Consider the following 455,708-nt stretch of genomic DNA (forward strand, 5'->3'; position numbering starts at 1 on the left):
AAGGCCAGCGTCGACTTGGTGCTGGGGCGTATCGGCCAGTTCCTGCCCAGCCCCGAGCAGCATTCCACCCAACTGATCGCCGGCGATGTAGCCGGCAAGCGCTGGAGCAAGATCCGCCCGGATGCGCCGCCCGCAGCCATTGCCCAGCGCATGCAGCTGCTGGCCCAACCCTTGGCTGGGCGGTGAGCCATGGACATTCGGGCTGTCTGGTCTGGCCTTGTCGCGGATGAATCCGCTCCTGCAAGCCTGCGCAGATCTTGTAGGAGCGGATTCATCCGCGACAAGGCCAGCTCGCGCACTGCAAAAATCACAGCCCTGCTCATCACCCTCAGCGTCATCGGCCAAACCCTGGCCCTGGACCTCACCCCCCAGGAGCAAGCCGGCAAACGCCTCTACCGCGAAGGTGTCTCCAGCAGCGACGCCCAACTGACGGCGCGGGTAGGCGCCAGCGACATGAGCGTCCCCGCCAGCGTGCTGCCCTGCGCCAGTTGCCACGGCACCGATGGCCGCGGCCGCGCCGAAGGCGGCGTACGCCCGCCGAGCCTCGACTGGCAGCGCCTGGCCCTGGGCCAAGGCAGCCGGCAAACCAACGGCCGCAGCTACCCAGCCTACGCCGACGCCAGCCTGGCCCGCGCCATCCAGCACGGGGTCGATCCAGCCGGCAACCGCCTGGACTCGGCCATGCCGCGTTTCGCGCTGACCCTGGCTGACCAGCGCAACCTCACGGCCTACCTCAAGCGCCTGGGCGAAGAGCGCGACCCAGGCGTGGAGGAGGGCGTGCTGCGCCTGGGCACCTTGCTTCCCGCCAGCGGCCCGCTGGCCGAGGCCGGCCGGGTGATCCGCGCCGTGCTCGAAGACGGCGTGGCGCAACTCAACCAGCAGGGCGGTATCCACGGCCGGCGCCTGCAGCTCGTGGTGCTCGACCCCGGCGTCGACCAGGCCACTGCCGAACGTGCCCTGCAGCGTTTGCTCGATGAAGAAAGGGTATTCGCCCTGGTCACCCCATTGGCGCCGCAGCTTGATGAACACCTGGGCACGCTGCTCGAGCGGCAGGGGATGCCGCTGATTGGCAGTACCCCGCGCAGTGGCGGCAGCGCGCAGATCTTCGACCCCTTGCCAGGCATTGCCAGCCAACTGCTCAGCCTGGCCGGCCACGCTCGCAGCAGCCTGGGCCTGGCCGCCGATGGCCTGCGGGTGGTCTATGCCGGCGCGGACCAGGCAGCACTGGCCGAACAGGTACGCGAACGCCTGCAACAGCAAGGCTGGTCGCCCATGCCGGTGGAGGCGTTCGCCGGCCAGGCAGTGGACGCTGAAGGTATCGTCTTCCTGGGCCGCGCCCAAGCCTTCGCCGAACTGGCCGCCGTGCTCCAGGCAGCGGGGCGCGAGCCATACCTGTTCGCGGCATCCGGCCAGGTTGCCGGCGCCGTGGCGGCGCTGCCGGTGCAATGGTCGCAACGGGTGTTCCTGGCGTACCCCTTCGTGCCGGGCGACTGGACCGAGCAGGGCCTGGCGACACTGGCCGGCCTGCAACAGCGCCAGGGCCTGGACCCACGCCAGGCATCGTTGCAGGTCAACACCTTGTGCGCACTGCGCCTGCTCAGCGAGGCGTTGAAGCAGATCGGCCGCGACGCCAGCCGCGAGCGCCTGATCGCCGCCCTGGAAGGCCTGCACGACATCGATACCGGCCTGACGCCGGCGCTCGGCTTCGGCCCCGGCCGGCGCCAAGGCATGGCCGGCGCCCACGTCGTTGCTGTCAGCCTGCCCGGGCCACGCTTCACCGCCGTTGCCCCGTACCGGCCCGTGCCGGAAACCCCATGAGAGCGGAGGTCTGCATGCGAACCCTGTTGCTGTGCCTGTTGCTGGTGGTCGCCAAGGCGGGCTGGGCCGATGTGCCAGTGGCGCGGGTCAATGGCGTGGACATCGGCGTTCTGCGCCTGGAGCGCTACTTGAGCGAATACCTCGACGCCCAGGGCCGGGCGCTGAGCAGCATCCGCAACCCGACGCTGTACAAGCGCCTGCGCGACCAGGCCCTGGATGAGCTGATCGACAAGGAACTGCTCTGGCAGGAGGCCCAGCGCCGCGGCATCGTGGTCACCGATGAGCAGGTGTCGGCCCAGGTGGGCGAGCTGGAAGCCGCCTTCGGCAGCCCCGCGCTGTTCGAGCAGCGGCTGGCGGATGCGGGCTTCGATCGGGCAGGATACGCTCAGTACATGCACCACGAGCTTGCCGCGCAGCAGGTGTACGCCCAACTCAGCGCGGTCGATGAACCCACTCAGGCTGAAGTAGAGGCGTTCTACCAGGCCAATCGGCAAAGACTGCAGGGAGCGCAGAACCAAAGTGATAATGCGCAAGTCATACCAGAACGGGGCCTGGCATTGGCCAGGGGTGCGCTCGTGGCGCAACTGCAGGCCCAGCAACGCCAAGCCGTGCGCCAACGTTTGCGCGAATCCGCTACAGTGGAAATGGCCGACTGAATGCCCCGAAGTCGTTTCCCCAATGCTGGGGAATAATGACTTGGCAAAGTGCCATCAGGTTCCCCGGATGTGGGGAACCCCGCACTCGGCTGTTTCGGGGACACTGGCGCACGCCAGCAAGATCAATGACTTACAGTGGTGCAACATGAGTATTCACGCCTGGCACGAAGCCTGCTCAAGCCTGTACAAGGGCGCACTTCGCAGACCGGGAAACCGGGCAGTAATGGGGAGTCGACCTTGGTGAACAGAGTATTGGTAGTCGATGACGAACAGACCCTCGCGCAGAACCTGCAAGCGTACCTGCAGGCGCAAGGGCTGGATGTTCATGTTGCCCACGATGGTGCCAGTGGTATTGGCCTGGCCGAGAGCCTGGCACCGCAAGTGATTGTGCTGGATTACCGCTTGCCCGACATGGAGGGGTTTCAGGTCCTGGAGACCGTGCGCCAGAACAGGCAGTGCCATTTCGTGCTGATCACCGCCCACCCGACTGCCGAGGTCCGTGAGCGGGCCGCCGAACTGGGAGTGACTCACGTCCTGTTCAAACCGTTCCCGTTGGCGGAACTGGCCCGCGCAATCCTCGACCTGGTGGGCATAGAGCGCCAGCATAGGGCCACTGACGATTCAGCCGCAGGGTATGTCGAACGACGCCAGAACAGGAACGAATTGTTCCCCTTGCAGTTGTACGATGGCAGCTGGGTGTTGGCCGATCGCCGCCGAAATGGCGCCAAGCCCCCAGGACCTGACGACGAACAACTGCTCACTGGGGAATAGCGGCGCCCGCAGCCTCGACTGAGCCAGCCTGCGACGCGCCCCCTGAGCGGAGTCGCAGGCCATGTCCGATGTATTCGATCACACCGTTTCGGCCGCATCGCCGGCAAGCCGGCTCCCACAGGTCGAGCGCCATGCAGAGGCCTGTGTTCAACCTGTGGGAGCCAGCTTGCCGGCGATAGGGCCGGAACAGGCCGCCCCCGTCAGCGCCTTTCCCCGCGACCTGCTCACCCAGGCCCGCCTGCAAGCCAGCGGCGAGCGCCTGCTCAACTGCCTCGAACGCCTGGCCGCCGAAACCCCCGACACCTTCCTGCGCCGCCTCGGCCTGACCCTGCATTACCCGGTTCTCGACAGCCAGGCCCTGCTGGCCAGCACCCCACGCTTCGACAAGGTCAGCCTGGCCCAGTGCTTGAAGCGCGAGTTCGTGCTGATCGAGCAGGGCGGTGAACTGCTGGGCGTGTTCGCCGACCCCTTCGACCACGCCCGCCTGGCCTGGATCGACGACACCCTGCAAGGCGCACCGCTGTACCTGGCCCACGCCGCGGACCTGGCGACCTTGCTCGCCCGCCACGAAGAGAGCTTCCACGCCGTCGATGCCCTGGACCACGACGCTGAGGCCAGTAGCGACAGCGACCCGCTGCAACGGCTGTCGTTGACCAGCATCAGCGAAGACCAGAGCAAGGTGGTCAAGCTGGTCAACTCGACCCTCTACGACGCCCTCAAGCAACACGCCAGCGACATTCACCTGGGCATGACCGGCCAGGGGCTGACCATCAAGTACCGCATCGACGGCGTGCTCAACGGCGCCGGCAAGGCCAGCGGCAGCGCCTTCGCCGACCAGGTGATCTCGCGCATCAAGGTCATGGCCGAACTGGACATCGGGGAAAAGCGCGTGCCCCAGGATGGCCGCTTCAAGGTCGCCATCGGCGAGCGTCAGATCGACTTTCGCGTGTCGATCATGCCGAGCATCTTCGGTGAGGACGCGGTGCTGCGGGTGCTCGACAAGCAGGACCTGTCCGACCGCGTCAGTGGCGTCCAGCTGCAGGCCCTGGGCTTTGCCGATGAAACCCTGCGCGCCCTGCGCCGCTTGGCCGCAGAGCCCTACGGCATGATCCTGGTCACCGGCCCCACCGGCAGCGGCAAGACCACCACGCTGTACGCCATGATCAGTGAGATCAACCACGGCGTGGACAAGATCATCACCATCGAAGACCCGGTGGAGTATCAGCTGCCGGGGGTGCTGCAGATCCCGGTCAACGAGAAGAAAGGCCTGACCTTCGCCCGCGGCCTGCGCTCGATCCTGCGCCACGACCCGGACAAGATCCTGGTGGGCGAGATCCGCGACCCCGACACCGCACAGATCGCCGTGCAGTCGGCGCTCACCGGCCACCTGGTGTTCACCACCATCCACGCCAACAACGTCTTCGATGTGATCGGCCGCTTCAGCCAGATGCAGGTCGACCCCTACAGCTTCGTGTCCGCCCTCAACGCGGTGCTGGCCCAGCGCCTGATTCGCCTGGCCTGCCCGCACTGCTGCAGCCCCTGCGACGTCGATGACGACACCTTGGCCGCTTCGGGCCTGGCCCGCGAAGCGGTGGCCGGCTGGCACTTCGTGCGCGCCCAGGGCTGCGGCCAGTGCCGTGGCAGCGGTTACCGCGGGCGCAGCGCCATTGCCGAACTGCTGCACCTGGATGACGACCTGCGGCAGATGATCGTCGAACGCCGCCCGCTGGCGCAGATCAAGGCGCTGGCCTGCCAGCGCGGCCTGCGCTTGCTGCGTGCCTCTGCCCTGGACCTGGTCCGCGAGGGCCGTACCACCCTTGAGGAGATCAACCGTGTCACATTTATCGCCTGATCGCTTTTGCGCCGTGCTCGGCGCCGAGGGTGTCGGCCTGGGTCGCTGGCACGCCAACCAACACCAGTGGCTGGGTAGCCGCGCCTTCACCTGCGATGCCGCGCAACCTGCCTGGCAAGCCGCCCTTCAGGCGCTGGCCGCACTGCTGGCCGAACATGCTGTGCGCGGCGCCCAGTTGCGGGTACTGCTGTCGGCCCGCTTCAGCCGCTTCTGCCTAGTGCCCTGGAGCGAAGCCATCGGCACCTCCAGCGAGCTGGACGCCTACGCCAGAGCCTGCTTCGAGCACCTCTACGGGCAGTCGCTGGATGACTGGCGCATCGTCCTGTCGCCTGAACCTGCCGGTGCCGCACGCATCGCCACGGCGCTGCCTCACGCCCTGCTGCAAGGGCTGCAGGCACTGGGCCAGGAAAGCCGGCTGAAACTGCGCTCGGTGCAACCCTACCTGATGGCCGCTTACAACCGCTGCTCGGCACAACTGGGCCAGGGCGATTTCCTCTTCGTGCTGGCCGAACCGCGCCGCAGTGTGCTGCTGCTGGCAGCAGGCGGCGCCTGGCAGCAGGTGCTGGCGCAAGGCTGCGCAGACAGCGACCAGGCATTGCAGGCCCTGATCGAGCGCACCTGCGAGCTGTTCGGCGAGCACCTGCCACGCGTGTATCTGCACGCCCCGGGGCGGGGCGACGTGTCGCAACTGGCGGCGGTGCAGCTGTGCCAACCGGCCAGCGACAGCGACCCGCTGTGCGCCATGTGGCGGGCGGTGGCCTGAGATGCGCCGCCTCGATCTGGAATTCCAGCCCCGGCGCAGCAGCCCGCTGGCCTGGTCACTGCTGGCCCTGGGGGGGGCCGTGGTCGCCGTGCTGGTGCTGCTGCAACAGCACCTGCAGGCCGAGCAGGTCGACCTGGAAGCCCGCGTGCACGGCATGGAAATGCAACTGGGCCGCCGCCCGGCCACTGCCGCGCCGCAGAACAGCGCCGCCAGCCGTGAGCAGGCCGAGCGCCTGGCGCAGATGCGCAGCGTCTCGCAGCAGCTGCAACGGCCCTGGCAGCAACTGTTCGCCATGCTCGAAGCGCAGCCGCAGGAAGATGTCGCGCTGCTGACCCTGACCCCGGATGCGCGCAAGGGCCAGGTCCGCATCACCGCCGAGGCTCGCAACCTGGAGGCGATGCTGCAGTACCACCAGCGCCTTGAACAGAGCGCCGAGCTCAGCGATGTGTCGCTGCTCAACCACGAGGTGGTGGCTGGCCAGCCCGAGCATCCGGTGCGCTTCAACCTCACCGCTACCTGGGAGATCGGCCATGGGCGTCCCTGAATCGATCAGCCGGCTGATGCTTGAAGAACACCTGCGCCGGATCGGCCCGGTGGCCCTGGCGGCCGCAGCTGTTGCGCTACTGGCAGTGGGCGTGGGGGTGGCGGGTGTGCTGCCGCAATGGCAGACGCTGCGCGAGCTGCAGGCCAGCGAGGCGGATGCCCGCGTGCAGCTCGAGCGGGTCAAGCGCGGCGAGCTGAAGATTGCCGTGAAGCCCGAGCAGCAGGCGCTGGACAGCCTGCGCCAGCAGCTGCCGGGCCAGCCCGAGGCGAGCGAGCTGATCGAGCGCCTCTACCACCTGGCCAGCGCCGAGCACATCAGCCTGGCCCGGGGCGAGTACGCCCTCGGCGTCGACCCCAAGACCCAGTTGGCGCGCTACCAGATCGTGCTGCCGGTGCGCGGCAGCTATCCGCAGATTCGCGGTTTCCTCAAGGGCCTGATCGGCCAGTTGCCGACCTTGGTGCTGGAAGACCTCGAACTGCAGCGCAAACGCATCGGCGACAGCGAGCTCAACGGCCGCCTGCGCATGACCCTTTACCTGTCGAGGTCGTGATGAACACTCAGCGTGCGGTGATGTGGGTAGGGTTTCTGGGGGTCAGTGCCGTGTTGGCCTGGGCGCCTGGGCATTGGTTCGGGGAGGAGGGCGAGGTGGCCTCGATCGCCGGCAAGCCGACTTCCACCAGGGGCGTGGGCGCTGCCGAACCTGTGGGAGCCGGCGTGCCGGCGATGAGGCCGGAGCAGGCCTCCCGCGACCTGTTCCCCCGCCAGCAATGGACCCCCGTACAGACCTTGGCCACCGTCACCGAACAACCTGTGATCACAAGCCCGGTCGCGGTCGCGGCCCCCACCGCCCCAGCCCTGCCATTCCAGTTCGTCGGCCGCCTCGGCGACCGCGACGACCTGCAGATCTTTCTACAGAGCGGCGAAAAACTCTACGTCGTGCGCCAAGGCGACGTGATCGACGCCACTTACCGCCTCGACCGGGTTTCGGCCAACGAACTGGACCTGGTCTACCTGCCCTTGCACCAGTCGCAGACTCTGTCTGTCGGGAGCGCACCATGAAGCCATCGAAGTTGCTCAAGCCTGCTCCGTTCATGCTCCTGGCGCTCTGCGTGGCCATTGCCGGCTGCGGTTCGAGCGGGGTGCGCAAGGACAGCCAGGTGCTGATGAAGGAGGGCCAATACGAGGCCGGCATCGCCCGCCTGGAAGAAGCCCTGCGCGATGACCCACGCGACACCGAACTGAACATCGCCCTGGCCCACAGCCGCCAGGAAGCGGTCGAGGCGCTGATCAGCCAGGCCGACAGCGACCGTGCCCGGCACGACTTCGCCGGTGCGCGCATCGGCTACGGCCGCGTGCTCACTTTCGAACCCAACAACCGCCGCGCCATGGAAGGCATTCGCCAGCTGGAGCTGATGCGCACCCTCGATGACCGCGTGGCCCTGGGCCAGGCAGCCCTGCGCCAGGGCGACCTGTTCGGTGCCGAGCGCTACATGCGCGAAGTGCTGCGCCTGGACCCGCAGAACCAGAAAGGCATCATGCTGCGCAGCGACATCGAGAACGTCCAGGCACGTACCGCGCAGCCGTTCCCGCAACTGCGCAGCAAGCTGGAGCGCCCGGTCACCCTGGAGTTTCGCGATGCCGCGCTGAAGACCATCTTCGAAGTGCTGTCCCAGGTCGCCGGCATCAACTTCATCTTCGACAAAGACCTGCGTCCGGACATGAAGGCCACCATCTTCGTGCGCGACGTGCGCATCGAGGATGCCGTGGCGCTGCTGCTTGAGCAGAACCAGTTGCACCAGAAGATCGTCAACGACAACACCCTGCTGATCTACCCCGACTCGCCGCAGAAGACCAAGGACTACCAGGAACTGGTCATGCGCACCTTCTACCTGACCAGCATCGACGCCAACACCGCGCTGAACATGGTCAAGACCATGCTCAAGACCCGCGACGTGTTCGTTGATGAACGCCTCAACACCATGACCATGCGCGACACTCCCGACGCCGTGCGCATGGCCGAGAAGCTGCTGCAGTCCCAGGACCAGTCCAACCCCGAGGTGGTGCTGGAGGTGGAGGTGATGGAGGTGGCCCGTTCGCGCATCCTCGACCTTGGTCTGCAATGGCCCAACACCTTCGGCGTGCTGAGCGATGAGGGCAAGCCGGTCAGTGTGCTTGACCAACTGCGCGGCATCGATTCCAGCCGCATCAGCATCTCGCCGGCGCCACAAGCCAAGATCAACGCGGCCGACAAGGACATCAACACCCTGGCCAGCCCGGTGATTCGCGTCAGCAACCGCGAGCAGGCGCGCATCCACATCGGCCAGCGGGTGCCAATCATCAGCGCCACCTCGGTGCCCTCGACCCAGGGCCCGGTGATTACCGAAAGCGTCACCTACCTGGACGTCGGTCTGAAGCTCGAAGTACAGCCCACCGTGCACCTGAACAACGAGGTGGCGATCAAGATCGCGCTGGAAGTCAGCAACGCCACCCCGCTGGAAGCCACCCGCCAGGGCACCATCCCGGTTCAGGTCGACACCCGCAACGCCCAGACCAGCCTGCGCCTGCACGACGGTGAAACCCAGGTGCTGGCGGGCCTGGTGCGTAACGACAAGACCTCCAGCGGCAACAAGATCCCGGGCCTTGGCGACATCCCCGGCCTGGGGCGGCTGTTCGGCAGCAACCGCGACGACATGAGCAAATCCGAGCTGGTTCTGGCGATCACCCCGCGCATCGTGCGCAACCTGCCGTACCAGAGCCCGTCCGACATGGAATTCGCCACCGGCACCGAGTCGGCCATGCAGGTGCGCCAGTTGGCCCAGCCGCTGCCCGCCGGAGCCCTGCCAACCGAAACGCCAAACGATGAATCCAGCGCACCGGTGATCGACAGCCAGATGGCCGTGGTGCCGGCAACCCGGAGCCCACGGCCATGAAACGCCGCGCCCAGGGCTTCAGCCTGATCGAAGTGGTGCTGACCCTGGCACTGCTCGGGCTGCTGGCCAGCATGGCCGCGCCGCTGACCGAAACCGTGGTGCGCCGCGGCAAGGAGCAGCAACTGCGCGAGGCGCTGTACCAGATTCGCGATGCCATCGATGCGTACAAGCGCGCCTTCGATGCCGGTTACATCGAGAAGCGCCTGGACGCCAGCGGCTACCCGCCGAACCTGAAGGTACTGGTAGACGGTGTACGCGATGTGCGCAGTGCCAAGGGTGCCAAGTTCTACTTCCTGCGGCGCATCCCCCATGACCCGCTGCTATCGGCCAAGGGTGACGATGAAGGCGGCTGGGGCCTGCGCGCCTACGACAGCAGCCCCGACAACCCGCGCGAAGGCGAGGACGTGTTCGACGTGTATTCCAAGGCCCGTGGCAAAGGCCTCAACAACATTCCTTACGGGCAATGGTGACGGCCATGAAACGCAGCCGAGGCTTCACCCTCATCGAACTGCTGGTGGTGATGGCGATCATCGCCACGCTGATGACCATCGCCATGCCGCGCTACTTCAACAGCCTGGAGAGCTCCCGCGAAGCCACCCTGCGCCAGAGCCTGGCGGTGCTGCGCGAAGCACTCGACCACTACTACGGCGACACCGGCCACTACCCGGACTCGCTGGAGCAACTGGTGGAAGAACGCTATCTGCGCAACACCCCGGTCGACCCGATCACCGAACGCAGCGATGCCTGGAAACTGCTGCCTCCGCCCGAAGGCGTGGCAGGCGGTGTGGCGGATATCAAGAGCGGTGCCACAGGGAGGGCGCGTGATGGCAGCCTCTTCGCTGAATGGTAAGGCCTGCGCCGGCTTCACCTACCTGGGCGTGCTGCTGCTGATCGCGGTCAGCTCGGTGGCCCTGGCGGCCAGCGGCACGCTGTGGTCGAGCGTTGCCCAGCGCGAGCAGGAGCGCCAGTTGCTGTGGGTTGGCGGCCAGTATGCCCAGGCCTTGCGCAGCTACTACCGCGCCTCGCCGGGCCTGGCCCAGTACCCGCAGGACCTGGCTGACCTGCTCGAAGACAACCGCTTCCCCCAGGCCCAGCGGCACCTGCGCAGACTCTACCCAGACCCGATCACCGGCAGCGATGACTGGGGCCTGCTGCGCTCGATCGACGGGCGTATCACCGGCGTGCACAGCCGCTCGGACGCCACCCCGTTCAAACGCAGCGGCTTCGACACCCAGTGGTCCGGGTTCGAAGGGCTGGAACACTACAGCGACTGGCAGTTCGTGGCCGAGCAAGCCTTCAACGAAAGCGCCGCCGGCGCGCAAACCCATACCGGCCCTGGAGACCAACCATGAAAGGACTCAGCGTGTTCTGTCTGAGCCTGAGCCTGCTGCTGGCCGCCGGGGCGCCTGGTATGGCGCAGGCCGATGCCGAGGACGAGATGAAGGGCTTCATCGTCGACAACACCATCTCGCACATCGGCCACGACTTCTACTTCTACTTCGCCGACCGCCTGCGCGCCACCAGCCGCCTGGACTTCAACCTGGTGGTACGCGAACGCCCGGATGCCCGCTGGGGCAGCCTGGTCACGGTGGAGTTCGATCGCGACGTACTGTACCGGCGTTTCCTGCCACCGAATGTCACCCAATTAAAAGAAGAGGCCATCGCGGCCGCCGACCTGGTCAGGCAAGAGGTTATCCAGCGCAAGCTGCAGCGCCTGCTCCAGGACACCACTGATCTGGAGAGGGACGAGCTATGAACACGCGCATCGCGCATTGCATCGCTGCCGGCCTGTTGGCCAGCGCCTGCACCGCCCAGGCCACCGAACTGGTGTACACCCCGGTCAACCCGGCGTTCGGTGGCAACCCGCTGAACGGTACCTGGCTGCTGAACAACGCCCAGGCGCAGAACGACTACGACGACCCGGACCTCAAGGACCGCGCCTCGTCGCTGGGCGGCACCACGGCCCTGGAGCGCTTCAGCAACCAGCTCGAATCGCGGATGTTGTCGCAGTTGCTGGACAACATCAGCAATGGCAAGACCGGAAGCATGGCCACCGATTCGTTCCTGATCGATGTGATCGACGACTCCGGTGCCTTGAGCATCAAAGTGACTGACCGCGCCACTGGCGAGATTTCGGTCATCGAGGTCAGCGGCCTGAACCCCTGAGAGGGACAGGATTTTCATTTGGGGAGAGCGCACCATGAAACGACTGCTGAGCACCTTACTGATTCTGGTCACCCTGCAAGGTTGCGGCCTGCGTCAGCCGATGCCGGCCGAGCAGGACTCGGAAACACCGACCCTGACTCCGCGGGCATCGACCTACTACGACCTGATCAACATGCCGCGGCCCAAAGGCCGGCTGATGGCCGTGGTGTATGGCTTCCGCGACCAGACCGGGCAATACAAGCCGACCCCGGCCAGTTCGTTCTCCACCAGCGTGACCCAAGGCGCAGCCAGCATGTTGATGGACGCCCTGAGCGCCAGTGGCTGGTTCGTGGTGCTGGAGCGCGAAGGCCTGCAGAACCTGCTGACCGAGCGCAAGATCATCCGCGCCTCGCAGAAGAAGCCGGATGTGGCGGAGAACATCATGGGCGAGCTGCCACCGCTGCAGGCTGCCAACCTGATGCTCGAAGGCGGCATCATCGCCTACGACACCAACGTGCGCAGCGGCGGGGAGGGCGCCCGCTACCTGGGTATCGACATCTCCCGCGAATACCGGGTCGACCAGGTGACCGTGAACCTGCGTGCGGTGGACGTGCGCACCGGGCAGGTGCTGGCCAACGTGATGACCAGCAAGACCATCTACTCGGTGGGGCGTAGCGCGGGGGTGTTCAAGTTCATCGAGTTCAAGAAGCTGCTCGAAGCCGAGGTGGGCTACACCACCAACGAACCGGCGCAGCTGTGCGTGCTGTCGGCGATCGAGGCGGCGGTAGGGCACTTGCTGGCCCAGGGGATCGAGCGGCGCTTGTGGCAGGTGGCGGGGGATGCGGGAGATGGCAAGGCGGGGGTGGACAAGTACCTGAGTCAGTACCAGCAGCAGTGAGGTGCCATTGAGGGCCCTATCGCCGGCAAGCCGGCTCCCACAGGGTAACCACGAATCAGGTGGTTTTCCTGTGGGAGCCGGCTTGCCGGCGATAGGGCCCGTATTGTCTCCCCCGAGAGCCCCATCACCACGACCTTTCAAAGTGTGCTGCGAATCAACGTCTCTTGCTCTTCATTGCATTGGATACCAATGTGCAGATTCTTTTCCTGGTAGTAAGGCTGACCGTTGTCGTCAATCAGATAGAAGACTTCATGCAGGTTCTGCTTGCCCTTGCTGTCCGTATAACAACGAAACGCAGTATTGGCCGGGAAAATCTCGCGGATCTCCTTGAAAGGCTTCGAGTGGTCGATCAGGTCCTTGAATGCGGGGGTCTTCTCATCAACCGTCACCACCGGTTTTCTGAGGTTGATGAGGTCATCGAAGTAGGCCTGCATCGACTTGCCGGAACAGCTACCGTGCTTCTTCCATTCGTGCTTGAGCATGCCATCAGGGTTTTCAGGTAGCCATTGTTCAGTGTCTTTGACCTTGATGCGTGTCAACTCTGTTGCCAACGTACTTTCACTGCAGGCTTCTTTGACGGTACAGGCTTTCGAGGGCGTGCAGTTTTGCGGATGTCGATTGGTAAACGTGCCTTCGCTATTACTGTAAGGCCAGATACCGTGTGTCTTGAAACGCGCAGGAACTTCTGCACAGAGGCGGCCACCTTCCTTCTCTTTCTGCATGAGGCAATAGGTCGGTTGCCAGGTGACCGAGTAAACCCGAAAGGTGACTGGCGGGGCGTCGACCCAGGCTTGTTCATTGGCGTCCAATGCCATCACTGGCGTTACCGTGGCGATGGAGAGCAAAAGCAGAAAAGGTGTAAGTACGCGCATCGTCTCATTCCCTTGACGAGCCACCTGGGTGCGGTGGCGACGGTGTTATTAGACGGGGGGCTGCACACAGCGTCTACTGGCAAAAATGTCAGGTGGGCGGCAACAGTCCTGGGGTCACCCAGCCTTGCGCAAGGTCAGGTTGATCCGCCGCTCGCCCATCCGCGGATGCACACCCGGCTTGACTGGCAGCACCCCATGAAAGCGCAACCGATCCTCACCCCCCCACACCAGCACATCGCCATGGCTCAACGGCACCCGTTGGGTACGGTCCGAACGCTGCAGCCCTCCGAGTAGAAACACCGCAGGCAGGCCCAGTGACACCGACACGATCGGCTGACTGAAATCGGCCTCGTCGCGGTCCTGGTGCAGGCTCAGGCGGGTGCCGGGCAGGTAGTGGTTGACCAGGCAGGCATCGGGTACGAAACCGCCGAAACCGGCGGCTGCGGCTGCGCGGGCAGCGAGGTCGAGCAGCACCTGGGGCAGGGCGGGCCAGGGGTGGCCGCTGACGGGGTCGGTAGGGCTGTAGCGATAACCTTTGGCGTCACTGACCCAGCCCAGCGCGCCGCAATTGGTCAGGGCCACTGCCATGTTCAGGCCGCCCGGGGTCTGCATGTGGCGCAAGGGCGCGGCGCGCAGCACCGGGCGCAGGGCATCCAGCAGCGGCTCGATCTCGGCCAGGGCAAAGCCGGCGAGCAGCACGGTGTGGCTGGCCAGGTGTTGTGGCTGGGGGCCGAACAGGTCGAGGTCGGACTGGATCATGAAGGCGGCGCTGGTGTGGGGTATGGCCATTCTAGCGCTGTTGGCCTGTCTGGCCTATCGCCGGCAAACCGGCTCCCACCGGTACGGCGCGGGTTTGGAAAGGTGTGCTGGCCCAGTGGGAGCCGGCTTGCCGGCGAAGAGGCCAGGGCAGACGATCGAAATTCCGGCAGAAAAAAGAACCGCGACGCCAGGGAGAGGAGACGCCGCGGTCCAAGGGGGAGCTGTCAACGCTGGGTAGCAGTGGCCATGTTGCCGTTGCCCATCTGGCTGATGGTGGCGCTCTGGTTGGCGCCGGCCTGGTCGACGATGGCCTGGTTGCCGCTGCCGCCCTGGGTCACGTAGGCGACGTTGGCGGTGTCGGCCTGCTTGATGGTCGCGCTGTTGCCACTGCCGTAGAGCTGGGTGGTGAAGCTCTGGTTGGCGTAGCCGGACTGATCCAGGGTGATGGTGTTGCCGCTGCCGGTCGAAGAGCCAAAGGCATAGTTGTCGATGCCGCGCTGGTCGGCGACGAGGATGTTGTCGCTGCCGTTCTGTTCGAAATACAGCTCGTTGTTGTTGTCGGCCTGCTTGGTCTCCATCGAGTTGTTGGTGCCTTTCTGGTTCAGTGTGGCTTTCTGGAAGGCGCCGTTCTGGGTCAGGTTGGTACCGTTGCCGGTGCCTTTCTGGTTGATCACGGCAGTCTGGTTGTTGCCGAACTGGCCACCGAGCTTCTCACCCTTCCAGTTGCTGGCCATCACCTTGTTGCCGGTGCCCTGGGTGGTCACGGTCAGGCTCTGGTTGTCGCCGGTCTGGTAGGTGTAATGCAGGTTGCCGGTGCCGTTCTGGGAAATGGTGGTGGTCGAGTTGTTGGTCTCGAACTGGTCCGACCAGCTGGCGTTGGACTTGCCTTGCTGGTACAGGTTGGCGACGTTGCTCTGGCCGAAGCTCTGGTCGATGTAAGCTTCGTTGAGCTGACCACCCTGGCTGACGCTGGCATGGCTGCCTTGCTGGGTGTCCTGCCAGACTTCCGCGGAGTTGCCGGTGCCTTGCTGGTCGATGATGAGCATGCCACCGGTGCCGTCGCGCTGATCACCGTAGGCCCAGTTTTCCTTGCCCTGCTGGTAGATCTCGATGTGGCCGTCGTTGTGGGTCATGTGCTCGGCGGCAGCATAGTTGTCCTGGCCGCCCTGGGTGATCTGGCTCTTGTTGTTGCTGCCGCCGAACAGTTGCTCGACGAAAGCTTCGTTGCGCTGGCCGTTCTGCTGGGTGCTGGCCTGGCTGCCGAGCTGGCTGTCCTGCCACACGGTCGAGCGGTTCTCGCCGCCTTGCTGAATTTGCAGCGACTGGTTGTTCTCGCCCAGCGACTGGCTGGCAAAGGCGTCGTTGAGAGTGCCCGCAGATTGCTGGTTGATGTGGCTGTTGTGCTCGAACAGCTGCTCGCCGTAACCGGCGTTGTAGGAACCGGTGGCGCTCTGATCGATGTAGCTGGTGCTGTTTTCCTGCACGGCCATGTGATTGTGGCCCTTGCCGGCCTGGTCCTGAGTGGCCGCAGCGAAAGGCGCGACCGTCTGCTTCACCTCGGCGATGTTCTGGTTACCGCTTTGGGTCTGGTTCGAAGTGCTGTCATCGGCCATGACCTGGCCGGCCACGGCCAGGACGATAGCGGCACTTAAGGGAGCGAGCTTGAACATGGTGGTGCCTCCAGGTCTATCGGTATTGGGTGATCTGAACATGCTGGCCATTGCCGGCCTGGGTCACGGAACTGCTGAGGCCCGAGCCGGCTTGCACGATGCTGGCGCTGTTGTCGTTGCCGATCTGGTCGATGCTGGCGCTGTTGCTGGTGCCGCTCTGGCGGATCGACGCGCTGTTGCCATTTCCCTGTTGGCTGATGCTGGCCATCAGGTCACTACCTTCTTGCAGGATGTACGCCTCCTGCGCGCCCCCGGCCTGGACGATGCGGCCCAGCAGGGCCTGGCCGTTCTGGTCGAGGGCGGCGCGGTTGCCCGAGCCCTGCTGCTCGATCACCGCCGTCTGGCCGGCACCGGCCGGCAGCAGGCGGATGATCACCGGTTCGCCCAGGTCGTTGCCGGCGGCGAGGTCGGCGTTGTCCATCAGGTCGTCGGCCTGTGCCTGGCCAGCCAGGGCCAGGCACAGCAGCAGTGGGTACAGGCGGTTCATGGCGTTCTCCTGGCCTTTACTGCACGGTCACGTTGACGGTGCGGCTGGTGCCTTGGCTGGTGGTGATGGTCGCCTGCGGGCTGGCCGTGGGGATCAGCGTGGTGCTGTTGCTGACCGTCAGGCGCCAGCGGCCGGTGACCGGCACCGTGGTGGTACCGAGGGTCTGTACGCCGGTGGTGGTGGTGACACGCACGGTGACGGTATTGCCGGTGGTCACCGAGGACGTGCCGCTGATGTCCCAGTTGTAACGGTTGTTCGAGCGGGCCAGCACCGTGGCTGCGGTGACCGCGAAGGTCTCTGCGGCTGGGCGTGGCTGTACGTTGACCGTCACCGTTGCGCTGCCGGATACCGCTCCCAGCGCGTCACGGGCCTGGTAGGTGAAGGTGGTGGTGAACGCCGTGGTGACGCTGGTCGGTGGCGTGTAGGTGATGGTGGTGCCATCACTGCTCACGGTGCCGCGGCCAGCCGGCGGTTGGGTGAAGTTGGCCACCGCCAGCGGCAGGTTGCCTTCTGGGTCGGTGTCGTTGGCCAGCACGTTGATGGTCTGCGGCACCCCGAGGGTGGTGATGGTTTCAGGGTTGGCGGTCGGTGCTTGGTTGGGCGCGACGTTGATGGTCACGTTGGCCGGTGCCGACTTCAGGCCCTTGGCGTCCATGGCGCGGTAGGTGAAGGTGGCCACCAGCGGCTGCGTGGCACCGGCCGGCGGGGTATAGGTCACCGCGGTGCTGCCGTTGAGTACCACGCCACCGAGGCCCGTGCCCGGCTGGGTCAGGTCGGTGATGCTCAGCGGCACGTTGCCGTCTGGATCGCTGTCGTTGGTCAGCAGGTTCAGGGTCAGCGGCACACCGACACTGGTGCTGCCGATATCGGCCTGGGCCAGCGGAGGCTGGTTGGCCCCCTCGACGGGCGCGGAGCCGACCACGACTACCGGTTCCACATCGCTGCCGCCGTGGGACGACTTCACCGTCACGGTGGCAGGCGGTTGGCTCAGGTCGTTGACCGTCAACGTCTGCAGGTTGCCGGACTTCGACAGGCGGCCATAGCCCTGGGCGAGCATGTCGGGCACTACCACCTCATCGCTGGAGCGCGCCTCGATGGTCAGCCGCTTGTTCGTCCATTCGTAGCGTGCGGTGGTGACCTTGACCACATCGGTCAGCTTGCTCGACAGCGAGGTCGGCTGGGTGGCGGTGCCATTGCTGGCGGTCACCACCACCACCGAGGGTGGCACGGCCTGGCTCAGTTGCTGGCTGAAGAACAGCCCATTGTTGTCGCTGGTCAGGTTGAACTGGCACGGCGCAGGCGGTGAACCGACCAGCGCCAGGCCGTTGCGCATGCACAGGCTGGCGGTGTTCGGCGCCTTGGCGAACACTTCCACGCGGGTGCCGCTGCCGTTGCGCGAGTAGGTGGCCCGCTCCAGCGACACTGGGGTTTGCGCACGCGCGTCCAGAACCTTGCCGGACAGTGTGAACAGACTGGTTTGAATGGTGCCGGCCGGGCCCTGGATGCGAATGAAGTTGGTGCCGAACGGGCTGCCGATCACAGGTTCGGTTATGTTCGGGTCGCCAATGAAGGTTTCGGTGGCACCGGTGTCAGGGTTGACCTCGGTGTACGGTGCGCCTGCGCGGTGCAGGAAGGGCCCGAGGGCGCCGTTGAGGGCTCCGGTGAAGTTGCCCGGGGCTCCGATGCCGATATCGCGGGTGATGTTGATGGCCCGACGGCCTGGAGTGGTGACGTTGACCGTCTCGACACCATAGGGGTGGGTGATGGTGTAGGTACCGGCGGTGGGCACCGACACCCGGATGCGAATACGGGCGAAGCTCTGCTGATCGCCATCCACCGGATTCTCTGCGGCGAACGCGGCCTCCAGGCCGGCGACGTAGGCGTCTAGCTCATAGCCGCTGTTGCCGACCGCCGGGATAGTGGCCTCGGCCAGGAACCAGAACATCTCTGGCGGCCAGTTGTCGGGGAATACCAGCGGCAAGGCATCATCGTAGATGCCCGGTTCCGGCAACAGGGTGCACATGTAGGACGGTGCGCCCGGTGCGCCGGCAACCCGCGAGCTGGTGGCACGCGAGCGGCACAGCTCCAGCGACTGGCCGCTGGCGTCCTTGTACCACACCGGGTAACCGCCGCTGGCGAAGGTGTAGGGGCCAGGGTCGACCTCGGACAGCGCGGCCCAGGCCGCACTGGAAACGGTGAGGGAAAAACCGGCGGCGAACAGCGCACGGCGTGGCCAAGTGTTCATGCTGCCTCCTTGAAGGCTGAGCCTTTGTCTGTTCATGGCACCAGCACCACGTCTTCGCTGTCGCTACCGCCAGCGGCACTGCTGACCTGCACCTTGGCCGGCGGAACGGGCGACAAGGTGGTGCTCAACGTTTTCACCGCGCCGTCGCCGAGCAGGTTGCCGATCAGCGCGCCATTGCCGGTGCGGGCGACCATGCTCGGGGGCGAGGTCTCGTCGCTGCTGCTGGCCACCAGCGTCAGGGTGCTGTTGGACAGGCTGTATTCGGCGCGCGTGATGGTGACCAGGTCGGTCAGAGGCAGGCTGGCGTTGGTGGCTGTGCTGGTTGGGATCGCCACGCTGTTGTCGGCGCTGATCAGCAGGGCGCTGCCAGGGGCCGGGTTGAGCGCCGACTGGGCGTACCAGGTGCCGGTGCCGTTGGCTTCGCTCAACGAAAGGTTCGGCGTCTGGCTGGTGAGGGTGACGGTGGCGGGTGGCGGTGGAGCCAGCACGAACATATCTTGCTGGGCGCGCAGGTCGCCGTTCTCGTTGTGCCGCGAGTAGGTACTGCGCTGAGGGATCAGCGGTGTCGGCCGGGCGACCTCGGAGAGCTTGCCGGAGATGGCGAACAGCTCGGTACGCAGGTCGATGCCGTTGGGCCCTTCGATGCGCACGTAGTTGGTGTTGAACGGGCTGCCGGTGACCCGCTCGTTCAGGTTCGGGTCGCCGATGAAGCGCTCGCTGCCCTCGGTGTAGGGGCCGTTGACGCTACGCAGGAACGGCCCGACGTCGCCCTTGAGGGCGCCGGCGAAGTCACCGGCACCGGCGATGCCGATGTCGCGGGTCATGTTGATTGCCCGGCGCCCGGCGGCGGGTACGTCGAATACTTCGACCCCATAGGGGTGGGTGATGACGTAGGTGCCGGCGGCCGGCACGTCGACGCGGATGCGCACCCGGGCGAAGCTCACCTGGTCGCCATCGGCCGGCTCTTCGGCGGCGAAGGCCGCTTCTATTGCCGTGCCGTAGCTCAAGTTGATGCCGCGGGCGGCGTCGACGACGGCGGCGTCGGCGGTGAACCAAAAGGCTTCATCCGGGAAGTTGGTGGGGAAAACGATGGGTTGGGCGTCGTCGAATACCCCAGGGGTAGGTAGCAAGTTGCACATGTAGGCAGGGGCGCCTGGTGCGCCGGCGACCCGTGAGCTGACGGTTTTGCTCAGGCACAGGTCGAGGGTTCGGCCATGGGAATCCTGGTACCAGGCGGCGAATTTGCCATTGCCGGCGGTGTAGGGCCCTGGGTCGACGGCATACAGCGCTGCCTGGGCCGGAAGCTGGAGCATGCTGGCGAAGATCGCCATAGCCAGCGGTTTGGGTGTCGGTCGGAGCATGAGTCGATTCCTCCTGCAAACGGGCCCATGGACTTGGGGCGTTTGAGAGGAGATCGGCAACAGCCGTGCCAAGTTGCTGAAATTGGGCTGGCGGGGCTCTGGGGCGGGGATCTTGCCATGGCGCCGGGGTAGTTATGGCTACTTGTGCATGGGGGCAGTCCCCCAGGATTGGGGACTGGGTTGGTGGAATGGCAGCGCCGGCTCCCACAATGCCCTCGCGCTCGCCCGGCACCTGCAAAGCCACTGATGACGCCCGAGCAAATCTGAAGCACACTGCGGCAAGTTTCCCAAGCCCGTTGCCCCGACCGTGAGGTGGCACAGCTGGAGTAGAAGATGGCGCGACAATTTCCCATAACAAACGCCCAAGACACGTTGCACGAATCCCGCCAGGCCCGCCTGCGCCTGGCCAGCGAAGGCGAGCTGCCGCTGGGCATGCTGCGCGACGAGATCGACGCTTCCTGGCGCCGCAGCCTCGGCCATGGCCTGGACTGCCTGCAAGGCGAACAAGTCGGCCTGGGCCTTGAGCAGGGCCATGACCTGCGTACCCTGCTGGAACGCAACCGGCTGCTGGTGGACGCTGTCACCCCCGAGCTCGACTACCTGGTTTCGCGCCAGGGCAAGGCCGGCATCATCATCCTCGGCGACGCCCAGGCCAACGTGCTGGCCATCGAAGGGCAGACCCACGTGCTCGAACGCGAAGGCCTGCGCGACCTGCACCCCGGCAGTTGCTGGAGCGAGTCGCTGCGCGGCACCAACGCCATCGGCACCGCCGTGGTCGAAGGCCGGCCAACCCTGATCAACTGCGGCGAACACTACCTGGACCGCCTCAGCCCATTCTCCTGCACCTCGGTGCCGCTGCGCGACCCGCGCGGCGAGGTGATCGGTGTGCTCGACATCACCCGCGAAGGGGTCATGGCGCAGCCGCAGGACAGCCTGTCGATGCTGATGATGGCCGCCGGCAACATCGAAAGCCGGATGTTCGGCCTGTGTCATCCGCAACACCTGGTGCTGGCCTTCCACAGCCGTGCGCAATACCTCAACAGCGCCTGGCACGGTTTGCTGGCACTGAGCCTGGATGGCGAAGTGGTCGCCGCCAATGACAACGCCTGCCAGTTGCTGCAGGTGCCTCGCCAGGGGCTGCTCGGGCGGCGCAGCAGCGACCTGCTGGGCGAGCGTTCGCCGGCCTTCATCGCGCGCCTGTGGCAGGGCGGGGTGAGCAGCGTGCAGACCGCCAAGGGCGAGTTCTTCTTCCGCGCCTTGCAGTTGCCGCGCCACAGCCAAGTCAATGGCGCCAGCGCACCCGGCAAACCGGCCCAGGCCAACAAATCCCCCGCACTGGACGCCTTGGCCGGCGGCGATGCCCGCCTGGCGCGCAACCTGCGCATGGCCCACCAAGGGCTGGGCAATGGCTTGCCAGTGCTGCTGCTGGGTGAGACCGGCACCGGCAAGGAGGTGGTGGCGCGTGCCCTGCACCAGGCCAGCCCGCGGGCTGACAAGGCCTTTGTCGCGGTCAACTGCGCGGCCATTCCCGAGGGGCTGATCGAGTCGGAGCTGTTCGGTTACCGCGATGGCGCCTTCACCGGCTCGCGCCGTGGCGGCATGGTCGGGCGCTTGATGCAGGCCCACGGCGGTACGCTGTTCCTCGACGAAATCGGCGACATGCCGCTGGCCTTGCAGGCCCGCCTGCTGCGGGTGCTGCAGGAACGCCGGGTGGCGCCGCTGGGCGCGGGCGACGAACAGGAGATCGACGTGGCGCTGATCTGCGCGACCCACCGCGACCTCAAGCGCCTGGTGCAGGACCAGCATTTTCGCGAAGACCTGTACTACCGGGTCAACGGCGTGTCGTTGCGCCTGCCAGCATTGCGCGAACGAGACGACCTGGCATCGATCATCGAAGGCCTGCTGGACAAGGCCGGCGCCAAGGGCGTGAGCCTCGATCCCAGTCTGGCTTCGCTGCTAGAAGGCTTCGACTGGCCGGGCAACATCCGCCAGCTGGAAATGGTCGTGCGTACCGCCCTGGCCATGCGCGAAGACGGTGAGCAGGTGCTGACCCTCGACCATCTTACCGACTGCCTGCTCGATGAACTTGCCAGCGGCGGCGCGCCCTCGGGGAGCTTGAAGGACACCGAACTCGAGCTGATCCGCAACGCCCTGGCCCGCCACCAGGGCAATGTCTCGGCCGCCGCCGAGGCCCTGGGCATCAGCCGGGCGACCTTGTACCGCAAACTCAAACAGTTGCGGGGTTGACATGGGCGGCTTGTTTTCGAGGCTGGTGGAGTCCAGCGACCCTGTGCTCATGCGCCAGGCCCTGGCCTGGCTGTATGGTTTCGTGCGCCCGCAGCGGCGCGCCATCGGCGTGTTGCTGGGCCTGTCCCTGGGCGCGTCGCTGCTCGCCCTGGCACAACCCTGGCTGGTCAAGACGCTGATCGACGAAGGCCTGCTGGCCAAGGATTACCAGACCCTCTGGCACATGGCGGCAATCATGATTGGTGCCGGGCTGCTCGGCACCGTGCTGGCCGGGGTCAACCGCTACCTGCACACGCGGCTGTCCGGGCGCATTCTATTCGCCCTGCGTGACGACCTGTATCGCCACCTGCAACGGCTGTCGCCGACGTTCTACGGGCGCCGGCGCACGGGCGACATTCTTTCCCGGCTCGATGGCGACGTTGCCGAAATCCAGCGCTTTGCCGTGGACTCGCTGTTCTCGGCGGTGTCTGCGGTGATCGGCCTGATCGGCGCGGTGGCCTTGATGCTGATGCTGTCCTGGCAGCTGTCGTTGCTGCTGGCGCTGCTGATCCCGATCGAGGTGCTGTGGCTGCGCTGGATGCGCCGCAAGGTCGAGCGCGAGGTGCGCAGCCTGCGTGAGCGTTCGGCGGATGTCTCGTCGTTCCTGGTCGAAACGCTGCCGGCGATGAAATTCATCCAGGCCGCCGGCCAGCAGAACCGAGAGGCTGGGCGCTTGGATCAGCTGGGCCAGGGCTACATGCGCCAGTTGCTCAAGGTGCAGGTCACCGAGTTCTTCACCCAGGCCATCCCGGGGACACTGACCTCGTGGTGCCGCGCCTGTGCCTTCCTGGTGGGTGGCTGGTGGGTGATCCAGGGCACCTGGCAACTGGGTGCGCTGATCGCCTTTTCCACTTACATGGGCATGGCCGTAGGGCCGGTGCAGAGCCTGCTGGGCTTGTATGTGGCGGTGCAGCGCATGGCGGTGAGCCTGGGGCGGGTGATGGAACTGAAACAGGAAGCCGTCGCGGTGCAAGAAGCGGCGGTGCCCAGGCCGATCCCGGAGGGCCCAGGCGAACTACGCCTCGAGGCGGTGTGCTTTGCCCATGACGGCCGCCAGGGCGCAGTGCTGGACAACGTCGATGCCTGCCTGCCAGGCGGCCTCAAAATCGCGATCAGCGGCGCCTCGGGGGTTGGCAAGTCGACCCTGATCGACCTGCTGCAGCGCTTCTACGACCCCGATGCCGGGCGCATCCTGCTGGACGGCGCCGACCTGCGTGAGCTGGACCTTGCTGCCGTGCGCCAACGCATCGCGGTGGTCAGCCAGGACATCGTGCTGTTCCGTGGCACCCTGGCGCAGAACCTTGCTTACGGCGCGCCCCAGGCCAGCCGCGAGGCACTGGAGCAAGTGGTGCGCCTGGCGCACCTGGAAAGCCTGATGGACAGCCTGCCGTTGGGCCTGGATGGCTTGCTCGGCGAGCGCGGCCAGCAGCTCTCCGGCGGCCAGAAGCAGCGCATCGCCATTGCCCGGGCGGTGCTCCAGGCTCCGTCGATCCTGGTGCTGGATGAAGCCACCTCGGCGGTGGACGAAGCCACCGAACGCGAGGTGATCGCCGCCATCGACCACCTGTTCGCCGGGCGCACGCGCATCCTCATCAGCCACCGCGCCTCGACCCTGGCCGACGCCGACCTGCATCTGCACCTGCAGGGCGGGCAGCTGCGTGTGTTGCCCCAGGAGGCGGTCAAGCATGGCCAGTGAGGTGAGGGTCGGGCTGATCGACAGTGGCTGCACGCCGGCCCAGGCCGAAACGCTGCACGCCGCACGTCGGTTCTGGCTGGCGGATGGCGTGTTGCGCGAAGGCCCGCCCCAGCCGGACCGCCTGGGCCATGGCAGCGCCGTGCTGGCGCGCCTGCAAACCGAAGCGGGCACGGTGCCGCTGCTGCTGGCCCAGGTGTTCGGCGACCAGGGCAGCACCAGCGCCTTGCAGGTGGCCGCCGCCTTGCTGTGGCTGGCCGAGCAGGGCGCCACCGTGATCAACCTCAGCCTTGGCCTGCAACAGGACCGCCCGGTGCTGCGCCAGGCCTGCGCCGAGGTGCAGGCCGCCGGTGTGCTGCTGTGCGCGTCGAGCCCTGCCCAGGGCGTGGCGGTGTATCCGGCCAGCTACCCCGGGGTCATTCGCATTACCGGTGATGCCCGTTGCGCACCGGGCCAGTGGTCATGGCTGGGCAGTTCCCAGGCCGACTTCGGCGGCCATGTCGGCGAGCGCGGCATGGCCGGCGCCAGCCTGGGCTGCGCGGCCGTGACCGGTCGTATCGCCGCGCTCATGCAGCAGCAGCCCGGGCTGGACCGTCAGCAGATGTTGGCCTGGTTGCAGGCGCATGCCAGTTTCAATGGCCCGGAGCGACGAGGGATCGGGGATGCCTGAACCGCGCATTCTGGTGCTGGGCGCCGGCCCGGCTGGCGCCGCCACGGCCCTTGGGCTTCGGCGCCTGGGTTACCCGATCACCGTGGTCAGCGACTGGCGGCGCTTTGCGGCGCTCGAAGGGGTATCCCAGCGGGTGCTTGAAGGCCTGCGCAACGCCGGCCTGGGCGGCGCCTTGGCAGAGGCGGCAATGCCGGCGAACCGGGAGGTGCGCTGGAACGGCCAGCACCTGCAACTGAATCAGGAATTTTTGCTCGACCGGCAATGCTTCGACCGCGCCTTGCGCCAGGATCTTGAACGGGCAGGGGTCACGGTGGTGGAGGGCCGTATTCGCGAGGTCACACGCAAGGGTGTGCACTGCGTCGGGATGGACGATGGCCAGGTGCTGCAGGCCGAATTTCTGGTCGAGGCGCGGGGCCGCCAGGCCCCCCTGGGCGCAGACCGGTTGCGCGGGCCGGAGACGGTCAGCCTGCTGAACCTCTGGCAGGGTGAACCTGGGCCGTCAGCATCGGCCGTGGAGAGCCTGGATGACGGCTGGGCATGGATGGCCAGGCGCGCCGATGGCCGCTGTTATTGGCAGATCACCCTGGATGCCGCTGGGTTGCCGGGCAAGGCCGTGCTACCTGAGTACTGCGCCGCGCACCGTCGCGGCTCGGCACTGGTGGCCCGGCTGTTCGGCGCGCAGGCATTGGCGCCTGCGCAGGTGCATGCCCGCAGCAGCACGGCGATCCTCGCCGGGGAGTGCGTGGGGGACGACTGGATCCGTGTGGGGGATGCCGCCATGGCGGTTGACCCACTGTCGGGGAATGGGATTTTCCAGTCGCTGTCCTCGGCGCTGCAGGCGCCGGTGGTGGTCAACACGCTGCTGCGCAGGCCGGAGCGGGCGGGGTTGGCCAAGCGTTTTCACCAGCAGCGGGTCGAGCAGCTGTTTCTGCGGTTTGCCCGGATCGGCCGGGACTTCTATGGCCAGGAGCAGATGCGTGCGGGGCAGGGGTTTTGGGCAAGGCGCCAGGGTTGGCCGGATGTGCAGCCGCTGCATCTGGCTGCAGACTGGCAGGCCGTGCGGGTAGAGAAGCGGCCGGTGTTGCGTGATGGGTTCGTGGATGAGGCCGAGGTGGTGGTGACGGCGGATCAGCCGTTGGGGATCTGGCATTTGCAGGGGGTAGAGCTGGCGCCTTTGGTGCGCGGGCTGCGCGATGGGCTGGCGGTGGAGGACGTATTGAAGGATTTGCCTTTGCCGCAGCAGGGGATGTTGCGGCGGTGGTTGGGGGAGCAGGGGTATTGCTGAGCGTCTTGCGCGTCTGTCCCGGCCCTATCGCCGGCAAGCCGGCTCCCACAGGTTCACCGCAGGCCTCAAGACTTGCGGGGTACCTGTGGGAGCCGGCTTGCCGGCGATAGGGCCGGTGCAGACCAGCGATCAGAGCTTGATCAACACCGACTTCAGCTCGGTGTAATGCTCGATCGCCGCCGCCCCCATCTCACGCCCCACCCCAGACATCTTGTACCCGCCAAACGGCAGCGCGGGGTCCAGCGCGCTGTGACAGTTGACCCACACCGACCCGGACTTGATCCGCGGGATCATCCGGTGCACCGCCGCCAGGTCGTTGGACCAGATGCTCGCGCCAAGCCCGTAGGGGTTGTCGTTGGCCATGCCAATCACCTCGTCGAGATCATCGAACGGCATCGCCACCAGCACCGGGCCGAAGATTTCTTCTTGCACCAGGCGATGGCGCTGGTCGACGTCGACGATCACCGTCGGCTTGACGAAGTAACCCGGGCCAAAGCCTTCGCCACCGCAGGCAATGGTCGCGCCCAGCTCACGGCCCAGCTCGATGTAGCCGGTGACCCGGTCCTGCTGCTTGGCAGAGATCAGCGGGCCCATCTGCACGGCAGGGTCCAAGCCGCTGCCCAGCTTCATGCCGTTGGCGATGCCGGCGATGTCCGCGATCACGTTGTCGAAGTGCTTGCGGTGCACGTACAGACGCGAACCTGCGCAGCACACCTGGCCCTGGTTGAAGAAGATCGCCGTGGCGGCGCCGGCGGCGGCCTGCTGCAGGTCGGCGTCGGGCATGACGATGGTCGGTGACTTGCCGCCCAGTTCGAGGGTGACGCGGGTCATGTTGTCCATCGCCGCCTTGCCGATCAGCTTGCCCACTTCGGTGGAACCGGTGAAGGTCAGCTTGTCCACGCCCGGGTGGCGGCTCAGCGCGGCGCCGGCATTCAGGCCAGTGCCGGTGATGACGTTGAGCACGCCGGCCGGGTAGCCGGCTTCGTCCACCAGTTCGGCGAGCTTGAGCGCGGTCAGCGGGGTTTCGTCGGCAGGCTTGAGCACCACGCTGCAGCCGGTGGCCAGCGCCGGGCCGAGCTTCCAGCAGGCCAGCAGCAGCGGGAAGTTCCAGGCGACGATGGCGCCCACCACGCCCACCGCTTCGCGGCGCACGAACCCATGGAACTGGTCGTTGGGCATCAACGGCATCGACGCCTCGACGGTGCTACCCTCGATCTTGGTGGCCCAGCCAGCCATGTAGCGCAGGAAGTCGATGGCCAGCTGCACGTCCATGACCTTGGCCACGGCGGCACTCTTGCCATTGTTGAGGCATTCCAGCTCGGCCAGTTGCTGCGCATCGCGCTCCATCAGCTCGGCCAGGCGCCACAGCAGGTTCTGCCGCTCGCGCGGGCGCATCCGGCTCCAGGCCGAGTCGTCGAACGCCTGGCGCGCAGCGCGCACGGCGCGGTCGACGTCTTCGGCTTCGGCGGCCGGCACTTCGCCGAGCACCTCGCCGGTGGCCGGGTTGCGGAACGACAGGGTGCGACCGCTGGCGGCGTCCTGCCAGTCGGCGCCGATGCGCATCTTCAGCTTGCGCTCCAGGAAGGCGCGGGTGGCGGGCAGGATGGGCAGTTCGGAAAGCATGGGGCGGTGCCTCTTGTCATTGGATGTGGCGGGGGATGGCGCAATGGCCGTGCCAAGGTGGTGCAATGGGCGCAAAGGCCTGTGCTGCCTTGGGTTTGCCCGTGTGCAAGGGTGCGATTGCGTGGTTGCGCTGTTGCACTTTGAGACGGTGTGAGACGGTGGTGACACAGTGTCTGTGTGGGCCAATCGCCGGCAAGCCGGCGCCCACAGGTACCCCACCAGCCTGAAGCACTGTGGGGTATCTGTGGGCGCTGGCTTGCCGGCGATGGCCTGCGCAGCAGCGCCTGTCTCAACCTGAAACACCCTGTCTCGAAATGGCACGGTCCTACTCGGCCTCACCCAGCGCACAACGGCCTTCAAAACTACTCAAGAGCCTGAAATACAACGAGTTCCAAGCATCTGGCACAGTTTCTGTATCACAACCGTCACATGCACACCTGCTGTACCAAAGCGTGCGAAAAACGATAAGAACAACACCGTGGAGGTCTGACCTTGAAGACGACTCGACTCCGGCGGCATGCGGGCAAACTGGCGCTTGTCGCCGCCGCACTGCTGGGCACCCAGGCCATGGCGGCCGAACAGGGCCCGAGCCTGTTGCAGAACAAGTGCATGGGGTGCCATATCCCCGAGGGCAACGATACCTACAGCCGCATCAGCCACCAGCGCAAGACCCCTGAAGGCTGGCTGATGAGCATCGCCCGCATGCAGATCATGCATGGCCTGCAGATCAGCGACGACGACCGTCGCACCCTGGTCAAGTACCTGGCCGACAAGCAAGGCCTGGCGCCAAGCGAAACCGACGGCGTGCGCTACGCCATGGAGCGCCGCCTCAATACCGTCGAACACTTCGACAGCATGCTCAGCGAAACCTGTGGCCGCTGCCACTCCGGCGCCCGTGTCGCCCTGCAGCGTCGCCCGGCGCAGGAATGGGAACACCTGATCAACTTCCACCTCGGCCAGTGGCCGTCCCTGGAATACCAGGCCCAGGCCCGCGACCGCGACTGGCTGGACATCGCCCTCAAGCAAGTGGTGCCAGAGCTGGCCAAGCGCTTCCCGCTGGAAAGCCCGGCCTGGACCGAGTGGCAGAAAGCCAAGCCCAAGGCCGATACCTTGCCGGGGCAGTGGGCGTTCAGCGGCCACATGCTCGCCAAGGGCGATGTGCGTGGCGTGATGAGCGTCACGCCCGATCAGGGCGACACCTTCAAGCTCGAGGTCAAAGGCACCTACGCCGACGGCACGCCGTTCAACGGCAGCGGCTCGGCGATCCTCTACAACGGCTACGAATGGCGCGGCAACGTCAAGGTCGGCGAGGCCAACCTGCGCCAGGTCTTCTCGGCGCTGGATGGCGAGATGAAGGGCCGCATGTTCGAGGCCGATCATGACGAGCGCGGGCTGGACTTCACGGCCGTGAAGGAAGGCAAGGCGCGCCTGCTGGCGGTGCAACCGGCGTTCATCAAGGCCGGCGGCGAAAGCGAGATCAGCCTGGTCGGTACCGGTCTGGATGGCAAGCCGGACCTGGGCGCAGGTGTGGAAGTGACCCAAGTGCTGGAACAGACCCCGACCCTGGTACGGGTCAAGGCACGTGCTGCAGCCGATGCCAAGCCCGGCCAGCGTGACGTTGCGGTGGGCACACTGAAGGGCGTCAGCCTGGCGGTGTACGACAAGGTCGACGAAGTGAAGGTGGTACCGGCGTTCTCCATTGCCCGTATCGGCGAGAACGGTGCCTCGGTGCCGAAGGTCCAGGGGCGTTTCGAGGCCGAGGCCTGGGGCAAGGACGCCAGCGGCCAGCCGCTGCGCATCGGCTACCTGCCGGCGACCTGGAAGGTCGAACCGTTCAACGAACGTGCTGTCGAGGACGAGGACGTCAAGTTCGCCGGCAAGATGCAGGCCGACGGTGTGTTCGTGCCAGGCGGCGCGGGGCCGAACCCGGCGCGCAAGATGATGACCAACAACGCCGGCAACCTGAAGGTCGTCGCCACCCTGGCTGACGGCGGCCAGACGGGCGAGGGGCACATGATCGTCACCGTTCAACGCTGGAACAACCCGCCCTTGCCCTAAGGGCCGGTTGCCAAGCTTGTCCAACGGATCGATTACTCGGAGGTCGCCATGGGCGCACTACTGAACCTGGTCGAGCGCAACCTGCACGAAGTGCAGGTCGACGCTGACCGCATGCTGTTCCATATCCCCAGCAGTTCGCTGTTTGCCACCGACGCGGTGACCGGCAGCATCATCGACACCCTGCGCCAGCAAGGCTGCAGCGCCGAGGAGCTGACCCAGCGCCTCGGCCAGCAGTTCGCCGGCCAGGACATCCAGGAAACCCTGCGCGAGCTGATCGCCCTGGAACTGGTCAGCGACGGCTCGCCGCTGACCCCGGAAATCGCCCTCCGGCAGGTCGAGCGCACCGCGCTGAACACCGTGGTGCTCAACGTCAACACCGGGTGCAACCTGAGCTGCACTTACTGCTACAAGGAAGACCTGGACAAACCATCCGCCGGCAAGAAGATGAGCACCGCCACCGCTGAAGCCTCGGTGGAGATGCTGCTCAAGGAATCGCCCGACGAGCAGCGCTACAGCGTGGTGTTCTTCGGCGGCGAGCCGCTGTCGAACCGGCCGCTGATCGAGCACATGGTGGCCTACTGCGAGCGGCGCTTCGCCGAGGCGGGCAAGCAGGTGGAGTTCATCATGACCACCAACGCCACGCTGCTCACCGAAGAGATCGTCGACTGGCTCAACGCCCACCGCTTCGGCCTGTCGATAAGCATCGACGGGCCCAAGACCGTGCACGACCGCAACCGTATCACCGTGGGCGGGCAGGGCACCTATGACGTGGTGCGGCGCAAGGCCGACATGCTGCTGTCGCGCTACACCAGCCGCCCGGTCGGCGCGCGGGTGACCCTGACCCGCGGTATCACCGACGTCGAGACCATCTGGAACCACCTGTTCAACGAGATGGGCTTCGCTGAAGTCGGCTTCGCTCCGGTCACCTCCGGCGACATGGCCAACTTCAACCTCACTGGCGAGGAACTGGTCGAAGTCTTCGCCAACATGAAGGCGCTGGGCCGGCGTTACCTGGAGGCCGCCCTGGAGCACCGCAACATCGGTTTCTCCAACCTGCACCAGCTCATCACCGACATCCACGAAGGCCACAAGAAGGCCCTGCCATGCGGCGCCGGGCTGAAGATGTTGGCCGTGGACCACGAGGGCGAGCTGAACCTGTGCCATCGCTTCACCGGCTCCAGCCTGCCGACCTTCGGCAACGTGCACCAGGGCGTCAAGCAGGCGCAACTCAACGACTTCCTGTCCCAGCGCCTGGACCGCAGCAACACCGGCTGCGAGAGCTGCCGCATCCGCAACCTGTGTTCCGGTGGCTGCTACCACGAGAGCTATGCGCGCTACGGCGACCCGCAGCACCCGACCTACCACTATTGCGAGCTGATGCGCGACTGGGTCGACTTCGGCATCGAGGTCTACAGCCGCATCATGGCCGCCAACCCGGCCTTCATCGATCGCTACATCACCCCGCGGAAGGCGCACTGACATGAAGCACTTGAAGCCCCTCAACAACAAGGCGCGCATCCTGGAGCAGGCCGCCGCCGAAGACCGCGTCGAAGAAGTCATGGCCATGAGCGCCGTTGCTGGCTGCACCGCCACCACCGACCCGGGTTGGGAAGTGGACGCCTTCGGTGGCGTCAGCTCGCTGTGCCAGCCGATGGAAGCCGACCTGTATGGCTGCTCCGACCCTTGCTGGTGGCCGGCCCAGGTGCCGGACATGATGAGCACCTACCAGGACTGGAACGCCCAGGCGACCAACTCCCAGGAAGACTGGCGCAACCTCGGCACCGTGTTCCCGAAAGACAAGTGACCGGCCCGACAAGAATGACAAGGGGAAACCGCATGAATGCTGGACGCTGCGCGCAACTCGCGCTCACCATCGCCGCCACGGCCTGCGCCTGGGCGGTGCAGGCCGATGACGCAGGCAAGGCCCTGAAGGCCGGCCAGGAATATCTGGTCACCACCAACTACCCGAACAACCTGCACCTGATCGACGTGGCCAGCGACACGCTCTACAAGAGCTGCAAGCTGCCTGGCAAATTCGGCCCCGGCACCGCGATGATGGCGCCGGACAACCGCACCGCCTACGTGCTCAATAACCACTATGCCGATATCTACGGCATCGATCTGGACACCTGCAACACCACCTTCCACGCCGACCTGTCGAGCGTGCCCGGTGAGGTCGGCAAGTCGATGTACTCCTTTGCCATCAGCCCCGACGGCAAGGAAATCTATGCCACGGTCAACCCGACCCAGCGCCTGAACGACCACTACGTGGTCAAGCCGCCGCGCCTGGAGGTATTCAGCACCGCCGATGGCGTCGACGCCAAGCCCGTGCGTACCTTCCCGATGCCGCGCCAGGTGTACCTGATGCGTGCTGCCGACGATGGCAGCCTGTTCGTTGCCGGGCCCGACCTGTACAAGATGGACGTGAAGACGGGCAATTACTCGGTGGCCTTGCCGCTGCGCAACTGGAACCGCAAGGGTTACAGCGCACCGGACGTGCTTTACTTCTGGCCGCACCAGAGCCCGCGCCACGAGTTCTCGATGCTCTACACCATTGCCAAGTTCAAGGACGAGAAACAAGACCCGAACACCGCCGAGCTGCTGTATGGCTTCCTGAGCGTCGACCTCAAGACCGGCAAGACCCACACCCAGGAGTTCGCCGACCTCACCGAGATCTACTTCACCGGCCTGCGCTCGCCGAAGGACCCCAACCAGCTCTACGGCGTGCTCAACCGCCTGGCGCGGTACGACATCAAGCAGCGCAAGCTGATCAAGGCGGCTAACCTGGAACACACTTACTATTGTGTGACCTTCGACAAGAAGGGCGACAAGCTGTACCTGGGCGGCACGTTCAATGACTTGGCGGTGTTCGACCCCGAGACGCTGGAGAAAGTGAAGAACATCAAGTTGCCGGGTGGTGACATGTCGACCACTACGCCGCAGGTGTTTATCCGGTAGCCCTGTGTTGGCCCTATCGCCGGCAAGCCGGCTCCCACAGGAGGACAGTGGGATACCTGTGGGAGCCGGCTTGCCGGCGATAGGGCCACAGAACGCCATACAAAAACAACAAAGGGAGCGCCCATGGCCCAGCCCAGCTATACCCAGGGCAACCTGGACAAGACCCTGCTCCATGAGTGCATCGGCGATGCCTTCGACAGCACCGTCGCCCGCTTCCCCGACCGCGAAGCCCTGGTCGTGCGCCACCAAGCCCTGCGCTACACCTGGCAGCAACTGGCCGACGCCGTCGACCAGCATGCCCGCGCCCTCATGGCCCTGGGTGTGCAACCCGGCGACCGCTTAGGGATCTGGGCCCCCAACTGCGCCGAGTGGTGCATCACCCAGTTCGCCAGTGCCAAGATCGGCGCCATCCTGGTCAACATCAACCCGGCCTACCGCACCAGCGAACTGGACTACGCCCTCGGCCAGTCCGGCTGCCGCTGGGTGATCTGCGCCGATGCGTTCAAGACCTCCGACTACCACGCCATGCTGCTGAGCCTGATCCCTGGCCTGGCGCAAGGTCAGCCGGGTGCTTTGATCTGCGAGCGTTTCCCTGAATTGCGCGGCGTCGTCAGCCTCGCCGTCGCGCCGCCTTCGGGCTTTCTCCCCTGGCACGATCTGCAGGCACGTGCCGAGTCGGTCAGCCGCCAGGCCCTGGCCGAGCGCCAGGCGCAATTGCGCTGTGACGACCCGATCAATATCCAGTACACCTCCGGCACCACCGGCTTCCCCAAGGGCGCCACCCTCAGCCACAGCAATATCCTCAACAACGGCTACATGGTCGGCGAAAGCCTCGGCCTGACCGAGCGCGACCGCTTGGTGGTGCCGGTGCCGCTGTACCACTGCTTCGGCATGGTCATGGCCAACCTCGGCTGCATGACCCACGGCAGCACCCTGATCTACCCCAACGACGCCTTCGACCCGCTGGCCACCCTGCGCGCCGTGGCCGAGGAAAAGGCCACCGCGTTGTACGGCGTGCCGACCATGTTCATCGCCGAACTGGACCACCCCCAACGTGGCGATTTCGACCTTTCGAGCTTGCGCACCGGGATCATGGCCGGCGCCACCTGCCCGATCGAAGTGATGCGCCGGGTGATCGACGAGATGCACATGGCTGAAGTCCAGATTGCCTACGGCATGACCGAAACCAGCCCGGTGTCGCTGCAGACCGGCGCCAGCGACGACCTTGAACGGCGCGTGACCCGTGTCGGTCGCACCCAGCCTCGGCTGGAAAGCAAGGTGATCGATGGCGACGGCAACACCGTGCCGCGCGGCGAGATCGGCGAGCTGTGCACGCGGGGCTACAGTGTGATGCTGGGCTACTGGAACAACCCCAAGGCGACGGCAGAAAGCATCGATGCCGAAGGCTGGATGCACACCGGCGACCTGGCGGTGATGGATGAGCAGGGCTACGTACGCATCGTCGGGCGCAGCAAGGACATGATCATCCGCGGCGGCGAGAACATCTACCCGCGTGAGCTGGAGGAGTTCTTCTTCACCCACCCGGCGGTGGCCGACGTGCAGGTGATCGGCGTGCCGTGCAGCAAGTATGGCGAGGAGATCGTGGCCTGGGTGCGGCTGCATCCGGGGCAGGTGGCCAGCGAGGACGAACTGCGCGAATGGGCGAGGGCGCGGATCGCGCATTTCAAGGTGCCCAGGTACTTCCGCTTTGTCGACGAGTTCCCGATGACGGTGACCGGCAAGGTGCAGAAGTTCAGGATGCGCGAGATCAGTATCGAGGAGTTGTCTGGCCGTTGATGGGTTGGCTTGGGACTGTCAGTTTTTTTGTGTTCGGGCCGGTAATGGCCTGCCGTTAGGCAGGCCCGATTTTCACCACGTCGGCCTGATGAACCGATCCCCGTACAGAATCGCGAATTGATTCATCGCACTTTTCCAATCATGCGCCGCCGAGCCCCAGTTTGCCGTGATGTTCCGCAGCCCCAGCCAGATCAGCTTGGTGGCTGCTTCATCGTTCGGGAAATGCCCCCGAGTTTTAATGATTTTGCGTAGCTGGGCGTTGATGCTCTCAATAGCGTTGGTGGTGTAGATCACTTTGCGGATGGCAGGTGGGAAGACAAAGAAGGGAATCACTCGATCCCAGGCGCGTCTCCAGGCTGCCACGACCGTTGGATACTGTTTGCCCCAGGGTCCGTTTTCAAACTCATCCAATGCCTGCTCAGCCGCTTCTGCATTGATGGCCTGGTAAATCGGTTTCAACGCCTTGGCCAGTGCCCGGCGCTTGTCCCAAGCCACGTAGTCGAGGCTGTTGCGGATCAGGTGCACGATGCACGTCTGCAGCGTCGTTTCTGGAAACACGGCGCTGAGAGCCTCTGGCATGCCTTTGAGGCCATCGGTCACGGCAATCAGCACATCCTCGACACCACGCGTCTTGAGATCGTTAAAAACCTTCATCCAGAACTTCGCACCCTCGGTGTTCTCGATCCAGATGCCTAAGATATCGCGCGTCCCGTCGGGTAGAACGCCCAAAGCCAGGTAAATGGCCTTGTTGCGCACCAGGCCTTCTTCGCGAATTTTCACCCGCAGCGCATCAAAGAAAATGACCGGGTACATCGGCTCCAATGGCCGCTGTTGCCACGCGCCAATCTCTTCCATGACCTCGTCTGTCACAGAGCTGATGAAATCGGGCGAAACGTCGGTTCCATACTGCTCGGACAGAAACGCTCGGATCTCTCTGACCGTCATGCCACGGGCGTACATGGCGATGATCTTGTCATCGAAACCGGTGTACCGCCGTTCGTGCTTAGGGATCAGAATGGGCGCAAAACTGCCGTCTCGATCACGAGGAATTTCCAGCCGCAGCGGGCCATCGCCGGTCAAAACCGTCTTGCCACTCTTGCCGTTACGCTGGTTGGTTTCATCCTCTGGGCGCTGCGCGCCCGGCGGATAACCCAGGTGGTGACCAAGCTCGGCATGCAGAGCACGCTCGATCAAGGCCTTTTTGAACGCCGCAGAGGCATCCTCGATAGCTTCTGCGGTCATCAGGCCCTCACCGAACTGCTCCAGCAGCTCTTTGGGGATTTTGGGCAGGTCACGCAGGGGTTTCTTTTTGGTTGGCATACATGCACCTCTTACTCATGTTATGCCCGAACACAAAATTTCTGACACCCTCGTTGGCTTCACCGGCCCTATCGCTGGCAAGCCAGCTCCCACAAGTACAGCGCTGTTCTCAAGGCTGTGGTGAGTCCTGTGGGAGCCGGCTTGCCGGCGATGGGCCCTCAGCCCTGCAACAAGTCAGGGCTGTTGAAGTTGCTCAACCGGGCGTCCCCCTCGGCACACTCAAGCCCCTGCACCCCCTCGAGCAGCAAGGCCTTCTGCAAACTCCGCTCACCCGCCGCCCAGGCCTGCTCCAGCACCGGCAGCAGCCTGCGCGGCACCACACTGAACATCGGCTGCCAATACCCACCTTGGCGCACCATGGCCGCGCAGTCACTGGCCACCGCCAGCCGTAGCAGGTCCTCGATCAACCCCCGGTCAATCAATGGCGCATCGCAGGCCAGCACCACCACCCACTCATGCCGCGCCGCCGCCAGCCCGGCGATCACCCCGGCCAGTGGCCCCGGGAAATCCGCTTCGGCATCGCCCACCATTTGATCGGCAAAGGGACGATACAGACCCTGATTACGATTGCACGAGATCACCACATCATCACTGAGCGGCCGCACCACCCGCTGCACATGCGCCACCAGCGGCTCGCCGCGCCACTCCACCAGCCCTTTGTCACGGCCGCCCATGCGCTGGCCACGGCCACCGGCGAGGATGAGGATGGTGCAGGGGGGGAGTGTTTCAGTCATGAAAAAGGGTTCCGGGCATCAATGCCGGGAACCCTCTCATTCAACGCACGGCTTGTCCAGTCAGGCTTCGCTGGACTCCACCGGCTCATTGGCGGCCTTGCGCTGGGCCAGGCGCATCACCACCACGAAGAACACCGGCACGAACACCACCGCCAGGGTGGCGCTGAGCATGCCGCCGATCACCCCGGTGCCGATTGCCTGCTGGCTCGCCGAGCTTGCACCGGTGGCGATGGCCAGTGGTACCACGCCGAGGATGAACGCCAGCGAGGTCATGACGATCGGCCGCAGGCGCAGACGGGCGGCCTGCACGGCGGCGTCGACGGCGTCCACGCCCTGATCCACCAGGCCCTTGGCGAACTCGATGATGAGGATGGCGTTCTTCGCCGACAGCCCGATCAGGGTGATCAAGCCGACCTTGAAGAACACGTCGTTGGGCATGCCGCGCAGGGTCACCGCCAGCACCGCACCGAGCACGCCCAGCGGTACCACCAGCAGCACGGCGGTGGGGATCGACCAGCTTTCGTACAACGCCGCCAGGCACAGAAACACCACCAGCAGCGACAAGGCCATCAGCAGGGGTGCCTGGCTACCGGACAGCCGCTCCTGCAGCGACAGGCCGGTCCATTCCAGACCGGCGCCGGCCGGTAGCTGGGCGACCAGGCGTTCCACTTCGGCCATGGCTTCGCCAGAGCTGTAGCCGGCTGCCGGTTCGCCGGAAATCGACACCGCCGGGTAGCCGTTGTAGCGGGTCAGCTGCACCGGGCCGCTGACCCACCTGGCCTGAACGAACGCGCCCAGCGGCACCATCTTGCCGCTGCTGTTGCGCACGTGGATCTTCAGCAGGTCTTCGACTTGGCTGCGCTGGTCGCCTTCGGCCTGCACCACCACCCGCTGCATGCGGCCCTGGTTGGGAAAGTCGTTGACGTAGTTGGAGCCCACGGCGGTGTCCAGCACCGCACCGATGTCAGCAAAGGAGATGCCCAGCGCGTTGGCCTGGCGGCGGTCGATCTCCAATTGCACTTGCGGGCTTTCCGCCAGCGAGGCTTCGCGCACGTTGACCAGCACCTTGCTCTTGCGCGCACCTTCCAGCAGTTCGTCACGCGCGGCCATGAGTTCGGCATGGCCCATGCCGCCACGGTCCTGCAGGCGGAACTCGAAGCCGGTGGACTCGCCCAGGCCATCGATCGGCGGCGGCAGCACCGAGAATGCCACCGCGTCGCGGATCTGCGAAAACGCCGCGCTGGCCCGGTCGGCAATCGACTGGGCGCTGTCGTCGCCGCCGCGCTCGGACCAGTCTTTCAGGGTGGTGAAGGTCAGTGCCGCGTTCTGCCCGCTGCCGGAGAAGCTGAAGCCGAGAATCACCGTGGTGTTGCCTACGCCAGGCTCCTGGGCGTTGTGCGCCTCGATCTGCGCGGCCACCTGCTCGGTGCGCATGCGGCTGGCACCCGGCGGCAACTGGATGTCGGTGATGGTGTAGCCCTGGTCCTCGGTCGGCAGGAACGCCGTTGGCAACTGGCTGAAGCCGTAGCCGAGCACCGCCAGTAGCACGCCATACACCACCAGGTAGCGGCCGCTGCGTTTGAGCGCCTGTACCACCCAGCGCTGGTAGCCGTTGCTCATGGATTCGAAACGGCGGTTGAACCAGCCGAAGAAGCCTTTGCGTTCGTGGTGCTCGCCCTTGGCCAGGGGTTTGAGCAGCGTGGCGCATAGGGCAGGGGTCAGGCTCAGGGCGAGGAACGCCGAGAACAGGATCGACACCGCCATCGACAACGAGAACTGTTGGTAGATGACGCCCACCGAACCCTTCATGAACGCCATCGGCAGGAACACCGCCACCAGCACCAGGGTGATGCCGACGATGGCTCCGCTGATCTGGCCCATGGCCTTGCGCGTGGCTTGCTTGGGCGGCAGGCCTTCCTCGGCCATGATCCGTTCGACGTTCTCCACCACCACGATGGCGTCGTCCACCAGAATACCGATGGCCAGGACCATGCCGAACAGGGTCAGCACGTTGACCGAAAAACCCAGTGCCAGCATCACCGCGAAGGTGCCCATCAACGCCACCGGCACCACCAGGGTGGGGATCAGGGTGTAGCGCAGGTTCTGCAGGAACAGGAACATCACGGCGAACACCAGCAGCATGGCTTCGAACAGGGTATTGATGACCTGCTGGATCGACACCTTGACGAACGGCGAGGTGTCGTAGGGGATGTCGTACTTCACCCCTTCAGGGAAGTAGCGCGACAGCTCCTGCATCTTCGCCCGCACCAGGGTAGCGGTTTCCATGGCATTGGCGCCCGGCGCGAGCTGCACGCTGAAGGCGCTGGCTGGCTTGCCGTTCAGGCGTGTGCCGTACTGGTATTCCTGGGCGCCGATTTCCACCCGGGCGACATCGCCGATGGTTACCGTCGAGCCGTCCTGGTTCGCTCGCAGCACGATCGCGGCGAACGCTTCGGGCGTGCTCAGCTGGCCCTTGACCACTACGTTGGCGGTGATTTCCTGGGTGCCGCGGGCGGGCAGGTCGCCGATGCTGCCGGGGGCAACCTGGGCGTTCTGGGCGGCGATGGCGCCGGCCACGTCATTGGGCGTGAGGTTGAAGCCGATCAGCTTGCCCGGGTCGATCCAGATGCGCATGGCGCGCTCTGAGCCATACAGCTGGGCCTTGCCGACCCCCTTGAGGCGGCGGATCTCGTTCATCACGTTGCGCGCCAGGATGTCCGACAGCGCGGTTTCATCGAGACTGCCGTCCACCGAGGTCAGGGTGCCCAGCAGCAGGAAGCCGGTGGAGACCTTTTCCACCTGCAGGCCCTGCTGGGTGACCGGCCTTGGCAGGCGCGACTCGACCACCTTGAGGCGGTTCTGCACATCGACCTGGGCCAGGTCCGGGTGGGTGCCCGGCTCGAAGGTGGCGGTGATGGTGGCGCTGCCCAGGCTGCTCTGCGACTCGAAGTACAGCAGGTTGTCGGCGCCGTTGAGCTCCTGCTCGATCAGGCTGACCACGCTCTCGTCCATGGTCGCCGCCGAGGCGCCTGGATACACGGCATAGATTTCCACCTGCGGCGGCGCCACGTTGGGATACTGAGCGACCGGTAACTGGGGAATGGCCAGCGCACCCGCCAGGAGGATGAACAGTGCGACCACCCAGGCGAATACCGGGCGGTCGATGAAGAATTGCGGCATGGGTCAGGCCCTCACTGGCCGTTGTGCTGGGCGATGGGCTGAGTGTTCTGGCTGGCGTCGACCTGAACCTGGTCACCGGCCTTTACGTGCTGCAGGCCTTCGACCACCACGCGTTCGCCGGCAACCAGCCCTTCGCTGACGATCCAGCGGTCGCCCTGAGCATTACCAAGGACGACCTGACGCTCACTGATGCGCGCCTTGTCGTCGACCACCAGCACCTTCGGCACCCCGGCACTGTCGCGCAGGATGGCGCGCTGAGGGACGCTGATGCCTTTGGGTTGTACCGCCTGCTCCAGGCGCACGCGCACGTAGCTGCCGGGCAGCAGGTCGAGGTTGGGGTTGGGGAACTCGCTGCGCAGCGTGATCTGGTTGGTGCTCGGGTCGACGCTGATGTCGGAGAACAGCAGCTTGCCGGGCAGCGGGTAGGCGCTGCCGTCATCCTCGACCAGCGTGGCGCGCGCCTCGCTGGCGCCCACCTGCTGCAGTTCGCCGGCACGCAGGGCGCGGCGCAGGGCATTGAGCTCGCGGGTCGACTGGGTGACGTCGGCGTGGATCGGGTCCAGTTGCTGGATGGTGGCCAGCGGCGTGGTCTCGTTCTGGCCGACCAGCGCGCCTTCGGTCACCAGCGCACGGCCGATGCGCCCAGAGATGGGCGCGGTGACCGTGGCGTAGCCCAGGTTCAGGCGTGCCCGTTCCAGCGCGGCCTTGGCCTCGGCGACCACGGCATCGGCCTGCAGGAAGGCGGCGCGGGCGTTGTCGTACTCCTGGCGGCTGACCGCCTTGTCGTCGACCAGTTCGCGGTAGCGCTGCTCTTGCAGGCGCGCCTGGTACAGGTTGGCTTGGGCCTTGGCCAGGGTGGCACGGGCACTGTCGTGGTCGGCTTTGAACGGCGCCGGGTCGATGAGGAACAGCACATCGCCTTGCTTGACGTCACTGCCTTCGCGGTAGACGCGCTTGAGCACCACGCCGGCGACCCGGGCGCGTACCTCGGCGGTGCGTGGGGCAAGGATGCGCCCGCTCAGCTCGGTGCTGATGGCCAGGGGCTCCAGATGCAGGGTTTCAACCCGCACCTGGGGCACGGGGGCTTGTTCGGCCTGTTCGGCGCTGTCGTTGCAACCGGCCACGGAAAGGGCCAGCAGCGCCACGAGCGCCACGGGGCGCAAGCGAGGGGGGAGCAGGATAGGCATACGGATCTTCCGATGATGACCGGCGTATGCTACGGCAGCCGTTCCCTGAGCGCCTGTTAACAGCTGTAGGGCGTGTGTGAAAAAGTGTGAAGAATGATCCTGCCAAGTTGTAGGATTCTATATTCTCCTTGGCCATCCATGCGGTCCCCCCTACTTTTTTCAAGCGCCTATGCCCAATATTCTTCTGGTAGAAGACGACAGTGCCCTGTCCGAACTGATAGCCAGCTACCTGCAACGCAATGATTTCCATGTGCGGGTGATCGCCCGGGGCGACCATGTGCTCGACAGCTTCCACCGCGACAAACCGGACCTGGTGATCCTTGACCTGATGCTCCCAGGCATCGACGGCCTGCAGGTGTGCCGCCTGCTGCGCCAGGCCTCGCAAAGCCTGCCGATCCTGATGCTGACCGCCCGAGACGACAGCCACGACCAGGTGCTGGGCCTGGAAATGGGCGCCGACGACTACGTGACCAAACCCTGCGAGCCCCGGGTACTGCTGGCCCGCGTGCGCACCTTGCTGCGCCGCAGCAGCGTCAACGAGCCGCGTCTGGACAACGAACAGATCCAGGTCGGCGGCCTGCGCATCGACCTGGCCGAGCGCCTGGTGAGCTGGCGCGGTGAAGAGGTGGAACTGTCCAGCGGTGAATACAACCTGCTGGTGGTGCTGGCGCGCAACGCCGGCGAGGTGCTCAGCCGCGACCGGATCCTTCAGCAATTGCGCGGCATCGAGTTCAACGGCACCGACCGCTCGGTCGACGTGGCCATCTCCAAGCTGCGCCGCAAGTTCGATGACAGCGCCGGCGAGGCGCGCAAGATCAAGACCGTGTGGGGCAAGGGCTATTTGTTCAGCCGCGTCGAGTGGGAGTGCTGACCCAGCATGCTGAAGATCCTGGTGCGCCTGTACCTGGTGATCATCGTCGCCTATGCCGGCGCGCTGCTGTTGATCCCCGATGCCATCGTCGGCCTGTTCCACGAGCGCTTCATGGCTTACAACCTGGACCAGGCCAAGGGCGTGCAGACGCTGATCGTTCGCCAGTTCCGCCAGGCTCCGCAGGATCAGTGGCCGGCAGTGGAAAAGGAACTGGCCCAAGCGTTCTCGCCGTTGCAGGTCAGCCTGCTGCGCAACGATCAGGCAGGTTTGAGCGCGGTGGAGCAGGCGCGTCTGGAACATGGCCTGTTCGCGGTGCGCATCGGCGACTGGGGTTATTACCAGACGGTGCTGGCGCCGCTGGACAAGGACTGGCTGGTGAGCCTGCATGCACCGCCCGACCCGCTGGATATCAATGTGCTGTCGTGGGGCGTGACCGTGCTGATCGGCGCGGCCATGCTCGGCTGCCTGCTGCTCTGGGTCTGGCCGCACTGGCGGGATCTGGAGCGCCTCAAGGAGACCGCACGGCGTCTGGGCCAGGGGCAGATGGCAGAGCGCACGCACATTTCCCCGCATTCGAACATTGGTGAACTGGCCGGGGTGTTCGACACCATGGCCAGCGACCTGGAGCGTCACGTCAACCAGCAGCGCGAGCTGCTCAACGCGGTGTCCCACGAGCTGCGCACGCCTCTCACTCGGCTGGACTTCGGGCTGGTGCTGCTGTTCGACGAAGTGCCACCTACCAGTCGCAAGCGCCTGCTGGAACTGGTGGGGCATGTGCGCGAGCTGGACGAACTGGTGCTCGAATTGCTGTCCTACAGCCGGCTGTACAACGCCGACCAGGCCCGCGAGCGGGTCGAGGTGTCGCTGCTGGAGTTGGTCGACAGCGTGCTTGGAGGTTTTGCCGAGGAGCTGGATGCCCGTGGCATTCGCTGGGAGGTACAGGCCGAGGGCAAGCTGCCGCGCTTCGTGCTCGACCCGCGGCTGACAGCGCGGGCGGTGCAGAACCTGGTGCGCAATGCCATGCGCTATTGCGATGAGAGCCTGTTGTTGCGCTTGCGCCTGGAAGCCGACGGCGCCTGCCTGTTGACGGTGGAAGATGACGGGATCGGCATTCCGGTGGAAGAGCGTGAGCGGATCTTCCAGCCGTTCTATCGGTTGGACCGCAGCCGCGATCGCAATACCGGTGGGTTCGGTCTGGGGCTGGCGATCAGCCGGCGGGCGATCGAGGGGCAGGGCGGGACATTGACGGTGGCGCAGTCGGCATTGGGGGGGGCGCAGTTCAGGATTCGCTTGCCTGCAGGGGGGTAGGTTGGCTGTAGCGGCCCTATCGCCGGCAAGCCGGCTGCCACCGTTCTGTGGGAGCCGGCTTGCCGGCGATAGGGCCAGACCTGCTAGCTGTTTTCGGCCAGCCGGGCGGTCCACATCACGAAACGATCCTTGCCGCTGTGCTTGGCCTCATACAAGGCCTGGTCGGCCTTGACCAGCGCCATGGTCAGGGTGTCGCCACTGTCCACCCGGGCCAGCCCGATGCTGATGGTCACCGGATACTCGCCACCGTCCTCCCGCACCCGCTTGCACAAGCCCCCCACCTGCCGTTCGACGCCTTCCTGGTCGAGCTCCTTGAAAAAGACCACGAACTCTTCACCGCCCAGCCTGGCGAATTCGTAACCACCCATGGACGCCTTGATGTGCACCGCCACGCGCTTGAGCACTTCATCGCCAATGTCATGGCCGAAGCGGTCGTTCACTTTCTTGAAGTTGTCGATGTCGATCATCGCCAGGTACTGCCCGGCTGGTGCGGCCTGCAACTGGCGCTCGGCCTTGGCCATGAACGAGCGGCGGTTGGGGATGTCGGTCAGTACGTCGACGTACGCCTGATCCAGCAGCACCTTGGACATGTAGAAGTTATGCAGCTTGGCCTGGCGGATGCGCAGGTAGCTATAGATCACCAGGCCGCTGAGAAACAGCGCATAGCTGATCAGCATGGCGGCTTCGAGATCGTCCAGGTCGATGTTGGTGCCGTAGAACGGGTTGAGCATGGCCCAGGTGATGGCCATGGCGCAGAAGAACGACCAGCGCCGTACCGGCAGCACCGACACGCTGTAGAGCACGGTTGAGGTACCCAGCACCAGCCACACCGGGCGCAGGGCGATGGGGATGCCGTCGATGACCAGGCGCATGCCCAGGGTGATGACGGCGATGAACAACAGATTGAGGACGTCGAAGTGGTGGCTCTTGCGGGTAAAGCCCAGTACCACCGTGAGGCTGCACATCAGTGCGATGAACAGGCCTGACAGCCAGGTGAAGCCCTGGTTGCCGAGGTAGCTGACGATGAGGTCGAAGATCAGCCATACGGCGATGCTGACGCAGAAGATCAGTTGGCAGAAGCGCCGCGAGTTGTCGAACTCGTACTGGCGGAATTCCGAGCGCAGTGCGGCGGGGGCAACCTGTTTGCGCACGTGTTCCTCGATGGTCCTGAACATCGGTGGGTTCCTTGTGAGGACTGCGTTTGCCAGGCCCGGCCAATCGCCGGCAAACCGGCTCCCACAAGTACGGCACAGGGTTCACTGGCTGCGCAGTCCTTGTGGGAGCCGGCTTGCCGGCGATTGGGCCGGTACAGGCTTTCAATTCGTTGACAGGATACCCCGAGCCCAAGGCCGATAGCGCAGTGCAAACACCGCTTCAGCATGGCAGCCGCTGCTCAGCAGCGGCTGCGCAGGCTCGGCGCGAAACGCCTGCCCGGGTGCACTCACCTGGCGAAACGCTTCGCGCACCACACCCACCCGGCACGGCAAAGCCTGCTCGTAGCCCTGGCGCACCAACGGCGGCAGCCGCCCGGTACCAACACCGTCCTGCCACCACACAGTCAAGCCCAAGGCGGCGAGTTCATCCAGCCACGCCGCATTCACCCGCGGCGACAGCCGCCCCGCGCTGAAGGCACTGATATGCAAAGGTTCGTCCAATTGCCGGTTGAATGCCTGCAACTGCGTGAGCAACGCCTGGCGGCGCGTGGCGTCACGAAAATGCAGGTCGTCCAGTTCCAGCGGCAGGTACCAGCCTGCCACCGGTAATTGCCAGTCCTTGCGCACTTGCTGGTACTGGCTCAGCGAGCGGCCCAGTTGCGCTTTCCAGTAGCTGCTCAGGCCATCACCGTCGAGCTGCTCGATGCGCTGGTAGTACGCCGGGTCCATGTACAGCCCCAGCACCAGCTGCAAGCCCTGGGCCTGGGCTTCGCGCAGGCTGTTTGCCAGCCAGCCCTGGGCACCGCCGAAATCGCTGTCGCCATAGGCGCTCCATTGCACGATCAGGGTCTTGCCGCCCTGGGCCACGGTGGCGCGCCACAGTTGCTGCCACTGCGCAGCGCTCACCCCGGCATCACGGTTCAGCGGTTGGTAGAACAGGCGCTGGTCGGCCATGGCTGGCAGGCACAGCGCAAGCAAGCAAGCGGCCAGAAAGGTACGCATCAGAAGGACATCTCCGCGCCAACCAGCACGCCGTTGGCGCGCTCGTAAAGGTTGCCACCCAGTGACTGCTGGTACTCGGCGCGCACTTTCAGCGAGCCGCGATAGGCGTTGTAGCGGTCATCGTCGAACCACCACTGCCAGCGCACACCGACACCGGCGCGGGCATCCTGGCGCCAATCGTTGCTCGGGTCCTGGCTGGAGAACTCGACGAAACCATAGGGCATGATGGTTTGCGGCGAGCTGCCGGGCAGTTTCCAGGTATGGCCCTGCTGGTAGCGCGACAGCCAGGCATGATCGCCGGCGCGGGTCCACCAGGCGGCGTCGAGGTAGAGGAAGCGCTCGTTCCAGTCGTCCTCGTCGACCCGCCAATCGTTGCGCCAGTCGCCCTGGTCGAGGAACGAGGCGGTGGCGCGCAGCAGCAGGTCGTTGCTCGATTCGGCGTGGTGGCGCAGGTCGCCCCAGTTGCCGCCGACCTTGGCCGGGCTGAGCAGCTCGCCCAGGCTCAGGCCGTTGTAGTGCTCGTCATCGATCTGCCGCTGGTGGTAGAGCTCGGCATACAGGTTGAGGTTGGCCTGGCCCAGCGGCTTGTAGCGCAGACCGACGCCGGTGCCCATGCTCTGGGCGTAGTCGGTGCGGCTCTGGCCACCGAACAGCACGCGGCCGTAGACCGACAGGGTGCTGCCGTTGCGGCTGGGTTCCTCGCCCAGGGCGTGGTCCCACATGGCCAGCTGCACGTTCTGCGACTGGGCCCGGCGCGAGCTGCCGCTGCGCTGGCCGTTGTCGAGGAACTTGTCGTTGGTGGAGGTGCCGGCGGGCGACCAGGTGCTGGCCAGGGTGATGGTGTCGCGCCGCGAGAGCGCTTCATGGGCGCGGCGCTGGCGGTATTCGCGGGCTTTCAAGCTGCCGTATTCGTCGTCGCCGTCGACCAGGTTGTGTTCCACGTCGAGGATGCGGCGCAGCTCACGACGGGCCGAGGCACTGTCTTCGGCCTCATCGTAGCGCAGCGCCAGGGTTTCGCCGAGACGGTAGTCTTCGGGAAAATCGTGGGTGGCCTGTGCCAGGTAAGGAATCGATTGGCGGCGCTGGGCCTTGTCCGGCGAGCCGGCCAGGCGCATGCCGTAGTCGGCGCGGTAGCGTGGCTGGTCGGGCGCCAGGCGCACCGCCTCGGCGAGCCAGGCTGTGCTCTGGGCGCTGTCGCCAGCCAGTTGCGCGGTGCTGGCGGCTGCATAGTAGTGGTCGGCGCGCGGGTTGTTCGCCAGGGCCTGGCGCTGGAAGCCCAGGGCTGCCTGAGGGTCACCCTGGCGCTGGGCGATGGCGGCGCCCAGGGCCCAGTCGTCGGCGCTGTGATGGGCGGCGGCGTCCCAGTAGCGGCGCGCGGTGTCGGCATCGCCATTGTTCAGTGCGCCACTGGCGGCGGTCAGGCGGGCATTGTCGGTCCAGGCGCTGTCCGGCAGGCTGCGCCAGATCGGCGCGGCCGACTGGGAGTCGCCGGCAGCTTCCAGGGCGTAGGCCAGCGGCAGGCGGTTGCTGGTGTCGCCAAGGCGTTCGGCGGCCTGGTAATAGACCACCGCTTCACCGGGCTGGTCGGGCATGGCGCAGCGGCCCAGTGCGCGGAATTGGCCGGCCTCGGTGGGGTTGGCCGGGATGGCCTGGCGTACGGCATCGCATTGGCCATTCTCGGCCAGGCGGGCGAGTAGCTGGGCGCGGGTGTTGGCATCGACCCTGGGTACCAGGCCGAGCATGCGGCGGCTGTCCAGCGGGCCGTCGCTGCGCGCATAGATATTGCCCAGGCGCTGCAGCAGCGAAGGGGTCAGCCGGCCTTGGCGGCGGTCGTAGGCCTGCTCCAGCAAGGCCCTGGCACGTTCGCTCTGGCCCTGTTGCAGCAGCAGGAAACTGGCTTGCTCCAGCGCGGCGAGATCACCGCTCTGGCGGTAGCGCCGCTCCCATTCGGCCGCCGTGCGTGGTTGCGGTGGTTGCACCGGGTCGCCGTACAGGCGCTGCTTGAGCACCGCGTAGGCGCGCGCGTCCGCCGTGGCGGGGCAGTCCTTGAACTGCTCGCGGGCAAGTGCTGGGTCATGCCGGGACAGCCAGTCCACGGTTTCCAGGCAGGGGCGTTGCAGGTCATTGCTCAAGCGCCGCACCAGCGCCGCGTCATTGCCTTCGCGGGCCAGCTCCCACAATTGCTGGCGCAGTTCCGGGCGTTGCAGCTGGTCGCTCGGCAGCGCTTGCAGCCAGCGTTGGGCAAGCTGGTTGTGGCCCACGGCGATGGCGCGGTTGGCCATGGCCAGGCGCGCCTGGTTGGCGGCCTCGGCGGAAGGCGCACGCTCGAGCAGCTTGCTCAGCCCCTGTTCATCGACCTGCTGGACATAGGCATTGGCCAGGCGTTGCCAGTCTTGCGCCGGCAACTGGCCCTTGTCGGCCAGGGGTTCCAGTTGCTGGATGGTTTCTTTCCAGTTGCGCAATTGTTCGGCGAAATTGGCCCGGGCCAGGCGCAGCACCTGGCCATCGTTGCGCGGTGGCAGCTGGTTCAGCCATTGCAGGGCTTTGCCGGCGCCGCCGAACTTGGCCAGGCTCAGGCTGTAGGCCTGCCACAAGCGGATGCGTTCATTGCCGTCGGCCGTGGCCAGCCAGCTTTCCACCTGACTGGCGGCGGGTGGGTCTTGCTCGATCCAGGTCAGGCGCAGTTCAAGCAGGGCGCCGGCGTGTTCGGCGCCATTGTCCATCTGCTCGGCGATGGCTTCGGCGTCCTTGTAGCGGCGCTGGTGGGCAAGCGCCTCGACCAGCAAGGCGCGGGCCTCGTCATTGTTCGGGACGCGACCGAGCACGTGGCGGGTCAGGCGTTCGACCTCGGCCCAGTTGTCCTTCTTCGCCTCGCGGTAACTGCGCTCCATGAACGGGTAGCTGGTGAACCGCTGGAAGTCGGTCATTGGCGCGGCCAGCGTTGGCAGCGCGGCGGAACACAGCAGGAGGCTGGTGAAGGTCAGGGTAAAGCGCGGCTTCATGCCACCTCCCGGATCAGGTCATAGGCGGCCTGCTGTTCGCTGGCCTGTTCGGCGAGGGCTTGCTCGAGCACCTGCTCGGTGATGATGCCGCGGGCGATCAGGTGTTCGCCGAGGCTTTGCCGCTCGGGGTCGAAGTCGATCAGTGCCTGGTTGAACAGGGTCACCGGAACCATGCCGCGCACCTGCAGCAGGGTGCCGAGCATGACCTGGTGGCTGCTGACCTGTTCGATCAGTTCGGCGTTGTCCTGATGCTGTTCGAGCACCTTGAGCATCTGCCGCGTCTGGTCTGTCTGCCACGGGCTGGGGTAGTGGTAGCGCAGGCCCAGGGTGACCCGGCCCTGGGGTGCCAGGCGGTAGCTGACCGGCCGTTTAAGCTGGCGGCTGATGACCCCCAGCGAAACCTGGCTGACCGGGCTTTCACTGGCCAGCACCAGGGTGTCGTCGTCTTCGGCCACCGGCAGCACGCCGTAATGGGTGGCCAGCCGACGCGGCAGGGCGGCGATCAGGCGGGTATCGAGCTTGAACGGGTTGAGCGGCGCCCAGGGCAGGTCGAGCTGTTCGGCCAGGCCTTCTACCAGTTGTTCGCTGGTGAGCCAGCCGCGCAGCAGCAGCTCGCGGCCCAGGCGCCTGCGCACCGGGCTGTTGATGGCCTGATCCAGTTGCTGTTCGCTGATGTAACCCTTGGCCACCAGCCGCTGGCCGAGAGGCGTGCGCGCCGGCGCGGCGATGGCGGGGAATTCGTGGGTGGTCTTGTCCCAGGCCACCCGGCGCGAATCGCCCATCTCCATGACCTGGCGCAAGGCGCGCAGGTTGGCGAAGAAGTTGACGAAGTTGCTCCACATCATCCGCGGTGCCGACAGCAGGCCCTCGCCGATGCCATAGTAGCGGGTGACGAACCAGCCGCGCTGGAACAGGCGGTTGATCAGCATCAGGCCGTTGAGCCAGAGCAGGGTGGTGAGCAGCTTGCTGTCACTGAGGATCGACATGAACCGCCACGACTCCGGCGCGATCACCGTCACCAGCCACATGGCCAGCAGCACCAGCAGCAGCAGGTTGACGAGGAAGCTCAGCAGGTAGGCGAAGAGCCCGCGGCGGTCGCGCCAGAGGAAGTAGTTGAGCGCGCCGGTGCGGCTCCAGCCGAGGTTGCTGGTGCCCTGGAACACGATACCGACGATCCACCGCGACTTCTGCCGAATGGCGTGCTGCCAGTCCCGCGGGAAGTGCTCGCGTACGCAGATCACCTGGGAGAATTCGCGGCTCATGCCCAGGCGCCATTCCTGCTTGAGGGTCAGCGCCGGGTCGGTGATGGAATAGCGGGCGAAGATGCACTTCATGCCTTTTTGCTTCAGGCGAAAGCCGATGTCGTAGTCTTCGGTGAGGCTCTGCACGTCGAAGGCGATGCCGTCGCCGTCTTCGAGCAGCGCGCTGATGGCGCGGTGGCTGAAACAGGTGCCTACCCCGGCGCTGGGCACCTGGCCGGTGAGCGCCTCGCGCACGATCACGTCCTTGCCGTGGTTTTCGGCGAACTCGTCCACATAGTGCCCGGCGGTGAAGCCTTTCCATTCCGGTGCATAGGGGTACACCGGGATCTGGATCATGTCCTTGGCGGGCAGCAGGTAGTTGAACAGCCGCAGCTCCATGGGCGAGATGACGTCTTCGGCGTCATGCAGGATAAAACCGGCGAACTGGATGCGCGCATCGTCCTGGAAGCGCAGGATGGCGTCGATGATGTTGTTCAGGCAATCGGCCTTGCTGGTCGGCCCGGGGCGAGCGCAGACCACCTTGTGCACGTTGGGGTAGTGCAGGCACACGGCGTCGACGTCGGCTTGGGTCTGCGGGTCGTTGGGGTAGGTACCGACGAAGATCTGGTAGTTCTCGTAGTCGATGGTCGAGGCCGCCAGGCGCGCCATTTCGCCGACCACGCCCACCTCGTTCCAGGCCGGCACCATGATCGCCAGGGGCTTCTCGGGCACTTCGAACAGGCGTTTCTCGTCGGCCTTTTCGTATTTGTCGTAGATGCGGAAGCGGCGGATCAGCTTGCGGCACCAGTAGCACAGGTCGATGAACAGGTCATCGAGGCCCAGCAGGAACATCAGCGTGGCGAGGATGATCGCCAGGATCTTGAGGCCGAACAGTACATAGGTCAGAAAATCGATGAAAGCCAGGCTCATGCGTCGTCCTGTTGATTGGCGGTTTCCTCGAACCAGCGGCTAAGGCGCTCGGCGATGATTTCGCTGGCGTGGCCGTCACCGAACGGGGTGAACACGCGTGCCATGCGTTGGTAGGCCGCAGGGTCGTCGAGCAGTTGACTGGTTTCCTTGACGATACGTTCGGTATGGGTGCCGACCAGCTTCACCGTGCCACCTTCCAGCACCGAGGGACGCTCGGTGACCTTGCGCAGCACCAGTACGGGTTTGCCCAGAGCCGGGGCCTCTTCCTGCACGCCGCCGGAGTCGGTGAGGATGATGTGCGCGCGGTTCATCAGCCAGACGAAGTGCTGGTAGTCCTGCGGGGGCACCAGGTAGATGTTGTCGCGCCCGGAAAGCAGGCCGTACACCGCCTTCTGCACGTGCGGGTTGAGGTGCACGGGGTAGACGAACTGCACGTCGGGATGACGCAGGGCCAGTTCGGCCAAGGCCAGGCAGATGCGCTCGAAGCCGGCGCCGAAGTTTTCCCGGCGGTGGCCAGTGATCAGCACCATGCGCTGATCATCGCGCAGGGCGTGCAGCGGTGAGTCGGCGGCGGGGTGCCAATTGCTCTGGGTGAGGAATTCGCGCATCCACAACAGGGCATCGATCACGGTGTTGCCAGTGACTTCGATGTGCTCCAGCGGCACGCCTTCGCGCAGCAGGTTGTCGCGGCTCTTGGTGGTGGGGGAGAAGTGCAGGTCGGCTATCACGCCGGTCAGGCGCCGGTTGGCTTCCTCGGGCCAGGGTTGCTGCAGATTGCCGGTACGCAGGCCGGCCTCGACGTGGCCGACAGGGATATGCCGGTGGAAGGCGGCGAGGGCGGCAATGAAGCTGGTGGTGGTGTCGCCGTGCACCAGCACGATGTCCGGCTGGACCTGCTCGTAGGCCTTGTCGATCTTGTCCATCAGGTCGCGTGCCAGGCCGTTGAGGGTCTGGTTCTGGGTCATCACCTTAAGGTCCTGGTCGACGCTCAGGCCGAACGCCGTGAGCACCTGGCCGAGCATCTCGCGGTGCTGGCCGGTTGAGCAGATATGCAGGTCCAGATCAGGCCACTCGCGCAGTACCCTGGCCAGGGGGGCCATCTTGATTGCCTCAGGGCGGGTGCCGAATACCATCATGACGGTGTTAGCCATTGTCTTGTTCCCTCGTTCGATTCCCCGGACGAAGCTGTACGACGTGTTGCCGCTAGCAATGGATAGATACAAGCAGTCAAGCGTGGGGTTGTCCAATGCGCAATCGTTCGCGTGCGGTGTTCAGGGCAACGCGAAACCAGGCAAGGTTGGGGCACGTGGCGAGGTTGATGGGAGGCGGCAGAATAGCGATCGCTATCGCGTTTCTTTTGCTGGTTATTCCTGATTGAATGGTCAGTCAAATATGTATTTCAGACTTTTTCTTGTAGGCTGCATCTTGTAATTTGATGGGTCTTTTGAACACGGAGCTGCACATGCAAGGCAAGGCACGCAAGATCGTCCAGGCCATTCTCTACGAGGCGATTGCCGTGGCCTGCGTGGCGCCGGCACTGGAGTTGGCATTCGACGCAGGCATGGCCCAGTCGACCCTGCTGTCGATTTTGATGTCGGGCATCGCGATGAGCTGGAACATGGCCTTCAACTGGGCGTTCGAACGCTGGGAGGCGCGTCAGCGCAAACGCGAGCGCACCCTGCTGCGCCGTTTGCTGCACGCCCTGGGCTTCGAGGGTGGGCTGGTATTGCTGTTGCTGCCGCTGGTGGCCTATTGGCTGGATGTCAGCCTGTGGGCCGCATTGCTCACCAACTTGGCGCTGTTCGTGTTCTTCTTCGTCTACGCCTTCGTGTTCCAGTGGGGCTTCGACAAGGTGTTCGACGTGCCGCTTTCGGCCCAGCAAGCCAAGTGTTGACTTGCCGGCGTGCGGCAGGATAAGTTCCTACCCCATGAACACATTCCCGCACGTGAACGCCATTATTATTACCGCCATTATCAGTTTGGCGGGCTAGCGCGTACGTGCACCGAACCCGCCCTGGAGGCGGGTTTCTTCTCTCTGACTCCTGGGCAACGTAGACAAAGCCAAGGAGTTGCACCCGATGACCAGCCTCAATGTCAGCCCACGTACACCGCTTACCCCCCAGCAATTGCTGTCGGAGCAAGTGCGGCGCATCCTTTCTGCCCCGGTGTACGACCTGGCCATCGAGACCCCGCTGCAACCGGCGCCGGCGCTGTCCGCTAGCCTGGGCAACCAGGTGCTGCTCAAGCGCGAAGACCTGCAGCCCACCTTCTCGTTCAAGATTCGTGGTGCCTACACCCGCCTGGCGCGGCTGACCACGGCCCAGCGCGAGCGCGGGGTCATCACCGCGTCGGCCGGCAACCACGCCCAGGGCGTGGCCATGGCCGCCGCGCGGCTGGGCATCAAGGCGACCATCGTGATGCCTACCACCACACCTTCGCTGAAAGTCGAGGGCGTGCGTTCGCGCGGTGGCCACGTGGTGTTGCACGGTGAAAGCTTCCCCCATGCCCTGGCCCACGCCCTGACCCTGGCCGACAGCGAAGGTGCGACTTTCGTGCCGCCGTTCGACGACCCGGACGTGATTGCCGGACAGGGTACCGTGGGCATGGAGATCCTGCGTCAGCAGCCGGGTGCGCTGGACGCGATCTTCGTGCCGGTCGGTGGCGGCGGGCTGGTGGCCGGCATCGCGGCGTACGTGAAGTACCTGCGCCCGCAGGTCAAGGTGATCGGGGTCGAGCCGCAAGATTCCAATTGCCTGCAGGCCGCCTTGGCGGCCGGCGAGCGGGTGATCCTGCCGCAGGTTGGCACCTTCGCCGACGGGGTGGCGGTGGCCCAGGTCGGTGCCCACTGTTTCGAGCTGTGCCGGCACTTCGTCGATGAGGTGATCACGGTCAGCAGCGACGAGCTGTGCGCGGCGATCAAGGACATCTACGACGACACCCGCTCCATCACCGAGCCGTCCGGTGCTCTGGCCGTGGCGGGGATCAAGAAGTACGTGGCCCGCGAAGGCGTGCAGGGGCAGACCCTGGTGGCCATCGACTCGGGAGCCAACGTCAATTTCGACCGCTTGCGCCATGTGGCCGAGCGCGCCGAACTGGGCGAGCAGCGCGAGGCGATCATTGCCGTGACCATCCCCGAGCAGCCCGGCAGCTTTCGCGCCTTCTGCCAGGCCCTGGGCCGGCGGCAGATCACCGAGTTCAACTACCGCTACTTCCCAGGCAAGGAAGCGCGCCTGTTCGTGGGCGTGCAGACCCACCCGCAGCACGACCCGCGCGAGCAGTTGCTGGCCAGCCTTGGCGAGCAGGGTTACAGCGTGCTGGATCTGACCGACAACGAGCTGGCCAAGCTGCATGTGCGCCATACCGTGGGCGGGCATGCGGCGCCGGGGGCGCAGGAACGGGTGCTGCGGTTCGAATTCCCCGAGCGGCCGGGGGCGTTGCTGGGGTTCCTCGAGCGGTTGGGCAAGCGCTGGAACATCAGCCTGTTCCATTACCGCAACCATGGTGCGGCGCAGGCCCAGGTGTTTGCCGCGCTGGAAGTGCCGGTGGAAGAGCAGGCGGGGTTACCGCAGGCGCTGGAGGAAATGGGGTACCGGTATTGGGATGAGACCGAGAACCCGGCTTATCGGTTGTTTCTTGGGTGAAGGGGGGGCCAGTGCCGGCCCTATCGCCGGCAAGCCGGCTCCCACAGGACAATGAGGGTTCTCACGAAATCTACCTGTGGCCGGCGATAGCGCCCGAGCAGCCTGCCCAAGGCGAAAATGCGGTGCCTGGGCTGGGCCGGCTCCCACAGGTGTTCAACGCTCGCGCATGAAGAACCCCGCCACATACTTGCGGAACGTCTCCAGGCTCTTGAAGTCGGCAAAGCGCTTGAAGTTCTCGGCATCCGGCTCCGGCCCCAGCGGCTGTTCCAGCAACGAAACCGACAACACCCGGTCCTGGTCCGAGGTCAGCACCAGTTCATCCATCACCTGACCGCCGATCACTGGCCGGCGCATTTGCACCTTCACGCCCTTGCCGGCCATCCAGTCGATCAGCGACACCAACGCCTTGAGCGGTTCACGCTCCTCATCGCGATAGACCGGGAACAGGTGTGCACGTGACAGCACCGGCACGCTGGCCACGTGGATCAGCTCGTAGAAATGGCTGCCAGCCGTGGCCGGTGAATACAGGGCCAGCGCCAGCAACGGGCCGGACATGCGACTGCCACCCCAGTAAAGATGGTGCCCCTGAAAATCGAAGCCATCCTCGCTGCGGTTGTTGAACAGCTTGCGCCCGCGGACCTGCTCGACGCAGTCCAGCATCAGCCCGTGGCGGCGGTGGTTGCCAAACACCGTGGCCTCGCGCAGGCGGGCCTTGAGCATCATCATGTGCTTCATGTCCAGCCGGGTTTCCAGGTAGTTGCTGGCAGGCACGCGCTCAAGCAGCGGGTAACGGCTGGCGACACTGCGCAGTTCGGCGAACTGGGCGGTGAGGTCTTTCTTCAGGTGAGTGGCATAGAGGTTGAGGCCGCTGGTTTCGATCCAGGTCAACAACAGCGACAACAAGCGATGCTGGTCACGCCGTTCGCCACCATCGCCGGTGCCCCCGGCACTCTCGCCGGATTTGGGAAAATCACCGATCAGGCGCAGCGGTGTATCCGGTGCGAGCCAGGCGGCGGGCGCGGTGGGTTGTGCTTCACGCTCCGCAGCCTCGCGTTCGTCCTTGGTGAACGGGCAGCCGGGCGCATGCTCGGCGGTGCCGGGGTTGTTCTTGAGAAACAGCGTGCCGGTGTTGCCATTGAGGGTGACATTGAGCACCGGCAATGCATCCTTGCGGCAATCGCAGGCCAGCCACTGGTTGGCGCTGCGTACCTTCATCAGCAGTTGGTTGGCCTGCAGCAGGCGGGGGCCGGCGAGGTTGCCGGTGGCGAAATCCGCCAGCAATTCCTCTTCGGCCGGTGTCAGGCTGCGCACCTGCGCGGCGGTCTTGTCGATGATTCGCATGAGGCAGCTCCAAGCTACGAGCCCCAAGCTTCAGGCAAAGTCGCGCCGCTTTCAACTTGGCTGTCAGTTGCCGCTGAACATCTTGGCGGCGCGTGCGCGGATTTCCTCGGGGCTGAGGTCCTCCTTGTGGGTGGAGACGAACCACAGGTTGCCGAACGGGTCTTTCAGGGTGCCGCTGCGGTCGCCGTAGAACTGGTCCTTGACCTCATGCAACGGGGTAGCGCCGGCGGCCACCGCCTGGGCATAGACCTTGTCGCAGTCCTCGACGTACAGGTGCAGGCCTACGGCAGCGCCATCGAGGTTCTGGCTGGCGGTGAGGCCGCCTTCCATGTTGTCGCAGGGGTCACCCAGCATCAGCGAGGAATCGCCGATCCTCAGTTCAGCATGGCCGACCCGGCCGTCCGGGCCTTCGAGGCGGAACATCTCCGTGGCGCCGAAGGCCTTCTTGTAGAACTCGATGGCCTGGGCGGCGCCCTTGATGGCCATGTAGGGGGTAATGCTGTGCTGCCCTTCGGGAATGGGTTTGACTGCCATGTTCGATACTCCTCTGACGGGTTGCGATGGGGGCACGTCGCGTGCCCCTGTTGCATAGAGTCGTTTGCACGGGTGGAAGATCGACAATCATGCTAGACCGATTGTCTATAAACAGCCGCCCCTCAGAAGATGTAGTCGGTGGTCAGGAAACTCGACTGCCGGTTGCGGATGATTTCGCTGATCAACGCCTTGTTGGCTTCCTGGAAGCGGGTCGCCACCAGCGTGCGGATCGAGAACACGCGCAGGGCGTCATGCACCGACAGCGTGCCTTCGGCACTGTTCTTGCGACCGTTGAACGGGTAGGTGTCCGGGCCGCGCTGGCACTGGGCGTTGAGGTTGATGCGCCCGACCTGGTTGGCGAAGATGTCGACCAGGCTGCCGATGGTCTGCGGGTCGTTGCCGAACAAGCTCAGCTGCTGGCCGTAGTCGGAGTCGAGCACGTAGTCGACCACTGTTTGCAGGTCGCGGTAGGGCACCACCGGCACCACCGGACCGAACTGCTCCTCGTGGTACACGCGCATATCGCCGCTCACCGGGTACAGCAGCGCGGGGTAGAAGAACGACCCGCGGCTCTGGCCGCCACCCTCGTTGAGCACGCGCGCGCCCTTGGCCGTGGCATCGGCCACCAGGCCTGCGAGGTAGTCGACCTTGCCCGGCTCCGGCAGCGGCGTCAGGGCCACGCCCGGATCCCAGGGCATGCCCGGCTTGAGCGCGGCGAGCTTGCGCTGGAACTTGTCGAGGAAGGGCTCGACCACGTCCTCGTGCACGAACAGGATCTTCAGCGCCGTGCAGCGCTGGCCGTTGAACGACAGCGCGCCGGTGACAGCTTCGTCCACGGCGTTGTCCAGGTCCACCTGGGGCAGGACGATGCCGGGGTTCTTGGCATCCAGGCCCAGGGCGGCACGCAGGCGGTGCGGGCGCGGGTGCAGCTTCTTCAGGTCGCTGGCGGCCTTGTGCGTGCCGATGAAGGCGAACACGTCGACCTTGCCGCTGGCCATCAACGCGCTGACCGTTTCGCGGCCACGGCCGTAGATCACATTGATCACGCCGGGCGGGAAACTGTCGCGGAAGGCTTCGAGCAGCGGGCGGATTAACAGCACGCCGAACTTGGCGGGCTTGAACACCACCGTATTGCCCATGATCAGCGCCGGGATCAGGGTGGTGAAGGTTTCGTTCAGCGGGTAGTTGTAGGGCCCCATGCACAGCGCCACGCCCAGCGGCGCACGGCGGATCTGGCCGAGGGTGCCTTGTTCGAGCTCGAAGCGGCTGGAGCGGCGGTCGAGGTCCTTGAGCGCGTTGATGGTGTCGACGATGTAGTCGCAGGTGCGGTCGAACTCCTTCTCCGAATCCTTGAGGTTCTTGCCGATCTCCCACATCAGCAACTTCACCACTGCGCTGCGTTGTTCGCGCATGCGGGCGAGAAACTGCTCCACATGCTGGATGCGTTCGGCCACGCGCATGTTCGGCCAACTGCCGCGGCCCTTGTCGTAGGCCTGCACGGCGGCGTCGAGCGCGGTCAGGGCGGTGTCGGCGTCGAGCAGCGGGGCGCTGCCGAGGATGACCTGGCGGTCGCCATCGGCGTGCTTGAGCCATACTGGGCTGCGCACCGTGGCCAGTGGGCCGTCCCAGCGCCTGAGCTCACCGTTGACCAGGTAGTCGCGTTGTTCCAGGGGCTCGGCCAGGTGCCAGGCTTCGGGGATATCGTCCGGGCTGGGAAACAGCGAATCGAGCAGGGGGTCCATGGGTGCCGCACCTCGCAAGTCTAGGTAGGTGAATCGCTTCAGCTTCGAGCATGCACCTGGCGAAAGAAAAATACCAGTCTGGCTCAATATTGCCGGCTGTGCGCCGATACAGGAGCAATCGACCGCGTTCGCAGGCCTATGATCCCGTCCAATTCCCCGTTTTCCGAAGTGCAGAAGCCTCCTGTCGGTGGCCTGCGACAAGCCCTTTGCCGCTGGTTTCCGGCCGGTTTCGCCGTGGCCGGCACTGCCATGTCGGTGGTGCTCGGGCATGTGGATGTGCAGCGTCAACCCGCCAGCGAGCAGGGCAGCGTGCTGGCCTCGCCACTGTTCTGGTTCGCCTTGGCCTGCACCGGCGTGACCTGCCTGTTCCTGGCCCAGACCCACCGCAAGCAGCGCCAACTGCAGCAGCGCAACCGTGAACTGCGCCGCTCCCAGGCGCAGCTCGAACGGCTGGCCCACTACGACACCATCACCGGCCTGCCGAACCGGGTGTTGTTTCAGCAGCAGCTGGCCGAGGCCATTCTCAAGGGCGACGGCCTGGCTGTGCTGATGCTGGACATCGATGGCTTCAAGCAGGTCAACGACAGCCTTGGCCACGCCATGGGCGACCTGCTGTTGCAGCAGGCCACCGCGCGCTTCCTGCAGGAGCTCGACAGTGCAGACCGCTTGTGCCGCCTGGGTGGCGATGAATTCGTGTTCATGCTGCGCGGCACCCAAGGGCAGATCAGCCATCAGCTGGCCCACTTGCTACGCTGCCTGCAGCGGCCCTTCGACCTCAATGGCAACGCCGCGCTGGTTACCGGGAGCATTGGCCTGGCCTGGTGCCCGCAGCATGGGGCCGACGTCGGCAGCCTGCTGCGCCATGCCGACACTGCCATGTATGTGGCCAAGGAAAGCGGGCGCAACACCTGGCGCCCTTACCATGGCGACATGACCGCGCGCCTGCAGCAGCGCCTTGACCTGGAACGCAACCTGCGTCGAGCCTTGCAGGCGAACGAGTTCGAGCTGTGGTACCAGCCCAAGGTCGACCTGTTCAGTGGTTGCCTGGAGGGTGTGGAGGCGCTGCTGCGCTGGCGTGACCCGGCCCATGGCCTGGTACCGCCTGCCGAGTTCATCCCCCTGGCCGAACGCACGGGCCTGATCATCCCCTTGGGCGAACGGGTGCTGGAGCTGGCCTGCGCGCAGATGGCAGCCTGGCGTGACCAGGACCGGGTGCCCGGGCCGATGGCGATCAACGTGGCGGCGTTGCAGATCGAACGCAGCGATTACGTCACCAGCCTGGCCCAGGCTTTGGAGCGGCACAACCTGCCGCCGAGCCTGCTGGAGGTTGAAATCACCGAAAGCCTGCTGATGGAGAGCCAGCAACAGGCCTGCGCGGTGCTGGCCCAGTTGCAGGCCATGGGGGTGACCACTGCGGTGGACGACTTCGGCACGGGCTATTCCTCACTGGCCTACCTGCGGGCGCTGCCGATCGATCATTTGAAGATCGACCGGGCGTTCATCAAGGACCTGCCGGACGATGACGATGCCGTGGCGGTGGCCAGGGCGATCATCGACCTCGGCCACGCGCTGGGTTTTCGCATCACTGCCGAAGGTATCGAAACCCAGGCGCAGTACGACTTCCTGCGCAATGCCGGCTGCGACCAGGGCCAGGGTTACCTGCTGGCCCGGCCGATGCCGGCGGCGGACCTGGCACGCTGGCTGGCGGCCCGTCGCGAGCAGGGGCGCCAGGCTGGAGCCTGAGCCTTCAGAGATCCAGCAGCAGTGAGGCCGACGTGGCCAACGCACGATCCCGGAATTCGGCGTCTTCCTCCATGCGCTCAAGCGCTGACCAGATCGCTTGATAGGCGGCAGCGACATCCTCACTCTCGGCAACGTCATCGATCAGCAGGCGCAATTCACGGCGGTAGTGCAGCGGTACGCGCGACCACAGCTGCAGCTGGTTGGCGCTCGCATCCAGTAGCAATGGCTCGTACTCGAAATCCGAAACCAGAAGATCGCTGCCGTGAAGCTGGTAGTAGTCTTCGATCTGTTCGCGGATTGGCAGGCCGAGGGTTTCGCTCTCCAGGCTCAGGGCATTGGCGGTCGCGGGGGGCAACACGAACCCTGTGGGCAGTCGCACGAAATGGTTGTCCGACAGATCGATGACCCTGGGAGAGGTGAAATGCTCCAACCCCTTTGGCACGTCCATGAGGCCGCACTCAACCATGAACAACGACCTGATCGTGGTCATCCGTGTCATGTCGGGTGCATTGATCAGCCGGTTCAGTGACAAGTCAAGCACCTGCAGTGAGCTCATCTGTTCCAGCGTCGCCTGGGCCTGGGCATCCCATGTCAGGCGGTTGCCCTCCATGTCCAGCCAGGTCAATTGGTAAGGAGCGGGAACCTGTGGCAGCCGCTCGAAGCTGCAACGACCCAGGATCAGCCTACGCAGGTTGGGCAGGCGCTCGAACCAATGCGCTGGCAACTCGTTCAAGGGGGAGTTGCCGCCAAGGTCCAGTTCGACCACATGGTCCAGGCCGTTGGGCATGGGTAGCGTGGCCAGATCGAGGTTTTCCAGTTCGAGGCCAGCCAGGTCCAGGTTAGGGATCAGCTCGCCGTTGGGCAGGCGTAGAACCGAGTTGTACCGCCAGCTGTTGAGTATGGCGGTACTAGCACGTTGTCGACGCGCCGCGCCGGCAGCCCACCGCTCCAGGTAAGTGCGCAATTGTTGCAAAGCGGTTTCGCGTATCCCTAGTTCAAGCTCCGGCGAGCGCAGGGCGCGTTGCCAGTCGCTGCGCAACTGATCGACTTGTTCGGGTGTGATGGTGGGGTATAGCCTGCGCAGGCGTGCTGGTACCGAGTGATTGAAGAACGGTGAAGGTGGCGGTAACGGATCCAGCGGTGCGCCACCGAGCAGCCTGAGGCGCGGCGTCGTACGGTTGGCCGTCGGCCCCCACAGGCGAGAGGGCCAGCGCGAACGTTCGGCGCCTGCCAATTGCTGCACACGTTCGCGCAGCGCGTCCACTTCGCCCCATCGTTGCCTGAGCGTGGGCGGCACAGCGGCATACAGCGCCTGGAAGCGATCAATGAACAAGGAACCGGCTGCTGGACGTTCGCCTCGATACACCTCGTACCCCTGAGTCGATTTGAGCAGCAGGGCACGCTGGCTGGCCTGGGGGGAGCCGAAACTGACGAGCAACTCGCCGCCAGGGCTGGCGGCGCGAATTTCCAGATGAAACTCACTGGGCCATTCGCCCAGCCGTTGGATACAGGCAAGCAGCAAGCGATCGCTATCGTCACTTCCCAGCCGGGGCTCATACAGGCCCTCCAGGGCTCTGGCCAGTGCACGATCAGGCCCGGTTTCAGCCAGCGCCGCCAACGGCGATTGCAGGCTCTCCCGCTGTGCCACCGAGAGTTCGGGCAGGCGCTTGGCCAACGTCAGGCGCTGCAAGGTTTCGGTCAGCAAGGGGGGTGTGGTCGCCCGCGCCAGGTGGATGGCCTGCAACTTTCCGCGATCCACGCCGCTGATGGTCAGCGCATGGTTTAGCACGGTGTCATCCAGTGCCCCCGTATCCAACCCGAGGCGTCGCACGGCCTGGCTGTCGGACCAGGCCTGTGGCGCCTCGTGCTCTTCGCGCCAGGCGCCTTGGCCATTGTGTTCGAGCATCGGCTGGTAGGCCTTCGGGTCGTCTGGGTGAATGATACGCCAGCGCAGCGTCTTTTCGTCCTGGCGTACCTGGTAAAGCTCATCCCCCATGCGGATGAACCGCGAGCCGCCATGCAGATACTGGCCCGTGTCGTCGGCTGCAAGCTCCGCGGGGAGCTCGACGGCGCTGGCATAACGCGAGAGGTTGGCATCCCAGAGGCGCTTGCTGCCATCCGCAAGCTCCACCGGGTTCAGTTTTTCCATCAAAGGGCTGCTGAACAATTTGGGCAGTACCTGGCCGGCTGCGTGCAAGCCACCAACCAGCGCAAGGTTCAGGCCTACGGACTCCAGGTGCCGCAAGGCCAGATGGCGATCGCCGATGCTCCATGCCTCGTATCCCTCGAAGACCTCACCCAGCAGTTGGCACGCCATGACCGCTGTCATGCAGGTGCCCAGGCCAGGGATGAAGAAGCCGGCGAGCATCAGGGTGTCCATGCCCAGGCTCTGCCACTGAGCAACGCGTCGCTGGTGAGCCTGCTCGTCGACGTGAGCGGTGGGGACTGCCAGCAGTGCGGCTTCAGCCTTCAGGCGCCGGACATGCTCGGCATAGCGCCAGGGCAACAGCGGGGAGTCGAGGGTAGTCAGGCTCAGGTGCAGGTCGAGGGTGTCGCCATCAGTGTTCTGTTGCAGCAGGTCGAGTAGACGATAGTGCTGTGTCCTCGTCACATAGCGCAGGAATGCGCTTCGTGTGGCGGGTTGCAACAGCCTGGCGGCCAGATGCTGGCTAAGGGGCGTTACGCCGCTGAACTGCACCATGCTTCGCTCGCTGCCGGGGCAGTGCAACAGCAGCCCACCGCAGCCGTCGTCGACGACCAGCACTTCATGTAACGGGATATCGAACAGTGTCAGCTGCCAGCAACGCACCGAGCCTTCTGCTGCCAACGCGGCGATGACATCCCGTGCCGGGCCGTCGATGTCGTGACGCATGAAGGCCAGGTCAGCCGCCAGTTGCAGCTGCTCGCGCTGGACGTCGATGAAAGCGGCGCTCACGGTGTCCGCATGGGTGTCGAAACATGCCTGCAGGTGTTCCTGATAGCGCTGGCCGATATCCATCTGCCTGCAGGTGCTGGCGAACACCTCGGGGGGCAGGTCAAGCGGCTCGAGAGTGACCGTTTCTGAAGGCAAGTCGATATCGACCAAGGTTTCACTGTCACCCAAGGTGGTCTGACCGACCACGGTGGTGGGCGTAAATCGTGCATTCCCCGCCAGTGCCAACGCGCTGTCGCGGTCGAATTCGGCTGCGTCCTCGAAATTGTGCAGGGCTGCTTCGATCAGGCTCATCGTCTTGTGTTCGGTGACATAAGTACCGAACGTGAAGAAATGCCGGACCAGCACCAGTTCGGTTGTACGCGGGGGTACGGATAGCCCATGTTGAGTCTGCAAGGTATGCGTGAGCAGATCTTCGGCAAACTCTGCGATGTTGCGCAGGCCTTTGAGGGTAACGGCCAAGGCCTGCTGGGCGCGATGCAGCCGCAACTGGCTGGCGAGCACGGCCTCGCGCAAGTGGGGGAGGGCATTGGCGAACCAGGGCGCTTGCGCGTCCGTGAGGCCTTGTTCTGGCAACAGACTTTCGCGCAGGGCGCCCCATTGTTCGACGTTGGCATGGGTAGACCAGGACGGCAGTTGTTTGGCTATCAAATGATGATGCGGATTGAGCGGGGACATGGCATGGCTCCTGCTGAAAACGGAAGGGCAGGAAGCCCTGAAGTCATGCCTCAGGCGCAGTAGATAGTTATCAATTGAATAAACGAATGGACAGCGCGCACATGTCGGTATGTTTGACGCCATAAAACAACGCCGGGTGCTAGCAAAATGCCGCTTGCCAAGCCGCGCCCTTGCATCTTAAATTGTTACTGAATGTTAGGGCGATAACGGTTAAATGTTACTGAATAATCAGTAAGTTAAGTGGCTTTTTCTATAGATCATCATAGTCTTTTGCGATACCGCCAGTTGAAATATACAAAGGACATCAAAAAAGAATGAAAGCGCATATGGTGGCAGTAGCTCGCAAACTCATCTCGCCCTCCCTGCGTTACGAGATCAGAACCGTTTCAAGCATGTTACGGGACTTGCTCGGTCGTGCCTGTTTCTGGCGCTGGGAGATCGCCCGCTTCAGGCTGCAGCAAGCAAGCCCTTACGAAATCCTCTATATCGGCCGCAAGCAACAGCGCGAAATGGCCAAGCTGCTGATCGGTGGCAAGGCGCCTCGTGATGCCGGGCAGGTGACGGACCATGAGCCACCCGCAGCGCAGAACCATGTGGTCGTGGTGAGCGAAGTGCCCACTGCCGGTGCCCTGTCGGTGCCCCATTACCTGAGCGCTGTGGTACCACTGGGGCGCTCGCTGGAGGATATCACCGGGCGCTACGACAGCGAGCTACGCCGCAGCATTCGCAAGAACCGACCGCTCTACCAGATGCGGCAGACCTTTGACGATGCCGAGATCGCCATGGCCGACCGCGACCTGCTGCGCCCATATGCCACGGCGCGCCAAGGGATCCACGCCGCGCAATTTGCCACCGAGGAGGTCTTCAGGCTGGCCAAGGGTGTTGGCCGGCTCGATCTGATCACCTTGAACGACGAAGTGGTGGCCTGCCACCTGGGCTGCGAGATCACCCGGGGCGGCAAGCGCTACTGGAGCACCTTGCGATTCGGCTACTGCGAAGCGGTGTTCTCGGACGCAAAGCGCCTGCGCGAGGTCAACTCCATCACCACCTTCATGGCCTTGGAATGGGCACTGGAGCATGGTTATGACTATTACGACATCGGCCTGTGCCTGGCGCGGCCCGACGACGGCTTGCTCAAGTGGAAGCGCCGCCGTGGCGGCGATGTCGACTCGCTGGGCAATCACGCCTACATGTTCGTGCGCCTGCCCAAGAATGGCACCGCGCAGTTTCTCTGGGACACGCCGTTGTTCGCCATGGAGGGCAACAAGTTGACACTTCACCTGGGCCTGCCGGAGGGCGCCAGTGAAGAAGAAGTGGCCAGCCGTTATCACGAAATGGTCTTTGGCGGGCTGCACAAGATCTACCTCTATGGCGCCAAAAGTGCAGGTGAATCATTCCTGGAAACCTTGCGCGCACGCTATGCCACCTTCAATTCACCGCCCCAGATGGAGCGGGTGCCCTCCAGCTGAGCACCCGGCCGGGCCGGTAACACAACCCCTGCGTCAGCCCTTAGCCCCGTCACCGTGGAGGCCGCTTCATGCAAAGCGATATCTCGAAACTCAATGAATATCCGGTTGCCAATGGGCATGCCTGGTCATTGGCGGCCTATCGACACATGGCGCGAAAACGGCTGGCGCGTACAGTGGACATCGATCTAAAGAGCCTGGCTGAAAGAACCTGGGATATTGCACCTGGCGAAACGACCGTTTCGCCCCCCGCCATCTACCTGCCCAACCAGTTGGAGCGGGTGACCGGCTGGGAGGCAAAGCGCTTTTTCCCCTACGTGCACCCGGCGCGCACCATGGAGGGCGGCATTCGCGCCGAGCAGGGGGCCACCCGGGGCTACCTGCTCAAGGACGTGTGGCTGATCGATGGCGCGCTGTACAAGGGCAACGCCAGCCACTGGCTGTCACTCAAGCCCAGTACCTTTCCACGTATCGCCATCGAGCATGAAATCGAGCGCGGCGCGGCCTATTGCACGCAGAACGGCAATACCTGGTTCGGCACCTGGCTGATGGAGGACTGCCCGACCTACGCCCTGGCTTGCAACGAAGGCGTACCAGTGACCACAGCGCCATCTGCCAGGTACCCATTGTTTACCCAGGGGCCGGCGTACGAGCAGTGGCTGGGCATGCAACCGTTGCGTTTGCGCAGTGCCTTCTTCCATGAGCTGGTGCTGTTCGATGACGTCAGCAACAACCGCAGCCGTCACCAGCGTTACCGAGCCATGGGCGACAAACTGCTGTCGCACGTAGATGCAGCGCCGCATCCAGGCGTTTTCATTCTGCGGGGCAGCGACGGCGACTTGCGGTTGTTGCGCAACGAACTGGAAATCGCCGAACACCTGCGTAAGCACCGTGGTTTTCGCGTGATCAACCCGATGAAACTGGATGTGCCATCCATCGTTGCAGCCTGTGCGGGTGCCAGGACGGTGATCGGCGTGGAAGGCAGCCAGCTGGTGCATGGTGTCAACGTGCTGCGCTCGGGCGGCAATCTGCTGACGCTACAGCCCCCTAATCGCTTTGTCAGTTACTACAAGTACCTGACAGACCGTGATAATCAGCACTTCGGTTTTGTTGTCGGCACACCGCAAGGGGAGGGCTTTACCGTCGACCTCGACGAGGTGGAGCGCACCCTTGATCTATTTCCGTCATAAAACAGTTGGTAAACACAATGATTCGCACTTGTTCTCGCCGATGTAACACTTGAACGCTGTCAGAATATTGCCTTCGCACTGCGCGGGGGGCCGCCGGGATTGTCGGGTAGAACCCACAATATCGCGCAATTTCAATAGCTTGTTATCAAGCCGAGCAAGGCGGGTTTCCTTGCATTTTCTGCATGGCGATAAATTGACAAGGGCAGGGCTGGTCGATTGATTTTTATTATGGTGTCGGATCATTGACGTAATATCATTGTGCCCATAAGCTCCAATCACCAGCAGTAAAAACTCCATTCAAACCAACGGTAACTGTCCTCTTTCCAGGAGGGGAACATGCGCTCGACTCTGTTCATCAAATCGATTTTCTTGTTGGTGTTATTGAGCGGTGCGGCACGAGCAGCTGATTCTTATATGAACCAGACGAATATTGTTCCTTTGGCAACGGCAGGTTGGCTATTTGCATTTGCAGTGATTGGCTTCGTGGCGGTCGCCAATAGAAAAAAGATTTGAAAGGTAAGCGGTTCTAAATATTGAACATTTATTTGACTTTACCGCGACGCCAGCAACTTGACGCTACCACATGGACATTTGCGCTTTCATTGTTGGCCGTCGCTTGTCAATTTTCCAGCCATTGCTATATTCCACTAGCCAGCGCCTCGAGGGCGAGTGGCAGCAGGGCAGGCAAAGCGGCATCGCGGTAAAGGGCCTCCAGGATTGCGAGGCCAGCGCAGCGGGTTTTGGGCTGCGTCGTGGAGCGAGAGGTTTGCTGTTGTTCTCATTCAGTGCTCTTAACCTGGGCCGATCCGGCCGGAGGGATCCCTCATGGCGCGTTTGCTGATTTCCATGGTCTGCGTTCTGTGCGCCTGGTCTAGCGCCAGCGTTGCCGATGACAGAGGTTGGTCGTACCCGCTCAGCCCCGGCGACAAGATATTGATTTCAGTTTGGCAGGAAGACACCCTGCGTCAGGAAACCGTCGTACTCCCCGACGGCAGCATCACCTTCCCCTTGGCTGGCCGCATCGAAGTGGCGGGCCTGGATGTCACTGCGGTGGCCAAGAAAGTCACCGACGGCCTTAAACCCTACCTTGCTAACCCCAATGTCAGCGTCGTGGTCACTGGCACGGCAGGCAACCTTGTCTACGTTCAAGGCAAGGTGATCAAGCCCGGCCCGGTACCGATGGCAGGCCCTACGGCGGTGCTTCAAGCCTTGAGCATGTCGGGTGGAATGGACAAATTCGCCGACGAAAGTGCCATCAAGGTGATCCGTGGCAGCGGCCCTGCACAAAAGGTATTGCCGGTGCGCTACAAGGATCTGGTTTCTGGGCGTGATATGTCCACCAACTTCCAACTTCAGGCTGGCGACACGCTGGTCGTACCTTGACTCTCCTAACAAATAAGAATTACTAGTGCCTATTTTTAGACCAAAGCGTTTGGCGACGGCAATCATGATGATGCCGTTCGCGGGGGTGGTTAGTGCCGCCAATTGGCAGTCCTCAGTTGTGGTGCCCACGACTGTCGAGTACGACAGTAACCCATTACTCCTGACGTCCAAGGAGAAAGGTGTGACGCGTACCATCATTGCGCCCGACTATAACCTGATCGGTCAATTCGACCGAGACCAGTTACGCCTGGGCCTGGGGATGAACCTGCTGCGCTCGTCCGACCGTTCGGTGGTCGATGACCGCGAAGACCCCAACCTGAGCCTGGGCTGGCAGCGCGAGACCGAAACCGGCGGTTTCGGCCTGCTGGCGCAGTACAACGAAAGCTCTACGTTGTCTGGCACGGTGCTCGATACCGGCGTTGTCACCACCGACGGCACGCAGAAGATGTCCTCGCTGACGGCCAACTGGAGCAGCGCGGTGACCGAGCGCAGCACCTTGGCCAACGAACTGCGTTACAACCATGCCCGTTATGACATCGATACGCTGACCGGCTACGACGAATACTCCAACTACCTGACCTGGACCTACGCCTGGAGCGAACGCACCGACCTCATCACCGGGTTCGAGGCTCGTCGTTACGAGCCCCAGGACACCACCACCGCCATTGCCACCAACAGCTACGTGCCGAGCATCGGCATCAAGCACCAGTTCTCCGAACGTCTCGAAGGCGCCATGCATGTGGGCGTCAATGAAACCACCGGCTCCGGTGGTGGGCGGCGCGGTGAAGGGGGCATGTCGCTGTTCTACCGTGGACCGCGTGCGGAGATGAGCCTGAGCGCCGAGCGCAGCACCGTTGCCAGCGCCGAAGGCGGTTTCGCCGAGCTGGACATGGTGCGTGGCGGCTGGAGCTACCTGCTCACCGAAAGAAACCGGGTGGGTCTGGAAGCGTCCTGGCAGGACGCCAAGGGGCAGACACCGAACACCTTGCAGACCTACAGCGCCTGGGCCAGTCACGAGTTCTCGCGGGCTTGGGACATGCGTTTTTCGTTGATGTACAAGGAGCGTCAGCAAGATGGTTTGCCAGATGCTGAAGCGACGATCGTAGGACTGACGCTGACGTACCGATACCCCGACATCTGACTTTCGCACGGGTGGCCACTTATGAACTCCGAGTACGAGCTGTCGATCAAAGATTACATCGCCATCATCAAGGACCGCGCCTTGCTGCTGGGTGTGAGTATAGTCGTCGTACTGGCAGCGACCGTAGGCGTCGCGCTCAGTGTGCCACCCATCTACCAGGCCACCGGCACCATCCTGGTAGAGTCGCAACAGATCTCGCCCGACCTGGTCTCGGCGGGCAACAACAGTTTTGCCGATGAGCGTATCGAAGTCATTCGCCAGCGCGTGATGACCCGCGAGAACCTGATGCGCATCATCGACAAGTACAGCTTGTTCGCCGACAAGGGCCGCCAGTTCAGCGAAACCGACAAGGTCGAGCAGATGCGCAATGCCATTGTCGTGGCCACCCTCAGCACCTTCATCAAGGGGCGCGGCGAGGCCACCGTGGCATTCACCGTGTCATACGAGGACAAGAAGCCCGAGGTCGCCAAGGAAGTGGCGGACGAACTGGTGAACCTGTTCCTCAACGAAAACATCAAGCAGCGCACCGAGCGCGCAACCGAAACCACCGAATTCCTGTCCCAGGAAGCCAACAAACTGGGCGCCGAACTGGCCGACCTGGAAAACCAGCTCGCCGACTTCAAGCAGGCCCACGCCAATGCCTTGCCGGAAAACCAGCAGCTGCGCATGAGCATGCTGTCGCGCTCGGAGCTTGAGTTCCGCGAAGTCGACCGCGACTACAAGTCGGCCCAGGAAGAGCTGCGTTACCTGGAGCTGGAACTCTCGGCTGCCAATGCCGGGGTTAGCACCCAGGCTGCCAATGGCCGCTCGGCGACAGCGGACCAGCCGCAAGACCTGGCCAGCCTCAAGGCCGAGTACGCCCGGCTGCTGAGCCGTTACACGCGAGCCCACCCGGACGTGCAGGCAATCAAGCGCAAGATCGATGCGCTCCAGGCTTCGGGTGAAAAAGGCATCGCCGCCGCCGCAACGATGAACCTCGATGCCGCCCGGGTGCGCACCAAGATGGCGGCGGCGCAGTCGCGCATCGCCTCGCTGGCGGAACAGAAGCGCCAGCTCACCACCAAGATGGAGGGCTACGAGGCGGATATCCTCGAAGCGCCGCAAGTCGAGCGTGGCCTGATTACCCTGATGCGCGACCACGACAACGCACGCAAGAAGTACGAAGAAATCCGCAACAAGGAAATGGGCGCGAAGATTACCGAAAGCCTGGAGCAGGAAAACAAGGCCGAGCGCTTCGTGCTGCTGGAGCCGCCGCTGATGCCGGAAAAACCGGTCAAACCCAACCGCAAGAAAATCGTCGCCCTGGGCCTGGTATTGGCTCCGGCGGTGGGCGGTGGCTTGGTCATGTTGCTGGAGATGCTCAACCAGCGCGTACGGGGCGTGGGTGCCCTGGAAAGCGTGCTGGGCAAGCGTGTGCTGGTGGCTGTGCCCTACATCGCTACCCAGGCCGACAGGGCCCGCCGGCGAAAATGGCTAATGCTGCTGATCGTCGCCGCCTTGGTCCTGGTGGCTATGCTGATGGTGGTCGTCCATGTGTTCTACATGCCTTTGGACGTCCTGCTGTTTAAAGCTATGGCTCGGTTTGAATAGGGAATGCAGCGATGGACAGAATTACGCCGGCTATTGGAAAGAACCTCCACCAGATCACCCCCACGCCCGTAGAAACACCGAAAGCGCCGTTGTTGGCAGAGCGGTCCGTCCTTCCGGGCGAGTTCGATTACGTGCGCACCAAAGTGGCCCCGCTGCGTGCGGAGCACCTGGAGCGCAACCGAATTGTGTCGTTCAACAAGAATTCGAACATGAGCGGCGCCATCGACCTGTTGCGCACGCAAGTGCTCAAGGCCATGGACGAAAATGGTTGGCGCACGCTCGGGATCACCTCGCCGACTCCCGAGGCCGGCAAGACGGTGCTCGCGGTGAACCTGGCCATGAGCATTGCCCACCACTCCACCAAGACCGCTTTGCTGGTGGACTTCGATCTGCGTCGGCCGCGGGTCGGCAGCACCCTCGGCTTGCCGATGGACAAGGCGCTCAATGATGTGCTCAGCGGCAAGGCGTGGCTGGAAGAAGCGCTGGTCAACCCGACACTGCCACGCTTCGTGGTGCTGCCGACCCGCGAACCGGTCCCGATGTCTACCGAGATGTTGTCCTCGCCCAAAGTCGACGACATGATCACCGAACTGCGCGATCGCTACGAGTCACGGATCTGCATTTTCGACCTGCCGCCGTTGCTCAGCTCCGACGATGCGATGACGGTGCTGCCGAAGCTCGATTGCGTGTTGCTGGTGGTGGCCAACGGCATGAACAGCAAGAAGGACATCGAGGATTGCCTGTATCACCTGGCCAACGCGAACCTGGTCGGGGCGGTGCTGAACAAGGCGGATGAACAGCCGCGGGCTTATTACTGAGCCAAGACCTCGGGTGCTGTCGAGATCGAGCGTCGCGCAGGCGGCGCTCGATCTCGACAGCACCACAACAATCCAGGCAAAAAAAAGCCGCTCACCGCCAAGGATACTTCCGCTCCCAATTCCAGGCGTGACCGACGATTTCCTCCAGCCCTGCAAACCGCGGCTGCCAACCCAGCACCTTTTTAGCCCGCTGCGCGTCCGCCACCAAGGTCGCCGGGTCGCCTTCACGACGCGAGGTTTCTATCACCTGGATCGGCCGCCCGGTGACAGCCCGCGCCGCATCGATCACCTCCTGCACCGAAAAGCCCAGCCCGTTGCCAAGGTTGAACGACGCGCTGGCACCACCCTGCAGCAGATACTCCACCGCCAGCGCATGGGCCGACGCCAGGTCGGCGACGTGCACGTAGTCGCGGATGCAGGTGCCGTCCGGTGTGTCGTAGTCATGGCCGAACACCGTGACTGCCGCACGCCGCCCCGAGGCAGCCTGCAGGATCAACGGAATCAGGTGGGTCTCCGGCTCGTGGCACTCACCCAGCAAACCTTCCGGGTCGGCCCCTGCGGCATTGAAGTAGCGCAGGCGCACCGACTTCAGGCCATAGGCACGGTCGAAATCTTCGAGTATCTGCTCGACCATCCACTTGCTGCGCCCATAGGGGTTGATCGGTGCCTTGGGGTGCTGCTCATCGATGGGCACATACTGCGGGTCGCCATAGACGGCGGCGGTGGACGAGAAGACCAGATGCTTGATGTCGGCCCGCACCATGGCTTCGAGCAAGGTAAGGGTGGCCGCTACATTGTTCTGGTAATACTTGCCAGGGTCGCTGACCGACTCGCCCACCTGGATGTGGGAGGCGAAGTGGAACACAGCGTCGAAGTGGTAGTCGGCGAACAGCCTGTCGAGGGCGCGGGCATCGGCGATGTCCAGCTCGACCCATTCGATGTCGGGCGCCGTGGCCACGGTGTCGGCAACCACCACCTCGTGCCCATCGCTCAACAGGTGCTTGACCATGTGTGAACCGATATAACCTGCACCGCCGACAACCAAGTACTTCATCCAATCCTCCTGGAACAGACGCAGCGTCGAATGCCTGGATTACAGGTCTGAATTGACTCTAGATGGCTATTTCAAGAACAGCCAGTTGGCCATGTTCTGGCCGTCGAAGGTGATCTGGTAGCGCCCGTCTTTGTAGCTTGACGCCAGCAGCTGCTCGCCGCCGTCGGCCTTGCGGCTGTACAGTTTCAAGCCTTCTGGCGCCTGGATACTCAAGCTGCCTTCGAGCGGCTCGACGTGGAACGGCGTCATGTCGTCGGGCCGCGGCACGGCCCGGCTGCCGAGTGAAATCAGCAGGCTGCGTGACTGGGTCAGTGGCTTGGCGTCCAGGCTTTGCACCACCACACTGGCGTAGGCGGTCTTGAGGTCGACGGCGATAGCGCCAAGGCGCAGCGACTGGCCGCCCAGCCAGCCGGTCACGGCCTGGGTCAGGGGGGTGTCGATGGTGTACAGGCCTTGCTGCCAGTTGCGCTTGAGCTCGCCGGTGTCGCTGGTCGATTCGCTTGCGTTGGCGTCCAGCAGCGACTGGTCCGGGTCGCGCAGAACCTGGGCATCGCTGGGTATCACACCCGGCTGCAGCCAGGGTAGCGCCGGGGTCTGGGGCATGGCGATCTGCAGCCGGCCTTTTTCCATGGCGGTGCGCAGCAGCACCGAATTGGCGGGGGTAATGGCCCGGTTGAACAGGGTTTCGCTGCTGGGTGCGAACACGTAGCGGGTGCTGGCAAGGTGCACGTCTTCACGGCGGTAGAGCAAGGCTGCGGCGGGGAGGGTGGCGATCATCGCCGGGTCGTTGTAGGCATTCCAGTTGTCGGCCCGGCGCCAGCCTTCGAGGAACGCCTGCTGGCTGTAGGCATACTGCATGATCGCGTCCCAGCCCTGATGGCTGGCGGTGCCGGCCACGTACAGCGGCAGTGAGTGGCGGTCGGGCAGGGGGAAGGGTTCGGCGTTCCACTCGGTGACGGTCATCGGCATGCCCAGCACCTGCGCAGCGCCCAGCCAGTTGATCATGCCATCGCTGGTCAGCGGGTTCTTCTGCAGCTGGCCGATACCACCGTAGCCGTGGGCATCGATCACGTTGCCTGCGGTGAGGGCCGGCAGCGCGGCAAGGCCGTTGCCGCCCCAGGTACTGGTGGTGACGATCGGCACCTTCACGCCCAGGGTGCGCAGGTGGTCGATCATGTCGACATTGAAGCGGTGCTCCAGGTCGTTGAGGAACAGCTTTCCAGGGCCCGGCTCCCAGGTGCGCCAGGTCTTGTCGGCGGGCAAGTTGGCGCGCGCGGCGAAGGCCTTGGCCTGGTCCATGAACAGGCGGGTGTGCTTAGGTACGCCCTTGTCCGGCAGCAGAGCGTTGCCAAAGTGCTGGGTCACGTCGTTTTCATTGGTGATGAGCACGGCGGCGACTGCCGGGTCGTCCTTGTAGGCCAGGCCGGTGAAGCTGTTTACGTGGGTCAGGTACTGTTCGGCAAAGCGTTTCATCGCCTGCTGGATGGCCACGTTCACGTACGCATAGCCTTTGATGCCGGCGTACTGCTCACCCTTGGCCAGCTCGTCGAAGGCATAGATGCCGTCATTGACGGTGACGATGCGTTCCACGTGCAGGTCGAGCCACACGTAGATGCCTTCATCCTTCAGGCACGTGATCCACCAGTCGAGCTTCTTCAGCGAGGCGGGGCTCAACTGCTGGGTATCGCGCAGGGTCTTGACGTCGCCGAAGACATTCGGGCTGACCCAGGGCGAGTCATGGTGATGCAGCCGCACCAGGTTGAAACCGAGTGCGGAGAGGCGCTTGGCCTGCAGCTTGATCTCATCGTCGGGGGTGTTGAACAGGGCATAGGCCGACAGGTTGGTGCCCCAGAAGCGCGCCGGGGTGTTGTCGGCGAACTGCAGCTGCTCGCCAACAGCCTTGACGAAACCGCGCTTGCCGGCGGGTTTTTCCGCCGCGTTGAGAAATGACAGGTCGACCGGTGACGTGCGCCAGGCGAGCTGGTCGTCCGGCCAACGCGCGGGGTCGGCCAGGCCGAAGCGTTCGGTCGCGGTCGGGCCCAGCTCGATATCGCCGGTGAGTTTCAGCTGCGCTTGTATTTGCTGGCGGCCTGGTTGGATCGGGTCGGTGTAGAAGAACGCACGGATTTGCGAAGTGTCGCCACGTTCGAAATACACCTTCGCCAGCGCCGGCTCGAAACGCAGCTCGATGCCCCGCGCCGCAGTACCCCACGACCAGCCGCGATTGCCGGGCAATAGCTGCGGCTCGCCCATCTGGTCGGTGAACAGGGCAGGGTCGAAGCGAAACACCATGCCGCCGCCCATCACGCCGCTTTTGCGGCTGTGGGCATTGAGATCGAAGGCCCAGCGCAGGGTCTGGGGCTGTGGCTTGGCAATATCTGCCGTCAGTTCGAAATCCAGTTGCGGGTTCTTGCCTTGCAGCGTGTAGCGGTAGGGTGCATTGACCTTGAACGCCGTGCCGAAACCGGTCCAGCTCCAGTCCGCCCCCCAGAAGTCGAAGCGCGCCTGCATGGCCGGGCCGCCACCACGGGTCACGTTGGGCAAACCATTCTGTTCGTCGACGCTGACGGTCCAGTCCGAGGACCAGGCAAGCGTTGGCAGCGTCAACAGAACCACGAGTAGCGATGCCCTGACCCTCGGGCGCAATCCGATCCCTGTCATGAAAGTACCTGGGTGGTCGGCTGGGGAGTGTCCAGCACGGTGGATTCACGGTGTCTGAGCCTGCGTACCATCTGCACATAGGCCACGCCCAGCCCGCCCACCGACCAGTACACCACCGGAATGACGGTGATGCTGCTGACGGTGAAGATGATCATCAGGATCCCCAGCAGGGTAGCCAGCAATGAGCGGCCCAATCGTCGGTGCTCGTCCTCCTTGTCGGGGAACGCGCGCAGGGATTTGTAGATCGCCAGCAGCACGCTGGCAAAGAAAGCGACGAACAGCGCTAGCCCGACCAGACCGAAGCGCAGGGCCATGCTGATGTAGCTGTTGACGATGTCGATGATCCCCTCGCCCTGGATCATCGACTGCATTTCCGGGGTGTTGCGAAAGTCGAAGGAGCCGAACAAAGGGTTGCGCTGGATGGTGATCCAGGAATTGTCGAGCAGCCGCTGGCGGTAGGTGATGTTTTCTTTTTCCAGGTTGCCGACGAACGGCAACAGGTCGAGCACCTTCTCGCCTCCCGGCACCACGGTCAGCAGCGGCAACGCCAGCAGGCCAGCGCAGGCCAGCAGCGTCAGGCGCTTGGCCGCGCCTTTGCCGGTGGCGATGAACACCGCGATGATCACCCCGGCGCCGATCCACGGCCCCCGCGACAGGGGTACCACCAGCCCGGCAGCCAGCAGCAGGGCGCCCATGTAGCGCTGCAGGCGGCTGCGCACATAGCGCTGCACGAACAGGTACATACCGATGGCCACGCTGATCACGTAGGCCAGGGCAATCGCCTGGCCGGTGGTGGCGCTGGCGCGCAGCGAACCGCCGCGGCTGAGGTAGCTGGACATGCTCCACTGCACGCCCATGGCGCTGATCAGGCCGTTGTACAGCAGCCAGTGGCGGGCGAATTCGGCCACCGCGATGATCGCCAGGAGAAAGGCAGCGAGGACGAAGGCGAGCAGGGCGTCCTTGAAATCCTGCACGGTCTTCAGCCCGCGGCTGGCGACGTAATAAGGCAGGAATACATCGATGTACAGCGACACCGCCTGTCGCAATGTGTCGGTAACCGTGGTTTCGCGCAGGTACAGCAAGGTCATCAGCACCAGGCTGGCGGCCAGCAGCTTGTCCGGCCAGGTGCGGCCGAAGCGTAAAGTGTCGCTCTGCCTGCCCAGCGCCAGCGCCGTCGGCAGCAGCACACAGACAGTCAGGATGCGGATATGGTTGAGTTCGATCAGGTAGTTGATCACGCCGAAACCGGGAATATCCACCGAAGCCGGTGGAATGGCGAACACCAGCATGAAGAACAGCGCCATGGCGTTGTGTTCGCGACGCCTGGCCACCAACAGGGTGATCACGGCTGCCGCGGTGTATACCCAGAAGCTGAACGAGAAGAACGCCAGCAGGGTAATCAGCAGCCACAGGTTGCGCCGCCGCTTGTAGTCGCGGTCGGGAATCAGGTCGTTGGCGGGCCTGCGGGCCAGGAAGAACACCACGCTGGCGACGAACAGAATGACGATCAACGCACGAAATTGTTCGGGCATGGGCTACAGGCACCTATTGTCGGTGGACGACGGCTAGCGTCATGGCTAATTGAAACTATAGTGACTTCTAGCCATTCAGTCAGAGATTGAAGTCATGCCGTCGATTGAAGCGTCAGCAGCTGGGAGTCTGCGCAAGCGTGCGCTGGGCGCCGGGGCATGGAACCTGGTGTCGCTGGTGGCCTCGCAGGTCATGCGCCTGGGCGGCAACTTGATCATGGCACGCCTCTTGTTACCGGAAATGTTCGGGGTGATGGTCATCGCCACCACGGTTTCGGTATTGCTGCACCTTCTGTCGGATGTCGGCCTGCGCCAGAACATCATCCAAAGCCCGCGTGGCGACGACCCGCTGTTTCTCAATACCGCCTGGACCGTGCAGATCCTGCGCGGCCTGCTGTTGTTTGGCCTGACCCTGCTGCTGGCAGTGGCCGCCTGGTTCGCGCAGCTCGCCAACCTGTGGCCGCCAGCGTCCACCTATGCGGCGCCAGAGCTGCCCCTGGTGCTGGCAGTTACCGGCGTACAGGCCGTCATCTGGGGGTTCCAGTCGACCAAGATGGATGTCGCTGTACGCACCTTCCAGCAGAAGCGCGTGGTGCTGATCGACCTGGCTTCGCAAGTCATCGGCCTGGTGGTGATGCTGGTGATCGGCTGGTTCACCCGCTCGATCTGGTCGCTGGTGGCCGCCGGTGTGGTGGCCGCCCTGGCCGGCACGGTGCTTGGCCATACCGCCATGCACGGGCCGGCCAACCGCTTGCAGTGGGACCGCACCGCGCTGGCCGAGCTGGTCAGCTTCGGGCGCTGGATCCTGCTGTCGTCGATTGTCGGCGTGCTGGCGATGTACGGAGACCGCATCTGGTTCGGCGCCAGCATGACCGTGGCGGAACTGGGTGTGTACTCGATTGCCGTGCTGATCCTCGGCTCCATCCAGACCGGCCTGATGAAGCTGTTCGGCGCAGTAGCGCTGCCGGCGTTCAGCGAAGCCACCCGCGATGGCGACAAGGCCCGCCTGCGTACTCTGTACGACCGTTTCAAGCTGTTGGTCGACCTGGTCATGCTGTTCGTCTGCGGGCTGTTCCTGACTGCCAGCCCACTGCTGATCAGCTGGATGTACGACGCGCGATATGCCGATGCCGGATCGATGCTGGCGATTCTCTCGCTGTCGTTCCTGACCCTGCGCTACACCCTGACGCACCAGATCTGGATTGCGCTGGGCCACACCAAGTACCAGGCCATGGACAACATCATCCGCCTGGTCTCGCTGTGGTTGCTGCTGCCACTGTTGCTGGCCATCGGCGGGCCGCGCCTGGCGATCTGGGGTGTGGCGCTGCACGCCGTGCCGACACTGGTGCTGATCGTCTACGTCAACCGCAAACTGGACATTCTCAACATCAAGCGTGAGCTGATCGTGCTGCCGATGGTGCTGGTCGGGGCACTCTGTGGTGAGTTGGCGGTGCGTATCTTCAACTGGCTCTGAGCGAATCTACAACAGCAGTGCCCGAGCGATGGGCAGGGTAGCGCATCGCGGATAAGTGACTAGGATTCTTAAAAAAATGGCACGGGTGGTCTGGGGATCATGGGGAAACTTAAGTACTGCAGTGCGCTGCTGGATCGTCGGGGTTTTCTGCGCAATTGTGTGCTGCTGGGGGTGGGAGGAGCGGCACTGAGTATTGCACCTGGGCTGGTACGCGCCGCTGACGCGCAGAAGCCAGCCGAGCCGAACGGGTTCGTCGTCATCAACGGTTGGGTGTTGCCTTCCCAGTACTTCCGGAACGACTGAACATGATCAACGACTACCAGGCGCAGAAGACGCTGCGCGATCGATATGACGTGTGCATCATCGGCGCCGGTCCGGCCGGTATCACCCTGGCTCTGCACCTGGCAAAGGCGGGCTGGCAGGTGGTGCTGCTCGAAGGCGGTGGCCATGAATATGCGCCGCGCTCGCAGGAACTGTACAAATGCACCTCGTCGGGGCTGGAACTGTACGCCGAGGAAACCCGCCTGCGCTTTCTGGGCGGCACCTCCAACCACTGGGCAGGCCGTTGCCGGCCGTTCACCGCCTCCGACTTTGCCGTGCAGCCACCGGGCAACTTGCCGGGCTGGCCGATCCCCTATGCCGAAATCGAGCGTTACCTGCCCGCCGCCATGGACATCGTCGACTTGCCCCAGGGCAAGGAATTCCAGCCGCTCAACGCCGGCTTGAAGGGCGGCGACTTCGATGCCGACCGTTTCCTGCTCAGCCCGCCCACGCGCTTTGCGCAAAAGTACGGCGCGGCGCTCAACGAGACACCAGGGCTCGATGTGTTTCTCAATTGCAACTGCGTCGACCTGGAGTTCGATCAGGCCAGCGGCCGCCTGAGCTCGGTGCAGGTGTCAGATTACGAGCGCAATCGCCAGCGCCTGGTCGCCAGGCAGTTCATTCTCGCCACGGGCGCGATCGAAAACGCCCGGCAATTGCTCAACAGCCAGTCGCTGCAGGCGGCTGGCGTGATCAGCCGCGACGGCATGGTCGGGCGCTGCTTCATGGAGCACCTGAACGTCGACATGGGTACCTTCATCCTGCGCGACGGCCAGGACGGCAGCCAGCATCAGTACTACACCACCGATGCCTTCGTTGCCGAGTACCGCGCGGGCAAAGGCAATGTCACCACGGCCGTGCTGGATGATGTCAGAACCTATGGCAGAACGGCCGAGGTCAAGCACTTTCTGGAAAACCTCGCCTGTGAAATGGGGGTGGCGAGCAAGATCGCCTTCATCGCCAACTTCAGTTGCCCTGGAGACGGCGTGATCAGCACCATGATCGAGCAGTTCCCCAATGTGCAGAGCCACCTCTCGCTGCTGGACGAAAAGGACGCGCTGGGCGTTGGCAAGGTCAACGTCAACTGGGCGTTGAGCGACGACGACCGTCATACCATCAAGTGCATCGGCAGCGAGCTGGCCAAGCAGTTCGCCGAGATGGGCCTTGGCTTCGTCAAGCTGAACGAGTTCGTCTACGACCCCAGCCTGCCGTTGAAGCTGCAGCCGCATGCCCACCACATGGGCACCACGCGCATGGCCGCGTCGCCCGAGTTCGGCGTGGTCGACAGCGACTGCAAGGTGTTCGGTACCCACAACCTGTACGTGGCCGGCAGCAGCATCTTCGCCACCAGTGGCGCGTCCAACCCGACCATGCCGCTGCTGCAGTTCGCCCTGCGGCTGGCCGACCACCTCGACGAAAAACTGAAAACCACCCGCAAGGCGGTATGAGCCGCAAAGGAGTGTGCCAAGGCGACAAGTAACGGAAACAGCGCGGTTGACAAGGGTTGAGTGCGATGCGGTCAGCACCAAGAAGAACGAGACCGGTTCGCCTCAGGGGCAGTCCAGGAAGGCTTTACTTACGAGGCAGACAGCATGTTCGGATGGCTACGGAGCGCCGTGAAGCATTACGCCAACTCAACCGGGCGGGGAGGTTCGCTGTACAGGAAACTGTGCAATCCCACACCGTTGCAATGGGGCACCTACCTGGCGCGGTGGGGCAAGTTTCATTCGATCGGCAACAATGTGCATATCAATTGCGGCTGTTGTGTCACCGACCCGACGTTGGTGCGCATCGGCAGTAATGTGGGCCTGTCGGACTGCACCTTGATCGGGCACGACGGCGTGGTGGCACTGATCGAGGTGTGTTACGGCAAGCAGCTCGATTCGGTGGGCTACATTGATATACGTGACAACTGCTTTGTCGGCCACGGCGCCATCGTCATGCCGCGTGTGACCATCGGGCCTGACTCGGTGGTTGCCGCCGGTGCCGTGGTTACCAAGGACGTACCACCGGGCATGGTGGTGGGCGGCAACCCGGCCAAGGTCATCTGTACCACCGCCGAGTTGATCGAGCGGGTTGAGGAACGGTGCAATTCGTATCCCTGGATAGACCTCGTCAAGCAGCGCAAGGGTGCCTTCGACCCCGCGCTGGAACCGACCTTGGCGGCAGTGAGGCGGCAGTATTTCTTTGGGGACGGCAACAATGGATAGAAAGCCCGTTGATGTGATGGTCGTCAATTTCAACACCGCGTCGCTGTTGCAGCCGATGTTCGATGCGCTGCGCCAGGCGGACAGCGAGCGCCTGGCAAGTTACCTGGTAGTGGACAATGCCTCGGCCGACGATTCGGTTGCGCGCATGGCCCAGGTGTGTCCCGAGGCGCTGCTGCTGAGCAACAAGCAGAACGTCGGCTTTGGCCGCGCCAACAACCAGTTGCTGGCGCACCTCAAGGGCAAGTACGCGTTGCTGCTCAATACCGACGCATTCGTTGCTCGCGACAGCCTGGAAAAAACCATTGCCTACATGGATGAGCACCCGGAGTGCGGTGTGCTGGGCGTGCGCCTGGAAGGGCGCGAGGGTGACCTGCAGCCGTGCTGCCGCTACTTCCCGACACCGTTGAACATCTTCGTTGCACGGACTGGCCTCGGGCGCCTGTTCCCGGGGCTGAAGATGGTCGACGAGATGAACTGGGACCATGGCTCGGTGCGCGAATGCGACTGGCTGCCTGGGTGCTTCTACCTGGTGCGCCGGGAGGTGCTGGACAAGGTGGGGCTGTTCGACCCGCGCTATTTCCTTTACTACGAGGAAGTCGACCACTGCAAACGGGTCAAGGAGGCCGGCTGGAAGGTGGTGTTCTACCCGCATACCACGGTGGTGCACATCGGCGGCGAAAGCTCCAAGTCGGTGGCCGAGCTTGAAGCGGCCAGCCGGCAGATCTCCGCCTACCAGATCGAAAGCGAGCTGCTGTATTTTCGCAAGCACCATGGCGCTGCGGGCCTTGCCTTGCACATGTGCCTGGTCAGCCTGGGCGACCTGGTGCTGGCGCTCAAGGCCTTGCTCAAGGGGCGCGGCTGGGCGGCCATCAAGGCCTGTTGGCTGCACACCCGCGCCACTTGGTCGTTGCTGCTCAAGACCCGCCACGCCACACAGCCAACACGTTAGGAGACGCCATGTTCGAGAATATCCGCGCGGACTTGCGGGCATACGGGGGTGATTGGGGCGCCCAGGGTTTCTGGGTGATGCTGGTATACCGCTTCGGCCGCTGGCGCTACGGCGTGCGTCCGGCGTTGCTGCGCAAGCTGTTCTCGTTCATCTACAAGGTGTTGTTCAAGTTCGTGCAGATCATCACCGGGGTCGAGTTGCCGTGCGAGGTGGAGGTGGGCCGCAACTTCGTCATCGACCATTTCGGCGGCATCGTCATCAGCGGTTACGCCCGTTTTGGCGACGACTGCAGGATTCGCAACGGCGTGGTGGTGGGCCTGAAGAACGTCAGCGAACCTACCGCGCCGGTGATCGGCAACAACGTCGATATCGGCGCCGGGGCCAAGCTGCTGGGCAATATCCGCATCGGCGACAACGTGGTGATCGGGTCCAACGCCGTGGTGCTGATCGACGTGCCAGACAACTCGCTGGCTGTGGGAGTGCCAGCCACCGTCAAGGCCCGTAAGCACGAGGCAGTGCAGTACACATGAGCCGGCCCCAGGGGCGGCGGTGATCGGCAAGTGGCGTTCAGGGGTGTGAGTGTGGGCATGGAGACAGGCATCGGAGTGGTGGTGATTGGCCGAAACGAGGGGATGCGCCTGGAGCGCTGCCTGGCTTCACTGGCCAAGGGTGCGGACCAGGTCGTGTACGTCGACTCCGGGTCCACCGACGGCTCGGTGCAGCGGGCGCGCAGCCATGGGGTCGAGGTACTGGCGTTGGACATGAGCATTCCGTTCACCGCGGCGCGGGCGCGCAACGAAGGTTTTGCCTGCTTGCTGCAGTTGTGCCCGAACCTGCGCCATGTGCAGTTCGTCGACGGCGATTGCGAGGTGGTGGCCGGCTGGCTGGCCAGCGCCCAGGCATTTCTCGATGGCCACCCGGAAGTGGCGGTGGTCTGCGGCCGACGCCGCGAGCGCTTCCCTGAACGCTCGATCTACAACCATCTGTGCGACCTGGAGTGGGACACCCCAGTCGGCGAAGCCAAGGCCTGTGGTGGCGATGCGCTGATGCGCGTCGAAGCTTTCAGGGACGTGTCCGGCTACCGCCCGGGGCTGATTGCCGGTGAAGAGCCGGAGCTTTGCGTACGCCTGCGCGCCCGTGGTTGGAAGATCTGGCGGCTGGACGCGGAAATGACCCTGCATGATGCCGCCATGACCCGATTCAGCCAGTGGTGGCGGCGCTGCATCCGCGGGGGTTATGCCTTCGCCGAAGGCGCCTACCTGCATGGCTACCCCCCGAGCGGCATTGGCAGCGCGAATCGCTGCGCGCCTGGTTCTGGGGCCTGGGCATCCCGCTGGTGACGCTGCTGCTGTGGGCGCTGGTGGGGGGCTGGGGGTTGCTGCTGCTGTCGATCTACCCGCTGCAAGCCCTGCGCCTGGCACGTCGGGGAGGGCGTTCGTTGCGCGAGAATGGGCTGCAGGCGGTGTTCCTGGTGCTTGCCAAATTCCCCGAAATGGTCGGGCAGGTGAGGTTTCTGCTGGACAGGCTGACTGCCAGCAAATCGTCATTGATCGAGTACAAGTGAGATGACCATGAACCTCCTGACACTCGCCAAGACCTTGCCAGCGGTGCATCCCGGCTATTCGCCGCGGGCACTGAAGAACCGGCTCAAGTTGACCTTGCTGATGGTCCGCCAGTGGCCGCAGCTCAGCACGTTCATGCAGCGCATGAGCACCGCGCTGGGCGATGACGGCTTCGCCGCGCTCGGTGACGATAGCGTCGGCATCCTGCAGTGGCCCTACATCAGCAAGGGCTGGGAAGCGCCGCAGCGGCTGGCGGTGGTGGCCTCGCACTACGAAGTGGTGGCCGGGCAGTTCCCGTCGCTGTTGCTGCTTGGGCGAGACGAACATCGCACCCTCGCCGACCTGTCGAGCTATTCCCCAGGCTGCACCCTGGTGCTGGACCGGCCGATCTGGTTCAAGCGCGAAGGGGAGCTGGTGCTCAACCTGTTCCAAGGCGACCTGCGGGTGGCCTCTCTGGCCTTCAGCCTGTGCCGGTTACAGGGCGAACTGTGCATGTTGATCGGCGCCGTGCAGGGCATCCACAAAGGCATCGACAGCGAGACCTCGCTGAACATCTACCGCGACCTGACCAAGGATTTCGAAGGCCTGCGCCCGCGCAGCCTGCTGATCGAAGCCATCAAGTGCGTCGCACGGCTGGTGGGCGCGCGGCAGATCCATGCCGTCAGCGATGCCTATCGGCACCATCGGCATGTTTATTTCGGTGCCGACACCGACCGCGAACTGGCCGCCAACTACGACGTCATCTGGCAGGAGCACGGCGCCGAAGCACTGGCGCGCGAAGGCTTTTTCACGCTTCCCATGGCCGCCACCGAGCGTTCGACGCAGGACATCGCGCCGAAGAAGCGCGCCATGTACCGGCGGCGCTATGCGCTGCTGGACGACCTGTTCGGCCAGCTCGAGGCCGCGCTGCCCGACCACGAGGTGGCGCAACAGCTCGGTGTGCACCGTCAGCGTCTGGGCAGCGCATTGGCGGCGCAGCAAACCAGCGTTGCCAGTGCCCCACCCAGCCTGCATGCCCGGCTGGCCGGCTTGCTTCGCCAGCTCACCACCGAGCCCCGGGCGGACCAGCGCTTCGTTGCCTATCTGCGCAAGGCCGGCCTGTATCCGACCTTGAAAAAAGCCTTCCGCGAACTGCTCAAGCAGGGGCCGGCGCTGCTGTGGAAGCCCGCCGACAGCAAGCGCAAGAGCCTGCCACTGGGTGACCCCAGCGTGCCGGCCAGCGAACTGTTCCCCCGTGAGCTGCTGCTGGTCTGCGAAGGCGCCCTGGCGCAACCGCCCAGCGGCCGGCCAGCCCTTATGCAGCATGCGCTGCAGGGCCTTGGCTACCAATGCCAGGTGCTTGACTGGCGCAACGGCGCAGCCTGTACCAACGCCTTGCAGACCGCTTCTGTGGTGGTCTTCCATCGCCTGCCCGCCACGGCCGAGATGCTGCAGCTCGTCGAGGAGGCCAAGCGGCTGAAAGTAAGCACCATCTGGGATGTCGATGCGCTGATCTTCGACCCTCAGGCCTACCGGCTGCACAACGACCTGAGCGCCTTCAACGAGGAAACCGTCAACCAGCTGCTGGCGGCGGTGGCCATGTTCCAGCAGGCGTTGCTGGCTTGTGATCGGGCCATCGCGGCAACGCCGTCGCTGGCCAAGGCCATGCTGGACATGGGCGCGGGCCACGTCACGCTGGTGGAGTGCGACAGCGAGGCCCATGCCGTCAACAGCGAACAGCTTGCCCAGCTGTTCCCGCAACTGCCACGTGACCGCACCCGGCGCGTGCTGTCGGCCAACATCTTCTTTGCCCCGCGCAGTTTCGGCGGCGCCACCGTGGTGGCGGAGCAGATGGCGCGCTTGATGGTGGCGACCACCACCTTCCAGCAGTTCATCTTCACCTCGTTGCCCGAAACCGACGCCGAGCCCTACAGCCTGTATCGCTACGAAGCCCACGGCGCCGCAGTGATCGGCATGGGCCTGCCTGACGAGCGCAGTGCCCGCGAAGACTTCGAAAACCCTGCCACCTTGCCGGTGTTCGACGCCGTGCTCAAACGCGTGGCTCCGGACCTTGTGCACATGCACTCCATTCAAGGGCTCGGTGCCTTGCTGGCCGACAGCTGCCGGCGCGCGGGCCTGCCATTCGTGGTGACCCTGCACGACTGCTGGTGGATCTGCGGCCGCCAGTTCATGATCGACAACCATGGCCAGTACTGCGGGCAAACCACCATCCGCGCCGAAGTGTGCGCCCGCTGCGTGGATGACCCGGCCCTCAACGTGTACCGCCAATCGTTGCTGGCCAACACGCTGAACCAGGCCAGCCTGCTGCTGGCACCCAGCCACTTCGCCCGCAACCTGTACATCGCCAATGGTTTCGATGCCGCGAAGATCCGCGTCAACCGCAATGGCATCCTGCCCCCGGCCGCCGATTACCAGCGCCATCCCGGCAAGGCCATCCGCTTCGGCTTCGTTGGCGGTAACGCGACCATCAAGGGGATCGACGTGATCACCCAAGCCTTTGCCGCGCTGCAGCGTTCGGACTATGAGCTCAAGGTGGTCGACAACCTGCTGCACTTGGGTTTCCGTTCGCTGAACCGCCACAGCATCAAGATTCCGGGCACGGTCAGCATCGTGCCGGGCTACACCCAGGCCAACATGGACGAATTCTTTGCCGGCATCGATGTGCTGCTGTTCCCCACCCAGTCCAAGGAAACCTTCGGGCTGGCGGTGCGCGAGGCCCTGGTGCGCGATGTATGGGTGATCAGCACCCACGCCGGTGGCACCGTGGAGGATATCGTCGACGGCGTGAACGGCACGCTGATCCCGCTCAGCGCCGACGAGAAGTACCTGCGCCAGGCCCTGAGCGACATTCTGCAAAACCCTGAGCGCTATCGGCAGCACCGCAACACTTTCAAGCAAGGCATCACCTTGTGCAGCGACCAGGCCCTGGAACTGCAAGCCATGTACGACGACGTGCTCAAGGCGAGCACGCCAACGGCCGGGTTGTGCCCGCAGCAGTGAGCGCACTGATCATCAATCACGCAGGTAGAGATCCGGATTTCCATGCGCATTGCCTACTTCATCAATCAATACCCGAAAGTCAGCCATAGCTTCATTCGCCGCGAAATCCTCGCCTTGGAGCGCCAGGGCGTGGTGATCCAGCGCATTGCCTTGCGTGGCTGGGACGGCGAATTGCAGGACGGCGAAGACCTGGCCGAGCGTGACAAGACCCAGTACGTGCTGCAGGGCGGCATCAAGGGCTTGCTCAAGCCGCTGTGGCAAGTGCTGCGCGCCGAGCCGAAGGGGTTCTGCTCGGCCCTGTGGCTGGCCCTGCGCGTGGGCCTGCGTGCCGACCGGCCGTTGCCCTACCACCTGGTGTACCTGGCCGAGGCCTGCTGCGTGGTGCAATGGCTGCAGGCATTCGGCGCCGAACATGTGCATGCGCACTTCGGCACCAACTCCACCGAAGTGGTGATGCTGGCCAACGCCTTGGGTGGGCCAGCCTTCAGCTTCACCGTGCACGGCCCGGAAGAGTTCGACAAACCGCAGTTTCTGCATGTGGGCGAAAAGGTGCGGCGTGCAGCCTTCGTCGCCTCGGTCAGCTCGTATGGCCGCAGCCAGCTGTATCGCTGGGTCGCCCATGAGCACTGGGCCAAGGTCAAGGTCGTGCATTGTGGCCTGGAGCCCGGTTTCCATCAGGTTGCGGCGGTGCCTGCACCGGCTGCCCCACGGCTGGTCTGCGTGGGCCGGCTGTGCGAGCAGAAGGGGCAGCTGTTGTTGTTGGAAGCCGCACGGCAGCTGGCCGGGCAAGGCATCGACTTCGAACTGGTGCTGGCCGGAGACGGCGAAATGCGCGAACAGATCGAAACGTTGATCGACCGCCATGGCCTGCAGGGTCAGGTGCGTATCACCGGTTGGATCAGCAGTGCGCAGGTGCGCGACGAAATCCTTGCCGCCCGTGCGCTGGTGCTGCCGAGCTTCGCCGAAGGGTTGCCAGTGGTGATCATGGAGGCGATGGCCTTGCGCAGGCCGGTACTGACCACCTACGTGGCGGGCATTCCCGAGCTGGTGCGCCCTGGCGAGAACGGTTGGCTGTTCCCGGCCGGGGCCGTGGACGAGCTTGCCGAAGCGATGGCCGACTGCCTGGCGCAGCCGGTCGAGGTGCTGCAACGCATGGGCGAGGCGGCGCGCCAGCGCGTACTGGAGCGCCATGATATCGACACCGAGGCGGCCAAACTGGCCCATCACTTCAAGGCATCGGCATGATCACACTTATCAGCTGGCTACTGGGCGCGTTGGCGGTGCTGATCCTGGTGCCGGTGACGGTGCTGTTCACCCAGGTATTGCTGGCCTGCCTGCCGGGGCGGCCTGAGCCAATCGCCAAGGCTCCGGCCGTGCGGCCACGGGTAGCGGTGCTGGTACCTGCGCACAACGAGGCGTCTGGCATCGTGGCGACGGTGCAGGGCATCCAGCGCCAGTTGCTGGAGGGGGACCGGTTGCTGGTGGTGGCCGACAACTGCAGCGACCAGACCGCCGCCCTGGCCCGTGGCGCGGGCGCGGAAGTGGTCGAGCGCCAGCATGGGCACTTGCGTGGCAAGGGCTATGCACTCGATTGCGGTGTTCGCCACCTGGCCGAGGCGCCACCGGAGGTGGTGGTGATCATCGATGCCGATTGCCAGGTAAGCCCAGGCTCCATCGAGCACCTGGCGCAGCGCTGTATCGAAGCGGCAGGACCGGTGCAGGGCCTGGATCTGATGTGTGCGCCACCGGGCGCCGGTTTGAAGATCTTGATCGCCGAGTTCGCCTGGCGCGTCAAGAACCTGGTGCGCCCGTTGGGTTCGGCGCGTGCGGGGTTGCCGTGCCAGTTGATGGGCACCGGCATGGCCATTGGCTGGCAGGATATTGCCGCAGCCAACCTGGCCACCGGGCACCTGGTCGAAGACCTGAAGCTGGGGCTGGATTTCTGCCGCGCAGGCAAGCCGCCGCTGTTCTGCCCGCAGGCGCAGGTGACCAGCCTGTTTCCAACCAGTCAGGAAGGCCTAAGCGGCCAGCGCACGCGTTGGGAGCACGGGCACCTGGGCGTGCTGCTGGCCGACGGGCCGAAACTGGTCGTCAGTGCCCTGGCCAAGGGCAACTGGCCTTTGCTGGCGATGAGCCTGGACCTGATGGTGCCACCCCTGGCGCTACTGACTCTGGCCCTGGTGGTGCTGTTCGTCGTGTCGTGGCTTGCGTGCCTGTTACTGGGTGTGTTGCTCCCAGCGGTGCTGGCGACGCTTGCACTGATGATGCTGGGCGTTGCTGTTCTGCTGGCCTGGAGCCGATTCTCCCGGGAGGTGATCCCATTCTCGGTGCTGATCTATGCGCCGCTTTACGTCCTGAAGAAAATCCCGCTGTACCTGGGTTTTCTGATCAAGCGCCAGGTCGAATGGGTGCGCTCCAAACGGGATGACGGCTGATGGCCAGTTCGGATTGGCAAGGCCGCTGGCAAGCGGTGACCGAACGCATGCGCCGGGTGGCAGACCCGGCGGACGAACAGCGGGTATTGCGTACCTTGAGCACGGTCGGGCAACCGATGGTGCTGGGTTTCGTCAATGCCCACGCCCTGAACCTGGTGGCACGGAACGCCGACTTCCACCAGTCACTGCTCGCTGCCGACCTGCTGTTGCGGGACGGTTCGGGCATGGCCATCCTGTTCCGCCGTCTGGCGCTGGACCCTGGCCTGAACATGAACGGCACCGACCTGATTCCCATGTTGCTGACGGCCTACCAGGGCAGGCGCGTGGCCTTGTGGGGCAGCCGGGAGCCTGCATTGAGCGCAGCCGCCAGGCGCTGCGAGGCCTCTTTCGGGGTCACGCCCGTGTCGTTGCACGATGGTTTTGCCGAGGTCGATACCTACCTTGCGTTGGCGCGCGCCTTGCAACCCGAGTTGATCATCCTGGGCATGGGCATGCCCAAGCAGGAGGCGGTCGCCGCCCGATTGGCAAGCATTGGTGTGCCGTGCCTGATCGTCTGCGGCGGGGCGATCATCGATTTTCTCGGCGGCAAGGTCACGCGGGCGCCGCGCTGGCTGCGCCGCCTCGGCGGCGAATGGATATTCCGACTCATGAAAGAGCCGAAACGTCTGTTCATGCGCTATGTTGTCGGTAACCCGATGTTTATTTGGCGTACCTTGAAGTTTTCGACCGGGCCTGGCAATCGCGTCAATGTTTCGTCGCGCCGAATCCGGCAGAAATCGGACCCTGAATGATTTGTCACGGCACGCTGGCCGGGTACTGCTACAGTGATATCAAGGTCGGATTTTCTGAATAATCATGGACCTATTCAGAAAGTTGTAAAAGTTTGGTGAATTTAATGTACTGATTGGTGAATAAGTATCTGCTGCGCTTAATTTGATGAGGCCTGAGAATGGTTTTCGAACCCAGAAGCAGTCGTTCCTTGCTCCAGCGAAGAAGCAGCGTCAGCAACGCCATTCAGGCGGGCCTCGACGGCATCGCCGTGACCGGCGTGGCGTGGTACCTGATCTACGACCAGATTGGTTACATCACCTCCGATTACGTGATCATGCTGCTGCTGTTGATTGGCGCATTGGCTGTGATCTACGACCATTACGCCATCTACCGCACCAATGTGGGCTTGTCGATCAAGGCCTTCAGGCTGTTCAAAGCCTGGTCGGCGACCTTCTGTTTCCTGGTCGTGCTGGCATTTCTCACCAAGCAGAGCGAAACCTACTCACGCCTGTTGGTGGGCCAGTTGTTCGTGTTCGGCTATGTGGTGCAGTTGTTTCTGCATTATGCCGTACGCGAAGTGCAAAAACGGTTCACCGCCCATGCGCGGCTGGATAACGCCTTGATCATTGGGGCGGGCGACCTGGCCAACTTTCTTTATCAGAAAATCAGTAACAACCCGTGGTTTGGCGAGCGGGTAGTGGGTTGCGTATTGATTGATGACGTGTACGACCAGGGCAAGGAAAGTGCTGACGGTAAACAGCGTCTTCCGATACTTGGGCACATAGACAAGTTGGATGAACTGGTCGCGCAACATTCCATTAGAACTGTGTACTTGGTGACACCGCTGGGCGGCTCCGAAGTGATCAACGACGTGTATTTGAAGTTGCTCGACAAGTGCATTGCGGTGAACTGGGTGCCGGATATCTTCTCGCTGCGATTGATCAACCACAGTGTGCGTGAAATTGCCGGTATCCCGGTGTTGACCTTGTCGGAGACACCGTTGACCGGCATGAGCCTGTTCCTCAAGAACCTTGAGGACCGTGTGCTCGCAGCGCTGATACTGCTGTGCGCTTCACCCGTGCTGTTGGCCGTTGCCCTGGCAATCAAGTTGGACAGCCCCGGGCCGGTGTTCTTCCGTCAGGAACGTACGGGCTGGACCGGTGAATCGTTCCGCATCTGGAAGTTCAGGAGCATGCATGTTCATCAGCCCGAGCAAGGGGTGGTGAAACAGGCGCAAAAGAACGACCCGCGATTGACGCGGGTAGGGGCATTCATCCGACGCACCAGCCTCGACGAACTGCCGCAACTGTTCAATGTGCTGACCGGCGAAATGTCCTTGGTGGGGCCGCGCCCGCATGCCTTGCAACATGACTCGCTGTATTCCCAGGACATCGTCGATTACTTCGCTCGCCACAACATCAAACCGGGCATGACCGGCCTGGCACAAGTGAGGGGCTTTCGCGGGGAAACCCGTGACATCGAGCAGATGATCCAGCGGGTCGACTCGGACATCGAGTACATCAACAACTGGTCGCTGTGGCTGGATTTCGTGATACTGGTGCGCACGCTCAATGCATTTACCGGAAAGCAGGCTTATTGATTGAGGCGGGCCGGCAAACCGGCTTTCAGGAGGGGCGTGTCAGGCTAATGGGTGCAATGCCCTGAACCCGCGCGCTTCTTCCACCAGCCAGTCATGCACGGCGCGTGCCCCCGGTTGGTTCAGGCCACCCGGTGGGTAATGCACCACATAGCGCTTGAAGTTGGCGATCGGTACACCAAACGGCACGATCAGCGCACCACGCTCCAGTTCGTCGTTGAGCAGGGTGCGCCGGGCAATGGCCACGCCGATGCCGGCGATGGCCGCCTCGATGGTCAGGTGGTTGCGGTTGAACGTATGTCCACGGCGCACATCCAGCCCGCCGGCGCCGATGCCTTCCAGGTAGAACTCCCATTCTGCGTATTCCGAGCTGCCACGCCAGGCGGTGATGTCATGCAGCAGCGGGTAGTGCGCCAGGTCCGCAGGGCCATGCAGAGGCGGTCGGCCGCGTAACAGGGCAGGCGAGCACACCGGAAAGATCTGCTCGTCCAGTAGCGGTGTCGAGAGCATGCCCGGGTAGCTGCCGTCGTTGAGATCGATTGCCAGGTCGAAGTCGCCCGGATGCAGGGCCTGGGCACTGTCTTCGGCCACCAGACGCAGCTCGATGTCCGGGTAGCGCTGCTGAAAGCGCGGCAAGCGTGGCGTCAGCCACTTGGCCAGGAACGAGGGGATCGAGCGCAGGCGCAAGGTGCCACGGATTTCGCCGGCATCCAGGCGCAGCAGTTCAGCTTCGATGCTGCCGTACGCTTCAGCTACCGTCTGTGCCAGGCGCTGGCCTTCGGCGCTCAGCTCCACCCCGCGAGCACGGCGCAGGAATACGCGATAGCCCAGACGCTCTTCGAGCTGGCGCATCTGCTGGCTGACCGCACCGGGGGTGATGTGCAGTTCTTCGGCGCAGCGGGTGAACGACAGGTGCCGCGCCGCACAGCTGAAAACGTGCAGCCAGACATACATCTGGCCATTGAGTTGCCGTCGCATCGTTTAGTACCGCTAAAGGCTTACTTAGAAAGTTTCGTTGGTCATCTGCAGATGAACGCGGCAGTATCGCCCAACTCAGCAATACCGTTCAATTTTTCCAGTGAGCCGTGTAGCGGCGCACGTGCGTCGGCACGGCCAGGCATTAGCATGGCTATCAGTGTTTTCGACCTTTTCAAGATTGGCATCGGCCCTTCGAGCTCCCATACCGTCGGCCCGATGCGTGCTGCAGCGACGTTCGCCCAGGCCTTGCGCGAGCGTGGCCTGCTGGCCCAGGTAAGCCGGGTCGAGGTACGCCTATACGGCTCGCTGTCGGCCACCGGCGTTGGCCACGCCACTGACCGCGCCTGCCTGCTCGGGTTGATGGGCCAATGGCCTGACCGCATCGACCCGGCGACCATCGAGCTACGCGTCGGCCGGGTGATGCAGGAGCAGTGCCTGATACTCGACGGCAGCCAGCCCGTGGCGTTCGAATACGCCCGCGACATGCTGCTGCTGGACGAAAGCCTGCCGTATCACCCCAATGCCATGACCCTTGTGGCCGAAGGCGGGCAGGGCGTGCTGTTGAGCCAGACCTACTACTCCGTAGGTGGTGGCTTCATCGTCGAACAGCAGGAAATCGATGCGCCGGCCACCGAGGAGGGCGCCGTCAACCTGCCCTACGAATTTTCCAGCGCTGCCCAGTTGCTGGCCTTGTGCAAAGCCCACGGGCTGAGCGTCAGCCAGTTGATGCTGGCCAACGAATGCGCCTGGCGCCCTGAAAGCGAGGTGCGCGAAGGCTTGCTGCGTATCTGGGCGGCCATGCGCGAGTGCGTCGACAACGGCCTGCGCCACGAAGGCATCCTGCCCGGCGGGCTCAACGTCAAACGCCGCGCCGCGCGCTTGCACCGGAGCCTGCAGGAAATCGGCAAGCCCAACGTGATCGGCTCGACCTTGAGCGCCATGGAGTGGGTGAACCTGTTTGCCCTGGCGGTCAACGAAGAAAATGCCGCGGGCGGGCGCATGGTCACCGCGCCGACCAATGGCGCTGCGGGCATCATCCCGGCGGTGCTGCACTACTACATGAAGTTCAACCCCGGCGCTTGTGACGACGATGTGGTGGCCTTCCTGCTCGCGGCAGCTTCGGTCGGCATCCTGTGCAAGAAGAACGCCTCGATTTCCGGTGCCGAGGTGGGTTGTCAGGGTGAGGTCGGTTCGGCCTGCTCGATGGCGGCCGCAGGCCTGGCCGAAGTGCTGGGGGCAACGCCCCCGCAGTTGGAGAACGCTGCCGAGATCGCTCTGGAACACAACCTGGGGCTGACCTGCGACCCGGTTGGTGGGCTGGTCCAGGTGCCATGCATCGAGCGCAACGCGATTGCTGCGGTCAAGGCGATCAATGCCGTGCAGATGGCCTTGCGTGGGGATGGCGAGCATTTCATCTCGCTCGATCGAGTGATCCGTACCCTGCGCGACACGGGGGCGGACATGCATGCCAATTACAAGGAGACCTCGCGGGGTGGGCTGGCGGTGGCGTTTGTCGAGTGCTAGGCGTGCTCCGCTACGGTTAAGACTTTTCCTGCGAGCAAGTGGGAGCAGGGTGAGACACGGCCGGCCGGGCCGGCGTTGAAATTGCTGAATGTCATTGTCAGCAAAGGCTTGCAAGCCATTCTTTAGGACTTAAAGTGGTTTCGAGTTCTCTGGTAAATTTTATTTGAGATCAATTGGTTAATTGATTTATTTGAAGTCAATCCTTGCTTAAGACCTTTGGTGGAGTTGAGATCGAGCGCCGCCCGCGCGGCGCATCGCGGATAAATCCGCTCCTACATTTGTTGCAACGTGCCATGGCCTGTCAGGCCATGGTTGTCCGCCTTTGGCGCCCGCCGAAAAATCGCGCCGGCTTGTAGGAGCGGATTTATCCGCGATGCGCCGCACGGGCGGCGCTCGATCTCACCTACACCCACGCCCGCAAGCCGAACTCACCAACAGCCGCGATTACCCCAACGCCTCCCGCAACCGATACCACAACATCCCCAGCGCCAGCAGCGGCGACCGCAACGCCTTGCCCCCCGGGAACGTCAGGTGCGGCACGGCGCTGAACACATCCAGCCCCTTGCTCTGCCCGAGCGCGATGCCTTCTGCAAGCAACTTGGCCGTCCAGTGGGTCACGTTCAGCCCATGCCCGGAATAGCCCTGGGCGTAGTAGACGTTGGGGTGCTGGTTCAACCTGCCCACCTGGGGGAAGCGGTTGGCGGTGATGCCGATCATGCCGCCCCACTGGTAGTCGATCTGCACCTCGGCCAGCTGTGGGAACACCTTGAGCACCTTCGGCCGCATGTACGCCGCAATGTCCTTCGGGTCGCGCCCCGAGTAGTGGCAGGCACCACCGAACAGCAAGCGGCGGTCGGCGGTCAGGCGGTAGTAGTCCAGGCCGACCTTCTGGTCGCACAGCGCCATGTTCTGCGGGATGAGCGTGCTGGCCAGTGCTTCGGGCAGGGGCTCGGTCGCCACCACGTAGCTGCCGGCCGGCAGCACCTTGCCGCTCAGGCGGGGTTCCAGTTCATCCAGGTGCGCATTGCAGCCGAGTACCAGGTTCTTTGCACGCACCTTGCCGCGGGCGGTGTGCAGCGTCACCGTGGGGCCGTGTTCGATGCGCAGCACTGGGCTCTGCTCGAAAATGCGTACCCCCAGCCCATGCGCCGCACGTGCCTCGCCCTGCACCAGGTCGAGCGGGTGCAGATGGCCCGAGCCCATGTCCACCAGGCCGCCGGCATACTGGTTGCTGGCAACCACTTCGTGCATGCGCGCCGCTGGCACCAGGCGTGTCTCGTGTGGGTAGCCCAGGGCGGCGAGGTCGTCCTGTTCCTGCTGGAAGGCGGCGAACTGGGCGGGTGTGTTGGCCAGTTCGCAGAAGCCCCAGCGCAGGTCGCAATCGATGCCGTAGCGCTCGATGCGGCTGGCCACCAGGGCCACAGAGTCGATGCCGGCGTGCTTGAGGTAATGCACGCCGTCCTGGCCGACGTAGCGGGCAAAGCCGCTGACGTCATGGCCGATGCCACGAATCAACTGGCCGCCGTTGCGCCCGCTGGCGCCCCAGCCGATGCGCCGGCCTTCCAGCAGGACCACCGACAGGCCTTGCTCGGCCAGTTCCAGGGCGGTGTTGACGCCCGTCAGGCCGCCGCCGACCACGCACACGTCGGCCGTCAGTTCGCCGTCGAGGCTGGGGTAGGGCGCCGTGTTGCGCGCTGTTGCGGCGTAGTACGACGCTGTGTGTTGGGTATCGAAAGGCATGGCGCGTTCTCGGCTCAGCGGTTGGACTTGATCTTGCTCCAGGAGCGGGTCATGACACGCATGATCTTCGGGCTCGGGGTGCTGGAAATGTACAGCTTGTCCAGCACTGCCTGGGGTGGGTAGATCTCGGGGTTGTCGACCAGCGACGGGTCCATGTATGCCTTGGCGTCGGGGTTGGCGTTGGCATAGCCAACGGTGGCGCTGACCTTGGCGATGACTTCTGGCTGCAGCAGATAGTTGATGAAGGCCAGCGCCTGTTCAGGGTTTTGCGCATCCTTGGGAATGGCTAGCAGGTCGAACCACAGGTTGCTGCCTTCCTTGGGAATGCTGTAGGCAATCTTCACGCCGTTCTTGGCTTCGATCGCGCGGTTGGCGGCCTGGAATACGTCGCCGGAGTAGCCGAAGGCCACGCAGATATCACCGTTGGCCAGATCGGACACGTACTTGGATGAGTGGAAGTAGGTGATGTACGGGCGCAGTTCGAGCAGGCGCGCCTCGGCCTTGGCGTAGTCGCCGGCCTTCTCGCTGCGTGGGTCCATGCCCATGTAGTTGAGCACGGCCGGGAACAGTTCGTCGGGCGAGTCCATGAAGGCCACGCCACATTGCTTGAGCTTCTTCAGGTTCTCGGGCTCGAACAGCACCGCCCAGGAATCGATATGGTCGACGCCCAGTGCGGCCTTGACCTTGTCGACGTTGTAGCCGATGCCGTTGGTGCCCCACAGGTAGGGGACGGCGTACTGGTTGCCGGGGTCATTCTGCTCAAGCTGTTGCAGCAGTTTCGGGTCCAGGTGCTTCCAGTTCGGCAGCTTGCTGCGGTCCAGCGGCAGGAACGCGCCGGCCTGGGCCTGGCGGGCCAGGAAATGGTTGGAGGGCACCACCACGTCGTAGCCGGTACGGCCGGCGAGCAGCTTGCCTTCCAGGGTTTCGTTGGAATCGAACACGTCATAGACCACCTTGATCCCACTGCTGGCCTGGAAGTCGGCCAGCGTCGTGTCGCCGATGTAGTCGGTCCAGTTGTATACGCTGACCGTGGGCTGGGCCTGGGCGGCCGCGCCGAACAGCAGGGTGAATGCAGCAGGAATCAGGGTTTGCAGATGACGCATGTCGACACCTCGTTGGTCTTGTTCTTTGAATTCGGTGTGTGGGGCTGCTGCACAAGCCAGCTTCCACAGGTACAGCACTTGCCTGAGCGCTACATCAAGCCTGTGGGAGCCGGCTTGCCGGCGATTGGGGCGCAACGCGCCCCCTTGGGTCAGACGCTGAGCAGCAGGAACTCACGCTCCCAGGAACTGATCACGCGCTTGAAGTTTTCATGCTCGGCGCGCTTGACCGCTACATAGCCCTGGACGAACTGCTTGCCCAGGTACTGCTGCACGGTTTCGCAGTCTTCCATGTGCTGCAGGGCGTCCTCGATGGTGATCGGCAGACGCAGGTTGCGGCGCTCATAGGCACGCCCTTGCACCGGCGCACTCGGGTCGACCTTCTCGATCATGCCCAGGTAGCCGCACAGCAGACTGGCGGCGATCGCCAGGTAAGGGTTGGCGTCGGCGCCCGGCAGGCGGTTCTCCACCCGCATCGCCTCGGGGCTGGAGGTAGGCACGCGCAGCCCGGCGGTGCGGTTTTCTTCACCCCACTCGACGTTGACCGGCGCGGAGGTGTCGGGCAGGAAGCGGCGGAACGAGTTGACGTTCGGCGCGAACATCGGCAGCAGCTTGGGGATGTACTTCTGCAGGCCGCCGATGTGGTGCAGGAACAGCTCGCTCATGCTGCCATCTTCGTTGGCGAACACCGGCTTGCCGGTGGCGATGTCGACCACGCTCTGGTGCAGGTGCATGGCACTGCCCGGTTCGTCGGTGATCGGCTTGGCCATGAAGGTGGCGGCCACATTGTGCTTGAGCGCGGCTTCACGCATGGTGCGCTTGAACACGGTGATCTGGTCAGCCAGGTCGAGCGCGTCGCCGTGGCGGAAGTTGATCTCCATCTGCGCCGGGCCGTCTTCGTGGATCAGGGTGTCCAGGTCCAGGCCTTGCAGTTCGCACCAGTCGTAGACGTCTTCGAACAGCGGGTCGAATTCGTTGGCCGCATCGATGGAGAACGACTGGCGCCCGCTTTCGGCCCGGCCGGAACGGCCCAGTGGCACTTGCAGGGGCAGGTCCGGGTCTTCGCAGCGCTGGGTCAGGTAGAACTCCATCTCCGGCGCGACGATTGGCTGCCAGCCTTTGTCGGCGTACAGCTTGAGGACTTTCTTCAACACGTTGCGCGGCGACAGTTCGATCGGGTTGCCGTGCTTGTCGAAGGTGTCATGGATGACGATGGCGGTCGGCTCGATCGCCCATGGAATCTGGTAAACCGCCGTCGGGTCAGGGCGGCAGACCATGTCGATGTCGGCGGCATCGAGCAGGCTGTAATAGATGTCATCGTCGACATAGTCGCCGGTGACAGTCTGCAGCAGCACGCTTTCTGGCAGGCGCATACCGCGCTCGTGGAGGAATTTGGCGGTCGGCGCGATCTTGCCGCGGGCGATGCCGGTCAGGTCGCTGATCACGCATTCGACTTCGGTGATGCGGTGCTCTTTCAGCCAGGTGGACAGCTGATCGAAGGGGGCGTTCATACAGACCTCTTGGTTGGGTTTTTGTGGCACTTGCGTGAAGGAGCCTTCCCACACGGCGTGCTGGCGACTATCTTGGTCGCAGCCCCCACGGGCGATCTATCCACTTTATTCGGCAATGAATGCACCAAAAGAGTGCAAATAGGACCAAGCGTGAACACGCCCAATGCCTTGCAAGTTCAGGCTTTCAACACCTGCGATGTGACCGAGCTGGTGCACGCCACCCCCGGTTGGCAGCAGCAGTACCGGCAGATGTCGCCGGGCCATTTCAGCGGCCAGCTGCGCTGCCTGGGGCTCGATGGCGTTGAGGTGTACGAAGAGCGGTTGAACACCCGCGTAGAGCAATTTTTTCGTGCCCCGAGTGGCGCCTTGGCGTTCTGCTTCGACCGCAGCGAAAACAGCCTGTACCTGCTCAACGAACAAAGCCGCAATATCTGGATCACGCCGGAGAACTACCAGGAAGTGGCGGTGGTGTTCGACCAAGCCTTTCTGGCCCGCCACGGCCTCGACCCGCAGCGTCTCGAAGGGTTGTTCATGGTGCCGTTGGGCAGTGGCCAGAACGCCTTGTTCGGCAGTTGGCTCAGTGCCACGTTGACGCGTCTGGGCGAGGCGGGTTGCCCGCTCGAAGGCCAGGCACTGGCCGAGCAACTGCTGGAAGACTGCCTGTTCATCCTCGACAACGCCTGCCAGCGCCTGCAGGGCGGAGCCCTGGGGCGGCGAGGGGTGGAGCGGGGGATCATGCAGCGGGTGAGCGAATGGGCAGCGGACTGCCCGGAAGAAACCCTCAACCTGGTGGAGCTGGCGGCCGTTGCAGGGGTTTCCCTGCGCCAGCTGCAGGACGCCTTCAAGGCCTTTACCGGCATGCCCCCGGCGCAATGGTTGCGATTGCGCCGGCTCAACGGTGCGCGGCGCGACCTTCTGCGCGGCGGCCAGATGACCGTCGCGGAGGTCGCCATGCGTTGGTCGTTCTGGCATTTGGGAAGGTTTTCAGAGAGTTACAGGCAATTGTTCAAGGAATTACCGAGCGAGACCCTCAAGCGCAGCCGGGCCTGAAACCTGCTATCTTGCCCGGCAGTTATCACCCGAGGTTTCGATGTTCTACCTGCCTTTGCCCAGCGACCAGGCCGACCGCCTCGCCAGCGAGCCCACCGACTTCTTCCACACCGCCAGCCTGTTCGAGGCAGCCGCGGTGCTGTTCGTGCAGAACCTGCCACGGCAACCTGCCAGCGTCTCGGCCGATGCCCAGGAGCGGCGCTTTGCCGAGATCGTGCGCATCGCCAATGAAGTCGAAACGGCGGCCCCGGGCCATTTCCAGGGCCAGGTGGCGCAGCATTTCGACCGCGAAGCCTTCGCCATGGGCCTCGGCATGCTGGGCGAGAATGGCGTCGGCCTGGTTTCGCCGGAAGTCGAGTTCCCGCGCGAAGACTTCCAGGATGCCGAGGGCCAGTGGAACTTCCAGTTCGCCGACAGCTATCGTCAGCGCGTGACCCCGCTGCACCCGGTATACCTGCCATCCCTGCCCAGCGACCTGCTGCTCAGCGACCAGCAGAACCGGCTGCTGCGCGAGTTCCTTTCTGGGGTTGACGAGTCGGTGGCGGTGCAGGGTTTTGCCGGCACCGGCAAGACGTTCCTGATCCAGCAGTTCGCCCGCTTGCTCGACCCGCCGCGCACTTTGCTGCTGGCCCTCACCGAAGGCCAGTTGCGGGCGTTGCAGGCGCGGGTCAAGGATGCGGCGGCCTATACGGCCATGACTTTCGGCCAGTTGGCTGACGAAATCCTCAACCGAGACCTCACCAGCAACGGCTGGCGCCTGCGCGACCCGTACCGCACCAAGCTGTCATGGCGCCCGCAGGAAGCGCAGGTGGTGAAATGGCTGGCCATTCCCGACATCGGCCCCCTGGCCGCGCGCGATGTAGTAGCCCTGTGCATCAAGGCCGTGCGCAGTTTCTGCCGCAGCGGCGATAGCCAGCTTCAGTTGCACCACCTGCCCTGGGCCGGCCCGGGCACCACGCCGCTGGATCAGGAGGTGCTGCTGGAAAAGGCCAGGCTGTACTGGCAGGAGCTGGTTCGCCCCTCGGCCCGCGAAATCCAGCTGCCGGTGCGCGATTACCACCGGGTCAAGCTGTTGTCGCTGACCGCCGAGGTGATCGACAGCCGCTATACCCACGTCATCGTCGACGAAGCCCATGAGCTGTCTGCGCCGATGCTTGCCGTGCTCGACCGCAGCCCGCAATCGGTCATCGCCCTGGGCGACGAGCTGCAGAACCTCAACGGCCTGAGCCCGCACCACGGCGGCTTCATCCGTCAGCGCTACATCGACCACTCGCTGCGCGCCGGCCCGGCCATGGATGGTGTGCTCAACCCGTTGATCCAGGCGCACCCGGCGGCCATCCAGGCCGCCTTCAGCGGCAGTGCCGAGCATTACACGCGGGTGAGTTTCTTCGATGCGGTGACGGTGCCCGATAAGCCGACGGCGCTGATCGTCGACGACGAGTGGGGGCTGTTCGGCTGGTTCCAGCGCCTGACGCACCAAGGCGTGCCCTTCGTACTGCTGAAAAGTGCGCGCAAGGACTTCGAGCTGTTCGTCGAGGACTGCATCGAGCTGTACCGCTACGGCACCCGGCCGCGTCACCCGATGCTGTTTCGCTACCCTAGCTGGCAGGCGCTGGAGCAGGACAAGGGCGATGACAAGGCGTTTGTCGCGGTGGCCAACATGCTGCGCAAGGGCTACACCCCCGAGCATTTTGCCAAGGCCAAGAGCCGCTATCGCTGGGACAAAGCGCCGAAGCTGTTCCTGGGGCGTGTTCGCGATGTGAAGAACATGGAGTTCGCCCGGGTGATGGTGTCGCCGGAGTTGATGGTTGCGCCGGCAACGGCGGGCAATCGCAATGAACGGGCGCGGATGCTGGCGGGGTTGTATACCGCTTGCTCGCGAGCGCGGCATGAGTTGATCGTGCCGGGGGGGATGCTGGACTGGGTCAAGGACCAGGTTCGGGATTGAGCAGAAAAGGGGCCGCTGTGCGGCCCTTTCGCCGGTAAGCCGGCCCCCACCCGTACAGCGCTGCTTCTGCAGGCTGCGCAGATCCGGTGGGAGCCGGCTTGCCGGCGATGGGCTGCAAGGCAGCCCAAATTACAACTCAGTTACGATCCAGCCACACTGTCTGGGCATTGGTGAACTCACGCACACCAAAGTGCGACAGCTCGCGCCCGAAGCCGCTCTTCTTCACACCACCAAACGCCACGCGGGGGTCGGAAGCGCAGTAGCCGTTGATGAACACGCCACCGGTGTCCAGCGCCGCTGTCATGCGCTCTGCCAGGGCATAGTCGGCGGTGTAGATGGTCGATGCCAGGCCGAACTCGCTGTCGTTGGCCAGTTCCACGGCGTGGTCGGCATCATGGGCAGTGATGATCGCCGCCACCGGCCCGAACAGCTCCTGCTTGAACGCGGTCATCTCCGGGGTCACGTTGGCGAACACGGTCGGTGCGTAGAAGTTGCCCACGCCCTCGACCTTGTTGCCGCCCAGCAGCAGGGTAGCGCCTTCGGCGAGGGTCGCCTGGACCTGGCCATCGAGCTCGTCACGCAGGTCGTAGCGGGCCATCGGGCCGATGTAGGTGTCGTCTTCCAGCGGGTTGCCGACTTTCAGTTGGCGAGTCGCTTCGACGAACTTCTGCGTAAAGGCTTCGACGATGCTTTCCTCGACGATCAGGCGCTTGGCCGCAGCGCAGACCTGTCCGGTGTTCTGGTAACGGCCAATGACCGCAGCCTTGACTGCGGCATCGAGGTCGGCATCCGCCAGTACGATGAACGGGTCGGAACCGCCCAACTCCAGCACGCACTTCTTCAGCGCGGCACCAGCCTGTGCGCCGATGGCCATGCCGGCGCGCACGCTGCCGGTCAAGGTCACGGCGGCGATGCGCGGGTCGTTGATGGCGCGGGTGACGCCTTCAGGGGTCACATTGAGCACTTCGAACACGCCTTGTGGCACGCCGGCGTCCTTGAACAGTTCACCCAGCAGGTAGGCACTGCCCATCACGTTCGGGGCGTGCTTGAGCACGTAGGTGTTGCCGGCCAGGATCGCCGGTACCGCACCGCGCAGCACCTGCCAGACCGGGAAGTTCCACGGCATCACCGCCAGGATCGGGCCCAGCGGGCGGTATTCGATACGGGCCTTCTCCACCTGGGTCGGCTCGGGGGCGAGCATGGCCGGGCCGTGCTCGGCGTACCAGCGGCACAGGCCTACGCACTTGCTCACTTCGCCGCGTGCCTGGCTGACCGGCTTGCCGATTTCGTGGCTGATCATCTGCGCGAAGGCCTCGGCCTTGGCTTCCAGTGCGCTGGCCAGGGCGAGCAGGTATTCGCTGCGCTGACCCAGCGACACCTGGCGCCACTGGCGGTAGCCGAGCTTGGCACGTTGCAATGCGGCTTCCAGTGCGGCATCGGTGTCGAAGGGGTAGCTACCGATCTGTTCGCCGCTGAAGGGGTCGACGGAGATGGCGTGGGTCAGGCTGCTGATCGCGCTCATGGCGGGGGTACTCGTTGTTGTTAATCCGTGAGGCCAGACTAGTGGGCTATGGCTTTAATGAAAACTGAATAATAATGAGCGAAACATTCACGTTTGGAGAATGATCGTGGACCTGGTGCAACTGGAGATCTTCAAGGCCGTGGCAGAGCAAGGCAGCATCAGCGCCGCCGCCCAGCACATCCATCGGGTGCCGTCGAACCTCACCACCCGTATCAAGCAGTTGGAAGAAGACCTGGGCGTCGAGCTGTTCATTCGTGAAAAGAGCCGCCTGCGCCTGTCGCCGGCTGGCTGGAATTTCCTCGAGTACACCCGGCGTATTCTCGACCTGGTGCATGAAGCACGGCTGACCGTGGCCGGCGAAGACCCGCAGGGCACTTTCGCCCTGGGATCGCTGGAAAGCACGGCGGCGGTGCGCATCCCGGCGCTGCTGGCGGCGTACAACCAGCGCTTTCCCAAGGTCGACCTCGACCTCTCCACCGGCCCATCGGGCACCATGCTCGAAGGTGTGTTGTCCGGGCGCCTGGTGGCGGCGTTCGTCGATGGGCCGGTGCTGCATCCGACGCTCGAAGGCATGCCGGTGTTCGAGGAGGAGATGGTGATCATCTCGCCGCTCAACCACGCGCCGGTGCGGCGCGCCCAGGACGTCAACGGCGCGAGCATCTACGCCTTTCGCGCCAACTGCTCATATCGCCATCACTTCGAGAACTGGTTCGTCCAGGACCAGGCCGTGCCGGGCAAGATCCACGAGATGGAGTCGTACCACGGCATGCTCGCCTGCGTCAGTGCCGGGGCAGGCCTGGCCATGTTGCCGCGCAGCATGCTCGACAACATGCCCGGCTGCAGCACGGTCAGCGCCTGGCCGATGTCGGAGGATTTTCGCTACCTCAAGACCTGGCTGGTGTGGCGGCGCGGCACCGTGTCACGCAGCCTGAGCATGTTCGTGAAATTGCTCGAGGAGCGGCGCACGGCATGAACCTGCCCTTGGGGCAGGTATCCAATGTCAGGTAAGCCATCTCCACAAGGAGGAGCTGACCATGCGTAATCATCACTATGCCCTGGGTGCTGCGCTGTTATTGACCTTGGCACTGCCCTGGACCCTCGCCGCCGCCGCGGACCTGAATGCCCCCATCAACATGCAAGCCGTGCAACTGCAGCCGCAGGAGCAGAACGGCATCCGCTACCTGGAAGGTGGTATCGGCCAGGACGAAGCCAATGCCCTGCGCAAGACCCCAGGCTACGACCTGCACGTAGAGCTCTCTGCAGGGCCCAGCGGCCAGTTCCAGAGTGGCGCCGCGGTGGAGATCCAGAATGCACAAGGCAAGTCGCTGCTGAGCGTGCAGGACGTCGGGCCTCTGCTTTACGTACAACTGCCGCCGGGCCAGTACAAGGTGGTGGGGCAGGCTGAAGGCACCACGGTGCAGCAGCAGGTGACGGTGAATGGCAAGGCGCCTGCCACGGTAAGTCTGAACTGGCGTTGATCAGGTAAAGACGCTAAGGAGTACATCTGTACTCCAGTGGCGGAGGAGCACATTGCCATGAGCCTGGACGTTCAATTGCACCACCTGCAAGCGCAGGGCTATGTGCTGCTCCCCAACGTGCTGAGCCCATTGCAGATCGCCTTGCTGCGCTGCGCCATCGATGACTTGCAACCCATCCACTGGGATTATCAAGGCCTGCTGGAGCACTACAAATGCGTGTTCAATCGCGACCCGCTCTGGCTGCCGTTTCTCGACCTGCCACCGCTGATCGCCCTGGCCGAGGCCGTGCTGGGCAGCGATTGCCATGTGATCGGCCAGACCGCCTGGCGCAGCCACCCCGGCTACCCGGGCATGGGTGTGCACCTGGACCATCTGCCCCTGCAACTGCCGACGTGGCTGCGCGAACGTGGCGACTTCTGCCAGCCGGTGCAGATTCTTACCGCGCAAATCTACTTGTGTGACATCGACCCGAGCATTGGCCCGACCTGCATCGTGCCTGGCAGCCACCGTGCGGGCAGGCCGCCGCAAGCGGGTGAGCAGCAGTGGCAGGGGCGTGAGGCGCAGATGCTGCTGTGCAGGGCGGGTGATGCGCTGGTGTTTCGCAGCGATGTCTGGCACAGCGCCGGTGCCAACTGCAGCAACGCCTGTGAGCGCGACATGCTGCAGGTGCATTACGGGCGGCGCATGGTGGCGCAGAAGTTCTCGCCTTACTTGAGTTGGCAGTTCAACCCGCAGGTGCTGGCGGCCGCCACGGCCAGGCAGAGGCGCTTGCTGGGTGAGCACATTGAGGCCGAATACGATTGAGCCAGAGCGCTGCAAGAGAAATTAGCCATTAGTGGCAATTCACTTTCAACTTTCTGATTATCTGGACAATAATCAGAAAAGTATTACGTCGTGTGACCGTTTGGATGCATCGGTCACGAAAAAATCGAGGGGCCCGAGCCCCCGCTTGCCCGTGTTGACCATCAGGAGAAGTCATCGATGAAAACCCGTCTAGCCGCTTCGCTGGCCGTAGCCGTATTTGCGCTCGCCGGGGCCGACCTGGCCCAGGCCGCGCAGGTGTCCGGGGCCGTTGGGGCCACCAGCCAAGGCGACATGACCTACCGTATCGGCATGTCGTTCGACTGGGACAAGAAATGGATGGAAAGCAGCACCGGCTTCGTGTCCGGCTACTGGGATGCGGCCTATACCTATTGGGAAGGTGGTGACGCCAGCGGCGCCCACTCACTGTCGTTCAGCCCAGTGTTCACCTACGAGTTCAGCGGTTTCACCTATACCCCGTACATCGAGGCGGGTATCGGCCTTGCGGCGTTCTCCAAGACCGACGTGGGCGACCAGCGCCTGGGCTCTTCGGTCAACTTCGAAGACCGTATCGGTTTCGGCCTGAAGCTGCCGGGTGAGCAGAAGATCGGCATCCGTGCCATGCACTACTCCAACGCCGGCCTCAAGCAGCCGAACGACGGCATCGAGTCGTACTCGCTGTTCTACAGCAAGGGCTTCTGACCTGCACGGGGCCGCATTGCGGCCCCAGCCTTGCGCTTTTCAGCGCGCCGCCTTTATCGCCAGCACATTGCACAGCGGATGCTCCAGCACATGGGCGGTGGTGCCACCCAGGAAGGTCTGCATCGCATCATGCCGATGGCTGCCCATCACGATCACATCCACACGGCTATGGCTGACGAACTGAGCGATGGCTCGTATCGGCGCACCTTCCAGAAAATGCCGGCGCTCGAGCGGGATCTGGTGATGATCCCCAAGCCGGTTGAACGCCGTACGCTGTGCCGTGCGCACGCTGCCCTCGAAGCCGGGCATGGTCACCGTACCCGCGCCGAAGTCGGCAATATGCGTTTTGGATGCATCGCACACATGCAGCAAATGCAGTTCGGCGTTGCACTGCAGGGCCAGGGCATGGGCGACATGGATAACCTGTTCGTCCAGGTGTTCGCCGGCGCCATGGCAGTTGAGGTCGACCGCTGCGGCGATCTGCCGAGGTAGCGGCAGGCGAATGTCGCTGACCAGGTGCACGGCCACCGGGCTGTCCTTGAGCAGTTGCCAGTCCAGCGGTGTGACCAGCAGGCGCTTGAGCACCGGCTCATGCTGCACATCCTTGACCAACAGGTCGCAACCCACCTGTTCCATGCGTTCGAGCACGCTGCCCAAGGCGTCGCGGGTGAGCAGCAGCTCGGTAGACACATCGAGCCCGGCATTGCCCAGCTGCTCGGTCTGGTCGGCCAGCCACTGGCGGTTGTCCGCAAGCAGCCGTTCGCGCTCACGACCGTCGCTCATCAAGCCAAAAGTGTCGACATCGTCGACGAAGACGTTGAGATCCAGCAGTGCACCGTTGGATTCCGCCAACGCCGCCGCGCGTTGCAGTGCCGGCGTGTGGCGCATCTGCGGGCCGAGCATGACGAACAAACGCTTGAACTGGCTCATCGCACACCTCCTCGTGTGGGCAGCCCCCCGGTTCATGCCGCGTCTGTACAGTCTAGACCTCGCAGGCGCCTGTGTTTGCCAGGGTTGTCGGGTATGATGCGTGCCCCAACCCTACCGAGGCCCGCCCCATGTCCCTGAATGCCGAACAGATCGCCGAATACCGCGCCTTCGCCGAGCAATTGGCCGATGCCGCTGCGGCGGCTATCCAGCCGTACTTTCGCGCCAGCCTGGACGTCGAGGACAAGGGCGGGCGCCTGTACGACCCGGTGACCGTCGCCGACAAGGCTGCCGAAGATGCCATGCGTGCGTTGATCCAGGTGCGCTACCCCGAGCACGGCATCCTCGGCGAAGAGCAGGGCGTGGCGGTGGGCAGCAGCCCGTTGACCTGGGTGCTCGACCCCATCGACGGCACCCGTGCCTTCATCACCGGCCTGCCGCTGTGGGGCACGCTGATTGCCTTGAACGACGGCACACAGCCGGTGCTGGGCGTGATGAACCAGCCCTTTACCGGCGAGCGCTTCGTCGGTACGCCCGAGGGCGCCTGGCGCAGTGGCACGCCACTGAAGACCCGGGCCTGTGCGAGCCTGGCGTCGGCCACCTTGATGTGCACCACACCCGACATGTTCGACACCGCCGAACGCAAGGCGGCCTTCGAGAACGTTGCCGGCCAGGCGCGGCTGATGCGCTATGGCGGCGACTGCTACGCCTACTGCATGCTGGCGTCAGGCTTCGTCGATGTGATCGTCGAGGCGAGCCTGCAGCCGTATGACGTGCAGGCGCTGATGCCAATCATCGAAGGGGCGGGCGGGGTGATGACGGCCTGGGATGGCAGCTCGGCGCAGAACGGCGGCTGCGTGGTGGCCTGTGGTGACCCGGTGCTGCATGCGCAGGTGGTACAGATGTTGCGTCACGCCATGTAGTTGCAGGGCCCTCATCGCCGGCAAGCCGGCGCCCACCGGAACGTCAGTATTTTATCCTGTGGGAGCCGGCTTGCCGGCGATGAGGCCATTACAGGCTAACATCGCACTTTTTCTGTTTTCCGGGCTCTATGCTTGGCCAGGCCGCGCCAATCCCCAGCGCGGCCGCCGATCGTGTTCCGGTGCCGATGGTTGCAAGCAAACACCACTACGTCCCCCGCCTGCTGTTGGCAGGCGCCCTGATCTGCCTGGGCGCCTGTACCCAGCAACAAGGCCATGACATCGTCAGCCAGTTCGGCAACGGCAAGCCCAGCGAGCTGTTCCAGACCAGCGTCGACCGCCTGGCCACGCTGTCGATGCGCGACAACCTGCAGAGCCTGTACCTGCTGATGAACAAGCTGTACCTGCGCAACCCCAACCAGCTGACACTCTCCGGCTACCTCGATGCAGCCACTGCCGAACGGCAGATACGCATCGCCATCGAGCAGCGCCAGCCGTTGCCCCAGCTTGGCAATCGCCGCGACCTGGAGGCTTTGAGCTATGCCCTGAGCCCTGCGTTTCGTGGTGACCGGGTCGGGGCCTTCATCTATGCCATCGGCAGCATGCTGGTGACCGCCCACGGTGGGCGCACCGAGTTCTACATGACCGATACGATCGACCCGCTGTTCATCAACAACGCCGCACGCAACATCGAGAAAGCGACCTGGATGCTGAGCCAGCGCCAGGATGCCAATGGCGTGCTGCTGTTGTTCTCCAACGAGATTTCCGAGGAGGGCAGCAACCTCAGCTTCGCGGTGGAGTTCGGCAAGATCGTCGCTCGCCTGGACCTGCTGGCCGAGTTGCTGGATGAGCGCTACCGGCGCATCGGGCTCAATTACGCGCAGAGTTTGCTGTTGATGAACTTCTTGCCGGTGCAATGACCGATAATCGCCCCGCGTTATCGCCGCGGTGTCCGTTATCCGCCCAGCCAATCCGCGGGTCACATTGCCCAACCCCTGCCTTTTGCTTAGTGTATCGTTCAGCCACCGGCGGTCAGCTGCCCCTGAATCCTGACCCCGGCCCGATACAATGACCGTGACCGACCGCGACCACAGGCCCCCAGGCCCGTAGGAAGCGGCGACCAGAACAATAACGTTGCCGAGTGCCTTGCCTATGGAAAGCCGCCTGCTGAGCGAGCGCAGTAGCGTGTTCCGTCACGCCGACCCCTATGCCGTGTCCGACTACGTCAACCGGCACGTGGGCCAGCATTGCATCGGCCTGTCACGCACCACCCATCCCCAGGCCAGCCTCAGCCATCGCAAATTCGCCGACCTCGACCTATGCCGCATCAGCTACGGCGGCAGCGTGCGGGTCACTTCACCGGCGTTGGAAACCATCTACCACCTGCAGGTATTGCTCAACGGCAACTGCCTGTGGCGCGGCCCTCAGCGCGAGCATCACCTGATACCGGGCGAGCTGTTGCTGATCAACCCGGACGACCCGGTCGACCTGACCTACTCGGACGACTGCGAGAAGTTCATCCTCAAAGTGCCGACCCGTCTGCTCGATTCGATCTGCGACGAGCAACGCTGGCAGCGCCCGGAGGGCGGCGTGCGCTTTCTACGCAACCATTATCGGCTGGACGAGCTGGAGGGCTTCGTCAACCTGCTGGCGATGGTCTGCCACGAGGCTGAGGTCAGCGAATCGCTGCCGCGAGTGCAGGGGCATTACAGCGAGATCGTGGCCAGCAAGCTGCTGACCCTGATGAGCACTAACATCCGCCGCGAGCGCCTGGGCAGCCCGGGGGCGAGCCTGGAGCGGATTCTCGACTACATCGAGCGCAACCTGAAGCTTGAGCTGGCGGCCGAGACGCTGGCGGAGCAGGCGTGCATGAGTGTGCGGTCGTTGTATGCGCTGTTCGACCGGCAGTTGGGCACCACGCCCAAGCAGTACGTGCGCCAGCGCAAGCTCGAGCGCGTGCATGCGTGCCTGAGCGATGGCAGCTGCACGGTGCGAAGTGTGACCGAGTTGGCCATGGATTATGGTTTTCTGCACTTGGGGCGGTTTTCCGAAGTCTACCGGCAGCGGTTTGGCGAGCTGCCTTCGCAGACCTTCAAACTGCGGCGTTGATCACTGGCCCCATCGCCGGCAAGCCGGCTCCCACAGGTTTGAGTTCACCGCCTGACCTGTGGGAGCCGGCTTGCCGGCGATGGGGCCGTCAGCATCAAAGCGGATAGTGCTTCAACTCCCGCGCAATCAGCATCCGCTGTATCTCGCTCGCCCCCTCGTATATCTGCGTGATCCGCGCATCCCGGTAGTACCGCTCCACCGGGTAATCCTCCAGATACCCATACCCCCCATGCACCTGGATCGCCATCGAACACACCCGCTCGGCCATTTCCGAAGCGAACAGCTTGGCCTGGGAAGCCTCCGACAAGCACGGCTTGCCAGCGCTTCGCAGGCGCGCGGCGTGCAGGATCAGCAAGCGTGCGGCATTGACCTGAACCTGCATGTCGGCCAGCAGGTTGGCGATGCTTTGGTGCTCGTTGATCGGTTTGCCGAACTGCACCCGCTCGCGCGAGTACACCAGCGCCGCCTCGAACGCCGCGCGGGCGATCCCCAGCGCTTGTGCGGCGATGCCGATGCGCCCGCCTTCGAGGTTGGACAGGGCAATGGCCAGGCCCTTGCCGCGCTCGCCCAACAGGTTGGAGGCGGGAATGCGGCAGTTGTCGAAGGTGACCGCGCAGGTGTCGGAGGCGCGAATGCCCATCTTGTGTTCACTGCGGTCGACCTTGAAGCCTGGGTTGTCGGTCGGCACCAGAAACGCCGACAGACCTTTCTTGCCCAGCTCCGGGTCGGTGACGGCGAAGACGATGGCCAGGCCCGCACGGCGCGCATTGCTGACGAACTGCTTGGCACCATTGATCACCCATTCACCGTCGACCAGTTCGGCGCGGGTACGCAGGTTGTGCGCCTCGGAACCGGCCTGCGGCTCGGTCAGGCAAAAGCAGCCGATCACCTCGCCCGTGGCCAGGCGTGGCAGCCATGCCTGCTGTTGTTCGGGCGTGCCATAGGCCAGCAGCGGGCCGCAGCCTACCGAGTTGTGAATGCTCATCATCGCCCCGGTGGCGCCGCAGCCAGCGGCGATTTCCTCGACGGCCAAGGCATAGGCGACGTAATCGGTGTAGCTGCCGCCGAACTGCTCGGGCACGACCATGCCGAGCAGGCCCAGCTCGCCCATCTTGCGCACCACGCCGTCGTCGATCCAACCGGCCTTTTCCCACGCCTGGGCGTGCGGGGCGATTTCGCCACGGGCGAAGTCCCGGGCCATGTCGCGGATCATGATCTGCTCTTCGCTCAGTTCCAGGTCTTGCATCTGTGTACTCCCGGGCTCACAGGCCTTCGAAGAATTGGTCGACCCGCTCGCGTTGCAGGCCGGCCAGGGATGGCGGGTTCCAGCGCGGCTGCTTGTCCTTGTCGATGATCAGGGCGCGCACGCCTTCGATGATGTCGCCGTACTGAAACCACTGGCGATCCAGGTGCAGCTCCATGGCGAAGCAGTCCTCCAGCGCCAGGTGGCGGCCACGGCGCAGCATCTCCAGGGTAACCGCCATCGCCAGTGGCGAGCGGCTTTCCAGCTGGTCGGCGGTGGCCAGGGCCCATTGGTGGCTGTCGCCGATGCTGACGGCGCGCAGTTGTTCGATGATCGCGGCCAGGTCGGGCAGGGCGAAGAAGTGGTCGATGACCGGGCGCAGTTTCTCCAGTGGCGCGTCATCCAGCGTCTGGCTGCCGAGCTTGGCCAGCAGGTTCTGCAGGTCCTTGAGCGGGTGGCTGGTGAAGTTCAGGCGGTCCAGGCCTTCATCGAGCGCGGCGAGCTTGTCGCTGGGCAGATACCAGTCGGCCAGCCCGCAGTACAGCGCGTCGGCAGCCTGGACCTGCGCGCCGCTGACGCCCAGGTAGGTGCCCAGTTCGCCCGGAATGCGCGACAGGAAATAGCTACCGCCAACGTCCGGAAAGTAACCGATGCCGACTTCCGGCATCCCCAGGCGGCTGCGCTCGGTGACCACGCGCAGGTCGCAGCCCTGGGCCAGGCCCATGCCGCCACCGAGGGTGAAACCGTCCATCAGCACCAGCACCGGCTTGCGGTAGCGGTGGATCAGCAGGTCGAGGGCATATTCCTCGACGAAGAAGTCTTCATGCAGCTTGTCGCCAGCCTTGTAGCTGTCGTGCAGCGAGCGGATATCGCCGCCGGCGCAGAAACCCTTGGGCCCTTCGCCACGCAGCACCACGGCCAGCACCTGTGGGTCGTCGGCCCAGCGGTCGAACTGCTGGCGCAGGCTGCGCACCATGTCCAGGGTCAGGGCATTGAGGCCGGCGGGGCGGTTGAGGGTGAGGTGGCCAATCTGGTTGCGGACCTCGGCCAGTACATGAGCCGTTGCCGAGGTATGAGCGTGCGCGGTCATCGCGTTCTCCCTGCTTTGTTATTGATTTTCCAAGTGAAGTCTGGAGTGCGCTGGGGTGTCGCCGGATCCTGGCATGCGATTTTGCCGTGCACAATGGATAAAAGTGCAGGGGGGTCGTGCATTTTTGCAGTGTGTACAGGGCGGGGCATTCAGCGCATTGCTAGCAACCTAACACGGCCTGCCAGGCGTAAGCACCCAATGCGCTGATTTATTAACTTGAGCGTAACGATCGCGCCCCCAGCTTGATTGATCCCCTCATCCCACCCGCCCTAATGTGGCTCCACGACAGCGAACCCGTGGAGTCACCCAATGACCATAACGAAGAATCCACCGCCGCAATGGTCCAGGCGGCGCGCCGAAAAGCAGCGCCGCCTGGACCGCGTCCGCCATCTTGCCGACGGTGTGGTATTGCCTACCGAGCGCATCGTCGAAGCCCTCGAACTGCTGATCGCCCCTGGCGACCGGGTGGTACTCGAAGGCAACAACCAGAAGCAGGCCGACTTCCTCTCGCGCTCGCTGGCCAAGGCCGACCCTGAGCAGCTGCACGACCTGCACATGATCATGCCCAGCGTCAGCCGTGCCGAGCATTTGGACCTGTTCGAGCGCGGCATCGCACGCAAGCTCGATTTCTCCTTCGCCGGCCCGCAGAGCCTGCGCATCGGCCAACTGCTCGAAGACGGCCTGCTCGAAGTGGGCGCCATCCATACCTACATCGAACTCTACTCGCGGTTGCTGGTAGACCTGATCCCAAACGTCACCCTGGTCGCCGGTTTCATGGCCGACCGCGACGGCAACCTGTACACCGGCCCCAGCACTGAAGACACCCCTGCGCTGGTGGAGCCGGCCGCGTTCAGCGACGGCCTGGTGATCGCTCAGGTCAACCAGTTGGTGGACCGCGTCGACGACCTGCCACGGGTCGATATTCCGGCGTCGTGGGTGGACTTCGTGGTGGTCGCCGACCAGCCGTTCTACATCGAGCCGCTGTTCACCCGCGACCCGCGCCACATCAAGCCGGTGCACGTGCTGATGGCGATGATGGCGATCCGCGGCATCTATGAAAAACACCAGGTGCAGTCGCTCAACCACGGTATCGGCTTCAACACCGCCGCCATCGAACTGATCCTCCCCACCTACGGCGAATCACTGGGCCTGAAGGGCAAGATTTGCCGCAACTGGACCCTCAACCCCCACCCGACGCTGATCCCGGCGATCGAGACCGGCTGGGTCGAAAGCGTGCACTGCTTCGGCACCGAACTGGGCATGGAAGACTACATCGCCCAGCGCCCGGACGTGTTCTTCACCGGCCGTGACGGCTCGCTGCGTTCCAACCGCATGATGTGCCAGCTGGCCGGGCAGTACGCGGTCGACCTGTTCATCGGCGCCACCTTGCAGGTGGATGGCGATGGCCATTCCTCCACGGTCACCCGTGGCCGCCTGGCTGGCTTCGGTGGGGCACCGAACATGGGCCACGACCCGCGCGGGCGGCGCCATGCGACCCCGGCCTGGCTCGACATGACCGTGCCCGACACGATGCTGGAGCGCGGTCGCAAGCTGGTGGTGCAGATGGTCGAGACCTACCAGGAGGGCGGCAAGCCCACCTTCGTCGAGACCCTCGACGCGGTCGAAGTGGCGAAGAAGGCCGGCATGCCCTTGGCGCCGGTGATGATCTACGGCGACGACGTCACCCACCTGCTCACCGAAGAGGGCATCGCCTACCTGTACAAGGCGCGCAGCCTGGAGGAGCGCCAGCAGATGATCGCTGCCGTGGCCGGGGTCACCGCCATCGGCCTGCGCCACGACCCCAAGGACACCCTGCGCCTGCGCCAGCAAGGCCTGGTGGCCCTGCCCGAAGACCTCGGTATCCGCCGCACCGACGCCAGCCGCGAGCTGCTGGCTGCCCGCAGCATCGCCGACTTGGTGGAATGGTCCGGCGGCCTCTACAACCCGCCCGCACGGTTCAGGAGCTGGTGATGCATACACTCGAAACTGCGGCGCCGCTGCGTGCCCCTGTGGGAGCCGGCTTGCCGGCGATAGGGCCAGCGCACACCGCGAAAATCCCCCTGGCCGATCACCTCGCCGACTTCGCCGTGGAAGCCCTGATCGACGAAGCCGACCTTTCCCCCAAACCCGGCCTGGTCGACCGCCGCAGCAGTGGCGCCCACCACGACATGACCCTGTCCCTGATGCACGCCTCGGCCCTGGCCCTGTGGCCGTGCCTGCGACAAATGGCCGAAGCCGCCGAGCAGCATGGCGCGATCGGCATACCGCTGCGCACTGCCCTGGGCCGCATCGGCCGCGAAGGCGAAGCTCAAATGCTGGCCGCCACCGGCGGCGTCAACACCCACCGCGGCGCCATCTGGGCCCTGGGCCTGCTGGTAGCGGCCCGCGCCCTGGACACCCGCGCCGACGCCGCAGCCGTAGCCGCACGCGCCGGCCGTATTGCCCTGATCGATGACCCGGCCGCCATTACCCCCGACAGCCACGGCAACCAGGTACGCCGCCGCTACGGCGCCAGCGGTGCCCGCGAGCAAGCCCAGCAAGGCTTCCCGGCGGTGATCGAACATGGCCTGCCGCAACTGCGCCGCAGCCGCGCCGCCGGCGCCAGCGAAACCCAGGCCCGCCTCGACGCCTTGCTGGCGATCATGGCCGCCCTGAGCGACACCTGCGTGCTCTGGCGCGTCGGCCCGCAAGGCTTGCAAGCGCTGCAGGCGGGCGCCCGCGCCGTCCTGGCGGCAGGCGGCTGCGCCAGCCTCGACGGGCGCCGCCAGTTGCGCCTGCTCGATGCCCAGCTGCTGCACATGAATGCCTCGCCAGGTGGCGCCGCCGATCTGCTGGCCGCCTGCCTGTTCCTCGACAAGACCGGGAGCCTGTGACATGGAAACCCTGACCTTTCAATTCCCCGCCGCCGAACCTGGCCGTGGCCGCACCCTGGTCGGCTGCGTCAGCTCCGGCGACCTGGAAGTGCTGATCGAACCCGGTACCCCCGGCCAGTTGGACATCCAGGTAGTGACTTCGGTCAACGGCAGCGGCGCTCGCTGGGGCCAGTTGTTCCAGCGCCTGTTCGAAGGCCGCAATGTGCCGGCCGTGAAGATCGACATCCATGATTTCGGCGCCACCCCCGGCGTGGTGCGCCTGCGCCTGGAGCAAGGTTTCGAGGAGATCGCCCATGACTGACACCGCACGCCTGCTGCAAAGCCGCAGCTTCGTCGAACTGGGTGCACGCCAGCGCGCCCGCGCCTTGCTCGACCCCGGCAGCTTCCGTGAACTGCTCGGCCCCTTCGAGCGGCTGATGTCGCCCTGGCTGCCGCGCCAGGGCATCGTGCCCCAGGCCGACGATGGCGTGGTCATCGCCAAGGGCCGGCTGCAGGGGCGCAACACCGTCATCGCCGCCATCGAAGGCGCCTTCCAGGGCGGCAGCATGGGCGAGGTGGGCGGGGCCAAGATTGCCGGCGCCCTGGAGCTGGCCATCGAAGACAACCGCAACGGCATCCCCACTTGCGCCGTGTTGCTGCTGGAAACCGGCGGCGTGCGCCTGCAGGAGGCCAACCTCGGGTTGGCGGCGATCGCCGAGATCCAGGCGGCAATCGTCGAGCTGCGCGCCTATCAGCCGGTGGTCGGCCTGGTGGCAGGCTCGGTCGGCTGCTTCGGCGGCATGTCCATCGCCGCCGGCCTGTGCAGCCACCTGCTGGTCACCCGCGAAGCGCGCCTGGGCCTCAATGGCCCGCAGGTGATCGAGCAGGAAGCGGGCATCGCCGAATACGACGCCAAGGACCGACCGTTCATCTGGAGCCTGACCGGCGGCGAACAACGCCACGCCAGCGCACTGGTGGACGGCTACGTGGCCGATGACGTCGACAGCATTCGCCAGCAACTGCTGCAGTTGCTGGACGCCACGCCGGCCAACCGCGCCGGCCAGCACGCCTGGTACCTGCAGCGCCTGGCCAGCCTGGGCGACGACTGCCCGCAACTGGATGCCGCTGCCGTGCGTGCCCTCTACCAAGGAGATGCCTCATGAACCGTGCCTTGAACTGGCTGCCGGGCCTGGCCGGTGGCGAAGCCCTGCCGGGCTATCCCGCCTCGGTGAAAGTGATCGACGGCGAACTCGATCACCGCCTGGCGCGCTTCATCGCCGTGGTGCCGGATGCGCACAACCCGTTCCCACGCGCCCGCTCGGGCGAAGTCGGCCTGCTCGAAGGCTGGGGCCTGGCCAAGGCGGTGAGCGAAGCCGTAGAGCTCGACCGCGACCGGGAGAAACGCGCCATCGTCGCGGTCATCGATGTGCCGAGCCAGGCCTACGGCCGCCGCGAAGAGGCCCTGGGCATCCATCAGGCCCTGGCTGCTGCCGTGCAGGCCTATGCCCAGGCACGCCTGGCCGGGCACCCGGTCATCGGCCTGCTGGTGGGCAAGGCCATGTCCGGGGCGTTTCTTGCCCACGGCTACCAGGCCCAGCGGCTGATCGCCCTGGATGACAGTGGGGTGATGGTGCATGCGATGGGCAAAGCGGCAGCGGCGCGCATCACCTTGCGCAGCGTCGAGCAACTTGAAGCCCTGGCCGCCGAAGTGCCGCCCATGGCCTATGACCTGGCCAGCTATGCCTCGCTGGGCCTGCTGTGGCGGCGCCTGCGCGTGGACAACGCCGATGCGCCGAGCGCGGCGGACCTTGCGCAGGTGCGTACCTGCCTGGGCGAGGCCGTGCGCGATATCGGCAGCACCACCGACCTGTCGTCACGCCTGGCCGGCGAGCATCGCAGCGCCTCCCGCGAAGTGCGGGCACGCCTGCGCAGCCAATGGCAGGAGGCCTGAGATGAACGCCCCGCATCCCCATGACCTGCTTTGGGGGATGACCCCGGCGGCACTACCTGCCGATGCGCCGGCCTGGGCCACCGAGGTGCTCGCCAGCGGCCAACCCGTGGTAGTGCGGCGCGCCGTGTGCGCCGCAGGCTGGGTGGCGGTAGGCGTGCGTGGGGCAGGGCGGGCGCAGCGCCTGGGGGCGCAGATGCAACTGGCCGACATAGGCCGGCAACTGCCGCCCGAAGCGCTGCGTTGGCAGGGTGCCAGCCACTGGGCCGCGTTGCAGGCACTGGCCAGCGTGGCTCCGGTGCTCGACGCCAGCGGCCTGGCCTGGGGCCCGACCGGCAGCGTCGGCTACCACCTGGCATCGGGCATTGAAACGCTGCACGCGGCCAGCGACCTCGACCTGGTGGTGCGCACGCCACAGCCTCTAACCCGGGGCAAGGCGCGTGAACTACTGGATATTCTCGACTGCGGCCCTTGCCGCATCGATGTGCAACTGGAAACCCCGGCAGGTGCCGTCGCCTTGCGCGAATGGGCCGGCATGGCGCGGCGCGTGCTGCTCAAATCGGCCCTCGGCGCGCGGTTGGTGGCCGACCCGTGGAACCTGCTGGAGTGTGCCGCGTGAGCAGCATGTTCGCCTTCCCAGGCCAGGGCGCCCAGCAGGCGGGGATGCTGCACCGCCTGCCCGAGGGCAGCCAGGCGTTGCTGGAAGAGGCCAGCGATGTGCTGCATGAGCAGGTGCTGGCACTGGACAGCCCGCAGGCCCTGGAGGCGACCCGTGCCGTGCAGCTTTGCCTGCTGCTGGCCGGGGTCGCCTGGGCGCGCTGGCTGATGCAGCGCAGCCCGGCCCCCGACTATGTGGCGGGCTTGTCGATCGGCGCCTATCCGGCCGCCGTTGCTGCCGGCGCCCTGGCGTTGCCAGACGCCGTGCGCCTGGTGGCGCTGCGCGGGGAGCTGATGCAGCGCGCCTACCCCCAGGGCTACGGCATGACCGCCCTCAGCGGCCTCGACCAAGCCTGCGTCGAACGCTTGCTGGCCGAGGCGGGAGGTGAGGTCTACCTGGCCAACCTCAACAGCGACAACCAGATCGTCATCGCCGGCAGCGACAGCGCCATGGCCGAGGTCGCCGCCCGCGCCCGCAGCCGTGGACAGGGCGTGGCCAGGCGCCTGGCAGTCAGCGTGCCGTCCCATTGCTCCTTGCTCGACGGCCCCGCCGCAGAGCTTGCGGCCGCCTTCGCCCAGGTAGAACTGCGCCGCCCGCGCATCACCTACCTCAGCGGCAGCAGCGCCCGGCCGATTCATGACCCGCAGCGCCTGCGCGACGACCTCGCCGGCAACATGGCGCGGTTGGTGGATTGGCGTGCTACGGTGCGCAACGCCTATGAACGCGGGGTGCGTCTGCACGTGGAGATGCCGCCTGGCAGCGTGCTCAGCGGCCTGGCCCGGCCGGTGTTCGAACAGGGCAGGGTGGTGGCCCTTGAACAGACCCGTCTCGATACCGTCGACGCCCTGTTGCGTCAGGAGGGCAGCCAGCGCCGATAACTGCCGTGTTTTTCGAAGGACAACAACAAGCAACTTCGACCCAACGCGAGGACAACAACAATGATTATCTACGGTGTGGCCTTTCTGGCCCTGTGTACCCTTGTCGGCCTTTTCATCGGCGAACTCCTGGGCAAGCTCCTGGGGGTGCCGGCCAACGTCGGCGGTGTCGGCATCGCCATGCTCCTGCTGATCTTCATCGGCAGCTACCTCAACAAGCGCGGCCTGATCAAGCCCAAGTCGGAGCAGGGCGTGGAGTTCTGGAGCGCTATCTATATCCCTATCGTGGTGGCCATGGCGGCCCAGCAGAACGTGCTCGGGGCGCTCTCCGGCGGCACCATGGCGATCCTGGCCGGCGTCGTGGCCGTGGTCGCGAGCTTTGCCATGGTTCCGCTGCTCGACCGCATCGGGCAAAAGAAGCCTGAGGCGGGCACCGACAAATCCCTGACTGCCCCGCAACGGTGACCGCCATGTACGAATCCATGATGAAAGTGATCAACGGCTATGGCCTGATCAGCGGTTTCGCCGTCATCGGCGTGACCATGTGGTTGTCCTATTGGCTCTCCGACAAGCTCACCCGAGGGCGCCTGCACGGCTCGGCCATCGCCATTTTCCTGGGCCTGGTGTTGTCCTATGTGGGCGGGGTGATGACCGGCGGGCAGAAAGGGCTGGTGGATGTTCCGTTGCTGTCGGGCATCGGGCTGCTCGGTGGCGCCATGCTGCGAGATTTTGCCATCGTGGCCACGGCGTTCGGCGTCAATATCGAGGAGCTCAAGCGGGCCGGGGTGTCTGGTGTGATCTCGCTGTTCTTTGGCATCGGCACCTCGTTCGTGGCCGGGGTGGGCGTGGCCCTGGCGTTCGGCTACACCGATGCCGTCAGCCTGACCACCATTGGGGCCGGTGCGGTGACCTACATCGTCGGCCCGGTGACCGGTGCGGCGATCGGTGCCAGCTCTGAAGTGATGGCGCTGTCGATCGCCGCGGGGTTGGTCAAGGCGATTCTGGTGATGGTCGTGACGCCGTTCGTGGCGCCGCTGATCGGCCTGAACAACCCGCGCACGGCGGTCATCTTTGGTGGCTTGATGGGCACGTCCAGTGGCGTGGCCGGCGGGTTGGCGGCGACCGACCCGAAGCTGGTGCCCTATGGCTGCCTGACGGCGGCGTTCTATACCGCCTTGGGGTGCTTGTTGGGGCCATCGCTGTTGTTCTTCTGCATGCGCGGGTTGGTGGGCTGACGAAACTGGGGCTGCCTTGCAGCCCATCGCCGGCAAGCCGGCTCCCACAGGTTTGGCACGCATTAGCTGTGGGAGCCGGCTTGCCGGCGATGGCACCCACTCAATTCTCCCGGCTGTACATCCGGCATTCAGCCAGCAACGCCAACAGGTTCGGCTCCCGCTCCCGGGCCTTCAGAAACACCACCCCGATATGCTGCTGCAGCCGATACCGCGGCTGCAGCGCAATCAACTTCACCCGGTTCTCGTAAACCGCCGCAATCCGCCCCGGCAGCAGGGCAAACCCCACCCCCGAACTGACCATGCTCAGCAGGGTGAAGATATCGTTCACCTGCATCGCCACCTTCGGCTCGAACCCCGCCTGCTGGAACACCTGCGCACCGTCGCGGTGGGTGGCGAAACCCTGGGTCAGGGTAATGAAGGTGGAGTCGGCCAGGTCCGCCAGGTCGACTTCCTGCTGCTCGGCGAACGGCGAGTCGGTGGGCACGGCCAGGAAGATATCGTCGGAGAACAGCGGCAACTGCTCGCAGGCCGGGTCCGCCACGCTTTCATCCAGCGCCACCAGGATCGCTTCCAGTTCGTGGTTCTTCAGGCGTTGCAGCAAGTCGACGTTCGAGCCCAGGGTCAGGTCGATGTTCAGTTCGCTGCGCCGCAGCTTCAGGCCCATCACCAGCTTCGGCACGGTTTTCACTGTAAGAGAATACAGCGCCCCCAGGCGGAAGCGCTCGGCATAGAAACCGGCGGCCTCGCGGGTCTGGCGCACCATCTGCTCGGCGTCCTGGATCAGCTGGCGGGCCTTCTTTTCCAGGACGTAGGCGCTTTCCAGCGGGATCAGCTGGCGGCCTTCGTGCTTGAACAGCGGGCAGCGCAGGGCGCTTTCCAGGGAATGGATGGCCCGGTGCACGCTGACCGCGCTGGTGGACAGCTCGGCGGCGGCGCGGCCGAGGTTGCCGCTGCGCATGAAGGCGAGGAAGGTTTCGAGTTTCTTCAGGGTCAGTTCTTCGTCGATCAGCATGGTGGAGCCCTGAAATGGAGGTGGCGCAGATCATGCCATAACCGAGGCCCGCAAGCCCCCTGTGGGGGCCGGCTTGCCGGCGATAGGGCCACCCCGATCTGCAGCTCACCCCGAAGGGTGATGGCCGCCCTCGCCAACCCATGCAAGAATTCCCACCATAACAACCCCGGCATGGGACCACGACAATGAGCAAAGACCGGCTGAGATCGCCCGACTGGTACGCGCAGATGGCGCGTGTCATCGACGCCCAGGGCGCGCCGGGCTTCGTCGAGGCGCTGTTCGCCGCGCTCAAGCTGCTTGCCCCGTGCCAGGCCATCACCGTGTTCCTGTACCCGCGCAAGGGCCTGCCCTCGGCGCTGTTCGTCAAGGACGAAGAGGGCCCGTGGCTGCCGGAAGGCAACGTGCAGCGCTACCTCGAAGGCTACTACCTGCTGTGCCCGTTCTACCGCGCCTGCATGGACGGCGTGGCGCCCGGCTGCTATCGCCTGAGCGATGTGGCGCCCGACCACTTCAAGCGCAGCGAGTACTACCTGGCGTTCTACCAGCACGCGCACCTGGAAGATGAGCTGAACTTCATCGTGCCGCTGGACGAGCACCTGACCATCGCCGTGGCCCTGGCCAGCACCCAGCGCCTGGATCGCCAGCAGGTCAGCGACCTCAAGTGCGTGGCACCGTGGGTGGTGGCCGTGGTGCGCCGGCAGTGGGGCCACCTGGACATCGACGCACTCGGTGGGCGTTTCGAGAGCGCCCTGGGTCGGCAGATCAACGCGGCGCTGAACAACTTCGGCTCGTCGCTGCTTACCGAGCGCGAATGCCGCATCGCCCAGTACTTGCTGCGCGGCCACTCGACACGGTCGCTGGCCGAGCGCCTGGGGATCAGCGAAGACACGGTCAAGACCCACCGCAAGAACCTCTACACCAAGCTGGACATCGCCAAGCAGTCCGAACTGTTCTCGCTGTTCATCGACTCCTTGGCCCAGGCCCAGGAAGGCTTGAGCAAGGACCCGCTGGAAAGCTACCTGCGAAGGCGCTGACCCCCGCGCGACACCTCATTCGAACAACAAACCGGCCGCCCGCGCGGCCGCAAGGGAGAACTGCGTGCATACGAAAAGCGATTGGCAGCAGCGCGCTGCTCGGCAAAGCTTCATCACCACGGCGCTGATCGACGGCCGCCCGCTGTCGGCCCGCTGCGGAGACACCTTCGCCGCCATCAACCCGGCCACCCAGCAACTGCTGGCCCAGGTGGCCGCCTGCGGCGAGGCGGAAATCGACCAGGCGGTGCGTTCGGCGCGCCGCGCCTTCGAACAAGGCCCGTGGGCGCGCATGGCCCCCTCGGCGCGCAAGCGGGTGCTGCTGCGCCTGGCCGAGCTGATGATGGCCCACCGCGAAGAACTGGCCCTGCTCGACTCGCTGAACATGGGCAAGCCGGTGATGGATGCCTACAGCATCGACGTGCCCGGCGCCGCCAACGTGTTCGCCTGGTACGGCGAGGCGCTGGACAAGGTCTACGACCAGGTCGCCCCGACCGCAGCCAACGCCCTGGCCACCATCACCCGCGAGGCGCTGGGCGTGATCGGCGCCGTGGTGCCGTGGAACTTCCCGCTGGACATGGCCGCCTGGAAAGTCGCTCCGGCCCTGGCCGCCGGCAACAGCGTGGTGCTCAAGCCCGCCGAGCAGTCGCCGTTCTCGGCCCTGCGCCTGGCCGAGCTGGCCCTCGAGGCCGGCTTGCCAGAAGGCGTGCTCAACGTGGTGCCGGGCCTGGGCGAAAGCGCCGGCCGCGCCTTGGGCCTGCACCCGGATGTGGACTGCCTGGTGTTCACCGGCTCCACCCAGGTGGGCAAGTACTTCATGCAGTACTCGGCGCAGTCCAACCTCAAGCAAGTGTGGCTCGAATGCGGCGGCAAGAGCCCGAACCTGGTGTTCGACGACTGCCAGGACCTGGACCTGGCCGCCGAGAAGGCCGCCTTCGGCATCTTCTTCAACCAGGGCGAGGTGTGCTCGGCCAACTCGCGGCTGTATGTGCAACGCTCGATCCACGACGAGTTCGTCGAGCGCCTGCAGGCCAAGGCCTGCAACTGGTTGCCCGGCGACCCGCTGGACCCGGCCAGCCGCGCCGGCGCCATCGTCGACAGCGCGCAGAGCGCCCGCATCATGGCCGCCATCGAGCAGGCCCAAGGTGACGGCGCACGCCTGGTGTGCGGCGGCCAGCGGCTGAGCTTCAATGGCTCGGACAACTTCATCGCGCCCACGGTGTTCAGCGACGTGCGCCCGGATTCGGCCCTGGCCCGCGAGGAAATCTTCGGCCCGGTACTGGCGATCACTGCCTTCGACGACGAAGCCCAAGCCCTGAGCCTGGCCAATGACAGCCTCTACGGCCTGGCGGCCTCGGTGTGGAGCGATGACCTCAACCGTGCCCACCGCGTGGCCCGCCAGCTCAAGGCCGGCACCGTATCGGTGAACACGGTCGATGCCCTGGACGTGGCCGTGCCCTTCGGCGGCGGTCGCCAGTCCGGTTTTGGCCGCGACCTGTCGCTGCACGCTTTCGACAAATACACCCAGCTCAAGACCACCTGGTTCCAGCTGCGCTGACCTACATCACGGAGAACGACCATGAACGCACCCTTCCAGCCGCAACGCGACACCCGCGATTACCAGGCCAGCGACGCGGCCCACCACATCCACGCCTTCCTCGACCAGAAGGCGCTCAATGCCGAAGGGCCGCGGGTCATCACCCGCGGTGAAGGCCTGTACCTGTGGGACAACGACGGCCGCCGTTACCTGGACGGTATGTCCGGCCTGTGGTGCACCCAGCTCGGTTACGGCCGCAAGGACCTGACCGCTGCCGCCGCCGCGCAGATGGACCAACTGGCCTACTACAACATGTTCTTCCACACCACCCACCCGGCGGTGATCGAACTGTCCGAGCTGCTGTTCAGCCTGCTGCCGGAGCACTACAGCCACGCCATCTACACCAACTCCGGTTCCGAGGCCAACGAGGTGCTGATCCGCACCGTGCGCCGCTATTGGCAGGTGGTCGGGCAGCCGAGCAAGAAGATCATGATCGGCCGCTGGAACGGCTACCACGGCTCGACCCTGGCGGCCACTGCGCTGGGCGGCATGAAGTTCATGCACGAGATGGGCGGGATGATCCCGGATGTAGCCCACATCGACGAACCGTACTGGTACGCCGAGGGCGGCGAGCTGACCCCGGCCGAGTTCGGTCGCCGCTGCGCGCTGCAGCTGGAAGAGAAGATCCTCGAACTGGGTGCCGAGAACGTCGCAGGCTTCATTGCCGAGCCGTTCCAGGGCGCAGGCGGCATGATCTTCCCGCCGGAAAGCTACTGGCCGGAAATCCAGCGCATCTGCCGCCAGTACGACGTGCTGCTGTGCGCCGACGAAGTGATTGGTGGTTTCGGCCGTACTGGCGAATGGTTCGCCCACGAGTACTTCGGCTTCGAGCCTGACACCCTGTCGATCGCCAAGGGCCTGACCTCGGGCTATGTGCCGATGGGCGGCCTGGTGCTGAGCAAGCGCATTGCCGAGGCGCTGGTGGAGCGGGGCGGTGTGTTCGCCCACGGCCTGACCTATTCCGGGCACCCGGTGGCGGCGGCGGTGGCCATTGCCAACCTCAAGGCGCTGCGTGACGAGGGCATCGTGCGCCAGGTCAAGGACGACACCGGGCCTTACTTGCAGCGCATCCTGCGCGAGACCTTCGCCAATCACCCGTTGATCGGCCAGGTGCAGGGAGCGGGGTTGGTGGCGGCGTTGCAGTTCGCCGAGGACAAGGGCAGCCGCAAGCGTTATGCCAACGAGAACGACCTGGCGTGGCAGTGCCGCACCTATGGCTTCGAGGAGGGGGTGATCATTCGTTCGACGTTGGGGCGGATGATCATGGCGCCGGCACTGGTGGCCACGCGCGGCGAGCTCGATGAGTTGGTGGAGAAGACCCGCATTGCCGTTGATCGCACGGCGCGTGGGTTGGGGATTCTTTGAGGCTGTAAGAGGGGGCCGCTTTGCGGCCCATCGCCGGCAAGCCGGCTCCCACAGTCAAGACCTGCGCGGTATCTGTGGGAGCCGGCTTGCCGGCGATGGGGCCCTTACAGGCACCCCCTCAATGCGGCGCGCGCGGAATGGTCTTGAGCAGATCTTCCGGGCTGATGTGCCCCACCACCTGGGCCACCGCGCTGCCCGGTGTCGGCAGGTCGATGATGTGGCCTTTCATCTTGCCGATCACATGCATCTCGCACGGCTTGCAGTCGAACTTCAGGGTCAGCACCTCATCACCCTGGATCAACTGCATCGGCGCCACCTTGGTACGCACGCCTGTCACACCCTTGGCCTGCTTGGGGCACAGGTTGAACGAGAAGCGCAGGCAGTGCTTGGTGATCATCACCGGCACCTCACCGTGCTCCTCGTGGGCTTCATACGCCGCATCGATCAGTTGCACGCCATGGCGGTGGTAGAAGTCGCGAGCCTTCTGGTTGTACACATTGGCCAGGAACGACAGGTGCGACTCAGGGTACACCGGCGGCGGCGTGGTCTCGGCCTTGCGCCCACCGCGTGGGTGGGCCTTGATACGGGCTTCGGTCAGCGCCTCGATGGCTTCGCGGCGCAGGGCCTTGAGCTGCGAGTTGGGGATGAAGTACGCCTGCGGCGCATCCAGCACGATGGCGTTGGCGTGGTACATCGTGGTACCCAGCTGGCCAAGCAGGTCATGCAACTGGTCCAGCGCCTGCTGCGGCTTGTTGGCCGCACCGAACGGGCCGTCCAACGCGACCTGTACGCTGACGCCTTCCTCGCTGCTGACGGTCAGCATCAGGCGTTGCTCGGTGAGCACCGCATGCCACTCCACGCCCACCCGGCGCTCGGCCGAGGTGCGCTGCAGCGCTTGTTGCCAGTTATGGTCGAGGTTGCGCGACAGCGGATGGTTCGGGCGCAGCTTGTGCAGGCCTTCAGGCATTTCGTTGGGTTCGACCCGGTAGCGGTAGCGCTTCTGGCCGTCTTCCTCGAACTCGCCACGGGGCTCGGCGATGTTGGCGCGAAAGCCCACCACCTCGCGCTTGACCAGCACGTTCAGGCCATCGCCATTGGTCAGCGGGACCTCGGTGACCACCTGCATGTCGCGCTTGCCGACCTTTTCCACCACACCCACCGGTAGGCCGGTGAAGGTCGGCGAGTCGAAGGCGCCGATGTCGACCTTGCGGTCGGTGACGAAGTAGTCGGTGCTACCGCGGTGGAAGGTCTTGTCCGGGTCGGGCACGAAGAAGTGCTCGGTACGGCCGCTGGAAGCGCGAGCCAGCTCCGGGCGGTCTTCCAGAATGGCATCCAGCTCTTTGCGGTAGTGGGCCGTGATGTTCTTCACATAGCCCACGTCCTTGTAGCGGCCTTCGATCTTGAACGACCGAACGCCGGCATCGACCAGGTCGCGCAGGTTGGCGGTCTGGTTGTTGTCCTTCATCGACAGCAGGTGCTTCTCGAACGCCACCACGCGGCCCTGGTCGTCTTTGAGGGTGTACGGCAGGCGGCAGGCCTGGGAACAGTCACCACGGTTGGCACTGCGCCCGGTCTGGGCGTGGGAGATGTTGCACTGGCCGGAGAAGGCCACGCACAGCGCACCATGGATGAAGAATTCGATGGCTGCATCGGTTTCGGCGGCGATGGCGCGAATCTGCTGCAGGTTCAGCTCGCGCGCCAGCACCAGCTGGGAGAAGCCGGCCTGATCGAGGAACTTGGCCCGCTCCAAGGTGCGGATGTCGGTCTGGGTGCTGGCATGCAGCTCGATGGGCGGGATATCCAGCTCCATCACCCCCAGGTCCTGCACGATCAGCGCATCCACACCCGCGTCGTAGAGCTGATGGATCAGCTTGCGCGCCGGCTCCAGCTCATTGTCGTGGAGGATGGTGTTGATGGTGGTGAACACCCGTGCATGGTAGCGGCGGGCGAACTCCACCAGCTCGGCGATTTCGCCGACTTCGTTGCAGGCGTTGTGGCGTGCGCCGAAGCTCGGGCCACCGATGTAGATGGCGTCGGCGCCGTGCAGGATCGCTTCGCGAGCGATGGCCACGTCACGGGCAGGGCTGAGCAGTTCCAGGTGATTCTTTGGAAGGGACATGTCGTTATAGGTTCGGGCTGTCACGGTTTAAGGCGGCATTGTAACGGTGAAATGCCTGGCTGGCACCTTTGGCTGCTGAGAGGCCAGGGCGGTGGCCGTTGGTGGGCGCTTGCCGCTCGACACCATCGCTCCGGCAATGAAGACACCCTCATCGACCAGCACGGCAAGCGCTTCTCGTCGGTGGAGCAGGTCAGGCAGACCGTGCGCATCGCCCACGAGCTGGGCGTGAGATTACCAGTGGCAAGGAAGCGCGGGGCATCTACCGCATTGGCGAGCAGTACGGGTCCGTCGAAGAGACTTTGCAGGCCAATGGCATGGCGCCGAACCGCCTGGCCGGCCAGCGCGCTTGGCGGCTGACTGGCCCTATCGCCGGCAAGCCGGCTCCCACAAGTACCCCACTGCGCTTGAGAGCTGTGAAATACCTGTGGGAGCCGGCTTGCCGGCGATAGGGCCGCAAAAGCGGCCCCGGCCCTCGAGCGGTGAATCAGCCCTTGGCGGCCATCGCGGTCACTTCCACGCGCATTTGCGGGTAGGCCAGCGCCGCCACACCCACGGCGGCACGCACCGGCCAGGGCTTGCTGAAGAAGCGCTGGTAGACCTCGTTGAAGGCAGGGCGGTCGGCCATGTCGGTGAGGTAGATGGTCAGGTGCATGACGCGGTCCATGCCGCTGCCTGCCTTTTCCAGGGCGTCTTTGAGCGCCTGCAGCGTGCTTTCGCTCTGCTGCACGATATCGGCGTCGATATCGGCGGGGATCTGCGTGGTGACGAGAATGCCATTGAACTCGGCGACGTCGGAAGAAATCGACTCGGCGTCGGAATCGGGGGTAAAGACGATGTTTGCCATGGAATGTCTGCCTTGCAACGGAAGGAAAGCCGCAAGCCTACGCGAGCACGGCGCAGTGGTCGAGCCAGCGCCACCGTCTGGCCCGCGCACGTTGTAATACCGCGCCCTGGCCGTCAGAATCGCGCCGATTGTAAAGAAGGGGTTTGAGTTGAACGAACAGACATTGTCGATGCGCCTGGAGCGCGTGGCGGCCCATGTGCCCCAGGGCGCGCGCCTGGCCGATATCGGCTCGGACCACGGCTACCTGCCCGTGGCCCTGGCGCTGCGTGGCGTGATCGAAGCGGGCGTGGCCGGTGAAGTGGCGCAGACGCCCTATGCCTCGGCCCGGCGCAATGTACGCCGCAACGGCCTGGAGCAACGCATTACCGTACGCCTGGCCGATGGCCTGGCGGCGATCGAGCCACAGGACCGCATCACGGCGATCAGCCTGTGCGGCATGGGCGGCCAGACCATGTGCGAAATTCTCGAACGGGGCAGGCAGCACCTGAACGGCAACGAGCGCCTGATCCTGCAGCCCAACGGCGACGAGCGCGAACTGCGCGGCTGGCTGATGGCGAACGGGTACCGCATCGTGTGCGAAGAACTGTTGCGGGAAAACCGCTTCGACTACGAGATCATCGTTGCCGATCCGGGCGCGGGTGAGTCGGTCTACAGCGTCGAAGAGCTGTACTTCGGCCCGCTGCTGATGCGTGAGAAGAGCCCGGCATTTCTTACCAAGTGGCAGCGCATGCTGCGCCAGAAACAACAGACCCTGGCCAACTTCGAGCGTGCGCGTGACGCCATCCCGCAGGAAAAACGCAACGACTTCGCCCGTCAGATCGGCTGGATCAACCAGGTATTGGCCTGAGTTACAGCTGCGAGCAGTTGCCCATTTCCCGGTAGTTGACTTCGCGGGTCTGGCCCTGGTGGTCGACGTAGACCATGTGCGCGGTGCCGACCTGGCAGTCGGCGACGTTGCTGGCCGGGGTAACGGAAATGACCTTGGCCACATCCAGCGGCATGCCGTATTCGTAGTTTTCGCTGCTGTTGGCCACCGGCTGGCTGCTGGTGGTGTCGGCCAGGGCGCCGAACGAGGCGAACAGGGCAGTCAGGGCAAGCACGGCGACGGTGCGTTGAGTGTTCATGGAAGGCTCCTTTTTCGATGTTTTACCTATGATGTATTCATTGGTGATCCTCAATAAATGGGCTAACTCGTGATAGATTCCTGCCCGGAACGCACGAATAAGAACGGTACAAGGAGCCAAGCTCATGGACATGCTGCACGCCATGCGAACATTCGCCCGGGTAGTGGAGTGCGGCAGTTTTGCCGCGGCTGCCAACGCCTTGGACATTTCTGCAGCGCAGGTGTCGCGAATCGTCGCGGAACTGGAGAACCAGCTGCAGACCCGCCTGTTGCACCGCACGACCCGGCGCCTGCGCATGAGCGAGGCGGGGGAGCGCTTTCTCGAACGCTCGCGGCAGATCATGCTGCTGACCGAAGAGGCCGTGGGTGAAGCCCGTGGCGCCCACCTCACCCCGCGTGGGCGCCTGCGCCTGCATTGCCCGCATGGCCTGGGCATGCTGCTGATGCCCCTGGTGGCCGGCTACAACGCCGTGTGCCCGGATGTGGTGATCGAGTTGACCTTGTCGCAGCGCAACCCCGACCCGTTGGCTGAGGGCCATGATGTGGTCATCACCGTGGACGAGGCCCTGCCAGACTCACAGCTCATCGCCGTGCCGCTGGGCACTATCTTCAGCATCCCCTGCGCCGCGCCCAGCTACCTGCAGGCACATGGCGTGCCCGAGCGCCCCGAAGACTTGCACGAGCACCGCTGCCTGCGCATGGCGTATCCGATGTACGAGGGCGACTGGGTGTTCCCGCAGGGTGTGGACCAGTGCGTGATCGCCCCACGTGACAGCTTCCTGACCAATGTCGCCGACGCCATGCTCAAGGCCAGCGAGCTGGGCATGGGGATCGGCCTGCTGCCGTTCTACACCGCCAGCCAAGCCATCGAGCAGGGGCGGCTGCGGCGCCTGTTGGCGCCGTATCGGTTACGGGAGAGTGCGTTGTATGCGATCTATCCGTCGCGCCACTACCTGGACGCCAAGGTGCGCACTTGGATCGACTACATGAAGGAGCAGCTGCCGGCGCTGTTCGAGGGGCACGAAAAAGTCGTCGACGACGCTCAGTACTGGCGCTGAGGTTCAGTGCCCGTAGCGCCCGACCAAGCTTTGCGCGCCCAGCGCATGGCCTTGCAGCAGCTCCAGCAGCGCATTGCGGTCCAGCCCCTCGGGCAAGGTGCCGAGGGGGATGTCGGTGGCGATCAAGGTCAGGGCGTAGTGGTGCGGGTTGTCGCCGGCAGGTGGGCAGGGGCCGCGGTAGCTGAGCGTGCCGCGTGAATTGCGCCCGACCATGAGCGTCTGGCTGCTCAGCCCGCCACTGCCTTCCTTGAGCCCATCGAGTGCCGGGTCGATGTTGTAGGCCAGCCAGTGCACCACGCCGATACCCTTGCCACCGTCCGGGTCGAACATGATCAGCGCCAGGGAGCGGGTGCCGGCGGGCAGGTTGTCCCAGCTAAGTTGCGGGGTCTGTTCCTCGCCCGCACCACAAGCCGGGTCAAGCCCGACCTGCTGCAGGGCGATCACGCCGCCGTCGGTGAACGACGACGAGCTGATCGACAGTGCACCAGCGCTGCCACCGGCGGCCAAGGCTGCGGTGCAGGGTAACAAGGCGGCGAACAGCCAGGGCTTGAGGTTCATGGCGATGGCTCGGCAGGGCGATGCGCCGCAGTGTAGTTCAATCAGTGGCTGTCCTGGTCTTCGGCAGTGCCGCCGCTGTGGCCTGCGCCACTGCCGGTGGCTTCACCGGTGCTGTTGGAACCGCCTGTGGCGCCATCGGTAGCATCGTTGCCGGTGTCGCTGCTGTCGTTGGCCTTGCCACTGCCAGGGCTGTTGACGCTGCTGCCGTCACCGGCGGTCTTGCCGCCTTGCTGGTCGGTTTTCGGGTAGGCGTCGGTATTGGTGTCGGAGGGGGTGGAGGCGGCGAAACTGCTGGCGCTGCCCAGGGCCAGGGCGAGGAACAAGGCAAGGGGGCGAATGCGGATCATGGCGAAGCTCCTGTGCGGATGATCTGTCATTCGTTTGGCTGGCGGGGGACGGCAGGGTGCCCGTCGGGCGACGGGCGGTCAGTCAGGGCCCTATTGCCGGCAAGCCGGCTCCCACAGGTTTTTCACTGCCCTCAAGTACAGCGGTGTACCTGTGGGAGCCGGCTTGCCGGCGATAGAGCTGCGCAGCAGCCCCCCAATTTCAATGCGCTGGCGCTTCCTCCGGCTCCAGCGGCGGATGCTCCTGCGCCGCCTGCATCAGGTCTTCAGTCACCCGCAGCTCAGCCCCCGTAGGCGAGAACGTGGTCGAGGCAGTAAACGGTGCCGGATGCTCGGCCGCCGGGCGCTTGCCCCGGCGCCACAGAAAGAAGCACACCATCGCCAGGTTGACCACGGCAAACGCCCAGAACAGCCCCGGCTCACCAAACTCCGTCATTACCGGCGAAATCGCCAGCGGCGCCATGGCCGAGCCCAGCGAGTTGATCAGCAGCAGGCCCTGGATCATCGGCACCAGCGCATCGGACGGCGCCCGGTCAGCGGCATGGCTGACCGCCACCGGGTACAGCGCGAACACACCGCCGCCGAGCAGGAACAGCATCGCCGGCAGCAACGCCGAATGCGAAGGCAGAAACACCGTGACCAGCGACAGCACCACGCACAGCGCGGCCAGGGCGATCAGCACATCCTGGCGGTCCTTGCGGTCGGACCAGCGCCCCACCGGGTATTGCAGCAGCATGGCGCCGAGGATCACCCAGGCCATCATGCTGCCCACTTCACCCACGTCCAGGCCGATGCGTTGCAGGTACAGCGGCAGCAGGGCATAGATGCCGGCAATCGCCACCCCGGAACCGAAGCAGCCCACCAGCCCCGACGGCGCCACGCCGAGCAACTGGCGCGGTTTGAGCGGTTCGACCTGATCCAGCAACGGCGATACCCGCGGCAGGATCACGATCGGCAGCACCGACAGCGCGGCAAGCATGCCGGCCAGCATGAACGGCGCGCTGTCGCTCAGCTGCGCAGTCACGCCCAGGCCTGCCTGGGCGATCACCCCGGCGCCGTAGAAGGCGATCATGTACAGCGCCAGCAAGCGCCCGCGGATCTTCGCGTCGCCTGCCAGCAGCAGCCAGCTTTCGATCACCAGGAACACGCCGACTGCGGCCCAGCCGTTGATCAGGCGCAGGATCGACCACCAGGTGGTGTCGTAGAACAACCCCTGCAACAGGATAGTGGCGGCGATCAGCGAGGCGAAGCTGGTGTAGGCGCGGATATGGCCGATGCGCAGGATCAGCCGGTCGTTGAACACCGCGCCCAGGGTCAGGCCGATGAAGTAGCTCGACGAGACGATACCGATGGTGGTGGCCGACTCGCCGGCAGCGCCCAGACGCAAGGTGGTCAGGGAAGACATGAAGCCGTTGCCCAGGGCAATGATGAACAGCCCGAGCAGGGGTGCCAGCGCCATGGCCAGCAAACGCGGAGACATAAAAACCTCAGAGGGGAGTAGCGCAGTTGCCGGCTGTTCCGGCACAGGGAAAAAGGAGGCGCGATTCTAAGGCCCGGGAAGGTTTTCCCCAAGGGGCCTGGCCCTGCGGCATAATGACGCTTTTGCGCAGTTGACCCAGGGAAGGCCAGGTTTATGTTCGCTTCGCTGTTCGCGGTGCTGGCACCGGTGTTTATCGTCGCCGGTATTGGCTATGGCTGGGCCCGCACGGCCCTGGAATACCCTACCCAGTTCATTGCCCGGATGGTCATGACCGTCGGCACGCCGGCGCTGGTGCTGGCGACTCTGAACCGTACCCAACTCGACCCTGCGGCTTTCACCAGCATGGCCCTGGCCTGCCTGCTCTGTACCCTGGGCATGGCTGCGGTTGGGCTGGTGGTATGCCGCCTAGGCCGCCAGGACTGGCGGGTTTTGCTGCCGGCGTTCATGTTCCCCAATACCGGCAACATGGGCCTGCCGATCAGCTTGTATGCCTTTGGCGAGCACGGGTTGGCGCTGGCCATGGCGTTTTTCCTGGGCCTGTCGATCGTGCAGTTCACCGTCGGCATGGCCATTTCCGGCACGGCCGTCTCGCTCAAGGCGCTACTGCGCAATCCCGTCGTCATCAGCCTGGCCCTGGCCTTGCCGATGATCTTCTTCGATATTCATCTGCCGCGCTGGCTGGCCAACACGGCAGACCTGCTTGGCGGCATGTGCATCCCCCTGATGCTGCTGACCCTGGGGGTGTCGCTGGCCAGCATTCGCCCACAGCACATCGCCAGCGGCCTGTTGCTGGGCGGCGTGCGGATCGTGCTGGGGGCCGGAATGGGCTGGGCGGTTGGCGCCGCGTTGGACATGGAACAGATGCAGCGTGCGGTGCTGATGGTGCAGTCGGCGATGCCGGTGGCGGTGTTCAACTACTTGATGGCGGTCAGGGCCAACCGCTCGCCGGAGCAGGTGGCGAACTTGGTGATGTGTTCGACGGTGCTGTCGTTTGCCTGGTTGCCGGTGGTGCTGGCCTGGTGGATGTGAGCCTGTATCGGCCCCATCGCCGGCAAGCCGGCTCCCACAAGTAGGGCACAGCCTTCGTGGCTTGTGGTCTACCTGTGGGAGCCGGCTTGCCGGCGATAGGGCCAGTACAGGCAGCCATCATTTATCGAACAAGCGCTCGTGCACCCATCCCTTGTTGGTCAGCACCATCACTCGCTTCTCCCTGGCCGGCGTGTCGAGGGTGGCAACCGCCTCACCCAGGTCACGGATGCTGGCCTTCACCTCGTCATTGGCCGCCCAGTTCGGCAGGCCGGTAATCTTGTAGGCATAGGTCACATCGGAAATGGTGTGGCCCATCATTTCGCCCGGCTCGCTGAACTGCTCGATTGCCGTCACCTCGGCCTTGCCAAAGCACAGCCCGCCACGGGTGCTGCCGTTGAGCATTTTCTGCGCATCGGCCTTGTAGAACTTGCGGCCCTCGTCGGTGAGGTCGTAGGCGTAGTAGATGTCTGTGCGTGCCGGTTGCCACAGGCGTTCCGGCACTTCTACGCGGGACGTTTCCTTTTCGCTGACGATGCCGACCTTGGCCAAGGCATGCAGGGCCTTGTTGGTGCCGTTGACGTCGAAGTCCTGGGTCTTGGTGGGGAAATCGGAGACTACGAAACAGTGGGGATACTGGGTGTCGAGATAGGCCTGGGCGGCTTTGTGGAAATTGGCCTCGCTGGCGTCCTTGGTGTCCGAGCAGCCGGCCAGGGCGGCCAGCAGTGCCAGCGGTACGATCTTCCTGTACATGATGAAGCGTCCTTGGATTGCGAGTTGAACCGTTGTGGGCGGCATTAGAACCCACGGTTTAGAGCGGCGCAATCGTGGCAGGACGGCATCTCGACGGGGTTCACAAAAGCGTAGGGCCGCATGCGGCCCCGTGTTTTCAATGGGTGGGCACATCCCGAGTCCGCAGCTTTTCCGGCAAGGCAAACATCACCAGCAGTGCTGTCACCACACAGGCGCCGGCAATCAGGTACAGCGCCGGTGTGGTCGTGCCCGTCAAATCCCGAATGCGCCCCACCAGCACCGGGCTGACGATACCGCCCAGTTGGCCCAGGGTATTGATCAACGCAATCCCCCCCGCGGCACCTGCGCCCGCGCCGGCCAGCAACTTCGGCGGCAGCGCCCAGAAGCTCGGGATCGAGGCCACCACACCGGCGCCGAGCAGGCCCAGGGACACCAGCAGCAACGGCGTGTTGTCGTCGAAGATCCCTGCACAGAGGAAGCCCAGTGCACCCAGCGAGATCAAGCCGGCGGTGAACCAGCGGCGTTCGCCGGTGGCATCCGACAGCCGCCCGCACACCACCATGGCAATGGCCCCGCAGATGTACGGCACGGCGGTGAGCAGGCCGATCATCGACGGGTTCTCGGTGCCGGCGCTGCGGATCAGTTGCGGTGCCCAGAAGTTCAGGCCGTAGGAGGCGATCTGGATCAGGAAATAGATCAACCCGAGGGTCAGGAAGCCCGGAATGCGGATCGCCTGCAGCAACGAGCCCTGGCCATGGCCGGCCTGGGGCGGGTCGATGCGCGACAGCAACAGCTGTTTTTCGCCTGGGTTCAGCCAGCCGGCATCCTCAATGCGGTCCTTGAGCAAGGTCAGCACCAGCAGGCCCAGAGCCACGCACGGCAGGCCGCCGAGCAGGAACAGCCAATGCCAGCCACGCATCTGCAGGGCACCGTCGAGATGGCCGAGGATCAGCCCCGAGAACGGCGCACCGAACAGCCCGGCGAAGGCCGAAGCGAGGAACAGCAGCGAAGTGATGCGGCCGCGGTAGTGGCGCGGGAACCACAGCGTCAGGTAGTACAGCACCCCAGGCGCGAAGCCGGCCTCCATGGCGCCGATGATGAAACGCAGGGCATAGAACTGCCATTCGTTGGTCACGAACACCATCGCGGCCGTGGCCAGGCCCCAGGAGATCATGATGCGGGCGATCCAGCGGCGCGCGCCGACCTTGTACAGCATCAGGTTGCTGGGCACCTCGAACAGCACGTAGCCGACCACGAACAGGCTCGCGCCCAGGCCGTAGGCGGTATCGCTGAAGCCCAGGTCGGTCTGCAACTGGAACTTGGCAAAGCTGATGTTGATGCGGTCGAAGAAGGCGAACAGGTAGCAGACCATGATCAGTGGCATCAGCCGCCAGGCGACTTTGCGCACCAGGGCTTTTTCACTGTCGGCGGTGCCATCGGCAGCCGTGTGCAGGGCGGAAAGGCTCATTTTCGTGTTCTCCAGTCGGGCCGCTGCGGTGAGCGGCCCTGTTGTTCTTGTTGTCTGGTGGGGCGGTGCCCCGGTTGCAGCGATGGCTCAGGCGGGCAGGCCGGCCGGTAGCGGGTGCAGGTCGCAGTTGCGCCCGGCCTTGGCCAGCTGGCCGGGCACTTCATGGCCGAGCAGGGCAGGCAGGCCCCGTGCCATGTGCAGCAGACCCTCCAGGTCCACCCCGGTAGGGATGCCGGTTTCGGCACACAGGTTGGCCAGGTCTTCACTGCAGATATTGCCCGAGGCACCCGGTGCGAACGGGCAGCCACCGAGCCCGCCGAGGGCGGCATCGAAGCGCCGTGCACCGGCTTCATAGGCGGCCAGCACGTTGCACAGGCCCAGGCCACGGGTGTTATGGAAGTGCAGGGTGAGCATGCTCGCCGGCACTCGCTCCAGGCTGCGGCGCACCAGGCGCTCGACCTGGCGCGGGTTGGCCATGCCGGTGGTGTCGGCCAGGGTCACGCCCTGCATGCCGAGTTCCAGGTAGGCATCCAGCAGGCGCAGCACCAGGTCTTCCTCGATGCGCCCCTCGAACGGGCAACCGAAGGCGGTGGCCACCGAGGCATTGAGGCTGACCGGGCGCCCCTGCACGGCCTGGACGATGTCGCCGAAGCCGGCCAGCGACTGCTCGCGGCGCATGCGCATGTTGGCCAGGTTGTGCGACTGGCTGGCCGAAAGCACCAGGTTGAGTTCGTCGGCACCGGCCGCCAGGGCGCGCTCGGCGCCCTTGAGGTTGGGGATCAGCGCCACGTAGATCACCCCGGGTTGGCGCTGGATGCCGCGGAACACCTCATCGCCATCGCGCAGCGCCGGTATCGCCTTGGGCGAGACGAACGAACCGGCTTCGATACGGCCGAAACCCAGGCGCGACAGGCCATTGATCAGCGCGATCTTGTCCTCGGTGGCGACCCAGGTCGGTTCGATCTGCAGGCCGTCGCGCGGGGCAACTTCCTGGATGATCAGTTGCTCGGGGTTGACCGGGATCATTGCACCACCCCCTGGCTGCGCAGGCGGGCGATGTCGTGCGCCGCCATGCCCAGCCCACCGAGCACGGCGTCGGTGTGCTCACCCAGCGCCGGGCCTTGCCAGTCGACCCGCCCCGGGGTGGCCGAAAGCTTGGGCACGATGCCGGGCATGCGCACGGCGGTGCCGTCGGGCAACTGGCTGTCCAGCAGCATGTCGCGGGCCTGGTAATGGGGGTCGTTGACGATGTCGGCGACCGAATAGATTCGCCCAGCGGGCACTTCGGCCTGTTCCAGCGCCGCCAGTACGGTGTCGATCGGGTGCTGGCGGGTCCACTGCTCGATGGCATCGTCAAGCCGCGTGGCCTGGGCGGCTCGGCCGTCGTTGTGGGCGAATTCGGCGGCCTCGGCCAGGTCCGGGCGGCCGATGGTGTGCATCAGCCGGCGGAAGATCGGGTCGCTGTTGCCGGCGATCACCACGAAGGCGCCGTCGCCGGTGCGGTAGGTGTTGGACGGCGCGATGCCGGGCAGGGCGCCGCCGCTGCGTTCACGCACGTGGCCCAGCAGGTCGTATTCGGGGATCAGGCTTTCCATCAGGTTGAACACGCTTTCCACCAGCGACACATCGACCACCTGGCCGACGCCACCGTTGGCGCGCACGTTGAACAACGACAGCAAGGCGCCCATCACCGCGTGCAGCGAGGCCAGCGAGTCGCCCAGGCTGACCCCGGCACGGGCCGGTGCCGCGCCCGGTTCGCCCGTGGTGTAGCGGATGCCACCCATGGCCTCGCCGATGGCGCCGAACCCTGGCCGGTCACGGTACGGGCCGCTCTGGCCGTAGCCGGAAATACGCACCAGGGTCAGGCGCGGGTTCAGGGCATGCAGCACGTCCCAGCCCAGGCCGAGTTTCTCCAGGGCGCCGGGGCGCAGGTTCTCGATCAGCACGTCGGTGTCTTGCAGCAACTGCTTGACGATGGCCAGGCCTTCGGCGGCCTTGAGGTCCAGCGCCAGCGACTTTTTGTTGCGCGATTGCAGGTACCACCAGAGCGAGGTGCCGTCGTGAAGCTTTCGCCACTTGCGAAGGGGGTCGCCCTGGCCCAGGGCTTCGATCTTGATCACTTCGGCGCCGAATTCGCCGAGCAGGCGGGCGGCAAAGGGGGCGGCGATCAGCGTACCGATTTCCAGCACCCGAATGCCTTCGAGGGGAGCAGGCATGTTGCGTACCTCATTTGTTCTTGGACTTTGAGGTAGAGCCTAAGGCGACGGCGCAGAGGGCACCAACCCTCTGTCGGCAACAACCGTTCGCGAAACACGAAGGGTCAGCGGTCGCCACGCAGTTGTTCGAACAGCAGGCGGCTCACGGGCGACAGGGCTTCCAGCTCGCGCACCACCAGCAGCAGCTCGCGCTCGGCCCAGTCGTCTGCGAGTTTCACCGCCTGCAGCCCCAAGGCCCCGCCGAACAGCTCGAAGGCCTTGCGCGGCAGGATGCCCAGGCCCATGTTCGCCTGCACCATGCGGCACACGGCATCGAAGCTCGGCACATGGATGCGCAGGCGCAGTACCTTGCCGGCTCGCCGCGCGGCTTCCACGGTGCGCATGTTGATCGAGCTGGCCGCGTGCAGGCCGATGAAGTCGTTGTCCAGGGTGTCGGCGAACGCCACTTCAGCACGTGCGGCCAGCGGGTGCCCGGCAGGCAGCACCAGCACCAGCTGGTCGCGCTTGTAGCGCACGGTATGCAGGTCGCGGGTATCGCTGTCGGCCGAGCAGATGCCCAGGTCGGCGACGCCGTCGAGCACACCCTGGATCACGCCATTGCTCGGGCGCTCTTCGAGGTCGAGCTTGATGCGTTCGTGGTGGGCGCTGAAATCGGCCAGGTCCTCGGGCAGGAACTGGATGATCGCCGACAGGTTGGCCAGCATCCGCACATAGCCACGCACACCCTGCAGGTGCTCGCCCAGTTCCAGGCCGATCTTCTCCAGGTTGAACAGCATGCGCCGGGCGTGGTGCAGCAGGGTTTCGCCGGCGGGGGTGAGCTGCATGCCACGGGCCTGGCGCAGGAACAGCGGCGTGCCCAGGGCGCTTTCCAATTCGTTGAGGCGCTTGCTGGCGGCCGACAGGGCGATGGCCTCGCGGGTAGCGGCGCGGGTTAGGCTGCCTTCTTCGTGGATGGCCACGAAGAGTTGCAGGGTGACCAGGTCGAGGCGGCGGATCAGGTTGGTTGGGTGCATGGGGGGGTGTTTACCAGGAGGGTGTCTGCTTGGGCCTCATCGCCGGCAAGCCGGCTCCTACAGGGACGGCAGCAGCGGTGTCCTTGTGGGAGCCGGCCTGACGGCGATGAGGCGCGAACAGGCTGTCAGAAATCGACACTCGCCGACAACCGCAAAACCCGTGGCGTGCCCTGGGTCAGGTAATTGTTAGAGGTCGAAGCCGAAGCCCAGTATGCCTTGTTCGCCACGTTCTCGACATTGGCCCGCAAGGTCACCTGCTTGTCGTCCAGCTTGAAGCGGTAGCGCCCACCCAGATCGACACGGGTCCACGCCGGGATGCTCAGGCTGTTGTCCGTGTTGACGTACTGCCCCCCGGTGCGCAACACCCGCGCGCTCAATGCTGCCCCCGCGATCCCCGGCACATCCCAGTCAGCCCCCAGGTTGTACTGGAAGCGCGGCACGCCCGGTGCACGGTTGCCATCGTTGCGGCCATTGGCTGTGTTGTCCAGCTCGGTGTGCATGAACACCGCCCCCGTAAGCAGCCGCAGCCCTTCGATCGGCTCACCGAACACATTCAGCTCGACGCCCTTGTTCACCTGCTCGCCATCCATGCTGAAGGTGTCCTTGGTCGCGCCCGCCTCGCGGAACGTGGTGCTGTTCGGTTGTTCGATGCGGTACACGCCCAGTGTCGCGCCAAAGCTGTTCCAGTCCAGCTTCACCCCGGCTTCCACCTGCTTGCTGCGCTTGGGTGGGAACACCTCGTTGGCGTTGCTCACGCTGGACGGCGCGGTCGGGCCCTGGGCCAGGCCTTCGATGCGGTTGGCATAGAACGACACATGCTCCCAAGGCTTGAGCACCAGGCCATAGACCGGCGTGGTCACCGACTCGTCGTAGTTGGCATTGCGCACCCCGGTGGCGGTGGCCCAGCCGTCGACGCCGATCGACTGCCGGCGCACGCCTACGGTCAGCAGCAACCGATCGTCGAAGAAGCCCAGGGTGTCGGATACCGCCGCACTCTTCACGCGATTCTTGCCGACGATGCGCGGGTCGTGCAGGTCGCTGCCAGCGTAGGTATTGGTCGGTCGCGGCACCTTGACCGGGTGGTACAGGTTGGAATCGAAGCGGTTGGCCGCCGTGATCGCCTCATAGGCCGAGCGCTGCTCGCCCCACATGCCCGAAAGGCCGAGGTTGACCCGGTGGCTGACCGGCCCGGTGGCGAAGCGGCCGTTGAGGCCGGCCATGGCGCTCTTGTTGTCCTCGTCGTGGGGCGGGTAGAGGTAGCCGCCGCGGGCCGTGCCGTCCTCGTCGCTGACGTAGAGCGAGGAGTACTCGCCGTTCTCGCGGGTGTGCTTGGCACCGGCGCCGGCATACAGCGTCCAGCTATCGTTGAGATCGTACTCGGCGTTGACCATGCCGTAGGTGTCTTCGAGCTGCGACCAGGTCCAATCCTGGGCGTAGTTGTCGCGTGCCGAGGGGGCGTGCGGCACTTTGCTGCCCGTTGGGTAGATCACCGCACGGCCCTGGTTGATGCGTTCCTTCTGATAGCCCAAGTCGGTGGACAGGCGTAGGCGGTCGCCACGGTAGTCCAGGGCCACGGCAACCAGGGTGGAGTGCTGGGCCTCGTCGTGCACGCCGGTGCCGCCGTCATGCTGGGCCAGGTTGATGCGCGCACCGAAGCGGTTGTCCTCGCCAAAGCGCTTGCCCAGGTCGAGGTGGCCGCCGAGGTTGGCACCTGTGGCGTAGTCGAAGGTGACGTGGCGGGTCGGCGTGTCTTCGGCGCGCTTGGGCACCAGGTTCACCGCGCCGCCGATGCCGCTGCCCTGAGGCGCGACGCCGTTGAGGAAGGCGTTCGGGCCTTTGAATACCTCGACCCGCTCCAGCGCCTCGGTGGTGACGATCTGCCGCGGCAGCACGCCGTACAGGCCGTTGTAGCTGATGTCGTCGGTGTTCAGCGGCAGGCCGCGAATGGTGAACACTTGCGAAAAGTTGCCAAAGCCCGCCGACTGGCGCACGGCGGCGTCGTTGAGCAGCACGTCGCCGAGGGTGCGCGCCTGCTGGTCGGCGATGGTCTTGGCGGTGTAGCTGGTGACGCTGAACGGCACGTCGCTGATCGGCTGGTCACCCAGCACGCCCAGACGCGCGCTGCGGGCCACTTGGCCGCCTTGCCAGGTGTCGCTGTTGGCGGCCAGGTCGCTGTTGATGGTGGTGGCGCCCAGCTCCAGGGCATCGCCCAGGTCCACCGTTGGGGCCAGGGTATAGCCGCTGTCGGTGCTGATCAGGCTGTAGCCACTGCCGGCCAGCAGGCGCGCGAAGCCGTCCGCCACGCTGAAGCTGCCCTCCAGGCCCTGGCTCTGCACACCCCTGAGCAGCGCCGGGTCGAACGACAGCGGCACACCGGCGCTGGCAGCGAAGCGGGCCAGCACGTCGGACAGCGGGCCGGCGGCAATGTGGTAGCTGCGTGTACTGTCGCTTGTGGCGGGCTCGGCGGCCAGCAGCATGGCGTTGGGGGCGAAGGTGCCGATGGCCATGGCCAGGCTCAGGGCTTTGAGGCGGAAGCGGGGGCGAGGCGTCATGCGAGGGTCCTGTGGGGGCAGAAAACGAGGGTTCTGCACTCATCACCGGACGACGCAGGAAAAGGTATCAGGCAGCGGCAAAAAACTTCACACCCTCGGTTCGACCGTCACCCAATAGCGCGTCAGACCATGGATCGCGACCGGCAGCGTTTCGCCGAGCAGGCGCAGGCTGGCATCGCTGTCGGTCAGTGGGAACGCGCCTGATACCTTCAGGTCGCCCACCGCCGGGTGGCAGCGCAACACGCCTGGGCGGTAACGGCCTAGCGTCTGTAGCAGGTCGGCCAGGCGCATGTCGCGTGCCAGCAGCATGCCGTGCTCCCAGGCCAGGTCGTCGCTGTCCAGGGGGCTGGCCGGCCGCACCCGAATGCTATCGAAGGCACTGCGCTGGCCCGCCTGCAACACCAGGTGGCCGCTGCCGTGCAGCGGCTGCGCATCCACCGCGCCATCCAGCACGGCCACGCGGGTCAGCGGCCCGTCGAGGTGCACGCTGAAGCGCGTGCCCAGGGCCTGTGCCTGGCCGTGCAGGGTGCGTACCCGCAGCGGCCGGGCGTCTGCGGCGCTGGTGACGAGGATTTCGCCGGCCAGCAGGTCGATGCGCCGCTCGCGGGCGTTGAAGTCGATATCGATGGCGCTGTCGGTGTTCAGCAGCACCCGCGTGCCATCGGCCAGGGTCAGCGGGCGTTGCTCGCCCACGGCGGTGCGCGCGTCGGCGCGCCACTGTTGCCAGGGCGTTTCGCGCCAGGCCAGCCAGGTTGCAGGTGCGGCCAGCAGCAAAAGCCCCAGGCGCTGCATGGCCTGGCGCCGGCTGACGCCACCTTGGCGGCTCAAGCGGCGCAGGGTTTCCCCGGCTACCGGTGTGGGCAGGCGGCGGAAGTCGCCGAGGATCGCCTCGGCGCGCTGCCAGGCCTGGGCATGCTCGGCGCTGCGCTGGCACCAGGCCTGAACGGCGCGGTGGTCGTCCTCGGTGGCGCTGCCCGATTGCAGTTGCACCAGCCAGTCGGCGGCTTCGCCGAGGATCTGCGGGTCGATGCGGGCGCTCATGTGTCCAGGCTCAGGCAGGCGAGGAAGGCGCTGCGCATGTCACGCTTGACGGTGATCAGCGAGACGTTCAGCTGCGCAGCGATCTCGCCATAAGTCAGGCCATCGAGTTGCGACAACAGGAACACCTGGCGCACCCGCGCCGGCATTTCGCGCAGCATGGTGTCGACGCGGTAGAGGGTTTCCAGGATCAGCCAGCGGGTTTCCGGTGACGGCACGTCGGGTTCGGGCAGGTGCGCGATGGCTTCGAGGTAGGCGCGCTCCACATCCTGGCGCCGCCAGCGGTCGACCAGCAGGCCCTTGGCGATATGGGTGAGCAAGGCCCGCGGTTCGCTGCCGAACCCCGCCGTGGCCTGGCGGCCGAGCAGGCGCACGAAGGTGTCGTGGGCCAGGTCTGCGGCATCGCAGGCATTGCCGAGCTTGCGCCCCAGCCAGCCCTGCAGCCAGCCGTGGTGTTCGGTGTATAGCGTCTTGACCTGCAAGGTGAGGGTGGGATCGGCGGGGGGCATGGGAGACGGCGTTGTAATTAAGAATTGATCGCATTCTAATCATCTGGCCCTATCGCCGGCAAGCCGGCTCCCACAGGTATCCCACTCATCTTGAGCCCAGTGGGATACCTGTGGGAGCTGGCTTGCCAGCGATAGGGCCCGTGCAGACTCAGCGATTCAACCTCCCACTACCATCGAGGTAAACGGCGCCACATACGCCTGCAAGGTCACCAGGCAACCCACCAGAATCGCCAGAATGATCGAGTGGAAGAACACGTAGCGCAGAATCTCGCCCTCATGCCCATACCAGCGGGTAGCGGTGGACGCCACCACGATCGACTGCGCATCGACCATCTTGCCCATCACCCCACCCGAACTGTTGGCCGCGGCCATCAGTACCGGGCTCAACCCCAGTTGCTCCGCCGTCACCCGCTGCAACCCGCCGAACAGCACGTTGGACGCCGTGTCCGACCCGGTCAGCGCCACCCCCAGCCAGCCGAGCAGGGTGCCGAACATCGGGTAGAAGATGCCCGTGGCGGCGAACGCCAGCCCCATGGTCGCATCCAGCCCCGAATAGCGCGTGAGAAAGCCCAGCGCCAGCATGGCGACGATGGTGATCAGCGAATAACGCACCACCCAGATCGTGCGCAGGTACTGGCGCCCCAACTCCAGCGGCGAATAGCCCATCAGCAGCCCGCCGAGGATCGCCGCCAGGAAGATGCCGCTGCCGGTGGCGGTGAACCAGGTGAACTTGTACTGGGCGTCCTCTTTCTTCGGCGCCGGCACCACCGGCGGCACCTTCTCGATGTGCTGGTGGATGGTGTCAAAGGTGAACACCGGCGCGAACACCGGGTTGGCCTCGCGCAGCGGCTTGCCCTGCGGGTCGAGCATGGCCACGCCGCTGGCCGGGTCGATGGCTGCGCGGGTGTCGAACAGGTTCTTGAAGCTCGCCGTGCCCCAGGCGAACACGAACACGGTGAGGATGATCCACGGCATCCAGGCCTTGAGCACGCTGCGCTGGTCGCGCTGGGCAAAAGCGTTGCTGCCGGGGCTGTCGTCGGCCTCGACCTTGGAGTTGTCCACGCGCCCGGTCAGCGCCGCCGAGGTGTGCACCGTGGCCGGCTTCCACACCCGCAGGAAGGCGGTCAGGCAGGCCATGGAGATCAGCGCGGCGATCACGTCCACCAGCATTGGCCCGTGGTAGTTCGACACCAGGAACTGGGGAATCGCGAAGCTCACCCCGGCCACCAGGATCGCCGGCCAGATTTCCAGCATCTTGCGCCAGCCGGCGAAGGCCCAGATCAGCCAGAACGGCACGATCACCGAGAAGAACGGCAACTGCCGGCCGACCATCGCCGACAGCTCCATCTCATCCAGGCCGGTGACCTTGGCCAAGGTGATGATCGGCGTACCCAGCGCTCCGAAGGCCACCGGCGCGGTGTTGGCGATCAGCGCCAGGCCCGAGGCCGCCAGCGGCGAGAAGCCCAGGCCGATGAGGATCGCCCCGGTCACCGCCACCGGCGTGCCGAAGCCCGCCGCGCCCTCGAAGAAGGCGCCGAAGCAGAAGGCGATCAGCAGCAGCTGCAGGCGGCGGTCATCGGTGATGCGTGCCAGGGAGTCCTGCAGCACTTTGAACGAGCCGTTCTCGGTGGTGAGGCGGTGCAGGAAGATGATGTTGAGCACGATCCAGCCGATCGGCAGCAAGCCGTTGGCCGCCCCGTACAGCGCGGCGGAGCCGGCCATGCCAGCGGGCATGCCGAAGGCGAAGATCGAGATCAGCAACGCCGAACCCAGGGCGAGCAGGGCGGCGATGTGGGCTTTGATATGGAAGAAGGCCAGTGCTGCCAGCATGACCACTACCGGCACAGCGGCCATGAGGGTGGAGAGCCAAGGGCTTGCGAAGGGATCGTAGATTTGCTGCCAGACCATTTGCCACCTCGTTGTTGTTGTGTGAGGTTTCGCGTTTTTTGGGCAGGTTGGCATGCAGGGATGCCAGGGGGAGTATAGGAAAGGTTTCTGGCTGCAGTTGATGTTGTGAAGCTGCGGGCCCTATCGCCGGCAAGCCGGCTCCCACAGCGATTGGCGGTGCTGTACTTGTGAGAGCCTGCTTGCCGGCGATAGGGCCAGCGCGATCATCAGGACTGCTTTTCGCGCGTGCCCAAGACATCGCGAATATTGTCCACCACATTGCTGTCCTTGATCACATCGCGCAGCCAGCCTTCCAGCGGCATGTTGCCCCACTTGATGGCGCGTTCGATCAGGTACGGCACCGGGCTCTGCGGTTCGCTGTGCTTGAAGAACTGGGCAATGCCCGCGAGCATCGTGAAGGCTTCGTCGCGGTTCAGCGGGGTAGTGCGCATCACTGCAGGCGCTGCAGCCTGGGCGGGACTGTCCATTGATTCTCCTGGCTCGGCGTCAGCGCTGGCGGGCGCTACGGGTTCGGGCGGCGCCACGGCGAGCGGGTGCAGTTCAACGCCGCGGTCCTTCAGCAGTTTTTCTGCCAGCTGCCCCGCCCGCGAGAGCATGTCGGCAAGGCTGGCAAAGCTCGGCCCTTCGGCGCCGAACAGGCGGTCGGCGGTGGTCTGCAAACGCTCGCAGGCCTGCAGGCTCCGGGTAATCTGCAGGGCCTTGGCGCGCAGGTGCTCGGTATCGCTGAGCACCACCGAGCGCTGGAAAATCTCGGCGTTGATCTTGCCTTCGGCCAGCGCCGTCTGCATCGCCTTGGGGTTCTGCAAGGCGAGGTTTTCTACATGGCGTGATTCGTCGTAACGCAGCACGCCGAAATGCTGCCCCTGGGTAATGGGCAATCCACCGGTGATGTCGGTGAGGGTGGTCTTCAGCCAGGCCAAGCGTGCGGCACGTTCGTCCAGGCCGTCTTCGAGCGAGGGGTAGGCGCTGTCCCAGAAACTTTCGAGGATGCGCTCGGCCAGGCTCAGGCCAAAGGTGATGCCCTGGAAATGATCGCGCTGGGCCAGGCCTTCGCTCAGCCAGGCGACCAGCATCAGGTCCTTGCTCTGTTCGGCAAGCCCCTGGGCGGACAGCTGGATGACCTTTTCCCAGTCGGCGGTCTTCAGGTCGGTCTGCCAGTCGCCCTGGGTCAGGTAGTCAGGGTCTGCCCGGCGCGCCTCCTTGATCTGGTCGAACAAGGCGGAGAAGCTCAAGTCTTCGCCGCTGCCACCGTCGATCGGCGCGGCCAGCTCGGCCAGCGAAAGGTCATTGAGGATTTCAGACATAGGACACTCTGATCAGGGAAGTAGAACACCGCGCCGGGTAGCCCGGCACGGTGTGGGATGTGGGCCGCGTGCGCGACCCACTGCAGCACGTGCTTAGGCGAACACTTTGTTCGCGGTGCGGTCCCAGCCGCCGACGATGTTGCCGCCAGCCTGGCCGTCGGTACGGTTCTGCTGGGTGTAGGTGGTCTTGATGCGAGCGAAGTTGAAGCTGATTTCTTCGATCGGCAGGTCGCTGACCGCCTTGTCTTCACCGCCCTGGTTGCCACCGGCGACGAAACGTACCGAGGACACCACCACTTCTTCCATGTCGATGGTCAGGTAGGTGACCTTGTCACCACCGGCACGGTTGACGTTCAGCTTCAGTTTGGCGATGTGCTTGCCGGTGCAGCAGTGCTCGAACAGTTTGGCCGAAGCCTTGTCGACGGCTTTGCGGATCTTGAAGTCGGTCAGCGCCACGCGCTCGGAAGAAGCACCGCCCGAGGAACTGGCAGTGGCCGAAGTGGCCTGGGTGGCGCCGTACTCGTAGCCCAGCACTTCGATCCAGTCCTTGTGCTTGTCGTCCAGTACTTCGCCTGGGATGCCGTCGATTTGGATATACGCGTCAAATGCCATTGTGAAACTCTCCATTAACATCAGTAGAAGGGCGCTCATGCGTCCCTTGCTGTTGACCTCGCTGACCAGGTCAGCCGAGGTAGCTTGCCGCCCGCCGAGCTTCCTCCAGTGAGGCTCGGCTGGCCGGTTCTTGCAGGCGCGGCCTCAGTTGAGCCCGCGCACTTCGATTTCTACCCGCCGGTTGGGCTCCAGGCACTTGATCAGCTGCGCCCGTGGTTGCTGCATGTCGCAGTTGACCAGCGGCTTGCGGCTGCCTTCGCCCTGGGCGCTGACCAGTTCCGCCGGCACGCCCTTGCCGACCAGGTAGGTGCGGATGGTCTGCGCCCGTTGCCGGGAAACCTGCAGGTTGCCCTGGGCATCGCCCAGTTGGTCGGCGTGGCCCGAAATCACGATCTTGCCGATATTCGGGGTGTTCAACAGTTTGCTGGCGATGGCGCTCAGCTGGTTCTGGCCTTCGCTCTTGAGGCTCTGGAAATCGGCGCGGGCGAAGGCGAACAGGGTGTCCGACTCCAGCGTGATGGTCTCGATCGAGCGCAGCGACTGGGTCAGCAGGCTGTTGATGTAGTTGCGCGAACTGGACATCAGGAAGGCGTTGTCGAGGATGCGCGGGACGTCCGGCTCGCGGATCTGGTCGGCATAGAACACGATCTGCCGGCTGGCATAGGCGTAGTCCTGGTTGGCCGCGCTGTCGGCGGCGGAACTGGCCATGGTCTTGCCGGTGTGGCGGGCGATGGCCGGGTACCAGTAATCCGGCATGTGCGCCTTGAGGAACGCCGGGTCGGCCTTCTCGCGCTGGGCGGGCGAGAGCATCACGTAGGTGTCCAGGGCCGCCTTGCCGAAGTCGGCGATCGACTGGGCGCGGTTGTCGTGGGGCAGGGCCTCGGCCTCGACGCTGTCCACGCCGCTGACCGGCTGCAGCACCGGGCTGTTGCGCTGGTAGACCTTGAGCGTGGTCAGCAGATACAGGGTGCGGGTGAGGTTGTCCGCGGTGGGCTTGAGCATCACGTTCTGCAGGGTCGCGAAATAGCGCGTGCGCAGCACTGGTTCGACCTTGTGACCCTGGTACAGGCCCAGGCGCATGCCCAGCGGCACGGCCTGGTCGTGGTGTTGCCGGTAGTAGTGCCCGGCCCAGAAACGCAAGCGGTCGAGGCTGTGCCAGGCGGCGTACTGCCCAAGGTTGGCCTGGTCTTCATGTCTGGCCTGGGCCAGCTCGTCGGCGATGCTGCCCAGCGTTGCGCGGTTGTTCAGGTATGACCAGCCCCACAGGCTGCACAGTACCAAGCCCGCCAGGCTGGCGGCGCCGACCCAGGCGGCCTTGCGCTGGCGCTCGCGGCGATTGCTGGTGTACAGCGCCACCAGGTGCTGGTCAGGGATGATCACCTTGCGGAACAGGCTGTTGATGAACAGCGGCGCGGGCTGGCTGCCGGCAGGGCTGGCGCCGAGGTCGTGCTGCAGGGCGAAGCGCTCGGCGACCTGCTGGCCGTGGCTGCCCCACGGGGTCTCTTCGGCCTCCAGGGCGGCGGTGAAGTAGAAGCCGCGCAGCAGCTCGGCAGGCTGGTACGGGTTGGCCCGCAGCAGGCTGTCGACGAACGCTTGCAGGCGCGGCTTGAGCGCGGCCAGCTCCAGCGGGAAGCGGTAGGCGGCATCGTTCTGCCGGGTCAGCTGGATGTCCTGCTGCACCAGCTGCTGGCCTGCCACCTGTTGCCAGTAGCCGCAGAGCTCGTCCATCGCCTTGCCGAAACGCTGGCCCCAGTCGGCCTGTTCGTAGTGCTTGTGCGAGAAGGTCTTGCCCATCACCTCGCCACGCGCCGCGTCGTCCAACTGGCGGTAGAAGGGGGTGAAGCCGGGGATCAGGTCGCACTTGGTGAACACCAGGTAGATCGGCAGGCGCACTTCCAGCAATGCGCAGCTTTCCTGGATGCGCTCGCGCAGGCGCTTGGCCACCCGCGCCTGGTCCTCGGCAGAACCCTGCAGGATGTCGGCGATGCTTACGCTGACGATCAGGCCATTGAGCGGCCGGCGCTGGCGATGCTGGCGCAGCAGCTGCAGGAAGCCGCGCCACTTGCCGGCTTCTTCGGGGCTGTTCATGTAGCGCCCGGCGGTGTCCAGCAGTACCGCATCGGCGCTGAAGAACCAGTCGCAGTTGCGCGTGCCGCCCAGCCCCGCGACCCGCATGCCTTCACGCTCGGCGTACGGGAAGTTGAGCCCCGACTGCAGGATCATGGTGCTCTTGCCCGCCGCCGGCTGGCCGATCACCAGGTACCAGGGCAGGGCGTAGAGCGCATCCTTGGCCGCTGTGCCGCGCGGGGCGTTGCCGTGCAGGCGCTCAATGCCCTGCAGCAGGCGTTCGCGCAGCAGGCTGACCTCTTCGCGGTCGGCGGGCGTGGCGTTGAGTACCGCCTGGTCGGCGTCATCGCGCAGCAGGGCTTCGAGGTTGTGGTGCTGGCCCGCGCCGCGGTACAGCAACAGTACGTAGCCTGCCGACAGCAACAGGAACACGCCGATACCCGCCAGCAGGCTGTGCAGCGAGGCGAAGCCCAGGGCCCGGCCGATGGCCCAGACCAGGAAGATCGCCAGGAAGAAGGCCACCCCCAGCAGGTAGGGTTGGTAGCGCAGGCAGTAGTACTTGATCTTGTTCATACAGGCGTCGCATCCAACGCATCGACGAAGCGGTCGATGATGTGTTCAAGGGGGCGGTCGAAATCGTGCCCGTGTGCGCCGGGCGCCATCGGGCCGAGCAGGTCCAGGTGCTGGCGTGCATCGGCCGTGGCACTGAGCAGGCGGTAGGCGGTGTTGCTGTGGCGTGAGGTGAAGCCGTACAGCCGCGGGTGCATGAAGTCGTCCGCCAGCAGGCTCACCGCCGGGCCGCCATGGCGGCCACCCATGCGCGTCAACCAGGTCTGCCACAGGTCGGCGGTGGGGTTTTTCAGGCCGCGTTCGGCCGGCAGCGGCAGCTCGATGCCGCCTTCGAAGTCCCTGTGCAGCAACGGCCAGGCTGCCTGCAGCCGCGACAGCGCGGTGGCGCCGTCGAAGGTAGGCCAGGAACCCTGCAACGCCCGGGTGACATCGGCAAAGCTGAAGTCATGCAGGAACTTGGCATGGACCCGACGGAACAGGTCCAGGTCCTGGCCCTGTAGGGGGCGCAAGGCCTTGATGCGTTCGAACAGGGTCGCGCAGTCCGCACCCTGTACCGCCTGGTGCAGCAACGGCTTGATCTGCGTGCTGAACAGCTCGCCGAGGGTGAACGGGTTGGGCAGCGCCTCGCCTTCCTGGCCCTTGAGCAACTGGAAGATGAAGAACGGGTAGCGCCGGTCGCTGGCATCGCGTGAGCTCAGCAGGCCACCGAGCAGCCAGTTGCCATTGCGCGCCCGGTAACTGAAGAAACACATCGGCAAGGCGTCGAACAGCGCCTGCCAGTCTTCGCGGTGGCGCATCGCCGCCAGCGAAGCCTGCAGCCAGGCATCGAACTCGCAGACTTCCTCAGCCGCACCATGCAGGCTGACGAAATCCGCGCTCGACGGCAACTTGCCGAAGCAGCCGATCATTGCGCGCCCCTGTCGTTGAGCGCGCTCAGCGCCTTGACGTCACCCAGGTCGGTCAGCTTGACGCCACCGAAGTTGCGCACCACCAGGCTGACCCGGCCGCTGGCGGTGTTCCAGCTGAAGCGCTGCTGGATACCGTCCAGGTCCTCGACCCGGGCGCTTTCGTTCATGCGCAGCAGGCCCCAGCGGCCCGGGAAGTCGAACACGGTGACCCGTGCGCCAGTGAGGGTGACCACGTCCAGGCGTGCGCCCGGGGCGTTGCTGCTGCCCGGCCAGGCGAAGCGGCTCCAGCTGCTGCGGCCGTTGCGGTAGTGCTGCTCCTGGCCGTCGAGGGTGAAGACGATGTCGGTGAAGCTGCTCGACGGTTCGAGCATGATCTCGAAACCGTTCTCGCGGTCCGACAGGCTGGCGATCACCTGGCCCACCGAGCTTGCCCTGTCGATGCTGTTGAGCATGTCGGGGTTGACCAGCGCCGGTCCCTTGCTGTTGCCAAGGCCCAGGCCTTCGCCACCGGACAGGTTGCCGATCTCGTTGCGCTTGAAGGTCGGCAGCAGGCCGCTGTCGGGGTCGACGAAGCGCTGCAGGTCCTTGACCGAGGCCTCGTTGCGGCTGCCGCTGGCGATCGGGTAGCGGCGGGCCATGACCTGCTGCCAGGGCTTGGCGATCTGCTGGGCCCAGGCCTTGGCGATCTGCTGGCCGGCCGGATCACGCAGGGTTTCCCACGCATACTGGATGGGCAGGCTGAACAGCCCCTGCAGCGAACGCGACAGGCCGTCCTGGCTGGTGTCGACGCTGGTTTCCACGTAGTTGCGCACGGTGGTCACTTCGCTCGGCTGGCCTTCCAGGGTTTCGGCGATCAGCTGCTTGCTGCCCTTGCCGACGTCCTGGGAGCGCTGGATGTTGTTCATGCGCACCTTGAGCTTGCGCAGCGCGGCCAGGTAGCGGTCCATGATGGTGCTGTCGGCGCCTTCGGCATTGCTTTCGGCGAACACCCGCGCCACCGGCTCGAAGCGCTTGGCCAGGCTGCCGTCGTCGACCGCCGGCAGGCTGGGCGCCACGGCATCGGGCAGGGCGTCATTGGCGTCGAGCAGGCCGGTGACCTTGCTCCAGAACCCGTCCATCCGGGCGTTACCGGTGGCCGGCATTTCATGTTTGACGGGCAGGTCCCACTGGGTGTTGTCGTTGACCGCGGCCAGCAGGTTCTTCACCGGCGAATTCTGCACATCGCTGTGCAGCCCCAGCTGTTCGGTGGCCGAGGCCAGGTCGGCGAAGTGACGCACACCGACGCTGCTGACCATCTTGTACCAGGCCTGGGTGTAGTCGCGTTTGTAGCGGGTCATGAACTCGCGCACGAAGTTGGCCTTCTGCACGATGGCATCGCCGCCTTCGCCATCGAGCACCCAGTCCGTTTCGTTCTGCAGGTTGCCCGACACCAGCTTGATCAGCTCGGGCTTGACGAAGGCCTCCCAGCCTTGGCGGGTGTAGATCGCCGGTACCCCGGCAGAGCCGTACAGCAGCGCGCGGCCAGGTTGCGGCACCAGGTCGTTGAGGCTCAGGGCCGGGAACTGGCGGCTCGCTTCCAGCTGCAGGCGCAAGTACTCACGGTCGACCAGCGAGCTGGAGATCATGAACGCCTTGAGGTTCTGCCGGGTTTCGCCAATCAGTTGCGCGTTGCGTGGCAGCGCAGGGGCCTGGCCCTGTTCCAGCAGTTGCACGTACAGCGGCGCGTTCTCGGCGATGACGCCCTCGTCGGCCGGTGTGCCCTCGGTGGCGGCGCTGGCCCAGGCCTGGGGCAGGCTCGCGGCGACGAAGGCCGCGTCCGGGTGGGCCTGTGGCTCGGTCAGCAGCAGGTACAGCTTGAGGGTGTTGTAGGCATCGATGATCGAGGCCACCTGCTGTTCGTCCAGGCGCCCGAGCATTTCTTCCGACAGTGACAGGCCACCGGTGGTGGCCGACAGTTCGGCGGCATCGCTGGTGGTGGCCAGGTTGACCTTGGCGGCATAGGCGCCGGCACGGGTGTTGGCCAGTGCGGCCTGGGCCTTGGCGGCAACGCGGGGGGCCAGTGGCTTGTCGTTGCGTTTCTTCGGTGTTGGGGCCGGGGTGAATTCCAGTGCCTGGTTGATGCCATTGGCGAAGGTATTGAAGGCACGCATCTGCACTTGCAGGTTACGTGCGATGGGCTCCAGGGCCTGGCTGCGCAGTTGCGCCAGGTAAGCGCTGCGCGCCACCTCATGCACGGCCTCGCCGTGGTACAGGCCGGCGCTCAGGCGCAACGGCACGCCTTGCAGGCGATGGCCCTCGACGGTCGCCATCTGCTCGCGCAGCACTTCCAGGCCTTTGCCAGCAGCCAGCAACTGCTCGCGGTCGGCCGATTGCTCGATCTCGGCCAGTTGCCCGCGCAGGCTGTCCAGCCACTGACGGTTGTTGGCGAACGACAGCGCCTGCCAGCCGATGAACGCCACCCCGGCTGCAGCGGCCAGGCCCAGCAGCAGCGGGCTGAACGCCGCCTGGCGGCCCAGGCGCGACTGGTACAGGGTGAGGTCGCGGTCCGGGAAGATCACCCGGCGGAAGGTGTCGGTAATGAAGAAGCTGCGGTTGCCTGCCGGCTTGACGCCGGCGTGGGGCGCGTCGTCATGGGCGACCTGCAGGGCGAAGCTGTCGGCGATGGCGTCTTCGTACACCTGGCTCAGTTGCTGGTCAGTCTGCAGGGCGCTGGTGAAGTACAGGCCGCGCAACAGCAGCGGCGCGCTGCCATGCTGGCTGCGGGTGAAGTGTTCGAGGAACTGTTCGAGCACGCCATCGAGCTCGGCGAAATACTGCGCGAAGCTGATCAGGGTGCTGTCGGCCGACGCGCCCAGGCTGATCATCTGCGCATCGACATGCTGGCGGATGTGGGCCTGCAGGTTCTTCAGACGCGTTTCAAGTACGGCGTGCAGGCCCTGGTTGCGGATCTCGTTCAGGCCGAAGGTCATCCCCAGCGGTTGTTGGCGCTGGTGCAGGTCAAGGCCCTCGAAGGCCTGGCTGAAGCCCGGCAACTGGTCGGTCTTGCTCAGCATCAGGTAGATCGGCGGGTTGGCGTCCAGGCATTCGGCGTACTCCTGCACCCGGGCCACCAGCTGGGCGGCCAGGGCTTCACGCGCCTCGCTGTTGGAGGCCAGCAGCTCCGGCAGGCTGACCACCAGCACCAGGCCATTGATCGCCGCCTTGCCGCGCTGCTTGCGCAGCATGCGCAGGAACGCCGCGAACTCGCTGGCCGACTGGTCATCGCGCAGGTAACGGCCGGCGGTGTCGATCATCACCGCGTCTGGGCTGAAGTACCAGTCGCAGTGCTGGGTGCCGCTTTCGCTGTCATTGGCGGTGGCGATGCTGGCCGACAGGCCCGAATGGGTGAGCAGCGAGGTCTTGCCGGCCGCCGACATGCCGAGCACCAGGTACCAGGGCAGGTCCGACAGCGCGGCCTTGCCGCCACCGCCGGCGGAGCGGTCGGTGCGCAGCATGGCGATGGCATGCTTGAGGCGTTCGCGCAGCACGTGCTGGTCACGGAATTCGCCGGTGGCGTTCCACGAGCGGTCGACCTCGATCTGCAGCAGGTTCTCCAGGTTGTGTTCGGCACGGATACGCTGGTACTGGCGCAGCACGATCACCAGCAGGAAGCAGGCGCTGACGATCGCCAGCGCTTCCGGTACATGGTGGCGCAGCCACGGCACCATCGGTGCCACCAGCCAGCAGATCAACAGGGTCGCCAGCCACAGCAGCGGCAGCAGCACCCAGAAACTCTTCAACAGACGCAGTAATGTTTTCATGTCTTCCTGACTCGGCTACCTGAAGGGTGTTCAGGCACTGAACAGCTGGCGGATTTGTTCGGAAAGGGCGGCGACGTCCTTGTCCAGCAACCAGTCGAGCGTGAGGTACACGCCGACACAGACCAGTGCGATCAACCCCAGGTACACCCACAGCGGCACTTCGTGGCGCAGCATCTGCGACACCTGGTCGGGCAGGGCCCAGTCCGGCGACAGGGCTTTGGGCGGCTTACGGTAGCGGGCGATGTCCTGGCCCAGGGTGTTGGCCAGGTAGCGCAGCTGGTCCTTCTGGCCAAGGCTGAACTTGCCTTCGAAGCCCAGGGCCAGGCACAGGTGATAGACCTCCAGCACATCGAGGTTCTGCTTCACATCGGCGCGCAGCGCCTCGACCTTCTCGAAGAAGCCTTCACCTGCCAGGTGCACGCCGAAGTAGCGGAACTGCAACGGTTGCAGCTCGAAGTGCTGGCGCAGCGCGTTGTCCTTGGCGCGCAGCACGCTCTCGTCGAGGAAGGCGCACAGCGCGTACTGGGTGTCCTTGACCTGCTCGACGCTGTAGTTGGCCGACCGGGCATCGCGCTCGAGGTTGGTGAAGAAGCGCTCGATGCTGCTTTCGAAGGCCGGCACCGAGGTCACCTCGCGGCCCTTGCGCACGATCAGCGCCATGCTGATGAAGTCCTGGACCAGGTCCTTGAGCGTCGGTTTTTCGCTGGCGGCCGCGACGGCGCCCTGTTGCAGTACGGCTTCGGTCATTTGAGCACCGCCATCAGTTCAAGCTTGAGGTTGGTAAAGGCGCTGGGCGCGTAGAAACAGATGGTCTGGGCGTTCATCATTCGCTCGTACACATGGCCATGGGGCTCGATGGCGAAGTACTGGTTGTCCAGGCGCACCGGGATCGCGTTGGGCAGGCGCGCGGCATGGTTGAGGGTGACGCCGGGCATGGCGCTGTTGACCACCACCTCGATGTCTTCCGGCGAGCCGACCTTGACGGCCCGCGGTACCAGCTCCAGCAGGCTGGCACCGGGCATGTCGGCGTGTACCGAGATATAGAAGTCGGCCTCGGCCAGGCGCGCATCGTGCAGCTGGCCTTGCCAGTACGACGGTTTGGTCTGGGTCAGCTTGATGACGATGCACTGGTTGGGCACCACGTTGTCGAGCATCACCCGGATCATCTCGTCGAGCTTCACCAGCGAGGCTGCCGGGTCGTGGTGGTCGTATTCGGGGATATCGCTGAGCTGGGTGTCCAGGGTAAAGGTCAGCAGCCCGCCGGCCAGGTCGGCAAGGAACAGGTACAGGCGCTCCGGGTGCAGGCGCGGGTGGGCCAGCAGGTGCGCCAGCTGCGGGTGGGCGCGGTTGACCGTGTTCAGCAGCCAGAAGAGGGTGACGTCGCTGGAGCCGAACTCGGCGATCTGGTCGGCACGCTCGCGGCGCCGGCCCGACAACGCCTTGCTCTTGGCCTGCAGCGCGCCGAGCAGGCGCTTGCCGATGCCCGCCAGGGTCTCGTGGCAGCCCAGGTGCAGGGTTGGGTGAACGAAGTGCGGGTCGAGGTTGAACCCGCCCATGCTGTTGCGCGTGAGCTTGGCCAGCGGGCAGTGGCTGTAGCCATCGAGGCTGTCGCCATCGACCAGCAGCACCACGTTCAGGCGCAGGCTGGTGATCTCGTTCTCGAGCTCGCCTTCGTTGAGGTCGGGCAGGGTATCGAACTGCTTGCGAAAACGCCGTGCGGCCTTGTGTTCCTGGCCATCTTCGACGTAGTTCAGGCCAAACGGCTCGGGCAGTTTGAGCGCAGCGTACACCTTCAGGTCGTTGGCCTTGAGCAGGTCCTTGAGGTCGCGCGCGGCCGGCAGCGGGTCGTGCTGCGGCGCGTCGTACAGGCTGCCGTCGGGAAACACCAGCTTCAGGCGCTTGAGCTGCAGCGAACCGTTGGCCAGGGCGTCTTCGTCCACTTGCAGCGCCTGCACGCCCCAATGGAAGGGGGTTGCGCGCAGGGTCGCCTCGGCCAGCTGGTGCTGGTGGAACTCATCCTGGTACTGGAAGTGCTGGGGCAGCAGGAACATGCCTTCCGACCACATCACCCGGCTCTGCTTGCTCATTTGACGCTATCCACTAGTGAATTGAAGGTTGAATCCATGGCCTTGCCAACCGACTCCCCGGCAGCGTCGGCGGCCTTGTCGACCACCGCGTCCTGCACCTTGTCGCCCAGGGTTGGCGCGGTGGGCGGCTGCAGTTGCTGCTGTCGTGCGGCCGCCAGCTGGTCGGCGGTGGGTGGTTTGTTCAGCACATCCATGCCGCGCACGGCGGTGATCTCGGTGTTGTCGACCAGAATCCGCAGGCCGTCGGAGGAGAACCAGATGCCGTCCTTGCGCAGCGAGTCGGCATCGAAGGCGACCTTCCAGCGGGCATCCTGTTCATCGCGGAAGAACGCCGCCACGCCGACGTAGCGGGTGCTTTGCGCCAGTGGCCACTGGTCGATCTGGCCAATGCCCGGCAGCAAGGTGAGCTCGCGGGCGTCGATCAGGGTGTTGCCCAGGGCTTTTTCCGGCGCCTCCCAGAGGGTGTCGGCGTCGCTGGCGGCGAAGCGTTCGAGGTCGGTCAGCTGATACACCCGCATCACCACCGACAGCGGCTTGCCGTCGGCGCCAGGGTTGAGCTGGTTGCCGCCATCGGAGGTGAGGATCACCTTCTCGCTGTCGGCCAGCATGTCGGCGGCCCAGCTGTCTTCCATGCGCTTGCCGATGCGGTCGCTGACGCCGCAACCGGCCAGTGCCAGCAGCAAGGCTGCGGCGGTCAGGCGCTTGAAGGCGGGGTGTGGGGTGTACATCACGTTAAGACCTCCGGGTTCAGGCCAGGCGATAGGCGAAATCGCCATCGCTGCCCAGTTCGATCGTCAGGCGCTCGATCGGCGCGTCCTGCGCCATGCGTTCGAGCACGTGCTGGGCAAGCTCCGGCATCAAGGTGCGGGACAGGATGTTGTCGATGTTGCGCGCGCCGCTGTCGACTTCGGTGCAGCGCGCGGCGATGGCCTTGACCAGCGCGTCGTCGTAGCTGAGCTCGGCCTGGTGGTTGCGGGCGAAGCGCTTGGCGATGCGCGCAAGCTTCAGGCCGACGATGCGTTCGAGCACCTGGTCCTGCACCGGGTAGAACGGCACGATGCTCAAGCGGCCGAGGAAGGCCGGCTTGAACACCCGGTTGAGCTCATCGCGCAGGTCTTCGACGAGGGTTTCAGGCGCCGGCAACGTCTCGGCGTTGAGGCAGGTCTGCATGATCCGCTCGGTGCCGGTGTTGGAAGTGAGGATGATCACCGTGTTGCGGAAGTTGATCTCGCGGCCTTCGCCGTCATCGAGCACGCCCTTGTCGAACACCTGGAAGAACAGTTCGAGCACATCGGGGTGGGCCTTTTCCACCTCGTCCAGCAGCACCACGCTGTACGGCTTGCGGCGCACGGCTTCGGTCAGCACGCCGCCTTCGCCGTAGCCGACGTAGCCGGGCGGCGAGCCCTTGAGGCTGGAAACGGTGTGGGCTTCCTGGTACTCGGACATGTTGATGGTGATCAGATTGCGCTCGCCGCCGTACAGGGTGTCGGCCAGGGCCAGCGCGGTTTCAGTCTTGCCGACGCCGCTGGGGCCGAGTAGCAGGAACACGCCGATGGGCTTGTTCGGGTCTTCCATGCGCGCGCGGGAAATCTTGATGCGCTTGCCGATCTCGTGCAGGGCGTGGTTCTGGCCGAGCACGCGCTCGCCGAGCAGCGCCGGCAGGCGCTGCACGGTGTCGATCTCGTCACGCAGCATCTTGCCCAGCGGGATGCCGGTCCAGCCGCTGATGACCTGGGCGATGGCGCCGGCATCGACCAGCGCGTGTACCAATGGCTGGTCGCCTTGGACCTGGGCAAGTTCTGCGCGCAGCGCGTTGAGCCGCTCGGCATCGGCGTCGTTGGCGGCATCCAGGGCCTTGAGCTGTTCGACCAGGGCCAGCTCTTGCTGCCACTGCTCGCTCAGGCGTTGTTCGTGTTGCTGCTCGGTCTGCAGGGCAGCCTGCAGCTCGCCCAGGCGGCGGGCGTGGTCGTGGCCTTTGCCGGCTTCGTGGTCGAGCACGGCGATTTCCGCCTGCAGGTTGTCGATCTGGCGGCGGCTGTCTTCCAGCGCGCCGGGTTGCGCCGACTGGGCCAGGGCGATGCGCGCGCAGGCGGTGTCGAGCACGCTGACCGCCTTGTCCGGCAGCTGGCGGCCGGTGATGTAGCGGTTGGACAGGCGCACGGCCTGCACCAGGGCTTCGTCCATCACCGCCACCTTGTGGTGTTCGCGCATCTTGCCGAGCAGGCCGCGCAGCATGTGGATGGCCTTGTCTTCGTCAGGTTCCTCGACCTTGACCACCTGGAAGCGGCGGGCGAGGGCGGCGTCTTTCTCGAAGTACTTCTTGTATTCGGCCCAGGTGGTGGCGGCGATGGTGCGCAGCTCGCCACGGGCCAGGGCTGGCTTGAGCAGGTTGGCGGCATCGTTCTGCCCGGCCTGGCCGCCGGAGCCGATCAGGGTATGGGCTTCGTCGATGAACAGGATGATCGGGTGCAGGCTGCGCTTGACCTCTTCGATCACCGCCTTGAGGCGGTTCTCGAACTCGCCCTTGACCCCGGCGCCGGCCTGCAGCAGGCCAAGGTCCAGGGTGTGCAGGGCCACGTCCTTGAGCACCGCCGGCACGTCGCCCTGGGCGATGCGCAGGGCCAGGCCTTCGACCACGGCGGTCTTGCCGACGCCGGCCTCGCCGGTGAGGATCGGGTTGTTCTGGCGGCGGCGGGTGAGGATGTCGACCATCTGCCGCACCTCGAACTCACGGCCCAGCACCGGGTCGATACGGCCTTCGCGGGCGCTCTGGGTGAGGTTGACGGTGTACTGGTCCAGTGCCGGGGTCTTGCCGCCGACCTTTCCCGCCGCTGCCGGTGCGGCTGTCGGGCTGGCCAGCGGGCTGGCGAGCTTCGACTCGGCGCTGCCTTCGACCAGCGCGCTGAGGTTCAGGCGCAGGTCGTCGGCGTTGATCTTTTCCAGCTCCGGCGCCGAGGCGATCACCACGCGGCGCAGCTCGGCGTCGTCCAGCAGGGCCTGCAGCAGGTGCGCGCTGCGTACCTGGCCGACGCCGTACTCGATCGAGGCCAGCACCCAGGCCTGCTCGATCATGCGGGTGATGTGCGGCGACAACGCAGGGGTGCGGGTGTTGCCTTTCTTGAAGGTCCCCAGGGCGGTGACCAGCTGCGCCTGCAGGCGCTCGGCGACCACGTCGTAGTGGCGCAGGATCGGCGGCAGGTCGCTGTCGCTGTTGTCCAGCAGCTGCAGCAGCAGGTGCTCGACCTCGACGTCGTAGTGGTGCTCTGACAGGCACAGGGCCGCCGCGCTTTCGGTGGCCGTGCGGCTGGTTTCGTTGAGCTTGGCGAACAGAGACTTCAGGTTCACAAGGCGACCCCATCGTAAGGAATGTGGAAGACGGCGCAACGCGAAGGTTCTGCGTCGCGGCCAGGGCGTTTGAGCCAGCCCAGCCAGCCCAGGGCGACGTTGCCGCTGCGGCCCAGCTGGGCACGCGGCACCGCTTCGCGCTTGAGGCGAGGGGCGATTTCGAAGTCGAGCTCGGCACCTATATAGAAGCGCACCAGCTCGACCAGCTTGCGGTAGTCCTCGGTGCCCGGCTGGAAGCGCTGGTAGTCGGCCAGTGCCAACGGGCCCAGTTCGATGCGGATGTTCGACTGGTAGTCCCACACCCGGTTGCCGACCACGGCGCTGTGGCCGAGCTGGGCGTTCTTGCGCCCCAGCTGGGTGCACTGCTCGGGCTGCAGGTTGAGCCAGCGGCCAGCGAACTGCCTGACCTGGATCGGCAGGCCGAAATAGAAGCCAAGCATGCGTTCGAGGTTCAGCGCGTTGCGCGGCTTCTGGCTGAGCAGGCCGGCGAAGTAGCTGAACAGCTCGCGGCGCAGCACCGGTTGTGGCTGTTCGAACTTCAGCGTCTGGGCACGCGGGCCCAAGCCCACCAGGTTGAGCAGGTAGCCGTCGAAGCCCGAAGTGCCGTTGCGTTCGTGCTCGATGTGGAACTTGTACTTCTGCCACGCCTCGTAGAACAGCGTGGTCATGCGGTGCGAGAAGATGTCGAGAAACGCATGGGCGGCATCGTCGCGGTACTGCACGTGGCGTTCCAGCAGCAGCTCGGTATAAGGGCGCGGCAGCACGCCGGACGGCCCGACCAGCCCCATGAAGGTGACCTGCACTTCCGACAGCGGCAGCCCGGCCGGCGACACCTTGCCTTCGCGCTCGAAGTGCAGGTCGCTGACTTCGCTGGCGGGGAACGCCAGCGACAGCTGGGTGCGAAAACGCAGCGGGTCTTCGTGCGGCCGCGTTGCCAGGTCCATGCGCCCGGTGCGGCTGTAGTGCAGGCGGAGCAGGCGCACCAATTGGAAGAATTCGAATCGGTGCGGCTCGGCTCTGGCCTGATCGATCAGACCAGGGGCTGATCGCCAGTACGTGCTGGCCATTGGACGACTCTCTTTTCTCGTTGTTGGGAGCGCAGTGACAATTGCGTGAAGCTGTTCATCGAGCAGTACTGGCCGAAGAAGTGGTCCAGCACCATGCCGAACAGGTACACGCCGCTGCCGGTGAACTGGCTTTCGTCGAAGGTCAGGGTGATGCCCACGCCGCGCACGAAGTTCGGCCGCGGGTGGCCGATCCGGGCGACCGTCGGCTCGCTGCTGATGGCCTTGATGCCGTTGATCTGTTTGCGGATGGCCGACACGTTGCGGTAGTTGTACAGCGACAGCAGTTCCAGCAGCACTTCGCGACCCTGGCTGACCAGCGACAGGTGGTTGAGCGACAGGTGCGCGATCAACCGCCAGATCAGGCCCTTGCCCAGCGGCACGCGCACCGTGGCGGTGGGCTTGCGCAGGCAGCGGATGTCCGTGATCACCGAGTTGGCCGGGATGTTGAAGTCGCCACGCTCGCCACCGAACGGCAGCATCAGCGGGATGTCCCGGTTGCTGCAGGTCAGGGTGATGCTCAGGGTGTCGCTGTTGCCGTCGATCAGCTCCAGGTCGCGGTCGACCACGCGGATGCTCATGGCGGTGGCGTCGCCCTGGTTGCGCCGGCGGGCGATCCAGAAGCTGTTGTGCGGGTCCTGCTCGCCACGCGGTTCGAAGAACGGCTGGCAGGTGCCGACCTGGTCGATGCCGCCGAGCTTGCGCACCCGGCGCACGCGGTCGATCGACACCACTTCGGCGGCGTTGTGCAGGCGGATGTCCGGGGTCACCGGGTATTCGTGCTGGGTGTGGGTGAGCTTGATCGGCTCGGCCTGCTGGCGGAACAGGTTGATGATCGGCGTGCAGTTGAGCTTGAAGTTGTTGCGCCCGATGTTCTGGGTCAGCCGCGCCAGGCGCTCGCTGAGGTCATAGTCGTTGAAGTAGAAGTTGATCTCCACTTGCTCGACGGCCTTGCCCTGCAGAATGCGGGCAAACCCCGAGAGGTCGAAGAACATGAACTTGTCGGGGAAGGTGAAGTACTCGTGCAGCAGGCGATAGCCCAGGAACGAGCGCTCGGAGTAGTCCACCAGGCCCTCGTCGCGGGCATAGCCCACGGCCTTCAGGGCATCGCGTGACAAGGCGACTTCACGCGGGCGGCCTTCGTCCAGGAAACTCAGGGTGGCCTTGGCCAGGTTGTTGAACAGCAGCTCGTACAGCTGCAGCATCAGCGTCGCTTCGCCATCGAGGAAGAAGCGCAGCCGGTCCATCTCCATCTGCCCGAACTTGGCGTCGCCGGTGGCTTCCAGATGAATGCGCAGGCGCGCCACCAGGTCGGCGCTGTGGCCGTTGAAGGCCGAGCGTTCCATCTCGGCGAACGAGGCCTGCTGCACGGCGATCGGCCACAGTTCCACCGGGTAGCAGGTGCGGAACTTGCACACCACGCCTTCGACGGCATTGGCCACCATCTCGGTGTGCCGGGCCACGCGGTAGGCTTCGGTGACTTTCTCGTGCTTGCCCAGGCTCAGCTCGGCGATCGACATCGACGGGGTAGGGCGCAGGTAGTGCGGGTACAGCACCTCGAGGAACGACTCGACGATTTCCGGGAACTCGTCGTCCAGCTTTTTATGCACCCGCGCCGAGAGGAACGAGAACGCCTCGATCAGGCGCTCGGTATGCGGGTCCTCGCAGTTGTCGCCCTCGATCAGCAGCCGCGAAGCGATTTTCGGGTACTGCGCAGCGAACTCCTGGCCGAGGAAGCGCAGGTGCGACAGTTCCTTTTCGTAGTAGGGCAGCAGTTCGTCGAGCATCAGTTGAGGTTCTGCACTTTGTATTCCTGGGTGTTGACCTGCAGCACGGCGTCGAACGACACCTGGCGGCTGATGTCCTGCAGACGCAGCACGGCGTCTACCCGGAAGGTCAACATGCGGTGGCCGTTCTGCTGGGCCAGCAGCTGTACGCGAACCCGGCGAAAACGCCGATCACCGGTACTGATCGCCCGCTCCAGCTGTTGCTGGATGAGCCGGCGATCCTGCGGGTCGAGCACGCTGCGGCTGATGAAGTCGGGCATGCCGTATTCAAGGATGGAACCACCGAGCTGGCTGAAGCCACCGAGCGCTTCGGCGACCAGGGACTGGCGGGTATTCACCAGCACCTCCAGGTCGCGGACGATGCTCGCCTTGTACTCGGCCAGCGAGCAGGTGCGCTGCACGGCAGGCTCGGCCGACTGGAACGGACGGTCGTCCAGCAGTCGGTCGAGCAGCGATGGCAGCAGGCGGGCCTGGTTACTCATGTGTCATCCCTGTACACACGGGCCTGTCAGCCGCGGGCGCCTTGTGGCAGTTCGGCGACCAGGCGCAGCGAGGCGGTCAGTTCGTCGAGCTGGTAGTGCGGGCGCAGGTAGGTCACGGCCTTGTACACCCCAGGCTTGCCCGGCACTTCGAACACCTCGGCGCGGGCTTCGCGCAGCGGGAACTTGGCCTTGGCCTCTTGGCTTGCGGTGTCGTCGAGCAGCACGTAGCTGGCCAGCCACTGGTTGAGGAAGCGCTCCACATCCATGCGCGAGGCGAAGCTGCCGATCTTGTCGCGCATGATCGCCTTCATGTAGTGGGCGATGCGCGAGGTGGCGAAGATGTACTGCAGTTGCGCCGACAGGCGTGCGTTGGCGTTGGCGATGTCGGTGTTGTACTGCTTCTGCTTCTGCGCCGACTGGGTGCCGAAGAACGCGGCGTAGTCGGTGCCCTTGCAGTGCACCAGGGGGATGAAGCCCAGGTCCGACAGCTCTTTTTCGCGGCGGTCGGTGATGGCGATTTCGGTCGGGCACTTGAGGGCGATTTCGCCGTCGTCGGTCTTGAAGGTGTGGGTCGGCAGGCCTTCGACCAGGCCACCGCCCTCGACGCCGCGGATCGCCACGCACCAGCCGTAGCGCGAGAACGCGTCGGTGACGCGGGTGCCCAGGGCGTAGGCGGCGTTCATCCACAGGTACTTGTTGTGGTCGCGGCCATCGACGCTTTCGACGAAGTTGAATTCCTCCACCGGGGTGGTATCCGGGCCGTACGGCAGGCGACCGAGCACGTGGGGCAGGGTCAGGCCGACATAGCGTGAGTCTTCCGAGGCGCGGAACGACTTCCACTTGGCGTACTCGACGGTGTCGAAGATCTTCGCCAGGTCACGGGGGCCGGACATGTCGGTGAACGAGTCCCAGCCGAACAGCTCGGGCGAGGCGGCCGAGATGAACGGCGCGTGGGCCGCGGCGGCCACGTGCGAGATCTCTTCGAGCAGGTACATGTCTTCGGGGTTGCGGTTGAACTCGTAGTCACCGATCAGCATGCCGAACGGCGCGCCACCGAAGGTGCCGTACTCTTCTTCGTAGACCTTCTTGAACAATGCGCTCTGGTCGAATTCGCTGGCGGCCTTGAGGTCGCGCACCAGGTCCTTCTTCGAGGCGTTGAGCAGGTGGATCTTCAGCGTGGTGCTGGTCTCGGTCTGGTCGACCTGGTACTTCAGGCCGCGCCAGGAAGCTTCCAGCTGCTGGAACTCACGGGCATGCATGATCTCGTTCATCTGCTCGGAGAGCATCGAGTCGATCTCGGCGATGCGTGCGTCGAGCACGGCGATCAGGTCCTTGCTCGGGGTCATTTCGCCTTCGAGCACCTGGTTGACCAGTTCGCCGATCAGGTCGCGGGTGCGGCTGCGCTCGGTGTCGGAGCGGGCCACGCGGCTTTGCGAGATGATGCTGTCGAGCAGCGAGGCCTGCGGGGCGAAGTTTTCCACTTCGACCAGGTCGGTGTCCTGCTGAGGGAGTGCTTGTTTGTCGGTCATCGTCTGGCTCCTGCTTACTCGTTGCCGTCGGTGGCGGGGACGGCGGCCTCGCGACCGAATTCCTTGCCCAGGGTTTTCAGCTTCTCGGTGTTCTGCAGCACGTCCATCAGCAGCTCTTCGAGCTTGTCGTTGCCGCCCATCTTGTTGCGCAGGTCGGCCAGCTTGTTGCGTACTTCCAGCAGCTTGCGCAGCGGCTCGACCTGCTTGACCACGTTCTGCGGCTCGAAGTCTTCCATGCTGTTGAAGTTCAGCTCGACGCCCAGCTGGGTGCCGTTCTTGGCCAGGGTGTTGTCGACGCGGTAGGTCAGGCGCGGCTTGATGCCCTTGAGCACGCCGTTGAAGTTGTCGCGGTCGATGAACACGAACTTGCGGTCCTTGAGCTTGGGCAAGGGCTCCAGCGGGTTGCCGGAGAAATCGCCCAGCACGCCGACGACGAAGGGCAACTCCTTCTTCTCGATGGCATCGCCGATGTCCACGTCGTAGGTGATGTGGACCCGTGGCGCGCGAACGCGGTCGAGTTTGTGCTGGGTGCTTTCCTTCTTCGCCATCGTGATCTCCAGTGCGAGCGATTCGCTGCGAAACATGGCGCGGCCCGCTGACGGGCGACGCGCGTTACAGTCCTTCGATCGTCAGCAGCAGGCGCTGACGGATTTCGTCGTTCATTTCCAGGATGTTGTCGCGGCCTACCAGCTCTTCGAAGCTGGTGTTGCCGGCGATCTGCGTGCTGCTGCGGATGACCGCGTCGTCGGGCAGTTCCGAACGCACCGGCGCGCCGATGATGCAGAACGGCAAGTCGCCCAGGCCCTTGAGGCGCTCGAAGCTCAGGCCGAAGCGCAGGCCCTCGAACAGCCGGCCAAGGCCGGGCGACTTGCTCAGGCAGTAGAACAGCACCAGGTAGTGCACCACGAAGCGGTACAGCTCGGCGCTGCTGCGGTTGGGGTCGTTGATCACGGCGCGAAAGCGCGCAAGCTCGAAGCCCTGGAAGCCGACCACCCAGCGCACCGGGCTGGTGATGCGGATGACCTGGCCACTCTGGGCCAGCACCTTGTCGTATTCGAGCGGGAACAGTTCGGGGGTGGTGCTGATGAGGTTGAGCGGCACGTCCAGCTCGCTCACCAGCTGGAAGGGGGCGGCGGAGCCGATGCGCTCGTAGAGTTCGATGAGCGACTGGAAGTGACCCTGGGTTTCGCGCCCGCTGCTGCGTTGCGCGCCCTGCAGGTATTCGCCGAACAGCGTTTGCGGACGGATCAGCGGGGCCACGGTGGCGAGGTAATCCGACGCCTGCGCCTTGAGCGCATCGGATATTGCCCGCGTCTGGCCACGCAGCCTGATCAGTGCTTCGACGTCAAACGTCTGTGTCATCGGTACATCGTCCATGAAGCTTGGTGTTCGTCCCGTAACGCCGTTGGCGCGGACCTGAAACTCGGTGCTGGCATATGAATATCGTGTTGCCAGCAATGCCGTGTAGGGCAGCTCGCTTTGGAAGAAGTTCCAGCGAGGCGGGCAATTTTTTCCCTGTTTTGTGAACGGGCGCAATGGTGTCGCATTGCCAGCGGCGTGGGTTGAGGGTGCGGAAAATCGGGGGTGACCCCTGCTGGCAAGGGCTCTGGGGCGGGAATAAAGACCGAGGAAATGAGTTAGAAATTATTTCCAGAAAGGAGAAGTGGGTCTCGTTTTGCAGCGGCTCACAAGACTTGGCAAAAGGCCATCCAATGATGGCAATGCGACGGAATACGGCGTGCTCATGGGCCCCATCGCCGGCAAGCCGGCTCCCACAAGGGGGGGTGGTACTTGAGGGCAGTGGCGTACCTGTGGGAGCCGGCTTGCCGGCGACAGGGCCCGAACAGGCACCTTCAAGCGCCCCATTCATACACCCACCCCAACAGCTCATGCAGCTCGTCAGTGGCCTCCACCAGCAGTGCCCCATCGCGGTACAGCACCTGGTCACTGATCGAACCCATGCCGCCATGCATCCCACGGATCCCATCGCGTACCGGCTCGCGGTCACTCGACAACCGCGAGCGACAGCGCTCGATCGCATCGGCCCAATCCGAGCACCCGCCATGACGCAGCAGCTGGGCAATGCGCCCCAGAACCACCCCGACCTCGGCCAGGCTCAAACGACCATCCGCGCTCCCGCGATCGGCCCCCGGCTGCATCATCAGCGCAGGGTCCATCTCCCGGCGCCGACACCGGACCACCATTGGCACCGCAGCCGAAGGCTCGCGCAACCAGGCCTCGAATCGATCATCCTCGATGGCGTAGTACTCCTCGTAATCCACCCGCCCGTTGCTGACCGGAATCGAGAGATAGCGGCGGTTCGAGCTTGCCTCGTACCCCAGCGAAAAGCGGTATTCACGGCTGGTGAAGGTGTCGTTGAATTTGAGGGCAGGGGTCGTCATCGTGCGTGTCCTTGCGTGTCCTTGCGTGCTCTGCGTCGTTGCCAGGCTACTGCCGGGGTGCGCAGAATAGACCCATGGACGACAACACCCAATGCAAGGAGCCCGCATGATCGACCTCAGAAGCCCGGATGCCGCGCTGAGCGAATACGCGCAGCGCTACCGCCACCTGCTCCCCGACGTCTCGCCGCAGCTGCTGCAGCGCATGGACTACATGCTCAAGCCCGACGCCCCCAGGCTACCCCGCGTAAAACCTGCCTGGCAGTTGGCGATGCCGTGGGCACCATCCTGGGTTTCAGCACCGCGACGCAGGCCATGTTGACGACATGGTCGGCGGTGGACTTACGACAGTAACTGATGGCCTGTTTCGTGAGCGAATGAAAGTTGACTGGGGAAATGGCGTTTCATGATCACGACTGAACGTTTCTTCGGGGGTATCTGGTCCTTCTGGTTTTTGCTGGTGATGATTTCAGCATTCACACTGGGGGTGGCGCCAAAAATTGTCTTCGTGCCGATGGCAGTGGTGACGGTGATGGTGTTCTGCTGGTGTGTGAAATGCGCCTACCGTTCGGAACGCTTCGCTGATTACGCGTCGTTGCGCCTCTGCTTCAGCTTGAGTGCCGGGCCGTTGATTGCCTTCATTCTTGCGCTTGCAATGACCTACAAGAGGTCCAGGATGGGCGGCGTGCAAGCCTTGGCGCTCAGCTCGCTACCACTTGTGGCGACCGCTCTTGCCTGTGCGTGGGCGCACGGGCGTAGAAGCAAAACCAGCGCTTGGGTGTTGCGCGGTGATCGTGTGGAAGTCTACGGGCAGGCAGAAAACGTGAACCCGTGGCTACTGGGCGGGCTGAGTGCAGGATTGAGTAGCGTACTGTTTCCGATGATCAAGGCCTACGACGAATCGGGGGCCTTCTTGTTGAGTGTGCTGACGCTCATTTCGCTGTATCTGGTTTTTTATCACCGCAACAACATCGCGGCTTTGCGGGCGCTGAAAGAGCGTGAGCGACGGGAGAAGCGCCATTACACCTTCTCGGATATCGAATATGTGCGAGGGTTGCGCGAGGCTTCGTGGCTGGGGCGATTATTTGCATTCAGAACCAAACGATAGGCGCCCTCGAGCATCTGCAAGCTTCAGGGGGGCGTTACTCGAAGATTGTTGGTATTCATGTAATTGCCTGAGTCAGGTCTTACCGCAAGGGGGCACGGACTGGGCCGTTCAATCGGCCGTGACCTATGCCAAAGCTGTCAACGGCCGTCGACCTGGACACAGATGTCTTTTCCGTCAATGACTTTACATGGCCAGTTGTCGTTAATGTAATGATCCGGTTTGAAGCACACTCGTTCATCTTTGACCCAGAACAACTGCCAGGCAGAACCTGATATCAACAATTTCGAGCAGGGCGAGTAACCTCTGGCCAGCAATGCCACTGTGGTCAGAATCATGACCGCTGGGATCACATACAGTAGCGTTTTCAGCGAAAGCCCGAACATGAGGGTCTGAAAACGGTGCAGCCGAGAGGCAGGGGGTGGGTCGAACTTCTTGCCGGTCCAGGCGCAGAATGCACTGCCAAGCAGCAGGATCGCGAGCGCTGGTGGCGCCATGAGCAGGCCAAACGCGAGGTACGGCGTCTCGACGACGGGGGCGCTACGTAGCAGCCTGTCGTAGAGCGGAAACAAGTAGTAAATGTAAGCATACAGCGACATGGCGCCTACCAGCAGGAATGCGACGATCATGGTGAGCGCCAGCAGCCTGACCTTCAGAGGCGATAGCCCGGGTGACATCTGTGAAGAGCGTGTATTCATCGTCAGAACTTAGGCAGGTTGAACGTGGGCAGTGAAGGCATCGACGGCAGCCTTGGTGCGCTTGGCCAGTTTGGTAGGCCTACCCCGTCGGGGCGTAGCTTGCGAATGATCCACGACTTGGCTTCATCGTAAAGCTCGTCGGCAATTCTGCCTGCGATGTTGGCTGCGGTTTCTTCAGCGTAGCGACGCAGGTCGTCTGGCTTGACTTCGGTGATCGTCTTATGAATTGCCTCGATATGATCCACGGCATAGCGAAGGCCAGCCTTCACTGCGTTCTTGATGCCGAAGTGGTTATCCAGTGCGTTCAGGCCAAGGCCCACGGCAAACACTACCAATGCGCCGGCAATTACCGGCGCGGCGGCTGCTGTGAAAAGAGCACCGGCAGCCAGCGCTGCTGCGTAGCCAAGCGCCGAGGCAATGCCAGCCTTGATCAGTTCCACGCCAACGCCGCCGAACAGGTCGCTCATGATGTGCTCGTCGGCAAATACCCACTCTGCGACTTCGATGGCTACCGCGACATAGCAGGAGAGCTTGAAACCCTTGATAGATGAGCCGCGCACGCCGTATTTGCCGATCCCCATGCTGACCAGTTTGGCGTTCTGGATGCCGTAGCGTGGCGCATTCAGTGTTTTACGCAGGCCAGGGTAGCCGGTCAGGACGACGTACTGCTTGCCGTTGCGTACCGTGTAGCGCACTTTCGTGCCGAATCCATTCATGTCTCGAATGAAACTGGCGGTGTTTTTTACATCCAAGGCCGCCATGGCGGTAGGCACGCCCCACGTCGTGTTGACGAAAGTGTGGGGTAGGCCGTTGTAGGTGGATTTCACGCCTTGCCACGTGCCGGTCAACCTATCGCCCTGGGTGCGGGGGCACACTTGTGGCGCTTGCGTGGCACTCTGTTCTTGTCGGGCTGATTGGGCCTGCGCCTGGAAGTCCTCCAGCGACATGATCACCATTTCCCGGTGATTCTGGTCCATCTCCTGGTCCAATTGGCTGAGTTGGCTTTCGCTCACGCTCACGGCGACTCTCCCTGATATCCGCTGTCTACTGCCTCATGGCTTGGCGCAGGGAGCCTACACCCCAGGCGCCTACCAGATCAAACCGACGGACATATTCCGATGTAATTAATCAAGAAAGCTGAAAGCCAGTCACAATGCCGATGTAAACTCGGGGTAATGCCATATTGATAGTATTGCTGTGATGTCTGGCTTATTGCCATCATTTGACAGCCCACGCCAAGCACGTTTTCATTATCGGATTTCCAGCTTGATGCAGGATGCATTGATATGATTACGGACGCCCTCGAGTCGGTGCTCACCCAGCATCAACGCCTGTTTACCTTCGATTCACCATTGCCCCCCGAACAAGAGTTGCAACTCCTTAGCTTCAGCGGCCGCGAGGCGATTTCGGAGCTTTTCAGTTTCCAGGCACAACTCATCTCCCATGATGCTCGCATCGAGCTGAAGAAGCTTATCGGCAAGAAAGTCACCGTCGGCATTGCCTTATCTGACGGCAGCACCCGTTACATCAGTGCGCATGTGTCTGATTTCGTGCATACCGGTGCCGATGGTGGCATTGCCAACTACAGCGCCGAACTCGTGCCGTGGATCTGGATTCTCAGCCGCCGCCGCGATTCGCGCATCTTCCAGGACAAGACCACCGAGCAGATCGTCAAGGAAGTCTTCGCTTACTACCTGACCCTGGCCGAGCATGAGTTCCGCCTGAGTCAGCCCCTCAAGCCGATCAGCTACTGTACGCAGTACCAGGAATCGGACCTGAATTTCGTGCTGCGCATGCTCGAACAGGAAGGGTTGTTCTTCACATTCGAGCATTCCCAGGAAGGTCATCGCATGATTATCAGCGATGACAGCAGTATGCTTCCGCAACTAGAGCGTCAGCCGCTGATTCGATACCACAGCGCATCGGTCACCGAAACCGCAGACTCGATAACTGCATGGTCTTCTGCGCGGCGGATGCAACCAACGCGCTTGGCTCTCAAGTCGTTCGACTACAAGCAGCCGGGCAACCCCCATCTAGTGCAACTCAACTCCGTCAATCAGCAGGGCGAGGTCGGTCAGTATGAAGTCTTCGAATACGAAGGACTCTACGGTTATGCCGATTCCGATGAAGGCATGCGCAAGGCACGGCGTCGGCTGGAGGCGATGGAGGTGGACGGCAAGACCTTCCATGGCGAGAGTAACTGCCGTGCCATGGAGCCAGGTCATTACTTCGAACTGAGCCAACATTACGACCACGATAATGACACTCCGGACGATCGCCAGTTTCTTCTGCTTTCCGTCACCCACTGGGGGCAGAACAACTACGCCAACGACAGCGAAGCCGGTTATCGAAACAGTTTTACCTGTATCCGGCGAAAAATACCCTTCCGGCCTGCGTTGCTGACGCCTAGGGCGGGTATCAGCGGCCCGCAGACGGCAATCGTGGTCGGCCCACCCGGCGAAGAGATTTACACCGACGACCTGGGCCGGGTGAAGTTACAGTTCCATTGGGACCGCAATGGCGAGTTCAATGATCAGAGTTCCTGCTGGGTCCGCGTCGCCCAGTCCGGCGCCAGCGGCGGCTTTGGCAGCATCCAGATCCCCCGTGTCGGCGACGAAGTGGTGGTGGTGTTCCTCGACGGCAACCCCGACCGCCCGCTGATCATGGGCAGCCTGTACAACAGCACCAACACCCCGCCGTGGGCGTTGCCGGCGAACAAGACCCAGAGTGGTTTCCTGACCCGGTCGATGAAGGGTGACGGCGGTACGGCCAACTTCTTCCGCTTCGAGGACAAGGCCGGCGCCGAGCAGATCATCATGCATGCCGAGCGCAACATGGATACCGAGATCGAGCTGGATGAGACCCATGATGTGGGGAGCAACCGGACGATTACCGTCGGTGGCGCGCATACGGAAACGATCAAGAAAGACACCGTCGTCAACGTCAAGGAAGGTTCTTACACCTTGCAGGTGGACAATCAGTTCATCCAGGTGTCAGCCAAGCAGCACATCATCCTTCAGGTGGGTGACAGCAGTATCACCCTGACCCCGGAAGGCATCGAGATCAAAGGCAAGGTCATCACCACCACCAGTACCGATACCACGCAGATCACTGGCGCCGCCGTGCGGATCAACGACTGAGGGCCGGGTGATGTACAAACCTTCGATCTACGACCGCATCTCCGCCAAGCGCGAAGCGCAAGAGGAGGCCGCACGCCTGGCCAAGTTGGCGGAAGCCGCCAAAGCGCTCGAGCCTGTGCCCGAGCCGGAACCGGTGCCCGTCGCGCTGCAAGATGTGGCCAGCGCGTTCACCTTTGCAGGATTCAACCTGCAGTTTCCGGCCGGTTTCCGTTTTCGCGACATCCAGACCACCCTCGAGCACGAAGGCGAGCCAGTCAACCTGCAGATTCGCCGCCGTGATGCGCGTGACGGGCAGCGCCTGGAGCAGCTGTTCGAGGCCGCGATCCTCGCCTTGCGCGAATCGAACCCGCAACTGCGCGTGATTCGCCAACGTGACTGCCACCTGGCAGGCAGCGCGGCCAAAGTCCTGGATTTTCATTTCAATGCCGGCCATGAACCGCGGCACGGCCGCTTGGTGGGTGCGCTGGTACCCGTCGAAGGCAGCAACGCGCTGCAATGGCTGGATATTTCCTGCGTGATCGACCCCTCCAGGCCAGTGCTGAGCCTATGGCTGGTGGAGTTCGACCTCATGCTCGATGGGCTGGCGCTGCGCTGACCCCAACGTTTTTTTGCTATCAGGAATTTTCATCGCATGGACTACGAGTTGCAGGAAGGCGGCATCGCACTGCCGCCAGGTTTCGAGGACCGCACGGTCAACATGTTCGTCTTGGGTGCCAGCGTGCCCGCACCGTTGAGCATCACCATCTCTCGCGACACGCTGCTGCCGGACGAAACGCTGCAGGCGTATGTGGAGCGGCAGATCAAGATGCTGACCTCCAAGCTGCGTGGCTACAGCCGCATGGGCAACAAGGCCGTCGCGCTCTCGACCACCGCGCCTATCCCCGGCATCCAGATCGACGCCTACTACCTCAACCAGGGCCGCCCGCTGTACCAGCGCCAGGCCGCCTTCATTGTCAGCCCCGGGCGTGCACTGATCTTCTCCACCACCGCCCAGGCCGACTTCAGCGCCCAGCAGAACCAGGACTGGGACAACCTGCTGGCCAGCTTTACCCCACGCAACCCGGTTGTAGCCGACGCCGAGCCCGGCGAACAGGAGTAACCCCTCATGTTCGAAGCGGCCAGGTTCGGCGACGAGATATCGCACACCAGCGCTCTAGGGGGCTTCCTGATCGGAGCGGCCTTGGGGATAGCGCTGGTGGCCACGGTGGCCATCGCCACCTTCACCTGCGGGTTCGGCGTGGCCTTGCTCGCCGGCCTTGCAGCAGGCATCGGAGGCAGCTTGCTGACCGCTGCCGGAGAGGCGATAGGCAGTCTGTTTTCATCCCCCTCAGGGACGATCACGACTGCCTCACCCAACGTCTTCATCAACAGCCGCAAGGCCGCCCGCGTCGAGAAGAGCATCGGTGCCTGCGACAAGCACCCGGGGCCGGTGCAGATCGCCGAAGGCTCGACCAACGTCTTCATCAACAGCGTCGCCGCGGCGCGCAAGGGCGACAAGCTGACCTGCGGCGCGACCATTACCGGCGGCTCGGGCAACGTCACCATCGGTGGCGGCACCTACCGCTACCTGCCGGTTGACGATGAAATTCCTCAGTGGCTGCGTACCACCGTGGACGTGCTGATGGCCATCGCTGGCGCAGCAGGCGGTATCGCCCAGCTGATCAAGGCCGGCACCCAGGCCGGCATGAAAGCGGTCATGCCCTGCGCCCTGAAGTTCACCGCAGGCTTTGTCGCTGGCGAAGTCGCCAGCCGCTACGTGGTCGAACCGGTGGCGCGCAGGGCCATTGGCGGCCTGGTCGGCAACCCGGTCGACCTGACTACCGGGCGCAAAGTAATTCCCGATGAAATCGACTTCAGCCTGCCGGGCCTGATGCCCATCGAGTGGTCGCGCTTCTACGCCAGCGACCTCAGCGTGGACAGCGTGCTCGGCCGTGGCTGGGTGTTGCCGTGGGAACAAAGCCTGCGCCGCAACGGCAGCTTCATCTACCTCACCGACAACCAGGGCCGCGAAGTGCCGTTCGTGACTTTGCAGCCGGGTGAGCGGATCTACAACCCGCACGAGCAGGTGTACCTGGTCTGTACCGAGGGTGGCCATTACATCCTGCAGACCCTCGACAACCTGTTCTTCTACTTCGGCGAAGTGCCGGACACCAATACCCACGTGCCGTTGCAACGCCTCGAGAACGCCCTCGGTCACTTCCTGCATTTCACCCGCACGCCGGACGGCACGCTGACCGACATCAGCGCCACCGGCGGCACTCGCGTGCACCTGCACTACGACAATCCGCTGGGTCGCCTGACCGACATCAAGCGGGTAGTGAACAATGAAGCGGTCGAAACGCTCACCCAGTATCGCTACGACGAACACGGCCAGCTCAGCGCGGTGATCAACCGCAACGGCGATACCGTGCGCAGCTTCAGCTACGCCGAAGGCCTGATGGTCAGCCACAGCAACGCGCTGGGCCTGGGTTGCCACTACCGCTGGGAAACCCTCGGCGGTCAGCCACGTGTGGTCGAGCACTGGACCAGCGACGGCGAGCATTTTCAGTTCCGTTACGACTTGGATAACCGCACCAGCTGGGCCACCGACGTCCTCGGCCGCGAGCTGGAAGTGCAGTACAACGCCGACCACCGTGTGATCGCCAGCCGCGACTACGGCGGCGAGCGCTACGCCATCGAGCTGGACGACAACGGCAACATGGTCGGTCTGACATTGGCGGACGGTAATCGCCTGCAGTTCCAGTACGACGAATTCGCCCGCCTGCTCGAAGAGACCGACCCGCTGGGCCGCAAGATCGCCTACGAGTACCACCACCTGACCACGCTGGTGACCAAGGTCAGCTACCCGGACGGCAGCACCTGGCAGGCGCGCTACGACGACCAAGGCAACCTGCTGGCCGAAACCGACGCCCTGGGGCACCTCACCGAATACCTGAACGGCGACGATGGCTTGCCGCACACCATCATCGACGCGACCTACAAGTCCAAATACCTGTGGTGGAACACCCTGGCCCAGGTCGAGCGCTATCAGGACTGCTCGGGCAAAAGTACGTACTACCGCTATGACGATCGCCAGCACCTGGTGGCAGTGACCGATGCGCTTAACCAGACCACCACGCTGGAGCGCAAGCCGGATGGCGAGGTGCTGCGTATCCATCACCCGGATGGCACTTCGGAGTCCTTCACCTACAACGTCTACGGCCAAGTGCTCAGCCACAGCGATGGCAAAGGCCAGACCACGCGTTTGCTGCGCACCGCTCGCGGATTGCCGAGCAGTCGCCAGGATGCAAAAGGGCAGCGCATTCGCTACGAGTACGACAAGGCCATCCGCCTGACCGCACTGGTGAACGAGAACAACGCGACCTACAGCTTTGCCTACGACGCGTCGGACCGGCTGACGGAAGAAGTGCGGGTGGACAACCTGACGCGACGCTTCACCTATAACGTCGGTGGTCACCTCACGCGACTGGATGAAATCGGTTATGGCGAACGGGGAGAGCGCCCGGAGCGGCATACCCTATTCGAGCGCGACCCGATTGGCCGGTTGGTTGCCAAGCTAAACCGCGATGCCCGACAGGACTTCGTCTACGACGACGGTGACCGGTTGCTGAGCATCGAGCGGCAACCGAGCGGTATCGGCAAGCAACTCGGGGTGACCGCAGAAAAGCTGGAGTACGCCTACGACCTGCTGGGCCGTCTCACGAAAGAAATCACCCCCGCTGGAACACTGGCCTACGAGTACGACCCGCTCAGCAACCTGACCACGCTGACCCTGCCAGACGGGCGTAAGGTCAACCACCTGTACTACGGCAGTGGGCATCTGCACCAGTTGAACCTGGACGGCCAGGTGATCAGCGACATGGAACGCGATGACCTGCACCGCGAGGTGTACCGGACGCAGGGCAAGCTCACCAGTTGCTTCGGCTATGACGCGATGGGGCGCAAGGCGTGGCAGTTCGCCTCGACGTTACCCGCCGAGAAACTCTCCCAGGTGCACAACGCGGGTATTCACACCTCGCTGCTGGTCGAGCATGCCTACAACCCAATTCACCGCCGTTACCAGTACGACCCGGCCGGTGAACTGGTGCGGACCCTGGACAAGCTGCGGGGCGAGATCAAGTACCAGTACGAAGCCAACGGCCAGTTGCACAGCCGCGACACCGGTTCACTGGTGGGCAGTGAAGAGTTCCGTTATGACCCGGCGGCCAACCGCTTGGACTTCAATGCGCGGCAGTTCGACAAGGTCAAGGACAACCGTATCAAGCAATGGCGGGATCAGGAGTACCGCTATGACCCGTGGGGCAATCTGATCGAGAAACGCTCGGGGCATAGCAAGCTGCAGAACTTTAGCTATGACTGCGAGAACCGGCTGGTGCGCGCCGAAACGCTGGTCAATGGGAAGCTGGAGAGCACGGGGGCGTATCGGTACGACAGCCTCGGGCGCCGGGTTGCCAAGCACGCAGAAATCAATGGAGCGGTTGAGCAGAAGCGCTTTCTTTGGCAAGGGCTGCGAATGCTGCGTGAGGAAACGCCTCGGCAGAGCGTCGTGTACCTGTACGAGCCGGGTAGCTATGCGCCGCTGGCGCGTGTGGATCAGGCTGAGGGTGAAGAGCAGAAGGTCTTCTACTTCCATACCGACCAGATCGGTACGCCGCTGGAGCTGACGGACAGCCAAGGGGAGATTGTTTGGCAGGCGACCTATCGATCTTGGGGCGAAATAGAGCACCTCACAGTCAATGACGTTGAGCAAAACCTGCGGTTCCAAGGACAATACGCTGATTTAGAGACAAATTTTTTCTATAACACATTTCGTTATTATGATCCGCAAATCGGACGGTTTACAACGCTAGACCCCATAGGATTGGATGGTGGCGACAATCTATATAGATATGCCGACAACCCAATTCGATGGGTTGATCCACTTGGCTGGGTGCATGAATTAACACCGGGGTATAATGTTTACGGCCTGTTCGATAAGGGAGCGGAAAAGCCTTACTACGTTGGTATCACTGATGATCTCTCTCGTCGTCGAGCAGAGCATTCGGGTACTGGTAGGTTAAGCCCGGGGGCAAAAATGGTCCCGCTTGACAAGAATGTTACATATGGTGAGGCTCGAGGGTATGAACAAGCCTATATTGAGCATTATGAAACCAAAACAGGCGTTGTGGGCGAAGAGATTTCGCGCAAAAATCGCGGTAACAAAATCAACTCATATGATCATGCGAATACTACAAGAGCGCCAGCTCGCCAGGCTAATTTCGAAAGTAATTTCGATAAGAAAACCGCTTCATTGAAAGGAACTTGCGGATGAGTGCGCTGAAAATTTTTGATTGGAATAAAAAAATTAAAACAAAGTTGAGAAATATTAAGAACGGAGATATTTTTTGTTTTGAATTGAGTGGCCATAAATATGGTGTTGGACGTATCATGACGCAGAATAGCCTCGGTCATGTAGCAGAAATATTTGATAAGGTTCTGAGCTCGCCTGTGGTTGACTCATTGACATTTGAACGTTTAGGTGACCCGATTATTCTGGACTCATATTCATTATTTGATCTCAAGGCTGAAGGTGATTGGAGGATTGTTGCTCATCAGGTAGATTATCAGCCATCTAATGAAGAGGGTGTAAGATTTGTATATGGCGTCGCAGATAACGTCAGGCTTGTTGATATTTTTGATAATGAAACTGCCTTGATTGAGCAGGGAGGTAAGTATCCGCTATATTCTCCCATGGGGGATGAAGAGGTAAAAGAGCTCTTCGGAATTTAGCCAGTTTGACTGAAAGGTATATTGCATTTTGTAGCTGAGTTGCTAGGAATACTTAAGGCTTTTGCTTCTCAGTTTTTAAGTATAGTCAGGTTTATAGCCCTGCTAAACCTAACGCTCCTCTTTATGATGCCGCTGGGCATAGCCCAGCTGGGAGAATGATTCACTATATGCTTGGCTGAGAAAGGGAGGCCTTGGCTTATAGTAAAAGAGATTTTGAAGCAGACGGATGATTATTGTTTGATTCCAATGGAGGATGACCGCTTCGCGATCAGTCAGATAATCTGGTTGGGAACTGATAGCGAAGAGCAGAAGTTTAAGGAGTTATTCGCTTTTTGCGAGGTATCTATTGATCACGAAAAAAACGTGCCTGAGAAGGTGTCGTATCTAAATTTCAAAGATCATCGTGGTGACTTCAAAGCAATATTCACTGCAGTTGATAACATTAAATCCGAAAAGTGGTCAATTCTACATGAGGGTTTCGTAGTCGACGCCTCTTTGAGTGATTTGGAATTCAATATGGCGGGAGCATTGTATCGTCGAGGGCAACCGGTTCGAGTGCTGGCAATTGAAGAGTACAAAGATTATTTGTTGATGGGGTCTCGGATTATGCCTTGGTGGAAAGATTCTTGCAACAATATTGACGACTTTCGATAGTTGTTTTCTAGTGTCTTTCGGGTTTAGGGGCAGTGCGGGTATTACTCTGACTGCTTGGGTATTGTAGGTAGTGTTGATTTTTAAGTGTCTGTTTAGATCTTTAAGAATCGAATCAGATTAATAAGGGGGCTTTGATATCTCCTTTGTTAGGGGCTTTTTACTACGCTGAAACGCAAATCTGACGGTGAGGTGCTGCGCATTCTGCACCCCGATGGCACGGCGGAAAGCTTCACCTACAACAGCCTCGGCCAAGTGCTGACGCACACCGACGGCAAAGGCCAGACCACGAGCCTGCAGCGCACCTCCCGCGGCCTGCCGAGCAGCCGCCAGGGTGCCAAAGGGCAGTGGATTCGCTACGAGTACGACAAGGCCCTGCGCCTTACCGCGTTGGTCAACGAGAATAGCGTGAGTTATCGCTTTACCTACGATGCGTCAGATCGGCTGATTGAAGAAGTACGGGTGGACAACCTGACCCAGTGCTTCAGTTACAACGAGGGCGGCCACCTGGTGCGCCTGGATGAAATTGGCTATGGCGACAATGGCGAGCGCCCTGAACGCGACACGCTGTTCGAGCGCGACGCCATTGGCCGGCTGATCGCCAAGATCAACCGCGATGCACGCCAGGATTTCGAATACGACGATGCGGACCGGATGCTGTGCATCCAACGCCAGCCAACCCGTGCGGGCATACAGTGAGGAGACGCCCGGGCAAAGCATCGTGTACCTGTACGAGCCGGGTAGCTATGCACCGTTGGCGCGTGTGGATCAGGCTGAAGGTGAAGAGCAGAAGGTCTACTACTTCCATACCGACCAGATCGGTACGCCGCTGGAGCTGACGGACAGCCAAGGGGAGATTGTTTGGCAGGCGACGTATCGGTCATGGGGTTCGATTGAGCATCTCGCGATCAATGATGTCGAGCAGAATCTGCGTTTTCAGGGGCAATACTCTGATGGTGAAACGGAACTGCATTACAACACCTTTAGATACTATGATCCTGAGCCAGGACGCTTTTTCACACAAGATCCGATAGGTTTAGATGGTGGGTTAAATCTTTATCGTTACGTTCCAAATCCGACTAGCTGGGTGGATCCGTGGGGTTGGGAATGCTGAAGTACTGCCCGGAAAAATTATTGGAAAGCTGAGGCTAAAGCACCTACTCGCGCATATTCCCCTGCAAACCTTGTGCGCATGGCTGAGGGTAAGGCACCCAAGATGACGGTTGAAGTGATTTCGAGGAAAACAGATAAAATTTCGATAAGAGAATATACGTTGGAGCTTCATCATAATGATATTCCACAGCGAGTAGGTGGAGCTGGAGTACATGATTCGTCGAACTTGCTCGCACTCAATCCTTGGGAGCATGAGGCCGCTGACCAATTTAGGCATGTAGGTTCGGACTTAATTAGAGTAATTAAAGGGGTTGATGTATGGTAGTTAATGGTGGTTCAGTTGCAGAGCAATTGGTGGGTTCAGCCGTATATAAACAAATGCTTGATGAACTTATTGCAACTGTCGGGGTCGAGGTCGAGTCAGAGTATGCAGAGGTATTCGCTAGACTAGATTCTGCTAAAATCGTGAGAGCAAAATTCGAAGTTGAAGAATTAATGGCGATATTTATTGGAAATATGGATGCTATAAAACAGTATTCTATTAATAAATTTAATTCCATTCCCGACGATGAAGACGATGAAGAGTACCCCGTTGGCGCAGCACCTACAGGTGACGAGAAAAGCAAAACTCTTTCAGTGGGTAAGTACTCGCCAGGCTTTTTGTTAACTAATATTATTGAGTATGGCTTGGCCATCGCTGGGCGTGAAAAATTGCTTGAGTTTGTTAAATTGTTTAGAATCCCAAAGGCAAAAGATTACACCGACCAAATTATGGAATTGGTAAATATGGTAAAGTGAACTGGCCGTAGTTTCCTATTTGTGTTGCTACTTCTTTGGAGAAAAGTTTCGAGAGCTTGATATGCGTTTGATTTTTATTGATTGCTTGGCGTTGGGCTGAGATTTATAGTTCTTTATAAATTTGGTTATGGAGGTGGCTGTTAGTTTCGTTTCAGTCACTTCCTTATGTTTTTTGACTTGAAGAGGCTCTTAATTGGGGCGTGCAGCAAAAGCCCCGTGTCGTCGAGCACTGGACCAGCGACGGCAAGCACTGTCACTTCCAATACGACTTCGCCAAACGCACCAGTTGGGCCACGGATGTACTTGGCCGTGAGCTGGAAATCCAATACAACGAAGACAACCGCGTCATTGCCAGCCGCGACTTCGGCGGTGAGCGCTACGCTATGGACCTGGGTCTTGGCTTATGACTGGAGAGAGGTGGATGTATGAGCGTGCTTGTGTCTTCGATCGTTGCGGTGTAAGTTAATTTATTTCTGTTGTTATTGAACTTTACAAGGTGTGCATCAGAAAACTGGGCGGCGCAATTTTTCGGGGCTGCGTTTGGTCGAGTTGGCGTCAGAGATTTTAGTCTTCGGCTGTTTTTTAAAAGAAATCACGGAGCGGTTGGGTGTGTTGTCATCCGGGAGTGCGACCGGAGTGACATACCCTGATCCTGGCGCACGGCCACCTGCTTTAGTTGAACCTGGACAGCCGGTGATCAGCGACATGGAGCGCGATGACCTGCACCGCGAGGTGTACCGAACGCAGGGTAAGCTCACCAGTTGCTTCGGCTATGACGCGATGGGGCGCAAGGCGTGGCAGTTCGCCTCGACGTTACCCGCCGAGAAACTCTCCCAGGTGCACAACGCGGGTATTCACACCTCGCTGCTGGTCGAGCATGCCTACAACCCAATTCACCGCCGTTACCAGTACGACCCGGCCGGTGAACTGGTGCGGACCCTGGACAAGCTGCGGGGCGAGATCAAGTACCAGTACGAAGCCAACGGCCAGTTGCACAGCCGCGACACCGGCTCGCTGATTGGCAGTGAAGAATTCCGTTATGACCCGGCGTCGAACCGGCTGGACTTCAATGCGCGGCAGTTCGACAAGGTCAAGGACAACCGCATCCAGCAGTGGCGGGATCAGGAGTACCGCTATGACCCGTGGGGCAACCTGATCGAGAAGCGCTCGGGGCATAGTAAGTTGCAGAACTTTAGCTATGACTGCGAGAACCGGCTGGTGCGCGCCGAAACGCTGGTCAATGGGAAGCTGGAGGGCACGGGGGCGTATCGGTACGACAGTCTCGGGCGACGGATTGCCAAGCAGGCTGAAATCAATGGCGAGGTCGAGCAGAAGCGGTTCCTTTGGCAAGGGCTGCGAATGCTGCGTGAGGAAACGCCCCGGCAGAGCATCGTGTACCTGTACGAGCCGGGTAGCTATGTTCCGTTGGCGCGTGTGGATCAGGCTGAAGGTGAAGCGCAGAAGGTCTACTACTTCCATACCGATCAGATCGGTACGCCGCTGGAGCTGACGGACAGCCAAGGGGAGATTGTTTGGCAGGCGACCTATCGCTCATGGGGAACCGTAGAACAGCTAGCTGTAAATAGCATTGAACAAAATTTTCGTTTTCAAGGGCAGTACGATGACCCTGAGACGGGGCTGCATTACAATACTTTCCGATATTATGATGCTGAAGTGGGTCGCTTCATTACACAGGATCCCATTGGGTTAACCGGTAGTGTCAATCTCTATCAATACGCAATGAATCCTGTGATATGGATTGATCCTTGGGGTCTATCGTGTTCGAGTGATGCTAAGACCCTTCGAGCTAATATGGTTGCAGCGGGTAAATCTGAACCGTCCTTCAAAAATTCTGCACACCATATTGTTATGTCCAATTCTGCTGACGTGCGTATGGTCGCTCTTCAGGACAAAATGAAAAGCATGGACATAGATATAAATACTGCGGAAAATGGAATATTTTTGCCGTCTAACAGCAAGGTTAAACTCCCAGAGGGGAGCACTTTACCGAATCACGCCAGCATTCACACGAATGCATACAAGCAAAAGGTTTATGATCGTCTGGTATCAATAAATAATAGCGGTGATTTCTTGGGTGAGCTTAATAAGATAAGCTCGGAAATTGCTCGTGGTCTTTTCTAGGTGGAGCTAAAACTGTGCAAGAGTTGAAGAGTATTGAGGAAAGATATAGTAGTATAACCTCGAGAAGCCAGGCGGTGCTAAACTCCTATTTGGCGTCGTCATTGCCAATTGTTCGGGAGCGTGTGATTAGTAAAGGTGCGCTTTATAATCAGCGTCCATTTGAAATCGAGCGGGCAGGATTTAAAAAGGGTCGTCAGCTTAAAAAGATGCCGGCAAGTGTTAAGAATACACACGTGTATCACCTTGACAAGAATGGACAAATAATTTTTGTTGAGATTTTCGGTCAGTCAGAAAATATCGTTAATAAAGAATTTTATTTTTATCATGACAACTGTGTTGAGCGTGTTTATTTTACCAGTGTCGAAAAATTAAGGAATGTCTCGCTATCCCTACTCGAGAAGGGGGTTGTAAAAAAGGACTTAAACTGGGGTGAGTATGGGTGCAGTATATCCGACTATTTTTACTCTGGTGATAGGCTGGAAAAAATACATGTGCGACAAAAAGAACATATTGATGCTGCTTTTTCAGAATACGAAGTGAGCCTAGAGTACGATGGAGAAGATTTGGTCAAAATATTGAATGTTTTCCCTAATGGCTATCAGGAGCAACGGTTTCCATAGACTTCTAAGCAATGGTGCATGTTGCTGGCGACTTGATTTGTTTTTCAAGGGTTAACCTCTAAATATGGGGGCTGTATTGCCCCCAAGTCTTTCTGTGGGGTTGTCGAGCACTGGGCAGGAACGGTGAGATTTATCATTTTCGCTAATTGCTGATCTTTAGAAATATATGTTTGGAGGGCAGGCGCGGGGATACTTATCCCGTCAAGTAGACTTTCGATGCGGATTGGCCAAATAGCCGGCAGACGACATGGTCGAAAGAGTGAGGTGGTAGGTAATCGATCGCGAACTGCGTTCCTATGAAATCGACTTCAGCCTGCCCGGCCTGATGCCCATCGAGTGGTCGCGCTTCTATGCCAGCGACCTCAGCGTGAATAGCGTGCTCGGCCGCGGCTGGGTGCCCTGCTATGCTAGTGCCGCGAGTTGGACATACTGTTTCTAAAGAAGGCGTAGGTATCGTATCTAGAAGCAGTATAAATCCTAGGACAGGACTTCCATTTACGAATGCTCGTGATGTACTCGCACGTGATATCCGGGAGTTGAGAAGAGTCTATCCGGATGTGCCAAATGAAAAGCTTCAAGAGCTTATTGCTATGAATAAATCAATTTATCCAGAAATGCGAAGATAGGGGTTGTTTATGAATGATAAAAAATTTGTGGGCGCAATCTATTCTGAATTGCTTGGAAACAATTTTTCGCAATATAAGAATTCACTCTTGAAGCCCGTTAATGCTGATAAAGACTCATATGCTCGAGCGCGAAATTCTCTGGCGCTATTGAGTGATGATCAAAAAAAGATGTTATAGATTTCCTAAGGCTGGTAATTGCAAATAGCGCATCTGTTTTATTGGGGGCTTTGGATGGAGTTCATTTTCCTGATGATCTTGAAGGTGGCTTTATCGTGACTGTAGACGGTGAGGAGATACAAGGCGACTTGCAGGATATTTTCATCGAAAAAGCACAAGAAGATGGGGTTTATAGCTGATTATTTTTGGCTTTTAATCTGGCTGTGGCTTTAATGTGCCATGGTCAAAGTCGATCTTTAAAACTTAGTTGGTAAAGATTGGCTGGTGCGAAAGCCTCAGCCATTCAGTTATATTTTCCTTGGGCTTAAGGGGCTACGATAACCCGCTCTTTTACTTGCATGTAGGGGATAACCTACAGGCTCATGAGCTACTAAGGCATGAGTTTTTAGTGCAGCAAGAAGTGGCGATGAAATCTACCCGACTTTCTGGAAATCCATCTATCGCACTTGATTTGGATCACCATACGCGAGGCCCTGCAAAAGATACACGCGGAATAGGCGGGGCGCATTGGCATGAGACACAGATTAGATCAAGCCAAGGGCTTGGTAAAAATGAATTTGCATCTAGCCTTAAGCGCGAGTTAGATATAACGTCAGGCGCCTTGCGAAAGTCCGAAGTTCCGGCCAGTAGAGTGAAAGCCCATAAGAAGCAAGCTAAGAAATTTTATCGCAGCCTCAGCGGTTTCCAAGGAGTATAAGAGTGAGGATTCACAAGATAATACCGGCTTCAGATGGAAAATTGCCATTCATGTTTGGTGGCGATAGTGCGCATGTTTCAGAATGGCCAAAAAATCCTGAAGGCCAAGATCTTTTGTTACTGTTTACCATTGATTGTAAAGTCGCAAGGCAACGATTAAGTAGAACAGATCTGCCCGCAAGAGGTTTCTTGCATGTCTTTTCTACGTATGATTCAAACGAATACTTCATTGACTCTATTACCGTTGACGAAGTGCAGCTACAGAAGGGGATGGCTTCTTATACCTGCGTTGTGCACGCTGATGATGTGGAGCCAATTAAATCCCCGCGCCCGTCAATTCCTCTTCAACTTGCAGATTTTGAGGAAACTACGATTGATGATGACGAGCTGTCAGTATTATCTTTGATCGCTGATGAAGCGCCTGCTGGGGCATTGATACCCGTGCAGCTGTCCGTAGACTATAATTTCCTTTGCCAAATATATTCTTCGGATTTTCCTGCGCCATTTGAAGACGCGCTCTACATGACTGATGGGGTGGGTTACTTGTTAATTAATAAACAAATTGGGGGTGGGAAGAGCGATGGCTGCTTTTTTGTTCAGGTTGCATAAGGCCTAAATTTTTATCGCCTTGGCTCACGGTATTCTAATAAATGGTTGTTGGAAAGTAACCCTGTTCGTGGGTATATGTTTAAGGCGTAGATAGGTAGTAATGCTGGATTTGTAAATCGATCTTTAAAACTTTGATTGCTAAAGGCTGGGGCCCTCTTAGCCTTTAAGCTCGCGTCAGAGTCGCGATATGTCACTTTGATACAGCGTCGACAGGGTGCTCGGCCGTGGCTGGGTGTTGCCGTGGGAACAAAGCCTGCGCCGCAACGGCAGCTTCATCTACCTCACCGACAACCAGGGCCGCGAAGTGCCGTTCGTGACTTTGCAGCCGGGTGAGCGGATCTACAACCCGCACGAGCAGGTGTACCTGGTCTGTACCGAGGGTGGCCATTACATCCTGCAGACCCTCGACAACCTGTTCTTCTACTTCGGCGAAGTGCCGGACACCAATACCCACGTGCCGTTGCAACGCCTCGAGAACGCCCTCGGTCACTTCCTGCATTTCACCCGCACGCCGGACGGCACGCTGACCGACATCAGCGCCACCGGCGGCACTCGCGTGCACCTGCACTACGACAATCCGCTGGGTCGCCTGACCGACATCAAGCGGGTAGTGAACAATGAAGCGGTCGAAACGCTCACCCAGTATCGCTACGACGAACACGGCCAGCTCAGCGCGGTGATCAACCGCAACGGCGATACCGTGCGCAGCTTCAGCTACGCCGAAGGCCTGATGGTCAGCCACAGCAACGCGCTGGGCCTGGGTTGCCACTACCGCTGGGAAACCCTCGGCGGTCAGCCACGTGTGGTCGAGCACTGGACCAGCGACGGCGAGCATTTTCAGTTCCGTTACGACTTGGATAACCGCACCAGCTGGGCCACCGACGTCCTCGGCCGCGAGCTGGAAGTGCAGTACAACGCCGACCACCGTGTGATCGCCAGCCGCGACTACGGCGGCGAGCGCTACGCCATCGAGCTGGACGACAACGGCAACATGGTCGGTCTGACATTGGCGGACGGTAATCGCCTGCAGTTCCAGTACGACGAATTCGCCCGCCTGCTCGAAGAGACCGACCCGCTGGGCCGCAAGATCGCCTACGAGTACCACCACCTGACCACGCTGGTGACCCAGGTCAGCTACCCGGACGGCAGCACCTGGCAGGCGCGCTACGACGACCAAGGCAACCTGCTGGCCGAAACCGACGCCCTGGGGCACCTCACCGAATACCTGAACGGCGACGATGGCCTGCCGCATACCATCATCGACGCGACCTACAAGTCCAAATACCTGTGGTGGAACACCCTGGCCCAGGTCGAGCGTTATCAGGATTGCTCGGGCAAAAGTACGTACTACCGCTATGACGATCGCCAGCACCTGGTGGCAGTGACCGATGCGCTTAACCAGACCACCACGCTGGAGCGCAAGCCGGATGGCGAGGTGCTGCGTATCCATCACCCCGATGGCACTTCGGAATCCTTCACCTACAACGTCTACGGCCAGGTCCTCAGCCACAGCGATGGCAAAGGCCAGACCACGCGTTTGCTGCGCACCGCCCGCGGGTTGCCGAGCAGTCGCCAGGATGCAAAAGGGCAGCGCATTCGCTACGAGTACGACAAGGCGATCCGCCTGACCGCGCTGGTGAACGAGAACAACGCGACCTACAGCTTTGCCTACGATGCGTCGGACCGGAGCATACACAGGCTGCACCCGAAATCTGCTCCGACAGGGGCCGTGAAACCCTCCCTTCTACAACCAGTTCCACTGCGTGGAACCACATTCCGTTGTGCTCCCGCCCTGACTCGCGCTTATCTGTCCCCAGCCACGACCTGCCTTCCCCGTCGTGATCTCAAGCGAACAACAAAAACGGGACCCACCCGCGCGAGGAGATTCCCCATGTCGCAACATCAGCACATCCTGGCCTGGCTCAATGACGTGGCCAGTGACCTGCACGCCATCCGCCACGATATCCATGCCCACCCCGAACTCGGTTTCGAAGAAAGCCGCACCTCGGCCCTGGTCGCCACACTGCTGGAGCAGTGGGGCTACGAAGTGCACACCGGCATCGGCAAGACCGGTGTGGTCGGTGTGCTGCGCAACGGCAGCAGCCCGCGCAAGCTGGGCCTGCGCGCTGACATGGACGCACTGCCGATCGTCGAGGCCACTGGCGCCGAATACAGCAGCCGCCACCAGGGCTGCATGCACGCCTGTGGCCACGACGGGCACACCACCATGCTGCTGGGCGCGGCACGCTACCTGGCGGCGACGCGGCAGTTCGATGGCACGCTGACGCTGATCTTCCAGCCGGCCGAAGAGGGCCAGGGTGGGGCGGAGGCGATGCTGGTGGACGGGCTGCTGGAGCGCTTCCCGTGCGATGCGCTGTTCGGCATGCACAACATGCCCGGGCTGCCGGCGGGGCACCTGGGCTTTCGCGAGGGGCCGATGATGGCGTCGCAAGACTTGCTCACGGTGACCATCGACGGCGTCGGCGGGCATGGCTCGATGCCGCACCTGACGGTCGACCCGCTGGTGGCGGCGGCCAGTGTGGTGATGGCGCTGCAGACGGTGGTGGCGCGCAATATCGATGCCCAGGAAGCGGCCGTGGTGACCGTGGGGGCGCTGCAGGCGGGGGAGGCGGCCAACGTCATTCCCCAGCAGGCGCTGCTGCGCCTGAGCCTGCGCGCGCTGGATGCCAAGGTGCGGGCGCAGACGCTGGAGCGGGTGCGGGCGATCATCACTCAGCAGGCCGAGAGCTTTGGCTGCACCAGCACCATCGAGCATCGCCCGGCGTACCCGGTGCTGGTCAACCATGCCGCGGAAAACGCCTTTGCCACCCAGGTCGGCGTCGAACTGGTCGGCGCCGAGGCGGTGGATGGCAACACCCGCAAGCTGATGGGCAGCGAGGACTTTGCCTGGATGCTGCAGCGCTGCCCGGGCGCCTACCTGTTCATCGGCAACGGCGTGCAGCGGCCGATGGTGCACAACCCTGCCTATGACTTCAACGACGACATCCTGCTGACCGGCGCCGCCTACTGGGGCGCGCTGGCGGAGAGCTGGCTCAAGCCGGCCTGACCCTCCTGTATTGACGACTGCCGCTGGAACCCGGGCGCGCCAGCGCCTGGGCGATCACTTGAACGTTGCTGGCCAACAGAAGATGGAGTGTTCCGCATGCAGATTTCCAATACAGGCGCGTCGCGTACCCGGCAAGTGGTCGCGGCGGTCATCGGCAATGCGCTGGAGTGGTATGACTTTATCGTGTACGGCTTCCTGGCGAGCATCATCGCCCACCAGTTCTTCCCCTCCGACGACGAATACGCCTCGCTGCTGATGGCCCTGGCGACTTTCGGCGTGGGCTTTTTCATGCGCCCGGTGGGTGGTGTGCTGCTGGGCATCTATTCCGACCGCAAGGGGCGCAAGGCGGCGATGCAGCTGATCATTCGGCTGATGACGGTGTCCATCGCGATGATTGCCTTCGCCCCCAACTACCTGGCCATCGGCATGGGCGCGCCGCTGCTGATCGTGGTGGCGCGCATGCTGCAGGGCTTTGCCACTGGTGGCGAGTACGCCAGTGCCACGGCGTTTCTGGTGGAGAGTGCGCCGGCCAACCGTAAGGGGTTGTATGGTTCGTGGCAGCTGGTGGGGCAGTGCCTGGCGGTGTTCTGCGGGGCGGCGATGGTCGCGCTGGTGACCCACCTGTGCACGCCCGAGGCGCTGGACAGCTGGGGCTGGCGGATTCCGTTCATGCTGGGGCTGCTGATCGGGCCGGTGGGGCTGTGGATTCGCAAGCACATGGAGGAGCCGGAAGAGTTTGTTGAGGCACGCAAGCAGGCCAAGGGCCAGGCGCCTGGCCTGATGCAGGTGCTGCGCGAGCATCGGCGCAGCCTGCTGGTATCGATGGGCCTGGCCTGTGGCGCGACGGTGTCGTTCTACGTGGTGCTGGTGAACATGCCGACCTTCGCCCACAAAAACCTCGGTCTGCCGCTGGACCAGGTGCTGCTGGTGCAGATGCTTGCCGTGGGCCTGATGACGGTGGTCATCCCCCTGGCCGGGGCGCTTTCGGACCGGCTGGGCCGGCGGCCGGTGCTGATGGCCTTTACCCTGGCGTTCTTCGTCATGGTCTACCCACTGTACGTCTGGGTGGCGGCGGCGCCGTCCATCGAGCGCCTGCTGGTGATGCAGCTGCTGCTGTGCACGGCCATCGGCGGCTTCTTCGGCCCGGCGCCGACCGCGCTGGCCGAGCAGTTCCCGGTGGCGGTGCGTTCCACCGGCGTGTCGGTGGCCTACAACGTGGCGGTGATGGTGTTCGGGGGCTTTGCGCCGCTGATCGTCACCTGGCTGAGCAAGGTGCTCGGCACCCCGGTGGCGCCGTCGTTCTATGTGCTGTTTGCCTGCCTGCTGACCCTGCTCGGCACCTACTGCCTGAAAGAGGCGCCCCGCGCCGGTAAATCCGTTGCCTACAACCTTGGAGTGAAACCGTGAACGCGTTAGCCATCGACCCGATCGTCAGCCTCGACGCCGAGGCGCTGTCCCAGGCGATCCATGCCCGTGAGTTTTCCTGCCGCGAAGTGATGCAGGCCTACCTGGCGCATATCGAGCGGTTCAACCCTCAGGTCAATGCGCTGGTGTCGTTGCGTGATGCAGAGGCGGTGCTGGCCGAGGCCGACGAGCGCGACCGCGAACTGGCGCGTGGCCAATCGCGTGGCTGGATGCACGGCATGCCCCAGGCAATCAAGGACCTGGCCGCCACGGCCGGGTTGCGCACCACATTGGGTTCGCCGCTGTTCGCCGAGCACGTGCCGACCGAAGATGCGATCAGCGTGGCGCGGATACGCGCGAGCGGGGCGATCATCGTCGGCAAGAGCAATGTGCCGGAGTTCGGCCTGGGCTCGCAGAGCTACAACACGCTGTTCGGCACCACCACCAACGCCTACGACCACGGTCGCGTGGCCGGTGGCAGCAGTGGCGGTGCGGCGGCGGCGCTGGCCATGCGTCTGCTGCCGGTGGCAGACGGCAGCGACATGATGGGCTCGCTGCGCAACCCCGCGGCGTTCAACAACGTGTATGGGCTGCGCCCCTCGCAAGGGCGGGTGCCATTCGGTCCGACGCCGGAGTTGTTCGTGCAGCAGCTGGCCACCGAAGGGCCGATGGGGCGCAGCGTGCAGGACGTGGCGCGGTTGCTGACGGTGCAGGCCGGGCATGACCCGCGCGTGCCGTTGTCGATCAACGCCGGGCCGGTGGATTTTACCGCAGGGCTGTCGCGCAGTTTCAAGGGCACACGGCTGGGCTGGCTGGGCGACTACGACGGCTACCTGCCGATGGAAGACGGGGTCATGGCGCTGTGCCAAGCGGCGCTGGCCGACTTCGCCGAACTGGGTTGCGAGGTCGAAGCCTGTCTGCCCGATTTCGCGCTGGCGCGCTTGTGGCGCTGCTGGCTCACCCATCGCCACTTCCTGGTGCATGGCAGCCTCGGTGCGGCTTATGCCGACCCGGCCAGGCGCGCCTTGCTCAAGCCTGAAGCGAAATGGGAAGTGGAGGGCGGCCTGAGCCTGGGCGCGCAGGACCTGTACCAGGCGTCGGTGGACCGCAGTGCCTGGTACCAAGCCCTCGGCAAGTTGTTCGAGCGTTACGATTTCCTGCTGTTGCCGGCCGCCCAAGTGTTTCCTTTCGACGCAGCCATGCCGTGGCCACAGGTAGTCGGCGGGCGGGCGATGGACACTTACCACCGCTGGATGGAGGTGGTGATCGGCCCGACCCTGGCCGGCTTGCCGAGCATGAGCGTGCCGGTGGGCTTCAATGCTGCCGGCCTGCCCATGGGCCTGCAGATCATCGGCCCGGCCCAGGCCGACCAGGCCGTGCTGCAACTGGCCTTTGCCCACGAACAGCTGACCCGTTGGGTACAGCGCTGCCCACCGAGCTGCCTGCAATCGCGTTGAAGGCCCTGGCCAGGCCCGTATCTTGCTGGGCATGATGACCATCCACGCAGAGACAGGGAGGTCGACCTCATGGGCACTACGCAAACGGGCACGGCAACGGACGGCGGCGGCGTGCGTTCGGTGGAGCGGGCGCTGGCCATCGTCGAGCTGCTGGGCGAGCACCAGGCGCTGGGGCTTGAAGAGCTGCATTACCTGACGACGCTGCCCAAGGCCACGGTGTCGCGCATGCTCGCCACCTTGCAGGAGCAGGGCTGGGTGTATCGCGGCCTGAGCGACCGGCGCTATCGTCTGTGCGCACGGCGGTTGTTCGGCGACCGCCAGCAGCGCTTCAAACGCCAGTTGGTGGAAACGGCCGCGCCCTTGTTGCTGGAGTTGAGCGAGCGCACGGGGCTGGTGGCCGACCTGTCGTGCTTCGACGGCGAGCGGCTGGAGGTGATGGAAAGCGCCATCCCTCAGGTGCTGCGCAAACGCTACCCGAACAACTGCCAGATCGTCGGGCACCATGCCAGCCTGTTCCACTCGGCCATGGGCCGGGCGTGCCTGAAGGAGCTGGCGGTGGATGAGGTACAGCGATTGGCGGTGCACGAGCGGGTGGGGGACGAGGCGCTGTTGCGGGATATCGAGGCGGATGCGCACAAGGGGTTCGGGCAGCGCACCGAGGGGTTCTGGGAGTACCCGGTGCGGTTGCCGTTCCTGATCCGGGCGATTGCCTTGCCGGTGCGGGTGGACGGGCGGTTGGCGGGGAGTATCGCGCTGCACTGGCCGCTGGACCAGGCGCCGGTCGAGCGAGTGTTGAGTCTGCATTTGAACAGCTTGGCGGAGGCGGTGGGGGATGTGCAGCGGGCCGTGGTGAACTAGCGCCCGCGCAATCTTTTGTGGGAGCCGGCTTGCCGGCGATGAGGCCAGGGTAGACAGCCTGTTAGGGCCCTATCGCCGGCAATCCGGCTCCCACAGAAGAGCGATAGGGTCATCTCACCGCCATACTGCAATGACCCTTCCATCGAAAGGCCCCCACCCATGCTGGTCGTCGAACAGCTGCAGAAATCGTTCACCACCGCACAAGGCACGCTGCCAGTGTTGCGCGGTGTCGATCTGACCCTGGCCCGCGGTAGCAGCCTGGCCCTGATGGGCGAATCCGGCAGCGGCAAGAGCACCTTGCTGCACCTGCTGGCCGGCCTCGACCGCGCCGATGGTGGGCGCATCCTCATCGACGGCCACCCCCTGAACCCCCGTGACGAATCCGCCCTGGCCCATTGGCGGCGCGAGGGCATCGGCCTGGTGTTTCAGCAATACAACCTGATCAGCAGCCTCGACGTGGCCGCCAACCTAACCTTTCAGGCTCGCCTGGCGGGGCGTCACGATAAGGACTGGGCGGCGCACCTGGCACAAAGGCTGGGCCTTGCGAACGTGTTGCAGCGCTACCCGGAGCAGCTGTCCGGCGGCCAGCAACAGCGCCTGGCTATCGGCCGTGCACTGGCCGGCCGGCCCGCGCTGCTGCTCGCCGACGAACCCACCGGCAGCCTCGATGAACACAACGGCGACGAGGTGCTGGCCCTGCTGCTGCAACTGGTGGACGAGGCCGACAGCACGCTGCTGATGGTCACCCATAGCCAGCGCCTGGCCGCTCGCTTGCGGCAACGCTGCGTGCTGCACCAGGGCCGGGTGCAAGCGGCATGAACAGCCTTGCGCTGGCCCTGCAGGCGCTGTGCAGCCACTGGCAGCGCCACCGCTTGCAGGGCATCAGCATCTTCACCGGGTTGTGCCTGGCCACGGCGTTATGGGCCGGGGTGCAAGCGCTCAACAGCCAGGCCCGCAACGACTACGCCCAGGCCCGTGCGCTACTGGCCGGGGCGGCGTACCCACAGCTGGTGGCGCGCAGCGGTGAGCGTTTCGACCAGGCGCTGTATGTGCAGTTGCGCCGGCTAGGCTGGCAGGTGACGCCGGTGCTCGAAGGGCGTTTGCAGATTGATTCGCAGCATAGGGTCAGGGTGGTGGGCATCGAGCCGCTGAGCCTGTTGCCGGGCATGGCCGTCGCAGGTGCCGAACCCCAGGCGTTCGACCTGCAGACATTCGTCGGGCCGCCCGGGCAAACGCTGATCGGCCCGGATACCCTGCGCCAACTGGGCCGCAAGGCCGGCGAGCAAGTGCGCACCGTAGAGGGGCAGTTGTTGCCGCCCTTGGCCCTCGGCGCGAACCTCGCGCCGGGTGTGCTGGTGGTCGACATCGGCCAGGCCCAGGCCTTGCTCAAGGCGCCGGGCCAACTGTCGCGGCTGATCAGCCACAGCGACCGGCCGCTGCCAGCGGACCTCGCGGCCAGCCTGAGGCTGCAGCCGGCCAGCGACGACGCCGACCTGCAGCGCCTGACCGACAGTTTCCACCTCAACCTCACCGCACTGGGCCTGCTGGCCTTCGTGGTCGGCCTGTTCATCGCTCATGCGGCCATCGGCTTGGCGCTGGAGCAGCGGCGCGGCCTGATGCGCACCCTGCGCGCCTGTGGCGTGAGCCTGCGTACGTTGCTTACGGCCTTGACCGTGGAACTGGGGCTGTTCGCGCTGCTGGGGGGCTTGGTAGGTGTGCTTGCCGGCTACCTGATTGCTGCCGCGCTGCTGCCCGACTTCGCCTCCAGCCTGCGGGGGCTGTACGGCGCCGAGGTGGCGGGGCAGCTGCATTTGCCATGGCAGTGGTGGCTGACGGGCATGGCGGTGAGCCTGCTCGGGGCCTTGCTGGCCGGGTTCGACAGCTTGCTGCGTGCGGCGCGCCTGCCGTTGCTGGGGCTGGCCCAACCGCAGGCGTGGCGCTTGGCCCAGGTTCCATGGCTGCGCCGTCAGGCATTGGCGGCCGGCGTGTTTCTGGTGGTTGCATTGGGTTGCGGCTATTTCGGCAACAGCCTGCCCAGCGCCTTCGCCTTGCTGGCTGCGTTGTTGCTGGGGGCGGCGCTGCTGCTGCCCGGGCTGCTGGCCCTGCTGCTCGGTGGGCTGGCACGCCAGGCGCGGGCGCCCTTGACCCAGTGGTTCGTGGCCGACAGCAGGCAACAGCTCCCGGCGCTGAGCCTGGCGTTGATGGCGCTGCTGTTGGCATTGGCCGCCAGCATCGGCGTGGGTGGTATGACCGAAGGGTTCCGCCGCACTTTCATGGGGTGGCTCGATCAGCGCCTGGCGGCGGACTTGTATATCACCCCCCATGACAGCCTCCAGGCGCAGCAGCTTTATCAACGGTTGCTCGACGAACCGGCGGTCAAGGCAGTGCTACCGAGCTGGCGGATGGAGGGGCGTTTGCAGCACTGGCCGGTGCAGGTGCAAGGCGTGATCGATCACCCGTTCTACCGAGCGCATTGGCCGCTGCTGGCCAATACGCCAGACGCTTGGGCGCAATGGGCGGCAGGCCAAGGTGCCATGCTCAGCGAGCAGCTGGTGCGACGGCTGCACCTGGCCTTGGGCGACCGCGTGACACTGCCCGGCGAGCCGTCGCAGGCCATGGCACTGGTGGGTATCTACGCCGATTACGGCAACCCCAAGGGCCATGTGCTGGTCAATGCCGACTGGTTGCGCACCCATGCACCGGCCGCCAGCCTGGCTGGCCTGAGCGTGCTGGTGCAGCCCGGGCAGGTGGAGGCGCTCAAGCAAGCGCTGCAGCAGCGCTTTGCTCTGGCGGACAACCAGCTGGTCGAACAGGCCCAGTTGAAGGCCTGGTCGACAGCGATCTTCAGCCGCACCTTCGCCGTCACTGCGGCCCTCAACAGCCTGACCCTAGGCGTGGCTGCGGTGGCGCTGTTCATCAGCCAGCTGACCCTTGGCCAGCGCCGCCTCGGGCAACTGGCGCCCTTGTGGGCCTTGGGCGTGCCGCGCCGCTGGCTGGGTTGGTTGTGCCTGGGCCAGGCGTTGATGCTCAGCGGCTTCACCGTACTCCTGGCGATGCCCCTGGGCCTGTTACTGGCCTGGTGCCTGGTGGCGGTAGTGAACGTGCAGGCATTTGGCTGGCGTTTGCCTTGGCAGGTTTTTCCCGGGCAACTGCTGCAGCTGGCGGTGCTGGGCCTGTTGACCAGCCTGGCGGCCAGCGTCTGGCCGCTGTGGCAACTGGCGCGCAGCCAGCCTAGCCAATTACTGCGCCAGTTCGCCGATGAAGCGTGAAGCCTGGCTGTTGCTGGCCTGCCTGCTGCTGGGTGGGTGCGACGTGCCTGCGCCGGCGCCCAAGGGTTATGCCGGCCTGGGCAGCGAGGCCGGGGCGTTCCGGCAGGTGACGCCCGGCGTGTCGCTGGTGTTCCCCCGCGACCACGGCGCCCATGAGGGCTACCGCATCGAGTGGTGGTACATCACCGCCAACCTCGAAGATGCCCAGGGCCGCGCCTGGGGTGCGCAATGGACCTTGTTCCGCTCGGCATTACGCCCGGGGCCGGAAACCCACGACTGGAACAGCCCCAACCTGTGGATGGGCCACGCGGCGTTGACCGGGCCGGGAGGCCACCAGGTTGGTGAAACGCTGGCGCGGGGCGGGGTGGGGCAGGCGGGCGTGACGGCCGAACCGTTCCAGGCCTGGATCGATGACTGGTCCCTGCAAGGTGATCCCGGTATCGGGCGCCTGCGCATGCAAGCGAGCGGGCAAGGTTTTGCCTACGACCTGCACCTGGCCACCGACAAGCCTTTGGTGCTGCATGGCTTGCAGGGTTACAGCGAAAAGTCCGGCAAGGGCCAGGCGTCGTACTACTACAGCCAGCCGTTCTACCAGGTGACTGGCGAGGTCGAGCGCGCAGGCCAGCGTATTGCGGTGACTGGCCAGGCTTGGCTGGACCGGGAATGGAGCAGCCAGCCGCTGGCGGCGGGGCAGCGGGGGTGGGACTGGTTTTCGTTGCATCTGGAGGGTGGCGCCAAGTTGATGCTGTTCCAGGTGCGTGAAGACAAGGGCCAGCCCTATCGGGCCGGGACCTGGGTCGATGCCCAGGGGCAGTCGCGGGCGTTGCAAGGCGCGGAGATCGAGCTGACACCGCTGGCCTGGGCGCGGCAGGCCAATGGCAAGACGGTGCCCACGCGCTGGCGGGTGCAGGTGCCTTCAGTACGGGTGGATGTCGAGGTCGAGGCGTTGGAGCCGAAGGCCTGGATGACCACGCGGTTCGCGTATTGGGAAGGGCCGGTACGGGTGAAAGGGAGCGAGGCTGGGCGGGGGTATCTGGAGATGACGGGGTATTGAGCGGTGGAGTACAAAAGTGCTCTTGCGTTCCGCGTCCATTGACGCCAGTGATTACCCTGTGGGAGCCGGCTTGCCGGCGATAGGGACCAAGCAGAATGTTTGCCTGCCCCGGCCTCATCGCCGGCAAGCCGGCTCCCACAAGTCTGGTGCCGGCGCTTGAGATCAATGCCCGCCTTTCATTCGCCGCGCCATCAGGTAGATACCCAAGCCCACCAGCGCCGCCGCGGCGCCAATGTATCCGGTACTGGTCCAGCCCAGCCCGGCACTGATCGCCATCCCCCCCAACCACGGCCCCAGCGCATTGGCCAGGTTGAATGCCGCATGGTTGGATGCCGCCGCCAAACTCGGCGCCTCATGGGCAATGTCCATCAAGCGGATCTGCAATGGCGCCGCCAGCGCAATCATGGTACCGACCAACCCGATCCCCAGTAGCAAGCTCCACAACGCCTGAGCAGCAAAGGTGAAGAACAGCAACACCGCCATCGACCACACCAGCACCATGCCCACGGCGCGGAACTGATAGCGGTCGAACAACTTGCCACCGGCAATGTTGCCGACAATGCCACCCACCCCGAACGCCGCCAGGCCAAACGGAATCCACTGCGGCGCCACCTGGGTCACCTGCAGCATGGTCGGCGCCAGGTAGCTGAACACGCAGAACATGCCGGCAAAGCCAATGGACGCGATGCCCAGCGCCATCCATACCTGGGGCAGGCGGAAGGCCTGCAGTTCCTTGCGCGGGTCACTGCGGGCCTCGTCGCGCGGTTGCGGCACATAGCGCGCAACCAGGGCGATGGTGCACAGGGCGATCACCCCCACCAGCACGAAAGCCGAGCGCCAACCGAAGAACTGCCCAAGGAAGGTCGCGATCGGGTTGCCCAGCAACATCGCCAGGGTCAACCCCATCATCACCCGGGCCACGGCGCCCGCCCGCTGGTTGCTCGGCACCATGCTCGACGCCACCACCGCAGCGATGCCGAAATACGCGCCGTGGGGCAGGCCGCTGATGAAGCGGAAGGCCACCAGGCCGGCGAAGGACGGCGCGAAGGCCGTGGCCAGGTTGCCGATGGCATACAGCGCCATCAGCAACAGCAGCAAGTGCTTGCGCAGCAGCTTGGCACCCAGTATCGCCAACGCGGGCGCACCCACCACCACCCCCAGCGCATAGGCGCTGATGGCATGCCCCACCTGCGGCTCGCTCAACTGCAGGTTGTTGGCGATATCGGGCATCAGCCCCATGATCGCGAACTCGCCGGTGCCAATGGCAAAACTGCCCAAGGCCATGGCCGCTTCCATCTTGCCCACTGCGCCCTTGCCGAGGGTGAGCGGGGGTAATTCCTGAACAGACATCGGGATCCTTACTGAAACTGGCTGAAACGTTCAATGCGCGATGATAGACGACATCCCTGCGCGCTGTAACATTTTGCATTAATTGCCGACACTCATAAAATGGCTGCATCAATCCGCCGGTTTCCGAGTGCGCGTCATGGCCATCAACTTCGATCTCAACGACTTGCAAGCCTTTCGGGCGGTGGTCGAGCAAGGCAGCTTTCGCAAGGCTGCGGAGGCGGTGCGTATCTCGCAGCCGGCGCTGAGCCGGCGCATCGACAAGCTGGAGGACGCCCTGGGCGTGCGGCTGTTCGAGCGCACCACCCGCAAGGTCAGCCTGACCCAGGCCGGGCGCGGTTTCATGCCCAGCGTCGAGCGCTTGCTGGACGACCTGGACAACGCCCTGCTGGGCATCAGCGAAGTGGCTTCGACGCGGCTTGGCCAGGTCACGGTCGCCTGCGTACCCTCGGCGGCGTACTACTTCATGCCGCGGGTCATCGCCCACTACCACCGGCAATTCCCGCGGATCAAGGTCAAGGTGCTCGATGCCAGCGCCCACCAGGTGTTAAGCGCAGTGGTCGATGGCGAGGCGGATTTCGGCCTGAGTTTCATGGGCACGCTGGAGGCCGATGTCGAGTTCGAGCCGCTGGTGCAGGAAAGCTACGTGCTGGCGTGTCGGCGCGACCATGCGCTGGCAACGCGCAGCAGCGTGACCTGGGACGAGTTCTACCAGCAGGCCTACATTTCCCTGGGCAAGACCTCCGGCAACCGCTTCCTGCTCGACCAGGCGCTGAGCGGCATCACGCCCCAGCGCCAGAGCATCTGCGAAACCCGCCACGTCACCACCATGATCGGCCTGGTGGAGGCGGGGCTGGGGGTGGCGGCGGTGCCGTCGATGGCGATGCCGGCGGCGGACCACCCGATCCTCACCTCGATCGCGTTGACCGAGCCTCAGGTCATGCGCAGCGTCGGCCTGATCAAGCGCCGGGGCCGTACCTTGACCCCGGCGGCGTTGGCGCTGGAGCGCCTGGTGGTGGACATGAAGGTCGAGGTCAGCGGCTGACCGAATCCAGCCCGGTAGCCTGCACGGTCTGCTGGGCATCAGGCGCGGCCAGGTAGGCGAGCAGGGCCTTGGCCTGTTGCGGATGTTGCGCGTTGAGCGGGATGCCCGCAGCGAAACGCGTTACCGACTGAACGGATTCCGGCAGCTTGCCGACAAAGCTCACCCCCGGCACCGGCAACAGTTCGCTCACTTGCTGGAAACCTACCTGGTAATTGCCCTTGGCAACCTCCGTGGCTACCGGGATTTTCGCGACCATGCTGGCCTTGGGCTTGAGCTGTTCGTCGATGCCCAGCCGCTTGAACAGTTGGTTCTGCACATACACGCCGCTGGCGCTGTCCGAGTACGCCACTGATTGAGCGGCCAGCAGGGTTTTCTTCAGCGCCTCGACGCTGCCGATGTCCGGCTTCGGCGCACCGGCGCGCACCACCATGCCGATCCGCGAGTCGGCCAGCTCCACCCGTGACGCCGGGTCGACCTTGCCTTGGCGGATCAATTCATCGAGCGCGTAGCCAACCATGATCACCACGTCGGCCTTCTCGCCACGGGCCAGGCGGTTTGGAATCGCCTCGGGCGCCTGGCCCATCGAAGGGCCCAGGGCGGTGTCGAGGGTGTTGCCGGTGGCGGCGGCGAATTTCGGGCCGAGCGCCTGGTAGGCCGCGGTGAAACCGCCGGAAGTCATCACCCGCAGCTGTTCGGCGTGGGCCGTGCTGCCCAGGCTCGCGCAGGCGAGCAGGGCGAGGGAGTGCAATACGTTGCGCATGAGCGTGCTCCTTCAGGACAGTGCCGGTTGCAGTTGACCGCGCGAGTTGCGGTAGAGGTACAGCGTCGCGCCCAGGGCGCAGAGCGCGGCAAAACTCATCCAGTAGCCCGGCGCTGCCTTGTCGGCGCTGTACTGGATCAGGAAGGTCGAGATCGCCGGGGTGAAGCCACCGAACACCGCCGTGGCCAGGCTGTAGGCCAGCGAGAAGCCCGCCACCCGCACCTCGGTCGGCATGATTTCGGTCAGCGCAGGGATCATCGCGCCGTTGTACAGGCCGTAGATGAACGACAGCCACAGCAGCACCAGCAGCATGTGCAGGAAGCTGGGCGCGTTGACCAGGAAGGTCAGCGCGGGATAGGCGCTGGCCAGGGTCAGCAGGGTCATGGCGATCAGCACCGGACGGCGCCCGATACGGTCGGACAACGCGCCGCCCAGCGGCAGCCAGATGAAGTTCGACACGCCCACCAGCAAGGTCACCAGCAACGCATCGGCGGTGCTCAGGTGCAGCACGGTCTTGCCGAAGGTGGGGGCGTAAACGGTGATCAGGTAGAACGCGGTGGTGGTCAGCGCCACCATCAGCATGCCGGCGAGCACGGTAGCCCAGTTCTGTAGCAGGGTGCGCAGCACCTCGGCCATCGCCGGGCGGTGCTTGCGTGCGGCGTATTCCTCGGACTCTTCCAGGTTGCGGCGCAGCAGGAAAATGAACGGCACGATCAGGCAGCCGACCATGAACGGAATGCGCCAGCCCCAGTCGGCGATCACCGCCGGTGCCATCCATTGGTTCAGGGCGTAGCCCAGGGCCGCCGCGACGATGATCGCCACTTGCTGGCTGCCCGACTGCCAGCTGGTGAAGAAGCCCTTTCTGCCAGGCGTGGCGATTTCGGCGAGGTACACCGACACACCGCCCAGTTCCGCGCCGGCCGAAAAGCCCTGCAGCAGGCGCCCGACCAGCACCAGGGCGGGAGCGAGCAGGCCGATGGATTCGTAGCCGGGCACCAGCACGATCAGGATCGTGCCGCTGGCCATGATCGACAGGGTGACGATCAGGCCTTTGCGCCGGCCCACTTCGTCGATGTAGGCACCCAGCACCACGGCGCCCAGTGGCCGCATGAGGAAGCCTGCGCCGAACACGGCGAAGGTCATCATCAGGGAGGCGAATTCACTGCTGGCAGGGAAGAACACCGCCGCGATCTGCGTGGCGTAGAAACCGAAGAGGAAGAAGTCGAACTGCTCGAGGAAGTTGCCCGACGTGACCCGGAAGATCGCGCCGGCGCGGGAGCGCCCGGAGGCGGTTGCTGCTGTCATTGCCTGTACTCCATACCGCTTTTGTGACGTGCGCCGCTGGGACGGCGCACGGTTCTTATAGGCGGATGAGGGTGCTACAGGGCTATTGATTAGAGAATTGCATTGTTCGCATCGATTGATGCCGATGCCGGATCAATCGGCCATTTGCAACTCAGGCAAGCTCACGCGGAACGCTTTGGTCAGGCCCAGAAGGCAGAGGAAACCAACGCCCAGCCAGCACAGGCCGATGGTGAACGACATGCTCGACAGGCTGGTCCACAGCCACAGCGTGCTGAGGAAACCGAGCACCGGGATCGCGCCGAACAGCAGGTAGTTGCGTGCACCGCGCAGCTTCTGGTCGAGCAGGTAGTGCTTGACCACTGCCAGGTTGACTGCAGAGAACGCGAACAGCGCGCCGAAGCTGATCATGTTGGCGACCGTGTCCAGGGTGATGAACAAGGCGACCAATGACATCGTGCTGACCAGCATGATGGCCGTGGCCGGCACGCGTTTCTTCGTCACCAGGCGGCCGAACACCCGTGGCAGCGCACCGTCACGCCCCATGGCGAACAACACCCGCGAAACGCTGGCCTGGGACACCATGGCCGAGGCGAAGCAGCCGGCCACGTAGGTGGCGGTAAACCCGGTGACCAGCAGCTCGCCGCCGACCCGGCGCATCACGTCTACCGAGGCCGAGTCCGGGTCGGCGAAGCTGGCCCAGTCGGGGAACACTTGTTGTGCGAAGTACGACACCAGCAGGAACAGCAGCCCGCCGATCACCGACACCGCCATGATCGCCTGGGGGATGCGCTTGGTCGGGTTGCTGGTTTCCTCGGCCATGGTCGACACCGCATCGAAGCCCAGGAACGACAGGCACAGCACCGCAGCGCCGGCCATCACCAGCGGCACGCTAAAGCCCTCGTGGTGGAACGGCGCCAACAGCGACACCGGTGCCGCCTGCTCGCTCAGGTTGCGCACCGACAGGGCGACGAAGACCACGATGAACACCAGTTGCGCCACTACCAGCAGCCAGTTGACCCGGGTGATGGATTCGATGCCGATGAGGTTGAGGAAGGTGACCAGGGCAATCGAGCCCAGCACCCACACCCAGGCGTGCACGGCGGGGAAGTACTCGGACATGTAGATGCCGATCAGCAAGTAGCTGAGCAGCGGCAGGAAGATGTAGTCGAGCAGCAGGGTCCAGCCGGCGATGAAGCCGAAGTGGCTGCCGAAGGCCTTGCGGGTGTAGGTGTAGACGGAGCCGGAGTAGGGGTGGGCCTGGACCATGCGGCCGTAGCTGTAGGCGGTCAGCAGCATGGCGGCGAGGGTGAGCATGTAGGCGGTGGGTAGGTGGCCCTTGGTCATTTGGGTGACCAGACCGTAGGTGGTGAACACCGCCAGAGGCACCATGTACGCGAGGCCGAACAGCACCAGCGCGGTCATGCTCATGGATTTTCGGAAACGGCCGGAAGCGGCAGGTTGCGACGCAGGGTGATGGGCAGGGGCAGAGTCTGTATTTGTTGTTGTATGCATTGCTAACTCCTGAAAAGGAATGCAGGACGCCGCAGCAGGCGAGCGGGCTCGCTACTGGTCTTGGGAGTTCGATCAGGGACAAGGTCAGGGGTGGGGCTGGGGAATGCTCCCACACTCCGGGGGTGGTCGAAATCACCCTTTGGGGGGAGCTGCGTCCGAGGCGTGCGCGATCGCCAATGGTAATTGGCTTGAAATCAATTTCTCCGGCGTTTAGCAACGAGAAACGTCATTTATGTCGTAGTCCTTTTCCGAGCCTTAAGTCAGCGATTCGTTAGCTATTGTGAGCTTGCTGACGGCGCTCTAGTCTCGGGTTTACATGCACATGTTCATGGCTGTGTCTGAAACGCTCAGGTCGGGCGGTGTTTGGGAAGCTTGGAACCTGGGTCAGCTTTTTATTACTGATGATTGAGTATGGATGCCAAGAAAACCAGTAAATCCAGCTACACCTATCAGGCTGTGTACCGCTATCTACTCGACTGGATCGAAGCAGCACCCTCGGACGTCGAACAGCGCTTGCCGTCGCTGCGCCAATTGGCCGAGCGGCCGAACGTCTCGGTGTCCAGCACCAAGTACGCTTATTCGTTGCTTGAGGACGAGGGGCGGGTGTATGCAAGGCCTAAACTGGGCTACTTCACGCGGGCTCGCAGTACGCCATTGCATGCAGAGCTTTCGCCGACTCTGCTCGACATGGTGTTCTCCAGCGCTCGTCAGCCGCCAAGGGCTGGGGCATCGATGGTAGTCACTATCGCGGCGGGCGCAATGGTCGTCACGCCGGCTATGCGGTGAGCGGCCTGCGCAATGCAGCGCATGAGGAAAATGGTGTGGTGCTGAGTTATGTCATTCCGTCCGGCAGTTTGCGTCAAACAACCCTGCGAACAATCGTATACAACCACCGTGCCCAGGGTGGGCAGATCGATGGCAGTTATGATGAGGTGCGGTTGGTGATCACTATGCCGATGAAGTTATGGTGATTGGAGATGCCCTTGCACTTCGGGCGTCCTTGAGGGGAAGCCTAGAATCTCCCATGGGGTGATCGCGCACCCTTGCAGTCGTGAAGGCTGCCTAGCCGAGCAAGGCTTCCAGGTTCGAAAGGATGGACGCTGCGTCATAGGGCTTGCGCACCACCGGCACGTGTTTCAGGTGGGCAGGAATGCTCACGCTGTCGCCATAACCGGTGGCAAACAGAAACGGGATGCCCTGACCCGCAAGCGTGTCGGCAACAGCCATGGAGGTGCCGGATCCGAGGTTAATGTCCAGTACAGCCACATCCGGTTTGCGCGTGGCCAGCAGTTTCAGTGCCTCGGTTTCGGAGTTGGCGGTGATGACGTCGTCCACTTGCGCATCGACGAGAATCTGCTCCAGGCCGACGGCAATGACCAACTGGTCTTCGAGGATCAGCACACAGGCTTGCGCCAGGGCCGCGCAGTCGGGCAGCGCTGTTGGTGCGGGGGCCGAAGGGCTGTCAGGGGTGACGTCCTCGATCAGGGTCAGGTGCTTGGCCGGGATCTTGAACACGCCATACAGCCCATCCGGGCGGTACTCAAGAGCGCTGGTGCCACCCAGGTCGAAGGGGATGCTGCGCTCGATCAGCACAGAGCCGAAGCCGGTGCGGCTCGGCGGGCGCACGGTAGGGCCGCCGCGCTCGCACCAGGTGATCTCGCAAGCGCCGCCGGCATCTACCGCCCAGGTCACCGACAACGTGCCGCCCGCCCGAGACAACGCGCCGTACTTGGCCGCATTGGTGGCCAGTTCATGCAGCACCAGGGCCATTACCGAATAGGCCCGAGCATCCAGCAGCACGGCGGGGCCGCGCAGGTCGAGGGCGTCGGCCGAGGTGCGATAAGGCGACAGTTCGGCTTCCAGCAGCGTGGCGAACCGCCCACCGCCGTCGCCCCGCACGACCTGATCGTGTGCCAGTGACAAGGCCTGGATGCGGCCTCTGAGGGTGGCCACATAGCTGTTGAGGGTCTGGTTTTCCGAGGTCGGGTGAGCCACCAGCGCGCCGATCAGCGACAGGATGTTCTTCACCCGATGGTTGAGTTCTTCGTTGAGCATGCGCTGGCGCACATCCGCCTTGGCGCGTTCGTCGGCCAGCAGCTCGCTGTTGTGCAGGGCAACCTCGACGATCGCGGCGCGGATCGCCTCGCCAAACTGGCGGTCCTGCTCGGACCAGGGCAGCGCGTGCTGGTGTACGGTCTGTTTCCACACCGCAAAGCTCTTGCGCGGGGTCAGGCGTTCGCCCAGTGGGCCGCTTTCGTAGGTCTTGTTCGGGTCGCCGGCCCAGTCCAGGGTTTCCACCACCTCCTTGCGAAACAGCATGAGGTAGTCCCTGGGGTGCTGGGACATCGGCACCATCAGCACGCCCGACACCTCGAGGGCATAGTCCTCTGCGGGCGGGTGGGCCATCGACAGGCAGTTCGACGCCCAGGTGCGCCCTTCGGCAACCCCCTCGGCGAAGCTGAGCAGGCCGGGAATCGCCGCTTTCGGCGGGGTCAGGCCCTCGGCGGTCCAGCGGCCTTGCTGGGCCATGCCGATGCCGTCGCAGGCGATCAGCGCTTTGAAGTCCGACAGGCGCGCGCGCAGCAGCGCCTCGATGTCTGCGGTGCGGTGCGCGTCGTGCAGCAGCTTGTCCAGCACCTGGCGAGCATGCGCGGCGGCTTCCAGGGTGTGCCGGGCGCGCAGGGTTTGCAGGTGCAGGGAAAAGAACTCGCCGAACATCTCCGCCGCCACCCGCTGGCCCATGGCCAAGGTGCGCGGTGCGTAATGGTGGCAGGCAATCAGGCCCCACAGCGCACCGTCGACGATCACCGAAATGGACATGGAGGCACCCACGCCCATGTTGCTCAGGTACTCGCAGTGGATCGGCGAGACGCTGCGCAGGTGCGCGTAGGACAGGTCGAGCGGCTCGCCGGAGAGGTCCAGCACCGGCTCGATCGGAACGGTCTTGAAGTTGGCATCGGAAATGATCCGCACCGGGTTGCGCAAGTACAGGGCACGGGCCTGCTGCGGGATGTCCGAAGCCGGGAAGTACTGCCCCAGAAAGCTCTCCAGGCCGCTGCGCTTGGCCTCGGCAACCACCTTGCCGGCGCCGTCGGTACCCAGCTGGTAGATCATCACCCGGTCGTAGCCGAGCAGCGCGCGCACGCGCCGGGCGGTGTCCTGGATCAGTTTGTCGGAACGTTCGACCTCGCGTAGCTGGGCGATCACCGTGCGCACCAGTTCGACGGGCTCGGCGATGCTCGCGCCGGAGGGCTCGAACTCGAGGATGACGGTGCCCTTGTAGAGGTGCCCGGACACATCGAATGCGCGGCCCGAGGCGAGCTCCACGGCGAACGACAGTGCCGGCCGCGAGGCCTCCTTGACCCGCGCCAGCGAGTTGCGCAGGGTGTGCGCGGCCTCGGCACCGATGATCGCGTCCAGCCGCTGGCCATTGAGCTCGCCAGCAACGCCCAGCATCGCCGAAGCGTTCGCGGAGTGACGCAGAATGACACTGGCCGAGGCGTTACAGGCCAGCAGGCAGCCGTGTGGCTGGATGCTGCCAGGAATCTGGATGGGTTCGCGGTCACAGTTGGTCAAGTTGACCTGAGGGTGCACAGTCATAGGTTCCTGCTGGTTTCCCAAAGACCGGCGGCCTGTGTGACTGCCGAACATTTTCAGGTAAACGAGATGGTTACGGTCATGTTCAGCTTCGGAGTCTAGCTGGCGAGCCTGCCTTCGTCATCTCGGGCGCATCTGTGCCGGTGTACTATGCCGCGCAGCGTATATGCAGGTTCAAACTCAAGGAGACTGTAATGATCAAGTCCGGCGATCAACTGCCCGATGTGACCCTTTATGCATTCAGCGATGGCCAGGGCGGTTGCCCACTGGGCCCGCAGGCGTTTTCGTTGCGCGAGCGCTGCGCGGGCAAGAAGGTGGTGATCTTCGGCCTGCCAGGGGCGTTCACGCCGACCTGCTCGGAGCGCCACGTGCCGGGTTACCTGACGGCTGCACCGGCGCTGTCTGCTGCGGGGGTGGATGAAATCATCTGTGTGGCAGTGAACGATGCATTCGTGATGCACGCCTGGGGCAAGACCTTTGCCGACCAGGGCCCGGTCAGCATGATCTCGGACGGCAATGCCGAGCTCACCGACGCCCTGGGGTTGGCCCAGGACGCCTCTGCCCGCGGCATGGGCCGGCGCTCGCAGCGCTATGCGTTGCTGGTTGATGACCTTGTGGTCAAACATGTGGCGGTGGATGCGCCAGGCAAGCTCGAGGTGAGCGATGCGCAGAGCATGCTGGCGTTGCTGGGCTGACCACATCGCCGGCAAGCCGGCGCCCAGTCACAGTCACGGCAAATGATCTATACCCAATACGGCAGTCGCTCCTGACCCGTTGCAGCACATCGCCAGGCGCAATTCCAACCCCTCAAGCACAAGGAGTCTGCGATGGCTGATGCAAGCAAGAAAATGAGCCTGATGGGGCTCACGACGCTGGTGACGGTGAACATGATGGGGTCGGGGATCATCCTGTTGCCCACCAACATGGCGCAGCTTGGGGCTGTTTCGCTGCTGTCCTGGGTGTTTACCGCCGTCGGCTCCATGGCCATCGCCTACTGCCTGGCCCAGTGCGGGGTGTTCTGCACGCGTTCCGGGGGCTTGTCGGCCTATACCGAAGAGGCCCATGCGAAATCGGGCTTCTTCCTCTGCTCCTACCTGTACTTCCTGTCCCTGGCCATTGCCAACGTGGCCGTGGCGATTTCCGCCGTGGGCTACATGACCGCCTTCGTGCCTTGGCTGGGCACAGGGGCGATACCGCTGTGCGTCGGTACCATCACGTTGATCTGGCTGACCACCATCGCCAACTTCGGCGGGCCGAAAATCACCGGCAAGATCGGCGCGTTCACGGTGTGGGGCGTGATCATTCCGGTGGCGGGGCTGAGCATCTTCGGCTGGTACTGGTTCAAGCCCGAGATCCTCATGGCGGCCTGGAACCCCAACCAGCTGCCGATCTTCGAAGCCATCAGCAAGGCCATACCCCTGACGCTGTGGGCGTTCCTGGGTATGGAGTCGGCAGCCCAGGCCACCGACGCGGTGGAAAACCCCCGGCGCAATGTGCCGCTGGCCTGCCTGTTCGGCACGCTGGGGGCTGCGGTGGTGTACGTGCTGTCGACCACGGTCATCCAGGGCATCATCCCCAACGCCGACCTGGCCAAGTCTTCGGCGCCCTTTGCGCTGGTCTATGGCACGCTGTTCGGCCCGGCCGTGGGCAGTGTCGTCATGGCCCTGGCGGTCATGGCCTGTGTCGGCTCGCTGCTGGGCTGGCAGTTCACCCTGGCGCAAACCGCCAAGATGACCGCCGACCAGGACCTGTTCCTCAAGCTGTTCGGCAAGGTCAATTCGATGAACGCGCCGGTAATCGGCATGACCGTGTGCGCCTTGCTGCAAACCGTGATGGCCCTGTCGACCATCTCGCCCGATGCCGCCGCCCAGTTCGGCAGGCTGGTCAGCCTGGCGGCGGTGACCAACCTCATCCCCTACATCACGGCGCTGACCGGTTTGCTGGTGATCATGCACAAAGCCGGGGTCACGCCTGCGGTCTACACCCGTAACATGGTAGTGCTGCTGGTTGCCGTGGGCTATTCGCTGTATGCCTTGCATGCCTGCGGCCTTGAAGCGGTGATGGGCGGCACCCTGGTGCTCGCCATCGGCTACTTGCTGTATGGCTTCCTCGGCCAGAAATTCACCGACAGCGCATCCACGCTGAAGCCACCCGCGCCCTTGAGCAGCAACGGCAGCAGTGCGACCAGGTAGATCAACGGCAGCTTGAAGTTGCCAAAACCGTGGTCGGTGATGCTGTAGCCCTGGGCCAGCTCTGCCAGCGTCGACCACTGGGCGGGCCAGTGTACGGCGGCGATGGCGACCAGCGTCACGACGATGAGCGAGGCGCAGGCAAACCGGGTCGCCAGGCCTAGCAGCAGGAGCAACGGCGCGATCAGCTCGGCCCACATCGACACCTGCCAGTCGAAACCTGCGGAAAAATGATTGAAGGGAAAGGGGAAGTTGGCGTGGATCTGTTCGAACCAGTTCTCGCCATGCCATTTTTCCAGCCCGGACTCGAAGAACTCCCAGGCCAGGAACAGCCGTAACGGGATGTCCCAGCCCCAGGCAGCGAGGCGGTCGAGGTGCAGGAAGGTGGGTTTGATCGGGGTGAGGGTCAGCAGGGTCATGTGTACCTCGGCGTCATGTTTGAAGGTTGGCAAACGGCGATTTCAGCGAGAGCGGCCTGGCTCTGCAGCCAGGCGAGCGCTGCGCCCAAGGTGCACGGCCAGCTTGGCTGCCAGCTTGAGGGCAACGGCGCTGAACATCAGCGCGAAGCCGAGCGGGTACCAAGAGCCCATCGGAATGCGCTTGTAGAGCGACAGCAAAAACACCCCCGCGATCACCCAGCTACCCACGCTGTGCAGGCCTTTCCAGGCGCGGGCGCCAAGGCGCTTCACGGCGGCGGCAGAGGACGTGAGCGCCAGCAGGATGACGAACACATAGCCAATCGATCCGGGGATATTCGCGGCGGCGCTACGGCCCTGCCAGAACACCTCGGGAAAGTACTGCACATAAAGAATGATCAGCACCGCATGCACGGCGTGCGAAAACGCAAACGCCAGCCCCAGGAAGCGCCGTTCGCGCAGCAAGGTGCGGCTGAACGTGCTGGGCAGCAGCGTCGCCAGCGACGAGGCGAGGAAGGTGGCGAGGAACAGTGCAAAGGAGGTGCGCGCCGTCGCGCGGATAGCACTGCGCAAGGCATCCACCCATTGTGGCTGGGCCCAGAGGGCGATGGCTGTGATGAACAGCACCAGCAGGCTCAGCAGGCAGAACAGGCGCCAGCCTTGCAGGCTGGAGGGAGTGGCAGAACGGGTCATGGCAGGCTCCGAAGCGTGGGCGCGGCGTGCGGGGTGCCGCCGCGTCTGGCGCAGCCATGGTGTCAGCAGGATTTATCCGGGGTGTGTCCGGCAGAGCGCGTGGTGTATCACTGTGTAGCGCAATGGGCGTCGGCGGACGGTTGCGCCGGAGGCTGGGCCTTGCGCATCAAGGGCACCCGCAGCGTGGCGAAGATGAAACACGCCATGATGACCCGGAAGGCGTCGGCGTAGCTCAGGGTCTGCGCTTCGCGCCAGGTCAGTGCCCAGAGCTTATGCAGCGCGCTCTGGCTGGCGTCGAAGCGGTTCTGCCTCAGCAGTTGGGCGTTGTTGCTCCATCGCTCCAGCCAGGTGTTCATGGTTTTGCTGCGCACGTTCAGGTGCTCCGCTGGTCGGCCGCTTATTGGCGTTTATCAATAAGCCCCGGCGGTCCGATATAAAACTTCTCTGGACGGGCTAGGCGCACACTCGAATGAGCTCGGGTTTTCCGAGCATCGAGAGGTGCGTATGAACACTGGCAAAAGCGTTAGCGATATCGACGCCCCACGCCCTGAAGCGGCCGATGGAGACGATTGGCCAACCGGGCAGGACGATGACGAAAGCGAGGAAGAGGAAGAGGGTGAGCAGGTCAAAGGCGCACAGCCGATAGATCCGGATGACGTCGTCGATCAGTCGGCACTCAAGGAAAGCGAAAGAGGCTCCGGCCACCCCGACCCGTCCAGGGCGTCAGAAGCTGAACGTTACAGTTATCAACCGTGGCAGAAAATGAAGCCGTGAGCGTGCGTGCCTTTCAATCTCCAGGGCCCGGGCCTGGCAAGTAAGGCAGCAACCTTCACCACCGCGTAGCACTCGCAACTGAGCTGTTCCAGCCGAACCTGTCGAGCACCGAGCGGGGGCAGGGGCTACCTTCGTCGCGTCGGGTGGATCGATCGTGGCGCTCAGCCAGAAGTGAAAAAGCCGCTCTGGGCAAGAGCGGCTTAGGCTTGGCTACGCCGCGTATGGCGGATAGTCGACGTATCCCTCAATGCCGCCGCCGTAGTACGTATCACGGTTGGGCTGGGTGAGCGGCCAGCCGTTTCTGAACCGCGCGACCAGGTCCGGGTTGGAAATGAACGGCTGGCCGAATGCCGGCAGGTCGATCAGGCCGCTCGCCACCAGTGCCTGGGCGCGCTCCACCGTGAGGTCGCCCGCCAGGATCAGCGCCGTCGAGCCAAGTACCTTGCGGCAGTTGCGCAGCAGATCATTCAACGCTTCTTCACGGGCTTCGGCGGTTTGCGAGCGGAGGAAGAAGTGGGTCTGGTCCATGACGTGGACGTAGGCGATGCCGCGCTGGCCCAGACCTGCACAGAGTGCGTTGTAGGTTTCGTCGATCTGCGGATACAGGGGCATGTCCATCAGCTGGCCGTAAGGCGAGATGCGAATGCCGACGCGCTCCTTGCCGATCCGGGCGCTGACGGCGTCCACCACTTCGAAGACGAAACGCAGGCGGTTTTCCAGGCTGTCGGGACCGTACTGGTCGGTACGGTCGTTCACGTGCGGGTTGAGAAACTGCTCGATGAGGTAGCCGTTGGCGCCGTGGATCTCGACGCCATCGAAGCCCGCCTCGATGGCATTGGCAGCGGCTTGAGCGAAGTCCCTGACTACGCGCGCCACTTCGTCAGTAGCGAGCTGGCGCGGTACCGAGGTCTGCAGAAATCCCGCCACCCCTTGCGCGTCGTAGCCGAATGCGAACGCGCCTTCGGCGACCTTGGTGCTTGCGCTTACCGGTGCAGCGCCGCCCGCCTGGATCGAGGTGTGGGAGACGCGGCCCACGTGCCAGAGTTGGGCAAAGATCCTGCCGCCTACGCTGTGTACCGAATCAGTCACCAGGCGCCAGCCTGCGATCTGTTCAGGTGTGAAGATGCCAGGGTTGAAGAGGTAGCCCTGGCCTTCGCGGGAGATCGGCGTGCCTTCCGAAACGATCAGGCCGGCGGTCGCGCGCTGGGCATAGTAGAGCGCCGTCTCGACGGTGGGGATGTCCTGGGGTGAGCGCGAACGGGTCATCGGGGCCATGACGAAACGGTTGGCGAGGGTGGCATTGCCCAGTGTGTAGCGGTCGAACAGGCTCATCGAGCGTCTCCGTGAAGAGTGTGAGTTGCGGCTGAGCGGCAGTGGATGGCCACGCTTTGCTCAGTGGTTCATTTCCCCTAGGATATTTGAGAAATGGCTGGCTATTCGCGGAGATTATTACCAAGTGATCGGAATTGAATTCACTAATGGCAGTGCGCGCCATGTACTCCTCTGAGCGCCTGAAAGGCATCGATGTGTTCGTTACGGTGGCAGACCTGGGCAGTTTCACTGCCGCTGCCGAACAGCTGGGGCTGACCAGCTCGGCAGTGAGCAAGGGCGTTGCCCGGCTGGAAAAGCGAATCGGTACGCGCCTGTTCCGGCGTACCACTCGCCAGCTGTCGCTGACTGAGGCGGGCACGACGTTTTACCGCACCTGCACGGCCGTGCTGGCCGACCTGGAAGAAGTCGAACTGGCCATCGTCAACGAAAGCCACGAGCCCCACGGGCGGGTGCGCATCGACCTGCCTGCCGCATTCGGCCGCCAGCATGTGCTGCCGCTGATCTGGGATTTCGTCCATCGGTACCCGCAGCTGCAACCGCATATTTCCTTCTCCGATCGCTTCATCGACCCGGTCCACGACGGCGTCGATATCGTGGTACGTATCGGGGGCACCGATGCGTGGCCGGCGGCGCTGGGCCACCGTTATTTCGGCGCGCAACGCCTGGTTTTCTGTGCTTCCCCTGCCTACCTGCACACGCACGGCGAACCACTGAGCGCGCGCGACCTGGAAAACCACCACTGCATCGGTTACCTCGACGACGCAGGCCTGGTGAGCCCTTGGTATTTCAAGGGGCGCCAACCTGGCGAGATGGAGCGGCGGGTGGTGCATTCAAGGATTGCGGTCGGTGATGGCCAAGGGGAGGTTTCCGCGATCTTGGCGGGCCACGGTATCGGGCAACTGCCCACCTGGGTCGTGCAGCCGCATCTGGAGGCGGGGGCGCTCGTCGAGGTGCTGCCGGCGCTGGCAACCGATGGCCTGCCGATGAACCTGGTGTGGCTGAAGAGCCGGGAAGGGTTGCCGAAAGTGAAGGTACTGCTCGATTACCTGGCAGAACGCCTTGGCCCGCATGGCGCCAGGCGATCGGGGGGAATGACTCCAATCGCGTGAGGAGTACATTTGTACTCCCTGCACGATTGCGTGACTTCAAAGGGGTCAGAGCCCGTAGCGCGAGGCGAGCTGACTGCTGGAAAGCTGGCCGAGGCTGGCCACGGACGAGATGTCAGCGGCGATCGTCGCTCGAGTGCTGTTGGCCTGGCTGGTCAGGCATGAGTGCCGCTCATCGTTCAACATCGCGATGAATTGCTCCCCGCCATTTCTCCCAAACTGATCCCCAGATTGAAGGTGCAGATGTTCAGAACCGAGGCGAAATCCACGGCCTTGGGGGTAAACCGCTGGGCAGTGGTCAGCATCCCACCCTGGACCGCTGGCTGGGTCGAAGTGGTTTCGACTCAGCGTTTCGCGCCTAGAGCTCGGCCAACAGCCTGGTCAATTGCTCGTGCTCCCAGGTGCTCATCAACTCCATCGGGTGGGTGCCGAACCTGTGCGTCGAGTCGAAGACATAGGCTCTGCCATCTGGTGCGTAACAACTGGCGCAGTGATCCAGGGCGCCGCCTTCGATGCAAAAGGCAAGTACCCAACCCTCGACTTCCACCGTCATCTGGCCGCACTGGCGTTGTGCCCAGCGTTGCCCGCTCACACGGTGCATCGTGCGAATACCCAGCGCGATATCGCGAAGCACCTGATAGGCCTCACGGGTGGTCAGGGAACTGAGGGGCAAGATCGATTTCCGGATCGGGTGAACGGTGCTGCGCAGGGTACAGGAGTGTGAATCCGACGGCCATCCAGGTTAGCGAGAAGCACAAGTAGAGAGCGTTAGGCTTTTTGCAGGCCAAGGGCTTCGAGACGGGTGGTTTTTCGACAGTGAGCAAGCGAATGGCTCCTGTGGGGCCGGGTATCGTTTTGCGGCCTGAACCTCCGGGTTCTAGGGGCGTCAGCCAGAAACCGGGTAGAGTGGTCGCCGTGGCTGTACACAGCACTCCATTCGATTCGCCAGGTCGCTCCAAGCGACTGCTGCGATGACATGGAGCCCATCAATCGCACATCATTTGTTGTTTCAAGCATGAATCGTTCGCTGTTCGTATCACTCGATGGGCCCAAAGGCGCCGGCAAGACCACCCTGCTGGAGGCTGCCACGCAAGCACTGAGGGCAGAGGGCAAAAAGGTGATCCGCCTGAGCGAGAGCAAGAGCGACCCGTTCAGGGCTGAAACCATGGCACTCGTCAATCAGCTGGTGCGCAACCCTTCCCGCGACCTGGAATGGGCAGTGTGCGAGCGCTTTGCCCAGAGCCGTCGGTGGATTTCCGAGCACGTGCTGCCCAGGCAGCCGATTGGCAGCGTCATCCTGATCGATCGCTGGTACCCGTCTGAGGCGGCCTTTCGCCGGATCGTCCCGTTTGCCGAGATTCTGCAACTGAACCTGGAGCACAACGTGCGAGTGCCGGACCTGCACGTAGGGGTGGTCACCAGCCCGGAGATTTCATGGGCGAGGGCGGGGGCACGGCGCCGCGGCTTGAGCAGCACGGTGCTGTTCAGGCTTGAAGAGCAGGCAGCAGCGACCGAGGCATTCGAGTGCGCGGCGGTGCAGCAGGGGTGGGTTCTGTGCCGCAACGAAGGGACGATTGAAGCGGCTACCAGGCAGGTGGTTGCCGAGATCAACCGTGTGCTTTCATGCGGTGTACAAGGCACTTGAGGCTGTACCCGACAGCCTCAAGCGGGGGAGGCGTGTTACGGGAGGATCAGCGGCACGCCACTGAGCTTCTGCAACTCGTCGAAGTCGATGTCGGCGCAGATCTCTACCACTTTCAGCCCGTCGGACGTCACTTCAAGCACGGCCAGGTCGGTGTAGATGCGGCTGACGCAACCGATGCCGGTCAGCGGGTAGGTGCACTCGGGCACCAGCTTGCTTTCGCCGGACTTGGTCAGGTGGTCCATCATCACGAACACCTGGCGGGCGCCGGTGGCCAGGTCCATCGCGCCGCCCACGGCCGGGATCGAACCCTCGGCGCCTGTGTGCCAGTTGGCCAGGTCGCCCTTGACCGACACCTGGAAGGCGCCCAGTACGGCGATGTCCAGGTGGCCGCCACGCATCATCGAGAAGGAATCGGCGTGGTGGAAGAAGGCGCCGCCGGTGAGCAGGGTCACGTGCTGCTTGCCGGCGTTGATCAGGTCATCGTCTTCTTCGCCCGGCGCAGGGCTTGGGCCCATGCCCAGCAGGCCGTTCTCGCTGTGCAGGAACACTTCCTTATCGCCCAGGTAGTTGGCCACCATGGTCGGTGCGCCAATGCCCAGATTGACGTACGCGCCTTCCTGGATGTCTGCGGCCACGCGCTGGGCCATCTCGGTGCGGGAGAGCTTTTTGGTGATGGTCATGGCAGGCCTCAGACAGCGTTGGCGATCGAAGAAGCGGCAGCGCCGGTGACGGCAACCACGCGCTGGACGAAGATACCCGGGGTGATGATGTGTTCCGGGTCCAGCTCACCGAGTTCGACGATCTGGTCGACCTGGGCGATGGCGGTCTTGGCGGCCATGGCCATGATCGGGCCGAAGTTGCGAGCGGCCTTGCGGTAGATCAGGTTGCCCCAACGGTCGCCCTTGTGCGCCTTGATCAGCGCGAAGTCGGCGTGCAGCGGCATTTCCAGGACGTACTGGCGGCCGTCGATCTCGCGGGTCTCTTTGCCTTCGGCCAGCAAGGTGCCGTAGCCAGTTGGCGAGAAGAACGCACCGATGCCCGAGCCCGCAGCGCGGATACGCTCTGCCAGGTTGCCTTGTGGTACCACCTCCAGCTCGATCTTGCCGGCCCGGTACAGTTCGTCGAACACGTAGGAGTCCGACTGGCGCGGGAACGAGCAGACCACCTTGCGCACGCTGCCAGCCTTGAGCAGGGCGGCCAGGCCGACCTCACCGTTGCCAGCGTTGTTGCTGATGATGGTCAGGTCGCGGGTACCGGTGTCGATCAGGGCGTCGATGAGCTCGGACGGCATGCCGGCGGTGCCAAAACCACCGACCATGATGGTCGAACCGTCGGTGATCCCTTCCACCGCGCTGGCGATGGACTCAAACGTTTTATTGATCAAAGCGAAATCCTGATTGTTCCTGGAGGATGGATTGTCGATCTGGCCGATTTGCTCTGAAGCGATGGGGCCAGTCAGCGCTTGGGAAATGTTTACTGACGTGGCCATAGCGTGCCGCAAGATGGGGCACAAGTAGAGAGGGATAAGGGGATTTTGTTCGATTATCGAACAGTTGTGCGAGGCACATGAAGCGCTCATGGCGGCTGCGCACCTGGCTTGGGACAGCTTGGCGTAATCACTTTTGCCTCCACGGCACGAGTGGGTGCGGTGTCAGTTGTGTCTGAGCAACTGCCGGGCTCACACCTAATCGATCGGCACCCCGTGGTTGTTCTTCCACAGCTGGCCTTCGGTGGCGCGGGGATTGCGCGCTTGGCGTATTTCCATGTGGGGGCGGATATCAATGCCGGGCGACGGGTGCCGTTGCTGGAGGATTTTGAAAGCGGTGAGGAAGATATCCTGCATGCGGTGTTCATCGGCCCGGGCCGGCAACTGCTGTAGCGGGTGAGGGTGTTTATCGATTTTCTGGTCGAGCGGTTTGATGGGCGCCATGTCAGTTGAATAGGCGCGTTCCAAGGGTAAGCCAGCGACATTCCTGTCGCTGGCTTTATCGTTTGAAAGGGGGGAGTGGTCGGTCGTCAGGCAAGGCCGTGGCGCTGTTTCCAATCACCCGGGTACACCACATAACCGAACAGCGCGTGGCCTGCATAAACCAGCTCCGTGCCTTCGGGAATCCACAGCACCTGGCCTGGCGATACGCGATACACCTCGCCGTTGGCCTGCAATTCGAAACAGCCCTCAATGACAAAAATCACTTCGTCGTAGAGCACCGTCCAGGCCACTTCGGCACCTTCCCAGCGGGCAAAGCCGATGCCCAGGTTGGGCGACACTTCGTTACTGATGGCGCGTGCTACCCACGCGTCGCCAGGCGGGCCGCCCCGCTGGGCAAAGTCCAGGTCCCGGTGGTCGACCAGACGCACGGGGCCATTGCCGCTTGGCGCGCGGCTCATACTTCGCTCCTGCTGTTGAACGCTGCCCAGCGGATCCGGGTGCGCACACCCATGCCCAAGAACGGCTCAGGCGGGTTACGCGAAGGCATGCCAGTCACTGCGCGGATGTCACTCAATTGCCGGGAGTCCGCCCCCACTGCCATGTCCGCCAGCAGCGTGCCGGAGATGGTGCCCCAGGCCGCGCCCACGCCGTTGTCGCAGGCGGTGGCGTAAACACCGTCATCGAGCTGGCCGAAGTAGTTGGTAAAGTTGCGTGAGATCGCATACACCCCGCCCCAGGTATGAGTGAACGGCACCTGTGCCAGTTGCGGATAGCGCGCCGCGAAGGCCTTGCGATGGTCATCGCGAATCTTGTTGCGGGTAGCATCGGAGATGCTGCGACCGTAGCGAGGAACATGCTTGTAGGTATTGCGGATGATCAGGCGCCGGTCCTGGGTCATTCGTACAGTAGTACCGGCGTGGTCAGCTGGGGTCAGGCCCCAGTCAGCCTGGGCACCAACCGCTGCCATCTCGGCATCGCTCAGTGGCCGCGTCCAGCTGGCGAAGGTCATCACCGGCAGGAGTCGGTTACGCAGGTAGCCGAACTCCTGGGTGAAGATGCTGGTGCCCAGCAGTACTTGCGGGCTACGGATCAGCCCGTTGTCGCCCCGCAGCAGCCACTTGCCGCTGGGGTCTTTCTGAAGTGTGCGGATTGGCGATTCTTCAAGCACTTCAACGTTGCCGGGAAGTGAACCACCCAGGCCACGTACCAGGGCAGCAGGCTGCATCAGGAAGCAACCGGGCGTGTAAATGGCGCGGCTGTAGTAGCGGCTACCGAGTACACCGGCCAGTTCGTCACGCCCGACTACGCGATAGGGCTCGCCCAGGTCGGCCATCAGTTTTTCAAAGTGATCCAGATAACCCTCGCCACGTTCTCCCACCGCGCCCTGGTATTTGCCCGCATGGGACCACTGGCATTCGATGCTGTGACGGCCGATCAATGTTTGCAGTTGATCGATGGCTGAGCGGTTCAGGCCCAACAGGCGTTGTTTGTGCTGTGGGTCGGGATGCTCGAGGGCGAACTTGTGCGGCAGGTCGATGACGAAACCCGAGTTGCGCCCGGAGGCGCCGTAGGCAATTCGCTGGGCATCTACCAGAATGATGCGCGCCTGCGGCAGGTGTTCGGCCAGGCGCCGTGCGGCGGCAAGCCCAGCGAAGCCGGCGCCGATTACCACATAGTCGGCGTTCTGTTCGCCACTCAGGCGCTTGCTCGGCGCAGGTTCTGGCAGCGCGGCATACCAGCCGCAGCTGCGGTCATCGTGAGGCAGATTGACGATACTGTTCATGGTTCGGCCTCAGGCCACATTTTGTTGGGTGTCCTGGCAGCTTTGCAGCCAGGTATTTCGTTGCAGTTGTGCCTGACGGCCGAGCAGCACGAACCCGCGCAGGGCACCGGCGTGGTCGTGGAACGCAGCGCTCAATCCATCGCTGGTCGCATCGCAGCGCCATTGGCCCTCGCAGCCACCGGGAGGTGTCAGCAGGCACAGTGGGGCGACCGGGGTTTTCACCGTCACCGGCGCCAGTGGGTAGTGGGCGGCGGTCGGCTGGCCCAGCAAGGTCTTGGCCAGGGCACGAATGCCTTCGTTGATCGGCGCGAGGTAGGGCAGCAACTGGCCGTTGATCTCGACGCAATCGCCCAAGGCATAGATGCCCGGCTGCGAAGTCTGTAGTTGTGCGTCGACCTTGATCCCGCGGCCGCAGGCCAGGCCGGCCTCCAGTGCCAGCTCAAGGTTGGGGCGCAAGCCCACTGCACTGAGCACCAGGTCCGCAGCGACGACTTGACCGTCGGCCAAGGTCAATCGGTAGCCATCGCTGCCCGGCTCGATGCGCTGCAAGGTGGTGCCCAGGTTCCACTGCACCCCCAACCCGGATAGCGCTTGTTGCAGGTGCTGGCCGGCCGCCTCGGGGAGCAGGCGTTCCATGGGCCAGGCACCCAGGCCGATTACCCGCACCTGATAGCCATTGCTCGCAAGGTCGTTGGCAAACTCGCAGCCGATCAGACCGTCGCCCAGAATGGCCACGCTGCGCACGCCTTCAAGGCGTTGGCGGAACGCTTGGTAATCCTGCAGGTTGTTGACGCTGAGCAGTGCCTCGGCGCAGCCCTCCATAGGCAACCGCACGGCAGAGGCCCCACTGGCGAGTACCAGTTGACCGTAGTCCATTTCGCCGAGGCTGGTGTACAAGCGCCGCGCCCGGGCATCGATGCGTTCGACTTTGCAGCCGGTATAGATACGAATGCCCAGCCTCTGTTCGATCGCCAGCGGCGTTTCGGTGGCCAGGGCTGCGGCGGTGCGGCCCTGGGCCAGGGCGATGGAGAGCGCAGGCTTGGAATAGAGATGCCCCGATTCCTGGGTCAGTACGCGAATCTCCAGGTGCGGGTCGGCCTTGCGCAGGGCCTGTGCCAGGCCGTAGCCGGCATGGCCGCTGCCGATGATGACCACTGGTTGTGCCGGGCGGGCCGCGACCACAGGCTGGGCCTGGATGACCGGCGCGGCAGCCACAGCTGCGATCGGGGTGCTGAGTTCGATCATTTCAAAGTCGGCCTTGCCGACCTTGCATTCAGGGCATAGCCAGTCTTCGGGCACATCCTCCCAGCGCGTGCCGGGGGCAATACCGTCGTCGGGCCAACCTTTGGCTTCGTCGTAGATCAGGCCACAGATGATGCAGAGCCAGGTTTTCATCGCGCTACCTCCTCACTCGGCCTTGATACGCACGGCCAGGTTCTTGGTCCTGACGTAGCTGTAGAGCGCCTCCTGGCCTTTTTCTCGTCCGAAGCCCGAGAGGCCGACGCCGCCAAACGGCGTTTCGATGCCACCGGCATACCATTCGTTGACGAACACCTGGCCGGCGCACAGTCGCCGCGCACAGCGCAGGGCGCGATTGAGGTCCTGGGTGAACACGCCGGCCACCAGCCCGAACACGGTGCCGTTGGCAATGGCGATGGCCTCCTCTTCGTTGTCGAAGGGGATCACGGCCAGCACAGGGCCGAAGACTTCGGTCTGGGCGATCTCCATCTGCGCAGTCACATCGCGCAGTACGGTTGGCGCCATGTAGTGTCCGCGCAGGCCGCTGATGGCCTCGCCGCCGGTTGCGACCACCGCGCCTTGCTGCTGGGCACGTCGGCACAGGGCCTCGATGCCTTCGAGCTGACCGGCAGAAATCACTGGCGTGTGGTCGGGGTTGTCCTGGCCCAGGCCCACGGTCAGCCCCTCGGCCATCGCTACCACGTCAGCGACGACCTCGTCATAGATCGAGCGATGTACCAGCAGGCGCGACATGGCCGAGCACACCTGGCCGGCATTGAAGAAGATGCCGCTTTTCACGCTGTTGATCAGTTGCTCGCGATCGGCATCCGGGAACACCAGGGCGGCCGACTTGCCGCCCAGCTCCATGACGCTGGGAATGGCGTGCTCGGCGGCGCTGCGCAGAATGCTCTGGCCGGTGCCGACGGAACCGGTGAAGACGATCTGGTCGACATCGCGATGGCCGGCCAGGTAGGCACCCACTTCACGGCCACGGCCGCAGATCAGATTGACTGCACCTTGTGGCAGGCCGGCACGCTCGATGGCCTGCATCAGCACGCACAGGCCAAGTGGCGACAGTTCCGGCGACTTGATCACTACCGCGTTGCCGGCCGCCAGGGCAGGTGCCAGGGAGCGGGCGCAGATCGACACCGGGAAGTTCCACGGCACGATCTGCAGCGACACGCCCATGGGGTCGTAGACAGTGAAGTCCATGTAGCCGTCACCCAGCGGAATCGACGTGCCTTCGATCTTGTCGGCCATGCCGGCGTAATACTCGAAGTAGCGCGCGGCCTCGACGAATTCGTCACGGGCATCGCGCAGGCTCTTGCCGTTTTCCTGGCACAGCACCCACGCGCCTTCGTCGGTGATTGCACGAATCTGCGCGGCAATCTCAAGCAGCCAGGTCACCCGCTGCGCGGGGCGCACGCAGTTCAGAGCGTTGCTGTCGGCACAGCGCCGGGCGGCCTGCAGGGCACGTTCGGCGTCGGCCACACTGGCCTGGGCGATGGTCGCCACAGGGTCGCTGGTGCCAGGGTTGTGGATGCTCAGGTGCTGCTCACTGTCGGTCCACTGGCCGTCGATGAAGTTCAGCCAGTGCGGGGCTATCGAATGCATTGTGATCACCTCAGGCGCGTTGCGCGCAGTCAAGCAGTTGGCGGGCAGCCCACTTGTGGAAGTAGTGGGTCGGCAGGTCCATTTCCGGCGAGAACGCACCGCCGCTGTAGCCAGGCGAGGAGCGGCCCTTCTGCATGCCTTCGACCGAGGCGATGTCTTCGGCGAACACCACGCGCCAGGATTCCATTACCGCTTTGCGCGAGGCGTCGTAATGGCTGTCGAGCGCTTCGTCACCCACGTAGAACAAGCGCAGGTGCTCGATGGTTTTACCCGGCGCCACAGGCTCGAGCATCATGGCGAACGCATGGTCGGCCTGGATGCCCAACAGCACGTTGGGGAAGAACGCCACGTACTCGGCGGTGCGCAGGCGGTCCTGTGGCCAGGATGGGAAGATCGGCAAATGGGTACCGGCAACGGCCGAGAGGTTGTAGGCGTGGCTGCCCTGGCCGGCGAATTCCTCGAACATGATGTTGTAGTGGTCTTCCAGGCGCGAGTAGCTGTTCAGGCTCGGGTGCACCCACGGCAGGTGGTAGGCCTCGCAGTAGTTCTCGACCGCCAGCTTCCAGTTGCAGTTGACCTCGATGCTCATGGCACCGCTGTTCGCTTCACGGCGCAGCAGACCCATGCCGTCGGTGCCCAGGAATTGGGTCCAGCGTTCGGTCAGCGGCTGCAGTTGTTCTTCAAGGGCCGGTGCGTCGCCGGACAGGTTGATGAACACCATGTCCATCCAGATCGTGGTGCGCAGCGCCTTCAGGCCGTGTTTTTCGCAGGCGAAACGTTCGTCTTTGTGCTGATTGATCCCGCCAACGTGTGGGGTACCTTTGAGGCCGCCGTTCAGGTCGTAGGTCCAGGAGTGGTAGGGGCAGCGGATCACACCCTGTACTGCACCCGCCTGTTGCACCAGCTTCACGCCGCGGTGGCTGCAGACGTTGTGGAACACCTGCACCAGGCCTTCGCGATTGCGCATCATCAACAGCGGCAGGCCCATGAAATCGACCGGCTTGACGTAGCTGTTGGTTGGCAGGTCGCTGGCAAAACCGATACAGGCCCAGTTGCGCCCCAGCACCTCGTCGCGCTCAAGTTCGAAATAGCGCTGGTCGGTGTAGAACTCGTTGGTCAGGCCATGAGCTTCATGGATAGGCGCCAGAACGGTTTCCAGGGCGTGGACGGGAATAAGGCGGGAATCAGTCGATACGGTCATTTTTTGTTTTCTCTTGTTAGATGCACGGCAGGCAATGCCTTGATGCCTGGTGCCAGTTTCAGCAAGAGAAAGAAGGGCGACAAACGATTTATTTCAGCGTTATTTATCAGTTTTTCTCATTAATGATTGCTGGGGGAGGGTAGCCGCGGCAGAGGAAGGGGTGGGGAGTGGTCAGGCTCGAAACGTTAAAGATTAATGATTTATCGTAATCAATTGATGACTAAAAATGGTTTGTCGAAGTGGCGGTAATTCTCCCATTTTGATAGGGCCCAAGGGAGCTGCCTCGCTTTGGGTTTGCGGGGAAGTCCGCCGCCAAGGATTCGGCACCTGCCTGTGGCAGTGGCTTCACCCACACCGTGACTAAAACCCTTGAACAAAAACAATAGGGGATATCAAATGCGTGCCGAATCTGGCCTGCTCAAAGGCCTCCATCCCACAGTAACGATCTGGTCGTTACTGGCCGTCGTCGCCTTCGTGCTATTTTGCGCACTGTTTGCCGAACATGCAGCAGCCGCTTTTCAACGTGCCTCGGACTTCATCCTGCAGGACTTCAAATGGTTCTACCTGATCTCCGTCACGGGTGTCCTGGGGCTGCTGATCTATCTGATGTGCAGCAAGTTCGGGCATATCAAGCTTGGGCGAGACGACGATAAACCGGAGTTCAGCTTCGGCTCCTGGATCGCCATGTTGTTCAGTGGCGGCATGGGCATCGGGCTGATCTTCTGGTCGGTTGCCGAACCCATGTGGCATTACGCGGGCAACCCGTTCGCCACCGGCCTCACCGATGAAGCCGCCACCACAGCCATGCGCATCACCTTGTTCCACTGGGGCCTGCACCCCTGGGCCATTTTCACCATCGTCGGCCTGGGGCTTGCCTACTTTGCCTACCGCAAAGGCTTGCCGCTGAGCATGCGCTCGATCCTTTACCCGCTGATCGGTGAGCGCATCTATGGGCCCATCGGACATGTGGTGGACATTCTTGCCGTGGTGATTACCGCGTTCGGTGTATCCCAGTCGCTGGGCCTGGGCGTGGTGCAAATGAATACCGGGCTGAGTCAGGTGTTCGACCTGCCCATCAGCCTGGGGGTGCAGATCACCCTGATCGTGCTCATTACCATGGTCACCACTGTATCGGTGATGGCTGGTGTATCGCGTGGCATGAAGCGCCTCTCGGAATGGAACATGTTGTTGTCGGTGGTGCTGGTGGTGATGATCCTGTTGCTGGGGCCAACCCGCTACATCCTCAACCTGATGCTGGAAAGCACCGGCGACTATGCCAGCCATGTAGTGGGCCTGAGCTTTTGGAGCGATACCCAGAAAGACAGCGGCTGGCAGAACTGGTGGACAGCGTTCTACTGGCCGTGGTGGATGACCTGGGGCCCATTTGTCGGTCTGTTCATCGCGCGAATTTCCAAGGGCCGCACCATTCGTGAACTGATCGCCGGCGCACTGTTGGTACCTACCCTGGTGACCATCATCTGGATGTCGGTGTTCGGTGGTGCGGCGCTCAAGGCTGAGCAGGTCGATCGTCAGCACCACGCAGAACTGGTTGCCAGTGGTGAATTGCAGGGCGACAAGGCCCAGTTCGAAGGTGGCACGGTATTGCTGGCGACCAAGCAGGAAACCACCGCCGCCATGTTCACCCTGCTGCACAAGATCGATGCGGGTACCTTGGGCAAGGTGCTGAGCGTGCTGGTCTGTATCCTGCTGGCGACGTACTTCATCACCTCGGCAGACTCCGGCACCCAGGTGCTATGTACGTTAAATTCCATGGGCAGTGCCAATCCGCCGCAGAGCATCCGCATGCTCTGGTGCATCCTAGAAGGTGCTATTGCCACGGCGCTACTGATGGCGGGGGGGCTCAAGGCGATCCAAATGGCGAGCATCGCCGCGGGATTGCCGATTGCGGGGTTCATCCTGCTGATTAGTTACACTCTGATGCGCAGCTTGCGCCAGGAGATGGCTGACGGCCTGCTTGATACGCCGCCGGGTGGGCGCCAGTCTATCCCTGGGATTCTCCCGCAAGGCATCACGCCGGTGGCCGGGCCGTTGGTCAGTGGGGAGCTTGGTATGGGGCTGACAGCGAAGAAAGCCAGCTGAGCTAGATTTCTCCTGGTAGACACAAGACCGACAGCCATCAGCTGTCGGTCTTGTGTTTTGGGGAGGCTATTTCTGAACCGAAGGCTGGGCCATCAACCAGTCTCGGAACAGCCGCACGCTTTCACGGGGGCCACGCTCGGTGGACGACTCCAGCAGGCAGAACTTGGCGTCGGTCTGCAGTACCACTTCGTTGGGCTTGACCAGCGCACCGGTGCTCAACGCATCGTCCACCAGGTTACCCCAGGCCAGGGCCACACCCTGGCCACTGATCGCCGACTGGATCAGCATACCGTAGCTGTTGATGTTGACGCGGTGCTTGGGTGTTATGGGCTCGTACCCCAAACGCTTGAACCACTCAGGCCAACCTACCCAGTCGCGCTGAGAGTCTTCAAGCCATAGCCAGGTACACGACGACAACCCTTCAATGCTGCTCAGTTGCGGATGCCTGGCCAGATAGGCCGGGCTGCACACAAGGAAAATTTCTTCCGAGAATAGCGGCGTGACAGTCATGTCCTTGGGCGGTGGGTTGCAGTAGTACAGCGCCAAGTCGCTGTCGAGTCTGGCGTAATCCTTCACATGGTCGTGGGCGATGATCCGCAGGTCGATATTTTCATGAGCGTTCTGGAATTCCGACACCTTGGGCAGCAACCACAGCGAAGCCATGGCGGTACTGGTGGCAACGGTGACCTGTTGATTGCCTTGCCACTGGCGTATCTCGCCGGTAGCGCGGGCCAGGTGCATCATGCATTCACGCACCGTTTCGTAATACTGCGCGCCGGTGGGGGTCAGGGCCATGCTACGAGTGGTACGGGTGAACAGTGCCTTGCCCAGGTAGTCCTCAAGAAGGCGAACCTGACGGCTGATTGCACCCTGGGTGACATTCAATTCCTTGGCAGCAAGGGTAAAGCTCAAGTGGCGTGCCGCAGACTCAAAAGCATGAAGACTGTTGAGCGGCGGAAGAGGCTGGATTTTCACGGGCGGAGGTCCACACATTTTTCTTATCATCCGCCCTATATTAACGATCAGTTCAGTTACTGGAGTGGCGGTTTGAAGAATTAGTTTTTCATCCGCGTTGCTGGGGCCGGCCAGGGAAATATCGTCGTCAGTAAGAGCGACTCGTATCGCTTGGCTGGAGAGCTGAAAAGTTACCGGCTGGAGCTGGAGCAGGGCGAGCTCAGACGTCATGAGGCTGCAATGCACCTGAATACTCATGCGCAGCCCGGTGCCTGAACTTCAGCGGATGTCGGGCTCGGCCAAGCAGGTTAAAGGGGCCGTCGGACCGTTCCGTTAGCGGGTTGCCGTTCTTTGGCGAAATGGGGCAGGGCGGCAACATCTTCTACGCCTGCGCTTGTTCGAGGAGTGGTGTCGGGCCCTCGGGGCCGGTTGCTGGGCCCCGTGCCATACATCGCGAATCCGAACACGGGCCTGCGTGTCGGTTTTCGGTTTGGTCAGAGGCTCATGGGTTGCCTGGCGCTATTCGCTGTAATCGCTCGGAAATGAAGTCACGCAAGGCTCGCATCAAGGGTGTGAGTTGGCGTCGGCTTGGGAGCACCATGAACAGTGGGGCGGCTTCGGTCGTCCACTCGGGACACAGGCTCTGAAGCCGTCCCTGCGCCAGGTCTTGTGCAACATCGAACCACGCTTTGTAGGCAATGCCTTTACCCAACAGGGCCCAACGGCGAACGACATCGCCATCATTGGAAACGTTCACACTCCTTACGCGCACGGTGATTTCGGAACGCTCGCCGTCGCTGAAGCGCCATCGGTCATGCACGTCTTCGGCGAGCATGAAACACAGGCAATCGTGTGTAGTGAGGTCGTGCGGTGTCGCTGGGCTGCCGTGCTTGGCCAGGTAGGCTGGCGATGCGCAAAGCACACGCCGAATCGAGGGTGCTAATGGTAGTGCCACCAGGTTCGAATCTGGCGGTTTCCCATAACGGAACGCCGCATCTACCGGCTCGCTGTAGACATTGGCCATGCGATCGGACAACTGCAACCGGATCGCTACCTGTGCATGCAAGCCTTGAAACTCGTCGAGCCATGGCAATAGCACATTTCGGCCAAAGTCCGAGGGGGCGCTCAGTTTGAGTACGCCCCGCAGTGCCTGATTGCCTTCCGCCATTTGCTGAGCTGCCTGCTGCAGCGTGTCCAATGCCGGGCGGCAATGCTCGAGGAAGCGCTGACCCTGTTCGGTCAGGCGAAGGCTGCGGGTGGAACGTACGAAGAGCGGCACCCCCAATTCTGCTTCGAGCCGTTTCAGTGCAGCGCTGGTGGCGGCGGGGGTCAGGTCAAGCTGGCGCGCGGTGGCGGAAAGACTGCCGGTATCCACCGTTCGCACGAAGATGTCGAGGTCCTGCAAGGCTTTCATCGAAGTGAACTCTAGCGTGGATTATATTCAAATTATTTTTTAATAATACTTCAGTTGGCAAGCCGTTTTTCAAATAAATCCTTTGGCGGATGATCGCTTCAACCTTTCACATCCCCAGGATAAGCATCATGACCAACTCTTCCCTCAATGGGTCAACCCGCATGCCATTGGCTGTGTGGGTCTTGACGCTCTCGGCGTTCGCCATCGGTACCGCTGAATTCGTGATTGCGGGGATCTTGCTTCAGGTAGCTAAGTCCGTGGGTATCAGCGACGGTGACGCGGGTAACCTGATTACAGCCTACGCCTTGGCCATCGTAATCGGTGGTCCGCTTCTGACCCTCTACCTGGCGCGATTCGATCGTAAGCGCGTGCTGATTGGCCTGATGGTGCTGTTCACCGTGGGCAACCTCGTCTCTGCACTCACCAATGACTACGGCGTGCTGTTGCTGAGTCGGGTCGTCACCGGCCTGGCCCAAGGACCGTTCTATGGCATCGGCGCGGTGGTCGCCACTCGCATGGTGGCCAAGGACATGGCCGGTCGCGCCGTTGGCCAGATGTTCGCTGGCCTGACCCTGGCTAACGTACTCGGCGTGCCCGCTGGCGCCTGGATCGGCAATGCCTACGGGTGGTCCACGACGTTCTGGGCTGTTGCCGTGCTGGGCCTTGGCTCGATAGCGGCCATTGCTGCGATGGTGCCCCACATCGCAGCCGAGAAGGTCGAGTCAGTGGCCTCCCAGCTGGGCGCTTTTCGTAATGGTCGGTTGTGGTTGAGCCTGATCATCACGGTGCTGGGCTGGACCGGCTTCATGACCTTCTACGGCTACATCTCGCCGGTAGCGCAATATGCGGCGGGCCTGTCGGCGGACGCTGTCACCGCACTGCTGGTGGCGGTTGGCGCGGGCCTGGTGGCAGGTAATGCGCTCGGTGGCCGCGCCGCCGACGCAAACCTGGGCAAGGCCCAGTTGGGCGGTGTGCTGGCGATGATCGTTGCGTTGCTGATCGTAGGCCTGTCCACCGCTCACGCCTGGAGCTTCGTGATCGCCTCCGTAGTATTCGGAATCGCCTCTTTCGCCAACGTGCCACCGATGCAGATGCGGGTAATGCGTAACGCTGGCAAAGCACCTGAACTGGCGGCCACTGCCAACATTTCGGCCTTCAACATTGCCAATGCCCTCGGCGGCATTATCGGCGGCTATGCGGTGGACCATGCCAGCATCGGGGCATCAATGGTGCCCTTCCTGGCAGCGCTCGTACCGGTGGTTGGCCTGGTCCTTTTGACGCTGGTCGAGCGCCCTGGGCGAGTGGCGGCGAAGTTAACTGTTTAACAGCAAGATTCAAATATATTTTGAAAGTTTCTTAAAGCAAGCCGCTGTTTTTCAAAACAATCAAAAGGTTGATGATCAACTCGCCGCCTTCGGAGAAGACAACTCATGAACACAGACGCTCTCAAGTCGACCCATGCACCGACCACCACGCCCGTGACCTGGCACTTTGACCATGTCAACGTGTCGATGGGCGCCAGCCATGCGCTGAATAGGTTGTTCGAAGGTGTGATGGGCATGCAGCCGGGTTACCGACCGCCTTTTCCTTTTCCCGGGCTGTGGCTCTACGCGCAGGAGGAAGCCTTCGTGCACGCAGTCGATGACCCTAGTTTATCGGCTAGCACAGGAGCCGTTCGCTTCGGTCACATCGCTTTTCGCAGCGATCAATCGGCTGAGGTGCTCATCGAAAAGCTGCGTTCCAGCGGCTTGCCATTTCGCGTGGCGCGAGTACCTGAGGAAAACACCGCTCAGGTCTTCGTCCTGCTTCCTGGAGGTTTCGTGGTCGAGTTGGATGTCCCCGATGATCCGAACCTGAACCTTGACCACCAATACCGTGCTGATCAGGCATCACCCGGTAACCACGATTTCTGATTGCCCACCACCGTCGATATTTCTTCTGGAGATTCATGATGTCTAGCTCGCACCTGTTCCAACCTTTGCAACTGGGGCCACTGCAACTGCCAAACCGCATCGTCATGGCGCCGATGACGCGCAGCCGCACCAGCCAGCCGGGCAATGTACCCAACGCATTGATGGCCGGCTATTACGCCCAGCGTGCCAGTGCAGGGCTGATCATCACAGAAGCCACCCAGATCTCGCAGCAGGGACAGGGCTACAGCTTTACGCCCGGAATCTACAGCGAGGCGCAGATCGAGGGATGGCGCAAAGTCACCGAGGCGGTGCATGCCGCGGGTGGCCGAATTGTGTTGCAATTGTGGCACGTGGGGCGCATGTCGCACGCCAGCTTCCAGGCTGATGGCCTACCGGTCGCACCTTCGGCGCTCTCGCCCGACGCACAAGTGTGGGTGGTTGGCGATGATGGCGTTGGCCGCATGGTCGATTGCCCGGTTCCTCGGGCCATGACGGTTGCAGACATCCAGGCGGTGATCGAGGACTTCCGGCGTGCGGCGGCCAATGCCATGCGGGCGGGGTTCGACGGCGTGGAAATCCATGGTGGCAACGGTTACCTGCTCGATCAGTTCCTGCGCACCACCTCCAATCACCGTGAGGATGAATACGGAGGCACCCTGGAAAAGCGCAGCCGCTTCGTCGAAGAGGTCGCGGCCGCCGTAGCCAGCGAAGCGGGGGCCGAACGCACGGGTATCCGCCTTGCGCCCTTCATCACCCAGCGCAACATGAACTGCCCAGAAATCATTCCCACGATCCTGCATCTGTCCAAGAAACTGGAGGATATCGGCTTGGCCTATATCCACCTGTCCGAAGCCGATTGGGATGACGCACCACAGATTCCCCAGCAGTTCCGCCATGCGTTACGCGAGACGTACAAAGGCCGGATAATCGTCGCGGGTAAATACGATGCTCAACGTGCAGAGCAAACGCTCGCTCAAGGCCTGGCCGACCTGATTGCGTTCGGTCGTCCGTTCGTGGCCAACCCCGATTTGCCAGCACGCATTCGCAACGGTCTGCCGCTCGCCGACCTTGACCCACAAACGCTTTTTGGTGGCGATGCACGCGGGTATACCGACTACATGACGTCTGCCGGTAGAGCCCAATGTGTCGACGCGCAGGGGGGCGCCCTCATGAGGGCGGTGGGATACACCGTGCCTCAGGCCATCGAGCAGCCGACCTCGCTGGTTGACATCAGCCTGCCCGCACCGGTTGCCATTGGCCGTGACTTGCTCGTCGAGGTGAAGGCTGTCTCGGTCAACCCGGTCGACACCAAAGTACGTGCCAGCGGGGCGCCGGTCGAAGGGCAGGTCTACAAGGTGCTTGGCTGGGACGCCAGCGGCATCGTCAGGGCCGTCGGGCCCGAAGTCACCCGGTTCAAGCCAGGCGACCGTGTTTGGTACGCCGGCTCGATTGCACGGGCAGGTACCAACAGCGAACTGCATTTGGTGGACGAGCGTATTGTGGGTCATGCGCCCAAGTCGCTGGACTTCGCCGAAGCTGCGGCGTTGCCCCTGACGGCGATCACTGCCTGGGAGATGCTTTTTGACCGCTTGGGTATCTCACCAGGCAAATCGCCCAGCAACAAAACCTTGCTGATCATCGGCGCGTCCGGCGGCGTAGGCTCGATCATGACCCAATTGGCCAGCCGACTGACTAACCTCACCGTTATCGGCACCGCCTCACGAACGGAAACGCAAGCGTGGGTCAAAGCACTGGGTGCCCATCATGTGATCGACCACAGCCAACCCATTGCCGCGGAACTCAAACGCATCGGCTTTGCCTGCGTCGACTACATCGTCAGCCTGACCCACACCGCCGGGCACATCGAACAAATCGTCGAAGCCATCGCGCCGCAGGGCAAGTTCGGCCTGATCGACGACCCGGCGGTGCTGGATGCGACCCCCTTCAAGCGCAAGTCCGTGTCCATCCACTGGGAATTGATGTTCACCCGCTCGCTGTTTGCTACCGACGACATGGTTGGCCAACAGCGATTGCTCGATGAAGTGGCACGGCTGGTGGATGCAGGGCTGATCCGGACGACACTGGCCGAGCGCATCGGCACCATCAATGCCGCCAACTTGAAGCGCGCTCACGGACTGATCGAGTCGGGCAAGGCACGGGGCAAGGTGGTATTGGAGGGGTGGTCCTGAGTCGCACGGCCACACGTTGTAAACAACCGTTGCAAAGCACTTCTGACGAGTGATCACTGTGCCCACTGCGGTGATTTCTCCAGTGGGCGCGGCTCAGTCAAAGCTCTGAAAGCCTTGTGTGGATCTGCAGCTCCTGCTCGATCTTGTGCAGTAATTCACCCCGCTTCTTCACCGCCCGCTCAGTGGTGGTCGACAGTTCTTCGAGCAGCTTCTTCACCCGCTTGTGGTCTTGAATCGGTACGTCGATGGCGTTCATGGCGTACCTCATCATGGACAGATGAGAGAACTTGCTTGTGGTTGAGTCATGGCCACGTATCACGGTTCAATGGCGACGATGTTTGGCAGCGGAGCATCTTTGGCAATCAATTTTCCAGCACTTCACCCGTGCCAGGTACAGCTGCCAACATTGCCACCATGCAACCCGCCGTGCATGACTCTGCGGTGGTCAAGATCAACGGGTTGTCTTTGAGGTAGCCGAGCGCGGCCAGCACGGGGTCGGTTGCCATTTGAAGTTCGACTCGCTTGTAGGTCTCCGGTGGACGGATCTCAACGACTATTGGTGCCTCCCAGCGACTGCCCGCCCATCCCGCTTTGCAATTCTAGCCTGAACTTTACTTGGTGATTCGGCTTCCCTTACCTGAAGGGGCGGGCACCGTGAGTGTCTGTGCTACTGCCACTGAGTGAAAAAGAGTAGGAGGTCAGCATGAATAAAGAAGCGCATTCAGAGAAGCCGAGCTCACAACCCGTGTCAAAAGGTGAGGAAGAGCGGGACAATGATGCTCATCGTCCTGACGGCTCGTCCGGTACCTCTCATGATTCCACAGCACAGAAAACTGCGCGTGACCATGGGCATCACAAACCTTGAAGTACAAGTGGCTGGGTAGAAGGCTCACCAGATTGGCGAGCCTCAGTTACTTCACAGAATCGGTTTACCACCTGTGACGGCATAGCGTGACCCACTGATATAGCTGGCCTCGTCGGAACCCAGCAGCACGTAGATCGGTGCAACCTCGACGGGCTGTCCCGGGCGACCCATGGGGTAGCCCGAACCGAAGTTCTTCACGGCCTCATCGGGCATAGTCGCCGGGATCAGGGGCGTCCATATAGGACCAGGGGCCACGCTATTGACCCGAATACCTTTCTTTGCCAGCAGTTGGGCCAAGCCAGCGGTGAAGTTGGCAATCGCGCCCTTGGTCGCAGCGTAGGCCAGCAGGCTGGGGGATGGATCGTCGGAATTGACCGAACTCGTATTGATGATCGAACTGCCCTTGCGCATGGAAGGCAGTGCCGCTTGGCAAATCCTGAAGATCGCGGTGATGTTGGTATCGAAGGTCTTCACCCATTCATCATCTTCGATTTCTTCCAGGGTCTCGTGGGACATCTGGAACGCCGCGTTGTTGACCAGAATATCGATGCGACCGAACTGCGCCACGGTCTTGTCGACGATGTCGTAGCAGTGCTGTTTCTGCGCTAGGTCGCCGGGCAAGAGCAAGCACTGCCGGCCAGCAGCCTCAACCCAGCGCGCGGTTTCTTGCGCGTCTTCATGTTCATCCAAGTAAGCGATGGCGACGTCGGCGCCTTCACGGGCGTAAGCAATCGCTACTGCTCGCCCGATACCGCTGTCTGCGCCGGTGATGAGTGCAATCTTGCCTTCGAGTCGATTGTGGCCGGTGTACGACTGCTCACCACAATCTGGGTAGGGCTCCATCTTGCGTTGTGAACCAGGAACACTTTGCGGTTGGGAGGGAAATGGAGGAGTAGGGTAGTCGCTCATGAGGAAGGCTCCTGCAGTTGAGAACGCTTGTTACCGTTCGAACGGAGCTAGGGGCCGACGTTGAGATGAGTTCAGGGTTTGAACGACGGGCGGTCACCCCTTCTATTTCCATTGAATTATCGGGAATTGGTCGGCTCTACCGCTGACCCGTGTCGCGCTTTCTGTGTGAGGCTCCATCATTAACCGGAGGGTCAAGTGCCTCGAATCATCACCCCCAGCACGCCCGAACATGAGATCGATCAGCAGAATGCGAATATGTTCGGTACCCCAAAAGAGCGGCTGGATTTCTATCGACGCGAAATTCAGTACGAGACCACCATTCTGGCCAATCGTACAGATGCCTATCTCGCTGCCCAGTCGTTCCTGGTCATCGCTTTCGTTTCTTCGATGGGCAACCTGAATCAGAGCTGGGGCGAGATGTTTACCGTGATGGTACCGGCGTTTCTCGCACTGCTCGGCGTGCTGAGTTCGCTGAACGCCTGGCCAGGCATCCGCGCTGCCTTCCGGATCATCGAGCACTGGCAACTGAAGCAAAGCCATTTGCTGCGCAGTGAGCCCATGATGGGGTTGGCCTATGACGAATCGCCGTTGTTCTGCGAAGCGGAAACCTCGCAGGCGGGTCACCGCAAATCGCTGCTGTTTTCCCTGCGCACGCCCTGGATATTTCTCGGTTTCTGGGTCTTGCTGGGTACCTATTCGGTTTACATCCAGCTGGCGTGACCCGCGCCCTCCAGGGGCCTTGAAGCATCACCGAAGGGCGCGAAGCAGAAAGCTGGACTCAGCCTGCCAGTGCTTTGATCAACTGTTCGTTGAAAGCAGGAATATCGTCCGGCTGGCGGCTGCTGATTAGGTTGCCGTCCACCACAACTTGCTCATCCACCCAATTGCCACCCGCATTGCGAATGTCGTCTTGCAATGTCTTGTAGCTGGTCATGCGCTTGCCTTTGGCTAAGCCACTGGACACCAGCAGCCAACCTCCGTGGCAGATGACGGCCAGCGGCTTGCCAGCCGCGTCGTGGCTCTTTACTAGGTTCTGGGCACCGGGGATCAAGCGGATCGTGTCAGAGTTCTGCACGCCGCCTGGCAGCACCAGAGCATCATAGAGATCGAGTTGGGCACTTTCGAAGGTTGCATCAACGGCAAATTCGTCGGCAGGCTTGTCGTGATTCCAGCCACGCACCGTACCTTCCTTGTCAGCGAGGATGTCGATCTCGGCACCAGCTTTCTGCAAAGCCTCACGAGGCCCGGTGAGCTCGATCTGCTCAAAACCATCAGTCACCAGGAAGGCCACGCGTTTGCCACTCAGTTGTGCATTCATCATTGATTCTCCATTTTCGATAAGCCTGACAGGGAAGGCCTTTGGCCAGGCGCGAAGTTCAAAGGCGACGCCTCAACGGCGTGGACGTTGGGCATGAGAAATGAGAAGTCCCGCGAGCAAACCGATGACTGCCGCACTCAGCAACAGCGGTATCTTGTCTTTAGGGGTTAGGCCGATGCCCTCCATGCTTCCTGACCTATATGTTGGCGTGAACAGATTCTCGGAGGACTCCAGCGCGTCGGAACTGCGGTTCAATGGTGTGTCCGGATTGGACTGAGCGACGGGCTCAACCTCCTCACCCGTGGCGCTGACGTCCAATTGGTTCAGCTTCAACGCTGTGCCGTCCACCAAGGTCAGTGTCAGGTTTTCAATGTCTCCCGCTGCGCGACCTGGAAAAACCGGTTCGCCTGCAGCATCGAGGTTGTCGTAAATGAAGCGCTTGCCCTCCAGCCAGCCAACGGCTGTGAGTAACTCGGGGCCGAGGTAGTATTTTCCATCGAGGAAGAAGCCTGGAAACTGGTGAGCGCGTTCGACGTTCTCCACGGAGTAACGCTCACCCGCCTTCATGCCTGTTGTTGGATCAATCATGACCACGACCTCCGTATGCTGGTATAGCCATGGAGGTTGCCGAGGCAGTATGTGTTCCTAAGGGATGACCAATGGACTTAGGCATGACCAGGTATTAACCCAGCGGCCCAATCCTCATAGGAACAAATTGTTGTCCTGATGGTCAGGTTTAGTAGTCCCGTAAACCTTGAGGTGAGCATGGCCACTTACAACATTCAATATCGCTTGGCTGAAGAGCCGAAAAGTTACCGACTGGAGTTGGAGCAGGGCGAGCTCAGACGTCATGAGGCTGCAATGCACCTAATCGTGTTGCACTTCGGGGATAGTGAAAACAGTCTTGTACTGCCTGCAGCTGATTCATCGCCGGACGACATCCTAGCTCAAGCCGAGTTGCTTGGATTGTCTCAGATAGAGGTTTCCGCCGCGTAATGCTGGTTGCTCACTTCAGTCGGGCTGGGTGCCGATGCAATTCCTGCACGAACTCTTCGACTGAACCCGGATCGCTAGAGGCAGGTCGCATGTTCACATTCACAGCAAAAAGGATGTTAGCGATGAAAGCAATGACTCGACTGTTCACCGGCCTTGCATTGGTTGGTGCTATGGGAGCCTCTTCCGCTTGGGCAGATACGCCTGGTGCTGACTGGAAGGTAAACAAGGATCAGGCTGAGGCCACCTTGAAAGGCGCAGGTTACACCCAGATCACCAAGATCGAAGCCGACGATGGTCATTGGGAAGGTGAGGGCATCAAGGCTGATGGCAAGCGGTATGAATTCCAAGTTGATCCGCACGACGGGAAGATCATCAAAGACGAACTGGATAACTGATCAGGGCGGGTATTGCTCTCTGAGCCGCCCGCGCGTGGAGTGCGGGCTTTTTTCGGCTAGGCTCTGTACGAAAAGAGATGTCGCAAACACCGCATAAGCCTGTGAGACCATGGCGGCGTAGCTTTTCGCGAGTTTATCGAAGCGCGTTACGATCCGGCGATTCTCTTTCAGCCCGCCAAACATGCGTTCGATGATGATGACGGGTTGCATTCGATATTGGTCGCAGTAGCGTCGTAGCCCTTGTCGGCAAGCAGCCATTTACAGCGTTTGCGCGGGCGGCCACGTTGGCTTGATGGAATGCTGACTCGTCCAGCAGAGGCTGGGCGTAGCTAATGTCGCTGGCTTGAGAGAGAAGTAACGCGCTTCGATAAACTCGCGAAAAGCTACGCCGCCATGGTCTCACTGGCTTGTTCCATGCGGTGTTTGCGACAACTCTTTTCGTACAGAGCCTAGTTCGACCCAATCAATTTTCAGCGCGACTCCACCGTCGTACCATGTCCACACTTTTAGCCGGGTATCGACGTAGCGTGGTGGGTCATTAGTGCGAGTTCGAATCGCAACCAGAGCTGGACCCTCGAACACGTAGGCCGAGAGAGAGGAGGAGGGTGATGCCTGTTCGTGATCGGCTGATCTGCGCACGACGAGCCTCCTTAACTGTCAAGCCGGCCCCACGCTGACGAGGCACGCTGCGCATTATGGCGGTTGGCTGACTCGGCTAGATAACGACTTGCATAACGACGTGGCATCGCCGAAGTCTCAGCCCAACCGCAGACTCGCCGGAGTTCGTCCGTGGCGCGCTCCAGGTCGTGCCCACGCTGCTCGACCCGATAAGCCAAGAAACGGTCAAGAGTAGTCAACATTGGTGATATGGCTCTCAAAGCGTTGCTCAATTACGTCGGCAACATCTGCAAATGCCACCTCGATGTTAGCTTGAGTGGTTGAATTCTGACGAGCGCGCGGGATGTATCGTGTAACAGACCAGGACAGATACTGCTTCAACTGCCGCAGGTACTGGTCACGGGTGTGCGGATCTATCGGTGGAGGAGATGCCATTGCAGTCGTGCCGATTCGGGCGACCAGATTATCCGCCTGGCGGCCGCTTTGGAGCCAGAGGGTGTAACCGTCGAATCAGTGAGTTACGTGGCTTATGAACATATCGGACATAGCACTTCGTTTAACATAATATGCATTATGCGCACATTGCCATATTCCATGTGAGCCACACCCAAGGTACATTGCAGCACACGCGATCCCTCCAGGATGGCCTTATGGCCTTTCTCAGCCCAAGGACGACTTCAGTGGCTTACCATCCATCTGCCGATCAGATCATCGATCTCTATGACCGTAACGCTTCTACATGGAACGACCTGCGCGGCAATCGCCTCACTGAACGCAAATGGGTCGAACGCTTCCATGCATTACTGCAGCCATCGTCCACCGTATTGGATCTGGGCTGCGGCTCTGGTCAACCTGTGGCGCGTTACCTGATTGAGGCCGGCATGTCGATGGTTGGCGTGGATTCCTCGACACACATGATCGCGCTGTGCGCTGAGCGTTTCCCGGACCAGCACTGGCTACAGGCTGACATGCGTACCTTGAGCCTGAACACACAGTTTGCAGGCATCCTGGCCTGGAACAGCTTTTTCCACCTCAAGCCTGATGACCAACGCCTGATGTTTCCGATTTTCCAACAACATGCGGCCCCAGGTGCGTTGTTGATGTTCACCAGTGGCCCGTCATTTGGCGAAGCGCTGGGCGAATTCCAGGGTGAAACGCTGTATCACGCAAGCCTGGACCCGCAGGAATACCGAGCTCAACTTGCTGATCATGGCTTCGAAGTGCTGGACCATATCCTTGAAGACAAGGCGTCTGGCGGCCTGACGGTGTGGCTGGCACGTCGCCTCCTCTGATTTCATATAGAGATAAAAATTATAACTCGACTAAATATTCATTTAGTCGAGTTATATAACGGGTGTGTCCGGGAATACAGGATCAGCCCCTGCCCTACAGCTTCTTACCCTCAAACCAGTCGAGGGAACAGCCGCAAGGCGTTATCCCGATTAACCGCCAAGCGCTGTTCCTCGGTGAAACCGTAAGCATCCAGTAATCCGGTGAAATGGCTCGATCGCGCTTTATTAGCATACGGCCAGTCACTGCCAAAGGTGATGTTCTCGGGTTTCGCGAATGCCAGTAACGCCGGCAAGGCATACGGGCTTCCGGACAGCGCCGTATCAAAGTAGAACTTGCGCAGGCGCTGGATCCCTCCCTCTGTACTGCCATCTTCCGAGCAGACCCGGGCCATACGCTCAGCGGCGTAAGGCACAAACCCGCCCGCATGGGAAAGAATGATCTTCAAGTCCGGATAGCGTTCCAGGCAGCCCCGCTTGGCCAGGTTGAGGGCCGCGCGCGTGGTGTCGAGAAGAAAGTCCGCGGCATAGGGTGGAATGCCATCGACCGGCTCGCCAGCAAGCTCCGAAGGGTGCACGAATACCGTGGCGTGATGACGGTTCAGTGTCTTCATGAGTGGATCCCACTCAGGCGCGCCTAAGTAGGTGCCCCGTACGCTTGCGAGCAATACCACGCCGTCAGCCTTCAACGTGGTCAACGCATACTCGGCTTGCTCGATCGCGCCTGCAACATCCGGCAGCGTCAAGGTGGCGAAGAAGCCGAATCTCCCCGGGTGCTTGTCGACCACCTCGGCACAGAACTCGTTGACCTCCTTGGCCTTGACGCGTGCTTCTGCATCGTTGCCAAGGTGTACGCCAGGCGTCGACACCGAGAGAATGCCCGTCGCGATGCCGTTGGTGTCCATCAGGTCCAATGCGCCCTCGACGCTCCAATCTGGAATAGGCAGACCGCCTGAAGCGATGCCTCGGGAGGCAAGCCACTTGGCATAGAACGGTGGAACGACATGCTGGTGCGTATCAATCCGTGGAGCATGCTTCGAGGTGGAGAGCCCCGTTGACGTGCTGCTTTCAGAAGCACGCGCGCTGGAGGGGGTCAAGGAAGAAACCGCCGCGACGGTCGCGGCGGTTGCCATGGATTGAAGGATTTGTCTGCGATTCATAAGGAGCGCCTTTGTTGTAAAGGAGGGTCAGGCAACTGCAAGGGCATGGAGCAAAGTCGCTGACCTTCAACAAAAGCGGTACAGACAAGGTCGGGCAGACATGGTGTTTCCCTGTCAGGGCTTGGTTATTAGCGAGTATAAGAATGGCGAGAATTGTCCTACAATAAAAAACTGCATTGCTGGGCACTGTATGCACATCATTAATTTTTAAGGTTTTTTGATGAATATTGACCGAGGCTCGGATTACAAGACAGTGCGCGGATTGAGCCGTGGCCTGGCTTTGCTCAATGCGCTAAATCGCCTTGATGGCGGTGCCTCACCGTCCCTCCTGGCCGAAATTACTGGCCTGCACCGCACCACCGTGCGCCGCCTGCTGGAAACGTTGCAGGACGAAGGTTATGTGCGCCGCAGCGAGTCTGACGACAGCTTCCGCCTGGCCCTCAAGGTGCGTGAACTGAGTGAAGGCTTTCGCGATGAGCAATGGGTCAGCGCCACCGCGGCACCGTTGTTGGCGGACCTGCTGCAGGAGGTCGTGTGGCCGACCGATATCTGTACGTTGGATGTCGATGCGATGGTGGTCCGTGAAACCACCCATCGCTTCAGCCGGCTGTCATTTCAGCGCTCGATGATTGGACGCCGCCTGCCACTGCTGCAAACGGCGACAGGATTGACCTACCTTGCGTTCTGCGGCGATGCCGAGCGTGAGCAGATCATTGCCCTGCTGGCAAAACGTGAAGGTGCAGAATTCCAGTTGGCGCGCAATGTTCCCCAACTTGAAAACGTACTGCGCAGGGTCAGGCACCTGGGATACGGCGAGAACTTCATGGCTTGGAACACCGAGGAGAAAATCGCCTCGATCGCCGTACCGGTGATCGCCGAACAACGTTTGCTAGGCTGTCTGAATCTGGTGTACGTGGCAAAAGCGATGTCCATCGAGCAGGCTGCACACCGCTATCTGGGCGCACTGCAGAAAACAGCCCGGTTGATTCAGGAAAAGCTGGAGGCGTCGCTTAAAACTCCACCTTGCCCCGACCGGCCTTGACAGTGCTGCGCCTGGCTTTGCCGTCGAGGCGGCGGGTCTTCGAGCCCAGGGTCGGCTTGGTGGGGCGGCGTTTCTTTTCGGTCTTGCCGGCAGATGGTCAGCATGGCTTGGCCCTTGTGATTGCCCTCCATTATCACAGCCTTCGCCGCTCGCCCACAGGGGTGATTTCGATCTACCAGAGCTTGATTGTGTAATCCACGTTGATCCTCAATTCATTGTCATCGCGATGTGTGGCGCCAGCCAGGAAGTCGTTGCGATACCAGGCGTGCCGCAGTCGCAGCGTCACATCCTTGAATGGACCCTGCTGAATGACGTACGCCAACTCTACATCTTTCTCGCTCTCGCTCAGCCCGCCCCCACCCAACTTCGCCAACTCGATGTTGTCACCCCGTACATAGCGCAGCATGGCTTTGAGCCCAGGCACACCAAACGGCGCGAAGTTCTGGTCGAACCTGGCCTGCCAGCTGCGCTCCTTGGGGTTGATGAACTCCGAGCTGAGCGTGCCTTCGGTAATGATCAGTGGCTCGGTCCCGTACAGGTAAGGCATGGCGGTATCACCGTCGAGCCGCATGTATCCGACCCCCAGGCTGTGGCTCGCCCACGCATAGGTGAGCATCAGCGCAGCGTTGCGGTTGTCCACTGGCCCCGCCTTGGCGGCGCCGTCCTCTTGGGTGATGAACAGGCGAAAATCGCTCTTCAGGCGCCCTGCTCCGAGCTTGCGTTCATCCAGCAAGCCGACGAAGTCCTTGCGGTACAACTGGTCCAACTCGGCATGGTAATAGCGCAAGGTCAAGGCATCGGACCAGGCGTAATCGCCACCCAGGAACAGAAACTGGTCAGCGGTTGCGGCGCCGTTGAAGCGGCCATTGGGCGCGGCCACGCTCATTTTCTGGTAGTCGGTGGAGTCGCGCAGGTTGATGCGGTCGAGCCAGCCTGCATGCAAGGTCAGCCGGTCGATATCGCTGGACCGCAGGTAGGTGCCACGGAACGTCTGCGGCAACAAACGGGCCGGGCTGGCGAAGGCAATCGGCAGGAAGGTGCTGATGGTGCCGCCCTGCAACTCGGTACGCGAGATGCGCATCTTGGCGGTCAGGCCCAGTTCGGAATAGTCATCGACCGGCTCGCGGGTGCTGCGATCAAAGGGCAGCAGACCGGTGCCGGTGCGATCAGGCGAGGAATCCAGCTTCACGCCGAGCATGCCCTTGGCATCCAGGCCGAAACCGACCGGGCCATCGCTGAAACCAGAGCTGAAATCCAGGATGAATCCCTGGGCCCATTCGCGGGCGGCCGCCTGAGGCGTGGCGCCCAGGTAGTTGCGGTCGAAGTAGTAGTTGCGCAGCACCAGCGCGGCGTGGCTGTCTTCGACGAAGCCTGCCGCCTGGGCAGCGCTGCAGCCGAACACGGCAATAGCCAGGCAGATTTTCGGGGCCTTGTGCATGGTCACTTCACTTTCTTGTAGTTGTAGGAAGCCCTGCCGCAGGTGCAGCAGGGAGCACGCAAGGTTTAACCGCTGTAAGTCAGGCGGGGCGGCGGCCGATCAGGCGAAACAACGCCAGGGCCGCGATCACCACCCCTGGGGCCGAGGCCATGAGCACCCCGGTCGAGCCTGCGCCGAGGGCGAGCATCTGGCCGGCCACCAACGGGCCGCTCATTGCCCCGAGGCGGCCGACCGCCACCGCTGCGCCAACGCCCGTGGCGCGCACGCGCACCGGGTAGAAGTGCGGTGCCAAGGCGTACAACACGCCCTGCCCGCCGGTGGCGAAGAAGCCTGCGAAGAACCCGGCGACGAGCATCGCCGGCAACGCGCTCGCGAACCCCAGGCCCGCCAGGGCGGCGAGAATCCCCAGGTACACCAGGGCTGTCGTGATCCCGGCCGGCAGGCGCTCGAGCACCTGGCCCAAGACCAACGTGCCGATGGCCGCGCCAATCTGCAGGGCGAACATCACCCAACTGGCGTCATGGCTGCTGAAACCCTGACCGACCAGCAGGCTCGGCAGCCAATTGATCAGGATGTACACCACCATCAAGGTGAAGAAGTAGCTCAGCCACAATAGCCAAGTCGCGCGTTGCCCAAACAGCTCGTGGCGCAGGCTGGGCGAACTCTGGGCAGGTGCAGTGGCGCGGAACTCGCGGGATTCGGGCAGGTACCGCGCCAGCAGTGGGAGGATCAGCAACGGCCCGATGCCGCCGACGTGGAACACCCGCTGCCATTCCCCGCTGTAACCGGCAATCCCGATGCCGGCAGCCAACGCCGCGCCCAAGGGCACGCCGCAGTACATCAGGCTGACCGCGCTGCCACGCAGGCGTTCGCCAGCCGCTTCGCTGGTGAGGGCGATCAGGTTAGGCAGCGCGGCGCCCAGCCCCACCCCGGTGAACAGCCGGGCCAGTAGCAGGCTGGGCAGGCTCCAGGCGTGCGCGGTGGCCAGGGAAAAAACACCGAACAGCGCCACCGAGCCGAACAGGATGCGCTTGCGCCCGAAACGGTCGGCCAGCCAGCCGCCGACCAGGGCGCCTGGCAGCAAGCCGAGGATGCCGGCGCTGAACACCCAACCCATTTCCAGCTTGCCCAGGCCAAAAGCGGCCGCCATGCCCGGGGCAGCGATGCCGGCAGCTTGCAGGTCAAGGCCTTCGAGCAGGGCGACGAGGAAACACAGGCCGATGGTGACGGCCACGCGAGGCGCGTTGTTAGCAGTAGTCATGAAGACACCCGTTTTGTTTTTATGTTGGGTTGTTATCGTGTTGCCGGAGTTGGGGCCGCATGGCGGCCCCGGCAGCTGCATCAGCGTTTGAGCAGGTCCAGCGCCACATCCACGATCATGTCTTCCTGACCGCCCACCATCCGGCGCTTGCCCAGCTCGACGAGGATGTCGACCGCCTTGATGCCGTAACGAGCAGCGGCGACTTCGGCATGGCGCAGGAAGCTCGAATAGACGCCGGCATACCCCAGCGCCAGGGTCTCGCGGTCCACCCGTACCGGGCGGTCCTGCAGCGGGCGCACCAGGTCATCGGCGGCATCCATCAGGGCGTACAGGTCCGTGCCGTGGTTCCAGCCCAACTTGTCGGCAGCGGCGATGAACACCTCCAGCGGGGCGTTGCCGGCACCGGCGCCCATGCCGGCGAGGCTGGCGTCGATGCGATCGCAGCCCTCCTCCACTGCGGCGATGGAGTTGGCCACGCCCAGGCTGAGGTTATGGTGGGCATGGATACCGGTTGCGGTCGCCGGGTCCAGCACCGCCTTCACGGCGCGAAAGCGCGCGCGGATGTCGTCCATGTTCATCGCACCGCCGGAATCGACCACATAGATGCAGGTGGCACCGTAGCTTTCCATCAGCTTGGCCTGCTGCGCCAACCCTTCGGGCGTCTGCATGTGGCTCATCATCAGGAAGCCCACGGTGTCCATGCCCAGCTCGCGGGCATATTCGATGTGCTGGCGCGAGACATCCGCCTCGGTGCAGTGAGTGGCCACGCGCACGACGCGGGCGCCGGCATCATAGGCGTTCTTCAAATCATGGGTGGTGCCGATCCCTGGCAGCAGCAGCGTGGCGATCTTGGCGTGGTTGACCGCGTCGGCCGCTGCTTCGATCCATTCGAGGTCGGTATGGGCGCCGAAACCATAGTTGAAACTGGAGCCCTGCAGGCCATCGCCGTGGGCGACCTCGATGGCGTCGACCTTGGCCCGGTCCAGGGCCGTGGCGATGGCATGCACCTCGTCCAGCGAATACTGGTGGCGGATGGCGTGCATGCCATCACGCAGGGTCACGTCGCAGATATAGAGTTTCTTGCCGTTCATGCCAGAGCTCCCATCGCCAGGGCCATGCGCTCGGCAGTGGCCAGCGCGGCGGATGTCATGATGTCGAGATTGCCGGCGTAGGCCGGCAGGTAGTGGGCGGCGCCTTCGACCTCGAGGAAGATCGAAGTCTTGAGGCCAGTGAAGGTCCCCTGCCCCGGCAGCTTCAGGTCTTGCACCTGTTCGAACTGCACCTGCTGCTTGAGGCGGTAGCCCGGCACGTAGGCTTGTACCGCGGCAGCCATTTCCTCGATGCTGGCCGCCACCTGTTGCGGGGCCGCCGCCTCGCTGAGCACATACACGGTGTCGCGCATCATCAGCGGCGGTTCGGCCGGGTTCATGATGATGATCGCCTTGCCCTTGGTTGCACCGCCGATCACCTCGATGGCCTTGCTGGTGGTTTCGGTGAATTCGTCGATGTTGGCACGGGTACCGGGGCCTGCCGATTTCGACGCGATCGAGGCAACGATTTCGGCGTAGTGCACCTTGGCCACGCGCGACACCGCCGCAACCATGGGGATGGTGGCCTGGCCACCGCAGGTGACCATGTTGACGTTGGTCGCCTGCAGCTGCTGCTCGAGGTTGACCACGGGTACGCAGTACGGGCCAATGGCCGCAGGGGTCAGGTCGATCATGCGCAGGTCGGCCTTGTGCTGACGCAGGAAGGCGTCGTTCTTCACGTGGGCGCCAGCGCTGGTGGCGTCGAAGACGAAATCGATGTCCTTGAACACCGGCAGCCGCGTCAGGCCCTCGACCCCTTCATAGGTGGTGGCCACACCCAGGCGCGCCGCCCGGGCCAAGCCGTCGGAGGCCGCGTCGATGCCGACCATCGCCGCCATCTCCAGGTGTTGCGCGTTGCGCAGGATCTTGATCATCAGGTCGGTGCCGATGTTGCCGGAGCCGATGATGGCGACTTTACGTTTTTGGCTCATGGAGTTCTCCGTCATTCGCCGCTGAAGGTCACGCCGACACGGCCGAGGCCGTCGATTTCGGCTTCGAAATGGTCACCGGGTGCCACCGCCACCATGGGCCCGAGGGCACCGGTGAGGATGATGTCGCCAGCCCGCAGCGGCTCGCCCAGGCGCGCCATGGTGCGCGCCAGCCACACGGCGGCGTTGAGCGGGTGGCCGAGGCATTCGGCGCCAGTGCCACTGGACACCCGCTCACCGTTGCGGGTCATGTGCATGGCGGCGCTGCGCAGGTCGAGGTCGTGCAGTGGGCGAGCCGGGCCGCCCAGCACGAAGCAGCCACTGGAGGCGTTGTCGGCCACGGTGTCGGCAAACCGGATGTTCCAGCCCTGCACGCGGCTTCCGACGATTTCCAGCGCCGGCAGGACATGGCCGGTGGCCGCAATCACATCGGCGAAAGTGGTCTGAGGGCTGGGCAGGTCACAGGCCAGCACCAGGGCGATCTCGGCCTCGATTTTCGGCTGCATGACGCTGGCGTAGGGAACGGTCTCGTTGTCGCCGTAGCACATGTCGGCGAACAGGCTGCCGAAGTCTGGTTGGTCGACCCCCAATTGAGCCTGCACCTTGGGGTTGGTCAGGCCGATCTTGCGGCCGACCAGGCGCCGCCCTTCGGCCAGGGCGTGCGCGACGTTGAGGCGCTGAATGGCGTAAGCCGCCTCGGCGTTTTCTGCGCCGATGGCCTCACGCAGCGGGGCGATGGCCTCTCCCTGCTGCTGGGCACGGCGAAGGTCGGCCGCCAGGCGCTCTAGGGTTTGCGAATCGATGGTCATGGGGTGTACCTCAAATCAGTGCTGGAGGAAGTCCAGCACCAGGCGGTTGAAGGTGTCGGCGTGCTCCCACTGCGCCCAGTGGCCGCAGTTGTTGAACACGTGCAGCTCGGCATCGGCGATGCCGGCGATCAGGCGCAGGCCCACATCCATTGGCACGAAACGGTCGTTGCGGCCCCAGATGACCAGGGTCCTGGCCTTGATCTCGCCCAGACGTGCGCCGAAATCCGGGAACTGCCGCGGGTTGGCAGCCTGGCTGGCGACGAAGTTCTCCAGGTGATCGCGGCGGCTGAGCATGTTGTCCAGGCGGGTCTGGAACAGCGCTTCGGTAAGGTCGCTGGGGTCGTAGACGAAGACGTTCATCATCTTCTTCAGGTTGTCGATGGTCGGCTCGCGGTACAGGCCGTTGAGCAGCTTGATGCCTTCAGTGGGCATCGGCACGAACGGGCTGGCGCCGCCGGTGCCGCCCCCCATCAGCACCAGCTTGCCGACCCGCTCGGGGTGGTTCAGGGCAAAGGCCACCGCACTGTGGCCGCCCATGGAGTTGCCGAGGATGTGCACGCGCTCCAGGCCCAGCACATCGAGCAGGCCCTTTAGGGCGGTGGCATTGAGGTCCGAACGCGAGCCGCGGCAGATGACTGGGTCGCTCTTGCTCCAGCCAGGGCAATCCATCAGCACGACGCGGTAGCCAGCGGCCAGCAGCGGTTCGAGGTTGCGGCTGAAGTTGGCCCAGCCACTGGCGCCTGGGCCGGAGCCGTGCAGCATCACTACGGTGTCGGCGCCTTCGCCGAGGTCGTTGTAGTGCAGCTGCAGGTCAAGGTCGCCTTCGCGGATACGGGCGAAACGGCTGCTGCCAGCTTCACTGAGCGGAATACGGGTCATGATTGTGGTCCTCTGTGGATCAGGTAAGGGAATGGGCGCTGAGCGAGCCGAAACCGGCGATCCACTCCGGAATCGGCCGGTAGTAGCGCTGGCTGGCCTGGTAGTCGCCGAATGCCGCGAGCGCGGCGAACGCCGCGACCCAGCACTTGATCTCGTGGGTCGACTTGCCGGCCAGCGCCGACAGTTCGGCATTGCCCATGGCGTCGAGCTCACCGAAACGGTGCTGCTCCAGCAGGTCGAGGAAATGGTTGTCCCAGGCGGGATTGAGCGGGTGCAGCGTGTGCGGGTCGCGCACGAACGCTTCGGCCGCGCTGATGACCCGCTGCTGCCGCGCCTGGCGCTCGTCGGCCGGCAGGTCACGGCCACTGCCCATCAGGCGGTCGGCCATGCGCGCATCGACATGCGCCAGCTCCGGTACCGGCGGCTGGTGCGAAAGCCCGCCAGAACCGAGAAACAGCACGCGCTTGCCGGTGGTTCGGGCGAATCTGCCAATGGCTGCGCCGAGCCGGCGGGCACGGGCGAACCCCGGCAGTGGTACCGCCACGCTGTTGATGAACACCGGGATCACCGGTTTTGCAGCCAGGCCGCCGAGCAGAAACTCCAGCGGCTGGGCAAAGCCATGGTCAACCTGCATGCGGTAGGACACGGCGGTGTCCACGCCCGCCTCCAGCACCGCGTTGGCACAGGCTTGGGCAATATCGCGCGGCACGTCGAGCGGGCCGGCCGCACTCTGGAAGTCGCCGATGGCGGTGGCGCCCATCCCCATGCAGAAGGCCGGCATCACGTCATAGAAGAAGCCGTTGTAGTGGTCCGGGGCGAACAGCACCACCAGCTCCGGGTCGAACGCGGCGATGCGCGCACGGGCGGCGGCGATCACCTCCTCCACCTCGGCCAGCACGGCAGGCTCAGGGTCGACGTAACCCACCAGCGGGGTGTGCGACAGGCAGTGCAGATAAGCGCTCATCTCAGGCCACCTTGGACGCCAGAGGCGCCTGCTGGTTGAGCGGCGGATGGGCAGCGAGTGCACGCAGCATGCCGTCGCTGGCCTCGCCGAGGGTCTGCGCAATGGCCACCGCGCCGACGAAACGGTCCGGACGCAGCAGCACGATCGACACCGGATAACGTCCGAACCATTCCTTCAGGCGGCCGGTGCTGTCACCCACGCGAATGACCCCTTGCGGCACTTCGCGCCCGGCCTTGAGCTGCACTTGCGGCAGCACCTGGATGAAACAGGCACCTAAGGCACGCCAGCCCTCGACCTGGGCGGCGCTCAAGCCCCAGAGCGGGTCGTTGCCCCAGGCGATGAAGGCGAAATGGTTGCCGATCACGTCGTCGAGCAGGCGTGTTTCGCCCGCTTCGGTGACCACCTTGGGCTGGATGAACATGCGCCCGACCGGCGTGGCCTGGCCGCTCTTCCCTGCCACCAGTGCGCCCTTGGTGTACTGCGGCATGGGCTTGAAGCGCATTTCCAGAAAGTAGCGCTTGACCGCCGGCAGGTAGTTCAGTGCCCAGGACACACCGTCGCGCAATACCCCCTGCCAGCGTTTCGGCGGCGCCAGCACATGGCCGGCGAGTACCGACAGGTCGATCATCGCCTTGGCGTGATCGCGGCGCTCCTGTTCGTAGGTGTCCAGCAGCGCTTCACCCGCCAGCCCCTTGGCCACCAGGGCCAGCTTCCAGCCAAGGTTGCTGGCATCGCGCATGCCGCTGTTGTAACCCTGGCCCTGCCACACCGGCATGATGTGCGCGGCGTCACCGGCCAGCAGCACCCGCTTGTCGCGGAAGCGGCCGGCCAGGCGAGCGTTGTGGGTATAGACACGCTTGCGGATCAGCTCGACCCGGTCCGGGTCCGGCAGCACCTTGGCCAGCAGCTTGCGCAGGTTTTCCGGCTTGCCCAGTTCCGCTTCGGTCTCCCCCGGCATGACCATGAACTCGAAGCGCCGCACGCCATGGGGCAAGGCAGCAGACACATAGGGGCGCACCGGGTCGCAGCACAGGTACACGTTGGGCGTACCCAGCGGGTCGTTGGCGATGTCGATGACGATCCATTGATTGGGCGCGGTCTTGCCTTCGAAGGAGATGTCCAGGGTCCGGCGGATGAGGCTGTTGCCACCGTCGCATGCCACCAGGTAGCGGGCGCGCACGGTCTCCTGGCGGCCTTCGGGGCCAGCCATGCGCAGGCTCACACCTTGCGCATCCTGCCGGAACTCGACCACATCGCGGGAGAACAGCGTGCGTACGTTGTCAAAGCGGGCCAGGCCCTTGTACAACACGGCATCGACCTGGGGCTGGATGAATGCGTTGCGCCGCGACCAGCCGAACTCGTCGGTCATCGGCTGGATATCGGCAAAGCAGCGGCCCTTGGGGGTCAGAAAGCGCATGGCATGCCACGGGGTGGTGTGCGGTAGCACATCCTCGACCAGGCCGATGGCCTGCATGGTACGCAGCGACTCGTCGTCGATACCGATGGCGCGGGGGTAGTCGATCAACTGATCGAGCTTCTCGATCTGCAGCACCTGGACCCCGGCCTGGCCCAGGTAGTTGGCGATCGCCAGCCCTACCGGGCCGGCACCGATGACCACTACGTCTGCGGTGTAGTCGGCCTGAAGATGTTCTGGATGGAGTGTGTTCATTGTTGTAATCCTCGACACTGCCCGGCGGCATTCCCGGAAAACTCCAGGCAAGCCGCTAGCGTCCTCGCGCAGGCAGGCGCAAGGCTGGAAAATGGGCGTTTTGGCTGGTTCGGGCTTTAGCGGTGCGGCGCTACGCTTTGGTCTGTAAAGGCGTAGGCACGGGGTAAGGACGGCAGGCAGGTATGACGCATGGCTTTTCCCCTTCAAGGGCGTTTGTAGTTGTTGGGGCGAGTATAGGAACGGCGTCGATCGTCCTACAATGAAAAACCGGCCTGTCGTGCACCAAGTGCACATCATTGATTTATAAGGCTTTTAATTCGGACTCAGGTGTTCGACGACACTAGGCCAACGCTGAAGAAGCCCAGCACGAACATTGATCCAGATTAATATGCAGGCACCACGCCTCCCCCAGACTATGAACTCCGCACCCTCACTGGGGGATCAGGCATGACCATTATCGTGACCGGCGCAGCCGGTTTCATCGGCAGCAATCTGGTCAAGGCGCTCAATCGCCGAAACGAAAGCCAGATCATCGCCGTCGACGACCTCACCGATGGCGACAAATTTCGCAACCTCGTCGACTGCGATATCGCCGACTATCTCGACAAAGACCATTTCCTCGAGCGTTTGCGTCAGGGCCAGTTCGGCAAGGTCCGTGCCGTGCTGCACCAGGGCGCCTGCTCAAGCACCGTCGAAGGCGACGGGCGCTTCATGATGGAAAACAACTACCGCTACAGTTGCGAGCTGTTCACCGCAGCCCAGGACCGCCAGATTCCGCTGCTGTATGCCTCCTCGGCTGCCGTGTATGGCGCGGGGCAGGTTTTTCGCGAACAACGCGAACATGAGCAGCCACTCAACGTCTATGGCTACTCCAAATTCCTCTTCGATCAATATGTGCGCCGGCATCTGGCGGATGCGCGCAGCCAGGTCGTAGGCCTGCGCTACTTCAACGTCTATGGCCCTCGCGAACTGCACAAAGGCGCCATGGCGTCGGTCGCCCTGCACTGCTTCAACCAGTACCAGGCCCACGGCAAGGTCAGCCTGTTCGGCCGCTATGGCGATTATCCTGCCGGTGGCCACCTGCGCGACTTCGTCTCGGTTGACGATGTGGTCAAGGTCAACCTGTTCTTCCTCGACCATACGCACTTGAGCGGCATCTTCAATGTCGGCAGCGGCCGCGCCCAGCCTTTCAACGACGTAGCCCTGGCGATCATCAATCGCCTGCGCGGGCAAGAAGGCCGCACGCCCCTGTCGCTGCAAGCGGCGCTGCGCGAAGGCGTGCTGGAATACACGGCATTCCCTGACCACTTGCGTGGCAAGTACCAGTGCTACACCTGTGCCGACCTGCAACGCCTGCGCAGCGTCGGCTTCGCAGACCCTACGTTGAGCGTCGAACAAGGCGTTGCGCGTTACTGCGACTGGCTGCTGGGCGAGCAACGCCCCTTGCAGATGCCCTTCAGCCAAGTGGACGTTGCCTGAGTCTGGTTCAGGCCAGGCCGCCAAAGCGCCGGTAGAAGCTCTCGTTCACATCTGGCAAGGGGCCGTCTGCGGTTTCCAGTGCCGCGCTCAGCCACTCTTCAGTCTTGGCATAAATCAGCCGATACAGGTTGCGGCACAGCTGTCGTGCCGCTCGGCCTTCCCAGTCACCCGGCAGCAGCTCGTCGGGCAGTTGCGGGTCGCGCAGCAGCAGCCGGCGGTATTCATGAATGAGCAAGGTGCGCGCCAGGAAGCAATCCTGGGCGTTGAGCTCCGTTTGCTCCTTCAGGCTCTGCCAGAGTGGGCGGAACAGCTGGATGAACTCGCTGTACTGCTGCCCCAGCTCGTCGATCCGCCAGCTTTCTCGTACTTGCGCGCGCATGGCCTTGGAGGCCAGCACTTCCTGGGTGTGGGTTTCGAAGACGATGCTGTCGTCGCTTGCCTCCAGCTCGCGCAGGGTGGCCGCCAGGTCGCCGCGGTCCGCCCGTGGGCAGCCCAGCACGTTGGGCGCCATCACGCCAAAGCCCTGCCATTCCAGCTCTTCACGTACCGCCTTGCGCTTGCCGGCCTCGAGCTGTGACAGCAGCACCAGGGTCCAGGCGCCATCCCAGGCCGGCTGGCTTGGGCTGTACACACGTTTGAAGGCCTTTTCGAAGCGCCGGCGACCGGTCCCGGTAAGGCTGTAATAGCTGCGCCGGCCAACTTTTTCGGCGGTCAGCCAGCCTTCCTTGGTCAGGCGGAAGATGGAGGTGCGGATCAGCCGTTCATTGATGCCGATCGGCTCCAGCAGGTTGATCAGGCTGCCCAGCCAGACCGTGCCGCCATGGGGTTCGATGGCATCACCGTAGAGGGTGATGATCAGCGAACTGGCGCGAATCGGGGTCTGCTCCTGGAAGCGAGTGATCAAGGTATTCAGCGGGGCGAGGTTGCTCATGGAGGAACTGTGCGCGGAGAAAGCACCGACTATACCTGTGCGGCGGCCTGCCTGACCATGGCGCGGCGCAGGAAGGTTCATGCGCCCTCCTCGCCCTTGGGCCGGTGACCGTTATCACCCATGCGTGGGCGGTGCAACTCGGCCTCAGTCAGCGGCGGGCATTCGACCATGCTGGCGATGCAGCGCTCGCTCAGGCGCTGGTACTCGGCGGTGCCGCGCTGTTTCCAGGCCAATTCCTGCTCGGTCAGCGGGCGTTTGACCTGCGCCGGCGCGCCCATCACCAGGCTCTGTTCCGCGCACGTGAAACCGGCCTTGACGAATGCCGTGGCGCCGACGATGCAACGGGCCGCCACTTGAGCACCGTCCATCACCACCGCGTTCATCCCGATCAGCGCGTCCTCGCCTACCCGGCAACCGTGCAGCACCGCGCCGTGGCCGACATGGCCGTTGCGCTCGATCACCGTGTCGCCACCCGGGAAGCCGTGCATCACGCAGGTGTCCTGCAGGTTGGCACCCTCCTCCAGGACGATCCGGCCGAAATCACCGCGCAAGGACGCCAGCGGCCCCACGTAGCAGCGCGGGCCAACGATCACGTCGCCGATCAGCACGGCGCTGGGATGCACATAGGCAGTGGGGTCGACCACCGGGGTCAGGCCATCGAGGCGGTAGCAAGGCATAGCGATTATCCTGAAATGATTCGCAACGTTTAACGATCTTGTATCGTAAATACGCTTTTCGTCAAACCTTATTCATCCCGTCAATTCCGGCTTATGCAGGCGTCATCTAGGGGTATTGTAAAGACTCAAAGGATACACGAATTATGTATCGCTATTGCATTCATGTATCACATGGTGCTTATACTTGCTCCACCTGGGCACGGCCCTCCGTTGCCCCTGCAAACAATTCCAAGAAATGCCGGCCACCCGATGCGCCGTGCGAGCAGCCCGAGGACCCTCACATGCCGCGTTATCTCCACGTGCAAGCACCGGAACAGGGTGTGCGCCTGGTCATCCTGCAACGCCCCGAAGCACTCAATGCCTTGTGCACCGAGCTGCTGGCAGAGCTCGCTAGCGAACTGGACGCCGCCGAACTCGACGAACAGACTCGCGCCGTGGTCATCACCGGCAGCCGCAAGGCCTTCGCCGCCGGCGCCGACATCGGCGAGATGGCCGAGCGCGACTTGGTCGGCATCCTCAATGACCCCCGCGTTGGCCATTGGCAGCGCATCGGCGCGTTTTCCAAACCGCTGATCGCGGCCGTCAACGGCTACGCCCTGGGCGGTGGCTGCGAACTGGTGATGTGCGCCGACATCGTCATCGCCGGCGATGACGCCCGTTTCGGCCAGCCGGAAATCAACCTGGGCATCATCCCCGGCGCCGGTGGCACCCAGCGCCTGCTGCGCGCGGTGGGCAAGCCGCTGGCGATGCAGATGGTACTGACCGGTGAAGCCATCAGCGCCCGGCATGCCTTGCAGGCCGGCCTGGTCAGCGAGATCACCCAGCCAGAGCTGACCGTCGAGCGCGCCCTGCAGGTGGCCCGCAGCATCGCCGCCAAAGCACCGCTGGCGGTGCGCCTGGCCAAGGAAGCGCTGCTCAAGGCGGGCGACACCGACCTTGCCAGCGGCCTGCGCTTCGAGCGCCACGCTTTCACCCTGCTGGCCGGCACCGCCGACCGCAACGAGGGCATCCGCGCCTTCCAGGAAAAACGCCCGGCCCAGTTCAAAGGCCGTTGACCAGCCCTTTCCATTGCCTGACGGAGCGAGTCTCAGATGACTTTCGAGCACATCCTGTTTTCCATCGAGGACGGCGTCGCCCTCCTCTCGCTGAACCGGCCCGAGCAGCTGAACAGCTTCAACACCAAAATGCACCTGGAGGTGCGCGAAGCCCTCAAGCAGGTGCGCCACAGCGACCAGGTGCGGGTGCTGCTGCTGACCGCCGAGGGCCGCGGCTTCTGCGCAGGCCAGGACCTGTCCGACCGCAATGTGGCACCCGGCGCCGAGATGCCTGACCTGGGTGAATCCATCGAGCGCTTCTACAACCCGTTGGTGCGTACCCTGCGCGACCTGCCGCTGCCGGTCATCTGCGCCGTCAACGGCGTGGCCGCCGGTGCCGGTGCCAACCTGCCGCTGGCCTGCGATTTGGTGCTGGCGGCGCGTTCGGCCAGTTTCATCCAGGCGTTCTGCAAGATCGGCCTGGTGCCGGATTCGGGCGGTACCTGGTTGCTGCCGCGGCTGGTCGGCATGGCCCGGGCCAAGGCGCTGGCGATGCTCGGCGAGCGCCTGAGCGCAGAACAGGCCGAGCGCTGGGGGCTGATCCACCGGGTGGTCGACGACGCCGCGCTGCGTGACGAAGCCCTGGCAATGGCACGCCACTTGGCCAGCCAGCCGACCTACGGCCTGGCGCTGATCAAGCGCAGCCTGAACGCCAGCTTCGATAACAGTTTCGACCAGCAGCTGGAGCTTGAGCGTGATCTGCAACGCCTGGCCGGACGCAGCGAAGACTACCGTGAGGGCGTCAACGCCTTCATGAACAAGCGCACACCTGAATTCAAGGGGCGTTGAGCATGCACGCACTGGACACTCATGCCCTGGTGGCGGTGATCGGCGCTGGGGCCATGGGCGCCGGCATCGCCCAGGTCGCAGCCCAGGCCGGGCACCCGGTCAAGCTCTACGACAACCGCCCCGGTGCAGCAGCCCAGGCCGTGGCAGGCATCGACCAGCAACTCGGGCGCCTGGTGGAAAAAGGCAAGCTGCAGGCCGAGACCCGGCTCGCCATCGTCGCCCGCCTGCAGCCGGTCGAGGCGATCGAGACCCTCGCCGATGCGCGGCTGGTGATCGAGGCCATCGTCGAGAACCTGCAGGTCAAGCAAGGGCTGCTGCGTCAGCTCGAAGACCTGTGCGCGCCAGGCTGCATCCTCGCCAGCAACACCTCGTCGCTGTCCATCACCAGCCTTGCCGCTGGCCTGAAGCGGCCCGAGCAGGTGGTTGGCATGCATTTTTTCAACCCGGCGCCTTTGATGGCACTGGTAGAAGTCGTCTGCGGCCTGGCCACCGACCCCGCCATCGCCGCCAGCGTGTACGAAACGGCCAAGGCCTGGGGCAAGCAGCCTGTACATGCCCGCTCTACCCCTGGCTTCATCGTCAACCGCGTGGCCCGGCCGTTTTACGCCGAAAGCCTACGCCTGCTGCAGGAAGGTGCGGCGGACTGCGCGACGCTGGATGCCCTGCTGCGCGACGCCGGTGGTTTCCGCATGGGAGCCTTCGAGCTCACCGACCTGATCGGCCACGACGTCAACTACGCCGTCACCTGCTCGGTGTTCGAGGCCTTCTATGGCGACTTCCGCTTCCAGCCCTCGCTGGTGCAGAAGGAGTTGGTCGATGCCGGGCGCCTCGGGCGCAAGAGCGGCCAAGGTTTCTACAGCTATGCCGAGGGCGCGCAACGCCCTCAGCCGGCTGCGCTGCACAGCCCGCTGACGGTCGAGCACTGCGTGGTCGAAGGTGATCTGGGCGTCATGAAACCGCTGGTCGAGCGCTTGCGTGGCAGCGGTTCGAGCATCGTCCAGCGTGACGGCCGCGGCCTGATCCGAGTCGGCGAGGCCACCCTGGCGCTGTCCGATGGCCGCTTGGCCAGCCAACGCGCCCGTGAAGACGGCCTGCGCAACCTGGTACTGGTCGACCTCGCCCTGGATTACCGCAGCGCCTCGCGCATCGCCATCACCTGGTCGGCCGACACCACGGCCGAGGCTCGCGACCAGGCCGTGGCGTTGCTGCAGCGCGCCGGCCTGCAGGTCGCGGCCGTGGCCGACCTGCCTGGTCTGGTGGTGCTGCGTACCGTGGCCATGCTCGCCAACGAAGCCGCCGACGCCGTGCTGCAAGGCGTCGGCAGCGCGGCCGACATCGACCTGGCCATGCGCGCCGGGGTCAATTACCCCCGCGGCCCGCTGGCCTGGGCCGAGCAGATCGGCCTGGGCTACACCCTGCGCGTGCTGGACAACCTGCAGCGCAGCTACGGCGAAAGCCGCTACCGCCCCTCCCTGCTGCTGCGCCGCATCGATGCCCAAGGAGCTCGCCTGCATGACTGACCTGCACCGCACCCCCGACCAACTGGCCCAGGCCTGCGCCGACGCCATGCTTTCCCGCGACCAGGCTTCCCAGGGCCTGGGCATCAGCCTCGTCAATGCCGGCGCCGGCCGTGCCTGCCTGCGCATGCCGGTGCGCGCCGACATGATCCAGGGCCACGGCACCTGCCACGGCGGCTACCTCTTCGCCCTGGCCGACTCGGCCTTCGCTTTCGCCTGCAACAGCTATGACGAAGCCACCGTCGCCCTGGGCTGCAGCATCGATTACGTCGCCCCGGCGCTGCGCGGCGACCTGCTCACCGCCACGGCCAGCGAACAGGCGCGCAAGGGGCGCACCGGGCTGTACGACGTGCGCATCGAAAACCAGCGTGGCGAGCTGATCGCCCTGTTCCATGGCAAATCCTACAAAGTGCGCGGCACGGTGCTTGCGCAGGAGAACCAAGATGACTGAACACACCCTGTCCGAGGCGCTGATCATCGACGCCGTGCGCACACCCATCGGCCGTTACGGCGGTGCCTTGAGCCGCGTGCGCGCCGACGACCTGGCCGCCGTGCCGATCAAGGCACTGGTCGAACGCCACCCGGAACTGGACTGGCAAGCCATCGACGATGTGATCCTCGGCTGCGCCAATCAGGCCGGTGAAGACAACCGCAACGTCGCCCGCATGGCGGCGCTGCTGGCCGGGCTGCCGATCAGCGTGCCGGGCACCACCCTCAACCGCCTGTGCGGCTCGGGCATGGACGCCATCGGCAATGCCGCCCGCGCCCTGCGCTGCGGCGAGGCCGGCCTGATGCTGGCAGGCGGTGTCGAGTCGATGTCGCGCGCGCCGTTCGTCATGGGCAAGTCCGAACAGGCCTTCGGGCGCAGCGCCGAGCTGTTCGACACCACCATCGGCTGGCGTTTCGTCAACACGCTGATGAAGGCCGAGCACGGCATCGACTCGATGCCGGAAACGGCGGAAAACGTCGCCGAACAGTTCGAGATTTCCCGCGCCGACCAAGATGCCTTCGCCCTGCACAGCCAGCACAAGGCTGCAGCTGCCCAGGCTCGCGGCCGCCTGGCACGGGAGATCGTGCCGGTGGAGATTGCCCAGCGCAAAGGCCCGGCCTTGCGTGTGGAGCAGGACGAGCACCCGCGTGCCGACACCACGATCGAGCAACTGGCCAAGCTCGGCACGCCGTTCCGCCAGGGCGGAAGCGTCACTGCCGGCAATGCCTCGGGCGTCAACGATGGTGCCTGTGCTCTGCTGCTGGCCAGCAGCGAAGCCGCCCGTCGCCATGGCCTCAAACCACGCGGGCGGATCGTCGGCATGGCCGTGGCCGGAGTCGAGCCGCGCATCATGGGCATCGGCCCGGTGCCGGCGACCCGCAAGGTGCTGGCCCTGACCGGCCTGTCGCTGGACGACATGGACGTGATCGAACTCAACGAAGCCTTCGCCGCCCAGGGCCTGGCCGTGCTGCGCGAGCTGGGGTTGCAAGACGATGACCCGCGGGTCAACCCCAATGGCGGCGCCATCGCCCTCGGCCACCCGCTGGGCATGAGCGGTGCACGGTTGATCACCACAGCCCTGCACGAACTGGAAGAAACCGCCGGACGCTACGCCCTGTGCACCATGTGCATCGGTGTTGGCCAAGGCATTGCCATGGTCATCGAACGTCTCTGACCAATGGCTTGTTACTGAACGCGACGCCGCCGGTTATGCTGCGTCCATGACACTCACGGCCCTGCTGCCTGCACGGCAGGCGCCGGTCTACAAGAACAATTCGAGTGATGCCATGAACATGTACCATGAAGCCGATCGTGCCCTGCTGGACCCGATGGAAACCGCCAGTGTAGATGCACTGCGCCAGCACCAGCTGGAGCGTTTGCGCTGGAGCTTGAAGCACGCCTACGACAACGTGCCGCTGTATCGCAAGCGTTTCGACGAAAGCGGTGCCCACCCCGACGACCTGAAATCACTCGACGACCTGGCGAAGTTCCCCTTCACCGGCAAGAACGACCTGCGCGACAACTACCCCTACGGCATGTTCGCCGTGCCGCAGCAGGAGGTCGTGCGGCTGCATGCCTCCAGCGGCACCACCGGAAAGCCGACCGTGGTCGGCTACACCCAGAACGACATCGACACCTGGGCCAACGTGGTTGCCCGCTCGATCCGCGCCGCTGGCGGCCGCAAGGGCGACAAGGTGCACGTGTCCTACGGCTACGGCCTGTTCACCGGTGGCCTGGGCGCCCACTACGGGGCCGAGCGCCTGGGCTGCACGGTGATCCCGATGTCCGGCGGCCAGACCGAGAAGCAGGTGCAGCTGATTCGCGACTTCCAGCCTGACATCATCATGGTCACGCCGTCGTACATGCTCAACCTGGCCGATGAAATCGAACGCCAGGGCATCGATCCGAACGACCTCAAGCTGCGCCTGGGGATCTTCGGTGCCGAGCCGTGGACGGATGAGCTGCGCCGTTCCATCGAGCAGCGCCTGGGCATCGATGCCCTGGACATCTACGGCCTGTCGGAAATCATGGGCCCGGGCGTGGCCATGGAGTGCATCGAGACCAAGGATGGCCCGACCATCTGGGAAGACCACTTCTACCCCGAAATCATTGACCCGGTGACCGGCGCGGTGCTGCCTGACGGCCAGCTTGGCGAGCTGGTATTCACCTCGCTGAGCAAGGAGGCGCTGCCGATGGTGCGCTACCGCACCCGCGACCTGACCCGTCTGCTGCCGGGCACGGCGCGGCCGATGCGGCGTATCGGCAAGATCACCGGGCGCAGCGATGACATGCTGATCATTCGCGGCGTCAACGTGTTCCCGACCCAGATCGAGGAGCAGGTGCTCAAAATAAAACAGCTTTCAGAGCTTTATGAGATTCATCTGTATCGCAATGGAAACTTGGACAGTGTCGAGGTGCATGTGGAACTGCGCGCCGAATGCCAGCACCTGGACGAAGGCCAGCGCAAGCTGATCGCGGGTGAATTGTCCAAGCAGATCAAGACGTACATCGGCATCAGCACCCTGGTGCAGCTGCAGCCTTGCGGGACGCTCAAGCGCTCCGAGGGCAAGGCGTGCCACGTGTTCGACAAACGGTTGGCCGGCTGATTCATCAGCTGCCTTTTGTGCCCCGGCCTGGTCCGGGGCTTTTTTTGTCCAAGAGAAAGTCGGGGGCGCTGTGCGCCCCGATCGCTGGCAAGCCAGCTCCCACAAAACTGCCGGTGTAGGAGCCGGCTTGCCGGCGATTGGGCTGCGCAGCGGCCCCTTGCCATGCGAAGCGATACAAAAACTTATCTGATACACATAAAACTGTTTGACGTTGTGTTTTGTATCGCTTACAAATGACTCATGCCTTCGCAGGAGTCGGAACATGTACGCACAGCTAGTGGAAACCGGAGTCAAACGCGTCAAGTCGCTGGAGGAGATGTCGCCCGAAGAGCGCAACTTCCAGGAAAAGATCGACGCCGAAATCAAGATCGAAGCCAAGAACTGGATGCCCGAGGCCTACCGCCAGACCCTGATCCGGCAGATCTCCCAGCACGCCCACTCGGAAATCGTCGGCATGCTCCCCGAAGGCAACTGGGTCACCCGCGCCCCGAGCCTCAAGCGCAAGCTGCAACTGATGGCCAAGATCCAGGACGAGGCGGGTCATGGCTTGTACCTGTACAGCGCCATGGAAACCCTCGGCGCCGACCGCGACGAAGAGATCGCCAAGCTGCACAGCGGCAAGGCCAAGTATTCGAGCATCTTCAACTACCCGACCCTGAGCTGGGCCGACATGGGCGCGGTGGGCTGGCTGGTGGACGGCGCTGCGATCGTCAACCAGGTGGTGCTGCAGCGCACCTCCTACGGCCCCTACTCCCGCGCCATGATCCGTATCTGCAAGGAAGAGAGCTTCCACCAGCGCCAGGGCTACGAGCTGCTGCTGACCCTGATGCGCGAGGGTACCCAGGCGCAGAAGGACATGGTCCAGGACGCCATCAACCGCCTGTGGTGGCCGGCCCTGATGATGTTCGGCCCCAGCGACGAACACTCGCCCAACAGCGCCCAGTCCATGGCCTGGAAGATCAAGCGCCAGACCAACGACGAACTGCGCCAGCGCTTCATCGACCAGACCGTGCCGCAGCTCGAGCTGCTCGGCTGCACCGCCCCCGACCCGGACCTCAAATGGAACGAAGCCCGCGGCCACTACGACTTCGGCGAGATCCAGTGGGAAGAGTTCTACGAAGTGATCAAGGGCAACGGCCCCTGCAACCAGGAGCGCGTCGCCACCCGGCGCAAGGCCATCGAGGATGGCGCTTGGGTGCGCGAAGCGGCCGTGGCCTACGCGCACAAGCAACAGAACAAGAACGCCGCCTGAGCGGCGATTGATGCGGAGATTGAAAATGTCTGTCTGGACCCTCTACGAAGTGTTCGTGCGCAGCAAGCACGGCCTTAACCACAAGCATGTCGGCAGCGTACATGCCGCCGACGCCGCCATGGCCATCGAGAACGCCCGCGAGCTGTACACCCGCCGCAGCGAAGGCGTGAGCCTTTGGGTGGTGCCATCGGCACTGATCACCGCCTCCTCGCCTGACGAGAAAGACCCGCTGTTCGTACCTTCGGACGACAAGGTCTACCGCCACGCCAGCTTCTACGAACTGCCCGACGAAGTCGGGCACATGTGAGGTTGGCCATGCACAAACACGCTCTCATCCCCTACCTGCTGCTGCTCGGCGACAGCGCCCTGATCCAGGGCCAGCGGCTGTGTGAATGGTGCGGCCATGCGCCAGCACTGGAAGAAGAACTGGCCCTGATGAATGTCGGCCTGGACCTGGTCGGCCAGGCCCGCAACTGGCTGGAATACGCCGCCGAACTGCAAGCTGACGGCCGCGACGCCGATGCCCTGGCGTTTCGCCGCGACGAGCGGGCGTTTCGCAACCTGCTGCTGGTCGAGCAACCCAACGGCGATTTCGCCGTGACCATGGCCAAGCAGTTCTTCTACGACGCCTGGCACCATGCCGTGCTGCAGCGCCTGGTCGAGTCCAGCGACGAACGTGTCGCCGGTATCGCTGCCAAGGCGCTGAAGGAAGTGACCTACCACCTGCGCCGCTCCGGCGAGTGGGTACAGCGCCTGGGCGGCGGTACCGACGAAAGCCGCCGACGCATGCTCGAAGCCATCCCGGCCCTGTGGCGTTTCACCGTGGAGCTGACCGCCGGCAGCGACAGCGAAGTGGCCTTGGCCGAAGCCGGTATCGCTGCTGATCCGGCGCAGGTCGGCGCCGCCTGGCTGCAACAGGTCAGCAGCCTGTTCGCCACTGTCGAACTACCGCTGCCAAAAGCCGCCAGCCACTTCTACCTCAGTGGTCGCCAAGGCCTGCACACCGAGCACCTGGGGCTGTTGCTGGCCGAGATGCAGTTCCTGCCAAGGGCCTACCCCGATGCAACCTGGTGAGCTGATCGTCGGTGATCGGGGCGCCCGTGCGCCCCGTGGCGACGACCTGGCCCGTGCCTGGGAAGTGCTGGGCCAGGTCATGGACCCGGAAGTGCCGGTGGTCAGCGTGGTCGACCTGGGGATCGTGCGTGACCTGGGATGGCGCGCCGGGCACCTGCACCTGGTGGTCACCCCGACCTACTCCGGTTGCCCCGCCACCGAAGTGATCGAGGGCGATATCCGCCAGGCGCTGGAGCAGGCCGGCTTCGCCGAACCGGACCTCGAGCGCCGGCTGACCCCGGCCTGGAGCACCGACTGGATCAGCGACCTGGGCCGCGAACGCCTGCTGGCCTATGGCATCGCCCCGCCGCAAGGCAGCGCCAGCAAGCGCAGCCTGCTCGGCGAGGCGCCGCAGGTGTGCTGCCCGCAGTGTGCCAGCGCCAATACCGAACTGCTCAGCCAGTTCGGCTCCACGGCCTGCAAGGCGCTGTACCGCTGCCGCGAGTGCCTGGAGCCGTTCGACTATTTCAAATGCATTTGAGCCGTGGAGAACCCCATGAGCCAGTTTCACAGCCTGACCATCAAGCAAGTGCGTCCCGAAACCCGTGACGCGGTATCGATTGCCTTCGACGTGCCCGCGCACCTCGAAGAAGCCTTCCGCTTCACCCAGGGCCAGTACCTGGTGATGCGCACCCAGCTGGACAACGAAGAAGTGCGCCGCTCCTACTCCATCTGCAGTGCGGTGCAGGACGGCGAACTGCGCGTGGCGGTGAAGCGTGTGCCAGGCGGGCGTTTTTCCGCCTTCGCCAACGAAGTGCTCAAGGCCGGCCAGCAACTGGACGTGATGCCGCCGAGCGGCAGCTTCCACGTGCCGCTGGACCCTGTACGCCAGGGCAACTACCTGGGCGTGGCAGCCGGCAGTGGCATTACGCCGATCCTGTCGATCATCGCCACCACATTGGCCAGCGAGCCGCACAGCCGCTTCACCCTGCTGTACGGCAACCGTTCCAGCTCCGGCGCGTTGTTCCGCGACAAGCTCGAAGACCTGAAGAACCGCTACCTCGACCGCCTGAACCTGATCTTCGTGTTCAGCCGCGAGCAGCAGGACGTTGACCTGTACAACGGCCGCATCGATGCCGACAAGTGCGGCCAGTTGTTCTCCCGCTGGATGGACGTGGGCAGCCTCGACGCAGCGTTCATCTGCGGCCCGCAAGCCATGACCGAAACCGTGCGCGACAGCCTGCAGGCCAACGGCATGGCCAAGGAGCGCATCCACTTCGAACTGTTCGCCGCCGCGGGCAGCGAAGCCCGCCGTGAAGCGCGCGAGGCGGCGCGCCAGGTGGACTCGGCGCTCAGCCACATCACCGTGATCAGCGACGGCCGGGCGCTGAGCTTCGACCTGCCGCGCAACACCCAGAACGTGCTGGACGCTGGCAATGCCATCGGCGCCGAGCTGCCCTATTCGTGCAAGGCCGGCGTGTGCTCGACCTGCAAGTGCCGGGTGATCGAAGGCGAGGTGGAGATGGACAGCAACCATGCGCTGGAGGACTACGAAGTGGCGGCCGGGTATGTGCTGTCGTGCCAGACCTACCCGGTGAGCGACAAGGTCGTTCTCGATTTCGACCAGCTCTGAAACCGAGTCGCCTGCATCGCCGGCAAGCCGGCTCCCACAGATCCCCCCGCTTGTGGGAGCCGGCTTGCCGGCGATAGGGCCCTGAGCAACACCGCAACACCCGCGTGACCTCAAAAAAAACAATTACAACACCCAGAGATCGCTTGCCATGACCCCCGAGCACATCGAAAGCATCACCAACCACCCCGACTTCCAGCACCTGGTGCGGCGCAAACGCCGCCTCAACGGTGGCCTGACCCTGGCCATGCTGGCGATCTACTACGGCTTCGTCCTGCTGGTGGCCTTCTCCCCCAGCACCCTCGGCCAGTCCCTGAACGGCGGGGTGACCACCGTCGGCATGCTGGTCGGCGTGCTCATGGTGCTGTTGTCGTTCGCCCTCACCGGTATCTACGTCCATCGTGCCAACAATGTGCTCGACCCGCTCAACGACAAGGTCAAGCAGGAGTGCGCACAATGAACTGGACTGCCATCTCGATGTTCATGGTGTTCGTCTGCTTCACCTTGCTGGTGACCCGCTGGGCGGCCCTGCGCACCCGTTCGGCCGCCGACTTCTACACCGCAGGCGGCGGCCTGACCGGCATGCAGAACGGCCTGGCAATCGCCGGTGACATGATCAGTGCGGCGTCTTTCCTGGGCATTTCCGCGATGATGTTCATGAACGGCTATGACGGCCTGCTGTATGCCCTGGGGGTACTGGCCGGCTGGCCGATCATCCTGTTCCTGATCGCCGAGCGCCTGCGCAACCTGGGCAAGTACACGTTCGCCGACGTGGTTTCCTACCGCCTGGCGCAAACCCCGGTACGCCTGAGCTCGGCGTTCGGTACCTTGGCCGTGGCGCTGATGTACCTGGTGGCCCAGATGGTCGGTGCCGGCAAGCTGATCGAACTGCTGTTCGGCATCAGCTACCTGTACGCAGTGATGCTGGTTGGCGTGCTGATGGTCGCCTATGTCACCTTCGGCGGCATGCTCGCCACCACCTGGGTACAGATCATCAAGGCCGTGATGCTGCTGTCGGGCACCAGTTTCATGGCCTTCATGGTGCTCAAGCACTTCGGTTTCAGCACCGAAGCGATGTTCGCCAATGCCGTGGCCGTGCATGCCAAGGGCCAGGCGATCATGGCACCGGGCGGGCTGCTGTCGAACCCGGTGGATGCGATCTCGCTGGGCTTGGGCATGATGTTCGGCACCGCCGGCCTGCCACATATCCTGATGCGCTTCTTCACCGTCAGCGACGCCAAGGAAGCGCGCAAGAGCGTGTTCTATGCCACCGGTTTCATCGGCTACTTCTACCTGCTGCTGATCGTGATCGGCTTCGGCGCCATCGTCATGGTCGGTACCGAGCCTGCCTACCGCGATGCCGCTGGCGCGATCATCGGTGGTGGCAACATGGTCGCCGTGCACCTGGCCCAAGCGGTGGGTGGCAACCTGTTCCTCGGTTTCATCTCCGCCGTGGCCTTCGCCACCATCCTGGCGGTGGTCGCGGGCCTGGCGCTGTCGGGCGCTTCGGCCGTGTCCCACGACCTGTATGCCTGCGTGGTGCGCAAAGGCCAGGCCAGCGAACAGGAAGAAATGCGCGTGTCGCGCATCGCCACCCTGGTGATCGGCATGCTCGCGGTGGTGCTGGGCCTGGTGTTCGAGTCGCAGAACATTGCCTTCCTCTCCGGCCTGGTACTGGCCGTGGCCGCGTCGGTCAACTTCCCGGTGCTGGTGCTCTCGATGTTCTGGAAGGGCCTGACCACCCGTGGCGCGGTAATCGGCAGCATGGCCGGCCTGGTGTCGGCGATCGTGCTGGTGGTGCTGAGCCCGGCGGTGTGGGTCAACGTGCTGCACCATGAGCAGGCGTTGTTCCCCTACAGCAACCCTGCCCTGTTCTCCATGAGCCTGGCATTCCTCGGCGCCTGGGTGTTCTCGGTCACCGATAGCTCCGAGCGCGCCCGAGAAGAGCGTGGCCGCTACCTGGCCCAGTTCATCCGCTCCATGACCGGTATCGGCGCCGCCGGCGCCAGCAAGCACTGAATAATGACAATGTCGGGTATAACAACAATGAACCGCATGCACCTGAAATCTGCCGCCTGGATGGCGACCCTGGCCCTGCCCTTGCCGGCTTCGGCCGACTTCATCGGCGACAGCCACGCACGGCTGGACCTGCGCAACCACTACATCAACCGCGACTTCCGCCAGAGCAACGCGCCCCAGGCCAAGGCCGAAGAATGGGGCCAGGGCTTCACCGCACGGCTCGAGTCCGGCTTTACCGAGGGACCGGTGGGGGTTGGCCTGGATGCCATGGGCCAGCTCGGCATCAAACTTGACTCCAGCCGCGATCGGCGCAACACCGGGCTGCTGCCCTTCGGGCCGAACAGCCATGAGCCGGTGGACGACTACAGCGAGCTGGGCCTGACCGGCAAGGTGCGCGTGTCCAAGAGCACCCTGCGCATGGGCACCTTGCAGCCGATGCTGCCGGTAGTGATGTACAACGACACTCGCCTGTTGTCCTCGACCTTCCAGGGTGGCCAGCTCACCAGCCAGGACCTGGGCAACCTCACCGTCAACGCCGGGCGCCTGAGCAAGGTCAACCTGCGCGATTCGTCCGGGCGCGACGACATGGGCTACGGCGCCGCCACCAGCGACCACCTGGACTTCGGCGGCGGCACCTACGCCCTCACCCCGCAGACCAGCGTCAGCTACTACTACGCCAAGCTCGAAGATATCTACCGCCAGCAGTTCGTCGGCCTGGTCGATACCCGCCCCCTGGGCGAAGGCCTGAGCCTGCGCAGCGATCTGCGCTACTTCGACAGCCGCAACGACGGTGCCGAACGCGCCGGCAACATCGACAACCAAAACTTCAACGCCATGTTCACGCTCGGGGTGAAGGCCCACAAGTTCACCGCCACCTGGCAACAGATGTCCGGCGACAGCGCCTTCCCGTTCGTCAATGGCGGCGACCCGTTCACCGTCAACCTGGTGACCTACAACACCTTCACCCGCGCCGGGCTCGACTCCTGGCAGCTGCGCTACGACTACGACTTCGTCGCGCTGGGCATCCCTGGCCTGAGCTTCATGACCCGCTACACCGATGGCCGCCACGCCGAAACCGCCACGCTCAGCAATGGCCGCGAGCGCGAGCGCGACACCGACCTGACCTATGTGATTCAGAGCGGCCCGTTCAAGGACGTGAGCCTGCGCTGGCGCAACGTCACCTTCCGTTCCGGCAACGGCCTGACCAATGCCGTGGACGAAAACCGCCTGATCATCGGCTACACCCTGGCGCTGTGGTAACAGCGCCCTCCCACCTTTTGAACAGCATGGAGAACAGCATGTCTGACGCCCCAACCCTGCAGAGCTTCATCGCCGGCCGCTGGATCGGCCAACACGGCGCCCAGGCCCTGCGCAGTGCCCTGAACGGCAATGTCCTGGCCTACAGCCACGAAGAGCGCCCGGATTTCGCCGAAGCCGTGGACTTTGCCCGTGCACGCGGCCTGGCCTCACTGATGGCGATGGACTTCCAGCAGCGCGCCGCGCGCCTGAAGGCCCTGGCCCTGTACCTGGCCGAGCGCAAGGAGCAGCTCTACGCCCTGTCCCACCACAGCGGGGCCACGCGCGCCGACAGCTGGATCGACATCGAAGGCGGCAACGCCACGCTGTTCTCCTACGCCGGCATCGGCACCCGTGAACTGCCCTCGGGTAACCTCGTGCACGAAGGCCCGGCGATCCCGCTGGGCAAGCAAGGCCATTTCGCCGGTAGCCACATCCTGGTGCCGCGTGCCGGCGTCGCCGTGCACATCAACGCCTTCAACTTCCCGATCTGGGGCATGCTGGAGAAGTTCGCACCGACCTTCCTGGCGGGCATGCCGTGCATCGTCAAGCCTGCGACCTCGACCAGCTACCTGACCGAAGCCGTGGTGCGTTTGATGAATGCCTCGGGCCTCTTGCCCGAAGGCAGCCTGCAGCTGGTGATCGGCAGCACTGGCGACCTGCTCGACCGCCTGCAGGGCCAGGACGTAGTGACCTTCACCGGCTCCGCCGATACCGCCGCGAAGCTGCGCGTCACGCCCAACCTGATCCGCAACTCGGTGCCGTTCACCGCCGAGGCCGACTCGCTCAACTGCGCCATCCTTGGCCCGGATGTCACCCCGGACAGCGAAGAGTTCGAGCTGTACATCAAGGAAGTGGTGCGTGAAATGACCACCAAGGCTGGGCAGAAGTGCACCGCCATCCGTCGCGCCATCGTCCCGGCCAAGCACCTGGACGCTGTCGCTACGCGCCTGCGCGAGCGTTTGAGCAAGGTGGTGGTCGGCGACCCGTCGGTGGAAGGTGTGCGCATGGGCGCCCTGGCCTCCCATGACCAGCAGCGTGACGTGGCTGAGCGCGTGCAGAGCCTGCTGCAGAGCTGCGACCAGGTCTTCGGCGCCAGCGATGGCTTCACCCCGCGTGGCGAGGGCGTTGCCGAAGGTGCGTTCTTCGCCCCGACCCTGTTGCAAGCCCGTGACCCACACGCCGAGGGCGGCGCTCACGATATCGAAGCGTTCGGCCCGGTCAGCACGCTGATGGCCTACGACGACCTGGATGAAGCCCTGGCCCTGGCCGCGCGCGGCAAAGGCAGCCTGGTCGCCTCGCTGGTAACCGCCGACCGCGCCGTGGCTGCCAAGGCCATCCCGGTCGCCGCTGCCTGGCACGGTCGCCTGCTGGTGCTGGACAGCGAAGCCGCCAAGGAGTCCACCGGCCACGGCTCGCCGCTGCCGCAACTCAAGCACGGTGGCCCTGGCCGCGCCGGTGGCGGCGAAGAGCTGGGCGGCCTGCGAGCGGTCAAACATTACCTGCAACGTGCCGCCGTGCAGGGTTCGCCGAGCATGCTCAGCGCTGTTACCGGTGAATACGTGCGTGGTGCCGAAGTGATCGAGACCGAGGTTCACCCGTTCCGCCGCTACTTCGAGGAGCTGCGCATCGGCGAGTCGCTGCTGACCCACCGCCGTACGGTGACCGAAGCCGACCTGGTCAACTTCGGCTGCCTGTCGGGGGACCACTTCTACATGCACTTCGACGAGATCGCGGCCAAGCAATCGCAGTTCGGCAAGCGGATCGCCCATGGTTACTTCGTGCTGTCGGCGGCGGCCGGGCTGTTCGTGTCCCCCGGTGAAGGGCCGGTGCTGGCCAACTACGGGCTGGATACCTTGCGCTTCATCAACCCGGTGGGTATTGGCGACACCATCCAGGCGCGCCTGACCTGCAAGCGCAAGATCGACCAGGGCAAGACCAGCCCGCTCGGGCAGCCGCAAGGTGTGGTGGCGTGGGATGTGGAGGTGACCAACCAGTTGGGCGAGCTGGTGGCTAGCTATGACATCTTGACCTTGGTGCTCAAGCGGGAAGGTTGAGGCTGGGATGGCCCTATCGCCGGCAAGCCGGCTCCCACAGGGAGAGCCACTGCCTAGATCTCTGTGGGAGCCGGCTTGCCGGCGATAGGCGCGACACCGACCCATACCATCGGTCGGTGTCGCCCCCTCAAAAAATGAGCGTCCCCGGCCCTTATGCACTCCAACGTGCATCTGAACCCGAGGAAACTGTCATGAACACGCTACTGCGAATGGGCGGCGGCAACGCCCAGGATGACTGGCCCGACCTGGACCCGGAAAAACGCAACGACCGCGCCGACGACCCTGATACCGATCCGAACGTCGCCGACGACGACCAGAATCAGCCCGGCGTTCCGGCCAGCGACCCCGAATCAGGCGCCTGAGAGGCCGATGCAGGCCGGTCGCCCGACACACGCCAGCTAACGTGTGTGATGCCGTAGCGCTCGGCCATCGGCCTGCTCACCTTCTTGATCTTTTCCCGCCCGAACTTGGGAATAATGCCAATCCCCGCGTCGCAGCTCGCCCAATGCCACGCCTCGGCATTGTCGAGCCGGTCCAGGCGAATGATGAAACTGCGCGGTTCGCCGTGCAGTTGGTAATCGATGATGTACAGCTGGGGATTAGGCATCACGGGGCCCTCCTGTTCTCCATGGATGACCTTTTCATTGAGTAATGCCTTTCGGAAAAGATTCAAAAAATTGTCGAACAATGTGCTTCGAGCGAGGCCCGCAGGCCTCGCCCTACCGGTCGTTCACTGCGGTTGACGCCCACCACCGTGGCTGTTCTGCCCGCCCTTGCGGCCCGCTTCGGCTGCCCGCTCACGGTCGTTGGCGAAATTACCCCCCGAGGCCTGACCGCCCTTGTGGCCTGCACGGGCCGCCCGTTCGCGGTCGTTGGCGAAGTTGCCGGGGTTGGTTTCCTTGGTACCGCCACGTTGTCCGGTCCGCTGTTGATCACGTGCCATGTCGTATCTCCTTGCGCTGCAATGGGTTGGGCGCATGAAACTTTGCCCATGCCTAATTTCCGAACCGGCCAGGCGCGCATCTGCTCAATCGAATTGCCGAAGGCTGACCGGCGGCACCAAACGCCGCCAAGGCAAATGCTTGCGCGCAGGTGTTCAGGCAAACACGCTACGCATGCACGCTCCACTGGTTGATCTCGGCCTCGATGGGCATTTCATCGATGGCATGGATCATTCCGCTGTCCAGCGCCTCCTTGGGCCCCAAGATGCGCGGGTACGCCATCAGGTAACGCGCCACGTCCAGCACCTCGCTGCTGCCCGCGGTGCGTTCCGCCACGATCTGGGCGTACAGGCGCAAGTCATAGTCCAGGCTCATCGCATATTCGGCCATGCGCGCATGGTCAACCGAGCCGTGCAGCGTCCAGTGGAACGGGTGAAACAGAAACTTGCTGTAGGCACAGGCAGTGCGGTGCTCGCCGGCGAGAAACAGGATGTTGCCCATGGACTCGACGGTTCCCAGGTTATGGGTATGCAGCGGCACCGGCAGCGTACGCAGGAAGTTGTACAGGGTGAAACCGTAGCTGCACTCCCCGCCCATGGTGGCGATGTTCAGCTGCAGCAGGTCGGCGCCCTGCTGCAGCGCTTTGGAGCAGGTATTGATCAGGTTGCCGCAGGTGGATGAATTGATCGGGCCGGTAAAGTGGATGATGTGTCTGGCCATGCTTGCCTCCGGAGTGGCGAATCATTCCTTAGCGTCGCGTGCGTCGTCCTTGCCTGACGTTTGCCCATCGTCGCCGTGCTCGCCCATCAGTTGGTATTGCTTGCGCAAGGCGTGCAGCTGCGCCGGGTCCATGTCTTCCAGGTCGAGCAGTGCCTTGTGCGCTCGGCGGGTGGTACGCAGCAGTTCGTCGATCTTGATGTGCAGTTCGTCATTGTCGCGGTTCTGGGTGTTCTGGATCAGGAACACCATCAGGAAAGTGATGATGGTGGTCGAAGTGTTGATCACCAGTTGCCAGGTGTCGTTGAAGTCGAACAGCGGCCCGCTGACGCCCCAGACCAGGATCAACAGCAGCGCGACACCGAAGGACAGCGGGCGCCCTGTCCAGTTGGCCAACCATTGGGCAAAACGGTCGAATTTCATGCCAACGGTCCTCACCTGGCTTCGTCCTTCGGTGGAAACGCACGCCGCGGCAAAGTTCCCTTGCCTTCGCCTGCGCGCCACTCGTCCACCGCGCTGAACCGTCGCCTTGCGCGCTCGGTCGCACTACAAGGCGCACAGCAGCGAGGATGGCAGCGTGAGCAAGATCTGTATCGGCATATCAGGATGGCGTTATGGCCCCTGGCGCAATGACTTCTACCCCAAGGGCCTGCCCCAGCACAGCGAGCTGGCGTTCGCCTCGCGGGCGGTGAACAGCATCGAGATCAATGGCTCGTTCTACAGCCTGCAGACCCCTGAACGCTACCAACACTGGCGGGACGATACCCCCGACGGCTTCGTGTTCTCGGTCAAGGCACCGCGTTACATCACCCATGTGCGCAGGCTCAAGGAGATCGACGAGCCGCTGGCCAATTTCTTTGCCTCCGGGCCGCTGCAACTGGGCAAGAAGCTAGGGCCAATCCTCTGGCAGTTTCCACCGAACATGAGGTTCGACGAAGAACGTTTCACGCACTTCCTGCAACGCCTGCCCCAGGACCACAAGGCTGCGCGGGCCTGCGCCCGGGCGTGTGCAGAGCGTCTGCAGGGTTATGTCGGCAGCCTGCCGCGGGGTAATGCGCGATTGCGCCATGCGGTGGAAATCCGCAACGAAAGCTTCCTCTGCGAAGCGTTCATCAAGCTGCTGCGTCGACACAAGGTGGCGCTGGTGGTGGCCGACAGCGCGGGCAAGTGGCCCTATGTCGAAGACCTGACCGCCGATTTTGTCTACCTGCGCCTGCACGGTGACGTCGAACTCTACAGCAGCGGCTATACGGCGCGTGCGCTGCGCCGCTGGCAGCAGCGTATCCAGCGCTGGAGCCATGGCGGCCAGCCGGACGATGCGCACCTGGTGGTTGCCAAGGCGCCAAGACGTCGCGCTTCCCGCGATGTGTTCTGCTACTTCGACAATGACCAGAAGGTGCACGCGCCCTTCGATGCCAGACGCCTGCTGGACAAGCTTGCACTGGACGACCACTTGCTCACCGAACCTGGGGTCGAGCCGGAGGTAGCCTTGTGAACAAGACAATGCACGCCCCTGACAGCATCATCGAGCCGCTAACCACGGTCCAGCGCCTGAACGTGCTGACGATCAACGTGCACAAGGGTTTCACCCCGTTGAACCGGCGCTTCATCCTGCCGGAGCTGCGTGAAGCAGTGCGCGCCAGCGGTGCCGACCTGGTATTCCTGCAGGAGGTGCACGGCAGCCATCAGCAGCACGCCCAGCGCCACCCAGCCTGGCCGCAAACGCCGCAATACGAATTTCTTGCCGACAGCATGTGGCCGCAGTTCGCCTATGGGCGCAACGCGGTCTACCCCCACGGCGACCACGGCAATGCCCTGCTGTCGAAATTCCCCATCGCCGAGCACCGCAACCTGGACGTGTCGATCCATGGCAACGAGGAGCGCGGGCTGCTGCATTGCCGCCTGGAAGTGCCAGGCCATGAGCAGGTGCATGCGGTTTGCGTGCACCTGGGGCTGCGTGAGGCGCACCGGCAACGCCAGGTGCGGCTGCTGCTCGACCTGCTGGACAGCTTGCCGGCCTCTGCACCGGTGATCGTCGCGGGAGATTTCAACGATTGGCGACTGAAAGCCGATGCGGTGCTCTCGCAGCACCTGGTGGAAGCCTTCGGCGAGCGCTTCGGCAGCCCCGCCCGCAGCTTCCCGGCACGCCTGCCGCTGCTGCGCCTGGACCGCATCTACCTGCGCAATGCCATGCCGAGCAAAGCCCAGGTGCTGGCGAAATACCCTTGGTCGCACCTGTCCGACCATGCCCCTCTGGCCGCGGAGATCAGCTTGTGAACAGACCCTGGGTAGAAGGCAACCGCGTCGAGTTGCTGGTCAACGGCGAGGACTATTACCCCCGCGTGTTCGAAGCCATGGCTCAAGCGCGTGAAGAAATCCTGCTGGAAACCTTCATCATTTTCGACGACAAGGTCGGCCAGCAGCTCAAGCAGGTGCTGATCGATGCAGCCAGGCGCGGAGTGCGGGTGGAGCTGGCGGTCGACGGCTACGGCACGGCAGACCTGCCGGATGCCTTCATCTTGGCCATGACCGAAGCGGGGGTGCGCTTCCATGCGTTCGACCCGCAACCACGGCTGGCCGGCATGCGCACCAACCTGTTCCGTCGCCTGCACCGCAAGATCGTGGTGGTCGACGGCGAGCGTGCGTTCATTGGCGGCATCAACTACAGCGCCGATCATCTTGGTGACTACGGGCCGATGGCCAAGCAAGACTATGCGGTGGAAGTGCGTGGGCCGGTAGTGGCCCAGGTGCATGCCTCCAGCCGCCGACTGATGGCGCCGGTGCTCGATCCACCCAGCGAAGTGCGCCCCCAGGTCGCCCCCGCCGGGCCGGCCAGTGCCGTGCTGGTCGAACGTGACAACGCGCGGCGTCGTACCGACATCGAAGCGTGCTACCTGCAGGCCCTGCGCGGCGCACGTCAGCGCATCATGGTGGCGAACGCCTATTTCTTCCCCGGTTACCGCTTGCTGCGCGAACTGCGCAACGCTGCACGCCGCGGGGTGCATGTGACGCTGATCCTGCAAGGCCAACCGGACATGCGCTGGGTCCGCGCTCTGTCGCGGTTGCTGTACAACTACCTACTGCGCGACGGCGTGCACATCCACGAATACTGCCAACGCCCACTGCACGGCAAGGTGGCGCTGGTGGACGATGAATGGTCGACCGTGGGCTCGAGCAACCTCGACCCGCTGAGCCTGTCGTTCAACCTCGAAGCCAACCTGCTGATCCGCGACCGGGCCTTCAATCAGCACCTGCACCAGCACCTCAGCGCACTGGCCAGCGAACAGTGCAAGGCGGTGACCCTGGAGCGCATGGTGCGCGGTTACTGGTGGAGGGCGCCGTTGATCTTCCTGTGCTTCCACGTCATCCGCCACTTTCCGCGCATCGCCGGCTGGTTTCCGGCGCATCGCCAGCGGTTGCGCTCGCTGCAGCCTGAAGTGCAGGCCCAGGGTGACCTTCACGAGGGGAATACCTGATGGCCGACAAGCGCTGGCATACCTGGGGCAAGCGCCTGCTGACCCTGCTGTTCATCGTGCTGATTCCGGTGCTGCTTTACACCTTGGCGCGCAACCTGGACTGGAACGAGGTGCGTCAGTCGCTGGTGGCCTACAAACCAAGCACCTTGGCCATTGGCCTGGGCCTGGCGTTGTGCAGTTACCTGACCTTCGCCAGCTACGATTTGCTGGCACGCGCCTACACCGGGCATCAGCTACCGGCGCGGCAGGTGCTGCCGGTAGCCTTCGTCTGTTATGCGTTCAACCTGAACTTCACCACCTGGGTCGGGGGTGTGGCGTTGCGATATCGGTTGTATGGCCGGCTGGGGCTGGATACGGCGACCATTACTCGGATCCTGACCCTGGGCCTGCTGACCAACTGGATGGGCTACATGTTGCTGGCCGGCACGGTGTTCGCGTTACGCCTGGTCAAGCTCCCGGCGAATTGGGCGGTTGGCGCCACCGGGTTGCAGATCATCGGCTTCGTACTGTTGGCGATCGCGCTGGGTTACCTGCTGGCCTGCGCCTTTGCCACACGCCGTACCTGGCACGTGCGTGATCACGAAATCACCTTGCCCTCGCTGCGCCTGGCGCTGTGCCAGGTGGCGCTGGGGGCCAGCAACTGGGCATTGATGGCAGCGCTGATTCACTGGTTGCTGCCGGGTGACCTGTTCTACCCCTCGATTCTCGGCATCTTGCTGATCAGTTGCGTGGCCGGCGTGGTCGCGCATATACCTGCCGGGCTGGGGGTGCTTGAAGCTGTGTTCCTGGCGCTTTTGCACGGCCAATTGGGCCAGGGCAGCTTGGTGGCGGCGCTGTTGGGCTATCGCACGCTGTATTACCTGATTCCGCTGCTGCTGGCGGTGATCACCTACCTGGTATTGGAGAAACGCGCACGGACCATGCGCCAAAGCAGCAAAGCGACTTTACGCAAGACCTGAGCACGGGCCGAAACGCCCGGGAGGTGGCACATGCGTTCAATACTGGTGATGGTGCTGCTGGGCGGCCTGGTCAGCACTCAAGTACTGGCCGAAGAAGCCTGCAATGTCACAACCCGCTCCTCAAGCACGGCGGTCAAGCCCGTGGAGGGGCACACCTGCTACAGCTTCAGCAACATGCCTGCCGAGGCGATCAACTGGTCCTGCAGCAATGAAAGCAAGGAAATGCTCAGTACCGAGAAGCACAAGGTGGCGCGCTGTGCCGATGGCAGTGTCGGCAGCTGCATCGCGCCGCTGACCCAGGAGGCCCTGGCCAACCCCAAAGCCGCTGGCGGGGCCGAACCGTCGACCCGCCCGGCCTTGTCCAAGGATGCGCGAGTCATCACCTACTACTACGACACCCCGAGCCTGGGGCAGGCGCGCAGCGACTGCGAACGCAGTAATGGTATTTGGCAGACGCACTGAAAAAGCAAGCTCAGCAACCCCCCTTGTGGGAGCCGGCTTGCCGGCGATGAGGCCGGGCCTGTCACCCTTTTTTCGTCGGCTGCCAGGGCCCGTATCGCCGGCAAGCCGGCTCCCACAGGGGCAGAGGGTGTATTCGATGACTATGTGGACCTGTGGGCAAGACCTTCCTCGGGGTGCGAAGTGTCGGCGCACTTGCAGTCGCCCATGCGGCACGGCTGGCCGTCGCGGTGGCCGAAGGCGCAGGCTTCGCAGCAGTACGCCTTGCCATCGCGCACCAGGGCAGTGTCGTCCACCGTGCAGGAACAGTGGGCACAGGCACAGCGTTGCTCGTTCATGATCATTTCCTCGGGTTGTCGTCCACTACGTCATCGGTCCAGGGCTCACCGTCCAGAGGATCGGAGCGGGCCAGTTCGGCTTCGTCCAGGCCAATGCCACCGCCGATCTCGCGCTCATCGACCCTGCGCAGCATCTGATCTGCCGGGCCTTCGTCGTCGCCTGGCTCGTCGGCATCGCGTGCGCCACTTTCATCCAGCAACGTGTCCGGGCTCATGTCATCCCAGGTGACGTTGTCTTCGTGCGCGCTGTCGGTCAGCGCCTCGCCACCGGTCATGCCGCTTTCGGCCACCCGCCGCGGCGGAAACGCCTGATCCACTTCACGTGCCGGCCGCTCATCCCCTACGCGGCCTTGACGCTCATCGTTGCGGTCGTCGAAATCCAGTTCGTGGACACTGCCCATGCGGTCTTCGGTGTCGTCGATCTCCCGCGGGACATAAGGTTTGGGGTCGTCTGGTCGAGCCATGTCGGTTCTCCGTGAGTTGGGTATTTCTGCGCTCTACATGCGGTCGACTACGCCCGACCGACAATGATTCAGAGTTTTTCCGCCCGCGATATTTTGAACTCGCCCGCGCCCTGCTCCCTCCCACTTCTAGAGACCCGCGTAACGTTCAGGAGCCCGCCATGGCCAAGCCCCTGCAGGAGTACCAGCGCAAGCGCGATTTCACGGCCACGCCCGAGCCCAGCGGCAAGCGTGGCCGTGGCAAGGCTCATGCCCTGCAGTTCTGTATCCAGAAGCACGACGCCAGCCACCTGCATTACGACTTTCGCCTGGAACTCGACGGCACGCTGAAAAGCTGGGCCATTCCCAAAGGCCCGTCGCTGGACCCGAAGGTGCGGCGCCTGGCCGTGCATGTCGAAGACCACCCGCTCGACTACGCAAGCTTCGAAGGCACTATCCCCGAAGGCCATTACGGCGCCGGCGACGTGATCGTCTGGGACCGGGGCATCTGGGAGCCCGAAGGCAACGCTCGGGAAGCCTATGCAAAGGGCAAGCTGCGCTTTCGCCTGCAGGGTGAAAAGCTCAGCGGCGTTTGGAATCTGTTCCGCACCCACCTGGCGGGCAAGAAGCAGCAGTGGATGCTGGTCAAGTCCAACGACGGCGAGGCCCGCAGCGAAAAGGACTACAGCATCGTCGAGGCTCAACCCGACAGTGTGCTCAGCGACCGTACTCTCCTGCCACGGCGCCCTGCCAAGGCCGCCCAGGCACCTGCCAGGCGCAAGCGGGCCACGACAGGCAAGAAAGTAGCCTTGCCCGTCACGTTGCAACCGCAACTCGCGACCCTGGTCGACTCACCGCCCAGCGGCCACTGGCGCTACGAAGTCAAGTTCGACGGCTACCGAATACTGGCGCGCATCGAAGGCGACGATGTTCGGCTGTTCACCCGCAACGGTCATGACTGGAGCAGCAAGATGCCCCGCCAGGTCGCCGCATTGCGTGCCTTGGGCCTCGATTCGGCCTGGCTGGACGGCGAGATGGTGGTCAATGGCGAGCACGGCATCTCAGACTTCCAGGCCCTGCAGAACGCCTTCGACACCGACAACGACGAGCAGATCGTCTACTACCTGTTCGACCTGCTCTACCTCAGCGGCCAGGACCTGCGCCAGTTGCCCCTGCAGGACCGACGCGACACCCTGCGCAAACTGCTGGAAAGCCACACGGTCGAGCTGCAGTTCTCTGCCGACTTTGACCAGCCCGTCGAATCACTGCTCGACAGCGCCTGCCGGCTGCAGCTCGAAGGCCTGATCGGCAAACGCCAGGACAGCCCCTATGTGGGCAAGCGCAGCGCCGACTGGATCAAGCTCAAGTGCAAACAGCGCCAGGAGTTCGTGGTCGTCGGCTACACCGACCCCAAGGGCAGCCGCACGGCGTTTGGTGCTCTGCTGTTGGCGCTGCATGACCACGACAGCGGCGAGCTGCGCTATGCCGGCAAGGTCGGCAGTGGCTTCAGCGCCGCCACCCTGGACAGCATCCATGCACGCCTCAAGCCGCTGGAGGTGGCCAAGCCGGCTCTGGCCAACCCGCCGACTGGCGCCGAAGCCCGCGGCGTGCATTGGCTCGAACCGAAACTGTTGGCGGAAGTCGCCTACGCCCAAATGACCCGCGACGGCTCCGTTCGCCACGCGGTGTTCCACGGCCTGCGCGATGACAAACCCGCCTGCGCCATCGACCTGGAGCGCCCGATGCCTGGCAAGAACACCCCCAACGAAGCCCCCCTGGGCACCCTGCGCCTGACCCACCCGGACCGGGTGATCGACGCCACCTCCGGCATCACCAAGCGCGAAGTCGCGGAATATTACGCCGAGGTAGCGCCCTGGATCCTGCCCCAGCTCAAGCACCGCCCGGTGGCCCTGGTACGTGCGCCCGAGGGGCTGGCGGGCGAGCTGTTCTTCCAGAAGAACGCCGGCCAGCTGCACATCCCCAACGTGCTCAGCTACGAGAAAGCCGAAGCCGGCCAGGCCGCCATGGTCATCAACCGCGCAGACACCCTGCTTGGCGCCGTGCAGATGAACATGCTCGAACTGCACACCTGGAATGCCACCGACAAGGACTTCGATAAGCCCGACCGCTTCGTGCTCGATCTCGACCCCGACCCGGCGCTGCCGTGGAAGGCCATGCTCGAAGCCACCCAGCTGACCTTGACCCTGCTCGACGAACTGGGCCTGAAGGTGTTTCTCAAGACCAGCGGCGGCAAGGGCATGCACCTGATCGTGCCGCTCACCCGGCGTGACGGCTGGGATGCGGTGAAGGATTTCAGCCACGCCATCGTCAACTACCTGGCCAAGCTGTTCCCCGACCGCCTCAGCGCCGTGTCCGGGCCGAAGAACCGGGTCGGGCGCATCTTCATCGATTACCTGCGCAATGGCCAGGGCGCTACCACCGCCTGCGCCTATTCCCTGCGGGCCCGCGAGGGGTTGCCGGTGTCGGTACCGATCTGGCGCGAAGAGCTGGCCCAGCTCAAAGGCGCCAATCAATGGCACATCGGCAACCTGCGCGAGCGCCTGGCTGACCTCGACGACCCGTGGGCGGCGCTTCCCAAGACCCGCCAATCGATCACCGCACGCATGCGCAAACAGATGGGGATGGCATGAGCATCATCCAGGACTTCGACTTGAACACCCTCGACAGCCTGTTGCGCACGTTCAGCGAGCGCCCCCAGGCCCTCAACCTCGACACCAAGCTGGCCGAACTGATGCAGGCGCTGCTGGCCGACCACCTCGACCTGCTGCCGCTGCCCGGCCAGGGGCATACCCTGCAGCGCTGGCAGACTCTGGCGCGGATCGCCGGCTGCGACCTGGCCCTGGCGAAACTGTACGAAGGCCACACCGACGCCCTGGCGATCCTGGCCGAATGTGGCGCCGCGCACCTTGTTGGGGACGCCGTCTGGGGCGTCTGGGCCGCCGAGCCGCCCGATGCCCGCGCCCGCATCGTCGCCCGCGACGGCGACCAGGTGCGCTTGGCCGGGCGCAAGGCCTGGTGCTCCGGCGCCCTGCAGATCGACCGCGCATTGATCACCGCCTGGGCCGAGGATGCCCAACCACAGCTGGTGGCCATCGAGCTGGCCCATGACCGCCAGCACCTGCAGGTCGACCGTTGGCAGGCGGTGGGCATGGCCATCACCACCAGTGTCGAGATCGAATTCGACGACGCCCCCGGTATCGCGGTGGGCCAGCCGGGCCAATACCTGACGCGCCCGGGTTTCTGGCACGGTGGCGCCGGGATTGCCGCCTGCTGGTACGGCGCCGCCGAAGCCCTGGCGGACTACTTGCGCGAGCAGTGCCGCAAGCCGCGCCCCGACCCCCATGCCCAGGCGCACCTCGGCGCCGTGGATGCCGCGCTGTACGGCGCCCGGGCAGCGCTTCGCGATTGCGCCGCGTGGATCGATCGCCATCCCGGTAGCGACGCCAGCCTCGAGGTGCGCCGGGTGCGCGCCCAGGTCGAACAGTCGGTCGAGCAGGTCATCCACCATGTGGGCCGCGCCCTGGGTGCGACGCCGTTCTGCCGCAGCAGCCACTTTGCGCGGTTGAGCGCCGACTTGCCCGTGTTCCTGCGCCAGAGCCACGCCGAGCGTGACCTGGCCGCCCTTGGACAGCAGCTGGCCCAGGTGCCGGCAGGAGCCTGGCAGCTATGAACGAAAACCTGATTCAAGACAGCCACGGCACGCCTTGGGCCGACTGGCAGCAATCGGCACACCTGGCGCGGGCCGGCTGGATCACCCCCGACCAGCTCTGCCCGCCGGGTCGGCGCCTGGTCCTGCTCGCGCCGCACCCGGATGACGAGATTCTCATGGCCGGCGGCCTGCTGGCCGGCCTGCAGGGCCGCGAGCAGGACCTGTTGCTGATTTCCGCCACCGACGGTGAAGGCAGCCACCCCGACTCGCCCACCTGGACCGAACACCGCCTGCGCCGCCAGCGGCCGCTGGAAAGCCGCCATGCCCTGCAACAGCTGGATCTGGACCTCAATCAGCTGGACTGGCGGCGTTTGCACCTCAAAGACGGCGCCTTGCCGCGTGACGAAGCCTTTCTGGTCAACCACCTGAACCAGTTGCTCAGGCCCGACGACCTGCTGATGACCACCTGGCGAGGTGACGGCCATTGCGACCACGAGGCGCTCGGCCGGGCGGCAGCGCAGGCGGCCCAGGCACGCAAGGTGCAGCTGGTCGAAGTACCGGTATGGGCCTGGCACTGGGCGCAGCCGGACGACCCGCGTCTGCCATGGCCGCGGGCCCACCGTATCGCGCTGGACGAAGCCCGTCTGGCGCGCAAGCGTCAGGCCCTGGCCGCGTATCACAGCCAGCTCGAGCCCGATCAAGGCCGCCCCGCCGTGCTACCCGCACACCTGCAGGAATGCCTACTGCAGCCGTTCGAACTGGTTTTTCTGTAGGAGAAGGCTCATGAGCCTCGATGCGCACTATTTTGCCGACCTGTATGCCCGCAACGAAGACCCCTGGGCCTTTCGCACGCGCTGGTATGAGCGGCGCAAGCGCGACCTGCTCCTGGCCTGCCTGCCGCGCCAGTACTACCAGCGGGTGTTCGAGCCGGCCTGCGCCAACGGTGAGCTGAGCGCCGTATTGAGCGAACGCTGTGCCGAGCTGCTGTGCCAGGACCTCGACCCGACGGCGGTGCGGTTGGCCCACCAGCGCCTGGCCGACATGCCCAATGCCACGGTCATTCAGGGCCGGCTGCCGGCGGACTGGCCGGGCGGCCAGTTCGATCTGATCGTGCTCAGCGAACTCGGTTACTACCTGGAGCCTACCGAGTGGTTGCAGGTGATCGAGCAGTCAGTCGCCAGCCTGACCCACGACGGCGCCGTGGTGGCTTGTCACTGGCGTCATCCGATCGAAGGCTGCCCGCAGGATGGCCGAGCGGTGCACCGCTTGCTGGCCAGGCATCTGCCCCTGTATCCGGTGGTTTGCCACGAGGAGGCGGATTTTTTGCTGGAGTACTGGGCGTGCCAGCCCAGCGTGGTCGACCTGGAAGAAACCTGCCCATGATTGCCGTGGTCATCCCCGCACACAACGAGGCTCGGCGCCTGGGCCGTTGCTTGAAGGCAATGGCCGCCGCTGTGGAGCTGGCCACGCAGGCCGGCCAGCGCGTCGAGGTGCTGGTAGTGCTGGACCGCTGCACCGATGGCAGTGCCGCCGTCGCACGGCAGCATGGCGTATACACCCTGGCAGTGGAAGCCGGCTGCGTCGGCATGGCGCGCCGGCTTGGCGCGGCGCTGATGCTGGAGCGCGGTGCGCGCTGGCTGGCCTGCACCGATGCCGACAGCCAGGTGCCGCCGCACTGGTTGCTGTCACAGCTTGCCTGTACGGCCGAGGTGGTGTGCGGCACCGTGCATATCGCTCGCTGGCAGCCCTGGCAGCGCGCCGCACTGCGCAAGCGCTACCTCAGTGGCTATCAGGCATGCGAGGGGCACCGGCATATCCATGGGGCCAACCTGGGCGTTTGCGCCCAGGCTTACGAACGTGCCGGTGGCTTCCAGCCGTTGCCTGCCCATGAGGACGTGCAGTTGGTACGAGACCTGGAGGCCAGCGGCGCGCAGATCGTCTGGACGGCCCGGCATAGCGTGGCAACCAGCAGCCGTCGCGATAGCAGGGCGCGGGAGGGCTTCGGCGATTATCTCGCGAGCCTGGACGCGACGCTGCAGTAGCTCAGGAGGCCTTGCGCGGGCGCTTGGCCGGCTTTTTCTCCGCCGCCGCCTTCTTGGCGCCTTTGCCACCGAGGCTGCGTTTGAGCAGCTCGGTGAGGTCGATAATGTCGGCGCCCTTCTCTGGGGTGGCTTCGCCCTTGTCCACCACACTGACTTTGCCTTTGCTGGCCTTTTCCTCGACCAGGTCCATGATGGTCTGGCGGAACGCGTCATGGTACTCGTCCGGCGCCCAGGAGCCGCTCATGTCCTCGACCAGGCGTTTGGCCATGTCCAGCTCGCGCTTGTCGACCTTGGTATCGGTCACGCTCTTGTCCAGCTCCAGCGACTCCACCCCGCGCACCTCCTCGGGCCAGCGCAGGGTGATCATCACCAGCGCCTGGTCCAATGGGCGCAGCAGCGCCAAGTGCTGACGGGTGTGCAGCACCACCGTGGCCAGGGCCACCTTGCCGGTGCTTTCCAGGGTTTCGCGCAGCAGCGCATAGACTTTGCCGCCGCGCCGGTCGGGGCTCAGGTAGTACGGTGTGTCGAAGTGCTGCAGCGGGATTTCTCTGGCGGCGACGAAGGAGAAGATGTCGATGGTTTGCGTGGCTTCGGGCCGCGCCTTGCGGATCTCCTCTTCGCTGATCACCACATAGCGGCCCTTCTCGAACTCGACACCCTTGACCACGTTGTCTTTGTCGATGTCCTTGCCGGTGACCTTGTTGATCCGCTTGTAGCCCACCGGCTCCATGCTGCGCTTGTCGAGCCAGTCGAAATCGACCCGTTCGGTGCGCACGGCCGTGTTGAGGGAGACCGGGATATGCACCAGGCCGAAACTGATCGCGCCTTTCCAGATTGCCCTGGCCATGGCGAGCCTCCTAGGGTTGCTGGGGTTGGCTGTAGCGCATGGCGCCGCAGCGCTCGCACAGCTGGCGGTGCAAGCCGTTGAGTTCAGGGCTGGCCAGGGCACGCCAGTGGCAGCCCCGCAGCAGGCAGACGAAGCGCATCAGCCACCTCCTAGGCCCGAAATGCTCGGGCACTTACTGGAAGTGACTGCGCAGCGGCGTGAAGGTTTACTCGAATCAGCTTTCGCCGGGGAACAGCACCCGTTTGAAGGCCTCTGCTGCCAGGTGAACCTGTACCGACCAGTCGTCGGCAGCATCGCTGCCGGCATCATCGGAGATGTATTTCAAGCAGACGAAGGGGATGGCTTCGCGGTGGGCGATCAGGGCCAGCACGTAGGCTTCCATGTCGACGATGTCGTAGGGCGCCTCGCCGTGGTTGACCTCGAAGCTGTCGCCGCTGCCGCAGGTGCCCAGCGGCAGCCCGGCGAGCGCCTGGCCGTGCTCCAGCAGCGGCGCAATGTCCGACAGCGGCGTCTGGTAGCGGGCGAAGCCCAACGGGGTCACGTCCATGTCGCGCTGAATGAAGCGCGTGCAGCACACCACGTCGCCTTTGCCGTAGCGCTGGCTGCCGGCGGAGCCAAGGTTGACGATCAGCTTGGGGCGCTGCTGGTGGATGGCCTTGGTCAGTGCGATGGCGGCGTTGACCTTGCCGATGCCGGTGAACAATGTGTTGACGTCGGCGAATACGCTGCCGGCTTCGGCTTCAAGGGCGAAAACGAACAAGGTGTCGGCGAGCGAAATATGGGGGAATGGCTTGAGGAGCATCATGGAGCGGGCGATTTCCGAATGGCTTGCGAGGGCGCTGCCATTGTCGATGAACCCTGCCCGATTGCAAGTGCCCGGCCAAGCCTGGCGTTGCAGTGCCAGGTCGCCCCGGCACTGCGCTGGCCTCAATTACGAGCGGCCGCCCTTGTGGCCGGACTCGCGGTCCTTGTTCATGTCGGCGTCCTTGCGGCCCGATTCGCGGTCCTGAGCCATGCCGCCGCCCGAGGATTGTCCGCCTTTGCGGCCGGCGTCGGATGCTTTCTGCCGGTCATTGGCGAAGTTGCCTGGGTTCTTGGTGCCACCCTGGCCGCCCTGGCTGCCGGTACGGCTGTTCTCTTTGTTAGCCATGGTCTGAAACCTCATGTGACTTCGAAAGTGCACGGCAAGATGCCGTACATAGGTTCGGAGTTCGGCGATAGGGAGGGATTCGTTTTATCGCCAAGCGTTCGGACCGGTGGCGTTAAATAAACGGCCTGGGTGTATTTGGTGCGCAGGGTGTTAGTCGTGCTGGTCCAACGCCCGCTGGCGTCGGCCCAGCCAAGCGCCGGTGATGCCCCAGCCCAGGGCTAGCAGCGCGCCGATCAGCATTGCCAGTTGCGGGTGCTCGGCCAACACGTCCAGGCCGCGCTTGACCCATCCGCTCAAGGCATCGCCACCGCGGTACACCACGGTGTCGATGAAGTTCTTGGCCTTGTACTTGTCCTCGGCCGGCAACACGGTGAACAGCATCTCCCGGCCAGGCCTGACCAGGGCGTACTCACCTGCCCGACGGGCGACCATGACCACCACGAAGGCCGCGAACACCGGGGCCAGCGCCAACCACAGGAAGCCCAGCGCCATCGCCAGCGGCACGGCCACCAGCAGCACGCCGACGCCCATCCGCCTGGCCAGGCGGCCGGTGATGAATACCTGGGTGAGGATCGCCAGGCCCTGGACCACGCTGTCGATCAGGCCAAACACCTGGGTTTGCCGGGTGCGGTCGGTAAACGTCTCGCTGACGATGCGCGCCTGCTCGAAGTACAGGAAGGTGCTGACGCTGGCCAGCAGCACCACGAACAGGGCGATGCCCAGCAGGTACTTGGAGCGCAGGACCGCTGTCGCCCCGGCGAACGGGTTGCCGCCCAGTGGCCGTGACGCAGGCTGCGTGCTGTGGGCCGGCAATGGATGACGGTCGCGCCAGTGCTGCAGGTAGCCCGCTGCGACCATGCTGCCCAGCAGAAACAGCCCCGCCAGCATCACCAGGCCGGCATGCCCCAGCGGCGCGACCAGCACAGCGCCGAGTATCGGCCCGCTTAGCCCGCCGAGGCTCGCACCTGCGGCCAGCAGGCCGAACAGGCGCTTGCCCTGCTCGTTGCTGAACAGGTCGGTGAGCACACTCCAGGCCAGCGAGATGGTCAACAGGTTGAACACCGATAGCCAGATGTAGAAGGCGCGGGCCTGCCACACGTCGTCCGGGCTGAGGGCAAACAACGCGGCGAACAGCAACAGGTTGCTGACGAAGAAGCCGTAGGTCCAGGGCAGGATATGTCGGCGCTGAACCTTCGAAGCCAGCCAGCCGAACAGCGGCAGGCACGCCAGGGTGGCGATGAAGGTGCCAGTGAACAGCCACTGCAGGTTGTCCACGCCACCGGCCACGCCCATGGTTTCGCGCACTGGGCGCAGCATGAAGTAGCCGGTTAACAGCAGGTAGAAGAGCGTCAGGCCGGCGACCACGGCCCGGCCCTCGCCGGGTTGGATGTTCAGCCCCTGGTCGAGCCGCCTGCCCCAGTTGGCCATGGCTTCAGGCGAATTGCTGGATCAGCGCCTGTTGCTGCGCCTGGCTGAGCAAAGGTTCATGCCCCGCCTTCAGTTGGTCGAGCTGGCGTTCGGGGCGGCCGGTGGCGGGAATCACCGTGGTCACCGCCGGGTGGCTGATGGCGAATTTCAGGAACAGCTGTGCCCAGCTGCCGATACCGGCTTGCGCGGCCCAGGCTGGCAGCGCCTGGCCCTTGACCTTGGCGAACAGGCGTCCGTCATCGAATGCCCGGTTGATCAGCACCGCAATGCCCTTGTCCTGACACAGCGGCAGCAGTTCGCGGGCCGCTTGCGGGGCATTGACCGAATAATTGATCTGGATGAAGTCCAGCGGCTCGCGCCGCACGATGCTGGCGACCTCATCGTGGCCACTGTTCAGGTAATGGGTGATACCGACGTAGCGGGTCTTGCCCTGCTGCTTGAGCTCACGGGCGTAAGGCAATTGCGTCTGCCAATCGCGCAGGTTGTGGATCTGCAGCAGGTCGACCTTGTCGGTGCGCAGGCTCTTGAGGCTGCCCGCCCATTGCGCCTGGGCATCGGCCCGGCTGTCGGCGGCAATCTTGGTGGCGATGAAGCATTGCCGGTGCCAACCGCCCTCCTCCAGCAGCTGACCAAGCACGCTGTCGGCGCCGCCATAGTTGGGTGAGGTGTCGATGACCTTGCCGCCACCGTCGAAAAACGCCTTGAGCACTACCTTGAGCTGCTGGTATTCGGCCGAATCGGGGGCTACCTCGAAACTGCCGGAGGTGCCGGCGCCGATCACCGGCAAGGCCTCGCCGGAGGACGGGACCTTGCGCGTCAGCAACCCTGGGGAAGCGGCGGCCTGCAGCCAGGGGCTGGTGGCGGCCAGCAAGCCCAAGGCCGCACTGGCACGTAGGACATCGCGACGACCATACATAGCGAAGCTCCCGTTTTGAGTCGGAAACTATCAAGGCTAGCCGCTGCGGCCCCCCAGGGTCGGTGATTCTGTATCGGGATGTTTAGGGATCAGCCTTGGAGCAACAGGCGCAGGTCCAGGCCGGCGTCTGTCATCGGCGGGCACCAGTAGTAACCCCCGGTCAGCGGGCGGCTGAAGCGGTAAAGGCCATCGATGATGCCGTCTTCCAGGCCGCTCATGCGCCGCAACTGCACTTCGAAAGCTTCCAGGCTGTGGCCCAGGGCGACGAACGCAAGGCCCGCTCCGCGGCTGTCGGCCCAGGCCACCGAGCGGCGTACCATGAATGCCTCGGGCGCAAAGCTTTCCTGGGCGGTGCGCTTGACGTGGGCCGACGCTGGGGCGTCATCGAGCTCTTCGTTGTCACTCAGGCGACGGCCAATGATGTTGTCCTGGTCGGCCTGTGGCAGCGACTTGAAGTACGACAGGTCGTGCTTCCACAGCTGGAAGGCGGCGAAACTCGAACCTGCCAGGCCTGGCTGCTCGCCGGCAACGATGGCGGCCTCGACGGCGTCTTCGTCAACCGGGTTTTCAGTGCCGTCCTCGTAGCCGGTCAGGTCGTGGCCGCCGCGGTGCAGGAAGCCGTCAACGCTGTCGGCCAGGCGCAATGCCGGGGCCAGCACTTGTTCCAAGGCCTGGGCCTGCAGCAGCAGGTCGCCACGCTCCTCGCCACGCAGCCACAGCCACAGGGCGTGCTGGGTGCTGGGGTTCTCCACCGCTGCATCCAGCTGCGGGAACGCGCGCAGGCCAGGCACTTCGCGGCCCATGGCCTTCACCAGCGGCGCGCCGATGCCAACGATCAGGCGCTGGCCATCCACCTGCGGCAGCAGTGCATCCAGCGCCGCAGGCAGCGCTTCGGGCGACTGCAAAGTGAAGAACAGGTGGCGGGCATGGGGCGGCACCGGGGTGGCAAGCAGACCTTGCTGGAACGGCATGACAGGCTAATCCTTTCGCTAAAAGCGCGAATGCTACTGCGCGAGCCGCGCTACCGCAACGCAGCCAATGCCGCAGGGGGCGTGGCGGTGCGCTTGGCTTGCGGCGTAGGGCGAAATGCGGAAGCGCCACCATTTAGCAACAATAAGTTACCAAGTGCTGATGCCGGGCGATTAGCTATCGCCAACGCCCGACCTAGACTCTTCGGATCCTTTATCCGAGTGCCTGCCCATGACCGCCTCGCCGCTGCTCACCACCTTCCTGCCCCTCGCCCTGGGCATCATCATGCTGGGTTTGGGCCTGTCGCTGACCTTGGCCGACTTCGCCCGGGTGGTGAAGTACCCCAAGCCAGTGGTGGTCGGCCTGGCGTGCCAGATCCTGCTGCTGCCATTCCTGTGTTTCCTGATCGCCAACGGCTTTGGCCTGGAGTCGGCGCTAGCGGTCGGCCTGATGCTGCTGGCGGCCTCGCCGGGCGGCACTACCGCGAACCTGTTCAGCCACCTGGCCCACGGCGATGTGGCGCTGAACATCACCCTGACCGCGGTGAACTCGCTGATCGCGATTCTGACCATGCCGTTGCTGGTGAACCTGTCGCTGAGCTGGTTCATGGCTTCGGACCAGGCGATTCCGTTGCAATTCGCCAAGGTCATGCAGGTGTTCGCCATCGTGCTGCTGCCGGTGGCGTTGGGCATGCTGATTCGCCACTTGACGCCCGCGTTTGCCGCGCGCATGGAAAAACCGATGAAGGCGGTGGCCGCGTTGTTCCTGGCGTTCACCATCGCCCTGGCACTGGCCAAGGACTGGCAGACGGTGGTGGAGTATGCCCCTGTCGTCGGCCTGGCCGCGCTGCTGTTCAACCTGGCCAGCCTGTCGGTGGGTTACTGGGTGCCGCGCTTGCTGAGCATCCCCAAGCGCCAGGCGATTGCCATCGGCATGGAGATCGGCATTCACAATGGCACGTTGGCGATTGCCCTGGCCTTGAGCCCGTCACTGCTGAACAATGCCACCATGGCGGTGCCGGCGGCGCTGTACAGCCTGATCATGTTCTTCACCGCCGCCGCGTTCGGCTGGTGGGTCAGCCGTGGCCACGCTGCCGCTCAGGGGCAAGCCAAGGGCGAAACGGTGAACTGACGCTCAGCCGCGGCTGCGCCGGGCCTGCAACTGGCGCTTGAGCACCTTCAGGGGCGGTGCGTAGAAAAAACCGAATGACACACTGCCGGTGCGCCCCTTGATCGCGTGATGCAACCGATGGGCGCGGTGCAGGCGCTTGAGGTAGCGGTTCACCGGCCGTGGCGGGCGCGGCCAGTGGCGATGGAAGAAACCGTCGTGCGCCAGCACGTACAACACCCCGTAGCCTGCCACACCGGCACCGACCCACTGCAGCGGTGCATGGCCGGCCTTGCCCAGCGCCACGAGTGCGGCTGCAATCAGGCCCAGCGCCACCAGGTACAAGTCGTTGGTTTCGAGCATGCCCAGGTGCGGTTCGTGATGCGATCGGTGCAGCCACCAGCCCCAACCATGCATGATGTACTTGTGCGCCAGCGTGCCGACACCTTCCATGGCCACCAGGGTGCCGATGAGCACGAGGAAATTGAACAGCATGTAACGGTCCGGGTGATGGCGAAGAGTGGCGCAAGGTTACCGATTGCCGGCCTTTTTTTCCATGCAAGCGTGACCGGCTGCAGGGCATTTGCCGATGAAGCCATTGTCATGTTTTTACCCTTGACCCCTCCTGCTGCCGGGCGTATGGTCCGCGTCGCAATTTTGCATCCCTGAACAGGAGCCCTGCATTGGACAGTAGCCCCAGTCGCTTGCGACAGGCCCACTCGGCGAGCTAGTCCGGCAGTGTCCTGCCACTGTCTCGCTTTCGGCCAGACGGTGGAATCCATCCCAGCCCCCTTGCGGCTGCGTTCCTCCTCTTTCCTTCGTGGTCCTGCGCATTTCTGGTTTTTCAACCGCGCCCTTGATGTGGCGTTCGAGCGGGCGTTTGCCTGCGCAAGAGGTTTGCTATGGATTGGAAAGTCTTTCTGCTGCGTGTCAGCATTGCCCTGCTGCTCGGTGCCCTGATCGGTGCCGAGCGTCAGCTGCGCCAACGCCTCACCGGCCTTCGCACCAACGCGCTGGTCAGTACCGGCGCCTGCCTGTTCGTGCTGATGACCCAGGCCGTGCCGGGCATGGCCCCTACCGACGCCTCACGCATCGCGGCCTATGTGGTGTCGGGTATCGGCTTTCTGGGTGGTGGCGTGATCATGCGTGATGGTTTCAACGTACGCGGTTTGAACACCGCCGCCACCCTGTGGTGCACCGCCGCGATCGGTGTGTTGTGCAGCCTCGGCCTGCTGCTGGAGGCCACGCTGGGTAGCCTGGTGGTGCTGTGCGCGAATATCCTGCTGCGCGATATCGCCCAGCGCCTGGATCGCCAGGAGGTTTTGCCGGCCAGCGAGGTCGAACAACGCTTCGAAGTGCGCATCGTCTGCCGCGCCGAAGATGAAATCCAGGTGCGCAGCCTGATGCTGCACAGCCTGGGCGACCCCGAGCTGCGCCTGCAGTCGCTGCACAGCGAAGACCTGCCCAACCCGGCGCGCCTGGAAGTGCGTGCCGAGCTGCTGGGCAACCCGCAGGCGCCGGCGCAACTCGAGCGCCTGGTCAGCCGGGTAAGCCTGGAAAAAGGCGTAAGTTCGGTGCGCTGGCAGCTGCAGCCACTGGAAATGACCACGGATTGAGGAACCCGCAATGCTTGTACGCCCTGCCCGCCATGAGGATGTACCGCAACTGATGGCTATCGAACGCTCAGCCGCACGGGCGTTCGCCCAGCGGCCTGAACGGGCCTGGCTGGCCCAGGGCGAAGTGCTGGCTGTGGACGCCCACCGAATGTTCATCGAAACAGCGTGTAGCTGGGTGGCGGAAAACGCCCAGGGCGAGTTGCTGGGCTTTATCTGTGCCCGCCTGGAGGGCCGGGCGCTGCATATCGAGGAGTTGTCTGTGCGCCTGGAGGCCCAGGGGCAAGGTGTGGGGCGACGGCTGCTGGATGAGGCTGTCGCCGTTGCTCGGCGCAGATGCCTGCAGCAACTGACCTTGACCACCTTTGCCGATGTGCCCTGGAATGCGCCTTTCTATGCGCGCTACGGGTTCGAACTGATGGCCTCTGAGCAGCTGAGCCCAAGGTTGAGCGCAGTGCTGGCCAGCGAGCGCGCACATGGCCTGGAGGGACGATGCGCCATGCGCCTGGTGCTAGCGTGATTTCTGCTTGCGTGTGGCCAGTTCGATCCAGGCCGGCGCATGGTCGCTGGCTTTCGCCTCGTTGCGGACCCACGCATCCACCCCGGCGGCCTTCAGATAGGGCGCCAGTTGCGGATTGAGCAGCAGATGGTCGATGCGTAGCCCGGCATTGCGAGCCCAGTGATTGCGGAAGTAATCCCAGAATGTATAGACACGCTCATCGGGATACAGGTGGCGGATGGCGTCGATCCAGCCCTGATCGAGCAAGGTTTGAAAGGCCTGGCGTGATTCAGGTTGCAGCAGTGCATCCTTGAGCCACGAACGGGGGTTGTAGATATCGAAGTCGGTCGGCACCACATTGAAATCCCCCGCCAGCAGAGTCGGGTGCCCGTTGCCGTGGAGTTCGCGGGCGTGGGCGATCAGGCATTCGAACCAACGCAGCTTGTAGTCGAATTTGGGGCCGGGTTGCGGGTTGCCGTTGGGCAGGTAGAGGCAGCCGACCAGCACGCCGTGGGCGGCGGCTTCCAGGTAGCGGCTCTGGCTGTCGTCCTCCAGGCCCGGCAGACCCCGACGTACTTCCAGGGGCTGGGTGTCGCGGGCCAGGATGGCGACCCCGTTCCACGACGGTTGCCCATGGTGCAGGCAGCCATAGCCAGCGGCTTCGATCGCCTCCCGGGGGAATTGCTCGTCGGCTGCCTTCAGTTCCTGCAGGCAGGCGATGTCGGGTTTTTCTCGTTCTAGCCACGCCAACAGCGCCGGCAGTCGGCTGCGGATGCCATTGATGTTGAAGGTGGCGATGCGCAGGGCTTTCATGCGTCGGGGTCGTCCACGTGGGCTTGCACGGCATCTTCCAGCGCACGGCCATGGGCCTGATCGGCCATGGCCTTCAGTGCCAGCCAATCATCCCAGTCGATGGCACCGTCGTCGCGCAAGGCTTCGGCGGTGCGCACCAGGTCATGGTGGTAGGCATCCGGGGACTCACGCCGGTAACTGGCGTCATCGTATTGGGCATACCAGGCTTCCAGCTCGGGAATACTGCGTTCGATGCTCATGGCCCTGCTCCTCGCGGCAACCTTTGAAGGTGTGAGCGCTGTGGCGGCGCATCGTTCAACGGCGCTGCGCCGCGCTTACTGCCTGGTATTGGCCGCCTGACCTTCGGCGAGCTGTAGCCGACAGGCCTTGAGCGCTTCGTCGCGTTTGAGCAATTCATCCTGCAGGTATTGCAACTGCCGCCCCTGTTCTGCGCAGAGACCGCGTTTGCTTTCCAGGCTCTGCTCCTGCGTCTGCAGCTGACGGCGCATTTCTTCGCTGGCGCCCTGGGCCTGGGCCAGAATCGTACGCAAGCCCTGGATCTGCGCATCACGCTGCTCCAGCAACTGGTCCTGCACCTGGCGCTCGCTGCTGGCCTGGCGGTGCTCGCCGAGCAGGCGCTCGTTGTCGCGGTGCAGGCGGGTCAGTTCGTCCTGCTTGACGATCATGCCCTGCTGCACCTGACGCAGTTCGACCTGCAACTGCTGCACCTGGGTTTCGTGACGTCGTTGATCCTGCTCGCGTTGTTCGCGGCTGGCTGTGCGGTAGTGCTCCAGGGCATCGCGGGCGTGGCGGTGCTTCTCTTCCAGCGAGCGTACCTGTTCATCCTTGTCGGCCAGGCGCACCTGCAGCTCGCCCAATGCCTGGTTGAGGCTGGCGCTGCGCAGCTGCTCGGCCTGCAACGTACTGTGGGTGGCAGCCAGCCGTTCCGACTCGGCCTTCAAGGCCTGGGCCTGGATCTGTTGCTGCTGGTGAGCTGCTGCCAACGCCTGCTGAGCCAGTTGCAACTGCGCCTCGAGCTGTTCGCGCTGTTGCTCGAACGCCGCTTCGGCTTGCTCGATGCGCGCGTCGCCCTCCTCTTGCAACTGCGCTGCCAATTGCGCCACCAGTTTGCTCAACGGCTCGCTGAGCGCGGCAACACCCTGCAGCGCAGCAGGTTTGAGCACCTCCAGCTCCTTGAGGTAGCGATGGATGGTGGTCTTCGAACCCGTATTACCCAATTGGATACGTACCGCATCGATGCTTGGGTGTTCGCCACGGGCGATCAGCACCTGCCGCGCCTGTTGCACTACCGCCTTGTTGATACCGCCCCGGGCCATGCCTGCTCCTACGATTTCGTACCATGTTACGTATCATGTAAATACAGGCATATTTTGTTCTTTGCCAGTTGGTTTATCAACGTATTTCTAAGGTGGAATAATCACGGCTTATCGCATGTGATCACCTGCCAAAGACTCATCTGTCCAGAAAGCGGCTGATGAAAATGGCCAGGCGCCCTGTCGCGATGGGCAGCGCCGCCAGCTCAAGCGTTTCTTGTGGGCTGTGCGCGCCGGTACCCCAGGGCCCCAGGCCGTCGAGGCTGGCCTCGACAAGGTCGGCGATGTAGGAGATATCTGCTCCACCCCGCTCCAGGGCGGGCACTGCCGTCAGCGAACCTGTACCCATTGCCTCGCTGACCTCGCTGAAGGCTGCAAGCAATTGACGATTGCCGGCGGTTTCGGGCATGGCGGGCATGATGTCGTGGAACTCCACCTGGCTCGTGGTACCCGGCAGAGGCGCAGCGGCAATGTCGCGCAGTGTTTGCTCTGCGCTGCGCTGCTGGCCGCGGCTCAGGAAACGCAGGTCACCGTAAATCTGGGCCTGGCCGGCGATGATGTTTTTCGGCCCCTGCGCACTGCCCGTGCTGTGTCGTGTATCCAATTGGGCGCTGCGGCCTCCCACCATGATCCCTGGGTTGACGGTCAACCCTGGCGACCGGGCGAACGTGGTGCGCAAGACCTCCAGTACCCGGGCGCTTTCGTAGATGGCGCCAAAGCCGGCTTGAGCGCCGAATACGCCCGAGGAATGGCGCACCTGACCACGGCTGCTCAGTTGCCAGGCGCTTATACCTCTGCGCCCCGTCACCAGCTGACTGGGGCTGGTCGCGAATTCCAGCCCCAGCGCAATGTCGCTTTGCAGGGCGGCATCGCGCAGCGCCTGGCGTGAGATCGAGCTCGGTTGCGCCGCTTGTTCTTCATCACCCACCAGCACCACGGTAATGGCGGCATGCTGCAGCCGGCCGGCGTGTTCGAGGGCCTTGAGCGCGTACAGCAATGTGGTCAGGCCACCTTTGTTGTCGAGCACTCCGGGGCCTGTAGCCGTGCGTCGATCAGCCGAAGACTGGTACGCCTGGAAATCGCTGTCGGGAGGAAACACGGTGTCGAGGTGGGCAATCAGCAGCACGCGCCGATGCGCCTTGCCAAAGGTGGCCACCAGGCTGCCGGCGTGGGCCATGGATGGGGGCAGGTCAACCCAGCGGGTATCGAACCCCAGCTGCTCAAGGTGCGGCCGGAGCGTGTCGCCGACCTGCTCGACACCGCGACGGTTGCCGGTGCCGCTGTTGATGTTTACCAGCTGTTCCAGCATCGCCACCTGGCTGTCGCGGTGCTGCTCGATGTAATGCAGCATCTGCTGCTCGACCTGAGTCAGCGGCGCTGCCGTGACCTGGGTCAGGAAGGCACTGGACAGCGCCAATGCCAGCAATGATGCCTTGGCCTTCATACGTACTCCGGGGTCTGTTGGATGACCCCGAGTCTGGCGCGATACTGCAGAGCGGCCCAGCGCACCAGACGTATTCAGCTATAGGGAAACTGCCTGCAATCTTGTACGAGCGGCGCCTTGGCCTCAGGCCTCGAGCGCGTCCAGGCCCATCTGCCAGAAGTCCGCTTCCAGCCGCGAAGCTTGGCCAAAGATGCCGGCCAGGTCGACGAAACGCTGCTCGGTCATGCTGCGCGCCGCCAGTTCATCGAGGTGCTTGCGCGCCGCAGCTGCAACGCCCTGGTAGGCGTCGCCTGCATATTCGCCAATCCATTCACGGTACGGATGGTTGCTCAGGTCGCCAATCTGCCCAGACAGGGCACGGCCGATTTCCGCGTAGCCGATCACGCAGGGTGCCAGTGCCACGTGAAGTTCGAGCAGATCGCCCGCCGCGCCGCAGTCCAGTACGTAACGGGTATAGGCCACGGTGGCCTGGTGTTCCGGCGCCGCCTCGATGTCGGCCTGCGTCAGACCCCAGCGCGCGCACAGCCGCAGGTGCAGTTCGGTCTCATCAAGGATGGCCGCCAGGCCAGCCTGAGCGGCGCGAATGTCGGCAGGCAGGCGGCTCTTGTAGGCGGCCAATGCCCAGGCGCGGGCGAACTGGATGAGAAACAGGTAGTCCTGCACCAGGTACTGACGGAACGCTGCCTCGGGCAAGGTGCCCTCGCCCATCTGGCGAACGAAGTCGTGGTCCACGTAGCTGGCCCACTGCGGCGCGGCTGCCGATTTCAGGCGTGCGAAGATGTCCATGCTCATGCTTGCTCCTCATAGATGGCATCGAAGAAGGCCAGTTCCAAAGCCACGCTACGGGCGTAGAAATCGCTGCTCAGTTCAGGCTCCTGTGGCCCGACCCGGTCCAGCTCGGTTTGCAGGAAAGCGACGAAATCGGCAAACGCGGGGTTGTCGTGCAGGGTGATCCACTCGGCGTGGACGAAGTTCGCCGGCAGTGGCTTGGGTGCCTCGAGCGCCCAGTCCAGGTAAAGGCCCTCGGCGACGTTGAGTACCGCCAGGGCGGCCGCGTAGGAACGGCTGGCGGCAGCTTCGCGCATGATCGCCTTGAAACCGGCGGTAGGCAGTGTGTCCGCAGGCTCGGCGCGCTGCGCTGGGCTCACGTCCAGGGCCTCGAAGGCGCGCAGGAAGTACGTGTTCTCGTCGCTGCAGATCATGCCGGCGAAGCGGCCCAGGCGCAGGCGCGCCTCGAAGGTGTCGGCCGTGGCGATGGCCGCGCCGAGCAGGGTCACGAAGCTGTCGATGAAGCGATGGTCCTGGATCAGGTAGCGGACCATGATCGGGTCCGCCACGCTGCCGTCGCAAAGCTCGGTGACGAAGCGGTGGCCGACGGCGGCCGACCAGGTCGGTTGGTTCTGGCGACGCAGGGTTTCGCTGAAGCGTTCGGTCAAGGTGCTGCCCTCCATAAGGGTGACAGCGAGGCCGTTCGAGTTGGTCATGAAGCGGCCTCGCAGTGAGGCCGGCAAAAAGGCAGGTCGGCAGTCCCATCCCTTCGCCGGCATGATCCGGATCAGGTTCGAAGGGTCACCGCGCTTGGCTGCGGTTTCTCAGCCCTTTGCCGGGCTCCCCTTGGTGCTGAGCAGGTATACAGGAGGATGGCCACGTCGCCAAGCGCCATTTCCCCGTGCCCATGCCCCAAAAGCACTTGCAGGCCCACCGAAACTGGGCCCACGCCACCCCGTTTCTGGGTTCCAATCCCCAGTTCTTGACACCCCGTTGTTTTGCGCGCCTCAGATCCTTCAAGGTTTTGTATGACAAACCATTACCGAAACGCCGATTGGCACAACCGTTGCTCCAGCCGATTAAAACGGGCAATACGCCATTGATGGCACCAAGCCATTTAGCTGCGAGCGAGGCATCCGGCAATGAAAACACATGCCACCTTCCACCCCACGCGCCACGCCTTCGAATTGACCGCCGTCACCGCGTTGATGGTCAGCTTCGGCCTGACCTGCGCGATGGCCTCGTCCTTGGATGACGTGAGCGAACCCCCTCCAACGGATCCCTCGCACTACGACGACCAACCGGCCGACCCCAACCCGGCACTGCTGAACCTGTCCAACCTGCCCGAGGCCAACGAAGGTTCGCTGGAACTCAAGGACGGGGTATTTGGCGACCGCGCTACCAACCGTGTCGACAACGTACTGCCGCCAGCGCTGCAGACCTCGCGCAATTACCCTACCAACGGCAAGCCCAGCCCGCTGTTCGGTGCCCTGCCCTACACTCAGCAACTGCTGATGTTCGAAGAGTTCGGCCCGGAAAAGCTCGACCCCAGCCTGCCCCCGCCGAGCCTGACCTTCCCGGTGCCCACCCTCGGCGCAGCGCCCGCCCAGGACCCCGACGTGGTCGCCCGCAGCAGCCCGAACGGCAACGCCCTGGAAGCCTTCCTCAAGCAACCGGGCCTGTACCCCTTCCCTACCCAGTACTCCAACGTACTAGACCGCAACCCGTGGAAGGCGCAGATCGAGCTGTTCCTCAACCGCAATTCGGTGGGTTCGCCAGCCGAAGGCCGGCCACCAGGAAAGGGCTGGTCGCACCAGCGCTGGAACGAGTTCTACCCTCAGGCTGCGTTCAAGACTGCGCAGGCCGGTGCGCGCATCAACCAGGGGCTGCGTGACCGCAAGCAGTTGCACAACTACGCCGTCGGCGAGTTCGGGCCCGGCGGGCTGTACTACCAAACCTCGGATATCCCGACCACGATCGGTACGACCAAAGGTATCGACACCCGTTTCCACCCCAACTTCCCACTGCAGAACCACAAGTCGCTGTGGACCTTCGACGGTACCTTCCCTCCGAAGCTGCTGATGGTGCGCTATGGCCAGCCGATCCTCATGCGCCACTACAACGCGCTGCCGATCGACCCTGCGGCCAACGGCGGTTTCGGCCTGCACACCATCTCCACCCACGAGCACAACGGCCACTCGCCGGCTGAAAGCGACGGTTTCGCCAACGCCTATTTCTTCCCCGGCCAGTACTACGACTACCGCTGGCCGGTGCAACTGGCCGGCTACGACACCATCAACACCCGCGCCCAGGACCCACGTGCGGCATTCCCCTGCTCGCCCGGCGAAACCCTGTACGTCAACGACGCCTCGCCAGGCCTGAAGACCTGCGAAAACGGCAGCATCAAGATTCGTGGCGACTGGCACGAAACCATGAGTACCCACTGGTTCCACGACCACATGATGGATTTCACCGCCCAGAACGTCTACAAGGGCAACGCGGTGATGATGAACTACTACAGCGCCCTGGACCGCGGCAATGAAGCGCTGCAGGACGGCGTCAACCTGCGCTTCCCCAGTGGCAGCGGCATGCCCTGGGGCAACCGCGACTACGACGTCAACCTGGTGGTCGCCGACAAGGCCTGGGATCAGAATGGCCAGCTCTGGTTCAACCCGTTCAACACCGATGGCTTCCTGGGCGACCAGATCCTGGTCAACTGGCAGTACCAGCCCAAGCTCAAGGTGCGTGCGCGCAGCTACCGCTTCCGCATCCTCAATGGCTCGGTGTCGCGCTACTTCAAGTTTGCCGTGGTGCGTGAAATCGCCGGCAACAGTGGCGAGTTCAAAGGGCCGTCCGGCTCCAACCTGTCCTACGCACGGGTGCCGTTCCACATGATCGCCAACGACGGCAACATCATGGAACACGCCATCCCGTTCGACGGCACGATGGACCTCAACGGTGACGGCAACATGCAGGACAACAACGGCATTCTGCCGCTGCAAGGCATCGCCGAGCGCTACGACATCATCATCAACTTCGCCAAGAATGGCATCAAGGCGGGCGACAAGCTGTACTTCGTCAACCTGATGGAGCACGACACCGGCAAAGGCCCGAAACAGGCGATCTCACTGGCCGACGTGCTCTCCGAGAAGTACAAGGCAGTGATCAAACAGACCAGCAAGGGGCCTGAATGGGACAAAGGCGACCCCGTGGTCGGCAAGTTCATGCAGTTGCTGGTGCAGCCTTACAGTGGCCAGGACCTGGCCATGGACCCAAGCGCCTACGAGCCGGCCAAACCCGGCAAGGCCGAAGGCCTGAAGATGATCCCGCTGACCATCGACCGCAACGCCGCTGCCGACAAGGACAAGCTCAAGGCCGCCCGCCACCGCGAGTTCATCTTCGGCCGCTCCGACGGCACCGACACCACCCCCTGGACCATCAAGACAGACGGCGGCTTCGGCTACAGCATGGACCCACGGCGCATCACTGCCGCGGCGAAGCTGGCGAGCGAGGCGACCGATGGCGGCTTCAGCGGTGACGGCACCCTGGAGGTGTGGAAGATCAAGAACGGCGGCAATGGCTGGAGCCACCCGGTGCACGTGCACTTCGAGGAAGGGGTGGTCCTCAGCCGCGACGGCAAGGCACCTCCAGAGTGGGAAAAATGGGCGCGCAAGGACGTCTACCGCATCGGCCCGGACGCCGACTCGTCCCAGGAAGTGGAAATGGCCATTCGCTTCCGCGAGTTCGCCGGGACCTACATGGAGCACTGCCACAACACCCAGCATGAAGACTCCTCGATGCTGCTGCGCTGGGACATCGAACACCCTGGCCAGTTCCAGGTGATGCCGACTCCGCTGCCGGGTTGGGATGGCGTGCAATACATGGCCTCGGTCGGCCTGCCAACCTTCCGCACCGCCAGCAGCAACAGCGGTGGCGACGACAACACCAACAAGCCACCGGTGGCGGCCAACGACAGCGGCGCGACCACGGCGGGCAAACCGATCGTGCTGAATGTGTTGGCCAACGACAGCGACCCGGATCGCAACGTGCCGTTGACCGTCAGTGGCCTGAGCCAGCCCGACTCCGGCCAGGGCACGGTCACCACTGACGGCACCCTGGTGACCTATACCCCTCCTGCCACCGTGGAAGCGCCGTTTACCGCCAGCTTCAACTACTCGGCACGGGATGCCAAAGGCGCTGAATCGCTGGCACCGGCTACGGTGAGCATCGCCGTCAGCCCGGCAGTGGCGATGGATGAGATCCAGGTCAGCAGTGCCACCGTGCAGGTGCGCAGCAACAATCGCTACACCTGGGATCTGTCCGGCACCACGTCGGTGGCCAATGGCAACAGCATCACCGTCACGGCAGCCACGACCGGCGGGCCGCTGAGCCTGGGGACGGCAACGCTGTCGGCGGCCGGTACCGGTGCGCGCTGGCGGGTATCGGTGACTACCACGGGCAATGGGCCGGCTACACCGGCGACGGTGACCGTGAAGTCCGCGCTGGGGCAAAGCGTGACCGCTCCAATCAGTGTGAAATAGCAAGGCGGGCCGCTTTGCGGCCCATCGCCGGCACGCCGGCTCCCACAGGTGCAGCACAGGCACCACTGACTGTGGGAGCCGGTTTGCCGGCGATGAGGCCCGGGCAAACCTCCAAAAACTACAGAGGACTGCATCATGACCGGCTCATGGCGTGTTCTGCTCGCACTGTCCGTATTCGCCGCCAGCCTGCATTACTGGCCGATCAAGCCGATTCTGCAGGCGCAAGCCCAGGTGCCGGTCAAGGCCGAAGCCACACCCTGGGGCGCCGACTACTTCCCCAACACCTCGCTGGTGACCCAGGACGGCAAGAAAGTGCACTTCTACGACGACCTGATCAAGGACAAGGTCGTCGCCATCAACTTCATCTTCACGGGTTGCTCCGACTCCTGCCCGGTGGAAACCGCCCGCCTGCGCCAGGTGCAGAAAATCCTCGGTGACCGCGTAGGCAAGGACATCTTCCTCTACTCCATCAGCATCGACCCCTACAACGACACCCCGGCCACCCTCAAGCGCTATGCCGAGAAATTCGGCATCGGCCCCGGCTGGACCTTGCTCACCGGCGAGCCCGATGACATCGAACAACTGCGCCGGCGCCTCGGCTTATATATAGAAGGCCTGGAAAACGGCCGCTCGAAAGACCACAACCTGAGCCTGATCATCGGCAACCAAGCCACCGGCCGCTGGATGAAGGCCTCGCCCTTCGAAAGCCCCTATATCCTCGCCGACCGCCTCGGCAACAGCCTGCACAACTGGAAGCAGGCCACCGTGGCCACCAACGACTACGCCAGTGCACCGCAGATTCGCCCGCCCAGCAGTGGCGAACAGATCTTCCGCACCCGCTGCTCGTCCTGCCATACGGTGGGCAACATCGAGCCCGGGCAGCCCGGTATCGGCCCCGACCTGCTGGGCGTGACCGCACAACGCGACCCCACCTGGCTAGTGCGCTGGCTGAAGGAGCCGGACCGGATGCTGGCGGAAAAAGACCCGCTGGCCACCTTGCTCTTCGAGCAATACAAGCGCCTGGCCATGCCCAACATGCGCCTGGGCGATGCCGAGGTGGGGGCCTTGATCAGCTATCTCGAAGAGGAGACGGCGCGGCTGCAGGCGCCCCTGGCTGACCGGGGAAAACCTTAGAGGCATATCGCCACCAGTCATGTGTCTGTCATCTGTCTGTCGTATTTTTCGCCCTCCACCCAGGGTCGGGAATACCAGCAGTGATACGCCGTTCGCTCTCCTCCACAGGCCTCCTGCGCCTGTTGATCTTGATGCTCTGCGCCGCCACCCTGACCTTTCTTTGGGGGCTGCATTTCAGCCAGAAGGCTGCCGCGCGTCAGGATGCACTGTCGGCCAAGGCGGCCGAACACCTCAACTTGGCCAGCCTGGTTGCCGAAAACCTGCGTCAACTGGTAGACCGCGCACAGGCTGTGGGCCGAGTCACCCAGAACGACATGAATATGCTGCGCCAGGACAACCTCAACCTGGCCCGCCTGCTCGCCGAAGACCCGGTATTCAAGCGCATGAGCCTGTACGACCGCCAAGGCCGGCTGCTGTCGGCAAGCCACGGTGACGCATCCACGGAACTGCCCGCCGACTGGCTGCAGCAACTGAGCCTGCACGTCGCCCATTACGGCTTCAAACCGCTACTGCCGCGCATCACGCCGGACACCAACCCCGCCCCCGTGCCGAACTGGCGCCTGCCATTCCTGCTACCCCTGACCAACCTGCCCGGCCGCGAGATCGAGCGCATACTCGTGGTGCAGGTCGACATCGGTTACCTGGCTGTGCTGTTCCAGCACATCGATCTGGGCAGCAGCGGGCTGATGCGTGTATTGCAGGACGACGGCGAAGAGCGCCTGCGCATCGACAGCAGCGGCGTGGTGGTGGCAGACGACAGCTTCGAGCCTGGCCTGCAGGGCCGCGACAACGCTTCCGGGCTACTTACCCAGTACGCCGCCGGCACCCCCTACCAGAGCCTGTACCGACGGGTCGCCGAACGTGGTTTCAGCGTGGTAGTCAGCCAACGCTACGACGAGATCCTTGCGCCCTGCGCGCTTGCCTACTCGCGTCAGTTCTGGCTGAACCTGAGCATGACCCTGATGATCCTCGCCAGCCTGGCCTGGACCTTGCGCCTGCTGCGCAAGCGCCAGGAGGCCTTCAGCGCCCTGGAGCAGGCGCAGCAGGTCAACCAGCAATTGATCGGGCGCCTGGAGGACGAACACCGGCGCAGTAGCCAGGCCGCTGCCACCGACCACCTCAGCGGCCTGCACAACCGCCGTCAGTTCGTCGAGGTGGCAGGCCAAGCACTGACCCGGCAACGCGGCAAACGCCAGCTCATGGCGATCCTGTTCATCGACATGGACCGCTTCAAGTCGATCAACGACTCCCTCGGCCACAAGATCGGCGACCTGCTGCTGCAGGCCGTGGCGGGTCGCATCCAGCGCCTGCTGGAGCCGGGTGATGAAGCGTCACGCTTTGGCGGCGACGAGTTCGTCGTACTGCTGGCCGGCGAGCGCAGCGAAGAACAGATCAACGCCTGGGTGCGCAACCTGGTGCACAAACTATGTGCCACCTATGCCCTCGACGGCCAGGAGGTCAACACCAGCCCCAGTGTCGGCGTCAGCATCTGCCCGCGTGACGGCCAGGAAATCGACAGCCTGATTCGTTTTGCCGATGCTGCCATGTATTCCGCCAAGCAGGCCGGGCGGGCCCAGTATCGATTTTTCGACCCGTCGCTGAACCTCTGCGACATCCAGGCCTTCACCCTCGAGCAAGCCTTTGGCAGCGCGCTGGCCGGGCGCCAGTTCGTGCTTCACTACCAGCCGCAAATTCGCCTTGATACCCACCGCGTGCTGGGCTACGAAGCGCTGGTGCGCTGGGACCACCCCGAGTTCGGGCTGCTCTACCCGGACCGGTTCATCGACCTGGCCGAACGCAGCGGCTTCATCATCGAGCTGGGTTGGGAGGTGCTGCGTCTGGCCTGTGAAGAGTTGGCCCGGTGGGCCGCCCAGGGCCGTGACAGTCGCCTGGCGGTGAATGTATCGGCCATGCAATTGCGTCAGGGCGATTTCAGCACCCGCCTGCTGGCCAAGTTGCAAGGGCATGGCATTGCCCCGCAACGGCTGGAGCTGGAAATCACCGAAACCACCATCCTCGACCCGGAAGGCACTGCCGTCGAGCATCTGCAACGCCTGCGCGCAGCGGGCCTTGGCATCAGCCTGGACGACTTCGGCCGCGGTTATGCCGGGTTCGCCCACCTGCAGTCGCTGCCGTTGAGCAAGCTGAAAATCGACCGCTCGCTGATCGCGCCGCTATCCAACAGTTACGACGACAGCCCGATCGTCTCCTCCACCATCATTCTGGCCAAGCGCCTGGGCCTGGAGGTGGTGGCCGAAGGGGTCGAAACCCGCGAGCAGGTGGTGTGCCTGAAGCTGGCCGGCTGCGACATCGCCCAGGGCTACCACTTCAGCCGGCCGTTGTCGCCGGCGCAGTTGCGTGACTACCCGCCCTTCAACGGTGTCGAGGAAAAGTCATGCGTGTTGTGAAGGCTGTTGTGGCCCTATCGCCGGCAAGCCGGCTCCCACAGGATTACCGCAGCGCTTGAACCAGCAGAGTACCTGTAGGAGCCGGCTTGCCGGCGATAGGGCCGGGACATAAAAGCCGTTAAGGTTTATGGTGTCGCCATCAGACACCGACGCCTCCACCATGACCGACATCGAGCGCTACGTCCGCGCTGCCACCCGTGACAACACCCGGCGCAGCTACCAGGCTGCCATCGAGCACTTCGAGGCGCACTGGGGCGGTTTCCTGCCGGCCACTGCCGACAGCATCGCCCGCTACCTGGCCGACCACGCCGAACAGCACGCGGTCAGCACCCTGCGTCAACGCCTGGCGGCGCTCAGCCAGTGGCACATCAGCCAGGGCTTCCCCGACCCGACCAAGGCCCCCTTGGTACGCCAGGTGCTGCGCGGCATCCGTACCCTGCATCCAACCCCGCCCAGGCAGGCCGCGCCGCTGCTGTTGCAGCACCTGCAAACTGCCGTGGAACGTTTCGAAGAAGAGGCCCGCATGGCACGCGAGCAGCACGACCTGCCCGGCCTGCGCCGCGCCCGACGCGACGCCGCATTGCTGCTACTGGGTTTCTGGCGGGGTTTTCGGGGAGACGAGCTGGCGCGCCTGCGCATCGAGCATATCCAGGCCGAAGCCGGTGTCGGCATCACCCTGTTTCTGCCACGCAGCAAGGGCGACCGTGAGGCACTTGGCGTGCAGCACCGCACACCGGCGCTCAAGGCGCTGTGCCCGGTCACGGCTTATCTGCAGTGGATCGAAGTCGCAGGCATTGCCCACGGCCCGGTGTTTCGCAAGCTCGACCGCTGGGGCAACCTCGGCGACGACGCGCTCAACAGCAACAGCCTGGTCGGCCTGCTGCGGCGTATGCTCGAACGAGCTGGCGTGCCTGCCGCGTTGTACACCGGCCACTCCCTGCGCCGTGGCTTTGCTACCTGGGCGACGGCCAACGGCTGGGAACTGAAGTCGTTGATGAGCTATGTGGGCTGGAAGGACGCCAAGTCAGCGTTACGCTACATCGACTCGGCGCAGCGCTTCGGCGAGCTTGCCGTGTTACCCGCCAGCTCGGATCAACGCCTCATTCCTTGAACGCAAAGCGTGCGATGCCGCCTATTTCCGGGCGAATTGCATACAGGTCACCGGCATCGGGGTAGTGACGCAGTTCTGCAGGCGACATGCCCACCCGTGCCGTGGTGATGTACAGCGTATCCATGGCCGGGCCACCGAAACAGCAACTGGTCGGGCGCGGCACAGGCATCACTACCTGGTCGGTCAGGTGACCGTGGCGGTCGTACCGCAGCAGGCAGCTGCCATTGAACTGACAAACCCACAACCCACCTTCACGGTCCAGCGCGATGCCATCGGGGCGGCCCAGTTCCGCCGGTGTCTCGGCGAACAGCGTGACATGCTCCAGGCGGCCCTCTTCCAGGTACTCGGCGCTGTAGATCGAGCGGCTGACCGAGTCGACGAAGAACACGGTCTTGCCGTCCTGCGACCAGGCCAGCCCGTTCGGCAATGCCAGGCCATCGTGGATCACTTCATCGTGCAGCTCGCCGTTGAAACGGAACAACGCTCCCGTCTTGCCGCTGGGTGCTTCGTCCATCAGGCCCGTGACGAAGCGCCCTTGAGGATCACAGGCGCCGTCGTTGAAACGGTAGCTGGAACGGTGATGCACCGAGGCGGAATACTGCCGCACCTTGCCCGGCATCACATCGAGAATGGCGACGCTGGCGTCTTCGGTGAAGATCAGGTTGCCCTGGTCGGTCAGCGCCAGGGCACCGATGCGTGCTGCGGATTCGTACAGCACCTCGACCTCGCCTTCCGCCTGCAGCCGGTGGATGCGGCCACCGGTGATGTCGACGAAGTAGAGTGCGCCGCTGCGGGCATCCCAGACCGGGCTCTCACCAAGGTCGGTGCGAGCATTGGCAACTTTGTACGGCAAGTAATGACATTCCTTGATGCGGCTCCAGCGCTCGGCCACTTCGGCCAGGCTGGCAGCTTCGACCCGCGCCAGGTCACGCGGGTAGCTGACGCCGCTGTTCTCGCTGAAGCGGGTGGCGGTGAACTGGCCGTTGCTGGCGCGCAGGATGTAACCGGTGTCGCGGCACAGCCCGCTGGCCAGGTAGAGCACACCCGGGGTCACCCACTCGGGCTTGAGTTCCTCGGGCGGCAGGGTCACGCCCCACATGCGGGTCTTGGCCACCGGCGAGATCGCGTTGACCAGGATGCCGTGGGCCAGCCCTTCCATGCTCAGTGCATTCATGATGCCCACCTGCGCCATCTTGCCTGCGGAATACGCCACCAGCCCAGGCTGTGCGTAACGCTGGTACATGGCGCGGTCCGACGTGGTGAGCACGATGCGCGGGGCCTCAGAAGCCTTCAGGTGCTTCCAGGCATGCTTGGCCAGCCACACCGGGGCATGCACGCTGATGCCCAGGGCGCGCTCGAGGAAGGCCTGCTCCTGGGTTTCGATACCCTGGTAGTCGACCCAGCCGGCGTTGTGGATGATGATGTCGAGCGAACCGAAGTGGCTGATGGCAAGCTCCACCAGTTGCTGGCACTCGTCCTCGTTTTCCAGATGGCCAACGTGGGCAATCACCTCATAGCCTTTGGCCTGCAGGGTCTGCAGGGCAACGCTGACTGCCGCCGGATCCTGGCCTTCGCCCGAACGATCGGTACCCAGGTCACTGATGACCACCCGGGCGCCGCGGGCAGCCAGGGCTGTCGCGTAATCCAGGCCCAGGCCCTGGGCAGCACCGGTGACAATGGCAACTTTGTTCTTGAAAGGATCTGTGCTTGGCATGGTGAAGCTCTTCCGATTCTCCTTTTTACGATAACAATAAAAAAATCAATGACTTAATATTAAAAGCATGCAACTTTGATATCTCCGGGATATCACGTCTGCCCCCTCGGCTGCCGCCGTACCTCGGCCAGTGCCGTGATTCCCCTTACAACCGCCGTTTACAGCAGAGGCTTTGTCGCCGCGATGCCACGCACTATCATGGCCCGCTTGCAGGGTCGGTCGCAGGAGTTCGCCTTCCAGGCCCCCGTCCGACCCGATGAAGGAACGTAGAATGATCGAGACACGTTTGCTCAGGCAGTTCATTGCCGTGGCCGAGGAGCTGCACTTTCACAAGGCAGCCATCCGCCTGCACATGGCGCAGCCACCCCTGAGCCAGGCGATCAACCGACTCGAAGAGAAGCTGGGCTTCAGCCTGTTCCTGCGCAACAAACGTGGGGTCAAGCTCACCGCAGCCGGCATGGCGTTCCTGGAAACCGCCTACCGCACGCTCAAGGAGCTGGAGCAAGGCATCGAATATGCGCGCAACGTTTCCGAAGGCATCTGCGGCAAGCTGACCATCACCGCCATCTCCATCGCCTACTACGAGTCATTGCTCACCACCCTGAAGAAATTCCGCGAAATCTACCCGAACGTGCGGCTGACCATTCGCGAGATGCCCTCGGCCTCCCAGGCCAAGGCGTTGATGGCAGGTGAAGCGGACATCGGTTTCATGCGCAAGCTGCCCATGCCACCGGACACCATCGAATCACGCCTGTTGCTCAACGAGCAGATCATCATGGCCCTGCCCAGCAGCCACCCCAAAGCCAACCATGCCATGGTCGACCTACGCGATTTTGCCGAAGAAGACTTTGTGTTCACCCCGCAAGCGCTGGGCAGCGGCTACCACAGCCAACTCATCGCCCTATGCGAGTCGGCCGGTTTCTACCCCAAGGTGGTGCAGGAAGCGGCGCAGATACACACGCTGATCGGCCTGGTGGCCTGTGGCTTCGGCGTCGCTCTGGTGCCGGAGTCGATTGCCTACTCCACCTTGCGCGACCGCGTGCAGTTCCGCCCGATCCGGCCGATCAAGGACCAACCCACGCCGACCATGGGCCTGTACATGAACTGGAACATCCAGAACGCCTCCCCGGCCCTGGGCAGTTTCATTTCCATGCTTGATCTGGGCGCGCCACGGCGCTTCGCCGACACCATCCAGAACCCGGTGATCCTGGATGGCAGCGAACGGCCTGAACTACACCGTTAGGCGGTACTCGCGCAGCCAGGTGGCCAGGGCCAGCGCCGTTTCCAGGTTGTTGCGCCGCAGTTGCGAGTTGAAATACCCCGCAGGCTGTTGCAGCTCGGCCGCCAGGCGGGCCCGGTCGATGACCTGGAACACCGGGCTGCCCGCCTCCTCCAGCAATTGCCGCACCCGCCCGCGCAAGAACTGCTCATACGCAAGGTTCGCCGAGGTCGGGTACGGGCTCTTGCGCCGCTGCAGCACCGCAGGCGGCAGGAGTTCGGCGCAGGCCTGCTTGAGCAGCCACTTCTCCTCCCCGCCCTTGCCCTTGATCGCCCAGGGCACGTTGTACACGTACTCCACCAATTCATGGTCGGTGAACGGCACCCGCACTTCCAGGCTGGCGGCCATGCTCAGGCGGTCTTTGCGGTCGAGCAGGATCGGCAGCCAGCGCTGCAGGTGCATGTGGCAGAGCTCGCGCATGCGCCGCTCCTGCGGGCTGTCGCCAGCCAGGTGCTCGACGCGGTCCAGCGCCTGGTGGTAGCAACTGTCCTGATACTGGGCGAAGTCGCACAGGCGGTTGAACTCGGGGTTGATCAGCCCCGGCTGCAGCAACTGCATGCGCGACAGCCACGGAAAGCGCGACGCTGACACTGCCTCGGGATCGCGGAACCACGCGTAGCCGCCGAATACCTCGTCCGCCGCCTCGCCAGAGATGGCCACCGTGGAATGCGCGCGGATGGCCTTGAACAGCAGGTACAGCGAGGTGTCCACATCGCCGAAGGTGGCCGCCGAGTCATTGGCCCGGTACACCGCCAGGCGTGCGTCATCGGCCACCAGTTCGCGGTTGTCGATGAGGATGGTCTGGTGCTGGCTGCCGATGTATTCGGCGGCGGCCAAGGCATAGGGCTGGTCCCGCTCCGGGCGGAACGCATCGCTCTGGAACTGCTCGGCCTGGCCGACGAAATCCACCGAGAACGAATTGACCTTGCCGCCCTGTGCCGCACCCAGGCGCTGTTGCGCCATGGCGGTCAGGGCGGTGGAGTCCAGCCCCCCGGAAAGCAGCGAGCACACCGGCACATCGGCGTAAAGCTGCTCGCCCAACGCCTTGCCGAGCAGCTCGCGGGTGCGCTGCACCGTCGTTTCCAGGTCGTCCTGGTGTTCGCGCCGCTGCAGTTGCCAATAGCGGCTGATCTTCGGCTGGCCGTTGGGCCGCCAGGACAGCCGATGCCCCGGCGGCAGCTCATCGACCCCGCGCAGGGCCGTGCGCACGGTGCCTCGAGAGAGGCTTAGCGCATCCACCAGGCCCACTACATCCAGCGAACGGCTGAACGCCGGATGAGCCAGAATCGCCTTGATCTCCGAGCCGAACAGCACTCCCTGTTGATGCCGGGCGTAATACAGCGGCTTGACCCCCAGACGATCCCGTACCAGCAGGAAGTGGCCATCGCGCCCGTCGAACACGGCGAACGCAAACATTCCGGTCAGTTGCTCGCAGCACTGCTCGCCCCATTCCAGATAGGCATGCAGCACCACTTCGGTGTCGCTGCGGGTTTGGAACTGATGGCCGGCCAGGCGCAGGCGCTCACGCAGGGCATCGTGGTTGTAGACCTCGCCGGTATAGACCAGGGTGATCTCCTCGCCACTGGCGCAGCGGTAGGTCATGGGCTGCACACCGCCACTGAGGTCGATGATCGCCAGCCGCCGGTGGCCCAGAAGGGCATGGCGGTGCTGCCAGATGCCGCTGGCGTCCGGCCCGCGCAGGGCCAGGGTATCGGTCATGGCGCCGATGGCCTGGCCGGCTTGGGTCAAGTCGCGGGTGTAGTCCACCCAACCTGTGATTCCGCACATGCTGCGCTCCTTAAACCTGAAGACGGCGGGTTGGCAGCAGGCCGGTCAGGGCTTGCAGGCGTTTGGCGATATCCACCAGCTGCCGCTCGCTGTCGCGCCGGCCCATGATCTGCACGGCCAACGGCGCCTTGCCATCGGCGCTCAGGCAGATCGGTACGGTGATCGCCGGCAGCCCGCTGAAGCTGGCCAGCGGGGTGAAACTGATCTTCTGCGAGTACCCCTGATCGGCCGGCGACGGGATGGTGGAGTCGCCGGGCTGCGGATTGCGTCGATCGAAGGGGCGGTTGGGGTCCATCGGGAACACCACGAAATCCAGCTGTGCCGCGTCGAACCAGGCATCGATACCGTCACGGATAGCGTCCATGCGCTGGTGAATGCGCTGGTAGTCACTGTCGCTGACGCCCTCGCCCACCTTGAGCGCGCTGAGGGTCGACCAGTGCAGCTCGCTATCGAAACGTCGCGCCCAAGCCGCCGAGGCCAACCAGGCGTCGCGCGCGCAGAGCTGCCAAGCGTCGCCACGGCAGGCCCACAGCTCGGGCATCGCGACTTCACCTGGCGCCATGCCAAGGTCGGCCAGCGCGCTGCGCGCCTGGCCGAGCATGTCGAGCATGGCCGGGCTGGTCAGTGTCGGGTCCAGGGCGTGCTCCAGCACGGCAACACGGTAGCGGTCCTTGAGCGGCTGTTGCTGGCCGAGCAACGGCTCCAGGCCCAGCAGTGGCAGCAGCAGGTCGAGGTCATCGGCACTGCGGGTCACCCAGCCCAGGGCGTCCATCCGTGGCGACAACGGGAACACTCCGGCCAGGCTCGCGGCCTTCTGGGTCATGCGCAGGCCGACCATGCCGCAGTGGGACGCAGGCCAGCGCACTGAACCCAGCACGTCCGTGCCCAGGGAAATATCACAGAGGCCCGCCGCCACCGACACCGCAGAACCGGTGCTGGAACCCGACGGGTCGATGGTCGGGAAATGCGGGTTGCGGCAGCCCGCGCCAAAGGCGATGTTCAGCTCGGTGGTGGCGACCTTGCTGGTCAGCGCGATGCGCGGGTCGAGGAAGGTCAGTGCCTCGGCGCTGCGTTGCGGGTAGTGGCGGTAGCTGCGCAGCCCCAGGCGAGTCGGCAGCCCGGCGACGTCCACCGTGTCCTTGACGCCCAGGCGAAACCACGGTGCCTCGACCGGGCGGGTGCTGGTCAGGCAACGGTAGTGGCTGTCGGCATGCACCGACCATTGCGTGTACTGGTCCGCCCACTCGGCGGCCAGCGCCGGGGTGCGTTGCAACAGTTCATGGCGCTTGCGCAGGCTCAGCCCCAGGTATTCGGGCTGCTCGCGGCCGGTGCTGGCGTCGGCGCCGCAGTGGGCGAGGTAATCGGCGATGGTGGCTTGGGTATCAGCGTGGGTCATGGGTGTATTCCTTGACAGCGGTTGTGGCCGCCCACGGCTGAGGTTTGCCGGTGGCGGATAGAGGCAGGTGGTTGACGCGGCGCACCGCGACCGGCCGTGGATGGCCGCAGGGCAATTGGGTAAAGGCATCCAGCACCGCACGCTCACTCAGCGTGGCGGAGCTGAACAGCACCTCGAAGGCTTCGCCGCGCAGCCCATCGCGGATGGCGACACAGGCCAGCGAGGGGCAATCCAGGCGCTGGCCAAGTTCGCTGGCCAGGCGGGCCAGGTCCAGACGCAGGCCGTTTACCTTGATCAGGCTGCTGGCCCGGCCCAGCCACTGGAAACGGCCCTCGCCCAGCACCAGCACCTGGTCATCGCAGCGGTGACTGGCCGGTGCACGGGCCTGGCCAGCTTCGCGGGCGATACGCGGGCTGGCGATTTCCAGAGCGCAAGGCTGCCCGGGCGGGCTGAGCAAGCTGACATCGTCCAGCAGTGTCCAGGCCTGCTCGGCAGTGCTGTGTGCATCCAGCTCGCGAAAAGCCATGGCGCCCGTTTCCGTCGAGCCCAGCAATTCGACGAAGCGAACCTGTGGCCCCGCATGGCGCAGGACCGTGGCCAGGGCGCCAGGCGGCAGCAGCGAGGCGCTGTGGATCACCAGCACTGAGCGCGCAGGCGCAAGCCGTGCCAGCAACGCCGGCAGCAGGCGCCAGGTGCTGGCGATGGCGAGGATCACGCACGGCCCCTCGCCATCGAGCGCCGGTAGCCGCTGCTGCTCCAGCGAGCAGCGTTGCAGGCGTGCGTTGAGCACCCGGGCACCGACTTCGCCGAGGATCCTGCCGTAGCTGTGGCTGGCCGGCGCAAACGCCAGGATCTCCCGCGCGTCGGGCGCCCAGCGGCGAAGAATCAGCGCCGCCTCGCACTCCATCTGAGCCAGGCTGCGCAGCCATTGGCGCGGCGCGCCCGTGGAGCCGGAGGTGGTAAACAGATGCTCGGCGTTCACTCGGCACCTTGCAGGGTCAGTTGATCTTCGAGCTTCTGTGCAACGAACTGCTCCATCTTTTCCAGGGTTTCGAACCAGAAGCGTACGTCGTCGCTGAGGTAGTCCACTTCGATGTCGAAGGCCCCTTCGATGGCCGTGATCACTTCCACGGCCATGAGGCTGTCGAAACGCTCGCCAAGAAAGTCTCGGAAGCTGTCGCGTGGGCCGATGGCATCCACTTGCTCGCCAAGCAGTTGGCCGAGGGTTTGGCGAATGCGCGGTGCAATGCTGAGGTCGTTCACGAGCCGGTGTTTCCTTGTTGTTGGGCAGCGTTGGTCAATTGCGCACCGGCACTGAAGAACACGTGCTCGGGCAGAATCGGGTCGAAATGCAGGTAGATGAAAGCGTTCGGGTACTGCGTGCGCAGGCAGCCGTGCAGGCCTTCGGCGAGCGCCTGGTGTGCCAGTCGGTCACGCGCCGCCGACAGGGTGATGCGCACATGGAACTGCGCGGGTGCCCCTTCGCGGTCGTTGATGGGCATCGGCATACCGGCGCTGAAGACGCAGGCTTCGGGCAATGGGTTGAAGAACACCATGCAATGGGCGGTATCGGCGCCCAGCTGCTTGAGCTGGCGGGTAAAGGCCAGCGCCAAGCGCTTGCGCTCCAGCGGTTGCAGGGGCGCGCAGGAAACAGTGAGGGTCGGCATGGCGGCTCCTTACGAAAGCTGCAGGCTGGGCAGGCGCTGGCGATCGCCTTCGGCGAAGGCTTCGAGCAGGCGGCCCAGGCAGCTGGACAGCGCATCGACCCCTTGCAGGAACAACGGCGACCAGGCATGACCGGCGGGGCTGCGCACCTTGTCGAGGAAGAAGCGCAGGTGTGGCAGGTCCACGGGCAGGCCGAGTTCGGCGGCCAGTGCGATTGCCTGATAGGTGCTGAGCAAGTCGGGAATACGCTGCCCCTGGTTGGCGAAACCGCCTTGGCGGACCTTGTGCGTGGCCAGTAACCGGGCTGCGGGCTGCGCCACATCGTGGCCGACATGGCCAAGGCAACCCAATGCCTGCAGCCCGGCACGCAGCGACGCTTCACCACGCGGGAACGACGCGTAGCCTTGCGACTGCTGGCAGCTTGCGACGTACCGTTCGATGCCGGCCAGGTCCACCGCGCAATCGCCGCCCAGCTGGCGCACGATCGACACGGCGGATGCGGTGGACACCATGTCCGAACCGCGCCCTTCCCAGAAGCCGAAGCCCCCATCTGGGTTCTGCAGCGCCGCCAGCCAGTGGCCGATCGCCTGGCGTGGCCCTGGCTGGCCGCTGAAGGCACCTGCGGCCAGGGCCCAGTTGGTGCAGCGCACTTCGGCACCACGGCCCGGCATGTACATCACGCCTGGCTCGTTGGGCATCTGGCAGCCTTCGATCCAGCGCAGCGCGGCTTCGTCCTGGGCTGGCGTCAGCTCGCCCGCGAGCACGGCGGCCGCCGTGGTGAGGACATCCGCCGCGGTGTCAGCCTGGCGATAGGTAAAGCCGCCCTGGGGCATCGCCAAGGTGCCAATGAATGCGGCCACATCGCCTGCCAGGTGTGCAACCGGCTCACCCAGCGCCTTGAGCGAACCCACGGCGCAGAACGCTGCCCACACATCCTCCCCGTCATAGCCGGCCCAGCGCACGAAAGCGCCGCTCGGCCCGCGCAGGCCATCGATCCAGGCGATGCACGGCTGGCGGCCCAACGGTTGCGCCTGCAATGCCGTAAGGCTCGCCGTGGCGCGGTAGGTCGCCCACAGGCACGGCACGTCTGCGGCTTCGCTGAAGCGGAAGCCGCCGCAGTCCATCTGCTGCGCCTGCAGCCAGCCGATCAGCCGTGGCAAGTCCCAGCGGGGTGCCGGCAGCCCTTGGCGCTCCAGGGCACGTGCGGCCATCACGCCATAGAAGCAGGCGCGAGTATCGGCCAGGTTGCGCCGGGCAAAATCGGCGGACCAGCTCAGGCCGCCATTGGCGCATTGCAGGCCTTCGAGCCAGGCATACAAGGGCACAGTGTCCTGCACCTGGCCCTGGCACACCTCGATCAAGGTGCGCAGCGCGTAATGGCTGGCCCATACGTCGGCGGTCTGGCCGGGGCACATGGCATACGCGTCGCCGTCGAACAGGGTATGAATCCAGGCTGCGGTCTGGTCGGTACGTTCGACTGCAATGCCCAGATCCTTGAGCGTCTCGGTGCAGTAGAAGGTTGCCCAGGCATCGGACGGCATGCCCTTGCTCCAGGCAAAACCACCGTCGCGGTTGCGCCGCGACTGGATGTAGGCCTGCAGCGCCGGGGTGTCGACCTGCGCCAGGCGCTCGACCCAGGCCAGGGTCCGTATCGCCGCGTAGGTACACCACAGGTCCGGTTGGCCGTTGCCCAGGCCCTGCCCTTGGGGAAAACGCGCCGAGGTCATGGCTGGCCCCCGACAAAACGCAGGTTGGTCTTCTTCCAGCTTTTTTGCGACGCGCCGCTCTTGTTCAGCGCCGAGAGGTTGTTGACGAACAGTACCCGGCTCCAGCGCAGGCCCATGTGCTGCTCGGAACGCTCGATCAGGCGGGCTTGCAAGTGCGCTTCCTGAGTGCTGTCCCAGGTCACGTCACGCTCGAGAATCAGCGCGGCGCTGTCGCTTTGCCGGTCAACCTCAATGACATAGCCCGTGGCGTCGCAGGTACCGTAGACCACCTCCTCGACCGCGCGGATCTCCAGGCCGACCCCACCCACCACGATGCTGTCGCTGTCACGCCCGTTGATCAACACGGTCGGGCTGGCTCGGCCATGCTCCCATGGTGCGGTAATGGTCACGCTGTCGCCGGTGTCCAGGCGCAGCAGCGGGCGCGCATAGAGATTCAGGGGGGTCACCACCAGCCGCCCCGTCAGGCCTTGTGCCGGGGCAACCAGCCTGCCATCGGGCATCAGCAGTTCGAAGTAATTGGTCGCTGTGGCCAGGCGCATCTGCTGGTCAGCACCCACTGCAGCCAAGGTGCCAGTTTCGGTGCTGCCGTAGCTGGCGTCGAACACCTCGCACTGCCACCAGCGGGCCAGGCGCTCACGGAACGGCTGGGTGTTGACCTCGCCGAGCAGCATGATCGACCGCACCGATTGCGCGAACGTCTGCAGCAGCTCGCGCTGCTTCAAATAACGGGTGAGCTGCACCAGCACGCCCGGCGCTATGAACATCACGCTGGGTTGATAGGTCGCAAAGGTGGCGCACACCCGCTCCCAGTCGGTGATACCCGTGGTGAACGGGTACAGCCGCACATGGGATACGTCCAGGTACTCGCAGACGTTGGCGATCAAGTCGCCCACCGGCACGATGTCCGACGGCATCAGGTTGGCCACCCGTGCACCGGGGCGCAGCACCGAGCGCCAGTGGCTGGCGACGCTGACGGCATTCCAGATGATGTCCTCTTTGAGCCGTGGGGTCGGCGTGGGTTCGCCGGTAGTGCCGGTGGTGGCGTAATACTTGGCGGCTTCGCCAAGTTGCACCGTGCAGAAGTTCAAGGGCTGCGCCTTGAGCAACGCTTTGGCAGTTAGCGGCAATTGCTGGAACGCCGTGAAACTGTAGCCGCCGATACCGGCGTAGTGGGCACTTTGTTGAGCGCGTGCCCAGGCTGCCTGCAACTTGCGCTGATAAAACGCGGTGTCGGGAATATGCCCGACCTGCTGCTGAAGCTCGCTCTGCGCGGCCTTCAGCACGCCGTAATCCTGGTCGTTGTGAACCAACATCGACTCGCCCTCTGGAAAAAGTGGCGCTGAGAATTGGCGAGCCGTGGGTTCAAGTAAAATACTAATTTGCGTGTGGCGGTGAGAGTTACAAAGTATTATTCAGCACTTTTCAGTCGTTTATTCTGAAGTATAAGTAGGAAAACACTACTAATACTTGCCGATTCACTCCCTGTTTACGGTCAGATATCAGACAAAGATATTTTTTGTATTTCCAAAGGGGTGTCCACCCTGCGCACTATCGCCGCCACCTGCCCCCTGGCAGATCGAGCGATGACACTCTCAGGAGAGACACCCCATGCTGACCCCTACTGCCGCTGCGCCTGACGCCCAGGCACCCTGGGCGCTTGACTCATGGCGCAGTTGCCCTGCCCGCCAGCAGCCAGCCTACGACGACCCGCAGGCCTTGCACCGGGCACTCGAGACATTGGGCCAGCGCCCGCCCTTGGTCGGGGCCGAACGCATCCTGCAACTCAAGGGCTTGCTGGCCGAAGCCCAGCAGGGGCGACGCTTCGTGCTGCAGCTCGGCGACTGCGCCGAACGCTTCGATCACAATGACCTGGCGAATACCACGCGCCAGGTCGCGCTGCTGCAACAGATGAGCCAGGTGCTGATGCACGGGCTGCAGTTGCCCGTGATCCAGGTGGGCCGCCTGGCCGGGCAATATGCCAAGCCACGTTCCGGTGATATGGAAGACCGTCACGGTGTCAGTCTCCCGGTGTATCGCGGTGATAGCGTCAACGGCCATGCTTTCGACGCCGCTGCGCGTCGAGCCGACCCCCAGCGCCTGCTGCAGTCGCATGGCCACTCGGCGCGCACGCTCGATCATCTGCACACCCTGCAAGAGGCCGGTATCGACAATCTGCTGCTCGACGAACGCTGGTCACTCGCCTGGCTCGAGCAGGCCCAGGATCAAGCACGCCTGCGCCCGTTCCTCTCGCAGGTGCACGGTACGCTGCGCTTCATGCGGACCTTGGCGGGCTCGCAACCTGGCGAGTTCCTGCATCGCGAGATGTACATCTCCCACGAAGCGCTGCTGTTGGAATACGAACAGGCCCTGACCCGGCAACACACCGATGGCCGCTGGTTCAACCTGGCAACGCACTGGCCGTGGGTCGGCTTGCGTACGGCCCAGCCCGAGGGCGCCCACGTCGAATACCTGCGCGGTGTAGCCAACCCGTTGGCGGTAAAAGTCGGCGTCGATACCGACCCCGCCCAACTGCGGCAGTTGCTCGCGCAACTCAACCCCGGCAACGAACCTGGGCGGCTGACCCTGATCCATCGCATGGGTGCCGCGAACCTGCAGGCGCATCTGGGCCGTTTGATCGACACGGTCAACGCCGCCGACGCCAAGGTGCTGTGGCTGTGCGACCCCATGCACGGCAACACCCGGAGCCTGCCCTGCGGCACCAAGACCCGCGCCTTCGACGACATCCTCGCGGAAATCGCCGCCGCCTTCACCGTGCACGCCCGCCACGGCTCCCGGCTAGGCGGCCTGCACCTGGAAGCCAGCGGCGATGACGTCAGTGAATGCCTGGGCGGCGCCGTGGGGCTGCAACCGGCCGACCTCGGCCGGCGCTACCTCAGCCAGGTCGACCCGCGGCTCAACCGTGACCAGGCGTTGGAACTGGCGGCACGCGTCAGCCTCGACGCACATGCCTGGCAGCAATGCCCTTGACGCCAACCCGCAACAGAAGCGCCGCAGCCATGCCAATCGTCATCTATGTGTTTTCCCTGTGTACCTTCACCTTCGGCTTGTCCGAATTCGTGGTGGCCGGGCTGGTTTCAGCCATGGCCGAAGACCTCGCCACCTCGGCCACCGCCGTTGGCTCGACGATTGCCGCCTATGCACTGGGCGCCGCCATCGGTGCGCCATTGCTGACGGCGCTGCTGCTCGGCTGGCGTGAGCGCACTGTCCTGCTGCTGACGCTGGCCGTGCTGGCGATCGGCAGCCTGGCGTTCGCCTGGGTCGGGCAGTTGCCACTGGCGAACCTGATCCGCTTCGTGATCGGCCTGGGCCATGGGGTATTCATGGCCGTGGCTGCCGATGTGGCGGTAAAACGCGTCGATTCATCACGCGCAGGCAGGGCGATGTCGTGGGTATGGCTGGGTTTGACGCTTGCGCTGGCGTTGGGTGTACCGCTGGGCACGTTGCTTGGCAGCCTGTGGTCATGGCGGGCGGTCTTCGTCGCGCTTGGCGTGATGAGCGGGGTCAGCCTGCTCGGGCTTTGGCGCCTGATGCCTCGGGAGGCTGCGCCGGCGCTACCCACTGGCGGCCGCCTGGCCACGCTGCTGTGCCGGCCACTGCTGGCAGCGGCGAGCATTGCCATGTTGGTCAGCGTGGCGACGTTTTCGTTCCTGACCTATGTGTCGCCGTTCCTGCTCCAGGTCACGCGGGGCGATGTCGGCTTGCTGAGCCTGGCGATGCTGATGTTCGGCGCCGCTACCCTGCTCGGCAATGTACTGGGCGGCCATGCGGCGGACCGGTTCGAAACCGACAGGTGCCTGCAGGTGGCCCTGGTGCTGCTTGCCGCGAACCTTGGGCTGCTGTACCTGGGGCGTGAGCAAGCCTGGGCGGTGGTACTGCTGGTGGGTGGGCTCGGGGCGGTGTTCTTCGCCATCGTCACCCTGTCGACCTTGCGCCTGCTTGGCATGGCCAGGCAACTGGCACCGCGGGCGACCGGGGTGGCGTCGGGCTTGAGTATCGCTGCTTTCAACCTGGGCACGGCGCTGGGAGGGGGGCTCGGAGGGTGGTTGATCGAGTGGGCCGGCCTGGGCTACTTGCCATTGGCCGGCGCGACGGCGGCACTGGTTGCGCTGTTATTGCTCAGCTACCAAGCCGCATCGGCGAAGGCCCTGCAAGTGCCTGTCAGGTCGTGAAACCAAGAGCGCTCACGGTCGTTTGGCGCAACACCAGAGCCGGGCAATATCACGGGCCCGCGCCTGCAGCAACGCCCCTGCGTCGGCGCACGCCTGCTCCAGGCTCATCGGCCCGCTGGCCAGGGCGAAGGCGGCATCGATACCGTGAGCATAGAGCTGCTGATAGCCCTCACCCAAGGTGCCTGCCAGCACCACTACCGGCACGCCATGACGCTTGGCAACCCGTGCCACGCCCAGGGGCGTCTTGCCACGCAGGGTCTGGGCATCGAAACGCCCTTCGCCGGTAATCACCAGGTCCGCGCCTTGCACCAATGCGTCCAGCCCGGCCAGTTCGGCCACCACTTCAACCCCAGGGCGGAATCGCGCGCCCGTGAAGGCCTTGGCGGCAAAGCCCATGCCGCCTGCCGCGCCGCAGCCAGGAAACGCGCGCACGTCCTCGTCCAGCAGCTGCGCGCAGTGATCGGCAAAATGGCCCAGTGCCTGATCCAGCGCCTGCACCTGCTCGGGGTTGGCACCCTTTTGCGGGCCAAAGATGGCCGAGGCGCCGTTGGGGCCGCACAGCGGGTTGTCGACGTCGGCGGCCACTTCGACTTGTACCTCGGCCAGCCGTGGGTCGAGGTCGCTGGCATCGATCCGCGCCAGGCGGGCCAGGGCCAGACCGCCCTCTTCCAATGGCTGGCCGTCGGCATCCAGCAAGCGCAGGCCCAGGGCCCGCAGCATGCCGCTGCCGCCATCGTTGGTGGCGCTGCCGCCAATCGCCAGGACGATGCGCTTGGCACCGGCTGCCAGGGCCGCAGCGATCAATTCGCCGGTGCCCCAGGTGCTGCTGCGGCAGGCATCGCGCTGGCCGCTCGGCACCAATTGAATGCCGCTGGCCTGGGCCATCTCGATGATCGCCGTGCGGCTCTCGGGCAGCCAGCCCCAGCCGGCTTCCACGCTTTGCCCCAGAGGGCCGCGCACGCTCTGGCGGCGCAATTGGCCGTGGCTGGCAGCGAGGATGGCCTCCATGGTGCCTTCACCGCCATCGGCCATCGGGCACTCGACCAGTTCAGCCGCCGGCAAAGCCTCGGCAAGGCCCGTGGCAATGGCGCGGGCGACACCGGCCGCGTCGAGGCTGTCCTTGAACGAGTCGGGGGCGATGACGATCTTCATGAAGCTTCTCCTGTGCAGATAGCGGCATGCTGACAGCTACCGGGTTTGGCGGCCTCGGTCGAATGCACAAAATGCCCAGCCGGTTGTTTGGGCAAATGCCATTGAGCGCGGCTCAATCCGCCGGTAGCAACTGCAGGCCCAGGTACAGGCTGAGCATGCCCTCCAGGCGCAGGGGGTCGACTTCGCCCAGCTCGGCGATGCGCTCCAGGCGATAGCGCAAGCTGTTGCGGTGGATGCCCAGGGCGTCGGCGCAGGCCTGGCTCTGGCCATCGTGCGCGCACCAGGCACGCAAGGTCGCGAGCAGCTGGCCGCTGGCGTCTTTGGCGCGGACCCGCTGTAAGGGCTCCAAGAGCTCATCCAGTGCATCTTCATTGCGATGGCGCCACAGCAACGCCGGCAGGCGGTAACGCGCGAGGCTCAACAGCTGTTGGTTGGGTAGCACTTCGCGGCCGTAGGCCAACAAGTCACGCACGCGTCGATAGCCACGGCGCAACTGCTCCAGGCTCTGCGCCGGGCTGCCCATGGCCATGCGCTGGACCTCCCAGCCACCGCGCAGCAGGCGCTCGATCAGCTTGTCTTCATCCAGCGCCGGCCCGACCGGGCGGCACCACAACAGCGAGTCCCGCGCCGGGCTGACGCACCAGCTATCGGGGTAGCGGTTCATCAACCAGGCCGCCAAGGTTTCGCTGGGCGGCCCGCCGCGCAATTCGAACAGGCAGGGCACGCGGGGCAACTGCGGCTTCAGGCCCAGTTGCTGAGCCTCGTCCATTAGCCGAGGCGAATCACCGGTGCCGCCCAACAACAGGGCCAGCAGGTCATCGCAGCGCTGGCGCCGCCATTGCTGCTCCACTTGCAGGTGACGCTGGGCAAGGAGCATTTCGGCTGTCATGCGCACCAGTTCGCCGAAGGTGCGCAGCTGCTGCGGGTCGCCGGTCAGGCCGAGCACGCCGATCAACCGGCCATCGAGCATCAACGGCAGGTTGACCCCAGGCTGCACGCCCTTCAGGCATTTGGCGGCGTCGGCATCCAGTTCGACGATACGGCCGTTGGCCAGAACCAATTGCGCGCCTTCGTGGCGGGTGTTGATGCGCTCCGGTTCGCCGCTGCCGAGGATCAGCCCCTGGCTGTCCATGACATTGACGTTGCACGGCAGAATGGCCATCGCCCGATTGACGATATCCTGCGCCAGGTCATGGTCCAGTTCGAACATTGCGCGATCCTATGGCGTGTTAGGTTTTGTACTGAGGCACAGCGGCCTGCACGATACGCTGTGCAAAAGCACAAAGACAGGCGCGTCGCACTCCCCGAGACTCGTCAGGGCGAGCGCCGGCACAGGCGACGCGGCGACAACCATAACAACAGAGATCACGATCATGGCACACAGCCCTGCCCCTGACCAAGGCACCGAGAACACCCGCAATGCGCTATACCGGCGCATTACCCTGCGCTTGATTCCGTTCATTTTCATCTGCTACCTGTTCAACTACCTGGACCGCGTCAACGTCGGCTTCGCCAAGCTGCAGATGCTCGATGCATTGAAGTTCAGCGAAACCGTGTACGGCCTTGGTGCCGGCATCTTCTTCATCGGCTACGTACTCTGCGGCCTGCCCAGCAACCTGGCGCTCAACCGCTTCGGCCCACGGCGCTGGATCGCGGCGATGATGATCGCCTGGGGCAGCTTGTCCACCTGCCTGCTGTTCGTCACCACCCCTACCGAGTTCTACACCTTGCGCCTGCTGACTGGCGCGGCCGAGGCCGGCTTCTTCCCGGGCGTGGTGCTGTACCTCTCGCGTTGGTTCCCGGCCGACCGCCGTGGCCGCATCATGGCCCTGTTCATGTCGGCGATCCCGGTGTCGGGCCTGCTGGGCGGGCCGTTCTCGGGCTGGATCCTCGAGCACTTCGCCGCCGGCCAACACGGCCTGGCCGGCTGGCAGTGGATGTTCCTGATCCAGGGCCTGCCGACCGTGGCCCTGGGCGTGCTGGCCATCCGCATGCTCAGTGACGGTTACCAGAAAGCCGCCTGGCTGAGCCCGGCCGAACGCCAACTGATTGCTGCCGACCTGCAGGCCGACGCCGCGAGCAAGCCGAACACCAGCGGCGACAGCGTGCTGGCCGTGCTCACCAACCCGCTGATCTGGACCTTCGGTTTCGTCTACTTCTGCATCCAGAGCGGCGTGTACGCGATCAACTTCTGGCTGCCGTCGATCATCAAGAACATGGGCTTCGACAACCCGCTGCTGATCGGCTGGCTGAGCGCCATTCCGTACCTGCTGGCCGGGGTATTCATGATCATCTGCGGCCGCTCGGCCGACCTGCGCAACGAGCGCCGCTGGCACCTTGTGGTACCGATGCTGATGGGCGCACTGGGCCTGTTGATCGCAGTCAACTTCGCCGGCAACCCAACCATCGCCATCCTCGGCCTGTCGATCGCCACCATGGGCGCCCTGACCGGCCTGCCGATGTTCTGGCCGATGCCGACCGCGCTGCTGAGCGCCAGTGCCGCAGTGGCGGGCCTGGCGATCATCAACTCGGTGGGCCAGATGGCGGGCTTCCTCAGCCCGTACCTGGTGGGGTTCATCAAGGACCAGACGGGCTCGACCGATGCTGCGCTGTATTCGCTGGCAGCGTTGATCGTGCTGGGCAGCCTGGTGGCCCTGCGGGTTTCCCGCGCCGGGGTGTTGAAGGCCGCTCGGGCCAATTGAGGCGACAAGGGGCCGCGCTGCGGCCCATTCGCCGGCAAGCCGGCTCCCACAGGTACTCCACCGCCCTTGAAAGCAGTGATTTGGCGGCGATAGGCACCCCGCCGATCGTCAGATCAACGCATCTCCCCCACCACCGCGGCGTCAAATGTTTCCAAAGCCCCTTTGGAGAACCTTCATGACCCAGCACGCCGTGGCCCGCCTCGAACAGCTCGACCCCAAACGCCCCCTGCGCGTGCAGGCTGGCAGCGAAGAAGTGATCCTGGTTCGTCAGGGCGAGCAGGTCCATGCCTACCAGGCCGATTGCCCGCACGCCGGTGCTCCGCTGGAGGAAGGCGTAGTCTGCAACGGGCTGCTGGTGTGCCCTTGGCACAAGGCCGCGTTTGCCGTCGACGAAGGCGCCGTTTGCGAGCCCCCGGCGCTGGCTGACCTGCGCCGCTACAAGGCGTGGGTCAAGGATGGCGAAATCTGGGTCGATGACCAGCCGTTGCCGCGCGTCGGTGCGCCCCGCCACAGCGATGCCCGCTGCTTCGTCGTGATCGGTGCCGGCGCCGCCGGCTCGGCGGCGGTTGCCACGCTGCTGGCCAACGGCTTTGCCGGCAAGCTGATCTGGCTCGACAAGGAACGCCAACCGGCCTACGACCGAACCGCGCTGAGTAAATTCGTGCTTGCCGGGGAAATGCCCGCCGACGAGGTGCCCGCGTTGCTGGAGTCTGACCAGCTACGCCAGGGCCAGCTGGAACGGCGCCTGGGCAAGGTGCGCACGCTGGATGCTGGCAAGCGCCAGATCACCCTGGCCGACGGCCAGCGCATCGACTATGACGCCGCCCTGCTGGCCACCGGCGGCAAACCACAGCGCCCCGCCGTACCCGGTACCGACCTGCCAGGGGTCATGACGCTGCGCACGCGCGAAGACGCCGCACGCCTGCTCGATGCCGCCGAACCGGGCCAGCCGGTGGTGATCGTCGGCGACGGTTTCATCGGCCTGGAGGCTGCCTCGGCCCTGCGCAAGTACGGCGCACAGGTGCATGTGGTGAGCCGTCACCAGGTGCCGCTGGCCAAGCAGCTTGGTGAGCGCATCGGCAGCTGCATCCGTGAACTGCACACGCGCAAGGGCGTGGTGTTCCATGGCCCGACCGAGGTCACGCGTTTCAGCGGCTCGGGGAAGGTAGACGCCGTGGAGCTGGCCAATGGCGAAACGCTGCGCACTTCGCTGGTGCTGCTCGGCACCGGGGTCAAACCCGCCACCGCTTTCGTGCAAGGCGTGCCGTTGCACGCCGATGGCGCCTTGCTGGTGGACGCTGAACTGCGCGCCGCCGACGGTTTGTGGGCCGCGGGCGATATTGCCCGCTTCCCCCTCGCTGGCCACCCGGTGCGCATCGAACACTGGCGCCTGGCACAACAACACGGGGTGATCGCCGCCGCCAACATGCTTGGCCAGCAGCGCCGCTACGACGATGTGCCGTTCTTCTGGACCTACCAGCATGGGCGCACCTACGAAGTGCTGGGGCATGCGCAGCACTGGGACGACATCGTGTATGTCGGGCAGCCGGAGCAAGGCGACTTCATTGCCTTGCAGTGTGTGGGTGAGCAGGTCGTGGCAGTCATCGCCAAAGGCTACTCGGACGCCATGGCGCTGTTGTCACAACGGATGAAGCGGCCGCTGAGCCGGGAGCAGGCCCTGGAACTGATCGGTTGAAGCGGTGGGGCGGCGCTTTCAAAGGGGCGTGCTTGTGTGTAAAACAGACGCTTCCCCTCCGTGCACAGGATGCTTCGACATGATCTACCGCCCCCTCGGCCACAGCGGCCTGCAAGTCTCCGCGCTCACCCTGGGCAGCATGATGTTCGGCGAGCAGACCAGCACCGAAGATGCGTTGCGGATCATCGACAAGGCCTGGGACCAGGGCATCAACTTCATCGACACCGCCGATGTGTACAACGCCGGCCGTTCCGAGGAGATCGTCGGCGAGGCCGTGGCACGTCATCGTCAGGACTGGGTGGTTGCGTCCAAGGTCGGCATGGGCCCCACCGATGGTTTGCCCAACCGCAGCGGCCTGTCGCGCAAGCATATCTTCAACGGGATCGACGCCACGCTGACGCGCATGCACCTGGACTACCTGGACATCTATTACCTGCACCGTGAGGACCACAAGGTGCCGTTGGAAGAAACCGTGCGCGCCATCGGCGACCTCCTGCAGCAAGGCAAGATCCGCTACTGGGGCGTGTCCAACTACCGCGGCTGGCGCATCGCCGAGATCTGCAACGTCGCCGAGCGCCTGGGCGTGGCCAAGCCGGTGGTGAGCCAACCGCTGTACAACATCGTCAACCGCCAGGCCGAACCCGAACAGCTGACCGCCGCCGCCTACCATGGCTTGGGCGTGGTGCCTTTCAGCCCGCTGGCCCGTGGCGTGCTCAGCGGCAAGTACGCGCCGGGCGCCGCCCCCGAAGCCGGTAGCCGTGCCGCCCGCCAGGATAAACGCATCATGGAAGTGGAGTGGCGCCAGGAGTCACTGGCCATCGCCCGCGAGATCCAGGCCTATGTACAGGCCAAGGGCGTGGGCATGGTCGAGTTCGCGATCGCCTGGGTGCTCAACAGCCAGCTGGTCAGCTCGGCGATTGTCGGGCCACGGACCGAGGCGCAGTGGGACACTTACGGTGGTGCCCTGGGGGTGAAGATCACAGCGGAGGATGAAGCCTTCATCGACTCGCTGGTGACGCCGGGGCATGCGTCGACGCCTGGGTTCAACGATGTGGCGCATTTTGTCAGTGGGCGACTGGCTCGGCGCTGAAGTCGAGGCCGCACGGCCAGGAGCCCAAGGCCCCTGGCCGAACCGCTCGGCGCAAGCGCTAGTTCAGGAGGGGTTCGTCTTCGATGACGAGATTGACGGCATACCACAGGCCATCCTCGCCCTGAAGCAGCTCATAGCTCACTTTCTGCCCTTCACGGATCACCTGCGAACCATCGCCTACCGCCCCTCTGAAAAAAACCACTTGCCCTTCCGGGGGGTGACTTCGCCAGGATTGACCTGTGCAAGCGAAGCACCGGGTTGATGCCGAGCGCGTCTGGACATGAAAAGACTCCCGTCGAATTTCATTGTTCAAGCAAGTTTGAACCCCAGCAGGCCATTAGTTTACGGGTTCGACTTCTTCGGCCTGCATGCCCTTTTGCCCTTTAACGACCTTGAACTTCACCATTTGCCCTTCCTTCAGGGACTTGAAACCGTCCCCTTTGATGGACTTGAAATGCACAAACAAGTCAGGCCCTGACTCAGGCGTTATGAAACCGTAGCCTTTTTCGTCATTGAACCATTTGACCGTCCCGGTTTGTATCTCACTATTCGGCATTCTCTTCACCCTTGGTATCTGCAGCACGCTGTAATCGGTTCGACAGGCCAGCTTCGAGGCTACGGGCTGTCATTGCTGATCTTGCGGTCAGTAGGCAGACATGACTACTGGCAGTTTTACTAGGTAGTCACATCAGCACTTTGATCACCAGCAGGTGCACCGGGTAGAACAGATAGCCCCAACGCCGCACCGCCGGCACGCGCCAATGCTCGATGCGCAGCATCAGACAGCCGAAGGGGATGGCCAGCAGCGCAGCAGCCATGGTCAGCAACGTGATGGGCGCCGACAGGTGCCCGCGCAACCAGCTATTGGTCAGGTTGCCCGCCACGGCCAGCAGGCAGGGTAACAACCAGCTCAGCCCGCCGAAACGACGCGCCATCAGCCAAGCCGCTGGCAGCAATACACCCGGCAGGCCGTACATCAAATGCCGGCCGAACAACGCCCCTGCCAACATGGCGACAAGCCCGGCCAGGCGAGCCCACACCAGGGCATGCTGCACGCCCCAAGCCACCAGCAAACCCAGGGCAAGCGTAGGTATCACGCTGAATGTCTGGGTATCGGCATCCAGCCAGCGATACGGCCCTTCGGATAACACGGCGAAGGCGATCATCCAGCCGAGATAGCGCGACGGGATGCGTTGCTCGCGTGCCACGTTGACGGCGATGGCCAGGCAAAACAACGGAAACGCCAGCCGACCGACTATGAACAGGCCGTCGGCAGCCGGCCACAGGAAGCGCAGATGGTCGGCGACCATCGTCAGCATCGCTGTCCACTTCACCAGGTCCAGCCCTGCCGAGCGCATCTGTCAGCGACCAGGCTCGGGGGCCAGGCCCAGATACCGAGTGGTCCAGACCGCCAGCGGTAGCGGCGGTTGCTGGTCGAGGATGCGCCGCCAGATCAACGCCAGGTCATGGCTGTCGAACATCGATCCGGCACCCGCCCCTACCCAGCGGCTCGGCGTAACGGCCACCCAGTGCCCCTGGCTGTCGCGGTGGGCCATGTTGAAGCGGAAGGTGTAGTTGCCGGGGATGCCCATGCGCAAGTCGGTGACCACCAGTGCGTCGCCGATCCGGTCATAGCGCAGCCAGTCATCGGTGAACCAGCGCAGGCGCTGCAGCAAGGGGGCCGCCTTGATGCCTTCGGCGACGTCGAGGTTCAGCGGCAGGCGCTGCATTTCCGGCGGTTCCCGGTCGAACATGCTGCTGATGCCTTCGTAGTAGTCGCCATCCGGGGTCTTGGCCAGCACCCGCCAGACCAGGCTGTTGAAGGCCATCGGCACGGCACGCAGGTGGGTTACCGCAACCCCTTGCTGGTCGAGGGCAGCCTGGAAACGCTGCTCGGCTGCCATGCGCCCGGCCAGGCCGAAGCCCAGGTAGGCAGTGCTGAACAGCAGCGCCAGGCTGATGAAACGCAGCGCCTTGGCGTTCACCCCCTTGAGCGCGGTGTAGAGCACGGCAGCCAGTAGCGGCACGGTGTAGAGCGGGTCGATGATGAACACCGCCGCCCAGCTGAGCGGCGTGGACTGCAGCGGCCAGAACAGTTGGGTGCCGTACACCGTGAATGCATCCAGGATCGGGTGTGTCACCAGCACCAGCCAGAAGGCCAGGAACAGGCGTGGCAGCGTGTAGCCCTTGTGTGGCCAGCGCGTTCGGCCGAGCCAGTTGACGAGCCCGGCCAGCAGCAAGGCCAGGCCGGTCAGCACGAAGATCGAGTGGGAGAAGCCGCGGTGGTAGGTCATCTGCGACACCGGGTCGGCATAGCGGATAACCACGTCGAGGTCTGGCACGGTGGCCAGGGCGGCGCCGTAGAGGAGCGCGCGACGGCCCTGGATACGGCCGAGTACCGCGCCCTGGAGCGCGGCGCCCAGCACGGCTTGGGTGATAGAGTCCAAGAGCAGGTTTCCTGAAGGGGCGATGTAGGAAACCTAACCCTGGGAGGTCGGATGGTGCAAATGCAGGTGTGTGACAACAGATAGCAAGTTCACCTGATGGCCCTATCGCCGGCAAGCCGGTTCCCACAGATGTGATCCTCCTGTGGGAGCCGGCTTGCCGGCGATAGGGCCGCTAAGACTTCAGAACAACTGCCAGGTGTACACCAGGATCAACCGGTTCTCATCGATATCACTGCGGTAGTTGGACCGCGCCATGGCATTGCGCACGCGAATGCCCAACCCCTTTAGCACCCCGCTCTGCACCGCATAGCCCAGGTCGATGTCACGCTCGCGGTCCTTGCCTTCGAATCCTTGCCCGGTATCCACGTTGTTACCGGTGATGTAGCGCACCGTTGCCGTCAGCCCCGGCACGCCCATGGCCGCAAAGTTGTAGTCGTAGCGCAACTGGTACGAACGCTCATCGGTGTAGGCGAACTCATAGGTCGGCACCTCGTTGCCCAACGGCGAAATATTGGCGAATACCCGTGGGAACGGGCTGTCGCCATAGATGCCCTGGTACCCCACGTGGAAGCTGTGGCCACCGTGCTTGGCCGTCAGCAGCGAGAAGAACGCCTGGTTGTCGATATTGCCCAGCAACGCATCGCCGTCTTCGCGTGCCGTGAAGTAACCAAGGTTGGCACTGAGCACCCAATCCCCCAATGGCTTGTTGTGCTTGAAACCGACAAAGCTTTGCTCGTAGATGTCCTCCAGTTGCCCGTACCACAGGCTGAGAGTGCTCTGGTTGGCATTGAACGCGTAGTCGCCCCCCACATAGTTGAAGCCATCGCTTTCGGCCTGGCGCTGCGGCACATGGCCGAGCATGGCGTTCATCTTGCCATCGCCCCCTTCGTTGCGCAGGTGCGTGGAGTTCAGGTGCCCGGCTTGCAACGTCAGGCCGTCCAGCTCCGACGAACTCAGGCTGACGCCCTGATAGGTCGGCGGCAGTAGGCGGATATCGCTGAAGGTCAGTACCGGCAGGTTGGGTTGCAGTTCACCGATGCGCAACTCGGTCTTCGACAACCTGCCCTTGAAGGTCGGTGCCAGGCGGCTGTAATCGTCCGCGGCGCGGCCATCGCCGTGCACCGGTAGCAGGCCGGTGTTGACGCGGTCCGGGCTGCTGTCGAGCCTGATGCCGAGCAGGCCCAGGGCGTCGACGCCGAAGCCGACCGGGCCGGGCGTGTAGCCAGACTTGAAATCGAGGATGAAGCCCTGGGCCCACTCCTGGGCCTTGGACTGCCGATTGGCGCCGACGATGTCGGAGTAATCACGGCTGAAGTAGTAATTGCGGGCGCCGAGGCTGGCCTTGGCATCTTCGAAGAAGCCGCCTTCGGCAGCCAGCAGCGGTTGGCTGAGCAAGGTCAGCCCGATGGCAACGCAGGGGGTGTGGTTCATTCCGAAGCTCTCTTGATCTTGTTTTTATGGGTAAAGCGTTGGGAACACGGTTTTCAGGCGTTGCGGTTCAGGGCCTCCACGGCTTGCGGCCGGCGCAGGCTCAGCAGCGCGTGGGCCAGCAGGCCGAACAGCAGCCCCCAGAACGCGGCCGAAAGGCCCAGGAAGGACACCCCGGAAGCCGTGACCAGAAAGGTGAACAAGCCGGCATCGCGCTCGTTGGGCGCTGCCAGGCTGCGCACCAGCGCTTCGCTGATCGCCCCATACAGGGCCAGCCCGGCAAGTGTTGCGATCAGTGCGGCAGGGAAAGCCGCGAACAGCGACATCAGCGTCGCCCCGGCAATGCCCAACAGCAGGTACAGCACACTGCCCGCCACTGCCGCGACATAGCGTCGGCGGGGGTTTTCATGGGCCTCGTGGCCGGTACACAGGCTGGCGGTGACCGCTGCGAGGTTCAGCCCATGGCAACCGAACGGGGCCAGCAACGCACCGCCGATCGCGCTTGCGCTGATCAGCGGGCTGGCCGGCGTGCCGTAGCCGGCGTTACGCAGCACCGCCATCCCCGGCATGAACTGCCCGGTCAATGCCACCAGCACCATCGGCAACGCCAGGCTGAACACCGCTGCCAGACTGAATTGCGGCGTGATCCACTGGGGCGTGGCCAATGCCATGACCAGTGCCTCGCCGCGAAACGCGCCGCTGGCGACCGTCACCATGGCGCCGACACCCAGCACTGCCGCCACCGCGTAGCGCGGCTGCACCCTGCGCATCAGCACGTAGGTGACGAACATCGCCAGTACCAACATCGGTTGAACCGGCAACGCACGGAACACCTCCGTGCCGAAGCTGAACAGGATGCCGGCCTGCATGCCTGCGGCGATCGAACCGGGCAAGCGCGCGATGATGCGGTCGAAGGCGCCGCTGATGCCGATCAGCAGCAGGATCAGGTTGGCGATCAGGTACGCACCTACCGCCTGCTCAAGGCCAAGCTGGGGCAAGGCGCTGACCAGTAGCGCAGAGCCCGGGATCGACCAGGCGATCACCACCGGCACGCGGTAATGCAGGCTGAGCACAGCGCCCAGCACGGCACTGCCCATGGAGACCGCCCACACCCAGGAAGACAGCAGGCCATGGGAAAGGCCGGCGGCTTCGGCGGCGTGAAAGATGATCACCAGCGGGCCGGCGTAGGAAATCATCGTCGCGATGCAGCCGGCGAGGATGGCGGACAGGGAGCAGTCCTTGATCAAGGTTTTCATGAGGGCCTCTCGCGACTGGGGTGGATGGCAAGGGCTTTGCCCTTGATCGCCGGCAAGCCGGCTCCCACAGAGGACGGTGGTGAACCTGGGGGAGCCCGCTTGCCGGCGATAGGGCCCTCAGCCTTCCTGCAGCGCCCGAGGCCGCCCGCTGCGCTGCTCGTCAGCGCTCTGCAGCGCCTTCTGCAGCTGGAAGTCGAATTTCAGCTCGGCATACCGCCCCTCGCCGCCCTCACGGAACACCACCTCCCCCACCAACCCATCACGGGTCGCATAGGCAAAGTCATCCCACAGGTATTTGTCCCCCGACAGGTTGATCTGGGTGGTCAGGTGCCGGTGCCCCGGCGCCGAAATGAAGAAGTGCACGTGCGCCGGGCGCTGGCCGTGGCGGCCGAGCAGGTCGAGACATTCCTGGGTCGGCCCCTGCGGGTCGCAGCCATAGCCCGAGGGCACGATGGAACGTGCACGGTAGCGGCCTTCGGCGTCGGTGACGATGCGCCGACGCAGGTTGTACGCGGACTGGCTCTGGTCGAAGAACGAATAGGTGCCACGGGTGTTGGCATGCCACAGGTCGACGGTGGCACCGGCCAGGGGTTGGCCTTCGGGGTCGAGCACCTGGCCTTCGAGGAACATCACGGTGGCCACGCCCTCCTCGCTGCCATCGTCCATGCGTACTTCACCTTCGGCTATGGGTGCGCCGGCCACGTACAGCGGCCCTTCGATGGTGCGCGGAGTGCCGCCGCCAAGACCAGCTTCGGCGTCCTTGGCGTCCTGCAGCAGGTCGAGGAAGTGCTCGATGCCCAGGCCCGCCACCAGCAGCCCGGCCTCGCCCCGCCCACCCAGCCGGTTGAGGTAATCGACGGCATGCCAGAACTCGTCTTCGCTGACCTCCAGGTCTTCGATCAGGCGCGCGGTGTCCTGCAGCACGCGCTGGATGATGCGTTTCAGGCGCGGGTGGCCCTCGTCATTGCCAAAGCCTGCAGCTTGCTGGAAAAACGCTTGAATCTCGGCAGTGTGGGAAATCTTCACGGTCATGGTTGGGTACCTGTTGTTCTTGTGCGAAAGGGAATCAGCGGTCGTCAGCGTGGATCGACGAGGGATGGCGGCACAGGCCGTCGACCTCGATGTCCATGTACGGGAACAGCGGCAGCTGCATCAGCGTGTCGTGCAGCGCCTCGACGCTGGGCACGTCGAACACGCTGTAGTTGGCGTAATGCCCGGCGATGCGCCACAGGTGGCGCCAGGTGCCCTCGCGCTGCAGGCGCTGGGCCAGTTCCTTTTCGTCGGCCTTCAGTTGCGCGGCCTTGGCCGGGTCCATGTCGACCGGCAGTTTCACGGTCATCTTCACGTGGAACAGCATGGGTTCTCTCCTTTTCGGTTATCGGCGGGCGAAGCGCGCCAGGCGGGCTTCGTCCAGGCTCAGGCCAAGGCCCGGGGTGCGCGGCACGTGCAGTTGGAAGTCGTGGTACTGCGGCGGCTCGTTGACGATTTCCTCGGTCAGCAGCAGCGGGCCGAACAGCTCGGTGCCCCAGGTCAGCTGGCGCAGGGTGAGGAAGGCATGGGCCGAGGCCAGGGTGCCGACCGAGCCTTCGAGCATGGTCCCGCCGTACAGGGCGATGCCGGCCGCCTCGGCGATCTGCGCGGTGCGCAGCACGGCGCGCGGGCCGCCGTTCTTGGCGATCTTCAGGGCGAAGATGCTGGCGGCGCCGTCGGCGGCCAGGCTGAAGGCGTCCTCGACGCTCTCGATGGATTCGTCGGCCATGATCGGCGCCGGGCTGCGCTGGTTCAGGCGCACCTGCCCGCCGCGGTTGATGCGCGCGATCGGCTGCTCGATCAGGTCGATGCCGTTATCGCCCAGCACCTGGCAGGCGCGGATGGCCTGGGATTCGTCCCAGTACTGGTTGACGTCGACGCGCACGCTGGCGCGCTCGCCCAGCTCGCGCTTGATCGCCACCACGTGCTTGAGGTCCTGGTCCAGCGGATTGGCGCCGATCTTCAGCTTGAACACCCGGTGGCGGCGTATTTCCAGCATGTGCTCGGCCTCGGCGATGTCGCGGGCGGTGTCACCGCTGGCCAGGGTCCAGGCCACTTCCAGGCTGTCGCGCACACGCCCGCCGAGCAGTTCGCTGACCGGCAGGCCCAGGCGCTTGCCCTGGGCGTCGAGCAGCGCGCTCTCAATGCCGGACTTGGCGAAGGTGTTGCCCTTGGCCAGCTTGTCGAGCTTGAGCATGGCGGCATTGATGTTGTCGGCGGGCAGGCCGATCAGTGCCGGCGCCAGGTGCGCGTCGATGTTGGCCTTGATGCCCTCGGGGCTCTCGTAGCCGTAGGCCAGGCCGCCGATGGTGGTGGCCTCGCCGAGGCCTTCCACGCCGTCGCTGCATTTCAGGCGCAGGATCACCAGGGTCTGCTGCTGCATCGTGTGCATGGCCAGCTTGTGCGGGCGGATGGTCGGCAGGTCGACGATGATTGCGTCGATACGCTCGATGGTCGGGCTTGTCATGCAAAAGCTCCAGTTCAGTCAGTAGAAGGGTCAGGCCGTCGCCGCCTGGGCCTGGCGCCGGCCGCTGGCCAGGTGCACGGCCATGGCCAGCGCGGCGACGGCACCGGGGATGGCGAAGGCGATGAAATTGAGTTGCAGCGGCAAGTTGATGCCCATCAGCGCCCCGCCGAGCAGCGGGCCGACGATGGCGCCGTTGCGGCCGATGCCCGAGGCCCAGCCCAGGCCGGTGGAGCGCACCGACAGGCCATAGAGCTGGGCGGCGCCGGCATACAACAGGATTTGCGTGCCGATGGTGGTGGCGCCGGCAATGAAGATCAGCAGGTACAGCACCGGCATCGGGCTGTTGACGCCCAGCAGGCTGATCGACAGGGACGCTGCCAGAAAGAACGCGACCTTGACCTTGACCAGGTTGTAGCGGTCGCCCAGCCAGCCGCCGAGGATCGCTCCGGCCATGCCGCCAAAGTTCAGCGCAAGCAGGAACGACAGGCTCGAACCCAGGCTGTAGCCGGCGTTGGCCATGAGTTTCGGCAGCCAGGAGCTGAGCGCGTAGACCATCAGCAGGCAGCAGAAGAACGCCAGCCACAGGGCCAGGGTGCGGGTGGCTAGGCCGTTGCGGAACAGGTCGAGGACCGAGCCGCCTTTGCCTTTGGGGGCGCTTGCCTGCAACTGATCGCCTGGCTGCACGTCGCAGTTCGGGTCCAGGCGCTTGAGCAGCGTGCGCGCTTCTTCGGTACGGCCCTGGCGCACCAGGAAGCCGATCGACTCGGGCAGGTAGTAGAGAATCACCGGCAGCAGTAGCAGCGGCACGGCGGCGGCGAAGAACATCGATTCCCAGCCGAAACGCGGCAGCATGAAGATGCCGACACCTGCCGAGAGCATGCCGCCCAGCGAGTAGCCGCTGAACATGATCGCCACCAGCGTGCTGCGCAGGCGTTTGGGCGCGTATTCGTTCATCAGTGCCACGGCGTTGGGCATCAGCCCGCCGCAGCCCAGCCCTGCGATGAAGCGGTAGATGCCGAACTCGCTCGGGCTGCTGGCAAAGCCATTGAGAATGGTGGCGCCAGAGAACAAGGCGAAACAGATGGCGATGCCTTTCTTGCGCCCGATGCGGTCGGCCAGGCTGCCGAACGCCAGCGCGCCGAACATCATGCCGAACAGCGCGTAGCTGCCCAAGGCACCGGCCTGCAAGGGGGTCAGGCCCCACTCTTTCATGATCACCGGCAGGACCACGCCGTAGATGAACAGGTCATAGCCGTCGAAGATCAGCAGCAGGCCGCACCAGGCCATGACCATCCAGTGGAAGGGGCTGAAGCGGGCATTGTCGATGATCGGGTGCACGTCGAGTGTTCGCATGGCATCTGTCTCTCTTGTTGTTTTTGTGGAGAAAAAGCGTGCTGGTGGGCCTTAACCGAGGTCGCCGCCCCCTACCGGCAGCGTCACGCCGGTGATGTAGGAGGCTTCGTCGGAGGCGAGGAAGAGAATGGCGCCGACCTGTTCGTCGATGCTGCCGTAGCGGTGCATCAGGCTGCTGCTCAGGGTTTGGTCGACGATTTGCTGGTACCAGGCCTTGTCCTGCTCGCTTTGCTCGGCAGCGTTGCGCGGCACGCGCCGCGGCGGTGCTTCGGTGCCACCGGGGGCGGTGGCGTTGACGCGAATGCCACGGTCAGCGGTTTCGAAGGCCAGGCAGGCGGTGAGCGCATTGACCCCGCCCTTGGCCGCGCCGTATGGCACGCGGTTAACCCCACGGGTGGCGATGGACGAGACATTGACGATGGCGCCGCTGCCGCGTTCGAGCATGTACGGCAGCGCCGCATGGCAGCACCACAGGGTGGGGAACAGCGAGCGGCGGACTTCGGCCTCGATCTGCTCCACTTCGTAGTGTTCGAACGGCTTGGCCCAGATGGTGCCGCCGACGTTGTTGACCAGGATGTCGAGGCGGCCGAAGGTTTCAACGGCCGTTGCCATGACCCGGGCGCAATCGGTGTGCTGTTCGAGGTCGGCGGTGAGGGTCAGCATGCCCTCGCCTGCCAGTTCGTGGACCAGCTCGGAACGGTCCACTGCCACCACCTGCGCGCCTTCGGCCTTGAGCCGCCAGCAGACGCCACGGCCTATGCCTTGGGCGGCGCCGGTGACCAGGGCGACCTTGCCTTGGAATCTGTTGTTCATCTGTTGCTTCCTTAGCCTGCTTTCAGGCTTCAACCTTTGGGTTGCCTGGACTGGGCTCATCGCCGGCAAGCCGGCTCCCACATTGAATCGATCGCTGTGCCTGTGGGAGCCGGCTTGCCGGCGATCGAGGGCGCAGCCCTCGCCTTCTCAGGCCGCTGCAGCAAACTTTTCGTAGTAGAAGTTCGCCGGGGTGATTCCCTGCTCGCGGATGTACTGGCTGACCGCCTCGACCATCGGCGGTGGCCCGCACAGGTAGACGTCCACGTCGCCGTCATTGAGGTGGCGTGGCTCGATGTGCTGGGTCACGTAGCCCTTCTGCGGGTATTGGCTGTCGGGGTTGGCCACACAGGCGCTGTAGGTGAAGTTGGGGATGCGCGCCGCTAGGGCCTGCAGGCGGTCCAACTCGACCAGGTCGAAGTCGTTGGTGACCCCGTAGATCAAGTGCAGCGGGTGCTCGCTACCCTGCTCGGCAATCTTCTCCAGCATCGCCGTGAACGGCGCCAGGCCAGTGCCACCGGCCAGCAGCAGCAGCGGGCGTTGGATCGGGCGCAGGTAGAAACTGCCCAGGGGGCCGGCCAGGCTCATGCTGTCGCCGGCCTTGGCCAGGCTGGTGAGGAAGCTGCTCATCAGCCCGCCGGGCACGTTGCGAATGAGGAAGCTGACCTCGCCATCCTTCTGCAGCGAGCTGAAGGAGTAGGCCCGGCTCTGGTCGCTGCCTGGCACCTTGAGGTTGACGTACTGGCCTGGCAGGAACGCCAGGCGGCTCAGGGCCTCGCCCTTGATCGACAGGGCAATGGTGCTGGCCGACAGCTGGCGCACGTCGCTGATGGCCGCTTCGAAACTGGCCTGCTCGGTCTTGCACAGCTGCGAGGACGCCGGAATGCGCACCACGCAGTCGCTTTCGGCGCGCATCTGGCAGGTCAGCACGTAGCCGTCGGCAATCTCGTCTTCGCTCAGGGCGTCTTCGATGAAGTTGTCGCCCAGGTCGTAACGCCCGGATTCGGCCTTGCACTTGCACGTGCCACAGGCGCCGTCGCGGCAGTCCAGGGGGATGTTGATGCCTTGCCGGTAGGCGGCGTCGGCCACGGTTTCATGGCCGCTGGCCTCGATGAAGCGGGTGACCCCGTCTTCGAAATTAAGCGCGATCTGGAAGCTCATGTTGCACCTCGCGGGCGAGGCTGGCCGCGGCGTGCCAAAGGGCACGCCGGGCAGCTCGCATTGCCTCGATTCAGATGTGGTAGATGTCGATGACCTGACGCACGTAGTCGTTCTTGAGCACCACCTTCTTGGCCGTGATCAGCGGCTGCTCGCCGCGCAGGTCGAGGGCGTAGTAGCTGGTGCCGAAGTAGCTGTCGGTGGTCTTGTAGCGAAAACTCAAGGTGTGCCAGTTGAAACGCACCTGGCAGCTGCCTTCGCCGTGTTCGACGATCTCGATGTTGCTGATGTTGTGCGAGGTGCGGGTGTCCGGCACCGTGGCGCTGGAGCGCTCGGTCTTGATGCGGAACACACGGTCCTCCAGACCACCCCGGTTGCCGTACCAGATCAGCGAGATCTCGCTTTGCGGATCAACGGTGAGGCGGTCGTCGTCATCCCAGGCCGGCATCCAGAACGTGGCGTCGCTGGCGTACAACTCCAGCCACTGGTCCCACTGGGCATCGTCCAGGTAGCGCGCTTCGCGGTAGAGGAAGTCGCGCACGGTGTCATGCAGGCTCATTGCACGGCCTCCACGGGGATCAGCCGCTGTTCGTCCTTGAGCGCCTGAATCATGGTGTCCTGCCAGTATTTGTGCTGCAGCACGAACAGGCCCTCGTCCTCGGTGCGCACGCCTGACAAGAGCGGCTTGAGCTCGATCTCCTGCGCGGCTTCATCGGCGCCTTCGACCCAGTGCGCGGCGCCGCGCGACATGTCGTTCCAACCGGTGCCGCCGCCGTAGCCGGTCTGGCAGGAGCGAAACTCTTCCAGGTCATCCGGGGTGGCCATGCCACTGACGTTGAAGAAGTCTTCGTACTGGCGGATACGCTTGGCGCGGGCATCGGCGCTCTCGCCCTTGGGCGCGATGCAGTAGATGGTGATCTCGGTCTTGTTCACCGAAATCGGCCGGGCGATGCGGATCTGCGAGCTGAACTGGTCCATCAGGTAGACGTTCGGGTACAGGCACAGGTTGCGCGAGTTCTCGATCATCCAGTCGGCCCGCGCCTGGCCGAAGTCGGCGGCGAGCTGATCGCGGCGCTCGTACGCAGGGCGATCTTCCGGGTTGGCCCAGCGGGTCCAGAGCAGCAGGTGGCCGTGGTCGAAGGAGTAGAAACCACCGCCCTGCTTGGCCCAGGCACCGGCGCTCATGGTCTTGATCTCGTCACCCGCTTCGCGCTGCTTGCGCTGGTTCTGGGTGGCGGCGTAGTTCCAGTGCACGGAGCTGACGTGGTAGCCGTCGGCGCCGTTTTCGGCAGTGAGCTTCCAGTTGCCTTCGTAGATGTACGAACTGGCGCCGCGCAGCACTTCCAGGCCTTCGGGCGACTGGTCGACGATCATGTCGATGATCTTCGCCGACTCGCCCAGGTGCTCGACCAAGGGTTTGACGTCGGCCTTGAGGCTGCCGAACAGGAAGCCGCGGTACGACTCGAAACGGGCGACCTTGGTCAGGTCATGGGAGCCGTCGCAGTTGAAGCTTTGCGGGTAGCCGGCGTTGCTCGGGTCCTTGACCTTGAGCAGCTTGCCGCTGTTGTTGAAGGTCCAGCCGTGGAACGGGCAGGTATAGCTGGAGCGGTTGCCGCGCTTGTGGCGGCAGAGCATGGCGCCGCGGTGGCTGCAGGCGTTGAGGAAGGCATTGAGTTCACCGTCCTTGTTGCGCGCGATAAAGATCGGCTGGCGCCCCATGGTCAGGGTGAGGAAATCGTTTTTCTCGGGGATCTGGCTTTCGTGGGCCAGGTAGATCCAGTTGCCCTCGAAGATGTGCGTCATCTCCAGGTCGAACAGGCGTGGGTCGGTGAACATCTCGCGCTTGCAGCGGTAGATGCCTTGTTCACGGTCGTCCTCGAGCATGGCATTGAGGTAGTCGAATCCCAGGGACATGGCCAGGGTCTCCATTGTTATTGTTCAGACCCGGTCAGGTTAGGGCGCACGAACGGGCGGCAATATCCGCTGGGTGCACAGTGCTATCCGTTTTTTGCAGGCCAAGGCACGAATGATCGACCCCATAGCAATTATCCATTGAACGTGGCGCGCTACCTGAAGTAAGCTCGGGCTCATTCACTGGAGAGCAACATGCCGAAACACACCTGCAACCACGCCAACCACACCGGTCGCACCCTGCGCCCTGTGCTGGCCGTTGCCGGCTGCAAGGCGGCTGCTGGTTTCTATTTTGGGTATTGGTTTAGCCACTAGGCGCCGATACCCACCCGGCGCCCACCTTCGAGGGGCCGCCGAACATGAGAATACTCAACCCCCGGTCGGCTCCCCGACCGGGGGTTTTGCTTTTCAGGCCTTTGACAATTACCGATTCACCTTGAGGACAGATTCATGAACTACGCCACTTATGACTACGCAAGCACCTATGCCTGGCGATTTAGCCAATCCCGTTCGGGCCAGCCTGCCGCCTCCGATCGGTCCATCACGGGTGGCAACGCTGCAGACAATCAATCAACGAACAGTCGAACACCTCGATAGGGCCGACAACGCGGGCCAGAACCCGCCGTCCGCCCAGGGAACCTACGCCATGCACGCTTCGAACCTCGCTCTGCCCCTGACCCAACCGCAAGCTGCCAACACCACCGTCAGCCAGCGCCTGCCCAGCCCGCACCTGCTCAAGCAGCAGATGCCGCTGCCTACCGAACTCGCCCAGCAAGTCCACAGCCACCGCCAGGCCATCCGCGCCATCCTCGAAGGCCGCGACCCGCGCCTGTTGGTGATTGTCGGCCCGTGCTCGATCCACGACCCACGTTCGGCCCTGGAATACGCCGACCGCTTGGCCGCCCTCAGCCGCGAAGTCGACGACAAGCTGCTGCTGGTGATGCGCGCCTACGTGGAAAAACCGCGTACCACGGTGGGCTGGAAAGGCCTGGCCTACGACCCGCACCTGGACGGCAGCGACGACATGCATGCCGGCATCGCCCTGTCCCGTGGCTTGATGCTGAACATGATCGAACGCGGCCTGCCGATTGCCACCGAGTTGCTGCAGCCGATGGCGGCCGGGTACTTCGATGACCTGCTGGGCTGGGCCGCGATTGGCGCGCGCACCACAGAATCGCAGATCCACCGGGAAATGGTCAGCGGCCTGCAATTGCCGGTCGGCTTCAAGAACGGCACAGACGGTGGCGTGGCCATCGCCTGCGATGCCATGCGCAGCGCCGCAGCCCCGCACCGCCACTTCGGCATGGATGCGCAGGGCTACCCGGCGATCATCGAGACCCTGGGTAACCCGGACACTCACCTGGTGCTGCGCGGTGGCCACAAAGGCCCGAACTACGATGCCACCAGCATTGCCCAGGCCCGTCAGGGGCTGGCCAAGGCGGGCCTGGAAGCGCGGATCATGGTCGACTGCAGCCACGCCAACAGTGGCAAGGACCCGGCGCGGCAACCTGCGGTGTTCGAGGACGTGCTGGCCCAGCGCCTGGGCGGCGACCGCTCGATTGTCGGAGTGATGCTCGAAGGGCACCTGTTCGATGGCTGCCAGGCACTGGGCAAGGGCCCACTGAAATACGGCGTGTCGATTACCGACGGTTGCCTGGGCTGGGCGGCGACCGAGACCCTGCTGCGCGATGCCGCAGCGCGGCTGTAGGAAACCCGCGGTAAGCCTGGCGAGACATTTCCCAAGCAAGTGCGCTAGGCTTGCCCTTTTCACCCCAAGGAGTAGTACCCCATGGCACGCGCCACTGCCCGCCACATCCTCGTCAGCTCTGAAGAGAAGTGCAACGAACTCAAGGCCCAGATCGAAGCCGGTGCCGACTTCGCTGAAATCGCCAAGGCCAACTCCACCTGCCCGTCCAGCCGTCAAGGCGGCGACCTGGGTACCTTCGGCCCAGGCCAGATGGTCAAGGAGTTCGACACCGTGGTCTTCAGCGCGCCGCTCAACACCGTGCAAGGCCCGGTGAAGACCCAGTTCGGCTACCACCTGCTGGAAGTGACCAGCCGTCAGGACTGATCGGCTGACATCGCCGATGGCCCCAGCGCCGGCAAACCGGCTCCCACAGAACCCGCGCGGCATTCAAGGCCTGCACCTGACCTGTGGGAGCCGGCTTGCCGGCGATAGGGCCAGCCGGTTTCCCCAGTGCCTGGCGTGGCTCGCACTGCTGTGTGCAAGCGTTGCCGCCGAGGCCGCCCCCAGTCACGCGCTCACCGTCTACGGCGAAGCCCCCCGCTACACCGAAAGCTTCCGCCACTTCGACTACGTCAACCCCGACGCCCCCAAGGGCGGGCTGCTGCGCCGCTCGGCCATCGAGATCGGCCAGTTCGACCATATTCTCCCCTATATCGACAAAGGCACCGGCGTCAGCGAGGTCGATGGCTGGCTGTATGCGCCCCTGGCCGTGCGCTCGTTCGATGAGCCCTACACTGTCTACGGCCTGATCGCCCAGCGCATGGAACGCGGCCCAGACGATGCGTGGCTACGTTTCGAGATCGACCCGCGGGCGACCTTCGCAGACGGCAAGCCGGTACGCGCCGAGGACGTGCGCTTCACCTTCGACAAGCTGATGGCCGAGGGCAGCCTCAAATACCGCACCCAATTCGCCGACGTTGCCGGGGTTACCGTGGAGGATGCACGCCATGTACGCTTCGACCTCAAGCAACCCCACGGCCGCACCCTGCCTCTAGACCTGGCGAGCCTGCCGGTGCTGCCCGAACACGACTGGGGCGACCGAGACTTCGCCAATGGCGCCGGCTTCACCAAGCCGGTCGGCAGCGGCCCGTACCGCATCGGGCGCATCGACAACGGCCGCAGCATCACCTTCGAGCGCGACCCGAACTGGTGGGCCAGGGAGCTGCCGGTCAGCCGTGGCCGCTTCAACTTCGCGCACATCCGCATCGAGTACTTCGGCGATACCGAAGTCGCCCGCCAGGTACTCAAGGGTGGCGGCTACGACTACAACCGCGAGTTCTCCGCCACTGCCTACACCCTCGGCTACAACGGCGCGCAACTGAACGACGGGCGCCTGCAGCGTGCCCACCTGGGCCCGGCCAAGCCACAGACCGCCCAGGGTTTCGTGTTCAACCTCGACCAACCCCAGTTCAAGGACCGCCGGGTGCGCCAGGCGCTGGCCATGCTCTGGGACTTCGAGTGGAGCAACCGGCAGATGATGCGCAACCTGTACATCCGCCAGCAGAGCGTGTTCTCCAACACCCCGCTGGCAGCCCGCGAGCTGCCGGATGCCGAAGAGCTGAAATTGCTCGAGCCGTTACGCGGCCAGGTGCCCGACGAGGTGTTCAGCCAGGTGTTCAGCGCCCCGGTCACCGACGGTTCAGGGCTCATCCGCCCGCAACAGCTGCAGGCTCTGGCGCTGTTGCAGCAGGCAGGCTGGCACCCGGACGGCGATCGCCTGGTGAATCCTCAGGGCCAACCACTGGCCTTCACCTTCCTCAATGGCCAGTCGGGCGTCGAACGCCTGCTGCTGCCCTGGAAGCGCAACCTGGCACAGATCGGCATCACCCTGAACATCCGCAACGTCGACGCTGCCCAGTACATCAACCGGGTGATGGCCCGCGACTACGACATGATCGTCACCGGCTACCCGGTCACCCTGTCGCCAGGCGCCGAGATGTACAACTATTTCGGCTCCGCCGCGGCCCACGACCCGGGTTCGAACAACCTGATGGTGCTGCAGGACCCAGCCGTGGACCGCCTGGTCGATGGCCTGGTACGGGCCAGCAGCCAGGCCGACATGCTACGCCACGCCCATGCCCTGGACCGGGTGCTGCAATGGAACTACTACTGGGTGCCCAACTACTACCCGCCCGGCAGCTCGACCGTGTGGTGGAACCGCTTCGGCCTGCCCAAGGTTCAGCCCGCCTATGACGAAGGGCTGGACGGCTGGTGGGAAATCAGCCCGCACGCGCTGACCAACGCACAAATGGCCGAGCGCCAGAAGGCCAAGCCATGACCGCCTACATCCTGCGTCGCCTGCTGCTGATCATCCCCACCTTGCTGGCGATCCTGCTGGTCAATTTCGCCATCGTCCAGGCCGCGCCGGGCGGCCCGGTGGAACAGGCGGTGGCACGCCTGCAAGGCCTGGGCGGCAGTGCGCCAGGCGCCCGCGCGGAAGTGGTACATGGCGAGTCCCGCGCCACCCGCGGCCTGGACCCGAAACTGATCGACGAGATCAAGCGCCAGTATGGTTTCGACAAGTCTGCCAGCGAGCGTCTGTGGCTGATGCTCGGGCAGTATGCGCGGCTGGATTTCGGCCAGAGCTTCTTTCGCGGCGCCAAGGTCACCGACCTGATACTCGACAAGTTGCCTGTGACCCTGTCACTAGGCTTCTGGGCCACGCTGATCACGTACCTGGTGTCGATCCCGCTGGGCATCCGCAAGGCGGTGCGCCACGGCAGCCGTTTCGATGCCTGGAGCAGCGCACTGATCGTGATCGGCTATGCCCTGCCCTCGTTCCTGTTCGCCCTGCTGCTGATCGTGCTGTTCGCCGGCGGCACGTCGCTAAACTGGTTCCCGGTGCGCGGGCTGGTGTCCGAGGATTTTGACCAGTTGAGCCTGCTGGGCAAGCTTGCCGACTATTTCTGGCACCTGGTGCTGCCAGTCGGCGCGCTGGTGATTGGCGGTTTCGCCACCCTCACCCTGCTGACCAAGAACGCCTTTCTCGACGAGATTTCCCGCCAGTATGTGGTCACCGCCCGGGCCAAGGGCCTGAGCGAGCAGCGCGTGCTTTATGGGCATGTGCTGCGCAACGCCATGCTGCTGGTGCTGGCCGGGTTGCCGCAGGCGCTGATCACGGTGTTCTTCGCCGGCTCGCTGCTGATCGAGGTGATCTTCTCCCTCGATGGCCTGGGCCGCCTAAGCTATGAGGCGGCTGTGTCGCGTGACTACCCGGTGGTGTTCGGCACGCTGTTCATCTTCACCCTGGCAGGTTTGCTGTTCCGCCTGATCGGCGACCTGGCCTTCACCGTGCTCGATCCGCGCATCGACTTCGACGCGAGGGCCCACTGATGCTTTCGCCGGTTTCGCGTCGCCGCCTGCAACGCTTTCGCCGTAACGGCCGTGGCTGGGTATCGCTGTGGCTGTTCGCCGGTTTGCTGCTGCTGAGCCTGGGCGCCGAGCTGGTCGCCAACGACAAACCCCTGTTGCTGGGGTTCAAGGGCGAGCTGTACGTCCCGGCGCTCAAACGCTACACCGAGCAGCAGTTCGGTGGCCAACTGCCCTTCCAGCCGGACTACCGCAGTGCTTATGTACGGCAGTTGATCGAAGGCCAGGGCGGCTGGATGTTTTTCGCCCCAATCCCCTTCAGCGCCGACACGCCCAACTACGACCTGCAAGTACCCACACCCAGCCCGCCAAGCGCCAGCAATTGGCTGGGCACCGACGACCAGGGCCGCGATGTACTGGCGCGGGTGCTGTATGGCACGCGGACCTCGCTGCTGTTCGCCTTTGCCCTGACCGTGGTCAGCGTGCTGATCGGCCTGGCCGCCGGCGCCTTGCAGGGCTATCACGGTGGCTGGGTCGACCTGATCGGTCAGCGTCTGCTGGAGGTGTGGTCGGGGTTGCCGGTGCTGTACCTGCTGATCATCCTCAGCGGCTTCGTTGAGCCGGACTTCTGGTGGCTGCTGGGCATCATGGCACTGTTCTCCTGGCTGACCCTGGTGGATGTGGTGCGCGCCGAATTCCTGCGGGGGCGCAACCTCGAATACGTCAAGGCCGCCCGAGCTCTGGGCCTGCCGGACAGCCAGGTAATGCTGCGGCATATCCTGCCCAATGCCATGAACGCCACCTTCACCTATGTACCGTTCATGCTCACCGGGGCCATCACCACCCTGACCGCCTTGGACTTTCTCGGCTTCGGCATGCCGGCCGGGAGTGCATCGCTGGGCGAGCTGGTGACCCAGGGTAAACAGCACCTGGAGGCCCCCTGGCTGGGCTTTACCGCGTTCTTTGCGCTGGCGGTGATCCTGTCACTGCTGGTGTTCATCGGCGACGCCCTGCGCGAGGCGTTCGACCCACGAAGCTAGTCCAAGGAGATGTTGGCATGACACTCGAAGGCAAGACTGCACTGGTAACCGGCTCCACCAGCGGTATCGGCCTGGGGATCGCCCAAGTGCTGGCACGCGCCGGCGCGAACATTCTGCTCAACGGTTTCGGCGACCCGTCAGCGGCCTTGGCCGAGGTAGCCAGCCATGGGGTGAAGGTGACGCACCACCCCGCCGACCTGTCCGACGTGGCGCAGATAGAAGCACTGTTCGCCCTGGCCGAACGCGAATTCGGCGGGGTCGATATCCTTGTCAACAACGCCGGCATCCAGCACGTGGCCCCGGTCGAGCAATTTCCGGTAGAAAGCTGGGACAAGATCATCGCCCTGAACCTGTCGGCCGTGTTCCATGGCACCCGCCTGGCCCTGCCCGGCATGCGTGCACGCAACTGGGGGCGCATCGTCAACATCGCCTCGGTGCACGGGCTGGTCGGCTCCACCGGCAAGGCGGCATACGTGGCCGCCAAGCACGGCGTGGTCGGCCTGACCAAGGTGGTGGGCCTGGAAACTGCCACCAGCAACGTCACCTGCAATGCCATCTGCCCCGGCTGGGTGCTGACCCCGCTGGTGCAGAAGCAGATCGACGATCGCGCCGCCAAGGGCATAGACCCCCATCAGGCACAAGCGGATCTGCTGGCCGAGAAACAGCCTTCATTGGCCTTCGTCACCCCCGAGCACTTGGGCGAGCTGGTACTATTCTTGTGCAGCGAGGCCGGTAGCCAGGTCCGCGGCGCCGCCTGGAACGTCGATGGTGGCTGGCTGGCCCAATGATGCGCAGCCAGGGCCTGGCAGCGGTCTTGCACCCGTTAATTGCAAGGAGGCCCTATGCGCCCAACCCACATGTCCGCGATGCTCGCCCTGGCCCTGGCTGCCACCGCCCCGGCGATGGCAGCCAGCCTGAAAGACGTCGCGCCGTACCCTGAAGCGGAAAAGGGCTTTACCCGGCAGGTGATCCACCTGCCGGCACAGGCTGATGAATCGGCCCACAAGCTTGAAATCCTGGCGGGCAAGACCCTGCAGGTCGACTGCAACCGCCAGCGCCTGGCCGGCAGCTTGGAAGAACGCACCCTGGAAGGCTGGGGCTACAGCTACTACCGCCTGGATAAGGTCGGCGGCCCGGCCAGCACCCTGATGGCCTGCCCGGATGGCAAGAAGACCGAGGCCTTCGTGCCGGTGGTCGGCGAAGGCTTCATGCTGCGTTACAACAGCAAACTGCCGGTGGTGGTCTATGTGCCGCAGGGCGTCGAGGTGCGCTACCGCGTGTGGTCGGCCTCAAATGACGTGCAGAAGGCCAAGGTAGAATGAGGCGCGCCGCCATTGTGCGATCAGGCATAATGGCGGCCTTTTTTTGCCCCGAAGCACAGGTGTCCCCATGAAAGCTCAAGCCCGCCACATCCTGGTCAAGACCGCTGACGAAGCCGAAAAGCTCAAGCAGCGCATCGCCAATGGCGAGGCCTTCGACGTGCTGGCCAAGAAGTTCTCCACTTGCCCTTCAGGCAAGCGTGGCGGCGACCTGGGCGAAGTGCGGCCCGGGCAGCTGGTAGGTGCCATCGACCAGGTAATCTTCAAGAAACCTTTGCGCGTGGTGCATGGGCCAATCAAATCCAAGTTCGGTTATCACCTGGTGCAGACCTTCTACCGCGACTGATTGGCAGCCCTAGCGACGTGCCGCCAGCAAACCGAGGCCTGCACAACCGAGCAGCGATGCACTCACGCGGTTGAATAGCCGGCGCGGCCCGGGCTGGCTGAACCAGCGCTGCAGGTAGGCGCCCAACCCGGCGTAGATGGCGATTGCCGCCCATTCCAGCAGCAAGAACAGCACGCCCAGCCAGAGGAACTGCTCGCTCACCGGCGTGGCGCTGCCGACCGAAACGAACTGCGGCAGGAATGCGGTGAAGATCAGGATCGCCTTCGGGTTGCCCGCTGCCACCCAAAATTCCTGGCGTGCCAGGCGCCAGGTACCCCGCGGATGGTCACTGGCGACCACCGCCTCGCCCACCGGTGCCCGCCACAGTTGCCAGGCGATATAGAACAGGTAGGCCGCACCCACAACCTTGATCACCAGGAACAGGTATTCGCTGGTGTGCAACACCACGGCCAGGCCCATGGCAGCCAGCGCGATCATCCCGCTGAAGGCGACGATACGCCCGCCACCGGCCACACAGGCCGTGCGCAGGCCGTACCGGCTGGCGTTATGCAGCGACAGCAGGTTGTTAGGCCCCGGCGCCATGTTCAGCGCGAAACAGGCAGGGATGAATAGCAGCAGGCTCGACAGGTCCATTGGATACTCCTGGTGATCAGAGCGGTATTCAGACGCCTGGCCGCGACAGGGTCAAGGTACAGCCAGCAGTGAAAACTGTACGGCCCCGCCCAGCCGACGCCCCCTTTTGCCCGGCGAGGCTCGGCGCTGTAAGCTGCCGGCTCGACCGAGGAGTTTGCCGTGCCCACTACGCGAACCTTGCTCTGGCGCGACCCGACGCTACCTTGGGTGGAAAGCCGCAGGGCCTGCCATAGCCGGGCCTGCTACAAGGCCCATAGCCACCCTACCTTCTCCATCGGCGCCGTGGACGCCGGCCGCAGCCATTTCACCGGCGCAGGTGACGGCCAGGTGCACCTGACACCAGGCTCTCTGGTGTTGGTACCGGCGCAACGGGTGCATGCGTGCAACCCCGAGCCCGGTCAGGCCTGGAGTTACCAGATGCTGCACGTGGAAGAGCGCTGGCTGGCGCAGGTGCGGCTGGAATCGGGGCTCGGCGGGGCCGAAGCCGGGGAACCGGCGCGCATCAGCCGCAGCCCGGCACTGTATCGCGCGTTCTGCGAATTGAACGCGCTGTTGTTTTCCGCCGCTGCCAGCACTGAAAAGGAAGCGGCACTGATCACCTTCATGGGTGACCATGATTTTTCCGGGCATCCGCCGTTGCCATCGGCCCCAGCACCCGCGCTGGCGGGCACGCTCTTGCGTGAGCTGATCGAACACATCGAAACGGCGAACCCTGCGCAGTTGAGCCTGCAGACATTGGCACAACACGCAGGCCTCGGCCGTTACCAACTGATTCGCGCCTTTCGTGTTGTCACGGGGCTGACACCCCATGCCTACCTGCTCAACGCCCGAGTCAATCGCGGGCGACAATGGCTAAGGGACGGGCAGCCGTTGGCCGAAGTGGCCTATCGCCTGGGCTTTGCCGACCAGAGCCACTTCCAGCGGGTGTTCAAGGCGCACGTAGGGGTTACCCCAGGCCAGTATCGTCAGGGCTCGGCTGCCTGGTAAGTCCTGCAATAATCTTCAATACCTGGATCCGGCTCGCCAGCACACTGCGGTTTTCCAATGAGAGAATTCCGTAGCCATGGAGCAGTTCCTGATCGTCGCCCTCGCCCACTTCCTTGCCCTGCTTTCGCCAGGCCCGGACTTTTTCCTGGTAGCCCGCACCTCGATCCATGCCGGTTGGCGCGTCGCCAGCGGCGTCTGCCTGGGCATCGCGCTGGCCAATGGGCTGTTCATCGCCGTGGCGTTTGCCGGCCTGGCCATCCTGCGTGAAGGCAGCCCCTTGTTCATCGGCCTGCAGCTGGCCGGTGCAGCCTACCTGCTCTACATCGGCGTGCTGTTCTGGCGCCATGCCGGGCAAGCCGAGCTGAGTGCGGTTGGCACCTCTCGCGCCAATGCCAGCGGTTGGCGGGGCCTGGGCATGGGTTTTCTGTCGGCCTTTCTCAACCCCAAGAACGGCCTGTTCTACGCCAGCCTTGCCAGTATGGTCGCCAGCAGCAGCGTAGGCTGGAAGTGGCTTTATGGCGCCTGGATGTTCGCCATCGTGCTGGCTTGGGACCTTCTGGTGGCCGTGACCATCGGCAACCAGCGCCTGCTACGGCGCTTTTCGCGTGCCTTGCCCTGGTTGCAACGCGCTTCGGCGATCATGCTGGTGGCATTGGCTGCGGTGCTGCTCGGCCATCTGCTGCGGGCGTGATCAGCTTCAGGGTCGCCATGTCCAGCAGGCTGAAATGGCCGCTGGCCCAACCGCCGGTGTCCAGATGCCAAACATTGCCCAAGCGTTTGGCTTGCAGCACCGGTGTATGCCCCACCAACAACGCCCGCACGCCTGTGACCGGCTCGGTATTGCCGTCTTTCAGGCGTTGTCGCGACCACTGGCAGACTTCGCGAACCCGGGCGTCGTCATCGAACAGCAGGCTGTCGCGCAGTGCGCCCCAGTCGTCGAAAGGGCTGTCGGCGTGCAGCAGGCCGACCAACCCGTCGGCGGTCTGCACCTCCAGGGCGATCGGCAACTGCAGGAACTGCTCGACGAACAACGCCTGCTGTTCGCGTGGCAGGTCGAGGAACCAGCCACCGCCAGCGGCGCGGTACATGTCCAGATCAAGGCGCCCGCCGTGCAGGTAGGTGATCGCCAGCGACTCATGGTTGCCCTGCACAGCGTGGAACCAGGGCCTGGCCAGCCAAAGCAGTGCTTGCTCGCTGTGCGGGCCGCGGTCGACCAAGTCGCCGACACTGAACAGGCGGTCCGTCTCTGGATCGAAACCCACTTGATCCAGGCACTCCTGAAGGCGCCGGAAATGCCCGTGGATATCGCCCACGGCCAGGTCACGCCCCTTGCTGTTGGCGGCTACCCGCCGAAACCGGCTCATTGCAATCTTCCTCAGCCACCGCGCCGGGGCAGGCGTAAAATAGAGCAACACGCGGTCCGCCCCGGAGGTGAATCATGCGTAACGCCCTATTGTGTGCCGTGCTCATGGCGCTGTCAGTCAACAGCATGGCACAAGGTACCCCACCTGCGCAGGTCGAGGTGCGTTTCGACCACCCGGAAAAATTCCGCGATGCAAGCCTGGACAGCGCCGGCTATGAACGTGGCGCCGACGACTATGTCATGAAGACCCTGACCCAATACCTGCAACAACTTGGCCAGCGCTATTTGCAGCCAGGCCAGCATCTGGCGATCGACATTCGTGACATCGACCTGGCAGGCCGTTTCGAGCCATGGCACAGCCGCGCCTACGATGTGCGTTTCATGCGCGATATCACCTGGCCGACCATCGACCTCAGCTATACGCTCAGCCAACCCGGCCAGGCAGACCTGCAAGCCCAGGAACGGGTCAGCGACAAGATGTACCTCAGCCGCCCGGGACGCGCGGCCAGCAGCAACGACCGCCTGTATGCGGAGAAGGCAATGCTCAGCGACTGGTTCCGCCAACGCTTCGCTTCACACCCGTCGACCTGAACTATCCTGGGTTGGCTTGAGCAGGCACGCCAGTTGTATGCTTGCCTCTTCGACCTACAGATGGGAACGACTTTCATGGAACGCTCTGCCCGGCTGGATGCCACTGCTGCATGAAATACCTGCTTTTGACGTTAAGCAGTTTCGCCGCCACCTATTATTTGGTTGGGCTGTTGATTCAGGGCCAGCTGGCCGACATCGCCGAAGGCTTGCGCCATCGTCCGGATGCGCCACCGCCCGGCCAGTACCTGCGCGAGGTGCGGCCTTACGCCCGCCGGGCGCGATGGCATTACACGCTCATGGCCGGCTCGGCACTGGCATTGGTGGCCTGCTTGGTCGCGTATTGGGCAAGCTGAACGCGCCGCTCAAAAGTCCAGGGCCAGGCTCTGGCGCCCTTCCAGTGCCAACAGGTACTGCTTGGCTGGCAAACCGCCGGCAAAACCGGTGAGGCTGCCGGAGGCGCCGATCACGCGGTGGCATGGGGCAATGATCGAAATTGGATTGCGCCCGTTGGCCGCACCTACCGCACGCACGGCACTGGGGTTGCCGATCTGCCGGGCGATATCGCTGTAACTGCGGGTTTCGCCGAAAGGGATGGTCAATAGCGCGGCCCACACCTGGCGCTGGAACTCGGTACCGGCAAAGTCCAGCGCCAGTTCGAAACGCTGGCGAGTACCTGCGAAGTACTCGCCCAGCTGGCGGGCCGTCTCACGAAGAATGGGGTGCTGGTCGTCCCGGTGCAGTTCGCCCAGGCGCACGCGGTTTTCCCGTTCCTCCTCCCACAGCACGGCCGCTAGGCGCTCGCCGCGCGCGACCAACGTCAGGGTGCCAACCGGGGATTGCAACAACGTGAATGCGCAGGACATGAGCCGTTTTCACCACAAGACAAGTTCAGCGCACTCTAACCTTGCACGCGGGCCTGCGCACCCGCTTTCTTGCGCAGCTAACCTTCAGGCCGCGATGCGTCGCGCTTCAGCCAGGTCGATCTTGGGAATCACCGTTGGCGGAATGCGCGAAGTGGCGGACAAGTTGTAAACGCGAAAATGCTCGTTGACCACCTGCCGGGCCATCAAGGTCAGCGATGGCAGAATTCGGCTGTCCCAGTGCAGGTCGAGCCCACAAGGTGAGCGCTCGCCCGCCGCGCCCTCGTGCTCGTAGAAACGGCCCACGGACTGGTCCAGGTCGACCCCCACCAGAAACACCTGCTCGAAGCCCAGGTGATAGGCCAGCTGCAGAGCAACGTAGGCGACCGTGCGGGCATCATAGAAGCCGCTCGACAAATCTTTGCTGAAGGCGATCGAACGCGCCCGCTTGCTCCACAATGCACGGTTGCAGACATGATTTTCGCCACGCCCGCGCAAGCTATCGAACAATCCGGGGATTTCGGCCTTGCGCAGGGGGTAGCACTGCGTTCCGCTGGGCACATCGGCGGTGGCGAACTGTTCCGGCCACAGAGCCAGGCGCTGGCTATCGCGCACGGCCTGGGCGAACAGTGCCGGCTGTTGCTTGCGAAAGCCTTTGTCGGTGCAGACATAAAAGAACGGTTTCACGCCACAGGATGCGGTGAGCGAAATGGAGCCGTTCATGGCAATTACCGGCAGATGAGCGAACTCCTCCATCGGAAAATGCTTTGCAGATGCACCGGAGGCCAGGATTACCACCGGGCCCTTCTGGGTATTGCGACACGCCTCGAAACTGGAGAACGCCCCGCGTACAGCGTTGAGCTGCGACGGAATTGTGTTCATCAACTACATCATCAATGGGAATTTTCGTACAGGATACTTGTCGCAGAGCCCGCAGAAAACTTTTTTACAAATTCATTACACGAATAGACGAACGGGCCTTGGCTTCGACGAGCCCATTATGCGTCTGCCGCTGCTTGGCTTTTGTTGATGAGCTGCCTTGATGCTTGCTAACGCAGAGACTAATACTTAAGTCTCTGCCTGGGGAGGCACGAAACATGCAACCACGATTCGTTATCGTTCCCGCCGTGCCCATCGAAAAGGAGTCATTCCGCATCGGCAGCCGCTATTACGCGGCGACCGTATGCGGCGGTTTCGATATCTATGACAACCATGCCAAGGAGCGCCTGAAACCCAGTTACCCCAGCAAGACCGCTGCAGAGCTGCAATGCCAACGCTTGAACATGAACACCGAATGACACCGGGGGGGCATTGAACAGGCCATGGGTTCACCCGCTGCCTTGGTCCGTTACCGCCCCCTTGCCCCCCGCCAACCCCTGACCAGCCGTTGAGTGTTGTGCTTGCAGTCCATGCCTTCGGGCTTGCCTGCCGAGCGGCAGCCGACTCGCTGGAGGCGCAAGGGGTTCTCACCTCGGGAGCACCGCCATGAACAGATCGACATGCGTGTTGATGCTCGCCTTGTCCGCATTGGCCGGTTGCTCGACCAACGCGTCCCTGTATCACGACAACCCACTGGTATCGAAGGTGGACACCGGCATGAGCAAGGCCCAGGTCGTGCAAATCGGCGGGCAGCCGGATGCAGAGTCCGCTCGTACGGTCGTTGCGGGTAGCTGTTTCGATTACATGCTGGTCAAGTCAGGCCGCAAGCAACCCTACAGCATCAGCTTCGACGGCAATGGCAACGTGGACAAAACCACGTTCATGACCTGCGCTGAATGGAGCAATGCGCAACACAAGGCCAGGCAACCGACGCCCAGCATGGGCGGCGTGGGTGGCTCCGGCTACTGACACCGCCGATTGCCAGGGCTCACTCCAGGCAGGCCCTGGCGGCCTCGCGCAGCTTGTCACCCGACAGGAAGCTGCCTTTGTAGAAGGTGGCGCGGCTGCCTTCACGGTATTCGACGACTTCCAGCACCTCGTCTGAAGTAACGGCGCTAGGCGCGGTGAACCGATAGCCGTGGGCAATCGATTTCTGTGTGGTCGCCGGCGTCACGGCTTGCCACTTTGGCAACACGCACGCTGCATATTCACTGGGCGATTTCGCAGTCAGCTTGCTAGCAGTGGGTTTGCCAGGGTTGGCGCAACCGACCAGGCTGATGGCCAGCACGGAACAGAAAAGAATACGAAAGGTTGGCATTTGCAATTGACCGATAGGAACGTGCGGCATTTTAGCGAGGTGTGCGCAAAAGTTCTAATCAACCAAGGTAGTGCCGCGTCGCACGGGCCCGCGCGCAAGACTTCCGTCGCATTTCAAACCCAGGCAACTTCCGTACAATTCAAATCGCTGACGGATCAGCACCCATCGCAAAAAGCCCGCGCTCCAGGGTGCGGGCTTTTTGTTCTGCCGTACTTCGCGATGGGACACTAAGCCTTGGAGCACATCAATGCAGCATCGAGCAGTCTGCCATGGTCGTACCAGGCATCACGCTGATAAGCCGTGAACTGGCGCTGTGCGCCGCTGCCCTGCACTTCCACCAGGCCGTTGGCCTTGTTGGGGTCGGTGCTATCGACGTAGAGCTTGACCGAATCGCCCGTGCCTTCTTCGAACGTTGTGGTTGTGCCCTGCAATTCACCTTTTACACAGCCCAGGTAATCGGGTGCACTCCTCTGGGTTGTACCGGACGTATAGTCGTGGCCGTCACGCACATCCGGGTTTTGTGCGCAGCCTGCCATGAACATTGTGGCGAATGCCGATACCAGTATTGCGCCTGCGACTGAACTTGAGCGCTTCACGCGACACACTCCTGCCCCCCGTCGAGAACGTTAGGTAAGCCCGCGACTGCGTATAGCCCCTGTTTTGGTTCTGAGTGCAGAACATATTACCCCTGGCGACTATCAGGGCAATATGCCCGTTCGCTATATCCGTGGCTGAACTTTCAGGCCAGCAGGCGCCCTGGCTGCGGACGCCCATCCTTCGCCACTTGATCGTTGCGAGCTACAGCTTCGGAAAAGCCCTGACAAGCGACTCCTGGATACCTTCGATATTGGGCCGCGCATAGGTATCGATGCATTCCTCCATCGACCAACTGGCGTCCAACCTGATTTTCTGAGGTGTCACCGGGATTTGTTCAGCAACGCCAATGCCTGAGTAATAATCCTGGAACTTGAACTCCCAATGGGGGTTTCTCTCCAAGCACAGCCACTGATTAGGGACGCCGTAGGCGTCCGCAACGATCAATCCATGCAGACTGGAGGACAAGACGAAGTCACACGAGGCAATAGCTTCAAGCACGTGTTTGACCGGTGCACAGACATCAATGATTCTTGCCCCTGGATTACGCGACAGCAGGTACGCAATCGCCGGCGAGTTGCGCTGCGAAATATGCGGAACGATGCCAATGCGAGTCTTTTTGGTTGAGGGCTTTTTAACCAGCAAAGGCGCCAGTAAACCCGGGTCGCCTAATACGGGACTGCCTTTGAGCCCCCGGATCTGCGCCTTGCATTTCTCCCCGCGAAGCGCATGGTAGTGATGGCGTGAAGAGTAGATGTCGAGCGGCTTGCCTGACCCGGCCCCCCAGACATGCAGACGTCTTGGAAAACCGAAGATCTTGGCCTTTCTAGTGCGGTCCAGAATGCTGCCGATGGCAATTATATCGGCATCCTTGACGCCGGAATAAACGACCTTACGGTGTGAGACCCGTTCAACGATCATCGCCGATAGGTAATCACCAAAGTTCTGTTTGCTTTCATCCGAGCGTCCACTTCCCCTGCACCAATACAGCTTAATCGGTTTCACAAAAAAAAATCCCAATGCACTAATTTATCAATGCAAATCGCCTTCCAGGGCAAACTCACACCGCCTATCTAAAATCGCAGTGAAAAACCATGCGACGACGGCGCAATAGGCACCTCACATGCGCCTTCAGGTTTCTCGGCCCGCAGGATAACATAATGGCACTCAGCCATCAGCCTGGCGGCTATGCAACGCATTCTCAACACCTCGGGCAAGGTGTCAGCGCCCCTGAGTCACGGGATCAGCTACCTCGCCGTATAACTGCCGTCACACCTATGCGACAATACCCCCAATGTCTGGTCTCAACCCCGCATTTATCGCCCTACAGCTCGGGCATGGCGTGCAGATGCTCTTATCGACCTATGCGCGCTGGATCAACTCGTCCAACGACTGGCAGGAGCTGGAAACGCTCCCGGTTGGTCCAGAATGGGTCCGCAGCTACGACGAAGCCACGTAAGTCATTGATAGGTAAGCTCCTTGATCTCCACCGCTAATATCACCATGCAGTTCGGCGCCAAGCCGCTGTTCGAAAACGTTTCGGTCAAATTCAACAACGGCAACCGCTACGGCCTGATCGGCGCCAACGGTTGCGGCAAGTCGACGTTCATGAAGATCCTCGGCGGCGACCTGGAGCCGTCCGCTGGCCAGGTCATGCTCGAACCGAACACCCGCCTGGGTAAATTGCGCCAGGACCAGTTCGCCTACGAGGAATTCACCGTGATCGACACGGTGATCATGGGCCACGGCCAATTGTGGAAGGTCAAGGCCGAGCGCGACCGCATCTACTCGCTGCCGGAAATGACCGAAGAAGACGGCATGGCCGTGGCCGAGCTGGAAACCGAGTTCGCCGAAATGGACGGCTACACCGCCGAATCCCGTGCCGGTGAACTGCTGCTGGGCCTGGGTATCCCGCTGGAGCAGCACTTTGGCCCGATGAGCGAAGTGGCACCAGGCTGGAAGCTGCGCGTGCTGCTGGCCCAGGCGTTGTTCTCGGATCCGGACGTGCTGCTGCTCGACGAACCGACCAACCACCTGGACATCAACACCATTCGCTGGCTGGAAACCATCCTCACGGCGCGTAACAGCACCATGATCATCATTTCCCACGACCGGCACTTCCTCAACAGCGTCTGCACCCACATGGCCGACCTGGATTATGGCGAGCTGCGTCTGTTCCCAGGCAACTACGACGAGTACATGACCGCAGCGACCCAGTCGCGCGAGCAGCTGCTGTCGGACAACGCCAAGAAGAAAGCCCAGATCGCCGAACTGCAGACCTTCGTCAGCCGCTTCTCGGCCAACGCCTCCAAGGCCAAGCAGGCGACCTCGCGTGCCAAGCAGATCGACAAGATCCAGCTGGCCGAGGTCAAGCCGTCCAGCCGTGTCAGCCCGTTCATCCGCTTCGAGCAAACCAAGAAACTGCACCGTCAGGCCATCGTGGTCGAGAAGATGGCCAAGGCCTTCGACGACAAGGTGCTGTTCAAGAACTTCGACCTCACCGTCGAAGCCGGCGAACGCGTTGCGATCATCGGCCCCAACGGTATCGGCAAGACCACCCTGCTGCGCACTCTGGTTGGCGAGATGACACCGGATGCGGGCTCGGTAAAATGGACCGACAGCGCCGAAGTCGGCTACTACGCCCAGGACCACGCTCACGACTTCGAAGACGACGTGAGCCTGTTCGACTGGATGGGCCAGTGGACCAGCGGCGAACAGATCATTCGTGGCACCCTCGGGCGCATGCTGTTCTCCAACGACGAGATCCTCAAGTCGGTGAAGGTGATTTCCGGTGGTGAACAGGGCCGCATGCTGTTCGGCAAGCTGATCCTGCAAAAGCCGAACGTGCTGGTGATGGACGAGCCGACCAACCACCTGGACATGGAGTCGATCGAGGCGCTGAACCTGGCGCTCGAGAACTACCCAGGCACCCTGCTGTTCGTCAGCCACGACCGTGAGTTCGTGTCGTCGCTGGCCACACGCATCATCGAGCTTTCGCCCGATGGCGTGGTGGACTTCAGCGGGACCTATGACGACTACCTGCGCAGCCAGGGTGTAGTGGTCTGACACGACAGCTGAGGCTGTAGTGCCCTCATCGCCGGCTTGCCGGTGATGAGGGCACCCCCCCGATTAATATTCGTTAGCCTGCTTTCATTTCCGTCGCGCAACGGCCATGATGGAGCCACGTCCAACCGCCCGCCGCGAACGAGCCCATGACCGCGCAACCGCCCGCCCCCATCCGCAATACCGGGATCACCCTGCAGATCCTGTCGATCGTCTTCTACACCTTCATCGCCTTCCTCTGCATCGGCCTGCCGATTGCCGTGCTGCCCAGCTACGTGCACGACCAGCTTGGCTTCGGGGCAGTGATCGCTGGGGTTACCATTGGCCTCCAATACCTCGCCACCCTGCTCAGCCGCCCCTTCGCCGGGCGTGTGGCCGATACCCTGGGCGGCAAGAAGGCCATCCGCTTCGGCCTGCTGGGCATTGCCGGTTGTGGCGTTCTGACACTGATATCCGCCTGGACCCTGACCATGCCTGTATTGAGCCTCGCCCTGCTGCTGGGCGGGCGTCTGCTGCTCGGGCTGGCCCAGGGCCTGATCGGCGTTGCGACTTTGAGTTGGGGCATCAGCCAAGTGGGGCCGGAGCATACGGCGCGGGTGATTTCCTGGAATGGCATCGCCTCCTACGGTGCCATCGCCATTGGTGCCCCCGTGGGCGTGCTGGCAGTCGATGGTCTTGATTTCAGCGTGCTCGGCCCGGCCTTGCTGGTATTGGCCGCGCTGGCCTTGCTGGTGCTGCGCAAGCGACCGGATGCAGTGGTGGTACGCGGTGAACGCCTGCCGTTCTGGTCTGCGTTCGGTCGCGTGGCTCCCTGCGGCCTGGGGCTGACACTCGCGTCGATCGGCTACGGCACCCTGACCACGTTCGTCACCCTGTACTACCTGGAGCGCGGCTGGGTCGGCGCCGCCTGGTGCCTGAGCGCCTTTGGCCTGTGCTTCATCATTTCACGGCTGCTGTTCGTCAACGCCGTCAACCGCTTTGGCGGCTACAACGTGGCCGTCGCCTGCATGGCCACCGAAGTGCTTGGCCTGGGCCTGTTGTGGCTGGCGCCCACGCCTGCCTGGGCGCTGCTCGGCGCCGGGCTGACCGGCTTCGGGCTGTCGCTGGTCTACCCTGCGCTGGGTGTCGAGGCCATCAGGCAGGTACCGAGCAGCAGCCGCGGCGCCGGGCTGGGCGCCTATGCGGTGTTCTTCGACATGGCATTGGCCGTGGCCGGGCCGGTGATGGGCGCCGTGGCGGTACACCTGGGGTACGCCTCGATCTTCTGCGTCGCGGCCCTGCTGGCCCTTGCCGGGGTAGGCCTAACGCTGTTGCTGGCGCGGCGCAGCCGTCGCGGCTGAGCGCTCGGCATGCTCTGGGGCGCCCAGGGTTTGGCTGAAGAATGCAGCGGTATCTCGATTCAGGGAATGATGGATATGCCGCCGGTCGACCCCCTCGGCGTCCTTGCACAGTACCGGCATGCGCGCATGCTGTTCTTCGTCACAGCGGGCCATGAACACGAAGTGCCCTGCGCCAGCGAGCAGACGGTAGTCCGGCGTGACCGGCAGCTTGCGGGCCAGTGCTTCGGCGTTGCGGTCGACGGCCAGCAACTGGTCATTGTCACCACTGTAGATCAGCGCCGGCACTCTCACGCCGGCCAGGGCGTGACGGCCGAACATCAGGCTCAAGGGGGCCATCAGCATGACTGCGCCTACCCGTGAGTCAGCCTGGGGGGTCAACTCGCTGCGGTCGGCGATCAACACACCGTGGGTCTTGCAGGCATCGGCGTCGTTGGGCCGCTCGACACAGTATTGGCGCAAGCGATCCAGATCAGGCCGAGCGCCAGACAGGATCAGCGCAGTCTCACCCCCCGCCGAATAACCGATCACCCCGACCTTGCCGTCGTTCAGGTAAGGCCCCAGCAGCACATCCTCACGGGCGGCGGTTATCGCGGCGCTGATCTGCAAGGGCCGGCCATAGAGGTTGCTCAAGGTGCCCAGCCGGCTGTGGTCGCGCGCATTATCACCCGGGTGCACCACCGCCACCACCACGAAGCCCTGGCGTGCCAGGGACGTCGCCAGGTAATGCAGGGCCAGCGGGCTGCCGGTGTTGCCATGGGAAAGCACCAGTAACGGGAACTGGCCCAGAGCAACCGGGGCCTCTTCGGCTACATCAATGGGGTAGCCGTCGATGCGCAGGCTGCGCGTCGTGCCATGGGCGGGGTAGAACGCCAGGGCCTGCATGGGGCGGGCGTCGACCGGGTCGTCAAGGGTCATGTGGTGCAGGCCCGCCACCCAGGGCGCGGCTTCGGCATGGGCCAACAGGCTGGCGCACAGAAAGAGCGCCAGCAAGCAACGGGGAATGTTCATCGGCCGGCTATCCGCGCAGAGCGAGGGGATGGTCTGAGCATAGGACCTATCGGGCGCACGGCAGATGAAAACTGGATGAAAAATACAACGGCCCCGAGCTGTTCGCGGGGTGTCGCGAACAGCTCGGGGCCGCCAGGTCGGCCGAAGGATCAGGCCGCTGCGAACAGCTCGTTGGCAATCTGCGCCTGGGCAGCATCGATCGCCTTGCTACGGTGTTCCGGGCCATAGGCCAGGCCGTGGGCGCGGACGATTTCCAGGTCGGTGATACCGATGAAGCCGAGGAAGACCTTGAGGAAGTCCTCATGGCCGGCGCCGCTCGGCTGGCCAGCGTGCAGGCCCCCCGCAGTGGACACCAGCACCACTTTCTTGTCACCGCACAGGCCTTGCGGGCCCGCTTCGGTGTAGCGGAACGTCTTGCCGGCAACCGCTACCCGGTCGATCCAGGCCTTGAGCTGGGTCGGCACGGTGAAGTTGTACATCGGCGCGCCGATTACCACCGCGTCAGCGGCCAGGAATTCTTCCAGGGTTTCGGCACTGAGCTTGGCTTCGAAGGCCTGGGCGGCATCACGCACGTCCTCTGGGGTGCCTGCAGCCACCAGGGTGGCGGCCGAGAAGTGGGCGATGGCGTCGGCTGCCAGGTCGCGGTACACCACTTCGAGGCTTGGGTCGGCGACTTTCCAGGCTTCGACCACTTCGCGGCTGAGCTGGCGGGAGGCGGAATTGTCGCCCAGGATGCTCGAATCGATGTGCAACAGTTTCATGTGACTCTCCTGTGAATGAAGACCGCAGCGGTGGGCGATCACGATGGAGAGAATCCTACCTGAGCGACTAATAACTGATAAGGCGCTAAAAATGCGTTAGTTTGTCCCACAGGTAGAACAGTGAGACATCCCTATGCAAGATCTCAACGACCTCTTCTATTTCGCACAAGTGGTCGAAGCGGGGGGCTTCGCCGCCGCCGGACGCCAGTTGGGCATCCCCAAGTCGCGTCTGTCGCGGCGCATCGCCGAGCTGGAGGAAAGGCTGGGCACGCGCCTGCTGCAGCGCACCACGCGCCAGTTGATGCTGACCGCAGTCGGTGAACGCTACCTGCACCACTGCCGGGCCATGCTGATGGAAGCGGAGGCCGCCGACGAGGTGGTGGCCAGCATGAGCAGCGAACCGCGCGGGCGCTTGCGGGTATCCTGCCCGGTGGCGCTGGCCCATGCCTTTTTGCCTGATGTGATCAGCCGCTTCCTGCAGCAGTACCCGCAGGTACAACTGGACATGGTGCTGCTCAACCGCCGTGTCGACCTGATATCCGAAGGCATCGACGTGGCGCTGCGCGTGCGCGACCTGGGCGACGAAGACCCGGCGCTGGTCACCCGCCGTTTGCGCCAGGCACAAATGCAACTGGTGGCCGCGCCTGGCTTTGCCGACCATGTGCGTGAGCCTGCCGCGCTGGCCAGCCTGCCGGTGCTGGGCGCGGCGGAGGCTGATCGGCTGGTTCACTTGCGCCTGCTAGGGCCCCATGGCCGGCAAGAGGACATCGCTCTGGAACCGCGCCTGGCCATCGATGACTTCGTGGTCCGCAACGCTGCCGTGCGCGCCGGGCTAGGCTTCACGGCCCTGCCAAGCATGTTCTGCGAAGAAGAACTGGCACGTGGCGAGCTGGTGCGGCTGCTGCCGGAATGGTCGCTGCCGGGGGGCTACCTGCAAGCGGTATACCCGCATAGGCGAGGGTTGTTGCCGGCGGTTCGGGTGTGGATCGATCACCTGGCCGCCTCGTTCGAGGCCTGTGGAGAGCGTTATGTCTAGACAGAAGATGACCGAGGCGCAGGTGGCTGCGTTCTGCCTGAGCCTGCCAGGGGCACGAGAAGACTATAAGTGGGGCGCAATCCGGGTGTTCTCGGTAGCGGGCAACAAGATGTTCGCGGTCATCGGGCTGGCCGGGGAAGGCCTGTCGTTCAAGGTGGGCAACGAGCTGTTCCTGGGCTACTGCGACCGCCCCGGGGTGCGGCCGGCACCGTATCTGGCGCGGGCACACTGGATCATCATGCAGCCGCCCTACCCCATGGGCCGCGAGGAGCTGTGCGACCTGCTGCAACGCTCGCACCAACTGGTGGTACGGCGGCTACCCAAGCGCTTGCAGGTGGGTTTGCTGATGTAGGCGAAGCTTCACGAGAGCAGGTGATTGCCCAGGAACAGCCAGTCGGCCCAGAACACCTGATGTAGCAGCACGATGCTCCAGAACACGGCCTGATACGGCACCTTGCGCGTCTTGTGCCGGAACAGCTGCTGGGCCACCAGTGCCCCCGGCCAGCCGCCGAGCAGCTCGCTGGCATGCAGTACTTTTTCCGGCGTACGCCAGCCTGCGGTGCGGGCCTGGTGCTTGTCCTGCCAGTACAACAGCACGGTGACCAGGCTGACCGCCGGGTACAACCCCAGTGGCAACCATGATCGCCCGCTCCAGCCCATCTGCAGCGCGCCTGCCAAGGGCAGCAGGCACAACACCGCCAGCGCCAGCCACTTGATGCGCATCAACCTGCTGCCGTCGCCCAGTTGACCCAGCCGAACTGCCAGGTCGCCAGGATCAGCAAACCGAACACGATGCGGTACCAGGCAAATGCTGCGTAGCTGTGGTTGGCAATGAACTTGAGCAACGCGCGCACCGCAATCATCGCGAAGATGAACGAGGTCACGAATCCGATGGCGAACACCGGCAGGTCACTGGGCTGGAACAGGTCGCGATACTTGTAGCCCGAGTACACCGCTGCGCCGACCATGGTCGGCATCGCCAGGAAGAACGAGAACTCGGTGGCTGCCTTGCGCGACAGGCCGAACAGCAAGCCGCCGATGATGGTCGAGCCCGAACGCGAAGTGCCCGGGATCATCGCCAGGCATTGGACGAAACCGATTTTCAGGGCGTGCGACCAGCGCATGTCATCGACGTGATCGACCTCCACACGGTGCGTACGGCGCTCGGCCCAGAGCATGATGAAACCACCGATGACCAGCGCGGTGGCCACGGTGATCGGGTTGAACAGGTAGTGATGAATCAGGTCGGCGAACAGCACGCCCAGCACCACGGCCGGAAGAAACGCCAGCAGCAGGTTGGCGGTGAAGCGGCGCGCGGTTGGCTGGTTGGTCAGGCCGAACACCACATCGAGAATCTTGCGCCGGAACTCCCACACCACCGCCAGAATCGCCGCCAGCTGGATGATGATGTTGAACGCGATGGCCCGCTCGCCACCAAAGCCGATCAGGTCGGCCACGATGATCTGGTGCCCGGTACTGGAAATCGGCAGAAACTCCGTCAGCCCTTCGACCACGCCTAAGATGATTGCCTGAAAGGCAGTCCAAAAATCCATCATTCCCCCGTTGAAGCGCTGCAGCTTGCAGGCCCCTTGTTCTTGATTTGCTTGTGATTTGCCGCTCGCGGCGCGGCCCTTTTACAGCGAGTCTTGGGTGAAACGCCAGTGGAAAAGTTCACGCCGCCTAAAGGTTTCATCTTGCGCGGCCGAAATCCTAGCAGAGCAGCTTGGCATTGGCTCGCGTGGCATGCTGCAGTGCTATAGCTAAATAGCACTTAGCCATTAGTCGGATGTAGACCGACGGCAAAGCATGCTTGGATGCGCCTGAATAACAAGAACAATGCGGGAGTGCCGTTCATGAAGACCTTGAGGTCGATGTCGATCAGCCGTCGTCTGTGGCTGATTCTGGTGGTTGCGGTTGCCATGCTGCTGGTGCTCGGCCTGCTGATGCTGCGCCAGATCCATGGTGATCTGTACCAGGCCAAAGCGGAAAAGACCCGCCACGTGGTGCAGACCGCCGCCAGTGTGTTGACCTACTACCAGAGCCTGGAAGCTGCCGGCACACTGAGCCGCGAAGCAGCCCAGCAGCAAGCGCTGCAAGTGGTGCGTGCACTGCGTTACGACCAGGGCGACTACTTCTGGATCAACGACCTGGGGCCGAAGATGATCATGCATCCGGCCAACCCCAAGCTCGACGGCCAGGACCTCTCCGCCATTCGCGACCCGGACGGGTTTGCCGTATTCAACGAAATGGTCGCCCTTGCCCGCAGCCAGGGCGCGGGCCCTGTCAACTACCGCTGGCCCAAGCCTGGTGCCAGCGAGCCGGTCGCCAAGACCTCGTATATCCAGCTGTTCCAGCCCTGGGGCTGGATCATCGGCTCGGGCGTGTACGTCGACGACGTCCAGGCCGAATTCGCTCGCCAGCTGCGTGACGCCTCCCTGGTGGGTGTGGGCATCGCCTTGCTCATGGCCCTGATGGTCATGCTCATTGCCCGCAGCATCGCCCGGCCGTTGCAAGAGGCCGTACAGGCAATGGGCAACATCGCCAGTGGCGAAAGCGACCTCACGCGCCGCCTGGATACCCACGGTCGCGACGAAATCACCCAGCTCGGCGATCACTTCAACCGGTTCAACGGCAAGCTGCAGGGGGTGGTGGGCGAGTTGCAGCAGGCCGCCCATGCCCTGGCCCGCTCTGCCGGGCATGTCGGCGACAACGCAGGCGCCGCGCAACAGCACAGCGCCCGGCAGTCACTGCAGATGGACCAGGTGGCAACCGCCGTCAATGAAGTCACCTACGCCGTTCAGGACGTGGCCAAGACTGCCGAACAGGCTGCCGGCGAGATGCACGCGGCGCAGCAACAGGTCGAGCATGGTCAGCAGGCCATCCACGGCAGCCTGCAGCAGATCGATCGCCTGTCGCTGACCATCGACCAGGCCGTACAGGTGATCCGCGACCTGGCGGGGCACAACACCAAGATCGGAGGCGTGCTGGACGTGATTCGCGCCATTGCCGAGCAAACCAACCTGCTTGCCCTCAACGCAGCCATCGAAGCGGCGCGCGCTGGCGAACAGGGCCGCGGCTTTGCCGTGGTGGCCGACGAAGTGCGCCTGCTGGCCCAGCGCACGGCGCAGTCGACCGCCGAAATCCACACCATGATCGAGCACCTGCAGAAGCAGTCGGATGCGGCGGTGAAAGCCATCGACACCAGCAGCGAAGCCTCGCGCCAGACCGTCGAGCAGGCTCGCGAGGCCGGTGCCAGCCTGAGCGCCATCAACCAGGCCCTGCATAGCCTCACGTCGCTCAACGCCTCGATCGCCAGTGCAACCTTGCAACAGTCGCATGTGGTCGAGGAAATCAACCGCAACGTGCTGGACACCGCCGGGCTGTCACAGCAGACCGCCGAGGCCGCGCGACAGTCGAGCGATGCAGGCCTGGCATTGACGCGACTGAGTGCAGAACTGGAACAACTGCTCGGCCAGTTCCGCGTCAGCTGACAGCAAGCCCCCTCTACAAACAGCAGGCTAGAGGGGTTTCGACCAGCACTTGATATTTCTGCCAGTAGACGCCCCCAAAGGCACGCAGCACCGTTAAACCTCCTGAAAATGGGAGGTTAACCATGGAAACTCGTTATCTTTGCACCGCACTGCTGGCGGCCCTTTCCCCGACCCTGGCCAATGCTCAGCCCCCTGTCGCGCTCGATCCTTTACAGACATTGCAGCGCATCAACCGTAACTACAATACCGTTACCGATGCTTGCCGGGAGCCTGACACTCAAGCCCCGCGGGGCCATTACTACTGCAGTGGTGTGACCCTCAGGATGGTCGACGACGGCCCGTTCAACCCATGGGACTACAGCCCCTATGCCATCAAGACGGGCGCTACCTCGTTCAGCTGGATTCGCCAAGACCTGAGCACCAATCGGTTGATTCGACCCGCTGGGTACATCCTGCGCACGCCGATGGATTCACGCGAGTTGGGCCTGCCGGTCATGGAAACCGGCTTTACGCCAAGCGCCGCGTATTGCTGGCTCCAGCCCTTCAAATCACGGATGCCCAGTGCCTGACAGCTTTCTTCAACCTGAGCAGTTTGAGAAAAATCTCCACACCCCCGTTCGGTTCGATAGTCTGTCCAGGCATCGATCGGATAGGCACAAAATACATCCAGCTTGGCGAGGGGGCGGTCTACAAATTGCCGGGGTGTGAAGATAATCCCGTTATTGGCGTTCATGCCGGGGTCAACATACCCAATACCATCACTGCGCATCCACGAAACCGAAACACCACCGGATTTCTGCGACGCAGGGCTGGGGTTCCATACATCATAACGCTGAGGCTGCTTGTTACCGTCTTCATCCCAGCGATGGGTACCACGAATCATCACGCCCGAGCAGTCTACCGCGGGATCGGGGCCGCAACTCGAAGGTGTGCTGTTGTACCAGCGGCTAATATGCTGCACAACGGCCTCACAACTATCAGCGCTAACAGCCGTCGCATAGATCATCAATGGCACACTTATTACGGACGTAACTTTACCTGCCAGGATATTCATGACATTTGCCTTTTATAGGTGAGTTGATATAACTGCACTGCCAGACTAAAGTTGCCCGCCTTCCACAACAACTGACAAAAATGCTAGTTTTTTCGGTGGCGCACTCAATCAAACTTCGCATTTAGCGCTGGCGTCTGCTGCACTTCGCGATACAATCGCGCCCCCGCAACGTCCAAAGGATCGCCGATGTCCGGCCTCGAACTCATCGCCGCCGTGCTCGGCGTCACCGCCGTGTGGCTAACCGTCAAGCAGAACGCCTGGTGCTGGCCGATCGGCCTGGTGATGGTGCTTATATATGGTTGGCTATTCTTCGATGTGAAGCTGTACTCGGGCATGCTTTTGCAACTGGCCTACGCCGCGCTGCAACTGTATGGCTGGTGGCAATGGAAGCGCCCGGGCCGGGTCGAAGAGGCGCGCCAGGTTTCGCGCCTGCAGGCGCCGGCACTGGCCGCCGGCTTGGCTGCGGGCCTGCTGATGAGCGTGGCCCTGGGCGCGTCCATGGCCCACTGGACCGATGCCGCCCTGCCCTGGCTGGACGCCACGCTGACCGGCTTCAGCCTGGTCGCGCAGCTGTGGATGGCGCACAAGCGTGTGCAGTGCTGGCCACTGTGGATGGTGGTGGATGTGGCCTACGTCGGTCAGTACCTGCACCAGCAGCTGTACTTCACCGCCGGGTTCTTCGCCGTGCTGACCCTGATCGCCGTGCGCGGCTGGCTGGAGTGGCGCCGTGATCTGGCGCTGCAGGCATGAAGGTCCTGGTGCTGTGTGGCCCCGAGTCCAGCGGCAAGAGCTGGCTCAGTGGTGAAATCCAGGCGCACTTCGGCGGCGTGGTGGTGGGTGAATATGTGCGCCATTTCATCGACCGCGAATGCCGCGACACCTGCTATGCCGATATCACGCCCATCGCCCAGGGCCAGCTGGCCTGGGAAGACCAGGCGCGGGCGCAGGCCCCGGAGCTGTTGATCCTCGACACCCACCTGCTCAGCAACATGCTCTGGAGCCGGGCGCTGTTCCAGGAGTGCCCGGCCTGGCTGGAACAGGCCTTGCTTTCCCGCCACTATGACCTGCACTTGTTGCTCAGCCCGCAAGGCGTGGACTGGGTCGCCGATGGCCAACGCAGCCAGCCCGACCTTGCCGACCGGCAACGGTTTTTCGGCGACAGCCTTGGCTGGCTGCAGCAGCATCGGCAAAGCTTGCAGGTGATCGAGGGCGACTGGCCCGAACGCAGTGCTGCGGCGTTGCGCGCCGTGCAGGGCCTGTTGCTGGGAAAACCCCCGGTTTGCCCTACCGAGTGTTAACCCGCTGACACACCTCGGCGGGCCTTGACCCCCGTAGTTGCGGACTTCCCCACCCATTGCGGGGGGAGTGTCAAGCTGGTGAAACATTGCGCAAAACTGCCCTTCGAGCAACATCCATACCGAAAATCCGCCCCTGCTGCACAAAAACTGTCTCAACGCTGTTACATCAACCTCCCAAGACCACCAACAAGTTTCTGCAAGCCACTGATTAACCGCAAATAACCAAAAGCGGCACGCCTTCTGCTCTCCTCTTCGCAACGCCTATTCAGGCCAGCGCTGAAGAAGGAATTGCCGTCATGGGAAAACTGGACAATGGCATCTGCCGCCTGCTGCTGGTCGGTTGTGCATTGGGCGCGGGTTTCAGCGTTCCGGTGCAGGCTGACAACGGCATCATCGTCATCACCCGCGATGTTCAGCCACGCATTGCCACCCGCGCGCCGCTGGCGCCCGACCCATACCCCACCACTGCCAATGCCAACCCCTCCGCCTACGTGCTCAAGCAAACCAACGAACTGAGTGATGGGGACTTTGCCAACATCACCAGCGGCACGGGCATTTCTTCGCTGGTCACTCAACAGACCAACAACGTAGGCGGCAACATCGGCAACCAGACCCAGCTCCCCAACCTGGCGGCCGGCCGTGGTTCAGGTTCCGGCAACGGCATCTCCAACATGGTCAACTCAAGCGTCCAGCGCGGCCTGGCGCCCTTGCAGATCCTGACCGGAGGCAAATGAGATGAGGCAAGCGCTGTTAATCCTGGCCACTCTGTGCAGTGCATCGGCCTTCGCCCAGTCCCCGGTACCCGTGATCAACAACGCCGACATCGACAGCTCCGGCGCTCAGTACCAAGGCAACTTCAGCGTCAACCAGGCGGCCGGCGACCTGCAGCAGCAAGCCAACGCCCGAGCGATCGCCACCGGCCCCTCGGCCGCCGCGACCACGCAGATCCGCCAGCGGCAAATCTCCATCGTCGACCCCAACATGGATGCCCGTGCCAGCATCCAGGGCAATGCCTTCAGCCATGGCAGCGGCGCCCTGGGCGTGAACCAGAGCGCAGGCGCCAGTACCCAGCAGGCCAACGCCCTGCGCATCAGCATCAGTACACAACCGCAAAGCATCGATGACAGCGTCCTGTTGCAGCAGAACGTGGCGCTGATCAACAGCTCCGATCCGACTGATACCTCTCCCGGCTATCGCCACGTCACCACCGGTGACCAGGCATTCACCGGTAGCCGCGGGGTCATTCAGCTGAATCAGAGCGCCGGGGTGGGTAACCAGACGGCAAACACCCTGAGCGTACGGGTCGCGAACTGACCCGACAGGTGTAAGTAAGCACAACACTTAACCTAAAGAAGACGGAGAAACACCATGAAACCCTCGATGGCAATCAAGCCTCTGGTTTTCGCAATTGCTGCGGTCATGGCTGTTGCTGCACAAGCGGATCAGAACGACCGGCGTGGCCATGGCCACAACAATAACCACACACCACCGGCCAAACAGGTCTACACCAGCGCCACTGCCAGGGCTGACGATTCTCAACGCAGCACTGGCAACAAGATCCTCAACGAAGGCACCGTCAACGAAGCTGAAATGAGTAGCTCCGGCACCGGCGCCAGTGGCAACGTAGGTGTCAACGTGGCAGCCGGTAACGGCAACCAACAAGACAACGCCGCTGCCATTGCCAACACCGCGTCCGACAATGCTGCGATCGACAACAGCTTCGTCTTCGGCAACTCCGAAGCCACCGCAAGCGTGCGTCAGTTCAGCAACAACAACATGGTCAAGAACTGGTCGACCCAAAGTTCTGCGGTCATGAGCGGCTCGGCTGACGGCAGCAGCGGCAACGTGGGTATCAACATTGCTGGCGGCGACCTCAACCAGCAGAAAAACACCATGGCCATTGCCAACAACAGTGCGCCTATTGGTAACTCCACCGCCACCGCCACTGCCGAGCAGAACGGCCCTGGCCTGACCGTGGAAAACCGCGCCGATCGCACCTACACGATCGATACGCTTTCCTTCACCACCACCTCGAGCGGTTCGTCCTCGCGCAGTGGCAACTTCGATGCGAGCATCGACAAGAGCTCCAGCTCGAGTTACAGCGCAGCGGGCAGCAACAGCAGCAGCGCCAGCGGTTCGAAGAGCAGCAGCGCCAGCGGGTCTAGCAGCATGACCGCCAGCGGCTCCCACAGCAGCAGCGCCAGCGGCAGCAACAACAGCAGCGCCAACGGCTCCAACAACTGGGCGGCCAACGGTTCGGCGAGCAGCGACCACAGCTCCTCGTCTAGCGCTTCGGTGAACGCTTCGCTCGATGCCAGCGCTTCGGGCAGCGCCTCTTCGTCGCAGACCTTCGGCAACTTCACTCGCTCGCGCAGCGGCGACTTCGACGCATCGCTCAATGCTTCGCTGGACGCATCGATCGACAAGTCGCACGAGTCGTCCAGCAACTCGTCGTTCGACAAGTCCTTCAACTCGTCCTTCGACACCGCGTCCAACTCGGCGTATGACCGTAGCCACGACTCTTCCTATGACAAGGCTCGCGACACTTCCTACGAGAAGGCTCGCCAGTCGGCATGGGAGAAAGCCAATGCTTCGGCCTACGAGAAGTCCGGCGAGAAAGCCTCGCAATCTTCGGACAGCATCTCGAAGAGCTACAACGAAGCCAACTCGTATGACCTGAGCAACACCGTGTCCTTCCAAGTGCTGACCCCGACCGGCTGGGCCAACCCTGTCACCAACACCGCAACCCTCAGTGGTTCGGTAAATGGCGGCAGCGGCAACCTGGGCGTCAACGTGGCAGCCGGTGTGGGCAACCAGCAAAGCAACTCGCTGGCCATCTCCAACACCTCGATGTAACCGCTGTGGCCTGGAGGCCCCCTTCGGGGGGCCTTCTTTCAACCTAATTCGTTGGGGGCATCGAACATGCGCATTATCGCCTTGGCGTTCTTGCTGTGCATGGCCAGTGTGAGCGAAGCAGCCCAAATGCCGTTGTCCGTCCTGCCTGGCGGCGCGGTGATCTACAAGCCCATCCAGAGCATCCGCGAACGCAAGTTCGCCGACCTGGTGCAACAGAAAACCGACTTCAGTTGCGGCGCGGCCTCTCTGGCAACCATCCTGCGCCAGGCCTACTGGCTGGACGTGGACGAACAACACGTGATCGAGGGCATGCTGGCCAATGCCGACCAGGACCTGGTGCGCACCCAGGGCTTCTCGATGCTCGACATGAAGCGCTACGTGGAAAGCCTGGGTATGCGGGCCCGCGGCTACCGGGTTGCCCCCGAGACCCTGAACAGCATCCGCATCCCCGTGGTGGTGCTGATGGACATCCGCGGCTACAAGCACTTCGTGGTGATGCAGAAAGTCGACCAAGGCTGGGTCTACATCGGTGACCCGGTACTGGGCCACAAACGCTTCAAGGTCGAAGATTTCGTGAAAGGCTGGAACGGCATCATCTTCGCCGTCATCGGCCAAGGGTACGACAAGTCCAACATCTTGCTCGACCCGCCTCTACCGCTCAGCGCCAAGAATCGCATCAACAACTTCACACCGGTGAAGGATGCAGAGTTGATGGACTTCGGCTTCATCCAAAGCGACTTCTTCTAATGACAAGGGGCAAGACGCCCCGGGAGCATCCCATGAAGACTTCATTCTGGCTCGCCGCCATTTGCCTGGCTGCCAGCCTGCCCACCCAGGCACAGACGTTCAAACCCATCGAGCTGAAGGATCAGGAACTGGCAGACCTGCGCGGTCGCTATGTGCTGCCTGGGCGCATCGTCAGTTTCGGGGTGGTGATGACCAGCACCTGGCAGAACGCCAATGGTGAAGTGATCGGCGCCACCTCGACGATGCAGATCCAGCATTCGACCCTGCAGCCACAGTTCTATGTCTCGATGATCAATCAGAAAGGCACCGGCACCTCGCAGTCCCGAGGCCCGGGCACCGGTACCGTCACAGGCGGCAGCGGCCTCAACACCACCGAGGGCGTGACCCAGGTGGTACGTGCCGCCGGTGATTACAACTCGGCCTACAACAACGTGGGGATCAATGTCACCAAGGGCAACGCGGCGCCTGCCACGCAGACGCAAGGCCGCCCCCTGGCCGCCGGCGAGACGCTGGTCGGTGCCAACGGCGCAGGGTCCTTGAGCGTTTCCGCCAATGGCACCGGTGTACAGCTCGGCATCGTCGCCAGCAACAACCAGGGCGCTACCCTGCAGCGTCTGGGCCAGGGCGGGCTGATGCAGAACACTACCCTGCTCGGCGCCGGCAATCAGGTGCGCAACCTGACGGAGCTGAATGTCGTGCTGCGCGACAGCCCTGCCACGGCTGGGCCGATGAATGCAAACCTCGACCAGCTCAAAGGTCTTCGCAACGGCGGATACTGATCTACGCTCAGTCTCATCGAACAAGTAGTCAGAAGGGACGGCTAATCCATGCATCGTTTGTTGACGTTGAGAGCTATCGTTTGTTTGAGTACCTTGGCCCCGGCCACTTTGCTTCAAGCAGCAACCGACCCACAGGTCGAAGCACTGAAACAAGAACTGATCGCGTTGAAACAACGCTACGAAGCTCAACAGAATGCATTGATGGTGCTGGAACAACGCCTTCGCCAGGTCGAGGAAGCACCGGCGACACCTGCGCCCAAGCGCTTGACCAAGTCGCCGGCCGAGGGGGTAAAAGGCGCGCAGACCGTGGCAGCTGGGGCTCCGGGCACCACCGGCAGCTCTTACGGGGAGTCTTTGAGAGACGACTCGGAGCCGGCGCAGAGCGTGTCGAACCTGTATGACGAAGCCAGTGGCTTCTTTGGCGGCGGCAAGTTCAGCGTCGAAACCGGGTTGACCTATACCCACTACGACACCCGTGCCCTGACCCTCAACGGTTTCCTGGCACTCGACTCGATTTTCCTTGGCAATATCAACATCGACCGAATCAAGGCCGACAACTGGACGCTGGACCTGACAGCCCGCTACAACGTCGACCAGCGCTGGCAGTTCGACATAAACGTACCCATTGTCTATCGTGAGTCGACTTACTCGTCCGGGGGCGCAGGCGGTGCCGCCGGGGTCAGTTCCGATGGCACCGTTACTCGCGACCCGATGATCGGCGATGTCAACGTCGGCGTGGCCTACAAGTTCATCGATGAGTCGGAAAACTGGCCAGACGCCGTCGCCACCCTCCGGGTCAAGGCGCCGACTGGCAAAGACCCCTACGGCATCAAGCTCATCCAGGACCCTGGCAACGATAACCTGGCAGTCCCGGAAGACCTGCCGACCGGCAACGGTGTATGGTCCATCACCCCGGGCATCTCGCTGGTCAAGACCTTCGACCCCGCGGTCCTGTTCGGCAGCCTGTCGTACACCTACAACATGCAAGACTCGTTCAGCGATATCAGCCCCACGGTCAACACCAAGGTGCCGGGCGATGTGAAGCTCGGCGATTCCTGGCAGATCGGCGGCGGTATCGCGTTCGCTCTGAACGAGAAGATGAGCATGTCGTTCTCGGTCACCGACCAGTTTTCCCGCAAGAGCAAGATCAAGCCTGATGGCGGCGACTGGCAGTCGATCACCAACAGCGACTACAACGCGGCCAACTTCAACGTCGGCCTGACCTTCGCCGCCAGCAACAACCTCACCATCGTTCCCAACCTTGCGATCGGACTTACCGACGATTCACCGGATTTCTCCTTCAGCCTGAAGTTCCCGTACTACTTCTGACTCGCCTTGCCGCTACCTGGCCCACAGTGGGGCCGGGTTTTGGTAACCAACCTTGTAGCCGCCGGCTTTCCAGGCACCGGGCTGTTATCATCGTGCACAGCGATATGACAATCTGAAGTCAATTTAAGGAAAGCTTTCGTGAAGAACCTGCTTGGCCACCCGCACTCCCGGCTCGTCGTTCTGGCGACCCTGGTGCTGGTGATTCCACTGAACACGCGCGCCTTGCTGGGCTGGTCCAATCCGCTCGGATACGTGTCGGACCTGGCCCTTGGCAGCCTGCTCGTGTGCCTGCTCCACCGTCGACCCTGGTGGCTGGCCCTGCCTGTGCTGGTGGCCTGGGCGGCGTTGTGGGTGGCCTCGGCAGAGCTGGTCAGCGCTGTCGGGAGGCTACCGAACAGTGGTGACCTGGGGTACCTGATCGACCCGCAGTTCATGGAAAACTCCACCGGCGGTGGTCTCGCCCACGCCTGGCTGCCCTGGTTGATGGTTGCCGGCCTGCTGGCCTGGTGCTGGAGTGCCTGGCGCAGCCGTGGTCGGCGCAGCGCTGCACTGCCGCGCTGGGCCTTCGCCATTCCAGTGCTGCTGTTCGGTGTGCACTGGGGCAGCCAGCAGCTTGCGCCGTCAGACGCCGACCAGTGGCGCCAGTACAACCTTTCCCACCAACTGCTGTCTGCGGGCGTCAACGACCTGCAACGCCGCGTCGTGGCCTGGGGCGGGCATGAACAACCCATCACTCCGATGCCCAGTACCGGCCTGACCCAGGCCGATCTGCATGGTCAGAAGCTGCTGGCCGCCCCGGGCAGTGCGCGCAACCTGCTGGTGATCACCCTCGAAGGCATTCCCGGCGCCTACGTAAGGCCAAACCGCCAGGCCCTGCACAGCCGCTTCGACCAGGAGCTCATGCCCAACCTCAGCCGTTGGGCCGAGCGCGGCATGAACACGCCCGATTACGTGCTGCACACCCACCAGACCATACGCGGCCTCTACGCCATGCTCTGCGGTGACTATGACAAGCTGGCCAACGGTACGCCCAAAGGCATGGAACTGCTCACCCAGCAGCAGCGCAACCAGGCCTGCCTGCCGGCCCAGTTGCGCCAGGCCGGCTTCAGCACCCATTACCTGCAAGGGGCGGGCCTGCGCTTCATGGCAAAGGACCGAATCATGCCGCATATCGGCTTCGACGCGGTGCATGGCCAGGAGTGGTTCAGCAATGAAAACTACCTGGAATTCCCCTGGGGCAAGGACGACCGGGCGTTCTTCGAAGGCGCCCTGAACTATGTCGGGCAATTGCGCCAGCAGGAGCGCCCGTGGATGCTCACCCTGCTGACCGTGGGCACTCACCAGCCGTATTCGGCGCCGGCCGACTACCTGGCCCGTTACGACACGCCCAAGCAGGCGGCCGTGGCCTACCTGGACGATGCGCTGGGCGCGTTTCTGGACAACCTCGAGCGCCAGGGTGTGCTCAAGGACACGCTGGTGGTGGTGACGTCGGACGAATCCCACGGTATCGACGGGGTGCGCCTGGCCTCGTCCTGGGGCTTCAACCTGCTGCTGGCACCGGAACAGGCGCAACTGCCGCCTATCAAGCAAGGTACCTACGGCCACATCGACCTGGCCACCTCCCTGCTCGACTACTTCGCCCTGCCGATACCGGTTGCGCTGGGCGGGCGCTCGCTGATGCGCGATTACGACAGCGGGCGGGAGATGATCTCCTACACCAACGGCATGTTGCGTTACCACGACGGGCAAGGAGTGTTCACCGAGTGCGACTTCCAGCAACGTTGCCGCCGCTATGCCAGCCAGGGCTTCATTGCCGACCAGGCCCGCTACCTCGGCCCGGCAGATAGCCGCACCGGGCCACAGCTCACCGCCCTTGCAGGAGTGCTCGACCAGTCCTTGTTGCAAACCCCGCTCAACCTGCGCTACCAGTTCGGTGGCCCTTCGGCCATCCCGTTGCAGGCGCGTATTCGCGATGACTGGGCCGACAACCTGATTGGCGCTCAGTACCTTGAAATGCCAGAAGGTTCGCATACCCGGGTACGGGTCAAGGTGCGAGCACTAGACCGGGAACATGTCGCCTATATCCAGCTCAAGGCCAAGGAACTGGAGCAGGACGTGCCGCTGGGGCTGCCCGAAGAAATCCGCGTGACGGCCGATGAGCCGCTGGAAATGGAGTTCGGCTTCGATAACCCTACCCTGCGCAAGGCATTCTCCTTTCACTTGCTGGGGTACGGCGGGGGTGAGGTCGAGGTGAGCGATTTCAGCGTCATCACAGCGCTGCCGGGTGAAGAAGAAACGGTTGAAGAGCTTTCGGACGGCCATCTCGCCCAGTCCAGCTGACGGAGCAAGCGTCTTGCTCAACTTCTGCACGTTGACGCGATTGCTGTGGGAGCTCAGCGGATCTGGTGCTTGTGCAGCAGCCGGTAGAACGTCGGCCGCGACACGCCGAGCACCTTCGCGGCAATGCTCATGTTGTTGCTGTGCCTGACGAGCACATCGCACAGCGCTTGGCGTTCCGCACGGTGCTTGTAGTCCTCCAGCGTTCCCAGCGGCTGTTCCTCCTGCTCCATCACATGCAAACCCAGGTCCTGGGCTTCGATCTGCCGGCCTTCGGCCAGAACCAGGCCCCGCCGCACTCGATTGGCCAGCTCCCGGACATTACCGGGCCAGTTGTGCCGGCCCATGGCAGCCAGGGCATGGTCACTGAAGGATCGCGGCCGGCGGCCGGTTTCCAGGCTGTAGAAATGGGAAAAATGGTTGGCCAGCATCGACAGGTCGCCATGCCGGTCACGCAGGGGCGCAGTCACCACCTGCAACACATTGAGCCGGTAATACAGATCTTCCCTGAAGCGCCCCTGCTCGATGGCCTTTTCCAGGTCCACATGGGTGGCAGCCAGCACCCTCACATCGACCGGAATCGGCTGGCTTCCGCCAACCCGCTCGATGTGCTTTTCCTGCAGGAAACGCAGTAGGTTGGCTTGCAGCTCCAGCGGCAAGTCGCCAATTTCATCGAGGAACAAAGTCCCGCCGTGAGCCGCCTCGATGCGCCCGACCTTGCGTTGATGCGCCCCCGTGAAGGCGCCCTTTTCGTGCCCGAACAACTCGGACTGGATCAGGTGTTCAGGTATCGCGCCGCAGTTGATGGCGATGAACGGCATTTCGCAGCGTTGTGACTGGCGGTGCAGCGTGCGCGCCACCAGCTCCTTGCCCGTGCCACTCTCGCCGCGAATCAGTACTGGCGACTCGGTGGGCGCCAGCTTGCCCAGCAATTTGCGCAGTTCGAGAATCGGCCGGCTGTCACCCAGCAGCTCATGCTCCTGGTCATTGATCGGCGCGGTGCCCTTGCCACGCAGCCGCGCCATGCCAAAGGCACGCCCCAGGGTCACCAGGACGCGGGACACGTCGAATGGCAAGGTATGGAAATCGAAGAACCACTCGCAGACAAAGTCACCGACGTTCTGCATGCGCAATTGCTCGGCATTGAGCACCGCGATCCATTCGGTGTTGCTGCGCTTGATCATGTCCTTGACCGCATCCGGGTGGCGCAGGTGGGACTCCTGCAGACGCAACAGCCCAAGGTCGCATCGGTGCTCCAGGGCCAGGTCCAGGCTACAGCTATGGACATCCCAACCTGCACTCTCCAGGCCTGGTAACAAACGGTGACAATCATCGCACGGGTCGACGATGAGCAAGCGACGAAGGGCTGCGGTTTCGTGCATGACCGTTCCTTGGCGCCAATTTGTGGTTTTTTACGTGAAAACAGTAAGTTGCGGCGCCGATTTAACAGTAGCAACGAACTTGACGGTGCTCACTACCGTCTGTCTGCCCGATTCTGTGGCGGCCGAGCCCTGCGGGAATTTTTCAATTTAATTGGCGTCACAGGCGGCGCAGGACAATAAAAACTTTTCAAATTTGAAAAAAAATATCAACGCTGTGTGACTCCACCCCCAACTTGGAGCATCAGTACGAATAACCCCGCACTGCAGATCGCGATACGCTGAAGCGACGTAGCAGTAACGCGGACCTTCATTACGCTGTTTGGGACCATAGAGAGACCGAACCATGAATGCCTCGCTCCGTGTCAACGAAGCCCTGCTGATTGCCGACCACGCCTTCGAACCTTTCCAGTGCGTTGCCTGGGATGCGCCCAACGGGACTGGTGAGCTGAGCCTGGCAGTGATCGACCGGACCAGCACCCGTATCGGCAGCAAGCAAGTGTCCTCGTCTATCTATTCGGACCCTGCACAATGGGCCAGCCTGATTGAGGAAGTGCGCGCCGAACTGTCCCGCAAAGGTTATGACCTGCAACCCTGGTCGATGCCGAAGTAATAGCAACGGTCGACCAGCAAGTGCGTGCCCGGCACGCACTTGTACAACTTCCGGCGTGCCGCTCAGGCAACTTTTTTATTGCGACATAGTGTCGCGCCCCACCGCCCATTCACTACTCAGTGCATTAACTTGAATTGTTCGAGATGCTGGTAATCAGCCTGCAGTTGTTCAGCCACTTGCTGCGCACGCCCCAGGCGAACCGGCGCCAATTCCATGTCTACCAATAAGGTGGCGCAAGGCATGGGGTGCACGCTATTCCAGCGCTGCAAGCGGCCATCGGTGAACACCAGGCAGCGCTGAAGCTCTTGGGGGTGGGCTTTCTGCCTGGCTTGCAGCCAGCGACGTGCCTGCCCCAGCGCCTCGATCAACGGTGTGCCGCCACCCGCCCCCAACGCCTGCAACCAAGGCTGCAACGCGGCCGACGCCTTGAGCCCATGGCGTTGCCATTGCGGCGCGCTACCACTGGCAGTGAGCAACGCCAGCCGGGCGCGTTGGCGATACGCCTGGTCGAACAACTCGGCCAGCAGGCCTTTGGCCTGCGCCAGCGCCTGATGACGCCGGGTCGAGGCCGAAGCATCGACTATCACCAGCCACAGCTCGCCAGCCTGGGCGTGACGCTGCTGCCAGCACAGGTCATTGCGCTGACGAGGGCGCCCCTTGAGCAACGTCGGCAGCCAGGCTACACGGCCTTTGCCCGCCGCCTGGGCACGACCACGGCTGGCACCCTTCAGGCTGCCGGTACGGGGCATGGCATCCGCCACCTTGTCGCCCGGTGCGCGGATGCTCAGGGCTTTTTTGCCCAGTTCGGTACCTCGCGCCGTGCACCGCTGGTGACGGGTTGAGCCGGTAATGCCCCCAGTCGCCCTGCCCGCCCTGGCTCTGCGTATCGCCACGGGGGCTTGCCGGTGGTGTGGCCTGGCCGGCGTGCTCCGGCGGCGAGCGGCGCCTGTGGCGCAGGGCGAACTCCGCCACGGCTTCCACGTCACCCTCCTCGATCGCCTTGCCACCACGCCAGGCGCAATGTGCACGGGCGGCGCGCAGCCAGACCAGGTCGGCACGCAGGCCATCGACACCTGCGGCATAACAACGCTCGGTGATCCAGGCCAGCGCCTGATCGTCCAAGGCAATCGCCGAAAGGGATTGGCGCGCCGCCTGGCAACGTTCGCGCAGTTGCGCCTGGGCCGTAGCCCATTGCGCGCAGAAGGCCTGCGGGTCGGCGTCGAACGCCAGCCGGCGGCGAATAATCTGTTGCCGCGCATCGGGTGCCGGCAGCCCTTCGAGCAGCACATTCAAGCCGAAGCGGTCGAGCAACTGCGGGCGCAGTTCGCCTTCCTCGGGATTCATGGTGCCGATCAGGACGAAACGGGCGCTGTGCCGGTGCGAAATACCATCGCGCTCGACACGGTTGGTACCGCTGGCGGCCACATCGAGCAGCAAGTCCACCAAGGTGTCGGGCAGCAGGTTCACTTCGTCGACATACAGCACGCCGCCATCGGCCTGCGCCAGAACGCCGGGAGAAAACTGCGCCTTGCCCTGGCCCAGCGCGGCATCCAGGTCCAGCGTGCCGACCAGGCGCTCTTCGCTGGCACCCAGCGGCAAGGTCACGAAAGGCCCTTCACCCAGCAGGTCTGCCAGGCCACGCGCCAAAGTGCTCTTGGCCATGCCGCGCGGCCCTTCGATCAGCACGCCGCCAATCTTCGGGTCGATGGAGGTCAGGCACAAGGCCAGCTTGAGGTCCTCGGCGCCGACCACGGCGGCCAAGGGAAATTGCACGGGTTCACTCATATCAAGCCTGTTCCTCGCCATCGAGCAGTTGTTCTTCCAGCGCTTCGCGATAATCGCCCGGCTGCTCCCAAAGCCCGCGCTGCTGGGCCTCCAGCAATCGCTCGGTGAGGTCGCGCAGTGCTTCTGGGTTGTGCTCGCGCATGAAGTCGCGGGTTGCCGGGTCGAGCACATAGGCATCGGCCAGCGACTGGTAATGATGATCGTCGATCAGGTGCGTGGTAGCGTCGAAGGCGAACAGGTTGTCGACCGTCGCCGCCAGCTCGAACGCCCCTTTGTAGCCATGGCGCTTGGCGCCGTCGATCCACTTGGGGTTCAAGGCGCGGGCACGGATCACGCGGTTCAGCTCTTCCTTGAGGGTGCGAATGCGCGGCCGGTCGACCTGGCTGTGATCGCCGTGATAGCTCGCCACCTGCGCGCCCGCGAGCGTCTCGGACGCCGCCAGCATGCCACCCTGGAACTGGTAGTAGTCATTGGAATCAAGCAGGTCATGCTCATGGTTGTCCTGGTTCTGCAGCACAGCCTGTACCTGCCCCAGGCGCCGAGCGAACTGGGCGCGGGCCGGCGTGCCTTCGTCACTGGCGCCATAGGCATATCCACCATGGTTGAGGTACACCTCGGCCAGGTCATCGCGGCTGTGCCACAGGCGGCCATCGATCGCGTTCTGCACGCCGGCGCCATAGGCGCCGGGCTTGGCGCCGAACACTCGCCAACCGGCCTCGCGCGCCGCCTGTTCAGGTGCCACACCCTGAGCCTGCAAAGCCTCGCGTTCGTGACGGGCCCGGGCAGCAAGCGGGTTTTGATCATCAGGTTCATCCAGCGCCGCCACTGCCTGCACCGCCGCATCGAACAGGCGGATCAGGTTGCCGAAGGCATCGCGGAAAAAGCCTGAGACGCGCAGGGTCACGTCCACCCGTGGGCGGTCCAGAACGCTCAGGGGCAGGATTTCGAAATCGTCGACGCGCTGACTGCCGGTGGCCCATACCGGGCGCACGCCCATCAGTGCCATGGCCTGGGCGATGTCGTCACCACCTGTGCGCATGGTTGCCGTGCCCCACACCGACAGGCCAAGCTGACGCAGGTGGTCGCCATGGTCCTGCAGGTGCCGTTCGAGGATCAGGTTCGCCGAGGCGAAGCCCAGGCGCCAGGCCGTGGTGGTGGGCAGGTTGCGCACATCCACGGTGTAGAAGTTGCGCCCGGTGGGCAGCACATCCAGTCGGCCGCGGCTGGGCGCGCCACTGGGCCCGGCCGGGACGAAGCGCCCCGCCAAGGCGGCGAGCAAGCCGTTGATCTCTGCTGGCCCGCAGGCATCGAGGTCTGGCGCGACCTGCTCACACAATGCGTCAAGCACCGCCAACACAGGCTCCCAGCCGGGTTCGTCGGGCAATGGCACGGTTGCGCCCAAGGCCTGTTCAATGAGTTTCAGCGCCAACAGCTCAAGCCGCTCTCGGGTATCGCCGCACGTGCGCCACGGCTCGTTGCTCATTACCTGCAGTTGAAGCGGTCGAGGGCCGTCCCAAGGCTGGCCGAGGTCGCAATCGAGCGGGTCGAAGCCCAGCGCCAACGCCTTGGCCAAGGTGCGCAGCAGGCTGGCATTGCCGCCGCGCCCGTCCGCGCGCTCCACCCGCAGCAAGGCCAGCAAGGTATCGACCCGCAAACGTGCCTGGGGCGACTGGCCGAACACATGCAGGCCATCGCGAATCTGCGATTCCTTCAGGTCGCACAGGTAGGTATCCAGGCGTGGCAGCCATACCGCTGCGTCGTCCAACTGGCCTTCGAGCTGCAGTTCGCGGTCGATGTGGTTGGCCTTGACCAGTTCGAGGATATCGCGCTGCAACTCCCGGGCTCGCCTTGGGTCGAGCAGTTGCGCTTCATAGAATTCGTCAGCCAGCTGCTCCAGATGGCGCAACGGGCCATAGGTTTCGGCGCGGGTCAGCGGCGGCATCAGGTGGTCGATGATCACCGCCTGGGTGCGGCGCTTGGCTTGGGCGCCCTCGCCCGGGTCGTTGACGATGAATGGATAGATGTTCGGCAGCGGGCCGAGCAAGGCGTCCGGCCAGCACTCGGCGGACAGGCCAACGCCCTTGCCGGGCAGCCACTCCAGGTTGCCGTGCTTGCCGACGTGGATCACAGCATCGGCAGCAAAGGCATGGCGCAGCCAGAAATGAAACGCCAAGTAGCCATGTGGAGGGACCAGGTCCGGATCGTGGTACACGGCACTGGGGTCGACCTGGTAGCCACGGGCCGGCTGGATACCGACGAAGGTCAGGCCATAACGCAGGCCGGCCACCATCAGCCGGCCACTGCGGTACATCGGGTCTTGCTCGGGCGGCCCCCAGCGGTCGATCACCGCCTGACGGTTGGCCGCAGGGAGGCGCTCGAATGCCTCGTTGTAGTCCGCCAAGCTCAAGCTTTGCGCGCATGGGCGTTGATCCAGATGATCGAGGTCGTTGGTCACGCCACCGAGCAACTGGTGAATCAACTGGGTCCCGCTGTTCGGCAGTTCGCCCAGCGGGTAGCCCTCGGCTTTCAGAGCATTGAGGATGTTCAAAGCAGCGGCTGGGGTGTCCAGGCCCACACCATTGCCAATGCGCCCGTCGCGAGTCGGGTAGTTGGCCAGCACCAAGGCCACGCGCTTCTGCTCATTGGGCAGACGTGCCAGTTCCACCCAGCGGCGCGCCAGTTCGGCGACGAAGTCCATGCGTTCGGGGTGAGCCCGGTAGCAGACCACATCGGACTGGCTGCGCTCGCTGCGCCAGGCCATGTCCTTGAAGCTGACCGGCCGGGTGATGATGCGCCCGTCGAGCTCCGGCAAGGCAATGTGCATGGCCAGGTCACGAGCGCCCAGGCCCTGCTCGCTGGCTTGCCAGCCTGGCTGGTTGTCTTGCGCACAGATGGCCTGCAGCACCGGAATATCTCGGCGAATCGGGCGCTGGCTGGGGCGTTCTGGGCTGGACAAGGCAAACCCGGTGGTATTGATCAGCACCTCGGCGCCGACCTCGTCCAGCCACTGCTCCACCTGCTCAAGGCAGGCGCTTTCCTTGAGGCTTGCGACCGCAATCGGCAGCGGGTTGAGCCCGGCGGCCTGCAGGCGCTGGCAGAACACGTCGATGAAGGCGGTATTGGCCGCCTGCAGGTGCGAGCGGTAGAACAACAGCGGCGCCACTGGGTACTCGGCATGCCACTGCCCGTACCAATCCTCGAGCGTGGCACTGGCCTTGCTCGGGTGATACACCGACGTGCGCGGCAAGGGTTGCGGCTCGTCCCAGGCGTAGTCACGCCCCAGCCATAGGCTGGCCAGGCAGTTGAAGAGGTTGACGGCATTGGCCTTGCCGCCCTGGCGCAGAAAGTGCCAGAGGCGCTCCGCCGCAGCACCGGTTACCGTGCCCAGGTCGGTCAGCTCCGGGTCCGGGCGGTCGTCGCCCGGTACCAGGATCAACTGCACGCCGCGGGCAGCCAGTGCCACCAACTGCTCGACGCCGTAACGCCAGTAACCAACGCCGCCGTGCAGCGACACCAGGATGACCTTGGCGTGGCGCAGCACCTCTTCTACATAGAGGTCGACCGAGGCATGGTTCTGCACCTGCATCGGGTTGGCCAGACGCAGGCTGGGAAAGTCATCGGGCAATTGCTCGGCGGTTTCGGCGAGCAACGCCAGGTGCGAGTCGCCGCTGCAGAGGATCACCAGCTCGGCGGGTGTCTGGCCAAGGTCGGCAATGCTGTCGTCCGGCACGAAGCCGCCGGGCTGGGTCCGCAGCAGGTGCATGGGTTAGGCGCCCAGGGCCTGGCGCAGGCGCGCTTCCAGTTGCACGGCATCGAGGTCCTGGCCGATCAGCACCAGGCGGGTGACGCGCGGCTCGTCGGCACGCCAGGCGCGGTCGAAGTGCTTGTCGAAGCGGGTACCCACGCCCTGCACCAGCAGGCGCATCGGTTTGCCGGGGATGGCGGCGAAACCCTTGGCACGCAGGATGCCGAACTCCACCACCAGTTGCGTCAAGGCGTCGAGCAGGAGGCTTTCGTCGGCCTCAGGCAAGTCGATGGAGATGGAGTCGAAGGCATCGTGGTCATGGTCGTCGTGGTCGTCGCCGTCGTGGTGCGAATCATGGTGGGTGCGGCGCCCGTCGATGTGCTCTTCAGACCCTGCCCCCAGCCCCAGCAACACGTCCAGCGGCAGGCGGCCGCTGCTGGCTTCGATCACCTTGACCGCCGGCGGCAGCTCTTCGGCCACTTCGGCGCGGACCTTGGCCAAGCCTTCGGCATCGATAAGGTCGGCCTTGTTCAGCACCACCAGGTCGGCACTGGCCAACTGGTCGGCGAACAGCTCATGCAGCGGCGATTCGTGGTCCAGGTTGGGGTCGAGCTTGCGCTGGGCATCGACCTGATCCGGGTAGGCCGCGAAGGTGCCGGCAGCCACGGCCGGGCTGTCGACCACGGTGATGACCGCATCGACGGTGCAGGCGGTACGGATTTCCGGCCACTGGAAAGCTTGTACCAAAGGTTTGGGCAAGGCCAGGCCGCTGGTTTCGATCAGGATGTGGTCAAGATCGCCACGACGGGCAACCAGCTCGCGCATGACCGGGAAGAACTCTTCCTGCACGGTGCAGCACAGGCAGCCGTTGGCCAGCTCGTAGACGCGACCGGTGGCTTCTTCTTCGGTGCAGCCAATGCTGCATTGCTTGAGGATTTCGCCGTCGATGCCGAGTTCGCCGAACTCGTTGACGATGACCGCGATGCGCCGGCCCTGGGCATTGTCGAGCATGTGGCGGAGCAAGGTGGTCTTGCCCGAGCCGAGGAAGCCGGTGACGATGGTGACGGGGAGCTTGGCCAGTGTTTTCATGTCGCGTTGCCCTTGGCAAATGGCGCGGGCATGCGGGACGAAAGCCTCGGGCCAGGCCGGCCGGGCTCGTTCGCCACCGGATCACCCCGCCCGGTTGAAAGTCGAAAACGTGACGAGGCAGGTCTCCTGGCTCGCACCGTTCCGGCCCCGGTCAGTCAAGGGGGCCAGGTAGGATGACGCCTTCCCGCGCCTGGGCGCAGTGGCTGTGTCGATCCGTTGCCGGTGCTTACAGTTGCGGGGGCAGCCGCGGCTTGTACCGCGTTCCCGTCTTAGCTTCGGCGTGGCCGAAGAACCTCGAAGCGGCAAGGCTACGCGGGGGGTGGCGGGTGGTCAAGCGCTGGCCGCGCGGCGCATCGCGGATGAATCCACCCCTACAGGCCGACGCGATTTCCGCCCCACCCTAAATCCCAAACCCAATCTTCCCCCACCCTCAGCAATCAAATGCAATCAATTGACGGAAACCCTGCCCCGTGCTCTCCTCACGCCTTGCGTTCAGGTGCCCCCTCGGGGGTGAAACGGGAAACCGGTGCGTCGCAGGCCCTCCAACAGGGCCGGACAAGACCGGTGCTGCCCCCGCAACGGTAAGCGAGCGAAGCGTCTAGACCACTGTGCCACGCCATTGGGCATGGGAAGGTGACGCTTTACAAAGGAGCCCTGCTCCTCCTCGCAAGCCCGGAGACCGGCCTGGCGTCACATGAACACCCCGCGGTGGGCGGGCGCTGTCGCATTCCCTCGGGCGCTTGGTGTCCGGGGCTGCCGCGCTTGCCCGTTGAGTTTCCAAACAACAAAGGATCGCGTCATGCCCATTTCCAGCGCCAAGCACAGCATCGCCACCCCCGTCACCCTCAGCCAGCGTGTCGTCATCGCCGCTGCGGCCAGCCTGCTCGGCCTGTGCCTGGTCTACTTCGCCGGTTTCTCGCACATCGAGGCGGTACACAACGCCGCTCACGATACTCGCCACAGCGCCGCGTTCCCCTGCCACTGAGGCCCGCCCCATGATCAAGCGCATTGCCCGCACCGCCGGGTTCAGCGGCCTGCTCGCTGCCTTGCTGCTGACCCTGCTGCAAAGCTTCTGGGTCGCCCCGTTAATTCTCCAGGCCGAAACCTACGAGTCGGCAGCCCCCGCCGCCGAGCACCACAGCCATGACGGCGAAGCGGTAGCCGCCCACGAGCACAGTGCCGAGGCCTGGTCGCCGGAGGATGGCTGGCAGCGCATCCTCTCGACCACTGGCGGCAACCTGGTGGTAGCCGTCGGTTTCGCCCTGATCCTCGCCGCCCTGTACAGCCTGCGTGAGCCCAACCGGGTCAGCACCGGTGCGCTGTGGGGCTTGGCCGGCTTCGCGGTGTTCTGCCTGGCGCCCACCCTGGGCCTGCCGCCCGAACTGCCAGGCACCGCAGCCGCCGACCTGGGCCAACGCCAGAGCTGGTGGGTCGGCACTGCGGCCGCCACCGCGCTGGGGCTTGCACTGCTGGTGTTCTCCCGCCACTGGCTGCTCAAGGCCGCCGGCGCGGTACTGCTGGTGGTCCCGCATGTAATTGGCGCACCACAGCCTGAGGTTCACCAGAGCCTGGCACCCGAGGCGCTGGAGACTCAGTTCAAGATCGCCTCGTGGCTGACCAATGCCGCGTTCTGGCTAGCCCTGGGCCTGCTCAGCGCCTGGCTGTACCGCCGCGCCCAACAGGCCTGATGGCCATCGAACCGTCGCTGCCGGCACTGTATGCCGGCTTCGGCTGCCGCCGCGGCTGCCCGGTAGACACCCTCGACGCCCTGCTGCGCCAAAGCCTGGCTGCCCATGGCCTGACGCTGGACGCAGTACAGGGCATCGCCACGATCAGCCTCAAAGCCGATGAACCCGGGCTAGTGCAATTGGCCTTGCGCCACGGACTGCCCCTGGCGACGTTCGATGCCAGCCAGCTACAAGCATTCGAGCCTTGCCTGAGCCATCGCTCGGCGACCGCCTATGCCCACAGCGGCTGCTGGGGCGTCGCCGAAAGCACGGCACTGGCGCTGGCCAGCCGCACGCACGGCACAGCCAGGCTCAAAGTCACACGGCATGCTTCAGGCACCGCTACCGTCGCCCTGGCCTGCGGCGGATAATCGCTTCAATCATTCACTGCAAGGAATTTCCATGACGGTCTACTTCATCGGTGCCGGCCCAGGCGACCCGGAGCTGATCACGGTCAAGGGCCAGCGCCTGATCCGTCAATGCCCGGTCATTATCTATGCCGGCTCCCTGGTACCGCCTGCGGTGCTCGAAGGCCATCAGGCCGAGACAGTCATCAACAGCGCCGAGCTGCACCTCGAGCAGATCATCGATGCCATGCGTGCTGCCCATGCCCAAGGCCAGGATGTGGCGCGCGTGCACAGTGGCGACCCCAGCCTGTACGGCGCCATCGGCGAGCAGATTCGCCATCTGCGCGCGCTGGGTATCGACTACCAGATCATCCCCGGTGTCACCGCCACTGCCGCCAGCGCCGCCTTGCTGGGCTGTGAACTGACCCTGCCGGATGTGGCGCAGACCGTCATCCTGACCCGTTACGGCGACAGCTCGCCGATGCCCGCCGGCGAGCAGCTCGGCGACTTGGCCCGCCACGGCGCAACCTTGGCCATCCACCTCGGGGTCAAGCACCTGCCGCGCATCGTCGAGGAGCTGCGCCCCCATTACGGCGCGGACTGCCCGATTGCCGTGGTCCATCGCGCCACCTGGCCTGACCAGGACTGGGTCCGCGGAACCTTGGCCGGCATCGTCGAACAGGTGGCGGCAAAGGGCTTTCGCCGCACCGCGCTGATCCTTGTTGGCCATGTACTGGGCGATGCACCGTTTGCCGAATCGGCCTTGTACCGCGCCGGGCACGCGCACCTCTACCGCCCTGGCGAGTGAGAATTGCCAACGGCATACGTGCCATGCAGACTCCGGAGCACTTCACTGCATACCGGAGTCACGCCCATGCTGGATCTACGCCCCAATTGCGAATGCTGCGATGCCGACTTGCCGGGCGATAGCCCGGAGGCATTCATCTGCTCGTTCGAGTGCACGTTCTGCCGCCGTTGCACCGATACCCGCCTGCAGGGCGTCTGCCCGAACTGTTCTGGCCAACTGCTGCCGCGCCCCACACGGGTCGGCCTGGCGTTGGTCAACAACCCGGCATCGACGCTGCGTATCCTCAAGCCCCATCCCGCCTGCCAGTAAACGAGCTGTCTGCGCCCGGCAGTGCCGCGTCCGGGCGATGCTTCTTCCGATATGTTGTAGGAATTTTCCACGGCACATGCTCGCTTGTTCAACAGATCTATACTCGCCATTACCAAGGAACCGGAATGGCCGTATCGTGCTGCGATGCAGAAATAACTTGCAGACGCATTCCTGAATAAGCACAGGAAACGACCCACAATTCCGACAGGAGTTAACTTCATGACAACCGTGTTGATCGTCGACGACCACCCCATCGTCAGACTGTCCATGCGCCTGCTACTGGAGCGTGAGCGCTTCCGTGTCGTGGGCGAGGTAGGCAATGGAAGCGAAGTGGCACAGGTGGCGCGCGAACTGCGCCCTGATGTGGTGATTCTCGATATCGGCCTCCCCGGCCTGGATGGCATGGAGGTCATCAAGCGCCTCCAGCAACTTGAGCCTACGCCCAAGATCATGGTTCTGACCGGGCAGGCAACCGATCTCTATGTACGCCGCTGCCTGGATGCCGGTATTGGCGCCTTCGTGACCAAGGATGAAGATCACGATGCGCTGATTTTCGCCCTCAAGGCCTTGATCAAGGGCTACTCGACGTTTCCACAGATGTCAGTCAACAGCAACACGCTCGACAGCGAACCTAGCCGTCTGGGAAGCCTGTCCAACCGCGAGATGGAGGTCTTGCGGCGGCTGGCCCGAGGCGAAAACAACAAGCACATCGGCAGCAGCATGAACCTCAGCGCCAAGACCATCAGCACCTATCGAGGGCGCATCATGGAGAAGCTCAAGACCGAATCGTTGGTGGAAATGGTCGATCTGGCCAAGCGCAACCACGTCAGTTGAGCCCACCATCGCCATGAAGCGCTTGCACGCCGGCATGCTCCTGGCCTTGAGCCTGGCCTGCAGCCCCCTGCCGACACTCGCCGATGCCGAACCACGCCAGTTGCTGGCGCGTGCCACCAGTGCCACGCAGCCGCTGCGCCTGGACCATCAGGACCGTCAGTGGCTGCAGCAGCGCAAAGCCCTGCTGCTGGGCAGTTCGCGCCCAGACTACCCGCCCTTCGAAATCAACATCAGCCAGGCCGACTACGAAGGCCTGAGCGCTGACTTCGCGGGGCTGATCGGTGAGCAACTGGGTATCCCGGTGGAAGTCAGGCGCTTTTCCAGTCGCCATGAAGCGATCACCGCCCTGCGCGAGGGCAAGATCGACCTGCTGGGCAGTTCCAACGGCTTCGAAGCGGCCGACGCCCAGCTCAGCCTCAGCCTGCCCTATGCCGACGACCTGCCAGTGATCGTCACCCGTGAAGGCCGCAGCCTGAAGAACAACCCAGAACTCGCCGGCCTGCGCCTGGCGATGGTCGACCATTACTTGCCCGGGGAAGCGGTTCGCGCGCTTTACCCCAAAGCACAGCTGAGCCTCTACCGCTCGACCCTGGCCGGGCTTGCGGCCGTCGAGCTGGGTGAAGCGGATGCATATCTGGGCGATGCCATCAGCACCGACTACCTGATCGGCAAGAGCTATCAAGGCACGGTGAAAATCGACAGCTTCTGCCAAGCCCAGCCCGGCACCTTTTCCTTTGCCCTTGCCAATGACAACCTGCGCCTGCGGCGCCTGATCGACGCGGCGCTGGACAGGATCACCGAAAGCGAGCGCCTGACCATTCTGCGGCGCTGGACCAGTGGCAACACCAGCCTCCTGCTGGAGCGCCACCTGTCCGCCCTGAGCGATGAAGAAAAAGCCTGGATCGAACGCAACCCGACGGTCAGCGTGCTAGTCGACCCGGCGCTCGCGCCGCTGACATTCAACGATACCCAGCAGCGCGCCAGCGGCATCACCGTCGACCTGCTCAAGCAGATCACCCTGCGCACCGGGCTGAACTTCAGGCTCATGGAGCGCGATAGCGTGCAGACCATGGTCGAGCAGGTAGCCCAAGGCGAGGCGCAGATGATTGGCGCCCTAGGCTACGGCGCCGAGCGTGCCAGCCAGCTGCGCTATACCCGGCCCTACCTGGTCAGCCCCAGGGTGCTGGTGACGCGCAACCAGGCTGCATGGCCGCTGCAGAGCCGCGCCCTGGAGAGCAAGCGCATCGCCCTGTTGCGTGGCTCGCCACTACGCGCCGAGGTGTTGCGCCAGTACCCCGATGCCAAGGTGATCGAAGCCAACAACCCCTTGGCGCTGATGGAAACGGTGGCCAACGGCGATGCCGACGTGGCGTACAGCAGCCATATCAATGCCACCTATTACATAAACCACGTGTTCAAAGACCAATTGCGCATTGCCAGCGTGCTCGGCGACGACCCGGCCGTTGCCGCGTTCGCCGTCGTCCCGGACCAGTTCCAACTGCAGTCCATCCTCGACAAGACACTGCTGAGCATTCCACCCGAAGAGCTGGATCAGTTGATCAATCGCTGGCGTACCAGTTCGCTGGTCAGCGACAGCCCCTGGCGCAACTACCGCACCTTGGCATTGCAGGTGCTGGTGCTGTCGGCCCTGCTGCTGGCTGGCGTGGTGTTCTGGAACAGCTACCTGCGCAAATTGATCCATCAGCGCACCGAGGCCCAGCACGCCTTGCAGGCGCAGCTGGCCCTCAGCCGCGGCCTGCTCGAACAGCTGCGCCAGGCCAAGGACGATGCGGAACAGGCCAACCAGACCAAGAGCACCTTCCTGGCCACCATGAGCCATGAAATCCGAACCCCGATGAATGCCGTGATCGGCCTGCTCGAACTGGCCCTGGAAGACAGCCGCGTCAGCCGCTGCGACACGCAGATGCTACAAACCGCGCACGATTCGGCGGTGGGCCTGCTGGGCCTGATCGGCGACATCCTGGACATTTCACGCATCGAATCCGGGCACATGACCTTGCAGCCTGCTGCCACCGATCTGGTCGAACTGGTGCGCGGTACCCTGCGGGTGTTCGAAGTCAACGCCCGCAGCAAGGGCCTCCACCTGCGAAGCGAATTGCCCCAGGGGCCGGCATGGGTCATGGTTGACCCGCTGCGGATCAAGCAGATTCTCTCCAACCTGCTGAGCAACGCCATCAAGTTCACCGACCGCGGCGACGTGCACACCAGCTTACAGCTCTACCCCGGCGCATCTGGCCACGACATTCAGGTGGAAATGTGTGTACGCGACACGGGTATCGGCATCGGCGTCGCGGACCAGGCTCGGCTATTCAGTGCCTTCGCTCAGGCAGAAGGCCCGCGTGCGCACCAGGGCGCCGGCCTGGGCCTGGTCATCAGCCGCACCCTGGCCGAGCTGATGGGCGGCAAGCTCCACCTGCAGAGCGTGCAAGGCGTAGGCACCCTGGTCCACGTCAAGTTGCAGTTGCCCATCAGTACCGCGCCACCATCCCCCGAACTGGGTGCGCCCCCGCAAGAGCATCAGGGCAAGCCGCTGAACATCCTTGTGGTCGATGACTACCCTGCCAACTTGCTGTTGCTGGAAAAGCAGCTCGATAGCCTGGGCCACCGGGTAACCCTGGCCGAGCATGGCGAAGCCGCACTGGCCTTGTGGCAACAGGCGGCGTTCGACCTAGTGATCACCGATTGCAGCATGCCGGTGATGGACGGCCATGAGCTGGCCCGCCGGATCCGCCAGATGGAGCATGCACGAGGAACACCTGCCTGCAGGATCCTTGGCGTCACCGCCAACGCCCAGGTCGAAGAGCGCGAGCGCTGTCTGGCGAGCGGCATGGACGACTGCCTGTTCAAGCCGATCGGCCTGCGCACCCTGAAGATGCACCTGCCACAGGTTCGAACCGATGCCGTTACCCCCCCTGCGCGGGCCAGTGGGTTCCAGCTGAACGAACTGCGCCACCTGACCCAGGATGACCCGCAATTGACCCGGCATCTGCTTTCGCAACTGGCCCAGAGTGCCGGTGAAGACCTCGCGGCCTTGCGCGCACTGGGCGCCTCACCGCAAGACGACGCCCTGGGACGCATCGCTCACCGCATCAAGGGAGGCGCGAAGATACTCAAGGTGCGCGGTGTGGTGAGCGATTGCGAAGCCATCGAGCATGCCCAGGCGAAAGGCATGCCCACCGAGGCGCTGCAAAAGCAGCTGGAAGAGAGCCTGATGACCCTGCAACAGGAACTGACCGATACCCTCAGTGCAATTGCAACGTCGAACTGATCTGGCTGATCGCATCGACCACGTGCCGTGAGCCCTGCTGGATCTCCATGATCACCGTACCGGCCTCGTTGGCCAACTCCACCCCGCGCCCGGTGCGTGTCAGGCTCGATTGCATGCTGGCCACCGCGGTCAGCGACAGGTCGTGATTCTGCCGCACCACATCGACGATTTCCAACGTCGCCTTGCTGGTACGCGCCGCCAGGCTGCGCACCTCGTCGGCGACCACCGCGAAGCCACGGCCATGCTCACCGGCGCGCGCTGCTTCGATGGCAGCATTCAGGGCCAGCAGGTTGGTCTGGTCGGCGATGCCGCGAATGGTCAGTACGATCTGGCCGATCACGTCCGACTGCTTGCTCACCGCATCGATACTGCGGGCAGCGTCGTTGAGCTCCTGGGAAATCTGTTCGATCACCTGCACCGTCTGCTGGACCACCTCGGTACCTTTGCGTGCGCAGGCATCAGTTTGCACCGAACTGGCATGAGCCGCGTCTGCGGCGCTTTGCTGGGTGCTGACCTGGGCCGTGATGTCGCTGGCGAACTTCACCACCTTGTACAGCCGGCCCTTGCTGTCGAAGATCGGGTTGTAGGACGCCTCCAGGTATACCGTCTGGCCCTGCTTGTTGACCCGTTCGAAACGATGGGAATGGTATTCGCCCCGATTGAGCGATGCCCAGAATTCGCGGTACTGGGCCGATTCGCGCTCATGGGCCTGGCAGAACAGGCCGTGATGGCGGCCCACCACCTCTTCCATGCGATAACCCATGGTGGCGAGGAAGTTCTCGTTGGCTTTTATCACCCGCCCCTGCGGGGTGAATTCGACCACGGCCATTGAGCGGCCGATGGCCTTGAGCAGGCTTTCACTCTCATGCTCATCCTTGACCCGCTGGCTGATGTCGGACGCCACCTTGATCACACTGGTGACCTGCTGGCGCTCATCGATCACCGGCATGTAGCTGGCTTCGAGCCAAACCTCGCGGCCGGCCTTGTCGAGCCGCTCGAAGGTGCCACTGATAGCCCGCCCTTCGCCCAGCTCACGCCACAGCTGCTGATACTCGGCGCTCTTGGCGTAGGTGGGGTCGCAGAACAGCCGGTGATGCTTGCCTCGCAATTCCTCGACGCTGTACCCCATGGCCTGGCAGAACTGGGGATTGGCATCAAGGATTGTGCCATCGGGGGCGAACTCGATCATCGCCATGTTGCGGCTGATCGCCGCGAGCTTGGCTTGGCTGTCGGCCAACGCCTGGCGAATGCGTTGGATCTCGATCAAATCGGACTTGCGATGAAAATCGAACATGGCGCCGGGGTCCTTTATGCGCAGGAGTTCCCTGAGCATAGATCGGCGCAAGCGGCGTGCAAGCACACTGCTATCACTTAGTGAATAATCATTACGCCATAAGGACTTGCTGGCAGAACCGAGGCCATTCAGGAACTCTCGCGCACCATCAACTCGAAGCCCAGATCCTGCTGCTCGGCCGCCACACGCTTGCCGTCGAGCAAGGCCAGCAACGCTTGCGCCGCGCTCCGACCAACGGCTGCGCGCGGTGTACGAATAGAGGTCAACCGCGGGACCATATGCGCCGACGCCGGCAGGTCATTGAAGCCCACCATCGCCACCTGGCGCGGCACGTCGATGCCCTGGCGCAATGCCTGGAGCACCGCGCCCTGGGCCAGGTCGTCGTTGCAGAAGAAAATGCCGTCCACATCCGGCGCCTTTGCCAGCAACTGGCTGAACAGCTCGCTGCCCAGGGCGATCGACGAGGGCTGCGGCGCCAGTATTTCCAGCTCCGTGGCCTGCATGCCGGCTTCGGCCAGGGCCTGGCGGAAGCCCTCGGCACGCTGCATCACCCGCGGGTCGAGCTGCGCGGCAATGAACGCCAATCGCTGCCGACCGCGCTCGATCAAGTGGCGTGCGGCAGCGCGGCCAGCCTGCTGCTGGGAGAAGCCCACCGACAGCGCGCCGGGTTCACCGCCCAGCTCCATCATGTGCACGCACGGCACCCCGCTGGCCAGCAGCATCTGCCGCGAAGCCTCGCTGCGATCGAAACCGGTCAGCAGCATACCGCACGGCTGATACGCCAGATAATTGCGAATGAGGTTCTCTTCTTCGTCGATGTCGTAGTGATAGTTGCCGATCAGCACTTCGAGCCCGCGCGGGCGCATGACCTCGTGGATAGCCTCCAAGGTGTCGATGAACAGCTGGTTGGACAACGACGGAATCAGTACCACCACCGACTGGCTGCGCGCTGAAGCCAGCGCCCGGGCAGCCGGGTTTGCGACGTAACCCAGGTTCGCCGCGGCAGCAATGACCTTTTCCACCAGCTCCGGGGCCACCGTGCTGATGCCGCGCAAGGCGCGGGAAGCGGTAATCGGGGAAACCCCGGAGAGCCTGGCGACTTCTGCCAGCGTGGGACGACCGGTGGTGCGAGAGCCTGTGCGAGACATGAATGTTGTAATTTTACTACTTGCCAAGGGAGGGGAACGGCCACTAAGGTAGCGCTGTCTCAGGACGCAGGCAATGTAATCTTTGGTAGCGGCCACTACACGCACTCTGCCAAGCGTCCATACTGCGTAAGGACAAAATCAATAACACCGGGGAGTGGCGTCTCGTTCATGCCGAGACAGCGCTATCTCACCCCGCAGGAGGTACTGAATGAATGCTCCCCTGACCGCCATTGTGGTGATGGGTGTGGCCGGCTGCGGCAAAAGCAGCATCGGCGCCGCCATCGCCGCCAGAAGTGGCGGCCGCCTGATCGAAGGCGACGCGTTTCACCCTGCCGAAAACATCCGCAAGATGAGCGCCGGCATCCCCCTGGACGACAACGACCGTGCCGGCTGGCTGGTGCGCCTGGGCCAGGAACTGCAAGCCACGGTCAAGGCCGGCGAGCGGCCTATCCTCACCTGTTCCGCGCTCAAGCGCCGCTATCGCGATACCTTGCGCGGCGCGATGCCGGAACTGGCTTTCGTATTCCTCGAGCTGACCCCGGCCGAAGCAGAAAAGCGCGTACTCGCCCGCCCCGGCCACTTCATGCCGGCAAGCCTCATAGAAAGCCAGTTCGCAGCCCTTGAGCCACCCCATGGCGAAGCACTGACCCTGCCGCTGGATGCCACCCAGCCGGTCGCGTCCCTGGCCGAAACCGTGGATGCCTGGCTAAAGCCCTGCGGTGACCGAAACCTGGCGCGGACCGCCTGAACCGGCGGTTTTTCGGCTCACCAAAGACAGCGCTGTCTCGATGCCTTGAAGCGTCGAACGTTCAATCAAGCAACGCCAAAAAACAACGATAAGACCGAGGCATAACCACCATGTTCGGACTGGCTACAGATACCTACCTGCTGCTCGACGCCCTGGTAACCATCGTCGGGCTGATCCTGCTGATCACCCATTTCAAAGTACACCCCTTCGTCGCCCTGACCCTGGCAGCCGGCTTCCTCGGCCTGACCTCCGGCATGCCGGTGGCCAAGGTCATGAAGTCGTTCCAGGACGGGTTCGGCGGGGTGCTCGGCTTCGTCGGCATCGTCCTTGCGCTGGGCACCATGCTCGGCAAGCTGATGGCCGATTCAGGAGGGGCCGATCAGATAGCTCAGACCCTGATTCGCGCCTTCGGCAAGAAGAACGTGCACTGGGCCATGATGTTCGCCGCCTTCCTGGTCGGCATCCCGCTGTTCTTCGAAATCGGCTTTGTATTGCTGGTACCGCTGGTGTTCATCGTCGCCCGGCGCTCGGGCGTGTCACTGATCAAGATCGGCATCCCGCTGCTGGCCGGCCTGTCCGTTGTCCACGGCCTGGTACCGCCGCACCCGGGCCCGTTGCTGGCGATCGGCATCTTCCACGCTGACATCGGCAAGACCATCTTCTATGGCCTGTTGATCGCCTTGCCCACGGCGGTCATCGCCGGCCCATTGTTCGGCAGCTTCATCGCTCGCTACATCCCCGGCAATCCGTCGCAGGAGCTGATGGACCAGATTGCCAAGGAGTCCGACCAGAGCAACCTGCCCAGCTTCTCCATCACCCTGATCACCGTGCTGCTGCCGGTGGTGCTGATGCTGCTCAAGACCTTCGCCGACGTGGTGTTGCCCGCCGAGCACATCGTGCGCCAGTGGATGGACCTGATCGGCCACCCGATCACTGCCCTGCTAGCGGCGCTGCTGCTGGCCTTCTATACCTTCGGTTCGGCGCGTGGCTTCAGCCGCCAGCAGATCATGAAGATGCTCGACCAGAGCCTGGCACCCACCGCAGCCATCGTGCTGATCGTGGGCGCTGGCGGCGGTTTCAAGCAGATGCTGGTGGATACCGGCGTCGGCAACGTGATCGGGCAGATGGCGGTGCAGGCGCAGATCTCGCCAATCCTGCTGGCCTGGCTGGTGGCTGCGGTGATCCGCATCGCCACAGGCTCGGCCACGGTCGCCACCATTACCGGCGCCGGCATCGTCGCCCCGGTGATCGACCTGGTGCCTGGGGTCAACCGCGAGCTGCTGGTGCTGGCTACCGGCGCCGGTTCGCTGATCCTGTCCCACGTCAACGACGCCGGGTTCTGGCTGGTGAAGCAGTACTTCAACATGACCGTGGCGGAAACCTTCAAGACCTGGAGCATGATGGAGACCCTGCTCTCGGTGGTCGGCATCATCTTCATCATGTTGCTGTCGATGGTGGTGTGACCGCCGATCGGGGTGATGGCACCTTGGCGCGCCGGGTAGGGCCGAACAGAAGTACAAGCCCTACCCTCGCAAAGGAGCCTGCCCATGATCCGCACAAGTGTATTGCTCGCCGCCCTGCTCGCCTGCCCGCTGGCCCTGGCGGTCGGCACAGGGCCGACCTACCCCGACGACCCGCATAACCCGGCACCCCAGCCGGGTGTCGATAGCACCCTCAACCCGATCGAGAAGCCCATGCCGCGGGATACCGACCCGCGCATTCAAGGCAATGACCCGGCAAGCCCGCCGGCCAAGCAAAATGACGATCGCGACCTTCCAGGGATGGATGGCAGCGGGTCGCAGGGGACCGGTGGGCAAGGGAGTGGGGCCGAAGGAAGTCAGCGCTGAACCGGGCCAGGGGCTGCAGTGCAGCCCATTGCCGGCGACTGGGGCGCGCGGCGCCCCGCCTCACCATTGGCGCTTATCGGGCCGGGTAAGCCCGAGCTTCTCGATCCGGTAACGCAGCATATCCCGCGACAACCCCAACATCCGCGCCGACTTGGTCACGTTCCAGTCGGTGCGATCCAGGGTCTTGCACACCAAGTCCCGCTCCATGTCTGGCAGGCTAGTGCCAGGCTCCGGCTCATGTCGCGGCACCTCGTAGAGCATCGGCGTCGGCGGTGTCAGTGGCTCGTCGATCAAGGTCATGCACAAGTTGAGCTGGTGCGCGTGAACCACCTCGTTGGGCGCCAGCAGCACGGTCTGCTCCAGCATGTTGCGCAGTTCGCGCACATTGCCCGGCCAGCTGTAGCCCAGCATCAAACTCTCGGCCTCGGCACTGAAGCGCAGGTTGGGCTTGCCATAACGGCGCCCATGGTGGGCCAGGAAGTGCCGCGCCAGCAGCAGTACGTCCTGGCCGCGGGCATGCAGCCGCGGCACTTTCAGCGCAATGATGCGCAGGCGGAAGAACAGGTCGCGGCGGAACTTGCCCTGTTGCACCATCTGCTCCAGATTGCAGTTGGTGGCGCTGATGACCCGCAGGTCGACCTTGCGCTCCTTCACCGCGCCGATGCGGCGAATGCTGCGATCCTCCAGCAGCTTGAGCAGCTTGGCTTGCAGCACCAAGTCCATCTCGCCGATCTCGTCGAGGAACAGCGAGCCTCCGTCGGCCGCCTCGACCAGGCCCACCCGGCGCTCCTTGGCGTCGGTGAAAGCCCCTTTCTCATGGCCGAACAACTCCGCCTCCAGCAGGTTGGCGGGGATCGAGGCGCAGTTGAATTCGATGAACGGCCCCTTGCTGCGCGAACCGTCGAAGTGCAAGGCACGCGCCACCAGTTCCTTCCCCGTGCCGGTCTCGCCCTCGATCAGCACCGGTGGCAGGTCGTCGCTGGCCATGCGCCGCTCCGCGTCGAGCACCTGGCGCAGCGTATGCTTGAGTGTGTGCATGACCGGCGACTCGCCGATCAGCGCCCCCAACCCTGACTTCTGCGCTTCCCGCTCCTGGTAGAACGACAGGGTACGTTCCATGCGGTCCGCGGCCAGAGCCTTCTCCAGGGTCAGCTTGAGTTCGGCCAGCACCACCGGTTTTGTCAAATAGTGGAAGGCGCCCTCTTTCATGGCCTGCACGGCATCTTCGACGTTGCCGTACCCGGTCATCATGATCACCTTGAGCTCCGGTGCCTGGGCGACCAGGGTGCGCAATAGTTCATGCCCGCTCATACCGGGCAGCGAGTTGTCGGTCAGCACCGCATCGGGCTGGGCGCGCTTGATCTGCTCCAACGCAAGCTCTGCGTTGTCGCACAGGGTCACCTCGTAGCCCTTGAGGCTCAGGTAGGTGCGTATGTTCTCGCCGAGAATTTCATCATCCTCGACTACCAGGATGCTCTGCTCCATGGTCCCCTCCCGCTGCGATATTGAAAGTAAGGCTGACGCGGGTTCCTTCCTCCTGCCGGCTACTCAGGCTGACCGAGCCGCCAAACCGTTCCATGATCCGCTTGGCCAAGGCCAGGCCGACGCCGAGGCCGCCCTGCTTGGTGGTGAAGAATGGTTTGAACACCATGCGTTCTTGCTGCTGGGTCATGCCCTTGCCGGTGTCGCTGAGTATCAGCTCCACGCGCTGGCCATCCTGCACACTGACCTGGGCACGCAGTTCACCGCCCTTGGGCATGGCTTCCAGCGCATTGGAAAACAGGCTGTTGAGAATCTGTGTCAACTGCAAGGGTTGGCTGGTCACCCACTGCGCCGCCGGCCCCTCGAAGCTGAAATGCACACCGTTGCGTTCGATCTGATGCGCAAAGGCCGAACGGGTGTCCTCGATGGCGGCCACCAGGTCCACCGCTTCGGGGTGATCGCTGGTCGGGCGCAACGACACTAGCAGTTCGCGGACCCAGCGCGACATGCGGTCGACCTGGCTGATGATGTCCTGGATGTTCTTCTGTGCCTGGGGGTTGGCGATCTCTTGGGCCAGTTCGGCGCTGGAGCGGATATTGGCCAAGGGGTTGCGCAGGCTGTGGGCCACGGCCGAGGACATCTCGCCCAAGGCCACGTAGGTTTCGCTGGCCACCAGGCGTTCCTGCTGGTGCTGCAGCATCAGTGCAGCACGGCGCACGATCCAGAACAGGCCGAAGTAGATCAGCGCCCCACCCACCAGGGTCGATGCCCAGATCAGCACGTAACCGCGCTGGATACGCCGGATAAGGTCCTGGGGTTCCTTGTAGATCTCGACCATGGCCAGCACCTGCTCGCCCTGGCTGTCGAACAAGGGGATGTAGTTCTCGATGAACAGGTACTGCGGATCACGCTCGAATCGCTGCTCCTCACGGTCCTCTTCGGCCTTGTGGTAGCTGGCCGACACTGACTTGCGCGAGCGGAAGGCACGCTCCAGGTCGCCGTCATCGCCAATGCGCTTGCCAACCAGCGCAGGGTTGGTCGACCAGACGATGGTACGGTCGCGGGCGTACACATTGGCCAGCAAGGTGTCGGGCAAATGTTCGACATGATCGAGAAATTCGACCCGGGTCGACTCCGCCAGAGCCGGAGTGAACTGCAGGTGCTGAAGGTCCAGTCGCGGGTCGAGCAGCTCCCCCATGGTGGTGCCCGGCGGCAACTGCGAGTGGCGCACTTCGGCTTGGGCCATGGCCTGGATGAACTGTGCCGTAAGCATCGCATCGCGCTCGACACTGTCACGCACCACGAATCGAGTGGACACATAACCCAGGCTGCCGGCTACGGTCGCGATGATCAGCAGGCTGATGACAGAGAACCAGCGCAGCAGGTTGAAGTCCTGCAGTGACCCAGCCTGAGCTGTGCCGGGCGGCGCTACCGCTTTGTCGGGAACTTCGTTTTCCAGCGTCTGCTGCATCGCTTTGTTCCCGCGCAGGGATTCCGTTCAGAAGACCATCAACACCTTGCTACCGAGGGTAGCAATTTAATGGCACTCCACCAGGGCAACCTAAGCTGCCAGTTGTTGCGCGATTCATGTTGCAAAAAGCCAGCCACTGCGAAGACAGAAAATAATCTCTATATGTTTCAGTGCATTAGAGCACAATCATGAAAGCGGTTCGAACTTTAACCCCCATAGTTGGGGCATTTATACCCAAAATCAGTAAATCCCTGCTAATCAATGAGTTACGCAAAATAGATAAAACAGTTTATTAAACTCTGGCCAGCCGGAAATTGAGCGAAACCCGCGTACCATAGCCCTCACTGCTGCTGAGCCTGACCGAACCGCCGTACCGTTCCATGATCCGCTTCACCAGTACCAGGCCCACACCCAACCCACCTTGCTTGGTGCTGAAAAACGGCCTGAACGCCATGCGTCGCTGTTGCTCGTTCATGCCTTTGCCGCTGTCGGACAGGCGCAGGGTCAGGCTGCGCCTGTCCTGTTTCACCACCTCGATACGCAGGCGCCCGCCCTGCTCCATCGACTCCAGGGCATTGGCGATCAAGCTGTTGAAGATCTGCCCGAGCAATGCCGGCTGGCCCAATACCGCCACTGCCGGCAACGGCTGCAGGTCCAGGGCCACCCCGTTGCGGGCCAGGGGCACGGCGAAGGTTTGCAGGCTCTCCTGCAAGGCCTGCGGCAGGTCGACCGCTACGGCTTCGTCATTCAGGGGCCGCAGCGACTGCAGCAACTGGCGTATCCAGTGCGACATGCGATCGACCTGGCTGATGATGTCGTTGACGTTGCGCTGCACCGGGCCCTCGTCGAACGCCTGGGCCAGTTCGGCACTGGAGCGGATACTGGCCAGCGGGTTGCGCAGGCTATGGGCTACCGCCGAGGACACTTCGCCCAGGGCCACGTAGGTTTCGTTGTTGATCAGGCGTTTCTGCTGCACGGCCATCACCCGCGAGGCCCGGCGCATGATGCCGTAAAGTCCGACATAGACCAGGCCGGCGCCAATGGTGATGGCCAGCCAAATGCGTATCAGGCCATGCTCGATGCGTACGATCAGGTCATGGGGCTCCTTGTAGATCTCCACCATCGCGGTGACGTTGTCGCCATCGGCGTCGAACAACGGGATGTAGTTCTCGATGAACAGTTGCTCGGGCGGCGTCACAAACTTCTGTTCGGCACGGGCCTGCTCGAAGTTGTGGTAGCTGGCGGAAACTCGCATCTTGTACTCGAACGCCCGGTCCAGGTCTTCGTCTGCCACGATGAGTTTGCCGATCAGGGCCGGGTTGCTCGACCAGATCACCGTGCGGTCCGGGGCATAGATGTTGGCCAGCAGCATGTCAGGCAGGTGGGCGATATGGTCGAGGAATTCTCCCCGGGCCTTACGCCTGGCTTCGGGGTCGACGTCAGGCAGCGCCGTCCGGTCGGTACGCGGGTCGAGCAACTCGCCCATGGTGCGCACGTTGGGAATCGACACATGGCGCACTTCGGCATCGGCGATCGAAGTGATGAACTGGGCAGTCAGCAAGGCGTCGCGCTCGACGCTCTCGTCGATGATGAAGCGGCTGGATATCAACCCCAGCCCCGCAGCCACCGAGACGATGATTGCCAGGCTGACCCAGCCATACCAGCGCAACAGGTTGAAGGGCCTGCGCGGTGCCGCGCCCTCGGCGCTGCCAGGCGCCTCGAATGTGTCGGAACGGGGGGCGATGTCCATGACGGGCTCCACTGCCGGGCACCTTTAGAAAGGTTATAGCCCAGAGTTGGGGAAACCATCGCACCGATTGGCTGTACGGTCACAGAGGCGCATCGTCGGCCAGGCCCTGCAGCTTGCGGTACTCGCGCAGCACGCTGGGTACATAGCGCCGGGTTTCGGCAAATGGCGGCACCGCGCCACGGCGCAAAACAGCTTCGGGGCCGGCATTGTAGGCGGCCACGGCCAGGGTGATGTCGTTGTCGAACAGGGTCAGCATGCGCTTGAGATAGCGCGCCCCACCCTGCACATTGTCTTCAGGGTCCAGGGCATCTTCCACCCCCATTTCCCGGGCGGTATCCGGCATCAGCTGCATCAGGCCGACCGCCCCGGCCGCCGAGCGCGCCTTGGGGTTGTAGCCGGACTCGGCCTTGATCAGCGCATGCAGCAACGCCTGAGGCACGTTGTGCGCCAGTGCCGCAGCCGCTACCAGCTCGGCATAGGGCCGCCCGGTGATCAGTTGTGCATTGGCCGGGCCGGCCTGGGCGAGCGGTTCGCTGATGACGCGATCATAGTGGCGTCCGGGCCGGTGAACGTTGCTCAGCACATAGCCGCCCTTGGCATCGATGGAAATGTACACATCGGCCTGGGCCGCACCCGTCGCCAGCCACAGTAGTCCCAGAATGATTCCACGCATGTCGGTCGCCTCCCCGCCGTGCCCCCCGATATGGGGGAAATACCCCGGAAAACCCGGGCTTTTCAGCTAGGACGCAAGCACTGTGCCGCTTGCCATGGCGCATGGCGCAAGGCCCCGAGGCAGACGTGCACGGCAGTTGCATGCAGCAGCGAAACCCCGCAAAAGCATGACCCCATGCAGGAGGGCTTCACCATGCAGCGCACACCCAATCGTCAACGTGGTTTCACCTTGCTCGAACTGCTGGTGGTGCTGGTGGTGCTCGGCTTGTTGGCCGGCATCGTCGCACCCAAGTACTTCAGTCAGCTCGGTCGATCCGAGGCCAAGGTGGCCCGGGCACAGATCGAAGGGCTGGGCAAGGCCCTGGATCTTTATCGCTTGGAAGTGGGCCACTACCCCAACAGTGAGCAAGGGCTGCAGGCGCTGGTCGCGGCCCCCAGCGGCGAAGCGCGCTGGTCGGGCCCCTACCTGCAGAAAGCCGTACCCCAGGACCCTTGGGGCCGCCCCTACATCTACCGCCAACCTGGCGAGAACGGCGGCGAGTACGACTTGCTGTCGATGGGCAAGGACGGCCAACCCGGCGGCGACGGAGAAAACGCTGAAATCACCAGTTGGCAGTAAGGAGCAAAGCCATGCGCTATAGCCTCAAGGCCCTGGGAAGACAGGGCGTGGTGCAACTGCAGATCGACGCCGATGACGCAGAGCAGGCCCGTCGCCACGCCGAGGACCAGGGCCTGCGGGTGGTCAGCGTGCGCGGCCAGGGAATCGCTCTGCCAGGCCTGGCCTGGCGCCGCGAAGCCGCGTTTGACCTGGTGCTGTTCAGCCAGGAGCTGACCACACTGCTGCATGCCGGCCTGCCATTGATCGATGCGCTGGAGAGCCTGGCCGAAAAGGCCCCTGCCGCAGGGGCGCGCAAGGTGCTGGCAGAGCTGGTGCGCCAGCTCTACGAAGGGCGCTCGTTGTCCCAGGCGCTGGCCCAGCAGCCGCGCGTGTTCCCGCCGCTGTATGTGGCCCTGGTGCAGTCAAGCGAACGTACCGGTGCCCTGGGTGACGCGCTGCACCGCTACATCGGTTATCGCCAGCGCCTGGACCTGGTGCGGCAAAAACTGGTGGGCGCTTCGGTCTACCCGCTGCTGCTGTTGCTGGTGGGCGGTGGCGTGGTGCTGTTCCTGCTCGGCTATGTGGTACCGCGCTTCAGCCTGGTGTTCGAGGGCATGGGCAGCGAACTGCCCTGGCTGTCGCGCGTGCTGATGCAGATCGGCCTGTTCCTGCATGCCCAACAACTGCCCCTGGCGCTCGCGACCGTGGGCGGCATCGGCGCGCTGGTGCTGCTGCGTCGCCACCCGCTGGTACGACGCTGGGGCTCACGCCAGTTGCGGCGCATGCCGGCCTTGCACTCGCGGCTGCTGATGTACGAGCTGGCACGTTTCTACCGCTCGCTGGGTATTCTGCTGCAGGGTGGCATCCCCATTCTGACCGCCATGGGCATGGCCCACGGCCTGCTGGGCAGCGCTGCGGCACAAGGCCTGGCGCAGGCCAGCCAGCGGGTGGGCGAAGGCCTGCCGCTGTCGCAAGCACTGGAAGCCGGGCAACTGGTGACGCCGGTGTCGTTGCGCTTGCTGCGGGCCGGGGAGCAGTCCGGCAACCTCGGAGAAATGCTCGAACGTTGCGCGGACTTTCATGACCAGGAAATCGGCCGCTGGGTGGAGTGGTTCGTGAAGCTGTTCGAGCCGCTGCTGATGACCTTCATCGGTTTGCTGATCGGTCTGATCGTGATCTTGATGTACATGCCGATCTTCGAGCTGGCTTCGAGTATTCATTAGCCTTCACCGGCCGCTTCGCAGGCCTGCCCGGGAAGCGGCCGGTGAAAACGGCTCAATAGTCGAACCGGTCGACCGCCCGCCGCCGTTCGTTGTCATCGCGCCGGTCGTAACTGGCCGTGGTCTGGATGTTGGCATGGTGCGCCAGCTTCTGCGCAATCGACAGATCGTGCTCTTCGATCACCCGGGTGATGAACGCCCGGCGGAAATCATGGGGCATGATCTTCACCCCCACCTGGGCCCCGCGCTGGCGGGCGATGTAGTAGATCGCATGCTTGGTGATGCGCGCCCGGGTGATGTGATTGCCACGGCGGATGCGGTTGAACAGGAACGGGTCGTCCGCCGCGCCCTCGGGCAGCGCCTCGCGCCGCAGGTCGAGCCAGGCCTGCAGTTTTTCGAAGGCCCAGGCCGGCGCGTACTTGATCAGTTGCCGATTGCCCTTGCCCGTGACCTGCAGGCTGCGCGCCGCGAAATCGACCTGATCGAGGTCGATGTCCACCGACTCCGACTTGCGCATGCCGGTGCCGTACAGCAAGGCGATGATCGCCGCATCCCGTACCCCCTGGGGGCGCGGGTCGGCGGCACATAGCTCCATCAGCTCGCGAATCAGACTGCGCCGCAGGTTGCGCCCCGGTGGCAAGCGGCTGCCGCAAGCGGGCTTGACTTCACGAATCCTCAGCAGCCGTTCATGGTCGATCAGGCCCTGGCGCCAGGCCTCGTTCATCACCCCGCGCACGGCGTTGACATACAACGACGAGCTGTTGGGCGCATAACCATCGGCGCGCAATGCCGCCACCAGGCCGATCACATGGCCGGGTTCGAGCAGATGCCAGGGCACCTCCGCCAGGTTGCAATCGATGAAGCCAAGCCGGTCGGCGGCGTCCTGCAGAATGTAGCGCATGGTCTGCTGGCTGGACGGGGCCAGGCGGGCCAGGTACTGCAGCAGGGGATTTTGCGAAAGGTCGGACAAAACGTGAATCCTGTAGCGATGCCTGGAACGTGATAACCGACTCCAGGCGTGAAGCGGCCGTGTCATTTCCTTGAAATTCATGGGCTTCGACACGGACATGAGCGGAAATGTTATCCCATAGGCTATCGTGGTAGCCATGACTCCCTGTCGCTGAGGCCCCATGGCACTGCACCACCTGACCCGCACCCACCCCCGCCTGAGCCTCGCGGCACTGGCCGGCATCCTCAGCGCCTGGCTGATCCCCGCCGACGACACCGTGCAACGCATCCTCACCGGTTGGAACATCGGCGTATGGCTCTACCTGCTGCTGGTGCTGTGGCTGACCTGGGGCGCCAGCCCGGAAAAGGTCCGGAAAGTCGCCCGGGTGGAGGACGAGAACGCTGGCCTGGTGCTGTTCACTGTGTGCATCGCCGCCATTGCCAGCCTCGCGGCGGTGACCCTGCAACTGGTGTCCAGTCGCGGTCTGCAAGGCAGCGACCTGGCATTGCATTACCTGTTCACCGGCTTGACCGTTGCAGGCTCGTGGCTTCTTATCGGCTGCATCTTCAGCCTGCATTACGCCCGGCTGTTCTACACCGATGACGGCCATGACCCTGTGCTGCGTTTCGCCGACGGCGAACGCAATCCGGATTACTGGGACTTCCACTACTTTTCGTTCACCCTCAGCGTCGCCGTGCAAACCTCGGACATCGGCGTTGGTGGGCGCGGAATGCGCCGGGTGGTGCTGGCCCATTCACTGGTAGGATTCGTGTTCAACACGGCGATCCTCGGCTTCACCATCAACATCGCCGCCGGCCTGCTCGGCTAGCAGGCGCAGGGCAAAGGCACGGATACGCACGCACACCGCCTGCAACAGCTCAGCATCGAGCACCAACCCCATACGCACATGGCCAGCCGCGCTAGGCCCGAAGGCATCGCCCGGCAGCAGTGAAACCCCCTCCTCCATCAGCAGCCGCTGGGCGAAGGCCTGGGCGCTGAGCCCGGTACCGCGGATATCGAGCATCACGAACATACCGCCCGCCGGCCGATGGGGATACACCCCCGGGCAATCGGCAAGCGCCGCGCACACCCGGTCGCGCCGCTGCCGATAGGCCTCGCGCATGCGCCGCACCGCAGGCAGGTCCTGCTCCAGGGCGGCGCACGCCGCCTGCATGACGAACTCCGGCAGGCCGAACAACATCGCCATCGCCAAATTGGCCAGATGCGCGACCAGCGCCGGCGGCGCGACCACCCAGCCCACGCGCCAGCCGCTCATGGCATGGGACTTGGAGACGCTGTCGATGATCACGCAGCGCTCGGCCATGCCCGGCAAGCTGCCAGGGTCGACCGCGACACCGTCGTACAGCAGGCCGCTGTAGACCTGATCGCACACCATCCACAGGTCATGCTCGCTGCACAGTTGCGCAAGCTGCGCCATGTCCTGGGGCGAAATCGCGGCGCCGGTCGGGTTGTGCGGCGTGTTGAGCAACAGGCCACGGGTACGTGAAGTGATGGCCCGTGCCACTGCCAGCGGATCCAGGCGAAAGCCTTGCTCCGGGCTGACCGGCACTTGTACCGGCCGGGCGGCGCATGCGCCGAGCACACTGGGGTAGGTGACGTACATGGGCTCGGCGACGATCACTTCGTCGCCCGCCTCGAACAGGCATTGGCAAACGGCATACAACGCACATTGCGCCCCGGCGAGGACCATCACCTGGTCGGCGCTGACCTGCGGGCCGCTGCGGCGCGCGATGGCCTGGCGCAGCGCCACACTGCCACGCACGTCACTGTAGTGGGTCTCGCCCCGGCGCAGGCTGCTGACCGCAGCGTCGACGATGGCAACGGGTGTGTCGAAATCGGGGTCGCCCACCGATAGCAGAAACACCTCGCGCCCCTCGCGGCGCAGCGCCTGGGCCTGGTAATGGATGTCCCAGGCCGCCGCGGCGTCACCGGCGATGCGTTGCGTGAGCGTGGAAAAGCGCATGACTGTCTCCCTGTCTGCCCAGCTCGCACCGCTTGTCCGAAAACGCCGTGCGCCGAATGTCGATAAAAATAGCAGAACTGACCCGTGGTTCATGCCCATGCGCACGAGGAAAACGTTTGCCCGTGGATTAGCCGCCAGACGGTGTGATGACCGCGGTGTGACAGCGGTCAAGCATTCGCATAATTGTCATGTTTTCCCCGGAGCATCGCTGTGCCAAGTGCTATCGTTAGGTTCCCGGCAGCCACCGACGTGGCCAACCGCTCACCGCTTCCAGGTACGGACAAGGAGGCTGGCATGAACAAGATGACATTCCCCAACGCCTGCCAGGTGATGCGCTGGCATTTTCACCCATTGGGTTTCGAAGCCAGCATGGATGCGCCACGCAGCATGATTGCCCGCCTCTTCGACCGGGGCACCGGCGAAACCTTGCTGGCCATTGCCGGCATCCCCTGCAGCGCGATCATGGCGGCAGCGGATGTGGAGCGCATCATCGAGGCCGTCGAGGCCGAGATGGATGCTTTTGTGCCCGCACTCGTATTGCGCGATGCCGTCTAGGCCAGCGCCTCGCTGTCCTCGCGCAATGTCTGCAGCTTGCCCATGAACTGATCAGCCGGCACAGGCTGCCCCAGCAGATAGCCTTGCAGCGAATCGCATCCCAATCGGGTCAGAAAATCCTGTTGCCGATCGGTTTCCACACCCTCGGCGACAATCCGCAACCCTAACGCCTGCCCCAGCGCCACGATCGCCGAGACGATCGCGGCGTCGTCACTGTCCTGCTCCAGGTCGCGCACGAAGCCACGGTCGATCTTCAGCTCGTTGGCGGGCAGGCGCTTGAGGTACATCAGGCTCGAGTAGCCGGTTCCGAAGTCATCGATCGACAGGTCCACGCCCATGTCCGACAAACGCTGCAGCACCGTCAGGCTGGCGTCTGCGTCATGCATGGCGGTGGTTTCGGTGATCTCCAGGGTCAGCCGGTTGGCCGGCAGGCCATTCTCGCGCAGCGCACGGGCGACGCTATCGACCAGCCCGGTGTGGCAGAACTGGATAGCCGACAGGTTGACCGCCATGCGCCAGTGCTCCTGGCCTTGATCAAGCCATTGGCGCATCTGCCGGCAGGCTTCGTCGAGCACCCACTCGCCGATCGGGATGATCAACCCGGTCTTTTCCGCCAGGCCGATGAATCGGTCGGGCAACAACAGGCCGTGCTGTGGATGCTCCCAGCGCAGCAAGGCTTCGGCGCCGATCGGCTCACAGGCCTGGGCGTCGAACTTGGGCTGGTAATGCAGGCGGAACTGGCGCTGCTCCAAGGCCATGCGCAAATCCTGCAGCAGCTGTAGCTGCTGGCGGGCGTTGCTGTTCATCGACACGTCGAAGAAGCTGTAGCCGTTCTTGCCGGCGCTCTTGGCGTGGTACATGGCGGCGTCGGCATTGCGCAGCAGTTCGAGCTGGTCCTGGCCATTGCCTGGGTACAGCACGATGCCGAGGCTGGCGGTAAGCTGCAGGTCGTGCTCGGCAACGCGAAATGCCCGTGACACCAGGTTGACCTGTTTGACCGCCACGTCCATGGCGTCTTCAGGTTCGCGAAGCTCTACCAGCAGCACGAATTCATCCCCGCCGATCCGCGCCAGGGTGTCCTGGCTATGCAGGTGCCCACGCAGGCGCGCGGCCACGGCCTTGAGCAACAGGTCGCCGACATGGTGGCCAAAGGCATCGTTGACCGGTTTGAAGCCGTCCAGGTCGATGAACATCAGGGCGAAACAGCCGCCCTGCTCCGCCACCTTGCCGATGGCCTGCTCGATGCGGTCCGACAGCAGCGTGCGGTTGGGCAGGCCCGTCAGGGTGTCGTGCAGGGCCAGTTGGGTCAGTTCCTGATTGGCCAGGGTCAGCGAGCGGGCCAGTTCCGCGGTGCGGGCCTCCATCCGGGCGTCGAGCACCGAGGTCAGCAAGGCCACCGCAAGCACTGCCAGGGTAGTGATCAACACCAGGTAGACAAGGCTGTCCCCTTGCAATCCACCGCCCAGGGCGCCGCAGAAGCTGCCGTCCGGGAAGTTTGCCGCGGCCATGCCCGTGTAGTGCATGCCGACGATGGCAAACCCCATCAGCACGGCCGCCAGCCCGCGAATCTGGCGCACATACGGGGTATGCCGGCGCAGGCGGAAGGCAATCCACAACGCCGCTGCTGAAGCGCCCACCGCTATGGCCAGGGAGGCGCCGAACAGCGTCGGGTCGTAGTCGATGCCCGGCAGCATGCGCAGTGCCGCCATGCCGGTGTAGTGCATGCAGCTGATGCCCGCGCCCATGATCAAAGCGCCGAAGGCCAGTTGCAGCAGTGGCAAGCTGGCCTGGCTCACCAGCCACAAGGCAAAGCCCGACGACAGCACCGCGATCAGCAGCGACAGCGCGGTCAGGCCGATGTCGTAGCCCAGTTCGATGGGCAGGCTGAAGGCAAGCATGCCGATGAAGTGCATCGACCAGACGCCGACACCCATGGCCAGGGCCCCGCCGCCCATCCACAGGTACACCCCCCGCCCTTTGGCAGTGGCGATGCGACCGGTCAGGTCGAGGGCGGTATAGGACGCCAGGATGGCCACGCACAGCGAGATCAGCACCAGCGAAAAGGAGTAGCTACCGGTCAGCATTGGGAGTTCCAGCGTCGGGACAGGGGGCCCGGAAAAACTGACGATTGTACTCAAGCTTTGGCGAAACGCACGGGGTTTTTGCGAATGGGAACGGGTCCGGCGGGGTGTCAGCACCGGCGTCATCGCCGGCAAGCCGGCTCCCACAGGTAGACCACTGGCCTCGGGGACTGTGGTGTACCTGTGGGAGCCGGCTTGCCGGCGATAAAGTTTCTACTCCTGTTGGGCGAATGCCTGCTCGGCATCCCAGCCACCGCCCAGCGCAGCGATCAACTGCACACTGGCCACCAGGCGCCCCTGCAGCAGGTTGAGCACGCTACGCTCGTTGCTCAACGCCGTGGTCTGCACGTTAACCACATCCAGGTAACCGATCAGCCCGGCGCGGTATTGGTTCTCGGTCAGGCGCAGGGACTCGCGCGCCGCATCCAGCGCCTCCTGGCGCACCACGGCCTCGTCGGCGTACACCTTGAGCTGCACCAGGTAGTTTTCCACTTCCTTGAAGCCGTCGAGCACGGTCTGGCGATACTGCGCCACGGTCTGGTCATAAACGGCAACGGTACGGTCCACCTCGGCGCTGCGTTTGCCGGCATCGAACAGGGTCAAGGCCAACTGTGGGCCCACCGACCAGTAACGGTTGGGCAGTTCGATCCAGTTGCTGAAGCTGCTGCTGGAGTAGCCGCCGCTCATGCTCAGGCTCAGGTCCGGGAAGTACGCAGCGCGAGCTACGCCGATGTTGGCGTTGGCCGCCATCACGTTACGCTCGGCCGAGGCGATGTCCGGCCGCCGCTCGAGCAGTTGAGACGGCAGGCTGACCGGGATCTGCGGCAATGCCGGGATGTTCTTGCTGTCGGCCAGGGCAAAGTCTGCCGGGGCCCGGCCCAGCAGCACGGCGATGGCGTTCTCGAACTGGGCACGCTGCCAGATCAAGTCGATCAGGTCGGCCTGGGTGCTCTTGAGCTGGGTACGCGCCTGGGCCACCGCATCCGGGCCGGCAACCCCGGCGCGGTACTGGTTTTCGTTCATGCGCAATGAGCGCTCGTAAGCCGCCACGGTGGCTTCCAACAGACGCTTCTGTTCGTCGATCACGCGCAGTTGCAGGTAGTTCTGCACCAGCTCGGACTGTTGGCTGAGGCGGATCGCGGCAAGGTCGGCGAAACTGGCTTCGGCGCTGGCTTCGTCAGCGTTAAGGGTTTCGCGCAACTTGCCCCACAGGTCGATTTCCCAGCTCACACCCAGTTGCGCATTGTAGGTGTTGCGAATGCCGCTGCTGTTGTTCGAGAGGCTCGAACTGGAGCTACCGGTGCCCTGCGCTGAACGGTTCTTGCTGGCACTCAGGTCCAGGCTGGGAAACAGCGAGGCACGGCTGCTGCGGACCAACGCCTGGGCCTGGCGGTATTGGGCCTCGGACTGGGCGACGGTCTGGTTGCTGCGGTTGAGCTCCTCCACCAGGGCATTGAGCCCGGCATCACCGTATACCTCCCACCAGGCGCCACGGGCGATGGCATCGGACGGGCTGGCCTGGGTCCAGCCTTCGGCCTGCTTGAACTGCGCAGGCGTGCTCAGCTCGGGGCGGTGATAGTCCGGGCTCAGGGTACAGGCGCTGAGCAGCGCGACGCACAGCCCGGCGCCGACCAGGCGCGAGCCGCGGCCGCAGGTCAGCAGCTTCAGGGCACGGTGAAGTGGAGTCTGGGCAAAAGTCATAGCGGAGTTTCCAGGGCGGCGTCGGTGCGCACGCCGCGCCAACGGTTGAATCGGTGGCGCAGGCGGTCGAGGTACAGGTACACCACCGGCGTCGTGTAAAGGGTCAGGACCTGGCTGAAGACCAGCCCGCCGATGATGGTCAGGCCCAGCGGCTGGCGCATCTCGGCACCCTCGGCGCGGCTGATCAGCAGTGGCAAGGCGCCAAGGATGGCGGCCAGGGTCGTCATCAGGATCGGCCGCAGGCGCAGCAGGCAGGCACGGCGGATCGACTCCTCGGGCGTCAGCCCCTGGTGGCGCTCCAGTTGCAGGGCCAGGTCGATCATCAGGATGGCGTTCTTCTTCACCACACCGATCAGCAGGAACAGCCCCAGCAGCGATATCAGGCTGAACTCGCCGCCAGTGGCGTACAGCGCCAGCAAGGCGCCGACCCCGGCCGAGGGCAAGGTGGAGAGGATGGTCAGCGGGTGGATGTAGCTTTCGTAGAGAATGCCCAGTACCAGGTACACCAGCACCAACGAGCCGAGGATCATGAACGGCTGCCCTTCCTGAGTCTTGGCGAAGGCATTGGCGGTGCCGCCGAGCTTGGCGATCACTTCCTCGGGCAGGCCGACCTTGGCCACCGCCCGCTCCACCGCGGCCATTGCCTGGTCGGTGCTGTAGCCCTCGGCGACATCGAAGGCGATGTCTTCCGAGGCGAACTGGCCCTCGTGGCTGACCCGGTCATTGGCCAGGCTGTTCTCGTAGTGTGCAATGGTCGACAGCGGTACCCGAGCGCCTTCGCTGGTGATCACCTGCACCTGTTCGAGGGTACTTGGGTCCCAGGCGTACTTGGGGTTGATCTCCAGCACCACCTGGTACTGGTTGAGGCTGTCGTAGATGGTCGAGATCTGCCGCTGACTGTAGGCGTTGTTCAGCACGGACGTGACCATGTCCATGTCGATGCCAAGGCGCTTGGCCTGGTCGCGGTCGACCACCAGGGTCACCTGCTGGGTGCCGGAGCCGTCGCGGGCATCGATGGCGGTCAGCTCAGGCAGCGCGCGCATCGCCGCCACTACCTTGGGGAACCACTCGCGCAGGGCCGCGAGGTCGCCGCTCTGCAGGGTATAGAGGTACTGCGAGGACGTCTGGTCGCGGCCACCGCCACCGAGCTGCAAGTCTTGGTCAGCCATCAGGAACAGACGCCCACCGGGAACCTTGGGCAGGTCCCTGCGCAACCGCTCGATGACCTTCTGCGCGTCGAGCTTTCGCTCGCTGATAGGCTTCAGGCGCACCAGAACCATGGCATTGTTGGTGCCGCTGTTACCACCAATGAAGCCGGCCACGCTCTGCACTGCCGGGTCCGCGAGCAAGGCGCGGCGGTAGATTTCCATCTTCGGCTGCATCACGCTGAACGACAGGCCGTCGTCGCCACGGATGAAGCCCATCAACTGGCCGGTGTCTTGCTGCGGCATCAAGGTTTTGGGCACTACCACGTACAAGGCGATGTTCAGGCCGATGGTCGCCAGCAGGCTGAACAGGGTCAGGCGTTTGTGGCGCAAGGCCCAGCCCAGGCTGGTGTCGTAGGCACCGACCATGCGCTGATGCAGGTTGTCGCTCCAGCGCTGCAGGCGAGTCGGCTCGGCGCGGTGAGGCTTGAGCCAGCGGGCGCAGAGCATGGGCGTGAGGGTCAAAGAGACCACCAGCGAGACGATGATCGCCGCCGCCAGCGTGATCGAGAACTCCTGGAACAGGCTGCGCACGATGCCGCCCATGAACAGGATCGAGACGAACACCGCCACCAGCGAGACGTTCATCGACAGCAAGGTGAAGCCGACTTCCTTGGCCCCGAGGAACGCCGCACGCATGGGCGGTTGACCATCCTCGATATGCCGGGAGATGTTCTCCAGCACCACGATGGCATCGTCCACCACCAGGCCGGTGGCGAGGATCAGCGCCATCAGCGACAGGTTGTTCAGCGAGAACCCGCACAGGTACATCACCGCAAATGTGCCCACCAGCGACACCGGCACCGCCAGGCTCGGGATCAGCGAGGCGCGCAGGCTGCCGAGGAACAGGTAGACCACCAGGATCACCAGCGCCACGGCAATCAGCAGGGTGTGCTCGGCCTCCTTGAGGGTGGCCTTGATCACCGGTGAGCGGTCCATGGCCACGTTGAGCTGGACGTTGGCCGGCAGCAGCGATTGCAGGGCCGGCAACTGCGCCTTGATCTGGTCGACCGTCTCGATGATGTTGGCGCCGCTCTGGCGGTTGACCACCAGCAACACCGCGCTCTGGTCGTTGAAGAAGCCGCTGTTGTAACGGTTCTCGACGCCATCGGTGACCGTCGCCACGTCGGACAGGCGCAGGATCGTGCCATTGGCCTGGCGGATCACGATTGGCTCGTAGTCCTTGGCCGTTTCCAGTTGGTCGTTGGCACGTACCTGCCAATTGCGCTCATGATCTTCGACAAAGCCCATGGGCCGGCGCTGGTTGGCATTGGCCACGGCCGTGCGCACCTCGTCCAGCGACAGGCTGTACTGGTTGAGCAGTTGCGGCTCCACGGCGATTCGCACTGCCGGTAGCGAGCTGCCGCCGATCTGCACCTCCCCTACCCCGATCACCTGGGCCAGGCTCTGGGCCAGGATGGTGTCGGCAAGGTCATACAACTGGCCCTTCTGCAGCACGTCCGAGGTCAGCGACAGCACCATGATCGGCGCCTGGGACGGGTTGAACTTCTTGTAGGTGGGCATGCTGCGCATGCCGCTTGGCAACAGGTTGCGCGTGGCGTTGATGGCTGCCTGCACCTCTCGCGCTGCGCCGTCGATGTCACGCCCCTGGTCGAAGCCGATGATCACCCGGGTCGAGCCCTGGTTGGAGCTGCTGGTCAAGGTGCTGACGCCGGCGATGCTGCCCAACTTGCGCTCCAGCGGCGTGGCCACCGTGGCGGCCATGACTTCGGGGCTGGCGCCAGGCAGGTTGGCCTGCACCACGATCACCGGGAAGTCCATCTGCGGCAGCGGCGCCACCGGCAGCAGGCCGAAGCTGACGCCGCCGAGCAAGATGATCGCCAGGCTCAGCAGCATGGTCGCTACCGGCCGGCGAATGAACGGGCCGGACAGGTTCATGCCTGGGCCTGCTGGGTGTCGGTGGCCGGGCGCCAGCGGCGTGCCAGGCGGTCGAAGTACAGGTAGATGACCGGGGTGGTGAACAGGGTCAGCACCTGGCTCACCAGCAAGCCGCCGACCATCACCAGGCCCAGTGGCTGGCGCAGCTCGGCGCCGGAACCGGTGGCCAGCATCAGCGGCACGGCACCGAACAAGGCGGCCAGGGTGGTCATCAGGATCGGCCGGAAGCGCAACAGCGCGGCCTGGTAGATGGCATCCTGCGGGCTCATGCCCTGGTGGCGCTCGGCCTCGAGGGCGAAGTCGATCATCATGATCGCGTTCTTCTTGACGATACCGATCAGCAGGATGATGCCGATGATGGCGATCATGCCCAGGTCGTTACCGCTGAGGATCAGCGCCAGCAAGGCACCGACCGCTGCCGATGGCAGGGTCGAAAGGATGGTCACCGGGTGGATATAGCTCTCGTAGAGCACGCCGAGCACGATGTACATGGTCACCACGGCAGCGAGAATCAGCAGCAAGGTGCTCGACAGCGAGGCCTGGAAAGCCTCGGCGGCGCCCTGGAAACGGGTCTGCACACCGAGCGGCATGCCGATGTCCTGCTGCACCTGCTCGATCACCTTCACCGCTTCGCCCAGCGACGCACCGTGGGCCAGGTTGAACGACATCATCACCGCCGGAAACTGGCCGATGTGCGAAATCGCCAGCTGCGCCTGGCGCTGCTCGATGCGCGCCAGCGCCGACAGGCGCACCTGGCCGCCATCGCTGGCCTTGACGTGGATCGACTCCAGCGCCTGCGGGCCGATGGTCGCCGCATCCAGCGCCTGCAGCACCACACGGTATTGGCTGGCCTGGGTGTAGATGGTGGAAATCTGCCGCTGGCCGAAGGCGTCGTACAGGGCGTTGGTGATCTGCGCGACGTTGATGCCCAGGCGGCTGGCCATGTCGCGGTCGATTACCAGGTACACCTGCAGGCCCTTGTCCTGCAGGTCGCTGGCCACGTCCTGCAGCTCGGGACGTTGTTGCAGGGCTTCGACCAGCTTCCCGCTCCACTGCGCGAGCAGGTCGGCGTCGGGCGACGACAGGCTGAACTGGTACTGGGTGCGGCTGACCCGGTCCTCGATGCTCAGGTCCTGTACCGGCTGCATGAACAGGCGGATACCGACCAGCTTGTCGAGCTGCGGCTGCAGGCGGCTGATGACCTCGGCCGCAGTCACGTCACGCTCGCCGTGGGGCTTGAGGTTGATCAGCAGGCGGCCGCTGTTGAGCGTGGCGTTGTCGCCGTCCACGCCGATGTACGACGACAGGCTCTGCACCGCCGGGTCCTGCAGGATCACCTTGCTCAGGGCCTGCTGGCGTTCGCTCATGGCTGCGAACGAGGTGGACTGCGGCGCCTCGGAAATACCCTGGATCACACCCGTATCCTGGGCCGGGAAGAAGCCCTTGGGCACCGCCATGTACAGCACCACGGTCAGTACCAGGCTGCCCACGGCCACCAGCAGGGTCAGCGGCTGGTGCTTGAGCACCCATTGCAGGCCACGGCCATAGTGTTCGATCAGCCAGTCGATCCAGGCGCCACTGGCACGGTAGAAGCGGCCCTGCTCCTCTTCCTTGGGCTCACGCTTGAGCAGGCGAGCGCACATCATCGGCGTCAGGGTCAGCGACACCACCAGGGAAATCAGGATCGCCACCGCCAGGGTGATGGCGAATTCGCGGAACAACCGGCCGACCACGTCGGCCATGAACAGCAGCGGTATCAGCACCGCGATCAGCGAGAAGGTCAGCGAGATCAGGGTGAAACCAATCTGCCTTGCGCCTTTGAGCGCCGCCTGCAACGGCGTCTCGCCCTCTTCGATATGGCGGGAAATGTTCTCCAGCATGACGATGGCATCGTCGACCACGAAACCGGTGGCGATGGTCAGGGCCATCAGCGTCAGGTTGTTGATCGAGAAGCCGGCCAGGTACATCACCCCGAAGGTGCCGATCAGCGACAGCGGCACGGCAATCGAGGGGATCAGGGTGGCGCTGAAACGGCGCAGGAAGACGAAGGTGACCATCACCACCAGAACGATGGCGATCAACAGTTCGTGCTGCACGTCCTTTACCGCGGCGCGGATGGTCTGGGTACGGTCGGTGAGCACCGAGACGTCGAGGCCGGCCGGCAGGTTGTCGGTGATCGACGGCAGCAGTTCCTTGATGCGGTCGACCACTTCGATGACGTTGGCACCTGGTTGGCGCTGAATGTTCAGCAGCACGGCCTGGTTCTGGTTGGCCCAAGCAGCCAGGCGCTCGTTTTCGGCGCCGTCGACGATTTCGGCAACGTCCCTCAGGCGCAGCGGCGCACCGTTGTTGTAGGCCAGGATGAGGTTGGCGTACTCCTCGGGGGAGCGCAGCTGGTCGTTGGCGTCGAGCATCGACACCCGGGTCGGGCCGTCGAAGTTGCCCTTGGGCTGATTGACGTTGGAGGCGCCGATCAGGGTGCGTACGTCGTCGAGGTTGAGGCCGTTGGCGGCCAAGGCATCGACATTGACCTTGATGCGCACCGCCTGGCGTTGACCACCGGCGATGCTGACCATGCCCACCCCGCTGATTTGCGCGAGTTTCTGCGCCACGCGGGTGTCGACCAGATCGTTGAGTTTGGGCAAAGGCATGGTCTTGCTGGAAATCGCCAGGGTCAGCACCGGGGTATCGGCCGGGTTGACCTTGTTGTACACCGGCGGCGCCGGCAGGTCGCTGGGCAACAGGTTGCTGGCGGCGTTGATCGCGGCCTGCACCTGTTGCTCGGCAACGTCCATGTTCATGTCCAGGCTGAAACGCAGGGTCAGCACCGAGGCACCACCGGAACTGGTCGAGGCCATCTGGGTCAGGCCGGGCATCTGGCCGAACTGGCGCTCAAGGGGCGCTGTGACGGCGCTGGTCATCACCTGGGGGCTGGCGCCGGGGTACAGAGTCATGACGCGGATGGTCGGGTAGTCGACCTGAGGCAGCGCTGCGACCGGCAGCAACTTGTAGGCGATCAGGCCGGCCAGGACGATGGCCAGCATGCTCAGCGTGGTGGCGACCGGGCGAAGGATGAACAGGCGCGACAGGTTCATGCGCCCGCCTTGCCCGCTGCATTGCCCAGTTGTGCTTCACCGGCCTGGGCCGAGCCCTTGGCGTCCTGGCCTTGCAGGTGCTGGCCGGGGGTGGTCGGCACTTGCGAGCTGTCCTCGACGACCTCGACCTTGGTGCCTTCGCGCAGGCGGTCAGTGCCTTCGAGCACCAGGCGCTCACCGGCCTTCAGGCCTTCGACGATCACGCTGTTCTGGCCGTCGCTGGCACCGACCTTGAGCTTGCGGATATTGACCGTGTTCTCGGCATTGACCACATAGGCGAAGGTGCCGTCGTTGCCGAACTGGATCGCCGCCGCCGGGGCCATGACCACCTGCTTGAGGGTGTCTGCCAGCAAGCGCACATTGACGAACTGGTTGGGGAATAGCGCCGAGTCCTTGTTCTCGAAGCGGCCCTTGAACTTGAGGGTGCCGGTGGTGGTATCGATCTGGTTATCGATACTGCCGAGCACACCGCTGGCCTGCATTTTATTGTCGCTGCGGTCCCACGCCTCCACCGGCAGGCTGGCGCCGCTGCGGTAGCGCTCGAGCACGGTGCTCAGCTCGGTTTCCGGCAGGGTGAAGGCCACGCTGATCGGCTCGGTCTGGGTGATGACCACCAGCGCGGTGGCGTCGTTGGCTGCCACCAGGTTGCCCAGGTCGAGCTGACGCAGGCCTACGCGCCCACTGATCGGCGAGCGGATCTGGGTGAAGTCGAGGTTCAGCCTGGCATCGCTGACCTGGGCCTGGTTGGTCTTGACCAGCCCCTGGAACTGCGCCACCTGGGCCTCGGCGGTGTCGAGGGTCTGCTTGGCGATGCTGTCTTCGGCGTACAAGCCTTTATAACGTGCCAGGTCGACCTGGGCGTTCTTGAGCTGCGCCTGGTTCTGCGCCAGGGTGCCTTCGGCCTGCTGCAGGGCGATGCGGTAGGAGCGTGGGTCGATTTCGGCCAACAGGTCGCCGGCCTTCACCTGCTGCCCTTCCTTGAAGTGAATCTTCACCAACTCGCCAGCCACGCGGCTGCGCACATTGACCGTGTTGAGCGCGGTGACCGTGCCCAGGGCCTTGTAATAGAGCGGGAAATCACCCACCCGCACCGGCTCGACGCGCACCGGTACCGGGTCGGTGGAGCCGCCGAAGCCTGGCCGCCCGCCCATGCCCATGCCTTTGCCCGGGCGCCCGCCCACCGCCTCTTTATGGGCAGGCGTTGCGGGCCACAGCCACCAGGCCAGCACGGCCACCAGCAGCAGGATCAGCAGGCCTACGAGCCAGCGACGGGGGGATCGGGAGACAGAAGCTTGCATGGGTTGAACGAACCTTGTTCGAGATGACGACTTGGGGAGGATGCACGATAAGCACTGGCATCGTTTTAGCAAAGGGCCTTTACCAGAGGTTTACCTTTGCCTGACGTTGCCAAGACACTGAACTTTAAATGAAAACGGCCCGGAACGTATTCCGGGCCGTTTCAAGGTGTTGCTTCGAGAGCGAGCGGTACAAAGAGTTCCTTTGCGCGCCCGGCCCCGACGTCCCTTCAGTCGAACCTTACTTCAGAACAGCCAGCGCTGCTTCATAGTTAGGCTCGTCGGCAATTTCGCCAACCAGTTCGCTGTGCAGCACTTTGTCGTTCTCGTCCAGCACCACCACGGCACGTGCAGCCAGGCCGGCGAGCGGGCCGTCGGCGATGGCGACGCCGTAGTTCTGCAGGAACTCGACACCACGCAGGGTCGACAGGTTCTGCACGTTTTCCAGGCCTTCTGCGCCGCAGAAGCGAGCCTGGGCGAACGGCAGGTCGGCGGAAATGCACAGCACCACGGTGTTGGCCACGTCATTGGCCTGAGCGTTGAACTTACGCACGGAGGTGGCGCAGGTCGGGGTGTCGACGCTTGGGAAGATGTTCAGCACCTTGCGCTTGCCGGCGAAGTCCTTCAGCGAGGTGTCGGCCAGGTTGCCGGCTACCAGGGAGAAGGCTGGCGCCTGGGCGCCGGCTTTCGGCAGTGTGCCTTTGACTTGAACCGGGTTGCCTTTGAGAGTCACTTGAGCCATGGACGAAATCCTTATGCGGGGTTTGAAAAAGACCCTGAGTTAAGCATGAAGGCGGCCGTGTGCCTATGGGGGTAGCTAAATTGTTCTATTGCCTGACATTTTCTGTGGACAAAAAAATGCCCGATTGGCCACAAGCCAATCGGGCATTTTCACACCAGGTGCTATATCAGGCCACCAGGCCGTATACCACCGAGGTCAGAGCCACCAGGCCGATGACCGTGACGAACACGTTCGACAGCGCTCCACTGTACTTGCGCATCGAAGGCACGCGACGAATGGCGTACATCGGCATCAGGAACAGCAGCACCGCGATGATCGGGCCGCCCAGCGATTCGATCATGCCGAGGATGCTCGGGTTGAGCGTGGCGACGATCCAGCACACCACCAGCATCAGTGCAGCAACCACACGGTCCAGAGCCTTGGCGCCTGGGCGAGCGCCGGTCTTGGCGATAATGCCCTTGAGGCCTTCGCTGGCGCCGATGTAGTGGCCCAGGAACGACTTGGCGATGGCGATGAAGGCGATCAGCGGTGCGGCAAAAGCGATGGTCGGGTTGCTGAAGTGGTTGGCCAGATAGGACAGGATCGACAGGTTCTGCGCTTTCGCTTCGGCCAGCTGGGCGCTGTCGAGGGTCAGCACGCAGCTGAACACGAAGAACAGCACCATGGCCACCATCAACAGGTGCGCACGGCCCAGGATCTGCCCGCTGCGCTCGTCGGCGTGCTCGCCGTAGCGGCGCTTCTGGTCGACGGCGAAGGCCGAAATGATTGGCGAGTGGTTGAACGAAAACACCATCACCGGAATCGCCAGCCACACGGTGTGCAGGAAGGCCGAACCCGACGGCAGCTGGCTGGCGCTGTCGAGAATGCCACCCGTCCAGTGCGGCACCAGGTACAGGCCCAGCAGCGCCAAAGCGACGATGAACGGGTACACCAGCAGGCTCATCACCTTGACCGTGGCCTGCTCGCCACAGCGAACGATGGCCAGCAAACCGAGAATCAGCACGAACGACAGCATCGCCCGCGGTGGCGGCTCGATGTGCAGTTGGTGCTCCATGAAGCTGCTGACCGTGTTGGTCAGGGCCACGCTGTAGATCAGCAGGATCGGGAAGATGGCGAAGAAGTACAGCACGGTGATCAGCGCACCGGCCTTGATGCCGAAATGCTCTTCGACCACTTCGGTGATGTCGCCGCCATTGCGCCCGGAGAGCACGAAGCGGGTGAGGCCACGGTGGGCGAAGTAGGTCATGGGGAAGGCCAGCGCGGCCAGGATCAGCAGCGGCCAGAAACCGCCGAGGCCGGCGTTGATCGGCAGGAACAGCGTGCCGGCGCCGATGGCGGTGCCGAACAGTCCCAGCATCCAGGTGGTGTCGTGACGCGACCAGCTCTGCAGCGCTGCTGGGGTCGATTCTTCGAAGCGTTGTTCAACGCTTGGGGCCTGCTCATTCATTCCGGGTGAAGCTCCACTCGCAAGACTGCAACAGGCTGAGAATGGCGAAATAGACGTTCCGCCCTACTCAACCGAATAAAGAAGGGCGCGATTGTGCGCTCATTGGTTGCACTTTGGAAAGCCCCGCCCGAGGGACGGTTGCACCTCACCATAGAAAAAGGTTGCCCCTTCCGATCCCGCACCCTCATACGAACGTTTGATTACCTGTTAAAAGTGCTAGGTTACACAACTCAATGGGTGTTGTAGCGTCAAGACTCAGACTTGATTAGATGATCTCGACATGCATACCTTCAGTTCCGCTCGGCTCATGTTTATAGGGTCGTTACTTATCGGCTTGCACACGGTATGCCCTTCAACGGCATCGGCCACTACACGGCTTGACGACACGATTCAGCGGTTCGTCGTGCGCTCAGACACTCAATACCCTCGAACAGAAGAAACCCACGACGACCCGGAAGAATCCATTCGCCTTTTGACGCTTCAAGACAATGCAATCAATACGTGGCGTCGGCAATTTGAAGGAACCGTTCCCGTTTTTCTCAATGGTGACGTGACCGAATTTGGCCATAGCGGCGAATGGTCGGTCATGAATAGGCACTTGGATAACGTAACCCCGACTTACTATGGCCTAGGCAACCATGATTATGACAACAACGTGGATGACTGCTTGCTCAATCTATGCGCCGAACGCTCCCTGAAATTCCTCGAAGCGTCGTTTTCTAAATGGCAGGTGGAGGACAAAGATGTTATTCGAAGGAACGACGGTGTCTGGCAAGGCAGTTATGGCTACAGCAAAACGGTAGGTGCCATTACCTTCATTCAGCTGAATAACCATTATAACTATTCAAGACGCTTCACGAGCGGGACCAACACCCACTATGAGATCACCCCTTCGCTTGACTGGCTGGAAAAGCAACTGGTCAAGGCGCAGGCCAATGGGAAATTCATCGTCATCAACCTACATCGCCCACCCGCAGACAGCACATACGGTAGCGAGGCGGATCGCGAGAGGTTTTATCAGCTCGTCAATGCGTTCAAGGTGCTTGCAATTTTCCATGGCCACACGCATGAAGCTGCTAGAAGGGCCTCTATTGGCGTAACCCCCGTCTATGATTCCGGCGCCAGTTTCAAACAGACGTTCCTGGTCAGCGAACTCGACGAAGGCGCCAACGCGTTCACCACCTTCCTCGCACGCAACAATACAGTCGGCTCAACGCCGTTGGACAAGGTGGACATCCGTTTGCTCCCTCCGTTACCCACCTTCAGTTTCCAGAATCAACCCGGCGGCGGTGCCATCGTGGCCACGCTGGCATATGATAATACGCCACGTTCATTTCACTTGCCCATCATTGAACTTTCAATCGATGGCGGTGCGTTCAAACGTTACACCCCCAGCAACAACGTCATCTTGATGTATGACTTAAAGCCTAGGACCACCTACACGTACAAAACAAGACTGTACCTGGCAGCGGGTGGCAACCCGATACGGGTGGACGACGGAAGTTTTGAAACACCCGCCATTGAATCGCCCCCTACCGACCTGTGCGTCAACTTCTTTGATGCCATCGATGGCTGGTTTGAACTCAAATGGAAACCACCCACCCCACCCTTCACCATGCCCTATGCAATACAAGTGGAAGCAAACGAACCCGCGCATGCGACATGGGTGGTACGCAGCATTGGGGAGTTCAGGCAAACAACGACGCAAGTTGTTAGGTATGAAGAAAAGGGCAGAAACCCATTCAACATGTCGTACAGCGTGTTCTACTGGAGCCCAACCCTTGGGTACAGCGCCACGGCGACTCTCAAAGGAGAGGATCTGCTCAAGTCTGGCTGCCAGTACTAAGAGGCGGGCGCTGCACGCGCCCGCCTTGCCTAGCTCGCATCATCTCAAGCTTGATGCACTGCCGCAAAAGCCTCGGCCACCCGTTGCAGGTTGGCCGGGCGCAACCCGGACATGCACACCCGGCCGCTGTCGATCAGGTACACACCGAACTCGTCACGCAGGCGACGGACCTGCTCGACGCTGAAGCCGGTGTAGCTGAACATGCCACGCTGGCGCAGGAAGAACTGGAAGTCCTGGCCCGGCAGCAGCACGGCCAGCGCATCGACCAGCGCCTGGCGCATGTCGAGGATACGCTTGCGCATCACTTCCACCTCTTGCGCCCACTGGGCATTCAGGGCCGCATCGCCGAGCACGCCGGCCACCAGCTGGGCACCGAAGTTGGGCGGGCTGGAGTAGTTGCGGCGCACGGTGGCCTTGAGCTGGCCGAGGACGCTCTGGGTAGTGGCCTCGTCATCGCAGACCACCGACAGGCCGCCTACGCGTTCGCCATACAGCGAGAAGATCTTCGAGAACGAGTTGCTGACCAGGCACGGTACGCCGGCACGGGCCATTTCTCGAATGGCGAAGGCATCTTCAACCAAGCCTTCAGCAAAGCCCTGGTAGGCGATGTCAAGGAACGGGATCAGCTGGCGTGCCTTGACCACTTCCACCACCTGTTGCCACTGGTGCTGCTCAAGGTCGGCGCCGGTGGGGTTATGGCAGCATGGGTGCAGCAGCACGACGCTGTTGGCCGGCAGAGTCTGCAGGGTGGCCAGCATGCCTTCGAAGTCGACCCCGCGGGTAACCTGGTCGAAGTACGGGTAGGTGTGCACCTTGAACCCGGCGCCTTCGAAGATGGCGCGGTGGTTGTCCCAGGTCGGGTTGCTGACCCAGACTTCCGACTGCGGGAAGTAGCGCTTGAGGAAGTCGGCACCGACTTTCAGCGCGCCGGAGCCGCCGACGGTCTGCACAGTGGCCACGCGCTTGCCGGTCACCGCCGGGTGATCGGCGCCGAACAGCAGTGCCTGGATCGCCTGGCGGTAGCTGGCCAGGCCTTCCATCGGCAGGTACAGCGAGGCCTCGTGGTCTACGCCAGCGATGCGTTTTTCCACCGCATCCACTGCCGCCAGTTGCGGCACCACGCCGGCCTCATCGTAGTACAGGCCGATACTCAGGTTGACCTTGTCGGCGCGCGGGTCGGCCTTGAAGGTTTCCATCAGCGAGAGAATCGGGTCGCCGGCATAGGCATCGACATGTTTGAACACAGCGTGCAGCTCCTTGGATCAGGACAGTTCGGAATGACTGCCCTGAGGATACCCGCAGTCGCGGGGAAGGAACATCACCTAATGTGCAAGGTTGTCTATGCAAGATTGCATGGGGGCCTGGTGGTGAGGCAACCGGCCCTGCCGCCGGCAAGCCGGCTCCCACACCCACCCTCTGATCTTGTGCACTGCGGCATCCTTGTGGGAGCCGGCTTGCCGGCGATGAGGCCCGCTCAGCCAGCCAACCCCTCAAGCTCCTGCAACTCCCGCGCGGTCACCGCCACCCCTTCTCGCTCAGCCACTTCCCGCTCCCGATAACGCCGCTCGCCCGGCATCCGCGGCAAGCCCACCGCCTGCATCTGCTCGACCAGCTCCCGGCTGCGCAGGGCAAACCGCTCACCTTCGGCCTTGCTCGGGTCGATGACGACGATCAACTGCCCGGTCCAGGGCGTCTTGGCGCCCGGATGGCCCGACCAGTCGAACTCCCAGGAGAAATGCCCACCCGTCAGCGCCGCCGCCAGCAACTCCACCATCATCGACAGGGCCGAGCCCTTGTGCCCGCCGAACGGCAGCAAGGCCCCACCTTCGAGGATGGCCTTGGGGTCGGTGGTCGGCTGGCCATCGGCATCCACGCCCATGCCTTCGGGCAATGACTGCCCGGCGCGCGCGGCGATCTGAACGTCACCGTGGGCCATGGCGCTGGTAGCCATGTCGAAGACGATAGGGTCATGCCCTGCGCACGGGGCGGCGAACGCGATCGGGTTGGTGCCGAACAACGGCTTGCGCGCCCCGTGCGGCACGACGCAGGTCATGCTGTTGACCACGCTCAGGGCCACCAGGCCCTCTTCGGCGAATGGCTCGACATCCGGCCACAGCGCAGCGAAATGGTGCGAATTGTGGATCGCCAGCACGGCGATGCCGGCACTGCGCGCTTTCTCCACCAGCAGGCCGCGCGCGGCAGCCAGGGCCGGCTGGGCAAAGCCACCGCCAGCATCGACCCGCACGAACGCCGGTGCCACATCGGTGACTTGCGGCACAGCCTGGCCATTCACCCAGCCGCTGGCCAGTGTCGAGACATAGCCTGGAATGCGGAACACGCCATGGCTGTGGGCGCCGTCGCGCTGGGCGCTGGCGCAGTTGTGGGCAAGCACGCCAGCCACGCTTTCGCTGCAGCCGTGGCGCTGGAGAATGGCTTGCAGCAGCCCCTGCAACTGGCTGAACGGCACGCGCACGACAGGGCTGTTGGAAGGTGCGGACATCTGTAGCTCCTTATTGGAATTGGAATGGCAACAGCGTTGGCAACGACAAAAACTTTCCTGCAAGTGACAGCTATCTGTCAAATATTGACTTGATGACAGAAAACATCCATTTTCTGTTTCACACCTCTGGAGCAGCCGCATGAGCCCATCGATCAAGCAACGCCTGGAACACAGCCTGCAAGGGGCCGCAGCCTCGGGCCGCAAGATCGCCAGCTACATGCTCGCCAACCTCCACGAACTGCCGTTCCAGACCTCAGCCAGCATCGCTGCCAAGCTCGCTGTCAGCGAATCCAGTGTCGGACGTTTCTGCCGCTCCCTCGGTTATGCCCATCTCAAGGCGCTCAAGCAAGACCTGCAGAGCGACCTGGGCGACGGCCCGTGGCTGGTCGGTGATCGCTTGCAAGAATATCGCCAGCAGCAAGACGAGAGCGCCAGCACGGGCAGCCTGGAGCTGGAAATTGCCGCCTTGGTGCGCGTGCACGAATACAGCCGCAGCGAAGCCTGGCACCGCACCGCACAGCGCCTGGCAGAGCGGCCGCGGGTGTTCGTCGCGGGCTTTCAGACCGAACGCGGCATCGCCCAGTGCATGGCGCACCTGCTGCATTACCTGCGCGACGGCGTGCAGGCGGTCGATGGCAGTGCCGGGCATTTCGGCGAAGTGCTGCTGGGCCGCCCGGAAAACAGCGCCCTGGTGGTGTTCGAGGCTCGCCGCTATTCCCGCCATGCCCTGATGCTGTGCCAGAAGGCACGCCAGGCGGGCATCCCTGTCACGCTGGTGACCGACACCTTCTGTGACTGGGCCGATGCCAACGCCGACGAGGTGTTCCGCATCCCCACCGAGTTCAATCTGTTCTGGGAATCCACCTCGGCGATGCTGTCGTGGGTGCACCTGATGGTCAACGAGGTCTGCAAGAAACTCGGGCCTGATGTTGAAAAACGCTTGGAAGCGACTGCCGCTCTACATAACGAGTTCGTCGGCTACACGGCGGGCAAACAACAATAGCAAGAGTGCAAGAGGTGCAAGATGAACAAGACCATGGCTATGGTGGGTGCGTGTACCCTGCTGCTGGCGGGTGCGGCCAGCGCCGAAACCCTGCGCTTCGCCACCGAGGGCGCTTACCCGCCCTTCAACTATGTGGATGCCGATAACAAGCTGCATGGCTTCGACATCGACATCACCCACGCCCTGTGCGAGCAGATGGAGGTCGAGTGCACCCTGGTCGCCCAGGACTGGGAAGGCATCATCCCGGCGCTGATGGCGCGCAAGTACGACGCTGTGGTGGCCTCGATGATCGACACCGAGGAACGCCGCAAGAAGATCGCCTTCACCGACCATTACTACCGCACCCCGCTGACCGTCGCGGTGGCCAAGGACAGCAAGATCGCCGACGCCCAGACCGCCTTCAACGGCTACACCGTGGGCGCCCAGTCGTCCTCGACCCAGGCGATCTATGCCGAGGACGTGTACGCCAAGGCCGGCGCCGACGTGAAGCTGTACCCGACCATGGACGAAGCCAACGCCGACCTCGCCGCCGGCCGCCTGGATGGGGTGATCGCCGACAAGTTCCCGCTGCACGAGTGGATGAACAAGAACGGCCAGGACTGCTGCAAGGTCCTGGGTGACGTGGCCGGGACCAAGGCCGACGCCGCCATTGCCGTGCGCAAGGACGACGAGGCGTTGCGCCAGCGGTTGAACGCCGCGCTTGCCGCGATCGTTGCCAACGGTACCTACCAAAAGATCGCCAGCAAGTACTTCGCCTTCGACATCTACAACTGACTGTCGGCCCCTATCGCCGGCAAGCCAGCTCCCACAGATCCAGCACAGCACTCAGGTTCGGTGAGATACCTGTGGGAGCCGGCTTGCCGGCGATAGGGCCAGACCCGTCAGTACAAGGGGTACGTCATGCTCGACCAATTGTCCTTGCTTTCCTTCGCCAGCGGTGGCTGGGGCCAGGCGCTGCTGGCCGGGGCCCTGGTGACCGTTTCACTGGCCCTCGCCTGCCTGCCCATCGGCCTGCCCCTGGGCCTGGTCGTGGCCCTGGCGGCCCGCTCACGCAAGCGCCTGCCGCGGGCCTGGGCGACCACCTTCTCGACCGTGTTCCGCGGCCTGCCCGAGCTGCTGACTCTGCTGATCATCTATTACGGCTGCCAGATCGCCGCGCAGAAACTGCTGGCCGCCATGGGCTATGAAGGCGAGTTTCTGATCAACACCTTCCTCGCCGCGATGATCGCCTTCAGCCTGGTGTTCGCCGCCTTTTCCAGTGAAATCTGGCTGGCGGCCTTCAAGACGCTGCCCAAAGGGCAACTGGAGGCCTGCTCGGCACTGGGCTTGGGCAAGCGCACGGCATTCTTCAAGGTGGTGTTGCCGCAATTGACCCGCATCGCCCTGCCGGGCCTGTCCAACAACTGGCTGTCGCTGCTCAAGGACACCTCGCTGGTGTCGACCATCTCGCTGGTCGACTTGATGCGCCAGACCAACCTGGCGGTCAGCGTGACCAAAGAGCCGATGTTCTTCTACGGCGTCGCCTGCCTGGGCTACCTGCTGTTCTCAGCGCTGTCGGGGCGGGTGTTCGCCTACATCGAACGGCGCAGCAACCGCCACCTGCAAGGAGCACGCACATGAGTGCCGAACAATTGCTGGGCCTGGTCCTGGACCCCGACCTGTTGCAGCGCTATGGCCCGCGGTTTGTCGATGGCTTGGTGGTGACCGCCAAGCTGGTGGCTATTTCCTTCAGCCTGGGCGCCGTGCTGGGCCTGCTGCTAGCCTTGGCGCGCCTGTCGCGCAATCTGCTGCTGCAACGGCTGGCGGCCGGCTACATCTACATCTTCCGCGGCTCGCCGCTGCTGGCCCAGCTGTTTCTGCTGTATTACGGCCTTGGCTCACTCAAGGGCTTCTGGCAGGACGTCGGGCTCTGGTGGTTCTTCCGCGAGGCCTGGTTCTGCACCTTGCTGGCCTTCACCCTCAACACCGCCGCCTACCAGGCCGAGATCTTCCGCGGCAGCCTGATGGCGGTGGCACCGGGGCAGTACGAAGCGGCGCGGGCGCTGAACCTGAAACGCTCGACCACCTTTTTCAAGGTGATCCTGCCGCAATCGCTGCTGGTGGCCATCGGCCCGCTGGGCAACGAACTGATCCTGATGATCAAGGCCAGCGCCATCGCCTCGCTGGTAACGCTCTATGACCTGATGGGCGTGACCAAGCTGGCCTTCTCGCGCAGCTTCGACTTCCAGATCTACCTGTGGGCCGCGGTGCTCTACCTGGTGATCGTGGAGCTGGTGCGGCGTCTGCTCAAACACCTGGAAGCCCGCCTGGGCCGCCACTTGAACTGACTGAAGGATACATCCATGCATTGCCAGACCCTTGTCCTCGGCGCCGGCATCGTTGGCGTCAGCACTGCGCTGCACCTGCAAGCACGCGGGCGCCAAGTGATACTGATCGACCGCGACGAACCCGGCAGCGGCACCAGCCACGGCAATGCCGGGCTGATCGAGCGCTCCAGCGTGATCCCCTACGCCTTCCCTCGGCAGTTCGGCGCTTTGCTGCGCTACGGCCTGAACCGCCAGCCCGATGTGCGCTACAGCCTGATGCACCTGCCCAAGGCCGCGCCCTGGCTGCTGCGCTACTGGCAGCAATCGGCGCCGCGACGCCTGGCTGGCGCAGCCGCCGACATGCTGCCGCTGGTGCAGCGTTGCGTCGAGGAACACGACGCGCTGATCAAGGCTGCCGGCCTGCAAGGCCTGGTGCAGGCCAAGGGCTGGATCGAGGTGTACCGCGAGCCTGCGCTATTCGAAAAGGCCAAGGCCGAGCTCAAGGGCCTGGCCCGCTATGGCCTGAAATACGAAATCCTCGAGCGCGCCCAATTGCAGGGCCGCGAGCATCAGCTCGACAGCGCCGTGGTTGGCGGTATCCATTGGCTCGACCCGAAGACCGTGAACAATCCCGGCGCCCTCACCCATGGCTACGGCGCACTGTTCGTCCACCGTGGCGGGCAGTTCCTGCACGGTGATGCACGCAGCCTGCGCCAGGTCGGCAAGCAGTGGCAGGTCGAAAGCCAGCGCGGGCCAATCGTCGCCGACGAAGTGGTGGCCTGCCTGGGCCCGCAATCGGCGGAGCTTTTCCAGCAACTGGGCTATCGAATTCCGCTGGGCATCAAGCGCGGCTATCACATGCATTACGCCACCCGTAACGGCGCCCAGTTGCAGCATTCGATCTGCGACACCCAGGGCGGCTACGTGCTGGCGCCGATGGCTCGCGGCGTGCGCCTGACCACCGGGATCGAATTCGCCGCCAGCGACGCGCCGGGCAACGAAATACAGCTCGACCGCTGCGAAGCACTGGCCCGCAGGCTGTTTCCGGCCCTGGGTGAGCGCCTCGACGACAAACCTTGGCTGGGCCGCCGCCCGTGTCTGCCCGACATGCGCCCGGTGATCGGCCCAGCGCCGCGGCACAAGGGCCTGTGGTTCAACTTCGGCCATGCCCACCACGGCCTGACGCTCGGCCCTGTCAGCGGCCGCCTGCTCGCCGAGATGCTCACCGGCGAGCGCCCCTTTACCGACCCTGCGCCCTACAGCGCGGCTCGTTTCGACTGAAGCCCTGCGGGAGAACAACAACATGACCGCCCCTTTGAGCGTTGCCAGCCTTGCCCCCGAGCCCGATCCACGCCCGGTACTGATCCGTATCGAAGGCCTGAACAAGCACTATGGCGCCTTCCATGTGCTGCGCGACATCAACCTGCAGGTGCGCGAAGGCGAGCGCATTGTGCTGTGCGGCCCTTCCGGTTCGGGCAAATCCACCCTGATCCGTTGCATCAACCGCCTGGAAATCGCTCAACAGGGCAGCATCCAGGTGGACGGTATCGACCTGGCTGCCGCCACACGCCTGGCCGCCCAGGTGCGCAGTGAAATCGGCATGGTGTTCCAGCATTTCAACCTGTTCCCGCACATGAGCGTGCTCGACAACTGCCTGCTTGCGCCCACCAGCGTGCGCGGCCTGTCGCGCACGGATGCCGAGGAACGGGCGCGGATGTACCTGAACAAGGTGGGGATCGAGAGCCAGGCGCACAAATACCCCAGCCAGCTCTCTGGCGGCCAGCAGCAACGCGTGGCGATCGCTCGGGCGCTGTGCATGAAGCCGCGGATCATGCTGTTTGATGAGCCGACTTCGGCGCTCGACCCGGAGATGGTCGCCGAGGTGCTGGATGTGCTGGTGCAGCTAGCCGGTACGGGCATGACCATGCTGTGCGTCACCCATGAAATGGGCTTTGCCCGGCAGGTGGCGGAGCGGGTGCTGTTTCTGGAAGGTGGGCAGATCATCGAGGACAGCCCGCCGGAGGTGTTCTTCAACCAGCCGCGCACGGCGCGGGCCAAAGGGTTCCTGGCGCAGATCCTTCATTGATGCCACTGGCCCTGTCGCCGGCAAGCCGGCTTCCACAGGGTTCGGTGTGGTCCTTGTGGGCGCTGGCTTGCCGGCGATAAGGCCAGCGAACACACTTCAAGGCCCACTTCATTGCGCCGCTGCAATGATCCAACTGCGTCGTTAAATATTATTGACCTCGCCCCCTGCCAAACCCTTGCCGCCTCAGGCTCGCAAGGGTTTTACCCCCCGAATTTCGGCGCAAAACCCCTTCCCATGCCCCCTTCAGCCGTTTGACATATCGAACGGCTCTGGCAAGCTATCTACAAGCCCCGACCGGAATCGTCGCCTCTGACGAGCCGGCAGTGCTCGGGGCTTCAGGTGACACAACAGGCCACGCGCCGTGCACCTGCACAACAACGGCAGGTCGAACCTGCCATAAGGTGACATATGTCCAACAGCAACATTGGCAACAAGCAACCCTCCCTGCGTAAACCCGTCGTCCTGATGACCATGGGCAGCCAAGAGCGCAAAGGCCATGACTACCAGGTCATGACCCACAAATACATCACCCCGCTGGTCGAGTTCTCCGATTGTGTCCCGGTACTGGTGCCCACCTGCTGTGGCATCGAAGACCTCGAGACCTACCTGGACATGGCCGACGGCGTGTACCTGACCGGTGCCGGCAGTAACATCGAGCCGAGCCTGTACGGCCAGGAAAACCAGACCCCAGGCAAAGGCCAGGACGTCAACCGCGACCTGTTCGATATCCCGCTGGTGAAGGCGGCGATCAAGCGTGGCCTGCCCATCTTCGGCATCTGCCGTGGCATGCAGGAAATCAACGTGGCCCTGGGTGGCGACATCTACCAGAAGGTCTACGCCGAACCTGGCTTCAACGACCACCGGGAAAACCCGGAAGACCCGGTCGACGTGCAGTACGCCCAGGTTCACGGTGTGAAGATCAAGCCAGGCAGCTGGCTGCGTGACACCCTCGGTACCGACGAGATTCGCGTCAACTCGCTGCATGGCCAGGGCCTGCGCAACCTCGGCGCGGGTATCGAGCCGATCGCCCACGCCGAAGACGGCCTGGTCGAGGCGATTCACGCACCAAGCATTTCGCCGTTCCTGTTCGCCGTGCAGTGGCACCCAGAGTGGCAAGCCGCGAAGAACCCTGACTCGATCAAGATCTTCCAGGCCTTCGGCGACGCCTGCCGCGCCCAGGTGCGCAAGGCACAGGTCAAGCGTCAACACGCTGCCTGATTCTCAGCTTCGTTAGCTTTGATCGCGGGGCGGCGCAAGGTCGCCCCTGCTTTCCCGGTCACCCTCTGCTGGTCCCAGAACACTTCCCGTGGAAGCGGGCGGCGGGCTTGTGCCTGTCTCCGCGATCGTTTTTTTGCCTTTCCCCCTGTAGAGATACGATGACCTGGTTAGTGGTTGTCGTGAGATCGTCTGCGCCTGCGAGACCGAGCGCCGCCCGCGCGGTGCATCGCGGATGAATCCGCTCCTACATTTGTAGCAACGTACCTGTGCCTGATAGGCCACGGTTGCCTGCCTTGCTGGCTCGACGCGATTTTTCGGCGGGCGCCAAAGGCGGACAACCATGGCCTGACAGGCTGCGGCACGTTGCAACCGATGCAGGAGCGGATTCATCCGCGATGCGCCGCACGGGCGGCGCTCGATTTACGCCCCACCACAAATCCTGAGACAGGCACCTGTAACCCACAAAATTTTGCAACAGGGTACTAGCCATCGTGCAAGTTGTACGATAACTTACATCCAACGCAGAACAACACCCTTCACCCAAGCGCCACAGGATGCCTACAACAATGACTCCACAAGAACTGAAATCCATCCTCTCCCACGGCCTGCTGTCTTTCCCGGTCACCGACTTCAATGCCCAGGGCGATTTCCACCAGGCTGGCTACGTCAAGCGCCTGGAATGGCTGGCACCCTATGGCGCCAGCGCGCTGTTCGCCGCCGGTGGCACCGGTGAGTTCTTCTCCCTCGCGGCCAGCGAATACAGCCAAGTGATCAAGACCGCGGTCGACACCTGCGCCAAGTCGGTACCGATCCTCGCCGGCGTCGGTGGCTCCACCCGCCAGGCCATCGAATACGCGCAAGAAGCCGAACGCCTGGGTGCCAAGGGCCTGCTGCTGCTGCCGCACTACCTGACCGAAGCCAGCCAGGATGGCGTCGCTGCCCACGTCGAAGCCGTGTGCAAGTCGGTGAACATCGGTGTGGTCGTCTACAACCGCAACGTCTGCCGCCTCAACGCCGACCTGCTGGAAAAGCTCGCCGAACGCTGCCCGAACCTGATCGGCTACAAGGACGGCCTGGGCGACATCGAGTTGATGGTGTCGATTCGTCGCCGCCTGGGTGATCGTTTCAGCTACCTGGGTGGCCTGCCGACCGCCGAGGTGTATGCTGCGGCCTACAAGGCACTGGGCGTACCAGTGTATTCCTCGGCGGTGTTCAACTTCGTGCCCAAGACAGCGATGGACTTCTACCACGCGATCGCCCGTGACGATCACGCTACCGTGGCCAAGCTGATCGACGATTTCTTCCTGCCGTACCTGGACATCCGCAACCGCAAGGCCGGCTACGCCGTCAGTATCGTCAAGGCCGGTGCCAAGATCGCCGGTTACGACGCAGGCCCGGTGCGCACACCGCTGACCGACCTGACCGTCGAAGAGTACGAAATGCTCGCGGCACTGATGGACAAGATGGGTCCGCAATAAGCGCACCCCGCGGCCTGCCAATGCCGCGCCCGGAGTGGGCTGCCCCCACTCCGGCTACAACTCGTGAGCCCGCACAAAAATAACTAGTGGGAGTATTGCCAGCATGCAAGCGACGAAAAAGACGCATGTGCGCTACCTGATCCTGTTCATGCTGTTTCTGGTGACCACGATCAACTATGCCGACCGAGCCACCATCGCCATTGCAGGCTCCAGCCTGCAGAAAGACCTCGGCATCGACGCCGTCACCCTCGGTTATATCTTCTCCGCCTTCGGCTGGGCCTATGTGGCCGGCCAGATTCCCGGCGGCTGGCTGCTGGACCGCTTCGGTTCGAAGAACGTCTACGCCTTCAGCATCTTCACCTGGTCGCTGTTCACCCTGCTTCAAGGCTTCGTCGGCGGCTTGCCGGTCGCCTGGGCAGTGGTCACCCTGTTCACCCTGCGTTTTCTGGTCGGCTTCGCCGAAGCCCCGTCGTTCCCGGGCAATGCCCGCATCGTCGCGGCCTGGTTCCCCACCCAGGAGCGCGGCACGGCGTCTGCAATCTTCAACTCGGCGCAATACTTCGCCACGGCGTTGTTCGCCCCGATCATGGGCTGGATCGTCTTCAGCTTCGGCTGGGAGCATGTGTTCGTGGTCATGGGCGGGCTGGGTATCGTGTTCTCCATGGTCTGGCTCAAGACCATCCACAACCCGCGCCAGCACCCCCGCATCAGCCCTGCCGAGCTTGAACATATCGAGCAGAACGGCGGCCTGGTGGACATGGACCAGAAACGCGGCAACGACGGCCCGAAATGGGGCTACATCAAGCAACTGCTGACCAGCCGCATGCTCCTGGGCGTATACCTGGGCCAGTACTGCATCAACGCCATCACCTACTTCTTCCTGACCTGGTTCCCGGTTTACCTGGTACAAGAGCGCGGCATGACCATCCTCAAGGCCGGCTTCATCGCCTCTTTGCCGGCGGTATGCGGCTTCATCGGCGGCGTGCTTGGCGGGGTAATCTCGGACTGGCTGCTGCGCCGGGGCAACTCGCTGACCTTCGCGCGCAAGCTGCCGATCGTCTGCGGCCTGCTGCTGTCGACCACCATGGTGTTCTGCAACTATGTCGACGCCGAATGGATGGTGGTCGGCTTCATGACCCTGGCCTTCTTCGGCAAGGGTATCGGTGCACTGGGCTGGGCCGTGGTTGCCGACACCTCGCCCAAGCAGATCGCCGGCCTGTCCGGTGGCCTGTTCAACACCTTCGGCAACATTGCCTCGATCACCACACCGATCGTCATCGGCTACATCATCAGCGCCACCGGATCGTTCAAGTGGGCCCTGGTGTACGTAGGTGCCAACGCCCTGGTAGCGGTATTCAGCTACCTGGTGATCGTCGGGCCGATCAAGCGTATCGAATTGCGTGAACAAGCAAAGCCTGAGGCCGAACCCGCCGCCCGCGGCGAGCTGGCCGGCTCGCGTCACTGAGTGAACACGCCCGCCCCGGCACACCCGGGTGCGGGCAGCTGTACAAAGCCTGAGAACATGACAGACAGGGCCACACCATGCAGTTGATCGAACATTCCGACTCGCCCCGCTACGTCCGCCTGCACGACGACGATAACGTCGTAGTAGTGGTCAACGATGGCGGCCTGGGCGAAGGCGCCCGCTTCGCCGATGGCCTGACCCTGATCGAAGGCGTGCCGCAAAGCCACAAGGTCGCCACCGTGCACATCGCCAAGGGCGAGCCGGTGCGCCGCTACGGGCAGGTCATCGGCTACGCGTTGGAAGACCTGCGCCAGGGCAGCTGGGTGCAGGAGAGCCAGTTGGCCATGCCCGCCGCCCCGGAACTGGACAGCCTGCCACGCTGCGATGCGGTGCCAGCCCCCTTGCCGCCGCTGGAGGGCTTCACCTTCGAAGGCTACCGCAACGCCGACGGCACCGTCGGTACCCGCAATATCCTGGGCATCACCACCACCGTACAGTGCGTGACCGGCGTACTGGAGCATGCGGTCAAGCGCATCCGCGCCGAACTGCTGCCCCGGTACCCCAACGTCGACGACGTGGTAGCCCTCACCCACAGCTACGGCTGCGGCGTGGCGATCAACGCCCGTGATGCCTATATCCCCATTCGTACCGTACGCAACCTGGCGCGCAACCCCAACCTGGGCGGCGAAGCACTGGTGATCAGCCTGGGCTGCGAGAAGCTGCAGGCCGGCCAGGTGATGCACGACAACGACCCGTCGGTGGACCTCAGCGAGCCATGGCTGTATCGCCTGCAGGATGCCAGCCTCGGTTTCGTCGAGATGATCGAACAGATCATGGGCCTGGCCGAAACCCGTCTGAAAAAGCTCGACCAGCGACGTCGTGAAACCGTACCGGCCAGCGAGCTGATCCTGGGCATGCAATGCGGTGGCAGCGATGCGTTCTCCGGCATCACCGCCAACCCGGCGCTGGGCTATGCATCCGATCTGCTGGTGCGTGCCGGCGCCACCGTGCTGTTCTCGGAAGTGACCGAGGTACGCGATGCCATCTACATGCTCACCTCCCGCGCCGAAAACCAGGATGTGGCTGACGCACTGGTGCGCGAGATGGACTGGTACGACCGCTACCTGCAGCAGGGCGCAGCCGATCGCAGTGCCAACACCACACCGGGCAACAAGAAAGGCGGCCTGTCGAACATCGTCGAGAAATCCCTCGGTTCGATCGTCAAGTCCGGCAGCGGTGCCATCCAGGGCGTGCTCGGCCCAGGCGAGCGGGTCAACCGCAAAGGCCTGATCTTCTGCGCCACCCCGGCCAGCGATTTCGTCTGCGGCACCCTGCAGCTTGCCGCCGGCATGAACCTGCACGTGTTCACCACCGGGCGCGGCACGCCTTACGGCCTGGCCATGGCGCCGGTGGTCAAGGTCTGCACCCGCACCGAGCTGGCCCAGCGCTGGCCCGATTTGATCGACATCGACGCCGGTCGCATCGCCAGTGGCCGAGCGAGCATCGAGGAACTGGGCTGGGAGCTGTTCCACTACTACCTGGACGTGGCCAGCGGCCGCAAGCAGACCTGGGCCGAACAGCACCGCCTGCACAATGACATCACCCTGTTCAATCCGGCCCCTATTACCTGAGCCATGGCCCATGTGGGAGCCGGCTTGCCGGCGATGCGGGCACTGCGGTGCCTGGCACCGGCTAGGCCGGTGATCGCCGGCAAGCCGGCTCCCACTATCCCTCTTTGATTCCATCACCTACAGGAGCACACCATGCCTGAGATTCTTGGCCACAACTTCATCGCCGGCCAGCGCAGCGCCGCTGGCCAGCAGCGCCTGCAGAGCCTGGACGCCAGCACCGGCGAGGCACTGCCCTACAGCTTCGTCCAGGCCACCGAGAACGAGGTCGACCAGGCGGCCAAGGCAGCCGCTGCGGCCTTCGCCGAATTCCGCCAGCTGGCGCCTGCACGCCGCGCCGAGTTCCTCGACGCCATTGCCGCCGAACTGGATGAACTGGACGACGCCTTCGTCGCCATCGTCTGCCGTGAAACCGCCCTGCCTGCAGCGCGCATCCAGGGTGAACGCGGCCGCACCAGCGGCCAGATGCGCCTGTTTGCTCAGGTGCTGCGCCGTGGCGACTACCTGGGTGCACGCATCGACCTGGCCCTGCCCGACCGCCAACCACTGCCACGGGTAGATTTGCGCCAGATGCGCATCGGTGTCGGCCCGGTGGCAGTATTCGGCGCTAGCAACTTCCCGTTGGCCTTCTCCACTGCCGGGGGCGACACCGCTGCTGCGCTGGCTGCGGGTTGCCCGGTGGTGTTCAAGGCGCACAGCGGCCACATGGCCACCGCCGACCTGGTGGGTTGCGCGATCGAGCGTGCCGCCGTGCGTACCGGCATGCCCAAGGGCGTATTCAACATGGTCTTCGGCGGTGGTGTCGGTGAATGGCTGGTCAAGCACCCGGCAATCCAGGCGGTCGGCTTCACCGGTTCGCTCAAGGGCGGCGACGCCTTGTGCCGCATGGCCGCCGAGCGTCCGCAGCCGATTCCAGTATTTGCCGAGATGTCCAGCATCAACCCGGTGATCATCCTGCCGGGCGCCCTGGCCAAGCGTGGCGAGGCCATTGCCCGCGAGTTGGCCGGCTCGGTCTGCATGGGTGCCGGCCAGTTCTGCACCAACCCAGGCCTGGTGATCGGCCTGCAATCGCCTGAATACAGCCAGTTGCTCGCCGACCTGGGCCAGCACCTGGATGCCCAAGCCGGGCAGACCATGCTCAACGCCGGCGGCCTGCGCAGCTACGTCGGCGGCCTGGAGCACCTGCAGGCTCACGCCGGCATTACCCACCTGGCCGGCCAGGCCCAGCAAGGCAGCCAGGCACGCGCCCAGCTGTTCAAGGCCGATGCCCGTCTGCTGGTCGAATCCGACCCGCTGTTGCAGGAAGAAGTGTTCGGCCCGACCACCGTGGCGGTCGAGGCCCAGGACAATGCACAACTGCGTGCCGCCCTGCTCGGCCTGCGTGGCCAGCTGACCGCGACGCTGATCGGCGAGCCGGAGGACCTCGAAGCCTTTGCCTGGCTGGTACCGTTGCTCGAAGAGAAGGTAGGCCGCATCCTGGTCAACGGCTACCCGACCGGTGTCGAGGTGTGCGATGCGATGGTCCATGGCGGCCCTTACCCGGCCACCTCCGACGCGCGTGGCACCTCGGTGGGTACCTTGGCCATCGACCGTTTCCTGCGCCCGGTCTGCTATCAGAACTACCCACAGACGCTGCTGCCTGAGGCGCTGCGCGACAGCAACCCGCTCGGGCTGCGACGCCTGGTGAACGGTCAGTGGAGTGATGGGGCGATCTGAATGCCCTGATGCAAGAAGCCCCGCACATGCGGGGCTTTTTTGTCTTTGCCGGCCCTATCGCCGGCAACCCGGCCCCACAGGGTTGGATGTGATCATTGTGGGCGCCGGCTTGCCGGCGATAGGGCCAGCGCAGCCCACCGAGCAGTCAGACCCCTTGCGCCTCGGCCGCTTCATGCGCCTGGCGCAACCGCTCGCGACTGTTGCTCAGGTGCATGCGCATGGCCATCTTCGCCCCTTCGCTGTCACGCCGAGCAATGGCCTCGTAGATCGCCTCGTGTTCATGCATCAGGCGCCCCATGTAGTGCGCCTGGTCATCATGCGCCAGGCGCGCCGAGTTGAGGCGGGTACGTGGAATGATGCTGGTACCCAGGTGATTGATGATGTCGGCGAAATAATGGTTGCCGCTGGCCTGGGCAATGCGCAGGTGGAACTGGAAATCCGCCGAGACCGCATCGTTGGCATGTGCGGCCCCTTCGTTGAGCTCATCCAGCGCCGCGCGCATGCCGGCCAGCTCTTCGTCGCTACGTCGCTGCGCCGCCAGGCCCGCCGACTCGATCTCCAGGGCAATGCGCAGTTCCAGCACCGCCAGTACCTCGCGCAAGGTAACAACGGTGGCCGGGTCGATGCGAAACCCGCCCGTGGCCGGCATATCCAGCACGAAGGTGCCGATGCCGTGCCGCGTCTCGACCTGCCCGGCCGCCTGCAGCCGCGAGATCGCCTCACGCACCACGGTGCGGCTGACGCCCTCCTCGGCCATGATCTGGGATTCGGTCGGCAGCTTGTCGCCGCGCTTGAGCTGGCCACTGCGGATGCGCTCGGTCAGCACCGTGACCAGTTCCTGGGCCAGACTGCGCGGTTTGCGCCGGGTCCTTGCCTGTACCTGCTGCTCTGTCATGCCGTGTATTTCACCTAGAAAGACAGCCGACATCATAGCGCAAGCAGTTGTACGATCACATACAGGTGATGCGGTATTTGTTGATGTAGGCGCGAATTCATCCGCGATGCGCCGCGCCGGCGGCGCTCGATCTGCGCCACTGCGCAACGTCCCTTCAAACGACTGGCAATTCGCCTCTGCATCGCCACTACCGCGCAAGCAAAGTACTGGCCCCCAGCTTATGAAACCAAAGGCAAACTCCCTTCATCTTCATATGCTTAGGACAGCAACATGCGAGTATTTCTAGCAACGATGGCCGGCTGCCTGCTGGCCTCGGCCGCCTTCGGCGCCCACGCCAGGACACTGGGCCAGAATGATCGCCAGGTCTGTGAATGGGGTTCGCAGATCGCCGCCGAGGCGCAGCATGCCAAGCTCTCGGGGGTTACTTTGTATGCCACACGCAAGAAGCTGCAGGCACGCAAGTTCCCCAAGCCATGGATGCGCATGACGGCTTTTGGCATCACCGAACAGACGTATAACAGCCGCTCGCAGTTGAAGCCCCCCGCCATCAAGCAGACCTATTTTGAACAGTGCGTCCAGCACGCGGTTGCCAAGCGTTAAAGCCTTTATTTTCAGATAGTTAACGAGTTTTTCTAACCTTGATTCGATGAAATCTCACGCCATTCGCTCAGTTCCACGCGTAAGATTTCATCCAGAAAAAGGCCGTAACTATCTGAATTCTTGGCAATTATTAGACAAAACTCAAACGATCACTCAGCAGCCGGTGAGTGCTACCGGCTGGCGCTCGCCGGCAAAGAACAGTGGGCGCAGGCGTACCCCGATCAGGTTGCCGCTGTACGCAGCCACCAGCCACAGCCAGCCATGCACGCTGCCCGAGGCAATGCCGCTGAAGTAGGCGCCGATGTTGCAGCCATAAGCCAGGCGCGAACCGTAACCCAGCAGCAGGCCACCGATCACCGCGGCGATCAGCGACGGCAGCGGAATCTTCAAGTTTGGCGCGAAGCGGCCGGCCAGGCCCGCCGCCAGCAAGGCGCCGAGCACGATGCCGATGTCCATGACCGTGGTGATGTCCTGCCACAGCGGCGAAGCCAGCGCCTTGGCGTTGGCCGGCGCTTGCCAGAACGGCCAGCTGCCGACGTCTACGCCGAAACCGGAAAGGGTCTTGGCACCCCACAAGGCGAACGCCGAGGTGATGCCCCACGGGCGCCCGGCCAGGGCCAGGGTGGCATAGTTGAGCAAGGCCAGGGCAATGGCACCCCACAGCAGGGGCCACGGGCCGCGCAGGAAGCGGCGCAGGCCCTGCTGCTCACTGCTCGCCGGGGCTTGCAGGGCGCCATGCCGGCGTTTTTCCAGGACCACGGTTGCCCAGGCGATAAGCGCGAACACGGCCACGCTCACCAGCAGCGCTGGAGCGACGCCCCAGGCCTGAATGATCGAAGTGGCCGGGAACGAAGGCAGGGCGAACCACCAGTCAGCATGGTGCGTGGCGGTGACCGAACCGATGATGAAGAACAGCAAGGTCACCAGCATCCGCGCATTGCCGCCCCCGACGGTGAACAGCGTCCCCGACGCGCACCCGCCACCCAGTTGCATGCCGATACCGAAGATGAAGGCGCCGAACACCACCGAAACCCCGGCCGGAGCTACCAGCCCGGTAACAGGGTTGCCGAACAGGCTGCCGGCCGCCAGCGCGGGGAAGAACAGCAGCACAGCCAGGGTCAGCATGACCATCTGCGCACGCAGGCCGGCACCGCGTCGTTCATTGATGAACACGCGCCAGGCGGAGGTGAAGCCGAAGGCTGCGTGGTACAGCGTCAGGCCCAGAGCGGCGCCGACGATCAGCAGCAATACCTGCTTGAAGCCGGCATTGAGGTTGAGGAACCAGGCGCCGGCCAGCAACAGGGCCAGGGCGATCAAGGGGGCGCCCAGGCGGCGCGGTTCGGGTGTGGCGGTTGCGGAGAGACCCATTAGAATGCTCGGATACAGTAAAACGGGCGGCGATTATAGCGCCGCGGGTCTCTTTTGTGCCTGTTCTGGCCTCATCGCCGGCAAGCCGGCTCCCACAGGTACTTAACCGAACCTTGCCGGCGATGAGGCCAACCTATCTGTTAGGCTGATAACACCTTCGCCAAAGCCACCAGGCCATTCGCCCCATGGATGAACTGCGCAAAATCGACCTTAACCTGCTGCTGGCCCTACATGCCCTGCTCAGCGAAAAGCACGTGACTCGCGCCGCGCTGCGCCTGCACCGCAGCCAACCGGCGGTGAGCCACGCCCTGGCGCAACTGCGCGCGCATTTCGATGACCCCCTGCTGATCCGCCAGAACGGCCAGATGACCCTGAGCGCGCGCGCCCAGGCCCTGGCCAAGCCCCTGCAGGATGCCCTGGGCAGCCTCAACGGCCTGCTCGCCACCCCGCGCTTCGAGCCGGCCCAGGCGCAACGGCGTTTTCGCCTGTCATTATCCGACTATTCCTCGCGCATCATCCTGCCGCCACTGGTGCGCCACCTGCGCCGGATGGCGCCAGGAGTCGACCTGGCCATCAGCCAGGCCAGCCGCGAGACCATGCTGGCGCAATTGCTTGATGGCGAACTCGACCTGGCCTTGGGCATCTTCCCCGAGCTGCCACCGGACATCAGCGTACAGACCCTTTTCGAAGACAGTTTCATCAGCGTGGCCGACCGCCAGGTATTGCCCGCCAAGGGTGGCCTGACGCTGGAGGACTGGCTGGCGCGCCCACATGTGCTGATGGCCATGCGCCCGGATGCCCACGACGAGATCGAACGTGCCTTGGCCGAGCACGGCCTGCGCCGGCGCATCGCACTGGCGCTGCCGCACTGGAGCGCGGCGGTGGAGGTGCTTGGCGGCACCGACCTGGTGTTGACGGTGGCCAAACGCGCCGTTGGCCCAATGCAGCAGCACAAGGCCCTGCGCCAGTTCACCCCACCCCTGCCCATTCCTGTCCTGGCCTACCAGCAGGCCTGGCATGCCAGGAAGGACAGCGACCCTGGCCACCGCTGGCTGCGCGAGGCAGTCTGGGCATGCAGCCAGCCCGGTGCATGATCAGCCTTCAGGCTGCTTGGCGATGACTGCGCCGTTACCGGCCGGGCTCGTCGTCCAGGTGCCCTGAACGAGAAACACCCCAGCCAGAATCAACACGACACCGGCAACTCTGGCCAGGCTGACCGGTCTGCCGGTCACGCCCATCAGCCCGAAATGGTCGACCACCACCGAGGTGAGGATCTGCCCCGCCACCACCAGCACCAGGAAGCCTGCGGTACCCAGGCGCGGGATCAATGCCGCGGCAGCGGCCACGTAGAAGGCCCCCAGTACACCACCGATCCATAGCCACCAAGGGCCTTGCAGGGCCTTGCCCAGGTCGGGCATGGGCACCCGCATGATCAGCAGCGCCGCGATGACCACCAGGGAACTGACCGTCAGCGATGTGAACGCGCCCCACAGCCAGTGCCCCAGCGCCCGGCCGACGGCGGCGTTGGCAGCAGCCTGGAATGGCAGCACGGCACCCGCGAGCAGGGCCATGAGCAGCGGGAGGAAGCCTAGAAGGAAGGTTTTGTTGGACATGGATGCACTCATCGGAGAACAGGATGAGTGCATCATCGGTGAATTGACAGGGTGAATGGAAATCGAAACGGTGCACCCTTATCATTCGCAGCGCGAATAACTAATCGTCAGCGCGAAGTTTTGATTTTTAGCACCTCGGTATAGATCGCATCGACCGTCTGGCCGACCTTGAGGTTCTTCATCCGCTTCTGCAGATCAGGGTTCTCGACCTTCACCACCTGCAGCTTGCCTTCCGGTGGCAACAAGCTCACTTGGTGTGTCTTCAGGTCGATCTTCTTGATCTGTGAAGTGACCCTCACTTGACGGAATGCCTCGCCTCCTGGGTTCGGGTTGGCTTGGGTGGCACGGATGGTGCCGGACTCTTCGCTGGCCTTCGGCGCCCCGCCCACATCGGTGTTGAGCACATATGCCACTGCTCGGGTCACTTCGATGTCGACCTGGTCACCCACTTTGAGATTCGGCAATGCCTTGGCCTTTTCCGTCAGCTGAAAGGTCACGGGCTTGTCGTTGGCACCTTTCACCGTAACCTGGCGGCTGGCCTGGTCGATGGCGGTCACCTCGGTTTTGATGTGGCTTTCCAGCGCTTCGCTGGCGATTGGAATATCGGCCGCCTGCACCGTGAAACTGGCAGTGGCAACCAAGGTAGCGAGTGCGACGGCGCGAGCGAGTGTGCAAAGAGGAGTCATAAGCCTGCTTCCTTGTGGTCAAGACCGAAGTCGTGTGCATGAGAAGTTCACGCGCAGACAAGCATAGCCATTGCTCGGCACTCTGCCGGCGCCCCTGTGGCAGCCGGCTTGCCGGCTCCCACAAAGAGGGCGGTGGGCGAGTTCAGCGATTAGGCGTTACTCGCCACACTGTGTTCGCCAGGTCATCGGCGATGATCAAGGCACCGCGAGGGTCGACCGTTACGCCCACAGGCCGGCCACGGGTCTTGCCGTCTTCGCCCCGGAAACCCGTGGCGAAATCAACCGGGTCACCGGCCGGCTTGCCGTTGGCGAACGGCACGAAAACCACCTTGTAGCCCACCGGGTTCGGCCGGTTCCAGCTACCGTGCTCACCCACGAACACCCCGTCGGCGAACCGCTCGCCCATGGCCGGCATGGAGAAATCCACGCCCAGCGCGGCCACGTGCGAACCCAGGCTGTAGTCCGGCTTGATCGCAGCGGCCACCTTCTCCGGATTCTGCGGTTTCACCCGTTCATCGACATTCTGCCCCCAATAGCTGTAGGGCCAGCCATAGAACGCGCCTTCGCGCACCGAGGTCAGGTAATCCGGAACCAGGTCCGGGCCCAATTCGTCACGTTCGTTGACCACCGCCCACAGTTGCCCGCTACCTGGCTGGATCGCCAGTGCCGTGGGATTGCGCAGCCCGGTGGCATAGGGGCGGTGCGCCCCGCTCTGGGCATCGATCTGCCAGACCATGGCGCGGTCGACCTCGGCCTCCATGCCCCGCTCGGTGATATTGCTGTTGGAACCGATGCCCACGTACAGGTAGCGGCCATCTGCGCTGATGGTCAGCGACTTGGTCCAGTGGTGGTTGATCTCACCGGGCAGGTCGGTGACCTTGGTCGGCACGCCGCTGGCCCGGGTTTGGCCGTCTTGGTAGTCGAAACGCACCAGCGCATCCTGGTTCGCCACGTACAGCTTGCCGTCGGCAAAGGCCAGGCCATAGGGCGCGTTGAGGTTTTCGGCAAATACCGTCTGCACCTCGTAGGTGCCATCGCCGTCCGCGTCGCGCAGCAGGGTCAGGCGATTGCCGCCCTTGACCTGGGTATTGCCCTTGGCCTTGATCTGGCTGGCGATGACATCCTTGGGCTTGAGCTTCGCGGCGTTGCCGCCGCGCCCCTCTGCCACCAGGATATCGCCGTTGGGCAGTACCAGGCTCTGACGCGGGATCTTCAGCTCGGTGGCGATGGCCGTGATGCTGTAGCCCTCGGGCACCGTGGGCTTGTGCTCGCCCCACTGCGCCGGCTGGGCGATCTTCATGCTCGGCAGCAGGCCGCGTTCCGGGGCCGGCAGCTGCGGATCCGGGCCAAGCGCCTGGGTCGCCTCTGCGTCACCACCACAGGCGCTCAACAACAGCGCCACGCTCAATACGGGCAATGCGTTCAAAGGCTTCATGCGGCACCTCCCGAGCGCAGGTTGCTCATGCCCAGCCAGGCCGCCACACAGGCCAGCACGGTCACGATCAGTGACAGCACCAGGCCTGCCGGCATCACTGCCCAGGCATCCTTGGCGTGCTCGAAGGCGTTGACCAGCCCGAGCACCCAGGTCACCAGCAGCAACAGGAAATACAGGGTCGGCCGCCCTGCCTTGTGCGGCGCGCGCACCAGGTTGACCAGTGCGAACAGCAGCGCCAACCCGCAGAACACCAGCCCACCGGCGATCAGCCAGGCGGCGAAGTTGCTCCACTGGATCTGGTAGCTCTTGAAGTAGGCGATGTCACTCAACAGGGCGCCGAGGAACAGCGGCACCGTACCGGCCAACAGGATCGCATGCAGCGGGCTGGGCGTGCATCGGTAGAGGGTTTGCTCAGTAGCGGTCACGGCGCCTCCTTATCAGTCAGTGACCTGGAACTGATGACCTGGCGCGTTTGCCCGGTCCATCAGGCGTGCGCACGGGTGCGCTTAGCTACCGATCGCGAAGCGACCCGATAAGTTCACCGTTTGGCTTGTTTGACATATCCTGAAAGCATTAACCCGTGGAAACGCGACACCCACCCAGCCGAGGCGATGGCATGAATGCTCGCACTGCACCACCGTATGCGTTATGGGCTGCACACGCCCTGCTCGCGTTGGCCCTGGCACTGACTGCAGGGTGTTCGAGCAAAAGCAGCAAGGCGCGCCATTACGCGGCAGCGCCCGGCTCGAACTGCTTTGCCAAGGCGGTGCCCACCACGGGTGAAGGTGGCCTGGCCTGGGGCAATACGCTGAGCATTGCGCGGCAGAAGTCGATGAACAATTGCATTCGGTATGCCGGGCGCTCCGGAGGCACGCCGAACACGTGTCAGGTGGTCATGGCCAAGTGCAAGAACTAATCACGTTCCAAGCCAGCATCGAGCACACGTTCCAGGTCTTTCAACTCGATTTCACCGCCTGCTTGCAGCCGTGCGAAGCGGTTCGCACAATCGATGATGACCTTCACCTGCTTGCCGGCCGGGCGGCCAGGAAACTTGCGCAACGCAAGCTCGACAGTAGCTCGATCATGCCAAGTGCTGACATCCGCTGACCAGCACGCATCGTTGAAACGCAACAGGCTTGTGCCCTGGTGGGTATCGATGATCCGCGGCGAATAGACCCAAAGCGAATGCCTTGGCTCCCATGGACTTACCATGACCCGATAGCGCCCATCGGCTGAGCAGGACAGTGCTTCGGCGTCTGCCACGGGCTGGCCGCTGGCGGCCACGAAACGGTCGAATGCCTTGACCTGGGCCGCCATGCGCCCGGACGAACGGTAATACTCGACATGCTGCCGGTACCCGGCAAACTCGGCGGATTGCGCGCCATCGGCGAACAAGGACGCGATGGCTGCGCACTGCGCCAGCCAGTAGATTTCGTCCGACTGCTCGTGGGCCCTGCTGCTGCCCAGGTCGATCGCCTGGCTCAGCAGCTCACGGGCCAGACGCCGGCCGCTTTCACGCTCAGCGTCATCGGTCAGCGGCGCAGGCGTTGCGGCCACGCCTACCAGAAATGCCGCATAGCGCTGTTGCAAGGATGCGTCAACAAGACCGAGTGATGGGCACCCTGGAAGCGGCAGGTCGAGCGCTTCGAACACCCGGTTGCGCGGCAGCCAGGCAAGGCCTTGCTCGACACGCGTGGGCGCGAAGGCCGGTTCGATGGCCACCGGTTTGCGGAGCCTGTGCTCAAGGCAGGCTTTGAGCCGGTTGTAGAGCGTGATCACCATGACATCCTTGAAGGTGGGAGCGAGCAGCATGCTACCTCGGACACAGATGGGTATGAAACGGCCTTGCCGGGTGTACATCAAAGGGGGCGCTGTGCGCCCCCTCGAACCGTCAGAGCGCCTTGGCGCGGGCGGCGTGCAGCTTTTTGTAGCTCTCGATCAGGCGCAGGTGGCGGTCCAGCCCTTCCAGCTTCATGCTAGTCGGGGTCAGGCCATGGAAGCGCACGCTGCCGTCCACCGAGCCCAGCACCGCATCCATTCGCGGGTTGCCAAACATGCGGCGGAAGTTGGCCTCGTAGTCCTGCATCTCCAGTTCGTCGTCGAGCTGCACTTCCAGCACCACGTTCAAGGCCTGATAGAACAGGCCACGCTCGACGGTGTTGTCGTTGAACTGCAGGAACGCCTCGACCAGCTCCTTGGCGTCCTCGAAACGCTTCAGGGCCAGGCAGATCAACAGCTTCAGCTCAAGAATGGTGAGCTGGCCCCACACAGTGTTGTCGTCGAACTCGACGCCGATCAGGGTGGTGATGGTGGTGTAGTCATCCACCTCGCAGTTGTCCAGGCGCTTGAGCAGCGCGCGCAAGGCACGGTTGTCGAGGCTGTGCAGGTTGAGGATGTCGGCACGAAAGCCCAGGGCGCGGTTGGTGTTGTCCCAGATCAAGTCCTCGACCGGGTAGATCTCCGAGTAGCCCGGCACCAGGATGCGGCAGGCAGTGGCGCCGAGGTTGTCGTACACGGCCATGTACACCTCCTTGCCCAGGCCCTCGAGGATACCGAAAAGGGTCGCGGCTTCCTGGCTGTTGGAGTCTTCGCCGTGGCCGGAGAAATCCCACTCGACGAACTCGAAGTCGGCCTTGGCGCTGAAGAAGCGCCACGACACCACGCCGCTGGAGTCGATGAAGTGCTCGACGAAGTTGTTCGGCTCGGTCAGTGCATGGCTTTCGAAGGTTGGTTGCGGCAGGTCGTTCAGGCCCTCGAAGCTGCGCCCCTGCAGCAGTTCGGTGAGGCTGCGCTCCAGCGCCACCTCGAAGCTTGGGTGCGCGCCGAACGAGGCGAACACGCCGCCGGTGCGCGGGTTCATCAAGGTCACGCACATCACCGGGAACTCCCCCCCCAGCGAGGCATCCTTGACCAGCACCGGGAAGCCCTGCTCTTCCAGCTCCTGGATACCGGCGAGGATGCCCGGGTACTTGGCCAGCACTTCCTGCGGCACGTCCGGCAAGGCCAGTTCGCCTTCGAGGATTTCGCGCTTGACCGCGCGCTCGAAGATTTCCGACAGGCACTGCACCTGGGCTTCGGCCAGGGTGTTGCCAGCGCTCATGCCGTTGCTCAGGAACAGGTTCTCGATCAGGTTGGACGGGAAGTACACCACCTGCTCGTCGGACTGGCGCACGAACGGCAGCGAGCAGATGCCGCGCTCGGTGTTGCCCGAGTTGGTGTCGTACAGGTGCGAGCCGCGCAGTTCGTCGTCGGGGTTGTAGATTTCCAGGCAGTACGCGTCAAGGATTTCGGCCGGCAGCGCGTCTTTCGGGCCGGGCTTGAACCATTGCTCGTTGGGGTAATGCACGAACGGTGCGTTGGCGATCTCCTCGCCCCAGAACTGGTCGTTGTAGAAGAAGTTGCAGTTCAGCCGCTCGATGAACTCACCCAGCGCCGAGGCCAACGCGGCCTCCTTGGTCGAACCCTTGCCATTGGTGAAGCACATCGGCGATTGCGCGTCGCGCACGTGCAACGACCAGACGTTGGGCACGATGTTGCGCCACGAGGCAATTTCGATCTTCATGCCCAGCCCGGCGAGGATGCCGGACATGTTGGCAATAGTCTGCTCCAGCGGCAGGTCCTTGCCGGGGATGTAGGTGGTGGTGTCGGCCACCGGCATCAGCAGCCCCTGGGCATCGGCGTCGAGGTTGTCGACTTCCTCGATGATGAACTCGGGGCCGGTCTGCACCACTTTCTTGACCGTGCAGCGGTCAATGGAACGCAGGATGCCCTGGCGGTCCTTCTCGGAAATGTCTTCCGGCAGCTCGACCTGGATCTTGAAGATCTGGTTGTAGCGATTCTCGGGGTCGACGATGTTGTTCTGCGACAGGCGGATATTCTCAGTAGGGATATCGCGGGTCTGGCAGTACAGCTTGACGAAGTACGCGGCGCACAGGGCCGACGAGGCAAGGAAATAGTCGAACGGACCCGGCGCCGAGCCATCGCCTTTGTAGCGGATCGGCTGGTCGGCGATTACCGTGAAGTCGTCGAACTTGGCTTCAAGACGAAGGTTGTCGAGAAAATTGACCTTGATTTCCATGCGCGGATTACCGTGATTTGAGCGTGCAGAACGAAAGTGGCCGGCATTATCCGGGTTTTTCCGCTGGAAGTCCTGTTTGTCGGTATTGGCCCTGTCGCCGGCAAGCCGGCGCCCACAGGGGGCCCCGCAGTTCACCCGTGTGAGCCGGCCTGCCGGCGATCGGGCCTTTGCGCATTCCAACGAAATGCTTGCCTGATCCTCTGAACCTGCTGGCCTGGCCGGACGAATGGTTTCAGCACTGTGCTAGCGTTTCTGGATCAGACCGATGATCAGCAGGTGAGCCATGGAACTTCGCATCAACCAGCAGACCTACCAGGTCGACGCTGAAGCTGACACGCCCCTGCTGTGGGTGATCCGCGACGACCTGGGCCTGACCGGTACCAAATACGGCTGCGGCCTGGCCCAGTGCGGCGCCTGTTCGGTGCTGGTGGATGGCAACGTGGTGCGCGCCTGTGTGACCCCGGTGGCCGGAGTGGTCGGGCGCGAGGTGACCACCATCGAGGCCATCGAGGCCGATGCGGTGGGCAAGCGTGTGGTCGCCGCTTGGGTCGAACACCAGGTGGCCCAGTGCGGTTATTGCCAGTCCGGCCAAGTGATGGCAGCCACCGCTCTGCTCAAGCACACCGCCAGGCCCAGCGATGAGCAGATCGCGGCGGCGATGGTCAACCTGTGCCGCTGCGGCACCTACAACGCCATCCACGCCGCCGTGCACGAACTTGCCCAAGGGGAGAAGGCCTGATGAACGCGCCATTCGACAACCCCGCAAGCCTGCTCGACCTGCCCGTGGGTGCAGCCGTGAACCTGTCGCGCCGGCGCTTCTTGGCCGGGACCGCGATCGGTGCGCTGGTCATCGGCTTCGGGCTGCCCCTGGGCAGCGGGCGGGTGCAAGCGGCCACGGCAACGGCCAGCGAACGTGGCACCCAGGTACCGGCTTTCCTGGAAATCCGCCCGGACAGCAGCGTGCGCCTGTTGTGCCCGTTCATGGAGGGCGGCCAAGGCACCTACACCGCCATGGCGCAGATCGTGGGTGAAGAACTGGACGCCGACCCGGCCACCTTCCTGGTCGACAGTGCGCCCCCAGGCGAAGCCTACGTGGTGATGGAAAATGGCATGCGCATCACCGGAGGCAGCATGTCGGTGCGCATGAGCTACCCGACCATGCGCCGCCTCGGCGCCCTGTGCCGGGCCATGCTGATGCAGGCGGCCGCCGATCAATGGGGTGTGCCGGTCGCTGAACTGACCACGGAACCGGGCAAGGTGCTGCACACCGCCTCGGGCCGTTCGCTGGCATACGGTGAGCTGGCCGGGCGTGCCATGGACCTCCCGGTACCGGACCCCGCCAGCGTGAAACTGCGCGACCCCAGCCAGTTCCGCTGGATCGGCAAGCCGGTGCGGCGTGTCGACGCCTATGACAAGTCCACCGGCAAGGCGTTGTATACCATCGACATCAAGGTCGACGGCATGCTCCACGCCGCCGTTCAACACGCACCGCGCCTGGGCATGACCGTAGGCAGCGTGCGTAACGAGGACCAGGTCAAGGGCCTGCCAGGGGTGCATTCGGTGCACCATTTGCCGGGCGCGGTGGCGGTGGTCGCCGAACGCTGGTGGCACGCCAAACGTGCTGTCGAAGCACTCCAGGTCGATTGGCAGGAGCCGGCTTCGGACAGCAAGGTGCGCCCCATGCCGGCAGACTTTTCCAGCGATGCCTGGCGCGATCATCTTGCAGCCCAGCAAGGGCCCGCGCGCGACGATGAGCACGAAGGCGACATCGACGGCGCACTGGCCAATGCCAAGACCAAGGTCGAGGCCACCTACCACAACCAGTACCTCAACCACGCGCAGCTCGAGCCGCCGTCGGCGCTGGCGCGCTTCAACCCGGACGGGTCGCTGGAGGTGTGGCTGCCGAACCAGGCGCCAGACATGTTCCGCGACGACATCGCCAAGCGCACCGGCCTGGCCCCTGCGCAAATCACCCTGCATTCACCGCTGCTCGGCGGCTTCTTCGGCCGCCACTTCCTCTACGATTCAGCCAACCCCTACCCCCAGGCCATCGCCCTGGCCAAGGCCGTTGGCCGGCCGGTGAAGCTGATCTGGAGCCGCGAGGAGGAGTTCCTGCGCGATGTGCTGCGGCCGGTGGCTGTGGTCAAGTTCCGTGCTGGGCTGGATGCCGACGGCCTGCCCGTCGCCCTCGAGGCGGTGAGCGCCACCGAAGGCCCAACCGAGGCCCTGGCCGGCAAGCAAGGCGACAAGATCGACCCCACGGCGCTTGAAGGGCTCTCGGGCAAGGCCTACGCCATCGCTAACAAGCGCATCGCGCAGATCTACGTCAAGGGCCCGGCCATGCTGGGTTACTGGCGTTCGGTCGGCAATTCGCTGAACGACTTCTTCTACGAGGCCTTTCTCGACGAACTGGCCGACAAGGGTGGTAAGGATCCCTTCGAACTGCGCCTGCACCTGCTGCGCGACAACCCACGGCTGACCACCCTGCTGAACGCGGTCGGCGAGCTGTCCGGTGGCTGGAAACGCGGTCCGTTCACGGCCGACGATGGCAGCAAGCGTGCCCGCGGCGTAGCCATGGCCTCCCCGTTCGGCTCCCAAGCGGCCGTGATTGCCGAGGTATCGATCGAGCAAGGCCAGGTCAAGGTGCACGACATCTGGCAGGCCATCGACCCCGGCAGCATCGTCAACCCGGCGATCATCGAAGCCCAGGTCAATGGCGCCGTGGCCCTGGGCCTGTCGCAGACGCTGGTGGAAGAAGCGGTGTACCTCGACGGTAAACCACGCGCGCGCAACTACGACCTGTACCCGATCCTGCCGGCCTCGCGAATGGCCAGGGTGCATGTGCGCATCGTCGAAAGCGGCGAGAAGATGGGCGGGATCGGCGAGCCGCCACTGCCGGCAGTGGCGCCGGCAGTGGCCAATGCGGTGGCGCACCTTACCGGCCAGCGCATCCGCAGCCTGCCCCTGAGCCGTTACACCTTCAGCTGACCGGACAAGGACTGCCCCATGACCCAACGCCGATTGGCAACAACCCTGGGCTGGCTGGCGCTGCCGTGCCTGCTCGTCGCCGGCCTGCTGGCCTGGTACGTGACCCGTGAGCCGGCCACGCCGTTTGCTGCCGAACAGGCCGCCAAGCCGGACCCTGCGCTGGTCAGCCGCGGCGAGTACGTGGCCAGGCTCAGCGACTGCGTGGCCTGCCACAGCCTGCCCGGCGGCAAACCGTTCGCCGGCGGGCTCGAGATGGCCACCCCGCTGGGCGCCATCCATGCCACCAACGTGACCCCCGACCACGCCACCGGGATCGGCGCCTACAGCCTGGCCGATTTCGACCGGGCGGTACGCCACGGCGTCGCCCCGGGGGGCAAGCGCCTGTACCCGGCCATGCCCTACCCCTCCTACGCCAAGCTCAGCGACGACGATGTACGCGCTCTATATGCCTTTTTCATGAACGGCGTACAGCCCGCCCAGCAGGCCAACATCCCCAGCGACATTCCCTGGCCGTTGAACCTGCGCTGGCCCATCGCCCTGTGGAATGGCTTGTTCGCCCCCACCACGCCCTATGCCGCCAAGCCAGGGCAAGAGGCACTGTGGAACCGCGGCGCCTACATCGTCCAGGGCCCTGGCCACTGCGGAAGTTGCCATACCCCGCGTGGCCTGGCGTTCAACGAAAAAGCCCTGGACGAAGGCGGCGCGCCCTTCCTCGCCGGCGCCCTGCTCGACGGCTGGTACGCTCCCAGTCTGCGCAACGACCACAACACTGGCCTCGGCCGCTGGGACGAGGCGCAGATCGTGCAGTTCCTCAAGACCGGGCGTAACCAGCATGCGGTGGTGTTCGGCTCGATGACCGAGGCGTTCAACAACTCCACCCAGTTCATGGCCGATGACGACCTGGCCGCGATCGCCCGCTACCTCAAGTCGTTGCCCGGTGATGCCGGGCGCGACGGCACGCCCTGGCAGTACCAGGCCGATGCCACCAACGAACGCCTGAACAGCCCCGGCGGGCACACCTACGTAACCCGTTGCGCCACCTGCCATGGCCTGGACGGCAAAGGGCAGAGCGAATGGATGCCACCGCTGGCCGGCGCCACCTCGGCGCTGGCCAAGGAAGATGCCTCGGCGATCAACATCACCCTCAATGGCTCGCAGCGCATCGTCGCGGCGGGGTTGCCGGATGCCTACCGCATGCCGGCCTTCCGCGAGCTGCTGTCGGATCAGGAGATTGCCGATGTTCTGAGCTTCGTGCGCAGCACCTGGGGCAACCATGGCGGTGCTGTGGATGCACAGGCGGTCGGCAAGTTGCGCGGGCACACCGACCCTGCCAGCAGTAGCCCGATCATTCTGCATATGCGCTGAGCGCGCTCACGGCCAGGGCGATCATTTGCCCTGGCCGCGTTGTTCGTCTTCCTGCTGCTGTTGCCAACGCTCCAGGTTCTGCTTCAGCAACTGCCCCGGAAGCGGGCCTGCCACGATTTCTTTCATTTTCTGCGCCAAGGCTTCGCGCAGCGCTGGCTGATTGCACAGCGAGGCATGGGATATGGCCAGGTACAACCCTTCACTGGAAACCGGCGGTTGCAGCACCTTCAGTTGCCTGTCCATGCCCAGCACGCGTACCAGCGCCATACCGGGGTACTGCTCATAGATCACATAGTCATTGCGTTTGAGCAGCAGTTTCTCGAACGCCTGCCTGGCGCTGGGCACCGCTTCGAGGCTGAGATGGGCCTTGGCGTAGTCGTCGAACTGCTGGCCGTGGCTGTTGCTGACCAGGGTGCCGCCGTTATGGCCTTGCAGGTCGCCCCAGCCGCGGTACTGCAAAGTGCTGTCCTGGCGCACCCAGACCACGCTGGGGGTATGCAGGAACGCCGGCGCGATGAAGTCCATGGCCTGCTGGCGGGCCTGGGTGAGGAAGTAGCCGGCCAACAGGTCGATCCGCCCGGTGCGCACTTCTTCCTGGGCCCGTGACCAGGGCCCCGCGTAGCGCACCACTACCTTCAGCCCCAACGCCTGCCCCAGGCGCTCGAGCAGGTCGGCGTTGGCACCGATCAGCTGCTCGGGGTGGTTCGGGTCGCGCCACAGGTAAGGTGGGTATTCGGAATTGCCGGTGGCCGTCAACTGTTGGCACGGCGCCTGCGCCAGCGCCACCGCGGGCAGCAGGTTCAGGCAGAGCGACAGCAGCACGGGCCGGCAACACCTACGCTCGATCATCTCTCGCCTCGATGCCTGGACAGATCACTGCATGGACGGGCAACCGCTCCTGCCAGGCACCGCTGCGGCCCTTACGGCTTCGGCCAGCTTGCGCAAGTTGGCCTGATGGGCGTTGACCAGGCTGTTGATACTGTTATCGGCCGCCGTCTGCACCGACGTTCGGCAGGCCAGTTCGGCCTCGCCCGGGCGCTTCAGGCGCCACAGCGTATCCAGTGATGCGTACTGGCCAGGCACCGTGTCGAAGCGCTGCACATCCACCCGCAGCAGGGCCTTGGCGCCTGCTGGTGGGCCGCCCAGCAAGTCCTGCAGGGCGCTGCGGAACTCGTCGACCAGATTAGCGCCCCACCACTCGGTTTCGAGAATCGCCAGACCACTGGTACCCTCGCGCACCACCAGCTGCGGGCGGTCCACCTGGGGCGGCATGTTCACCCGGCCGACCAGCACCGGCTGGCCGCCGACCTTTTCCGGCTGGGCCGGCACCAGGGTGTGATAGTTGTTCGGTGTACTGCTGCAGCCCCATAGCAACATCAGCACGCCGGCCCCACACAGATTGCGCAATCGATGCATCGAGTAGCTCTCCTCTGGCCTGCGCCCTCAGGGTTTCAGGTTTTCTGCGCCGGCCGCTTTGGGTCGGCCACGAATCAGCGATTCCGGGTGACGACCCAGGTAGTCCGACAGGTCGCGCAGGGAGCGTGACATGCGGTCCAGTTCGTCCAGGGTTTCGCCCAGGCGTTCGCGTTGCGGCGAGTCTTCGGAAATGGCCGCATTGGCGGTCTGCAACGTCTTGTGAATCTCGTCGAGGGTGGTTTTCACGCCGGGCAAAGTCTGGCCATTGAACTGCTTGAGGCTCGCGCGCAGGTCGCGCAGGCTGCCGTCCAGGTTGTTGGCGATGCTCTCCAGCGGCAACTTGCTGATGCGTTCGATGAAGTGCTGCAACTGCTCCTGGAGTTTTTCCAGGCTGCCCGGCAGCGTGGGAATGACAATGGGCTCGGCGGCCATGTCGAAGGCGACCTTGGGCGCTTCGGGGTAGAAGTCCAGGGAAATGAACATCTGCCCCGTGATCAGGTTGCCGCTGCGTGCCTGGGCGCGCAGGCCATGCTCGACGAAGGTGCCGATCAGCCGCCGCGCCCCGGCCATGTCGCCTGGGGTCTGCTTGAACGCCGCAAGCATTTTCTGGTGCACCGGACCAAGGCGCTGTGGGTAGATGACCGCATCGACCACTACCGGGAAACTCTGCTTGACCTGGTCGTAATCGAGCTTGATCGAAGTGACCTTGCCGAACTCCACCCCCTTGAACTCCACCGGCGCGCCCACCGACAGGCCGCGCATGGCCTGGTCGAAGCGCAATTGCAGGTATTGCGCCTGGCCATTGGGCGGTGACAGTGCCGTGTCGCGGTCGGCAAACAGCTGGAAGTGCGCCTGGTCCTCGGCGGGATGGGCATCGGGTGCGAAATCGGGGGAGCCGAAGGCCAGGCCGCCCACGAGAATCGACGACAGTGACTCGGTATCCACTTTCAGGCCATTGGCGCCAATCTGCATGTCGACACCGCTGGCGTTCCAGAAGCGGGTATCGGCGGTGACGAAGGCGTCGTAGGGCGCTTGCACGAATATGCCGATGTCCACGCCCTTGCCATCGTCCTGCAGGTTGAAGGACACCACCTCGCCCACCGGGATCTTGCGGTAGTAGATCGACGAGCCGATATCCAGCGAGCCCAGGTCACTGGCGCTGAGGTTGAAACGCTTGCCCTTCTCGCCGTAGGTAATAGGGGGCGGCAGCTCCAGGCCGGTGAAGTTCTTCTCCGGCGCCTTCGACTCACCCGCATCGGCGCCGATGAAACTGCCCGACAGCAGGGTATCCACACCTGAAATGCCCCCTGCACCGATCCGTGGGCGGACGACCCAGTAGCGTGCGCCCTCGGTGGCGAACGACTCCGCATCGTTGGACAACTGCACCTTGACCAGCACGCTCTTATGGTCGGGAGCAAGGTCCACCGTGGTCACCTCACCGATCACCACGCTGCGGTACTTGACCTGGGTCTTGTGCGCCACCAACCCTTCGCCGGAAGGAAACGAAATCGAGATCACCGGCCCTTGCTGCATCCAGTTGCGCACAACCAGGGAGGCACCCACCAGAATCGCCAGGATCGGCACGATCCACACCAGCGACACATTCCAACGCCGGGTACGAATCTGCGCTTGCCCAGGGCCTTCTCGATTGTCACTCGCTTGCGCCATCGGTGCCGCCTCCATCGTTGCCAGGGTCGTCCCAAATCAATCGTGGGTCGAAGCTCATTGCCGAGAACATGGTCAACACCACCACCATGCCGAAAAACAGGATGCCCGGGCGCGGCTCGATGGTGCCCAGGCCACGCAACTGCACCAGCGCCGCCACCAGGGCCACGACGATTACATCGAGCATCGACCAGTAACCGATCAGCTCCACCCCACGGTACAGCTGCGAGCGCTGCCGGCGCGCCCAGGCGGAGCCGCTCTGGGCGGTGAACAGCAGCAGGCCGAGGGAGAGGAACTTGATCGCGGGTACACCGATGCTGGCGATGAAGATGATCAGGGCAATGTCCCAGGCACCGGCTTCCCAGAACTCGAGCACGCCGCCGACAATTGTGCTGTCGCTGCCACTGCCGAGCATTTCGGTATGCATGACCGGCAGCAGGTTGGCTGGCACGTAGAACACCAGTGCCGCCAGCAGAAAGGCCCAGCCGCGGGTAATGGCATTGGTTTTACGCGGGTGCAGCGGGGCACCGCAGCGGTTGCAGGTGTGCGAACCGTCGCCCAGGTCGCAGGCCTGGCCGCAGCCGTGGCACAGACACAGGCCCATGTCGTCGGCCTGCACGGGCGTGTTCAAACCTGCTCCCACAGGTCGCGTATGTCGCGCCCGGCGATATAGATGATGAGCATGCTCAGTGCGGCCAGGGCGATCAGGCCGATACCCGGGATCACATCGAGCAGGCCGGCCAGCTTGATCACGGCCACCAGCGCACCCAGCAGGCAGACTTCCAGCATGCTCCAGGGGCGCAGGCCTTCCAGGCAGCGCATGCACATGGCAAACCCGGGCGCGCGGCGGCCGGCCAGGGCAAAGCTCAAGACCCAGCACAACAGGGCGATCTGCAGTATCGGTGCAAAGATGATGGCCAGGGCCATCACCAGGGCGATGAAGGTAATGCTGCCGCTGCTCAGGATCAGCACCGAATCCCACAGGGTGGCCGAGTTGGACAGGCCCTGCATGCCGATGGTCATCACCGGGTAGAGGTTGGCGAACACCAGCAGAACTGCGCCCGTGACACTCAGTGCCAGGCGCTGTTGAACGCTGAGGCTGTTATGCCGGTAAAGCACGCCGCCACAGCGCGGGCACAGCGCACGCTGATGCCGTTGCACGGGCGCACGCTCGTACACCGCATCGCAGTATTCGCAGATGACCAGGTTCCGGGGCCGGCTAATGCTCATGTTCTTTCCCTAACGACAGTCTTGTAACAGGCAGTCACTCCAGGCCTTCATGTACGCTGACACGAGCAAGCCTAGTAGGAAAATGTACTTGTGCAGGCCTAAGTAAAACTAATTACCTCAGGGAATGGCAAAACGGCGAGGCCAGGGTATCGACCTGGTTGTCGCTACCCTGGTCTCGCCGTCTGGGCGAAGCCTGGATCAGCCGCGGATGCGCGCCAGAGAGCGTTCCGCCGCCGTCTGGAAGACGCGGCGCAGGGCGTCGATCTGGTTTTGCGACAGCCCCTTGGCGCAAATCAGCCCCTGCAGGAAGCCGATGCCCCAGTTGCGGGCCTCGTCCAGTTGCTGGCGGTCTTCGGCGTCAGCAATGTCGCCCAGGTGGAGAGCGGCATGGTGTTCGTAGCGGTCTTCCAACGCCAGATCGCGCAATTCCTTCAGCGCGATCTTGAATTCGGCAGCGGCAACATCGTCCAGGCCCAGGTGCTCGAACTGCAGCAGGCTCAGACGGTCGGTGGCGGTCATCGGCGAATCTCCGTTTCTCAATCAGGGCAGCAGGGCAGGAACATCACCAGCCAGCGTCGACGCCTCCAGGTGGCGGACGAAGGGTGGTATCGGTAAAGGCTTGTATAACATAGGAAGGGCCTCTCTCCCTAGTGGTGAGCGCCGTCCGGTCGGCTTTGACGCAGGGCTGTGCCTTTCGTCGTCATCACTAAATTTAAATTGAATTTAAGTTAAAACTGAATCAGGCTCCCTGCATTACCCAGTGGAAGCACAGCCATGGCAACTACGCCCCGTGAACCTCGCAAAGACGGCGAAGCCACCCGCGCCCGGATCCTCCAGGCGGCCGGTGAACTGTTCGCCGCAGTCGGTTATGCCGAAGCCAGCAACAAGGCCGTAGCGGCCAAGGCCGAAGTCGACCTGGCGTCGATCAACTACCACTTCGGCAGCCGCAACGGCCTTTATCTGGCGGTGCTCGACGAAGCACGGCGGCGCTTCCTGGACATCTCCGATCTGCAGCGCATCACCCTCGGTCAGCAGCCAGCGCCGGAAAAGTTGCGCGCACTGATCGAGCTGGTGGTGAGCAAGGCCACACAGGTGCGCAACAACTGGCACCTGCGCGTGCTGGCCGCCGAGGTGCTGGCGCCCAGCCCGCATGGCCAGGCCCACCTGCAGGCCGGCACGCCGCTGAAGCTGGCCTTGCTCAAAGGCCTGTTCAGCGAAATCACCACTCTGCCGCCAGACTCACCTGCGCTGACCCGCTGCATCCTCTGCGTCACGGCGCCCTGGGCGATGCTGCTGATCGGACCGCGCGGGTCGTCCGGTGCGCTGCACGAGATTCTGGGCATGCCCGCCGACGAGGTAAGCACGCACCTGTTCCACTTCGCATTGGCCGGCCTGGAAGCAACCGGGCGCCAATACGCCCAGGGCGAGGGTTGCTGATCATGCCTACACGCGCCGCTCAATCCCCCCTCTCGGATCGAGACACCGCCATGCCGTCGACTGCCACCGATGCGTCTTCTGTCACGCTGGCCGAGCCGGACAGCCACAAGACCTCCCTCCCCTGGCTGCTCGGCGCCTTGATGCTGGTGATGTTCCTCGCCGCCCTCGACCAGACCATCGTCTCCACCGCGCTGCCGACCATCGTCAGCGACTTGGGTGGCCTGCGTTGGCTGTCCTGGGTGGTCACGGCCTACCTGCTGGCCTCCACCGTGGTGGTGCCGTTGTATGGCAAGTTCGGTGACCTGTACGGACGCAAGCGGGTACTGCAGATCGCCATTGCCCTGTTCCTGCTGGGCTCGGCCTTGTGCGGGCTGGCCCAGGACATGACCCAGCTAATCCTGTTCCGCACCTTGCAAGGCCTGGGCGGCGGCGGGCTGATGGTGGTGGCGATGGCCGCCATCGGCGATGTGATCCCGCCTGCCGAGCGCGGGCGCTATCAAGGGCTGTTCGGCGGCGTGTTCGGCCTGGCGACCGTGGTCGGGCCGCTGATTGGGGGCTTTCTGGTCGAGCACCTGTCGTGGCACTGGATCTTCTTCATCAACCTGCCGCTGGGCTTGCTGGCGGTGCTGGTCATCGGCGGCGTGTTCCGCCCGCATGTCGCCCCGATCAAGCACGTGGTGGACTACATTGGCGCCTTCTTCCTCACCATAACGCTGGGCTCGCTGGTGCTGATCACCAGCCTCGGCGGCAGCCTGGTGCCGTGGGCGTCGCTGGACATCCTGTGCCTGGGGCTGATCGCGGTCATCGGCCTGACCGGCTTCGTGTTCGAGCAGCGACGCGCCGCCGAGCCGATCATGCCGCTGCACCTGTTCCGTCATCGCACCTTCGTGCTCGCCGGGCTGATCGGCCTGATCGTCGGTGTGTCGCTGTTCGGTTCGGTGACGTTCCTGCCGCTGTACATGCAAGTGGTCAAGGACGCCACGCCGACCAGTGCCGGCTTGCAGATGCTGCCGTTGATGGGCGGCCTGCTGGTGGTGTCGGCCATTACCGGGCGGTTGATCAGCCGCTGGGGGCGATATCGGATCTTCCCGATCGTCGGCACCCTGCTGCAAGTGATTGCCCTGGGCCTGTTGAGCCGGCTCGACCTGGACACGCCAAAGCTGCTGCTGAACCTGTACATGGGCCTGCTTGGCGCCGGCCTGGGCATGGTCATGCAGGTGCTGATCCTGGCGGTGCAGAACAGCGTCGAACGGCGCCACATGGGCATCGCGACCTCGGGCGCCACCCTGTTCCGCTCGATTGGCGGCTCGGTCGGCGTGTCGGTGTTCGGGGCCTTGTTCTCCCATTCGCTGCTGAACAGCCTCTCCGGCGATTTTGCCGCCACGCCCGGCGGCCCCGCGAGCCTGTCACCCACTGCGGTGCATGCGCTGCCCGCGCCACTGCAGCAGGCTTACCTGCAGGCTTTTTCCGGGGCGATGCATGGGGTGTTCCTACTGGCCGCAGTGATTACCAGTGTGGCGTTCGCGTTGTCATGGTTGCTACGTGAAGTGCCGCTGCGTTCGGCGGCCACTGGCTGACCGGACTATTCTGAGGAATGCAGTTCCTATCCAGTGGAGGTGTGCCATGCGTACGCTCACGTGGAGTTACCTGCTGGTACTGCTGTGTGCAGCGCCTGCAGTCCAAGCCCAGTCCGTTGTACCGCTCAAGGGCCAGAGCAGCCAGCAGACGCAGCTCGACATCAATGACTGCAACACGGTGGCGACCAACGCAGCCAATAGCGCCACCAGCAGCACCAGCCCCCCTGTCGGTGGCCGGGTCAAAGGTGCGGCCGTCGGCGCCGCGGCGGGCGCTGCGGGTGCGCAGGTGCGCGGCAACCAGCACGAAGCGCTCTACGACCGGGCCAGCGACGACGCCAAGCAGCAGTATCGGCAGAATCGCGCCGGCGAAGTGGCCGCCGCCGGGGCCGTGGTCGGCGGCTCGCGCCAGCGCCAGGAACGCCGCCAGGACCGTCGCAACCAGGGTGAGGCACAGAGTTCGGCACATGCCAGTGCCTTCAGCGGCTGCCTGCAAGGGCGTGGGTATCAGGTCAATCCTTGAAATCACAAACCCTGAAATCGGCGGGAGCCGGCTTACCGGCTCCCGCAAGGGATCGCGTTCACAGGCAGGCCAGCCAGGCGCAGGTGACATCGTGAGCCTGCCGCAGCCGCTGTTGGCCCGTCGGCTCCCGCGATGGCGTTTCCACACTGATCTGCACATCCGCCGGCATGGCCGCGAGCAACGCCGCCAACGGCAATTGCCCCTGCCCCGGCAGCAACCGCCCTTCACGGGCCTCGTCGATGATCAGCGCCTCCACCGGTGCCTGCCATGGCGCATCGCACAGTTGCACGGTGCGCACGTAACCTGGCGGCACGCGGGCGATGTCCGCCACATCGCCACCCGAGCGAAACAGGTGCAAGGCATCGAGCAACACGCCACCGTTGCCCTGCCCCGCCGCCGTCACCACGGCGGCCGCATGCTGCAGCGTGGCCACTGGGCGCCAGCGCATGAACTCCAGGTCCACGCGCAGCCCATACCCCTTGGCCAGTTCGCACAATGCCGCGAAACGCTGCGTCAGCCGTACGTTATCCGTATCGTCCCCGGACACCGTGAGGCTCTGTGCACCAAGCTCGGCGCCTGCCGCCAGCAATGCTTCGCAGTCGGCAACCTGCAATTGGGGTGTCAGCGCGACGAACTCGATTTCGGCAACCCGCACCCCCTCGCCCCTCATCACCCGTTTCAGCTCAGCCATCGCCTGGCTGCCCTGCACCAGCGGATAGGCCAGCGCCCCTGAGTGCACCGGATGCAGGCGCAGCCCCACGGCGCCAAAGCCTACCCTGCCGGCCTCACGCACCAGCGCCGTGGGCGCCAGTTCCAGGGCCGTCAAGTGCGCCACGGCCAGGCGTTTCAATAGGTCGCCCTGCCGCCGCTGAGGTCGAATACGAAGCCGGTGGTGAAGCTGCATTCGGGCCCTGCGATCCAGGCCACCATGTTGGCGATCTCCTCGGCCTTGAGGAAACGCCCCATGGGGATCTTGGCCTTGCTGGCGGCGATATGCTCCGGGGTCATCTCGGCCATCAGCGGCGTTTCGACCATGGCCGGGGCGATGCAGTTGAGCAGCACGCCGTCCTGCGCCAGCTCCTTGGCCGCAGCCTTGGTGAACGCAATCACCCCGGCCTTGGCCGCTGAATACCCCGAGATGAACTGCACGCCGTCCTTGCCCGCCATCGAAGCGATGTTGACGATGCGCCCGA

401 protein-coding genes, 26 pseudogenes and 3 riboswitches (2 of these 430 cut by a window edge) are annotated in these 455,708 nt (G+C 63.8%); of the genes and pseudogenes, 227 read left to right on the forward strand and 200 right to left on the reverse strand.

Going from position 1 to position 455,708, the window contains the following annotated elements:
- The 16 genes from KU43P_RS11985 to KU43P_RS12060 form a co-directional block, all read left to right on the forward strand.
- Positions 1 to 186, forward strand: the 3' portion of a protein-coding gene (locus tag KU43P_RS11985; RefSeq protein ID WP_317663328.1) for an SCO family protein. 480 nt of this gene lie to the left of the window's left edge; only the last 186 of its 666 coding nucleotides appear in the window; its start codon lies beyond the left edge, outside the window; the stop codon is at positions 184 to 186.
- A 3-nt stretch (positions 187 to 189) separates the two neighbouring features.
- A complete protein-coding gene (locus KU43P_RS11990; RefSeq protein WP_317663329.1) occupies positions 190 to 1,818 on the forward strand; it encodes an ABC transporter substrate-binding protein in 1,629 nt (542 codons plus the stop codon).
- A 14-nt stretch (positions 1,819 to 1,832) separates the two neighbouring features.
- On the forward strand, positions 1,833 to 2,474 hold the full coding sequence (locus tag KU43P_RS11995; protein WP_317663330.1) for a SurA N-terminal domain-containing protein: 642 nt from the start codon (positions 1,833 to 1,835) through the stop codon (positions 2,472 to 2,474).
- Between the two features lie 237 nt (positions 2,475 to 2,711).
- On the forward strand, positions 2,712 to 3,245 hold the full coding sequence (locus tag KU43P_RS12000) for a response regulator (RefSeq protein WP_317663332.1): 534 nt from the start codon (positions 2,712 to 2,714) through the stop codon (positions 3,243 to 3,245).
- Positions 3,246 to 3,306: 61 nt separating this feature from the next.
- Entirely contained in the window at positions 3,307 to 5,097 is a 1,791-nt protein-coding gene (locus KU43P_RS12005; RefSeq protein ID WP_317663333.1) for a GspE/PulE family protein, read from the forward strand.
- The gene (locus KU43P_RS12010; protein WP_317663335.1) at positions 5,078 to 5,860 is read left to right on the forward strand and encodes a hypothetical protein; all 783 of its coding nucleotides are present in this window, start codon (positions 5,078 to 5,080) and stop codon (positions 5,858 to 5,860) included. The genes KU43P_RS12005 and KU43P_RS12010 overlap by 20 nt, the downstream gene beginning before the upstream one ends.
- Position 5,861: 1 nt before the next feature.
- The gene (locus KU43P_RS12015) at positions 5,862 to 6,404 is read left to right on the forward strand and encodes a PilN domain-containing protein (RefSeq protein ID WP_317663337.1); all 543 of its coding nucleotides are present in this window, start codon (positions 5,862 to 5,864) and stop codon (positions 6,402 to 6,404) included.
- Entirely contained in the window at positions 6,391 to 6,954 is a 564-nt protein-coding gene (gene pilO, locus KU43P_RS12020; RefSeq protein WP_317663339.1) for a type 4a pilus biogenesis protein PilO, read from the forward strand. Before KU43P_RS12015 ends, pilO begins: the two co-directional genes overlap by 14 nt.
- Positions 6,954 to 7,463: a hypothetical protein gene (locus KU43P_RS12025; protein ID WP_317663341.1), complete on the forward strand. Its 510-nt coding sequence runs from the start codon at positions 6,954 to 6,956 to the stop codon at positions 7,461 to 7,463. Before pilO ends, KU43P_RS12025 begins: the two co-directional genes overlap by 1 nt.
- On the forward strand, positions 7,460 to 9,334 hold the full coding sequence (locus KU43P_RS12030) for a secretin N-terminal domain-containing protein (RefSeq protein ID WP_317663343.1): 1,875 nt from the start codon (positions 7,460 to 7,462) through the stop codon (positions 9,332 to 9,334). The genes KU43P_RS12025 and KU43P_RS12030 overlap by 4 nt, the downstream gene beginning before the upstream one ends.
- Complete coding sequence (locus tag KU43P_RS12035) at positions 9,331 to 9,804, forward strand: type II secretion system protein (RefSeq protein WP_317663344.1); 474 nt, start codon at positions 9,331 to 9,333, stop codon at positions 9,802 to 9,804. The genes KU43P_RS12030 and KU43P_RS12035 overlap by 4 nt, the downstream gene beginning before the upstream one ends.
- 5 nt (positions 9,805 to 9,809) lie before the next feature.
- On the forward strand, positions 9,810 to 10,184 hold the full coding sequence (locus tag KU43P_RS12040) for a type II secretion system protein (RefSeq protein ID WP_317663345.1): 375 nt from the start codon (positions 9,810 to 9,812) through the stop codon (positions 10,182 to 10,184).
- Complete coding sequence (locus KU43P_RS12045; protein ID WP_317663347.1) at positions 10,159 to 10,686, forward strand: type II secretion system protein; 528 nt, start codon at positions 10,159 to 10,161, stop codon at positions 10,684 to 10,686. Before KU43P_RS12040 ends, KU43P_RS12045 begins: the two co-directional genes overlap by 26 nt.
- Positions 10,683 to 11,090, forward strand: a complete 408-nt coding sequence (gene csgE / locus KU43P_RS12050) for a curli production assembly/transport protein CsgE (RefSeq protein WP_317663349.1) — start codon at positions 10,683 to 10,685, stop codon at positions 11,088 to 11,090. Before KU43P_RS12045 ends, csgE begins: the two co-directional genes overlap by 4 nt.
- The gene (locus tag KU43P_RS12055; protein WP_317663350.1) at positions 11,087 to 11,500 is read left to right on the forward strand and encodes a curli assembly protein CsgF; all 414 of its coding nucleotides are present in this window, start codon (positions 11,087 to 11,089) and stop codon (positions 11,498 to 11,500) included. Before csgE ends, KU43P_RS12055 begins: the two co-directional genes overlap by 4 nt.
- Before the next feature lie 34 nt (positions 11,501 to 11,534).
- Positions 11,535 to 12,377, forward strand: a complete 843-nt coding sequence (locus KU43P_RS12060) for a CsgG/HfaB family protein (protein WP_317663351.1) — start codon at positions 11,535 to 11,537, stop codon at positions 12,375 to 12,377.
- Positions 12,378 to 12,514: 137 nt separating this feature from the next.
- Here KU43P_RS12060 and KU43P_RS12065 read toward each other — a convergent pair whose 3' ends face one another.
- The 6 genes from KU43P_RS12065 to KU43P_RS12090 all read right to left on the reverse strand — a co-directional run bounded on the left by KU43P_RS12065 (position 12,515) and on the right by KU43P_RS12090 (position 19,771).
- Positions 12,515 to 13,249 carry a ribonuclease T2 family protein gene (locus KU43P_RS12065; protein ID WP_317663353.1) on the reverse strand — a complete coding sequence of 245 codons (735 nt, stop codon included), beginning with the start codon at positions 13,247 to 13,249 and terminating at the stop codon, positions 12,515 to 12,517.
- 114 nt (positions 13,250 to 13,363) lie between these two features.
- Positions 13,364 to 14,008, reverse strand: coding sequence for a DNA oxidative demethylase AlkB (gene alkB / locus KU43P_RS12070; protein ID WP_317663791.1), 645 nt, complete (start codon positions 14,006 to 14,008; stop codon positions 13,364 to 13,366).
- Between the two features lie 224 nt (positions 14,009 to 14,232).
- Entirely contained in the window at positions 14,233 to 15,678 is a 1,446-nt protein-coding gene (locus KU43P_RS12075) for a curlin (RefSeq protein WP_317663355.1), read from the reverse strand.
- 16 nt (positions 15,679 to 15,694) lie between these two features.
- Positions 15,695 to 16,165: a curlin gene (locus KU43P_RS12080; RefSeq protein WP_317663357.1), complete on the reverse strand. Its 471-nt coding sequence runs from the start codon at positions 16,163 to 16,165 to the stop codon at positions 15,695 to 15,697.
- 16 nt (positions 16,166 to 16,181) lie between these two features.
- Entirely contained in the window at positions 16,182 to 18,410 is a 2,229-nt protein-coding gene (locus KU43P_RS12085; protein WP_317663359.1) for an Ig-like domain-containing protein, read from the reverse strand.
- 32 nt (positions 18,411 to 18,442) lie between these two features.
- Positions 18,443 to 19,771, reverse strand: a complete 1,329-nt coding sequence (locus KU43P_RS12090; protein ID WP_317663360.1) for a hypothetical protein — start codon at positions 19,769 to 19,771, stop codon at positions 18,443 to 18,445.
- 333 nt (positions 19,772 to 20,104) lie between these two features.
- Between KU43P_RS12090 and KU43P_RS12095 the strand changes: the two genes are divergently transcribed.
- From KU43P_RS12095 to KU43P_RS12110, 4 genes are read left to right on the forward strand one after another with little or no spacing between them, the layout of a single operon-like run.
- The gene (locus tag KU43P_RS12095; protein WP_317663362.1) at positions 20,105 to 22,018 is read left to right on the forward strand and encodes a sigma-54-dependent Fis family transcriptional regulator; all 1,914 of its coding nucleotides are present in this window, start codon (positions 20,105 to 20,107) and stop codon (positions 22,016 to 22,018) included.
- A 1-nt stretch (position 22,019) separates the two neighbouring features.
- Positions 22,020 to 23,753 (forward strand): ABC transporter ATP-binding protein, encoded by a 1,734-nt coding sequence (locus KU43P_RS12100; protein WP_317663364.1) that lies wholly within the window; start codon positions 22,020 to 22,022, stop codon positions 23,751 to 23,753.
- Entirely contained in the window at positions 23,743 to 24,420 is a 678-nt protein-coding gene (locus KU43P_RS12105) for a S8 family serine peptidase (protein ID WP_317663365.1), read from the forward strand. The genes KU43P_RS12100 and KU43P_RS12105 overlap by 11 nt, the downstream gene beginning before the upstream one ends.
- On the forward strand, positions 24,413 to 25,705 hold the full coding sequence (locus KU43P_RS12110) for an NAD(P)/FAD-dependent oxidoreductase (protein ID WP_317663367.1): 1,293 nt from the start codon (positions 24,413 to 24,415) through the stop codon (positions 25,703 to 25,705). Before KU43P_RS12105 ends, KU43P_RS12110 begins: the two co-directional genes overlap by 8 nt.
- Before the next feature lie 129 nt (positions 25,706 to 25,834).
- On the opposite strand, the gene KU43P_RS12115 is transcribed toward KU43P_RS12110, so the two are convergent.
- Entirely contained in the window at positions 25,835 to 27,328 is a 1,494-nt protein-coding gene (locus KU43P_RS12115) for an aldehyde dehydrogenase family protein (protein WP_317663369.1), read from the reverse strand.
- A 492-nt stretch (positions 27,329 to 27,820) separates the two neighbouring features.
- On the opposite strand from KU43P_RS12115, the gene peaA reads away from it, so the two are divergent.
- The 5 genes from peaA (at position 27,821) to KU43P_RS12140 (ending at position 34,141) form a co-directional block, all read left to right on the forward strand.
- The gene (gene peaA, locus KU43P_RS12120) at positions 27,821 to 29,386 is read left to right on the forward strand and encodes a quinohemoprotein amine dehydrogenase subunit alpha (RefSeq protein WP_317663371.1); all 1,566 of its coding nucleotides are present in this window, start codon (positions 27,821 to 27,823) and stop codon (positions 29,384 to 29,386) included.
- Between the two features lie 48 nt (positions 29,387 to 29,434).
- Positions 29,435 to 30,865, forward strand: coding sequence for a quinohemoprotein amine dehydrogenase maturation protein (gene peaB / locus KU43P_RS12125; RefSeq protein WP_317663372.1), 1,431 nt, complete (start codon positions 29,435 to 29,437; stop codon positions 30,863 to 30,865).
- Position 30,866: 1 nt separating this feature from the next.
- Positions 30,867 to 31,190, forward strand: coding sequence for a quinohemoprotein amine dehydrogenase subunit gamma (gene qhpC, locus KU43P_RS12130; RefSeq protein WP_176517541.1), 324 nt, complete (start codon positions 30,867 to 30,869; stop codon positions 31,188 to 31,190).
- Between the two features lie 32 nt (positions 31,191 to 31,222).
- A complete protein-coding gene (peaD, locus tag KU43P_RS12135) occupies positions 31,223 to 32,344 on the forward strand; it encodes a quinohemoprotein amine dehydrogenase subunit beta (protein WP_317663373.1) in 1,122 nt (373 codons plus the stop codon).
- 123 nt (positions 32,345 to 32,467) lie between these two features.
- A complete protein-coding gene (locus KU43P_RS12140) occupies positions 32,468 to 34,141 on the forward strand; it encodes a fatty acid CoA ligase family protein (protein WP_317663374.1) in 1,674 nt (557 codons plus the stop codon).
- 72 nt (positions 34,142 to 34,213) lie between these two features.
- Here KU43P_RS12140 and KU43P_RS12145 read toward each other — a convergent pair whose 3' ends face one another.
- From KU43P_RS12145 to KU43P_RS12160, 4 genes are all read right to left on the reverse strand, one after another.
- Entirely contained in the window at positions 34,214 to 35,461 is a 1,248-nt protein-coding gene (locus tag KU43P_RS12145; protein ID WP_317658073.1) for an IS256 family transposase, read from the reverse strand.
- A gap of 158 nt (positions 35,462 to 35,619) precedes the next feature.
- Positions 35,620 to 36,195, reverse strand: coding sequence for a molybdenum cofactor guanylyltransferase MobA (mobA, locus tag KU43P_RS12150; protein WP_317663375.1), 576 nt, complete (start codon positions 36,193 to 36,195; stop codon positions 35,620 to 35,622).
- 60 nt (positions 36,196 to 36,255) lie between these two features.
- Positions 36,256 to 39,375 (reverse strand): efflux RND transporter permease subunit, encoded by a 3,120-nt coding sequence (locus KU43P_RS12155; RefSeq protein WP_317663376.1) that lies wholly within the window; start codon positions 39,373 to 39,375, stop codon positions 36,256 to 36,258.
- Between the two features lie 11 nt (positions 39,376 to 39,386).
- Positions 39,387 to 40,562, reverse strand: coding sequence for an efflux RND transporter periplasmic adaptor subunit (locus KU43P_RS12160; protein WP_317663377.1), 1,176 nt, complete (start codon positions 40,560 to 40,562; stop codon positions 39,387 to 39,389).
- Positions 40,563 to 40,731: 169 nt separating this feature from the next.
- On the opposite strand from KU43P_RS12160, the gene KU43P_RS12165 reads away from it, so the two are divergent.
- Both KU43P_RS12165 and KU43P_RS12170 read left to right on the forward strand, forming a co-directional pair.
- The gene (locus KU43P_RS12165; protein ID WP_317663378.1) at positions 40,732 to 41,433 is read left to right on the forward strand and encodes a response regulator transcription factor; all 702 of its coding nucleotides are present in this window, start codon (positions 40,732 to 40,734) and stop codon (positions 41,431 to 41,433) included.
- A 6-nt stretch (positions 41,434 to 41,439) separates the two neighbouring features.
- Positions 41,440 to 42,741 carry an ATP-binding protein gene (locus KU43P_RS12170; protein ID WP_317663379.1) on the forward strand — a complete coding sequence of 434 codons (1,302 nt, stop codon included), beginning with the start codon at positions 41,440 to 41,442 and terminating at the stop codon, positions 42,739 to 42,741.
- A gap of 83 nt (positions 42,742 to 42,824) precedes the next feature.
- Here KU43P_RS12170 and KU43P_RS12175 read toward each other — a convergent pair whose 3' ends face one another.
- From KU43P_RS12175 to wecB, 5 genes are all read right to left on the reverse strand, one after another.
- Positions 42,825 to 43,916: a GGDEF domain-containing protein gene (locus KU43P_RS12175; protein WP_317663380.1), complete on the reverse strand. Its 1,092-nt coding sequence runs from the start codon at positions 43,914 to 43,916 to the stop codon at positions 42,825 to 42,827.
- A 141-nt stretch (positions 43,917 to 44,057) separates the two neighbouring features.
- On the reverse strand, positions 44,058 to 44,897 hold the full coding sequence (locus tag KU43P_RS12180) for a DUF4434 family protein (protein ID WP_317663381.1): 840 nt from the start codon (positions 44,895 to 44,897) through the stop codon (positions 44,058 to 44,060).
- Entirely contained in the window at positions 44,897 to 47,899 is a 3,003-nt protein-coding gene (locus KU43P_RS12185) for a phage receptor (RefSeq protein ID WP_317663382.1), read from the reverse strand. The genes KU43P_RS12180 and KU43P_RS12185 overlap by 1 nt, the downstream gene beginning before the upstream one ends.
- A complete protein-coding gene (nrfB, locus tag KU43P_RS12190) occupies positions 47,896 to 50,070 on the reverse strand; it encodes a cyclic di-3',5'-guanylate-activated glycosyltransferase NrfB (protein ID WP_317663384.1) in 2,175 nt (724 codons plus the stop codon). Before nrfB ends, KU43P_RS12185 begins: the two co-directional genes overlap by 4 nt.
- Positions 50,067 to 51,221: a non-hydrolyzing UDP-N-acetylglucosamine 2-epimerase gene (gene wecB / locus KU43P_RS12195; RefSeq protein WP_317663387.1), complete on the reverse strand. Its 1,155-nt coding sequence runs from the start codon at positions 51,219 to 51,221 to the stop codon at positions 50,067 to 50,069. The genes nrfB and wecB overlap by 4 nt, the downstream gene beginning before the upstream one ends.
- Positions 51,222 to 51,532: 311 nt before the next feature.
- On the opposite strand from wecB, the gene KU43P_RS12200 reads away from it, so the two are divergent.
- Both KU43P_RS12200 and ilvA read left to right on the forward strand, forming a co-directional pair.
- Positions 51,533 to 51,964, forward strand: coding sequence for a PACE efflux transporter (locus KU43P_RS12200; RefSeq protein ID WP_317663389.1), 432 nt, complete (start codon positions 51,533 to 51,535; stop codon positions 51,962 to 51,964).
- 184 nt (positions 51,965 to 52,148) lie between these two features.
- Positions 52,149 to 53,711, forward strand: a complete 1,563-nt coding sequence (gene ilvA, locus KU43P_RS12205) for a threonine ammonia-lyase, biosynthetic (RefSeq protein ID WP_317663391.1) — start codon at positions 52,149 to 52,151, stop codon at positions 53,709 to 53,711.
- Positions 53,712 to 53,864: 153 nt separating this feature from the next.
- On the opposite strand, the gene KU43P_RS12210 is transcribed toward ilvA, so the two are convergent.
- From KU43P_RS12210 to KU43P_RS12220, 3 genes are all read right to left on the reverse strand, one after another.
- Positions 53,865 to 55,052, reverse strand: a complete 1,188-nt coding sequence (locus tag KU43P_RS12210) for a hypothetical protein (protein ID WP_317663392.1) — start codon at positions 55,050 to 55,052, stop codon at positions 53,865 to 53,867.
- 63 nt (positions 55,053 to 55,115) lie between these two features.
- On the reverse strand, positions 55,116 to 55,586 hold the full coding sequence (locus tag KU43P_RS12215; RefSeq protein ID WP_317663393.1) for a VOC family protein: 471 nt from the start codon (positions 55,584 to 55,586) through the stop codon (positions 55,116 to 55,118).
- Between the two features lie 122 nt (positions 55,587 to 55,708).
- Positions 55,709 to 57,328 (reverse strand): NADP-dependent glyceraldehyde-3-phosphate dehydrogenase, encoded by a 1,620-nt coding sequence (locus KU43P_RS12220; RefSeq protein WP_317663395.1) that lies wholly within the window; start codon positions 57,326 to 57,328, stop codon positions 55,709 to 55,711.
- A gap of 138 nt (positions 57,329 to 57,466) precedes the next feature.
- Here KU43P_RS12220 and KU43P_RS12225 point away from each other — a divergent pair, with 138 nt between their 5' ends.
- Positions 57,467 to 59,071, forward strand: coding sequence for a putative bifunctional diguanylate cyclase/phosphodiesterase (locus KU43P_RS12225; RefSeq protein ID WP_317663397.1), 1,605 nt, complete (start codon positions 57,467 to 57,469; stop codon positions 59,069 to 59,071).
- A gap of 4 nt (positions 59,072 to 59,075) precedes the next feature.
- On the opposite strand, the gene KU43P_RS12230 is transcribed toward KU43P_RS12225, so the two are convergent.
- On the reverse strand, positions 59,076 to 62,681 hold the full coding sequence (locus KU43P_RS12230) for a dermonecrotic toxin domain-containing protein (protein WP_317663399.1): 3,606 nt from the start codon (positions 62,679 to 62,681) through the stop codon (positions 59,076 to 59,078).
- Between the two features lie 314 nt (positions 62,682 to 62,995).
- Here KU43P_RS12230 and KU43P_RS12235 point away from each other — a divergent pair, with 314 nt between their 5' ends.
- The 7 genes from KU43P_RS12235 (at position 62,996) to KU43P_RS12265 (ending at position 70,269) form a co-directional block, all read left to right on the forward strand.
- On the forward strand, positions 62,996 to 64,150 hold the full coding sequence (locus tag KU43P_RS12235) for a hypothetical protein (protein WP_317663401.1): 1,155 nt from the start codon (positions 62,996 to 62,998) through the stop codon (positions 64,148 to 64,150).
- Between the two features lie 68 nt (positions 64,151 to 64,218).
- Positions 64,219 to 65,337, forward strand: a complete 1,119-nt coding sequence (locus KU43P_RS12240; RefSeq protein ID WP_317663402.1) for a glycosyltransferase 61 family protein — start codon at positions 64,219 to 64,221, stop codon at positions 65,335 to 65,337.
- A 336-nt stretch (positions 65,338 to 65,673) separates the two neighbouring features.
- Positions 65,674 to 65,850, forward strand: a complete 177-nt coding sequence (eppA, locus tag KU43P_RS12245) for an EPS-associated small membrane protein EppA (RefSeq protein WP_176516182.1) — start codon at positions 65,674 to 65,676, stop codon at positions 65,848 to 65,850.
- Between the two features lie 312 nt (positions 65,851 to 66,162).
- On the forward strand, positions 66,163 to 66,720 hold the full coding sequence (locus KU43P_RS12250; RefSeq protein ID WP_317663404.1) for a polysaccharide biosynthesis/export family protein: 558 nt from the start codon (positions 66,163 to 66,165) through the stop codon (positions 66,718 to 66,720).
- 70 nt (positions 66,721 to 66,790) lie between these two features.
- The gene (locus KU43P_RS12255; protein WP_317663793.1) at positions 66,791 to 67,861 is read left to right on the forward strand and encodes a hypothetical protein; all 1,071 of its coding nucleotides are present in this window, start codon (positions 66,791 to 66,793) and stop codon (positions 67,859 to 67,861) included.
- A 21-nt stretch (positions 67,862 to 67,882) separates the two neighbouring features.
- On the forward strand, positions 67,883 to 69,451 hold the full coding sequence (locus tag KU43P_RS12260) for a GumC family protein (protein WP_317663405.1): 1,569 nt from the start codon (positions 67,883 to 67,885) through the stop codon (positions 69,449 to 69,451).
- A gap of 11 nt (positions 69,452 to 69,462) precedes the next feature.
- Positions 69,463 to 70,269 carry a CpsD/CapB family tyrosine-protein kinase gene (locus KU43P_RS12265; protein ID WP_317663407.1) on the forward strand — a complete coding sequence of 269 codons (807 nt, stop codon included), beginning with the start codon at positions 69,463 to 69,465 and terminating at the stop codon, positions 70,267 to 70,269.
- Positions 70,270 to 70,360: 91 nt separating this feature from the next.
- On the opposite strand, the gene galE is transcribed toward KU43P_RS12265, so the two are convergent.
- The 3 genes from galE to KU43P_RS12280 form a co-directional block, all read right to left on the reverse strand.
- Complete coding sequence (gene galE, locus KU43P_RS12270; RefSeq protein WP_317663409.1) at positions 70,361 to 71,323, reverse strand: UDP-glucose 4-epimerase GalE; 963 nt, start codon at positions 71,321 to 71,323, stop codon at positions 70,361 to 70,363.
- 66 nt (positions 71,324 to 71,389) lie between these two features.
- The gene (locus KU43P_RS12275) at positions 71,390 to 73,984 is read right to left on the reverse strand and encodes a glycosyl hydrolase family 5 (protein WP_317663411.1); all 2,595 of its coding nucleotides are present in this window, start codon (positions 73,982 to 73,984) and stop codon (positions 71,390 to 71,392) included.
- The gene (locus KU43P_RS12280; protein WP_317663413.1) at positions 73,981 to 75,516 is read right to left on the reverse strand and encodes an O-antigen ligase family protein; all 1,536 of its coding nucleotides are present in this window, start codon (positions 75,514 to 75,516) and stop codon (positions 73,981 to 73,983) included. The genes KU43P_RS12275 and KU43P_RS12280 overlap by 4 nt, the downstream gene beginning before the upstream one ends.
- A gap of 94 nt (positions 75,517 to 75,610) precedes the next feature.
- On the opposite strand from KU43P_RS12280, the gene KU43P_RS12285 reads away from it, so the two are divergent.
- From KU43P_RS12285 to KU43P_RS12345, 13 genes and pseudogenes are all read left to right on the forward strand, one after another.
- Positions 75,611 to 76,987 carry an oligosaccharide flippase family protein gene (locus KU43P_RS12285; RefSeq protein ID WP_317663415.1) on the forward strand — a complete coding sequence of 459 codons (1,377 nt, stop codon included), beginning with the start codon at positions 75,611 to 75,613 and terminating at the stop codon, positions 76,985 to 76,987.
- 99 nt (positions 76,988 to 77,086) lie between these two features.
- Entirely contained in the window at positions 77,087 to 77,290 is a 204-nt protein-coding gene (locus KU43P_RS12290) for a twin-arginine translocation signal domain-containing protein (RefSeq protein WP_317663417.1), read from the forward strand.
- 2 nt (positions 77,291 to 77,292) lie between these two features.
- Positions 77,293 to 78,756 carry an FAD-dependent oxidoreductase gene (locus KU43P_RS12295; RefSeq protein WP_317663418.1) on the forward strand — a complete coding sequence of 488 codons (1,464 nt, stop codon included), beginning with the start codon at positions 77,293 to 77,295 and terminating at the stop codon, positions 78,754 to 78,756.
- A gap of 144 nt (positions 78,757 to 78,900) precedes the next feature.
- Positions 78,901 to 79,518, forward strand: a complete 618-nt coding sequence (locus tag KU43P_RS12300; RefSeq protein WP_317663419.1) for an acyltransferase — start codon at positions 78,901 to 78,903, stop codon at positions 79,516 to 79,518.
- Positions 79,511 to 80,467 (forward strand): glycosyltransferase family 2 protein, encoded by a 957-nt coding sequence (locus KU43P_RS12305; protein ID WP_317663421.1) that lies wholly within the window; start codon positions 79,511 to 79,513, stop codon positions 80,465 to 80,467. The genes KU43P_RS12300 and KU43P_RS12305 overlap by 8 nt, the downstream gene beginning before the upstream one ends.
- An 8-nt stretch (positions 80,468 to 80,475) precedes the next feature.
- Entirely contained in the window at positions 80,476 to 80,997 is a 522-nt protein-coding gene (locus tag KU43P_RS12310) for a serine O-acetyltransferase (protein WP_317663423.1), read from the forward strand.
- A 57-nt stretch (positions 80,998 to 81,054) separates the two neighbouring features.
- Positions 81,055 to 82,031, forward strand: a pseudogene (locus KU43P_RS12315) (glycosyltransferase family 2 protein).
- A gap of 7 nt (positions 82,032 to 82,038) precedes the next feature.
- A pseudogene (locus KU43P_RS12320) lies at positions 82,039 to 83,031 on the forward strand (VirK/YbjX family protein); the annotation flags it as partial.
- Positions 83,032 to 83,682: 651 nt separating this feature from the next.
- On the forward strand, positions 83,683 to 85,029 hold the full coding sequence (locus KU43P_RS12325) for a glycosyltransferase family 4 protein (protein WP_317663795.1): 1,347 nt from the start codon (positions 83,683 to 83,685) through the stop codon (positions 85,027 to 85,029).
- 42 nt (positions 85,030 to 85,071) lie between these two features.
- Complete coding sequence (locus KU43P_RS12330) at positions 85,072 to 86,274, forward strand: glycosyltransferase (protein ID WP_317663425.1); 1,203 nt, start codon at positions 85,072 to 85,074, stop codon at positions 86,272 to 86,274.
- Positions 86,271 to 87,464, forward strand: a complete 1,194-nt coding sequence (locus tag KU43P_RS12335; RefSeq protein WP_317663427.1) for a glycosyltransferase family 2 protein — start codon at positions 86,271 to 86,273, stop codon at positions 87,462 to 87,464. Before KU43P_RS12330 ends, KU43P_RS12335 begins: the two co-directional genes overlap by 4 nt.
- A complete protein-coding gene (locus tag KU43P_RS12340; protein WP_317663429.1) occupies positions 87,464 to 88,255 on the forward strand; it encodes a WecB/TagA/CpsF family glycosyltransferase in 792 nt (263 codons plus the stop codon). Before KU43P_RS12335 ends, KU43P_RS12340 begins: the two co-directional genes overlap by 1 nt.
- A 158-nt stretch (positions 88,256 to 88,413) precedes the next feature.
- On the forward strand, positions 88,414 to 89,835 hold the full coding sequence (locus KU43P_RS12345) for an undecaprenyl-phosphate glucose phosphotransferase (protein WP_317663431.1): 1,422 nt from the start codon (positions 88,414 to 88,416) through the stop codon (positions 89,833 to 89,835).
- Between the two features lie 39 nt (positions 89,836 to 89,874).
- Here the strand turns inward: KU43P_RS12345 and KU43P_RS12350 are convergent, their stop codons facing one another.
- On the reverse strand, positions 89,875 to 90,810 hold the full coding sequence (locus KU43P_RS12350; RefSeq protein WP_317663433.1) for a LysR substrate-binding domain-containing protein: 936 nt from the start codon (positions 90,808 to 90,810) through the stop codon (positions 89,875 to 89,877).
- A 147-nt stretch (positions 90,811 to 90,957) separates the two neighbouring features.
- Between KU43P_RS12350 and KU43P_RS12355 the strand changes: the two genes are divergently transcribed.
- Together KU43P_RS12355 and KU43P_RS27035 are read left to right on the forward strand one after the other, a co-directional pair.
- Positions 90,958 to 92,334, forward strand: coding sequence for an L-serine ammonia-lyase (locus tag KU43P_RS12355; RefSeq protein WP_317663435.1), 1,377 nt, complete (start codon positions 90,958 to 90,960; stop codon positions 92,332 to 92,334).
- 36 nt (positions 92,335 to 92,370) lie between these two features.
- Positions 92,371 to 92,460: pseudogene (locus KU43P_RS27035) on the forward strand (transcriptional regulator); the annotation flags it as partial.
- Between the two features lie 318 nt (positions 92,461 to 92,778).
- Here the strand turns inward: KU43P_RS27035 and KU43P_RS12360 are convergent.
- The 3 genes from KU43P_RS12360 to KU43P_RS12370 all read right to left on the reverse strand — a co-directional run bounded on the left by KU43P_RS12360 (position 92,779) and on the right by KU43P_RS12370 (position 96,685).
- Positions 92,779 to 94,074 carry an NAD(P)/FAD-dependent oxidoreductase gene (locus KU43P_RS12360; protein WP_317663437.1) on the reverse strand — a complete coding sequence of 432 codons (1,296 nt, stop codon included), beginning with the start codon at positions 94,072 to 94,074 and terminating at the stop codon, positions 92,779 to 92,781.
- Between the two features lie 14 nt (positions 94,075 to 94,088).
- The gene (locus KU43P_RS12365; RefSeq protein WP_317663439.1) at positions 94,089 to 95,177 is read right to left on the reverse strand and encodes a polyamine ABC transporter substrate-binding protein; all 1,089 of its coding nucleotides are present in this window, start codon (positions 95,175 to 95,177) and stop codon (positions 94,089 to 94,091) included.
- 149 nt (positions 95,178 to 95,326) lie between these two features.
- Complete coding sequence (locus KU43P_RS12370) at positions 95,327 to 96,685, reverse strand: glutamine synthetase family protein (protein ID WP_317663441.1); 1,359 nt, start codon at positions 96,683 to 96,685, stop codon at positions 95,327 to 95,329.
- Positions 96,686 to 96,835: 150 nt separating this feature from the next.
- On the opposite strand from KU43P_RS12370, the gene KU43P_RS12375 reads away from it, so the two are divergent.
- Together KU43P_RS12375 and KU43P_RS12380 are read left to right on the forward strand one after the other, a co-directional pair.
- The gene (locus tag KU43P_RS12375) at positions 96,836 to 97,735 is read left to right on the forward strand and encodes a helix-turn-helix domain-containing protein (protein ID WP_317663443.1); all 900 of its coding nucleotides are present in this window, start codon (positions 96,836 to 96,838) and stop codon (positions 97,733 to 97,735) included.
- Between the two features lie 40 nt (positions 97,736 to 97,775).
- The gene (locus KU43P_RS12380; RefSeq protein WP_317663444.1) at positions 97,776 to 99,683 is read left to right on the forward strand and encodes an AAA family ATPase; all 1,908 of its coding nucleotides are present in this window, start codon (positions 97,776 to 97,778) and stop codon (positions 99,681 to 99,683) included.
- Between the two features lie 136 nt (positions 99,684 to 99,819).
- Here KU43P_RS12380 and KU43P_RS12385 read toward each other — a convergent pair whose 3' ends face one another.
- Entirely contained in the window at positions 99,820 to 101,205 is a 1,386-nt protein-coding gene (locus tag KU43P_RS12385; RefSeq protein ID WP_317663445.1) for an aldehyde dehydrogenase family protein, read from the reverse strand.
- A gap of 106 nt (positions 101,206 to 101,311) precedes the next feature.
- Here KU43P_RS12385 and ptrR point away from each other — a divergent pair, with 106 nt between their 5' ends.
- The 4 genes from ptrR (at position 101,312) to KU43P_RS12405 (ending at position 104,186) form a co-directional block, all read left to right on the forward strand.
- Complete coding sequence (gene ptrR / locus KU43P_RS12390) at positions 101,312 to 102,178, forward strand: putrescine utilization regulator PtrR (RefSeq protein ID WP_317663446.1); 867 nt, start codon at positions 101,312 to 101,314, stop codon at positions 102,176 to 102,178.
- A 61-nt stretch (positions 102,179 to 102,239) separates the two neighbouring features.
- The gene (locus KU43P_RS12395; protein WP_317663447.1) at positions 102,240 to 102,683 is read left to right on the forward strand and encodes a carboxypeptidase regulatory-like domain-containing protein; all 444 of its coding nucleotides are present in this window, start codon (positions 102,240 to 102,242) and stop codon (positions 102,681 to 102,683) included.
- A gap of 57 nt (positions 102,684 to 102,740) precedes the next feature.
- The gene (locus KU43P_RS12400) at positions 102,741 to 103,487 is read left to right on the forward strand and encodes a phytanoyl-CoA dioxygenase family protein (protein WP_317663448.1); all 747 of its coding nucleotides are present in this window, start codon (positions 102,741 to 102,743) and stop codon (positions 103,485 to 103,487) included.
- Between the two features lie 177 nt (positions 103,488 to 103,664).
- Positions 103,665 to 104,186: an acyloxyacyl hydrolase gene (locus KU43P_RS12405; protein ID WP_317663449.1), complete on the forward strand. Its 522-nt coding sequence runs from the start codon at positions 103,665 to 103,667 to the stop codon at positions 104,184 to 104,186.
- 39 nt (positions 104,187 to 104,225) lie between these two features.
- Here the strand turns inward: KU43P_RS12405 and KU43P_RS12410 are convergent, their stop codons facing one another.
- Positions 104,226 to 105,116 (reverse strand): universal stress protein, encoded by an 891-nt coding sequence (locus KU43P_RS12410; protein ID WP_317663451.1) that lies wholly within the window; start codon positions 105,114 to 105,116, stop codon positions 104,226 to 104,228.
- A gap of 128 nt (positions 105,117 to 105,244) precedes the next feature.
- On the opposite strand from KU43P_RS12410, the gene hisN reads away from it, so the two are divergent.
- From hisN to KU43P_RS12425, 3 genes are all read left to right on the forward strand, one after another.
- Positions 105,245 to 106,036, forward strand: a complete 792-nt coding sequence (gene hisN, locus KU43P_RS12415) for a histidinol-phosphatase (protein WP_317663452.1) — start codon at positions 105,245 to 105,247, stop codon at positions 106,034 to 106,036.
- A 185-nt stretch (positions 106,037 to 106,221) separates the two neighbouring features.
- Positions 106,222 to 106,953 carry a hypothetical protein gene (locus KU43P_RS12420; protein ID WP_317663453.1) on the forward strand — a complete coding sequence of 244 codons (732 nt, stop codon included), beginning with the start codon at positions 106,222 to 106,224 and terminating at the stop codon, positions 106,951 to 106,953.
- Positions 106,954 to 107,185: 232 nt separating this feature from the next.
- On the forward strand, positions 107,186 to 108,142 hold the full coding sequence (locus KU43P_RS12425) for a helix-turn-helix transcriptional regulator (RefSeq protein ID WP_317663454.1): 957 nt from the start codon (positions 107,186 to 107,188) through the stop codon (positions 108,140 to 108,142).
- A 94-nt stretch (positions 108,143 to 108,236) separates the two neighbouring features.
- On the opposite strand, the gene KU43P_RS12430 is transcribed toward KU43P_RS12425, so the two are convergent.
- On the reverse strand, positions 108,237 to 109,388 hold the full coding sequence (locus tag KU43P_RS12430; protein ID WP_317663455.1) for an acyl-CoA dehydrogenase family protein: 1,152 nt from the start codon (positions 109,386 to 109,388) through the stop codon (positions 108,237 to 108,239).
- Positions 109,389 to 109,404: 16 nt separating this feature from the next.
- Positions 109,405 to 110,475, reverse strand: a complete 1,071-nt coding sequence (locus KU43P_RS12435) for an enoyl-CoA hydratase/isomerase family protein (protein ID WP_317663456.1) — start codon at positions 110,473 to 110,475, stop codon at positions 109,405 to 109,407.
- Between the two features lie 309 nt (positions 110,476 to 110,784).
- Here KU43P_RS12435 and mdcA point away from each other — a divergent pair, with 309 nt between their 5' ends.
- Genes mdcA through madM form a run of 9 tightly spaced genes read left to right on the forward strand, consistent with a single transcriptional unit; the run spans position 110,785 to position 118,043 of the window.
- Complete coding sequence (gene mdcA / locus KU43P_RS12440) at positions 110,785 to 112,446, forward strand: malonate decarboxylase subunit alpha (RefSeq protein ID WP_317663457.1); 1,662 nt, start codon at positions 110,785 to 110,787, stop codon at positions 112,444 to 112,446.
- Complete coding sequence (locus KU43P_RS12445; RefSeq protein WP_317663458.1) at positions 112,446 to 113,348, forward strand: triphosphoribosyl-dephospho-CoA synthase; 903 nt, start codon at positions 112,446 to 112,448, stop codon at positions 113,346 to 113,348. The genes mdcA and KU43P_RS12445 overlap by 1 nt, the downstream gene beginning before the upstream one ends.
- Position 113,349: 1 nt before the next feature.
- The gene (locus tag KU43P_RS12450; protein WP_317663459.1) at positions 113,350 to 113,649 is read left to right on the forward strand and encodes a malonate decarboxylase subunit delta; all 300 of its coding nucleotides are present in this window, start codon (positions 113,350 to 113,352) and stop codon (positions 113,647 to 113,649) included.
- Positions 113,642 to 114,490 carry a biotin-independent malonate decarboxylase subunit beta gene (locus KU43P_RS12455; RefSeq protein WP_317663460.1) on the forward strand — a complete coding sequence of 283 codons (849 nt, stop codon included), beginning with the start codon at positions 113,642 to 113,644 and terminating at the stop codon, positions 114,488 to 114,490. Before KU43P_RS12450 ends, KU43P_RS12455 begins: the two co-directional genes overlap by 8 nt.
- A complete protein-coding gene (gene mdcE, locus KU43P_RS12460; protein WP_317663461.1) occupies positions 114,487 to 115,278 on the forward strand; it encodes a biotin-independent malonate decarboxylase subunit gamma in 792 nt (263 codons plus the stop codon). The genes KU43P_RS12455 and mdcE overlap by 4 nt, the downstream gene beginning before the upstream one ends.
- A 1-nt stretch (position 115,279) precedes the next feature.
- Positions 115,280 to 115,894, forward strand: a complete 615-nt coding sequence (locus KU43P_RS12465; protein WP_317663462.1) for a malonate decarboxylase holo-ACP synthase — start codon at positions 115,280 to 115,282, stop codon at positions 115,892 to 115,894.
- Positions 115,891 to 116,811, forward strand: a complete 921-nt coding sequence (gene mdcH, locus KU43P_RS12470; protein WP_317663463.1) for a malonate decarboxylase subunit epsilon — start codon at positions 115,891 to 115,893, stop codon at positions 116,809 to 116,811. Before KU43P_RS12465 ends, mdcH begins: the two co-directional genes overlap by 4 nt.
- 60 nt (positions 116,812 to 116,871) lie before the next feature.
- Entirely contained in the window at positions 116,872 to 117,273 is a 402-nt protein-coding gene (madL, locus tag KU43P_RS12475; RefSeq protein ID WP_317663464.1) for a malonate transporter subunit MadL, read from the forward strand.
- 5 nt (positions 117,274 to 117,278) lie between these two features.
- Positions 117,279 to 118,043: a malonate transporter subunit MadM gene (gene madM, locus KU43P_RS12480; protein WP_317663465.1), complete on the forward strand. Its 765-nt coding sequence runs from the start codon at positions 117,279 to 117,281 to the stop codon at positions 118,041 to 118,043.
- Positions 118,044 to 118,143: 100 nt separating this feature from the next.
- Here the strand turns inward: madM and KU43P_RS12485 are convergent, their stop codons facing one another.
- Positions 118,144 to 119,055, reverse strand: a complete 912-nt coding sequence (locus KU43P_RS12485) for a LysR substrate-binding domain-containing protein (protein WP_317663467.1) — start codon at positions 119,053 to 119,055, stop codon at positions 118,144 to 118,146.
- A 185-nt stretch (positions 119,056 to 119,240) separates the two neighbouring features.
- On the opposite strand from KU43P_RS12485, the gene KU43P_RS12490 reads away from it, so the two are divergent.
- The 3 genes from KU43P_RS12490 (at position 119,241) to KU43P_RS12500 (ending at position 123,048) form a co-directional block, all read left to right on the forward strand.
- Positions 119,241 to 120,089: a helix-turn-helix transcriptional regulator gene (locus tag KU43P_RS12490; RefSeq protein ID WP_317663469.1), complete on the forward strand. Its 849-nt coding sequence runs from the start codon at positions 119,241 to 119,243 to the stop codon at positions 120,087 to 120,089.
- Between the two features lie 64 nt (positions 120,090 to 120,153).
- Complete coding sequence (locus KU43P_RS12495) at positions 120,154 to 121,644, forward strand: aldehyde dehydrogenase (RefSeq protein WP_317663471.1); 1,491 nt, start codon at positions 120,154 to 120,156, stop codon at positions 121,642 to 121,644.
- 21 nt (positions 121,645 to 121,665) lie between these two features.
- Complete coding sequence (locus tag KU43P_RS12500) at positions 121,666 to 123,048, forward strand: aspartate aminotransferase family protein (protein WP_317663473.1); 1,383 nt, start codon at positions 121,666 to 121,668, stop codon at positions 123,046 to 123,048.
- 118 nt (positions 123,049 to 123,166) lie between these two features.
- On the opposite strand, the gene KU43P_RS12505 is transcribed toward KU43P_RS12500, so the two are convergent.
- Positions 123,167 to 125,167: a peptidase U32 family protein gene (locus KU43P_RS12505; protein ID WP_317663474.1), complete on the reverse strand. Its 2,001-nt coding sequence runs from the start codon at positions 125,165 to 125,167 to the stop codon at positions 123,167 to 123,169.
- A 120-nt stretch (positions 125,168 to 125,287) separates the two neighbouring features.
- Here KU43P_RS12505 and KU43P_RS12510 point away from each other — a divergent pair.
- Positions 125,288 to 125,511, forward strand: a pseudogene (locus KU43P_RS12510) (3-keto-5-aminohexanoate cleavage protein); the annotation flags it as partial.
- Between the two features lie 140 nt (positions 125,512 to 125,651).
- Here KU43P_RS12510 and KU43P_RS12515 read toward each other — a convergent pair.
- On the reverse strand, positions 125,652 to 126,011 hold the full coding sequence (locus tag KU43P_RS12515) for a RidA family protein (RefSeq protein WP_317663475.1): 360 nt from the start codon (positions 126,009 to 126,011) through the stop codon (positions 125,652 to 125,654).
- Positions 126,012 to 126,159: 148 nt separating this feature from the next.
- Here KU43P_RS12515 and KU43P_RS12520 point away from each other — a divergent pair, with 148 nt between their 5' ends.
- Positions 126,160 to 126,858 carry a tRNA (adenine(22)-N(1))-methyltransferase gene (locus KU43P_RS12520; RefSeq protein WP_317663476.1) on the forward strand — a complete coding sequence of 233 codons (699 nt, stop codon included), beginning with the start codon at positions 126,160 to 126,162 and terminating at the stop codon, positions 126,856 to 126,858.
- Between the two features lies 1 nt (position 126,859).
- On the opposite strand, the gene KU43P_RS12525 is transcribed toward KU43P_RS12520, so the two are convergent.
- Entirely contained in the window at positions 126,860 to 127,135 is a 276-nt protein-coding gene (locus KU43P_RS12525) for a DUF2790 domain-containing protein (protein ID WP_317663477.1), read from the reverse strand.
- A gap of 124 nt (positions 127,136 to 127,259) precedes the next feature.
- On the opposite strand from KU43P_RS12525, the gene KU43P_RS12530 reads away from it, so the two are divergent.
- Positions 127,260 to 128,192 (forward strand): LysR family transcriptional regulator, encoded by a 933-nt coding sequence (locus KU43P_RS12530; protein ID WP_317663478.1) that lies wholly within the window; start codon positions 127,260 to 127,262, stop codon positions 128,190 to 128,192.
- Positions 128,193 to 128,195: 3 nt separating this feature from the next.
- Here KU43P_RS12530 and KU43P_RS12535 read toward each other — a convergent pair whose 3' ends face one another.
- The 3 genes from KU43P_RS12535 to KU43P_RS12545 form a co-directional block, all read right to left on the reverse strand.
- On the reverse strand, positions 128,196 to 128,750 hold the full coding sequence (locus tag KU43P_RS12535; protein WP_317663479.1) for a YbhB/YbcL family Raf kinase inhibitor-like protein: 555 nt from the start codon (positions 128,748 to 128,750) through the stop codon (positions 128,196 to 128,198).
- Positions 128,751 to 128,791: 41 nt separating this feature from the next.
- Entirely contained in the window at positions 128,792 to 129,097 is a 306-nt protein-coding gene (locus KU43P_RS12540; RefSeq protein ID WP_317663480.1) for a hypothetical protein, read from the reverse strand.
- A gap of 199 nt (positions 129,098 to 129,296) precedes the next feature.
- The gene (locus KU43P_RS12545; protein ID WP_317663481.1) at positions 129,297 to 130,574 is read right to left on the reverse strand and encodes an MFS transporter; all 1,278 of its coding nucleotides are present in this window, start codon (positions 130,572 to 130,574) and stop codon (positions 129,297 to 129,299) included.
- A 153-nt stretch (positions 130,575 to 130,727) separates the two neighbouring features.
- On the opposite strand from KU43P_RS12545, the gene KU43P_RS12550 reads away from it, so the two are divergent.
- The gene (locus KU43P_RS12550; RefSeq protein WP_317663482.1) at positions 130,728 to 131,603 is read left to right on the forward strand and encodes an AEC family transporter; all 876 of its coding nucleotides are present in this window, start codon (positions 130,728 to 130,730) and stop codon (positions 131,601 to 131,603) included.
- 117 nt (positions 131,604 to 131,720) lie between these two features.
- Here KU43P_RS12550 and KU43P_RS12555 read toward each other — a convergent pair whose 3' ends face one another.
- The 25 genes from KU43P_RS12555 to KU43P_RS12675 form a co-directional block, all read right to left on the reverse strand.
- Positions 131,721 to 132,353 carry a hypothetical protein gene (locus KU43P_RS12555; protein WP_317663483.1) on the reverse strand — a complete coding sequence of 211 codons (633 nt, stop codon included), beginning with the start codon at positions 132,351 to 132,353 and terminating at the stop codon, positions 131,721 to 131,723.
- A 136-nt stretch (positions 132,354 to 132,489) separates the two neighbouring features.
- Positions 132,490 to 133,821 carry an MFS transporter gene (locus KU43P_RS12560; RefSeq protein ID WP_317663484.1) on the reverse strand — a complete coding sequence of 444 codons (1,332 nt, stop codon included), beginning with the start codon at positions 133,819 to 133,821 and terminating at the stop codon, positions 132,490 to 132,492.
- An 87-nt stretch (positions 133,822 to 133,908) separates the two neighbouring features.
- The gene (locus KU43P_RS12565) at positions 133,909 to 134,847 is read right to left on the reverse strand and encodes a hydroxymethylglutaryl-CoA lyase (protein WP_317663485.1); all 939 of its coding nucleotides are present in this window, start codon (positions 134,845 to 134,847) and stop codon (positions 133,909 to 133,911) included.
- A complete protein-coding gene (locus KU43P_RS12570; protein WP_317663487.1) occupies positions 134,844 to 136,037 on the reverse strand; it encodes a CaiB/BaiF CoA transferase family protein in 1,194 nt (397 codons plus the stop codon). Before KU43P_RS12570 ends, KU43P_RS12565 begins: the two co-directional genes overlap by 4 nt.
- Positions 136,038 to 136,141: 104 nt before the next feature.
- The gene (locus tag KU43P_RS12575) at positions 136,142 to 137,050 is read right to left on the reverse strand and encodes a LysR family transcriptional regulator (protein WP_317663489.1); all 909 of its coding nucleotides are present in this window, start codon (positions 137,048 to 137,050) and stop codon (positions 136,142 to 136,144) included.
- Between the two features lie 125 nt (positions 137,051 to 137,175).
- Positions 137,176 to 139,602: a TonB-dependent receptor gene (locus KU43P_RS12580; protein ID WP_317663491.1), complete on the reverse strand. Its 2,427-nt coding sequence runs from the start codon at positions 139,600 to 139,602 to the stop codon at positions 137,176 to 137,178.
- A gap of 87 nt (positions 139,603 to 139,689) precedes the next feature.
- Positions 139,690 to 140,643 carry a FecR domain-containing protein gene (locus tag KU43P_RS12585; RefSeq protein ID WP_317663493.1) on the reverse strand — a complete coding sequence of 318 codons (954 nt, stop codon included), beginning with the start codon at positions 140,641 to 140,643 and terminating at the stop codon, positions 139,690 to 139,692.
- Complete coding sequence (locus KU43P_RS12590; protein ID WP_317663495.1) at positions 140,640 to 141,149, reverse strand: sigma-70 family RNA polymerase sigma factor; 510 nt, start codon at positions 141,147 to 141,149, stop codon at positions 140,640 to 140,642. Before KU43P_RS12590 ends, KU43P_RS12585 begins: the two co-directional genes overlap by 4 nt.
- Positions 141,150 to 141,305: 156 nt before the next feature.
- Positions 141,306 to 143,057 carry an L-lactate permease gene (locus tag KU43P_RS12595; protein ID WP_317663497.1) on the reverse strand — a complete coding sequence of 584 codons (1,752 nt, stop codon included), beginning with the start codon at positions 143,055 to 143,057 and terminating at the stop codon, positions 141,306 to 141,308.
- Positions 143,058 to 143,263: 206 nt separating this feature from the next.
- Positions 143,264 to 144,361: a type VI secretion system protein TssA gene (tssA, locus tag KU43P_RS12600; protein ID WP_317663499.1), complete on the reverse strand. Its 1,098-nt coding sequence runs from the start codon at positions 144,359 to 144,361 to the stop codon at positions 143,264 to 143,266.
- Between the two features lie 93 nt (positions 144,362 to 144,454).
- Entirely contained in the window at positions 144,455 to 144,973 is a 519-nt protein-coding gene (locus tag KU43P_RS12605) for an Hcp family type VI secretion system effector (protein WP_008100157.1), read from the reverse strand.
- A gap of 144 nt (positions 144,974 to 145,117) precedes the next feature.
- Positions 145,118 to 147,613 (reverse strand): type VI secretion system membrane subunit TssM, encoded by a 2,496-nt coding sequence (gene tssM, locus KU43P_RS12610; protein ID WP_317663501.1) that lies wholly within the window; start codon positions 147,611 to 147,613, stop codon positions 145,118 to 145,120.
- Positions 147,610 to 148,518: a type VI secretion system-associated protein TagF gene (gene tagF / locus KU43P_RS12615; RefSeq protein ID WP_317663502.1), complete on the reverse strand. Its 909-nt coding sequence runs from the start codon at positions 148,516 to 148,518 to the stop codon at positions 147,610 to 147,612. Before tagF ends, tssM begins: the two co-directional genes overlap by 4 nt.
- The gene (locus KU43P_RS12620) at positions 148,515 to 152,318 is read right to left on the reverse strand and encodes a type VI secretion protein IcmF/TssM N-terminal domain-containing protein (RefSeq protein ID WP_317663503.1); all 3,804 of its coding nucleotides are present in this window, start codon (positions 152,316 to 152,318) and stop codon (positions 148,515 to 148,517) included. The genes tagF and KU43P_RS12620 overlap by 4 nt, the downstream gene beginning before the upstream one ends.
- A 30-nt stretch (positions 152,319 to 152,348) precedes the next feature.
- Positions 152,349 to 153,065, reverse strand: a complete 717-nt coding sequence (gene icmH / locus KU43P_RS12625; protein WP_317663504.1) for a type IVB secretion system protein IcmH/DotU — start codon at positions 153,063 to 153,065, stop codon at positions 152,349 to 152,351.
- On the reverse strand, positions 153,062 to 154,405 hold the full coding sequence (tssK, locus tag KU43P_RS12630) for a type VI secretion system baseplate subunit TssK (protein ID WP_317663506.1): 1,344 nt from the start codon (positions 154,403 to 154,405) through the stop codon (positions 153,062 to 153,064). The genes icmH and tssK overlap by 4 nt, the downstream gene beginning before the upstream one ends.
- Positions 154,402 to 155,133, reverse strand: a complete 732-nt coding sequence (gene tssJ / locus KU43P_RS12635) for a type VI secretion system lipoprotein TssJ (protein WP_317663508.1) — start codon at positions 155,131 to 155,133, stop codon at positions 154,402 to 154,404. The genes tssK and tssJ overlap by 4 nt, the downstream gene beginning before the upstream one ends.
- A gap of 19 nt (positions 155,134 to 155,152) precedes the next feature.
- On the reverse strand, positions 155,153 to 157,750 hold the full coding sequence (gene tssH / locus KU43P_RS12640; RefSeq protein WP_317663509.1) for a type VI secretion system ATPase TssH: 2,598 nt from the start codon (positions 157,748 to 157,750) through the stop codon (positions 155,153 to 155,155).
- A complete protein-coding gene (tssG, locus tag KU43P_RS12645) occupies positions 157,747 to 158,817 on the reverse strand; it encodes a type VI secretion system baseplate subunit TssG (protein ID WP_317663511.1) in 1,071 nt (356 codons plus the stop codon). The genes tssH and tssG overlap by 4 nt, the downstream gene beginning before the upstream one ends.
- The gene (gene tssF, locus KU43P_RS12650) at positions 158,781 to 160,601 is read right to left on the reverse strand and encodes a type VI secretion system baseplate subunit TssF (protein WP_317663513.1); all 1,821 of its coding nucleotides are present in this window, start codon (positions 160,599 to 160,601) and stop codon (positions 158,781 to 158,783) included. Before tssF ends, tssG begins: the two co-directional genes overlap by 37 nt.
- Positions 160,601 to 161,083 carry a type VI secretion system baseplate subunit TssE gene (tssE, locus tag KU43P_RS12655; protein ID WP_317663515.1) on the reverse strand — a complete coding sequence of 161 codons (483 nt, stop codon included), beginning with the start codon at positions 161,081 to 161,083 and terminating at the stop codon, positions 160,601 to 160,603. The genes tssF and tssE overlap by 1 nt, the downstream gene beginning before the upstream one ends.
- 26 nt (positions 161,084 to 161,109) lie before the next feature.
- Complete coding sequence (gene tssC / locus KU43P_RS12660; RefSeq protein ID WP_317663517.1) at positions 161,110 to 162,612, reverse strand: type VI secretion system contractile sheath large subunit; 1,503 nt, start codon at positions 162,610 to 162,612, stop codon at positions 161,110 to 161,112.
- A 14-nt stretch (positions 162,613 to 162,626) separates the two neighbouring features.
- Complete coding sequence (gene tssB, locus KU43P_RS12665; protein ID WP_016394652.1) at positions 162,627 to 163,160, reverse strand: type VI secretion system contractile sheath small subunit; 534 nt, start codon at positions 163,158 to 163,160, stop codon at positions 162,627 to 162,629.
- A 64-nt stretch (positions 163,161 to 163,224) separates the two neighbouring features.
- Positions 163,225 to 163,974 carry a hypothetical protein gene (locus tag KU43P_RS12670; protein WP_317663520.1) on the reverse strand — a complete coding sequence of 250 codons (750 nt, stop codon included), beginning with the start codon at positions 163,972 to 163,974 and terminating at the stop codon, positions 163,225 to 163,227.
- Positions 163,975 to 164,465: 491 nt separating this feature from the next.
- Positions 164,466 to 165,014 carry a DUF6966 domain-containing protein gene (locus KU43P_RS12675; protein ID WP_317663522.1) on the reverse strand — a complete coding sequence of 183 codons (549 nt, stop codon included), beginning with the start codon at positions 165,012 to 165,014 and terminating at the stop codon, positions 164,466 to 164,468.
- Between the two features lie 106 nt (positions 165,015 to 165,120).
- On the opposite strand from KU43P_RS12675, the pseudogene KU43P_RS12680 reads away from it, so the two are divergent.
- Both KU43P_RS12680 and KU43P_RS12685 read left to right on the forward strand, forming a co-directional pair.
- Positions 165,121 to 165,273 (forward strand): annotated as a pseudogene (locus tag KU43P_RS12680) (ADP-ribosylglycohydrolase family protein); the annotation flags it as partial.
- Positions 165,274 to 165,417: 144 nt separating this feature from the next.
- Positions 165,418 to 166,119 carry a hypothetical protein gene (locus KU43P_RS12685; RefSeq protein WP_317663523.1) on the forward strand — a complete coding sequence of 234 codons (702 nt, stop codon included), beginning with the start codon at positions 165,418 to 165,420 and terminating at the stop codon, positions 166,117 to 166,119.
- A gap of 137 nt (positions 166,120 to 166,256) precedes the next feature.
- Here the strand turns inward: KU43P_RS12685 and KU43P_RS12690 are convergent, their stop codons facing one another.
- A complete protein-coding gene (locus KU43P_RS12690) occupies positions 166,257 to 166,745 on the reverse strand; it encodes a hypothetical protein (RefSeq protein ID WP_317663524.1) in 489 nt (162 codons plus the stop codon).
- Between the two features lie 71 nt (positions 166,746 to 166,816).
- Positions 166,817 to 167,833 carry a hypothetical protein gene (locus KU43P_RS12695; protein WP_317663525.1) on the reverse strand — a complete coding sequence of 339 codons (1,017 nt, stop codon included), beginning with the start codon at positions 167,831 to 167,833 and terminating at the stop codon, positions 166,817 to 166,819.
- Positions 167,834 to 168,100: 267 nt separating this feature from the next.
- On the opposite strand from KU43P_RS12695, the gene tssI reads away from it, so the two are divergent.
- The 9 genes and pseudogenes from tssI to KU43P_RS12740 all read left to right on the forward strand — a co-directional run bounded on the left by tssI (position 168,101) and on the right by KU43P_RS12740 (position 178,692).
- A complete protein-coding gene (gene tssI / locus KU43P_RS12700; protein WP_317663526.1) occupies positions 168,101 to 169,954 on the forward strand; it encodes a type VI secretion system tip protein TssI/VgrG in 1,854 nt (617 codons plus the stop codon).
- A 10-nt stretch (positions 169,955 to 169,964) separates the two neighbouring features.
- The gene (locus KU43P_RS12705; protein ID WP_317663527.1) at positions 169,965 to 170,549 is read left to right on the forward strand and encodes a hypothetical protein; all 585 of its coding nucleotides are present in this window, start codon (positions 169,965 to 169,967) and stop codon (positions 170,547 to 170,549) included.
- 36 nt (positions 170,550 to 170,585) lie between these two features.
- Positions 170,586 to 171,053 (forward strand): DUF1795 domain-containing protein, encoded by a 468-nt coding sequence (locus tag KU43P_RS12710; protein ID WP_317663528.1) that lies wholly within the window; start codon positions 170,586 to 170,588, stop codon positions 171,051 to 171,053.
- 6 nt (positions 171,054 to 171,059) lie between these two features.
- Complete coding sequence (locus tag KU43P_RS12715) at positions 171,060 to 175,265, forward strand: RHS repeat-associated core domain-containing protein (RefSeq protein ID WP_317663529.1); 4,206 nt, start codon at positions 171,060 to 171,062, stop codon at positions 175,263 to 175,265.
- Positions 175,262 to 175,723, forward strand: a complete 462-nt coding sequence (locus KU43P_RS12720) for an Imm26 family immunity protein (protein WP_317663530.1) — start codon at positions 175,262 to 175,264, stop codon at positions 175,721 to 175,723. The genes KU43P_RS12715 and KU43P_RS12720 overlap by 4 nt, the downstream gene beginning before the upstream one ends.
- A 171-nt stretch (positions 175,724 to 175,894) precedes the next feature.
- Positions 175,895 to 176,377 (forward strand): hypothetical protein, encoded by a 483-nt coding sequence (locus KU43P_RS12725; RefSeq protein ID WP_317663531.1) that lies wholly within the window; start codon positions 175,895 to 175,897, stop codon positions 176,375 to 176,377.
- Positions 176,378 to 176,536: 159 nt separating this feature from the next.
- Positions 176,537 to 177,485: pseudogene (locus KU43P_RS12730) on the forward strand (RHS repeat domain-containing protein); the annotation flags it as partial.
- A 320-nt stretch (positions 177,486 to 177,805) separates the two neighbouring features.
- Positions 177,806 to 178,285 carry a hypothetical protein gene (locus KU43P_RS12735; protein WP_317663533.1) on the forward strand — a complete coding sequence of 160 codons (480 nt, stop codon included), beginning with the start codon at positions 177,806 to 177,808 and terminating at the stop codon, positions 178,283 to 178,285.
- Positions 178,286 to 178,485: 200 nt separating this feature from the next.
- Positions 178,486 to 178,692, forward strand: coding sequence for a hypothetical protein (locus tag KU43P_RS12740; protein ID WP_317663535.1), 207 nt, complete (start codon positions 178,486 to 178,488; stop codon positions 178,690 to 178,692).
- 96 nt (positions 178,693 to 178,788) lie between these two features.
- Here KU43P_RS12740 and KU43P_RS27040 read toward each other — a convergent pair whose 3' ends face one another.
- The gene (locus KU43P_RS27040; protein ID WP_411567273.1) at positions 178,789 to 178,992 is read right to left on the reverse strand and encodes a hypothetical protein; all 204 of its coding nucleotides are present in this window, start codon (positions 178,990 to 178,992) and stop codon (positions 178,789 to 178,791) included.
- Here KU43P_RS27040 and KU43P_RS12745 point away from each other — a divergent pair.
- From KU43P_RS12745 to KU43P_RS12800, 13 genes and pseudogenes are all read left to right on the forward strand, one after another.
- Positions 178,979 to 180,427, forward strand: a pseudogene (locus KU43P_RS12745) (RHS repeat-associated core domain-containing protein); the annotation flags it as partial. The gene KU43P_RS27040 and the pseudogene KU43P_RS12745 sit on opposite strands and share 14 nt — an antisense overlap.
- Positions 180,428 to 180,441: 14 nt before the next feature.
- Positions 180,442 to 181,047 carry a hypothetical protein gene (locus KU43P_RS12750; protein ID WP_317663537.1) on the forward strand — a complete coding sequence of 202 codons (606 nt, stop codon included), beginning with the start codon at positions 180,442 to 180,444 and terminating at the stop codon, positions 181,045 to 181,047.
- Between the two features lie 280 nt (positions 181,048 to 181,327).
- Positions 181,328 to 181,444 (forward strand): annotated as a pseudogene (locus tag KU43P_RS27045) (DUF6531 domain-containing protein); the annotation flags it as partial.
- A 238-nt stretch (positions 181,445 to 181,682) separates the two neighbouring features.
- Positions 181,683 to 182,029 (forward strand): annotated as a pseudogene (locus tag KU43P_RS12755) (hypothetical protein).
- A 520-nt stretch (positions 182,030 to 182,549) separates the two neighbouring features.
- Positions 182,550 to 183,155, forward strand: a complete 606-nt coding sequence (locus tag KU43P_RS12760; RefSeq protein ID WP_317663538.1) for a DUF1963 domain-containing protein — start codon at positions 182,550 to 182,552, stop codon at positions 183,153 to 183,155.
- A 202-nt stretch (positions 183,156 to 183,357) separates the two neighbouring features.
- Positions 183,358 to 184,842 (forward strand): annotated as a pseudogene (locus tag KU43P_RS12765) (type IV secretion protein Rhs); the annotation flags it as partial.
- A 204-nt stretch (positions 184,843 to 185,046) separates the two neighbouring features.
- Positions 185,047 to 186,222, forward strand: a complete 1,176-nt coding sequence (locus KU43P_RS12770) for a M20 aminoacylase family protein (RefSeq protein ID WP_317663797.1) — start codon at positions 185,047 to 185,049, stop codon at positions 186,220 to 186,222.
- A gap of 96 nt (positions 186,223 to 186,318) precedes the next feature.
- Positions 186,319 to 187,629, forward strand: coding sequence for a citrate-proton symporter (locus KU43P_RS12775; RefSeq protein WP_317663539.1), 1,311 nt, complete (start codon positions 186,319 to 186,321; stop codon positions 187,627 to 187,629).
- Positions 187,626 to 189,083, forward strand: coding sequence for an amidase (locus KU43P_RS12780; protein WP_317663540.1), 1,458 nt, complete (start codon positions 187,626 to 187,628; stop codon positions 189,081 to 189,083). The genes KU43P_RS12775 and KU43P_RS12780 overlap by 4 nt, the downstream gene beginning before the upstream one ends.
- Before the next feature lie 69 nt (positions 189,084 to 189,152).
- Complete coding sequence (locus tag KU43P_RS12785; RefSeq protein ID WP_317663542.1) at positions 189,153 to 189,941, forward strand: IclR family transcriptional regulator; 789 nt, start codon at positions 189,153 to 189,155, stop codon at positions 189,939 to 189,941.
- Between the two features lie 159 nt (positions 189,942 to 190,100).
- Positions 190,101 to 190,760, forward strand: a complete 660-nt coding sequence (locus tag KU43P_RS12790; RefSeq protein WP_317663544.1) for an ABC transporter ATP-binding protein — start codon at positions 190,101 to 190,103, stop codon at positions 190,758 to 190,760.
- Complete coding sequence (locus KU43P_RS12795; protein ID WP_317663546.1) at positions 190,757 to 193,210, forward strand: ABC transporter permease; 2,454 nt, start codon at positions 190,757 to 190,759, stop codon at positions 193,208 to 193,210. Before KU43P_RS12790 ends, KU43P_RS12795 begins: the two co-directional genes overlap by 4 nt.
- Entirely contained in the window at positions 193,200 to 194,264 is a 1,065-nt protein-coding gene (locus KU43P_RS12800; protein ID WP_317663548.1) for a lipocalin-like domain-containing protein, read from the forward strand. Before KU43P_RS12795 ends, KU43P_RS12800 begins: the two co-directional genes overlap by 11 nt.
- 162 nt (positions 194,265 to 194,426) lie before the next feature.
- Here KU43P_RS12800 and KU43P_RS12805 read toward each other — a convergent pair whose 3' ends face one another.
- Positions 194,427 to 195,614, reverse strand: coding sequence for an MFS transporter (locus tag KU43P_RS12805; protein WP_317663551.1), 1,188 nt, complete (start codon positions 195,612 to 195,614; stop codon positions 194,427 to 194,429).
- A 136-nt stretch (positions 195,615 to 195,750) separates the two neighbouring features.
- On the opposite strand from KU43P_RS12805, the gene KU43P_RS12810 reads away from it, so the two are divergent.
- Positions 195,751 to 196,656: a LysR family transcriptional regulator gene (locus KU43P_RS12810; RefSeq protein ID WP_317663552.1), complete on the forward strand. Its 906-nt coding sequence runs from the start codon at positions 195,751 to 195,753 to the stop codon at positions 196,654 to 196,656.
- On the opposite strand, the gene KU43P_RS12815 is transcribed toward KU43P_RS12810, so the two are convergent.
- The 3 genes from KU43P_RS12815 to KU43P_RS12825 form a co-directional block, all read right to left on the reverse strand.
- The gene (locus KU43P_RS12815; RefSeq protein WP_317663553.1) at positions 196,646 to 197,416 is read right to left on the reverse strand and encodes a substrate-binding domain-containing protein; all 771 of its coding nucleotides are present in this window, start codon (positions 197,414 to 197,416) and stop codon (positions 196,646 to 196,648) included. The genes KU43P_RS12810 and KU43P_RS12815 overlap by 11 nt on opposite strands.
- Positions 197,417 to 197,428: 12 nt before the next feature.
- Positions 197,429 to 198,721 (reverse strand): MFS transporter, encoded by a 1,293-nt coding sequence (locus KU43P_RS12820; RefSeq protein WP_317663554.1) that lies wholly within the window; start codon positions 198,719 to 198,721, stop codon positions 197,429 to 197,431.
- Between the two features lie 132 nt (positions 198,722 to 198,853).
- Positions 198,854 to 200,233, reverse strand: coding sequence for an APC family permease (locus KU43P_RS12825; protein WP_317663556.1), 1,380 nt, complete (start codon positions 200,231 to 200,233; stop codon positions 198,854 to 198,856).
- Positions 200,234 to 200,644: 411 nt separating this feature from the next.
- Here KU43P_RS12825 and KU43P_RS12830 point away from each other — a divergent pair.
- A pseudogene (locus KU43P_RS12830) lies at positions 200,645 to 200,947 on the forward strand (GntR family transcriptional regulator); the annotation flags it as partial.
- Positions 200,948 to 200,961: 14 nt separating this feature from the next.
- On the forward strand, positions 200,962 to 201,204 hold the full coding sequence (locus KU43P_RS12835) for an OprD family outer membrane porin (RefSeq protein ID WP_317663798.1): 243 nt from the start codon (positions 200,962 to 200,964) through the stop codon (positions 201,202 to 201,204).
- Positions 201,205 to 201,295: 91 nt separating this feature from the next.
- Here KU43P_RS12835 and KU43P_RS12840 read toward each other — a convergent pair whose 3' ends face one another.
- The gene (locus tag KU43P_RS12840; protein WP_317663558.1) at positions 201,296 to 203,833 is read right to left on the reverse strand and encodes an HWE histidine kinase domain-containing protein; all 2,538 of its coding nucleotides are present in this window, start codon (positions 203,831 to 203,833) and stop codon (positions 201,296 to 201,298) included.
- Positions 203,834 to 204,024: 191 nt separating this feature from the next.
- Here KU43P_RS12840 and KU43P_RS12845 point away from each other — a divergent pair, with 191 nt between their 5' ends.
- Together KU43P_RS12845 and potE are read left to right on the forward strand one after the other, a co-directional pair.
- Positions 204,025 to 204,525 carry a peroxiredoxin gene (locus KU43P_RS12845; protein WP_317663560.1) on the forward strand — a complete coding sequence of 167 codons (501 nt, stop codon included), beginning with the start codon at positions 204,025 to 204,027 and terminating at the stop codon, positions 204,523 to 204,525.
- Positions 204,526 to 204,657: 132 nt separating this feature from the next.
- Positions 204,658 to 206,022: a putrescine-ornithine antiporter gene (potE, locus tag KU43P_RS12850; RefSeq protein WP_317663561.1), complete on the forward strand. Its 1,365-nt coding sequence runs from the start codon at positions 204,658 to 204,660 to the stop codon at positions 206,020 to 206,022.
- Here potE and KU43P_RS12855 read toward each other — a convergent pair.
- The 3 genes from KU43P_RS12855 to KU43P_RS12865 all read right to left on the reverse strand — a co-directional run bounded on the left by KU43P_RS12855 (position 205,920) and on the right by KU43P_RS12865 (position 207,499).
- Positions 205,920 to 206,438 (reverse strand): DoxX family protein, encoded by a 519-nt coding sequence (locus KU43P_RS12855; protein ID WP_317663563.1) that lies wholly within the window; start codon positions 206,436 to 206,438, stop codon positions 205,920 to 205,922. The genes potE and KU43P_RS12855 overlap by 103 nt on opposite strands.
- Positions 206,439 to 206,480: 42 nt before the next feature.
- Positions 206,481 to 207,128 (reverse strand): ferric reductase-like transmembrane domain-containing protein, encoded by a 648-nt coding sequence (locus tag KU43P_RS12860; RefSeq protein ID WP_317663564.1) that lies wholly within the window; start codon positions 207,126 to 207,128, stop codon positions 206,481 to 206,483.
- Between the two features lie 107 nt (positions 207,129 to 207,235).
- On the reverse strand, positions 207,236 to 207,499 hold the full coding sequence (locus KU43P_RS12865; protein WP_317663565.1) for a hypothetical protein: 264 nt from the start codon (positions 207,497 to 207,499) through the stop codon (positions 207,236 to 207,238).
- A 133-nt stretch (positions 207,500 to 207,632) separates the two neighbouring features.
- Here KU43P_RS12865 and KU43P_RS12870 point away from each other — a divergent pair, with 133 nt between their 5' ends.
- Positions 207,633 to 207,902, forward strand: a complete 270-nt coding sequence (locus KU43P_RS12870) for a hypothetical protein (RefSeq protein WP_317663566.1) — start codon at positions 207,633 to 207,635, stop codon at positions 207,900 to 207,902.
- A 210-nt stretch (positions 207,903 to 208,112) separates the two neighbouring features.
- Here KU43P_RS12870 and KU43P_RS12875 read toward each other — a convergent pair whose 3' ends face one another.
- Positions 208,113 to 209,234, reverse strand: a complete 1,122-nt coding sequence (locus tag KU43P_RS12875) for an alkene reductase (RefSeq protein WP_317663567.1) — start codon at positions 209,232 to 209,234, stop codon at positions 208,113 to 208,115.
- A gap of 161 nt (positions 209,235 to 209,395) precedes the next feature.
- On the opposite strand from KU43P_RS12875, the gene KU43P_RS12880 reads away from it, so the two are divergent.
- Positions 209,396 to 210,343 carry a LysR family transcriptional regulator gene (locus KU43P_RS12880; protein WP_317663568.1) on the forward strand — a complete coding sequence of 316 codons (948 nt, stop codon included), beginning with the start codon at positions 209,396 to 209,398 and terminating at the stop codon, positions 210,341 to 210,343.
- A 355-nt stretch (positions 210,344 to 210,698) separates the two neighbouring features.
- On the opposite strand, the gene KU43P_RS12885 is transcribed toward KU43P_RS12880, so the two are convergent.
- The gene (locus KU43P_RS12885) at positions 210,699 to 211,013 is read right to left on the reverse strand and encodes a hypothetical protein (RefSeq protein ID WP_317663569.1); all 315 of its coding nucleotides are present in this window, start codon (positions 211,011 to 211,013) and stop codon (positions 210,699 to 210,701) included.
- A gap of 342 nt (positions 211,014 to 211,355) precedes the next feature.
- Here KU43P_RS12885 and KU43P_RS12890 point away from each other — a divergent pair, with 342 nt between their 5' ends.
- A complete protein-coding gene (locus KU43P_RS12890) occupies positions 211,356 to 211,985 on the forward strand; it encodes a dTMP kinase (protein WP_317663570.1) in 630 nt (209 codons plus the stop codon).
- A 35-nt stretch (positions 211,986 to 212,020) separates the two neighbouring features.
- Here the strand turns inward: KU43P_RS12890 and KU43P_RS12895 are convergent, their stop codons facing one another.
- The 9 genes and pseudogenes from KU43P_RS12895 to KU43P_RS12935 all read right to left on the reverse strand — a co-directional run bounded on the left by KU43P_RS12895 (position 212,021) and on the right by KU43P_RS12935 (position 219,752).
- Positions 212,021 to 212,665 carry a 3-oxoacid CoA-transferase subunit B gene (locus KU43P_RS12895; protein WP_317663571.1) on the reverse strand — a complete coding sequence of 215 codons (645 nt, stop codon included), beginning with the start codon at positions 212,663 to 212,665 and terminating at the stop codon, positions 212,021 to 212,023.
- A gap of 8 nt (positions 212,666 to 212,673) precedes the next feature.
- A complete protein-coding gene (locus tag KU43P_RS12900; protein WP_317663572.1) occupies positions 212,674 to 213,369 on the reverse strand; it encodes a 3-oxoacid CoA-transferase subunit A in 696 nt (231 codons plus the stop codon).
- Between the two features lie 300 nt (positions 213,370 to 213,669).
- A complete protein-coding gene (locus tag KU43P_RS12905; RefSeq protein WP_317663573.1) occupies positions 213,670 to 213,939 on the reverse strand; it encodes a hypothetical protein in 270 nt (89 codons plus the stop codon).
- A gap of 62 nt (positions 213,940 to 214,001) precedes the next feature.
- On the reverse strand, positions 214,002 to 214,373 hold the full coding sequence (locus tag KU43P_RS12910) for an ethanolamine utilization protein EutQ (protein WP_317663574.1): 372 nt from the start codon (positions 214,371 to 214,373) through the stop codon (positions 214,002 to 214,004).
- Entirely contained in the window at positions 214,370 to 215,698 is a 1,329-nt protein-coding gene (locus tag KU43P_RS12915; protein ID WP_317663576.1) for an NAD(P)/FAD-dependent oxidoreductase, read from the reverse strand. Before KU43P_RS12915 ends, KU43P_RS12910 begins: the two co-directional genes overlap by 4 nt.
- Positions 215,699 to 215,707: 9 nt before the next feature.
- Positions 215,708 to 216,943 carry an FAD-dependent oxidoreductase gene (locus KU43P_RS12920; protein WP_317663800.1) on the reverse strand — a complete coding sequence of 412 codons (1,236 nt, stop codon included), beginning with the start codon at positions 216,941 to 216,943 and terminating at the stop codon, positions 215,708 to 215,710.
- Positions 216,932 to 217,093 (reverse strand): annotated as a pseudogene (locus KU43P_RS12925) (rubredoxin); the annotation flags it as partial. The pseudogene KU43P_RS12925 and the gene KU43P_RS12920, both read right to left, overlap by 12 nt.
- Before the next feature lie 12 nt (positions 217,094 to 217,105).
- Positions 217,106 to 218,551 (reverse strand): aldehyde dehydrogenase family protein, encoded by a 1,446-nt coding sequence (locus KU43P_RS12930; RefSeq protein ID WP_317663577.1) that lies wholly within the window; start codon positions 218,549 to 218,551, stop codon positions 217,106 to 217,108.
- 10 nt (positions 218,552 to 218,561) lie between these two features.
- Entirely contained in the window at positions 218,562 to 219,752 is a 1,191-nt protein-coding gene (locus KU43P_RS12935) for an aromatic ring-hydroxylating oxygenase subunit alpha (RefSeq protein ID WP_317663579.1), read from the reverse strand.
- Positions 219,753 to 220,148: 396 nt separating this feature from the next.
- On the opposite strand from KU43P_RS12935, the gene KU43P_RS12940 reads away from it, so the two are divergent.
- A complete protein-coding gene (locus tag KU43P_RS12940; protein WP_317663581.1) occupies positions 220,149 to 221,852 on the forward strand; it encodes a BCCT family transporter in 1,704 nt (567 codons plus the stop codon).
- A gap of 66 nt (positions 221,853 to 221,918) precedes the next feature.
- Here KU43P_RS12940 and KU43P_RS12945 read toward each other — a convergent pair whose 3' ends face one another.
- Together KU43P_RS12945 and KU43P_RS12950 are read right to left on the reverse strand one after the other, a co-directional pair.
- Positions 221,919 to 222,827, reverse strand: coding sequence for a LysR substrate-binding domain-containing protein (locus KU43P_RS12945; protein WP_317663583.1), 909 nt, complete (start codon positions 222,825 to 222,827; stop codon positions 221,919 to 221,921).
- A gap of 481 nt (positions 222,828 to 223,308) precedes the next feature.
- Positions 223,309 to 224,220 carry a LysR family transcriptional regulator gene (locus tag KU43P_RS12950; RefSeq protein WP_317663585.1) on the reverse strand — a complete coding sequence of 304 codons (912 nt, stop codon included), beginning with the start codon at positions 224,218 to 224,220 and terminating at the stop codon, positions 223,309 to 223,311.
- 128 nt (positions 224,221 to 224,348) lie between these two features.
- Between KU43P_RS12950 and KU43P_RS12955 the strand changes: the two genes are divergently transcribed.
- The 4 genes and pseudogenes from KU43P_RS12955 (at position 224,349) to KU43P_RS12970 (ending at position 228,322) form a co-directional block, all read left to right on the forward strand.
- Positions 224,349 to 225,545 (forward strand): MFS transporter, encoded by a 1,197-nt coding sequence (locus KU43P_RS12955; RefSeq protein ID WP_317663586.1) that lies wholly within the window; start codon positions 224,349 to 224,351, stop codon positions 225,543 to 225,545.
- A 105-nt stretch (positions 225,546 to 225,650) separates the two neighbouring features.
- Positions 225,651 to 226,133 (forward strand): hypothetical protein, encoded by a 483-nt coding sequence (locus tag KU43P_RS12960; protein WP_317663587.1) that lies wholly within the window; start codon positions 225,651 to 225,653, stop codon positions 226,131 to 226,133.
- A gap of 38 nt (positions 226,134 to 226,171) precedes the next feature.
- Positions 226,172 to 227,257: pseudogene (locus tag KU43P_RS12965) on the forward strand (alkene reductase); the annotation flags it as partial.
- Between the two features lie 45 nt (positions 227,258 to 227,302).
- On the forward strand, positions 227,303 to 228,322 hold the full coding sequence (locus tag KU43P_RS12970; RefSeq protein ID WP_317663803.1) for a zinc-binding alcohol dehydrogenase family protein: 1,020 nt from the start codon (positions 227,303 to 227,305) through the stop codon (positions 228,320 to 228,322).
- 103 nt (positions 228,323 to 228,425) lie between these two features.
- Here the strand turns inward: KU43P_RS12970 and KU43P_RS12975 are convergent.
- The 3 genes and pseudogenes from KU43P_RS12975 to KU43P_RS12985 all read right to left on the reverse strand — a co-directional run.
- A pseudogene (locus KU43P_RS12975) lies at positions 228,426 to 228,578 on the reverse strand (hemerythrin domain-containing protein); the annotation flags it as partial.
- Positions 228,579 to 228,687: 109 nt separating this feature from the next.
- Positions 228,688 to 228,828: pseudogene (locus KU43P_RS12980) on the reverse strand (CinA family protein); the annotation flags it as partial.
- Positions 228,829 to 229,238: 410 nt separating this feature from the next.
- Positions 229,239 to 230,096, reverse strand: a complete 858-nt coding sequence (locus KU43P_RS12985; protein ID WP_317663589.1) for an SDR family oxidoreductase — start codon at positions 230,094 to 230,096, stop codon at positions 229,239 to 229,241.
- Positions 230,097 to 230,291: 195 nt separating this feature from the next.
- Here KU43P_RS12985 and KU43P_RS12990 point away from each other — a divergent pair, with 195 nt between their 5' ends.
- Complete coding sequence (locus KU43P_RS12990; protein ID WP_176515449.1) at positions 230,292 to 230,816, forward strand: hypothetical protein; 525 nt, start codon at positions 230,292 to 230,294, stop codon at positions 230,814 to 230,816.
- 58 nt (positions 230,817 to 230,874) lie between these two features.
- On the opposite strand, the gene KU43P_RS12995 is transcribed toward KU43P_RS12990, so the two are convergent.
- Positions 230,875 to 231,414, reverse strand: coding sequence for a type 1 glutamine amidotransferase domain-containing protein (locus KU43P_RS12995; RefSeq protein ID WP_317663592.1), 540 nt, complete (start codon positions 231,412 to 231,414; stop codon positions 230,875 to 230,877).
- Between the two features lie 312 nt (positions 231,415 to 231,726).
- Positions 231,727 to 232,002: pseudogene (locus KU43P_RS13000) on the reverse strand (short-chain dehydrogenase); the annotation flags it as partial.
- A gap of 177 nt (positions 232,003 to 232,179) precedes the next feature.
- On the opposite strand from KU43P_RS13000, the gene KU43P_RS13005 reads away from it, so the two are divergent.
- Positions 232,180 to 232,410 carry a hypothetical protein gene (locus KU43P_RS13005; protein ID WP_317663594.1) on the forward strand — a complete coding sequence of 77 codons (231 nt, stop codon included), beginning with the start codon at positions 232,180 to 232,182 and terminating at the stop codon, positions 232,408 to 232,410.
- Positions 232,411 to 232,532: 122 nt separating this feature from the next.
- The gene (locus tag KU43P_RS13010) at positions 232,533 to 232,805 is read left to right on the forward strand and encodes a PepSY domain-containing protein (RefSeq protein WP_317658342.1); all 273 of its coding nucleotides are present in this window, start codon (positions 232,533 to 232,535) and stop codon (positions 232,803 to 232,805) included.
- Between the two features lie 56 nt (positions 232,806 to 232,861).
- On the opposite strand, the pseudogene KU43P_RS13015 reads toward KU43P_RS13010, so the two are convergent.
- Positions 232,862 to 233,172: pseudogene (locus KU43P_RS13015) on the reverse strand (IS5/IS1182 family transposase); the annotation flags it as partial.
- Between KU43P_RS13015 and KU43P_RS13020 the strand changes: the two are divergent.
- Positions 233,145 to 233,258: pseudogene (locus KU43P_RS13020) on the forward strand (IS5/IS1182 family transposase); the annotation flags it as partial. The pseudogenes KU43P_RS13015 and KU43P_RS13020 overlap by 28 nt on opposite strands.
- Positions 233,259 to 234,073: 815 nt before the next feature.
- Complete coding sequence (locus KU43P_RS13025) at positions 234,074 to 234,715, forward strand: class I SAM-dependent methyltransferase (protein WP_317663595.1); 642 nt, start codon at positions 234,074 to 234,076, stop codon at positions 234,713 to 234,715.
- Positions 234,716 to 234,825: 110 nt separating this feature from the next.
- Here KU43P_RS13025 and KU43P_RS13030 read toward each other — a convergent pair whose 3' ends face one another.
- Entirely contained in the window at positions 234,826 to 235,872 is a 1,047-nt protein-coding gene (locus KU43P_RS13030) for an amidohydrolase family protein (protein WP_317663596.1), read from the reverse strand.
- Positions 235,873 to 236,092: 220 nt separating this feature from the next.
- On the opposite strand from KU43P_RS13030, the gene KU43P_RS13035 reads away from it, so the two are divergent.
- Positions 236,093 to 236,914: a DNA-binding transcriptional regulator gene (locus KU43P_RS13035; RefSeq protein ID WP_317663598.1), complete on the forward strand. Its 822-nt coding sequence runs from the start codon at positions 236,093 to 236,095 to the stop codon at positions 236,912 to 236,914.
- On the opposite strand, the pseudogene KU43P_RS13040 reads toward KU43P_RS13035, so the two are convergent.
- The 9 genes and pseudogenes from KU43P_RS13040 to KU43P_RS13080 all read right to left on the reverse strand — a co-directional run.
- Positions 236,883 to 236,993, reverse strand: a pseudogene (locus KU43P_RS13040) (aminoacyl-tRNA hydrolase); the annotation flags it as partial. The gene KU43P_RS13035 and the pseudogene KU43P_RS13040 overlap by 32 nt on opposite strands.
- 93 nt (positions 236,994 to 237,086) lie before the next feature.
- The gene (locus KU43P_RS13045; RefSeq protein ID WP_317663805.1) at positions 237,087 to 238,352 is read right to left on the reverse strand and encodes an OprD family porin; all 1,266 of its coding nucleotides are present in this window, start codon (positions 238,350 to 238,352) and stop codon (positions 237,087 to 237,089) included.
- Positions 238,353 to 238,431: 79 nt separating this feature from the next.
- On the reverse strand, positions 238,432 to 239,613 hold the full coding sequence (gene mhpT, locus KU43P_RS13050) for a 3-(3-hydroxy-phenyl)propionate transporter MhpT (protein WP_317663600.1): 1,182 nt from the start codon (positions 239,611 to 239,613) through the stop codon (positions 238,432 to 238,434).
- A gap of 80 nt (positions 239,614 to 239,693) precedes the next feature.
- Positions 239,694 to 240,704 carry a 4-hydroxy-2-oxovalerate aldolase gene (gene mhpE, locus KU43P_RS13055; RefSeq protein ID WP_317663602.1) on the reverse strand — a complete coding sequence of 337 codons (1,011 nt, stop codon included), beginning with the start codon at positions 240,702 to 240,704 and terminating at the stop codon, positions 239,694 to 239,696.
- A complete protein-coding gene (locus tag KU43P_RS13060) occupies positions 240,701 to 241,633 on the reverse strand; it encodes an acetaldehyde dehydrogenase (acetylating) (RefSeq protein ID WP_317663604.1) in 933 nt (310 codons plus the stop codon). Before KU43P_RS13060 ends, mhpE begins: the two co-directional genes overlap by 4 nt.
- 11 nt (positions 241,634 to 241,644) lie before the next feature.
- Positions 241,645 to 242,439: a 2-keto-4-pentenoate hydratase gene (gene mhpD / locus KU43P_RS13065; RefSeq protein WP_317663605.1), complete on the reverse strand. Its 795-nt coding sequence runs from the start codon at positions 242,437 to 242,439 to the stop codon at positions 241,645 to 241,647.
- A gap of 15 nt (positions 242,440 to 242,454) precedes the next feature.
- Positions 242,455 to 243,318 carry an alpha/beta fold hydrolase gene (locus KU43P_RS13070; protein ID WP_317663607.1) on the reverse strand — a complete coding sequence of 288 codons (864 nt, stop codon included), beginning with the start codon at positions 243,316 to 243,318 and terminating at the stop codon, positions 242,455 to 242,457.
- Positions 243,319 to 243,337: 19 nt separating this feature from the next.
- Positions 243,338 to 244,282, reverse strand: coding sequence for a 3-carboxyethylcatechol 2,3-dioxygenase (gene mhpB / locus KU43P_RS13075; RefSeq protein WP_317663609.1), 945 nt, complete (start codon positions 244,280 to 244,282; stop codon positions 243,338 to 243,340).
- Position 244,283: 1 nt separating this feature from the next.
- Entirely contained in the window at positions 244,284 to 245,951 is a 1,668-nt protein-coding gene (locus KU43P_RS13080; protein ID WP_317663611.1) for a bifunctional 3-(3-hydroxy-phenyl)propionate/3-hydroxycinnamic acid hydroxylase, read from the reverse strand.
- Positions 245,952 to 246,398: 447 nt separating this feature from the next.
- Here KU43P_RS13080 and rfaD point away from each other — a divergent pair, with 447 nt between their 5' ends.
- Entirely contained in the window at positions 246,399 to 247,430 is a 1,032-nt protein-coding gene (gene rfaD, locus KU43P_RS13085) for an ADP-glyceromanno-heptose 6-epimerase (RefSeq protein ID WP_317663612.1), read from the forward strand.
- Positions 247,431 to 247,437: 7 nt separating this feature from the next.
- On the opposite strand, the gene paaX is transcribed toward rfaD, so the two are convergent.
- Positions 247,438 to 248,361: a phenylacetic acid degradation operon negative regulatory protein PaaX gene (paaX, locus tag KU43P_RS13090; protein ID WP_317663806.1), complete on the reverse strand. Its 924-nt coding sequence runs from the start codon at positions 248,359 to 248,361 to the stop codon at positions 247,438 to 247,440.
- A 77-nt stretch (positions 248,362 to 248,438) separates the two neighbouring features.
- Positions 248,439 to 249,038, reverse strand: coding sequence for a phenylacetic acid degradation protein PaaY (paaY, locus tag KU43P_RS13095; protein WP_317663613.1), 600 nt, complete (start codon positions 249,036 to 249,038; stop codon positions 248,439 to 248,441).
- Positions 249,039 to 249,319: 281 nt separating this feature from the next.
- Between paaY and paaF the strand changes: the two genes are divergently transcribed.
- The 16 genes and pseudogenes from paaF (at position 249,320) to KU43P_RS13175 (ending at position 265,203) form a co-directional block, all read left to right on the forward strand.
- Positions 249,320 to 250,093, forward strand: coding sequence for a 2,3-dehydroadipyl-CoA hydratase PaaF (gene paaF / locus KU43P_RS13100; protein WP_317663614.1), 774 nt, complete (start codon positions 249,320 to 249,322; stop codon positions 250,091 to 250,093).
- A gap of 36 nt (positions 250,094 to 250,129) precedes the next feature.
- Positions 250,130 to 250,921, forward strand: a complete 792-nt coding sequence (gene paaG / locus KU43P_RS13105; protein WP_317663616.1) for a 2-(1,2-epoxy-1,2-dihydrophenyl)acetyl-CoA isomerase PaaG — start codon at positions 250,130 to 250,132, stop codon at positions 250,919 to 250,921.
- 2 nt (positions 250,922 to 250,923) lie between these two features.
- Complete coding sequence (gene paaH, locus KU43P_RS13110; protein WP_317663618.1) at positions 250,924 to 252,441, forward strand: 3-hydroxyacyl-CoA dehydrogenase PaaH; 1,518 nt, start codon at positions 250,924 to 250,926, stop codon at positions 252,439 to 252,441.
- A complete protein-coding gene (gene paaI, locus KU43P_RS13115) occupies positions 252,434 to 252,889 on the forward strand; it encodes a hydroxyphenylacetyl-CoA thioesterase PaaI (RefSeq protein WP_317663620.1) in 456 nt (151 codons plus the stop codon). The genes paaH and paaI overlap by 8 nt, the downstream gene beginning before the upstream one ends.
- Positions 252,882 to 254,102, forward strand: coding sequence for a 3-oxoadipyl-CoA thiolase (gene pcaF, locus KU43P_RS13120; RefSeq protein WP_317663622.1), 1,221 nt, complete (start codon positions 252,882 to 252,884; stop codon positions 254,100 to 254,102). The genes paaI and pcaF overlap by 8 nt, the downstream gene beginning before the upstream one ends.
- A 112-nt stretch (positions 254,103 to 254,214) precedes the next feature.
- Positions 254,215 to 255,534: a phenylacetate--CoA ligase PaaK gene (gene paaK, locus KU43P_RS13125; RefSeq protein WP_317663807.1), complete on the forward strand. Its 1,320-nt coding sequence runs from the start codon at positions 254,215 to 254,217 to the stop codon at positions 255,532 to 255,534.
- Positions 255,535 to 255,796: 262 nt separating this feature from the next.
- Complete coding sequence (gene paaA / locus KU43P_RS13130; RefSeq protein WP_317663623.1) at positions 255,797 to 256,786, forward strand: 1,2-phenylacetyl-CoA epoxidase subunit PaaA; 990 nt, start codon at positions 255,797 to 255,799, stop codon at positions 256,784 to 256,786.
- Positions 256,787 to 256,811: 25 nt separating this feature from the next.
- Entirely contained in the window at positions 256,812 to 257,093 is a 282-nt protein-coding gene (gene paaB / locus KU43P_RS13135; RefSeq protein ID WP_008096376.1) for a 1,2-phenylacetyl-CoA epoxidase subunit PaaB, read from the forward strand.
- A gap of 8 nt (positions 257,094 to 257,101) precedes the next feature.
- On the forward strand, positions 257,102 to 257,860 hold the full coding sequence (gene paaC / locus KU43P_RS13140) for a 1,2-phenylacetyl-CoA epoxidase subunit PaaC (RefSeq protein WP_317663626.1): 759 nt from the start codon (positions 257,102 to 257,104) through the stop codon (positions 257,858 to 257,860).
- Positions 257,847 to 258,380, forward strand: coding sequence for a 1,2-phenylacetyl-CoA epoxidase subunit PaaD (paaD, locus tag KU43P_RS13145; protein WP_317663628.1), 534 nt, complete (start codon positions 257,847 to 257,849; stop codon positions 258,378 to 258,380). The genes paaC and paaD overlap by 14 nt, the downstream gene beginning before the upstream one ends.
- A 15-nt stretch (positions 258,381 to 258,395) precedes the next feature.
- Positions 258,396 to 259,472 carry a 1,2-phenylacetyl-CoA epoxidase subunit PaaE gene (gene paaE / locus KU43P_RS13150; RefSeq protein WP_317663630.1) on the forward strand — a complete coding sequence of 359 codons (1,077 nt, stop codon included), beginning with the start codon at positions 258,396 to 258,398 and terminating at the stop codon, positions 259,470 to 259,472.
- Between the two features lie 148 nt (positions 259,473 to 259,620).
- The gene (locus KU43P_RS13155; protein ID WP_317663632.1) at positions 259,621 to 259,929 is read left to right on the forward strand and encodes a DUF485 domain-containing protein; all 309 of its coding nucleotides are present in this window, start codon (positions 259,621 to 259,623) and stop codon (positions 259,927 to 259,929) included.
- Positions 259,920 to 261,488 (forward strand): annotated as a pseudogene (locus KU43P_RS13160) (cation acetate symporter); the annotation flags it as partial. The gene KU43P_RS13155 and the pseudogene KU43P_RS13160, both read left to right, overlap by 10 nt.
- A gap of 27 nt (positions 261,489 to 261,515) precedes the next feature.
- On the forward strand, positions 261,516 to 262,748 hold the full coding sequence (locus KU43P_RS13165) for an OprD family porin (RefSeq protein ID WP_317663636.1): 1,233 nt from the start codon (positions 261,516 to 261,518) through the stop codon (positions 262,746 to 262,748).
- A gap of 38 nt (positions 262,749 to 262,786) precedes the next feature.
- A complete protein-coding gene (paaZ, locus tag KU43P_RS13170; protein ID WP_317663638.1) occupies positions 262,787 to 264,841 on the forward strand; it encodes a phenylacetic acid degradation bifunctional protein PaaZ in 2,055 nt (684 codons plus the stop codon).
- A gap of 191 nt (positions 264,842 to 265,032) precedes the next feature.
- The gene (locus KU43P_RS13175) at positions 265,033 to 265,203 is read left to right on the forward strand and encodes a hypothetical protein (RefSeq protein ID WP_317663639.1); all 171 of its coding nucleotides are present in this window, start codon (positions 265,033 to 265,035) and stop codon (positions 265,201 to 265,203) included.
- Here the strand turns inward: KU43P_RS13175 and KU43P_RS13180 are convergent.
- From KU43P_RS13180 to KU43P_RS13195, 4 genes are all read right to left on the reverse strand, one after another.
- Positions 265,161 to 265,448 carry a DUF6555 family protein gene (locus tag KU43P_RS13180; RefSeq protein WP_317663809.1) on the reverse strand — a complete coding sequence of 96 codons (288 nt, stop codon included), beginning with the start codon at positions 265,446 to 265,448 and terminating at the stop codon, positions 265,161 to 265,163. The genes KU43P_RS13175 and KU43P_RS13180 overlap by 43 nt on opposite strands.
- Before the next feature lie 123 nt (positions 265,449 to 265,571).
- Positions 265,572 to 265,784, reverse strand: coding sequence for a general stress protein (locus tag KU43P_RS13185; protein ID WP_317663640.1), 213 nt, complete (start codon positions 265,782 to 265,784; stop codon positions 265,572 to 265,574).
- A 166-nt stretch (positions 265,785 to 265,950) separates the two neighbouring features.
- A complete protein-coding gene (locus tag KU43P_RS13190; protein WP_317663642.1) occupies positions 265,951 to 266,502 on the reverse strand; it encodes an ATP-dependent Clp protease proteolytic subunit in 552 nt (183 codons plus the stop codon).
- A 21-nt stretch (positions 266,503 to 266,523) separates the two neighbouring features.
- Entirely contained in the window at positions 266,524 to 266,922 is a 399-nt protein-coding gene (locus tag KU43P_RS13195; RefSeq protein WP_317663644.1) for a low affinity iron permease family protein, read from the reverse strand.
- A gap of 154 nt (positions 266,923 to 267,076) precedes the next feature.
- Here KU43P_RS13195 and KU43P_RS13200 point away from each other — a divergent pair, with 154 nt between their 5' ends.
- Genes KU43P_RS13200 through KU43P_RS13220 form a run of 5 tightly spaced genes read left to right on the forward strand, consistent with a single transcriptional unit; the run spans position 267,077 to position 271,396 of the window.
- Complete coding sequence (locus KU43P_RS13200) at positions 267,077 to 267,994, forward strand: DUF72 domain-containing protein (RefSeq protein ID WP_317663645.1); 918 nt, start codon at positions 267,077 to 267,079, stop codon at positions 267,992 to 267,994.
- On the forward strand, positions 267,991 to 268,776 hold the full coding sequence (locus tag KU43P_RS13205; RefSeq protein ID WP_317663646.1) for an endonuclease/exonuclease/phosphatase family protein: 786 nt from the start codon (positions 267,991 to 267,993) through the stop codon (positions 268,774 to 268,776). Before KU43P_RS13200 ends, KU43P_RS13205 begins: the two co-directional genes overlap by 4 nt.
- Complete coding sequence (clsB, locus tag KU43P_RS13210; RefSeq protein WP_317663648.1) at positions 268,773 to 269,975, forward strand: cardiolipin synthase ClsB; 1,203 nt, start codon at positions 268,773 to 268,775, stop codon at positions 269,973 to 269,975. The genes KU43P_RS13205 and clsB overlap by 4 nt, the downstream gene beginning before the upstream one ends.
- A complete protein-coding gene (locus KU43P_RS13215) occupies positions 269,975 to 270,934 on the forward strand; it encodes a lysylphosphatidylglycerol synthase domain-containing protein (protein ID WP_317663650.1) in 960 nt (319 codons plus the stop codon). The genes clsB and KU43P_RS13215 overlap by 1 nt, the downstream gene beginning before the upstream one ends.
- A 48-nt stretch (positions 270,935 to 270,982) precedes the next feature.
- On the forward strand, positions 270,983 to 271,396 hold the full coding sequence (locus tag KU43P_RS13220; RefSeq protein ID WP_411567254.1) for a hypothetical protein: 414 nt from the start codon (positions 270,983 to 270,985) through the stop codon (positions 271,394 to 271,396).
- A gap of 140 nt (positions 271,397 to 271,536) precedes the next feature.
- On the opposite strand, the gene KU43P_RS13225 is transcribed toward KU43P_RS13220, so the two are convergent.
- Together KU43P_RS13225 and KU43P_RS13230 are read right to left on the reverse strand one after the other, a co-directional pair.
- Entirely contained in the window at positions 271,537 to 271,731 is a 195-nt protein-coding gene (locus KU43P_RS13225) for a metallothionein (RefSeq protein ID WP_317663654.1), read from the reverse strand.
- 2 nt (positions 271,732 to 271,733) lie between these two features.
- Positions 271,734 to 272,195 (reverse strand): phosphotransferase system, HPr-related protein, encoded by a 462-nt coding sequence (locus KU43P_RS13230; protein ID WP_317663656.1) that lies wholly within the window; start codon positions 272,193 to 272,195, stop codon positions 271,734 to 271,736.
- A gap of 158 nt (positions 272,196 to 272,353) precedes the next feature.
- Between KU43P_RS13230 and ligD the strand changes: the two genes are divergently transcribed.
- Genes ligD through KU43P_RS13255 form a run of 5 tightly spaced genes read left to right on the forward strand, consistent with a single transcriptional unit; the run spans position 272,354 to position 277,883 of the window.
- A complete protein-coding gene (gene ligD / locus KU43P_RS13235) occupies positions 272,354 to 274,822 on the forward strand; it encodes a DNA ligase D (protein ID WP_317663658.1) in 2,469 nt (822 codons plus the stop codon).
- On the forward strand, positions 274,819 to 275,862 hold the full coding sequence (locus tag KU43P_RS13240; protein ID WP_317663660.1) for an acyl-CoA dehydrogenase family protein: 1,044 nt from the start codon (positions 274,819 to 274,821) through the stop codon (positions 275,860 to 275,862). The genes ligD and KU43P_RS13240 overlap by 4 nt, the downstream gene beginning before the upstream one ends.
- Positions 275,859 to 276,614 carry a PIG-L deacetylase family protein gene (locus tag KU43P_RS13245; protein ID WP_317663662.1) on the forward strand — a complete coding sequence of 252 codons (756 nt, stop codon included), beginning with the start codon at positions 275,859 to 275,861 and terminating at the stop codon, positions 276,612 to 276,614. The genes KU43P_RS13240 and KU43P_RS13245 overlap by 4 nt, the downstream gene beginning before the upstream one ends.
- Positions 276,615 to 276,624: 10 nt before the next feature.
- Complete coding sequence (locus KU43P_RS13250) at positions 276,625 to 277,224, forward strand: class I SAM-dependent methyltransferase (protein ID WP_317663663.1); 600 nt, start codon at positions 276,625 to 276,627, stop codon at positions 277,222 to 277,224.
- Positions 277,221 to 277,883 (forward strand): glycosyltransferase, encoded by a 663-nt coding sequence (locus KU43P_RS13255; protein WP_317663664.1) that lies wholly within the window; start codon positions 277,221 to 277,223, stop codon positions 277,881 to 277,883. Before KU43P_RS13250 ends, KU43P_RS13255 begins: the two co-directional genes overlap by 4 nt.
- Position 277,884: 1 nt before the next feature.
- Here KU43P_RS13255 and KU43P_RS13260 read toward each other — a convergent pair whose 3' ends face one another.
- The 7 genes from KU43P_RS13260 to KU43P_RS13290 form a co-directional block, all read right to left on the reverse strand.
- Positions 277,885 to 278,730 (reverse strand): Ku protein, encoded by an 846-nt coding sequence (locus KU43P_RS13260; protein ID WP_317663666.1) that lies wholly within the window; start codon positions 278,728 to 278,730, stop codon positions 277,885 to 277,887.
- A gap of 10 nt (positions 278,731 to 278,740) precedes the next feature.
- A complete protein-coding gene (locus KU43P_RS13265) occupies positions 278,741 to 278,869 on the reverse strand; it encodes a PSPA7_2676 family Cys-rich small protein (protein ID WP_317663668.1) in 129 nt (42 codons plus the stop codon).
- 75 nt (positions 278,870 to 278,944) lie between these two features.
- Positions 278,945 to 279,535, reverse strand: coding sequence for a nucleosidase (locus KU43P_RS13270; RefSeq protein ID WP_317663670.1), 591 nt, complete (start codon positions 279,533 to 279,535; stop codon positions 278,945 to 278,947).
- A gap of 126 nt (positions 279,536 to 279,661) precedes the next feature.
- On the reverse strand, positions 279,662 to 279,880 hold the full coding sequence (locus tag KU43P_RS13275) for a general stress protein (protein WP_028625903.1): 219 nt from the start codon (positions 279,878 to 279,880) through the stop codon (positions 279,662 to 279,664).
- A 150-nt stretch (positions 279,881 to 280,030) separates the two neighbouring features.
- Positions 280,031 to 281,308, reverse strand: a complete 1,278-nt coding sequence (locus KU43P_RS13280) for an NTP/NDP exchange transporter (protein ID WP_317663672.1) — start codon at positions 281,306 to 281,308, stop codon at positions 280,031 to 280,033.
- Positions 281,309 to 281,312: 4 nt separating this feature from the next.
- On the reverse strand, positions 281,313 to 282,224 hold the full coding sequence (locus KU43P_RS13285) for an aldo/keto reductase (RefSeq protein ID WP_317663673.1): 912 nt from the start codon (positions 282,222 to 282,224) through the stop codon (positions 281,313 to 281,315).
- Positions 282,225 to 282,313: 89 nt separating this feature from the next.
- Positions 282,314 to 283,195 carry a Dyp-type peroxidase gene (locus KU43P_RS13290; protein ID WP_317663674.1) on the reverse strand — a complete coding sequence of 294 codons (882 nt, stop codon included), beginning with the start codon at positions 283,193 to 283,195 and terminating at the stop codon, positions 282,314 to 282,316.
- Positions 283,196 to 283,424: 229 nt separating this feature from the next.
- Here KU43P_RS13290 and KU43P_RS13295 point away from each other — a divergent pair, with 229 nt between their 5' ends.
- Entirely contained in the window at positions 283,425 to 284,324 is a 900-nt protein-coding gene (locus tag KU43P_RS13295) for a bile acid:sodium symporter family protein (RefSeq protein WP_317663676.1), read from the forward strand.
- A 3-nt stretch (positions 284,325 to 284,327) separates the two neighbouring features.
- On the opposite strand, the gene KU43P_RS13300 is transcribed toward KU43P_RS13295, so the two are convergent.
- A complete protein-coding gene (locus KU43P_RS13300; protein WP_317663678.1) occupies positions 284,328 to 284,795 on the reverse strand; it encodes a sterol desaturase family protein in 468 nt (155 codons plus the stop codon).
- 407 nt (positions 284,796 to 285,202) lie between these two features.
- Between KU43P_RS13300 and KU43P_RS13305 the strand changes: the two genes are divergently transcribed.
- Positions 285,203 to 285,916 (forward strand): MgtC/SapB family protein, encoded by a 714-nt coding sequence (locus tag KU43P_RS13305; RefSeq protein WP_317663680.1) that lies wholly within the window; start codon positions 285,203 to 285,205, stop codon positions 285,914 to 285,916.
- Positions 285,917 to 285,926: 10 nt separating this feature from the next.
- On the forward strand, positions 285,927 to 286,433 hold the full coding sequence (locus KU43P_RS13310; protein WP_317663681.1) for a GNAT family N-acetyltransferase: 507 nt from the start codon (positions 285,927 to 285,929) through the stop codon (positions 286,431 to 286,433).
- Here KU43P_RS13310 and xth read toward each other — a convergent pair.
- From xth to KU43P_RS13340, 6 genes are all read right to left on the reverse strand, one after another.
- The gene (xth, locus tag KU43P_RS13315) at positions 286,425 to 287,225 is read right to left on the reverse strand and encodes an exodeoxyribonuclease III (RefSeq protein ID WP_317663683.1); all 801 of its coding nucleotides are present in this window, start codon (positions 287,223 to 287,225) and stop codon (positions 286,425 to 286,427) included. The genes KU43P_RS13310 and xth overlap by 9 nt on opposite strands.
- Complete coding sequence (locus tag KU43P_RS13320; protein ID WP_317663685.1) at positions 287,222 to 287,464, reverse strand: hypothetical protein; 243 nt, start codon at positions 287,462 to 287,464, stop codon at positions 287,222 to 287,224. The genes xth and KU43P_RS13320 overlap by 4 nt, the downstream gene beginning before the upstream one ends.
- A gap of 75 nt (positions 287,465 to 287,539) precedes the next feature.
- Positions 287,540 to 288,541, reverse strand: a complete 1,002-nt coding sequence (locus KU43P_RS13325; protein ID WP_317663687.1) for a DNA-binding protein — start codon at positions 288,539 to 288,541, stop codon at positions 287,540 to 287,542.
- Positions 288,542 to 288,677: 136 nt separating this feature from the next.
- Positions 288,678 to 289,982, reverse strand: a complete 1,305-nt coding sequence (locus KU43P_RS13330; protein WP_317663688.1) for a M20/M25/M40 family metallo-hydrolase — start codon at positions 289,980 to 289,982, stop codon at positions 288,678 to 288,680.
- 123 nt (positions 289,983 to 290,105) lie between these two features.
- A complete protein-coding gene (gene tenA / locus KU43P_RS13335) occupies positions 290,106 to 290,774 on the reverse strand; it encodes a thiaminase II (protein WP_317657850.1) in 669 nt (222 codons plus the stop codon).
- Positions 290,771 to 291,418 carry a TenA family protein gene (locus KU43P_RS13340; RefSeq protein ID WP_317663811.1) on the reverse strand — a complete coding sequence of 216 codons (648 nt, stop codon included), beginning with the start codon at positions 291,416 to 291,418 and terminating at the stop codon, positions 290,771 to 290,773. Before KU43P_RS13340 ends, tenA begins: the two co-directional genes overlap by 4 nt.
- Before the next feature lie 79 nt (positions 291,419 to 291,497).
- Positions 291,498 to 291,607: riboswitch (TPP riboswitch) on the reverse strand.
- Between the two features lie 285 nt (positions 291,608 to 291,892).
- Here KU43P_RS13340 and KU43P_RS13345 point away from each other — a divergent pair.
- From KU43P_RS13345 to KU43P_RS13360, 4 genes are all read left to right on the forward strand, one after another.
- On the forward strand, positions 291,893 to 295,291 hold the full coding sequence (locus KU43P_RS13345) for an Ig-like domain-containing protein (protein ID WP_317657851.1): 3,399 nt from the start codon (positions 291,893 to 291,895) through the stop codon (positions 295,289 to 295,291).
- Positions 295,292 to 295,426: 135 nt separating this feature from the next.
- Positions 295,427 to 296,425, forward strand: coding sequence for an SCO family protein (locus KU43P_RS13350; RefSeq protein ID WP_317657852.1), 999 nt, complete (start codon positions 295,427 to 295,429; stop codon positions 296,423 to 296,425).
- A gap of 80 nt (positions 296,426 to 296,505) precedes the next feature.
- The gene (locus KU43P_RS13355; RefSeq protein WP_317657853.1) at positions 296,506 to 298,833 is read left to right on the forward strand and encodes an EAL domain-containing protein; all 2,328 of its coding nucleotides are present in this window, start codon (positions 296,506 to 296,508) and stop codon (positions 298,831 to 298,833) included.
- 130 nt (positions 298,834 to 298,963) lie between these two features.
- Positions 298,964 to 299,944 (forward strand): site-specific integrase, encoded by a 981-nt coding sequence (locus KU43P_RS13360; RefSeq protein WP_317657854.1) that lies wholly within the window; start codon positions 298,964 to 298,966, stop codon positions 299,942 to 299,944.
- Here KU43P_RS13360 and KU43P_RS13365 read toward each other — a convergent pair.
- Together KU43P_RS13365 and KU43P_RS13370 are read right to left on the reverse strand one after the other, a co-directional pair.
- Entirely contained in the window at positions 299,934 to 301,043 is a 1,110-nt protein-coding gene (locus KU43P_RS13365; RefSeq protein WP_411567255.1) for an SMP-30/gluconolactonase/LRE family protein, read from the reverse strand. The genes KU43P_RS13360 and KU43P_RS13365 overlap by 11 nt on opposite strands.
- 9 nt (positions 301,044 to 301,052) lie before the next feature.
- A pseudogene (locus tag KU43P_RS13370) lies at positions 301,053 to 301,658 on the reverse strand (SDR family NAD(P)-dependent oxidoreductase); the annotation flags it as partial.
- A 271-nt stretch (positions 301,659 to 301,929) separates the two neighbouring features.
- Between KU43P_RS13370 and KU43P_RS13375 the strand changes: the two are divergent.
- A complete protein-coding gene (locus KU43P_RS13375) occupies positions 301,930 to 302,901 on the forward strand; it encodes a LysR family transcriptional regulator (protein WP_317657855.1) in 972 nt (323 codons plus the stop codon).
- On the opposite strand, the gene asnB is transcribed toward KU43P_RS13375, so the two are convergent.
- Genes asnB through KU43P_RS13410 form a run of 7 tightly spaced genes read right to left on the reverse strand, consistent with a single transcriptional unit; the run spans position 302,890 to position 310,826 of the window.
- Positions 302,890 to 304,725 (reverse strand): asparagine synthase (glutamine-hydrolyzing), encoded by a 1,836-nt coding sequence (gene asnB, locus KU43P_RS13380; RefSeq protein ID WP_317657856.1) that lies wholly within the window; start codon positions 304,723 to 304,725, stop codon positions 302,890 to 302,892. The genes KU43P_RS13375 and asnB overlap by 12 nt on opposite strands.
- 10 nt (positions 304,726 to 304,735) lie before the next feature.
- Entirely contained in the window at positions 304,736 to 306,121 is a 1,386-nt protein-coding gene (locus KU43P_RS13385) for an amidase (RefSeq protein ID WP_317657857.1), read from the reverse strand.
- Positions 306,108 to 307,103: an acyl-CoA synthetase gene (locus tag KU43P_RS13390; protein ID WP_317657858.1), complete on the reverse strand. Its 996-nt coding sequence runs from the start codon at positions 307,101 to 307,103 to the stop codon at positions 306,108 to 306,110. The genes KU43P_RS13385 and KU43P_RS13390 overlap by 14 nt, the downstream gene beginning before the upstream one ends.
- Complete coding sequence (locus tag KU43P_RS13395; RefSeq protein WP_317657859.1) at positions 307,100 to 307,384, reverse strand: acyl carrier protein; 285 nt, start codon at positions 307,382 to 307,384, stop codon at positions 307,100 to 307,102. Before KU43P_RS13395 ends, KU43P_RS13390 begins: the two co-directional genes overlap by 4 nt.
- The gene (locus tag KU43P_RS13400; protein WP_317657860.1) at positions 307,381 to 307,788 is read right to left on the reverse strand and encodes a hypothetical protein; all 408 of its coding nucleotides are present in this window, start codon (positions 307,786 to 307,788) and stop codon (positions 307,381 to 307,383) included. Before KU43P_RS13400 ends, KU43P_RS13395 begins: the two co-directional genes overlap by 4 nt.
- A gap of 9 nt (positions 307,789 to 307,797) precedes the next feature.
- A complete protein-coding gene (locus KU43P_RS13405) occupies positions 307,798 to 309,513 on the reverse strand; it encodes a prenyltransferase/squalene oxidase repeat-containing protein (protein ID WP_317657861.1) in 1,716 nt (571 codons plus the stop codon).
- Positions 309,510 to 310,826 (reverse strand): phenylacetate--CoA ligase family protein, encoded by a 1,317-nt coding sequence (locus KU43P_RS13410; RefSeq protein WP_317657862.1) that lies wholly within the window; start codon positions 310,824 to 310,826, stop codon positions 309,510 to 309,512. The genes KU43P_RS13405 and KU43P_RS13410 overlap by 4 nt, the downstream gene beginning before the upstream one ends.
- Positions 310,827 to 311,121: 295 nt before the next feature.
- Between KU43P_RS13410 and KU43P_RS13415 the strand changes: the two genes are divergently transcribed.
- Together KU43P_RS13415 and KU43P_RS13420 are read left to right on the forward strand one after the other, a co-directional pair.
- Positions 311,122 to 312,501 carry a 3-deoxy-7-phosphoheptulonate synthase gene (locus tag KU43P_RS13415; RefSeq protein ID WP_317657863.1) on the forward strand — a complete coding sequence of 460 codons (1,380 nt, stop codon included), beginning with the start codon at positions 311,122 to 311,124 and terminating at the stop codon, positions 312,499 to 312,501.
- A 29-nt stretch (positions 312,502 to 312,530) separates the two neighbouring features.
- Positions 312,531 to 313,703, forward strand: a complete 1,173-nt coding sequence (locus tag KU43P_RS13420; protein WP_317657864.1) for an MFS transporter — start codon at positions 312,531 to 312,533, stop codon at positions 313,701 to 313,703.
- Between the two features lie 12 nt (positions 313,704 to 313,715).
- Here KU43P_RS13420 and KU43P_RS13425 read toward each other — a convergent pair whose 3' ends face one another.
- Both KU43P_RS13425 and KU43P_RS13430 read right to left on the reverse strand, forming a co-directional pair.
- Complete coding sequence (locus KU43P_RS13425) at positions 313,716 to 314,855, reverse strand: glycerate kinase (RefSeq protein WP_317657865.1); 1,140 nt, start codon at positions 314,853 to 314,855, stop codon at positions 313,716 to 313,718.
- A 112-nt stretch (positions 314,856 to 314,967) separates the two neighbouring features.
- The gene (locus KU43P_RS13430; RefSeq protein WP_317657866.1) at positions 314,968 to 316,065 is read right to left on the reverse strand and encodes a sugar diacid recognition domain-containing protein; all 1,098 of its coding nucleotides are present in this window, start codon (positions 316,063 to 316,065) and stop codon (positions 314,968 to 314,970) included.
- Positions 316,066 to 316,228: 163 nt separating this feature from the next.
- On the opposite strand from KU43P_RS13430, the gene KU43P_RS13435 reads away from it, so the two are divergent.
- From KU43P_RS13435 to KU43P_RS13445, 3 genes are all read left to right on the forward strand, one after another.
- Positions 316,229 to 317,557 (forward strand): MFS transporter, encoded by a 1,329-nt coding sequence (locus KU43P_RS13435; RefSeq protein WP_317657867.1) that lies wholly within the window; start codon positions 316,229 to 316,231, stop codon positions 317,555 to 317,557.
- A 175-nt stretch (positions 317,558 to 317,732) separates the two neighbouring features.
- On the forward strand, positions 317,733 to 319,253 hold the full coding sequence (locus KU43P_RS13440) for an apoptosis inducing factor family protein (protein ID WP_317657868.1): 1,521 nt from the start codon (positions 317,733 to 317,735) through the stop codon (positions 319,251 to 319,253).
- 79 nt (positions 319,254 to 319,332) lie between these two features.
- Positions 319,333 to 320,343, forward strand: a complete 1,011-nt coding sequence (locus tag KU43P_RS13445) for an aldo/keto reductase (RefSeq protein WP_317657869.1) — start codon at positions 319,333 to 319,335, stop codon at positions 320,341 to 320,343.
- A 58-nt stretch (positions 320,344 to 320,401) separates the two neighbouring features.
- Here the strand turns inward: KU43P_RS13445 and KU43P_RS13450 are convergent, their stop codons facing one another.
- The 14 genes from KU43P_RS13450 to benA form a co-directional block, all read right to left on the reverse strand.
- Positions 320,402 to 320,545 (reverse strand): hypothetical protein, encoded by a 144-nt coding sequence (locus KU43P_RS13450; protein WP_317657870.1) that lies wholly within the window; start codon positions 320,543 to 320,545, stop codon positions 320,402 to 320,404.
- Between the two features lie 135 nt (positions 320,546 to 320,680).
- On the reverse strand, positions 320,681 to 320,899 hold the full coding sequence (locus KU43P_RS13455; protein WP_317657871.1) for a cold-shock protein: 219 nt from the start codon (positions 320,897 to 320,899) through the stop codon (positions 320,681 to 320,683).
- Positions 320,900 to 321,026: 127 nt separating this feature from the next.
- Positions 321,027 to 321,701 (reverse strand): TraX family protein, encoded by a 675-nt coding sequence (locus tag KU43P_RS13460; RefSeq protein ID WP_317657872.1) that lies wholly within the window; start codon positions 321,699 to 321,701, stop codon positions 321,027 to 321,029.
- Positions 321,702 to 321,704: 3 nt separating this feature from the next.
- Positions 321,705 to 322,790 (reverse strand): metal-dependent hydrolase, encoded by a 1,086-nt coding sequence (locus KU43P_RS13465; RefSeq protein WP_317657873.1) that lies wholly within the window; start codon positions 322,788 to 322,790, stop codon positions 321,705 to 321,707.
- Between the two features lie 180 nt (positions 322,791 to 322,970).
- The gene (locus tag KU43P_RS13470; protein ID WP_317657874.1) at positions 322,971 to 324,221 is read right to left on the reverse strand and encodes an OprD family porin; all 1,251 of its coding nucleotides are present in this window, start codon (positions 324,219 to 324,221) and stop codon (positions 322,971 to 322,973) included.
- A gap of 53 nt (positions 324,222 to 324,274) precedes the next feature.
- Positions 324,275 to 325,474, reverse strand: a complete 1,200-nt coding sequence (locus KU43P_RS13475) for a benzoate/H(+) symporter BenE family transporter (RefSeq protein ID WP_317657875.1) — start codon at positions 325,472 to 325,474, stop codon at positions 324,275 to 324,277.
- A gap of 117 nt (positions 325,475 to 325,591) precedes the next feature.
- On the reverse strand, positions 325,592 to 326,506 hold the full coding sequence (gene catA / locus KU43P_RS13480) for a catechol 1,2-dioxygenase (RefSeq protein WP_317657876.1): 915 nt from the start codon (positions 326,504 to 326,506) through the stop codon (positions 325,592 to 325,594).
- Positions 326,507 to 326,540: 34 nt separating this feature from the next.
- Positions 326,541 to 326,831 (reverse strand): muconolactone Delta-isomerase, encoded by a 291-nt coding sequence (catC, locus tag KU43P_RS13485; RefSeq protein WP_008092782.1) that lies wholly within the window; start codon positions 326,829 to 326,831, stop codon positions 326,541 to 326,543.
- A gap of 18 nt (positions 326,832 to 326,849) precedes the next feature.
- Positions 326,850 to 327,971, reverse strand: coding sequence for a muconate cycloisomerase family protein (locus KU43P_RS13490; RefSeq protein ID WP_317657877.1), 1,122 nt, complete (start codon positions 327,969 to 327,971; stop codon positions 326,850 to 326,852).
- Between the two features lie 30 nt (positions 327,972 to 328,001).
- Positions 328,002 to 329,324: an MFS transporter gene (locus KU43P_RS13495; RefSeq protein WP_317657878.1), complete on the reverse strand. Its 1,323-nt coding sequence runs from the start codon at positions 329,322 to 329,324 to the stop codon at positions 328,002 to 328,004.
- A gap of 51 nt (positions 329,325 to 329,375) precedes the next feature.
- On the reverse strand, positions 329,376 to 330,137 hold the full coding sequence (locus KU43P_RS13500; protein ID WP_317657879.1) for a 1,6-dihydroxycyclohexa-2,4-diene-1-carboxylate dehydrogenase: 762 nt from the start codon (positions 330,135 to 330,137) through the stop codon (positions 329,376 to 329,378).
- A gap of 147 nt (positions 330,138 to 330,284) precedes the next feature.
- Positions 330,285 to 331,295, reverse strand: a complete 1,011-nt coding sequence (benC, locus tag KU43P_RS13505; RefSeq protein WP_317657880.1) for a benzoate 1,2-dioxygenase electron transfer component BenC — start codon at positions 331,293 to 331,295, stop codon at positions 330,285 to 330,287.
- 70 nt (positions 331,296 to 331,365) lie between these two features.
- On the reverse strand, positions 331,366 to 331,851 hold the full coding sequence (gene benB / locus KU43P_RS13510) for a benzoate 1,2-dioxygenase small subunit (RefSeq protein ID WP_317657881.1): 486 nt from the start codon (positions 331,849 to 331,851) through the stop codon (positions 331,366 to 331,368).
- Entirely contained in the window at positions 331,848 to 333,206 is a 1,359-nt protein-coding gene (gene benA / locus KU43P_RS13515) for a benzoate 1,2-dioxygenase large subunit (RefSeq protein WP_317657882.1), read from the reverse strand. Before benA ends, benB begins: the two co-directional genes overlap by 4 nt.
- Before the next feature lie 643 nt (positions 333,207 to 333,849).
- On the opposite strand from benA, the gene KU43P_RS13520 reads away from it, so the two are divergent.
- The 8 genes from KU43P_RS13520 (at position 333,850) to KU43P_RS13555 (ending at position 340,964) form a co-directional block, all read left to right on the forward strand.
- A complete protein-coding gene (locus tag KU43P_RS13520) occupies positions 333,850 to 334,911 on the forward strand; it encodes a 3-deoxy-7-phosphoheptulonate synthase (protein ID WP_317657883.1) in 1,062 nt (353 codons plus the stop codon).
- A gap of 81 nt (positions 334,912 to 334,992) precedes the next feature.
- Complete coding sequence (locus KU43P_RS13525) at positions 334,993 to 335,274, forward strand: peptidylprolyl isomerase (RefSeq protein WP_317657884.1); 282 nt, start codon at positions 334,993 to 334,995, stop codon at positions 335,272 to 335,274.
- A 16-nt stretch (positions 335,275 to 335,290) separates the two neighbouring features.
- On the forward strand, positions 335,291 to 337,228 hold the full coding sequence (locus KU43P_RS13530) for an extracellular solute-binding protein (RefSeq protein ID WP_317657885.1): 1,938 nt from the start codon (positions 335,291 to 335,293) through the stop codon (positions 337,226 to 337,228).
- Positions 337,225 to 338,283, forward strand: coding sequence for a microcin C ABC transporter permease YejB (locus KU43P_RS13535; RefSeq protein WP_317657886.1), 1,059 nt, complete (start codon positions 337,225 to 337,227; stop codon positions 338,281 to 338,283). Before KU43P_RS13530 ends, KU43P_RS13535 begins: the two co-directional genes overlap by 4 nt.
- A complete protein-coding gene (locus tag KU43P_RS13540) occupies positions 338,283 to 339,299 on the forward strand; it encodes an ABC transporter permease (protein ID WP_317657887.1) in 1,017 nt (338 codons plus the stop codon). Before KU43P_RS13535 ends, KU43P_RS13540 begins: the two co-directional genes overlap by 1 nt.
- Positions 339,300 to 339,316: 17 nt before the next feature.
- Positions 339,317 to 340,087 carry a 3-hydroxybutyrate dehydrogenase gene (hbdH, locus tag KU43P_RS13545; protein ID WP_317657888.1) on the forward strand — a complete coding sequence of 257 codons (771 nt, stop codon included), beginning with the start codon at positions 339,317 to 339,319 and terminating at the stop codon, positions 340,085 to 340,087.
- A gap of 54 nt (positions 340,088 to 340,141) precedes the next feature.
- Positions 340,142 to 340,621, forward strand: a complete 480-nt coding sequence (eco, locus tag KU43P_RS13550; RefSeq protein WP_317657889.1) for a serine protease inhibitor ecotin — start codon at positions 340,142 to 340,144, stop codon at positions 340,619 to 340,621.
- A gap of 67 nt (positions 340,622 to 340,688) precedes the next feature.
- Entirely contained in the window at positions 340,689 to 340,964 is a 276-nt protein-coding gene (locus KU43P_RS13555; protein ID WP_008095636.1) for a peptidylprolyl isomerase, read from the forward strand.
- 9 nt (positions 340,965 to 340,973) lie between these two features.
- On the opposite strand, the gene KU43P_RS13560 is transcribed toward KU43P_RS13555, so the two are convergent.
- Positions 340,974 to 341,597 (reverse strand): LysE family translocator, encoded by a 624-nt coding sequence (locus KU43P_RS13560; protein WP_317657890.1) that lies wholly within the window; start codon positions 341,595 to 341,597, stop codon positions 340,974 to 340,976.
- Positions 341,598 to 341,756: 159 nt separating this feature from the next.
- Here KU43P_RS13560 and KU43P_RS13565 point away from each other — a divergent pair, with 159 nt between their 5' ends.
- Together KU43P_RS13565 and KU43P_RS13570 are read left to right on the forward strand one after the other, a co-directional pair.
- Positions 341,757 to 342,584 (forward strand): AraC family transcriptional regulator, encoded by an 828-nt coding sequence (locus tag KU43P_RS13565; protein ID WP_317657891.1) that lies wholly within the window; start codon positions 341,757 to 341,759, stop codon positions 342,582 to 342,584.
- 76 nt (positions 342,585 to 342,660) lie between these two features.
- A complete protein-coding gene (locus KU43P_RS13570) occupies positions 342,661 to 343,275 on the forward strand; it encodes a LysE family translocator (protein WP_317657892.1) in 615 nt (204 codons plus the stop codon).
- Here KU43P_RS13570 and KU43P_RS13575 read toward each other — a convergent pair.
- Positions 343,223 to 343,948, reverse strand: coding sequence for a metallophosphoesterase (locus KU43P_RS13575; RefSeq protein WP_317657893.1), 726 nt, complete (start codon positions 343,946 to 343,948; stop codon positions 343,223 to 343,225). The genes KU43P_RS13570 and KU43P_RS13575 overlap by 53 nt on opposite strands.
- A 74-nt stretch (positions 343,949 to 344,022) precedes the next feature.
- Here KU43P_RS13575 and KU43P_RS13580 point away from each other — a divergent pair, with 74 nt between their 5' ends.
- Positions 344,023 to 344,538, forward strand: a complete 516-nt coding sequence (locus KU43P_RS13580) for a DUF3016 domain-containing protein (RefSeq protein ID WP_317657894.1) — start codon at positions 344,023 to 344,025, stop codon at positions 344,536 to 344,538.
- Positions 344,539 to 344,648: 110 nt separating this feature from the next.
- Positions 344,649 to 344,891, forward strand: a complete 243-nt coding sequence (locus KU43P_RS13585) for a hypothetical protein (protein WP_317657895.1) — start codon at positions 344,649 to 344,651, stop codon at positions 344,889 to 344,891.
- A gap of 9 nt (positions 344,892 to 344,900) precedes the next feature.
- On the opposite strand, the gene KU43P_RS13590 is transcribed toward KU43P_RS13585, so the two are convergent.
- Together KU43P_RS13590 and KU43P_RS13595 are read right to left on the reverse strand one after the other, a co-directional pair.
- Entirely contained in the window at positions 344,901 to 345,401 is a 501-nt protein-coding gene (locus tag KU43P_RS13590; protein ID WP_317657896.1) for a methylated-DNA--[protein]-cysteine S-methyltransferase, read from the reverse strand.
- Between the two features lie 84 nt (positions 345,402 to 345,485).
- Positions 345,486 to 346,280 carry a lipopolysaccharide biosynthesis protein gene (locus KU43P_RS13595; protein ID WP_317657897.1) on the reverse strand — a complete coding sequence of 265 codons (795 nt, stop codon included), beginning with the start codon at positions 346,278 to 346,280 and terminating at the stop codon, positions 345,486 to 345,488.
- A 215-nt stretch (positions 346,281 to 346,495) separates the two neighbouring features.
- On the opposite strand from KU43P_RS13595, the gene KU43P_RS13600 reads away from it, so the two are divergent.
- On the forward strand, positions 346,496 to 346,696 hold the full coding sequence (locus KU43P_RS13600) for a hypothetical protein (RefSeq protein WP_317657898.1): 201 nt from the start codon (positions 346,496 to 346,498) through the stop codon (positions 346,694 to 346,696).
- 187 nt (positions 346,697 to 346,883) lie between these two features.
- On the forward strand, positions 346,884 to 347,246 hold the full coding sequence (osmE, locus tag KU43P_RS13605) for an osmotically-inducible lipoprotein OsmE (RefSeq protein WP_317657899.1): 363 nt from the start codon (positions 346,884 to 346,886) through the stop codon (positions 347,244 to 347,246).
- Positions 347,247 to 347,265: 19 nt separating this feature from the next.
- Here the strand turns inward: osmE and KU43P_RS13610 are convergent, their stop codons facing one another.
- The 3 genes from KU43P_RS13610 to KU43P_RS13620 all read right to left on the reverse strand — a co-directional run bounded on the left by KU43P_RS13610 (position 347,266) and on the right by KU43P_RS13620 (position 349,194).
- Entirely contained in the window at positions 347,266 to 347,625 is a 360-nt protein-coding gene (locus KU43P_RS13610) for a hypothetical protein (protein WP_317657900.1), read from the reverse strand.
- Between the two features lie 197 nt (positions 347,626 to 347,822).
- Positions 347,823 to 348,191: a hypothetical protein gene (locus tag KU43P_RS13615; RefSeq protein ID WP_317657901.1), complete on the reverse strand. Its 369-nt coding sequence runs from the start codon at positions 348,189 to 348,191 to the stop codon at positions 347,823 to 347,825.
- Positions 348,192 to 348,393: 202 nt separating this feature from the next.
- Positions 348,394 to 349,194 carry a polysaccharide pyruvyl transferase family protein gene (locus KU43P_RS13620; RefSeq protein WP_317657902.1) on the reverse strand — a complete coding sequence of 267 codons (801 nt, stop codon included), beginning with the start codon at positions 349,192 to 349,194 and terminating at the stop codon, positions 348,394 to 348,396.
- Between the two features lie 250 nt (positions 349,195 to 349,444).
- On the opposite strand from KU43P_RS13620, the pseudogene KU43P_RS13625 reads away from it, so the two are divergent.
- From KU43P_RS13625 to KU43P_RS13635, 3 genes and pseudogenes are all read left to right on the forward strand, one after another.
- A pseudogene (locus KU43P_RS13625) lies at positions 349,445 to 349,648 on the forward strand (site-specific integrase); the annotation flags it as partial.
- Between the two features lie 20 nt (positions 349,649 to 349,668).
- The gene (locus KU43P_RS13630) at positions 349,669 to 351,255 is read left to right on the forward strand and encodes an ABC-F family ATPase (RefSeq protein ID WP_317657903.1); all 1,587 of its coding nucleotides are present in this window, start codon (positions 349,669 to 349,671) and stop codon (positions 351,253 to 351,255) included.
- Between the two features lie 146 nt (positions 351,256 to 351,401).
- On the forward strand, positions 351,402 to 352,592 hold the full coding sequence (locus tag KU43P_RS13635) for an MFS transporter (RefSeq protein WP_317657904.1): 1,191 nt from the start codon (positions 351,402 to 351,404) through the stop codon (positions 352,590 to 352,592).
- On the opposite strand, the gene KU43P_RS13640 is transcribed toward KU43P_RS13635, so the two are convergent.
- Both KU43P_RS13640 and KU43P_RS13645 read right to left on the reverse strand, forming a co-directional pair.
- On the reverse strand, positions 352,554 to 353,600 hold the full coding sequence (locus KU43P_RS13640) for an alpha/beta hydrolase family protein (RefSeq protein WP_317657905.1): 1,047 nt from the start codon (positions 353,598 to 353,600) through the stop codon (positions 352,554 to 352,556). The two genes, KU43P_RS13635 and KU43P_RS13640, sit on opposite strands and share 39 nt — an antisense overlap.
- A 149-nt stretch (positions 353,601 to 353,749) precedes the next feature.
- Entirely contained in the window at positions 353,750 to 354,361 is a 612-nt protein-coding gene (locus KU43P_RS13645) for an FMN-dependent NADH-azoreductase (protein WP_317657906.1), read from the reverse strand.
- Between the two features lie 133 nt (positions 354,362 to 354,494).
- On the opposite strand from KU43P_RS13645, the gene KU43P_RS13650 reads away from it, so the two are divergent.
- Positions 354,495 to 355,397: a LysR substrate-binding domain-containing protein gene (locus KU43P_RS13650; RefSeq protein WP_317657907.1), complete on the forward strand. Its 903-nt coding sequence runs from the start codon at positions 354,495 to 354,497 to the stop codon at positions 355,395 to 355,397.
- A complete protein-coding gene (locus KU43P_RS13655; protein WP_317657908.1) occupies positions 355,390 to 355,749 on the forward strand; it encodes an MmcQ/YjbR family DNA-binding protein in 360 nt (119 codons plus the stop codon). The genes KU43P_RS13650 and KU43P_RS13655 overlap by 8 nt, the downstream gene beginning before the upstream one ends.
- An 8-nt stretch (positions 355,750 to 355,757) precedes the next feature.
- Here KU43P_RS13655 and KU43P_RS13660 read toward each other — a convergent pair whose 3' ends face one another.
- Both KU43P_RS13660 and KU43P_RS13665 read right to left on the reverse strand, forming a co-directional pair.
- On the reverse strand, positions 355,758 to 356,120 hold the full coding sequence (locus tag KU43P_RS13660; RefSeq protein WP_317657909.1) for a DUF1294 domain-containing protein: 363 nt from the start codon (positions 356,118 to 356,120) through the stop codon (positions 355,758 to 355,760).
- Positions 356,120 to 356,950, reverse strand: a complete 831-nt coding sequence (locus tag KU43P_RS13665; protein WP_317657910.1) for an undecaprenyl-diphosphate phosphatase — start codon at positions 356,948 to 356,950, stop codon at positions 356,120 to 356,122. The genes KU43P_RS13660 and KU43P_RS13665 overlap by 1 nt, the downstream gene beginning before the upstream one ends.
- A gap of 390 nt (positions 356,951 to 357,340) precedes the next feature.
- Between KU43P_RS13665 and KU43P_RS27050 the strand changes: the two are divergent.
- From KU43P_RS27050 to KU43P_RS13720, 12 genes and pseudogenes are all read left to right on the forward strand, one after another.
- Positions 357,341 to 358,012: pseudogene (locus tag KU43P_RS27050) on the forward strand (cache domain-containing protein); the annotation flags it as partial.
- Positions 358,013 to 358,150: 138 nt separating this feature from the next.
- Positions 358,151 to 358,888, forward strand: a complete 738-nt coding sequence (locus KU43P_RS27055; protein ID WP_411567256.1) for a methyl-accepting chemotaxis protein — start codon at positions 358,151 to 358,153, stop codon at positions 358,886 to 358,888.
- Between the two features lie 122 nt (positions 358,889 to 359,010).
- Positions 359,011 to 359,400, forward strand: a pseudogene (locus KU43P_RS13675) (DUF2599 domain-containing protein); the annotation flags it as partial.
- 728 nt (positions 359,401 to 360,128) lie between these two features.
- On the forward strand, positions 360,129 to 360,692 hold the full coding sequence (gene pnuC / locus KU43P_RS13680; protein WP_317657912.1) for a nicotinamide riboside transporter PnuC: 564 nt from the start codon (positions 360,129 to 360,131) through the stop codon (positions 360,690 to 360,692).
- A complete protein-coding gene (locus KU43P_RS13685; RefSeq protein ID WP_317657913.1) occupies positions 360,689 to 361,240 on the forward strand; it encodes an AAA family ATPase in 552 nt (183 codons plus the stop codon). The genes pnuC and KU43P_RS13685 overlap by 4 nt, the downstream gene beginning before the upstream one ends.
- A gap of 296 nt (positions 361,241 to 361,536) precedes the next feature.
- Positions 361,537 to 361,974 carry a hypothetical protein gene (locus KU43P_RS13690; protein WP_317657914.1) on the forward strand — a complete coding sequence of 146 codons (438 nt, stop codon included), beginning with the start codon at positions 361,537 to 361,539 and terminating at the stop codon, positions 361,972 to 361,974.
- Position 361,975: 1 nt separating this feature from the next.
- Positions 361,976 to 362,554, forward strand: a complete 579-nt coding sequence (locus tag KU43P_RS13695; protein WP_317657915.1) for an adhesin — start codon at positions 361,976 to 361,978, stop codon at positions 362,552 to 362,554.
- A gap of 54 nt (positions 362,555 to 362,608) precedes the next feature.
- Positions 362,609 to 364,096 carry a heme utilization protein gene (locus tag KU43P_RS13700; protein ID WP_317657916.1) on the forward strand — a complete coding sequence of 496 codons (1,488 nt, stop codon included), beginning with the start codon at positions 362,609 to 362,611 and terminating at the stop codon, positions 364,094 to 364,096.
- A 66-nt stretch (positions 364,097 to 364,162) separates the two neighbouring features.
- Complete coding sequence (locus KU43P_RS13705) at positions 364,163 to 364,843, forward strand: C39 family peptidase (protein WP_317657917.1); 681 nt, start codon at positions 364,163 to 364,165, stop codon at positions 364,841 to 364,843.
- Between the two features lie 32 nt (positions 364,844 to 364,875).
- The gene (locus KU43P_RS13710) at positions 364,876 to 365,622 is read left to right on the forward strand and encodes a hypothetical protein (protein WP_317657918.1); all 747 of its coding nucleotides are present in this window, start codon (positions 364,876 to 364,878) and stop codon (positions 365,620 to 365,622) included.
- Between the two features lie 48 nt (positions 365,623 to 365,670).
- Positions 365,671 to 366,951 (forward strand): hypothetical protein, encoded by a 1,281-nt coding sequence (locus tag KU43P_RS13715; protein WP_317657919.1) that lies wholly within the window; start codon positions 365,671 to 365,673, stop codon positions 366,949 to 366,951.
- Between the two features lie 138 nt (positions 366,952 to 367,089).
- Positions 367,090 to 369,291 carry an LTA synthase family protein gene (locus tag KU43P_RS13720; RefSeq protein WP_317657920.1) on the forward strand — a complete coding sequence of 734 codons (2,202 nt, stop codon included), beginning with the start codon at positions 367,090 to 367,092 and terminating at the stop codon, positions 369,289 to 369,291.
- A gap of 53 nt (positions 369,292 to 369,344) precedes the next feature.
- On the opposite strand, the gene KU43P_RS13725 is transcribed toward KU43P_RS13720, so the two are convergent.
- On the reverse strand, positions 369,345 to 370,670 hold the full coding sequence (locus tag KU43P_RS13725) for a sigma-54 dependent transcriptional regulator (RefSeq protein WP_317657921.1): 1,326 nt from the start codon (positions 370,668 to 370,670) through the stop codon (positions 369,345 to 369,347).
- 343 nt (positions 370,671 to 371,013) lie between these two features.
- Here KU43P_RS13725 and KU43P_RS13730 point away from each other — a divergent pair, with 343 nt between their 5' ends.
- Positions 371,014 to 371,280: a hypothetical protein gene (locus KU43P_RS13730; protein WP_317657922.1), complete on the forward strand. Its 267-nt coding sequence runs from the start codon at positions 371,014 to 371,016 to the stop codon at positions 371,278 to 371,280.
- A 116-nt stretch (positions 371,281 to 371,396) separates the two neighbouring features.
- Here KU43P_RS13730 and KU43P_RS13735 read toward each other — a convergent pair whose 3' ends face one another.
- The 4 genes and pseudogenes from KU43P_RS13735 to cobW all read right to left on the reverse strand — a co-directional run bounded on the left by KU43P_RS13735 (position 371,397) and on the right by cobW (position 377,899).
- Positions 371,397 to 372,029, reverse strand: coding sequence for a vWA domain-containing protein (locus KU43P_RS13735; protein ID WP_317657923.1), 633 nt, complete (start codon positions 372,027 to 372,029; stop codon positions 371,397 to 371,399).
- 35 nt (positions 372,030 to 372,064) lie between these two features.
- A pseudogene (locus KU43P_RS13740) lies at positions 372,065 to 373,065 on the reverse strand (ATP-binding protein).
- A 1-nt stretch (position 373,066) separates the two neighbouring features.
- Positions 373,067 to 376,828, reverse strand: a complete 3,762-nt coding sequence (gene cobN, locus KU43P_RS13745; protein WP_317657924.1) for a cobaltochelatase subunit CobN — start codon at positions 376,826 to 376,828, stop codon at positions 373,067 to 373,069.
- A 3-nt stretch (positions 376,829 to 376,831) separates the two neighbouring features.
- Entirely contained in the window at positions 376,832 to 377,899 is a 1,068-nt protein-coding gene (gene cobW, locus KU43P_RS13750; RefSeq protein WP_317657925.1) for a cobalamin biosynthesis protein CobW, read from the reverse strand.
- A 98-nt stretch (positions 377,900 to 377,997) separates the two neighbouring features.
- A riboswitch (cobalamin riboswitch) is annotated at positions 377,998 to 378,211 on the reverse strand.
- Positions 378,212 to 378,376: 165 nt separating this feature from the next.
- Positions 378,377 to 378,602: riboswitch (cobalamin riboswitch) on the forward strand.
- A 96-nt stretch (positions 378,603 to 378,698) separates the two neighbouring features.
- Between cobW and KU43P_RS13755 the strand changes: the two genes are divergently transcribed.
- The 7 genes from KU43P_RS13755 (at position 378,699) to KU43P_RS13785 (ending at position 385,213) form a co-directional block, all read left to right on the forward strand.
- Positions 378,699 to 378,884 (forward strand): CbtB domain-containing protein, encoded by a 186-nt coding sequence (locus tag KU43P_RS13755; protein WP_317657926.1) that lies wholly within the window; start codon positions 378,699 to 378,701, stop codon positions 378,882 to 378,884.
- A gap of 10 nt (positions 378,885 to 378,894) precedes the next feature.
- Positions 378,895 to 379,587, forward strand: coding sequence for a CbtA family protein (locus KU43P_RS13760; RefSeq protein WP_317657927.1), 693 nt, complete (start codon positions 378,895 to 378,897; stop codon positions 379,585 to 379,587).
- Positions 379,588 to 379,604: 17 nt separating this feature from the next.
- Complete coding sequence (locus tag KU43P_RS13765; RefSeq protein WP_317663815.1) at positions 379,605 to 379,997, forward strand: cobalamin biosynthesis protein; 393 nt, start codon at positions 379,605 to 379,607, stop codon at positions 379,995 to 379,997.
- 31 nt (positions 379,998 to 380,028) lie between these two features.
- Positions 380,029 to 380,781: a precorrin-4 C(11)-methyltransferase gene (cobM, locus tag KU43P_RS13770; RefSeq protein WP_317657928.1), complete on the forward strand. Its 753-nt coding sequence runs from the start codon at positions 380,029 to 380,031 to the stop codon at positions 380,779 to 380,781.
- A 66-nt stretch (positions 380,782 to 380,847) separates the two neighbouring features.
- A complete protein-coding gene (locus tag KU43P_RS13775) occupies positions 380,848 to 381,090 on the forward strand; it encodes a DUF1272 domain-containing protein (protein ID WP_317657929.1) in 243 nt (80 codons plus the stop codon).
- A gap of 219 nt (positions 381,091 to 381,309) precedes the next feature.
- Positions 381,310 to 381,924 carry a response regulator transcription factor gene (locus KU43P_RS13780; RefSeq protein ID WP_317657930.1) on the forward strand — a complete coding sequence of 205 codons (615 nt, stop codon included), beginning with the start codon at positions 381,310 to 381,312 and terminating at the stop codon, positions 381,922 to 381,924.
- A 13-nt stretch (positions 381,925 to 381,937) separates the two neighbouring features.
- Entirely contained in the window at positions 381,938 to 385,213 is a 3,276-nt protein-coding gene (locus KU43P_RS13785; RefSeq protein ID WP_317657931.1) for a transporter substrate-binding domain-containing protein, read from the forward strand.
- Here KU43P_RS13785 and KU43P_RS27060 read toward each other — a convergent pair.
- The 3 genes and pseudogenes from KU43P_RS27060 to KU43P_RS13795 form a co-directional block, all read right to left on the reverse strand.
- Positions 385,188 to 385,682 carry a methyl-accepting chemotaxis protein gene (locus tag KU43P_RS27060; RefSeq protein ID WP_373874184.1) on the reverse strand — a complete coding sequence of 165 codons (495 nt, stop codon included), beginning with the start codon at positions 385,680 to 385,682 and terminating at the stop codon, positions 385,188 to 385,190. The genes KU43P_RS13785 and KU43P_RS27060 overlap by 26 nt on opposite strands.
- Before the next feature lie 42 nt (positions 385,683 to 385,724).
- Positions 385,725 to 386,546 (reverse strand): annotated as a pseudogene (locus KU43P_RS27065) (PAS domain-containing protein); the annotation flags it as partial.
- 89 nt (positions 386,547 to 386,635) lie between these two features.
- Entirely contained in the window at positions 386,636 to 387,655 is a 1,020-nt protein-coding gene (locus KU43P_RS13795) for a LacI family DNA-binding transcriptional regulator (RefSeq protein WP_317657933.1), read from the reverse strand.
- A 208-nt stretch (positions 387,656 to 387,863) separates the two neighbouring features.
- Between KU43P_RS13795 and KU43P_RS13800 the strand changes: the two genes are divergently transcribed.
- The 3 genes from KU43P_RS13800 (at position 387,864) to KU43P_RS13810 (ending at position 390,250) form a co-directional block, all read left to right on the forward strand.
- Positions 387,864 to 388,403, forward strand: a complete 540-nt coding sequence (locus KU43P_RS13800; protein WP_317657934.1) for a gluconokinase — start codon at positions 387,864 to 387,866, stop codon at positions 388,401 to 388,403.
- Between the two features lie 110 nt (positions 388,404 to 388,513).
- On the forward strand, positions 388,514 to 389,866 hold the full coding sequence (locus tag KU43P_RS13805; protein WP_317657935.1) for a GntP family permease: 1,353 nt from the start codon (positions 388,514 to 388,516) through the stop codon (positions 389,864 to 389,866).
- 84 nt (positions 389,867 to 389,950) lie between these two features.
- On the forward strand, positions 389,951 to 390,250 hold the full coding sequence (locus KU43P_RS13810) for a hypothetical protein (RefSeq protein ID WP_317657936.1): 300 nt from the start codon (positions 389,951 to 389,953) through the stop codon (positions 390,248 to 390,250).
- Between the two features lie 60 nt (positions 390,251 to 390,310).
- Here KU43P_RS13810 and KU43P_RS13815 read toward each other — a convergent pair whose 3' ends face one another.
- From KU43P_RS13815 to KU43P_RS13830, 4 genes are all read right to left on the reverse strand, one after another.
- Positions 390,311 to 391,735, reverse strand: coding sequence for a sigma-54-dependent transcriptional regulator (locus tag KU43P_RS13815; protein ID WP_317657937.1), 1,425 nt, complete (start codon positions 391,733 to 391,735; stop codon positions 390,311 to 390,313).
- Positions 391,704 to 393,203, reverse strand: a complete 1,500-nt coding sequence (locus KU43P_RS13820) for a sensor histidine kinase (protein WP_317657938.1) — start codon at positions 393,201 to 393,203, stop codon at positions 391,704 to 391,706. The genes KU43P_RS13815 and KU43P_RS13820 overlap by 32 nt, the downstream gene beginning before the upstream one ends.
- Positions 393,204 to 393,495: 292 nt before the next feature.
- Positions 393,496 to 394,953, reverse strand: coding sequence for a HAMP domain-containing sensor histidine kinase (locus KU43P_RS13825; RefSeq protein ID WP_317657939.1), 1,458 nt, complete (start codon positions 394,951 to 394,953; stop codon positions 393,496 to 393,498).
- A 79-nt stretch (positions 394,954 to 395,032) separates the two neighbouring features.
- Positions 395,033 to 395,626 (reverse strand): transglycosylase SLT domain-containing protein, encoded by a 594-nt coding sequence (locus KU43P_RS13830; RefSeq protein ID WP_317657940.1) that lies wholly within the window; start codon positions 395,624 to 395,626, stop codon positions 395,033 to 395,035.
- A gap of 192 nt (positions 395,627 to 395,818) precedes the next feature.
- Between KU43P_RS13830 and gspG the strand changes: the two genes are divergently transcribed.
- Positions 395,819 to 396,244 carry a type II secretion system major pseudopilin GspG gene (gene gspG, locus KU43P_RS13835; RefSeq protein ID WP_317657941.1) on the forward strand — a complete coding sequence of 142 codons (426 nt, stop codon included), beginning with the start codon at positions 395,819 to 395,821 and terminating at the stop codon, positions 396,242 to 396,244.
- A gap of 11 nt (positions 396,245 to 396,255) precedes the next feature.
- Positions 396,256 to 397,446, forward strand: a complete 1,191-nt coding sequence (locus KU43P_RS13840) for a type II secretion system F family protein (protein WP_317657942.1) — start codon at positions 396,256 to 396,258, stop codon at positions 397,444 to 397,446.
- A 52-nt stretch (positions 397,447 to 397,498) separates the two neighbouring features.
- Here KU43P_RS13840 and xerC read toward each other — a convergent pair whose 3' ends face one another.
- A complete protein-coding gene (gene xerC, locus KU43P_RS13845) occupies positions 397,499 to 398,413 on the reverse strand; it encodes a tyrosine recombinase XerC (protein ID WP_317657943.1) in 915 nt (304 codons plus the stop codon).
- 160 nt (positions 398,414 to 398,573) lie between these two features.
- On the opposite strand from xerC, the gene KU43P_RS13850 reads away from it, so the two are divergent.
- Positions 398,574 to 399,221, forward strand: a complete 648-nt coding sequence (locus KU43P_RS13850; protein ID WP_317657944.1) for a DUF1345 domain-containing protein — start codon at positions 398,574 to 398,576, stop codon at positions 399,219 to 399,221.
- On the opposite strand, the gene KU43P_RS13855 is transcribed toward KU43P_RS13850, so the two are convergent.
- Positions 399,147 to 400,376 carry a pyridoxal phosphate-dependent aminotransferase gene (locus KU43P_RS13855; RefSeq protein WP_317657945.1) on the reverse strand — a complete coding sequence of 410 codons (1,230 nt, stop codon included), beginning with the start codon at positions 400,374 to 400,376 and terminating at the stop codon, positions 399,147 to 399,149. The genes KU43P_RS13850 and KU43P_RS13855 overlap by 75 nt on opposite strands.
- A gap of 294 nt (positions 400,377 to 400,670) precedes the next feature.
- On the opposite strand from KU43P_RS13855, the gene KU43P_RS13860 reads away from it, so the two are divergent.
- Positions 400,671 to 400,931, forward strand: coding sequence for a DUF1652 domain-containing protein (locus tag KU43P_RS13860; protein WP_286912259.1), 261 nt, complete (start codon positions 400,671 to 400,673; stop codon positions 400,929 to 400,931).
- Here the strand turns inward: KU43P_RS13860 and KU43P_RS13865 are convergent.
- The 7 genes from KU43P_RS13865 to KU43P_RS13895 all read right to left on the reverse strand — a co-directional run bounded on the left by KU43P_RS13865 (position 400,928) and on the right by KU43P_RS13895 (position 414,396).
- Entirely contained in the window at positions 400,928 to 403,015 is a 2,088-nt protein-coding gene (locus KU43P_RS13865) for a putative bifunctional diguanylate cyclase/phosphodiesterase (RefSeq protein ID WP_317657946.1), read from the reverse strand. The genes KU43P_RS13860 and KU43P_RS13865 overlap by 4 nt on opposite strands.
- 210 nt (positions 403,016 to 403,225) lie before the next feature.
- Positions 403,226 to 404,713 (reverse strand): efflux transporter outer membrane subunit, encoded by a 1,488-nt coding sequence (locus tag KU43P_RS13870; RefSeq protein ID WP_317657947.1) that lies wholly within the window; start codon positions 404,711 to 404,713, stop codon positions 403,226 to 403,228.
- Positions 404,710 to 407,817: an efflux RND transporter permease subunit gene (locus KU43P_RS13875; protein ID WP_317657948.1), complete on the reverse strand. Its 3,108-nt coding sequence runs from the start codon at positions 407,815 to 407,817 to the stop codon at positions 404,710 to 404,712. Before KU43P_RS13875 ends, KU43P_RS13870 begins: the two co-directional genes overlap by 4 nt.
- Positions 407,814 to 410,912 (reverse strand): MdtB/MuxB family multidrug efflux RND transporter permease subunit, encoded by a 3,099-nt coding sequence (locus KU43P_RS13880; protein WP_317657949.1) that lies wholly within the window; start codon positions 410,910 to 410,912, stop codon positions 407,814 to 407,816. Before KU43P_RS13880 ends, KU43P_RS13875 begins: the two co-directional genes overlap by 4 nt.
- Positions 410,909 to 412,210 carry an MdtA/MuxA family multidrug efflux RND transporter periplasmic adaptor subunit gene (locus tag KU43P_RS13885; protein WP_317657950.1) on the reverse strand — a complete coding sequence of 434 codons (1,302 nt, stop codon included), beginning with the start codon at positions 412,208 to 412,210 and terminating at the stop codon, positions 410,909 to 410,911. Before KU43P_RS13885 ends, KU43P_RS13880 begins: the two co-directional genes overlap by 4 nt.
- A 238-nt stretch (positions 412,211 to 412,448) precedes the next feature.
- The gene (tpx, locus tag KU43P_RS13890) at positions 412,449 to 412,949 is read right to left on the reverse strand and encodes a thiol peroxidase (protein WP_317657951.1); all 501 of its coding nucleotides are present in this window, start codon (positions 412,947 to 412,949) and stop codon (positions 412,449 to 412,451) included.
- Between the two features lie 166 nt (positions 412,950 to 413,115).
- Complete coding sequence (locus KU43P_RS13895) at positions 413,116 to 414,396, reverse strand: serine/threonine transporter (RefSeq protein WP_317657952.1); 1,281 nt, start codon at positions 414,394 to 414,396, stop codon at positions 413,116 to 413,118.
- Between the two features lie 280 nt (positions 414,397 to 414,676).
- On the opposite strand from KU43P_RS13895, the gene KU43P_RS13900 reads away from it, so the two are divergent.
- Positions 414,677 to 416,242 carry a metallophosphoesterase gene (locus KU43P_RS13900; protein ID WP_317657953.1) on the forward strand — a complete coding sequence of 522 codons (1,566 nt, stop codon included), beginning with the start codon at positions 414,677 to 414,679 and terminating at the stop codon, positions 416,240 to 416,242.
- 44 nt (positions 416,243 to 416,286) lie between these two features.
- Here KU43P_RS13900 and KU43P_RS13905 read toward each other — a convergent pair whose 3' ends face one another.
- Both KU43P_RS13905 and KU43P_RS13910 read right to left on the reverse strand, forming a co-directional pair.
- Entirely contained in the window at positions 416,287 to 417,486 is a 1,200-nt protein-coding gene (locus tag KU43P_RS13905; protein ID WP_317657954.1) for an aromatic amino acid transaminase, read from the reverse strand.
- 230 nt (positions 417,487 to 417,716) lie between these two features.
- Complete coding sequence (locus KU43P_RS13910) at positions 417,717 to 418,742, reverse strand: Ldh family oxidoreductase (protein ID WP_317657955.1); 1,026 nt, start codon at positions 418,740 to 418,742, stop codon at positions 417,717 to 417,719.
- Between the two features lie 139 nt (positions 418,743 to 418,881).
- Between KU43P_RS13910 and KU43P_RS13915 the strand changes: the two genes are divergently transcribed.
- The 11 genes from KU43P_RS13915 to KU43P_RS13965 all read left to right on the forward strand — a co-directional run bounded on the left by KU43P_RS13915 (position 418,882) and on the right by KU43P_RS13965 (position 431,642).
- The gene (locus KU43P_RS13915; protein WP_317657956.1) at positions 418,882 to 419,745 is read left to right on the forward strand and encodes a MurR/RpiR family transcriptional regulator; all 864 of its coding nucleotides are present in this window, start codon (positions 418,882 to 418,884) and stop codon (positions 419,743 to 419,745) included.
- 21 nt (positions 419,746 to 419,766) lie between these two features.
- The gene (locus KU43P_RS13920) at positions 419,767 to 420,519 is read left to right on the forward strand and encodes a transporter substrate-binding domain-containing protein (RefSeq protein WP_317657957.1); all 753 of its coding nucleotides are present in this window, start codon (positions 419,767 to 419,769) and stop codon (positions 420,517 to 420,519) included.
- Between the two features lie 126 nt (positions 420,520 to 420,645).
- Complete coding sequence (locus KU43P_RS13925) at positions 420,646 to 421,365, forward strand: ABC transporter permease (protein WP_317657958.1); 720 nt, start codon at positions 420,646 to 420,648, stop codon at positions 421,363 to 421,365.
- Positions 421,362 to 422,072 (forward strand): ABC transporter permease, encoded by a 711-nt coding sequence (locus tag KU43P_RS13930; protein WP_317657959.1) that lies wholly within the window; start codon positions 421,362 to 421,364, stop codon positions 422,070 to 422,072. The genes KU43P_RS13925 and KU43P_RS13930 overlap by 4 nt, the downstream gene beginning before the upstream one ends.
- Positions 422,073 to 422,087: 15 nt before the next feature.
- Complete coding sequence (locus tag KU43P_RS13935; protein WP_317657960.1) at positions 422,088 to 423,332, forward strand: NAD(P)/FAD-dependent oxidoreductase; 1,245 nt, start codon at positions 422,088 to 422,090, stop codon at positions 423,330 to 423,332.
- A 22-nt stretch (positions 423,333 to 423,354) separates the two neighbouring features.
- Positions 423,355 to 424,137, forward strand: coding sequence for an amino acid ABC transporter ATP-binding protein (locus KU43P_RS13940; RefSeq protein WP_317657961.1), 783 nt, complete (start codon positions 423,355 to 423,357; stop codon positions 424,135 to 424,137).
- A 408-nt stretch (positions 424,138 to 424,545) separates the two neighbouring features.
- Positions 424,546 to 425,355: a gamma-glutamyl-gamma-aminobutyrate hydrolase family protein gene (locus KU43P_RS13945; protein ID WP_317657962.1), complete on the forward strand. Its 810-nt coding sequence runs from the start codon at positions 424,546 to 424,548 to the stop codon at positions 425,353 to 425,355.
- 566 nt (positions 425,356 to 425,921) lie between these two features.
- Complete coding sequence (gene kdgD / locus KU43P_RS13950; RefSeq protein WP_317657963.1) at positions 425,922 to 426,833, forward strand: 5-dehydro-4-deoxyglucarate dehydratase; 912 nt, start codon at positions 425,922 to 425,924, stop codon at positions 426,831 to 426,833.
- Positions 426,834 to 426,936: 103 nt separating this feature from the next.
- The gene (locus KU43P_RS13955; protein ID WP_317657964.1) at positions 426,937 to 428,298 is read left to right on the forward strand and encodes an MFS transporter; all 1,362 of its coding nucleotides are present in this window, start codon (positions 426,937 to 426,939) and stop codon (positions 428,296 to 428,298) included.
- Positions 428,299 to 428,375: 77 nt separating this feature from the next.
- Positions 428,376 to 429,929 carry a galactarate dehydratase gene (garD, locus tag KU43P_RS13960; protein ID WP_317657965.1) on the forward strand — a complete coding sequence of 518 codons (1,554 nt, stop codon included), beginning with the start codon at positions 428,376 to 428,378 and terminating at the stop codon, positions 429,927 to 429,929.
- A 132-nt stretch (positions 429,930 to 430,061) separates the two neighbouring features.
- Positions 430,062 to 431,642: an aldehyde dehydrogenase (NADP(+)) gene (locus KU43P_RS13965; protein ID WP_317657966.1), complete on the forward strand. Its 1,581-nt coding sequence runs from the start codon at positions 430,062 to 430,064 to the stop codon at positions 431,640 to 431,642.
- A 145-nt stretch (positions 431,643 to 431,787) separates the two neighbouring features.
- On the opposite strand, the gene KU43P_RS13970 is transcribed toward KU43P_RS13965, so the two are convergent.
- Complete coding sequence (locus KU43P_RS13970) at positions 431,788 to 432,537, reverse strand: FadR/GntR family transcriptional regulator (RefSeq protein ID WP_317657967.1); 750 nt, start codon at positions 432,535 to 432,537, stop codon at positions 431,788 to 431,790.
- A 270-nt stretch (positions 432,538 to 432,807) separates the two neighbouring features.
- Between KU43P_RS13970 and KU43P_RS13975 the strand changes: the two genes are divergently transcribed.
- Entirely contained in the window at positions 432,808 to 433,137 is a 330-nt protein-coding gene (locus KU43P_RS13975; protein WP_317657968.1) for a hypothetical protein, read from the forward strand.
- Positions 433,138 to 433,290: 153 nt separating this feature from the next.
- Here the strand turns inward: KU43P_RS13975 and KU43P_RS13980 are convergent, their stop codons facing one another.
- Positions 433,291 to 434,505 carry a YeeE/YedE family protein gene (locus KU43P_RS13980; protein WP_317657969.1) on the reverse strand — a complete coding sequence of 405 codons (1,215 nt, stop codon included), beginning with the start codon at positions 434,503 to 434,505 and terminating at the stop codon, positions 433,291 to 433,293.
- A 185-nt stretch (positions 434,506 to 434,690) separates the two neighbouring features.
- Between KU43P_RS13980 and KU43P_RS13985 the strand changes: the two genes are divergently transcribed.
- On the forward strand, positions 434,691 to 435,599 hold the full coding sequence (locus KU43P_RS13985) for a LysR family transcriptional regulator (RefSeq protein WP_317657970.1): 909 nt from the start codon (positions 434,691 to 434,693) through the stop codon (positions 435,597 to 435,599).
- Here the strand turns inward: KU43P_RS13985 and KU43P_RS13990 are convergent, their stop codons facing one another.
- From KU43P_RS13990 to KU43P_RS14005, 4 genes are all read right to left on the reverse strand, one after another.
- Positions 435,600 to 436,118, reverse strand: coding sequence for a DMT family transporter (locus KU43P_RS13990; protein ID WP_317657971.1), 519 nt, complete (start codon positions 436,116 to 436,118; stop codon positions 435,600 to 435,602). It abuts the gene before it with no gap.
- Positions 436,119 to 436,225: 107 nt separating this feature from the next.
- Positions 436,226 to 436,804: a hypothetical protein gene (locus KU43P_RS13995; protein ID WP_317657972.1), complete on the reverse strand. Its 579-nt coding sequence runs from the start codon at positions 436,802 to 436,804 to the stop codon at positions 436,226 to 436,228.
- 142 nt (positions 436,805 to 436,946) lie between these two features.
- A complete protein-coding gene (locus tag KU43P_RS14000; RefSeq protein ID WP_317657973.1) occupies positions 436,947 to 438,239 on the reverse strand; it encodes a PQQ-dependent sugar dehydrogenase in 1,293 nt (430 codons plus the stop codon).
- The gene (locus KU43P_RS14005) at positions 438,236 to 438,664 is read right to left on the reverse strand and encodes a DUF2231 domain-containing protein (RefSeq protein WP_317657974.1); all 429 of its coding nucleotides are present in this window, start codon (positions 438,662 to 438,664) and stop codon (positions 438,236 to 438,238) included. The genes KU43P_RS14000 and KU43P_RS14005 overlap by 4 nt, the downstream gene beginning before the upstream one ends.
- Before the next feature lie 191 nt (positions 438,665 to 438,855).
- Between KU43P_RS14005 and KU43P_RS14010 the strand changes: the two genes are divergently transcribed.
- Complete coding sequence (locus KU43P_RS14010; protein WP_317657975.1) at positions 438,856 to 439,155, forward strand: hypothetical protein; 300 nt, start codon at positions 438,856 to 438,858, stop codon at positions 439,153 to 439,155.
- Here KU43P_RS14010 and KU43P_RS14015 read toward each other — a convergent pair.
- Both KU43P_RS14015 and KU43P_RS14020 read right to left on the reverse strand, forming a co-directional pair.
- Entirely contained in the window at positions 439,152 to 440,051 is a 900-nt protein-coding gene (locus tag KU43P_RS14015; RefSeq protein ID WP_317657976.1) for a hypothetical protein, read from the reverse strand. The two genes, KU43P_RS14010 and KU43P_RS14015, sit on opposite strands and share 4 nt — an antisense overlap.
- 79 nt (positions 440,052 to 440,130) lie before the next feature.
- Positions 440,131 to 442,317, reverse strand: a complete 2,187-nt coding sequence (locus tag KU43P_RS14020) for an OsmC domain/YcaO domain-containing protein (protein WP_317657977.1) — start codon at positions 442,315 to 442,317, stop codon at positions 440,131 to 440,133.
- A 283-nt stretch (positions 442,318 to 442,600) separates the two neighbouring features.
- Here KU43P_RS14020 and KU43P_RS14025 point away from each other — a divergent pair, with 283 nt between their 5' ends.
- Genes KU43P_RS14025 through KU43P_RS14035 form a run of 3 tightly spaced genes read left to right on the forward strand, consistent with a single transcriptional unit; the run spans position 442,601 to position 446,670 of the window.
- On the forward strand, positions 442,601 to 443,056 hold the full coding sequence (locus KU43P_RS14025) for a (2Fe-2S)-binding protein (protein ID WP_317657978.1): 456 nt from the start codon (positions 442,601 to 442,603) through the stop codon (positions 443,054 to 443,056).
- Positions 443,056 to 445,305, forward strand: coding sequence for a xanthine dehydrogenase family protein molybdopterin-binding subunit (locus KU43P_RS14030; RefSeq protein WP_317657979.1), 2,250 nt, complete (start codon positions 443,056 to 443,058; stop codon positions 445,303 to 445,305). The genes KU43P_RS14025 and KU43P_RS14030 overlap by 1 nt, the downstream gene beginning before the upstream one ends.
- 18 nt (positions 445,306 to 445,323) lie before the next feature.
- On the forward strand, positions 445,324 to 446,670 hold the full coding sequence (locus tag KU43P_RS14035) for a c-type cytochrome (protein WP_317657980.1): 1,347 nt from the start codon (positions 445,324 to 445,326) through the stop codon (positions 446,668 to 446,670).
- A gap of 21 nt (positions 446,671 to 446,691) precedes the next feature.
- Here KU43P_RS14035 and KU43P_RS14040 read toward each other — a convergent pair whose 3' ends face one another.
- The 6 genes from KU43P_RS14040 to KU43P_RS14065 all read right to left on the reverse strand — a co-directional run bounded on the left by KU43P_RS14040 (position 446,692) and on the right by KU43P_RS14065 (position 451,500).
- Positions 446,692 to 447,519 (reverse strand): substrate-binding periplasmic protein, encoded by an 828-nt coding sequence (locus KU43P_RS14040; RefSeq protein ID WP_317657981.1) that lies wholly within the window; start codon positions 447,517 to 447,519, stop codon positions 446,692 to 446,694.
- A 24-nt stretch (positions 447,520 to 447,543) separates the two neighbouring features.
- Positions 447,544 to 448,086, reverse strand: a complete 543-nt coding sequence (locus KU43P_RS14045) for a membrane integrity-associated transporter subunit PqiC (RefSeq protein WP_317657982.1) — start codon at positions 448,084 to 448,086, stop codon at positions 447,544 to 447,546.
- A gap of 27 nt (positions 448,087 to 448,113) precedes the next feature.
- Entirely contained in the window at positions 448,114 to 449,754 is a 1,641-nt protein-coding gene (locus tag KU43P_RS14050; protein ID WP_317657983.1) for an intermembrane transport protein PqiB, read from the reverse strand.
- Entirely contained in the window at positions 449,738 to 450,382 is a 645-nt protein-coding gene (locus KU43P_RS14055; protein WP_317657984.1) for a paraquat-inducible protein A, read from the reverse strand. The genes KU43P_RS14050 and KU43P_RS14055 overlap by 17 nt, the downstream gene beginning before the upstream one ends.
- Positions 450,379 to 450,981, reverse strand: a complete 603-nt coding sequence (locus tag KU43P_RS14060) for a paraquat-inducible protein A (protein WP_411567215.1) — start codon at positions 450,979 to 450,981, stop codon at positions 450,379 to 450,381. The genes KU43P_RS14055 and KU43P_RS14060 overlap by 4 nt, the downstream gene beginning before the upstream one ends.
- Positions 450,982 to 451,179: 198 nt before the next feature.
- Entirely contained in the window at positions 451,180 to 451,500 is a 321-nt protein-coding gene (locus tag KU43P_RS14065) for a hypothetical protein (protein ID WP_317657985.1), read from the reverse strand.
- A gap of 255 nt (positions 451,501 to 451,755) precedes the next feature.
- On the opposite strand from KU43P_RS14065, the gene KU43P_RS14070 reads away from it, so the two are divergent.
- Genes KU43P_RS14070 through KU43P_RS14080 form a run of 3 tightly spaced genes read left to right on the forward strand, consistent with a single transcriptional unit; the run spans position 451,756 to position 454,515 of the window.
- On the forward strand, positions 451,756 to 452,418 hold the full coding sequence (locus tag KU43P_RS14070; protein WP_317657986.1) for a TetR/AcrR family transcriptional regulator: 663 nt from the start codon (positions 451,756 to 451,758) through the stop codon (positions 452,416 to 452,418).
- Positions 452,419 to 452,468: 50 nt separating this feature from the next.
- Positions 452,469 to 453,995 (forward strand): MDR family MFS transporter, encoded by a 1,527-nt coding sequence (locus KU43P_RS14075; protein WP_317657987.1) that lies wholly within the window; start codon positions 452,469 to 452,471, stop codon positions 453,993 to 453,995.
- A gap of 46 nt (positions 453,996 to 454,041) precedes the next feature.
- Positions 454,042 to 454,515, forward strand: a complete 474-nt coding sequence (locus KU43P_RS14080; protein WP_317657988.1) for a YMGG-like glycine zipper-containing protein — start codon at positions 454,042 to 454,044, stop codon at positions 454,513 to 454,515.
- A gap of 58 nt (positions 454,516 to 454,573) precedes the next feature.
- Here the strand turns inward: KU43P_RS14080 and KU43P_RS14085 are convergent, their stop codons facing one another.
- Both KU43P_RS14085 and KU43P_RS14090 read right to left on the reverse strand, forming a co-directional pair.
- Entirely contained in the window at positions 454,574 to 455,365 is a 792-nt protein-coding gene (locus KU43P_RS14085) for a sugar phosphate isomerase/epimerase family protein (protein ID WP_317657989.1), read from the reverse strand.
- Positions 455,362 to 455,708, reverse strand: the end of a protein-coding gene (locus KU43P_RS14090; RefSeq protein ID WP_317657990.1) for an SDR family NAD(P)-dependent oxidoreductase. 394 nt of this gene lie beyond the right edge of the window; only the last 347 of its 741 coding nucleotides appear in the window; its start codon lies beyond the right edge, outside the window; the stop codon is at positions 455,362 to 455,364. The genes KU43P_RS14085 and KU43P_RS14090 overlap by 4 nt, the downstream gene beginning before the upstream one ends.

The organism is Pseudomonas sp. KU43P (genome assembly GCF_033095865.1).
Classification (GTDB): domain Bacteria; phylum Pseudomonadota; class Gammaproteobacteria; order Pseudomonadales; family Pseudomonadaceae; genus Aquipseudomonas.

Bases quoted from the DNA above. Each gene is read 5' to 3' on its own strand.
- KU43P_RS11990 (WP_317663329.1), top strand. From the start codon at position 190: ATGGACATTCGGGCTGTCTGGTCTGGCCTTGTCGCGGATGAATCCGCT.
- KU43P_RS11995 (WP_317663330.1), top strand. From the start codon at position 1,833: ATGCGAACCCTGTTGCTGTGCCTGTTGCTGGTGGTCGCCAAGGCGGGC.
- KU43P_RS12005 (WP_317663333.1), top strand. From the start codon at position 3,307: ATGTCCGATGTATTCGATCACACCGTTTCGGCCGCATCGCCGGCAAGC.
- KU43P_RS12015 (WP_317663337.1), top strand. From the start codon at position 5,862: ATGCGCCGCCTCGATCTGGAATTCCAGCCCCGGCGCAGCAGCCCGCTG.
- pilO (WP_317663339.1), top strand. From the start codon at position 6,391: ATGGGCGTCCCTGAATCGATCAGCCGGCTGATGCTTGAAGAACACCTG.
- KU43P_RS12025 (WP_317663341.1), top strand. From the start codon at position 6,954: ATGAACACTCAGCGTGCGGTGATGTGGGTAGGGTTTCTGGGGGTCAGT.
- KU43P_RS12030 (WP_317663343.1), top strand. From the start codon at position 7,460: ATGAAGCCATCGAAGTTGCTCAAGCCTGCTCCGTTCATGCTCCTGGCG.
- KU43P_RS12035 (WP_317663344.1), top strand. From the start codon at position 9,331: ATGAAACGCCGCGCCCAGGGCTTCAGCCTGATCGAAGTGGTGCTGACC.
- KU43P_RS12040 (WP_317663345.1), top strand. From the start codon at position 9,810: ATGAAACGCAGCCGAGGCTTCACCCTCATCGAACTGCTGGTGGTGATG.
- KU43P_RS12045 (WP_317663347.1), top strand. From the start codon at position 10,159: ATGGCAGCCTCTTCGCTGAATGGTAAGGCCTGCGCCGGCTTCACCTAC.
- csgE (WP_317663349.1), top strand. From the start codon at position 10,683: ATGAAAGGACTCAGCGTGTTCTGTCTGAGCCTGAGCCTGCTGCTGGCC.
- KU43P_RS12055 (WP_317663350.1), top strand. From the start codon at position 11,087: ATGAACACGCGCATCGCGCATTGCATCGCTGCCGGCCTGTTGGCCAGC.
- KU43P_RS12060 (WP_317663351.1), top strand. From the start codon at position 11,535: ATGAAACGACTGCTGAGCACCTTACTGATTCTGGTCACCCTGCAAGGT.
- KU43P_RS12065 (WP_317663353.1), bottom strand. From the start codon at position 13,249: ATGCGCGTACTTACACCTTTTCTGCTTTTGCTCTCCATCGCCACGGTA.
- alkB (WP_317663791.1), bottom strand. From the start codon at position 14,008: ATGATCCAGTCCGACCTCGACCTGTTCGGCCCCCAGCCACAACACCTG.
- KU43P_RS12075 (WP_317663355.1), bottom strand. From the start codon at position 15,678: ATGTTCAAGCTCGCTCCCTTAAGTGCCGCTATCGTCCTGGCCGTGGCC.
- KU43P_RS12080 (WP_317663357.1), bottom strand. From the start codon at position 16,165: ATGAACCGCCTGTACCCACTGCTGCTGTGCCTGGCCCTGGCTGGCCAG.
- KU43P_RS12085 (WP_317663359.1), bottom strand. From the start codon at position 18,410: ATGAACACTTGGCCACGCCGTGCGCTGTTCGCCGCCGGTTTTTCCCTC.
- KU43P_RS12090 (WP_317663360.1), bottom strand. From the start codon at position 19,771: ATGCTCCGACCGACACCCAAACCGCTGGCTATGGCGATCTTCGCCAGC.
- KU43P_RS12095 (WP_317663362.1), top strand. From the start codon at position 20,105: ATGGCGCGACAATTTCCCATAACAAACGCCCAAGACACGTTGCACGAA.
- KU43P_RS12100 (WP_317663364.1), top strand. From the start codon at position 22,020: ATGGGCGGCTTGTTTTCGAGGCTGGTGGAGTCCAGCGACCCTGTGCTC.
- KU43P_RS12105 (WP_317663365.1), top strand. From the start codon at position 23,743: ATGGCCAGTGAGGTGAGGGTCGGGCTGATCGACAGTGGCTGCACGCCG.
- KU43P_RS12110 (WP_317663367.1), top strand. From the start codon at position 24,413: ATGCCTGAACCGCGCATTCTGGTGCTGGGCGCCGGCCCGGCTGGCGCC.
- KU43P_RS12115 (WP_317663369.1), bottom strand. From the start codon at position 27,328: ATGCTTTCCGAACTGCCCATCCTGCCCGCCACCCGCGCCTTCCTGGAG.
- peaB (WP_317663372.1), top strand. From the start codon at position 29,435: ATGGGCGCACTACTGAACCTGGTCGAGCGCAACCTGCACGAAGTGCAG.
- qhpC (WP_176517541.1), top strand. From the start codon at position 30,867: ATGAAGCACTTGAAGCCCCTCAACAACAAGGCGCGCATCCTGGAGCAG.
- peaD (WP_317663373.1), top strand. From the start codon at position 31,223: ATGAATGCTGGACGCTGCGCGCAACTCGCGCTCACCATCGCCGCCACG.
- KU43P_RS12140 (WP_317663374.1), top strand. From the start codon at position 32,468: ATGGCCCAGCCCAGCTATACCCAGGGCAACCTGGACAAGACCCTGCTC.
- KU43P_RS12145 (WP_317658073.1), bottom strand. From the start codon at position 35,461: ATGCCAACCAAAAAGAAACCCCTGCGTGACCTGCCCAAAATCCCCAAA.
- mobA (WP_317663375.1), bottom strand. From the start codon at position 36,195: ATGACTGAAACACTCCCCCCCTGCACCATCCTCATCCTCGCCGGTGGC.
- KU43P_RS12155 (WP_317663376.1), bottom strand. From the start codon at position 39,375: ATGCCGCAATTCTTCATCGACCGCCCGGTATTCGCCTGGGTGGTCGCA.
- KU43P_RS12160 (WP_317663377.1), bottom strand. From the start codon at position 40,562: ATGCCTATCCTGCTCCCCCCTCGCTTGCGCCCCGTGGCGCTCGTGGCG.
- KU43P_RS12165 (WP_317663378.1), top strand. From the start codon at position 40,732: ATGCCCAATATTCTTCTGGTAGAAGACGACAGTGCCCTGTCCGAACTG.
- KU43P_RS12170 (WP_317663379.1), top strand. From the start codon at position 41,440: ATGCTGAAGATCCTGGTGCGCCTGTACCTGGTGATCATCGTCGCCTAT.
- KU43P_RS12175 (WP_317663380.1), bottom strand. From the start codon at position 43,916: ATGTTCAGGACCATCGAGGAACACGTGCGCAAACAGGTTGCCCCCGCC.
- KU43P_RS12180 (WP_317663381.1), bottom strand. From the start codon at position 44,897: ATGCGTACCTTTCTGGCCGCTTGCTTGCTTGCGCTGTGCCTGCCAGCC.
- KU43P_RS12185 (WP_317663382.1), bottom strand. From the start codon at position 47,899: ATGAAGCCGCGCTTTACCCTGACCTTCACCAGCCTCCTGCTGTGTTCC.
- nrfB (WP_317663384.1), bottom strand. From the start codon at position 50,070: ATGAGCCTGGCTTTCATCGATTTTCTGACCTATGTACTGTTCGGCCTC.
- wecB (WP_317663387.1), bottom strand. From the start codon at position 51,221: ATGGCTAACACCGTCATGATGGTATTCGGCACCCGCCCTGAGGCAATC.
- KU43P_RS12200 (WP_317663389.1), top strand. From the start codon at position 51,533: ATGCAAGGCAAGGCACGCAAGATCGTCCAGGCCATTCTCTACGAGGCG.
- ilvA (WP_317663391.1), top strand. From the start codon at position 52,149: ATGACCAGCCTCAATGTCAGCCCACGTACACCGCTTACCCCCCAGCAA.
- KU43P_RS12210 (WP_317663392.1), bottom strand. From the start codon at position 55,052: ATGCGAATCATCGACAAGACCGCCGCGCAGGTGCGCAGCCTGACACCG.
- KU43P_RS12215 (WP_317663393.1), bottom strand. From the start codon at position 55,586: ATGGCAGTCAAACCCATTCCCGAAGGGCAGCACAGCATTACCCCCTAC.
- KU43P_RS12220 (WP_317663395.1), bottom strand. From the start codon at position 57,328: ATGGACCCCCTGCTCGATTCGCTGTTTCCCAGCCCGGACGATATCCCC.
- KU43P_RS12225 (WP_317663397.1), top strand. From the start codon at position 57,467: ATGATCCCGTCCAATTCCCCGTTTTCCGAAGTGCAGAAGCCTCCTGTC.
- KU43P_RS12230 (WP_317663399.1), bottom strand. From the start codon at position 62,681: ATGTCCCCGCTCAATCCGCATCATCATTTGATAGCCAAACAACTGCCG.
- KU43P_RS12235 (WP_317663401.1), top strand. From the start codon at position 62,996: ATGAAAGCGCATATGGTGGCAGTAGCTCGCAAACTCATCTCGCCCTCC.
- KU43P_RS12240 (WP_317663402.1), top strand. From the start codon at position 64,219: ATGCAAAGCGATATCTCGAAACTCAATGAATATCCGGTTGCCAATGGG.
- eppA (WP_176516182.1), top strand. From the start codon at position 65,674: ATGCGCTCGACTCTGTTCATCAAATCGATTTTCTTGTTGGTGTTATTG.
- KU43P_RS12250 (WP_317663404.1), top strand. From the start codon at position 66,163: ATGGCGCGTTTGCTGATTTCCATGGTCTGCGTTCTGTGCGCCTGGTCT.
- KU43P_RS12255 (WP_317663793.1), top strand. From the start codon at position 66,791: ATGCCGTTCGCGGGGGTGGTTAGTGCCGCCAATTGGCAGTCCTCAGTT.
- KU43P_RS12260 (WP_317663405.1), top strand. From the start codon at position 67,883: ATGAACTCCGAGTACGAGCTGTCGATCAAAGATTACATCGCCATCATC.
- KU43P_RS12265 (WP_317663407.1), top strand. From the start codon at position 69,463: ATGGACAGAATTACGCCGGCTATTGGAAAGAACCTCCACCAGATCACC.
- galE (WP_317663409.1), bottom strand. From the start codon at position 71,323: ATGAAGTACTTGGTTGTCGGCGGTGCAGGTTATATCGGTTCACACATG.
- KU43P_RS12275 (WP_317663411.1), bottom strand. From the start codon at position 73,984: ATGACAGGGATCGGATTGCGCCCGAGGGTCAGGGCATCGCTACTCGTG.
- KU43P_RS12280 (WP_317663413.1), bottom strand. From the start codon at position 75,516: ATGCCCGAACAATTTCGTGCGTTGATCGTCATTCTGTTCGTCGCCAGC.
- KU43P_RS12285 (WP_317663415.1), top strand. From the start codon at position 75,611: ATGCCGTCGATTGAAGCGTCAGCAGCTGGGAGTCTGCGCAAGCGTGCG.
- KU43P_RS12290 (WP_317663417.1), top strand. From the start codon at position 77,087: ATGGGGAAACTTAAGTACTGCAGTGCGCTGCTGGATCGTCGGGGTTTT.
- KU43P_RS12295 (WP_317663418.1), top strand. From the start codon at position 77,293: ATGATCAACGACTACCAGGCGCAGAAGACGCTGCGCGATCGATATGAC.
- KU43P_RS12300 (WP_317663419.1), top strand. From the start codon at position 78,901: ATGTTCGGATGGCTACGGAGCGCCGTGAAGCATTACGCCAACTCAACC.
- KU43P_RS12305 (WP_317663421.1), top strand. From the start codon at position 79,511: ATGGATAGAAAGCCCGTTGATGTGATGGTCGTCAATTTCAACACCGCG.
- KU43P_RS12310 (WP_317663423.1), top strand. From the start codon at position 80,476: ATGTTCGAGAATATCCGCGCGGACTTGCGGGCATACGGGGGTGATTGG.
- KU43P_RS12325 (WP_317663795.1), top strand. From the start codon at position 83,683: ATGGGCGCGGGCCACGTCACGCTGGTGGAGTGCGACAGCGAGGCCCAT.
- KU43P_RS12330 (WP_317663425.1), top strand. From the start codon at position 85,072: ATGCGCATTGCCTACTTCATCAATCAATACCCGAAAGTCAGCCATAGC.
- KU43P_RS12335 (WP_317663427.1), top strand. From the start codon at position 86,271: ATGATCACACTTATCAGCTGGCTACTGGGCGCGTTGGCGGTGCTGATC.
- KU43P_RS12340 (WP_317663429.1), top strand. From the start codon at position 87,464: ATGGCCAGTTCGGATTGGCAAGGCCGCTGGCAAGCGGTGACCGAACGC.
- KU43P_RS12345 (WP_317663431.1), top strand. From the start codon at position 88,414: ATGGTTTTCGAACCCAGAAGCAGTCGTTCCTTGCTCCAGCGAAGAAGC.
- KU43P_RS12350 (WP_317663433.1), bottom strand. From the start codon at position 90,810: ATGCGACGGCAACTCAATGGCCAGATGTATGTCTGGCTGCACGTTTTC.
- KU43P_RS12355 (WP_317663435.1), top strand. From the start codon at position 90,958: ATGGCTATCAGTGTTTTCGACCTTTTCAAGATTGGCATCGGCCCTTCG.
- KU43P_RS12360 (WP_317663437.1), bottom strand. From the start codon at position 94,074: ATGCCTTTCGATACCCAACACACAGCGTCGTACTACGCCGCAACAGCG.
- KU43P_RS12365 (WP_317663439.1), bottom strand. From the start codon at position 95,177: ATGCGTCATCTGCAAACCCTGATTCCTGCTGCATTCACCCTGCTGTTC.
- KU43P_RS12370 (WP_317663441.1), bottom strand. From the start codon at position 96,685: ATGAACGCCCCCTTCGATCAGCTGTCCACCTGGCTGAAAGAGCACCGC.
- KU43P_RS12380 (WP_317663444.1), top strand. From the start codon at position 97,776: ATGTTCTACCTGCCTTTGCCCAGCGACCAGGCCGACCGCCTCGCCAGC.
- KU43P_RS12385 (WP_317663445.1), bottom strand. From the start codon at position 101,205: ATGAGCGCGATCAGCAGCCTGACCCACGCCATCTCCGTCGACCCCTTC.
- KU43P_RS12395 (WP_317663447.1), top strand. From the start codon at position 102,240: ATGCGTAATCATCACTATGCCCTGGGTGCTGCGCTGTTATTGACCTTG.
- KU43P_RS12400 (WP_317663448.1), top strand. From the start codon at position 102,741: ATGAGCCTGGACGTTCAATTGCACCACCTGCAAGCGCAGGGCTATGTG.
- KU43P_RS12405 (WP_317663449.1), top strand. From the start codon at position 103,665: ATGAAAACCCGTCTAGCCGCTTCGCTGGCCGTAGCCGTATTTGCGCTC.
- KU43P_RS12410 (WP_317663451.1), bottom strand. From the start codon at position 105,116: ATGAGCCAGTTCAAGCGTTTGTTCGTCATGCTCGGCCCGCAGATGCGC.
- hisN (WP_317663452.1), top strand. From the start codon at position 105,245: ATGTCCCTGAATGCCGAACAGATCGCCGAATACCGCGCCTTCGCCGAG.
- KU43P_RS12420 (WP_317663453.1), top strand. From the start codon at position 106,222: ATGGTTGCAAGCAAACACCACTACGTCCCCCGCCTGCTGTTGGCAGGC.
- KU43P_RS12425 (WP_317663454.1), top strand. From the start codon at position 107,186: ATGGAAAGCCGCCTGCTGAGCGAGCGCAGTAGCGTGTTCCGTCACGCC.
- KU43P_RS12430 (WP_317663455.1), bottom strand. From the start codon at position 109,388: ATGCAAGACCTGGAACTGAGCGAAGAGCAGATCATGATCCGCGACATG.
- KU43P_RS12435 (WP_317663456.1), bottom strand. From the start codon at position 110,475: ATGACCGCGCACGCTCATACCTCGGCAACGGCTCATGTACTGGCCGAG.
- mdcA (WP_317663457.1), top strand. From the start codon at position 110,785: ATGACCATAACGAAGAATCCACCGCCGCAATGGTCCAGGCGGCGCGCC.
- KU43P_RS12445 (WP_317663458.1), top strand. From the start codon at position 112,446: ATGCATACACTCGAAACTGCGGCGCCGCTGCGTGCCCCTGTGGGAGCC.
- KU43P_RS12450 (WP_317663459.1), top strand. From the start codon at position 113,350: ATGGAAACCCTGACCTTTCAATTCCCCGCCGCCGAACCTGGCCGTGGC.
- KU43P_RS12455 (WP_317663460.1), top strand. From the start codon at position 113,642: ATGACTGACACCGCACGCCTGCTGCAAAGCCGCAGCTTCGTCGAACTG.
- mdcE (WP_317663461.1), top strand. From the start codon at position 114,487: ATGAACCGTGCCTTGAACTGGCTGCCGGGCCTGGCCGGTGGCGAAGCC.
- KU43P_RS12465 (WP_317663462.1), top strand. From the start codon at position 115,280: ATGAACGCCCCGCATCCCCATGACCTGCTTTGGGGGATGACCCCGGCG.
- madL (WP_317663464.1), top strand. From the start codon at position 116,872: ATGATTATCTACGGTGTGGCCTTTCTGGCCCTGTGTACCCTTGTCGGC.
- madM (WP_317663465.1), top strand. From the start codon at position 117,279: ATGTACGAATCCATGATGAAAGTGATCAACGGCTATGGCCTGATCAGC.
- KU43P_RS12485 (WP_317663467.1), bottom strand. From the start codon at position 119,055: ATGCTGATCGACGAAGAACTGACCCTGAAGAAACTCGAAACCTTCCTC.
- KU43P_RS12490 (WP_317663469.1), top strand. From the start codon at position 119,241: ATGAGCAAAGACCGGCTGAGATCGCCCGACTGGTACGCGCAGATGGCG.
- KU43P_RS12500 (WP_317663473.1), top strand. From the start codon at position 121,666: ATGAACGCACCCTTCCAGCCGCAACGCGACACCCGCGATTACCAGGCC.
- KU43P_RS12505 (WP_317663474.1), bottom strand. From the start codon at position 125,167: ATGTCCCTTCCAAAGAATCACCTGGAACTGCTCAGCCCTGCCCGTGAC.
- KU43P_RS12515 (WP_317663475.1), bottom strand. From the start codon at position 126,011: ATGGCAAACATCGTCTTTACCCCCGATTCCGACGCCGAGTCGATTTCT.
- KU43P_RS12525 (WP_317663477.1), bottom strand. From the start codon at position 127,135: ATGAACACTCAACGCACCGTCGCCGTGCTTGCCCTGACTGCCCTGTTC.
- KU43P_RS12530 (WP_317663478.1), top strand. From the start codon at position 127,260: ATGGACATGCTGCACGCCATGCGAACATTCGCCCGGGTAGTGGAGTGC.
- KU43P_RS12535 (WP_317663479.1), bottom strand. From the start codon at position 128,750: ATGAACCTCAAGCCCTGGCTGTTCGCCGCCTTGTTACCCTGCACCGCA.
- KU43P_RS12540 (WP_317663480.1), bottom strand. From the start codon at position 129,097: ATGATCCGCATTCGCCCCCTTGCCTTGTTCCTCGCCCTGGCCCTGGGC.
- KU43P_RS12545 (WP_317663481.1), bottom strand. From the start codon at position 130,574: ATGTCTCCGCGTTTGCTGGCCATGGCGCTGGCACCCCTGCTCGGGCTG.
- KU43P_RS12550 (WP_317663482.1), top strand. From the start codon at position 130,728: ATGTTCGCTTCGCTGTTCGCGGTGCTGGCACCGGTGTTTATCGTCGCC.
- KU43P_RS12555 (WP_317663483.1), bottom strand. From the start codon at position 132,353: ATGTACAGGAAGATCGTACCGCTGGCACTGCTGGCCGCCCTGGCCGGC.
- KU43P_RS12560 (WP_317663484.1), bottom strand. From the start codon at position 133,821: ATGAGCCTTTCCGCCCTGCACACGGCTGCCGATGGCACCGCCGACAGT.
- KU43P_RS12565 (WP_317663485.1), bottom strand. From the start codon at position 134,847: ATGATCCCGGTCAACCCCGAGCAACTGATCATCCAGGAAGTTGCCCCG.
- KU43P_RS12570 (WP_317663487.1), bottom strand. From the start codon at position 136,037: ATGCCTGCTCCCCTCGAAGGCATTCGGGTGCTGGAAATCGGTACGCTG.
- KU43P_RS12575 (WP_317663489.1), bottom strand. From the start codon at position 137,050: ATGCACCCAACCAACCTGATCCGCCGCCTCGACCTGGTCACCCTGCAA.
- KU43P_RS12580 (WP_317663491.1), bottom strand. From the start codon at position 139,602: ATGACGCCTCGCCCCCGCTTCCGCCTCAAAGCCCTGAGCCTGGCCATG.
- KU43P_RS12585 (WP_317663493.1), bottom strand. From the start codon at position 140,643: ATGAGCGCCCGCATCGACCCGCAGATCCTCGGCGAAGCCGCCGACTGG.
- KU43P_RS12590 (WP_317663495.1), bottom strand. From the start codon at position 141,149: ATGCCCCCCGCCGATCCCACCCTCACCTTGCAGGTCAAGACGCTATAC.
- KU43P_RS12595 (WP_317663497.1), bottom strand. From the start codon at position 143,057: ATGGTCTGGCAGCAAATCTACGATCCCTTCGCAAGCCCTTGGCTCTCC.
- tssA (WP_317663499.1), bottom strand. From the start codon at position 144,361: ATGTCTGAAATCCTCAATGACCTTTCGCTGGCCGAGCTGGCCGCGCCG.
- KU43P_RS12605 (WP_008100157.1), bottom strand. From the start codon at position 144,973: ATGGCATTTGACGCGTATATCCAAATCGACGGCATCCCAGGCGAAGTA.
- tssM (WP_317663501.1), bottom strand. From the start codon at position 147,613: ATGAACAAGATCAAGTACTACTGCCTGCGCTACCAACCCTACCTGCTG.
- tagF (WP_317663502.1), bottom strand. From the start codon at position 148,518: ATGATCGGCTGCTTCGGCAAGTTGCCGTCGAGCGCGGATTTCGTCAGC.
- KU43P_RS12620 (WP_317663503.1), bottom strand. From the start codon at position 152,318: ATGAAAACATTACTGCGTCTGTTGAAGAGTTTCTGGGTGCTGCTGCCG.
- icmH (WP_317663504.1), bottom strand. From the start codon at position 153,065: ATGACCGAAGCCGTACTGCAACAGGGCGCCGTCGCGGCCGCCAGCGAA.
- tssK (WP_317663506.1), bottom strand. From the start codon at position 154,405: ATGAGCAAGCAGAGCCGGGTGATGTGGTCGGAAGGCATGTTCCTGCTG.
- tssJ (WP_317663508.1), bottom strand. From the start codon at position 155,133: ATGTACACCCCACACCCCGCCTTCAAGCGCCTGACCGCCGCAGCCTTG.
- tssG (WP_317663511.1), bottom strand. From the start codon at position 158,817: ATGGCCAGCACGTACTGGCGATCAGCCCCTGGTCTGATCGATCAGGCC.
- tssF (WP_317663513.1), bottom strand. From the start codon at position 160,601: ATGCTCGACGAACTGCTGCCCTACTACGAAAAGGAACTGTCGCACCTG.
- tssE (WP_317663515.1), bottom strand. From the start codon at position 161,083: ATGAGTAACCAGGCCCGCCTGCTGCCATCGCTGCTCGACCGACTGCTG.
- tssC (WP_317663517.1), bottom strand. From the start codon at position 162,612: ATGACCGACAAACAAGCACTCCCTCAGCAGGACACCGACCTGGTCGAA.
- tssB (WP_016394652.1), bottom strand. From the start codon at position 163,160: ATGGCGAAGAAGGAAAGCACCCAGCACAAACTCGACCGCGTTCGCGCG.
- KU43P_RS12670 (WP_317663520.1), bottom strand. From the start codon at position 163,974: ATGACACAGACGTTTGACGTCGAAGCACTGATCAGGCTGCGTGGCCAG.
- KU43P_RS12675 (WP_317663522.1), bottom strand. From the start codon at position 165,014: ATGACGACCCCTGCCCTCAAATTCAACGACACCTTCACCAGCCGTGAA.
- KU43P_RS12685 (WP_317663523.1), top strand. From the start codon at position 165,418: ATGATCACGACTGAACGTTTCTTCGGGGGTATCTGGTCCTTCTGGTTT.
- KU43P_RS12690 (WP_317663524.1), bottom strand. From the start codon at position 166,745: ATGATCGTCGCATTCCTGCTGGTAGGCGCCATGTCGCTGTATGCTTAC.
- tssI (WP_317663526.1), top strand. From the start codon at position 168,101: ATGATTACGGACGCCCTCGAGTCGGTGCTCACCCAGCATCAACGCCTG.
- KU43P_RS12705 (WP_317663527.1), top strand. From the start codon at position 169,965: ATGTACAAACCTTCGATCTACGACCGCATCTCCGCCAAGCGCGAAGCG.
- KU43P_RS12710 (WP_317663528.1), top strand. From the start codon at position 170,586: ATGGACTACGAGTTGCAGGAAGGCGGCATCGCACTGCCGCCAGGTTTC.
- KU43P_RS12715 (WP_317663529.1), top strand. From the start codon at position 171,060: ATGTTCGAAGCGGCCAGGTTCGGCGACGAGATATCGCACACCAGCGCT.
- KU43P_RS12720 (WP_317663530.1), top strand. From the start codon at position 175,262: ATGAGTGCGCTGAAAATTTTTGATTGGAATAAAAAAATTAAAACAAAG.
- KU43P_RS12735 (WP_317663533.1), top strand. From the start codon at position 177,806: ATGGTAGTTAATGGTGGTTCAGTTGCAGAGCAATTGGTGGGTTCAGCC.
- KU43P_RS27040 (WP_411567273.1), bottom strand. From the start codon at position 178,992: ATGTCGCTGATCACCGGCTGTCCAGGTTCAACTAAAGCAGGTGGCCGT.
- KU43P_RS12770 (WP_317663797.1), top strand. From the start codon at position 185,047: ATGTCGCAACATCAGCACATCCTGGCCTGGCTCAATGACGTGGCCAGT.
- KU43P_RS12775 (WP_317663539.1), top strand. From the start codon at position 186,319: ATGCAGATTTCCAATACAGGCGCGTCGCGTACCCGGCAAGTGGTCGCG.
- KU43P_RS12785 (WP_317663542.1), top strand. From the start codon at position 189,153: ATGGGCACTACGCAAACGGGCACGGCAACGGACGGCGGCGGCGTGCGT.
- KU43P_RS12790 (WP_317663544.1), top strand. From the start codon at position 190,101: ATGCTGGTCGTCGAACAGCTGCAGAAATCGTTCACCACCGCACAAGGC.
- KU43P_RS12795 (WP_317663546.1), top strand. From the start codon at position 190,757: ATGAACAGCCTTGCGCTGGCCCTGCAGGCGCTGTGCAGCCACTGGCAG.
- KU43P_RS12800 (WP_317663548.1), top strand. From the start codon at position 193,200: ATGAAGCGTGAAGCCTGGCTGTTGCTGGCCTGCCTGCTGCTGGGTGGG.
- KU43P_RS12805 (WP_317663551.1), bottom strand. From the start codon at position 195,614: ATGTCTGTTCAGGAATTACCCCCGCTCACCCTCGGCAAGGGCGCAGTG.
- KU43P_RS12810 (WP_317663552.1), top strand. From the start codon at position 195,751: ATGGCCATCAACTTCGATCTCAACGACTTGCAAGCCTTTCGGGCGGTG.
- KU43P_RS12815 (WP_317663553.1), bottom strand. From the start codon at position 197,416: ATGCGCAACGTATTGCACTCCCTCGCCCTGCTCGCCTGCGCGAGCCTG.
- KU43P_RS12820 (WP_317663554.1), bottom strand. From the start codon at position 198,721: ATGACAGCAGCAACCGCCTCCGGGCGCTCCCGCGCCGGCGCGATCTTC.
- KU43P_RS12825 (WP_317663556.1), bottom strand. From the start codon at position 200,233: ATGCATACAACAACAAATACAGACTCTGCCCCTGCCCATCACCCTGCG.
- KU43P_RS12840 (WP_317663558.1), bottom strand. From the start codon at position 203,833: ATGACTGTGCACCCTCAGGTCAACTTGACCAACTGTGACCGCGAACCC.
- KU43P_RS12845 (WP_317663560.1), top strand. From the start codon at position 204,025: ATGATCAAGTCCGGCGATCAACTGCCCGATGTGACCCTTTATGCATTC.
- potE (WP_317663561.1), top strand. From the start codon at position 204,658: ATGGCTGATGCAAGCAAGAAAATGAGCCTGATGGGGCTCACGACGCTG.
- KU43P_RS12855 (WP_317663563.1), bottom strand. From the start codon at position 206,438: ATGACCCTGCTGACCCTCACCCCGATCAAACCCACCTTCCTGCACCTC.
- KU43P_RS12860 (WP_317663564.1), bottom strand. From the start codon at position 207,128: ATGACCCGTTCTGCCACTCCCTCCAGCCTGCAAGGCTGGCGCCTGTTC.
- KU43P_RS12870 (WP_317663566.1), top strand. From the start codon at position 207,633: ATGAACACTGGCAAAAGCGTTAGCGATATCGACGCCCCACGCCCTGAA.
- KU43P_RS12875 (WP_317663567.1), bottom strand. From the start codon at position 209,234: ATGAGCCTGTTCGACCGCTACACACTGGGCAATGCCACCCTCGCCAAC.
- KU43P_RS12880 (WP_317663568.1), top strand. From the start codon at position 209,396: ATGTACTCCTCTGAGCGCCTGAAAGGCATCGATGTGTTCGTTACGGTG.
- KU43P_RS12890 (WP_317663570.1), top strand. From the start codon at position 211,356: ATGAATCGTTCGCTGTTCGTATCACTCGATGGGCCCAAAGGCGCCGGC.
- KU43P_RS12895 (WP_317663571.1), bottom strand. From the start codon at position 212,665: ATGACCATCACCAAAAAGCTCTCCCGCACCGAGATGGCCCAGCGCGTG.
- KU43P_RS12910 (WP_317663574.1), bottom strand. From the start codon at position 214,373: ATGAGCCGCGCGCCAAGCGGCAATGGCCCCGTGCGTCTGGTCGACCAC.
- KU43P_RS12915 (WP_317663576.1), bottom strand. From the start codon at position 215,698: ATGAACAGTATCGTCAATCTGCCTCACGATGACCGCAGCTGCGGCTGG.
- KU43P_RS12920 (WP_317663800.1), bottom strand. From the start codon at position 216,943: ATGATCGAACTCAGCACCCCGATCGCAGCTGTGGCTGCCGCGCCGGTC.
- KU43P_RS12930 (WP_317663577.1), bottom strand. From the start codon at position 218,551: ATGCATTCGATAGCCCCGCACTGGCTGAACTTCATCGACGGCCAGTGG.
- KU43P_RS12935 (WP_317663579.1), bottom strand. From the start codon at position 219,752: ATGACCGTATCGACTGATTCCCGCCTTATTCCCGTCCACGCCCTGGAA.
- KU43P_RS12940 (WP_317663581.1), top strand. From the start codon at position 220,149: ATGCGTGCCGAATCTGGCCTGCTCAAAGGCCTCCATCCCACAGTAACG.
- KU43P_RS12950 (WP_317663585.1), bottom strand. From the start codon at position 224,220: ATGAAAGCCTTGCAGGACCTCGACATCTTCGTGCGAACGGTGGATACC.
- KU43P_RS12955 (WP_317663586.1), top strand. From the start codon at position 224,349: ATGACCAACTCTTCCCTCAATGGGTCAACCCGCATGCCATTGGCTGTG.
- KU43P_RS12960 (WP_317663587.1), top strand. From the start codon at position 225,651: ATGAACACAGACGCTCTCAAGTCGACCCATGCACCGACCACCACGCCC.
- KU43P_RS12970 (WP_317663803.1), top strand. From the start codon at position 227,303: ATGAGGGCGGTGGGATACACCGTGCCTCAGGCCATCGAGCAGCCGACC.
- KU43P_RS12985 (WP_317663589.1), bottom strand. From the start codon at position 230,096: ATGAGCGACTACCCTACTCCTCCATTTCCCTCCCAACCGCAAAGTGTT.
- KU43P_RS12995 (WP_317663592.1), bottom strand. From the start codon at position 231,414: ATGAATGCACAACTGAGTGGCAAACGCGTGGCCTTCCTGGTGACTGAT.
- KU43P_RS13005 (WP_317663594.1), top strand. From the start codon at position 232,180: ATGGCCACTTACAACATTCAATATCGCTTGGCTGAAGAGCCGAAAAGT.
- KU43P_RS13010 (WP_317658342.1), top strand. From the start codon at position 232,533: ATGAAAGCAATGACTCGACTGTTCACCGGCCTTGCATTGGTTGGTGCT.
- KU43P_RS13025 (WP_317663595.1), top strand. From the start codon at position 234,074: ATGGCCTTTCTCAGCCCAAGGACGACTTCAGTGGCTTACCATCCATCT.
- KU43P_RS13030 (WP_317663596.1), bottom strand. From the start codon at position 235,872: ATGAATCGCAGACAAATCCTTCAATCCATGGCAACCGCCGCGACCGTC.
- KU43P_RS13035 (WP_317663598.1), top strand. From the start codon at position 236,093: ATGAATATTGACCGAGGCTCGGATTACAAGACAGTGCGCGGATTGAGC.
- KU43P_RS13045 (WP_317663805.1), bottom strand. From the start codon at position 238,352: ATGCACAAGGCCCCGAAAATCTGCCTGGCTATTGCCGTGTTCGGCTGC.
- mhpT (WP_317663600.1), bottom strand. From the start codon at position 239,613: ATGACTACTGCTAACAACGCGCCTCGCGTGGCCGTCACCATCGGCCTG.
- mhpE (WP_317663602.1), bottom strand. From the start codon at position 240,704: ATGAACGGCAAGAAACTCTATATCTGCGACGTGACCCTGCGTGATGGC.
- KU43P_RS13060 (WP_317663604.1), bottom strand. From the start codon at position 241,633: ATGAGCCAAAAACGTAAAGTCGCCATCATCGGCTCCGGCAACATCGGC.
- mhpD (WP_317663605.1), bottom strand. From the start codon at position 242,439: ATGACCATCGATTCGCAAACCCTAGAGCGCCTGGCGGCCGACCTTCGC.
- KU43P_RS13070 (WP_317663607.1), bottom strand. From the start codon at position 243,318: ATGACCCGTATTCCGCTCAGTGAAGCTGGCAGCAGCCGTTTCGCCCGT.
- mhpB (WP_317663609.1), bottom strand. From the start codon at position 244,282: ATGAGCGCTTATCTGCACTGCCTGTCGCACACCCCGCTGGTGGGTTAC.
- KU43P_RS13080 (WP_317663611.1), bottom strand. From the start codon at position 245,951: ATGAACACACTCCATCCAGAACATCTTCAGGCCGACTACACCGCAGAC.
- rfaD (WP_317663612.1), top strand. From the start codon at position 246,399: ATGACCATTATCGTGACCGGCGCAGCCGGTTTCATCGGCAGCAATCTG.
- paaX (WP_317663806.1), bottom strand. From the start codon at position 248,361: ATGAGCAACCTCGCCCCGCTGAATACCTTGATCACTCGCTTCCAGGAG.
- paaY (WP_317663613.1), bottom strand. From the start codon at position 249,038: ATGCCTTGCTACCGCCTCGATGGCCTGACCCCGGTGGTCGACCCCACT.
- paaF (WP_317663614.1), top strand. From the start codon at position 249,320: ATGCCGCGTTATCTCCACGTGCAAGCACCGGAACAGGGTGTGCGCCTG.
- paaG (WP_317663616.1), top strand. From the start codon at position 250,130: ATGACTTTCGAGCACATCCTGTTTTCCATCGAGGACGGCGTCGCCCTC.
- paaH (WP_317663618.1), top strand. From the start codon at position 250,924: ATGCACGCACTGGACACTCATGCCCTGGTGGCGGTGATCGGCGCTGGG.
- paaI (WP_317663620.1), top strand. From the start codon at position 252,434: ATGACTGACCTGCACCGCACCCCCGACCAACTGGCCCAGGCCTGCGCC.
- pcaF (WP_317663622.1), top strand. From the start codon at position 252,882: ATGACTGAACACACCCTGTCCGAGGCGCTGATCATCGACGCCGTGCGC.
- paaK (WP_317663807.1), top strand. From the start codon at position 254,215: ATGAACATGTACCATGAAGCCGATCGTGCCCTGCTGGACCCGATGGAA.
- paaA (WP_317663623.1), top strand. From the start codon at position 255,797: ATGTACGCACAGCTAGTGGAAACCGGAGTCAAACGCGTCAAGTCGCTG.
- paaB (WP_008096376.1), top strand. From the start codon at position 256,812: ATGTCTGTCTGGACCCTCTACGAAGTGTTCGTGCGCAGCAAGCACGGC.
- paaC (WP_317663626.1), top strand. From the start codon at position 257,102: ATGCACAAACACGCTCTCATCCCCTACCTGCTGCTGCTCGGCGACAGC.
- paaD (WP_317663628.1), top strand. From the start codon at position 257,847: ATGCAACCTGGTGAGCTGATCGTCGGTGATCGGGGCGCCCGTGCGCCC.
- paaE (WP_317663630.1), top strand. From the start codon at position 258,396: ATGAGCCAGTTTCACAGCCTGACCATCAAGCAAGTGCGTCCCGAAACC.
- KU43P_RS13155 (WP_317663632.1), top strand. From the start codon at position 259,621: ATGACCCCCGAGCACATCGAAAGCATCACCAACCACCCCGACTTCCAG.
- KU43P_RS13165 (WP_317663636.1), top strand. From the start codon at position 261,516: ATGAACCGCATGCACCTGAAATCTGCCGCCTGGATGGCGACCCTGGCC.
- paaZ (WP_317663638.1), top strand. From the start codon at position 262,787: ATGTCTGACGCCCCAACCCTGCAGAGCTTCATCGCCGGCCGCTGGATC.
- KU43P_RS13175 (WP_317663639.1), top strand. From the start codon at position 265,033: ATGAACACGCTACTGCGAATGGGCGGCGGCAACGCCCAGGATGACTGG.
- KU43P_RS13180 (WP_317663809.1), bottom strand. From the start codon at position 265,448: ATGCCTAATCCCCAGCTGTACATCATCGATTACCAACTGCACGGCGAA.
- KU43P_RS13185 (WP_317663640.1), bottom strand. From the start codon at position 265,784: ATGGCACGTGATCAACAGCGGACCGGACAACGTGGCGGTACCAAGGAA.
- KU43P_RS13190 (WP_317663642.1), bottom strand. From the start codon at position 266,502: ATGGCCAGACACATCATCCACTTTACCGGCCCGATCAATTCATCCACC.
- KU43P_RS13195 (WP_317663644.1), bottom strand. From the start codon at position 266,922: ATGAAATTCGACCGTTTTGCCCAATGGTTGGCCAACTGGACAGGGCGC.
- KU43P_RS13215 (WP_317663650.1), top strand. From the start codon at position 269,975: ATGGCCGACAAGCGCTGGCATACCTGGGGCAAGCGCCTGCTGACCCTG.
- KU43P_RS13220 (WP_411567254.1), top strand. From the start codon at position 270,983: ATGGTGCTGCTGGGCGGCCTGGTCAGCACTCAAGTACTGGCCGAAGAA.
- KU43P_RS13225 (WP_317663654.1), bottom strand. From the start codon at position 271,731: ATGAACGAGCAACGCTGTGCCTGTGCCCACTGTTCCTGCACGGTGGAC.
- KU43P_RS13230 (WP_317663656.1), bottom strand. From the start codon at position 272,195: ATGGCTCGACCAGACGACCCCAAACCTTATGTCCCGCGGGAGATCGAC.
- ligD (WP_317663658.1), top strand. From the start codon at position 272,354: ATGGCCAAGCCCCTGCAGGAGTACCAGCGCAAGCGCGATTTCACGGCC.
- KU43P_RS13240 (WP_317663660.1), top strand. From the start codon at position 274,819: ATGAGCATCATCCAGGACTTCGACTTGAACACCCTCGACAGCCTGTTG.
- KU43P_RS13245 (WP_317663662.1), top strand. From the start codon at position 275,859: ATGAACGAAAACCTGATTCAAGACAGCCACGGCACGCCTTGGGCCGAC.
- KU43P_RS13250 (WP_317663663.1), top strand. From the start codon at position 276,625: ATGAGCCTCGATGCGCACTATTTTGCCGACCTGTATGCCCGCAACGAA.
- KU43P_RS13255 (WP_317663664.1), top strand. From the start codon at position 277,221: ATGATTGCCGTGGTCATCCCCGCACACAACGAGGCTCGGCGCCTGGGC.
- KU43P_RS13260 (WP_317663666.1), bottom strand. From the start codon at position 278,730: ATGGCCAGGGCAATCTGGAAAGGCGCGATCAGTTTCGGCCTGGTGCAT.
- KU43P_RS13265 (WP_317663668.1), bottom strand. From the start codon at position 278,869: ATGCGCTTCGTCTGCCTGCTGCGGGGCTGCCACTGGCGTGCCCTGGCC.
- KU43P_RS13270 (WP_317663670.1), bottom strand. From the start codon at position 279,535: ATGATGCTCCTCAAGCCATTCCCCCATATTTCGCTCGCCGACACCTTG.
- KU43P_RS13275 (WP_028625903.1), bottom strand. From the start codon at position 279,880: ATGGCTAACAAAGAGAACAGCCGTACCGGCAGCCAGGGCGGCCAGGGT.
- KU43P_RS13280 (WP_317663672.1), bottom strand. From the start codon at position 281,308: ATGGCCAACTGGGGCAGGCGGCTCGACCAGGGGCTGAACATCCAACCC.
- KU43P_RS13285 (WP_317663673.1), bottom strand. From the start codon at position 282,224: ATGTATGGTCGTCGCGATGTCCTACGTGCCAGTGCGGCCTTGGGCTTG.
- KU43P_RS13290 (WP_317663674.1), bottom strand. From the start codon at position 283,195: ATGCCGTTCCAGCAAGGTCTGCTTGCCACCCCGGTGCCGCCCCATGCC.
- KU43P_RS13295 (WP_317663676.1), top strand. From the start codon at position 283,425: ATGACCGCCTCGCCGCTGCTCACCACCTTCCTGCCCCTCGCCCTGGGC.
- KU43P_RS13300 (WP_317663678.1), bottom strand. From the start codon at position 284,795: ATGCTGTTCAATTTCCTCGTGCTCATCGGCACCCTGGTGGCCATGGAA.
- KU43P_RS13305 (WP_317663680.1), top strand. From the start codon at position 285,203: ATGGATTGGAAAGTCTTTCTGCTGCGTGTCAGCATTGCCCTGCTGCTC.
- KU43P_RS13310 (WP_317663681.1), top strand. From the start codon at position 285,927: ATGCTTGTACGCCCTGCCCGCCATGAGGATGTACCGCAACTGATGGCT.
- xth (WP_317663683.1), bottom strand. From the start codon at position 287,225: ATGAAAGCCCTGCGCATCGCCACCTTCAACATCAATGGCATCCGCAGC.
- KU43P_RS13320 (WP_317663685.1), bottom strand. From the start codon at position 287,464: ATGAGCATCGAACGCAGTATTCCCGAGCTGGAAGCCTGGTATGCCCAA.
- KU43P_RS13325 (WP_317663687.1), bottom strand. From the start codon at position 288,541: ATGGCCCGGGGCGGTATCAACAAGGCGGTAGTGCAACAGGCGCGGCAG.
- KU43P_RS13330 (WP_317663688.1), bottom strand. From the start codon at position 289,982: ATGAAGGCCAAGGCATCATTGCTGGCATTGGCGCTGTCCAGTGCCTTC.
- tenA (WP_317657850.1), bottom strand. From the start codon at position 290,774: ATGAGCATGGACATCTTCGCACGCCTGAAATCGGCAGCCGCGCCGCAG.
- KU43P_RS13345 (WP_317657851.1), top strand. From the start codon at position 291,893: ATGAAAACACATGCCACCTTCCACCCCACGCGCCACGCCTTCGAATTG.
- KU43P_RS13350 (WP_317657852.1), top strand. From the start codon at position 295,427: ATGACCGGCTCATGGCGTGTTCTGCTCGCACTGTCCGTATTCGCCGCC.
- KU43P_RS13365 (WP_411567255.1), bottom strand. From the start codon at position 301,043: ATGTGGGGCGTGACCCTGCCGCCCGAGGAACTCAAGCCCGAGTGGGTG.
- KU43P_RS13375 (WP_317657855.1), top strand. From the start codon at position 301,930: ATGATCGAGACACGTTTGCTCAGGCAGTTCATTGCCGTGGCCGAGGAG.
- asnB (WP_317657856.1), bottom strand. From the start codon at position 304,725: ATGTGCGGAATCACAGGTTGGGTGGACTACACCCGCGACTTGACCCAA.
- KU43P_RS13385 (WP_317657857.1), bottom strand. From the start codon at position 306,121: ATGACCCACGCTGATACCCAAGCCACCATCGCCGATTACCTCGCCCAC.
- KU43P_RS13400 (WP_317657860.1), bottom strand. From the start codon at position 307,788: ATGCCGACCCTCACTGTTTCCTGCGCGCCCCTGCAACCGCTGGAGCGC.
- KU43P_RS13405 (WP_317657861.1), bottom strand. From the start codon at position 309,513: ATGACCTCGGCGCGTTTTCCCCAAGGGCAGGGCCTGGGCAACGGCCAA.
- KU43P_RS13410 (WP_317657862.1), bottom strand. From the start codon at position 310,826: ATGTTGGTTCACAACGACCAGGATTACGGCGTGCTGAAGGCCGCGCAG.
- KU43P_RS13415 (WP_317657863.1), top strand. From the start codon at position 311,122: ATGCTGACCCCTACTGCCGCTGCGCCTGACGCCCAGGCACCCTGGGCG.
- KU43P_RS13420 (WP_317657864.1), top strand. From the start codon at position 312,531: ATGCCAATCGTCATCTATGTGTTTTCCCTGTGTACCTTCACCTTCGGC.
- KU43P_RS13425 (WP_317657865.1), bottom strand. From the start codon at position 314,855: ATGAAGATCGTCATCGCCCCCGACTCGTTCAAGGACAGCCTCGACGCG.
- KU43P_RS13430 (WP_317657866.1), bottom strand. From the start codon at position 316,065: ATGTTCGAACTGGACCATGACCTGGCGCAGGATATCGTCAATCGGGCG.
- KU43P_RS13435 (WP_317657867.1), top strand. From the start codon at position 316,229: ATGGCACACAGCCCTGCCCCTGACCAAGGCACCGAGAACACCCGCAAT.
- KU43P_RS13440 (WP_317657868.1), top strand. From the start codon at position 317,733: ATGACCCAGCACGCCGTGGCCCGCCTCGAACAGCTCGACCCCAAACGC.
- KU43P_RS13445 (WP_317657869.1), top strand. From the start codon at position 319,333: ATGATCTACCGCCCCCTCGGCCACAGCGGCCTGCAAGTCTCCGCGCTC.
- KU43P_RS13455 (WP_317657871.1), bottom strand. From the start codon at position 320,899: ATGCCGAATAGTGAGATACAAACCGGGACGGTCAAATGGTTCAATGAC.
- KU43P_RS13460 (WP_317657872.1), bottom strand. From the start codon at position 321,701: ATGCGCTCGGCAGGGCTGGACCTGGTGAAGTGGACAGCGATGCTGACG.
- KU43P_RS13470 (WP_317657874.1), bottom strand. From the start codon at position 324,221: ATGAACCACACCCCCTGCGTTGCCATCGGGCTGACCTTGCTCAGCCAA.
- KU43P_RS13475 (WP_317657875.1), bottom strand. From the start codon at position 325,474: ATGAAAACCTTGATCAAGGACTGCTCCCTGTCCGCCATCCTCGCCGGC.
- catA (WP_317657876.1), bottom strand. From the start codon at position 326,506: ATGACCGTGAAGATTTCCCACACTGCCGAGATTCAAGCGTTTTTCCAG.
- catC (WP_008092782.1), bottom strand. From the start codon at position 326,831: ATGCTGTTCCACGTGAAGATGACCGTGAAACTGCCGGTCGACATGGAC.
- KU43P_RS13490 (WP_317657877.1), bottom strand. From the start codon at position 327,971: ATGACAAGCCCGACCATCGAGCGTATCGACGCAATCATCGTCGACCTG.
- KU43P_RS13495 (WP_317657878.1), bottom strand. From the start codon at position 329,324: ATGCGAACACTCGACGTGCACCCGATCATCGACAATGCCCGCTTCAGC.
- KU43P_RS13500 (WP_317657879.1), bottom strand. From the start codon at position 330,137: ATGAACAACAGATTCCAAGGCAAGGTCGCCCTGGTCACCGGCGCCGCC.
- benC (WP_317657880.1), bottom strand. From the start codon at position 331,295: ATGAGCTTCCAGATCGCGCTTAATTTCGAAGACGGGGTCACCCGCTTC.
- benB (WP_317657881.1), bottom strand. From the start codon at position 331,851: ATGAGCCTGCATGACACCGTGCGCGACTTCCTCTACCGCGAAGCGCGC.
- benA (WP_317657882.1), bottom strand. From the start codon at position 333,206: ATGTCCCTGGGATTCGACTACCTCAATGCCATGCTCGAGGACGACCGT.
- KU43P_RS13520 (WP_317657883.1), top strand. From the start codon at position 333,850: ATGCACGCTTCGAACCTCGCTCTGCCCCTGACCCAACCGCAAGCTGCC.
- KU43P_RS13525 (WP_317657884.1), top strand. From the start codon at position 334,993: ATGGCACGCGCCACTGCCCGCCACATCCTCGTCAGCTCTGAAGAGAAG.
- KU43P_RS13530 (WP_317657885.1), top strand. From the start codon at position 335,291: ATGGCCCCAGCGCCGGCAAACCGGCTCCCACAGAACCCGCGCGGCATT.
- KU43P_RS13535 (WP_317657886.1), top strand. From the start codon at position 337,225: ATGACCGCCTACATCCTGCGTCGCCTGCTGCTGATCATCCCCACCTTG.
- KU43P_RS13540 (WP_317657887.1), top strand. From the start codon at position 338,283: ATGCTTTCGCCGGTTTCGCGTCGCCGCCTGCAACGCTTTCGCCGTAAC.
- hbdH (WP_317657888.1), top strand. From the start codon at position 339,317: ATGACACTCGAAGGCAAGACTGCACTGGTAACCGGCTCCACCAGCGGT.
- eco (WP_317657889.1), top strand. From the start codon at position 340,142: ATGCGCCCAACCCACATGTCCGCGATGCTCGCCCTGGCCCTGGCTGCC.
- KU43P_RS13555 (WP_008095636.1), top strand. From the start codon at position 340,689: ATGAAAGCTCAAGCCCGCCACATCCTGGTCAAGACCGCTGACGAAGCC.
- KU43P_RS13560 (WP_317657890.1), bottom strand. From the start codon at position 341,597: ATGGACCTGTCGAGCCTGCTGCTATTCATCCCTGCCTGTTTCGCGCTG.
- KU43P_RS13570 (WP_317657892.1), top strand. From the start codon at position 342,661: ATGGAGCAGTTCCTGATCGTCGCCCTCGCCCACTTCCTTGCCCTGCTT.
- KU43P_RS13575 (WP_317657893.1), bottom strand. From the start codon at position 343,948: ATGAGCCGGTTTCGGCGGGTAGCCGCCAACAGCAAGGGGCGTGACCTG.
- KU43P_RS13580 (WP_317657894.1), top strand. From the start codon at position 344,023: ATGCGTAACGCCCTATTGTGTGCCGTGCTCATGGCGCTGTCAGTCAAC.
- KU43P_RS13585 (WP_317657895.1), top strand. From the start codon at position 344,649: ATGAAATACCTGCTTTTGACGTTAAGCAGTTTCGCCGCCACCTATTAT.
- KU43P_RS13590 (WP_317657896.1), bottom strand. From the start codon at position 345,401: ATGTCCTGCGCATTCACGTTGTTGCAATCCCCGGTTGGCACCCTGACG.
- KU43P_RS13595 (WP_317657897.1), bottom strand. From the start codon at position 346,280: ATGAACACAATTCCGTCGCAGCTCAACGCTGTACGCGGGGCGTTCTCC.
- KU43P_RS13600 (WP_317657898.1), top strand. From the start codon at position 346,496: ATGCAACCACGATTCGTTATCGTTCCCGCCGTGCCCATCGAAAAGGAG.
- osmE (WP_317657899.1), top strand. From the start codon at position 346,884: ATGAACAGATCGACATGCGTGTTGATGCTCGCCTTGTCCGCATTGGCC.
- KU43P_RS13610 (WP_317657900.1), bottom strand. From the start codon at position 347,625: ATGCCGCACGTTCCTATCGGTCAATTGCAAATGCCAACCTTTCGTATT.
- KU43P_RS13635 (WP_317657904.1), top strand. From the start codon at position 351,402: ATGACCGCGCAACCGCCCGCCCCCATCCGCAATACCGGGATCACCCTG.
- KU43P_RS13640 (WP_317657905.1), bottom strand. From the start codon at position 353,600: ATGAACATTCCCCGTTGCTTGCTGGCGCTCTTTCTGTGCGCCAGCCTG.
- KU43P_RS13645 (WP_317657906.1), bottom strand. From the start codon at position 354,361: ATGAAACTGTTGCACATCGATTCGAGCATCCTGGGCGACAATTCCGCC.
- KU43P_RS13650 (WP_317657907.1), top strand. From the start codon at position 354,495: ATGCAAGATCTCAACGACCTCTTCTATTTCGCACAAGTGGTCGAAGCG.
- KU43P_RS13655 (WP_317657908.1), top strand. From the start codon at position 355,390: ATGTCTAGACAGAAGATGACCGAGGCGCAGGTGGCTGCGTTCTGCCTG.
- KU43P_RS13660 (WP_317657909.1), bottom strand. From the start codon at position 356,120: ATGCGCATCAAGTGGCTGGCGCTGGCGGTGTTGTGCCTGCTGCCCTTG.
- KU43P_RS13665 (WP_317657910.1), bottom strand. From the start codon at position 356,950: ATGGATTTTTGGACTGCCTTTCAGGCAATCATCTTAGGCGTGGTCGAA.
- KU43P_RS27055 (WP_411567256.1), top strand. From the start codon at position 358,151: ATGGACCAGGTGGCAACCGCCGTCAATGAAGTCACCTACGCCGTTCAG.
- pnuC (WP_317657912.1), top strand. From the start codon at position 360,129: ATGTCCGGCCTCGAACTCATCGCCGCCGTGCTCGGCGTCACCGCCGTG.
- KU43P_RS13685 (WP_317657913.1), top strand. From the start codon at position 360,689: ATGAAGGTCCTGGTGCTGTGTGGCCCCGAGTCCAGCGGCAAGAGCTGG.
- KU43P_RS13690 (WP_317657914.1), top strand. From the start codon at position 361,537: ATGGGAAAACTGGACAATGGCATCTGCCGCCTGCTGCTGGTCGGTTGT.
- KU43P_RS13695 (WP_317657915.1), top strand. From the start codon at position 361,976: ATGAGGCAAGCGCTGTTAATCCTGGCCACTCTGTGCAGTGCATCGGCC.
- KU43P_RS13700 (WP_317657916.1), top strand. From the start codon at position 362,609: ATGAAACCCTCGATGGCAATCAAGCCTCTGGTTTTCGCAATTGCTGCG.
- KU43P_RS13705 (WP_317657917.1), top strand. From the start codon at position 364,163: ATGCGCATTATCGCCTTGGCGTTCTTGCTGTGCATGGCCAGTGTGAGC.
- KU43P_RS13710 (WP_317657918.1), top strand. From the start codon at position 364,876: ATGAAGACTTCATTCTGGCTCGCCGCCATTTGCCTGGCTGCCAGCCTG.
- KU43P_RS13715 (WP_317657919.1), top strand. From the start codon at position 365,671: ATGCATCGTTTGTTGACGTTGAGAGCTATCGTTTGTTTGAGTACCTTG.
- KU43P_RS13725 (WP_317657921.1), bottom strand. From the start codon at position 370,670: ATGCACGAAACCGCAGCCCTTCGTCGCTTGCTCATCGTCGACCCGTGC.
- KU43P_RS13730 (WP_317657922.1), top strand. From the start codon at position 371,014: ATGAATGCCTCGCTCCGTGTCAACGAAGCCCTGCTGATTGCCGACCAC.
- KU43P_RS13735 (WP_317657923.1), bottom strand. From the start codon at position 372,029: ATGCCCCGTACCGGCAGCCTGAAGGGTGCCAGCCGTGGTCGTGCCCAG.
- cobN (WP_317657924.1), bottom strand. From the start codon at position 376,828: ATGCACCTGCTGCGGACCCAGCCCGGCGGCTTCGTGCCGGACGACAGC.
- cobW (WP_317657925.1), bottom strand. From the start codon at position 377,899: ATGAAAACACTGGCCAAGCTCCCCGTCACCATCGTCACCGGCTTCCTC.
- KU43P_RS13755 (WP_317657926.1), top strand. From the start codon at position 378,699: ATGCCCATTTCCAGCGCCAAGCACAGCATCGCCACCCCCGTCACCCTC.
- KU43P_RS13760 (WP_317657927.1), top strand. From the start codon at position 378,895: ATGATCAAGCGCATTGCCCGCACCGCCGGGTTCAGCGGCCTGCTCGCT.
- cobM (WP_317657928.1), top strand. From the start codon at position 380,029: ATGACGGTCTACTTCATCGGTGCCGGCCCAGGCGACCCGGAGCTGATC.
- KU43P_RS13775 (WP_317657929.1), top strand. From the start codon at position 380,848: ATGCTGGATCTACGCCCCAATTGCGAATGCTGCGATGCCGACTTGCCG.
- KU43P_RS13780 (WP_317657930.1), top strand. From the start codon at position 381,310: ATGACAACCGTGTTGATCGTCGACGACCACCCCATCGTCAGACTGTCC.
- KU43P_RS13785 (WP_317657931.1), top strand. From the start codon at position 381,938: ATGAAGCGCTTGCACGCCGGCATGCTCCTGGCCTTGAGCCTGGCCTGC.
- KU43P_RS13795 (WP_317657933.1), bottom strand. From the start codon at position 387,655: ATGTCTCGCACAGGCTCTCGCACCACCGGTCGTCCCACGCTGGCAGAA.
- KU43P_RS13800 (WP_317657934.1), top strand. From the start codon at position 387,864: ATGAATGCTCCCCTGACCGCCATTGTGGTGATGGGTGTGGCCGGCTGC.
- KU43P_RS13805 (WP_317657935.1), top strand. From the start codon at position 388,514: ATGTTCGGACTGGCTACAGATACCTACCTGCTGCTCGACGCCCTGGTA.
- KU43P_RS13810 (WP_317657936.1), top strand. From the start codon at position 389,951: ATGATCCGCACAAGTGTATTGCTCGCCGCCCTGCTCGCCTGCCCGCTG.
- KU43P_RS13815 (WP_317657937.1), bottom strand. From the start codon at position 391,735: ATGGAGCAGAGCATCCTGGTAGTCGAGGATGATGAAATTCTCGGCGAG.
- KU43P_RS13820 (WP_317657938.1), bottom strand. From the start codon at position 393,203: ATGCAGCAGACGCTGGAAAACGAAGTTCCCGACAAAGCGGTAGCGCCG.
- KU43P_RS13825 (WP_317657939.1), bottom strand. From the start codon at position 394,953: ATGGACATCGCCCCCCGTTCCGACACATTCGAGGCGCCTGGCAGCGCC.
- KU43P_RS13830 (WP_317657940.1), bottom strand. From the start codon at position 395,626: ATGCGTGGAATCATTCTGGGACTACTGTGGCTGGCGACGGGTGCGGCC.
- gspG (WP_317657941.1), top strand. From the start codon at position 395,819: ATGCAGCGCACACCCAATCGTCAACGTGGTTTCACCTTGCTCGAACTG.
- KU43P_RS13840 (WP_317657942.1), top strand. From the start codon at position 396,256: ATGCGCTATAGCCTCAAGGCCCTGGGAAGACAGGGCGTGGTGCAACTG.
- KU43P_RS13850 (WP_317657944.1), top strand. From the start codon at position 398,574: ATGGCACTGCACCACCTGACCCGCACCCACCCCCGCCTGAGCCTCGCG.
- KU43P_RS13855 (WP_317657945.1), bottom strand. From the start codon at position 400,376: ATGCGCTTTTCCACGCTCACGCAACGCATCGCCGGTGACGCCGCGGCG.
- KU43P_RS13860 (WP_286912259.1), top strand. From the start codon at position 400,671: ATGAACAAGATGACATTCCCCAACGCCTGCCAGGTGATGCGCTGGCAT.
- KU43P_RS13865 (WP_317657946.1), bottom strand. From the start codon at position 403,015: ATGCTGACCGGTAGCTACTCCTTTTCGCTGGTGCTGATCTCGCTGTGC.
- KU43P_RS13870 (WP_317657947.1), bottom strand. From the start codon at position 404,713: ATGACTTTTGCCCAGACTCCACTTCACCGTGCCCTGAAGCTGCTGACC.
- KU43P_RS13875 (WP_317657948.1), bottom strand. From the start codon at position 407,817: ATGAACCTGTCCGGCCCGTTCATTCGCCGGCCGGTAGCGACCATGCTG.
- KU43P_RS13880 (WP_317657949.1), bottom strand. From the start codon at position 410,912: ATGAACCTGTCGCGCCTGTTCATCCTTCGCCCGGTCGCCACCACGCTG.
- KU43P_RS13885 (WP_317657950.1), bottom strand. From the start codon at position 412,210: ATGCAAGCTTCTGTCTCCCGATCCCCCCGTCGCTGGCTCGTAGGCCTG.
- tpx (WP_317657951.1), bottom strand. From the start codon at position 412,949: ATGGCTCAAGTGACTCTCAAAGGCAACCCGGTTCAAGTCAAAGGCACA.
- KU43P_RS13895 (WP_317657952.1), bottom strand. From the start codon at position 414,396: ATGAATGAGCAGGCCCCAAGCGTTGAACAACGCTTCGAAGAATCGACC.
- KU43P_RS13900 (WP_317657953.1), top strand. From the start codon at position 414,677: ATGCATACCTTCAGTTCCGCTCGGCTCATGTTTATAGGGTCGTTACTT.
- KU43P_RS13910 (WP_317657955.1), bottom strand. From the start codon at position 418,742: ATGTCCGCACCTTCCAACAGCCCTGTCGTGCGCGTGCCGTTCAGCCAG.
- KU43P_RS13915 (WP_317657956.1), top strand. From the start codon at position 418,882: ATGAGCCCATCGATCAAGCAACGCCTGGAACACAGCCTGCAAGGGGCC.
- KU43P_RS13920 (WP_317657957.1), top strand. From the start codon at position 419,767: ATGAACAAGACCATGGCTATGGTGGGTGCGTGTACCCTGCTGCTGGCG.
- KU43P_RS13925 (WP_317657958.1), top strand. From the start codon at position 420,646: ATGCTCGACCAATTGTCCTTGCTTTCCTTCGCCAGCGGTGGCTGGGGC.
- KU43P_RS13930 (WP_317657959.1), top strand. From the start codon at position 421,362: ATGAGTGCCGAACAATTGCTGGGCCTGGTCCTGGACCCCGACCTGTTG.
- KU43P_RS13935 (WP_317657960.1), top strand. From the start codon at position 422,088: ATGCATTGCCAGACCCTTGTCCTCGGCGCCGGCATCGTTGGCGTCAGC.
- KU43P_RS13940 (WP_317657961.1), top strand. From the start codon at position 423,355: ATGACCGCCCCTTTGAGCGTTGCCAGCCTTGCCCCCGAGCCCGATCCA.
- KU43P_RS13945 (WP_317657962.1), top strand. From the start codon at position 424,546: ATGTCCAACAGCAACATTGGCAACAAGCAACCCTCCCTGCGTAAACCC.
- kdgD (WP_317657963.1), top strand. From the start codon at position 425,922: ATGACTCCACAAGAACTGAAATCCATCCTCTCCCACGGCCTGCTGTCT.
- KU43P_RS13955 (WP_317657964.1), top strand. From the start codon at position 426,937: ATGCAAGCGACGAAAAAGACGCATGTGCGCTACCTGATCCTGTTCATG.
- garD (WP_317657965.1), top strand. From the start codon at position 428,376: ATGCAGTTGATCGAACATTCCGACTCGCCCCGCTACGTCCGCCTGCAC.
- KU43P_RS13965 (WP_317657966.1), top strand. From the start codon at position 430,062: ATGCCTGAGATTCTTGGCCACAACTTCATCGCCGGCCAGCGCAGCGCC.
- KU43P_RS13970 (WP_317657967.1), bottom strand. From the start codon at position 432,537: ATGACAGAGCAGCAGGTACAGGCAAGGACCCGGCGCAAACCGCGCAGT.
- KU43P_RS13975 (WP_317657968.1), top strand. From the start codon at position 432,808: ATGCGAGTATTTCTAGCAACGATGGCCGGCTGCCTGCTGGCCTCGGCC.
- KU43P_RS13980 (WP_317657969.1), bottom strand. From the start codon at position 434,505: ATGGGTCTCTCCGCAACCGCCACACCCGAACCGCGCCGCCTGGGCGCC.
- KU43P_RS13985 (WP_317657970.1), top strand. From the start codon at position 434,691: ATGGATGAACTGCGCAAAATCGACCTTAACCTGCTGCTGGCCCTACAT.
- KU43P_RS13990 (WP_317657971.1), bottom strand. From the start codon at position 436,118: ATGTCCAACAAAACCTTCCTTCTAGGCTTCCTCCCGCTGCTCATGGCC.
- KU43P_RS13995 (WP_317657972.1), bottom strand. From the start codon at position 436,804: ATGACTCCTCTTTGCACACTCGCTCGCGCCGTCGCACTCGCTACCTTG.
- KU43P_RS14000 (WP_317657973.1), bottom strand. From the start codon at position 438,239: ATGAAGCCTTTGAACGCATTGCCCGTATTGAGCGTGGCGCTGTTGTTG.
- KU43P_RS14010 (WP_317657975.1), top strand. From the start codon at position 438,856: ATGAATGCTCGCACTGCACCACCGTATGCGTTATGGGCTGCACACGCC.
- KU43P_RS14015 (WP_317657976.1), bottom strand. From the start codon at position 440,051: ATGCTGCTCGCTCCCACCTTCAAGGATGTCATGGTGATCACGCTCTAC.
- KU43P_RS14020 (WP_317657977.1), bottom strand. From the start codon at position 442,317: ATGGAAATCAAGGTCAATTTTCTCGACAACCTTCGTCTTGAAGCCAAG.
- KU43P_RS14025 (WP_317657978.1), top strand. From the start codon at position 442,601: ATGGAACTTCGCATCAACCAGCAGACCTACCAGGTCGACGCTGAAGCT.
- KU43P_RS14030 (WP_317657979.1), top strand. From the start codon at position 443,056: ATGAACGCGCCATTCGACAACCCCGCAAGCCTGCTCGACCTGCCCGTG.
- KU43P_RS14035 (WP_317657980.1), top strand. From the start codon at position 445,324: ATGACCCAACGCCGATTGGCAACAACCCTGGGCTGGCTGGCGCTGCCG.
- KU43P_RS14040 (WP_317657981.1), bottom strand. From the start codon at position 447,519: ATGATCGAGCGTAGGTGTTGCCGGCCCGTGCTGCTGTCGCTCTGCCTG.
- KU43P_RS14045 (WP_317657982.1), bottom strand. From the start codon at position 448,086: ATGCATCGATTGCGCAATCTGTGTGGGGCCGGCGTGCTGATGTTGCTA.
- KU43P_RS14050 (WP_317657983.1), bottom strand. From the start codon at position 449,754: ATGGCGCAAGCGAGTGACAATCGAGAAGGCCCTGGGCAAGCGCAGATT.
- KU43P_RS14060 (WP_411567215.1), bottom strand. From the start codon at position 450,981: ATGAGCATTAGCCGGCCCCGGAACCTGGTCATCTGCGAATACTGCGAT.
- KU43P_RS14065 (WP_317657985.1), bottom strand. From the start codon at position 451,500: ATGACCGCCACCGACCGTCTGAGCCTGCTGCAGTTCGAGCACCTGGGC.
- KU43P_RS14070 (WP_317657986.1), top strand. From the start codon at position 451,756: ATGGCAACTACGCCCCGTGAACCTCGCAAAGACGGCGAAGCCACCCGC.
- KU43P_RS14075 (WP_317657987.1), top strand. From the start codon at position 452,469: ATGCCGTCGACTGCCACCGATGCGTCTTCTGTCACGCTGGCCGAGCCG.
- KU43P_RS14080 (WP_317657988.1), top strand. From the start codon at position 454,042: ATGCGTACGCTCACGTGGAGTTACCTGCTGGTACTGCTGTGTGCAGCG.